This window comes from Bacillus cereus group sp. MG20, assembly GCF_040459885.1.
Lineage (GTDB): Bacteria > Bacillota > Bacilli > Bacillales > Bacillaceae_G > Bacillus_A > Bacillus_A cereus.
In genome coordinates this window covers 3548187-4009559 of the sequence record NZ_JARVHF010000001.1, presented here as the reverse complement: position 1 = coordinate 4009559, position 461373 = coordinate 3548187, and the positions used below count along the sequence as shown (strand labels likewise).

Sequence of the window (461373 nt, the reverse complement as noted above, 5' to 3'; positions counted from 1 at the left end):
ACAAGCTCATGCTGCAGCACCAAAAGAAGCACCAGCTGCTCCAAAGAGTCCAGCTCCTGCTCCAGTTGCAAAAACTGAATTCGAAAAACCAGTTGAGCGTGTGAAAATGTCCCGCCGCCGTCAAACAATTGCAAAACGTCTTGTAGAAGTTCAACAAACATCTGCAATGTTAACAACATTTAACGAAGTTGATATGAGTGCGATCATGGAATTACGTAAAGAACGCAAAGATGCTTTCGAGAAAAAACATGATGTACGTCTTGGCTTCATGTCATTCTTCACAAAAGCAGTTGTTGCAGCATTAAAACAATTCCCATTATTAAATGCTGAAATTCAAGGTGACGAGCTTATCATCAAAAAATTCTATGATATCGGTATTGCAGTAGCAGCTCCAGATGGATTAGTTGTTCCAGTTGTACGCGATGCTAACCAATTAAACTTCGCTGAAATCGAAAGTGAAATTCGTAATTTAGGTATGAAAGCACGCGATAACAAACTTTCATTAAAAGAACTACAAGGTGGTACATTTACAATTACAAACGGTGGTGTATTCGGTTCTCTAATGTCAACACCAATCCTAAATAGCCCACAAGTAGGTATTTTAGGAATGCATAAAATTCAAGTACGCCCAGTTGCAATTGATGCAGAACGTATGGAAAACCGTCCGATGATGTACCTTGCACTATCTTACGATCACCGTATTGTTGATGGTAAAGAAGCAGTTAGCTTCCTTGTTGCTGTTAAAGATATGCTTGAAGATCCAAAATCATTATTATTAGAAGGTTGATAGATTTTTAACCTATTAAAGGCTGTAGAATGAATCATTCTACAGCCTTTTTTTATTTTGTTCATACGGGACAAATTTCATGACATAAAGTAATAATGTATGCCTAAACGTAAGGAGGATTAAAATGAATAACCTTCCAATTCATGCAAAACTTAAAGTAAATAAGGATACTTTCTTCCTCCCCGACTCAAACGGGGGTGTCTATTTTCGAAATAACGCCAGTTCATTTCGCATGGACGGTGCTGGAATTTATGACTGGATTGAAAAACTAATGCCAATGTTTAACGGGAATTATTCTTTAGCAGAAATAACCGATGGTCTCCCTCTCCCCTATCAAAATCGCGTATTTGAAATTGGAGAGATTTTATATGAAAATGGTTTCGTTCGCGATACAAATCAAGATGAACCTCATGAATTAAACAGTACATTACTCGACAGATATGCTTCACAAATTGAATTTTTAGAAGCTGATTCTCATTCGGGTGCTTTAAAATTCGAAACGTACCGTGGGGCAAATGTCCTTGTACTTGGTTCTGGGGATATGCTTACTTCCTTAGTTTCTTCTTTATTAGAATCTGGTTTACCTACATTTCATTACCTCGTTACAGATCGGGATGAAACAAACTATGACAGAATACATGAGCTAATAGAACGTGCATATGAAGTTGATAACACTGTACTCCTTCAAGAAATCGATACTACAATTGACCGTCCTTTGCATGAAGTATTCGAACCTTTTGATTGGATTTTATATGTTTCTCAAAATGGAGACATTGACGGTTTAAAGACAGTTCACACTATTTGTAGAGAAGCGAAAAAGAATTTCATACCAGCTATTTGTTTATCAACACTCGGTATAGCTGGACCTGTCGTAACGGAAAATCGTGATGAATGCTGGGAATCTGCATGGCATCGTCTACATGAAACGACTTTGCAAAATGAAAATTCATCTGATTCCTTCTCACCCATTACATCTGCAATGTTAGCAAATGTAATCGTTTTTGAATTATTTAAGCATGTCGCGGATGATTCACATCGGGAAAAAGGATCACAATTCTTTTTATTAAACTATGAAACACTCGAAGGAACGTGGCATCCTTTTATAAAACACCCTCTTGCAACTGATGAAAGTTTTACAATTGATACGATAGAGAATCTTTCTGAAAAACTTGAGCATCGGTCTAACCAACATACTTCAACTGATGTATTCCAATTTTTCGATTCATTAACTTCTAAAGAAGCCGGTATATTCTATGTATGGGATGAACAAGATTCATATCAATTACCGTTATCACAATGCTATATTCAAGTAGCCAATCCACTATCAGATGGCCCAGCTCCCCTCCTGCCTCTTATGACTTGCAGTGGATTGACCCATAATGAGGCACGCCGAGAAGCTGGTTTAACAGGAATTGAAACATATGTAGCAGAAATCATTCACCGCCTTATTCCTGAACATAACGATATCGGTATCGGTGCTGGAGAAACGATGACAGAAGGTTTTTACCGCGCACTACAACAACATTTAAACAATAAACTGTATGAACGGCAGTCACATACGCTAGAAGAACTTACAACAATTGATTTAACTGACATTCACGATAAGCATTGTAGATTTTATTACGATGCTCTCTCTACAATCCATGAAACACCTACAATAGCAATGAGTGAAGAGATTCTTAGTTTTCCTGTCGTTTGGATTGGTATAAATGATAGATGGTACGGTGCATCTAATATAAATATGACGTTAGCGTTACGAAACGCACTACAACTGGCACTCTTTCACATTCAAAATGAAGAGATTCCTTACAGAGCTAATATTTTGTATGACTCATCTATTATTTTATATGACACTGATTCTTTTAGAGTGGAAATACAACCAGAAGAAGAAATTCCAAATGTGCAATCTTTACAGCTTGCCTTACAGCATTTAGAAGAACATAATTTTTATCCTTTCGTGTTTGATTTAGCAATCGAACCATTTTTGAAAGAAAACTTAGACGGTGTGTATGGGGTATTAATTGCAAAGGAGGATGGTCTATGACTCGAAATATATTGCTTATAGGAGATGGCCTACTTGCAGACTATGTACATGATCAATTATGCGAACAATATTCCATCATTCGCCAACATACCATTACAGAAGAACTCCCTGAAAATATTCACCTCGCTCTCGTATTACATGACGGATCTCCTTCTACTATTCATCATGATGCTGAACTTATTTTTCGCTCAAATCATATTCCGTGGCTTCGCGGTTTCACTTCATTTGGCGAAGGTATTATCGGTCCTTACATTCATCCTCTTTCATCTGGCTGTTCTCATTGTTCTGATGGACGCCGATTTATCGCTGGCTTCGATCAACAAGAAATGTGGGAACTACAGCGGAAATACGCCTTTAAAGCCGACAATGTAACGAGGCGTGATGTACGCGCCACCCAAAATGGAATGTTACAAATGTGCCATCTTATTCGCGTAGAAACAGAGAAAATATTAACTCATAACCATTCTTCTTTAGAAAATGAACTTATTTTACTCAACTTACAAACATTACAATGTACGCGGCATTCTTTTCTTCCAGATCCTCTCTGTCCTATATGTAGTAATTTACCTGATGATACTGCGGATGCGGCGGAACTTTCTTTACAACCGAGTTTAAAAGTAAGCACCGAAACGTATCGCTGCCGTTCCATTCATGAATTAAACACATTTTTAACGCGAGACTATTTAGATTATCGGGTCGGTATGTTGAACGGCAAAATGCAGCATTCTTTATTGCCATTCGCTGACGTCATTATAAACATGCCATTAATGTTTGGAAATGAAGGTGTTGCAGGCCGAACTCATTCATTTGCAGTGAGTGAAGCAACTGCTATTTTAGAAGGTTTAGAACGATATTGCGGTATGTCGCCTCGCGGGAAAAAGACAAATGTGCATGGTAGTTTTCATGATTTAGAGGAACATGCACTAAATCCCCTCACACTCGGTGTACATACAAATGAACATTACAATCGTGATAATTTTCCATTTAAGCCGTTTGATCCTGATTATGAGCAAAACTGGGTATGGGGATATTCTTTATCACAAAACAGACCGCTTTTAGTTCCTGAATCAATTGCTTATTATAGCCTCGGTCATCGAGATGCTTTCGTGTATGAAACATCAAATGGATGTGCAATTGGCGGTAGTTTAGAAGAAGCGATTTTTCACGGCATTTTAGAAATTGTAGAGCGTGATGCCTTCTTACTCACTTGGTATGCCGAATTACCTCTTCCCCGCCTTGATCTGAGTTCAGCAAATGATACAGAATTACAATTAATGATTCAGCGGTTACGTACGATTACCGGATATGAATTACACGCTTTTAATGCGACGATGGAACACGGCATCCCGAGCTTATGGGTAATTGCAAAAAATACACGTGAAAATGGAATGAACGTTGTTTGTGCGGGAGGCGCTCATTTAGATCCTATTCGAGCTTTAAAAAGTGCCATTCAAGAAATCGCAGGCATGTTACTTATAACAGACGATGAGCTCGAGCACAAAAGAGAATACTATGAAAAATGCTTACAAGATCCTTATTTCGTTAATAAAATGGAAGACCACAGTATGCTGTACGGATTGAAAGAAACGGAAGAACGTCTTCACTTCCTTTTACGAGAAGATGCACCGGTGCAAACGTTCCAAGAAATGAATGTATCACAGTCATTTGATATGGATTTAACATCCGATCTCCACCAACTTTTAAATCGTTTGCATCAATCTAATCTTGAAATAATCGTTGTAGATCAAACCGTTCCCCTTATAGAAAAGAACGGACTACACTGTGTAAAAGTCATTATTCCAGGCATGTTACCGATGACATTCGGCCATCACCTTACTCGTGTTACAGGATTAGATAGAGTCTATACCGTACCGATGACACTTGGATATAGCACTGAACCGTTAACAAATGAACAATTAAATCCACATCCGCACCCGTTTCCATAGTAAAGGAGGGATTTCATGCAGCTAGATACTTTTTTACATCATCTCCATTTCTCTATTGATGAAATTATGCCGAATCATGAGGTGGACTGGAAAGACGCACCGCTTCCTTATAAATTATATCGAAATGTACCTACCATCCCGCTCTCCTTAGAAATCCCGTTATCTTTATCGAACTCTTCTACTACACCTACTCTAAATGAGATTGGTCACTACCTTTGGTATTCATTTGGTGTAACACAATTATGTCAGCTAAATAGCGAGAGAAATGTATTACGCAGATCCATTCCTTCAGGCGGTGCTTTATATCCGAATGAATTGTATATCTATTTAAAGATTGACGATTATCCAGACGGCATTTACCATTATGACGCCGCGCATCACCGACTTATTTTACTTCGCGAAGGAAATTTCGATTCTTATTTAGCAGACGCACTCGGTAATCGCTGTAATATACATGATTGTTTCGGTGCCGCATTCGTATCCACTATGTTTTGGAAAAACTTCTTTAAATACAATAATTTTTCATATCGCCTTCAAGGATTAGATAGCGGGGTTCTCATTGGACAATTACTAGAATGTGCAAAACAGTTCGGTTATACGAACGGCGTATACTTTCAATTTCTAGACCGTGCACTGAACCATTTACTCGGATTGTCAGAAGGTGAAGAAAGTGTGTATGCCGTTATTCCTTTAAGTACAGAGCCAGAAACTAATTGGTTTCACAATGATTACCGTGAAAATAAAACAGTTACTTCTCATGAGTTGTTGCAACAAATTCCGCCGTTAGCACATGAACATTTCGTTCGCTCAAAACATGTAAATGAACATCCGATGATAACAAAAATAAATGAAGCTTCTATGATTGAATCGACAGAACACTTCCAAACACTACATCATGAAGAGCACTATCAACATAATACGCACGCTGTACAGCTACCTAAAGTAGAACGGTTATCGTATGATTTCCTACAACTTTGTAAAAAACGATATTCTCCTGATGCGGACTTTATTTTAACGAAATGGGATGCAGCTGAGCTCGCTACTTTATTACAAGAAGCGAGCCTCTCCTTCCCCTATTACAGCGACCTTGATGGTAAGTATGTAAATGAAAATGCACGCGTCTCATTATATGGATGTTTCTATAACGTAAAAGATATAGAAAACGGTGCTTACACTTATAACAGTAAAACACATTCCATACAACCACTTCGATATGGGGACCTTCGTTATCTCCTTCAATCTAGTATGACGATGGATAACGTAAACCTTTTTCAAGTACCACTTTGCTTACATGTAGTCGGAAAGAAAGATTACTATACACGTGCATTAGGCTATAGAGGATACCGTATTCACCAAATGGAAGCTGGTATCCTCGTTCATAAACTCGTTTTTGCTGCAACTGCTATGGGGATGGGCGGGCATCCTTTACTAAGTTTTGATACAAATTCATGTGATCAATTGTACGGAATTGATGCTGGAAATGAAACGTCTCTCATTCAAATTCCTGTTGGGGCGTATCGGGCGCGGGATTGGTTAAAAGGGGCTTTGCATAATTAGAAGCACGCCGGTAGACGGCGTGCTTTTTTTAAAGGACTTAATTTATAAAAAGCGAAATGAGTATATATTCTTACATAAAAGGAGAATGTAACTTGAACATTTTACAACGATTAATTCAGCAAGCAAAAAAACCTCGCGGGACAATTGGTTCTTCCATGCTTTGTATTATGAACGCTGCACATATGAGACTAACAAATTGGGGATTACAAAAAATACATATACGTAAAGATGCAATTACTTTAGATATTGGTTGTGGCGGTGGCAAAACAATACATACTCTTTCAAAACGAATTCCATTTGGGAAAATATATGGAATTGATTATTCAGATCAAGCTGTTGAAAACTCAAAGAAAGCCAATATACAGGACGTAAAAAAAGGAAAAGTAATCATTCATTAGGCAAGTGTCTCCTCTATTCCTTACAATACAAACTTCTTCGATCTCATAACCGCTTTTCAAACACACTACTTTTGGCCCGATGTGGAACAAGATATAAAAGAAATATTTCGCGTCTTACAACCGAATGGATCTTTTTTATTAGTAGCTGAAACTTTCAAAATTCAATATCATATGGAGAAATGGAAAACGAATGAAGAATTAATAAACCTATTTTATAAAACAGGATTTACAAGTGTGAAATGCTATGAAGAAAGAGGTTGCCTTTGTGTAATAGGAATTAAGTAAAAAGCAGACCCTTTGAGGTCTGCTTTTTACTAGATTAACTTAAAAATACTCTTAATTTGTCTAGCAAATAACCAATTTTTCGTACCGTAGTTATCATTTAAACTATCTAAATTAATAGATTGTCCGTTAGCAAACTTTAATTCTAACGTTGTATTTTTGTCATTTGTTTTTAAATTATTATTTGTAATGTCATCATACTTTAATTTTTCAATCTCAATATATTCGTCTTTTTCTTGTCCAATCACGACATGGTCTTGGAAGAAGAAAAATACTTCTACTTTTTTACCGAAACAAAATACATTTTTCGTATAAATTAATGTCGCGTTATCAAGTCCGACACATACTTCTTTCATTTCTTCCACAACGTTTCCAAAGTCTTCTTCATGTCTTGCATTTGATTCAACAATCCATTCTTCGATTGTTTTCATATTAATTGCCATACTGCGCCCCCTGGTTCGTTCATTGCTTCGTTTAAAAAATAAATACTATATGAAAATATAAGCGATTAGTAATATGTTTTCAAGGGGGAACGGTATATTCAAAATTAAGCGAAACTTTAATCAATAGGGGTCTTGATCCCCACTGATTATTAGTTGAACCAATCGGGCTTTTACGGGCAGTTGATCCCCCACCTAACTTCTTTGCTTTCGCTGAATTTTGAGGTGGGGGTCTTACTGTCCGCAAATAGCGGGATAAAGTTAAATTTCAAAGTAATATAAAAGGAACACCAATTTCATTAAATTTTAAACGTTTGAACGAGACATTCTTCATCATCAATTAACTGCTCTTTCTCATCAAATTCAATGTTCAGTTTTTTATATACGGTCTTCCAAAACGACACTGCTGGTACATTTTTTAGAAGTTCGATAACGAAATATTGTCCTCTTTTCTCTTCTAGTAAATTCTCAACAGCTTGTTTACCGATTCCTTTTCCTTTATATTGATTCAATATGAAAATATCATTAATACCAAAATCATTTTCCTTCTTCAAAAACGGACGTTCCAGTAGTAATAAGAATCCTACAATACTATGATCAACTTTTATAAAATACGGCGTGATTCCGTCATTTTTCCAAAACATATGCAAACCTTCGTATTCAAAAAATCCGTTCGCTCCGATAGTTATATTCATAGTGAACTTAGAAAGGTCATGAAGATATAAAGCGTACAAATTACGTAATATTTCTTTTTCTGATTCTTGAACTTTTTGAAGTGCTACAATCATAAAAAAACTCCCCTTCCACATATGTAACTATTTCCCGATCCTCTTCATTCGACAAAAATGATAATTCCCCTTTAACAAAAAAATAGCACTTTAAAAAGTGCTATTCTGCTCTCCTTGCCGCTTGCTGAATTGGATCCCAAACGCTGTTATATGGTGGTGCATAACTTAAATCGACATCTTCTAAATCATGAATGCTCATTTTATTGAAAAGTGCCATCGCGATCACATCAATACGTTTATCTACGCCTTCTTCTCCAATTACTTGCCCGCCCAATAATTGTTTCGTATCGGAGCGATATAGTAATTTCAAGTAAAGTGGTTTTGCATTTGGATAATAGCCCGCCATATTTGTAGAATCTACTTTGACCGTTTTATACGGAATGTGTAGCCCTTTTGCTTCTTTTTCATTTAACCCTGTTCTTGCGAGTGTCAAATCCATAAATTTAATAATGCCTGTGCCTAACGTACCTTTAAAAGCTCTTCGTTTATCAAGCATATTCAGTCCAGCAAGTCGCCCTTGCTTATTGGCAGTCGTTCCGAGCGGGATATGATCATGAATTTCCTTTATAACGTGGTAATGTGTTGCGCAATCACCGGCTGCATATACGTCTTGCACATTTGTTTGCATATATGCATTTACTTCGATTGCTCCTTTATGATTCTTACGTATATTTGTCCCTTCAAGAAAATCAGTATTTGGCTTCACTCCCACCGACACTAAAACAAGATCTGCTTTATACGTACCTTTATCCGTTTCGATTGCTTCTACTCGTTCATTTCCTTTAAATGCTTTTACATTTTCATTCGTTAAAATTTCAATATGATGCTTATCTGCTTCTTTATGTATGTACTCTGCCATATCTGCATCATAAATCGTACCGATATGATCATTTCGCTCAATCATTCTTACTTTCTTACCAAGTTCGACGAATGTTTCTGCCATCTCAAGTCCAATGGCACCACCGCCAATAATCGTTACATCTTCAACTTTATTCGTTTCTAGCGTTTTTAATATGCGCTCAGCATCAGGAATTGTTTTTAAAAGATGAACGCCTTGTAATTCCCGTCCTTCCCATTCTGGCATAACAGGACGCACTCCAGTCGCAATTAATAATCGATCATATGGAAATTCAAAGACATCCTTCGTCTTCGTATGCTCTGCGTACACCATTTTCTTTTCCGTATCTACTTTCGTTACTTCATGACGCACTTTCGCATCAATTCCATATTTCTCACGAAACGTCTTTACGTTGCGCGCGATTAACTTTTCAGTTGAAGCGATAGCACCACTAATGACATACGGTAATCCACACTGAGCGTATGAATAAATTTCACCTTTTTCTAAAGTTACAACATTTGCATTTTCATCGTTTCTAACAATTTGCATAGCTGCACTCATACCAGCTGCATCTCCGCCAATAATGACATAGTTCACTTTACCACTCCTTCTTTTTTACATACTCTTTACGTTTTCCATATTTTATAGAAATAACACCTACTTCCATTGTAAAGAAAGAGAATTTCATCTTCAAATTTAGTGCACAAACTTATGTATGAATAGGTAACTGTCGTGTCTTATAAACAAAATGTTTAATATGCTATAACAGTAACCAATTGAAAGTAGGTGAAATATACATGTGCGCTGGTCTTCTCGCTCAGTTTCCAGAGGAACCGAAAGAACCAAAACCCGCCTTGTCGCTTGATCAAGAATTTTCTATTAACGCAACCATTTATAGTGCTCGTGCTTGGTTATCTAATGATGAAACTTTTCCACAAACGATTTGGAAAGGCTCTCGCTTTGCTTCAGCATCACACGCTGGCAAGTCCATCTTACCAATCGGTACTGTAAAAATTTTGAACTTATCTGATGATACAATAACAGTTACTGCATCATCAGAATCAGATGATACTCTCAAAATAGTCGTACCCCCTCATTCTGAAGGTGTTTTAACATCTAACGCATTATCTGATGTGCAAGCAAGTACATCAGGAGGAGCAAGTAAAGTCACATTTCTCTTTCATATCTTTTTCTCAAGGGATCCTGGTTCAGATAAAAAACCATAAAAAAGGTACAGTTACGCACCGTACCTTTTTTCATGTGTTCTATTCTCTTGATTTAATCAGTTCAATATTATAAGTTTCGATATCTGTTAACGTTCCTGTAAAATAAGGGTTTTCTCTATACCAAGACTGTTTTGCAAAATACGCTTGCATATCTTTCGTTTGAAAAATATGTCCATGCCTTGCATATATTTCATTTCTAGCAATTTTCAACTGTTCTTTCGATAAATAGGTTAAATCTGTGCTCGTTAATTTTCGAATATCACTATCAGGAAAGATGAAACCATTATATACATACCCAGTCGTAGGTGGCGGGGTAACATTATAAACAACGGTTTTTTCTGCACTTTTCGTTTGGAATGGAAGATTATAAGACGAAAGTGCCGTTACCGTCTCTACTTTTGTCGTTTCCCGTCCATTTTCTCCATTTCGTTCTAAATAAATTTTCGCGCTTCCATCAGTCGCTACAGGCCCCCATGTAATTTCTTCTCCTGCGAGCGCTGTAACTGGTTTTTGATTTACGTACAATGTTGCACCAGGCGCGTTCGTTTGAACTGTAATATATTGACCTTGCAACGTTAAATCTATCGTTACGTTATTTTGGCTTTGTTTCATAAGTACAACCTTTTCCTCACGAGATAGTTTTACATAGTCATTTTTATATTCTGATTGAAACACTTGATTTCCCGGAAGAAATGGCCCATATTGCTTCTCAAACTTTTTGTCATCTGTCTTATCAATTTCTTTTCCGTTCATTTTTAACGATACGCCTTTTTCATTTATAAGCAAAGTTGTATAGTACGTCTTCGCTTTCAATTTATACCGATCAAATATAAAGAAATACTTTCCGTCTTTCGTTAATGAAAAATCAGCTCTTTCTATTCCGTCCCGTTGTTTTTCACCTTGTCTCAAATATCCTTTTAATTCATTTACGTAAGATGGATTTTCTTTTATATATGAAAATAGAGGCGTTAAACTCTCTCTCGTTATCATAACCGATGGATCATCTGCCGTAACGATTTCAGCTAAATTCTCTCCGTCCCGCTCTTGTAAAATCGTAATCATCCGGTCTACTTGTGCCACCTGCGTATAATACGATGATCCGTACAAATACAATCCAATAATCGCTATAACAAATAGTGCTAACAGTGTAATGCCAACTTTTGTACCACTGCTCATGTTCTTCTTTACTACAGGACTTCCCCTCTTCATCCCGCAGTTTTGACAAAATTGTACACCATCTTCAAACTGAACTCCGCACTTTGTACATACATTCATTCAGTCAACCACCTTTTCATTAGAAGCCAGTTATTCCCTGTGTTAAGGCTTGAATTATCGTGCTAATGTAAGACCAAAGTACAATGAACGTTGCAATTCCAATTAAAACATTTGCAATAATAAGTGTGTAAACGAGATCTAATCCGCCATTGTCTAGTTTTAATACGGCTACAGCTATACTAATCCCTATATAAGTTGCAACTACCGATAATAATATCGGTAAGAAAAAGATTAATAAAAAACTAAAAAGAAAAGAAAGAACTAATATGACAATAGCCGGCGTCGCTATCGTTCCCCATATACCAAATACTTCAAGAAACGAAAAAGATGATTTCATCATCTTACCACTTACAAAAATAATAAATCCGACAAATAAAGTTAAAATTAATAAAAAGAAAAAGACCGTTATAGATTCTCCAAAAAACGTGGGAGTAGATATATCTGGTGCAAATGTTCTCGTAACTGCTGATGCTGCACTCATCATTCTATAAAAAATACATGCTCCTAAAAAACAAATAAGAACAAGACTTACAATTCCATTTCGCACTTCAATAGCGCCGCTTTTCATAATCGCTGTCGGTGCTTGTAATGCATGTTTAAAAAATTGAAAATAGCCGCTCGCAAACCGCTTCGCTTGTTCTACCGTTTCATTTGGACGCGTTTCCTTTTCTTGTGCCGCGCGCGCTTGTTCCTGCCCTTCTTCTTTGCCACTACTTGCCACTACTTCTTCCGTTAACGAATGTCCACAATTCCCGCAAAACTTTGCCTCTACTGCATGTTCTGTATGACATGACGGACATTTCATTCTCTTATCCCTCCTTAAGCATATACCTTATAGGGTGTTACAAGTTCAATATATGAATTTGTACATAAAACATGACTACAAGAAAAAGATTCTGAAATCCTTCTTCCGAAAGAAAATATATGTGCTAGCAATCTTGAAAAAAAATGCTATTATGAAACAGAATAAATAATATTTTTAACAGATTGGATGAAAGAAAATGGAATTGGTAAACTCAATTTTTCAAATACTCCTTACAAGCGTAATACAATTATTATCTTTAATTGGCGTTATCATTGTAATTGGATTTCTATTAGGCTATTTAGAATCTCTCACACGCATGTATTGGTCGAGAGCTTTTGGAAGAAAAGGATTCCTATTAACGGCTTGGATCGGTGTTCCGATTCACGAACTTGGACATGCCATTATGTGCGTACTGTTCCGTCATAAAATTGTGGCGACTCAGTTCTTCCCAACAGATACAAGTCAAGGGGCTTTAGGTTATATACAACATCAATACAATCAAAAAAGTGTGTATCAACGAATTGGGAATTTCTTTATCGGTATTGGGCCTATTATTTCTGGTATTACTGCATTAATCCTTTTAATGCGCTATTTCGTACCAGAATCATATTTTTTATTTAATACAACTCTCGAAAAAACGATTGCTTCTACTTCTATTAATGTAGAAATGATTCAAAACATGCTCTTGTCGACGTTTGTATTATTGAAAAGCTTATTTACAATCGGCAATTTATTGAATCCTTCCTTTTGGTTATTTTTATTTATCGCCATTTGCATTTCCGCACATATCGCTTTAAGTAAACCAGACATTAAAGGATCAATAGACGGTGTTGTCGTCATGTTTATCGTGTTATTTTTATTCAACATAATAGCAGGACTGTTTCAATACGACAGTAATCAGCTAATTGGACAGGTTATGAAATATAATATGTATCTCATTGCGTTTTCTAGTGTGGCACTGCTGTTCTCTTGTCTTTCTACACTCGTTAGTTTTTCGTTTTATAAAATAAGAAGAGGGCGTTCCTTTTGAACGCCCTCTTCTTATTAATTATTCCCCTTATAATCACAATGCTCAACCGGAACACGAGCATGCCCCTCTTCATCGGTACACCATGACTGTGATTGGAAGGCAAGAAAGATACCAATCCATTCTTCTTCCTTTTCAAAGTGAATAAGTATTCCTCCATCTTGCCAGATGCCATCATCACCTTGCCATTTTTCTACATTCCCTTGATTCATGTGAATATCATGTATACCGTTTCCTGGTTTGAAATGAAAATAGGAATCTGGTGTGTTTTCTTCTGGTCCCCATCTTTCGCCAAACGCGTAAATAATTGCTTTTTCTTCCATCGCTCGCTTTATATAACGTTCTATTTTTTCGTTTAAATCATTATCTGCTCCTGCTTTTTCGGGAGGCAAAGGAATCATTTGTTTTGAGTCAAATAGATTTCCTCTTACATAATCTAAAGCCACTTTCGGTTCATTGTTTTTTACTTCCGTAAAACCAAATGGTAATGTCGGTAAAATGTGAATCGCCTCTGACCGAATATCGTTACTCGCAAAATATAAAACTTCTGACGGATAACTTTGCGACTTTACGTTAATAGCAATACGATAATCTACTCCAGTCTCGCCCTGTAAATGAACTTGATAATGAGGTGTTTTCCCTTTTCCAATCTTTGATTGTATAACTGTACCTTTTAACACACCGTAGTTTTTTAGGGGCATACATTTCATCTCCTATTCATTTAGTAGAAGCTATTCATATTTAAATCATTATCCACTCATAAAAAAAATCCTCCTATTTTAGGAGGATTTTTAATTTCTCAACATATACCAAACAATAACTTCTACCATTACAAGCAAAACCGCACCAAAGATCATTAACGTCGTCTTCTTTAACAGTTCATTTTCACGGTAAGGGATATTACATAAGTAAGCACCTAGTGTAATCCGTGACGGGCAAGCGATTGTCGCTACTGATGATGCGGTGTTTTGCAGTGTTGTGACGTATTGCCACGGGAGTGCTACGTTTTGTGCGGTTTGCATTTGTAGTTTTATAAACATTGCATTTGATCCTGCGTTACTACCTGTTAAAAATCCACCAATAGCGCCAATAAACGGAGCAACGAAAACGAAAAATGTTCCAAATGTATCACCAGCTGTCTTTGCGAGTAATGAATGCATGCCTGATGCACCCATTAGTTCTGAAATGGCGATAAACATTGTCGTCGTAATCGCAAAAGGAATCCATTGTTTGATCGTTTGCGAGAGTGATTGTTTAATAATATTAGACGGGATGCGGAAGAAAATAATAGTAAATAAGCAAGTCATACCGAGCCAAAATCCTGGTGAATATAGTAACTCTAGTTTGTAAGAGTATGATTTCAAATCAAGAACCGCATATGATCTGAACAAATCATGTAATGCTGGAACGAGGCGAGAAAGTAAAATACAAACTGTTAGAAATATATAAGGGCTAATAATTTTTATAATGGATACTTCTCTCTCCGTTGCAGCCGCATGTTCTGTTATAAGATTTTGCCCACTTTTTCCTTTTAATTTAATGATAAGAAAGCCAAATGTAATCGTAACGATAGAACTTAATATCCCGGCTAGTTCAACACTTACGTACGCATTAGAAAGATAGATTCCGAGAGAAAATAATAGAAAGAATCCTACTCCTTCTTTCCACTTTTCTATAACCGCTTGCCAGCCGCCAACAACGTGTAAAGAAAGAATAACAAAGTAAGCAAACATCGGAATACTTAATAGCGCTGTATTTGTACCAAGTGTTTTAAGAGGCATATTTATTAGCTGCGAACCGATAATCGTACCAGTTGCCATTGCGCCCCATGAACTAGCTAGTAAGCCGATAAATGAGAGCAGTACAGCTTGAAATGGTTTATATCCTAGTGAAAGAAAAATAGGTGCTGCAACCATGAAGCCGATACCGAATCCACTTACTGATTCAATAAGCGGGCAAATGCCAAAACACATAAGCAGCATTTGTAATAAGCGATCCTGAGTAACTTCTTCTAGAAAACGTGCTACTTGATCGATGTACCCCATTTTGTTCATGAGGTGAAATAAAAAAATACCGAAAAATAAAACGTACCCGACAATAAAACAAATTAACCACCCTTTAATCGTTGCGTGCACAGTTTCACTTATCCCTAATTGAAACGTTGGCGAGAGTAAAACGATTCCAACACATACAGCATAAGAAATTAACGAAGACCTTAATGACGTTTGTTTAAATAAAAATAAACAAATGAAAATCATCATAATTGGGATAAGTGCCAACAATATGGCCATGTTATCATCTCATTTCGTTTAAAATACAATTTTTAACTATTATATAACAGATGTTGTAATTTTCAATTGTTTTTAAAACAGATTTAAAAAAGGAGCCAAACGGCCCCTTTTCATTCACTCCCATTTTCTATTATCCTGAAAAACTGTCTGCTGTCCGATTATTTTTTTCAACACAACAAACACAATGTAAGTACATATTGCTTGCAATGCAATATTCCAAAATTTCATTAATGTAAATGAATGAATCCGTAGAAATAATTCGTTTAATAATACAATCGAAACGATACTAAATAATTCTATACTAATCGAAAATAGACATATTTCTAAAATAGACTGTTCTTGAATGCGATTTAAGTTGGAAAAGATAAATACATATCCTAAAAATAGAGCCATTAACTCTATTTTCGTCATGCTAATGAGCCAAGCGTATAGCGGTACAGTTAAAAATAGATATAGTAGTTTACGTCTTAGCATGCCTTCTCACCCTCTAAATTATATGTATTTTCTGTATATTTTAACATTTATTACGCAAAACAAAAAGAAGAGACTTACGCCTCTTCTTTTTGTTTTGTTGCATATATTAATTCACATATTTCTTCTCGCTTTTCATTTTCTAAAAGCTCAATGATTTTACTTCCAACGACAACTCCGTCGCATATTGTAACCATTTCTTCTACATGTTCTTTTGTTGAAATGCCGAATCCAGCGACTACTGGTAAGTTGACGTGTGATTTTACTTTTTCTAAGTAACTATGAATCTCCTCTTTAAAGTTTTGACGTACTCCCGTTACGCCCGCTACTGTAACAGCATAAACGAACCCTTCTGATTCACTCGTGATTTTTTCAATTCTTTCAATAGGGCTCGTTACGGTAACGAGTGGAATGAGCGCAATGTTTGCCTCTCGAAGTAACGGCGCAATAATATTTTGTTCTTCATACGGTAAGTCAGGAACGATAATACCATCCACACCGGCCTCTAAGCACTTCTCTACAAATCGTTCTTTTCCGAATGCGAGTACTGGATTTAAATATGTCATGAGTACAAACGGAATTTGCACTTCTTTCCTTACCTCTATTAATGCTTGAAAAATACCTTTTACTGTTACACCGCTATCTAGCGCTCGTTTCCCTGCTCTTTGAATCGTTGGGCCATCTGCGACTGGATCTGAAAATGGAATACCAATTTCAACGATGCTTGCTCCAGCCTCATCTAGAAAACGAATTCTTTCTTTTAATTTTTCAAGGCCACCATCTCCGCCCATTACGTACGGAATAAATGCTTTCTTGCCATTTTCAAACGCTGCTTTAATTTTTTCTACTCCCATTTTTTACACCTCTTCCATATAACGTTTTATACTCTCTACATCTTTATCACCACGGCCAGATAAACAAATAACAAGTCCTTCATCTTCCTTCATTTTCGGAGCTAATTTTAATGCGTATGCGACAGCATGCGAGCTTTCTAACGCCGGGATAATGCCTTCTTTTTTCGTTAATAATTGAAATGCTTCTAATGCTTCTTCGTCTGTTATCGAATGATAAGAAACGCGGCCAATATCTTTTAGCAAGCTATGTTCTGGACCAACACCTGGATAATCAAGTCCTGCTGAAATAGAGTGTGCTTCTTGAATTTGTCCTTCTTCGTTTTGCAGAAGATACATCATTGATCCGTGGAGAACGCCAACGCTTCCTTTCGTTAAAGTTGCTGCATGCTTTTCTGTATGAACGCCTTTTCCAGCTGCTTCTACGCCGTAAAGAGCAACTTCTTCATCGTGTACGAACGGATAAAACATCCCCATCGCATTACTACCACCGCCAATACAAGCAACGACTGCTTCTGGTAACTTTCCTTCTAACGCCTCATATTGTTTTTTCGTTTCATTTCCAATTACACTTTGGAAATCACGGACAATTTGCGGGAATGGATGTGGTCCGAGAACAGATCCCATAATGTAGTGCGTATCATGCACATGTGAAACCCAGTAACGAAGCGCCTCGTTTACCGCATCTTTTAATGTACCGCTACCTGCCGCTACACTTTCTACTTTCGCTCCGAGTAATTCCATTCGGAACACATTTAATTTTTGACGTCTTACATCTTCTTCTCCCATAAAAATGACGCATTCTAATCCGAGAAGAGCACATACAGTAGCTGTTGCAACTCCGTGTTGTCCAGCTCCTGTTTCAGCGACAACTTTTTTCTTGCCCATTCGCACTGCAAGTAGTGCCTGACCGATTGTATTGTTAATTTTATGAGCTCCTGTATGATTCAAATCTTCACGTTTTAAATAAATCTTTGCACCACCGCAATACTTCGTCATATTTTCAGCATAATATAGCGGTGTTTCTCTTCCGATGTACGTTTTTAAATAATGATTTAATTCCTTTTGAAATGCTTCATCTTGCATCGCTTCTTTATATGCTTCTTCTAGTTCTAGTACAGATTGCATTAACGTTTCTGGAACGTATCGTCCTCCGTATATACCGTAATGTCCTTTTTCATCTGGATATGCGTAGTTCATTTGTAACACTCCTTCGCTTTTATAATAAATTGTTTTATTTTCTCTACATCTTTCTTTCCTTCTGTCTCTACTCCGCTGCTCACATCGACCATATATGGCCGAACAGTTCGAATTGCTTCTTCTATATTAAGAGCGTTTAATCCACCAGCTAATATCATTTTCTTTCGCAATTCTTTTGGCATATCTCTAAGTAGTTCCCATGAAAATGTCTTTCCATTTCCTCCATGAAACTTTTCTTTCGGGCTATCAAATAATATATAATCCGCTTCATACCCTTGGGCGTTTTTCATATCACTCTCTGAAGTTACTCCTAGCGACTTTATAGACGGAATATTCAATCTTCTAATCTGATAATTGTCTTCATCCCCATGTAGTTGTACATGTGTTAACCCGCACTCATCTGCAATTTTCTGGATCACTTCTACTGATTCATTTACGAAAACACCGATTTTTAACACGTTGGCTGGAAGCTCCTGAATGATTTCTTCCGCTCTCTTTGGAGTGATTTCCCGCTTACTTTCTGCAAAAACAAATCCGAGTGCATCTGCGCCATATTCGCACGCACTTTTCGCTGTTTCCACATCAGTGATGCCGCAAATTTTCACTTTCATATATTCACCTTACAATCTTCAAAAAAACTACTAATAGAAGATGATGTCATAAGCGCCTCTCCAACTAATACACCTTTGGCTCCAGCTCTTTTAACACGAATAATATCTTCTTTTGAATGAATGCCACTTTCACTAATCCAAAGTAGTTTCTCCTCATTCAATCTTTTTCCAAGCTTTTCAGTTTGGCTTAAATCTACTTCGAACGTTTTTAAATTACGATTATTAATGCCAATAACGTGCGGATTTAATACAATCGCAGTTTCTAATTCCTGTTCATCATGAACTTCAACAATCGCTTCTAATCCTTTTTCTAACACGTAGCTATACAACTCTTTTAACTTCTCTTTCGTTAACGCTGCTACGATTAGTAAAATAATATCTGCTCCCGCTTCATACGCTCTATCGATTTGAATCTTATCGATTATGAAATCTTTACATAAAAGCGGAATGTTACTTTCTTCTCTTGCTGTTTGTAAATCGTGAAACGATCCTTTAAAAAATTGACCATCTGTTAAAACAGATACTGCTCCTGCACCACATTTCTCATATGTTCCCACTTGTTTTCGTACGTCAACGTGTAAATTGATATCTCCTTTTGATGGTGATGCTCGCTTTACTTCTGCAATGACAGTAAACTGCTGTAACGCTTCTACAAGTGACTGTGTCTTTCTTTTTGTTTTTACTGGTGTATATATTTCATATAACTCCGCAACTTCCTTTTTCTTCTGTTCTACAATTTTATCTAAAATCGTCCCCACTTTAGTTCACCCTTTCTAATTTTTCGTTGCTTGCTACAATTAATAAGTTTAATTTGGCTAATGCTTTTCCAGAGTCAATGCTATGTGCCGCGAGTTTAATTCCTTCTTCAATCGTTTCCGTTTTTCCATTTGCGAAAAGAGCTAGACCTGCATTTAATAAAACGGTATCGCGATAAACACTCTTTTCTCCGCTCAATACGCCGACCGTAATCTTTGCATTTTCTTTTGAATTCCCTCCTCTAATCTCTTCATTTTTCACTCTTGAAAAACCATACTTTTCTGGATCAATACTCATTTCTACTATTTCATTATCTTTTAAAATGACAACATGATTCTCTCCTTGTAATGATGCTTCATCTAAAAATCCACTTCCGTTTACGACAAGCGCTTGTTTTCTTCCCAGCTTCTGTAATACTTGCGCAACTGGTAGTAACATATCTCGTTTATAAATGCCGACAAATTGTGTTTCTAAATTTACCGGATTTGTTAAAGGACCAATTAAATTAAAGATCGTCGGCACGTTTAACTCTTTTCTTATTTTCATAATGCGCCTTAGTGCTGGATGCATCGCTGGTGCAAATAAAAATGCAATGCCGACATGCTCTAATAAATAATCAATTTCGTTTGGCGTACTGCTAATATTTACACCTAATTCTTCTAATAAGTCCGCACTTCCTGTTTTACTAGAAACAGCTCGATTACCATGTTTTGCAACCTTTACGCCAGCTCCTGCCAGTACAAATGCCGATGTTGTACTAATATTAAACGTTTGGGCACCGTCACCACCCGTTCCGCAATTGTCCATCGCTCCTTGTATATGGTTCGAAAATGGTAGTGCCTTTTCGCGAAGAGCTCGAACAAGGCCGTATATTTCTTCTGCAGTTTCACCTTTCGCTTTCAGTAAGACTAAGAAAGCTGCAATTTCACTTTCCAATATGTTTTCATTTAATAAAAGAAGCCCTGCTCTATACATTTCCTCTTCTGTTAAATGTTTCCCCTCCACTAATTTACGAAGATAGCTATTCATACTCTTTCCTCCTCCTTCACTTCTGTTAAAAAGGCACGTATTAACTTTCCGCCTTCTTCTGTCGCGATTGATTCCGGATGAAACTGTAATCCGAATAGCGGATAATAATTGTGACGAACTGCCATAATTTCTCCATCGTCCATCGCTGTCGCTAGTATGTCAAAACACTCTGGCAAGCTCGTTTGCGCTGCAACAAGGGAATGGTAGCGCATCGCTGTTAACGGCTGTGTAACGTATGAAAAAATTGACGTTCCATTATGTTTCACGCGTGATGTTTTCCCATGTTTAATACGTTCTGCTCTAACAATGTCTCCTCCAAATGCTGATATAATCGCCTGATGACCAAGGCAAATACCTAATATGGGAACGTTCTTATAAAAATGACGAATCACTTCGATACAAATACCAGCATCCTCTGGTTTTCCTGGTCCTGGTGAAAGCACAATTCCTGTTGGATTCATCTCTTCTAGCTGTTCTATCGTTATTTGATCATTTCTTACGACTACAATATCTTCTTCGTATTCACCTAACAGTTGATACAAGTTATAAGTAAATGAATCATAATTATCAATTAGTACAATCATTTCATTACCTCCAATAGTGCTCTCGCTTTATTTAACGTTTCTTCATATTCAGCTACTGGGTCTGAATCATAAACAATTCCCGCTCCTGCCTGAACGTATGCTTTTTCATCCTTTACGACCATCGTTCGAATAGCGAGCGCCATATCAAGATTTCCTGAAAAACTAACGTATCCAACTGCACCCGCGTATACATTTCTTTTTTCATTCTCTAGCTCATTTATAATTTCCATCGCTCTAATTTTCGGAGCCCCAGAAACCGTTCCTGCTGGTAGGCAATACGCTAATGCATTAAATCCGCTCATTTGTTTTCGCAATGTTCCGTAAACTTCAGATACAATGTGCATAACGTGAGAGTATTTTTCTACTTTCATATATTTATCTATCGTAACCGAGCCGATTTCGCTCACTCTACCAATATCGTTTCGCCCAAGATCTACAAGCATCATATGCTCTGCTCGCTCTTTCTCATTGTCTAACAGTTCTTTTGCGATTTCCTCATCTTCCCTCTTCGTTTTCCCTCTCGGTCTTGTACCAGCAATTGGATTCGTCATTACTTTATCCTCCCTTACTGATAGCAAACTTTCCGGCGAAGAACCGAGTACAACATAATCTTGAAAATCGATATAGAACATATATGGTGATGGATTTGCAATTCGAAGTTTTCGGTATAACGCGAATGGATCACCAATACATTCACTTTGTAAACGCTGTGACAGTACGACTTGGAATATGTCTCCGGCTCTTATATGTTCTTTCGCCATTTCTACCATCCCACAAAACTCTTTTTCCGTTATAGAAGAAGTGAATGATAATGTGGATTGTATTGCATTTACTTCAGTTTCTTCTCCTTGTAGCACTTCCTCTTTGTATACTCGTAGCCTTTCGTATACTTCCTCATAATCTGCTGAATCATCTTCCCTGCATACATATACAAACGACAACCTTTGGCGTAAATGATCGTAAACGATAAACTCACGATATAGTAAGAGGTGTACTTCCGGAATATTTAATGGGTCGTGTAAATCCGCTCCAATGTTTTCATACTGCCGAATGACATCATATCCAATATAACCAACTGCTCCTCCGCAAAATGGAAATGGGCTGTCTACTTGTGATGATGCGATTATTTCTTCTAATACTTGTAGTACGTTACCTTGTAACTTTTCTGCCCGGCCGAAAATCGTTCGTTCTACTTCCGTACCAACGCTTTTTACTTCTCCATAAGGATTACATCCTAAGTAAGAATAACGCCCTTTATCTTGATGAAGCTGTGAACTTTCTAATAAAAATTTCTTCTTTCCTTTCATACGTCTATATAAAGAAATTGGCGTAATGCTATCTCCTTCTTCTTCAGTAATTACTAAAAATGTCTTTCTCTCTCTTTTTTGTTTTATAAATTCTTCTTTCGTCATCATGTCCTTCACCTCACTCTGAAAAATAAAAAAGTCCCCTACATATCGAAAATATGTAGAGGACGATAAATATACCGCGGTACCACCTCGTGTTGGATGCAAAAGCATCCCGCTTTGTTCAGGTACAAAATTTATACCTTATCCTTGTAACGGCGGAACCCGGGTTGCCTACTGAAAACGATTGTTCAGCATACCTCTCGTAAGCCCATTCCGTATATGGCACCGTACCGGGCTCCCACCTATTCCCGGCTCTCTGTAACGTCTCCAATATACGTACTCTTCTTACTTAAACGATTTGATTTATTTAATTTTTTATACACAAAAAGGGAGTACTCATCCTATAGAAAGGACGGGTACTCCCGTGGTGCCACCTTAATTCGTTACAAATGTAACGCACTTTACCGTATCAAAAACAATACGTGTCTCTTGTATCGATGAGATCATGTCGCCAAAGCCTACTTCTTTCGTTTCGGTTTGGAAGCTCCGAAGCCCATTCCACATCAATTCCATACTGATTCGCACCAACCATCAGCTCTCTGACATGTTCATCATGTGTACTCTTCTTCATCAACGCTTGCATTTTTTTAAGTTGCACTCATTATAGACCTGACTTTTTTCACAAGTCAATACTTTTTTAAAAATTTTATTTTTCTTTCCTTTCAATATTATATTGACAAAACAACCTCTTTTTATGTAAATATAATAAATACTCTATTAAAAATAAGGTTTTTTGTATGAATATTATATATTAAAAAAGTAAAATGACATCAAAAAACGCTTACATTTCTGAAAATTCTTATTTATATATGGATTTTTCAGAATAATCATGATAGATTATAAAGTGAAACTTTAATCAGTAGAGGGTGTTCATCCCCACTGATTATTAGTTGAACCAATCGGGCATTAACGGACAGTTGATCTCCCACCTAACTTCCTTGCCCAGCCAATTTTAAGGTGGGAGTTTTGCTGCCCGTTAATGCGGGATAAAAATATGCATAACGCATCAAAAGACCTGACAAAAGAAAGGGGAACTACATGAGTACGCAGATGTTAACTTTAACTTCTATCTCTATTTACATGCTCGGGATGTTAGTAATCGGCTATTTCGCCTACAAACGAACGTCCAACTTAACAGATTATATGCTTGGCGGGCGTACACTAGGCCCCGCAGTAACAGCATTAAGTGCTGGAGCATCCGATATGAGTGGTTGGCTTTTAATGGGATTACCCGGTGCAATGTTTAGCGTTGGATTAAGTAGTAGTTGGATTGCGATCGGCCTAACACTAGGCGCATACGCAAACTGGCTTTATGTCGCTCCTCGCTTACGTACCTACTCAGAAATTGCAAACAACTCTATTACTATTCCAGAATTTTTGGAACACCGTTTCCACGACAAATCTCATATGCTACGCTTAGTATCCGGACTTGTTATTATGATTTTCTTTACTTTTTATGTAGCTTCAGGATTAGTTTCAGGCGCTGTATTATTTGAAAATTCATTTGGCATGAACTATCATGTTGGATTATTCATTGTTGCAGGCGTTGTTGTCGCTTACACATTATTTGGTGGTTTCTTAGCAGTAAGTTGGACAGACTTCGTACAAGGAATCATTATGGTAGTCGCTCTTATTCTTGTTCCTATCGTAACAATTATGAATTCGAACGGACTTGGACCTGCATTTGATACAATTCGATCTGTAGATCCAACACGTCTAGATATTTTTAAAGGTGCCTCTACTTTAGGAATGATTTCTCTATTCGCATGGGGCCTTGGTTATGTCGGACAACCTCATATTATCGTACGCTTTATGGCAATTTCTTCTGTAAAAGAACTTAAAAGTGCACGAAGAATTGGTATGAGCTGGATGATTTTCTCTGTTGTTGGAGCTATGTTTACTGGTCTTATTGGTATTGCTTACTATTCACAACAAGAGTTAACATTATCTAACCCAGAAACAATTTTCCTTGAACTTGGAAAAATTTTATTCCACCCACTTATTACTGGATTTTTATTAGCCGCTATTTTAGCAGCGATCATGAGTACAATCTCATCTCAGTTACTCGTTACTTCTAGTGCCGTAACGGAAGACTTATATCGTACATTCTTCAAACGTTCTGCATCTGATAAAGAACTTGTATTTGTCGGTCGTATGGCTGTACTTGTTATTGCCTTAGTTGGGTGCGCTTTAGCGTTTAAACAAAATGATACGATTTTAGCTCTTGTTGGGTACGCTTGGGCTGGTTTTGGTTCTTCATTTGGACCTGCTATTTTATTAAGCTTATATTGGAAACGTATGACGAAATGGGGCGCGCTTGCTGGTATGATTTCTGGTGCCGCTACTGTTATTATATGGACTCAATTCAAATTCTTAAAAGATTTCTTATATGAAATGATTCCAGGTTTCGCTATTAGTTTACTAGCCATCGTAATTGTTAGTTTACTAACACAACCTTCAAAAGAAGTTGAAGAGCAATTTAAGGATTTCGAAAAACAACATCGTCATAATTTATAAAAAAAATCTCTGCTGTTATCGTAACAGCAGAGATTTTTTACAGTTCGACAATCTTCTTATCAAATTTAACAAATTCTTTATGTTTCGTTAAATTTAACATAACACTACTCCTTTATAGTATGAGTATCAGCACTTATACAGAAAGGGGACTCCAACATGTTAGCAGCTTTCCAGCAACAACAAACACGAAAATTTTCACCTATCACAAATACTTCTGCGTCTTGTTTAAACATGCAACCTAACCCGCCTAAAATTTCAATTGCTCCTTCTGTTATTTCAGTCATCGGTGTTCATATGGAAAAACATAAATTAAAAATAAAAACGGGACAAAACATTGTGTTATCAGCTTCCATTTTGCCAATACAAGCAACGCATAAAGAGCTTATTTGGTCAAATATGAATTCTGATATCATCACCATATATCCAAAAGGCGACACCGTGACAATTACTGGAAAAAACGCAGGTAGAGCAGTCGTAATTGTCACAACTGCTGAAGGCAAATTCCGTGACCTATGTGTCATTCATGTACAACCTTATATGACAAATCCAAAGTAAAAGAGTGGCTTTGGAGCCACTTTTTTACTTGATTTCAATATTTGAGTTTTTACTTTTTACAAGATTAATAAATTGTTCTTTATTTCTTGGAGAAATACTTTCTGTTTTATGTGTATCGTAAACAATTCCAAGTCGGTCAAATGATAATGCATGGGCTGCTATTGGATTTTTCGTATTTGAAATTTGTTTTATATCTCGTATAAATATACGTTTTGTAACGAGACCCGATCTAATCGTAATTATTTCTTCCCGGGCAATATATTTTGCCAAAAACCAACTCCAGCTAAACAACATTGCTAATGGAATTGTAAAAAGCAAAAGAAAATATTCTCTCCCTACAAAAATTGGTGCAAAACAAGCACCCAAAACAATAAAAAAAATTGGATATAACCATGTATCTTTTTTGATGGAAACTCCATTTCCCTCCCCTTTCTACGCCCGTATTTCTATAAAACAAAAAGAGAAGTATCACAACTTCTCTTTTCTCCCCTAACACTATAATTCCTGTGTGTACACCGGCTCGTTTACGACATTTTTTGCTGTTCGCTTTTGTTGCTGCAGTAAGAAAACAGATACACCAAACAATACGAGCATGCTACCGATAATTTGCATTGCATTTAATTTTTCTTCAAGTAAGAAGAACGCAAGTATAGATGCTCCAACAGGTTCTCCTAAAATACTCATTGAAATTGTCGTTGCATTTACATAATTTAATAGCCAGTTATTAATTACATGTGACACTGTCGGCACAACCGCAAGTAAAAGAAAAACGGTCCAATCCCACTTCGTATAACCTGTAAAGGGTACTTGCAATATGACATTATAAATCCCCATAAAAAGACCTGCGAATGCAAAGACTGTAAAGCTATAAATCCAGTGTGATACTTTCTTTACTGTCGTTTGCCCAATAAATAAATAACCGACAACTGCTATTACACTTAGAAAGGATAATATGTCTCCATAAATTGCTTGCTTACTTAAACCTAAATCTCCCCAACCAATGCACATTACGCCTAGAATAGCGATTCCCATCGTTGCAATGGCTGAATATGTTGTTCTTTCTTTAAACAGAAAAAAACCTCCAACTAAAGATACGATCGGTTGAAGTGCCAAAATAATTGTTGAACTAGCAACTGTTGTATGCTTTAAAGATTCAAACCATAAAAGAAAATGAAGTGCTAAAAAGAAACCAGATCCAATTAAAAAGCCCCAATCTTTCATTTGAATCCTATTAAATTCCTCTCTTTTTTTCCATACGATAGGCAGCATAATAAGTACGATAATCCATAAGCGGTACATACTTAATATTGAAGATGGTGCTGAGGACATCTTTACAAAAACTGCTGCAAAAGAAATAGCAATTATAGAAATAGCCAATGGTAGTGCGATTGATTTTTCTTGTTTCAAATCCTGTCTCCCCTCTCACCTGTCAAAAATCCCACTTCATTATATCCGTTTTCTTTCGTAACTTAAATACTAATTTTTTAGATTCTTCGTACCATTATGGTAAAATAGAAATTAAGGCACCAATTAGTGAATATTTATTTCCTTTTTCACTACAAGCGTCGCTCTTACAATCGTTACAGTAAATTTTTATTTAGGGGGATCTACATGAGTCAAACAATAGGGAGAATTGAAGAAATTTCATTTTATAGCGCATCACTTCAAGAAGACGTTACGCTTCTCGTTTATTTGCCAGTAAATTACACACCACTGCACAAACATACAGTTGTAATTGCACAAGATGGTAGAGATTATTTTCAGCTTGGTAAAGCGCACCGTGTAATTGAGCGCCTTCGTGAAACTGAAGAAATTGACCGTACAATTATTGTCGGTATTCCATATAAAAATGTACAGGATCGTAAAGAAAAATATTTCCCAAATGAAGTAAAAAATGCTGCATATATTCGTTTCCTTGCTCATGAACTTGCACCATATATTGATGAAAATTATCCAACGTACCAAATGGGAAAAGGTCGTGTTTTAATTGGTGATTCTCTTGGCGGAACAGTTTCCTTTATGACTGCACTTATGTATCCGCATACATTCGGTAAAATCGTTATGCAATCACCATTTGTGGATGAGACAGTGATGAACTTAGCAAAAGACTTCAAAGATCCACAAGCATTAGAACTGTATCACGTCATTGGTACAGAAGAAACGGCTGTAAAGCGTACTGATGGACAAGTATCTGATTTCGTAGAACCAAACCGTGAGTTAAATACACTTCTCACAGATAGAAATTTCATTACGCATTACGAGGAGTTTGAAGGTAATCATACTTGGAAATATTGGCAAACTGATTTACCGAAAGCCTTCTCTCATATTCTATCAATGAAATAATAGAGAGCAGTATTCAGAATAATTTGATATAATAGATAAAGAGATTTATTTATCTCAAAATCTAACTAGACTTACAAAGGGAGGAATTGGAACATGAAATTAGGCATTGTAATTTTTCCATCTAAAATGATTCAAGATAAAGCGAACGGATTGCGTAAGCGTTATGACCCGCACTACGCATTAGTTCCGCCACATATTACATTGAAAACACCCTTTGAGACGCAAGATGAACAATTAGAATCGATTGTAAACGAGCTACATACAATCGCAGGTAAAACGAATCCTTTCACCCTTCATGTTGGGAAAGTTGGTTCATTCGCACCTGTTAATAACGTCCTTTATTTTAAAGTAGAAAAAACACCTGAACTTACTTTCTTAAATGAAGAAATGCATGGCGGGTTATTCACACAAGAACGCGAATATGCTTTCGTACCTCACTTAACAATCGGACAAGGCTTATCAGATGCAGAGCATGCTGATGTATTGGGTCGATTACGTATGAAAGATTTCTATTATGAACAACCAATTGATCGTTTCCATCTTCTATATCAATTAGAAAATGGAACATGGACTGTACACGAAACATTCCACCTTGGAAAGGGGAACAACTAATTTGCACGCACAGATTGTACAAACGGACGAACAACTAAGAGATGCATTCTCTGTACGTAAACAAGTGTTTGTAAATGAACAACGTGTCTCTGCTGAAGAAGAGTACGATGAGTTTGAAGAAACTTCAACACACGTTGTTATATATGACAATGATGTTCCAGTTGGTGCTGGACGTTTTCGCACCCTTGATGGTATAGGGAAAATGGAACGCATTTGCGTGCTAGGTTCCCATCGTAAAAAAGGTATCGGAAAAATTGTTATGGATGCGCTTGAAGCGTATGCAAAAGAAAATTCGCTACCGAAATTGAAACTTCATGCTCAAACACATGCTGAAGATTTCTATAAAAAACTTGGCTATGTAACGAGTTCTGATGTATTTATGGAAGCAAATATCCCGCACGTCGTAATGATAAAAGAATTGTAATTTGAAAGCAGGAGGTGACCCCTCCTGTTTTTTACATTGCTATTTTCTTTTTCTTCCGCTAAAGTTAAATGTTGATGCTATAGTTTTGAAGGTGAACATATGACACAAGAAAAATTTTCACAAAAATCGTTAACACACGCCGATATTCCGCGTGCGACATATCATATTCCGAAAACATCTACCCATTTAATTATGGAAGAAGATGTAGATGCGGCTTATTTCCGCGCTCTCGAACAACAAAATGTTTTTTTAAATGAAAAACAATTAGAAGCCGTGCGCACAACAGAAGGTCCTGTTCTCACACTAGCTGGTGCTGGAAGCGGGAAAACATCTGTTTTAACAACTCGCGTTGGTTATTTAGTAAATGTAAAACAAGTTCATCCACGAAATATTTTATTACTTACATTTACACAAAAAGCAGCTGAAGAAATCCGAAGTCGTGTTGCGAAGTTACCAGGTATGAATCATGCAGCAAGTAGCTATGTTGTTGCTGGTACATTCCACTCTGTTTTCTTAAAATTGCTTCGTAGTCAAGGGTATAATCAGCAAATTTTAGCAAATGAAAAACATAAACAAATTATGATAAAGAAAATCTTAAAAGAATTGCGTTTAAAAGACGATTATGATGCGGAAACGATACTCGCGATGATTTCACTTGAGAAAAACAAATTAAATCGTCCGAAAGATGTAAAAGCGAAAACACCAGTGGAACAAGAATTTAAAGAAGTATATGAACGTTTTGAAGAAGTAAAACAACGATACAATTATATTGATTTCGATGACATCTTATTGGAAACATATTATATGTTAGAAAATAATGCTCCTTTACTAACTCAATTACAACAACGTTTTCACTACATTGAAGTAGATGAGTTTCAAGATACATCGTATGCACAATATGAAATTGTAAAATTGTTAGCCACACCAAGAAATAATTTGTTCATCGCAGGTGATGATGATCAAGCTATCTATGGCTGGCGAGGGGCAAGTCACCAAATTATTTTATCTTTTCCAAAAGAATTTGATAACACAACAATTATTGCACTAAATACGAATTATCGATCCAATCCCTTTATCGTCGGGCTTGGAAATGAAGTTATAAAATTAAATCAAGAACGTTTTGATAAAGAGCTATACTCCGTTCGTGAGGAAGGTGTACAACCTTTTTATGCAAGACCTGCTACGACTCTTGATGAAGCAAATCAAATTTTACAGCTCATTCAAGAAAAAGTGGATAGCGGTGAACGAAACTATAAAGATTTTTGTTTACTGTATCGCACACATTCTGTAAGCCGTTCGTTACTTGATCAGCTTACCATTCATAAAATCCCGTTTATTAAACACGGGGCGAGCCAATCATTTTATGAACATTCTTTAATTAAGCCTGTATTAGATCATTTAAGACTCGTGATTGAGCCGTTTCGACTAGAATCACTTTCAAACATATTGCCGACGATGTATATCGGACGTGATGATTGTATTTCATTTATTGAGCGTGAACAATGGAAATATGGTGAAGGCCGTTTTCCTTCTCTTCTTCATTTCTTATTATTAAATCCGAGCTTAAAACCTTTTCAAGTGAAAAAGGTAAATGAGCGTATTGATTTTATTAAATTTATTAAAGAATTAGAACCGAAAAAAGCATTAAAAGAAATCATTCATGGTAAAGGAAAATATTTAGAGTACTTACAAAGTAACGATCGTTCTTCCTTTACGATGCATAAAGACATACAAGAAGAAATGTTGGAAGAATTAATGGAGTCTGCAACTCGTTTCACCGATATTCCAGCTTATTTACAATTTATTGACGAAGCGATTCAAGGTCAAAAAGAAATGGAAGCATTAAAAACAATGCCGCAAAAAGATGCCGTTTCACTTATGTCAATTCATAACGCAAAAGGCCTTGAATTTCCGTGTGTCTTTTTACTTGGAGCGAGTGATGGGATCCTGCCGCATACTTCTTCTTTAAAAGATGCAAATGATCGTGTTACGGAAACTTCTGAAGCGTTAGAAGAAGAACGCCGATTACTTTATGTCGCCATTACACGTGCGAAAGAAGAACTTTACATTTCTTCTCCGCAATTTTTCAGAGGAAAGAAATTAGATATATCTCGTTTTTTATATACTGTGCGAAAAGATTTACCTGAAAAGACATCCACTAAATAAGGATGTCTTTTTTTATAATGCGTTATGTACATCCCTTCTATATAAATTCCTTGTTTTTATCATAAGAATTAACGTAATATCAACCATATCCCACTCATATTGTAATAGTGTATGTCAGAACTCACGAGAAGGAGTGAACATAATGAGCTGCAATTGTAATGAAGATCATCAACATGAGTGTGATTTCAACTGTGTATCGAATGTTGTTCGTTTTATACATGAACTACAAGAATGTGCAACGACAACATGTGGATCTGGTTGCGAAGTTCCATTTTTAGGTGCACATAACAATGCATCAGTAGCGAATACACGTCCTTTTATTTTATACACAAAAACTGGAGAACCTTTTGAAGCATTCGCACCATCTTCAAGCCTTACTAGTTGCCGATCTCCTATTTTCCGCGTAGAAAGTATAGATGATGATGACTGTGCTGTATTGCGTGTATTAACTGTAGTTTTAGGTGATGGTACCGCTGTACCACCTGGTGACGACCCAATCTGTACGTTTTTAGCTGTACCAAATGCAAGACTAATATCAACCTCCACTTGCATTACTGTTGATTTAAGTTGCTTCTGCGCTATTCAATGCTTACGCGATGTTTCTATTTAAAACTAAATAATGAGTTAAGCATGGATTGGGTGGCAGAATTATCTGCCACCCAATCCATGCTTAAAGAGTATTCTTATGTAAATTTCTTAAAATTGGGAACTTGTCTAGAACATAGAACCTGTCCTTTTCATTAACTGAAAGTAGAAACAGATAAAGGAGTGAAAAACATGTTCTCTTCTGATTGCGAATTTACTAAAATCGATTGTGAGGCGAAGCCAGCTAGTACACTACCTGCCTTTGGTTTTGCTTTCAATGCTTCTGCACCTCAGTTTGCTTCACTATTTACACCACTATTATTACCTAGCGTAAGTCCAAATCCAAATATTACTGTTCCTGTAATCAACGATACAGTAAGTGTCGGAGATGGCATTCGAATTCTACGAGCTGGTATTTATCAAATCAGTTATACATTAACAATTAGTCTTGATAACTCACCTGTTGCACCAGAAGCTGGTCGTTTCTTCTTATCATTAAATACGCCAGCTAACATTATTCCTGGATCAGGTACAGCAGTTCGTTCTAACGTTATTGGTACTGGTGAAGTAGATGTATCCAGTGGTGTTATTCTTATTAACTTAAATCCTGGTGACTTAATTCAAATTGTGCCAGTTCAGTTAATTGGAACTGTAGACATCCGCGCAGCAGCATTAACAGTTGCACAAATTAGTTAGTAAAAAGCGGTATTTCTAATACAGAAATACCGCTTTTTATATATAATAAAAAACACTCACAGTAGCATGAGTGTTTCATTCTTCATATTGTTTTATTGCGTTTTTCTTTTTCCCACAATTGCATCCCTTTTTCTTCACAAATCCTTGTTGTTGTAATTGTTCTTGATATGCCTGTTGTTGTGCTTGGTGTTGTTGCTGTATATGATACCACTGCTGCAGGTCATATGAATTTTGCCTTGGATTATTGCTCACAGCAAACATCTCCTCTACTGTCAATTCTGTCTATTTACTATATGAACAACTCTTTATTTCCGTTCCCTCATTCTTTTAAACTCCGCTTTTTCTCGTATTATGAAAATATATTATTCTCCCATAAAATATCCTGTAATTGTTTCAATGATTGCTGCTGCTCCTGCAATGGCTAATAATGCAAGTAACGGCTCCGCAACGATAGGAATCCAATTATATAAAACTAATAAAAAAGCACTAACCCATACACCTGTACACCAATAACAGCTTAATAATTCGCCAATCCACTTTCTTAATCCATTACCTTTAACTTTTGTAAACGTTGATACACTTCCATCCGGCTCCGTAATCTCTAATTCATCAATAAATGGTCTTCGCAAAAAGGCTGTTATTTTATCATATACAATTAAACGAGTGAGCCTAAAAGCAGCTAACGCAAAAATAAAAAATAAAAGCCAGCTTGTAAACAGCATAATTCCACCTTCCCTTATCCTCTTTCGCCTATTTAAAAAAAAAGGTCTTGAGATTGTGACCAAATCTCCTCGACTCCAATATCTTATTAATGTAAATACAAACAAGAAGATAAGGAGTGACATTAATGAGTTGTAACGAAAATAAACACCATGGCTCTTCTCATTGTGTAGTTGACGTTGTAAAATTCATCAATGAATTACAAGATTGTTCTACAACAACATGTGGATCTGGTTGTGAAATCCCATTCTTAGGTGCACATAATACTGCATCAGTAGCAAATACACGCCCTTTTATTTTATACACAAAAACTGGAGAACCTTTTGAAGCATTTGCACCATCAGCAAGCCTTACTAGCTGCCGATCTCCAATTTTCCGTGTGGAAAGCGTAGATGATGATAGCTGTGCTGTGCTACGTGTATTAACTGTAGTATTAGGTGACGGTACTCCAGTACCACCTGGTGACGATCCAATTTGTACGTTTTTAGCTGTACCAAATGCAAGATTAATATCGACAACTACTTGCCTTACTGTTGACTTAAGCTGTTTCTGTGCGATTCAATGCTTACGCGACGTTTCTATCGTAAAGTAAACTAAAAAACTATTGGGGTGGTAGAAGCATTCTACCACCTTTACATATTTAAAAGCCGGCCATACTAATCGATTGGATATCATCTATAGACAACCTAATATCTCTCATACTATTTTGCGGCATAATAGATACAATGCCATTACGATACGATATGATCGATCCAACATAAGAAACTGTAGCTGTTTTTATTCTGCACCTTACTTTCGGAATGTAATGAGGGCGGTTTAATAAAAAATGAATTTTTTCATCATTATTCATATCCTTAAATGATTTATTATACGGGACAGTTCTTACTGGCTCTTGCTGTTCTGGCTGTTCTTGCTCTGTCTGTTCTTCTTTTTCCTCTTCTTCTATTTTTTCTTCCACTTGCTGCTCTTCTTGTTGTTCTTGCTCTATTACCTCTTCCACAGCACTGCTTACAATATTTTCTTGTCTATTACTTTGCTCTTTTTGATCTTCATTTTCAAAGTTTGTCAGGATAATCCTTTTTATTTTCGGTGCAGCAAGTTCTAAACTCACTTGCGCAATATATAACAACGGTTTTCCAACTGTTGAACTTTTATTTTTATTCTTCACACTCGTCCCTCCCACTTCCATACGTAGCTGAATAAATCGTGTACTATTATAGTTATATTCATCACGTGGTAAGAACTTTCGTTAAAAATCGTTCTTTCTCAGAACAAATAAAAAGGACAATCTCAGCATTTAGAGATTGTCCTTTAAAAATTAATATTATATTTATCCTAGGATATGATACCCTGAATCAACGTGAATGTTTTCTCCTGTTACACCGCGTGCTAAATCACTGAATAGGAATACTGCTGTATCGCCAACTTCTTCTGGAGTTGTTGTACGACGAAGTGGTGCGCGCTCCTCAATTTCTCTTAAGATTGAGTTGAAATCGCCTACACCTTTTGCAGATAACGTACGAATTGGTCCTGCAGAAATAGCGTTGACGCGAATACCATGTTGACCTAAATCGTTCGCTAAATATTTCACGCTCGCTTCTAATGAAGCTTTCGCAACACCCATAACGTTATAATTTTTCACAACGCGCTCGCCGCCAAGGTATGTTAACGTTAAAATATTTCCGCCTTCTGTCATTACTTTCTTCGCTTCTCTTGCTACAGCTGTTAAAGAGAATGCACTAATATTTTGTGCAAGTAAAAATCCATCGCGAGAAGTATCTACAAATTCACCTTTTAAGTCATCGCGATTTGCAAAAGCAATACAATGTGCTACACCGTGAATAGTACCTACTTCTTGTTTAATTGTTTCAAAGCAAGCTGTAAGTTCCTCATCATTCGTTACATCACAAGGTAATACAAGTGATTCTTGTCCTTCTAATGTGTCCGCTAATTCACGAACATTTCTTTCTAAACGTTCTCCTGCATATGTGAATATTAATTTTGCACCTGCATTATGCAAAGAGCGAGCAATTCCCCATGCAATACTTCTTTGGTTCGCAACGCCCATAACGACAAATGTTTTCCCTTGTAATAGTTCCATGATATATCCTCCCAGAAATACTTATACTTGTTATTAGTACCTGATACTATAATTATAGTACCATAAAACCGCTTAAAGGCAAACAAAAAAGTCATTAACAGAAATTTGTTAATGACTTTTGGTTTCTATAAAAAACCGCTCTAATCCTTCTTCCCAAGACGGCATTTGTAAAAAACCATTTAATCGTAGCATGTTATGTTGAAAAATAGAATATTTTGGCCTCGCAGCCGCAGCCCCGAATTCTTCCGTTGAAACAGGTAATACATTCACTTTCATATTGGCATACGAAAATATCTTTTGTGCAAATTCAAACCAAGAGCATGAACCTCTGTTTGATACGTGGTATGTACCGTATAAAGAAGTATGAATGAGCTTATTAATAACCATATTTAAATCCGCCACATACGTAGGAGAGCCAACTTGATCCGCTACAACAGATATTTCATCTCTTTCTTTCCCTAATCGCATCATCGTTTTCACGAAATTGTTTCCATATTTACCATATAGCCACGATGTGCGAACGATAAAATATTTATTATGTAACTCTTTGACGAACTGCTCCCCCGCATACTTAGAGGCTCCATATATATTTATCGGCGCTGGACTATGAAATTCGCCGTATCCATCTGGTCTGGCGCCTTGAAATACATAATCAGTACTAATATAAACTAGCTTCGCCCCTACTAATTGTGAAGCAACCGCTACATTTCGAGCTCCGATTGCATTTATTCTATATGCAAGATCCTGCTCTTTCTCCGCATGATCTACTTTCGTATAGGCAGCACAATGAATAATTATATGTGGTTTTATTTCTTGTACTACTTGTTGTATTCGAGATATATTTGTCACATCTAATAACTTTTTATCAAATGGATATATATCATATTCTTCAGAGTTTAACTCTTCAAATAGTTGCTTTCCTAATTGACCGTTTGCTCCTGTTATGATAACCCTCTCTTTCATGTAACATGCCCCTTACTGGTCTTTTAGTGGTTTCCACCATTCCTTATTCTTTTCATACCATTTCACCGTCTCTTGTAATCCTTGTTCAAACGTATATTTCGGTTCCCAATCAAATTCATTCTTCATTTTCTCTGCATCAATCGCATAACGACGATCGTGTCCTAAACGATCTGTAACATATTCAATGTCTTTTTTTGTTTTTCCTAAAAGAGTAATAATTTGTTCCACAACTTCTACATTTGTTTTTTCATTATTTCCACCTATATTATATACTTCTCCTACACGTCCCTTATGCAAAACAACGTCAATCGCACTGCAATGATCTGTTACATGTAACCAATCTCTTACATTTAAACCATCACCATATAACGGTAGTTTTTTTCCTTCCAGTGCATTCGTAACCATTAACGGAATTAATTTTTCGGGATACTGGTACGGTCCATAATTGTTAGAACAACGCGTTACTATAACCGGTAATTGATATGTTTTATAGTAAGATAAAGCTATCATGTCCGCGCTCGCCTTACTTGAAGAATATGGACTATTTGGAGCTAACGGCGTTGTCTCTGTAAACTTCCCTGTTTTCCCTAAAGAGCCATACACTTCATCCGTTGATACTTGCACAAGTTTTATATGCGAATATTTTTTAACTAGTTCTAATAAAGTGACCGTCCCAATTACATTTGTATCATAAAAAGGAATCGGATTTTCAATACTACGGTCCACATGTGATTCAGCTGCAAAATTTACAATCACTTGTACGTCTCGCTCTTTTATAACGTATTCTAACAGCTCTCCATTTTGAATTTCTCCTTTTACAAAAGAGTAATTCGGGTGATTCTGAAGAGATTTTACGTTATTTAAATTCCCGCTATATGTTAATGCATCGTAATTAATAATTTTATATGATTCATAACTTTGTAGCATGTAATGAACGAAATTACTTCCAATAAATCCAGCCCCACCTGTTACTAATATATTCATAAACAACTCTCCTACTTAAAAACTATCTTCATATTCCTCTAGTAATGGCAATATCTGATCCTTATCGGACAATATAGGATCTGTTACTGGCCAAGGAATTGCTAAATCTTTATCTTCCCAAAGTAATCCAGAGTCGTGCTTTGCGCTATAATATTCATCTACTTTATACATAACGATAGTATGCGGGACAAGCGTGCAAAATCCATGCGCAAATCCTTTTGGCACTAGTAACTGCCGATGGTTATCTGCACTTAAAATATATCCTTTCCATTGTTTAAATGTTGGTGATTTTTTTCGTAAATCAACGATAACATCATAAATTGCCCCTTGCATAACTTGAATGAGTTTCGTTTGTGCTTTCGGTTTTTTTTGAAAGTGTAGTCCCCGAATCGTTCCTGCCTTAGCCGAATAAGATACGTTATCCTGTACAAATGAATACGTTATCCCTAATGTTTCTAGCACCTGCTTATTATAGCTCTCTGAAAAAAAGCCACGCTCGTCTCCAAACAACCTCGGTTCTAACAATTTTGCATCGGTAAAATTTGTTTCTACAACTTTCATATTCTCACCTATTCTCCGTTAAACTGTTTCCCAAAATTAATACCCCGTGCTAACGTATTCGCCTTTTGAAGCGAAGCATGAGTTCCCGCATCAGTCCACCAGCCGCTCATTTCATTATAAGTAAGTACCCCTCGTTTTAAATACCAATTATTTATATCTGTAATTTCAAGTTCTCCCCGTGCAGAAGGTTTTAATTCTTTAATATAAGAAAAGACTTTCGAATCATACAAATAAATTCCCGTAACCGCATAAGAACTTTTCGGCTCTTTCGGCTTTTCTTCAATTTCAACTATTTTTCGGTTTTGAATATTTGCTACGCCAAATCTTTCGGGATCTTCTACAGATTGCAATAGCACTTTCGCACCTTCTTTTTGATTTGCAAACTCTTTAACATACGGAAGAATATCATCTGAAAAAATATTATCCCCTAATATAACTACCATACGATCATTCCCGACGAAATCTTCACAAAGCCCTAACGCCTGTGCAATACCGCCTGCTTTATCTTGCACACGATACGTAAAGGACACGCCAAATTCATGACCGCTTCCTAAAAAGCTAACAACATCCCCCATATGCTCTTTACCTGTAATAATCATAATATCTGTAATATCACATTGTTTTAGCTTATATACCGCATGATAAATCATCGGATACCGACCAACAGGAAGTAAATGTTTATTCGTTACTTTCGTTATTGGATATAATCTAGATCCAGTACCACCTGCTAAAATAATTCCTTTCACTTTGCATCTCTCCTTTATGATGGAGATAATATATCTTTGTAATGTTCTACAAACACTTTCCGGTACTTCTCATATGTATCCGCATCAAACTCATCCCCGTTGTAATGAATACACCATAAATTTGCTTGATTTGGGATACCGATTAAATAACCAGCCCTTTGAAACTCTAAAGACTGTGACACATCATAAAAGTGAAACCCTTGAAACAAATCTTCTCGCCACGGAATATCATACTGCGTTGCCATGAATAAACCATCAATTGCCTGAACTGACAAAAATGGTTGATTACCATAAAAAACCTGATCTAAATTTAATAATTGATAATTCTGTCTTCTGTACTCAATCACTTTCCCTACTAAATTTTTTCCTTCCCACCATATCCCGTTATTCGGTAAAAACTGAGCTCCAGCGACTCCTATTAAACCAAGCTTTTCATTTTCTTTAAAAAGAGATATAAGTGTAGAAAACATGTCTCGATTAATAAGATATGTATCTTGATGTATATACACTTTGTATTTCGCTGGATATGAAAGGGCTCGGTTGTATGCACTCGCCATACTTTGTGCATCTCGTATCGGAAAAATTTGTACGACATAACCAGGGGGAACAAAAATGTTTCTTATTTGGCTCTCACATTGTTTGAAAAGCTCCTCATTATTTACACAAACAACGACTAATATTGTATGATCTTTCATTTTTGTCCCCCCTTTTATTCTTCCTTATTTACATCTGACATATAGTGTTCCACAAATATTTTTCGATACTTTTCATAGTTCGTCATATTCACATCAAAATGATAATGGATACACCAAGCATCGCGCTGTACAGGTACACCAACTGTATATCCTGCTTTTTTAAATTCAAACGATTGAGATACATCATAAAAATCAAATCCGTCAAATAAGTCTTCTCGCCACGGAACATCATATTGTGTCGCCATTAATAAACCATCAATACATTCTACAGGAATAAATGTTTTTGATTCATGATACGGTTGTTCTAAACTTGCCATATAAAACAAATCATTCATATAACCAATGACCTTTCCTACAATTCCACGCCCTTCGTTCCATACACCAGTTGGAGGAACATATTGCGCTCCAACCATCCCAATCATACCAAGATGTTCATGTTCCTCAAATAATTGAAGTAATCCGTATAAAAAGGCTCTATTTATAATAAAAACATCTTGATGTATATACACTTTATACTTTGCTGGATGCGAAATGGCTTGATTGTATCCACTCGTCATACTTTTCGCATTTCGAATCGGCATAAATTGGACAATATATCCTGGCGGTACTAACAATTGCAATATATGTCGCACGCAGTTTGCATACAATTTCCGATCATTTATACATGTAACAAATAATATTGTTTTGTCTGCAGCACTCATAATTGTGATTTTTCAGCTTCAATAATATACTGAAATACAACTGTCTCAGCCATGAAGCCACTTCCAAGACGATATTTTTTACAAATTCCATATAACTCCTCAATAAGTGGCTCATACATTTTATGATCAACATATACACGATCTACTTTACTAATTGAATATCCTGCTTTTAAAAACATTCTTAGCATTTCATTGAATGTAAAGAAACGAATATGTGTTTTATCTAATAAACCATATTCTGTATACGTCCAATTTCCAGCAAGCAAGGGAGCTAATACTGAAATATGAGCAACGTTTGGTATACTTGCTAAAATCACACCATTTTGCTTTATATATGGCTTTACTTTTTCTATTACAGCCCATGGATTAAATAAATGCTCTAATACATCCCCAAATATGACGCAATCAAATTGCCCCTCCTCATAAGGAAGATCTATTTTTTCTATATCCCCTAACATAACATGATCTAGTCTTTCCTTCGCTTTTTCTGCCGCCTCTGGAAATGCCTCAATTCCTGATACACGTGTACCGTTTTCTTTAATAGCTGCTCCCAATGCACCGCTTGAGCAACCAATATCAAGAACTTCTTTCCATTCCTTTTTTATATGCTTTAATAAATTCGGATTCGCTGCATTATAATAATGCTCGGATTTTTCTTCATATAAAGAACTTTTTTCGCGACTCATTTCACACACTCCTTATGCAAATTGAATTAGAAATATAAATCTCATATGAATTCTATAAAGTGCAGATTTTGTTCATCCCCCACTGATTATTAGCCCAAAAATAGTAGTATAAAACCTTTTATTTATATTGGTTACGTTACTGATACTCTAATATATAACCAATCTATTAGAGTTAGAATAACGATAAATCATTTCTAAAAAACGAAACCTATTACACTTTATATGGTTTATCAAAAACTCCCCGAAAATATTTACGGTTATATTCAATTGCAGCATTATTCGGAACATAAGAAGCTGCTAATTCATTGTAATAATACGCTTTATCCTGCTCCCCTAACCTGCTATAACAAATACACATTTGTAAATAGGGTAGCCATGTGTAGCTAGCTGGACTATGGAAAGGACTCTCCGTTTCCATTGGTACTTCCGTTGCAAGTTTAAACCAAAATATCGCTTCATTATATTTTTCTTGTTCCATATATATATATCCTATTCTTGTACAATTCTCTCCTCTAGGGACGCCATACCGAAACGACTTCACACAAGATTCGATTGCCTTCTCCCACATTCCGAGCTTTGCATAGCAATCTCCTAACTTACCACATGCATAAATTTTTTCTTCATACCATCCTTCGTCTTGATTAAGAAATGTTTCATATAGAAGAACTGCATCATCATATTTTTGGTTATCCGTAGATTCATTTGCGTAATAAAATAAATCTCTTGGACTCAATTCTTCTCCTGCCGCTACAGTATTTTGAAAAATTTTCAAATTACGATTTGTTACTTTTTTTTCTTTTTTATGTGTAATAGCAACATTACTACTAAAAACCTCACCAGAAATAGCTAAATACTCATGAACCTTTCCAAACCATTGGAATTGTTTTTCACGCTTTACAAGTCGATTTCTTTTTGTACAATATAAAGGTTTCCCGTTAGAATCCATCGCAAGATGATAAGGCATCGAAACAGCATCAATTTTAGGATCTAATTCTCTTTTTAAAAGTTTCAATGCTTCTTGAGCATCTTCTAATAATACGTCATCTGCATCTAGCCACAATATATACTCTTGCGTCGCTTTTGAAAAAGAAAAATTTCTTGCTGCCGCAAAATCATCAATCCACTGGAAATCATATATGTTAGAAGTGTATTTCTCTACGATTTCTTTCGTTCGATCGACGGAACCTGTATCAACTACTATAATTTCATCCACAATTTTCTCAACTGTGTCTAAACAACGGGCTATTGTCTCCTCCTCATCTCGAACAATCATACATAAACTAATTGTAATTCCTTGCTTGTTCAACATAATCACCCTCTTCCAAATCAATCATATGTTATACATATACTAAACTTTCCATTTTTTTAAATTGTTCAAGCAGTTTAAGATTTCTTTTCAATAATTCAAATGTCCGTGTCATTTTCTTTCGGTTTTGCATCTACTATATAATGAACGCTTTATGGAGGTGAATTTATGTCAAATAATAATTATTCAAATGGATTAAATCCCGATGAATCTTTATCAGCTAGTGCATTTGACCCTAATCTTGTAGGACCTACTTTACCACCGATACCACCGTTTACCCTTCCGACTGGGCCTACTGGGCCTACTGGACCGACTGGACCTACCGGGCCTACTGGACCTACCGGGCCTACCGGGCCTACTGGACCTACCGGGCCGACCGGGCCTACTGGACCTACTGGACCGACTGGTGACACTGGGACTACTGGACCTACCGGGCCTACTGGTGACACTGGGGCTACTGGACCTACCGGGCCTACTGGTGACACTGGGGCTACTGGACCTACCGGGCCTACTGGTGACACTGGGGCTACTGGACCTACCGGGCCTACTGGTGACACTGGGGCTACTGGACCTACCGGGCCTACTGGTGACACTGGAGCTACTGGACCTACCGGGCCTACTGGGGCTACTGGACCGACTGGACCGACTGGACCATCCGGACTAGGACTTCCAGCAGGATTGTATGCATTTAACTCCGCTGGAATTTCTTTAGATCTTGGACTTAATGCTCCAGTACCATTTAATACTGTTGGATCTCAGTTTGGTACAGCAATTTCTCAATTAGATGCTGATACTTTCGTTATTGCTGAAACTGGATTCTATAAAATCACTGTTATCGTATATACTGCGGCAATAAGTGTATTAGGGGGGCTTACAATCCAAGTAAATGGGGTATCTGTACCAGGTACTGGGGCTACTTTAATCTCAGTTGGAGCACCTATCGTTGTTCAAGCAATTACGCAAATTACGACAACTCCATCATTAGTTGAAGTAATCGTTACAGGACTTGGGCTATCATTGGCTCTTGGTACAAATGCATCTATTATTATTGAAAAAGTTGCTTAATTTTTTACTTAGCAGTAAAACTGTTATCAGTTTTACTGCTTTTTCAATTTTAAATTCAATCATGAAACATTCGCTATCTACATAATCATATTGTTGTATGACATTTTGCAGGAGGCACAAATATGGAAAGTAAATCTGCTATTCAGCTTTATCTCGAATTGCTAAAGAAGACAATTTTATTTGAAATATGGTTGGAATATGAGGCATACTTACCCGCATCTCTACATATTTCGAAAGAACTAGAATTCGAACCAGTTACAGTCCCCCTCCCTTTATTCATTAAGCAATATGCTGAAAACCATAACTTAAAAATTGTAAAACCAAATGTTTCAAAAAGTGAACGTCATGATGGAATGGATTGGCCAAGAGCAGCACATAGCATGATTGGTCGAGAACGTATGAACCAATTACAAGAGGCAATGGAAACCGTTGTTCGTGAAAATATAGAAGGAGATTTTATTGAAACAGGTGTATGGCGCGGAGGATCATGCATTTTTATGAATGGTTTTTTACAAGCAAACAACATTACGAATCGTAACGTGTGGGTCGCAGATTCATTTGAAGGTTTGCCAGCACCGAATCTAGAACAATATCCAAAAGATTACGGTGATTATTTACACACATTCGATTACTTACGCGTCTCTTTAGAACAAGTACAAGAGAATTTCAAAAAATATGATTTACTAAATGATCAAGTGAAATTTTTAAAAGGTTGGTTTAAAGATACTTTACCAACAGCACCAATTGAAAAAATAGCAATTGCACGGCTTGATGGTGATATGTACGAATCCACAATGGATGGTCTCGTGAACTTATATGATAAAGTTTCTAAAGGTGGCTATATAATTATCGATGACTACGGGCTACCGCCATGCGCTGAGGCTGTGACAGACTTTAGAAATCAACGGAATTTAAAAGCCCCTATTACTAAAATTGATGTATTTGGCGTTTATTGGAGAAAAGAATAAAAAAAGATTTAATCTATAGGAGATTCTATTTTCACTCATCCTTCTCTCACTTCTAATCCAATTAAGTATTCTTTTTCGGAATCTCCTTACATATAACAATTGTTTTCCTGTGTTCTCTCACTACAAATTGAAAATTTTATTAATAGATTTACTGCATCTTCTCATACAAGAAAGGGGTATACTCATGAGCGAACTTAACAAAGAAATGACTTTACTCCCCCCTCCTGAACTCGTCCAATATGTAGGTGGCGACTTCAAAAAAGTTGGAAAAGAGTTCCTAAAGTATTTTATTCAAATTGGCGCTTTAAAATCAAATGAAAAAGTATTAGATGTAGGCTGCGGCGTCGGCCGAATGGCTGTACCATTATTGAATTACTTAAATGATGATGGAGCGTATTATGGATTTGATTTGTTTAAAGATGGAATTATTTGGTGTCAAAATAACATTTCAACTATGCGTAATAATTTTCACTTTGAACATGTTGACATATACAATCAATTCTATAATCCGGAAGGAAAAGAAGATGCCTCTCAATATCGTTTTCCCTATGAAGACGAAACATTCGATTTTATCTTTTTAACTTCTGTATTTACACATCTTCTCCCAAAAGAATTAGAACATTACGTATCTGAAATTGTACGTGTATTAAAAAAAGACGGGAGATGTTTCATTACATTCTTTCTTATAAACCCTGAATCGTCCTATTATTTAAATGCAGGACAAAGTACATTAGGTTTTTATCATCGAATCGAAAATTGCTACGTTGTAAATAAAGATATTCCGAATTTCGCAGTTGCTTATCCTGAGACAGATATTTGCAATCTATTGAATAAGTACGGCCTAGAAATAATTAATAAGCCGCATTACGGTTTATGGTGCGGCAGAAATGAATATACAAGTTACCAAGATATTGTTCTTACAAAAAAAAGCTTCTGAAAGGAAGTTATGTATGATGAATGAAAAAAATCCACCTCTCGTTTCCATCCTTATTCCCACTTATAATCGGCCTCATTATTTCAAAATTGCTCTAGAAAGTGCATTGGCACAAACTTATTCAAATATTGAAATCATCATCGGAGATGATAGTACAAATGATGAAACAGCAACTTTAATACGCGAACAATACTTACCAAATTATAAAAATATAACATACATTCGAAATATCCCTACTCTAGGACAATTTCACAATGACCTTATGCTCATAGAAAAATCAAATGGTGAGTATATAAATTTTTTAATGGACGATGACGTGTTTTATAAGCATAAAATACAAAAAATGATGGCCTATTTTGAGCAAGATCCCAATAAAAATCTTGCTCTTGTTACTTCTTATCGAGTACGTATTGATGATCATGGAAATCTAATCGGTGATTCCCATCCAACACAAAGGTTATATAGTGAAGACACTCCATTAAACGGGATATTTTTAGGTAATTGGATGTTAAAAGGTGGGCACAACATTATCGGTGAGCCTACAACTACTTTGTTCCGAAAAGAATTGCTCACTGATCCTTTTGGTACCCTTAAAGAGCGACAATATTCTTGTAGTGTTGATATGGCCTCATGGATTTCTTTACTTTCTAAAGGAAATGCAATATACATTTCTGAGCCTTTAAGTCAATTTCGCTACCATGCTGGACAACAAATACACAATAAGCTCCTTCAAGGTTGTGAAGATTTCACACACCTCGTTATAACAGCAAAAGAATATGGCTTTTTACAAAATACTACGGACTATAGAGCAGCTCTACTTAGTGCTTACCAATGGTGTAAAAGTTCCTTAAAATACTATCTTCATCAACTAGATATTTTTCCTGACGCACATGTACGTCTTTCCCATTGTTTGGATATAATTATTAAAGAGTTAAACAATTAAACTACTCTGCAAAATCAAAAGTGTATGGGCTATATGCGAATCATTCGTATAGTTCATACATTCTTTCTCATACTATAAAATCCATTACTATAAAGAGCAGTAGAAAGGAATACCTACATTGAAAGATCCAAATTCTCAATATCAAATAGACTACGTATTACTATTTATTTTATTTGCCATTGGGATTGTTAGTTGTTGTGCTATTGCAAGTGCGCAAGCCTCTTTACCACCATTTTTACAAAACGTCAATTTTGTACTAAAGCAAATCCAATGGTACTTCATTGGATTTATAGCCATTGGTGTTATTATGATTATCGATTTCGATCGTTATCAAAAAATTGCTTGGTATTTGTATAGCTTTGCAATGGTACTACTTATAGGACTAGAACTTCAAGTACCAGGTGCCGTTACAATTAAAGGCGCTACTGCTTGGTACAGGCTCTCAGGCATCGGAAATTTTCAGCCTTCTGAAATTATGAAATTATTTTTAATTATCGTCATTGGACGAATTATAGCAAATCATAATGAGAAATATTTTTCCAGAACAGTGCGTGACGATTTTTTATTACTTGGAAAAATATTTGCGACAAGTTTGCCACCACTACTACTTATTGCAAAAGAACCAGATTTAGGAAACACAATGGTCATTTCAGCGATGCTTGCAGCAATGATACTAGTTTCTGGCATACGATGGCGTTTTATTTTCGGATTAGTTTCAGGTACTTTCGTCGCTGGATCTACATTAATATATATTTTTTTTACTCACACAGATTTCTTTAAAGCACACATTTTAAAAGAATATCAACTAAATCGCTTCTACGGATGGTTAGCACCTTACAAATATGATGCACAAGGCTATCAATTAAGACAAGCATTCTTAGCGACTGGATCCGGAGAAATGCAAGGAAAAGGATGGGAAAATGGACAAGTATATTTTCCAGAACCACATACAGATTTTATTTTCACTAATGTCGCTGAACAATTTGGATTTCTAGGCGCAAGTGTCATTATTTCACTTTTTTTCTTACTCATTTTTCGAATGATTCATATCGCTTTAGAAAGTAATGACCCTTTCGGTAGTTACATTTGCGCTGGTACAATCGGAATGTTTACTTTCCAAGTATTCCAAAATATCGGGATGACAATCGGATTACTTCCCATTACAGGGATAACATTACCTCTTATGAGCTACGGAGGAAGTTCACTACTTACATACATGATTGCGATTGGATTCATTTTAAATGTTCGCTCAAGAACGAAAATCTTTATGTTTAAATGAACAACAAAAAAACGCTATATTTTTATCTCTATCCTTTTTTAGATATACTAATGAAAAATACGATGGAGGTTTAAATATGAAATATGACATTATAGGAGATATTCATGGATGCTTCCAAGAGTTTCAAAATTTAACAGAGAAGCTAGGATATAACTGGAGTAGCGGTCTACCGGTTCACCCTGACCAACGTAAACTTGCATTCGTTGGCGATATTACAGACCGTGGTCCTCATTCATTACGTATGATCGAAATTGTATGGGAACTTGTCATACATAAAAAAGAAGCTTATTACGCTCCTGGAAATCACTGTAATAAACTATATCGATTTTTCCTTGGACGTAATGTAACAGTCGCTCACGGACTTGAAACAACTGTTGCTGAATATGAAGCACTTCCTTCTCATAAGCAAAACATTATAAAAGAAAAGTTTACCACTCTTTATGAACAATCACCGCTCTACCACATACTAGATGAAAAAAGAGTAATCGTATGTCACGCTGGGATTCGGCAAGATTACATAGGAAGACGAGATAAAAAAGTACAAACCTTTGTATTATATGGCGATATTACAGGAGAAAAGCATGCCGATGGCTCACCTGTCCGTCGTGATTGGGCGCAAGAATACAAGGGGCAAGCTTGGATTGTATATGGACATACACCAGTAGCAGAACCTCGATTCGTCAATCAGACAGTCAATATTGATACTGGTGCTGTATTTGGTGGCAAATTAACCGGATTACGTTATCCTGAAATGGAGACTATCTCTGTCCCTTCTTCGTTACCTTTTGTCGCTGAGAAATTCCGTCCAATTTCATAACTACCTTACTTAGCATTATTTAGGCAGATCTCATATAAAACTAGGTAAAGTAATTAAAAAAAGATGCAATAAAGTGCATCTTTTTTTAATTACCCTACATATAATGTCGCAGGAGGTGACAGAATGAAGAAAAAATCTTCTAAACAAAAAAGAAAATTTCCCCCTTTATATCTGCCCATGTACGGAATTAACAACTGGTGTAGTATTCGAGCTGCAGCGATAGAAGAACTGGAAGAACAAGAGTCATCAAAAAAAAGCAAAGTAAAACCAACATATGTCTCTTTAGAAAATGCTGTGATGAGCCGCATAATCGATCGTAAAAAAATAAAGATGCAACAAAAAAATAAACAGCTCTCAAATCAAGATGAACAGGTACTACATTCTAACCAAACAGAAGAAAAGGCGGAAGAAAATATTTCTGTAGCAATAAATAAAAAAGTGGAACCAGAAATTCCAGCTGCTATTATAAACAAAGTAAAAAAAATAAAAGAAGCATTAGCTTCATCGAATGATATACAAACTGAAAAACCACTCATAATTGAGACACCTACACCTGAAAATACAAAAGTTAAAAGGGGCGGCCGATATGCATATGCGGAGGGGCTTCACTCTCATGCGGAAGGCATGGCAGCACATGCGGAAGGCTTATTAACGCACGCAAAAGGTTCTTTCTCTCATGCAGAAGGATCAAACTCAAAAGCAACTGGACATAGTTCGCATAGTGAGGGAAGTGAAACGACAGCAGGCGGTGCTTATTCTCATGCAGAGGGTAAACAGACGACTGCTTTAGGCGAAGCAGCACACGCAGAAGGAACCGCAACTATCGCTAACGGCTCCTCTTCTCATGCGGAAGGTCATCATACATCAACAGCTCATTTTGCAGGTAGCCATATTATGGGGCGCTTCGGCACTGCAGAAGAAGCTTATTCTTGGTTTATTGCAAATGGTGTAAACGACACCGACCATAATATCGGTGCTAAATGGCTTGCACATAATGGAGAAATGTACATTGAGGGCGCGTCTTACAATGCAAGCGGAACGGATTTTGCACAAATGTTTGAAACAGAAGGTCATAAACCTATTGATGTCGGTTATTTCGTTACATTTAGTAGCGAAGAAAAAATTCGGATAGCTACTTCACACGATTCGTTCATTTTAGGAATATCTAGTGCAACCCCTGCACTTATAGGAAATAGCGGGGCTTTAAGTTGGCAAAAACGCTATAAAACAGATAACTTTGGGAAACGCCAATATGTATGGACGGAAACAGAAGAAATACAACCTCTTTTAAATACAGAATGGGATCCAGCTTGTAAATATGTAGCAAGAAAAGATCGCGCCGAGTGGCTTCCTGTCGGATTAATTGGGCAAATGTTAGTACGTGATGACGGCACTTGCGAAACGCATGGATATTGTCGTCCAAATGACAATGGCATTGCTACAAAAGCCGAAAGTGGATTTTTCGTTATAAAGCGTACGGGTGAAAACCAAATTTTAATATTATTCCGCTAAGAAAAAAGGGAACAAAATTCTTTATAATATAAGAATTTTGTTCCCTTTTTAAGCATTCCTAAGTAGCTCTTGCATATCGCTTGGAATTTTTATAGTGAAAGACATTTGTTTCTCTAAAATAGGATGATAAAACGTCAAAGATTTACTATGAAGTGCTTGCCGTTTCATTTCATCCCTTCTTCCTCCATATAAGTTATCACCAAGTAATGGATGTCCTATATGAGCCATATGCACACGAATTTGATGCGTTCTTCCTGTCTCAAGCTCCAGCGCTACATGTGTCTTATCATATGTACTATCAATTACTTTAAAATGAGTAACTGCCCTTTGTCCATCCTCACAAACCGTTCGCTCAATAATGCTATCAGATTTCCGACCAATTGGTGCATCAATCATTCCTTCTCGTTCTACCATCTCACCGTGAACAATTGCTTCATACGTTCGTTTCACAGATTTTTGTTGATGCTGCTTAGATAAAAGATGATGCACAAAACGATTTTTTGCAATAAGCATAAGCCCTGAAGTATCACGATCTAACCGTGTTACAATGTGCACTGTACTTGCAAGATGCTGCTTATCATAATGAGATAAAATCGCATTGGCAACACTCCCTGTCGGATGTTCTCTAGACGGAATCGTTGACATGTTCGCCTCTTTATCAATGATAAGAACCGCATCATCTTCATATACAATGCATAAAGGGATATCTTCTGCCATCATCCCTTCACTTCTTTCCTCGACTGGAAAAAAGACACTTAATTCTTCACCAGCGCGCAACTGATGACGAACACTCGCATGTTGACTATTTACTTCAATTGCCCCGCCGTGAAACTTTATATCCGTTAAAGCGGCTTTAGAAATACCTTTCGTTTTCAAAAATTCCCTAACTAAAGTTCCCTCTTCAGCCAGCCCTATATCCCATTTCAATGTAAATCTGTTCAAATATATAACCCTTTCTATTTATCTGCAACAAACGAGTCACGAACTCGTTTCCAGAACGGGAACGGGCGGAAACGAACAAATCGTACTTTCTCGTTTGCGACGCGATACTGGATTGATTTCACATCTTGATGGACCATTGTTAAATGATCCACTGTAATTTGTAAGTTCATTCCTGCAGCCGGCTTTAACACACATGTATGATGCTTCGGCAATACGAGTGGCGATCCTACAGTACGAAACACACGATTGTTAATGGACGCCATTTCTGCAATTTGAATCGCTTCAATAGATGGGTGAATAATTGCTCCGCCAAGCGCTTTATTATACGCAGTACTTCCTGAAGGAGTAGAAATACAAAGGCCGTCCCCGCGGAATGTTTCAAAATATTCTCCGCGTATTTCTACTTCTGTTACTAATGTACCTTCTGCACTTTTTACAGTCGCCTCATTCATCGCTAAATACTGTGACTCTTTACTTCCATTCACATAGCGAATAATAACTTCTAAAAGCGGATATTCCACCACTTGGAATGGTGTTTTTGCAATCGCAATTACTAATTTCTCTACTTCTGTCGGTAACCAATCTGCATAGAAACCTAAATGTCCTGTATGTACACCAACAAATGCTGTTTCATCCAATCGATTATAATAACGATGAAACGCATACAAAAGCGTTCCATCTCCCCCAACAGAAATTACAATATCGGGTTCCTTTTCATCCATTATAAATCCAAAATCTAGCAAGTACTCTTTCATCGTGCTTGCCAGTGTATCTGATGATTGATCTCCCTTTGACATAATTGTAAATTTCATCGCCCAACACCCTTTAGTTTATGATTCGGAATCTTTCGTTTCTTGCTTTCTTGAAAAAGCCTTTTGCGCTTCTTGAATTTCAAGACGAATAGAAGACATTTCTTCATCTAATAAAAACGCCGCTTCAGCTGCACGTTGCAAGCGTATTTTAATATCTTCAGGAAAACGTCCACTATATTTATAATTTAAAGAATGCTCAATTGTTGCCCAAAAGTTCATTGCTAGCGTGCGTATTTGGATTTCTACCAATACTTTTTGTTCACCCTGAATCGTTTGAACAGGATAACTAATGACAACATGATAAGAACGATAACCGCTATCTTTCTTTTGCGTGACATAATCACGTTCTTCCACGATTTCAAAGTCATTTCGTTTTCGAAGATATTCTACAACAGGCTTAATCTCATCAACAAATTGACACATCATTCTAAGCCCAGCAATATCCTGCATATCTTCTCTCAATCGGTCTAGCGGTACATTTCTCTTCTCCGCTTTATCAATAATACTTGCAACCGACTTTACCCTTCCTGTTACAAACTCAATTGGAGAATGCTCTGTTAACATTGCAAATTGAGTACGCATTCCTTTTAGTTTCACTTTCAGCTCTGCCACCGCTTGGTGGTAAGGTGCTAAAAATTCTTCCCAATTTCGATTCATTTCAACCACCACCAAAATCAATCCATTTGCTTATAGAAATACTTTTTCTACAGCAGTTACTAATTCTTCTCCGTAATTTGCATTACCTTCAATATTTTCAACTAAATATTCTACTTCTTCTTTTAATCCTTCTAATTCCATTTCAATGTCATTCACGCTAACGAACATAACCACATCGTTATTCATCGCTTCATGCATTGCTTCCCAGCATGTGTGCGGAATACTTACATAAATGAAAGATGATTCATTTTCTAAGATATATAAAAATGATAAATTGTCTGAGTCTACAAGTACGTGATTACGTGCACTTAACTCCTTTACCTCTATTTCACTATTTTCCGCACAAAAAATAAGAGCATTCTCTCTCTTTTCTACGCTCTTAACTTGGATTTTATTTTGCATGCTCTAACTCCTCCATCTCAACTTCCTGTCTTACTTAACAGTATTATTGTATCATAACATGGACGCAAACAAATAAAACATTGAACCAAATTTATGAAAAAGCGATAATGTGTAAAGAATTATTTTTCAAAAGGAGATTATACAATGACACAAGAAATTGAAATTGAATTCAAAAATATCGTTACAAAAGAAGAATTCGATACATTATGTAAATCGTTTTCTATTGAAGCATTTACAAAACAAGTGAATCACTACTTTGAAACACCTGACTTCTCATTAAAAGAAGCTGGCTCTGCACTTCGTATTCGTCATAAAGGAGAAACTTATACGTTAACGTTGAAACAACCTGCAGAAATCGGTTTATTAGAAACGCATCAAGTCGTAACAGAAGACGAAGCAAAAATGATGATGGAATCAAACACAATCATTCAAGGAGCAATAGTAGATCAATTACACAAATTACAAATTCCTGTTTCTGCTTTAACATATATGGGTAGTTTAACAACAGAAAGAGCAGAAACATTATTTAAAGGCGGAACGCTTGTCTTTGATCATAGTTTCTATTACAATCACGATGATTATGAAATTGAATTTGAAGTACAAGATGAAGAAACAGGAAAAGCTGCATTTATTCATTTATTAACGCAACATAACATACCTGTTCGCCATACAAATAACAAAGTAAAACGCTTTTTCCTTGCCAAACAAAACAAAGCACGCTAAAGTGAAAATTCCACTAGTGAATATGTTTCACTAGTGGATACATCTCACTAAAAAAGTTTACACCCGTAGAATAAGCAAAGAATCTTTGAGAAGGCTGTTTATTTGCCCTCTCGAACATTCCATTGCTACAATAGATATACATTTCATGGAAAAAGGAGTTTATAAAGGATGAGCAAGCAACCGATGACACCATTTGAAGCAATTGGCGGTGAACAATGCATTGCAATATTAGTAGATACATTTTATTCCTATGTCAGTAAACACCCTGACTTATCTCCCATCTTCCCGGAAGATTTAACAGAAACCGCTAGGAAGCAGAAGCAATTTTTAACACAATATTTAGGTGGTCCTAATTTGTACACTGAAGAACATGGTCATCCTATGTTAAGAGCACGCCATCTTCCGTTTGAGATTACTCCAAAACGAGCAGAGGCTTGGCTATCATGCATGGAGCAAGCAATGGATGATACTGGAGTGCATGGTCATATAAGAGAGTTTGTCTTTGAACGTTTAGCATTAACCGCTCAGCATATGGTTAATACTCCAAACGAAACAGGTGAAGTGTAATGGATAAGCAGGAAGCAAAGCATATAAATATGCCATCTCCTTCCGCATGTGAGCATAAGTCTGTAGAAGCATATTTATTTATTGATCCACTTTGTAAAGATTGCTGGGAAATTGAGCCTTTTATTATTAAACTATGGCTTGAATACGGGAAATACTTCTCTATTCGTCATATCGTAACAGGAAAAGTGGATGGAACGAACGCTTCCTCACACAAATGGAATAAACCTGCTAATATTCGATTTGTGTGGGAAAAGACAACAAGTTTACAAGGTTTTTCATGCGATGGAAAGGTACATATGCAAGAAGCATCGTCAACACCATATTTAGTTTCGATGGCAATTAAGGCAGCGGAGTTGCAAGGCCGAAAAGCAGGTTCGAAGTTTTTGCGAAAACTCCAAGAATACATTTTCCTTGAAAATGTATCAAGCCCTGACTGCGAACTATTACTTGCATGTGCGAAAGATAGCAATATTGATGTAGAAGAATTTAAAAAAGATCTACATTCTGCTAGTGCAAAAAAAGCTTTCCAATGTGACTTGAAATTCACGAATGAAATGCATATTACAGAAATACCCTCCCTCGTCTTTTTTCATGCGAACTCAGATGAAGAAGGTATTAAAATCGCTGGAAATTATTCCTACGATGTATACGTACAATTATTGAAAGAACTTGTAAAATGTGAAATTGAGCCAGAACCATTACCACCTTTAGAAGTGCTACTAGAAGCAACACAATTTATATCTTCAAAAGAAGTAGCATTTATTTATGACTGTTCGCAACAAGAAATTGAGCGCGAACTTAAAAAATTACAACTGAAACGAAAAGTACAAATGATAGAAGTAAAATGCCAACGTTATTGGAAATGGATAGCAAAAGAAAAAGACCTGGTGTAAACACCAGGTCTTTTTCTTTACGGCTTATAAAAATATTAAAGGGGATGGGAGAAATTTTCACGTTCAAACAAAGGGGTATATGTTTGTATGTGAATTCGTTCACGCTTATTATATTACAAGATTCGACGTCAGATGACAACCCCTTTTGTCGAATTTCACACTTTTGTCACATTCTAAACGTTTTCATTTTTGAATAAGCTATAAAAAAGGTCATTTAGGGGGTTTATTTATGAAAAAATCTTATATTGCTCTTCTCTTTCTAGCTGTCATCGTTTCTTTTTTCTTGTACATCCTCTCTCTACTACAAGCTTTCCCTAAAATTATTGCCTTACCTCTTTTATTCGTAATCATTGTTATCACTCTCTCTTATTTCAATCATAAAAAACGATTCAAAGGGTTTTAATTTCAAAAATCAGCCGTAAAACTATCCTTTCAGTTAGAAAAAACAAAGAAATCCATCTTGTTTTTTCGACATATATCGACATTTAATCTATTCAAAAAAAGACGAGGATACAATCCCTCGTCTTTTTTCATTACTTTTCTTCAAATAATAATGCTTCTAATTCATTTAATTTCTCTTCAAATACTTGTAGTGCCTCTTTTACTGGTTCAGGAGATGCCATATCTACTCCCGCTTTTTTCAGCACTTCAATTGGATAATCAGAGCTTCCTGCTTTTAAGAACTCGTTAATATAACGTTCTACTGCTGGTTGTCCTTCTTCTAAAATCTGTTTAGATAGAGCAGTCGCTGCACTAAATCCTGTTGCGTATTGATATACGTAATAGTTGTAGTAGAAGTGTGGAATACGAGACCATTCTAAACCAATCTCTTCGTCGATTACTAAAGCGTCACCGAAATATTTCTTATTTAAATCATAGTAGATTTCCGTTAGCATATCTGGCGTAACAGCATGTCCTTCTTGTACTTTCTTATGAATAATATGTTCAAACTCTGCAAACATCGTTTGACGGAATACAGTACCACGGAACCCTTCTAAATAATGATTTAATAAATATAGACGCTCTTTCTTATCTTCTGTCGTTTTTAATAAATAATCATTTAGAAGCGCTTCATTACAAGTAGATGCCACTTCTGCTACGAAGATGGAATAATCACCATATACGTGCGGTTGTGTTTTTCTTGTATAGTAACTATGCACCGAATGACCAAACTCATGAGCAAGTGTAAATAAGTTATTTACATTATCATGCCAGTTCATTAAAATATACGGATTTGTTCCATATGCACCAGATGAGTATGCCCCGCTTCGTTTTCCTTTATTCTCATACACATCTACCCAGCGATTTTCATATGCCTCTTTCAAAATATCAACATATTCATCACCAAGTACGTTTAAAGATTTTAATAAAAGGTCTTGCGCTTCTTCGTATTTCACATTCATTTTCACTTCTGGTACAAGTGGTGTATATAAATCATACATATGAAGCTCATCAAGTCCTAGTGCACGCTTACGAATATCGATGTAACGGTGTAATAAATGTAAGTTATCATTTACCGTTTCAACGAGTTGATCGTATACTGCTTCCGGAATATTATTATTGCTCAGTGCAGCTTGGCGAGCAGAATCATATTTACGAACACGCGCATTGAAATTATTACGTTTTACTGCTCCACTTAACGTACTTGCGAATGTATTTTTAAATTTCCCATACGTTTCATATACAGCTTTAAATGCATCTTCGCGAACACGAGGATCATCACTTTCTAAAAACTGAATGTAACGACCATGTGTAATTTCTATTTCTTCTCCGTCTTCACCTTTAATAGATGGGAATTTTAAATCCGCGTTATTCAACATACCGAATGTATTGCTTGATGAACTCATTACTTCAGATGCTTCCGCTAATAAAGCCTCCTCAGCTTCTGATAATACGTGCGGGCGTTGACGTGTAATTTCTTCTAATGCATGTTCATATACACTTAAATCTCTATTTTCCTTCAAGAATGTTTGCAGTGTATCTTCTGAAATCGATAAAATTTCAGGCACAATATACGCTGTGCTACTAGATACTTGTGAATATAAATTTGTTGCGCGATCATTTAATGCTTGATATACAGAGTTTGTTGTATCTTGATCGTAACGCATATGAGCATATGTATATAGCTTACCTAATCGCATTGAAATTTCATCTTCATATTGCAATGCCTCAAGTAAATTGTCCGCAGAGTCACCAAGTTTCCCTTTAAATTCAGTTAACTTCGGTAATAGCTCTTTAATAGCCTGGAATTCTTTTTCCCATTCTGCATCCGTTTGGAAAATATCTTCTAATCGCCACGTACTTGCTTCTTCAATCTCGTTGCGATCTGGTAATGCTTTCGCTTTGTTTTGTTCAGACATTCTTTAAGCCCTCCTTTAAATATCTCTACTTAAGTACAATTCGTTTTTTCTTATGTAATTCCTTCACAATCATTCTTTATTATATCCCCTTTTCCTCCTCTCATGTTAAAATTTGCCTCAAATAAAGATAGCGCATGTATTAAGCAAATCTCATCATGTTTCATAATTTCCTCCTCTGTTTTTAACATCACGGCATCCCTTATTTTTCGGTACGTATAACTTCCCACTTTATGCAATACACCTATATAGCATAAAAATGTCATATATTCAGTAACCGCCACTTTCCATGTGTGCTGTGAAAAGTACGGAAGTATCCGCCTTTTCGTATACCTTTTTACATAACTACACACATATTGAAGAGAAATACACTCTCCTACTGCAAGCCCCCCTATACACTTCATATATAGAAAAGCTTGCCATATAAATGGGTTTGTTTGAAAAGCAAATCCAGAAGGGAGTGGAACACCAATTTCAGAAGGAAAGCTCGCTGGGGTACATTTAAATTGATATAAGAGGCGTAATAATGACTTATAGTTATAATTCCAAATAGGCAGAGCGTTTTGCCGAAAATAATCCTTTCGCTTCTTCCATTCTCGTTCTAATATTTCCTTTTTGAAAGGAACAGGAGAAAAAAGCATTTCAAAAGTAGTCGTTTCAATTGGTAAATATATAATATGTGAGAAAGAGACGCTTGTAGAAAATGAAGTGATAAATGTACATTTCATAAATGATTTTTCTTTCGAACAGAAGAAAATAAGAAATGGTTGAGGATAAGATTGTAAGGAGAAAGCCATAAGTGAGGAGAATTTCATCCAATATGCCGATTGCTTTTTCAATTGATTTCCACCAACGATCCAAATGACCTGTATACCAGCTCGCCAATATGAATAGGTTCTTTTGTACAGCTGCTCTATAGCAAGGTTTGCACATTGGTATTCAATTGCAATTTTTCTGCCCGCCCTCTCTACAAAAACATCTGGTCGTTGCTTAATTTCTGGAAGGTAGTACTCTATATCTACCTGAAAGTTTTGACGTTTGAACCATCTATATAACAATTCTTTACCGTGCATATGATACGTTGATTCCGCTTCATAAAAGGCAAGACATGAATCCACTTTTTTATGAGCAAAATGCCAACTTTTTTGTTTCCCTAATTTCATTTGCACTTCCTTTCCACAAGCTACACAAAAGAATTGTTCCTGTTGGCGCATACGGCGCAAAAGCTCTTCATTACAATTATAGAGTAAATGAATTTTTTCTCCGTTTTCTCTTTTAGCGATAAATATCGGAATCACACCCTTTCAGCTCCTTATATTCTACAATTTATTACAAATTCCTTTTAAAAAAGAGATGTCCCAATTTCGGACATCTCTTTTTATAATAATGGCGATAATAACCGGTACGTTGATTCAACAATTCGTCTATGCAGACGCCTTTTATGAAAACGATCGACGTGAATTTCACTGGATTCTTCTAAATCGTCTTTAAAGTCTTGAACAAGTCTTTTAATGCTATCTGTATCATATAAAAAGGCATTTACTTCAAAATTCAAATGAAAACTTCTCATATCCATATTAGCTGTCCCAATTGAAGCTAAATCAGAATCAACGATGACAATTTTACTATGAAGAAAACCTTTTTCGTATTCATATATCTTTACTCCTGCGTCTAAAAGCTCTGGGAAGTACGATCTCGATGCGTAAAAGACAGTACGCTTATCAGGTTTACTCGGCATTAATAAACGAACATCAATACCAGCAAGTGCAGCAACCTTTAATGCGGATAAAATATCATCATCCGGAATAAAATACGGCGTTGCAATCCAAATAGATTTCCGAGCAGAAGCGATCATTGCGAAATATAAATGCTTAATCGTTTCCCACTTATTATCGGGGCCACCTGCAACTAGCTGTACTCCTCCCCAATGATCACCCTCAACTGCTTTTGCTTGTAAATATTCCGGAGCTAGCACAGCCTCTCCAGTCATATAAAACCAATCTTGAAGGAAAATAAGCTGTAAACTTTGAACCGCTTCACCACGTAAATACAAATGCGTGTCTCGCCAAAAGCCAAAATATTTACTTTTTCCTAAATACTCATCACCGATATTTAATCCGCCTACAAACCCTTCGTTCCCATCAATCACAACAATTTTCCTATGATTTCGATAATTAATCTTATCGTTTAAAATCGGAAAGCGCACAGGAAAGAACGGAATCATTTCTACACCTGCATCGTTTAATTCTTCAATATACGATTTCGATAACTTAAAACTTCCAACCGCATCATATAAAAAGCGAACAACAACGCCCTCTTTTGATTTTTGTATTAAAATATCTTTAATTTCTGTTCCTAATTTATCATCACGCACAATGTAATATTCCATATGAATGTGATGTTTCGCTCGTTTTAACCCATTTAAAATGGCCTGAAACGTTTCATCTCCATTTGTTAATGTCCTCGTTTCAGTTTGAAATGAAATATTTAAAGCACCTAATCGATCCGCTAAACGAAATAACAGTTCTTGATGCTTATGATTGCGTAAAATTCGTTCTTCGTAATCTTCATGCCCTTTATATTGTAAAAACGCCTGTTCATCAAGTAACGCCTTCTTTTGAAACATTCTTTTTCTCCGAAAATTTTGTCCAAATAATAAATAAGCAAAGAAGCCAAATACCGGAAAAATCCCTAACACAATTAACCATGTAAGTGTTTTAGATGGATGGCGATTTTCTAAGAAAATAACGCAACCAATTAAAAACGCAGATACTGTAAATAAAATACTAATAATACCTAAAATCGAAACATCTTTTATCCCAATCACATCTGAATAAAATGCTACATCAATAAACATACGTAACGAAACAAATAATGCGAACAATAGCAGGATAAAGAAAATCAGCTTTAACGTATTTTTCATCTCTTACCTCCTAACTAAGAAAGCTTTCCTATTCTTCATATAAAAAGCCGATTTCATACTACAGAAATCGGCCTACGTTTTAGCAGGAAAATTATTGCGAATCGTTTCAAGCGCATGCTCTTTCACAATTTGTTTTCCATACTCACTTACACGATGAATTGTTAAAGTTGATTCTTCCCCATATTCTAAAACAATACTTAAAATACGATCGATTTCTTCTTCATCATGTAGCACTTCATCGAATTCCACATATACATAATAGCGGTCCTCAAATGAATATAGCTCATCTTTTATATCTTCAAAGATAAGACGATGACTTAATGAAATGACATCTTCAAAATCATTAAATTTAATTAAAAAGCCAAACGTACCATCTTCATTAAAGTTTGTTCCTGTTTGTTCTTCTACCTCTTCGACTAACTCTTGTTGGAATAATGATTCAATGCCTTCATCTAGAGGAATATCTATAATTTTGTCTACCCCTATCGGTAGTTCCAGCTTTTGCCCATCCTTTGAAAGCTCTGCTTTCGTGACAAGTACTTCAATCCCTTTATCGACTGCTTGCACTTGGATCCATAACGGTCCATCAATAAAGAAATCGTCATGATCACGAGCTTCGTCCATCATCTCCCAAAAGAGCTCTTCACTTCGTTCGCGATCATACCAAATTTCTTCACGATTAAATCCTCTATCCTCTATATCAATGTACGTAATAAAAAATTTCATCGTATGATCATTAATTCTTTCAATATCCAAAATACAACTCTCCCTTCCTGCTTAGAATTGTTATGAAGGGATTCCCCACTCATATGACAAATCAATAGATTCTTGTACTCTCATTTTATGATAAGATTCTCCAGAATGGAAATAAAATCGATTTATTTTACAAAAATAGTTATATGCCTATCTTTACTCGATCAACTACATAAATATATTATTATAGCGATTTCTTACTTACAAAAAATTTGGACATACATTTCCACATTCCCCCGTACACTGTAATAAGGTGAAACTTCTATTGAAAGAGATTATTTAACAACAACTTTCTGCATCACATACATACAGTTCGCTTATTAAAACATCATAAATGGAGGCAGACGAATGGACTTAGAGTTTTTAACATCCGTACTAATGATTGTCGGTATCGATGTCGTATTAGGTGGTGACAATGCAATCGTCATCGCACTAGCTAGCCGAAATTTACCTGAATCGAAACGAAATAAAGCTATTTTGATCGGTACTCTTTTAGCAATCGTACTAAGAATTGTCCTTACTATACTAGCTGTCTATTTACTCGACATTCCATTTCTACAATTGATTGGCGGGGTTTTACTTACATTAATTGCAGTCAATTTATTAACTGATGATAGCAACGATCTTTCTGCCATTCAAGGAAAAACAACTTTATTTCAAGCTGTGCGAACAATTGTTTTCGCGGATCTCGTTATGGGGTTTGATAATGTTATTGCCATTGCAGGTGCAGCTCACGGGAGATTTTTACTCGTCATAATCGGCTTACTCATTTCTATCCCTATTATTATTTGGGGCAGTAAACTTATTTTAATACTTATGGAACGATTTCCATTCCTCATTTATTGCGGTGCAGCAATTCTTGCCTATACTGCAGGGAAAATGGTTACACATGAAGACAGACTTGCAACCTTTTTTCATAACAACCCAAGTTTCACTGCAAGCATTCCTTATTTGTTCATTTTCACTATTTTATGCATCGGCTTTATCGTAAAACAAGTTCGATTACGCAATGTGAAACATTAAAAAAAACCTTCTACTATATAATAGGTAGAAGGTTTTCATATTATTATAATTAATTTACAAGACGTTGTGCTTCACGTAATTGGAACGTTCTTACTGTACGTGGTAAGAAACGGCGAATTTCGTCTTCGTTGTAACCAACTTGAAGGCGTTTCTCGTCAATCATAATTGGACGACGTAAAATCCCCGGATAGTCACGAATCATCTTATATAAATCTTGAAGTGGTAAGGATTCTAAGTTTACATTCAATTCTTGGAAAACTTTCGAACGAGTAGAAATAATCTCATCCGTTCCGCTTTCTGTCATACGTAAAATCTCTTTAATTTCCTCAATCGTTAATGGATCTGAGAAAATATTACGTTCTGTATAGGGAATATGATTTTCCTCTAGCCATAATTTCGCCTTTCTACAAGACGTACAGCTTGGAGAACTATATAATGTTACCATACAAAGCTCACTCTCCTTAAAGAGTACAAATTCTGTACTAAATACAGTTTTAATTTCTAACTTCAGCAATTTTTCGCGATAACTTGTCTTATTGAAAAGTACAAAAATCGCATTTCATGTAAGCAACAACTTATAATAAACAACAATTACTTTTAATAAGTAACTTCTATAATCATTATACAATAGATTTTGCAAGAAATATACAGTAAATTTCCTGCTAGTTGAGAAAACTCTTCCGTGTATTCCACTGCTATGTAACATGATTACGCTCAATTTAGCTGTACTTGAACAATAACTTTCAACCCTTTTAATACTCACTTCCTCTAGATTTTTCATATAATATATAGTTATTTATCTATAATCTTCTCTATGAAAAAGAGAACGTTTTCTTACTTTTTCCTGATAAATCAATTAAGAAATGTAAGACTATACAAATGAGAACAGAAAGGAACGTTTGTTCTTATTTTAACAAACATTCTCCCTCCTGTCTACACGATTTCTAAAGTAAATATTTTTCTGACATTTCTTTCTTTTTTATTTTTTATCTCATACAATAAACATACAGACAGGCAAAGGGGGAGTTTGCAAATGATTGCTTTTTTTATTGATTTTATTACGGTTGCCGCCCTCATCATCGGAATAACAGCATTGATTGGTGTCATTACAAATAGCATCGGTGAAAAGCTCTTTGGTGGAAAAGAAAAAATGAAGTTTGTTAACAAAAGTTTGGATGTACAATCCGGCTGGAACCAAGTTGGTGGAAAAGGCATTTATAAGAAACGAACGTATTAAAAAAAAGCAGGTGGTTAGCCTGCTTTTTTATTTTCCTACGGATGCCCACTTAAAGCTTAATTCACCGCCATATTTGTGGATATACACATCTTTAATCGTTTCTCTTTCTAATATAGATCTGCCGCGTTGGAATACTGGCGCAATTGCTGCATCCTCAAATAAAATTTTCTCTGCTTTTAACAGTTCATTCCAACGTCCTTTTACATCTGAGCCTTCTTGCTTTGCCTTTTTAATAATGTCATCATACTGAGCATTAGAATAAGCCATTTTATTTTGCGAACCATCTGTTATAAACATATCAAGGAATGTGATTGCATCAGGAAAATCAGGTCCCCATCCAGTAAATGAAATATCAAACTGTCCACTATCTTCAAGTTTTAATTTTTGCGCAAATGGTTGCATCTTAATTGTTACTGTTAGACCTGGTAAGTTCTTTTCTAATTCTCCCTTTACATACTCACCAATTTTCTTAGATTCTTCATTATCAAAGTTTAAAAATTCTAGTTCTATTTTATCCTTACCTAATTCTTTCTTGCCTGCTTCCCAGAATTTTTTAGCTTCCTTCACATCGACTTTCGAAAGCTTTCCATTTTCTTTTCTGAAATCTTGCTTATCTGGTCCCTTAACAAAATCAGATGGTACTAAACCATAAGCTCCCTTAGAACCGTTGTTTAAAATAACCTCTCCAATACCATCTCGATCGTATGCACTAGAAATAGCCTTACGAATATTTTTGTTAGCTAATGATGGATTTTTTTGGTTAAAACGCAAGAAGAATACAGTTGGATCATTAATTGTTTTAAAGTCTTTTTGTCCTTTATATTTATCAACTAACTCCGCTGATAAACCAACTCTGTCAATCGCATTCGTATTATACAAATTAACAGCTGCTCCTGTATCTTTTACAACATTAAAGTTAACTTCTTCTAACTTCACTTCTTTTTGATCCCAATAATTTGGATTTTTCTTTAATTTGAAACTTTGTTCATGTTTCCATTCATTTAATACAAATGGACCGTTATACAGAGTTGTATTTGCTTCCAAACCAAATTTTTCTCCCTGTTCTTTCATATATTTCTCATTTAATGGGAAAAATAGTGGATACACAGTTAAATCGAGAAAGTATGGAACTGGATTATCCAATTCAACTTCTAATGTATAATCATCTATTGCTTTAACACCTAATTGATCCGGTGATAGCTCTCTTTTATTAATTTTTTCTGCATTTTTTACATCTAACATAATATATCCTGATTTTGCTGCCGTATCAGGATTAACAGCTCTTTGCCATGCATAGACAAAATCTTTTGCTGTTACAGGGTCACCATTCGACCATTTAGCGTCTTCCCGCAATTTAAACGTATATTTTTTACCATCTTCTGATTTTGTATGAGATTTTGCCACACCTGGAACTAACTTATCGCCTTTTCCAAGTCGATACAGCCCTTCCATTGTATTATTCATAACTTTTGAAGAAGCAGCATCCGAGGCAAGTGTTGTATCCATTGTCGGAATTTCAGACACTTCTGTTAGATTAATAACTTGCTTCGCACCGCTTTTCCCGCTATCCCCTTTTGCGTTTGCTTGCGGTTCATCTTTTTGATAGCTACATGCCCCTAACATCATGCTCATCGCTACTGTTGATGCTACAAAAACTGGTATCTTTTTTTTCATACTTCCACCCTCCAAAAAAATGTTAACCCTTTCATTTTCAAACAGAAAGAAATATATATATGTTCTAATAATTCATATTATACACACAAATATATTTTTTGTATATTTATATTTCTATTTCATTAAAATTTTCTGTAAAAAATATATCTTTGTAAACGTTTTATATTGCTGATTATCTTTACTAAAGTACCAAAAATAATTATTTTTATATTTTTCTAAATTATCAGAGAAAAATAAATTTTATATTTTATAATACTTTATGTATAATTATCCCAACCTTTTTAACATAAAATAGCAGTCCCTTCATATTAAAAATATGTAGGCTAAAATGAGTGCAAAGGATAAGAAAGTATGTTACGATACATTTTGCTAAAAATAGATATCGGTAAAGAGGGGACGGACATGACAGCAATTCAGGAAAAAAATGGGCCGACAGAGAAATTAAGTTTATTCTTATTAACATGGCCTATTTTTCTAGAAGTTTTTCTTTTTATGTTGATGGGGATCGCTGATACTTTCATGTTAAGTGCATTATCAGACGATGCTGTATCTGGGGTTGGTGCCGCGAATCAATATCTCCATATTGCGATTTTGGTATTAGAAGTCATCGGGAACGGCGCTGCTATCGTTGTATCTCAATACCTCGGTTCCAGACGCTTTATGGAAGCATCTAAAATATCAGCATTAGCCGTCACATTAAATTTAATAGTTGGGCTCGTTATAAGCGCTGGTTTTCTTTTATTTTCGAAACATATGATGCTCGCAATGAACTTACAAGGCGATGTACTAACGTATGCGCAAAACTACTTATCTATCGTCGGAGGAGCTATCTTCCTGCAAGCTATCATTAACTCATTAGCCGCAATTATCCGTGTACACGGTTTTACAAAGCAAGCGATGTTTATTTCACTCGGAATGAATATTATTCATATCGCTGGAAACTACGTACTCATTTTCGGGAAATTTGGTTTCCCTGAGCTCGGTGTACAAGGGGCTGCAATTTCTTCCGCTATCAGTCGATTGATCGCACTTATTGTTTTCTTCTGGTTACTATACCGCGTTATGGAATATCGCGTGAAATTACAATATTACTTCACTTTATCCAAAGAATACATTGGGAAAATTTTAAAAATCGGTATTCCATCTGCATTTGAACAAGTGATGTATCAAGCTTGTCAAATCGTCTTCCTTTATTACGCAACGTACTTAGGAACGGAATCATTAGCTGCTAGACAATACGCTACTAACATTTCCATGTTCACTTATTTATTTGCAATTGCGATTGGTATGGGAACAGCCATTATTATCGGCCGCCTTGTTGGTGGTGGCGAAAAGGATGAAGCATACGAACGCTTATGGAAAAGTGTAAAATGGGCGATTGGTGTAACTCTATGTATGGTCGCTCTCGTTATTACATTCCGTACACAATTAATGGGACTGTTTACAGATAATCCGCACATTATCGGGTTAGGCGCAAGTGTTCTTTTACTAAGTGTACTACTTGAAACGGGACGTACGATGAATATCGTCATCATTAATTCGCTTCGTGCAGCTGGTGATGCAAAATATCCTGTTTTAATCGGTGCATTCTCTATGGTGTTAATGAGTTTACCACTAGGTTACTTTTTCGCCTTTCATTTAGATATGGGGCTCGTTGGTATTTGGCTAGCGATCGCCATCGACGAATGGACGCGTGCCATTATTATGTTCTTCCGCTGGAAAAGCAGGGCGTGGGAACGTTACGCACTTGTGAAACCAGAAGAGCAAGACGAGATTGGTTCTGTTCAGGCACAGTAGTACTTGTTTGATCATGATGTATTTATTAATAAATGCAATTTATATCGACTTACCGACAACTCATTTATATAGTATAGAAAAAAGCCATCCTTCCTTAATGGAAGAATGGCTTTTTTTATTATTGATAAATCTCTTTATATTTCTTATACTCTGCTTCAGAACATAGTACGAAATGTCCTGGGCGAATTTCACGCATTGTTGGCACTTCGCTACCGTAATCATGCTGCGATGGATCGTATACGATACGTTTACGATTGCGCTCATAATCTGGATCTGGTAGCGGAATTGCTGATAATAGTGATTTCGTATATGGATGAACTGGATTCGCATATAACTCTTCACTTGTTGTTAGCTCAACGATTTGACCACGGTACATTACACCGATGCGGTCACTAATGTATTTTACCATTGATAAATCATGGGCAATGAATAAGTATGTTAGACCTTTTTCTTTTTGTAGCTTTTTCAGTAAGTTTACAACTTGCGCCTGAATCGATACGTCAAGTGCTGAGATCGGCTCATCCGCAATGATAAATTCTGGTTCTACAGCAAGCGCTCGAGCGATACCGATACGCTGACGTTGTCCGCCTGAGAATTCGTGCGGGAAACGGTTCGCGTGCTCTTTATTTAAACCAACTGTGTTTAATAGTTCATGAACACGGTCCATGCGCTCTTTTTTACTTTTCGCTAATCCGTGAATATCAATACCTTCTGCGATAATATCCCCTACTGTCATACGAGGATTTAATGATGCGTATGGATCTTGGAAAATCATTTGCATTTTACGGTTGAATTTCTTCAATTCTGCGCGTGATTTCTTACCATGTACATTTTCACCATCGAACAATACTTCACCAGCAGTTGCATCATATAAACGAATAATCGTTCTTCCAGTAGTTGATTTACCACAACCTGATTCTCCTACAAGACCAAATGTTTCTCCGCGGTAAATATCAAATGAAATATCATTAACCGCTTTGACAACACCACCACTCACGTCGAAGTGCTGCTTTACATTTTTTACTTCAATTAATTTCTCACGTTGTTTAGTCATGTTGTTCACCTGCTTTCATTTGAAGAATACGTTTTTCAACGACTGCCGGCGGTTTTACTTCTGGAGCTTGCTCGTGAAGTAACCAAGTTGCCGCATAGTGTGTATCACTTACTTTAAATAAAGGTGGGTCCATTTCAAAATCAATTTTTAGTGCCTGTGGATTACGTGGTGCAAAAGCATCACCCTTTGGCGGCTTCAATAAATCCGGAGGCGTTCCAGGAATTGCGTATAACTCTTCCTCTGAGCCATCTAAACTTGGCATAGATGCGATTAAGCCCCAAGTATATGGATGTTTCGGATTATAGAAAATTTCATCTACAGTTCCAATTTCAACAACTTTACCAGCGTACATAACTGCCACTCGGTCAGCAACGTTTGCTACTACACCTAAGTCATGTGTAATGAAAATAATTGCCGCTTCTGTTTTTTGCTGAATGTCTTTCATAAGTTCTAAAATTTGTGCCTGAATCGTAACGTCTAGCGCTGTTGTCGGCTCATCGGCAATTAATAATTTCGGGTTACAAGCTAACGCCATTGCAATAACTACACGCTGTCTCATACCACCTGAGAATTGGTGAGGATATTGTTTTAAACGAGCTTCTGGATTTGGAATACCTACAAGGTCGATTAATTCTAAAGCAACTTTACGTGCGTCTGCTTTACTCATCCCTTGGTGTTTAATAAGGCCTTCCATAATTTGATTTCCAATTGTCATCGTTGGGTTTAATGATGTCATTGGATCCTGGAAAATCATCGCGATATCTTTACCACGTACTTGCTGCATTTCTTTTTCTGTTAATTTCGTTAAGTCACGACCTTCAAATACGATCTCACCATTTTTAATGCGTCCAGGAGGATTCGGAATTAATCCCATTAACGCTTTAGAAGTAACTGATTTCCCTGAACCAGATTCTCCTACAATCGCCAATGTCTCTCCTTTTTTCAAATCAAAAGTAACGCCGCGTACAGCTTGTACTTCACCTGCATGTGTATCAAAGGAGACTTGTAAATCTTTTACCTCTAACAATGTTTTCATCTTTGCCTCTCCCCTCTTTTACTTACGCATTTTTGGATCTAACGCATCGCGTAATCCGTCTGCCATTAAGTTAAACGCTAAAATTAATATACTGATGACAACCGCAGGGATGAACATCATATGCGGATACGTTTGAATAGATTTATAACCGTCATTTACAAGAGAACCAAGTGACGCGAATGGTGGCTGAATACCTAAACCGATGAAGCTTAAGAACGCCTCACCAAACACCGCCGTTGGAATTGTAAACATTGTCATTACGATAATTGGTCCCATTACGTTCGGGATTAAGTGTTTTACAATTAATTGTGTATTTGTTGCACCTAATGTACGAGATGCTAACACATATTCTTGGTTTTTTAATTTCAGGATTTGTCCACGAACGATACGCGACATCCCTATCCAACCTGTAATTGCCATTGCGAGTGTAATTGACCATATACCAGATCCCATAATGATTACCATTAAGATAACGATGATTAAGTATGGAATACCGTTAATAATCTCCATAATACGTTGCATAATATTATCTACTCTGCCGCCATAAAACGCTGAAATACCTCCGTATGCAACCCCAATTACTAAGTCAATTGCTGCTGCTAAAAGAGCGATATATAATGATACTCGTGTACCTTCCCATGTTCTTGTCCATAAATCACGACCAAGATCATCTGTACCAAACCAGAAATACTCTTTAATATCACGTTTTTCATATTGGTCAACACCATATTGATCTGTACCGTCAAATGGTAACCAATGAACATTTTCAATAACAGGAATTTTCGGTGGCATTTTCGCACGACCTAAATCTTGCTCTTTATACGAGTGTTTACTTACCATCGGTCCAAAAATTGCTAGTAATATAATAAGGCTTAATAATACGAAACCAAACATCGCGCCTTTATGTTGGAACAAACGTCTTCTTACATCTTGCCAAAACGTTAAGCTTGGACGGGCAATGACTTCATTATCCACATTATTTTGATTGGCTTGTTGAAATAAATCTGGAGATAATTTTTGTACATCTTTCATCACTTTTTCCCTCCCGCTAAACGAATTCGAGGATCAATAATTCCGTATAAAATATCGACAATGAAAATAACTAAAATGAAGATTGCACTATAGAAAATTGTAGTTCCCATAATAACTGTATAGTCATTCACTGTAATAGATTTAACGAACTGTTCCCCTAGTCCTGGTACAGCATAAATTTGCTCAATAACTAATGTACCTGTGATTAAACCTGCAACCATTGGTCCTAAAATTGTTACTACTGGAATTAACGCGTTACGAAGTGCGTGTTTGATAATGATAACGCCTTGGCTAATCCCTTTCGCTTTTGCTGTTAAAATGTAATCGGCTTGCATAACTTCAATTAACTCGGCACGAGCGAAACGTGCGATTGTTGCAATAACTGCCATCGATAAAGCAATTGTAGGCATTACTGTAAACTCTGGTCCTTTCCAGAACGCTACTGGGAACCAACCAAGTTTTACCCCTACGAAATATTGTAGTAAAGCGGCGAATACGAATGATGGTACCGACATCCCGAGTACGGAAATAATTGTCGCTCCATAATCGACCCATGTATTGTTACGAAGTGCCGCAACGATTCCTAAAATTAAACCGATAAATGTTCCTAATATAATCGCTTGTAAACCAAGCTGTGCTGATGGTCCAATGCGATCCACAATCATATCTGTTACTGGACGGTTATCATATTGGAATGATACCCCTAAATCACCTTTTGCTAAGTTACCTAAGTAACGTGCATATTGAACTGGTACTGGATCATTTAAACCATATTTTTCAAGAATGATTTCTTTTTGTGCCGGTGATAGCTTCTCCTGATTTTTAAGCGGAGAACCCGGAAGTAATTTCATCAAAAAGAAAGTCAGCGTAGTAATTAAAAATAATGTCAAAGCCATGTACACGAAACGTTTTAATACATAACGTCCCATAGTCAAGCACCTCCCCGTTTTTCTCAAAAGCAATAAGATAGTTTAAAATATTCTTACTTTTATTTTTTTAAAATAAGAGCATATGCCCATCATAGGCATATACCCTTATTCATGATGGAAACCATTTTTAATTTTTGAGTTCAACCCACTTATAGCTAAATTCTCCGCCATATTTATGTTCTAATAGGCCAGTAATTGAGCCACGTTGTAAATATGCTTTTCCAGGTTGATATACTGGAGCAATCGCAGCATCTTCAAGCAGTTGTTTTTCCGCTTTTAATAGTGCATCCCAGCGAGCTTGTACATCAACTTCTGTTTTTGCTTTTTTAATTAAATCATCATACGCTGAATTTGCGTAATTTACTTTGTTTTGCGCATTACCTGTTGTATACATTTCAAGGAATGACATTGGATCCATATAATCTGGACTCCATCCTGCATACGACATCGCATAATCTCCACTTGCTTCAAGTTTTAATTTTTGTGCAAATGGCTGCATTTTTGTCGGAACTGTTAGACCTGGTAAGTTCTTTTCAAATTGGCCTTTTAAATACTCTCCGATTTTTTTAGCATCATCAGTATCAAAGTTTAATAGCTCTAACTCTACTTTCTCTACACCAAGTTCTTTTTTACCAGCTTCCCAATATTTTTGAGCTTCTTTAATATCCTCTTTTATAAGCTTTCCGTTCTCTTCACGGAAGTCTTTTCCATTCGGACCTTTTGCTAAGCCTTTCGGAACAAAACCATATATCCCCTCTGAACCATCGTTTAAGATAACTTTTCCGATATTTTCACGTTCAAAGGACATTGCAATTGCTTTTCGGATATTTTTATTTGCTAAAAATTTATTCTTTTCATTTAAGCGAATAAATTGTGTAGATGGCCTCTTAATCGTTTTGAAATCAGCATCTGATTTGTATTTATCTACAAACTCTGATGTTAACACTACACGATCAATTGCTTTCGTTTCATATAAATTTATAGCAGTTGAACGATCCTTAACAATATTGAAGTTTATTTCTTCAAGTTTTACTTCTTTATTTTCCCAATACGTTGGATTTTTCTTAAGTTGGAAGCTTTGTTCATGCTTCCATTCATTTAATACGAATGGACCATTATAAAGTGTCGTATTGGATTCTAATCCAAATTTTGCTCCTTGTTCTGTTACAAACTTCTCATTCAAAGGATACAATGTTGGATAGACTGTTAAACTTACAAAATAAGGAACAGGGTTATCTAATTCCACTTCAAGTGTATGATCATCAATTGCCTTTACACCAAGTTCTTCAATTGGTAATTCTTTTTTGTTAACTTTCTCCGCATTTTTAACATCAAATAGTATGTAAGCAAACTTGGCACCCGTATTTGAATCTACAGCTCTTCTCCAAGAATAAACGAAGTCTTTCGCTGTTACAGGTTCACCATTAGACCATTTCGCATCTTCACGTAATTTAAATACATACTTTTTGCCATCCTCTGATTTCTCATAAGATTTTGCGACACCTGGAACAAGTTTATCATCTTTCCCCAGACGATATAATCCCTCCATTGTATTATTCATGATGTTAGAAGATGTTGCATCTGTTGATAACGTCGTATCCATAGTTGGAATTTCAGCTATTTCGGTTAAATTTAACACTTGTTTGTTTGAGGATTTTTCTTTTGCGCCTGCTTTATTGTCCTCTTTTTGGTAACTACAAGCCCCTAGCATACTGACTGTCAACGTCGATGCAACTAATAACGGTATCTTTTTCTTCATGTTGTGTTGCCTCCCCTACTTGCACTTCCTGTACCCTCACTTGTTAAAAAGTAGAATTGAAAGAATAATCTCCAAGTTTCTACAATTTTCATTATACATATAATATAACAATTGTGAATATAGTTTTTTGTTTTTTTGTTAAAATTTTTAATAAAATGTTTATATTTTTATTTTTTCGTAAAGGGATACGTTAACATTGCTACCATCATCTTGAAATCAGACCTTTAATTGCGTATAATTTTCAAAAAATTAATTCTAGTACATATTATAGCTTTTATAGTATAATAATTCTAGTAATATTTTGACGGAGGGGAACATTTTGAATAAAGTTTTTTTTCATACTTGTATACTAATTTTCATAGCGATAATCGCTTCTAGTATTGGCGCATTCCTCATTTCATCGCAATTTTTGTTGAATTTTGTCAACATCTCGTTTTATATTGCACTGTTTTTTATTCTTATCGGCGGTTTTTTATACATATTTCAAAATGGTTTTTTCAATGTAACCATTTACGCATTCCAAAGAGTATTTGGTACGAATAAAAAGATTGACTCTTTAATTGAAGAAGTCGAGGAACCTACAGATAAGAAAGAACGTATTTATAAAACATATTCATTCAAATGGACATATCCAATTTGTATTACAGGTATCGTTCTTGGGTTGTTCTCGACCCTTATTAGCTTTACTATTTTGATGTAGTTTGCAAACACTATCCCATATGATATAATAATCAGCAAAACATTTTGTTATAAAACTTTAGTTCTTTCATATTAAAAGAGCTCAAGTAACAATAAATAAATTTATATGTATGCGATGATAAAGAAGAGTACATATTGAGGCAATTTCAGAGAGCTTGTGGTCGGTGTGAACAAGTAATTGTACAGTATGGAATGGGCTTTTGAGCACCAAACCGAACCGAAAGTAGTAGGCTTTGGCGTTATATCCAAACGTTATTATGGATTAGAGAGATTTCACAGTAGTGAAATAATTAGGGTGGTACCGCGGTCCATTCGTCCCTATAGTTTTTGGGATGAATGGGCTTTTTTGTTTGCCTTCTCTTCCCCCATCACGCATTCAATTTTAGGAGGAATTACTTATGTCAGTTATCTTTTCTGGTATTCAGCCAAGTGGAACGATTACACTTGGAAACTATTTAGGAGCAATGAAGCAGTTTACAGAGCTTCAAAATGAACACGACTGTTATTTCTGTATTGTAAACCAACATGCGATTACAGTACCTCAAGATCCCGTACAACTTCGTAAAAACATCCGCAGTCTTGCTGCACTTTATGTGGCATGTGGCATTGACCCTGAAAAAGCTACTTTATTTGTACAATCAGAAGTACCAGCACACGCTCAACTAGGTTGGATCATGCAATCTGTTGCTTACGTTGGAGAATTAGAGCGTATGACGCAATATAAAGATAAAGCTTCTGGTAGAGATTCAGTGCCAGCTGGATTACTTACGTATCCACCATTAATGGCTGCTGATATTTTACTTTACAATACTGAAATCGTGCCGGTTGGTGATGATCAAAAGCAACATATCGAATTAACACGTGACCTAGCAGAGCGTTTCAACAAACGTTACCGTGAAATCTTCACAATGCCTGAAATTCGTATTCCAAAAGTAGGAGCTCGCGTTATGTCATTAACAGAACCTACGAAAAAAATGAGCAAATCTGATCCGAATCCAAAATCAATGATCAGTATGCTTGATGAGCCAAAAACAATTGAAAAGAAAATTAAGAGTGCTGTTACTGACTCTGAAGGTATTGTGAAATTTGATAAAGAAAACAAACCTGGTATCTCTAACTTATTAACAATCTACTCTTCATTCTCTGGAAAAACAGTTGAAGAAATTGAAGCAATGTACGAAGGAAAAGGATACGGCGACTTCAAAGGCGACCTAGCGCAAGTAGTCGTAGAAGCAATTCGTCCAATCCAAGACAAATATAACGAACTAATCAACTCACCAGAACTAGACGAAATTCTAGACAAAGGTGCAGAAAAAGCAAACCGCGTTGCATTCAAACAACTACGCAAAGTAGAAAATGCAATGGGGTTAAGTAGAAAACGTAGGTAACATATAAAGCGAAGGGCTAGGAGCCGGAGCTGGATTTCATATAAAGCAGAGGGCTTGCTGCCGGAGCTAGATTACTACAAAATTAAAAAAACCGCCAATTGGCGGTTTTTTAATTTACCTTTTGCTCGTTTTCCATTTCCCATAACTTTTCAAAAAATGGCTGTCCTTTTACGAGACGCTCGCATAATTGTTCGTGTTTCTCAGACCAACCAGCTTTCGCTTCATCATACAGTCTAGCCCAAATATCCTCGAACTCCATATGTTGAACCGTTCCATATGCTGATGGATCCCACTCTGTGTACCAATAGCGAATCTCCGCTGTATTTTTCGTTGTATGTAATTGATCTAACGCCATAAATAATAATTGTTTCAGCTGTCTTTCTTTACGAGTCAAGCCATTCATAATGAAAGGCGATGGTGATAAAATGTGGTGTTCTTTTTCTGTTTCTTCTACTTGGAACTCATACTTTTCTGCTTGTACGTTTTCTACCATCTCATATACCATCTGCTCTTGGCGTGGTATAAGTCTGCTTTTGCGAATTGGTACATTGTAACCAATTGTGTCAATCGCAATAATTCCTTTTCCATCTGTAACAACAAAGCAATACTCTTGCTGCAAACGTTCATGATTTTTACGAATATAAGCCTTATGATGTACGTCTTCCAGCATTTTTTGCGGAAGCTCTAACAATTCGTTCTCGATGTAATGATATAATGTGGCATCTACTTTTAATAATGGCACTTGATCTAATAGCTCAATCGTATCATCTTTCCGCCATTCGTAAAAATGACAAACGTTATACCCATTTTCTTCACCTTCAAACCAATTTACCCATACATCATGTAGATATAACATTCACTACCCCTCACTTCACTACTGTTTGTACCAATCATTATGTTCATTTTTGCTTAACTTTATTCCACTTGAGGAAATATATTCTAATTATTATTTTTTCTTCTATTAATACTAAAAAAACAGGAAATAGAATTCCTGTTTTTTTATATATGAAATGTATTTGCTTTATTCAATATTTCTTTTGCATCTATAGATAATAAAGAAAGTGTATCTTCTCCTTCCAAAGTTACACAATCTTTGACAATATGAAATCCAAGCGCATAGCCAAGCATCTTCGGATAAGAGTGAAAGCCATTTAATAAGATGTCATGTTCCCTTGTTCCTCGTTTTATACTTATTCTTTCATGTACAACATTTTTCCAATAATAAATAGCCTCTTCTTTTGAAAGATACGCCGTCCACGGTGCATTGTTTTTCTCTGTATACCTTTCTGTTACTGCTTGTTCCGCTAGCCCTTCCATAATCATCGTATCAAGTAATGTATATTCTGTTTCTTTCGTCTCAATTTGATGTAACCTGCATATGTGATGATATTCATGCGCCAATAACACTTTTAATTCTTCTACCGAATTCCGCCCACATACGAATAAGAAAATAACATGACGCATAGATAATCCAGCCCTACCGTTATACTCTTCTTGTACAGTTCGATTATAGGAATCTGATAATAAAATAAAGACAGGGACATCTGGACCTTTTAACCAATTTTTCAGTTTATCGTACTCCAGGCTCAATTCTTTCCAAATTTCCTTTTCCTCTAATTCTTTAATTTCCTTTTCCCCGCGCATGATCGGGCGATACATCCCTTTTGAAATTAAAAAGCGATACAACCTTTCTTTTGGCAACGGAATATACTTCGTAAATTTCTCACAAAGTTTTTCTGGCCGTCCATAATATAAATGTAACCATTCAGCTGTTTCAACAATCCCCATCTTTATCTCTCCTTTTTCTTATGTATATGCTACAGGAGAAAAAGACGTAAAAATAAATAAGGAGTTTTTTCGCAATATAATGCGAAAAAACTCCTTATTTTATCTATTATTTATACGATTTAAATACTAACACTGCGTTATGACCACCGAATCCTAATGAGTTACTTAATACTGCATTTACTTCTTGGTGTCTCGCTTGATTCGGTACGTAATCTAAGTCACATTCTGGATCTGGTGTCTCATAGTTAATTGTTGGAGGAATTACTCCGTCTGTAATTGATTTAATAGAGAAAATCGCTTCAACAGCACCAGCTGCTCCTAATAAGTGACCTGTCATTGATTTCGTTGAGCTAATTGCTACTTTATACGCGTGCTCACCGAAAGTTTCTTTAATTGCCATCGTTTCATATTTTTCATTCGCATCCGTACTTGTACCATGCGCATTAATGTAATCAATATCTTCTGGCTGTAGGCCTGCATCAGCTAAAGCTTGACGCATTGCACGCACTCCGCCTTCACCACCAGGAGCAGGCATTGTAATATGGAACGCATCTCCAGTTGCACCATAACCAGCAATTTCCGCGTAAATGTGAGCACCGCGCGCTAATGCGTGCTCTAATTCTTCAAGGATTAGAATACCTGAGCCTTCACCCATTACGAAACCGCTACGGTTTTTATCAAATGGACGGCAAGCCGTTGCTGGGTCTTCATTAAATGTTAATGCTTTCGCTGAGCTAAATCCTGCGAATGCCATACTTGTTAGCGGTGCTTCTGCTCCGCCTGTAATCATTGCATCAGCATCACCACGCTGAATTGCTTTAAATGCATCACCAATTGAGTTTGCACCAGATGCACAAGCCGTTACAGAACAAGTGTTAATTCCTTTTGCTCCTGTTGCGATTGATACTTGACCTGCTGCCATATCTGGAATCATCATCGGCACGAAGAATGGGCTCACGCGGCGTGGGCCTTTCTCAGTAAAAATCTTAAATTGTTCTTCGTATGTTTCCATACCGCCAATACCAGATCCAATCCATACACCAATTCGAGGTCCGTTTTCTTCTGTAATTTCAAGCTTTGCATCTGCAACTGCCATTTTCGCTGCTGCTACTGCATATTGTGTAAAGCGATCCATACGGCGCGATTCTTTTTTATCAATATATTTCTCGACTTCAAAGTCGTTAATTTCCGCTGCTACTTTTGCTGGAAATAGTTCTGGATCAATTCTTGTAAGTCGCCCGATTCCAGATACACCCTTTTTAATGTTTTCCCATGCTGTTTCAACATCTGTTCCGACCGGTGTAACAGCTCCTAGTCCTGTAATTACGACCCTCTTTTTTTCCATACAAAATACACTCCTTTTTTTCTCTCAGTCCTTATTTACCCCAACGAAGAGCAACTGCTCCCCATGTTAATCCGCCGCCAAAACCAACAAGTATAATTAAATCACCGTCTTGAATACGTCCGTTTTGCAATTCCTCTACCATTGCAATCGGAATTGAAGAAGCTGATGTATTACCGAACTTCTCAATTGTCATACTCATTTTTTCTTGTGGTAAATTTAACCTCTCTCTTGCAGATTCCATAATACGAATATTTGCTTGATGCGGTACTAAGAAATCCACATCTTCTTTCGTAAGACCAGCTTTATCTAAAACACGAAGACAAGATTCACCAAGTTGACGAACGGCAAATTTAAAGACTTCTCTGCCATTCATCATAACATACTCGTCTTGATATAGATGCTTGCCGCCGCTTCCGTCTGCTCCTAATTCGAAAGATAGAACGCCTCTTCCTTCTGAAACTGCTCCCATTACGATAGCACCGGCTCCGTCTCCAAATAATACCGCTGTATTTCGATCATTCCAGTCTACAATTTTAGATAGCTTATCACTACCAACTACTAATACGTTTTTATAAGTCCCCGTTTGAATAAATTGTTGCGCTGTAATCATTCCGTACATAAAACCAGCACATGCTGCACCTACATCCATTGCAGCTGCATGTTTCGCTCCAATCGCTTCTTGAATGACACAAGCTACTGCTGGAAACGCACGATCTGGTGTTACTGTCGCCACTAAAATAAGATCGATATCTTCTCCGCTAACCCCTGCATCTTCAAGTGCTTTTTTTGCAGCCTCTACGGCCATATATGAAGTATCTATTGTATCATCGGCAATGCGTCTTTCTGCAATTCCCGTTCTCGTACGAATCCATTCATCGGATGTATCCATTATTTTTTCTAAATCGTGATTTGTGACTACTTTTTCTGGCACATATCTTCCGATCCCTAAAATGCCCACGTTCACATCGCAGCCCTCCGTTTTATATCAATTATTATGACTTGGTACTAATTTTAAAACATAAATGTATTTTTGTCTAGAATATATTTCGCATAAAACAGAAAGCTAACGCATTATCCACTTTATTTTTCATTAAAAGAAACAGAATCATACCTTTTCGTGTTTCATTCCAAATAAAAAGGCCCGAACCGCTTCTACTCACGATTCGAGCCTCCCCTCCATCAAAAAAGAAGGATTTTATTCTTTATCTGCTTTCCCAAGCTCATAAGCTTCGTTCATAACTTTCATTAACAACTCTAACACCGGCTGTGCCTTCTCCATATCAAGTGCAATTCCGTTATCATCTAAAATTGCCTTCGCTTCCGGTAAATGCTTCATTGCGATTTGTAAAAACTGCATGCTTTTTTCGTTCATATTATACTCTTCCTCTCCATTAAAACTTTCACATACAATAGTGTAACACGCGTGCTACTCTTCGTATAACTCTTTATATTTTTTCATGTGTGCCAGTTGCTTATTTAAACCGTATTCTAACGGAGTATTTCTTTTTATCGAAATGACTTCAATAGCCTCATCTCTTATTTCATTATTATTTTTATTTACTTTATCATCCGCGCGTAAAAGATTCATACCTTTTTCCCATAATGACTGTTTACCACTAAGTAAATTGTATATACCAAGATGCGCCCCGTTCGTTCCATTTTCCCATAAGTATTCACATACATCTTCAATGTAAAGCAAATCACTTCCTTTTTCCTCACTCGTACAACGGCACTCTTTCTCGTCTAATTCTGATAAAATGAGCTGATGATACATCATAAAGGATGGTTGCCACGGTCCATATAATGTAGGAACTCGAAATACACTATATTTTAAATTCCCTTTTTTCAATCCTTCTTCTACTTTCAAAAATAGGCGCTTATTTTCGGATTCACCTGTACTACTTACTTCAATAGAAGAAATTAAATTTAACTTCACTTTTTGTTCTTCACACATTCTTATAATTCGCTTTAAATATTGTAATATGACTCTTTCATTCCGAAATCCACATTGCTGATTTGGCTCATATAAGCAAAAGTAGACAGTATCGAATCTCTCTTCCTCTACCGATCTCCATCCATCTTCATCTCTTATCGAATAATACGTAAATAACGCATTTCGCCCAATTAACAATAACTTCTCTTCATTAATTTTGGTCATACTATCGAATTCATCAAAATCAAGACCATACACTTCTACTTCTTCTACGATCATTTTATTCACAAGGTGATAACCTACAAACGTAAGTGCACCTATTATCAGCACGCGTTCCATACCACCAACCCTTTCCCTTTGAAACAAATAGCTCCTCATTTATGTATATGGGAGCTTCACAATTCTTCTTCATATTTTTTAAAGAAATCGGTCGTTTGCCTAACCATTTTATATTTCACATCTTGCAGATGGAATAAGACAGAAGTATCACATTGATTTAATTGCCTCATTTTCTCATATCTCCGCAACTGCTGTTTTCTTCCTCTTTTTTCTTGTGTTGATACGAAAATTTTAACAGGTACACAAGATGGAAGAAGCGTAAATGATTTCTTATTTATTTTTAAATCTAATTCTTCTTCTTTGGAATCATACGCCAAACTTAATTCCTTCACGAGTCTCTTGTAAAAAAACTTATGCTCTTTCTCAAAACCCACATATTCTGGTAAATCTAAACACGGATTTAACATAACAACAGAACGAATACATTCAGGATATTTGTTCATCATTTCAAGTGCCACAAGCGCTCCCATACCATCTGCCATAATGTGCATCTTCGCATTTAACGTCTCTTTTCTCAAAACAACATCATATAAACGCTTTGCCAGACGAACAGATTGATCGTTCCCCCAATGTCTTCCGTATAAATTAGAGGAAAAGACCGTGTAGCCTTGCTCAATAAGACCATGTAAGAAATAAGATTTACCCGCATGTTGTGTCCATAAACTTGTACCATTCTCAATAAAGTAGTTATAATCACCGAGGAGCATAACAGAAAATCCATTTGGCTTCTCCGGTAAATAAATGACACATGGTTCTTTTTCTAAGTAAAAAAAACGTTCCGTAATACTCATTTTTCCCCCGCCTTATTTTCTAAACATATAAAACCACTCTTTTATAATGTATGAACGGAATGCAAATTTGCGTTGAAAAATCTACAAATATTTTTCTATATTCTTTTTTCAATTGTGTTACAATAAGGACAGATTGAACGAATAGAGGTGTAAAATATGCGTTTCATTTGGGCATTAATTTGGTCGTTCTTACTTGTACATATGATGAGCTACGTAATTGGCTCTATGACTGGCGGTACATACGACTTTAACCAAGCGTCTATTTTCTCAGTTGTTCTTGCTGTATTAGTACTCGCAATTTCAGCTGCAATTCCAAACGAGCCAGTAGAACAACACTAAAAAAAGAGTCCGGATTTTATCCGAACTCTTTTTTATTTTCATTTCACATGAACGACTAATTCGTTATTTTCTACATCAACAACTACGTGACTATTGTCTGTAATTGTTCCTGCAATTAATTCTCTTGCTAATTTCGTTTCCACTTGACGTTGTACGTATCGTTTTAATGGACGAGCTCCGTACATTGGGTCGAAACCAGCTTCTACAACAAATTCTTTTGCTGCATCTGTTAATTCTACTGTAATGTGACGGTCAGCTAGACGGCCTTGTAGTTCTTTTACAATTTTATCAACAATGCCTTTAATTTCATTCGTTGTAAGAGGTTTGAATAAAATAATTTCATCAACACGGTTTAAAAATTCAGGGCGGAAATGTCCTCTTAATTGCCCCATTACAAGGTCTCTTGATTCCTCTTTAATCGAACCATCTTCTTCTAATCCCTCTAGTAAATGAGCAGATCCAATATTTGAAGTCATAATAATAACTGTGTTTTTAAAGTCTACTGTTCTTCCTTGTGAATCTGTAATGCGTCCATCATCTAACATTTGTAATAAAATGTTGAATACTTCTGGATGTGCTTTTTCGATTTCGTCTAACAAAATAACTGAATATGGTTTACGTCTTACCGCTTCTGTTAATTGACCGCCCTCTTCATATCCTACATATCCAGGAGGCGCACCAATTAAGCGTGACACAGCGTGTTTCTCCATATACTCAGACATGTCAATACGAATCATTTGCTCTTCACTATCGAATAAAGACTGCGCTAACGTTTTTGCAAGTTCTGTTTTACCAACACCCGTAGGGCCTAAGAAAATGAAGGAACCAATTGGACGATTCGGGTCTTTAATACCAGCGCGTGCACGAAGAACCGCGTCTGATACTAGGCTTACTGCTTCCTCTTGTCCGATGACACGCTCTGATAAGATTTGCTCTAAGCGTAGTAATTTCTCACGTTCGCCTTCAACAAGTTTAGCAACAGGAATACCAGTCCAGCGTGAAACAATATCTGCAATTTCTTCTTCACTTACTTCCTCACGTAATAAACGATTTTCTTCTTTATTATGCGCGCCCATTTCTTCCGCTTCTTTTAATTCTTTTTCGATTGCAGGAATTTTCCCGTGACGAAGTTCGGCTGCTTTATTTAAATCGTAATCACCTTCTGCTTCTTCTAATTCACGGCGCAGACGTTCTAAATGTTCACGTAAGTCACGAACTTTGTGAATGTCTTCTTTTTCTTTCTCCCATTTCGCTCTCATACCACTTGCAACTTCTTTTAAATCCGATAATTCACGTTGCAATGTTTTTAGACGCTCTTGGCTACCACGATCCGTTTCTTTTCCAAGAGCCGCTTCTTCAATTTCCAGCTGCATAATACGACGCGTTACTTCATCTAATTCTGTCGGCATAGAATCGATTTCTGTACGAATTGTTGCGCACGCTTCATCAACAAGGTCAATCGCTTTATCCGGTAAGAAGCGATCTGAAATATATCGATCTGATAAAACTGACGCTGCTACAATCGCACGGTCATGAATATTTACACCGTGATAAATTTCAAAGCGTTCTTTTAATCCACGTAATATGGAAATCGTATCTTCAACAGTTGGTTCTTCTGCTAATACTTGTTGGAAACGTCTTTCTAGTGCTGGATCTTTTTCAATATATTTACGATATTCATCTACTGTTGTCGCCCCGATACAATGCAGTTCACCACGAGCAAGCATCGGTTTTAACATATTTCCTGCATCCATCGCACCTTCTGTTTTACCAGCTCCAACGATTGTATGAAGTTCATCAATGAATAATAAAATGCGTCCTTCACTCTTTTTAATTTCATTTAATACAGCTTGCAGACGCTCTTCGAACTCACCACGGAATTTCGCACCTGCTACGAGCGCACTCATATCTAACGCAAAAATCGTTCTATCTTTCAATCCTTCAGGTACATCCTTTTTCACAATACGCTGTGCTAATCCTTCAACGATTGCTGTTTTACCAACACCTGGCTCACCAATTAAAACAGGATTGTTTTTCGTTTTACGTGAAAGAATGCGGATAACGCGTCGAATTTCACTATCTCGGCCGATAACAGGATCAATTTTCCCGGCTCTCACTTCTGCCACTAAATCACGGCCATATTTTTCTAACGCTTCATAAGTTGCTTCTGGATTTTGACTAGTCACTCTTTGATTCCCCCGAACTGTCATTAAAGACTGTAATAAGTTATCTTTCGTAATATGCAATCTTGCAAATAATTGATTTATATCGCCTTTTTCTTCGGAAAAAGCAAGCAATACATGTTCGACTGAAATGTAATCATCCTGCAGTTTTTCTGCTTCTTCCCCTGCTCTTACAAGCAGTTGTTGCAGAGCGCTCGTTACATACAATTTTCCAACCTCTGCACCGCTCCCTGTTACAGAAGGTTTCTTTTTAATTAAGCTTTCAGCGCTTTGCTTTAATGCTTCTATATCAACATTCATTTTTTGAAATATACGTACTGCTAATCCATCTTGCTCTTCTAATAATGCAAGTAATAGATGAACAGTATCCATCTCTTGGTGATGATGAGATACCGCTAAAGATTGGGCACTCATAATCGCCTCTTGTGTTTTTGTTGTCATTTGATTTAAGTCCATCTTTACAGCCCTCCAAAAGTTTGACTTTCTTTGACCTTTGATTTGATTATACGCCAACTGACTTTTTTATACAATAATTTTGCCTATGTATTTTCAAACTTATTATTGGAAAAAGAAAAAGGAAGCATTCATTATATTGTTTTAAAAATACGGTAAATGAAATTATAATGTGTAACGACAAAAAAGCCGCAATAACGATTGCGGCTTCTGTTACGGTTTTCTTTTATATGTCCACTGACGGTTATGATTCGTATTATCTGGAAATTTTTCACCGGCAGTTAATTGTACCATTTGCGGATTTTTCACCATACTTCCCGTTTCACCAATTTCTACATAAATACCATCATTCGGCGCTTTTTGTCCAGAACGAAACCTGCGATTTTGTCCCATTTTCATTCTCCTTCCATGACGTCTTTGCCTCATTAGTATATCCATTTTAAAAGAAAGGTTTTCTGTCATGTTTAGGAAACAGTACTACATCTCGTCCTTGTACATATATATGAATGATACAAGCGTAAGCAGGGATTTCTTTCCTACTTGTAGAAAAAAAAGAAACCAACCTACTCTAGGCTAGTTTCAAAGGAGAGTCAAACATATACGAGAAGATTACATGTTCATTATAAGTCTCATCACACGAGCAATGTAACCCTTTTCACAATTTGTACATAATGAAAGAAACATTGTTTGAACTTTCTAAAAAGATGTTGACTTTTCTTAATTTCCAACGATAAATAGTAGACACCGCAGCACTTTGAGACGTAAGATGGATATATAGTGAAATTTCCATCTATGGTGATTTCACCGAGTCTAACCTCTTATTTCTGCATATTAAAAACGGAAATACAGATAGATACAAAAAAATTATTATAAGAGGTGAAATTATGAACAAACAACATTTAATCGCATTAGACTTAGACGGTACTTTATTAACAGACAACAAAATAATTTCCACTCGAACGAAACATACAATTGCAAAAGCAAAGGAACAGGGACATATTGTTGTTATTTCAACAGGACGTCCATTCCGTGCTAGTTATGATTACTATAAAGACCTTGCTCTTAACACACCTATCGTAAACTTTAACGGTGCTTACGTACATCATCCTCTTGATTCAAGCTGGGGAACACATCACTCTCCTCTTGAGCTAGCAACAGCGCAAGAAATTGTACGAGCTTGCTTTGATTTCGGCGTAAAAAATATATACGCGGAAGTAATGGACGATGTGTATGTTCGTGAAATTGATGAAGATAAAAAACATATTTTCGAATTCGGCTCTCCTAAGATTTTTACGGGAGACTTATTAAATATTTTAAACGATCATCCAACTTGCTTATTAATTGATGCACATGACGAGCATTCCACTGCAATTCGTCAACATTTAACGGATATGCACGCGGAAGTAATCGATCATAGAAAATGGGGCGCACCTTGGCCGATTATTGAGATTGTGAAAAGCGGATTAAATAAAGCGGTTGGATTACAAAAAATTTCTAGTCATTACAACATTCCACAAGAGCGAATTATCGCTTTCGGTGACGAAGATAATGATTTTGAAATGATTGAATTTGCTGGTCACGGCATCGCAATGGGGAATGCCATCCCTGAATTAAAATCACTCGCAAACCATACGACGTTAACGAACGAAGAAGATGGTATCGCTTTATATTTAGAAGAGGTTCTTGGGTTGTAATCTAAAAATTCCCTACTTATAGTTTCCTGCCAAATGTCCATACTATAAGTAGACGCAAGAGACATCGCGTCGATTGTTTTCAGCTAAATAAAGGGGGTTTTTCGAATGGGTAAAAAGAACAAATCAAAGCGTTTTATCCAACAAGGAGCCGATGCTGTTATGAAGCATGATGCAAGATTCCCGTACAGAGGTACATTAGCTGAGGCAGAAAAGGCAAGAAGTAACTCTTCTTTTGGAGGGGTTTAAATGGGGAACTTACTATTCCAACAAGCTAGAGATGCTGTTGAAAATGCCGTATCTTGTTCAAGCGGTACTGAGCAACAAGATCTCGTATATAGAGCAAAAAATGCTTTGCAATCCGCTTACGCAAACTCTTCAACTGCTGAAAAAGTTCAGCTCCGTGAAATGCAAGAGCAATTGCAAAACATTACGAATGTACATTAAAAAAGAGGACCAACTTTGGTCCTCTTTAATCTTTCCGAAACAATCCGAACACCCCAACTGTTTGCAGTATATTTGTAAATGCACCTGGGTCCACTTGTTTAATAATCCTCTCCAATTCGTATAACTCGTAACGGGTAATAACCATCATTAACATTTCTTTATTTTCATTCGTATAAGCACCTGTTGCTGGTATCGTTGTAATTCCTCTTACTAATCGCGAGTGAATCGCCTTTCTTACGTCCGCCCCATTCTTCGTAACAATTAATGCTGTAATCTTTACATGACGAGTATGAATTGCATCAATAATTCTCGTCGATACATATAAAGTCACTAACGTATATAACGCTTTTTCCCATCCATATACATAGCCAGCAGCGATAATGATAATTGCATTAAAAAAGAAAAAGTATGTACCGACAGGCTTATCTTTTATTTTTGATAAAATCATAGCGATAATATCTAATCCACCTGTAGAAGCACCCCACTTTAAAGCAATCCCTACTCCAATTGCCGAAATAATCCCGCCAAAAATCGCATTTAATATGATATCATTCGAAACCGCTCTAACAGGGATGATTTCTAGAAACAAAGTCATAAATATAACACAAAGAAAACTAAAAAAGGTGAAGGCCTTTCCAACCTTTTTCCACGCTAAAATAACGACAGGAATATTAAATAAGCTAAACAATACTCCCGTAGATATGTGAATCGATAAAAAATCACCTAATATTTGTGATAATAATTGAGACAATCCAGCAAAGCCGCTCGCATACACTTTCGCTGGCGTTAAAAATAAATTCATCCCAATCGCGTTTAATAAACCTGCGATGATTACAACGATTAACTTCTTTATAAGTTCAGTATAATTCAACTTCAAATCCATTTCGAATCCACCTTTACCCTTCATAAATGCACCGCTATACATAGTCTTTACGAAAAAGGAAATGATAAACGTACAACGTTTAGAAATGGAGTTGATACATATGCCACATACGAGTGATAACGACAAAAAAGCACGCGATAATAATGCAAAACGCACACAAAAAAATGAGCAAGAGCAAAAAAATATTCAGCAAGGTAAACGTGCATACTCTAAAAAGACCGATCACCTTTGATTCCATCGTACATCAACAATTATGTTGATGTACTTTTTTACATTTTAAAGGAAAAAAACATTAAAAATTCACTTCATGTTCACTTCTATATTCTACAATAGCGATAACATATTCGGATGAGGTGTTGGCATGAGAGGGAAACATATTTTCATTATTACTGCACTAATAAGTATATTGATGCTATCTGCTTGCGGACAAAAAAACGGATCAGCTACAGTCGCCACAGCAACAGACTCGACTGTTACGAAGGACGACTTCGAAAAACAATTGAAAGATCGTTACGGAAAAGACATGCTATACGAAATGATGGCACAAGACGTCATCACAAAAAAATATAAAGTACCTGATGAAGAGGTAAATAAAGAAGTAGAAAAAGTAAAAAAACAATATGGAGATCAATTCAAAAAAGTATTAGAAAATAATCGTTTAAAAGATGAAGAGGATTTCAAAAATCAAATTAAGTTCAAACTTGCTATGAATGAAGCGATTAAGAAAAGCATTACAGAAAAAGACGTAAAAGATCACTATAAGCCAGAAATTAAAGCGAGTCACATTTTAGTAAGTGACGAAAATGAAGCGAAAGAAATAAAGAGTAAACTAGATGCTGGTGCTTCATTTGAAGAATTAGCAAAACAAGAATCACAAGATCTACTATCAAAAGATAAAGGTGGAGACCTTGGATACTTCAATTCAGGTACAATGGCCCCTGAATTCGAAACCGCTGCCTACAAACTAAATGTTGGACAAATTAGCAATCCCGTAAAATCATCAAACGGTTATCACGTTATTAAATTAACTGATAAAAAAGATCTAAAACCTTACGATGAGGTAAAAAACTCTATTCGCAAAAACTTAGAGGAAGAACGTACTGCTGATCCTGCATTCAGCCAAAAATTATTACAAGAGGAATTAAAAAAGGCGAATATTAAAATAAACGATAGTGATTTGAAAGATACATTTACTCTTGTTTCACCGCAAGGAAATTAAAAAAGCACAACCTTATCTTTTTACATAAGGTTGTGCTTTTTAATCTTCTATCTTATTTCTTAAAGTAAGTCCAACCTTCTTCTTGGTAAACTTTTTCTTCTTTCATCAATTTACCAAGTGCACGCTTAAATGCAGCTTTACTCATGTTAAAGCGTTCTTTAATATCTTCTGGATGGCTCTTATCCCAAAACGGCATTGCTCCGCCTCGTTCTTCCATATATGCATAAATTACTACAGCATCGTCTTCCATTCCTTCTTCTTTACGAGGAAGAAGTGAAATGTTAATTGTACCATCATCTTTCACGTCAATAATACGGCCCGTTACACGCTCACCGATGCGGACTTGTTCTTTTCTTTCTGTATGGTGTAAGAAAGCACGGAAATGCTCATCAGTTAGTATGAATGAACCAACTTGAAGCGAACGATATACACGTCCATTTACGTTTTTATTACGCATAGATGGCGTTGCATCTACGATAATTTCTTGCATATCACTGTCTCTTGCCGGAAGAGCAATTAAACGATCACGATTCGTTAATTTTAACGTACAATATAATTCGTCGCCTACTTCTGGCCATACCGGCATATAAATTGGGAACTCATCAGCTGGAATTAGTATATCTTTTGACACACCAATATCAACAAACACACCTAAACTAGGAATAACTTCTACAACCTTTACCCAGTTCCAATCATACGTTGTAATAATCGGTTCCTTCATTGTTGCTGAAATACGATTTTGGTGATCAAGGTATAAGAATACATCAATCGTATCACCTTCTTCAATTTCTCCAGCTACTTCGTTTTTATGTAGGAAAATTTCTTCTTCTTCATTCCCAACCATATATCCGATTTCCGTTTCGCGTAAAACAGTTACCTGTTCAATCGATCCTATTTGCAAATACATATTTTTTAATTCCCTTCTATATATATAAAATTATCTTTTTTATCATTCCAAACAAAAGTTAATTATAACATGATTTTTCCTGTATTTGTCCAACTGCCCAAAATTCACTATAATAAAATGAGGTTCCATGAATATAAGTACGAAAACACTTAAGTCTAGACTCGTTTTCAGCTATACTTTAGTATGTACAGTACATAACAAGATTAGAAATTTATTTGGAGGTGCTAACTATGGCAAAAGATAGTTCTTTTGACATCGTTTCGAAAGTAGAATTACCTGAAGTAACAAACGCAATTAATATCGCATTAAAAGAAATCCAAAACCGATATGACTTTAAAGGAAGTAAAAGTGATATTAAATTAGAAAAAGAAGTACTAGTTTTAACTTCTGACGACGAGTTCAAATTAGACCAAGTAAAAGACGTTTTAATTTCTAAACTTGTAAAACGTAACGTTCCAATTAAGAACTTAGATTACGGAAAAGTTGAAGCTGCAACTGGCAACACTGTTCGCCAACGTGCAACACTTCAACAAGGTATCGATAAAGATAACGCTAAAAAAATTAACAACATCATTAAAGAAATGAAATTAAAAGTAAAAACACAAGTACAAGACGATCAAGTACGTGTTACAGCGAAAAGCCGTGATGACTTACAAGCCGTAATCGCAGCTGTTCGTAGCGCCGATTTACCAATCGACGTACAGTTCATTAACTACCGCTAAAAAAAACTCCTCTTAATTAGAGGAGTTTTCTTTTTAGCCTAGCAGAGACAATATTACAAGAACAAACCATAGAAAAAGGGTATGTGCGGTAAAAATCGCTAAGTAAATTGAAAATAAGGAAAAGACACCTTAAGACGTTTTCCCTTCGATTTGAATTACTTTTCTTAGTAATTACATCCTAGGCCAAAGTCATCTTAAAAATTGCTATAACTCATAATTCCTCTCCTCGCCAAAACGTAACAATTTATGAGTATAAGAATATTTTCCAACCTTTAATGTAATGTAAAATTAATAAGTATTTTAAAAAATGTTAATTAAAAAAGAGTTAGAAGTGGTTATTTGAAGAAATTAATATTATGGTTTTTATTGGCCACATTCTCCCTAAATACTGTAGGATGTTCTAATAATACGAATACACTAACGGATAAGTCTAACTGTATCAACAAAGCTTGGTACAAAAAAAATATGTCATGTAATCATTTAAAAAAGATTAAATAGTTAATGATAAAGGTCATAAAAAAAGACACCTCAAAGTGCCTTCCTCCGACTTGAATCATCTCAATCTTAACAATATTTGGATGTGATTAAAAAGAAGCATAAATTGTTAATAAAGATGCAGACTTCAAAATAAAAAGTACACTAAGTAAACTCTTATTCAAAAATTTATATTAAACACTAATATTTTAGAAGCAAGTTTATAAGTGTAAAACCTACAGGGATTTCCCCTGTAGGTTTTATTATATTTCAAGTGATTTCCAAATGTATTATGAGTGGCTTTTTTCAGTTTGGTTTTCAAAATATTTTTCTTTAACCATTTTTATCAGATTTTCTTTTTCTGTTAGTTCAAATATAAATAATGCTTTTTTCATGTTATTTGCAATATCTTCTTCATTCTGTTGTTTAAATCTTAATAAATTCCATCCTTTTAAATAGTAAAGTTCACCTAATAAGTATAGAGTATTTAGATTAATAGCTAATTTGATGCCCTTATCAATGTATTTTACCGCTTCTTCATATTGATAGGTCATACCTAAACATTTCGCTAAATTAAAAATGATTTTTAATTTAATCGCTTTATCTCTCGGAAAATCTAACTTATTAAAATTAGTTAAACATCTTCCTAATATAGTAATACTTTTATCATATTCTTTATTTTCCGCATAAAATATAGACATTGTCTGCATAATATCTATTTCTCTTTCTGATAAAAAATCAACATTGGTTAAAGTTAGTTTTAATGCATTATTTAAAAGCTTTAAAGCAGTTTTTATGGATCTGTTCACCTCAAATACAGCAATTGCTTCATGCCATAGGAGAAATTGTTTATCTTCTTTTGCCTGAAAATTTTTTTCATCTTTCTCTTTTTTCACGATTTCATAAAGTTCTTTATATTGTTTTTGCTTTAAGCAATCTTTTATTACACATTTTACATTTTCTACATATTTTAACTTTTTGTTTTGAGTTAATGCAAATATATTATTTGGGTCAATACCAAGTCTTTCTGATAATTGATATAACAATATACTAGATGGATAAATCATACCTTTTTCTATTTTGCTAATTTGACTTTGCGAACATATTCCATGACATAATTCGGATTGTGATATATTTTTTTTAATTCTAAGCTCTTTAATGGTAATACCCAAATCGTAAAATTCCATTTTCCCACCTACTATTTAGTACTATATTAGTATAAGAGTATTCTCTAACTTTTAATGTAATGTAAAATTAATATAGTTGCAATTATTGTTTGTTTCAAAGGTCTTTCTCTATCCGTATTGACACAAAAACAGGCTAGGAAGAAGACTTTCTCCCTAACCTGGCCCCACCGAACAAACTTACAAATCCAATAAGAAGACATGAATATAGAGTGCGTAACTTCTCATCTCATCTACGTTTCCTTTTAACTGCAATTAAAAACGCAATAAATAATACATTCACACCAACGATTAAGGAGATAAATAACCAATTCACACCTGTTTCTCCGTTAACTTTATACACGTTTGATTCTTCACGCTTTAAAACGAAATAAAATTCCCCATTTTCCTCTCTTATAATTTCATCCTCTAACAATCCTCTTAACTCTTGTTTTTCACCAATCGTACTTGCAGGTAAGGAGACTTTTTGTGTTTCTTTCGTATTATTAATTGCTACTAAAGTTACTTCATTTTTATATTTTCGTTTTAGTATGCTCATCCCGCTCTTATCATACAGTAGCTCAAACGTACCGCGTCGTAAAGACGGTCTAGCCTGTCTAAGTTCACCTAGTTTTGTTATGTGCTGCATAAATTTTTCGTCTGACTTAAAATCCATTAATCGTCTATTATCAGGTACACTTCCTCCATCTAATGCAATTTCAGTTCCGTAATAAAAATTCGGAATTCCAGGTGATGTTAACAAATATGTAAGCGCCAGTTTTAAACGTGATGGCGGATAATACATATTTTCTTTTGCAATACGCGCATATCTTTTTGTTTCTTGATCATCTAAAAACGTAACAAATTCCCCTTCTTTTTTACTCACATCGTATAACGATTTCACCGATACATCCGCTTTGGAAAACGATTCTACTATTTTTTCGTTGTATTCACTATCCTCCTTTGTCATAATACGAAAATCTTTCTTTATCACTTGCATATCTTTTTGCGCGTTATCCCAAAAGGAACGCGGCTTTTTTTCACTATGTATAACATAACTTCCATCTAAATCAACTTCTTTTATCCACCATTTCATTGCATCAATTACCTGTTGTTCGTTTTCTCCAAGCGGAAATTGAAATACAACTTTCATTCCTTTTGCATGAGCTTCTCTTACAAGTTCTTTCACATCATTGTCTGCCCCGAAATGTTCATTTACCTTTTTAAAATTTCGCACGTCTACTCCATCGTACTTTCCACTTTCAAAAAGCGGCGAAAGCATAACGGTAGTAAAACCCATTTCTTTTATGTAATCCAACCTTTTTATAATTCCTCTTATATCCCCACCTTGATACCCTTCTAAATTACCAACTTCTAACTGTTTGTCATTTTTCGGTTCTCCATTATTGAAGCGATCAATCATAATGGAATAGATAACTTCGTCTCGCCACTCTCTTTTTTCGTCTGCAAAAGTATGTATTGGTACAAACAAAACAACAGCTAAGCAAAAACAAATGAATAGTTTCCTAGTCCGTATTTTTCCCACACGCATCCCCCAAGTTTTTTAATTATAAGAATATTATACCAATTTTCTGAATGAAACGCATATGTCGATTTCAACCCTCACAAAATAATACATGTTAGGTTTCCTAACATAATGTATATAATTTTCTGAATTTTTAGTTGATTTTTAGTTTAATTTCGAATATGATATGAAACATAACAAAATGATGTTATTTTTTCTAACATTACAGGAGGGAAAATCATGAATATGGGAGATACGGTTTTTATGTTTGTAACGACAGTAATGGTCATGTTAATGACACCAGGATTGGCACTTTTTTATGGAGGTATGGTTCGCAGCAAAAATGTACTCAGTACAACGATGCATAGTTATAGCGCAATGGCTATCGTTTCGATTCAATGGATTGTTATCGGCTATTCTTTATCATTCGGACCAGATTGGCACGGGATTATCGGTACACTTGATTGGTTCGGTCTAAACGGAGTTACCTACGTACCAAATCCAGACTACTCATCTACTATTCCTCACAATTTATTCATGATGTTTCAACTCATGTTCGCCATTTTAACTCCAGCTTTAATTTCAGGTGCATTCGCTGAAAGAATGCGATTTTCTGCCTTTCTTATTTTTATCCTTCTATGGACAACGATCGTTTACAATCCTGTCGCTCATTGGGTATGGGGCGTCGGCGGGTGGCTAAGGGAACTTGGGGCACTAGACTTCGCTGGCGGAAACGTCGTTCACATCACTTCCGGAGTTGCTGGTCTTGTATTAGCTATTTTCCTTGGAAAGCGAAAAAACATAAATGGTTCTTCTCCTCACCATTTGCCATTTACAATGTTAGGCGCAGGCTTATTATGGTTTGGCTGGTTCGGTTTTAACGTCGGCAGCGCATTATCCTTAAACGACGTAGCTTTAACTGCATTTATTAATACAAATATAGCCGCTGCTGCCTCCGCTCTAACTTGGATGCTTTCTGAATGGTTCTTCCAATCAAAACCGACTGCGATGGGAGCTGCTTGCGGAGTTGTTTCTGGTCTAGTCGCTATTACACCAGCTTGCGGGTTCGTTACACCTTTCTCCGCCCTTCTTATCGGGGCAATTGGTGGTATATTATGCTTTGGCGCCGTTTTCTTCTTAAAAACAAAATTCGGGTATGACGATACACTTGATGCCTTTGGATGCCACGGCATCGGAGGAACTTGGGGCGGTATTGCAACAGGACTATTTGCAACCACTACCATAAACGGAGATGGTGCAAACGGATTATTTTACGGAAATGCCGCTTTACTGTTTAAACAACTGGTAGCAATTGGAGCAACATATGCATTCACAATAATAATGACTTATGCCATTATTAAAGTTATTAACTTCTTCCTCCCTGTTCGGGTAGATGAGCACCAGGAACACATGGGACTTGATATTTCGATGCATGGCGAGAAGGCTTATGAACATGCAGAACGAGTAAACTAAAAAAGAGATGCAATCTATTAGTAATAGATTGCATCTCTTTTTTGCGCACCGGGCAACATACCCCACCTAGTATAACTGGAAATATATTAACGGTTTTTTGGATATATCGATTGTTTCGACACAAGATATCGATTTACCAACAAATTCCGACATAACGAAACTGAAGAATACCCGCGTGTAACTTTACACATAAAAAAAGACGACCGTTTCATAACAGTCGTCTTTTCCTATTTATTTCGGAGCATTTCCTACATATTGCGTAATATCAACATTTAATGCCTGCGCTAAACGCATACCGTATTCTTGATCTGCACGGAAGAAGTTACAAACAGCTAATAATTTTGTGCGTTCATTTACGTCTTTTAGATCATTTGTTAAGTTTGCAATTAAGTTATCTTGCTCTTCTTTAGAGAATGAACGGTAACGCTCACCTGCTTGTTTGAAGTCATTTGGTTTCTCGATTTTTTCACGAGATACATAGCCTTCTACTTTCATAGTTGAATCGCGGTAAGCTTTGTCTTCAACCGGATTCTCTGCATGACGGCTCGGTTCGTAGTTGATTGTAGATGGGTTTTGATTTACTTGCATCGCACCATCACGTTGTTGATTATGAACAGCTGCGTATGGGCAGTTTACAGGAATTTGTAAGTAATTTGCACCAAGACGATAACGCTGTGTATCTGGATAAGAGAATAAACGACCTTGTAATAATTTATCTTCCGATGGCTCAATACCCTTTACAGTTGCACTTGGAGAGAACGCTACTTGTTCTACTTCTGCAAAGAAATTTTTCGGATTACGATTTAACGTCATCGTCCCTACTTCCATTAATGGGAAGCGATCTTCTGGCCATACTTTCGTTGGATCTAATGGATCAAAGTCTAAAGAGTCCATTTCATCTAATTGCATAACTTGTACGTGTAAATCCCATTTCGGGTGATTTCCTTTTTCGATTGCGTCGAACAAATCACGAGTTGCATGATTGAAGTCTTTCCCTTGTACTTCTTGCACTTCTTTCGCATTTAAGTTACGTACACCTTGCTGTGGTTTCCAGTGGTATTTAATATAAACAATTTTACCTTCTTCATTAATCCATTTAAATGAATGGACGCCGAAACCTTCCATTTCACGATAACTTGCTGGTGTACCGTAATCAGAAAATACCCATGTCATCATGTGTGTAGATTCTGGAGTTAACGTCATGAAATCCCAGTAACGATCTGGCGTTTGAATATTCGTATCAGGTGCTGGTTTTAAAGAATGTACCATATCAGGGAATTTAATTGCATCACGAATGAAGAAAACCGGTAAATGATTACCTACGATATCGTAGTTTCCTTCTTCTGTATAAAATTTAACAGCGAACCCACGTGGGTCACGTGCTGTTTCAGGAGAACCTTGACCATGAATAACCGTTGAAAAACGAACAAATACAGGCGTTTCAGTTCCTTCATTTTGTAAAAATGCCGCTTTCGTATATTGCTTCATACTATTTTTCGTTACGAATACACCGTGAGCACCTGCACCACGTGCATGCACAACACGCTCCGGAATACGTTCACGATCAAAGTGCGCAAGTTTTTCTACTAAATGATAGTCTTCTAATAATACTGGTCCACGACGACCAGCTGTACGAGAATTTTGGTTATCTCCAACTGGAGCACCTTGGTTTGTTGTTAAGCGATTATTTGGATTCATCTAGGGGGATCCTCCTCTTTCTTTCATAGTAATTATTATTTATTTAAAATTATTATAAACTAATTATTATTAAAAACTAAACCTTTGTCAACTATTTCCTTCACTTTTTTTGAAACAATTTCAGCCAAACAGTCGATAAATGCAGATTGTGCATTCGGCATACTTGGTCTAAAATATTTGGCATTTAATTCATCAGTTACAACTTTACATTCATAATCGTTGTCATATAAAACTTCTAAATGCTCCGCTACAAAACCAACTGGGCAATATACGAAAGATTCGTACCCATGCTCTGCATATAAATCTTTCGTTAAATCTTGCACATCTGGACCAATCCATGGATCAGGAGTATTCCCAGCACTTTGCCAACCGATTGTATAGTTTTGAATATTTGCAGCTTCTGCAATTAAATCTGCCGTATGCTTTAGTTGTTCTACATATGGGTCTCCTGCTGCAATAATCTTTTCTGGCAAACTATGCGCTGAGAAAATTACGACTGCTTTCTCTTTATCATCAATTTCTGTAAACGTTTCTTTTATTTGGTCTGCCCAATACGAAATAAATTTCGGTTCATCATACCATTGTTCAATTGGTTCAATAACAGGACCACCGATTTCTTTTGAAAGACGAATAGCACGATCATTATACGCTTTAATGCTAAATGTAGAATAGTGCGGTGCTAATACGATACTAATCGCCTGCTCAATTCCATCTCGCTTCATTTCCTCTACAGCATCTTCTATAAATGGCGCAGTATGTTTTAAACCTAAGTAACAAGTAAATTCATACTCTGTAAATATGTTATTCATTGAATCTGTTAATTTATGCGCCTGCTCTTTCGTAATTTTTGCAAGCGGCGAAATTCCACCAATCGCTTTATAGCGCTCAATTAAATCTTCAAGCGCTTCTTCTGACGGCTTACGCCCGTGACGGATATGTGTATAATATGCCTCTACATCGTCTAATGATTCTGGTGTTCCATACGCCATTACGAGTAAACCTATTTTTTTCTTTGTCATCTATATAACACCTCAATTTTATAAATGAGAATCCTTTTCAGAACGTTTGTTTCCAATTATAACAAGCAATAATAAGTACGTCAAAATAATAATTCTAATTAAGTATTATTTATAAGGTGATTTTGAATTTTATATGACAATTTCTTTAATAAAAAGCGACTTACATAATTGTAAGCCGCTTTTCCCTTATTCCTTAATATTTACCCCATATTCTTTAAACCAAACGTGAATTTGTGCTAAATGAGCTAAAAGCTGTGGCCCAGTCATCAATTGACCAAACCATGGTGTTTGAAATGCACTGCCACCAGACTGAATTAATCCGTTCAACTGCTCTTTATCAAACAATTCGTGTAAAATTGAACCTTTATCCGTTAATAGATTTTGAAGCCATACTGTTACTGCTTTTGTATAGTGTGGATTGTGCGTTTTCGGATAAGGACTCTTCTTTCTATATAAGATGTCATGTGGAAGTACATCTTCTAACGCTTTACGTAATAGACCTTTTTCGCGGTTTTTATACATTTTCATTTCCCAAGGAATATTCCACGCATATTCGACAAGGCGATGATCTGCAAATGGAACACGTACTTCTAAACTTGCCCCCATACTCATGCGGTCTTTTCTGTCTAATAATGTTGTCATAAACCATACCATATTTAAATAAAATAATTGGCGTCTTTTTGCTTCTAGCGGACTTTCTCCCTCTAAAATAGGAACTTCTTGAATCGACTCTTCATAGCGCCTTTGTACATATTGTTGTAAATTTAATTTATTTCTCCATTCTTTCTTTAGCAGTTGTTCACGTGCTTCTGTAGAGCGCATCCACGGAAAGGCACTCGATTGTAAATCATCTTCTCTATAAAACCACGGATATCCACCAAATATTTCATCTGCACATTCCCCAGATAAACCGACGACAAAATCTTGTTTAATTTCACGACAAAACCATAATAATGACGAATCGATATCTGCCATACCAGGCAAATCACGAACGAGTACTGCTTCAGTTAAATACTCTGCTAATTTTTCATTCGAAATGACGCAGCGATGATGGGTTGTTTGAAATGTCTCAGTCATTAAATTAATAAACGGAGCATCTGAATTTGGCTGGAACGCATTCGCTTTAAAGTATTTGTCATTATCTTCGTAATCAATAGAATACGTGTGTAATTGCCCTTTTCCTGATCTCTCGTATTCTTTCGCTGCGATAGCTGTAATAGCGCTCGAATCTACACCACCTGATAAAAAAGTACATAGTGGTACATCAGAAACAAGCTGTCTTGTAATGGCATCTTGTAATAAAAAGCGCGTTTTCTCTACTGTTTCTTCAAAAGAGTCTTCATGTTTTTTACTTTCTACATTCCAATATCTCCATATACATAAACCGTTCTTTGAAAATGTCATCGCATGACCTGGACGTAATTCTTTTATACCAGCATAAATACCATGGCCAGGCGTTCTTGACGGTCCGAGGCCGAATATTTCGGATAACCCTTCTAACGTTACTTCCGCCTTCACATCTGGATGAGCCAGTATCGCTTTTAACTCTGAACCAAATAGTAATCGCCCACTATCATATTTATAAAATAGCGGTTTTACACCTAGTCGATCTCGCGCAATAAATACTTGTTCTTTCTGTTCATCCCATACAGCAAACGCATATATACCGTTTAAATGATCGACACATTCTTCTTTCCATTCAATATAAGAAGCTAATAATACTTCTGTATCAGAATGACCTTTGAACGTATATCCTCTTCTTAATAATTCCTTTCGAATGTCTTCTGTGTTATAAAGTTCACCGTTATAGCAAATGGCGTAATTCGTTTCATCTTTTAAACAAGTCATCGGTTGTTTCCCGCCCTCAGGGTCCACAACGATTAAACGTTTATGCCCAAATGCGACATTGCCTTTAATCCAAACTTTATTATCATCCGGCCCACGTTTGGCTAACGTCTCAGCCATCTTCGTAACGACATCTCTTTCTCCTTCTAATGAGCGTTTATAATCCACCCATCCTGTAATCCCGCACATATAAATCATCCTTCCATCTTATTTCTTTTCTTGAACGTGCAGTAATCCCCACCCTAAGAGTGCGGATCAAAAAATGGAAAACTTGACGATAACCTACTATCCACATATGGAATAGCATTCTCACTCAGTAAAACGTGTTTTATTGTATGCCCACCTATGTCTAGATGTGTCTAGTTATAAAGAATGCACGAACTGTCTATAACAGGAATAACTACTTTTTATAAAGGAGAAATCATGTATGATACAACGTAACCATATTTTATATAACCAGCCCCGCGCTCATACAGTCGGTAATGTAGAATATATAAACAATGAATGGGTATTCTTTGATGATGAAAATGATGAAGCATTTTTATTAGAAGATATTGCCGAAGATGGTTTTGAGATTTTATATAACAACAACTGGCTACCAGCTCGTTTCTATGAACAAGATATATTACAAATCGCCAACGAACAGCACCACCTGCAAAACGGGGAAATGATACGTATTCGAAAAAAATTACTTCTTAGCTATAATGAATGGCTCGAGGAATTACCTGACTCTGTGTTCACATTATTAACCGAATCATTGCAATCACTTCACTACTCTTTATATGATTGCATGTATTGTCATAATTATTTATCTTTCTTACCGAAAGAGGAGTCACGCGAAGGAGTAAATATTCTTTTGTTTGATAACGAAGAGATGATCTGTACACTACAGCATCATTTCGTCCGTCACACTACATCCAATAAAAACATGTTCCGTTTTACGAAAGTAAATGGAGAAGAGTTGCATATCGATGCGACATAAAAAATAAAAACCACCTTATCTCCCAAGTCTTTGAGATTATAAGGTGGTTTTATTTTTATTTGAATACGTACCAGCCAAGTGGCAATTTCAGTCCTAAGTATAGTACTGCTACTAGCGCAACAATAAATAAGCCCCAAACCGCCCCTGTTGGTTTGTTTTTGCTCATTTTCACAAGAACCATTTCCATTCCACCGATAACTAAAATACCAGCTAACATTTTTAAGCCATACCACATGTGCATGCTACCTGTTGCTGTCTTCACAATACTCATGTACAACATGAAGCCTGTCACAATAATGATGATATACATTAGGCGAAGCCCCATATGTACACCTTTACCTTTTCTTCCTGCTGAATAAAGTGAATACGCAACGAAGAATAAAATTAAACCTAACGCCCATGCTGTAATATGCATATGTACCATCGTATCCCTTACCTCCTCTTTTCACACTTTTTCACTCTATATGATAACATGTTCATTTATTTTCAGGAAATGTTTCGCTTTTTTACATTTAAATGCTATAATATTTAGAGTATTTACAAACTTCTTGTAATAACAAAAGGGGGAACAATCATGATTCAAACTAAGGATATTATCGAACTTACAGACACATATGGAGCAAATAACTATCACCCACTTCCAATCGTTATTTCTAAAGCAGAAGGTGTTTGGGTAGAAGATCCTGAAGGAAACCGCTATATGGACTTATTAAGTGCATATTCTGCAGTAAACCAAGGTCATCGTCACCCGAAAATTATTAACGCTTTAATTGACCAAGCTAATCGTGTTACGTTAACTTCTCGTGCTTTCCATAGCGATCAATTAGGTCCTTGGTACGAAAAAGTTGCGAAACTAACTAATAAAGAAATGGTACTTCCAATGAATACAGGTGCTGAAGCTGTTGAAACTGCAATTAAAACAGTTCGTCGCTGGGCTTATGATGTGAAGAAAGTAGAAACAAACCGTGCTGAAATCATCGTTTGTGAAGATAACTTCCACGGACGTACAATGGGTTCTGTTTCTATGTCTTCAAATGAAGAGTACAAGCGTGGATTTGGTCCAATGCTTCCTGGCATCGTTGTAATTCCTTACGGTGATTTAGAAGCATTAAAAGCCGCAATTACACCAAACACAGCAGCATTCATTTTAGAGCCAATTCAAGGTGAAGCAGGAATTAACATCCCACCAGCTGGTTACTTAAAAGAAGCTCTTGAAGTATGTAAAAAAGAAAACGTTTTATTCGTAGCAGATGAAATCCAAACAGGCTTAGGCCGTACTGGTAAAGTATTCGCTTGTGACTGGGACGATGTAACTCCTGACATGTACATACTTGGTAAAGCCCTTGGTGGCGGTGTGTTCCCGATCTCTTGTGTTGCAGCAAACCGAGACATTTTAGGTGTATTTGAGCCAGGTTCTCATGGTTCTACATTCGGCGGTAACCCACTTGCATGTGCTGTTTCTATCGCAGCTCTTGAAGTTTTAGAAGAAGAAAAATTAACAGAGCGTTCTCTTCAATTAGGAGAAAAATTAGTTGGGCAATTAAAAGAAATTGATAACCCAATGATCACTGAAGTTCGCGGTAAAGGTTTATTCATCGGTATCGAATTAAACGAGCCAGCTCGTCCTTACTGTGAACAACTAAAAGCAGCTGGTCTACTATGTAAAGAAACACACGAAAACGTAATTCGTATCGCACCACCTCTAGTAATCTCTGAAGAAGATTTAGAGTGGGCATTCCAAAAAATTAAAGCTGTATTATCGTAATAATAGAGAGGTTGTCCAACATGTTGGGACAACCTCTTTCTTTTTATATTCAATTATATTAAGATGAAATTGTAATTTTCTGTATTTTAAATTCATAAAGGAGGTGCGATATGCTACTAAGATATGGTAAATATATTAACTATTTAGCTACAGCGTTTATTTTAGTTACATTCTTTAGTTTCCTACTTTCCACAACATGGCTTCATTACTCAACTCCTACTACACTCACACTACTGAAAGTATCATTTTGGACTGCTGTTATTCTTACTATTATTGGATTTGGACGAGAAAAAAGCGCACTTGCGGTTATATTATTTGGCATTTGTACACTTGCATTAATTGGTCTTTACACTTTTGCCGTTATCGATTATCTCTATAATCCGAGACCATAGAAAAGAGCTATCTTTATACAAGATAGCTCTTTTCTCATTTCACTACATTTCGCAAAGTACCAATTCTTTCCACTGTAATGACCACTTCATCACCAGCATGTAAAAACCTCGGTGGTGTAAAACCTTTTCCGACACCAGCCGGCGTTCCTGTTGCGATAATATCGCCTGGTTCTAAAGTCATTCCTTTGCTTATCGTTGAAATAATTTCTTCTATTGAAAAAATCATTTTATTTGTGTTGGAAGTTTGCCTTACTTCTCCATTTACTACCGTTTCAATGTGTAATGAATTCGGCGTTTCAACCACCGATTTATGAATTAAATACGGTCCCATCGGACAAAATGTATCGAAGCTTTTCCCAAGGAAAAACTGTTTATGTTTTCTTTGAATGTCTCGAGCTGTTACATCATTTATAATCGTATAACCAAAAACATGCTCAAGCGCTTTTTCTTTTTTAATTTGCTTCCCTCGCTTACCAATAATGATAGCTAGTTCTCCTTCGTAATCTAGTTCGTCCGTTGCGTGAGGGTGACCATTAATTTGCTCATTTATGCCAATAACTGTTGTTGGTGCTTTCGTAAAGATCATTATATTTTCTGGAATAGACTCTACTCCGCCCATTTCTACCGCATGCTCACGATAGTTTTTTCCAACGCACAAAATATTCTTTCTTGGCCTTGGAATCGGCGCTAATATTTTCACCTCTGTTAACGGATAATACGCCGCTTCCCCGTTCTCTTTTGCCCAATTTACAATTTCACATACTTTCTCAAAACATTCAGTCCCTCTTTCAATACACTCTAACATTGTAATAGGGATTGTAACCTTTTCCCCTTTTTGTCTTTGCGCTTCTCTTAAGTGTAATACCTTTTCTTCTTCTTCATCCACAATACCTACAAATACCTTTTCTTCTTTCTTCGCCGTTACAAAACGCAATATTTCCACTCTCCATCCTAAAACTCATACCCTTTAATTGTATTCGCATCCGCAAGAAAAAAACCTTCTCATGCACGCTAATTTTTACAATATTCTTCTCGCATCTTATTCATTATTTAGCATAAAATGTAGAAATTTTACTTTTTTTAGCGAAGGCATTTCTTTTTTATGATTTTTTTGTATAATATGTACTACATATATACTAAAAATTTCATTTAGAGATGGAGCCGATTTCAATGTTTGAGCAAGCTATTGAAAAAAAACGTGAAAAAATGATCTATTTTGCTGAACGCTATGGAATGACTTCTCAAAGAACAGTGGATTGTAGCCAAGAACTGGACAGGCTCTTAAATGTAATTTGTCATGTACATACGGATTTACACCCTACTCAAACGTTCAACACACACACGCAATAACGCGTGTGTTTCTTTTATTTCAAAAAAACACACATTTTATTGGAAACGCCCATACAATAGTAGAAAAGAAAATTTTAAAAACGAAGGGTGTTTTGTATGCCAGCTATGGTCGGACATATTCGTATCGTCAATATTGGATCAAGTGGTATTTTTCATATTGGAGATGTATTTGCGATTAGGCCTATTAGTTACTCACGTGCTTTCGCCGGGGCCGGTTCTTTCAACGTTGGAGATAATGTTTCTGTCTACAATTATCAAAGTGCAACGACTGTCAACGATTCAGATGTAATCGATCAAGCGATAATTGGCTCAACTTAAAGGAGGCAATTGAATTGAATTTTTATGTAAACCAAAGTATCATCATCAACAGTATTAAAATTGATAGCATCACAACCTCTTCTGTATTCCAAATTGGTACTGCCGGAAGTATTAAAGCCCTATCTAAATTTTCAAATACAGGCGGATTTACGGAGCCACTTCGCCCATTACAGGCAAAAGGACAAATTATTTCTATCAAACCATCAACTAGTTCTTCTTAAGACATCCTTGTCATAAATATATAGCAGGAATATTTTTACCCTCCCTATTGAAAAGGAGGTTTCACAAATGAATCAAGATATATATACTTACTTACACCAACTCCAACAAGCTCTTCAAACACAACAAGCAGCCATCCTGAATTTAGAAGATCAAGTGCGACAACTCCAAGAAGAGCTTAACGAATTAAAAAATCGCCCCTCCTCTTCTGTAGGAAAAGTGGAATACAAATTCGATCAATTAAAAGTCGAAAACTTAAATGGTACTTTAAATATTGGTTTAAATCCATTTTCAGCAAAAGGACAACAAATTGAAGATTTTCAAGTGGATACAGAAACATTGAAGGTAAATCCTGAAACCGAAACAAACCCAGACTTTTATCAAGGTATCCTTCAAGAAATGCATCGATACTTAGATGAAGAAGCATATAATCGTATTCTACATTTTGAACAAGAAGAGAGAACACCGCTTGATGAAATGTATCGACAAATGATGGTGGATGACATAAAAAAACAGATGGAGCATCGACTCCCTTATTATTTATCACAAGTTCAATCATATGAAGGTATTTCAACAGATCCAGATTATTTACGAGATATCATTATTCAGGCAATGAAACAAGATATTGACAAAGCCTTTCTCTCCTTTATTCAGCACATACCGGGAAATTTCCGAAAGGAGTAAGTATGTATGAACCTTAACGTTGTAAACCGTGAGTTAAAAGTCGGACAGATTAAAATGAACGGTGTATCATCGTCCGCACTCTTTTTAATTGGAGATGCAAATCTCCTCATTCTATCTTCTATTCTCGATACACCATTTGAAACAGTTACAGAGGGTCCATTTGTACCATTAGTAACAGATGTCCCTCCTACTCCAGGTTAAGGAGACTGAGAAATTATGTTGCATCATGTGTCCATTGTCCAAAATGTTTCTATTATTTCTTTAGGGATTACTGCCGTATTGCAAGTTGGAGATGCAAACCAAATGGAATTAAAAAGTAGAGCTCTTGCCGTCCACCGTGAAATTCCTTGTTATATAAGGGGAGAAGGTCGTTTTGATGCTTTTGAAATCTTTACAGATGAACACATTACAATTCCAAAACGAACGACAGATGTAAAATTAAATATTGTAAATGAATGCCCTTTTATTGAAGTTAATAACGTTGAATTACGGACACTTTTAAATTCTGGTTGCTTTCAAATTGGAAATGTTGATTATGTTTTTAATAACTCTCGTATTATGCAAATCCGCCAATATATTACAGATGAACCTTCCGCACAATAATTCATATAGTAATTAAAAAGCTTAGTAAAGTAGGTGGATGGTATGCCTTCGGTTGTAGGAAATCTCGTCGTTCAAAACAGTAACGGCTCTTTCAACTTAGGAGATTTTTATAACGTGTCTCCGAAAGAAAACACGAAAGCCTATAACGGATCTGGAGCTTCCAATGTTGGGTTTGTTGTGAATACTTTTAGCGGTGTTAGTGCAACAAATACGTTTGATTCTGATGTGGCGGATCAAGATCAGATTGGAACAGCGTAAAAAAGTAGGAGATATTCTCCTACTTTTTTCTTTTATCTAATTCAAATTATTAGAATGAAATTTTAATCAGCAAGAGCTTTACTGTTCACAAATAGTAGTATAAACAAGTAAGTAGTGAAGAGGCACTATTTCATTTTATTTAAATGATAATCCGCTCTCCTCCAAAGCTTGTCTAAGCTTCGGCAAAGACGCAGGTCCCATACCATGCAGTTTTAATATTTCTTTTTCACTATATTTTGAGAGTTCTTCTACAGTTTGAATTCCGTGGTGCTCTAATGCTCTTCTTGCTGGTGCTGAAAGAAGAGAGAGAAAACCTTGTTTTGGTTTTCTCTCTTTCTCACAGGTTGGGCAAGTTGGACAATCGCTACTTTTATAATACTCGTGTCCCTGTTCACAAGTTCTTAACGTTGTCATTTTTTATAGCCCCTTTCTGTCGTCTATCCTTCAATATTTACAACGTGATTCCCATCAAAGAAGTATAAACATTTCTCTTTGACAGGATGTTGTAAGCTTTTCTCAAGTGCTTTTGCATATAACGAAAGTTGCACTTTATATCGATCTTCTAAAATTGGTTTTGCTTGTTCGAATCCGCCTGGGAATTTCCCTTCAATCGTATCTGTTTTGAAGTCGATTAACGTAATGCCATCTTCCTCTTCAATCATGCAGTCGATAACCCCTTGGACAAGAATCGTTTCTTCACTCTTCCCTTGCCAATCTTGATATGCTTCTTCTGCTGCAAGCATCATCGTAAATGGTACTTCACGCTCTACACTTTTTGCCGCTAATACCCTTTTACCTAAGTCACTGTCAAAGAATGAAATTACTTTTTCAATTGCTATTTCTTCCGCCTGCTCGAATGTTAATAATTCCTTATTTACCATTCCTGCGATTTGTTCTTGTAGCGTTTCGGCCGTAATCGGTTTCTTCAAATCTACATGCTGCATAACGGCATGGACTGCTGTTCCACGCTCTGCGTACGTTAACCCTTTTTTCTCCATAAAGCGCGGACGTGTTTTAATTGGTGCACGTAGTTTTTTAATAAAGGCGTTATCGCTACCTTCTTCAGATTGATAATTTCTCTTTATTTCTGTAACAGATTGCTTCGCACGATGAGATGTCGCATCCTCATATCCGTACTTCCACATTAATCTGTCGTACACTTCTTCTTTCCGTTCACTTTGCAGGGGAACAGCCTTTTTTTCACGAAGCGCTTCTAACAATTCTTGTTTCTCTTCTTGAACTGGCTCTGGTGCAAGTAGCGTGTTACCGTCCACAACTTCTACTTTCCAGCTAGTGTCATACCCGTAAATTTCATCCGGAATGCTTCCTTGTCCTAATTCAAAAAGCATTTCACTATCACGATGTCTATATAATGAAGGTGCAATCCAGTCTAAATAACAAGACGCTCCGGCACGTATGTGATCTGGTAATAACCATTCATTATGTTCCCTCGCATCAAGCCATTTTTCCATTTCCTTATTTGCATCCTTAACTGTTCCGATTAAAATTAACTTCTCTTTCGCACGCGTTAACGCTACATATAATACACGCATTTCTTCCGCGATTAATTCCATTTTCATTTTGCGTTTAATTGCAAGTTGCGATAATGTCGTATATTTAATTCGTTTACGCGGATCGATAAATTGTGAACCGAAACCGAAATCTTTATGCAGTAAGAAACGCTTCATTAAGTCTTGTGTATTAAAACGACGACCGAGTCCAGCTACAAATACGACCGGGAACTCTAGCCCTTTACTTTTATGAATCGTCATAATGCGAACAACGTCTTCTTGTTCACCTAGGGCTCTCGCCGTACCCATATCATCACCGCGTTCTAAAATACGTTCAATAAAACGTAAGAAGCGGAATAACCCTCTAAATGATGTTGCTTCATATTGTCTTGCACGGTCATATAGTACCCGTAAGTTTGCTTGTCTTTGCTTTCCTGCTGGTAAACCGCCAACGAAGTCGTAATAACCTGTCTCACCGTACACTTTCCAAATTAAATCAGAAAGGGATTGTTGACGGGCAAATTCACGCCATCCTTGCAGTAAATTATAAAACCACTCTAATTTATCATGAAGTTCTTGCTCTTCTTCAAGCGGTGCTCCTTTTAAGAACGAGCTCATTACTTCATAAAATGACCCTTTCTTCCCATGAGCACGAAGCGTCGCAAGGTCTTCATCATTTAGTCCCACAATCGGTGAACGAAGTACAGCTGCAAGCGGAATATCTTGCATCGGATTATCAATAACGCGGAATACGTTCATCATAATATTTACTTCTGTCGCTTCAAAATAACCAGTCGCAAGGTCAGCATATACTGGAATTCCTTGCAATTTTAACTCTTCCATAATTTGCGGCGCCCACGGCATCGAGCGGAGTAAAATAACGAAATCACGGTATTGTACAGGGCGCATACTATCCGTTTTACGATCATACACTTCATAACCTGAATCAACCATCGCTTTAATACGCTGCGCCATAAGACGAGCTTCTAGCTGTGCTTTTTCGACTTCTGCACCTTCTTCTCCATCCATTACTTCTTCTTCCGTTTGCTGAATACATAATAGCTCTGCCGCTACATCTTCACCTTCTGGATAGCTAGCACCTAGCTTTAATTCAGCGTCAGCATCGTAATCGATTTCCCCAACTTCTTCGCCCATAATTTGTTTGAAGATGAAGTTCGTTCCTGCTAGCACTTCATGACGACTACGGAAATTTTTCGCTAAGTCAATCTTCATTCCGCCGCCCGATCCTTCTTGCGTAAAGCGTTTATACTTTCCTAGGAATAAGCCTGGTTCGGCTAGTCGGAAACGATAAATTGACTGCTTTACGTCGCCAACCATGAACAAGTTTCCTTCACTCTCAGAATCTTTCGTTACAAATTTAATAATGGATTCCTGTACAAAGTTCGTATCTTGATATTCATCGACTAACACTTCAGCAAATTTATTACGATATTGAAGCGCTACTGCTGAAGGATTCATTTCACCATTTTCACTTTGTTCACTTAAAATTTGTAAACAGAAATGCTCTAAATCTGTGAAATCGACCATTCCTTTATCTCGCTTCATCGCTTGGAAACGCTCTGTAAATACTTTTACAAGTTGAACAAGCTTTTCTAATACTGGGTGCATATCTTGAAAATCTCGTAAGAAACTTTCAGGTTTGCGGCTAAATAACTCTTCTTGTAATTTCTTCACTTCATCTTTCGCTTTATTACGAAGAGAGTCTACTTGTTTTACAACATCTTCATTGTAATCACTTTTCTTAATACGCTTTAACGTTTGCCACGATACGTTTTGCATCGCTTCATACAAACTTGTCCACGACTCACGAGCAGCTGATGATAGCGTTCCAAGTAGAGCTACATCTGCTTGCAGAGTTTCAATGCGAGGCGCTGGACCGTCAGGAAGCATCGCGAGTTCAGTTGCCTTACGAATATGCTGTTCCGCTGTTTCAAGCTGGAATTTCACATCTTCTAATAAATAAGAAGCATATACTAAATCCTCAATTGTCTTTCCTTCTACGTCATATGCTTCTACTAATTTATCAAGCCATTTTTCCGGATTTGGATGCGCTCTTGATTCTGTATGAAGCGCTAAAATCATACGTTGTAAGTCATCATCACTACGGTCACTCGTATAACGATCAACGAGTTCAAAGAATATCGTATTATCTTCGATGCCATACTCTTCTTCTAATATGTCATCTAACACTTCTTCTTTTAACAATTCATTTTCTGTTTGATTCGCAATACGGAAACGAGGATCAACATCAAGCATGTAGTAATATCCTCTAATAACTTGTAAACAGAATGAGTGAATTGTTGAAATGGAAGCTTTATTTAATAGGCTCAGCTGCTTTCTTACGTGTTGAGAGCCTGGTTCATCAATTAATACTTTTTCTAACGCTTCCCCGATTCGGTTTTTCATCTCTTGCGCTGCTGCATTCGTAAATGTTACAACGAGCAGGCGGTCGACATCGACTGGATTCTCTTCATTAATAATCTTTTTAATAATACGTTCAACTAATACTGCTGTTTTACCTGATCCAGCTGCAGCCGCAACTAAAATATCACGTCCGTTAGCTACAACAGCTTTCCACTGGTCATCTGTCCATTGACTACCTTCTGGTTTTTTAGGCCAATTTTCTATCATTCTCCGCCAACCTCCTCTCTTATTTTCTCCATCGCTTCGCTATCTTTCATATCTTTTAACGATCGGAACTGATTATCTTCAAGTGACTCATCAAATTGACAAACAGATTTGAAGTTACAGAACGTACATGCTGCTTTATTTCCCATTTTATAAGGAGCAATATCGATAACACCTTCTGTAATATCTTTTCCGATATTTTCAAACGTATGGTGTACATATTTTTGCAGTACGTTAAACTCTTGCTCACTTGCAATACTTGAACGCGCACTAAAGCTACCGTCTTTTTTCAGGCCAGCAGAAATAATATCTGAACTTCCTGTTGAAAGTTTGTTATCCATTAAACGAACAACGTCAGCATCTCCTAATACGAGTCCTTTCATTTTAAATTTCTTTAAAATTTCTTTTTCAATTTCAGCTTCAGATGCGTCACCTTTCATCTCAACGATTGGGTTATGAATATGGAAATACAATACACCAGCTGGTGATGCTGCGTGGCCTTTTTTCATCCACGTCTGTGCATTCGAAGTAACAACATCTAAATACGTTAACATTTGAAGTGCTAATCCGTAATACACTTCCGTTAAATCTAACGCTTTTGAACTTGATTTATAATCAATAATACGTAAGAACGTCCCGTTTTCATCTTCTGCCTTATCAACACGGTCAATACGACCGACTACTTCCATCTTCACACCATTTGGTAATGAGAATTCCATTGGCGGAAGTGATCCTGTACCACCCATACCGAACGGCACTTCTAAATCAACTGGTACGAATCCGCTTGACTTCGCATGTTCACGAAGAATGATTGACGTACGGAAAATGATTTGTTGTAGTTTTTGTTTTAAATAGAAATGACGGTTTGAGCTTAATAAAATTTGTCGTTGTAATAACGGCGCAATTTCTTCTATTACTAAAACAGAAAGATGCTCACACTCTTTTATAGATAAATCCGCCCAAGTACGGTTTTCACGCAATAACTTGTCCGCAATTTTCTTTAATGCCGCATGGAATAATTCGCCGATGTCTGGCGCATCAAGCTTGAAAATATCACGCTCTCTAAGCGATAAACCGTGCTGCGCAAAATGAGCGTATGCACAACGATTAAATAGTTCCATACGAGAGACGCTTCCTTTAATTATATCTCCGTATAAATCTCTACTTACTGCTGTACTTAGTTTCTTCGCACGATTTCGATAGAATAAACTTGATAAGACGCGGCTACTTTTTTGTTTCCATTCATCTGAAGTTACGTAGAAATTATATACGTCCCACCAAAAGTCTAAATTCCCTTCAAATCCGTATCGCTTCCACGTTTGTAGTTGCTGCATAACGTAAGATAACGTTACTTCTGGCGTTGCTACATATGAAATTTGTTCTGAACGTGATAAATCATTTACATCATTCGTAATAAATGAATCTTTCACATTAGGGAACATTCTTTTTATTTTCTTAATAAAGCTAGACGCAAGTAACGTCTTTCCTTCTTCATCTGCAAGCGGGCATGAAATGTATAACTTCTCAGATGCTCTCGTTACCATTTGATACATAACGAACTGTTCTTCTAACAAAGTTTGTCTCGTCGTTGGCGCTAATTCAATCCCTGCCGCACCAAGAACTTCTCTTTCCTCATCAGAAAGCATACCTTCATCCATAGGTGTTGCTGGAATGACACCCTCATTTACACCTATAATAAACGTTGCTTTCACGTCAGATAACCTGGAGTGATCAATATTAGCAATTAACACTTGGTCTAATGACGGCGGAATGTTAGCAAATTGAAGTGCCTCAAGACCTGTCGACATAACGTCAGTAAACATAGAAAGAGACATTTTCTCTTCCCCAAGCATCTCTACAAATGTATCAAGAAGGCTCATTACTTCTTCCCATACTTGTTCATGATCTGTCGCAAATAAGAAATCTCCACTTTCTTCTGCACGTATACGTAATTCTTCTAGTTTCTTCGGAACATCCAGTTCTTCTAAAAACAAGTAAACTGCTTCACACATTTGCATAACTGTTCCTGCACGCTTTAACCTTTTTTGCATGCGAATAACAGGTGTTCTTACAACGTCACGTAGCCTATTTATTTTCTCTTCCATTTCACGTTCACTGTCTGTAATCATCCCGTTCGTATCATCAAGAGAACGATAACGGCGATACATCCATGGATCTTCAGCAGTCCATCTCTTTCCTTGTACACCGTACGCTAAACAGTAATTTTCAAATTCATCCATTTCTTCACGCATCACTTCTTTTCTTACGTCTAATGGATATAAAAGCTCTGTTTTCACGCAACGGAACACCGCATCATAACGCCAATTCCCACTAATAATCTCGAGTGCAGAACGAATACATTCTACCAATGGGTGGTGTGACATCGGGCGCTTTTCATCGATGAAGTGCGGGATATTGTAATCTGTAAATAACGTTCGCATCACATCGTAATAACTTTCCCCATTACGAAGAAGCACTGCAATATCTCGGTAACGATATTTTTCATCCGCAACAAGTTTACGAATTTCACGAGCAACACCTTCTACCTCCGCTCGTAAATTCGCAGCTGTACTAATCGTTACACTCGCTTCACCGTTAAATTTTTCATTCGGACGCGCTTCATAATGAGCTTCTAAATGCGCTAATGCTGGAGAATGAAAACGCGGCTGTTCCATAAGTGGAATTGTTTTTTCAATTTCTATTTTCTCTTCACGCGCTACTTGTTTTATTTTTTCATACGTTAACGTCGTTTCATAAAATAAATCGAGTTCATTTACTGGCTGTGCTAACGTTTTTTCATCTATCGTTAACGTGATCGTAACTTTCGCTCCGCAAATCATAAGCTGTCTTACAATCTCTAACTCTTGCGGGGAAAATGAATGAAACCCGTCTATATAAATTTCCGCACCATTTACATATTCAGACTGCGGAAGCTTTTCCACTAGCAATTGCAGGTAGTCTTCTGAATCTAAGTATTTTCCAATTAAAGCACGTTCAAAATCATCGTATAGTAACTGTAAATCATACACTTTATTCGCTAGTAACTTTTGTTCGGCACTGCTACTATGCGCATCTAATTGTTGCCACATTTCATATACGTTAGATGGCGTTACATTGTAACGTTTAAACTCTGCAATCATACTGCCAAGATGTTCAAAGAAACCGTTTTGCTCCGCTGCTTTTTGGAACACCGATAATCCATCTTTACGAGACTCTACAATTTTACGGAGTAACATATGTACACCAGTTTCATCAATATGAAGACGACTCGCTCCGCCAACTTCTTGTAGTACCTTCCACGCTAATCGTGAAAAACTAAAAACTTGTGCCCGAATAGAACCTCTTACATCCTCACTTCCAATTAACGCCTGCTGCGTCTGGAATGTCATCTGTTCTGGCACAAGATATAATATTGTTTTCCCTCTCGGGCGTTGTTTTAACTCTTCTTGCACTTCGCATAAACAAAGTGTACTTTTTCCACTTCCCGCTCTACCAATCACAAATCGAAGTGACATGTAACCCCACCTTTCACTTACATAACGAACGTTAGTTTGCTACTATAATTGTATTATAGTACACGAAAAAAGACAAACTGAGTTGTTTGTCTTTTCTATACTTCTACTTCATTATATCAACCTTTTGAAAAATTCGTTTGCACCTCTTGAATTGGCCAATATCGCAAATCAACTTTACCGACAACTGTATCAGCTTTTACAAAGCCAAAGTGTCTACTATCCCAGCTCCCGAGCCGGTTATCACCTACTACAAAAATAAACCCGGGTGGCACCAGCTTTTCTTTCGTTAACTCTTCTAATGTAAAGTCGCCTGTTAGTTGCCTTCCATTTATCTCTTTCTTATACTTCTCTAAATAAGGCTCATCAATAAATTGACCATTTATATATAACTTATCCTGCTTATATTCAATATGATCTCCAGGTAAACCGATAATCCGCTTTACATAGTCCTCTTTTTTATTCGCATGAAATACCACAACGTCAAATCTGTTCAAGTCCCCAACTTGATAACTCACCTTATTTACAACTAGCATATTGCCATCTTGCAATGTCGGCATCATTGACTTCCCCTCTACAACATACGTTGAAAAGAAAAACGTTCGAAAAAATACAGCTAATAATACACCAATTAAAATTGTTCGTATCCACTCTATGCCTTCTTTTTTCAAAGTTTTCTTCATCTGCTTCTCCCCTTATCCTTTAATACTGAAGCTTTCCTTTACAAAGAAGACTATTCTTAATGTAGTTCTAACTTTACTTCGATTTTCTTACCGACATACCATAAAATAAAAATACCAATCGCTACAATGACTGATTTCACCGGATTATGAATAAATGACATTAAATCATGACCGATATACGTTAAAATAAAAATCATCACAAGTTTTCCGAATGCTAACGCTAGACCAAACTGTTTTACACTAATTCGGGATAAACCAGCGACAACATTTATGAGCGCTGACGGTGTAAACGGAAAACAAAATATAACAAAAATCGGTGCGAATCCTTTCCTTTCAATCCACCCCATTGCTTTTCGTACTCTCTCATGCTTATTTACAAACGAAAAGAAACGACTGCGACCAAAATGGCGGATGATGAAAAAGACAAGTAATGCACCCATTACTGATCCAAGCCATGAATAAAGAAAACCGAGCCAAAAGCCAAATGCAACAGCATTCGCCAGTACAAATACGATAAGCGGTAATGCTGGAATCAACGCCTCTATCATCGGTAAACCAATACCAAGAAGTGGTCCGAACGCTTTATAACTCTCAACAATATGATCCATATTTTCTGGTGAAAAATACTCTTTGATTGTCTGAAAATCCATTCTACACTTTACCCCTTTACTCTAAATACTATCCCTACTGTATCATTGCTTATATGAAAGAGGAAATGGTAGATACGACATATGGAGATGTATTTATTAAAGTTTCCATATCTTTCATAAGAATTCCTTCATTATTTAGCTATGATAATCTATCAATATTCGACAGGACGTGTCGTTCGTTTTGTTATTTAGATTGTTTTTTGATTTTTTCGGTAAATGAAATTACACTGGTGATTTTCTAATATATCGCCTTACCTACAAAGACTGACTGACAAACAAAAAAAGAATGGGGATTCCCCCATTCTTTCACACTTCGCCTTCTTTCACAAAATACACACTCTCATAAGCGGGTCTTAATGTTGATTCCTCTTTTTTATCAACCTCTTTAAAACAAGGGCTCCCTTGTTTTTTCCTACGATCTTCATATTCAGTACGTAATTTCGCTGTACGATTTTGTTGATTTTCAAAACTAGTTTTTGATATTTCTAATTTCACAGCAAAGCCATTTATAAATCTAATAATAAGATTTCCATCTTTTAATTCTTTATTACTTTCAATATAAAAATGAGACAACCAAGCGCACTCTTTTCTAGAGTAAGAATAGGTAGGGAAAAAATAAAGTTGATCTGCTGGACTAATCGCAATCGGTGCTTTATGTGTAATATGAGTTAACTCTTTCGTTCCTTCTTTTCTGCCTAAGAAACTAGAGCCATGCTTGCGGCAACTTCTTTCTATAATATCTAGAGGTTTTTGAAATACGAAAAAAGAATCATTCATTTCAACGACTCGCGTAACAATTTTCTTTTCACTTAGAATAACAGGAAGTAAGGCCATCGTATTTTTCGTTACAACATAATTTTCGACATAGCGTTCCACTTTACTTTCCATACTCCATTATCTCCTTTTTTCCATTTATATTAGCAGCTGCATATATAATTTTAGCATCTATGAAAAGGAAATAGCTTACAAGTTCCGCTTTTTTACAATTTTTTATCATTTATCAAACATTTGTTAAATAATAAAATCACGATATAGTAATGATTTAATTTTAAAGTTATAAAAACAGCATTTATACTACCTATAAATATTTATTATCCCTTCCTATTTTCACATCATTAAAACAATTAACTTTGCTATAATTAAAATATAAATCCAATATATGGAGGGCCACTATGGAAGAAAAAGAAATCCAACCATCAATTCAAATGAAAAATAGTAGCGTCATTATCGTGAAAAACTCAGCTAGTATTATATTTGGTTTATTCTTCATTCTGCTATTCTTTGCTAAACCGTTTCGTAAATCAAAATGTCCAGAATGTAAAAAACGTGAGAAGAAAAAATCAGGGCAAGAACAATAAAAGGCCTTCCTTTATGGAATGCCTTTTTACATTTGTAGTATCATTTTATTTATTCTTCTTCACCCTAAAAAAAACTATATTTTCTTCCAAGGTTCTCTACATCTTTTTTGATTTGTAATATGATCCTTATCTAAAACATGAGAAAAAGTATTTGTACTTGTTACTCGCTTTTAATTTTTATTAATAACTTCAAATTTGTACACCTTTATCCATCACTAATAATTCGTTAATTAGTTAACTTTATAATATAAGTTTTGTATATAATTTCATTCAAAAACACAATATATAAGTGGCTATTTATAATTACATTGCTTTTTATCGAATTCCAAAAAGGAGCTGTATACTATGGATAAAAAAAATCTATTAAGCCAGCAGGTTAATAGCATCCCCTCAGATGCTCTGAATACCCCTAGTAAGGAACAAGAACAACTGTTAGAAACATCATCTCAAAACGTACAAAATTCCAACAACAACACTAACAAAAAAGATGTTACTCAAGGTCTATCTGGAAAATATTTCCCCATTTCAACAGAGAATACAAATTTATAGTTATTTACTATCATACGCAACAAATGCTCTTGCTGAACTAATTCTTCTACAGAAACTAATACGCATTCCCGGTGATTTTTCACCAGTTTTAACATAAAAAAAGAGATTTAGATATAAAAACAGGCTCTGGAAAAACTTTCTCCACAACAAAAAAAGGATGGCATTAGCCATCCTTTTTTCCATCATCAACTATAAAATTATAGTTTGATTACGTTTTTAGCTTGAGGTCCACGGTTACCTTCTTCGATTTCGAAGCTAACTTTTTGACCTTCTTCTAGAGATTTGAAACCGTCAGTTTCGATTGCAGAGAAGTGTACGAATACGTCGTTTTCGCCTGGAACTTCGATGAAACCGAAGCCTTTTTCGTTGTTAAACCATTTTACTTGTCCTGTTACTGCCATAATTATTTCCTCCTAAGAAAATACAAATTTTAAATTTTTTAGTCTTCCTGTCTAAAAAAAGAATCCACACATTATCAAATACGAAACATAAACTAGTTCTCACATACTTTTTCTCGTTCGTTTCCAGCACTTGATAACATATGGATTGCTTAATTTAACTATTCAACTGACATCATCATAGCACATTAAAATAAAATGTACAATCTTTTTCGAAAATAGAATTTCTAATTTTTAGTATTTCTTATAAAATATACTTATCTCTATTCTAAATAAGGGGGAGTTTATGACCAATAAAATTTCTAGAAAAACATTAAAAAGAATTGAAGAGGATATTGAAAATAATAATCTTGGAAAAGCAAGAGATAGATTGCATGGCCTCATCTTTACATACCCAAATGAATTACATCTTCGAAAACAACTCGGAGATATTTATTATAAATTACAATATCCAGAAATGGCTGGACGTTACTGGTATCTAGAGGAGCATAAAACAGACATTATGCATGAATCATGTTTATTATTTGAAAAATCAATGGGAAATAGTCCTCATCATATTGCACGTGCTTTAAAGTTTAAAGGCGATTCTAACCATATAAAAAGTTTGTATAAAGAGCAACCTTTATCTTCAGTGCAGAAGAAAGTAGCAGAAGAGTTAATTTATGAGTATAAAGAAACATGGCAAGATAAGCTAGTCCCTTTTGGCTGTCTAGCATTGCTTGCTTCCCTTCTCTTTTCTGCCATTGTTGGTCTATTCACTATTTGGAATTGGATTTTTTAATTATAGGGGGAATTTTTACATGTCAAACTACGATAACGAAGAAAAGCTAACAGGCGGAAACGTTTCGAACGTATATCGTTCTAAAAATACTGTTCGTCGAGAGTTAAAGCCAGATAGTGCAAAGATCCATAAGCTATTACACCACTTAGAAAACAAGGGATTTCATCATGCGCCAAAGTTTTTAGCTGTAGATGAAAAAGATAGAGAGATTTTATCCTTTATTGAAGGAGAAGCTGGCAATTATCCTTTAAAAGAATATATGCGATCTAATGATGTATTAAAAGAAATCGCAAAGATGCTCCGCCTTTACCATGATGCTGTAAGTGATTTTCCTTTATTAGATGATTGGAAACCGATGGATCACACGCCAAATAACATTGAGGTTTTATGCCATAATGATTTTGCCATATATAATATTATTTTTAATAATGAGAAGCCAGTAGGGATTATTGATTTCGATGTTGCTGCTCCTGGCCCAAGACTATGGGATATCGCTTATACACTTTATACTTGTGTGCCTTTAAGTAGAGTATATTATACAGAATCCGGTGAAGCCGTTCATTATGATTCACCGCAACATGCAGATCGTATTAAAGAGAGAGTCAAATTGTTCGTTCAGTCCTATGGTAAAAATATGGATGAAGATTACTTAGGAATGGTGTTGCTTCGATTAGAAGGGTTATGTACATATATGAAACGAAAAGCACAAGAAGGCGACTTGAATTTCCAAAGAATGATTGATGAAGGACATCTAGAGCATTACGAGAAAGATATGAAGTTTATTCGCGATCATAGAGCTGAGTGGAGTTGATTTAGTAATAAAGAAAAGTTAGTATCGTTTTTTTTCCGATAAATCGATATTTCTTTTCGAATCGTTTAGAAAATAACAAGGGGCACCTTTCAAAAAGGTGCCCCTTCCTTTTATTTCGTAAACTGTGCTTCTTCTGTAGATCCTTTTAACGCTGTCGTTGATGAAGTTCCGCCTGTAATCACTTGTGCCACTTCATCAAAGTAACCTGTTCCTACTTCGCGTTGATGACGTGTTGCAGAGTAGCCGTGTTTTTCAGCTGCGAATTCTGCTTGTTGTAGTTCAGAGTATGCTGCCATGCCGCGCTCTTTATAGCCACGTGCTAGTTCAAACATACCGTAATTTAATGAATGGAATCCAGCAAGCGTTACGAATTGGAACTTATAACCGTAAGATGCGATTTCCTTTTGGAAGCTCGCAATTGTTTTTTCATCTAGTTTTTGTTTCCAGTTGAATGAAGGTGAACAGTTATATGCAAGTAGCTTTCCTGGATGCTCCTTATGAATTGCGTCCGCAAATCGTTTTGCATCTTCTAAATTTGGTTCCGACGTTTCACACCAAACGAGGTCTGCATACGGTGCATACGCTAAACCACGCGCAATTGCTTGATCAAGACCTGCATTCGTACGGTAAAATCCTTCTGGTGTTCTTTCTCCTGTAATAAATGCTTTATCAACAGGATCGATATCGCTCGTAATTAAATCAGCTGCATCCGCATCTGTTCTTGCAACGATAATTGTCGGCACTCCCATTACATCTGCTGCAAGACGTGCAGAAATTAAATTGCGTACTGCTGTTTGCGTTGGTAGTAGTACTTTTCCGCCTAAATGGCCACATTTTTTTTCTGAAGATAATTGATCTTCAAAATGCACACCTGATGCACCTGCTTCAATCATACCTTTCATCAGTTCGAATACATTTAATTGCCCACCAAATCCAGCTTCTGCATCTGCTACAATCGGTACGAAATAGTCTGTATCATCGCTTCCTTCCATATGCTGAATTTGATCCGCACGTTGAAGCGTTTGATTAATTCGTTTTACTACAGCAGGTACGCTGTTCGCTGGATATAAACTTTGGTCTGGATACATATGTCCAGAAAGGTTTGCATCAGCTGCTACTTGCCAACCACTTAAGTAAATCGCTTTTAACCCAGCTTTTACTTGTTGCATCGCTTGGTTTCCTGTTAATGCGCCAAGTGCGTTAATATAGTCTTCTGTATGAAGCGATGTCCAAAGCTTCTCAGCACCACGACGCGCTAACGTATGTTCAATATCAATTGACCCGCGCAGGCGAATTACATCTTCTGCCGAATATGGACGTGTGATCCCTTTCCAACGCTCATCTAATTCCCAGCTTTCTTGTAACTTCTCGATTCTTTCGTTTTTCATTTGTTCCATCCCCTTTTCATTTTTTATAAAATTTCATAACCCGGTAATGTTAAAAATGGTACGAATTCATCATTTCGAACGAGATTTGTAAACAACGTTGTCGCCTCTTGGAATCTCCCTTTCTTAAAGGCTTCCTTACCAATCTCTCTTTCTATTTTTGCTAATTCTTCTTCTTTTAGCTCTTCCATTAATTCAAGCGTAATATTACGACCATCATTTAGTTTTCCACCTTCATGACGAATCCATTGCCATACTTGTGCTCTTGAAATTTCAGCAGTTGCCGCATCTTCCATTAAGTTATAAATGGGTGCTGCTCCCCGTCCGCTTAACCAAGATGCAATATATTGAATACCTACACTAATATTCATGCGAAGGCCCTCTTCTGTAATCGTTCCCACCGGTACCTCTAGTAAATCGTTTTCTGTTACACATATTTCTTCACGTTTTCTAAAAATTTGATTCGGTGTTTTCATAATGTGATTAAATACTTCCATTGCAACCGGTACAAGTCCAGGGTGGGCAACCCAAGTCCCGTCATGACCGTCTAAAGCTTCGCGCTCCTTATCAGCACGCACTTTTTCAAAAGCTGCTTCATTTGCTTCTGGATTATTTTTAATCGGAATTTGTGCCGCCATTCCTCCAATTGCTGGTGCATTACGGCGGTGACATGTTTGAATTACTTTCAAAGAATACGAACGCATAAATGGCGCCGTCATCGTGACTTGTGCTCTATCTGGTAGTAAGAATTTATTATGATTACGGAAACTCTTTAAAAAGCTAAAAATATAATCCCATCTTCCGCAGTTTAAGCCAGCAGAATGATCTTTTAGCTCATATAAAATTTCATCCATTTCAAACGAAGCGTGAATCGTTTCCAGTAACACAGTTGCTTTAATCGTTCCATTTGGAATGCCGATATATTTTTGAGCAAATACGAATACATCATTCCATAATCTCGCTTCTAAATAACTTTCCATTTTTGGTAAGTAAAAGTATGGGCCGCTTCCTTTTGCTAAAAGAGCTTTCGCATTATGGAAAAAGTACAAGCCGAAATCTACTAAGCTACCCGACATATTCTTCCCATCAACTTGCATATGCTTTTCCTCTAAATGCCATCCTCTTGGACGTACAATGAGTACAGCTGTTTTCTCATTTAATCTATATTCTTTCCCTTTATCATTTTTATGTGAAATCGTTCCCTTTACTGCATCTCGTAAATTGATTTGACCTTCAACTGCGTTTTCCCAAGTTGGTGCATTCGAATCTTCAAAATCCGCCATAAAAAGATGCGCTCCTGAATTTAAAGCGTTAATGACCATCTTTCTATCTACCGGTCCAGTAATCTCTACGCGGCGATCCTCTAAGTCTTTTGGCAGCTTGGCAATTGTCCAATCCGCTTCACGTATGTGTTTTGTTTCTTCTAGAAACTTCGGAAACTCCCCTGCATCAATTCTCTTTTGTTTTTCTACACGTTTTTGTAAAAGTTCTATGCGGCGCTCATTGAAATTCTCATGTAGTTCCTTCAAAAAACTAAGCACCTCAGGTGTCAATATTTCGTTGTACGCTGGTAACATTTCTCCAACGAGTGTAACCCGTGAAGTTTGCGTCGACATATTAGCATCCCCTTCTTAAACTGTTTTATAACAGATTTGATTTCATGTTTTATATTATATAACAAATCTTCGGAAAAGGAAGTTTTTTTCGAAAATTCATTTCATTTTTTTTCAAAACGCCATTCTTTCGTGCTTTATTTCATACAAAAAAGGCCGCTGTTATACAACAACGACCTTTTTGTATTATTTTTAAATTTCACTTTGACTAGTTAAACTTTATTACTGCCCTTGTTCCATATCATGCAATATTGCTCTATGTAAAAACTGTGCGTATTGTTCTCTCGTTACCTTCATAGACGGACCGAATTTACCTTCTCCGATTCCCATTGTAATACCATTTGTTTGTACTGCACTAATTGCATTCGTTGCCCATGAATTTGCTGAAACATCATTAAAGTTATGAGATCCCTTGGCCTGTAAGTCAAAAGCATTCGTAAGAACTTGTGCCATTTCCGCACGCGTTAACGTCGCCTTCGGTCTAAAGTTTCCATTCTCGTCTCCCTGGAAAATTCCCATTTCCGTTAAAGCCAATATCTCCTCGATAAAGCTTGTTGAATTTTCATCAATATCTCCATATGGGTTTTCATATTCATCTTGTTCTTCCATATCAAACACACGGTAAATTAAAGCTGCAACTTGCTCACGTGTTACATTATCCCCAAAACCGAATATTCCATCGCCATATCCCAAAATAATTTCTTGTTCCGCTAATTCATGAATTGCCTCATATGCCCAATGTCCTTTTGGTACATCTTTAAATACAATTGTATTTGTTTTTTGCAACGGTGCACTTTCCGCTTTTACACTGTTACTCTCTGCTGAGAATAACACCCCACCCATAATTGTTAATGCTGTAGCTGTTTTTAATAATTTTTTGCTCATCAAATTATCTCCCCAATATGTATATGTTTTTTTAAAAATATACAGAATAAATGGTATAGTGACAATATATTTTTCGACACATTTCGTGACGGTTTTGTGAATCATATTACACATCATGTCTTTTTTATGGGGTTGATTATAAAGCTTATGTATAACATTAAAAATACAAATAAACGAATAATAATTCTTTTTTAAACAAACAAAAAAGCACAAATATTTCTATTTATGCTTTCATATTTCACTCTATTTCCAATCCTCTTTCAAATGATAATTAATAATCGCATTATTAATAAACTGAGCATATTGTTCTCTAGGTACAGGGCGATTTAATTCATACATGCCATTCCCAGTTCCTCTTACAACATTATTAGATTGTAGCGCACTAATTGCATCTTCTGCCCAGTGGCCTTTTGGAATATCTTTAAATGTATGTTTTTGTTTCGTTTCAAAATTAAATGCTCGTTTTAAAATGACAGCCATTTCCGCTCTAGAGATTGGTGCTTTCGGCCTAAAATTCCCTTGGCCATCCCCTGTAAAAACACCACGTTTTGTTAACGCCAAAATTTCCTTTTTAAAAGTTGTCGTACTATCAGAAACATCTTTATATGGATTCGCTACTGATCCTTCTTCCTTTATCTCAAGTGTTCTGTAAATAGTCCCAGCTACTTGTTCACGTGTTATAAGATCACCAACACCATACTTCCCGTTTCCATACCCTAATATAATTTTATGATATGCTAAATCCATAATAGCATCATATGCCCAAAATCCGTATGGAACATCTTCAAACACAATCATTTGTGGATACTCTTCCGCTTTTACAGGCGTCACATTCGTCCCTGCAAATATACCTCCTGCCATTGTCGCAATCATCATTACACCCAATATTTTTTTCTTCATTATCCTCTCTCCCTATTTCATTCAAATAAAATGAACTTCATTGTTTCAGGAGTACTATTTTTTGGTGAATGTAAGATAAAATGCAAATCTTCTAGGAGAAATATTTCCACTACCTTTCTGCTTTCTGCTTTATGCCTCCTTCTTTCTTTTTCAAAAAGGAAGTTGTCACATCTAAGGTGTTATATACTAAAACATTCTACAATTTCTTTATAAACTCCTTTTCACTTTACAACTTCTCTTTATTGGGACCTAAAAGAGATACCTAATGGCGATTACTATATTCATGATTTATATTTCAGAGGTAGCATTCCCCTTCACTGATAACTCGCCTTCTCTTCCCTTGCGAAAAGTTAGTGCCATCCCTACAAATATAAGGATAATCCCTATTACTTGCATCTAAATCCGGTCTAATAGTTTGGCAACAGCAGGATCTAAAAACACTAATACAGAAATGAGTCTCGTCGATAAATCTCTTAAACTGTCAAAAAATAAGTAATATACAAATCTAGTATGTATAAATCATCGCCTTGAAAATGCCCGAAGTCTATGAATAGTAGCAATAAAAAAAGCATCCTTTTTTATTAAAGAGGATGCTTTTTTTATATTTATTAACACTCAAATATGCTACTACTTTTGAAGTGTAAATTGGGCAACTATTTGTTTTAGTTTTCCTGCTGCGTTATGCATATGTTCAATTGAAACAGAAATCTCTTGAACAGATTTTTCTTGCTGTTGAATAGACTCTTTTACCCTATCAGTTCGGTCAGATGATCTTTGGGAAATTTGAGCCATGTCTTCTGCAGAAGCCGAGATTTCCTCACTACTCGCTGCAATTTCATCTGTAGACATAGATACCGTTTGAATTTGCTCAGATACTTGTTGTACTTTTTCTGTAATTGTTCCAAATACTTTTTCTGTGTGCATTACTACTTGTGTACCTGCCTGTACCTCATTATCTACTTTCCCCATCATATGTACCGTATGGTTCGTTGTTCCCATAACTTGAGTAATAAGATTCTCAATTTGTTTTGCAGAATCACTAGATTGTTCTGCTAATTTCCGCACTTCATCTGCCACAATTGCAAATCCTCTACCACTTTCACCAGCACGTGCAGCCTCAATTGCGGCGTTTAATGCTAATAAGTTAATCTGAGAGGTAATACCTTGCATTACATCAATGATTTTAACAATTTCTTCTGATTGTTCTTTCATAGTCTCTACTTGTTTCACACCGCTATGTACCGAATTTTGGATTGTATCCATCTGTTGAATCATTTGTTTCATTAATTTGTTACCACTCTCTGCATCTAATGCTGAGTGAGCAGATAATTCATTTACAGAGGATGATGTATTGACTATACTCTGCATTCCTTGTGTCAACTCTTCCATCGCACCCGCAGTTTGTTCCATTGCTTGCATTTGACTCTCTGCACCATTTGCGACTTCTTCAATATCCATAGTGATTTTTTTTGCTGCACTACTAGATACTTCTGATGCAGATGCTACTCCGTCTGCATGTTGGAATAGAAGCTGAATATTATTCTCTACTTCTTGCATATTTGTTCTTAGCCCTGCAATCATCTCATTAAAATTACTTACTAATACACCTAATTCATCCTTAGCAGTATAATCACCATGTACAGTTAAATCTCCTTCTTTCGCTCTTTCCATCATACGACTAACCGTTTGTAAAGGAGCAACTATAAGCTTGCTAATAATATAACTTACTATACATATAACGATTGTAGTAACTACTACAAGAATGATAAAGGTAATAACGGAACGATCAATCATTTTTTGCGAATCTTTAAATACTTGGTCAGCTAAATTTGAAACATACGATTCTAGATCCACTGCATAACCAGCTAACTCTATTCCCTTCGGTTTTAATTCCTTCTGAAATTCATTTACCATTTGCGGCTCGTTTGTTGCCTTCGCCTTTTCAAATAATTTCTTATATGTATCTTTATAACTTGGTAAAGATTTCTTCATCTTCTGAAACAGTTCATCCTCTTGCTTACTTAAATTAAAACCATCATCATATTCTTTTAATAAAGAATCATATTTTTTAAGATCCTTTTCAATATTATCAATTATCCCCTCTTTATTTGCCACTTCATTTTGTGATGCCGTAATTAATTCTAGTAAGTTATATTCTAGTGAATTTTGTGTACGAAGCATTCCTTCTAATAAAATTGCAGAATATTGATAATCATCTACTACAACCTCTGTATCGTGCTTAATCTTATTAATAGAATTAATTGCTACACTGCTCATAATTACCATACCTAAAACTGCTAATGAAATAAGCGCTAATAATTTATATTTCACTTTTAAATTTTGTAAAAAATACATTTTTTCACCTTTATTCCTTCATATATAGATTTTTAGAATTTTATAGCTTATTATTTACAAAATCACAGTAAAAAGCAATGATAAATATTCCCAATATAAAACTTATTTTTCTATAAAAAAAAGTAGCATAATAGCTACTCCTTTTTTCTTTGTTTCTCATATTGTTCAAACGTATGAATTCTTTCAAAAATTGGTGGGTGCGTGTATAAGAAAAACTTCACTAACGCAGGCGGATTTACTTGGCTTAAACTTGTTTTTGATAAGTATTGAAAAGTTTTCACACCAGATTTCCCATCCTTCGTCATATTTAAAGCATATTGATCTGCCGCTCTTTCTTCTATACGTGAAACGTAGTTTGTTGCTGGTTGTGCTGCAAAAGAGAGTATAGAAGAAATTAAGAAAAATAAAGGTAAAATGGAGAAACATGCTACTTTTGAAATTTGCAATGTATCTCCCCATTTGCGAATACACATATTTATAATACGACTAATTAAAAACATACCTATAAACGATAGCAATACATAACTTGCAACGCCAAAATATATATGCTTCATAACATAATGCCCCATTTCATGGGCCATGATAAATAAAATCTCTTTATCTTTTAACTGCTTAAGCGTTGTATCCCACATTACAATACGGGCGTTAGGGCCAATTCCTGTTACGTAAGCATTTAATGCATTCGTTTTTTCTGACATATTTACTTCATATACGTGTTTAGCAGGAATATCCGCTTTGTCTGCTATCGCTAAAATTTTCGTTTCTAATTCTTTATTTTTCAGCGTCGAAAAGTCGTTATACAGTGGGTCAATAACGACAGGCTGTATGAATGTTAAAAAGATTGTAAATGGAACAGAGAGCGCCCACCCTGCTAGCCACCATCTCTTCGGAAATTTACGGATAAGCCATAATAGAACGGTCACTACAATTAACATAGTCGCATAACTTTCCCAAAAACCGATAACATGATCTTTAATCCAGCTTTGTGTGCTTTGCGTTGAAATGCCGTAATCAACGGACACTTTCCGGCCAATCCATTGCATCGGTAAGGCAAGTACTGTTGTCAGTAATGATAAATAAAAGAAATAAATCGCAACTTGCAAAACACTTATTTTAGTCGTTTCCTTCGACCATTTCTCAAACTTTCTTGAAATACCTAGCACAAGTACAAACAATAAAATAATCCATTCAAGAGGCGTCGCTAAAAAGTATAGTAAATTTTTCACGCGCGAATAATCTTGGCTTAGCGTAAGCTCTCTCGCACTCATAAACGTTTCTGGATCTGCACTTGTTCCTTTATACATGTCCGGAATAAGTTCATGATTCCCTCCAAATAAATACCAATATATAAGTAACGCAAATCCAACGTACAAAAAAAGCGACCAACCAATAACCTTCCTCACGCTATTCCCTCCTCTATGCTGCCTGTCTATTATTATTGTAAGTTCGTACACGCTAAATTAGAACAAGCTTATTATGTGAATTGCTCGAGATCCTTTTATTTACATAAAAAAACTCTTCTACACAAGAAGAGTTTTACCTATCTTTAAACACTTTCTTCGGTTCATAATCCGGAATAAGGATCGCACGTACAAACCAACACACGTACCCTACTTGCTTTTTAGATAACATAAAAAGCCTCTTTAAGGAAGTACATCTATTAATAAATTAAAATCTTGTAAAGAGAAAGAACTATATTTCATAATACCTTGTACAGCTAAAAGTAAAACAAGACCGATCACACACATATAATTAACGCTTTCTTCATTCTTTTTTTCAGTAACCACTCCACCACTTATACATAAAATCCCTAGCAAATGAAGCGCTAAATACATGAAAAAGTAAGCTTCCTCCCAGCGCAAAATAACATTCACTGTCGTTATTAACACTAGACTAAGTAAAATCAAATAAAAAAACTTATTTGATGATATCGTTTCATTCATATAATTTTATACATCCCTTTCAAATTTCGAATTAATGATGTTTCAAAGCTATAAAGTAAATGATTGTTTTTATACCATAAAACAAAAGGAAAGCCACCATTACTTTCTCGAATACTTTATGAATCCACATATACTTCTCTTCATTCTTTCTGAAGATGCGCTTCATCATTTCTTCTACAATTAGACCAAATATTAGTAAAACCCCGAACACAATAAGAAGAGAAATAATATTTTCTTTTAAATGAGTACTAGAAAATAAGTAATACTCTGGAAACACAATCGTATCTACTACAGGTTGAAGCCAATGACAAACGCTTTTATCACACATATCTGTAATAGACGTAGCATCTATAATCTCTTTTAATATTTTTTCAACCGTCTTCTTCATCTCATTTACTCCCCACTATATCTGAAAAGCTCTTTTCCTGCTCTGCATATATAACTGGCACTTCTTTACTCCAATATTTACGATTAACAAATAAAAAGATAAGCACTAAGTTTAATCCTGTTATAAAAATAATAAGTCCAGGAAAGAATGTCGTGTAATTTGAGAAATCGGCAAAACTTATAATTTTTTCTCTACTTATTAAAAAAGACGCACCCATTACAAATGCATTGTTTAACATATGTATTGCAATTGGCATGAGTAAACTTTTCGTACGAATATATACGATTGATAATACGATGCTGAATATGGCTGCACCGAGGAAATCAACATGTAACAACGCAAACAATATTGCTACAACGATGGTCGCTATGCTCGTTCCCCATTTTGTTGCAAAACGTTGAAGTAAAAATCCGCGAAAAACAAACTCCCCGATAATTGGTGCGATGAATACGACCCTAATGACTTGATATACATATCCCCCAGTACTATCTATAATCGGTTCATGCAGGGCATTCATAATAAAGTCCGGTGTAATCCATGCAAAACTATACATATACAAAATAAGATACCCGTAACTAAACATGCACAACATAACCGTAATGTATAAAACTTGCACCAAGTTAAATGTTTCATTTTTATTAACAAACAATGAAAATGAAATGCGATGCTTTCTATACTCATAAAAAATCCATACGATCGGAAGGATATAGAATATAAGGATATTTATAAAAGAAGAATTTTGTATATGAAATATACTTGTTAGCAAATCGCCACTACTTCTCGCTATTAAAATTAATAGTGCAAATACAATTAAAAAATATCTAGCTCGCATCACTTGAAACGGATTCACACTCATCTCCTCCCCTATGTTACTTTTATCATATCATTTGATTCTTAATTTTTTGCGAAAGAAAACCTTAAAATTTCCTTAAAAATTCCATAAGTTACAAAATGATGATATGATATTCGAGAAAATTAGGAGGGATTTTTATGTACCAAGCAAATATTTTACTTGTTGATGATGAAACAGCAATTTTACAATTACTAACTACCATTCTTGAAAAAGAAGGTTTTTCTCATATTACAACTGCAACATCAGCTGAAATAGCTTTATCTCTAACTAAGCAAAACAATTACGATTTAATTATTTTAGATGTAATGCTTCCTGGACAATCCGGTTTTGATATTTGTCCAATCATTCGCCAACAAACAGATTGTCCAATTTTCTTCCTATCAGCAAAAGCATCTGATTTAGATAAAATATCCGGATTTTCATACGGTGCGGATGATTATATTACGAAGCCCTTTAATCCATTAGAAGTAGTAGCACGTATGAAAGCACAGCTTCGGAGACATATGAAACAAACCGTTCCACACGAACAAAAATCACACTCGATTTCATTTGGCAGATTTGAAATTGATCAGCACTCTGCAGAACTGACAGTGGATGGTCACATTGTCGAATGTTCCGCTCAACTCTTTCAACTACTACTCTTCTTTTGCGAGAATCCGAACTACGTATTTTCGAAAGAGGAAATATACGAAAAAGTTTGGGGAGCACCTGCCTATAATGGCGATGACAACACTGTTATGGTCCACATTCGAAAACTACGTGAAAAAATTGAACATGATCCAAGTAAACCAGAATATATAAAAACCGTTCGCGGGCTTGGTTATAAGTTCGTTACAAAGTAGGGTGACGATATGAATTTTAATAAACGACTTATTATTCAATTTATCATGCAACACGTTTTTGTTTTAGTTACATTACTTATCGCTGTAGTTGCTGCTTTTACTTATTTAATTTTTCTTCTTACTAGTACTTTATACGAACCTAACATTCCAGATTCTGATAGTTTTACAATTTCAAGATACATCTCTTCAGAAGATGGGCATATTTCGTTACAATCTGAAGTGCAAGATTTAATAAAGGAGAAAAATGATTGGCTCCAAGTTGTAGATGAAAACGGAAAAATCCTCTACCACTTTAATACACCAAATGATGTTCCGAATGCTTATACGAAGACATCTTTAGTCGCATATATACAACATCATATCGAAAGTAATTATAAATTTACATATTGGGAAATTGATTTAGAAGAAAAGAAAGTACTTGTTATTTATGGTGGTATGTTAAAAAGCAATGCGTTACTGACAGCAATTCAAAAGGATCACTCCTCTTTAACGATGGATTCGTTCACATTAACAGATCAAGAAAAACAGTTACTGTCTAAAGAAAAAGCAGCACTTCAAATATTTAATCAAAATGGCGAAGAAGTTTTTGCCTATCCAGCTGGAAAGAAAAAAACATTTTCAGCAATACAAATCGCCCTGAATGAAAAAGAACCGTGGAATCATAAAGAAAACACGTCTAGCTTTTACGATGCAAATAGTGGCAACCTACTCGTTGTAACTGCGAAAAATGATCACTACTATCCAGATGACGAAATTGAAGATGTATTTACTAAGAAGTTTCTCATCGGATGCGGATTAATCCTTCTTATCGTATTTGTTTATTTAGTCATTCTTTCTATTTGGTACGGTAATAAATTTGGGAAACCGTTATTACATGCGATGCGCTGGCTTAAAAATATCGCTGGTGGAAAGTATGAAGAACCCATTAGTAAAAAAGGAAAACCTGTCAGGTTCCGGCGATCTGGTAAAGAAAAATGGTCATTCCGTTTGTTTAGAGATGTAACAAGTTCACTAGAACACCTTTCTATTACACTCAAAAAAAACGATGCGATGAGGCAAGTACTTCAGCAAACACGAGAAGAATGGATTACCGGTCTAACGCATGATTTAAAAACACCACTTAGCTCTATATATGGCTACGCATTATTACTCGAATCGAATCAATATAACTGGACTGATCGTGATATTCAGCAATTTGGTAGTGTTATGAAAGAGAAATCTCAATATATGACGACATTAATTGATGATTTAAGCTTAACGTATCAATTAAAAAATAACAGCCTTCCTGCCCAACACGTAAACGTTGAAATCAATCAGTTCGTTCAAAAAGTGTTATTGCAATTTATTAACAATCCAACACTCCAAAATCAAAATATTGAATTCGTACCGAGCTCAAATAAAATTCAATATTTCATTGAAGAAAAATGGTTCCAGCGTATCATCGAAAACTTACTAGTAAATGCTGTAAAACATAATAACGAAACAACTACTGTCATCGTAAAATTATCACAAAACGCTAATTCCTTTACACTCTCCATTTCAGATGACGGAAAAGGAATGGATGAAAAAACGAAAGAACTTCTATTTGAACGATATTACCGCGGAACAAACACAGAAGAAAGCAACATCGGAACTGGACTTGGCCTAGCCATTACAAAACAGCTCGTTCATGCTCATAACGGGACAATTTCCGTTGATAGTGCACTCGGAAAAGGAACGACGATTATTCTTGTATTTCCGTTTCGTTCGTAGGAAAGACGCTATGTGGCGTCTTTTTTTCTTTTCTGGGAGAATTTTGCGGTAATTGAAATTATGTGAATCGTTTTTTTTGAGGTATTTTAGCGGTATATGAAATTATATCGGCAATTTTTTGAATATATCGGCGCAACTCAAATTATATCAGCGATTTTTTGAATATATCAGCGCAACTCGAATTATATCAGCGATTTTCTAGATATATCGACTTTACCGACAAAACCGACAATACTAACCTACTTCCTCTACTACTATACAAATTAAAAATAACCCTTCATAACTCACTATGAAAGGTCACTCCATATTTCAGCTATTTCCCTACTAACACAAACACATTCTCATCAGGTGCTTCCATTACTGCAACATGTCCTGATTCTGTTGGAAATGGTTCGCGAATCCATTTTACATCTTTATTATCTTTTAAACTTTCATACGTTTGTTGTACATCTTCTACTAATACTTCGACTTCCGTAAAATTAATATCCGGATGATTGCTTATTACTAACTCCGAACTTTTCTCATCTGGAAACTTCAATCCTATTAACGTCCAAATAACCCCTTCTTCTAATTCTCTTTCTATCATCCAGTTTTGCTTCATTCCCATTTCTTTATAGAAAGAAACTGATCTTTCTATATCTTTCGTATGTATAGATACACATTCTAGTTTTTTGAACATTTTCCCATTTCCCCCTTTATGAAAAAGCGAACCATCTCCCAACGATTCGCTCTTACCCTATTATTTTTTCTTCACCGGTATCCAAAGCTCTACTTGTGCAAACTCACTCTTATCTTCGTGGCAACGCTCATCGTACAGTTCAAACTCCGTAACACCGCAATGTTCATATCCTGAATGCGGGAACCATTCTGAGAATACTGCATTCCAAGTTTGGTGAATAGACGATACCATTTCTTCATGAGGAACTTTCGGCGTTGTAAATACTGCATATGTTGCTGCCGGGAAAGTACGCTTCGCAATTTCATTTGGTACATTTTCAAAGTCTGTAACTTCCATTCCGATAATGTAAGTGAAGTCCCCTGTTTCTAAATTAAAATCAGTACATAATCCAAGCTCTACCCATTGGCTCGTATCTTTACGATTCGGAATTGTTGTCCCAAGATCTTTTTGTAAATATTCTTGCCAAAATGCTGGAATGTCTTGATGGTTTTTCCCTTCTTTACTTGTCGTCTTCAGTTCATAACCCGCCACTAAAAATTCTGGTTTATTTACAATACGATATTCCATTTGTATGCCCCCTAAATACGGATTTAATTTTCTTTGCTTTACATTCACTCTGTAATACATCGGTGTTTCGATTTCTTGTTTTCGATATTCACTCGGTGTCATTTGAAATAATTTTTTAAAGGCTCTCGTGAACGTTTCGTGAGATTGAAAGCCATGTTCAAACGCGATATCAATAACTTTTTCATCCGTATGAGAAAGTTGATAAGCTGCCCGGGCTAACCTCCTCTTTCGAACATACTCCATTACTGTATCACCTACTAATGCCTGAAATACACGATGAAAATGCGACTCAGAAAAACCTGCAATGCGCGCTAAATTACGCAGCGTTTGTTTTTCCATTACATCTTCCTCAATATAATCAATTGACCTTTGAATTTGTGTTTCATAGCTTTCCATCTCTGTTCACCCGCCTTATATGTATTATGATAAAAGAGAACGTAATCCAATTCTTGACGTTTTTTACTATAATTCCATAAAAAATTGTAACTTTTTTATATGTATTTCGTTGTTATGTATGAAGGGAGGGAAATGTAGTGAAACGCAAACAATCATTAGAAGAAATTTACTCAGAGCATATGCATGATTTATTTCGCTATCTTCTCTCCCTAACCGGAGATTCCCACTATGCGGAAGATCTCATGCAAGAAACATTTTACCGAATGCTCGTCCATATTGATTATTATAAAGGCGAAGAAATTAGGCCGTGGTTATTTACAATAGCCTACAACGCCTTTATCGATTGGTATCGAAAAGAAAAAAAGTATAACACAACTACAGTGGAAGAATTCCATTTACCAAACGTGCCAAGTACAGAACATGAATATTTCGTAAAACATGAGATTGCTAGTTGGTTAGACAGTTTATCTTCTCTTCCGCTCGAAAGACGAAATGTCCTACTACTACGAGATTACTACGGATTCTCGTATAAGGAAATAGCAGAAATGACCGGTCTCTCATTAGCGAAAGTAAAAATTGAATTACACCGCGGACGGAAAGAAGCGAGAAACATAGAGGAGTGATACAGATGGGTTGTGCAGCATTTAATAAACTATGGGAGAAGTACGAAAACGGAACGCTCACGCATGATGAACAAGAACTGTTAGAAAATCATATCGAGACATGTGAAGAGTGTGAAGCTTACTTAGATGAGTTGCTTTTGAAGAATGCACCAATAAAGAAAAGACTACCACCACAAAATCTTACAGTCCCGTTTTGGAAAATAAAATGGAAACAACGTTGGCAAACTGTTAGTTTTGTCCTTGCGGTTTGTATAGCAATCTATTTTGCCGATCATTTTTCATCTTCTCTTTACTTCAATAATATGAAAAAGTTAGCTGAAGTAAATGAGATTCCAGCACTCGCACTAGAAGCAACAATTCCAAATATTCGTTCCACTGGAGGCAGTACAAAAATCAAACCCTTTTTCCGTACAGAAAATGAAATGAATTTAGTTAAAACTGTCGGCAAAAAAGAAGTTCAATTCGGTACAGTAACAACGAAAAGCTTCTTATCGTCTGTAACTGTTACAAATAAATCTTGGGCAAACAAATTGAATTACTCTAAACTTTCCTTTGTTCATCCGAAAATAAAGCAAGGTGATCATTTGAAAGAACCATCTAAAAAAGTGTGGGATACACTTGCAAAAGTACATGAGGGAACCGTTGCAGAAGTAGCGATATCTTTTGACAAACTTTACACTTTACAAGAATTAGAATCTATTCTATATAGCACATTTGAAGCACAAGAAATGCCACCAACTCCTGTATGGTACGCTTTAGACACAGGACAAGAGAGAATAGATGAGGAAGATTTCATCCTACATGGCGGAGAGGTTATCGGATTTCCAGAACATATAAACCTCCCTGATAGTGAAGCAGAACGACCGAAGACAAAAGAAGATGAAGTAATCGAAATGATGCGCATTCTTTCTGAGCATAAAAAAACTGTAAGTAAAACTACTTGGACTCTTGAAAAAGAGCTGAACTTAGATAAACGTTATCAATATGTAAAGGATAACGGTGTAAAAGTATACGGAATTGTTATTACTGGCCCGTCGAAAGAGTTATTAAAATTACAAAACTCCCCGCACGTACGTTATGCGACTCTTGGAGATATTGAGATTTGGAATTGGTTTGACCAGTAATGTGAAACAAGTAGAGCATCTAGAAGTGATGCTCTACTTGTTTTATTCCCTCTCCACAAACTTCCAAACTAAAAATGCTGCACATAGATAGGAAAGCCCAATAACTAAAAAACTATAGCTTGCCCCTCTGTACCAATTCGATGATTCATTTAAAATGATTCCCATAATCGCTATACCGACTAATGCACCAATTTGACGATTTACATTTAAAGTTGCTCCAGCCATATTGCCATTTTCACGACCGGCAGATTTCATTACAATTGTAGTCATGGCAGGTACTGCTATACCGATTCCAAGATTAACAACACTGTAAATGAGTGCAATTCCTATATAACTCACATTTTTCACTAGAAACATTAATAATACAGATCCTATACTAGCTATAAATAACGCTATGAATAATAGCAAGTTTGAGCCAAACTTAGTCACCATTTTTGCAAATAATAAATTTCCAATAACAAATACACTCATCATCGGCAATAGTTGTAATCCTGCTACAAATGGACTTGCTCCGTATGCTTTTTGTAAAAAGAGTCCAAACATAAATATTCCTCCAAATAAAGCAAAGTTTATTAGAAACCCAACTATATTCGCTGAGGTAAACGTCTCGTTTTGGAACAACACTCTTGGCACAACCGAGTTTTTTGACTTTCGTTCTGCATAAACAAAGAGAATTGCGGTTAATACCGTCCCTACTATTCCTCCTAAAATTTGAGACGAGGACCATCCATAACTTGGACCTTCAATTAGAGTAAACGCCAATAATGTTATTGCAATTATACCGATTAAATGATTCGCTACATTTATTTTCTCCTTTTCCGGTAAAACGTTTGGAATAATTACAAAAGCCACTACAATACCAATCATCCCAATTGGAAGGTTTATAATAAAAATGCTTCGCCAACCAATAATAATGCCGCAAAAGATAAAATATATCCGTCGACAATCCATGTCGAACTATACAATGCCAGTCCTAATGTTTCTTGAATATTCACCACTGCAACATTTACTACTGTTACATCTAACGTTGCCATAATAAATCCCATTGCCAAAGCGATTAAAATGATAGCACCCGATTTCTCTTTTGTTTGAACATCTGAATTTCTACTAGCCACCCCACCCACTTGCTAACTCCCCTTTCAAAAATTAGTAATTTACCTATATATTCCTTTAGAACTATAATAAAGAAAGTACTTTAATTATAAAAGTACTGATTTTTTATATAGTACCTATACTTTTATATAGTAAGGAGTGTTTATATGGAAAATAAAAACGATGAAATTTTATTGAAATGTCCCATTGAAAAAACAATGTCTGTAATAGGTGGAAAGTGGACTTTCTTAATTTTAAGAGATTTGTTCTATAGTCCTAAACGTTTTGCTGAGCTTGAAAGACGTCTAAGTGGCATTAGCCCACGCACACTCTCTCTTCGCTTAAAAGAACTTGAACAAGAAAATATTATAAAGAGAAAAATCTATTCAACTATGCCACCTCACGTGGAATATTCACTAACAAAAAAAGGCGAAACACTCCGTCCTATTTTTGACGCGATGAAGGACTGGGGAAATGAGTGGAAAATATTGGATGAATAAAAAGAAGGTATCATCTTATGTGATGATACCTTCTTTTTGCTAATCCGCAATCACTTTCACATACATCCCTCTCACCGCTTTTTCATAAGCGATATCACTCATCTGTCTTATTTTTTCTGATACAACAGACGACTGAACAATTTTCCCTTCACGAAGTAACAGCGGATCAATAAGACGCACTTTATTTTTCTGATGTAAATCATAATCATTTCTATCTTCTTTTACTTTTACATTTGGATGAACTTTGCTTAATAAATCTTCTACTTCGGGGTCATTACATTGCTGCAATTTCGAAATAAGCTCATCATCTTCAAGAAGAAAATCATCTGCATGAATAATCCTTTTATGAAGAGCTACCTTTAACGTTTTCGCTAACATATCATTTCCGTAAATATTAATTGGCTTCATAAAAAAATCGATTACATCTTTGTAATACGTTTCTGTAAACCACTCTGCCATTTCAATACTTTGAAGAACCATTTTCCCCTCTACTGCAATGACATCCTCTAAAAAACTGTGAACTTCTTCTAAAGAAATATACCCATATGTATACATATCTCGTAATGTATAATCCACTCGGTCTGCGCATAATTCTGGTGCTGACCTTTCTAGTAATGTCCACTTCGAATCATCTAATAAAATATCTTCATAGTTATAACCATGCTTCGCAAGGATCGCTGGAATTTCTGATTTTTTCACAACAGAACTAAATATCTCTTCATGATAACTTTCATCTTCATTATCAAAAACATAATCAATCACGTGGGAAAAAGCAGTATGTGATATGTCATGCAGTAAACCAGCAATCTGTTCTTCTACTGAACCACCTAGTTTTTTCACCAATAACATAACACCCACTGAATGCTCAAAACGAGTTACATTCCATTTCTCGTTCATTAAGTAACTTGCGCCTGCTTGATGAATTCCCTTTAGTCTTTGCATAGGCTTACTTAAAATTAATTCTTCTAGCACTTGATCCACTTCAAATTCTCCGTATAGTACATCTGATATGATCACTTACAATCCCCCTTTTCAAGCAAAGTCTTTTTATATTATCTCTTTTTTGAAGAAGCGTAAATATACTATTCTGTAATTTGAATATAAACGTTTTGTTTTTATAAAAAACAGGTCCTCTTATTCTTATCAAATTTAATCAAAAAAAGAAAATATTTCCACGAATCCTCTTTTTTGTTTTAATAGATTTATACATATTTATTAAAGAAAAAAGCAGCGAATAGAGTCAATTAGAAACTGACTTACAATTATAATATGAAAGGTTGGATAACTATGGACAGTTATTTTCCAAAAGCGGGGAAGTTAATTAGCGGAATCATTATGCTTATTATTTTGCTTTCATCTCTTTGGCTTATATGGATTGGAGAAACGAACATTCGTTACAGTGGAGATCATAAGGGCACAATGCCTTTTTGGTACAAGTGGATCCCTGTTATTGTCAGTATACTCCTTGTCCGTTTCCTACCATTTCATTATAAAAACTATAATCCCCTTCAACATTTTGAACCAAGGCGCATCATAATTCAAACTGCTATCTTATTCTTGAGTGGCTCCCTCTTCACGATTTGTCTTCTCACCACGAACTTTGAAGGAATGGCATTACAATTGTGGTTTATGATATTTAAAATTATTTTATTATTATTCACTCCATTAATGCTGCTTTTGTTTTATAAAAATAACCCCGAAAAAGACCGACCAAAGTCAGTAAAATTAACAGGGGATAATAGATGGTATCGGTTTACACCACTTATTGTCATTATAATCTGGGGTTACTTCAACTTCTTTTCTATATTCTCTACACCATTTGTTTCAATGAAAATGGAACCCACAATTTTAATCTCCATTTTACTTGTAGGATTTCTTATAAATAGTGTACTTGAAGAGATTTTTTATAGAGTTTGGTTGCAAACACGTTTGGAATTATTACTAGGTACTTGGCCGGCTATTCTTCTTACATCATTGTTATGGGCAAGCTGGCATATCGCATTACATGGCTCTGGTCATTGGGATATTGATACAGCTACGGTCATTGTGAACCTTGGTATCGTAGGTCTATTCCTTGGATATTTGTGGGCGCGTTATCGTAAGGTATGGGTAATTATTATTGTTCATGGATTAATTAATGCACATCCACAACAACTAATTGAGATTATATTTAAGTAAAGAGCGCGATTGAGAAATAAAAAATAAAAGGGATTATACATGATTAATATGTATAATCCCTTTTATTTAACCTTATTCAAACGTAACTTCTACCTGCACAATCTCCGACCTACTACCAAGTCTAAGCGGGGGTCCCCAAAATCCAAATCCAGAAGAAACAATTGCGTGGAACGCGCCTTTTTGTGCGTATCCCCAGTCTAGCTCGTACATTCTTCTCGTTACAATATGATTGGGCGCCATTTGTCCGCGGTGCGTATGACCGGATAATAATAAATCTACACCTGCCGCTGCTGCTTGTTTCAACTCAAATGGCTGGTGATCCATTGCGATAACAGGCATCGATTTATCTACCGTACTCATTAATTGTTCAAAGCTTTGGCGATCTCGCTCTGTTTTATCTCTTCTTCCAACAAGATAAAAGTCATCTTTAATTGTAATCACTTCATCTAAAAGAATACGAATATCAATCTTATCCATCTCTTGTAAAAACTCTGGAACTGCTCTGCCGTAGTATTCATGGTTTCCTAATACGCCATATACGCCTAATGGTGCTTTCATTTGTTTCATGATTGGTCCCATATTCTTTTGAATGAACACACCTGGATGATCATCGATAATATCACCTGGCAGTAAAATAATATCAGGTTCCATCTCATTTACATGACGAACAAGTCTTTTTAAATGCGAAACGCCAGACAGTTTACCGAAATGCATATCAGAAGCCATCGCAATGCGTAAACTTTTACGCCCCTCTACCTTTTTCGGTATGTGCACCTCGTACTTTCTTACTACCGGACTATACGCATTAAATACTCCATACGCAAAGATAAAGATAAATGCAACTATCACAGCCGCCCCTATCCAAATAATTGCCGCTTCTTTCTCTACTGAAAACTGTAAAAGAAAGACCATAATATCAGCTAATGGCAACAACATAAGCGCATATTGTATAACCGCAAACCAAATCGAACCTATCGTTCGCAGAAATGGCAAAAACTTAAACACTTGCACGAGAATGTACGCATATGAAATAAATGCGACTATGAAAGCATAATATCCCCAAGATTCCCAGCCAAATACCGCATGAAGCCAAACCCATCCGTTCCAGCCGATGTAAAACATAAGTAGTGTGTATATAATTAATATGGTAAATATATTAAGATAACGAAGATTCTTCACAGCCAGCCTCCTTATTGATTTCTTTTATTATAACTTGTTATGCACTTATAACGTAAATATTAAGCGCTTCAATCTTCAGAATAAGAACATTGATAAACATATTGCCTTAAAATTTTTAAGAACGGCTGTAATGGACATTTTTGAGTCTTAAGTGTTGGATGAAATTCTATTATCTTTATCCTTCAAAACTCATCTATGCAATTATGCATAACCATCCATTCCGTTTTATTTTCATGTTACGATATAAATGTAATACGACATATATCGACAAAGGTAAAAGGAAGTGATTGTATGAAACGTTCTAAAACCTACTTAAAATGTTTAGCATTATCCGCTGTTTTTGCTAGTAGTGCTGTAACTCTTTCAACACCTGCTACTTACGCTCAAACGACGTCACAAGTTGTAACAGATATCGGGCAAAATGCAAAAACACATACGAGCTATAATACATTTAATAATGATCAAGCTGATAATATGACAATGTCTTTAAAGGTAACTTTTATCGATGATCCAAGCGCTGATAAACAGATTGCCGTTATTAATACAACTGGTAGTTTTCTAAAAGCAAATCCTACTATAAGTGATGCACCTATTGATAACTACCCAATCCCTGGCGCTAGTGCAACATTACGTTATCCTTCACAATATGATGTTGCATTTAACCTTCAAGATAACAGCGCTCGTTTCTTTAACGTAGCGCCTACAAATGCTGTAGAAGAAACGACTGTAACATCTAGCGTATCTTATCAACTTGGTGGCTCTGTTAAAGCTTCTGTAACGCCTAATGGCCCTAGCGGTGAAGCTGGTGCAACTGGTCAAGTCACTTGGTCTGACTCTGTAAGCTATAAACAAACTAGTTATAAAACAAATTTAATTGACCAAACAAACAAAAACGTAAAGTGGAACGTATTCTTTAACGGATATAACAATCAAAACTGGGGTATTTACACACGTGACTCCTATCATTCTTTATATGGAAACCAACTTTTCATGTACTCTCGCACATACCTATATGAATCTGATGCAAAAGGTAATTTAATACCGATGGATCAACTTCCAGCATTAACAAATAGCGGTTTCTCTCCTGGTATGATTGCTGTTGTTATCTCTGAAAAAAATACAGATCAATCTAACTTACAAGTCGCTTATACAAAACACGCCGACGACTACCAACTTCGTCCAGGCTTCACATTCGGAACTGCAAACTGGGTTGGAAACAACGTAAAAGACGTTGATCAAAAAACATTTAATAAATTGTTCACACTAGATTGGAAGAATAAAAAATTGGTAGAGAAAAAATAAAGAAAACCGAACCGCCACTTAGATGACGGTTCGGTTTTTATTTAAATTACAAAATCCTCCGGAATAAACACTTTCACTTCTTTCGGCTGTACGTATACGAAATCACCCGCTTGAATGTTCAGCTGCTTGAACTGTTCTTTCGTAATTTCTGCTTCTAAATATTCATCTGTTCCATCTCGTTTTAATTCTACATATACGACAGGTCCGACTGCGTGAAAATAAGATACTTTTGCCGGGATTGCATCTACGCTTTGTTTCGTACGAGAGATTGATAAGTCATGCGGCCTTACGTAGGCTATTCCGTCTACGTTGGAAACGTGCTTATGCTCTGGTGCTTCTAGTTCGATCGATCCTACATTTAGCTTTCCTTTATGAACGCGGCCGTGAAATAAATTTACATTTCCTAAAAAGTCATATACAAACGGACTTGCTGGGTTTTCATATACTTCTTCCGGTGTTCCCATTTGTTCAATGCAGCCTTCATTCATTACAACGATGCGGTCTGCAACGTCTAATGCTTCCTCCTGATCATGCGTTACGAATACGCTCGTAATTTGAAATTCGTCATGTAATTTCCGGAGCCATCTTCGTAATTCTTTTCTCACTTTTGCATCAAGTGCACCGAACGGTTCATCAAGTAATAAAATTTTCGGTTCGACTGCAAGTGCCCGGGCTAGTGCAATACGTTGACGTTGTCCACCAGATAATTGCGCTGGATAACGTTTAGCAAAGCCATCCATTTTTACGAGCTTTAATAATTCTGTTACCTTTTCTTCTATCGCTTCTGCTGACGGTCTTAAGCTTTTCTTTCTTACTTTTAAACCGAAAGCGACATTCTCAAATACATTCATATGTTTAAAGAGCGCATAGTGCTGAAAGACGAAACCGACTTGCCTGTTTTTCACGTGAATGTCTGTTAGATCTTCCCCATCAAATGAAACAGAGCCTCCATCCGCTTCTTCTAATCCTGCAATAATGCGTAATAACGTCGTTTTCCCAGAACCTGACGGGCCTAATAAGGCAACAAGTTCACCTTTTGGAATATCCAAATGAATGTCTGTTAGTGCTTGAAATGTACCATATTGCTTTGATACACCTTGAATTTGAATACTCACCGTAATCCCCCTCTTATTGTCGTTTTTCCATTCGCCATTCAATCCAGTTTTTTATAACGAGTGTAAACACTGCAATTAATGACATTAACGTCGCTACTGCAAATGCTGCTGAAAATTGATATTCATTGTACAAAATTTCAATATGAAGCGGCATCGTATTCGTAATACCGCGCACGTGACCTGATACGACAGAAACGGCTCCAAACTCACCGATAGCACGGGCATTACATAGAATCATGCCGTATAAAAGACCCCATTTTATATTTGGAAGCGTAACGCGCCAAAACATTTTCCAGCCACTTGCGCCAAGTGATAAAGCTGCCTCTTCTTCACTTTTCCCTTGCGCCTGCATAATCGGAATTAATTCACGTGCAACGAACGGGAGGGTTACAAAGATTGTTGCGATAATAATGCCTGGTACAGAGAAAATGAGTTTCACTCCATGTTCAAGTAGCCATTCGCCAAGAGCACCCCTCGGTGTGAAAAGTAAAACGAATACTAATCCTGCGATAACTGGTGACACAGCAAACGGCAGTTCAATAAGAGAGAGTAATACTTGTTTTCCTTTAAACTGAAACTTTGTAATAAGCCATGCGGCCGCTACCCCAAATATCGTATTAAGCGGCACAACGATTAACGCAACGAGAAGCGTTAATCTAATTGCTGAAAATGCTTCTTGATCTGTAATAGCGGCAATGTATACATCCATCCCTCTTTCAAAGGCTTTTAGAAAAATAGTTATGAGTGGCAGTAATAGAAAGAGAGATAAAAATAAAACTGTAATCGTAATTAATATGCCTGGTACAAGCTTAGATTCTTTTTTAGCTGATACGCTTTTTACTATTTTCTTTTCTAATAATGTTGGTTCCATTTTCTCTCCTCCTATTCATTTTTTAGTTCATGCCTTCTACTCCAGCTTTGAATCATATTAATAAGAAGAAGGAAAAGGAGAGAAATAATAAGCATCACGGTCGCTACAGCTGTTGCCCCCGCGTAATCATATTGTTCTAGTTTCGTCATAATCATCAGTGGTGCAATTTCTGTTTTCATCGGCATATTACCTGCGATGAAAACGACAGATCCGTATTCTCCTAATGCTCTTGCAAATGCAAGTGAAAAACCGGCAAGAAGAGCGGGAAAGATCTCTGGTAAAATGATTTTCACAAATATTTGCAAGCGGGATGCACCTAAACTCGAAGCCGCCTCTTCTACTTCTTTATCAATATTTTGCAGCACTGGTTGCACCATTCGAACGACAAATGGTAAACCGATAAAAGTAAGCGCAACGATAATTCCGAGTGGTGTAAAAGCTACTTTTATATGAAACAGACTAAATATTTTCCCAATCCATCCATTTTCCGCATAAAGCGTTGTAAGTGTAATACCAGCTACAGCTGTCGGAAGTGCAAACGGTAAATCAATAAGTCCATCTAATAGTCGTTTCCCTGGAAATTTGTAGCGTACGAGCACCCAAGCTATTAATAAACCGAAAATGGCATTTACAATAGCAGCTGCAAATGAAGTTGTAAAACTAACTTGATAGGAATGCAACACACGCTCGTTCGTTATAACCCCAGCGAACTTCTTCCAACCTAACTGTGAAGTTTGAATAAATACGATAGAAAGTGGTATAAGTACGAATAAACTCATGTACAACATTGTAAATCCAAGCGATAATCCAAACCCTGGTAAAACACGCTTCTTCCTCATCCTCTTTCACCTCATCCCCCTTTAGCAGTGCATTATTTTTGATAAATTTTATCGAATACGCCGCCGTCATTAAAGTGTTTTTCTTGTGCTTTTTTCCAACCACCAAATAGTTCATCTACTGTAAATAATTGAACTTTCGGAAATTGGGATGCATATTTTTCTGCTACTTTTTCATTACGCGGACGATAAAAGTTTTTCGCCGCAATTTCCTGTCCTTTTTCTGAGTACAAATATTCAAGATACCCTTCTGCTACTTTTTTCGTTCCTTTTTTATCAACGACTTTATCTACAACCGCTACTGGTGGTTCTGCAAGTACACTAATAGAAGGGGTTACAATTTCAAATTTATCTTTTCCAAGCTCTTTTTGAGATAATAACGCTTCATTTTCCCATGCGATTAATACGTCACCAATTCCTTTTTCAACAAATGTTGTCGTTGCTCCGCGCGCTCCTGAATCTAATACTTCTACGTTTTTATAAATTTGGCTAACAAACTCTTTCGCCTTATCTTCACTATTATTATATTTTTTCAATGCGTATCCCCACGCCGCTAAATAGTTCCAACGTGCTCCGCCTGATGTTTTTGGATTTGGTGTAATGACAGACACACCTTTTTTCGTTAAATCATCCCAGTCTTTAATTCCTTTCGGGTTTCCCTTTCGAACAAGAAATACAATTGTTGACGTGTATGGAGTGGAATTATTCGCAAGTCGCTTCTGCCAATCTTCTGCTAATTGTTTTTTCTTGCTAATGGCATCAATATCATAAGCAAGTGCTAGTGTAACAACGTCTGCTTCTAAGCCATCAATAACAGAGCGCGCTTGACTTCCAGATCCCCCATGTGATTGTTTTACATTTACTGTTTGCCCATGCTTCTCTTTCCAATACTTCGCAAAATCTTTATTAAAATCTTGATATAACTCCCTCGTTGGATCATAAGAAACATTTAAAAGCTCAACTGTTTTTTTATCTCCACTTCCTTCAGAATTACTAGTGGATGTTGCCGAACCACACCCTGATAAAAGTACAACTGCTGATAATAAAACACCTGTACTTTTCATAAACGCTGTCTTACCCCACTTTTTCATCGTTAAGCCCCCTTAGTTTATACAATAGAAAAAGGCACACAATATATTCACAAATGTGAACATTGTGCGCCTTCAGTTTATCTGATTAGCTTCTAATGTATTGTATTCGATTTCTTTTCATTTTAATTCTGTAATTCATATGTGTCAACTTGGAATTTGGATTTTCTTACTAAACTAAAATATTGGCATACTTCGAGCCCAATGATTTTTCAAATCAGCAAATTCTTTTGGTAACTTACTATTTCCATTCCATTCTAATTTATATGCATTTACTAACACCGTAGCCATTGATTCACGGTTCATTACTCCATTTTGATTAAAATTACCGTTCTTATCATTTTCAGAGTTCATCCATAATTTCACAAATAAGATATTGCACTCGCCGTAAGCGTTAATCCCTTCTGTTCTATGTATATCTCCTCCTTGTTGGTCATATGAAGCTTTAAATATATGGCACCACAGCTTAATCAATGCACAAAAAAATGAGGCAACCACCTTCAAAGATGGTTGCCTCATTTTTACACTTGCATCGCTTTCTCTCTCAATGCTCTTCTTAACAACTTACCAGTCGTATTCTTCGGTAATTCTATTAAAAACTCAATGCTTTTCGGCACTTTATATTTCGCTAAATGTAACGTACAGTAATGCATTAGTTCTTCTTCTGTTACGTTCGTTTGTTTCAGAACGACGTAAGCTCGCACTGCTTCTCCTAAGTTTTCATCAGGAACACCGATTACAACAACTTCCGCTACTGATTCGTGCGTATATAATACTTCTTCTACTTCACGAGGGTATACGTTATAACCGCCAACTAAAACGATATCTTTTTTACGATCAACGATATAGAAGTAACCTTCTTCATCCATTTTCGCTAAGTCACCTGTATATAGCCAGCCGTCTTTCAATGTCGCAGCTGTATCTTCTGGTGCATTATAGTATCCTTTCATAACGTTAGGTCCACGAACGATTAATTCGCCGACTGCGCCGACAGGTACTTCTTCCCCAAGTTCATTTACAATTTTATTTTCTACATGCCAAATATTTGTGCCAATTGATCCTGGTTTACGGGGACGATCTAGCGGGTTGAAACAAGTAACTGGTGATGCCTCTGATAAACCGTATCCTTCTGAAACAATAACGTTAAAACGTTTTTCAAAGTTTTGCAGAAGAGCAACAGGCATCGATGCACCACCGGAAATACAAAGACGAAGCGTCTTCACATCTTCTGCGCTTGCTTCTTCAAATAAATATAAATAATTGTACATCGTCGGTACGCCAGCAAAAATCGTTGGTTCGTACGTGCGACAAATACGGAATACTTCTTTCGGACTAAATTTCGGTAACATTAAAATTGTTGCCCCGTTCACAATCGGTGCATTTACCGCAACTGTTAAACAGAACACATGGAACATTGGCAGTGCCGCAACGACGCGATCGTCAGCAGTAAATTGTAAATAAGACGCAACATCATTCGCATTACTATATAAATTTTTATGTGTTAACATAGCGCCTTTCGGTTTTCCAGTTGTACCTGAAGTGTATAGGATAACCGCTACATCCTCTTCATCTAGTTCAGGGCCTTCGTATTGTAAATCTCCAGCCCCCACAAAACTAGTAAACGTTTTCATTTTTTCGGTTTCTGTATGGTTAAAATCTGATGAGGTTTCGCATATGATGATGTTTTCTAATGAAGGAAGTCTTGTTGTAAGAGATTGTATAACAGGTAGAAGGACGTCGAGTACGATGATTGTTTTTACATCTCCATTTTGTAAAATGTAATGCATTTCGTCTGCTGTATAAATTGGATTAACTGGAATAACAGTTGCTCCAGCTTTCATTGTTCCGTATAAACCGACCAAAAAATGTGGTGAGTTCCCAACAACTAATGCGACATTGTCCCCTTTTCCAATGCCCATTTCTGCTAAATTGCTAGAAAACCTTGTGACCATTTTGTTTAATTGGTCATATGAGACCGACTGATCCATAAATATATAAGCCGGTTTATCCCCCTTCTTTTTTGCCGTTTCAGCCAAAGATTGAACGAGATTCACAAAAACCCCACCTTTATAAAATTTAGAATATTTAAAAATTCTAAATTAATTATATTAAAAGAAAATTAAAGTAGCAAGTGATATTCTATTAACTGCATATAGACAGATCACCTTCTCTTAGTTTACTTTGGAAAAATAAGGGGATTTTATTTGCAAGTAATTTATAACACTAGACCAAAAACCATTTTAGGATAATATGCACTCATCTTTTCTTTAAGCTTTTCAAGTTCCTCTTTATTTAAGTTCGTATACTCTCCATACAAATTCAAAACGTCCGCTCCATTTTCATGAAAATACACGGTAACATATAACGTCGGTAACCCTTTATTGTTTTCATCTATTGATAAGACGACATCTGGCGTTTTATTAACAGTGCTGAATGTTTCATTTCTTTTCCACTTCTTATTTTGAAACATGTCTTGTATATTATGTATCTTTCGTTTGTTATCTGTATGCGTAAAATATATAACATTATCCTCCGCTGGTTTTCCGATAGATAAAAGGGTACGACTTGAGGAAGTTTCACTGTTACACGCTGCAATCCCAATAACGAATCCGAGCAATATTACAATGTGTATGACCCTTTTCATATCGATCCGCCTCCTTTTCATATATATATTCCTTTATAAGAGGCAGATGTCCTGTAAGTATACATTTTGTGGTAAATGGAATTATATCGACAAAACTATAAAAAGAAAGAGGCTGCCTTTATGGCAGCCTCCCTCATTTTTAGAAGAATAAATGTAAGAAATCTTCTGTTGTAATGTTACCGAAGTAGCGTGCGATATCTACGCCTTCTAAAGCTGCAGTGAATGCATCTTTATCGAACTGAATGCCTGTTAGACGCTCTTCAATATCATGAACATCTAGTGAACCAAAGAAGTCGCCGTAAATTTTACATTCTGTTACTGTTCCTTTTTTCACTTCAAGACGAACATCAACTTGTCCAACTGGGAAGCGGTGTGAATGTTGTAAGTTGAACTTCGGTGATTTTCCGTAGTTCCAATCCCAATTTTGGTAACGTTCTTCAGAAAGTTTGTGGATCTCTTTCCAATCATTTTCTGTTAATTCGTACGTTGGGATTTCTGTTTCTCCTTCGAAAATTGTTTCTAGAAGAAGTTGTCTGAACTCTTCTGTCGTCATTTCTTCGTTTAGAAACTCTGTAATGTTCGCAACGCGGCTACGGATTGATTTAATTCCTTTTGATTGAATCTTATCCATTTTTACTTTTAATGCTGATACGACGTGATCGATTTCAGAGTCAAATAGTAACGTACCGTGACTGAACATACGACCTTTCGTTGAGAACTGCGCGTTACCTGAAATTTTTCTACCTTCAGCTAAAATGTCGTTACGACCACTTAGTTCTGCATTTACGCCTAATTTACCAAGCGCTTTCGTTACAGGCTCAGTAAATTTTTTGAAGTTGCTGAAACTGTCTCCATCATCTTTCGTAATAAAACTGAAGTTTAAGTTTCCTAAGTCATGATATACTGCGCCTCCGCCTGATAGACGACGAACGACATGAATACCTTTTTCTTTTACGTAATCTGCATTAATTTCTTCTACTGTGTTTTGGTTTTTACCAATGATAATCGAAGGCTCATTAATGTAGAACAGTAAATATGTTTCGTTAATATCTAAATTTTTCACACAATATTCTTCAATCGCTAAGTTTATTCTAGGATCTGTAATTCCTTTATTATCAATAAATAACATCGTATCACCTCATGAGTTCCATACGTATCCACTATGCGCTAGCGTAATATGGCCACTGAAAATTTGTTTTGCTTCTGTTACTAAATCAGATGGGTTGCCTGTATGCGGTAAGTGCGTTAATAAAAGTTCTTTTACATTCGCATCTTTTGCAATACTTGCTACTTCTGTACTATTCATATGCCCTGCTTTTGCAGCCTCTTGATGTGCATACATATTACACTCACAAATGAAAAGATCAGCATCTTTTGTGAATGGAATGAATTCAGGAATATAACTTGAATCAGCGCTGTATACTACAGCATCATCTCCAGCTGTAATACGCATCGCAAAGCATGTAACAGGATGAACAGTTTTTAAGAACGAAATCGAGAACGGTCCAACTTGAAGTGTTTCTTCTGGATTGTACGCGATTCCTTTCGTATGTGGTTCATGTGTTAAAGAATGGAATCCATTCTCGTCAAACGTATGACCGTATATTGGTAATTCCGGTAGTTGCCTTGTTGTCGCACTCGTAATTAATCTCGCATATTGCAATACCCCAATGTCCGCAACATGATCGTGATGATAGTGTGACAGTACAACTGCATCTATATGAGATGGTGTTATATATTTTTGAAGCTGTGCTAGTACACCACTACCACAGTCTACAAGTAAACGAAAACCATCGTGTTCAAACAAATACCCCGACGTTGCTTCTCCCGCTTCTGGAAAGCCGCCCCAAAAGCCGACAACAGTCATTTTCATATGTATCCATCCTTTCTAAAACCGAGTAGGAATGCAGTTTTTCTCCGTACTTGAGAAAGTTTTTTACTTACATCCTACATTGTTAACTATAATCCATTTCCTAAACTTTTTCATTAATTTTCAATTTTGTTATAAAACAGTTGTTGACTTTTATTTTTTGTACTAATACAATGATAGTGAGAAATGGAAATGGAGGGATTGACATGATCGATCAACCAATGGAGTTTTTCAGAAATTTACCGACGAAAACTTGTGCGCACTGTGGGAAAGAAATTGATGAGCAACACGAAGCATACCATAACAAATGTGACGATTGCGTTCACGAAGAATAGTAGTTTGTGAACATAAAAAAACCTAGCAGACATAGTCTACTAGGCTAATAACATCTTATCCTTCATCGTTGAACCTTTCACCAAGAGCTCCAGTTCAAACTCATACAATTCTTTTTTTCGATAATTTTTCGTATGGATTTTATCCATCATCAGGTCGACAACTTTTCGGGCCATTTCATCAATTGGCTGTTCAATTGTCGTAATACCTGGTTCTGTAATCTGCGATAATATTTGATTATCAAAACCGATAACAGCGAGATCATCTGGAATGCTCCAGTTATGGCGTTTCGCCTCTGAGATAATTCCAGCTGCTACCTCATCGCCTCCTGCCAAAATCGCGGTAGGATTTTTTTTGTCCTTTAATACTTCATGGAATATTCGTTTTCCATCTTCCCAAGAGAAAGCGTTTTCAAGAAAGTCAATCGCTTCTACTTGACGGCTCTTCTCAGTTATTGCACGTAAAAAGCCCATTTTTCGCTGCTGGCTAACGACTTTGGTTTCGTTACCACGGCAAAAAATAAGATTACGATATCCTTGATCTAACACATGCTTCGCAGCTATGTATGCTCCTTGCGCATGATCAAACTTCACTGTTGGAATATTTGCTTCCTCAATATATTCATTACACAACACGATTGGACCGTGCTGTAAGTATGGCTCTACATCTTCCCACGGATTTTCTAGTGAACATAGAATAATCCCATCTACTTGTTTCGTAGATAATAATTGTAAATACTCCATCTCTTTTTCCGGTAAATATCTTGTTTGACAAATAATCAGTTTATATTTATGTTCAGAAGCAGCAATCTCGATTGCTTCAATAAATCTACTGAAGAAAGGATTTGTAATCCTTGGAACTAGCACCGCAATTGTTTCCGTTTTTTGTTTACGAAGCCTTCTCGCCGCAGAATTAGGAACGAAGCCTAAATGCTTCATTGCTAATTGAACCCTTTTTTTCTTCTCATCTGAAACATATGGATGATTATTAATCACCCTAGAAACCGTTGTCCTTGATAACCCCGCTAATTTCGCCACGTCCTCTATAGTCGACACGAAATTCTCCCCCTTTGCATGAAAACGTTTTCTTAAATTTATTATATAGTATATTATTGGAAACTGCAATATCGGTTGTTATGATTTTACTATATTAATATTATACATAGGAAAAAGTCTGTTAATGCAGGGGCAATATACTACTTTTAGAAATTTACGTTATGTACATTCCTTTTCTTAATACCATATATCCTTTATTCAATATAAAACCCCATCAATACGTCATCTCCATATGATCCATCTTCATACTTTATTTGCTTTCTTTGTCTCCCTTCTTCTACAAAACCCATACGTTTGTACACTTTAATTGCCCGATCATTAACAGAAACTACACCTAAGCAAATTTTCTCTAAACCTTTCTGCCCTTTCGCCCAACTAATAAGAAATTCAATTAATTTCGTGCCGATGCCTTGATTACAATACGCCTCTTTAATCCCCATTCCCATTGTGCCTGCGTGTTGTAACCGTTCTAGTTCATATCGGTTGAAAATTAAAAATCCAACTACCTTCCCATCTACTTCATACACGATATAAAGATTACCTTTCTCATTACTTTTCCGTATCTTTTCTCTTTCTGCATTACTATCATTCGGTAACTTCTTTGGGGATACTATGAAAAATTTTGTAGTAGTTTCCGATAATATAATTTCTTTTCTAATATTCATAATTGCTTCTGCATCAGTCTCTTTTACTAACCGTATCATTGAATCACCTCGTACTTTTTCTTTTTAAAAATAATATTAAAACTATAAAACGTCCAATATGCAATATTACATATTGAGAATCTTTTTACTCTTGATACAATATTCATACATCAAAATAAAAGGAATGTATGCAATGAATCCAATATTAACAGCTGCAAAACAACTATTACATAAAGAAGAAAAGATTTTATCTACTTTAAAATGTTCACTTACTGGCTATATGATTACGCATAAAGTTCCATATCGTGGCATGTTACTTGCTACTAATAGAAGACTTCTCTTTTTTAGCCAATATAAAAACACATTCATTGCCGAATTTGATTATGAAAAAATATTATCCGTAGAAACGAAGAGAAGAATCTTTGACAAAAAAATAATATTTTACTATGAAGATGAATATATAACGCTTGGATACATTACAAGTTCGAATGTTGAAGCGTTCATAGACTTACTACAAAGAAACAGCAAGACTAGCACAGGCTTATAATCAGCGGGGATCCCCTCGCTGATTCATTATTTTAACTCCTCCCACTTCGTCCAAACTTCTCTCCCGTTTATACGGTACATACTATCCTCTCTATCCATAAACCTATGTACAATAAATTCACGTCTAATTGTACAAAAATCATCATGATATTGTTTTATAAATGTATTAATTTCTTTTTCTGTATATTGATTTTCAGCATTTAACTTGCTAACTAAATGCTCTAACAATACTAGTTTTTTCTTCTTTTGACCTGGAATCGATTTTAAACGATCCTCTTTATCGAAAAAGTTACGAATGGTCGTATCACGGAATTTCATTTCACTCTCGGTCATTTTTTATCCTCCATCGGTTTTTATACAATAAAATTTATCGTTTATCTTTACTATCCTTCTTCATTCTTTCACTTACAACATCCATAAAGTAATATCCACTAATTAGCACATAGTAAAATAAAAGTATCCCTAGTATATCTTTCATACTCGTATATTCTTTTTTCTGAAACAAGATAGGTGAAAGAGAGAAAACGAGAAAGAAGATTAATGGATATAAGATAAAATAGTAAGTAGGATTGCCTCTCATCATATCAACTCCTCTACCCTATGTTTCTCTGTAAATTGTTGTAATTCCTTTTCTTTCGTTTCTATAGCTTTTAGAAAGATTTGTAGATGAACCAAGGAAAAGATGCCCTCTATTAAAATAAAAAAGCACCAAAAAGGTGCTTTTTTTACGCTTCAACCGATTGATTTTCAGCAACATTTTTAAATTGTCGTTTGTGCATCAAAGTTAAGGAGGCGATTGTTCCAAGTGATAATACAACGATAAAGATCATGAGCATTCCTATGTTTTGCCACATGAAGTCAAAGTCTCCACTTGATACGACTGCTTTTAATCCTGATACAGAGTATGTCATCGGTAACCAAGCATGAAATGGTTGTAAAAACTTCGGAATCAACTCTAGTGGGAATGTTCCGGCACTTGTTGTAAGCTGAATAATTAATGTGATAATGGCGATGAAACGCCCTGCATCACCGAATGCTGTTACTAAACATTGAATTAATGCGATAAATGCTAAACTTGTAATGATGCTAAAGAGTATGAAGTATGGAATGCTTTGTACTTCTACACCTAATCCGAATAGTAATATGACATCTGCTACTATCGCTTGAATAATACCGACTGATAGTAACACGCCGAACTTACTAATAAACCAACTAAATCCTGATTTTGGAACGCCAACTGTATCACGTAATGGATATACAATTGATAATAGTAATGCCCCAACGAATAAACCGAGTGATAAGAAATACGGCGTAAATCCAGTTCCGTAGTTAGGAACTTCCGCCATTTTCTCTGTCTTCACTTTTACAGGACTTGCAAACATATCATACGTTTTATCTGTCCCTTTTACTTCCCCAGTTTTCTCTGCCCCTTCACCAAGTTTCTCAGCAAGTTCACCTGAACCATCGTTTACTTTCACTAGTCCATCAGTTACTTTTCCTGATCCGTCTGCTAGTTTATTTACGCCGTCGATTAGCTGGGTTGAGCCAGTTGATAATGTGCCTAAGCCTGTTGTTACTTGACCGGAGCCATCTGCTAATTGATTTACTCCACCTGCCATTTGATTTGCTCCTACAGATAATGTACCTAAACCGCCTGTTACTTTGCTTGAGCCATCCGCTAATTGATTTACTCCTGCAGATAATGTTCCTAAACCATCTGTTACTTTGCTTGAGCCATCTGCTAATTGATTTACTCCTGCAGATAATTGACCTAATCCAGCTGTTACTTTTCCAGAGCCGCTTTGTAATTGCGTTACTCCATCAATTAATTGAACTGATCCATCTTTTAATTTATCAGCACCTATTTTTGCATTATCTAATCCCTCACCAAATCCATGAAACTTACTAACAAATTCATTTTGTGCGTTCGTTAGTTTCTCAACACCACCTGCCAGAGCTTTCATCCCTGCTGGATTTGGTAATTTATTTTGCAACCCATTTGTTGTTTGATGTATTTCGCCCTTTAATTGTTTTACTTCTTCATTTAGTTTATTTGTTCCACCTGCTACTCCGGCAGCCTTTTGCTGAACTGTCGCTGTACTTTTTACAGCACTTGTTATGAACGGTTGTAACTGCTCTTGATATTCTTTTGGTAAACTTTCAATTTGCTTTTGTAAATTCGCTACATCTTGTGCTGCAGTTTTAGCATCTCCTGCTGTTGATTGCGTAAGTTCATTTAACTGATTTATATTCGCCCCAGCTCCATCTATTTTTTCATTTACTGTATTCAATATAGAAGGAACTTTCGACTGCATTTCCTCTAAGCCTGCAGCAGACTTTTGTACGTTACTATTTAAATCTTGCAATCCCTTTTGAATTTCTTGAGACCCTTTTTCTAATTGACTTCGCCCTTCAACAAGTTTTCCCATACCATTTGATAGATCAGTTGTTCCTGTTTTTAAATCACCGGATTTACTTACTAATTTGTTCAAACCACCGGTCACTTTCTCAGATCCATCACGCAATTCACCCGTTTTGCTATTTAACGTATTTAAACCTGCTGTTACTTTTCCGGAGCCATCTACTAATTTTCCGATACCTGCATTGCTATTTAATACATGTAAACCATCTGTTACTTTTCCTGATCCATCTACTAATTTCCCGATACCTATTTGCATTTCACCGTTTTTGCTATTTAACGTATTTAAACCTGCTGTCACTTTCCCAGATCCATCAAATAGTTTCCCAACTCCATCCTTCATCTCCCCAGATTTCCCTTGAAGTGTATGAAGGCCATCCGTCACTTTACTTGAACCATCATGCAGCTCACTTGATCCGTCGTGTAGTTTATTTGCTCCTTCCGCCCCATCTGCTAATCCTTTTGAGACGTCTTGAATGGAATCAAACATTTTCTCTGCATATGTTTTCGTTAACGTACTTGCTACTTCACCTTTAATTTTTTCAATGGCTGTTCCGCCAATTTGTGAAGATAAGAAGTTTAAACTTTCGTTTGGAATGTACTCTAAGTTTAATGGCTTTGGATTGTCTTTTAGTAACGTTGTAGCGTTACTTGAGAAGTCATCAGGAATACGAACTAACATGTAATACTTTCTACCTTCCATTCCTTTCTTCGCTTCTTTTTCACTTACGAACTCCCATTTAAAACTTTTATTATCTTTTAAATTATCAACGAGCCCTTTTCCGACCTCAATTGGTTTCCCATCAAATACTGCGCCTTTATCTAAATTGACTACTGCAACTGGTAAGTCATCTAACTGTTTATACGGATCCCAAAAGGCCCACAAAAACATCCCCGCATATAAAATCGGTACGAATAAAACCGCGATAATTGGAATTAATATTTTTTTACTTTTTATAATTTCCGTGAACTCTTTACGAAGTAACTGATTCCCTTTCATAATTTCTCCCCCTTTTATAAAATGACCAAAACGTTCATATGGTCATTTTCACCCAAACAAAAAGGCTATACTTGTTCATACATATGCCTTATCCCCGAATTTATTACTATGCAACTTTTTCTCATTTTGATTATAGTTTTTCTATATCCCCCCTTAACTCAAATATATGACCGCATTGTTCATTTGGTCATTTTTTATAAAATTAAAAGGATTATCTTAGTTTGACAATCCTTTTAGTAAATAAAGTTCAAATAACTCTGCAATTTTTTCTTTTTCTAGCGGTTCATGATTTTTTTCCCAATCAAAGATAAGCGATACGTATAGGCGAAGCATAATAAATGCTGTAATTTCTGGATCACATTTGCTAATTTCACCTTTTTCAATCGCAATCTTTAAATACGATTGAATAACAGAAACGATTTCCACATCAACTTGTTGCATAACTTCTTGTACTTCTTTCGTTCCCATATCGCGCTCTTCTTGAATTAATTTAATCATGAGCTGATGTTCTTTTCTAAATTCCAAGATGCTATATAATGCTCTATGTACATTTTCAAAAAATGAAACATCTGAACGAATTGCACTTTCTGCAACTTGCTTCATTTCTGTAATTAAATTAGAAATAATTTCACCAAATAGCTCTTCTTTATTTTTGAAAAAAGTATAAATCGTTCCTTTTCCTACATTCGCTAACTTCGCTACTTGATCCATCGTTGTTGCTTTATAACCGAACGCTGAAAAAGACTTTGTTGCAGCTTCAATAATAGAACGTTTTCGATCTATCGCCACATTGTCACCTCCAAAAATGACCAATTGGATAATATAGTCAATCAGTACATCTTTGATATTACCACACGCTTACATTCTATACAAGTTCTCTTTTTATTATTTCCAGTATAAAAGATTTCAGTCAAGTTATATCATACTGTCCATAGTGTATCAAAAAGTATACTTGTATGGAAAGCTAGAATATATTCATAATAATTGCTGGCTAGATCCCACTAGAAATTTAATAAAATAGACAGTGTTCTTAAAACTAAAAGTTTAAGAACACTGCCTTTTATTTTGACATAGAAAGTAATATTTTCTCCATTTCTTTCTTAGTTAGCTCATCATCGATTATCTCTTCGTATATCTTTGTATCTCTTGTAAAAATATCATTCACTATGACAATTTGATACTCACTATTCTTACCTTGTGCTGGTACAAACATTTTAAGGCCTCTTAACTTCCCCTCTCCATGAGAAGATTTATTATATACCATTCCTTTCCCATCTAAACTATAACTTTCTAGATTCTCTACTCCAGGCATCATATAGTGTAGCGGATCCTTACCACCATTAACATTACCATCCATATACATCCTTGACTGGTAAATTGTAAAACCATATTTTCCTTTTGTATATTCTGATTTAATAACTAATTCTACATCTCTTCCAAAATATGAGTCTGCCCATTCTCTCTTTAATTCATAACCTTCAGGTATATAAGTCGGCTGCTTAATTTGATACGGTACATGTTCTTTCGCTTCTTCTATAGTATATGTTAAAGACTTCTCCAGCTTATCTCCAAGCGGTTTTAATGTCTTCTCAATAGTAGCTAGTCTTTCTTGATCAGCTTTCTTCAAGCGTTCAGGTTTATATTCCTTTGTATCTCCATCATAATTCTCAGGCACATTTTTCTTAACCATTGCTTTTTTATGAATTTCTTGCGCTTCCTTAAATAATCGAACATACTGCTCAAATTCTTCTTTTGTAAAATTCTTTTCTGCCAAATACAAAAAATCTGTATTCTTTTTATATGACGTTATTGACATCCCCCATTCTCTACTTGCATTCTCCGGTGTACCTAATACTGTTTCTATCGCTTTTTCAAATGCCGCTTTAGATTGCTTTTTTTCTACAACTTTTTCTTTCTGTCTTTCATCTCCCTCAGTTATCCTTGCATTTAATAAAAATCCGCCCGCTATAGCTGCTATAGCAATCACTCCGAGTAAAGAAAGACGATACGATTTCTTTTGAAACTTTTTAATCATAACGATTCTCCTTTTTAGTGTTCGTTTATTTCTACTTAAATTTGCTAGGCTTGGTACTTGATAGGAATAGTGTTCTAAGAGGGTAAGAATTGTATGACCGTATGCAATTTGCTCCTCTTTATCTATAAAAGTAAGTGCATATGCATCACAGGCTAATTCTTGATCTTCTCGCATACAAAAATAGGCGTACCAAAGAATCGGATTGAACCAATTTAATAGGATTAAACTGTACATAATCCAATTTACAGCTACATCATTTCTCTTAATATGAGCTAACTCATGGTAAAAAACATATTGTAATTGTTGCTCATTTAATATTTTCATATGTTTTTTTGATAGTAATACTTTTGGGCGGAAGAAACTAAACACAGTTGGACTTGCAATCTTTCCCGCTAGACGTAACGAAACTGCCTTCTTCATTTTCATAGATTGCTTACAGCGATTAAACACTGTAGCGACCTGTTCATCCGTAATATCCGGTTGTTTCTTTATGTAAGAATATAAACGTCTATTTGTAAGAAACGTGATGGCTGCTAATACGATTACCCCAGCTAGCCAAACATACAAAGCAACTTTGTATAAAGACAATGTAGTCTGTTGTTCCGAACTCGCGTTTACTTCAGGTTCACTATTTTTTGTCACAGTTTCAGAATTTGATTCCAATTCCACTTTTCGGTCGCTTTCTATGTTCACTATATTCTCAGTAGACGGCATATTTTTTGGAATAACTTCCGATACGCTAGAACTATAAGAAAGTAATGAGTAAATGCTATACGAGCTATCTGGCGACCACGGTAAAAGGAGTCTTATCATTAATACGATCCACAGCATATATTGCCATCGGGGGGGTAATTTATTTCTAAATAGAACTTTTATACATAAAATAAATCCAACTAATATGCTGGCCATAAGTGACGTTTCTATAAGCCAATCAAAAAAATGAGGAAGGTATACATTTATAAGCGTGTTTATCATTTTTATCGATCCTTCCTCTTATTCTCCTCTGTCTTCTCATCTAAAATGCGTTTCAGTTCATTAATATCTTCTGAAGACAATTTTTCCTCTTTTAAAAAATTAACAAGTAACGGTTTAAACGCTGCACCGCAAAAACGCTTTAGTAAAGATTTCGTTTCCACTTGCAAATAATTATCTTGTGATACTAACGGATAATAAGCGTACATACGCCCTTTATCTTGATGGTAAGAAACGGCTTCCTTTTGTACTAATCGATTAATTAATGTGCGGATTGTTTTCGGTTTCCAGTCCATTGCATCTTCCAGTTCTTCTATAATTTCATTCGCTGTTTGCGGAGAACTCGACCAAAGTACTTTCATAATTTCTAATTCCGCTTCAGATATTTTAGGTAATTGATTTGTCATCGTATGTTTCACTCCTAAGTATTACATTTGTAATCTATAATTAAGATTACAAATGTAATACTTAATTGTCAACCATATTTCAGAAAAATTAATTTCAGCTAACCTTACTTCACAACGACAAAATTCCTCTTTTTCAAATAATCAAATAAAAAAACAAGAAAATCTTTACAATTAATAGTAATATAGAAAATAGACAAGTTTATCAAAACAGTGGAGGCTTTTTCAGTCATGATGCGTGCACTTCGTTTAAATATAAAGCAAGCTTTTTGTAATCGTGTTTCTTTAATTATTATGTTTAGTGGACTAGCTCTTATTTTTATTTATCATTATTATTATGTAATTCGTTACATTGGGGATGGAACGGATGCCTTTGTAACAACAGCTGTTAAATGGATTGGATTTCGCGACAATGAAATGGATGTTTATTTATTATTAATGCCCGTTATTGCTAGTTTCCCCTTTAGTACAAGTTACAATTCGGATAAATCAGATGGTTTTAAACCGTTTGTAAGTAAAGGGATTTCTTTGTTCCCTTATTCAGTAACGAAATATATCGTTACATTCTTTTGTGGCGGATTTCTTTATACATTTCCATTCATCTTATCGTTATTATTTTGCAAATTAACCATTCCAGACGGAGAACCGACTGCTGGTTCAGGCATTATAAATGATAATGGGATGTTTGCAAACTTATATTACGAATCTCCCCTCACTTACATTGCTGTATATATCGGAATTAATTTTTTATTTGCAGGTTTAATGGCCCTTTTAGGACTTGCAGCATCTGCGTGGTCACAAAAGGACTATATGGCGATTCTTTTCCCATTTGCAGTTGCCTCCATTCCTTACGTCCTGCTAAATACGATATTCCCTACAATAGGCGGAGCGCCTTTTCATTTATATGACCCAAAACAACCGTTGCATGGCATGTCTCCGTATATTTTAACGATGCAATGCACTATCTTCCTTCTCGTTAGCTTAATCATGTATATACAAGGAGTAAAACGTGATAGAAAAAAATATAGAAGAAGGTTGCAAAGAAGAGAGCGGTGTAGAAAAGCGTTTCAAACAATTTCAGACTAAATAATCAAACGAATAAGAGCGTAATTCCCTAAGTTAACATAGAGAATTACGCTCTTATTATCATTACATATAATCATCCTCCCCTTTACGGTGTACCTGCCAATCCCCATAAGATAACGAACACCGCAAAATAAATTGCTTTAATACCTACCACTGAACATAATAAAATAATTGCATATTTACTTAATTCTCTTCTTGCACCTATTAAAGTAAAAATAACCGCCAAACTAAATGTTATATAAGAAGCTGCTGTATTAATTAAGTTATACGTAATATCTAGATTGCTTGTAAGTCCTGTTATATCAGCTACAAACTGAAGCATGACGATCGTACTAAAAAAAATTGCAAGCTGATTCATTAACTTTCCATTTATTTGTAACTGCATTGTTGTCCCCCTTAAAAAACTAAATATTCAATTAATTTTATCATTAGATTACAAAAAAAGGAATCATCTCTTTATACTATTCTATAACAATGAAAAAAAAGGAACGCTTAGTCACCTAAGCGTTCCTTTCTTTAAGAAGCTTTCTTCAAATCAATTTGAGCAAGTACTGGGTCATGGTCGCTTACACGTCCGTGCTCTTTCATTATGTTTGAGTTTAAGTGCACTGGATCTACAATTGTGTGCGATGCGATGTTGTTTGTTACTAAAATATGATCTAACACTTGTGCATTTCCTTCGTGAATGTAAGTGTAACGATTCTCTTTCGGCACTGTGTTTAACATATCTTTTAAGATTGTTCCCTCTAGTGCTTTTAGTGGTTTAGAGAACTCGAAATCGTTCATATCACCTAACACGACAACTGGTGCATTCGTATTCTTTTTCTGAATTCCTTGCACGAAATGATTTACTTCTTGTGCTAACTGAATTCGTTTGTCTTCACTTTTTAATACGAGCGGCTGCACTTTTCCAAATGGCGTTGCATCTCCTAGTTTTGAGTTTAAGTGATTTGCAACGACAACAATGTTTTGTCCTTGGAACGTAAATTCTGCCGCTAACGGTTTACGGGTACTTTCAAATAATGGATTTTCGTCTCCAATACGAACAACATTTTTATCAAGTAACTTTGGTACCGTCGCTAATTTCACGCGTGATGGATTATAGAAGAAGCCGACGCGAATATTCGCTCCTGGTGCTCCTCCGTCTTGATTATTGTTTGGAGCGATTTCTACATACTCGTACTTCGGTCCACGAATTTCTAGGACTGCATCAATGATACGTTTTGCGCTTAATGACGCATCTGTTGTACCGTCATTAATTGATCCGTTATTATCTTGCATTTCCTCTACACCGATAATATCTGGCATTTTTAAGTTGTATTTAATAGAATACGCTAACGCTTTTACCTTTTCATCTGTTGTTTCTTTTTTATTCGCTGAGAAGTTTTCAATGTTATATGTAGCAACCGTTAACTTATCAAGACGTGGCTGAATATTTGCGCCTACTTGCTTAAATCCACCATCCACTACAGCTGGCAGTTCTGTTATTGGCGAAATACGGAAAGAACCGTAATCATATCCTACTACCCCTGTTATATCTCCAGTGAAAGTATCTCCTACTTTTGCTACATAATCGCGAGGTACTTTTACAGAAAGACGCTCTGGGTTTAATTGATTTTCATCTAATAGAGGTGTCCCATATTGTGTTACTATTTTATCTCCACCATTTTTTACTGTTACATATAAATTCCCGTTTTTCTGAGGTGTAATAATTTTTGGTGTTGGCATCGTAACACGCATACCTTCTATACTTTCATAGAAGTCGATTGCATCTTCATTTGGATCAAATAAACCAAATGCATCATTATCAATAATCTGGTCCGGGATTTTCACACCGTTTTCTCCAAGTACAATCGGTGCTGGTAAAGTTTGATTTTTTGCGATTACAGCAACGCGACTCGCCTTAATTTCTGTCGTCGTTAAGTCTGTTTCAAATCGCTCTGCATATCCTGGTCCAACATATTCTTCTACTACTCCATCAACTTGAATAAGATCTCCTACTGCTACATTCGCATCTTTTTTATATACGTAAATACCTTCTGAAGTAGCTGGATCATTATCCGGCTGATTATCTTCTATATAAAAGCCGTTTTTATCAAGCGCTGTGACAACGCCTTCCACATTGTTTACTTTCTTCCCGTTGTAAGGAGAAATATGTGATTTTCCTTGAATGTCATGAATACGAACCTGTTCATTATTTACGATAATAAATGAAAATGTCGAAATTGCTGAAGAAGTAAGCCCTTCTTTTTCCGCGATTGCTTTCACTACACTATTTTCATTCATTACAATTTGTCCATTATAACGAACACTTTTATTAGTAGGATTAGAGCCATCTAACGTATAGTAGATTGTTGCCCCTTCTGTATTCGTCGTTAATGTTACCGCTGTTCCTTTAGCAACTTCTCCGCCGTTCGGTGAAGCTACTACGTCGCTAACACGGTTTTGTCCTTCACCTTGAAACTTATAAGCTGTTACTGATTTTAGACCTGGGTTACTAAAATATAATTCAAGAGTCCCAGTCAAACTAACTTTCTTCCCGATATTTTCAGGGTGATCTTTTACATTCACTGCCGTTCTCACATCACCTTTTGGCAACTGAACGGGCATGATTTTGTCTGGATTCGTTTCGTTTGGCGAATCTGCAATTGCTACGTTTGTATCATCAAACTTAGCTGGATCCTTCGTATATTTAGAAGAACTTTGCGTATATCCGACAATATAGCCTTCCACAATCCCCTTCGTTTTCCCTTGCTGCTTAAATACTTGAATTGCTTTTTCTACTGACATAGAAGCAGTTTCTTCTGCTTGCGCTAAAGTTCCAGTAAATGAAAGCAATAGCAAGAATGATAAAAAGACACTTAACAATTTCTTCACAGCCATTTTCCTCTCCCTATTTCATATTTTCTCAGCATTTCTATCATAACAAATGATTCGTTATATAGAACTATATTTCGACAAATTTTACAAAAAATTAATCTCAGCTATAAGTTTAAAACAAAAAATTACTTACGTTAAAAACAGGTGGAATATGGACAGTACAAACACCTATTTTCCAATAAAAAACTCCTACTTCATTAGTGAAGTAGGAGTTTTTTATACATTTAAAGCTTCTCGTTCACATTCTACTATTTTTTCAATATGTGCCAGCACACGTTTCGCTGCCAACTCACCTTGATTAATACAATCTGGAAGTCCAGCACCAGCATAGGAGCTACCTGCCAAGTATATACCAGGCAACTCTTTCTCCATAAATGTTGTGAGCTTTTTCATTCGCTCGTTATGGCCTACTGTATATTGAGGCATCGCTTCTTTCCAGCGGCTTACGATTGTAAACTCTGGATCCTCTGTAATATCCATCGTCTTTCTTAAATCTTCTAGTACAAGCTGAACGAGTTCTTCTTCAGTTTGTTCTACAACCGCTTCATCACCAGCACGTCCAACGTAACAGCGAAGGAGTGTTTTTCCTTCTGGCGTTGTATGTGGCCATTTTTTATGCGTCCACGTACATGCTGTAATCGTGTAATCGCTATTTCGTGATACGACAAATCCTGTACCATTAATATCGCGCTGGATTGCGGACTTTTGGAAAGCAAGTGCGACATTGGCAACGGATGTGGATGGAATATTACGGAAGAAACGAAACTGCTTGTACTGAGCAAACATGGACGGCAATACTTTATGCGAAGTTGCCACTACGATGGCGTCCGCTTCTATTTCTTTTCCGTTACTAAGAGTAATCGTATAACCATCACCCTGTTTTGCAATTTTTTCAATGCGAGTTCCCTTTATTATCGTACCTTCATGCATCTTTGCTTCGAGAGATTTTACGATAGATTCTAAACCTGTTTTCACTGTTTGGAACATTCCCTTTTTCGGTTCAGCTTTCTCTTCTTTCGGAGCGAGCGTACGCATACCGAGTGAAATACTGCGATGTTTCTGCTCAATTTGATACATTTGCGGGAATGTTGACATTAAGCTCATTTCATCAATATCCCCTGCATAAATACCCGATAGTAACGGTTCTATTAAGTTTTCAACCACTTCGTTTCCAAGACGATGTCTGAAAAATTGTCCGAGTGATTGGTCAGATACTGGCTTTGACCTCGGCATTAATAGATCAAAGCCAGCTCTTAGTTTACCAATTGGGGAGAACAGCCCGGAAAATAGAAACGGCGTAATTTGCGTTGGAATTCCCATCACTGATCCATTCGGCATTTTATGTAACCGATTGTTTACAAGGATAAATGATTGACCGGCTTGATTATTTACAAGTTCATCGCCGAGACCTAATTCTTTCACTAATCTAGCTGCACTTTCTTTTCGTGCTAAGAAAGAATCCGGTCCGCGCTCAATTGTAAATCCATCTTTTCGAACGGTTTGAATTTTTCCGCCAAGTTTACCCGATGCTTCTATAAGTAATGTATCAATCGGCAAGTTTTTTTCATGAATATTTTTTTGTAAGTTATACATTGCTGTTAATCCAGTGATGCCTCCGCCGACGATCACAACTTTTTTCCTCAAGCAGGCTCCCCCTTTCTTCTTACAGTACAGATTCTTTTTTCTTTAATACAACATCTGTTAAACAATCAATAAATGCGTCCGATGCATTTGGCATTTCTGGACGATAATATTTCGCACCAATTTCATCCGTTACAACTTTACACTCAAAGTCGTTGTCATATAAAACTTCTAAATGTTCCGCAACAAATCCAACTGGTGCATATACGAATGAAGTATAACCGTGCTTTTCATTTAGTTCTCTCGTTAAATCTTGTACATCTGGACCAATCCAAGGATCTGGTGTGTTTCCTGCACTTTGCCAGCCTACTGCATAGTTTGCTACTTCAGCTCCGCGCGCGATATAGTCCGCTGTTTCATTTAATTGATCTGGATATGGATCGCCCATTGCAATAATTTTCTCTGGTAAGCTATGTGCAGATACGATTAATACTGCTTTTTCACGCTCTGCATCTGACATACCGTTATATATACCCTTCACTGCATCGACCCAGTACTGGATGAATTTCGGCTCTTTATACCAGCTATCAATGCCATGAATTGTTAAGTTTCCAAGTTTCTCAGCTTCTTCTTGTGCTCGTCCAACGTATGATTTCACGCTAAACGTAGAATAGTGAGGTGCAAGAACAAGTGCGATTGCATCTTGTATTCCGTCGTTATGCATATCTTTCACCGCATCTTCAATAAACGGTTCAATATGTTTTAAGCCAAGATACATATGGTACTCTACTTCATCTTGTACTTCATTTAAACGCTTCTCTAACTTCTTAGCTTGCTCTAATGTAATAGTAGCTAAAGGAGAAATACCACCAATTGCACGGTAACGCTCTGTTAAATCTTCCAGCATTTCAGGACTTGGCTTTCTTCCTCTACGAATATGTGTATAGTAACGTTCAATATCTTCTTCTTTATATGGCGTTCCGTATGCCATTACAAGCAAACCAATTTTCTTTTTCATACAGCAATTCTCCTTTACTTCGCTAACTGCCCTTTAGAGTATTCATGAATAAATGTAGTTAAACGTTTTAATGTATCCGGATTTACTTCTGGGAATACACCGTGACCTAAGTTAAAGATATAACCCGGCTGTTTCATCCCTTGATCTAAAATACCTTTTACATGTTCTTCAATAACAGACCATGGTGCAAGTAAGAATGAAGGGTCCATATTACCTTGTACCGCCTTATGAACGCCACGTGCACGTGCTTCTTCAATCGGTAAGCGCCAGTCTAAGCCGACTACATCAAGCGGTAAGTCGTGCCACTCATTCACTAAGTGTGCAGCTCCTACGCCGTGCATAATCATCGGTACACCCATCTTACGAACTTCTGCAAAAATACGCTCCATTGCTGGTTTAATAAATACGCGATAATCTGCTACATTTACTGTTCCAACCCAAGAATCGAAAATTTGAACTGCTTTTGCTCCTGCTTTAATTTGCGCTTTTAAATATGTAATAACCATATCTGCTAGTTTATCCATTAAAGCGAACCAAGCTTTTGGCTCTGCATACATGAACGCTTTCGTATTATGGTAGTTACGAGATGGACCGCCTTCAATCATATAGCTCGCTAATGTAAATGGAGCTCCTGAAAAACCGATTAACGGTACGTCTAACATTTCTGTCGTTAATAAACGAATTGTATCTAGTATGTACGGTACGTCATCTTCTGGATTGATTTCCCCTAGTTTTTCTACGTCTTGTAAAGAACGGATTGGATTATCGATAACTGGGCCAATACCTGATTTAATTTCTACGTCCACACCAATTGCAGGTAGTGGTGACATAATATCTTTATAAAGAATTGCTGCATCTACGTTATATTGATCAACCGGCAATTTTGTAACGTAAGCACATAACTCTGGATTGTGTGTAATTTCAAATAAAGAATACTTTTCTTTAATCTTTCTATATTCCGGCTGTGAACGACCTGCTTGACGCATATACCATGCTGGTACATAATCGGTACGTTCCCCCCTACATGCTTTTAAAAATGTCTCATTTATAGTTCTTACCAAGACCCTTGCTCCCTTCCTTACCAATGCTTCGAATACGTTCGATATTTATCTTTTTTTACTATACAGCTTGTAAAAACAAAATGCATAATATTATGTACGTTGTTCATTAAATTGACACAAACACTCTTAAAAACGCTTACTATTTTCACAACATTCTTATTATAACACAGAGAAAAACTATGGTTTAGCTACTTTCGACTTTTCTCCTTCACGATTCGTTTGTGTATTATATGGTACAACGTAAAAGCTCGGTTTTGAAAATATGTTAACGAACTTTTCCTCATATTCTCCAGCACCGTTTACAGTGCTAACATGCGTATGAATTCCATTCTCCACTCTATAGATTCGGTACATAATTCTGTTATCTGGAAGTGGCGTCCAGCTTAATTTTGCTTTAAATAAACCGAAAGGGCTAAATGATAGTTTCATTTTTACATCTTCAATTCTTCGCAGCCGAATCGGAGCACCGATTGTTTCCACACCTTCAGGCTTCATAAACTTCTCTTTATGCTCTACATTAGCCTTCGTTAAAATTTTCTTAAATAATTTTGTCGCAGATGCACTTTCTCCTTGCAACTGATGCTCCTTATCCGTGCGGTCATAACCAATCCAAACAGCGCCTACTAAGTTCGGTGTATAGCCGACGAACCACATATCTCTTGCTCCCTTATCGTCATTTGGCAATGAAGTTGTACCTGTTTTCCCAGCTAACGCACCGTTATATACACCAACTCTCGCTGTTCCTTCCTTCACAACTCCTTCTAACATTTTCGTCATATACCATGCTGTCTGCTTCGAGAAGATTTTCGTCTCTACTTTTGGAGATTCCCCAATGACTGCACCGTGTCTATTTAATACTTTATCAATAACGTGTGGCTCGATAATATTTCCATTTGCTAAAAATGAACGATACATTTTTACAAGATCAAATGTTGAAACGCCATTTTTCAATCCGCCAAGCGCTGTACTTAAACCAGCATCTGCAATATGGACATTTCCTTTTTCTAAATACTGCTTTCCTTCTTCTACCCCTAACTCATTTAATAAAGAAACTGCTGGTACGTTTGCCGACTCTAAAATCGCATCATACATCGTCATTTCTTTTGAATACTCATGATTATAATTTCGAGGTTCATACCCTTCAAAAGAATTTCTTTCATTTGTTAATAAAGAATACGGATTATACTTTTTCGTTTCTAGTGCTGGTGCATAAACGATAAGTGGTTTTAAAATAGATCCAGGCTGCCTTTTGGCAAAAACACGATTAAATCCTCTCGGGACGTACTTTCTTCCCCCAATCGCCGCTTTAATCCCTCCCGTACGATTATCCATTAATAAAAATGCACCTTGCGCCCCCTCTTCTTTCCCAGGGAAATTCCTTACATCTTGAAACTGGTTATATGCTACCTTTTGAATCTTTTCATCCATAGGTACGACAAACGTATATCCTCCGCGAAGTACTTCTTGATGAGACAATCCATATAAACGAGCGGCTTCATCTATGACCATATCAATATACGGCATATATGCAAGCTCATTCTCATCTAAGTTTTTATAAAGAGCAATTGTCTTTCCTTGATAGCGAACGCTTTCTTCGGCAGTCAAATAGCCTTGTTTATGCATAAGTGACAACACGAGATCGCGGCGTTCCTTACTCTTCTCTGCAGAGTAGTACGGTGAATATCCGTTTGGTGACTTCGGAAGGCCTGCAAGCATTGCCCCTTCCTCTACCGTTAAATCCTCAACATTTTTATTAAAATACAATTTTGCTGCCGCTTGAATACCGTAAGCCCCATGACCAAAATAAATATGATTCATATACATTTCAAGAATTTGTTGCTTCGTATATTTTTGCTCTAATTGAAGAGAAATTGCGACTTCCTTCAATTTGCGCGTAAATGTTTTTTCACGAGTTAAAAAGACATTTTTAGCGAGTTGCTGCGTAATGGTACTACCGCCCTCTACCTTTTCTCCAGCTAATGTATCTTTATAAAGAGCCCGGAATATAGACGGATAATCAATTCCTTGATGCTCATAAAAACGAGAATCTTCCACCGCAACAAACGCCTGTTGCACATACTTCGGAATTTGCTCGATCGGTACGAGGTCTCTATTTTCTACGTATAATTTCGTAATTTCTTTCCCTTTCTGGTCAACGATACGTGATGAAGAGTGGAAAACGAGCTGCTTTTCATCCATCATATAGCCACCAGCTAACACGATAAGTTTATAGAGTACAATCGCTACTACGAACGTTGCGACGCCGCCTAATAAAGTCCACTTTACTTTCTTCATACATCGTCCTTCTTTCCAAATGATGGTACATTTATTATTTGAAAAAGAAGTATCTTTATGTATATAATCTTCGAAGTTTTTTAAGAGAGTTGATATAATAGAAACAAACTATTAAGGGGGCATTAAAATGAAGGCGATTATTTCATACGAAACACCTCTAGAACAAGCACATTTCACTGCAAAAAATGATGAAAAAAATATGTTTTATAAAGAAAATACAGAAGCATCTGTAGAAGGTTCACTTCAGTATGACGTACTAGATGCTGTCGGCGAATTTAAAGGACAACCTGGCTATATCGTTTGTAACAACATTTCTGTCACAGACGAAGGTCGCCCAGTATTTGAAAACCGCTTTAAAAACCGCGCAGGCCTTATTGAAAACGAACCAGGATTCCAAGCGATCCGTGTTTTACGCCCATTAAGTAACGATACATATGTCATCTTAACGATGTGGGAAACAGAGCAAAACTTTAAAGACTGGACAGAATCACGTTCATTCGAAAATGCTCATAAAAAACGTCCCACACAAGCAGAAGGACAAGCTCCAGCGCATCCACATGCGGAACAGCAAAAGAGTATTTTCTCCCGTCCTTCTTTTGTGACTACTTTTGATGTGTTAGTTTAATTAAAAAGTAATACAACACTAGCAGTACGTGAAATTATATTAACGATTTTTCGAATATATCTATCACATCTTGAAATATATCAACGATTCGACTAAAGATATCCATTTAATAACAAAAAGGAAACACCATTACACACCGGTGTTTCCTTTTTCTTTGTACCAATTATATATACTAAGTGAATCTTTTTTTCTCATATGCTTTACTTCATAACCGCGCCCGGCTACCGCTACAAGAGTTGTACATAATTCATCTTTTCTTTGAAAATACGATTGATCATAACCTACTACTTGAACATGTCTTCTTCGCATTATTCCTGTATATTTCGAAAAATTACGATATACAACCGTTAGTTGATTTTCTCTTAATTCATAACCGCCACTTTTATATCTAGCATACGCAAGTAACGAAAACACGATAAATAACGGTAAAATAACAAACAACGCAATATATTGTTTAAAATATATACTCACGCTGGCAATTAGAACTGTGAGTATGATACTTATTGACCAGCCCATAATGAAATAACGATGCAACGCTGTTTTTGGTAAGTGAACGATCTCCGCTTCGATTTCATAAGGTAACTCTAAATATGTGAGCAGGTGCTGTACATCTTTTTTCTTCATAAATGGATGCAACATTACTTCGTTACTTGCTGCTCCAATACTTTGAATTGCTTCCACTTCAACAGCACAATAACCAAACGGCTGGCGAAGCATACCTTCTTTTACAGTAATCGCTTGAATGCGGTGCAATTTTAAGACAAACTCTTTCTTTTCAAATAATCCTTGAACGATACGAATCTCTTCCCCTTTTCGCTCAATTTTAAAGTTTGCATATTTCAACACATATCCAGCCGTGGAAATAATCCATGAAATTACCATTAAAATTAATGCAATTACAATTAGTTTATAAACACCGTTTCCCATCACATACGCTTCTACTTTACTTGTGAATCCTTCAGGAAGAACAAAATCAAACTTTGTGTAAAGAAGTACTAGTCCAGAGAACACTAGTCCGAACCGACCAGATGTAATCGCTGCGGCTAAAACCTCTTTCGTTGTTAACTGATAAACCGTCTTGCTCTCTTCCTCTTCTATTTCTTCTTTTACAGTAGTTTCTTTCTTATGTAATAAAGAGATTAAATGTTTTGCCTCGTCTTCTTTAATACCAGCCAACATCACTTCTGGCTCACTACCGCCGCCTGCTACTTCTATATTTAGCTTCATAAGTCCGAGCATTTGATAAATGGCGTTAGAAGATGTACTAATATTTTGTACACGCTCTTTATTTAAATAGCTTTCCTTCTTTACAAAAACACCGTGCTTTATATGTAAAATATTATTCTCAATCCAGTACACTTTAAAATACCATTTAATTGCTGAAAAAATAGCCATGATGAATAAAACAACCAGAAGGAAAAGATAAAATAAATACCAAGGTTCCACTTGTTCATCAGGTTTAAATAAAACAAGAATAATAAGTGGCAACAAACTCGCAACCCTAATACCTAACAATATCGTGATCGGATGTTGCCTCCTATACATCCTCATCACTCACTTTCGCAAGTTCTCCAATTTGTCTTTTCAGCTGTTCTGCTTCTTCTTTCGTTAAACCTGGGATACTATGAGAAGTTGCGGCTGTTGAAATGTGTAATTCTGCTAAATTATACTTTCTCATAATCGGCCCTTGCTCAATCGTTACGTGCTGCACACGGATCATCGGAATAAGTACGCGTTCTACAACGAACATTCCCTTTTGAATCTCAATCTCTTCTTCATTTAATCTGTAACTATAATAGCGCTGACGTAAATTTGGAAACACAAAATAATCAAGTGGAATAAATGTAATGGCTCCTGTTACTAATAGTCCAAACAACCACCCCCACCAATTAAAGTTAATCATGAAAAAGAAATATGCAATTACGACTGTTAGTATAACTGCCGCCCCAATTAAAGCGTGCATCCTCCACACTTTCAGCATATTAGAATGAATCTCCCTTTCTAACGGCTGCATCTCATCACTCCAATTCTATGAATTTATTACTTATATATTATCAAAAAATAAGGTTTTATATACATTTTTGTAAATTTATAGTCAAATAAAAATAGTTGAATCAAAAGCATATTAAAGAAAAACATACCCAATTTTGAAAATTATATATTATAAATATGAATTATATTGAACTAAAATAAACCTTACATGATTCATGCAAGGTTTATCGTTTTATACACAATATATTTCATCATTGTTGAGATATACTAGCATCGCTTTCAATTCGCTTTTCTTTTTGGCTCAGTTTTTTATCTTTAGATTTTTTTAATGTTAAAGTCATGCCAATAAAAATAAAAAGAATTCCTGTTATTTGCATTAAAGTTGGACGGAATCCAGTAAGTACAGTATCTAATAATATTGCCACTGCCGGATCTAAAAAAACTAATATTGAGATTGTTTTTGTAGATAAATGGCGTAAACTATCAAAAAACAGATAATATACTATCCCTGTGTGAATAAAACCAGTAGCTATAATATATGTCCAATTACTTTGAGTGAGGCCACTAAAAGCATCTAAATCTATAAATGGTATTAAAAGAAATATCCCCAAGAATGTTTGTAAAAATGTCATTGCATACGCACTCATTTTGTTAATCCCTTTACCAAATAAAGTTGTAAATGCATAAAAGAGAGCTGCAAGAAATCCCCATATCATACCTGAAGACATTAATGAACCGAAAGAGAAGCTTCCATCGATACCAGCAATTAATAAAGCTCCCACAAAACACACAACTATTGAAATGATAGATATTAATGTTAATTTTTCTTTAAAGACGATACTTCCAATTAACAGTACAATTACTGGTGCAAGATGATAAACTGAGATAGCAATTGTAACTGACATATTTTCAAAGGCTTTAAATAAGAAAACCCAATTAAATACTAAGAAAAAGCCACATATTAAAACTTGAATAACTTCTTTTCGTTCCCATTTATCTTGTTTATATTGCCCTGTAAGCAACCAGCATACACTTAAAAATATTGTCGCAAAAATACACCTTACAAACACTAATTCAAACGAAGGTAAGTTTGTTTGAACAGAAAAAAATCCAACTGATCCAAAGATAACCATTGATGCTATCATCTTTAAGGCCGGTACCGTTTTCTCTTGCTTAAAACTTTTTTGAAGCAAATTAATCCCCCTCCAATAAAAACTCGGTTTATAGTGAGAAAAACACCAGCCTAAAAAAGGACAGGTGCTTTTCCTCAAAAACACTCAATTAGAAATTTTTCCCTGCAGTCCAACCACCATCAATTACAAAATTAGAACCAGTAATAAAGCGGGCCTGATCAGAAATCAAGTACTCAATACATGAAACAATATCCTGCGGCAATCCCCAAGTATCTAAAGATTGATTACTTTTTATCATAGACATCAAGGCTTTATTACTAAAGTATTCTTCTGTAAGTTCAGTTCTAATAACACCGGGAGAAATGCTATTTACTCTTATATTTTGCTTCCCAAATTCCATAGCCATCTGTTTAGTCAATCCGATTAAGGCATGCTTTGATGCCACATAAGCAGCTCGCTCTGGTTCAGCCATTAATCCAGAAACCGATGCTATATTCACAATACAACCTTTTATTTTCGATTCACACCATCGCTTAGCTACTTCCCTAGAAAGGATAAATGGGGCTACTAAATTTACATCAATTACTTTTTTAAACATATCATCGGATAAATGTAAAACAGGTGTTATCTCTCGAATACCAGCTGCATTTATTAATATATCAGGAGAAAGCTTTTCTAAATCTAATTGAGTAAAAAGATTATGAATCGCTTCGCTATTACTTAAATCAATTTGCACTACTTTCAAAGGCATATCTGTTTTCATATAATCTATTAAGTTATTATTATTAATATCAAGAGCTATTACATGAAATGATTTTTCTAAAAAGTATTTTATACAAGCATGACCTATACCGCTATTGGCTCCAGAAATCATAATTATTTTATTCTCTCTCATTTTGTCTCCTTATAAGAAAATGTTACTAATAAAATATCACGAAAAGCCTCCGTACTACATTCTGTTCCAAGTGGCGTTACGGCATGGAAGACCTTTTGTCCAAATACTAAAGTTTCTAACGGCTCCTTCAAACTTATAAACTGATTAATTTCCCGAGGAGAATTAGCTATTAAATTATCTCCGCCGATAGCTGTATTACTTAAATTCATAAGGTGTAAAAACACTACTGGTTCATCATCTTTATGTAACCAAATAGGTGAACTAAAAGATGGTCTTTCTTTAGTAGCTTTATATCTTACTTGATGTAAGCCTATAATTAAATCTTTACTTTTATCTATTATATTTGTTTTAAATGCAAACTCAGTATCGAAACGCACGATATTTTGAATTAAAGGATTACATAAAAAGCTATCATTTATGCTATTGAACTGTCTAACTTTCCCGCCATCATCATAGTTATATTCTTTAGATTGGAAGTAATCATTACTATTATCTAAAATATAATCTGGTGAATCAACATACTTTATATACCTTGAATAAGATCTAGCACGGCATTCACCGTACGCATCATCTTCCAAATTATAATAATCTAACTGTGCTTGTGTTAATAAACTATGATTCTCTTCCTCTTGTAAAAAGATTTCATTTGAGATTTCAAGAAACCCTTTAGATTCAAATTCATGTACCTTTTCTTCTATGCTAAAGCCACTCATTTTACTAAGAACAAACGTCATTATAAAAACCTCCACACTATTGTATTTTTCTTTCTCACCCTATGTTAGAAATGCAATAAGTAACCGAGATTCTTGCTTAATAAAATTTAAAATTATGATATTCAATTAATACACCAAATGAAATATATGTAATCCATTAAAACTATTTCTTAAGCAATATTATATATCCTTTTGGACATTATTTCTAATTATCTGAAGATTTATCAACATTAGTCTTAATATTCGGAACTAAAGAAATAACTTTTTCAGGAAGATAAAACTGCGAGTATTGCAATTATTTATGTATATAACTTTTTTTAAAATTATATTTTAAATATAGCTAGTTTTTTATAATTTTTTTGATATAATTACATACGGGAAACGGGAAGAATTTTGTCTTCCCATGTGTTTTTATTTGCATCTAGTTCTTTTGCTAGATGCTTTTTTTATGCTAAAAAAGGTATCCTCAAATACTTTGAGGATACCTTTTCACTTTTATTATCTCTGCTGTTTTCTACCTAATACGAATAATCCAAAACTCATCATTACAAGAAGTGCTCCCATATATGGTTCCACAGGCATTTTCTGCCCTGTCTTCGGTAATTCTTTTTCCGGTTTTTCTGGATCTGATGTTCCAGGTTTCTCTGGATTCGGTGTTCCAGGTTTTTCTGGATCTGGTGTTCCAGGTTTTTCTGGATTCGGTGTTCCAGGCTTTTCTGGATCTGGTGTTCCAGGTTTTTCTGGATCTGGTGTTCCAGGTTTTTCTGGATCTGGTGTTCCAGGTTTTTCTAGATCTGGTGTTCCAGGTTTTTCTGGATTCGGTGTTCCAGGTTTTTCTGGATCTGGTGTTCCAGGTTTTTCTGGATCTGGTGTTCCAGGTTTTTCTGGATCTGGTGTTTCTGGACCTGGTGGTGCTAAATGATTCAATTTGTTTAATACTTCTAATTGAACTGCATTTATCATTCCATTTGTAATTTCAAATGGAATTGGATTAGTTAATTTTTCATATCCTTTTGGTGCTTCTACTTCTACTAGTGTGTAGTTACCTACAGATAGATCTGCGATTTTTGCCTTCCCATCTTTATCTGTTGTTACTTTCACTACTACTTTTCCCTTTTCATCATGAACTTCAAACACAGCTCCTGATAAGACTTCCTTGCTTTCAGCAGCCATTTTTGTAATCTCCACTGAACCTTTGTCTAACTGTTCATTCTCTACTTTCAATGATAAGACTTTCGTCATACCTTTTTTAATTTCGAATGATACTGGTTCCGTTAACTTCTTATAACCTGGTAAGCTCTTCGTCTCTACTAATTTGTATTTTCCTACTGATAGATCTGAAACGTTTGCTTTTCCTTCTTTATCTGTCGTTACTTCTGTTACTACTTTGCCTTGCTCATCTTGTACTTCGAAGACTACGCCTTCTAATACTTTTTGGCTATCTTTATCTACTTTTGTTACTTCTACATTTCCCTTGTCTAACATTTCATTTTCTACTGTTAAAGCAAGAGATTTTGTCATGCCTTTTTCAATTTGGAAAGTAATCGGATCTACCAATTGCTTATATCCTTTTGGTGCTTTTACTTCTACTAACTTGTATGTGCCAACTGATAAATTAGTAACTTGTGCTTGTCCTTTTTTATCTGTCGTTATTTTAGCGACTACTTGTCCTGCTGCATCTTGAATTTCAAAGACTGCATCAGCTAAAGCATCTTTATTTTCTTTATCTACTTTTGTAATTTCTATATTTCCTGTATCCACTAATTCATTTTCTACAGTCAATTGTAATGCTGTAACTCTACCTTTTTCAATTTCGAATGAAACTGGCTTTTCTAGTGGCTTGTATCCTGCCGGTGTTTCTACTTCTACTAACTCATACTTTCCAATAGATAAATCTGAAACGTTTGCTTTTCCTTCTTTATCCGTTGTTACTTTTGCAACTACTTTTCCTTTTGAGTCACGTACTTCAAATACAACATTTTCTAATAGAGCTTTACTGTCTTTATCTATTTTTGTGATTTCTACATTCCCCGTATCTACCATTTCATTTTCTACAGTGAACGTTAAAGATTTTGTCATACCTTTTTTAATTTCAAATGGTACAGGCTTTTCTAATTTTTTGTAGCCTGGTAAACTATCTACTTCTACTAGCTTGTACTTTCCTACTGATAAATCTGAAACTGTTGCTTTTCCAGCTTTATCTGTCATTACTTTCGTTACTACCTTGCCTTTGTCGTCTTGAACTTCAAAGACTACACCTGCTAACGGTGCCTTATTATCTTTATCTATTTTTGTAATTTCTACATTTCCCGTATCTACCATTTCATTTTCTATTTTTAATGATAGAACTTCTGTCATTCCTTTTTTGATTTCAAACGATACTGGTTCTGTTAATTTTTTGTAACCTGGTAAGCTTTCTTTCTCTACTAATTTGTACTTTCCTACAGATAAGTCTGAGATTTTTGCTTTACCATTTTTATCTGTTTTTACTTCCGTTACTACTTTGCCTTGCTCATCTTGTACTTCGAAGACTACGCCTTCTAATACTTTTTGACTATCTTTATCTACTTTTGTGATTTCTACTGAACCTTTGTCTAACTGTTCATTCTCTACTTTTAATGATAAGACTTCTGTCATACCCTTTTTAATTTCGAATGATACTGGCTCTGTTAATTTTTTGTAGCCTGGTAAATTCTCTACTTCTACTAGTTTGTAACTTCCTACAGATAGATCTGAAATTTTTACTTTTCCTTCTTTATCTGTTGTTACTTTCGTTACTACTTTTCCTTTTTCATCTTGCACTTCGAATGTTACGCCTTCTAATGCCTTCTGGCTGTCTTTGTCCACTTTTGTAATTCCTACTGAACCTTTATCTAACTGTTCATTCTCTACTTTTAGTGATAAGACTTCTGTCATGCCTTTTTTAATTTCAAACGATACTGGTTTTGCTAATTTTTTATATCCTGGTAAGCTTTCTACCTCTACTAGCTTATATTTCCCTACTGATAAATCGGAAACGTTTGCTTTTCCTTCTTTATCTGTCGTTACTTTTGTTACTACTTTATCTTTTTCATCTTGCACTTCGAATGTTACGCCCGCTAATACTGCGCCACTTTCTTTGTCCACTTTTGTAATTTCTACTGAACCTTTATCTAACTGTTCATTCTCTACTTTCAATGATAAAACTTTCGTCATACCTTTTTTAATTTCGAATGATACTGGTTCTGTTAGCTTTTTGTAACCTGGTAAGCTTTCTTTCTCTACTAATTTGTACTTTCCTACTGATAATTCTGAGATTTTTGCTTTACCATTTTTATCTGTTTTTACTTCCGTTACTACTTTGCCTTGCTCATCTTGTACTTCGAAGACTACATCTTCTAATACTTTTTGACTATCTTTATCTACTTTTGTTACTTCCACATTTCCCTTGTCTAACATTTCGTTTTCTACTGTTAAAGCAAGAGATTTTGTCATACCTTTTTCAATTTGGAAAGTAATCGGATCTACTAATTGTTTATATCCTTTTGGTGCCTTTACTTCTACTAACTTGTATGTGCCGACTGATAAATTAGTAACTTGTGCTTGTCCTTTTTTATCTGTCGTTATTTTAGCGACTACTTGTCCTGCTGCATCTTGAACCTCAAAGACTGCATCAGCTAAAGCATCTTTATTTTCTTTATCTACTTTTGTAATCTCTACATTTCCTGTATCCACTAATTCATTTTCTACTGTTAGCTTTAGCGCTGTTACTCTACCCTTTTCAATTTCGAATGAAATTGGCTTTTCTAGTGGTTTGTATCCTGCCGGTGTTTCTACTTCCACCAACTCATACTTCCCAATAGGTAAATCTGAAACGTTTGCTTTTCCTTCTTTATCCGTCGTTACTTTCGCAACTACTTTTCCTTTTGAATCACGTACTTCAAATACAACATTTTCTAATGGAGCTTTACTATCTTTATCTATTTTTGTTATCTCTACATTCCCTGTATCCACCATTTCATTTTCTACTTTTAATGATAGAACCTCGGTCATGCCTTTTTTGATTTCAAATGATACTGGTTTTTCTAGCTTTTTATAACCAGGTAAACTTTCTACCTCTACTAATTCATACTTTCCTACAGGTAAATCTGAAACAGTTGCTTTTCCAGCTTTATCTGTCGTTACTTTTGTAACTTCATTACCCTTTTCATCTTGGACGATGAATGTTACTCCCGCTAACGTTGCTTTATTATCTTTATCTATCTTTGTTATCTCTACATTTCCCGTATCTACCATTTCATTTTCTATTTTTAATGATAGAACTTCAGTCATGCCTTTTTTGATTTCAAATAATACTGGATCTGTTAGTTTCTTATAGCCTGGTAAACTTTCTTTCTCTACTAATTTGTACTTTCCTACTGATAGATCTGAGATTTTTGCTTTACCATCTTTATCTGTCTTTACTTCCTTTACTACTGTTCCAGCTTCATCTTGCACTTCAAAGACTACGCCTTTTAATGCTTTTTTGTTGTCTTTATCTACTTTTATAATTTCTACTGAACCTTTATCTAACTGTTCATTTTCTACTTTCAATGATAGGACTGTTGTCATACCTTTTGTAATTTCGAATGATACTGAATCTGTTAGCTTTTTGTAGCCAGGTAAGCTTTTCGTCTCTACTAATTTGTACTTTCCTACTGATAAATCAGAGATTTTTGCTTTACCATCTTTATCTGTTTTTACTTCTGTTACTACTTTTCCTTGCTCATCTTGCACTTCGAAGACTACGCCTTCTAATACTTTTTGACTATCTTTATCTATTTTTGTAATTTCTACTGAACCTTTGTCTAACTGCTCATTTTCTACTTTTATTGCTAAAGCTTTTGTCATACCTTTTTTTATTTCAAATGATACGGGTTCTGTTAGCTTTTTATAACCCGGTAAGCTTTTCGTCTCTACTAATTTGTACTTTCCTACTGATAGATCTGAAACGTTTGCTTTTCCATCTTTATCTGTTACTACTTTTCTTACTACGCCATCTTTCTCATCTTGGACTTCAAATTCGACACCGGCTAATACTGCCCCGTTTTCTTTGTCCACTTTTGTAATTTCTACATTACCTTTGTCTACCATCGTATTTTCCACTTGTATTGGGAATATGCCGTCCCCTGTTACATTTACTTCGAACTCTGTTTCTTTTAATTGGTATCCTTCAGGTGCTTTCGTTTCTTTTAAAATATATTTTCCTGGTGCTAACGGTTTAGAGATTGCCTTACCATCTTTATCTGTAACAATATGTTCGACTACTACACTGTCTTTTACTATATCAAACTCTGCATTTGCTAATGGTTTTTCACCATTTTCCGAATCAATTTTCTTTACTTCAATTTGACCCTTTTGCATAGTGTTTTTAATTTCAATTGTTTTTGTTTCTCCAGCTTGAAGTGTAACCTCTACTGGGCTTGTTAATTTTTGATATCCTTCTGGCGCTACTGTTTCATAAACTTTATACGTCCCAGGAGCTAAAGTTTGAGGTACTGAAAAACCTTTTTCGTCCGTTTTCAGTTTTGCAACAACTTCATTTGCACTATTTCGAACTTCAAATTCGGCACCTTTTAACCCTTTGTTCGGATTCTCAGCATCTATTTTATGAATTGATACTGTACCGTCTTTTGGAGCTTCAGGCGGCGTAATGGTTACTTCTTTTGATGTTAATGTTTTATCATCAAAATGTAATTCTGCTTTATTAGGAATCTTCTTATCTACGTAAGAAGATAAGTCTGCATTATTTTTAATTTTCGCCTTAATACTAAGGTTAATTATCTGGTCTTCATATGACTTATAGTCAAAACTCTCACCAAATGTAAATGTTACTTCACTTCTTTGTTTATCTATATTTAACGTTCCTTTAGAAGTAATATCTTGGCCATTTTGATCATACACCTTTGCCTCTAATACTTCTAAAACATCTTCTAAATCATCACTAATTACCATAGATGTGTATTTAGGAGGATCGTTCGGTATATGTGTACCAACTTGGTATTGAATAACTTGATCCATTTGTGTTAACTGCTCATTCTCTACAAGCTTGCCATTCTCATCAACTATATTTTTTTCAATGCTAGGTGGATTATTGTCACCTGAACCGGATCCTCCCCCACCACTTACAAATACTTGTCCTACTTTTTCTTCAGTTACAATATTTTTACCTTCTAATTTCACAGTATTTTTATGAGGCTTTGCAGCAGGATTAGTAATCTTTGTTTTATATCTTAAAATATAACCTTTTGAACTGTCTGGAAACTCAATTGTAAATCCAGTCTTCGTTGCATTTATTTTAATGTTAGATAAATCTGCTGGCTTAATATTTGTTGGTGCATAACCACCTTCAAATACAGCCTCTTCTAATACTACGCTGTCTGTAATTAACTCATGCCCAGGTCCTAATGTATCTGTTAACTTAAGATCTTGCATTTCTGTCCCAGTTGCATTTACATATACAAGCCAATCAGCAATCGAAGGATCTTCTTGATTATAAGAACCCCATTTCAATAGATTATCTGTATTGGGCTGTGGCTTCGGTCTCTCTGTCGTATTATTTACACTTACTTCTTTATTGACGATTTGACCATCAACGTTAAATTCTAATGGAATTTCTTTAACACCATCATATGCTTCTAGACCAAAGTAGAATTCTACGAATAAAGAACCTTTAATGTTGTTCTTTCCTTCTACGTAATCACCCATAGTACATGTTAATAGACCCTTTTTCATCTCACATGTACCAACTGTTTTTCCTTCAGCATCTTTTAAAGGAAAACTCATATTCATAAGGTCTTTTCGAAACTCTTTTGGCATATCAATTGTGAATTGATCTCCACTTTTTATTTTTTCTTTAGCTGACCACTTCACTTCTACTTTCATACCATCTGAGGCTTGATACGGTTCAGATGTCGTGCCATCAGTACGGGAAATATTAATTTCGTCCACTGGACTTTTCATCACAGCAGCTTGAATAACTGGAGCCCACACATTCAGCACTGAAAATAATACTAGAAAAACTAATGAAACCATTGAAATATGCCTTTTAGTACTTTTCATTTGCATAGTTCCCTCCTATTTTTTTATATTTATATAACAAAAAAAGACCGTCCGGTTGCATCAAAAATGTGCAACCAGACGATCTTAGTAACCAATATGTATTACCGTAGACTCTAAGCTTTGCGGCCTATCCTTTCGAATAGTGTGCTAAAAATATCTTTTATTCTTTTTTTGTTTCATTTTCCTCTTAAACCAAATATTACTATACCGTCTGGACGGTTATAATTCAATACTCTATAAAATTGTTCTATTTTTCTAATAAAAAAAACAATTCACCACTACATTAAATAAGTAATGGTGAATTGTTTTCACATTATATAGTTCGTATATTCTATTTATATGAATTACTAATAAGAGCTTGAATCACTTTTTCTCTTAACTCGGGGCTTAGTCTGCCAACCCCTAAATATTCCGAATACCATAATCCATCTGCTGCTAATCTAATAATTGTTGCACAAACTGAATCTATCTCATCGTTTTCTATATTCTTTTGCAGTTGCTGAAATGATTGTTGTAATGGCTCAAGTAATTCAGGCTTTAACATGAATGCTGCCATCATACTACTAGACAACTCTTCTGTTCTTCTCTCATTACTTAATCTTTCCTCTACAAAAGAGCGAACCCATCTCCCTTTCCTCTCTGAGTCTTCCGCTACTTTATTGTAAATAGCGCCCTCATAATCCTCTATCCCTCTGACTATCATACCTTCTATTAAAGCTTCTTTATTTGCAAAGTGATACAATAATCCACCTTTACTTACACCCGCCTCTTTTGCCACTGCTTCTAAGGTTAATTTAGCAACCCCTTTACATTGCACAATTTGAGAAGCGGCCGCCAAAATCTTTTGCCGCGTTATGCTGATACTCATTCCTTTTTAAAACCCCATTTCTACTAAATTTATATAAATACGAATCTTATTTTTAATATTGTTGATTACTACTAAGTATTTTTTTTATACAACAAAAGCTTCATTACCTTTGAATTTTTAGTTACTTATTCTATTAAAAATTTCCATATCATTCAATATGATAACATTAAATATACAAAGTTGACTATACATCTATACTTTTATATTCATTGAAAATATATCCATAAAAATGAAATGTATAAAAATTGATTATCCTTATACATCTAATCTATAATTTAAAGAGGTTTATATTTTCATAAAAATAAAGTGAAATTTTATAAGGATGATTCCATTGAAAAAATTTTCTATTAGTTATTTAATATGCTTACTGTTTTTTCTATCATTGTGAATGTTTTACAGTATACAAGCGTTCCAAATTATGCGGATTCATGGGGGCCGATTTGGGTATCTATTATTATGCTTTCAATTCTTGGAAGTATTCCTGTTCTTATCGGTTGTTTAATAGGCGAATTTTGTTATAGAAAAATAAAAGGAAGTCACGAATTAAAAATCGGTATTCCTTTATTTATAGTGTTAGGTATTTCCTACAATCATTTCTTCTTTATGTTGTTTAACGACCGATATTTTCTATCCTTTAATTTAGAAGCCTTTTTGGAAACAGGCCTACCTATTACGTTATCATCTTTATTATTTTACCTTATAAGACGCCGTTAATTCTTTCATCATTACATAAAAAAATGTTATTACTCTTGTTACATCGAGTAATAACATTTTTATTTAAATCTATTTAACTAATTTGCTTCCAACTAGTATCCTTCACATCTTCGCTAGTCGGCTTTCTAACTGATTTCACAAAACATTCCTCGCAAGCACCAAATGCAATGAAGTTTTTCTGTGCTTGTCTTAACGAGACTTCATTTGCCCCGCCTTCAAAGTCAGGATCGTTAAACTGTACCTCATCATCTTCCCAGTAACACATATTACAAATTTCATATGTACCTGGTGGTTCTTCTTCTATTGTTCTATACCCGCAGCACGGACATGTATATTTCATTCTGTTACTCCATTATTCATTTCTTTTTTCTCCCATATATTCCGGCCCATAAAGAATGTAACAGCGCAAATCATAATTATTACCATGAAAGTAGTATTAGAATCCTCATATGTAGTTGGAATTCCAATCGTTACAGAAACAATACTAAAAGCTAAAAGTAAATATAATAATAAAGATAGAATATAGCTTAGTTTAAATCGTAAAATGATACCTCTAAACAATAGCTCACCAAGTAGACAGCCACCTAAAATGATAGGTACTCCGAAATATAATGTAAGGACTCCCATTTGCGCAGTAGATTGAATTATCTTACCGATTATGTTCGGCGAAACCAGCTCACTATTGTTTCCCATCCTATCATATAAATCAAGTGCCGTTACTGAAATAAAGAAACTTAATATAGAAAACGAATACGGTATTAAAAATTTGCTCACTCTCATTCACCTCACTTTTTTTGTTTCACATATATTATTCATTACTTTCACAAAAAAATAGCCCTCTATGCTAAAACATAGAGGGCATAATTTTTATATAAAAACCTATACCTTATCCTGAAATCCCCCCCTAAACAGAACATCTAAACTATCTGTGCCCTATATTCTTTAGGGGATAGGTGGTTATTAGAAAGTAGTGCCTTCTTTTTTATAATATTCTTTTGAAATCTCTTCATAAAATGCGGCTGATGTCGCGTAGAAATACGGTGCTAACCATAAGAAACCGATTCCTATAGTAAGAATACTTAATATGAACCAGCCTAAGAAACTTAAGCATAGTAAAAAGTAATCCATTTTATGTCCATTCATCATATGACGACTCTCAGTAATCGCTTGATTCGCTGTATATTCTGGATGATCATTCAAAATAAAATATGTCATAGAATAAGAAAATGATTTAATAATACCTGGAATAATAAGAAGTAATGTCCATAGAGTCAAGTATACATACATTAGTAAATATGTTAAAAACGACTTCATCAACTTACTTCCATCGCTAAACCATCTAAATATATGACCAATGCGAGCATCAGTCCCACGAATTGCATTTAAAACAAGATAATAGGCACCTATTGTTAATGGACCAATAACAAGCATTACTATAATACTTACTGTAAGTGAATCACTTGCCTCTTCCCAACCCCAAAATATCGAGAAAATACCTGTTGTTAGCATTTCAACAGCTCCAATAAGGATTCCAATTAATAAAGTTGCCCCTACCGCTAATCCCCATCTTCCTTTTAATGCATCAAGTGCTTCTCTTTTCAACTGACTTATCATATATAACCTCCTAATACTATTTGTATTTTAGTATACCATTTATATCAAAAATTCCACATATTTTCCTAAAACAGAAGCATACTCCTTTTTGCATACGTATTGATACATGTGTGCTGTAGTTGTACTAATATATGGATTAAACGACTCTTTTCCCTATAACAAAAAAGCTTGCCCTTCAGAATAGGCAAGCTTTCTCAAATTATTCCTCACTCATTCTCTTCTTATACCAATCCTGCATTCTCTCCGCATCTTCTACTCTCGTATGCTCTATTTTATAACTAGATGATGCACTAGAAAACTTATACGTACATAAATCCGCTCGGCGCTGGAAATATGATTGTGTCTTCTCCATTGATTGGACATGTCTTCTTCTAATAAGTCCTGTATATTTTCCGACGCTACGATAGACAAGTGTAATTTGTTCTCCGTTAACACTGTAACCATTTGTTTTAAATGTTGCGTATCCAAGTGTAAAGATGAGGATCGCGAGCGGAATTAATGCCCACATGATGAAGTGCTTTTCAGAGTATATACTTATTCCAATAAGCGGGATTGCTAGCATTGCGAAGAAAATGAAACTATCAATGAGATAGCGGCGTAATGCTGCTTTTGGTAATGCAATAATGTTTGCATTCAGTTCGTATGGTAATTGTAAATGGGCGAGTAACTGTTGTACTCGATCTTTTCGAATGATTGGGTGCAGTGTAACCTTTTCTTTTTCGTCACTCATTCCTTTACTTTGAATGACTTCTACTTGCACAGCACAATAACCGAATGGTTGGCGTAAAATACTTTCTTTTATCGTAATACCTTGAATACGATGCAATTTTAGTACGAGCTCTTTTTTCTCAAGTAATCCTTGCGAAATGCGGACTTCGTCATTTCTTCGATTCACTGTGAAATCTCCATGTTTTAGCGCATAACCAATTGTCGATATAATCCACGAAAGGACGAGCAAAATAGCTATCATAAAAATCCAGCCATATATATCATGTTCCATTACATACGACTTTACGCTATTCTCTATCCATTTCGGAATGTACTCATCTACTTGGTGATACACAAAAAAGATTAATGAGAATAATAATCCAAATTGACCAGATGTAACAGAGGCTATTAAAATCTCTTTCCACGTTAATTTGTATTCTCTCGCTTGTTTTTCCTCTGTAATGATTTCTTTTACTTCTTCTGATGTTTTTTCTACTTTCAATTCTGAAGCCGACTCATTTAACATTGCGATAAGCTCTGTCGCTTCTTCTACCGTAATTCCAGCTAAGCTAACTTCTGCTTCATCGCCCCCGCCAGCTGTTTCAATCTGAATTTTTTTCAAACCGAGCATTTGATATAGTACGTTAGAACTTGTATTAATCGTTTGAACACGTTCTTTATTTAAGTAGCTCTCCTTTTTCACGAAGAGACCTTTTTTCACATGTAATACGTTATTTTCAACCCAATATGTTGTGTAATACCATTTTTCAAATGCTGAAAAAACGGTGAGTAAACCAAATGCTGCGGGAATTAAATACCAAAACGGGAATTTTCCGTTTAAGCTAAACATGAAAATAATGAGTGGTATAAAATCTGTTATTTTTAATTCTAATAACATCGTGATTGGATGCTGCCTCTTATACATCCTCATCACTCACTTTCGCTAATTCTGCGATTTTCGTTTTCAACATTTCTGCTTCATACATCGTTAAGCCTGGGATGCTATGAGAAGTTGCTGCTGTTGAAATGTGTAATTCTGCTAAGCCATATTTTCTCATAATTGGTCCTTGTTCAATCGTTACGTGCTGCACACGAATCATCGGTACTAATACGCGCTTTACGACAAAAAGACCGTGCTGAATTTCAAGCTCTTCTTCATTTAGTTGGTAGCTGTAATAACGTTGACGTAGTTTCGGGAATAAGAAGTACGAAAATGGTGCGAACACAACTGTTAGCCCAATCATTACATACAAAATCCACGCCCACCAATCAAACTTTATCATGAGGAAAAGGTAAGCTAAAATGACGAGTATACCAATCCCTTCTTCAATTACAGCACGAACTTTCCACACCTTGACCATGTCAGGGTGAATTTCATTTTTCAATGGACCCATGTAACCACTCCAAATCTAGTAATCTAATATATGAATACTCCCAATCTATATTTTACATAACTTTACAGAAAATTGAAATTTAATCTTCTTTCTTCTCCGGAATAAAATATCCGAACCAAAGTAACCAAATGAAACCGATTAACTTTAGCCAACTTCCATCCGCTTGAAAAGCTTCAATCATACCTGGTATTTTATAAATCCCAATAAATCCAAGAAAACCGAGCCACCAGTTTTTTTGCATTTTCATCTTTACTCCTCCTTCATGACGTTTTTCACATTTCGAATCCAAATTTCTTTATACTTTAAATGGAATCCCATGAGCATATAGTTGCTCATATTATCGATCACAAGCGCTAGCGTATGAGCATTTTCTTCCGTTTCATGTTGTGACACAACGCCCAGTCTCGCGCCTTTCTTCAATAAATCGTGGAAACCATGTAAGAAATCCTCTTGTATTTCAAATAAACGTTTCTGGTACTTTTCATTTCGCGATGCAGTTACGATAAATTCATTGATAACGCGTAGTATTCCTTCTTGCCCTTCATACTCAGAGAGCATATGTAAACCATCTGCGATTAGCTTTTCTGCAAAGTTTTCTTTCGTATACTGCTCTTTATCGAAGTAATTTGCAAAATGATAATCAGAAAAAATCTCTTCAAATAAAAAATCAACTAACGCTTCTTTAGAAGAAAAATGATAGTAAATAGCCGGTTTTGAAATACCTACCTCTTTCGCAATCATGGAAAGACTCATCTTCTCAATGCCGTGTTCTGCCATAAGTTTAAATGATGCCTCTACAATGTTCTGCGATGTTTGTAAATTCTTCGTCATACTGTACCTCACTTATTTTTACTTACCGGTCGGTAAGTAAATTATAAAACAAAACGAAATGATTTTCAATTTAGTTAGCACTACATAAGGTATTTATTGGAAAATGCAGAAAATTATAAAGTAAAAGCAATATATAACAATAAGGAGGATATCATATGGGACTTGGTGGTAATGGCGGCGGTGAAGCGGGACAAGCTGGTAAGAGCGGATTTTCATTAATCATTGTACTTTTTATCGTATAGATCATAGTTGGAATTAGCTATATCGGATTTGGCTTCTAAGAAAAGACGTCCTACATTACACATGTAGGACGCCTTCTTTTTAATCCCTATTCAGCAACCGCATACGATAACAATTCATCGTTACTTCCCCAAGTCTGTGCAGTAATTGATAGTTCGCATACGCGCCGACCGGGGCACCGATTATGGGTACGAGCTGAAGCATTTTTGCTAAATCGATATAGTCTCGGTACTCTGTTTGGAACTTTTCCCAGTCCATATGGTTTTCTTCTTCTGTATCCCATGTTTCGATTGCTTTCCATATTTCTTTTCGGTGGTCGTCACTTGAAAAGGCAAGCTGGAAAACGTGAAGGATAAAAAGGCGCTCTTCTTTGTCGCTCGTATCAAATCCGTACAATGTTGCTGCATCGAATAAAAATTTAATTTTAATGCCGAGTAAAAGCGGAAAGTCAGCAAGGCCAAGGAGAATACCGCCTGCTCCCGTCCCTGCTCCTTCTGCCGCTGCTATTTTTTTGTACTCATCCATTTTTTTACGTACTTCATCGTCTCGTCTTTGCAATGACCAGTTCGTCTCTTTTAATTTCGGCTTTATAAAGTTTGATCCGGCGCTAATTGTTTGTACCATCATCCGAATCGTTTCTGTTAATACTTTTTGCACTTTCGCCGGAATAAGCTGTTGTACTTTCGTCTGCACTTTCTTTGAGAACCGTGTCATCATAGAAGAATCTTTCATGAATGTAGCTTTCCACTGCTCCAGTTCTTTTATAACCTTTTCTTCATATGTAATCATAGGTTCATTCCCTTCAATTTAAACGCTCAATACGTTTTGCCCCGTATTGATAAACGAAACCGATACTAAATACTATGCTTACGACTAGTAAAATTCCCGTCATCATGAAATCTTTCGTCGCAAGTGCAAATATAACTGTAAAGATTATACTCCCGATGATTAGAATCGCATTTAATAAAGTAAGAAAATCTTTCTTCTTTTCATCTACCTTTACTGGATACAAATCAAGCCAAATCTTCATGCGATGATGCTTCCATAAAGTTAATAGCTGATAACCGATTAAGTATAAGAAAATAAGGCTTACGATAAATCGTCCATATAAAAACGGAATGAAGTAAAGAATAACTCCTCCAAGAGCGAGCAGGCGCACATATAAGCCAAAATAATTACCAGATCTTAAGAAAGTTCTCGTATATAAGTATAAATATGTACGCTTTTCCCCTATCATCGACAGAATGAAATCAAGCCATTTTCTGCGTGCTACTCTCTCTTTTAATGCTGGTACATCAACGAACATATTCGCGATGCGGTACAGCAGCATCATCTTCTTACCTTCTTCGGAAATTAAATACTCCCAGTTTAGTGGCTTTCCTTTGACCATTTGATGCATGATAGCAAGATATAACACCATGAGCAGAACGATTCCGCCAATAACAAGAACTGAAGTACGTTCTACAAGGAAATATACAAATAAACCGTTTAAGATAAAACGAATAAACCAATCAGCCCTTTGTATATTTTGATCTGTTAAAAATGACTTTTCCCACGCGACGAATAAATTCCACGCTTTTACAATGACAAATGCGAGGACAATCCATATGTAGCCAGCACCTGTTTGCTTCATTTGTTGGAAGTATAACGGAGCAAGCGCAGCTGCTACGATTGCGATTATGTATAACTGAATCATAAATGTAAAGAGAAATGCCTTTGTGAAATAAGGTTTTAATTTTTCTTCTACTGGCAGTAAGTAAACAAGATCTGCTTCTTTTAATAACGTTTGTATCGATCCGGCCGTTAATACGAGTCCAAGCAACACTGCCATAACAAGCGCTGTCGGAAACGAAGGTGTTAACGTTTGTAACCATTGCTGGTAATAATACGCTCCTGCGCCGATGATAAATACAAAAATAAATTTCAAATGATCATTAAATACGTATTTACTATATGTACGAACTTCTTTTAGAAAGTGACGAAATCGTTCTTTCCATAATGCTGTGCTATTCATAATCTTCTTCCTTTGTTAGCGCGATGTAAATATCATCTAACGTTGCACCCGGCATATTAAACTGTGATTGTAGTTCAGCTAATGTTCCCTTCGCTCTTACTTCACCTTGATGCAGAATAATGAACGAATCACAATAACGCTCTGCCGTCGCTAAAATATGTGTGCTCATTAAAATACCGGCTCCACTCTTTTTCATTTGATCCATCATTTGAAGAAGAGATTGAATTGCTAACGGATCAAGCCCTACGAAAGGTTCGTCCACAATGTAAAGAGATGGTTCCACTAAAAATGCACTCATAATCATTACTTTTTGTTTCATCCCTTTTGAGAAATGAGACGGAAACCATTTCAAACGATTTTTCATGCGAAATTCTTGTAATAGTTGTCCTACACGTTCTTCATATTGTTTTTCATCGACACCGTACGCCATCGCTGTTAGCTTCAAATGTTCTTCTAGCGTTAGCTCATCATATAATACAGGTGTTTCTGGGATGAACGAAAAACTAGAACGGTACGCTGTCATATCATCACGAATTGTTTTCCCATTAATTGTGACAGTTCCTTTTTTCGGTTCCATTAAACCGATAATATGTTTAATCGTCGTACTTTTACCAGCTCCATTTAAACCGATTAAGCCGACAAGTTCGCCTTTATTAACAGAGAACGAAACATCTTTTAATACAGGTCGTTTCGTATATCCTCCTGTAACATTTTCTACACGCAATAACTCGCTCATACGACACCACTTTCTTCATTAGTATTCATTCTATATTCATCTTACCAAAAATTATGCTGTACTACATAGTATCCATGTACTCAAAAAAAAATTTTAAATTTATTAGCATATATTTTCCCGAAAGCGGACATCATAATTAGTGAAGAAGGAACACATTGAAAAAGCAACCACCAATTGATGAGTACAACAACATAGTGAAGTCATCATGAAATGGGGTGTCCATGTTGGACAAAGAAATTTACACATAACCAGATTATTTGTTTCATTTTAGAAACGGGGTGTCTCCGAAAGAGCATATACTGTTTTAAAAAATAAACAATTTCCTTTTATGAAAGATTGCAATTCATTTCACTTGAAAATGGGGTGTCTACGGCAGAAACTTTAGCCGATTTACCGTGCATTTCTTAAATAAATGAGGTGTCTGCGAAACGTAAATTACGATAATGCTTTTTCAATCCCTCTTCAGAAAACAGGAAGCTGAGTCAGCTTCCTGTTTTTCGTGTTTGTTCTCTTATGTAATTATGGTAAAATACGGCTAAGGATATTTGAAAGGATGAGATCAATGAATCATACAGCAGACAATTGTATTTTTTGTAAAATCATTGACGGGCAAATCCCTTGCTCAAAAGTATACGAAGATGAACATGTGCTTGCATTTTTAGATATTAGTCAAGTAACAAAAGGACATACTCTTGTTATTCCGAAAGTTCACAAACAAGACATTTTTGCGTTAACGCCAGAAATCGCATCACACATTTTTTCTGTCGTTCCAAAAATCGCAAATGCGATTAAAGCAGAGTTTAATCCAGTTGGCTTTAACCTACTTAACAATAACGGTGAAAAAGCTGGACAAACTGTGTTCCACTTCCACCTTCATTTAATTCCACGCTACGGTGAAAAAGATGGTTTCGGTGCTGTTTGGAAATCACACCAAAATGAATACACTATGGAAAATTTACAAAACATCGCAAGTACAATTGCAAATAGTGTGAAATAATGACACTATAAGAAGGCGTAATACATAACAAGCCACTTCCCTGAAGTCATCAAATTCCGCATGGCTTGTTTCTTCACTTAAAATGCTCAGGGATGATTTTTTTGTGCATAGCACATATAAGAAAGATATGCATATTGTTTTACATCATGAATACGAACAAAAAATAAGGAGGTCTCCTTTTATGTCAAAAGCTAAATCCTTTATTACAGGTGTTATTTGCGGGGGAGCAGTTGCTGGACTAGCCGTTCTTTTCTCAACTCCTTCTTCTGGTAAAGACATGCGCGGCAAGTTAAAAGAAAAAGGAAATGATATTAAAAAGACTTTAGCTGATATTACAGCTGATACGAAATTATTAAAGCGTCAAATTGTTGAAACTGCTTCAGAAGGTAAAGAAGTGTTCCAAGAATTAAAAGATGACATGCAAGACACGCTTTCTAACTGGAAACAAGATATTTCTCAAAACAAGCGCCATATTGAGAAAGAAATTTTGGACATCCAAAAGTCAATTGAGAAACTGCAAGAAGCTGTTCCAGAAAAAGCGTAAACAAATTCCTGCTTAGTTTTTTGCATATAACAAATATTTTTTATATAAATTGACCTTGACACGGCATATCGTATAGATATGCCGTGTTTTTATGCATTTACAATATATGTTATCAATTAACATGTAAGGACAACGCATGTATTCACGACTCATAAAACGCTTCCATAGTTATGCATGATTTGTATAGAATGTCATTTTGTTAAAAAATTTTCACAATTCTTACAAAAAGACTTTATTAATTTTTATTTTACTGGCATAATAGATAGTAATGAAAAAGAATGTTAAAGTGGGTGAGTAAATGAAAAGTGGAGAAAAAGATTACTCGGTAAAAGAAGCGATGATTTTCAGCCAACGCATTGCTCAATTATCGAAAGCGTTATGGAAATGTGTAGAGAAAGATTGGCAGCAGTGGATTAAACCTTACGATTTAAATATTAATGAACATCATATTTTAACAATCGCTTATCATTTAAAAGGGGCTTCTATTTCTGAGATTGCTAAGTTTGGAGTTATGCACGTATCAACGGCGTTTAACTTCTCGAAAAAGCTGGAAGAACGCGGCTATCTTGTATTCTCAAAAAAGGAAGATGATAAACGAAATACGTACATTGAAATTACAGACAAAGGGGAAGAATTACTACTTCGCTTAATGGAAGAGTATGATCCTGAAAATAATTCAGTGTTTAATGGGGCTCTTGCACTTCGTAATTTTTATGGGAAGTTCCCAGAAAATATCGAACTGATTGCAATCCTGCGTAATATTTACGGACAAGACTTTATCGATATTTTTGAGAAATCATTAGAAGATATTGAAGAGAACTTTACAGAATCCGATCAAAAGTTAGTTAAGAAATAATCTATTTATTTTTTCGCAATCATGCTTAAGAATTCATTCATAAGCGGCTTAAATAAACCTTGTTTTGCTAGCGCTTCCGCAGTTTCGTGTACTTCGAGCTGATGTGGAAGCGCTTTTTCAAATTGATCTAACAGCGCATCGAACAAAAGAAGCCCTTCTGCTTTCTCCACTACATATTGCTCGTTCAGTTTTTCACAAAGATTTAGTATACGTTCAATATCTTTTTTACGAGCTTTTTTCTTTATGATCAAAGAATAAAATGGACACTTCTCTTCATCAATCATTTTAAATAGTAGGTCTACGTAGTATTCAGCTTGTTCTAATCTTCTAACAACGTCCATTTTCTCCCTCACTTTCTAACACAAAGTCTTCTATTTCTGAATTTTGTAACACGAACAAAATATCGTGTGATACAATATATGTATATGTATTTTAGCCAAAAGGAGGTCTCGCCTCATGACACTTATAACAGTTGTTTTTGTCGCATTCGCACTTCTTGTTATATTTTACACGAATTTCATGACACATACACTGTGTGAACGAAAACAAATAGCTGCGAGCCGCCAGCCCGGTGTCTTTCGGGTTATTAATGTATGTATAACAATTTTATTAATTTCTAGTTATATAGAAATTATATTTCATGGAAAGTGAGGAAGGAAAGCCCCTTCCTCACTTTTTTCCTCTATAAGCAAATTATACCTACAATAACCAATAAAATAAACAGTACAAGTAATAAAATAAGTTGAGAATTCATCCCCATCCCCTCCTCTATTCTGTATATGCGGCATACGCCTAATATGGCACACTTTCAAAATCTGACACGTACTGGTTAATTTTTCTTTATCAATATGAAAACGCGTCGAAATATGATATATTAAATTTTGTACATATTGCTTATACTATAGAACAAAACATTCATCAAAACTTTATCCTCAGCCACGGTAAGCCCTGTTAAGCGCGCTTTACCAATACAAAAAAGCAAAAGTATCAGTGAGACTTAATCGGGCTCTTATGAATTTAAAATTCATCGGTGTAGGATAAATTAAAAATACATAATAGTAGGAGTGTTTATCGAATGAAGAAAGCTATGCTTGCCTTAGCCGCAACAAGTGTAATCGCATTATCAGCATGTGGAACATCATCATCAGACAAAATCGTTACATCTAAAGCTGGTGACATTACAAAAGAAGATTTCTACAATGAAATGAAACAAAAAGCTGGTAGCCAAGTCTTACAAACCATGGTTATGGAAAAAGTTCTTATTAAAAACTACAAAGTAGATGAAAAAGAAGTAGACAAAAAGTTTGATGAAACAAAAAAACAAGTTGGTGATCAATTCGATACACTATTAAAACAACAAGGCATGAAAGAAGAAACATTTAAAAATACTATCCGTGCCTCATTAGCTCAAGAAAAAGCTATTGAAGAAGCAATTACCGATAAAGATTTAAAAGCAAAATTCGAGGATTATAAAAAAGAAGTGAAAGCAAGTCATATCCTTGTAAAAGATGAAGAAACTGCTAAAAAAGTGAAAGATGAACTTGCTCAAGGTAAATCTTTCGAAGAATTAGCAAAACAATACTCTGAAGATACAGGTTCAAAAGAAAAAGGTGGCGACTTAGGATTCTTCGGACCAGGGAAAATGGTAAAAGAATTTGAAGAAGCAGCTCAAAAGTTGAAAAAAGGTGAAGTAAGCGAACCTGTAAAAACACAATTCGGTTACCATATTATCAAAGTAACTGATAATCACGCAGATGCAACTTTCGATAAAGCAAAAGCTGATATGAAAAAATCACTAGCTCAAGAAAAAACGCAAGATGCTCAATTCATGAACGATCTTATGATGAAAGAAATCAAAAAAGCTGACGTAAAAGTTGACGATAAAGATTTAAAAGATCTTTTCAAAGAGCCAAAAGCTGACGATAAAAAAGACGAAAAGAAATAATGAAAAGCTCGGGCTAAGCCCGAGCTTTTTTATGTCCCCTCTTCCAGGGGGAAATTATATACAGATTGGGTAAATGAAATTACATGATTGACTCTTCGATTCTATAGAAAGGATAACGTCTTTTTCATTTTATGGATAGTGTAAAATCTTAGTTAGTTTTACACTATCTTCGTTACCGAAAGTTTATTTTGTCATTCGTTTAACTAAAACCATCTTTTATGCATTTCACTTAAAAACATTTCTGTGATTCTAAATCCTGAACTTTCCCCTATAATAGAGTCAATCCCACAATGCGGACAAACTGCTGTGTTATCATCATCCCACCACTCTGTAATTTTTTCTGGATGGAAAATTTCTAAACAATAGAAACAACCACATATAACATCCTTTTCTAAGTGCTTTCTATTACGAGAACAAAAACGATGTGCTTCCTCAAAATATTTTCCCATCAGTATCCCCCTATTCCTGATTGTTTCTATACTTTACTTAGATTATCCTCGGCAAAATTGCAATTATTTCTTACAGAAAAACAAAAAACCCTTGATTCACAACGCGTGGAACCAAGGGTTTATCTCATCATTATTGATTAAATTAAGAAACTATGTTAAATTAGTACAGAAACACGCTTTCTAAAATACACAGAACGTATTTATCCGTATCTTAATTGTACAACAAAACCTTTCTTCAGTCAACCTCTATTTTTCACTTTTAAAGGAGTGCTTACGTATGAACAAAAAACTTGATCTAGAGCAAAAACGATTGGATACCGTAATCGAAACGATTACGCAGCAAATTGATAAGCTGGAAAACGAAACTGGCAGACGCCGGGCAGAAGTAATCAACATCCGTAAACACTTCTGGGATGACGTTAAAGTGAATACAGATACTTTTGATGATTACCTTGAAACAGTTATCAACTTAAGACAACAAGCTCAGTCACTAGCTGTTACACAAATCACCCATAAACACACCTTTAATCGACTTGCCGCGCTGCGACGCATGCAAAAAGCACCTTACTTCGGACGCATCGATTTTACTGAAGAAGGCGAACCTGCCGCAGAACAAATCTATATCGGTGTTTCTACCCTTACTGATGCAAGCGGAGAAAACTTTCTTATTTATGACTGGCGCGCCCCAATTTCAAGTGTTTATTACGACTATCCACCAGGACCGGCTGAATACAACACACCAGGCGGCGTAATTCGCGGTAATGTGGAGAAAAAATTACAATACATTATTCAAAATGGCGAGATTGATTCCATGTTCGATACGAGCCTCACAATCGGTGATGAAATTCTGCAACAAGCGCTCGGAAAAGGTACAAACAAACATATGCAGAGCATCGTCGCTACGATTCAGCGTGAGCAAAATGAAATTATCCGTCACGATGAAGGCCGACTCCTTATCGTTCAAGGAGCTGCTGGTAGTGGTAAAACATCAGCTGCCCTGCAGCGAATCGCCTACTTACTATATAAATATCGCGAATGGCTAAAAGCGGATCAAATTATTCTCTTTTCCCCTAACTCTATGTTCAATAGCTACGTTTCTAACGTACTACCTGAACTCGGTGAAGAAAATATGCAGCAAGTAACATTCCAAGAATATTTAAACCATAGACTAAGTAAGTCATTTGATGTGGAAGATCCTTACGAACAATTAGAATATATGCTAACTGAAACAAATAGCGCAAATTACAAAATTAGAAATGCGAGCATCCGATTTAAAGCATCCACTCAATTTTTCGAAATGATTAAAGCGTACAGACAATCTCTTGAAACTTCAGGCATGCTATTTAGAGGAATGAAATTTAGAGGGAAACTGATCGCCTCAGCTAAAGAAATTACAGAGCAATTTTACAATACTGACTCCTCCCTCCGCTTCCATAGTCGAATTGAGAAGTTAACGGATTGGCTAAATAAACAAATAGATGCACTTGAAAAAGCAGAACTGAAAAAGCCTTGGGTAGAAGAAGAAATTGAATTACTTAGTAAAGATGAATATCAAAAGGCTTATAAATACTTGCAGACAAAAGGCGAGTTTGACGACAACTCTTTTAATGACTATGAGAAAGAAACGAAAGTCCTGGGACGTATGATTGTCCGCAAAAAATTGAAGCCGCTTCGTAAAGGCGTTCAAACACTGCGCTTCATCAATTTCACAGGAATCTATAAACAACTCTTCACAGACGCATCATGGGTTACTGGAGAAAAACCGAAAGAATGGGATGACATTTGCTCTCTAACGGTGAACATGCTTGATGAAGGAAAGCTATATTACGAGGATGCGACTCCATTTTTACTTTTAAAAGAATTAATTGAAGGCTTCCAAACGAACAGATCGATTAAACACGTACTCGTAGATGAAGCGCAAGATTATTCTCCGTTTCAGTTCGAGTTCTTAAAACGTCTCTTCCCTGCTGCAAGAATGACGGTACTCGGAGACTTTAACCAAGCGATATTTGCCCATGCGAGTGAGGCAGTGAATTTCAATACACTTACTAGCTTATACGGACCAGATGAAACGAACGGTATTAACTTAACTCGTAGCTACCGCTCAACAAAACCGATTATTGAATTTACACGTGCTCTCGTACCGGAAGGGAAGAACATTCACGCCTTTGAACGCGACGGCGAGAAACCTACAGTAACGAAAGTAGCTGATTACAGCGAACTGCACGAGCATATTACTACAAAAGTTACCGAACTAAAAAAACAAAATCACAATACAATCGCAATTATATGTAAATCCGCAACTGAAAGCGCCGCTGCATACGAAGCACTCCGTCATATCGAGAATATTAAACTCGTGAAGAGTAACTCAGCCGAGTATGAGCAAGGTATCGTCGTAATCCCTGCTTATTTAGCAAAGGGTATTGAATTTGACGCTGTTATTATTTATGATGCTTCTGAAGATGTATACAGTGATGAGAGCATACGTAGATTGTTCTACACTGCTTGTACGCGCGCGATGCATGAGTTGCAACTTTATAGTGTTGGCAAGGTTAGTCCTTTTGTGCTTGGGGCTGATTCGGATAGTTTTGAACTTATAACGAAAACACCTTGATAATCATCAAGGTGTTTTTCTCATTCTAAAAGGAATATCTTTACGTCGATATACACTTAACACAATTCCCATTATAAATGCATGAAACAGAGTTGGTATCAATCCGTAGCTAATAAAAGGTAATGATATAGAAACACGTGGTAATATCCCGAGGGTCATGCCAACGTTACAAATAAAATGGATTACAAAAAGAGTCACTCCGCCAACGAGAAGCAATTTACCATAACCATCATTTATTTTATAAGCTATGTTCATTATTCTTACTGCAAAAAGAGAAAGAATCACGACAAGAACTAGCGCAAGTACATATCCATAATAGTAAGTCAAACTTGCAAATACAAAATCAGTATGGGCAGCACGGATAGACTTTATATTTCCATATGTACCAAACCAACCTGCTGAAGACATTGCCTCTTGTAAACGTAAATCCCATTGATCATGCGCTGGATTTATAAATCCTAAAATTCTAGCTATCCGGTATTCTTTTACCGCAGACCAGGAAAATAGATCCCTAACAATAAAGGGTAAAATCGGTAAAATTGTAATGAGCCATGCCGTGTTCTTTCCTAACTTACTCCACCAAAGCATAACGAATACCATCGTAATATAGATGAAAATTGGTAAAAGAATTGATGTAGTTGAAAATAGATATAAAGAAAATACGTATAATATGAGAAGATGCATAAACTTTAACCTACTATTATTGAAAAAAGAAGCCCAAGCTAGAAAGAAGAATGGCATCGTCATTAAACAGTCAATTTTGATGGGGCCAATTTTTATTATTGCTTCCCCAATCACGTAATCAGTCGGAAAACATTTTATCATTAACAAGATAAGTACGCCAATTGTATAAAACAGCCACCCAAGTTTCTCTAATCTCCGATAATCAAGTAGCATCATGCCCATAGCTGTTACAACACCGAGAATAACAAATATCACCTTATTCATGAATAAGTCAGCATGTCCAAAAGTTATAATCGGCAAAAACCCTAGCCCCATCGCAGCCACTAATAAACCAATCAAAAACCAATCAACCTTTGGCTTATACAGTTTGTTAAGTTCTTCGCCAAGTTTGACCGGACTTCCCATTTGTTCAACAGCCTTATCTTCAGCAACTTCCTCACTTAATCCTTTATCCATCCACATATTCTTCGCCTGTTTTAAGTGAAAGTCTAGTTCCATCGCCACCAAATCCTTCGCTTCTTTTGATTTAATATGGTTCGTAACTTCTTTTAAAAAACGCTCCCCTTTTTTGTTCAATTTTTTCTCACTCCTGTACTAATCCTTTTAATATAAATCGTGCCTTCGTAGCATTCTTCTCTGCCTTTCGCAGCATCTTGTTTCCTTTATCATTTAATTGATAATATTTAGCTCCCGCATGATCCCAGCTAGATTGGATAAAGCGATTCTGTTCTAGACGATGTAATAAAGTGTATAGAGATCCTTCATCACCTTCGAATTTTTGAATTCCTCTCCCCCGCAGTAACTGCATCAATTCATAACCTGTTTTTTCATTCATAAGAAGTTGCAACACTGCTAAAAGGATGTCTTCTTCCTTTTCGGACGATTGATTGATTTTTTCGCGCACCCGCTTTTGGTGCTGATCAGAAAAACTCAAATGTTTAAACGTTGTGTTCTCCATTGATTTTCGCAAACCTTTTAATCGATCTTCCATTTGATTATTCCTCCAATCCTTTCTTCAAAAGCTCCTTCGCTTTTTTCAGTCTCGTTTTTATCGTGTTTTCCTTCACTTCTATTACCGTAGCAACCTCTTTAATTGATAATTCCTCATAATAAAATAGATAAATCACTTCTCGATATTTTATCGGTAAACTCATTACTGCAGAAGCCAGTTCACGATCCTCCGCATTTTGAATGACAGTTTGTTCCACACTTTCTTTTTGACTCTCCATATACGTAAAGTCATCCTCTGTCACGATAACTTTTTTGTTATACCAACTTTTTAAATAGTCCTTACAATGATTGATTGCAATTCTCCATAACCATGTTTTCAAATTCGAATTCCCTTTATATGTATGAAGAGATTTATAGCATTTCACAAATATATCTTGCGTTAAATCCTCCGCAACCTCTTTATTATTCACATACGAATACACAAGCTGCAGGACTTCTTGTCCATACTTGTTCATTATTTCGTCGATAAGGTCCTCCTTATCTTCTATTTCAAACGCTTCTATCGTTAATTCATCCACATCATTTCCTCCTTCCCATATATTAGACGACGCACTGTATGGAAAAGTTTTATAAATGTATAAAAAAATACGATCGGCAATCACATTTTTTATAAAGCACTTCCTCAGTAAATTACATATAATAAACCGAATAGTCGTTACAATGCGTTCACCTAAAGAGCGTCTTTCTCCCAAGGCGCTCTTTAAGTTTACAATAAGGATTTTGTCTTAGTTTTATATCATCAAGATTCCCCTCATCGCTAAATTAAAAAGAGAACCGATTTAATCGAGTCCTCCTTCTTTCTAACGCTCACTTAAAGAATCTAATATATCATGGCCATACAAAGATGAATCGAAAATATCAAAACTAATATATTCTTCATACAAGTGTAGTATTTAAACTTCTATACATAACGCAATTGCATGAAAACCTTAACTTGTAGGAAACTCATAAACAGGTTATATATGATAAACCACAATTTACACAACCACCATTTAAAACTAGGGCTTTTCATCCATATGTCTTGTTCCCTATTTTAAAACATAATACAATTAATATGTAACTTAATAAGCTATAACTAGTAGGTGTGGTAATCATCTCTTCCATTTTGAAAAAAGGGGGAGGTGATAATATGATCGCGATGTTTGTAATTAAATTAGTGTATGGTATCCTAACCGGAGCTGGCGTTGTCATCGGTAGAAGATACGTCGGTCCATGGCTAATTTCTGTATACAAAAAAGCGAGAACCACCCTGCTTCGTGGAAAAGGTAAGGGCGGTTCTCGGCTAAAACGTTAATGTAATTGTCTTATAACCGCACCTACTACCACCACAATAGCAAGTTAGGTTACAAATGCAGAAGTTTCTCAGGCTTCTGTCTTTTTATTTTATGCAAAATTCACACTAAATACTCTATCATCATTGTAACACATTTTATTTATTTTTAGTCAAGAGAAAAAATCACCTAAAAGGCTCCCCTTCAGGTGGTTCTCTATTTTACGCTAACGCAGCTGCCTGTTCTTGTTGATCTAGACTTTTTCTAGTTCAGCTGTGCCGCTCTCATCATTTATAGCACCAATAAAGACGGATTATGGACCCGCTTCATAACAGTAGGATTAAACAAGGAACAACACCTATTACGAATATAAAAAATCCTCTCACTACATAGTACCTATGTTTTCAGCGATACTCTATTACCATCAAATTAAATTTGTATAATTTAAACTACAGAATAGCGAGCTAAATTTCAAATATCTTCTTTCGCATAACCCTAAATTTATTATCCAGTTGCATTATGCTTATAAATAAAAGATATCCTACCGACGCACCGAGCATATTTATAGCAATCCGCCACACATCAAAAACATCAGACAAAGTTAGTAAATGTAATATCTCCCAAACAAGAAAGGTCATAACATACCACTTACGAGCTTTCTTATAGTTAGTCACTTTATTAATGAGCACTGGAACGAAAAATCCGAATGGAACTACTAATATTATATGTTGTAAAACGCTTAACCAATAAGTTGAGTTTCCCCAAGGACCTGGATGTGCAATAAAATCTTTAACTTGCCAAAGTGTTATTCCAAAAAGTTGTAATAACGTTTCTAAATCAGATATATGTAAAAATTGCTGCCAAAATTCAATGGGATGATAGACAGTCCCACCACCTGTCAAACTGCGAACAGAGTCAAATGTAGAAGTCGAAATAAACGTTCCTAAAAAGACAATAAAACAAATGATTATATAAGGAATACATAAAATTTTTGATAATACCTTTAATGGCCTAGGAACTTCGTATACCGATTTATTAATCTCTACGCCAATAACTTTTGATTCTCCAAAACTTTGAATCGCTTTATAAATCGCTTCTTTTTCATTCATACCTTGCTCCATATATTCTTCTTTCAAGCTGTTCAAGTGATCATACATTTCTAGAAATAACTCATCCTGTTCAATATCACTAAGTTCTGAATAGGCTAAAATAGACTTAATATACTCATCAAATTCACTCATAAATAACTCCTTTCTGACAAGCTTGAATTAATGCTGTTACACTCTCCCAAGAGTTCACTTTCTTCTGCAATTCTTTTTTCCCTTTATCTGTAATAGTATAGAATTTCCTTTTCATCCCATTCTCAGATTCATTCCAATAAGATTCAAGAAACTCCTTTTTCTCTAATCGCTTTAAAGCAGGATACAAAGTTCCCTGTCCCATACTATACAAATCTTCACTTGCATCCTTTAAACTTTGAGCTATTTCGTAGCCGTATGTATCACGTTTTGCAATGATAGAAAGTAATAAAATATCTATACTTCCCTTCAAGATTTCTTTGTCCAACAATACCACCACCTTATATACATAGTATAACAACATATGTCGTTATACAACATAGTTAGAAAAATAACCCATAAAAAAACCACCTAAAGGCTCCCCTTCAGGTGGTTCTCTATTTTATGCTAACGCAGCTGCCTGTTCTTGTTGATCTACAGGAATTACAGCGTCTGTTAGTGCTTTTTCTAGTTCAGCTGTATATTTCATTTGTTCTTCTTTGCTCCAGCCTAGTTTCGCAGCCATGTAGTTGATTACTGCTTCTTTCCACTCGTATACCCAGTGGATGTTGAAGAATACAGCGCCTCTGCGGCGTACGAAGAAGTCAACTGGTTTTGCTGTCATTTCGTAATCCATTGCGTATACAAGTGGGATTAGAACTTCAAGCGGCATGTTGTATTCTTTCGCTTCTTCTTTATGTTTTTTCGCTAAGTCGAACAGTACATCAACGTTAGAGCCGTAGAATTTCGCGAACTCTTCTGCTTGTACTTTCGTTAAACCAGATTTTGTACCTTCGTCTGCTTTTTTCGCAACAAATGCTGGGAATCCGTGTGAACCATCTACATGTCCACCAGAGATTGGCATATGTTTCGTATCGCTCTTCGGATATGCGCTATGACCTTCTTTTTGTAATAAGTTCGTTACGTAATCTACTACCATTTCAGCCATTTTACGGTATCCTGTTAATTTACCACCTGCGATTGTAATTAAACCAGATTCAGAAGTCCAAATTTCATCTTTACGAGAAATTTCAGATGCATTCTTACCTTCTTCATAAATTAACGGACGTACACCAGCCCAGCTTGATTCAATGTCTTTCTCTGTAATTTTCACGCTTGGGAACATGTAGTTAATCGCATTAATGATGTATGTGCGATCTTCTGTTGTCATTTGTGGTACAGCTGCGTCTTTATCATAGAACGTATCTGTTGTACCTACGTATGTTTTTCCTCCGCGAGGAATCGCGAACACCATACGTTTATCTGGTGTATCGAAGTAAATTGCTTGCCCGAGTGGGAAACGTTTTTGATCAATTACTAAGTGAACACCTTTTGATAACTGAAGTACTTTTCCTTTTTTCGAGTTATCTTTTTCACGAAGTGTATCTACCCAAGGACCAGCTGCGTTTACAATTTTCTTACCGTAAACTTCATATACTTCCCCGTCTAGTAAATCGATTACACGTACACCGCATACTTTTCCATCTTTATATAAGAAACTGTCTACTTTTGCGTAGTTAACAGCTTTCGCACCATGCTCAATTGCTTCTTTCATTACTTCAATTGTAAGACGCGCATCGTCTGTACGATATTCTACGTAGTAACCGCCGCCTTTTAATCCTTCTTTTTTTACAAGAGGCTCTTTGTTTAGCGTTTCTTCACGGTTAAACATCTTTCTGCGCTCGCTTCGTTTTACACCTGCTAAGAAGTCGTATACACGAAGACCAATTGATGTACTAAATGATCCGAACGTACCGCCTGTATGGAACGGAAGTAACATCCACTCTGGTGTTGTTACATGGGGACCGTTCTCATATACGATCGCGCGCTCTTTACCCACCTCTGCTACCATTTTCACTTCAAGTTGTTTTAAATAACGTAGACCACCGTGTACAAGCTTCGTTGAACGACTTGATGTACCTGCTGCAAAGTCCTGCATTTCAAACACAATTGTTGATAACCCGCGTGTTGCTCCATCTAATGCAATACCAGAACCAGTAATACCTCCACCAATTACGATCACATCTAACTCTTGTTTATTTACTCCGTTTAATACGTCTTTACGTTGTTTACTTGAAAATTTCATGGTAATTCCTCCCTTTGATAACGAAAAAAGAGACCACAAACTCCGCTATAGATTTCGCCTCTATAGCGCGTTGTGGTCTCTCCAAATCTCCTACCGAATTATTAACTTGTCACCATTATAACACTGTTTATGATTATTTGAAAGCTTTTGTTGCTTCAATTGCTTTTTTCCATCCAGCATATAGCTCTTCGCTTGTTTCCGCTTCCATAGTTGGTTCAAAGCGTTTGTCCATATGCCACTGTGATTTAATTTCATCTTGGTTTTTCCAATATCCAACCGCAAGACCAGCTAAGTATGCTGCACCTAAAGCTGTCGTTTCGTTGATCACTGGACGCTCTACAGGAACATCTAAAATATCGCTTTGGAACTTCATTAAGAAGTTATTTTTAACTGCTCCGCCATCAACGCGTAATGTTTTCAGTTTAATACCTGAATCTGCTTCCATTGCGCATAATACATCTTTCGTTTGGTAAGCTAAAGATTCTAGCGTTGCACGAATGAAATGCTCTTTCGTCGTACCGCGTGTTACACCAAACATAGCGCCGCGTACTTCACTATCCCAATAAGGTGTTCCTAGTCCAACGAATGCTGGTACAACGTATACACCGTCAGTTGATTCAACGCGAGAGGCATATACTTCACTCTCACTTGCATCTTTAAACATGCGCATTCCGTCACGTAACCACTGAATCGCAGAACCTGCTACGAAAATACTTCCTTCTAATGCGTAGTTCACTTTACCATCTATTCCCCATGCAATTGTTGTTAATAGACCGTGCTCAGAAGCTACTGCTTTTTCACCTGTGTTCATTAACATAAAGCAACCAGTTCCGTAAGTGTTCTTCGCCATACCTTCACCGAAACAAGCTTGTCCAAATAAAGCTGCTTGTTGGTCACCAGCTACACCTGCAATCGGTACATTTTGACCGAAGAAGTGGTAATCAATTGTTTCTCCATATATTTCAGATGATGGACGTACTTCTGGAAGCATACTCTTTGGTACTGTTAACATGTCTAGAAGCTCATCATCCCACTGTAAGTCGTGAATGTTAAACATTAACGTACGTGATGCGTTTGAGTAATCTGTTACGTGTGCTTTACCACCAGATAGTTTCCATACAAGCCATGAATCAATTGTTCCGAATAATAGATCGCCGTTTTCTGCTTTCTCTCTTGCACCTTCAACGTTATCTAAAATCCATTTTACTTTCGTTCCAGAGAAGTATGCATCAATTAAAAGACCTGTTTTTTCGCGAACCATTTCGCTATAACCTTTTTCTTTTAACTCATCACAAATTTCAGCTGTTTGGCGAGATTGCCATACGATTGCGTTGTAAATTGGTTTACTAGTTGTTTTATCCCATACAACCGTTGTTTCACGTTGGTTCGTAATACCGATACCAGCGATTTGTTCTGGTTTTACATCTGCTTCGCTTAAGCAAGTTGCGATAACTGCTAAAATAGATCCCCAAATTTCTTGCGCATTATGCTCTACCCAGCCCGGCTTTGGAAAATGTTGTGTAAACTCTTTTTGAGCTGAATGAACAATTTCACCTTTTTTATTGAATAAAATTGCACGTGAGCTTGTTGTTCCTTGGTCTAATGAAAGAATATATTTTTTCATATCGGTTTCCCCCTTATGCTACTTTTCTACTATTTGTATTGCTTCCGCTTTTTTTACTTGTCATATAAGAGATTGCTAGTACAATCACAGTTGCGATAATCACATAAATAAGTGCTGAATTTTGTTTTCCTTCAAATACAACTTGATGGAATAAACCTGCAAGTGATCCACCTAAAATTGGACCTACTACTGGAATCCATGCATACTTCCAGTTTGAACCGCCTTTTCCTGCAATCGGAAGGAAGAAGTGTGCGATACGCGGACCTAAATCACGTGCTGGGTTAATTGCGTATCCTGTTGTCCCACCTAATGATAAACCAATACTTACAATTAAGAAACCTACGATAAATGGATTTAATCCATCTGCAAATTTATTTGCACCAATTGCTAATATACCAAATACTAAAACGAATGTTCCAATCATTTCACTTAAAAGGTTTGCAAATGTGTTCGGAATTGCTGGACCTGTTGCAAATACACCTAACTTTGTTCCTGGATCTTCTGTTTCTTTCCAGTGTGGTAAGTAATGTAAATATACGATAACTGCCCCGATAATTGCCCCAATCATTTGTGCTACGATATAACCTGGTACGTCACTCCATGGGAACGCTCCCTTAAATGCTAGTCCTATCGTTAAAGCTGGATTCAAATGTGCCCCACTAATTGATCCAACCGCATACGCTGCAACCGCTACTGCTAAGCCCCAGCCCATTGTAATAACAATCCAACCTGAATCTTTCGCAAACGATTTCTTTAAACTTACACCAGCACAAACGCCGCCACCAAGTACGATTAACAACGCAGTCCCTATTAACTCTCCTAAAAATGCTGACATAGTATCCCTCCACAATCAATTTAAACGCTTCCAAATGTGATAGAGGTAAAATGAATGGCCATTCGTTTTTGTCAAAAGAAAAAGACCCACAGCTTTGCACGCTTCTATATAAATTTATATAGAAACAATGAAATGTGGATCTCTTCTTTTCTCCGTCACGTTTATTAACTTGTCTATAATGTTAACCTCTTATGAAAGCGGTGTCAACAGAATTTTTTCACATTTTCGTCACTTTTTTTGGTAATGTTTCCATAGTTCGCGTTTTGACGTCGTAATCGCTGTCGCACCAGCGTTTAAAGCTCTTTCCACATCTTCTACAGTACGAATAAAACCACCTGCTAAAATCGGTACACCAGTACGCTCTTTCACTTCAGCGATAATATCCGTCATTGCTCCTGGAAGCACCTCAATATAATCCGGTTTCGTCTTATCTAAAAGATTGCAGCTCTTCTCCATCGCACTCGAATCGATTAAAAAGATGCGTTGTATTGCCACAACACCTTTTTGCTTCGCCTTCATAATAACGCTCGCCTTTGTCGAAAGTAACCCGTACGGTCTAAACTCCTGACATAAATATTCCGTCGCATGCCCATCACTCTGCAAGCCATGAATTAAATCCACATGTAAAAACACCTTTTTACAATATTGCTTCGCAAGTGATATAACACTCTTCAATTGGCCGACATGAATATCTAAAATAACGATATATTCATACGAACTATGTAATAGTTTTTCCAAATCTTTAATTTGCCTCACTGCCGGCAAAATCTTTTGTTCATGAAATTCCATTCTAAATGTCCCCTTCTTTATGTCATCCTATCCTTTATAGTACACAATTTAAGTGAAAAGAACAGCTAGTGTAGGGGATTTCTTTCAAATCTTTCCTCTATTTATATATTTTCTTCAACTTATCCGATCCCATACCACCTATAATCATGAATGCAAGGGGCAAAAGATTCATTACATATGGCGCATCTGCTACAATTGTAATACTTGCTCCTGCAAACTTATTTAGCATCCATACAACGATTTTGATAAGAAACAAAAATACTCCAAGCGTGAATAGACTATCGAAAAACACCTTCCATTTTGGATATGCTAATTGTTTACTATCTTCAATTACTTTTTGCGTCAACTCGTCGTCACTCCTTAACAATTCATCAATCGTAATACTGAATAAATCGCTTAAATGAATAATAATTTCAATGCTCGGATAGTTCTTTCCCGTCTCCCATTTCGAAACCGACTGCCTACTTACATGAATTTTTTCAGCCAAATCATTTTGCGACCAATTTCTTTTTTCCCTTTCTTCTTTTAAACGCTCACTAAAAATCATACTGTGTTTATCACCTCTCTATGCCCATTATGTTCAAATAAATGATGAAGAGTAAAGCTAGTTATCGTTGCATTTCCTGCGCAACTTATGCGTTACAGCTTATAATGGCGCTATTTTATATGGATCTTCCCTATACTATGCTCCAATAATAATTTCCCGAACAATAATACAAAGAACGGATACTAATAAAGACTAGATTAGGCATAAAAAATACGCCATCCCTTCTTATCAGTCTCCAGAAAGAATAACGCAAATTTTCATTTTTACTCATCATTTTTCGGACTATATGAAAACCCCGGGTATTTCACAACAGGCCACTTCTTCTTACGCAGAGAATCCATTACTTGCGGGCCAACATGTATATTACTCTCCACTATTTCTTTAGGAGTCAGTGCCATCCATTGATTTAACGATACATCTTCAAAACGATTGCTTCTGAACATCTCTAAAAACCATAATGTTTCGGTACCTGTATTTTGAATATAATGCCCCGTCGCAAACGGTACATATCCGACATCGCCAGCTCTATAATCAAATGTACGAGCGGTACCATTTCCAAGAAACACAGTCATTCTCGCTTCCCCTGTTAAATAATATTGCCATTCATCATTATTCGGGTGCCAATGAAGTTCTCTCATTCCACCAGGCTCAACCTCAACGAGCGCTGCTGCGATCGTTTTTGAAATAGAGAAATTTGTAGAATCTACAATTCGAACGCTACCACCAGGAGTCTTAATTGGCTTTTGTTTTAACAGTTCATGTTTAAATGTTAAAGGAACTTCCCCTTTCGGTGATTGAACTTCCTGACTTTCAAGCGAACCTGGCACCTCTCCTTGATAAATATAAACTTGACCTGAAGGGATAGAATGAAAAGCACTCTCAGGTACTCCAAAATTAGCCGACAATACTTCTTTTGGCGTATGCGCAAACCAATCAGAAATAGCTAAAGTAGATAAATCAGAAAAATGTCCATCATCGAAAACAAGTAGAAATTCACAATGTTCCAATCCTTGAATGGAATGCGGAATACCAGGCGGAAAATACCAAAGATCACCTGGTCCAACATCAGCAATAAAATTCCGTCCATTTTGATCAACAGCCGTTATGCGTGCCCGTCCTAAAAGCATATACGCCCATTCCGCTTCTTTATGCCAATGAAGTTCTCGTATTCCACCGGCCGTTAAGCTCATATTTACCCCAGCAATCGTCGTCGAAACTGGTAGTTCCCGAGCAGTAATCTCCCGAGACCACCCGCCGTGTTTCAAAATCATAGAAGTGTCCGAGAATGAAAATTTCAAGTTAGGAACTAATCCTGCATCCGTTATAGGCGGAACAAGCATATTCGGATTTTGAATATCTCGCATAACATTACGAGGGCCAGAATCAATTGCACCTGCTCCGTCGCTGCGGATTGGTTGTGGCACATTCCCTCCCGCTTCATTAACAGTACGTTTCTTCATGATTACACCCCTTTTTCATCCGGTTATTAGGTGAAAATCCTCCACCATAGTGTATGAATTGGGCTTTAGATGGTTACAGTTACTATGGAGTTACATCAACTGCCTATCATTATCGTTTTGTTCATTTCTCAACTTATACTAGTATGGACAGCGTCTGGAAAGATAATGAAGAAATTAAATTAAAACTAATAAAAAACCCTGTAAAATTTATTACAGAGTTTTTCACCAATTATTTATTGTTTTACATATCGAATACGAACATTATCGTCCATATGATAAATTTGTAATGTGTTCCCATCATAGTTTTGCAATTTATACATGATACTATCATTTGTTAACTTTACTTCTTGACCGTCTTTAACTGCTTTTGTTACTTTTAAAGATAACTGGAATGATGGGACATCCACCGTATATGTTCCTGTTAAATAGTTATCTTTATTCGGATAAGAACCATTCGCATAAGACTCAAATGTTTTATCACCTTTTAGTACTAGCGTAGTTTTTACGCCACTGCCGTAATCAATACCCCAATTACCAATAATCTCAGTACCATCTTTAATGTTCTTCTGCATGTTGCTATAACTAATTCCTAACTCTTCACTTGTACCAACTGTATCTACAAATACCCCAGTTTTTGCTTGACTTTTATCTGTTTGAGCCTGACTGCCAGTAGTTGGGTTTGCCTGTGTAGAACTACTTGTTGTACTAGTAGATTTTTCCGTGGTTGTATCACCTTTTACTTCAGCCCTTAACTTATCAAATGTAGGTTTCCAAATACGTTTTGCTTCCTCTAATTTTATATTTGCTTTATTTAAGATTTCCTTATCAGTCTCTAAGCTAAAACCTTTATCGTTGAATAACTTCTCTATTTCACCGAATGTTTCTCTTAGTTTACCTGCAGCTCTTTCAATCTCTTTTTGGTCTTCTTTATGTTTTGGCGGTGCAGAAATCTTCTCTATCTTATCAAATACTTTATAGATGTCTTTAACACTATCTAATACCTCAGCTTTTGATTTACTTCCGTTTCTCAAATCCTTTACAGATGCATCATAGTAATCAAATCGTCTTAACATATCCTGTTCAATGTCTAATAAATATTGTGCATAATCTTCATCTAAAACTCGAACCTTTTGAACATCTTTACTTTCTTCTTTCGAATTAGTTGATTTTTCTTTTGTTCCAGAAGACTTAGCTTTACTTGTTTCTTCTGTCTTTGCTTCTTTACTTGCCGAATCTTTTACTGTAACACAACCACTTAATAATAATGTAACTGGAACTACAGCAGCCATTAGTTTCTTCACTTTCATACCTCATACTCCTTAAAGTAATTTACTCTTAGTTTGTTTTGCTACCGATACTCTTCGCTGCTTCTTCAAACAGTTTTGAACCTTCTTGTGCTTTACTTAATGATTGATGCATTTTACTCTCGTCTTCTTGGTCTAATGCATCAAAGAGAAGTTGGAAACAATCCGCATACAGTTCCATCGATTGCTTTATCTTCACTTGTTCTCCCTGTAATTCAGGAGGTGCTTGTAGATTCTTCAGTTTCGTTGTGGTTGCCTTTGCTCCACCTAAACTCAGTTGTACTTCACTTTTCTTTTGTTTGTATGATTTTACGTCTGAATCTGCTATTCCTTCAATTAATTTCATTGTATTTTCAATTTGAGTAGCACTATTTATGATATCTGCCTTGTACCTTTCAACATCTGAACCAGTTACCTTACCAGTTGAAGAAGTTGAATTATTTGAAGAAGAACTTGGTTGACTACTTGATGAGCTACTATTTGTACCTTCACCTTTCGCTACAGATAAGCTATCCTCTTTCTTGCTATCAGTTGACTTACTCTCTTTTTCAGAAGTCTTATTCTCTTTCTCTACCTTTTGCGTCTCTTCTTTCTTTGTTTCAGCTTTCTTACCATCAGTTTCAATTGTAATACAACCACTCAATAACATAACTGGTAACGCTAAACTTACTAATTTCTTTGCTTTCATGATTACTAATACCCCTTTATTTGTAAAATGTAGTGCAAACAAGTTAATATACTTAACTAATAAATTTCCCCCGAATAATTCATTAAAATCTATCGCCCATATATTACCTGTATATTCATAATCTTTCCATATATATCATTTTGCAAAGAATTACATATTTGGTCAAAGGGATTTATGTAGTCCTTAAAAGAAAATTTTAATCACAAAGAAAAGAAGCTAACAATAAATTGTTAACTTCTCAGCTTAAGGAAAAAATAGTATCTTTCCTTATCTTCTAATATCTAGGTTGTGATTGAATATTTGTAAGATGAACATCATACATATCAATGATTTCAAGAAATCTATCAGCTTCACGGAAAACATGGTCTGCCAATAATGGATGAATGATGCTCTTTATTTTACATTGCTCAATTAAATCACGTGCTGTTTTCTTAAAATCCCGAAGAGATGCAACTGACACGCGATTTTGATCTAAAAATTGATCTAAAAGAGGAGCTGTTTGGGATTGTGGTTTCATAGATTCTAAGTCAATTGCTTGATACATCAATTCATCAAAATCATTGCTAAAATTCCGTGCTGTATCTACAAGCTTTCTTTCTGATGGATCAAGAAGATGGCCAATAAATTTAGCATGGTCTGCCATAATCCTTAAAAAGAAAACATTTTCTTTAATAATAGCATCAGGAAGAGCATCTAATTTACCTTCATTTAATTGTATTAAACGTTTTCTAAAATAATCAGCTTCCCTACTTGTATGGTCAACTAAAAGGGGAAAGTTATTTTGTCCTGGCAATTTACATGTGAGAATTAATCCTAAAATTTTTCGTTTAAATCCCCAAATATTAGTTGCGGCTTGTTGTACTTCTGCATTAAACCTTTTGATTTGCTCAGGATCTGTTTCATTTGTATAGGAATGCGCTATTTGTTCAATATGTTCAAACAACCGATAAAATTGATTCGCCTCTTCAATTAATTGAGTATCCTCACATCTAAATCCCAATCGAAGAAAAAAAGAATGCTCCTTCATGATTCTAGACCAAAAACGAATTTCATTTAATGAACGCTCAACAAACATTACAGACGTAACGCCTGTATCAGGATGTAATGAAGTTTCATCCCTATGCATTGTTAATCCCCCCCAGTAAAATCCCCGCTAGTTCCATTCTTATGAGGAAAAATATATATAAATGCCATCAATAAAAGTTTATGATGACTCTCTTATACATGTAAAATTAAACTAATATAACCTTAGCTTGATGAACATATACTGCTCCCCCAGAAGAAAAAAGCTACCACCTAGATGTAAAATCCTACTAGGTGGTAGCCTTTCAAAATTTCTATTAAAGCAATACCGAATCTTTATCACTATCCTGATTACGTTTCTCGCGCTCTTCTTCTAAGCGCTTCATATACACTTCGCCTTCTTTTTCGATAAACTCATTATCCATATCTTGCTCTTTTTTCGAAGTATATAAAACCATGTAGCCACTTAGTACAATCCCGACAATTACAAGATAAACCCACCATGGTAAAGTTTCCAAATCACTTCATTCCTTTCCTTAGACAAGCCTTATTAGTTTCACTTTATGAGGAAAGAAGTGGATTTATGCTTAAAATTTTTATTGTGGATGCTTCGCGAAAAATGCTTGTACATATTCCATAAACTCAATTGGTTCCTGACGAAACGGTGCGTGGTATCCTTTTTCAATAATATGAAACGTACTATTTGCAAATAGCCCATGATACAGTTCACCATTTTTCCAAGAAACACTTTTATCATGTCGTCCCCATATAATTAAAGTCGGTACCTTAATTTTATCAGCTTCCATCGCAATGCGGCGCTCTCTCATTTTCGTAAGCTGATTATAATGCTCTTTATCATCACGACTATTTTTTACTTCATTTTTATTATACTTCGTAATCTCAGTTACAGTTTGTAAGTCCGTCGATAGCGGTGGTACTTCATAACTTTCTTTTCGCTGGAAAGACTCTATCCCTGTAGCATCCGCCAAGATGAGATGCGTCACTGCATCCGGATATAAATACGCTAAATTAAGGGACATCTCTCCGCCCATCGAATGGCCGAGCACCGCAAACTGATCGTATCCGAGCTTCTTCATTAACTTATAATATAAATTCACTTGCGCAGGAAACGAATACTGAAAATCAACCGGCTTAGAAGAACGCCCAAACCCTAAAATATCAACCGCAATAATCGTATGATCTCGCACTAGTTCCGGATAAATATCACTAAACCCATCAGAAGAACCACCAAACCCATGCAACATAAGTAAAGGAGGTTTTCCCTCACCAATTTGTTTAAAATAAATCGTCTGTCCATCAATTTGCGCCATACTCTCTTTCGTATTCAGCTTCATCATAACAGTATCTTTCACTTCTCCAACCTTCGCAATCGGCTTCTCAACGAAGTTACAAACAATTAACAAAACGAGCACAATACCGCTAATCATATAAAACTTAAACCTTTTCAAAGTTCCCGTCTCCTTTCTCTTGTTGCTATTTAAAAGTTTTTACATTTTTTGGTTATTTTATGTTCTCTTTTTAATTGTAACTGAAATGGTTACAATTATACTAAAAAAATATAACTCATTTCTATTACTAATGGTTATTCTGTAACTATTATAGTTACATATTTAAAGTAAGTCAATTCTTTTCTCTACATGGCCTGAAAATAGAAAAAGGGACTTCATGTTGAAGTCCCTTTCTTTGTTATTATAGTTGGCTTACTCCGCCGTCGCCTTTATTATCTGCTGGTGCTCCGCCTGTGTCACCAATGTTAACGTAGTCTGGTCTTGCTGGTGCTCCTCCGTCGCCAATATTAACTGCTTGCTGTGTAGTAGAAGAAAAATTAAATCCCAATGAAAGAATCCCTACAAAAATTAATCCTTTTGCTATTACGCCTACTTTTTTCATTATTTCAACGCCCCTTTTTCTAAATGTTTTTTCTGTGCTTGATTATTTATATAAAAATATTTACTTGCCTTTACATGGTTTTCTTCTTTATAAAATTGCATAGCTAAAATCTCAGTATATTCTTGAATACAATCCAACAAACCTTCTTTCTCAAAATATAAAATCCCATTTAAAATAGTGGATTCTAATAATACACTAGAAGTCTTTTGATTCATTTCCTTTAAAATTACAAAACGGTGCTGAAATTCTTTATTTTGTATCTTATTACATATATCTAATCCTTTTTCAATTAATTCAGCGGCAGTATCGATTTTTCCAATTTTGTAATATTCACGTGCTAATACAAACATTGCTTTGAAATGTTTGGGATTACTTTTTATTACTTCTACTAAATGTCGAATTGCTAAACTCGAAAGGTTTTGACTTGCATATAACCATGCTAAATTATGACGAACCATTGTAATAAATCTTTCATTATCTATCTTTTGAAATACATTTAATGCCAAATTCAACTTCTCTTCGGCTTGTTCATATTGCTTTAAATCAATACAAGCCATTGCAAAAATATTCTCACACAAAGCAATACAAACTTCATAGCCAGGATGTTTTTCATATTCATCTTTTGCTAAACGTATTTGATCAATCGCCATCAATGGTTTATACGTTTGATAAGACAAATATGCAAATCTATAATTGAATTCAGCATGTTCCAACGAAGATGTTATATATTTCAGTAATTTCCCAGCCTCTTCAAAGTGATTTTGTGACTCAATGTAATTTGATATATACATTGCATGAATACCTTTAAATAAGTGATAATAATGTGTTAAAAGTGCGTCATCAGGAATTATAAAGGTATTAATTTCATCAAAACTATTCCTTGTAATACTCAAACTATCAATTAGCACATGATAACGGAATTTTAATAATGCTTGATAAAATGCTGCATACTGATCTTCTTTAATATAAATAATCTTGGACTCTATTTCTTCATTTAGCGCTTTTGCTTTAACCACATCTTGTTTTAACATTGAATGATACCAATCATCCAATAAGTGTTTCATTTGCTCCCTTGTTACTACATCTGCTCCCATACACTCGCATCCCCTTTTCTCCAAAATTACAAAATTAGGATTTTTATACAATTATCAAAATTGTATATTACCACTCCTTTTCTATGTATTGAAAAATAATTATCAGAAAATTTAATATTTTAATTATACCAAAGTTTTCCTTTTTGATGACTTGAGAAACAATTGTCAGAAAACTTAATAGAACAAATAAAAAAGCAAGCAGTTCCAGCACTTCGCTAAAACTACTTGCTCTCCTACTTACTATCTCTATTTTACGCTTTAATAAATTCCTTCGTACTTCTCACTGTATCAATTGGACGAACTAATTTTTCAATTTCTTCACGTTTTGGCTCTAGGAATGGAGGTAAAGATAATTTTTCGCCAAGCGTTTCGTATGGCTCATCTCCCATAAATCCTGGGCCATCTGTTGCGAATTCAAATAAGATTTGTGGTGCAACTCTTGCATATAATGATTCGAAGAAGTGACGGTTTACATATCCAGATGAAGGAAGTCCTACGCTACTGATTCTCTCAATCCATTCTTCTAATACAGCGCGATCTTCTACGCGGAATGCCGCATGGTGCACTGTACCAAAACCTTGTTGTGCTTCAGGAAGAACTGTATTATGTTCTACAATAACAGATGCACCGTTTCCGCCTTTGTTCACTTCAAATAAATAGAATTCCCCTTCTTGCGCAACCTCTTTAAATAATAGAACTTTTTCTAACACTTCTTTGAAGAAGCTAAAGTTTGCAATACGGATAAATACAGGCCCTAAACCAGTGATTGCATATTCTAATGGTACTGGCCCGTTTTGCCACGGTGTACCTGATTCGATTCCTTTATCAAGTTCATCTGAGATTAATTGATATTGTTGGTCATCAAAGTCAACGAAAGAAAGAGTTTTCTTACCAAATTGCTCTTTAATTCCTGTATGTTCTACTTCAAGACGGTCAAAGCGTTTCACCCAATACTCTAATGCTGCATCAGTCGGAACACGGAATGAAGTTTTTGAAATTTCATTTGTACCGTGTACTCCTTTCGGAACACCTGGGAAATCAAAGAATGTCATATCTGTTCCTGCACTACCTTTATCATCTGCAAAGAATAAATGATACGTTTGAATATCATCTTGGTTTACTGTTTTCTTAACTAAACGCATTCCTAAAACGTGAGTGAAAAACTCATAGTTCTTTTCTGCACTACTTGTAATCGCTGTAACGTGGTGAATTCCTTTTAATTGGTTCATTTTATATTCCTCCAATGGGTTTCATTTATATGTTAAATTTGTATATTTTCTTCTATTACTTCTCTTCAATCGGTGCTAAATTCGCTTCAATCTCTGCACGCTGATCTTCTAAGAACGGTGGTAAATCAAGTTTTTCTCCTAAATGTTCCACATCTCCATCAACTGTAAACCCTGGTCCATCTGTCGCAATTTCAAAAAGGATTCCGTTTGATTCACGGAAATATAAGCTTTTAAAGTAGAAACGGTCGATGATTCCTGAAGACTGGAAGCCTCTTTGTTTCACCTGTTCTTCCCAATAAGCAAGCTCTGCATCGTTTTTCACGCGAATTGCTAAATGGTGAATGCTACCGCGGCCCGGCTTTTCAGTAGGACCATCTAAATATTTCACAACGATTTCTCCAAAAGCCTCTCCTTTAATGGATTGAAAAATTGCTTCCTCTTCGCTGCGGCTAACCTCTGTATAACCAAACATCTCTGTAAGTGTACTCGCCATTTTATCAAGTCTACGAACTGTCATTTCCACAGAACCCATTCCTTGAATTTGATGCTCTGCAGGAACTTCTGATTTCTCCCAAGTTTCCCAGTGCTCTACTTTTTCTCCGTTTGAAACGAGTAATACTAAGCGAAGACCTTCAGCATCCTCAAATTGCAAAGCAGGACGATTTGCATATGTTGTCATTTCACTATGTTTCACATCAAATTTTTCAAAGCGTTCTTTCCAGTAATGCAAGCTATCCTCTGAAGGAACGAGTAATCCAATTCGAGTAATCGCATTCGTACCGCGATATGTTCTTCCTACTAATGGAATTTCAAAAAATGATAATTCCGTACCTGGACTTCCTGTTTTATCTCCATAAAATAAGTGGTACATTGACGGATCATCTTGGTTTACTGTCATTTTCACACGACGCAAGCCAAGCACGTTTTTATAAAAGTGATTATTTTCATTTGCATTTTTCGTAACCATTGAAATGTGATGATGCCCTTTAATTTCATACATTGGTTATTCCTCCGTTTCGTTTTACTAGTCAAGTGATAACTAAAAAAATAACATTTCCCACAACTAATATGGTTTTTAGCTTTTCAATTTATTCTTAATTATGTTTTTGTAAATTCATCTTAGTTTTTACTGTATAAGTTACTTTGTTTTTTAATCGAAAACAACTGAGTGTATGTTTTTCATATGACTCAATCGCTTTCGTTACTATCACTTTACACCTCAATTGATTGAAAAGCAAGTGAAAAATCTCGAATTCAAGATTTTTTTGTTAAATAACATTTAGGGTGTAAAATCATTAATTTCTGGATAGCGTCACATCACTATCAAGCTAAAGACTCAAAGCTCTCCATGCCCATCAAGCTACCAAGAATACACTACCCCAAAAAGATAAAAATGAACTTCGTTGCTATAAAAGACAACTTTTTTGCTCCGAGGGAATTATAGAATTTTATATCTTTACAATTATTTATGGGGAGTTAATTCGTTTTTTTCAAGAATAAGTAATTTCTTAAATAGAAGTTCACGTACCTCTTCCTTATGATAATTAATTTTTGTTGATTGATAAGAAATTTAATGAATGATTATTCGAATATGCTTTCGTAAATGTTAAATGTAGTTTTTGGATAATGTTTGGTCAAGTTGATACTAATACCCTCGATAAACGAAAGAAAATTAAGAGTGTTCCGAGAAAAAGTAATTAAAAAACGCTCATTTACAGAAGAACATTATTCAAGTGAAGCCCTCTATAATTCAATTACAACTCCTTGAAAGTTTATGATACTATCCTGATCACACTTTTTATATTTAATGTTTTAAGGAAAAAAGCTATACTATAAGCGAAACTAAAAATTAGAAAGGAAATACCAGAACATGGAAAATTATATGCTATTTATCCTTACAGCACTCCTTATTATAATGATGCCTGGTCCCGGTTTTGCTTTAGTTACAAAAAACACTATCTCTCATGGTAGAAATGGTGGGATAAAGACCGTCTTAGGAACGGTATCTGGAATGATGATTCATACAATAATGGCTACACTAGGACTCTCTGCTATCTTAATGAAATTTGCTATGCTATTTACATTAATAAAATATGCTGGGGCATTTTATTTAATTTATTTAGCTGTAAAGTCAATTAAAAGTGCCTTTTCTAAACAAGAAAAGGTGTCAGGTTCAGTGGAGATAAACTCTAAGGATATTGGAACGGTTAAAAGTTTTAGACAAGGATTTACCACGGCAATCTTAAACCCAAAAACGGCTGTATTTTTCCTTAGTTTTCTACCCCAATTTATTGTGAGTAATCAAAGTCATTTCTTCCAATTTCTTTTGTTGGGATTCACATTTACGACTTTGACAGCAATATGGTATTTACTTTATATCTCTCTAATACGTCAATTAAGAACTTTTTTAAGAAAAGAAAAGGTGAACCGTACAATAGAGGGTATTACTGGCACAGTATTATTAGTATTTGGAGTTAGGCTATTTTTCCAAAAATAAATATGTAATAGAGAGAGTTTAAAACTTTCGGTTTTTCCAATAAATGAATCAATATAAAAAGTATGGCTTTCAAACAGTAAAAAAGTGAACAAACGGGTGTGTTTGTGGAATAAGCTTCAATAAAATAACCAAACTTTTTATAAAGAAGTGAATCGATTATATTAAAATTGATATAAAGGCGTTATCCTTTCCTATGATTTCTCAGAAAGAATAACGCCTTGCTCTTTTTAGAGGGTATTTTGTCTAGTTAGCTTGATAGCGATGTGGTTCTATCCCTTATAAAGTGAAACTTTAATCAGTGGGGGTTTTGTTCATCCCCCACTGATTATTAGTTGAACCAATCGGGCTTTTACGGACAGTTGATCCCCCACCTAACTTCTTTGCTTCCGCTGAATTTTGAGGTCGGGGTCTTACTGCCCGTTAATGCGGGATAAATGTTACAAAAACATTTATAATAGCTCTAACTTGCACAATGCTTCCCGTTAATATAATACGCTGATTCTGTGAAAACCGTAAATACAACCTCTACTTCTGGAAGTCCAAAATCCATTACATATGTAGTAATGGCCTTGGCAAATCGATCACGAATTTCCTGTCCACGCTCGAACCATTTCACTTCAATAAGAGGAAACGCTTCTATTTCTTCTCCATTGAATATAAACGTAGAACTTGGTAGTTCCAACGTAAAATTATCCGTACCACACTCACAAATCTCTGCGAGCTCTTCTACTAATGGCTTGCTTATGTGTTTTAATTGTTCAGTAGTAATTCCACGAAACACAATATGCGGCATGTAAATCCCTCCTTTAGATAGTTTTATATTTGCCCACATCATAGCACAATTCTCCCACCTTTTAACAAAAATAGATGCTAAACAAGTTTCAACTCTTATTTTTAGGCCTGTTATACAGGCTGAAGCGATTCTAAGTATCTGCCATATTAAAGTTGATATGCTCCCATTCTAGTGGTGAGATATGTTTTAATCGTTCTTCGTTAATCCCATGCGTACTTCTTAACTATTTCATTTAATTTTTAATAAAGAAAACAGCCTCACTAAGCTTTTAAAACTTAATGAGGCCACTTTATTCACACTTTTAATTATGGAACGTCGGTTTATAGAACGAACGATTATCAAGTGCAAAGACACGCTCTGTGTATTCACCTGGTTTTGTGCGTCCTAATGCGCGGTCCATCATGTTCATTTTTGCATCTAAGTTATCGATGTAGTGCAGAATTTCTGCTTCTTTTACTAATGGTGGTTTTGGGCTACCCCATTCTGCTTTTCCGTGGTGCGAAAGGACGATGTGTTGAAGAATTAATACTTCTTCTGCATCGATTTGCAATTCGTCTGCTGCTTTACCAATTTCGTTCACCATGATAGAAATGTGGCCTAGTAAGTTTCCTTCTAACGTATACGTTGTAGAAATTGGGCCAGATAGTTCAATTACTTTACCAAGGTCATGTAAAATAACGCCTGCATATAGTAAGTCTTTATCTAATGATGGGTATAGATTTGAAATAGCTTTCGCTAAATCTAGCATCGATACGACGTGATAAGCTAGTCCAGATACGAACTCGTGATGGTTCTTTGTCGCTGCTGGATATTCTAAAAATTCGTTTTGATGCTTATTTAACAAATGTCTTGTTAGACGTTGAATGTTCGGGTTTCTCATTTCAAATATGTATTGTGTAATTTTCTCAACCATATCTTCTTTTTTCACTGGTGCTTTTTCTACGAAATCCGAGATGTCTGTTACTTCATTTTCATTCGCAACACGGATTTGTTTCACACGTAATTGAATACGTCCTTTGTAGTTTAAAATATCACCAGCTACTTTAACGATTGTTTCTGCTACATATTGTTTCTCAACTTCTGGTGATACGTCCCATAGCTTCGCTTCAATATCTCCACTTGGATCTTGTAAGATTACTGTTAAAAATGGCTTTCCATTACTTGCAAGACCTTTTGTCGCTGTTTTAATTAACAAGAAAACATCGACTTGTTCACCAACTTCATATTCTGCAATTTTCTTTTTCATTCGAATTCCTCCACCAAATCAGTTACTTTTAGTATAGCATATCACAACTCATTTTCTTTACGCTTATGTGTTAATTTTACAATCTGTTTTTCTGTAAAATACGCGAGTAAATGCGCATGACATGTAAAGAAGATGACTTGTCTATCTTTTGCGATTTCCTTTATTAGTTCCATCGTTCGATCCGTCCTTACCGCATCAAAGTGCACGAAACTATCATCAATAATAAATGGGTGATCATGTTCAAATGTTTTCGCAAGTGCAAATCTCAGCGATAAATATAACTGCTCCGCTGTCGCTTGGCTTAGTTCATGACTGTAAAAACGTATACCGTCGTTACGTTCAACAACGAACGGCTCCGCCTCTGACGGTGAAAAGATTTTACTATAGCGTCCGCCCGTTAAATAGACGAAATACTCTTCTGATTTTTGTAAAATACGAGGCAGATGCACTTCATGATAATATTGCTTCGTTTTCGTTAACACCGTTTTTGCGGCCGCATAAGCAGCCCACTTCTTTACTTGTTCACGCAATTGCGCTTTTTTCATTTCACATTCATGCATTAAATCGCCGTACGTACTACCTTCTTCTAAATTCACAATTTCCATACGATGTTTCGCAATGCGCTCTGTCAGTTCTTTCTCTTGCGCCAGACAGTTTTGCACGACTGTAATTTCTCTCTTTAATTTCTCTTCATAACCGTCAGCTTCGTAATGTTCAGCTAATGATAAACTCTTTAAACGCTGTTCTAACAGATCAATTTGCGGTAATAAACGCACTACTTGTTTCTCAGCATCTTCACGTTTTTCCGCTAGTTTACCTGCTTCTAAAAACATCTCTTCATCTGTAGCCTCTGCAATATGCCATAAACTGTCTCGTTCTACTAGCAATTGCTTTAATTGTTCTTGCATAAACTCATATTCTTCTTGCCATTCCGCCAGTTTTTCTTTTAACTGCTTACAAGTTTGGCGCTTCTCTTTCTCATTTTGCATACGACTTTGTGCCCCGTGTAGCTTACTATACTCCGCACTACCGATAACAGCTTCTAGTTTCTGTTCAAAATGCGAAATCATTTCATATAATGAAGATTTTCGCGTGCCTTGTTTTTCTAACTCCCGATATAATTGCTGCATTTTTTCAATACGCTCAAACGCTGGCAATATGTGTGCATACGTATAAAATTCTGGGAACATATAGCGCGTTTTATATGCATCTACTTGTTCTCCTGCCTGGAACGTTTCTCTCTCCCATTCCTCATACGATGAAACGACTTTATCATAAGCTCGCTCCATTTGCTGCAATTTATAAGACTCACGCTCAAATAGCTTACGAATTTCTTCATCTTTTTCTAACTGATAGCGAACAGACATCGCTTCTTCACTTTGTCTCCCGCCAGCACTTTGCCGAAGAGTAAGAAGCTCTTCTTGTAATCCGCTTGATGGATCTTTATATAAAACAAGAGCAAGGACAATCCCTACAAAAACAATAACACTAATAAATAAGAGCGGGCGGTTATCAATAAATAAACTCGTGAATAAAACAAGCGTGTTAATAAGAAGTAACAGAAGACAAATTCTTTGCCACTGCTTTTTCTTTTGCATAGCCGCTCCTGCTTTTTCTTCATACTTACGTTTCATTCTCTCTGCACCCATACCGATAAACGCCGCGTCTTGGAACGATTTCTCTTTCTCAACTAACGTATTTCGCTCTTCATCAACTAACATTTGTTTCTGAATCTGTCTTATATTTTCTTCTTGTTCTTCTAATTGCTCTTGCGCTACTTTAAAACGATCATCAAGCTGTGCTTTTTGCGTTTCTAATTCACGTGCCTTTTGCACGGTTTGCGTAATTAATTCTTTCGTTGCCAAACTCATGTCAAACGCAAGAACCGCTTCCTTTTCAAAAGTAGCACCAATTTGTTGTTCTAGTTCTGCAATTTCTTCTTTTATATTCGTAATACTTCCTGTCATATCACGCATTTCTTGGCACGCATTTTCATAAGACAAATGCTGCATACGAAGTTCTTCTACATAACTTTCTTTTTGTAAAAACTCTTCATTTATTTGAATCGAGGCAATTTCCGATTGCACTGTCTCGATTTTCTTATGGAGCGAATCAACTTGTAACTGAAGCGGCTCCATCTTCGCCTTAATCGCTTCATAGCGCGCCATTCCGTTTACAGGAAACTGTCTGCTCTCATTTTCTAACACTTTCTCATGCGCACGCTTTTCAATAACGAGTGGCTCTAGCGCTGCTAATATTTCATAATCTTGCTTTCGCCTTTCTGCACTCTCTTTCTCTCCGCGAACAGAAGCAAGTTTCTCTTCACTTTCTTTTAATTGCTCGACTTGTTTTTCATACGTGCCAATTTTCCCTTGCCACTCTTTCATCTTCTCTTCAAGTTTCTTCATTTCTTGCAGTGACACGTTAATTTCCGGTTTACGCCCACTCGGTTTAAAGCGTTGATCCATTTCTTTTTCTAGCTTTTTATCTAACTGTAATAGCGCATCGCTTCCGACTGCACTTGCCGAAAATAAATAATTGCCAATATCCGCTTCGCCGAGCTGATGAATATTTTGAAGACCATGCATATCAAATAAAAAGACCGATTCAAATAAACTTTCATTCATCCCGCTTAATATGTCGTTTAAAATCTCCTCGCCGCCCGTTTTCCCGTCTTCAAAATAAACGGTCACCTCGCCAGCTGCCGTCTTTGGCAATCGTTCAATTTTCAAACGACCGTATTGCTCTGTTTGCACAGTCAGCGCACCGCCATACTTCCCGCCTTCTTTCGGCTCATAACGGCGCTGTCCTCTCGTCGGAAAACCGAACAGAATACTTTTCATAAACGAGCGAATTGTCGATTTCCCCGCTTCATTTTCACCGTATAGCACCGTCAGCAAGGAAAGATCCATTTCCACATTTTCTAATTTTCCATACCCATAAATATGGAGTTTTTCAATTTTCATTTTTTATCCCTCTCTTGCTGGAATAATTGTTCTAAAATAATATTTTCTGCTTCCTTTTGAATCTCTTTCTTCTCGTCTTCTGTAAAAGATTCAATACTATTACGTGCTACAGGAGATGTCCAAATCGTGCGCAATACGCCGTCCATATTTGTGAAAGCTTCTAACTCTTTTAGCACACTACCGACGAAATGATTTTCTGCTTTCAAACGTTCGATTTCTGCAAAAGAAACCGTCTCATTTTTCCACTTCATTGCATATACGAAATCTTTTCTCTCTTCGCCAGATGCTAAAATGTGAAAAATCTCTTCCACACGCTTTTCGTCACGCAAATAAGGAGAAAGTGGGCCCTGCCCTGTGAATACGACAGTTAAAAGCGTCCCTTCCTCTTCTCTTCGGCAATCATTCATCGCAGTTGACATGCTCGTCATAAGTTCATCAACATTTTCAAGTCCATCAATACAAACTTCGATCTCATCCCATACAACATCTGCCGTATGGAAAAATGAACACTGCGTTCCTTGTTTCGTAAGTTCAATAAGGTACGCACCCTTCTCGCCTGTTTCCTTACGATGACGACCTTGTATGTTTCCTGGATAAATAATGTATGGCTCTTCTGATAAAATTTCACGTTTATGTATATGGCCAAGAGCCCAATAATCAAACTGTTTTTCTTTCAATTCACGAATTTGAAACGGTGCATAGCGATTATGCTCTGCATCTCCTTCCACACTTCCGTGAAGCATGCCAATATGAAAAGGCGCATCACTCATTTTCGTATACTGCGCTGTCATATTATCCGTTACCGCTTGCTGCAAATAACTAAACCCATAAATAGAAGCTAATAGCTCACCATTTTTATAAAATGATTTCTCTTCTACATAAGGATCGGTAAACACATGAACATTTTCCGGAAACTCAATTGCTGCCCAGCTTCCCCCTAAATGATCATGGTTACCGTGAATAATAAAAACAGGGATATCGTACTGCGAAAGTCTCTTCATTTGCTCACGCACAAACACTTGCGCCCTCAAACTTCTCGTCTCCGCATCATACAAATCCCCAGCTAGTAATACGAAATCAACGCGCTCTTGAATCGCTTTATCAACAATACGCTCAAATGATTCAAACGTACTTTGCTTCATTCTCTCCCAAACAGACTGCGCAACATTCATCTCCATTCCTTTAAACGGACTATCCAAATGCAAATCAGCCGCATGTATAAACTTTACTTGTTTCACAAATAACGATCCTTTCTATCTTTCAAAAGTTTCATTTTATTAAAATTAACATCGCTGAAAACTAATAATCATCGACAATGAAAATATTCTCGATGATTAAAGTTTCATTCTATTTTACCACGCAATGTCATATATTTCTTTGCATATTGTAGCGTTTTATGTCAAAATAATTATAAGATTCTGATTTTAATTATTGGAGGGAATTTTCATGGGAGTATACGTTCTAACAGTCTTTGAAAAAGATGGTTCAAAAGCATTAGACGAATCATTCGAGGCGGCAACTGAAAAAGAAGCGAAAGCAAAAGGTGAATCTATTTTACAAGAAAAAGGATTGTATGAAAAAACACATCGCTGTACATCTACTGCAGGTAAGCTCGTTTTATTCCAGCGCTAAAAAAAAGAAGCGTCATCCGCTTCTTTTTCACTCTACTATATCTTCGTCACACCACGTAAACACCACATCTAGAATGCGATTACCAATACGTACGCGTTTATTCCATTTACCTGTTTGGATCTGATGTTGCAATTCAGCTTTCATCTTTTCCGTCCAGTCGTGAATCGTTTCACTACCGTCGTACGGATATACGCTCGGAAACTCTTTCTGCAGTAGATGCAAGCTCTCTGCATCAAAATGAAAATGGAAGAAGTAGTTTGCTGTAAGCGATGGTTCTTGCAATCGTAAAAAATGATCATCAATTTGCTTTCTATTTCTATAGAAAGTAAAGATATTCACTTTACCGCTAGTAATTTGGTCAATTTGAATTTCGTGCTTCTCTATAATCACGTCTTGCCCACCTCGTTGTATACTACCTTTAGTATATATGTCTTTTGCAACAAAGTTAACCATTTTCGCGCGAAATTCATTTCCTTCATTATAATTCCTGTACCTCCAAGTATAATCAGGACAAATAAAAACAAAGTTGAAGGGGAGCGATCACATGTATTTCGGAAGCAAAGGTTGGTATGTAAAAGAACTTAAAAAATTAGGTATCCGTACTTATGAAGGTAAAAAACTAGAATCTTATCGTACGCATGTGTTATCTAGTTTACTTGAGAGGATGAAGAAGGCTTCGGCTTAATAGAAAAACACCTCCCGAATTCGCATACTAAGTATGCAAATTCAATGGAGGTGTTTTTATCAGTTTTCATAAAAGATTTTTTGCTTCCGCTGGAACGGATACGTTTTAATCTCAGCTGTATCTAAATCTTCATTGAATAAATGAATGGCTATAATTTGTCTACAATCGTAAGTATGGTAATAATATGTTCCAGACTCCATACACATTGCACTTGTATAGATCGTATTATCTAATATACCGTCTTCTGTTATTACTGCCCCCTTAGGAACCTCACAATTTGATAAGATATGAAAAATAGCCGATATCCCCTCTTCTTCGTTCTCTATACTTTGAATGTTTTGTTTGCCATATGCTGCCCGTACAAATCTTGATGGCGGGGTGAAATCTCCAGGAAGTCCCATCGTTCCTGAACCTTGGCCAAAAGCACTTAATGGTACATCTCCCCACTCAGTTGGCGCAAATGGCTGCGATTTAAGTCCAATATATTGTCTTAAATTTTGTAAATGCCAATTAAACTCCGGACTATTAGTCATTACTCCTATTGGATTGTCATACACTTTTATTCCATCAACTGTCGGCTCAAGTACAATACACGCTCCCGATTTATCTGCTAAAATCCAATGTAGCGGTGGCGTAATTCCTAAAACTGGTAATGGCACATCTATAAAGGCAATGTTATCAATATATTTTCTTAATTCTTCAACAGAATTGAACTGCGTGAGGCTCCAAGTCACAAAATCAAATGGCGCTACATTCGTTTTATTGCTATCTATATGATTACTATAAGTAGCAAATCCTGGGAAATAGAGAGTTGCACATGTCATACCAGTTTCATTTACTCCGTCCGCCATCATGACCCTTCCTCCAAAATTAATTCCCATTCCGACAACAGCCTTTTTCGCTCGGATCGTTTCACCAGTTATATTGTTCCACTGATAACGCCGAGGAATGATTATTACTTCTTGATTCATATCTAATGTGAAATCCATTGTTCTCGCAAAAAGATGTTGGAAATTTTTAGTTTGTAACGTCAAACTAGTACACATGAAGAAATCCCCCCATTTTATAGTTATATACACATTTTATAAAATTCTGATAAATACGTAAATTAAAAACCCTATTTATCACTAACAAAATAACCACCCTAACCCAAAATGCTATAATAAACCCAATGAAACTAAGGGGGGCAAATTACTTTGCTTGGAACATGCATTCAATTTCATAAGTTTGGCAATCCAAAAGACGTATTACAAGTTGAATATAAAAATATAGAACCACTGAAAGATAATGAAGTTTTCGTTCGTATGCTAGTTAGACCGATTAATCCATCTGACTTAATTCCCATCACTGGAGCATACGCACATAGAATCCCTTTGCCTAACATACCTGGTTATGAAGGTGTTGGTATTGTAGAAGATGTAGGTGCTTTTGTTTCTAGAGAGCTTATCGGTAAACGTGTGTTACCTTTACGCGGGGAAGGTACTTGGCAAGAATATGTGAAGACATTAGCTGATTTTGTAGTCCCTATTCCTGATTCCATTGATGATTTTACAGCGGCACAAATGTATATTAATCCACTTACTGCGTGGGTTACATGTACGGAAACGCTAAACTTAAAACGGAATGACGTTTTATTAGTAAATGCTTGCGGATCCGCTATTGGCCATCTATTTGCACAGTTATCTCAAATTTTAAACTTCCGATTCATTGCGGTGACAAGAAATAATAAACATACAGAGAAATTACTTCAGCTTGGCGCTCATCATGTAATAGATACTTCCACTGCCCCGCTTTATGAAACAGTTATGGAGTTAACAAACGGGATCGGTGCGGATGCTGCAATTGATTCTATCGGGGGACCGGATGGAAATGAATTAGCTTTTTCCTTAAGGCCAAACGGACACTTTTTAACGATAGGTCTTCTATCGGGCGTACAAGTAAACTGGGCAGAGATTGTCACGAAAGCAAAAGTGCACGCGAACATATTTCATTTACGACATTGGAATAAAGAAGTGTCACCATATAAATGGCAAGAGACGTTTCGTCATTTAATTCACTTAGTAGAAAATAAGCAATTACGTTTTATGAAAGTACATTCTACGTATGGATTAGCGGATGTGAAAGCGGCAGTTGATGTTGTACAGTCCGCTGAGAAAACGAAAGGGTAACTAACTGTTACGATTTATTTAACCAATTATAACGAAAGTTAATTAAATATATCAGTAAGCCCTGCTAGTCAAGTGATTGGCTAGTAGTGAGGGTTAACTGCGGGCAATCCCTAAAGCTGATTGAACTACAACGTGGCTAGAAATAGTGAGCGTGAATGTCGCGAAAGCAGAAAAAATCAATCAGATTGTGCAAGGTTAAATCCTAAACACTAGAACAATGGGTCTTCCGCCTCGAATCATCTAAGTCAAAAGTGATAAGATGAACGTTCAACGACTATCTCGTATAACTGACGAGAGTACATCACAAGCCTATGGTGGTGGAAAAATCCTCTATCTCTAAGTAGATAAACATATAGTCTGCGCTCATGTGAAAACATGAGAAGTTCATAAGAGAACTGGCTAAGGAATTGCGCCCTTAGTTGAACAAGATAAATTTTATTGAATCTATCAAACTTTATTGATTTTATCGAACGTACGTGCTATGTTTGGTTCGATGAGGTGAGAATAATAATGAAATTTTCACGAGTTAGTCAAGTATCGGAATTAACAGGTTTGCATCCGAGTGGTCTCAGGAGAATGCTGGTGGAACACGCTACGATTCAGAAGAACAAATCTTTATTAAAGGAGTTACATTCTGATGATATTGGCGAAGAAAGTCAGACTAATTCCAACGCCTGAACAAGAACAAGTGCTAAAAAAACATGCCGGTGCTGCAAGATTCGCTTATAACTATTGTAAAAGAATGAGTGATAGATACTATAAGCTATTTGGAAAATCTGTTTCACAGTTAGCTTTACAGAAACGATTTACAAAGATTAAGAAGCGAAAGAGATATGAGTGGTTAAAAGACATTAATGCACAAGTTCCCAAACAGGCTTCAAAAGATTTTGATACGGCGAGAAAACATTCGTTCAAAAAGTACAAAAATGGTTCTCACACTTCTTATAAATCCAAAAAAGATTTAATTCAAGGATTTTATGCCAATTATGAAAGACTGGTTATAGGAAAGAAAGTAGTTCATATTCAGTCTATTGGAGAAGTGAAAACAAGCCAACAACTACCAAGAAATAAAAAACCATCCAACCCAAGAGTTACCTTTGACGGTCGTCACTGGTGGATGAGTGTAGGGTTCCAAGAAGACTTTGAATCACAAGAACTAACCGATGAGTCGATTGGTGTGGATGTTGGTTTAAAAGAGCTTTTTGTAGCTTCTAATGGTATGAAAGAACGAAATATAAACAAAGATGCCAAGGTTAAAAAACTTTTGAAAAGGAAAAAGTCAGCACAAAGAGATATGTCTAGGAGATTTAAAAAAGGTGTAAAAATTCAATCTACCGGATATGAAAAAGCGAAAGCTCAGCACCTGCGATTATCTAGGAAAATTACGAATATCCGAAATAACCATATCCATCAAGCAACAGCTAAATTGGTGAAAACCAAACCAATGAGGATTGTTGTGGAAGACTTACCTATCTCAAACCTGTTAAAAAACAAAAAACTATCGAAAGCATTTTCATTTCAAAAATTAAACTTCTTCTTTCAATGTTTATCATACAAGTGTGAGAAGTACGGCATTGCGTATGTAAAAGCTGATAAATGGTTCGCTTCAAGCAAGATTTGTTCATGTTGCGGAGTTAAATACGACCATTCAGTTCAACCAGAAGGACAGTGGAGTTTAAAGATTCGTGAGTGGCGTTGTGCTTCATGTAATAGCCATCACGATAGGGATGTAAATGCTGCGATAAATTTATCAAGATGGGTAAAATAAATGCTTGATAATAGGAGGTAACGATACTGCCTCGTGTGGAGTGTTATACCCCTCGTCCCTTTGGGGCTGCGAGAACACTTTGAAGCACTAACTTGTGTAAATTTGATTGAATTGTATAGATTTAGTTAAGTTTATCGTATCGGAAAGTGTTTTTGACGAGTTATTAAATGCAAAAGAAGAAGTCTTTTGCATTTACCTTTTAAATAGACTAGATAGTACGTTTAGCAGTCTATAATTGTAATTTTTTGGTACAATTATATTGAAAGGTAAAAGGAGCTTCTAACATGTGGTTCATTTCGGCAATTTGGCCTATTATACTAGTCGGGGGAATTGTAGTATTTGTAATAAAAAGATTGGAACATAAATATAAGCACGGCAAATTGGGTAAGAAAAAATCAAAAGAGACTCAACTGTTATTAGACAGTTTCATACCTATAGGAATGCTTGTCGGCTGTATAATTGGTTTGATTTTCGGCATGTTTTCCCCAGATTTCTCACTACTTTCAATTAGTTTAGGATCCGGAATAGGCTATTTATTTGGTTTTTTTGCCTATAAATTTTATAGCAAGACAGGAAACAACCTCTCATAATCCAAAAAGAATAAGCGGAACAGTACATAGTAGTCATATACAATATGTACTGTCCTTTATTTTTGTATCAACACTATCACCTTACCTTTCGCCTACTATACACCTTTTTTATTGATTTTCCTCTCCTCCACCTTTTGCATATCCGCTTTTTTATTTTCATTGGATCTATATCCAAAGTAAAGTAGCGCACATGTAATAATAGAACCTACAATGTATCCTAAAAAACATCCTAACCAAAACATAAAAATTGCCCCCAATCCATTATAAATTTTATGTAGTAGACATCTGTAAAACGTTCTCAGTACCTCCGTTTTTTATTACAGATTGGAAAATTCCCTTAACCATTCCATCCATGAACATTCTGTCTTCTCTATTTTGATTATTATCTATAAAGTTATTTATACCACTAATTCTTCCATCATCTCAAATAACAACTTTATTATTTATTATAAAGTTTGCACTCACACTACATATATGTAGCATCACTGTCTCTTTTTCATTTTACCCTTGCAACTGGAGTTTACTTCTACAACTTAAAAACAAAAAACCCCCTCAAAGCATAAACTTCAAGGGGTGAGCCTGTTTTTTATTTACTTATATACGTACAGCTGTACCACTTACAGCAACCATTAACATTCCATCACGAACAACTTCGTAATCTACGTCAACACCAACGATAGCGTTCGCACCTTTTTGTTTTGCAAGTTCTTTCATTTCGTCCATTGCGATATCACGAGCTTCTTTTAGCTTACTTTCATAAGAACCAGCACGACCACCGACAACATCACGAACTGAAGCGAATAAATCGCGGACAATATTTGCACCCATAATAGCTTCACCATTTACAATATCGATATACTCAATAATTTCTTTACCTTGAATTCCAGACGTTGTTGTTACAATCATGACTGACACTCTCCTAATAAGTTGTAGTTTTGATAAGCTTTCTTATGTCTTTATTATGACATGGAAAAAGTATCTAATCCATTGAATTACCTTACAGGAATGTGACAGTTTTGTAATAATAAAGCGCGCATTATGTTTAATTTTAATAAAGTGCTTTAATATTGGGATACATAAACGATTCTCTATTTTCTTTCCAATCCTTTTCTACTTCTTTAAAAGTTGGTCGCCCTAATTCTTTGTTATTTTCATGTTTACTAAACCATTTTTTCACATACTGGTCTCCATTTTTGTTTTGAACTGTACAAAGGAAACTATTACTGCTATCCTTTAATATTTTTACAATCACGAAAAGGCACCTCTTCCCTTTTAAATAACATGATAGAACTTGATCTTTTACTATAAGCCCTTCCTCTCTTATAGTCATACGACTCCTCGGCCGCGCCAAAGTTGTAAGATCAAAAAACGATATTCACTTTGTTTATATTTTATTTAAAGAAATCAGAGTTATAGGCATTATGCTTATCAAATATTTTATAGATTTCTAACTTATCATCTAATTTTGCATCTACTAAAATTAATATATTTCCATCGTAAATATACTCTTCATATTTCTTAGCATGGTCTTCAGGGATTCCTAAGCCGATAAATGCCCCTATTAAACTTCCAGCTCCACCGCCAATACCGGCTCCTCCAATAGCTGCTGCGATCGGTCCTGCTGCTACGATTGGACCCATTCCAGAAACGGCAAGTACACCAAGACCTGTTAATAAACCACCAAGCCCGCCTGCTACCCCTCCAGCTACAAGCCCTGTCGCTGAAAAGATATCTGCTTTATGTGCAGTTTCGCTATTCACTTTTTCACCCGATTTTTCTTCTAGATGTTCAATTTCCTTTTGATCTTTCGCAATAGCTGAAATGTTATCTGCTGAATATCCTTTATCATTTAATTCATTAATAACGAGTGCCGCATCATCAATTGTTCTAAAAACACCTACTATTTTTCTATCTACATTCATAACTATTAACCTCCTAAAGTTTTATGTAATGTATCTTTATTTTTCTTCATTTCTGTATACACTAATCTTCTTATTAACATAACCATTTACGAAAAAAGCGAATAGTAAAAGCACTACAAGTGAACTACTTAACAAGTAAATTAAATCAAATGTAATATTAATCATCATTTCATTCATGTATACCAGGCTCCTTTTTATTTAAAGTAAAAGTATATTTTGATAGACTAATCTACTAAACATAGACATCTTACAATTCATCTTCAGTCAATCTCTTTGTAGTATATGTATACCCTTCCTAACCTTTTCTAAACGTAAAAAACTATAATTATATTTTTTCTTATTTATATGTTTAACATTTTTTAAAACGGGTATGTTTATATTGTTATGCTTACTATATGGAAAGGAATATTACGATGAACGCCATTCACTCTACTACTATTTCTTATAATGAAACACCTACAATAACGCAGATTCATCATTTTTATGCTTTAATGACAACATTTCAAACGAATGTATTTATAGGTAAACACGGAGCACTTACTTCTATTAAAAACTTAAGCACTCTAGTATCCTTTTTCCTTACTGTAAAAAAGAAAGATCTTATATTATTTATTTTTGAAGGAATAGATGCAAAAAGAGCTTTAAGAACACTCTTCCCTTCTTAGAATGTTTGTTATCCTCTATTCCCTCGTTTACTACCTTTCATATATGTTTTTATATTTCAAAATGATTTCCTCTATAAAAAAAGAACCCCCTAATACAATAGGGGGATTTCTAGTTTGGCCTTATGAAAACTGATATAATATATATTACGTTTTTCATTCTTTAAAATAGAAAAGTTTTAATAACCTTGAAGGTAGGAATTTTTAATGAACTCGAAAGCAAAATTTAGTATTCGCTACAAAATTATGGCTGGTTACTTAGTTATCATTTTGTTCTTACTTGTTTCTTTCATTATGTTAAACAATGAGATTTCCAACTTACAAAAATCTCGTAATTTTATTATTGATCATGATTTTAAAGTTCTCAATTTAACGAATCAAGTGGAGAAAGAGTTACTAACAATTGAAAATAAAGCGAAAGGGTTTATCATTTCTAATAACCCTAATTACGTGCAGTCCCTTAACTCTGCGGAAAAGGATTACGAAAAACATTATCAAGATCTTTTTTCTTTATTAGAGGATAACCCCTCTCAGCAAGAAAAATTAAAACAGATTAACGAAAACATTACTAGTTGGATTAATAAAGAGATTCACCCACTCATTACAAATAATAATAGTAATAATGTACAAACAATTGACACGACTCAAATTCAGTCATTACAGTCGCAGCTAACTAACTTCCGGAGCACTGAGGAGCAACTAACGAAAAAAAGAGCTGCACAATTAGATATTGAAAATAATAAATTAGAGATTTGGTTATACAGTTTATTGTTCTTACTTTCTTTTATTTCCATTATCGTTTCACTCTATATTTCGAATTCCATTACAAAAACGATTAAAAATGTAATTCAAGCTATTAAATCAATTTCTTCTAAAGAAAAAATTACGGAAAGAATTCATGTAAATACACATGATGAAATAAAAGATCTTGCTCATACAACGAACCACTTACTAGACGAAATATCGAAAAGAGAGTGGTTACAAACTGAGCTTGCAGAATTAATTTTAATGTATCAAGGTGTATCTTCTATTGAGATGTTAGGTAAAAAAATTCTTAGTGGAATTATACAAAAAACGCAAACTTCTTGCGGTGCATTTTATGTACGTGAAGAATATGAAGAAACTGTCTACTATGTGAAAAAAGCTTCTTTCGCCGATCAAGGTGCTGATATTGGAAAACAATCCATTAAAATGGGTGAAGGTTTCATTGGACAGTCTGCCTTAGAAAAGAAAAGTTTTATTCTCAGGGATATACCCGAAGAGTTTCGTTATGTCACTAGCGGAGTATTAGAAATACGTCCTAAAAATCTACTAGTCATCCCTATCTTATTTGAGGATGAGGTGATTGCAGTAATGGAGTTAGTAAGTGTAACTGAGATTTCAGACTTACATCAAGATTTAATTCAACAAACTATTGATAATCTAGGTTTAACAATCCATAGCATTATAGGACGTATGCGAATTCAAACTCTTTTACATGAATCACAAGCAATGACAGAAGAGTTACAAGTTCAATCAGAAGAATTACAAACGCAAGCGGAAGAACTACAAATGCAAGCGGAAGAATTACGAACAACGAATGAACAATTAGAGTCTAGAACTGAAGAAGCTGAACAAAAGACAGCTGACTTACAAATTACCAAATCAGAATTAGAAGAAAAAGCAAGCGAGTTGTTACGCAGCTCAAAATACAAATCTGAGTTCCTAGCAAATATGTCACATGAATTACGCACACCGTTAAATAGTATTTTACTATTATCTGAAATGTTAAGAGAAAATCATGATAATCATTTATCGGATGATGAAATTGAACTAGCAACTGTCATTCATTCATCAGGGAAAGACTTACTTACTTTAATTAATGACATACTAGATTTATCTAAAGTAGAAGCAGGCAAACTAGACATCATTTTTGAAGCAACGAACATAAGTGACATGGCAGCCAATATGCATCAAAACTTTTTACATATAGCTGCACAAAAAAATGTCGAATTTACTATTGAAGACAGTGATACGATTCCTGATTTGTTTTATACAGATGCAAAACGGATTGAGCAAATTATTAAAAACTTATTATCCAATGCATTTAAATTTACAGCAAAAGGATCCGTTTCTTTACATTTCGATTCGATAGAAACAAGTAATTTAAGTCATGATATGCAGTCTATAAGTAAAGATTGGATTACAATTTCAGTAAAAGATACTGGTATTGGTATCGCTAAAGAACAGCATCAACTTATTTTCGAAGCCTTTCAACAGGCAGATGGAGCAACGATTCGAAAGTATGGTGGTACAGGATTAGGTTTATCTATTTGTAAAGAGTTTGCTAGATTGTTAGGTGGTTGGATTACGTTAGAGAGTAATGTAGGAGAAGGTAGTACTTTCACGGTATATATTCCTAACCTTCCAAATGGATTACATGATATACAGTTACCCAATTTAGAAGTCGCAGCAACGATAGAAGATGTTATTCCTGCTGAAGTTGTTGAAGAAACTATCGTTACTACCGAAACAAATAACGTCTTCCAAGAGAAAACCATTTTAATTGTCGATGATGATCATCGAAATATATTTGCGTTACAAAATGCATTAAAAAAACAAAACGCCAACATTATTACTGCCCAAAACGGCATAGAGTGTTTAGAAATACTAAAAAGCAATACAAATATTGACCTTATTTTAATGGATATTATGATGCCTAATATGGACGGTTATGAAACGATGGAAAATATCCGAATGAACTTAGGGTTACATGAAATACCTATTATCGCATTAACTGCTAAAGCAATGCCAAATGATAAGGAAAAATGTTTATCTGCTGGCGCTTCAGATTATATAAGTAAACCATTAAACCTACATCAACTCTATTCGGTAATGAGTGTATGGTTAATAAAATAAGTGAGGTTTAGTTGGAGTGGAAAATAAGTATTATAATTTTGATCCATCAGTAGATACGGATGAGCGCACAAACTTAGAAATTGAATTACTATTGGAAGCGGTATTTAAACTATCAGGATTTGATTTTCGCCAATATGCTCGCACATCTATTTATAGAAGGATTTGTAATCGAATGCAGCTCTCTAATATCCCAACCATTTCAAAATTAATTGAAAAAGTAATTCACGAGGAAGGGGTTTTAGAACAGTTATTAAATGATTTCTCGATTAATGTAACTGAGATGTTCCGTAACCCTGCCTTTTTTAAAGCGCTAAGAGAGCATGTTATTCCTGAATTGAAAAAGCAACCTGAAATTAGAATTTGGCATGCTGGATGCGCAACTGGTGAAGAAGTATTATCGATGTCCATCTTACTTCACGAAGAAGGATTAAGTGAAAAGTCGGTTATTTACGCAACAGATATGAATACAAATGTGTTAGAAAAAGCAAAACAAGCTATCCTCCCGTTAAATAAAATGCAAACTTATACGAAAAACTATTTACAAGCTGGCGGTACACAAGCATTTTCTAACTATTATTCAACAGATAATCGTTTTGCTTATTTTAATCCTTCACTGTTACAAAACATTATTTTTGCACAGCATAATTTAGTAACCGATCAATCTTTTAACGAGTTTCATATTATACTTTGTCGTAACGTTTTAATTTACTTTACAAGTAAACTTCAAAATCAAGTGCAGCAACTATTTTATGAAAGCTTAGGTCATAATGGATTTCTATGTTTAGGAAATAAAGAAACTCTTCGTTCTTCAAATATAATGCCGCATTATACACAATTTAATCCTAGTGAACAAATCTATCAAAAAATACAATAAAAAGCGTATGAAATCCTCTGTTTGGATTTCATACGCTTTTTATTTCGCATTCGTTTGTATCATAATTAGACACATATCATCTGATTGCACTTTCTTTTGTTCTTCCTTGTAAAACCCTTCTATCTCGCCTTCTAAATCTCCCCATTTTCTTTCTGTAAAAGTACGTAATTTCTCTTCAGACTCAAATTCATCATTTGCAATTGCTTCAAGAACACCATCTGTAAACAATAATATTTGAGCGTTCTTCTCAAAAGGTATAACTGTCTTTTTAACTTTTATTTCATCAAAAAATCCTACGGCACAACTCCCGCGATTTAGTTCAACCATATTTGTTTCATCAACTAAAACGTATCCAGAAGGATGCCCTGCGTTTACATATTCAATCGTTCTCTTTTCTGTATCTACTACTAAATATATCGCTGTAAAATAATATGGAATATCGTCATTCTCATTATGTAAAAGAGTCATATATTTATTTAAGTCTTTAATGACAAGTTCTGGATCGATTAAAGATTTAATCGTTTCACGTAATACAGACGAAATAAACATACAAACTAATGAAGCAGATATACCATGTCCCATCACGTCTAATAATATAATACCGTAGCGGTTTTCATCGATTTTATACCAATAATACATATCTCCAGCTAATTTAAATGAAGGTAAGTAACTTGCTTCAATTTTTATATAATCTTCTCTTAATGGGCTACTTAATAAGTTTCTTTGTACTTGCGTAGCTAAATCTAGTTCATTCCGAAGATTTTCTTCTTGTTCTTTATGCCAATTTAATTCTGATTTCAAGCGTAACGCTACACGCATACGTGCTAATAGTTCAACTTTATTTATAGGTTTCGTAATATAATCCATTGCCCCCATATCAAGAGCTTCGGCCAATTTATTTGCATCCTCTAAAGCTGTAACAAAAATAATAGGAATATCTTTAAACTTCTCCTCTTTTTGTAATCGCCTACAAACTTCAAGTCCATCAATTTCAGGCATCATAATATCTAATAGTATTAAATCAATTTCATTATGCCTGGAAGAATCTTTTCCAAACTGTATGTATTCGAAGAGCTCTTGTGCAGAATTGAGCGATACAAGATCATGATATCCGGCTTGTTTTAAAATCTTCTCAATTACAAAGATGTTAACCGGATTATCATCGACAATTAAAATGGACACAAGTTATTTCCCCTTTTCTTATTTAAAATGTAAATCTATTATCATTTTCTATTTTTCTAGTATTACATACTCAGTTACAAAATAAAAATTTCTTACTCAAACATATTTATACAACAAAAGAACAAACCCCTAGAAATAGGAATTTGTTCTTTCACTCTATAAATTTCTACTTTTAATTTAAAACCATTGCTTTATCATTTAAAAGACGATCTAATTCTTCCATATGATTAGTTTCATCTGCAATCATATCTTCTAGTTTTACAACTAACTCTGTCATATTTAATTTCGCTGCCTGTTCTTTTCTCGTTTCATAACGCTTAATTGTTTCATATTCTGATTGTCTAGCGGATTCTAACATTTCTCTAACATCTTCTACTTGTTTCACTGGTAAAGGGATCGTAGTAGGTGTACCACCTAGCGTCTTAATTTTCTCCGCTAAATATAGGGCATGTCCTTGTTCATCACTAATTTCAGATTCAAAGAAAGGTTTTAACACTTGTCTATATATACCAGAAACTGTAGCTGCATTATGGTTATACATAATAATTGCTGAGTATTCTCCTGCTAAATCTTCATTCAATCCTTCGATTAGTTCTTTCACATCGTGTGACATTTTCATATCTCCTCCTATACTTAATAAGTACCCCTTTTCTCATGTTTTAAACATAATTATTTTAAATTTTTATGTATCTAAAAACGCGGCTTGCTTCAATTTACTTATCGCTTGTCTTTTAATACGAGAAACGTGCATTTGTGAAATACCTAACCGTTCCCCTGTATCTTTTTGATTTAAATTTTCTCCAAATATATAATGAATAACACTCTTTTCCGTATCATTTAATACGTTAAAAATATCCTTTAAAACGAGACGCCTTTCTGTCTCTTCATATCCTCGCTCTACTTCACCTACAGATTCAATTCTCGCTACCGAACTTCCATCAGATGAATTTTCAACTACATCATCTAAGGAAGATACTCGATAATTATTTTTCGCATCCATAATCTCTAGAACTTCCTCTTCCGATAGTCCTAAATGATTTGCAATTTCTATTATCTTCGGTGAACGTTGCAGGTGATCTGTTAACTCCTCTATCGCAAGTTTAATTTTCCCGCCCAAATCTTTAATTCGTCTTGAAACGTGAATGCCCCAAGTTTTATCACGTAAATACTTCTTTATTTCCCCTACTATCGTAGGTATTGCAAAAGGCTCAAAAGCATTCCCTATCGAATAATCATACCTTCTTATTGCACCTAAGAGCCCTAACATCCCTACTTGTATAATATCCTCATGCATCGGCCCGCCTTTTGAATAGCGATATGCAATGGAATATACGAGATTTTTATAATGATCAACTAACCTTTCCTGCGCTTCATTACATTGGTTTTGTTGGAATTCTGCAATTAGCTTAATAACGTCTTCTTTAGTAAGAGTTGTAGGTTGAGATTGGATTTCCATCATTCTCCACCTGCTCTCTTTGTATATATTTTGTCATTAAAACTGTCATGCCCTCATCATGCATAATTTGTATATCATCCATTAATGTATTGATTAAATATAAACCTAAACCATTTTCCGGCAAATGTTCTACTGGTTTACTAATATCATACGGACCAACTTTTCTTTTTAAGTTATTAAAATCAAAGCTAACCCCATTATCCGCAACCATAATTTCTAATCGATCTTCATATAGCCCAAAGACAATTGTAATTTCTCCAACGTCTTCTTTGTATGCATGTTGTACAATGTTTGTACACGCCTCACTAATAGCAATTTTCATATCTTCTATATCGTCATAAGCAAAGCCCATTCGATTCGCAACACCAGCCATTGTTAAACGAATAATAGCCACATATTCTGCCTTTGCAGGAATTTTCATTTCTATCTTTTCAAATCTCTCCATCATCCCTAGTCACCTTCTTTCTACTTTTTCAAAATCGGAATTCAAATTTAATATTTCTGTTAACCCTGTAATATCGAATAATCTTTTTAATCTTTTAGATACACCGATAAACTCTAGTTTTCCATCATTTTTCTTAACTGCTTTTAATAGCGCTATAAAAACACCTAAACCAGTACTATCCATATAATCTACGTTATGAAAATCTACTACGATATGAACCTCTTTTTCGCTTGTAATAGGTATTACCTTATTTTTTAAATCTGATGCCGTATACGCATCAATCTCACCATTAAGTTGTACCGTATAACCTACATCATTTTGCAAAATATTTATTTCCAAATTCATCATTTCCGCCCCCTTATCTCAAACTTTTACTATTTAATTACCCATAAAAATTAGGTTTAAACATATTTTTTTATTTTCATTATAAATAAATTTTCTACACCTTTCTCGGCTTAACACTTAAAAAATACTACCGAATGTTTAAACCTTATAAATTTGTGTATGTATAATGTATAAACATTATTTTTAGGGGGATCTATCTATGGAAGAGCACAACTTTAAAAAGGGAGATTTTGTTCAATTTTCTTATCGACACGATCATGCTACAAAATTAGTTGGTTCCATTATTAATTTACTAACGAATACAATTGTAGTTGATATAGGTAATAACGTGGACTTATCTCATTTAGAGCCAAGGCAAGTCGTAAAAATAAATAATTGTGAAAAAGTAACGATGGTTTAATACATAATAAAAAGTGTAATTTCAATGAGTGGGGGCCTTCATCCCCCGCTTATTCCTATGCAGATTACATTAAAAAAGCATCCAAATTAGTTTAATTGGATGCTTTTTTATGTATATTTATCAGTTCATTCACTTTATAGTTATATATAATAAACTTAAGATTACTATTCATTATCATACTTACGCTTTCCGTAGCATTCTAGAGAAGAATGTAACGATTAAAATAAAGACGATTGCACCTAATAACGCTGGAAGAACAAAAATGCCTCCCCATTCAGGACCCCAATGACCAAATAACGCACTACCTACCCAAGATCCAATCAAACCAGCAATCACATTACCAACTATACCTAAAGGAAAGTCTTTTCCCGTAATCATTCCAGCTAACGCACCAATAAGTCCACCTACAATACACGTAATAATAAGTCCCACAATTAGACCCCCTATATATTTTTATAATGGATTTATCAAGCTTTGGTGTTTAACCAAAGCTTGATAAACATGTATTATTCTTTATTATCCAATCCATCACTTATCTTTTGTTTCACTTTTCCGACTTTTTCTTTTATAGTTCCCTTCGTCTTCTCCCACTTCCCTTCATTTTTCAACTCTCTATCTTCTGTAACTTCACCAATTCCTTCTTTTAATTGCCCTTTTTTCTTTTCAACTTTACCAGTAATTTGTTCTTTCAGCCCGCTCTCACTCATATTTCCCATCTCCTTTTCGTAATAGATTTATAGATGTAAAGGGTACAAAATTAAATAGAATACATGCATCTTCTTTCGTGTAACCATTCACCGACTCTTTCTAAATCCTTAACGAATAACAAGATTTTCCCTTCATCTAGCTTTTCTTCGTAGAAGTTTGCTTCTTCCTCATTAAGCCCTAACTCCTGCATCTTATTTCTTAACTGATCTCCCGATTTTTGAAAGACGTTAATAATGCTTGTCCCAAGTCCTTCCTCTTTTATTCCAATCGTGTTCACGTCTGCATTATCTGCGATTCTATCTGTCCTCTCTTTCTCATGTGTTAACACGTAAATATCTTTTTGTTCTATTCCTTTCTTCACTAGATCATTCGCCGCATTCATGACCTCTTTCTCCGTAATAAATTCATATACAAAAGGTTTACTATACTTCGTTTCCATCTTTAACTTCCTCCTTTAAAATGAATTATTTGTTATATTATATGTAGTACACCTATTTTCGAAATGTTAAACATAAAATATGAAAAAAATTATGTGAATTTTAATTTTAATAGAAAATGAACAACATCATTTACCACTTTAAAACATCTTCCCCTTACAATAACTACCTGAATTAACAGAAAATTGTTATAATTAAACTCAAGGAGGAATACTATGAAAAAAATCATATCTATATGCGCTCTAACCGCTCTATCTTTCACTTTAATAGGTTGTACAAGCACCTCGGCTACAGATAAAGCTTCACAAGTTAAGCAAGAACACACACAACATACCTTTCAATTAAACTCCGCAAATATTTCAGACATTGAAATACTAAAAACAACAAATCATACTACTTCCAAATCTCAAACAGATAACGAAGAAATGATAAAATCTATCGTTTCAGCAGTTCAAAATGGAACACCTAAAACAATCACTTTAGATCAAAAAAAGAGAGAATCTGCACATTCTACTATTACCGTTACATATAAAGATGACTCAAAAGAAGAATTTCTTGTATGGGTTGATAATAAGGAACAAATTACAATCGCTAAAAATGAGAAGAAAGATAAGGTAGAAGGTGTGATAGTGAATATTAAAGATGCTAAAATGATGAAGGATTTCTTTTAAAATTCTAGTTAACGTTAAAAAAAGAGTAGGATTACATCCTACTCTTTTTTTAATCATGCTCAATAAATAGACTTTTATAAAAGCTATTTAAGATCTAATTTTGCTAAATCATGTTGTAAAACATTATTTCCTTCTTGTGGGTTAAATACGATTGCACTAAGACCAAAAACATTCGTAACAACATCTCTATCTTTCGGACGAATGATTCTTACTTCATAAGCAAAAAGTGCTGGAGGAAGAGCTGCTGAACGAAAAGTAACATATCGATTAGGTGGCAATGTTTGCGTTGAAGGGTCTATTAATGGTAACAATACCGGAGAACCAGATGACCAATCAAACATTTCAACAGTTACTCTACGAGTATCGTCAGGATCAACATTCATAGCATCCACAGTAAGAAATAACGTAGCGGAATGTCTACGTAATATACCCGTTGATAAAGTTTCATTATGATGTTCACAGCATTTTTTTGGAGGGTGACCATAGCCATAACTCATACCAATTCCCCCCTTTCATTTACAATTAAGGACAAGTATTCCTTATAATATATAATGCTAGTATTCTTTTATTGAAAGGTATAAAAGCGGATTTCTATCTATATTTTTGGATATTTTATTTTTCATTTATTCGCTTTTAAAGAATGATATAGACTCTCCTATTTTGCCTTTGAATTCCTTCTAAGAATATATTCTGCCCTCATCAATCGAGGTCTTACTCCCCGACAAATAGCGGGATAAATCTATTTTGAAAAGGACCTGCTCCATTCATTCGTAAAAGCATACAGTAAATGGAATCCGTTAAAACACATGAGTGACCCCTTGGTTTTCCCTTCCTATTAAAAGGAGGAACTGTTATGGGCTTTGGTGGTAGTTGTGGTGGCTGTGGCTTCGCTGGAGGATTTGCTTTATTAGTTGTATTGTTCATTTTATTAATCATCGTTGGAGCTGCTTGCTTCTGCTAAAAAACTATCGGAAAAGACACTTTTATATGAGTGTCTTTTCTTCATAAAAAATACGCAATGTGCAGTTTAAGTGTAAGATATAGTATTACATCCCCCTCCAAAATGAACTTCGATACTATAAATTTCGTTTAGGTGCAATCTTAAAATTTTAGTTTAATAGCAATATGGTGAAACTCTATTCCATATAATATTACTATTGCAGAAAAGTAAAACAAACTGGACAACCTAGATTTCAAACTGTAAGATTAGATGTTGGTGAAATCGGGCAGCAAAGCATATATAGAAAATAGGTGTTAATTTTGAAAATCAATAAAAAATTTGAACCATTAATTTTTAATATCTTAATGATTTTAGGTATATCTAGTATTATCTCTTTCGTCATGGTTTCAATGAATGTTGGATATACAGCTTTATTTCTCAAATCATGGATGAAAACATGGGGAATTGCTTTCGTACTTGCATTTTTAGCTTCTAAATTATTACCCTTTGTAGTTAAAAAGATAATGAAAATCTTCACTTTTGTTGAGAATGATGCTTAAGAATAAAGTGATGTACTGCGTAGGTTCATTCCAATTAAAAGAGTTCATTATCACAAAAACTTAACCTAGTAAAATGTTTCAAATCGAAGAAAGACACCTTAAAGGTTGTCTTTTCTTTATAAGTAAAAAAAGCCCGCCTATTTCCGTAGGCGGGCTTTATCTTTATTACACAATATGAAAGTATACTCTCTTTTTCACTGAAATTTTATGTAATTATACATATTCATGAAAATAGAAGAAGTAAAATATGCCAAAATAAAAAATGAGCCAAATCCCCCTAAATAGCTATATAGAGATGAAGTTGTTATGACAACATATTTTCCACCTTCAACTTAGTTATCATTAGAATGTTTTTCTACAAAATCAAGGATTCTAGCATTAACTTCGTTAGAGAACTCCCCATTGATTGCGTGAGATGCATTTTTCCAACTAACTATATCAATATCTTTAACGTATTTTTTTCCAGTTTCAACTGCTTTTACCGAATTGTGCATTGTACTTTTTTCAGCCATTAAGGCAAGCACTGGAACATTAATATTTTTCAAGTCTTCTTTACTAAATAGATTAGGTGCTGGCGTTTTCAATTTATAATTACGCATACCCGACTCAATTAACTTAGCGATCGGCTCATCGTCATTTATTTCTGCTCCCCCAGAAACGTAGCTTAACATCTTTTCTCGTATAAACTTAGGTACAATAGGAACGGAAGCTGGAATAGATGCCAGAATCATTTTTATGGATATTTGCGCAAATACAAAGACTGGATCTAATAAACTAGCCGTAGCAATATGCTCAGGATTATATCTGGCCAAGTTCATTGTTGTCCAACCTCCAATGGAGACACCTACGATATGCACTCTTTCTAAACCTAATCCTCCAATTACTTCATTTAACCATTCTGCTTGTTGTTTTTGGTTTTCAATCACCTTCGTTTGCACACTCATTCCAGGTTCACCTAGTAAATCTATCGTGTAAACAGGCCTTTTTTCTCTTAGACCTTCTAAATTAGGTACCCACATTGGAGTAGATGCACCACGTCCAGGGAGTAAGAGTATTGGTTCCTTATGTTTGTTTTCCTCTTTAGTAAAATAATAAGCACGAATTGTGCCATATTTCGTTTTTATATCTTTCGTATCGTTAGGTTTTGGAAGGAGTGCCATTGATTCATCGTAAGCAATTTGAAAATCTTCCTTCCCTTTTTCCGATATAAAGTGACCAATCTTATTATCATCTCTCTTCATTTGAATTCCTCCTTTCTACAAATATATGGATGAACTTTATCTATATATTCATGGTAATCATCCATTGAAAATTTATCTTCTTTAAGGCAAAACTCTCATTTAGAAAAAAGAAAATCGTACGTTTAGATACAATTTGGCAACAAACTAACTATTTTCTTGTACATTAATAGACAACTACTGCAAGAGTTATAGTTTTTATGTTTTCATTTATCTTTTTAATCAGATGAATGCTTTTTTTAGTACATAATAAAAAATATCCAGAAAAACTGTCACAAAATCTGTTTTTCTGGTTTCTCTATAATACAGGTATCAAATTGAAAGTGAGGTTTAAACGAACATGTTAACCATAGAAAATGAAGAAAGTCATGCTTCTGATATGACCTTTGAAGATTTATTTAAGCAGTACTATGCTTACGCTGTGAAACAGATCATCTGGATTGTTAAAGATCAATCTATCGCTGAAGAGTTAGCACAAGAAGTATTTTTACAATTATATCGTAGCGATTGGAAAGGAATTGAAAACATACCTGGATGGTTGATTAAATCTTCTACTTATGTAGCCTATAACCATTTTCGATCTGAAAAAAGGCAGCAAGCGAAGATTGATAAAGAAATACAATACCATGAAGTACAAAATGTTTCATCATTAGACGATGATTGGATAAGAAAAGAAGAAATTACAAAGGTCCAAACGATACTAAATAAAATGAATGATCGAGAAAGAACCCTTTTACTAATGAAATTCTCTGGTTTTCAATATAAAGAAATTGCAGAAGTACTTCAAATTGAAATATCTTCTATTGGAACATTATTAGTCCGAGCCAAAATGAAATTTCGCAAGATTTATAAACAAATGGAGGAGGCATAACAAATGAAATGTTATGATATCGGGTTTATTCAAACATATATTGATGGAGAACTTTCTCATGATATAAGAAAGGAATTCACAAAGCACCTAGATACATGTGAAGCATGCCAAGATTTATTAGTAGAAATTAGTAAATTAAATCAATGGGAAAACGTAATGCTAGATGAAGAATCTGCAAATTCACCACAAGAAATCAAAATTGATATAGAACAAGCATGGAAAACATTTGAAAGCCGTTCCAAGTTAGACAATGTTTCTAATATAAATCACAAAAAGCACCAAAAGAAGGGAATGTTTACAAACATGAGTAAAAAATCAAAACGTTTCATTTATACAGCAGTAGCTGCAGCAGCACTTTTCACAACAGCAATGATTCCACAAGTACAAGTAGCGGCTACAAATGTTGCTTCATATTTTTCTGATGCAATTACAAATGATAAAGTTGTAAATGAAGGAATAACAGATAAAAATGGCGTCACACAAGATATGATGAAGAATGGTAAATATATTACTATTGATGAAAAAATTACAGATCAAGGTATTACTGTACATCTCAAAGAATTATTTATCGCAGATTCACGTATATCAGTTCATTATAGAATAGAAAAAGCTGACGGAAGTTTAGTACCCTTTGAATTTGATACATCAGGATTAGATCTTGAAAGTGATGGTAAAATTAATGGGCAACAAGAGGAAAACCCTGAGATTAAACATGATGGGAGACTATCATTTATCCATGATTCAGATGATCGTCTTCCTTTTGAACTTATGGCAGCAGGTAAAAAATTAAATGATGTCGGCATTCGTGATAATGATAAACCTGAAGGTGTTTCTACATTTGTTATAACTACTGAAGAAAAAGAGGTTTTTAAACAGTCTCTTACTTTAGACGTAAATATAACTAGAATTGGAAAAGTAATTGGATCTTGGAAAGCTCAAATTCCAATTGATACTTCACATTTGAAAAATAATACGAATTAACATGAAAAAAAGAATAGAACAATATGTATCTAATTCTCAGTTTATATGTTTTCTTGTTTTCGTTACATTTATTTCTTATATAGTTTTTACTCTATCTTTTATTTATGATTTAAGTGTATAACCTTAAATCAATCATTTAAAACCATTACAAGAAAAAGCCCTCTAAAAAGTAGGGAAATAAATAACCGGTTTCTTAACGTATAAGGAATCGGTTATTTTGTATTTAAAATGCGTTTAAAAGTACAATTTTCTTTTTTATAAAAAAGAATAGACACCTTAAGGTGCCTTCCTCCGACTTGAACCATCTTAATTTTAATAATATGTATTAGACTCCAGTCCAACTATTATTTTACCACATTAAGTTGTTTTGTTTATTGAGAAATACAATGTTTTATTTGTGCTAATCTTCTGTATTAGTTCATTTTGTAGTCCGTGCAGCGGTTAACAAGAAAATAATAGCATTGATGACACCTAAAAGTCCCTGCTTAATCCACATAGATAATGCAGCATTTGTGCCAATGGCTAGAAAGATAAGCATTACTGTGTATCTATTGAATCTCAGTATAGACAACCTCCCAATGGGACTATATTTAAGGGAATTTCATCATTTTTTTGTTCCGTAAAACATTGTACTTCCTAATGAAGAGAAATTCAGTTTTACTTCTATAACTCACCCTGTTTCCACTCTTTATTATGGATATCCAATCCTTCTTGACCAAAGAAATGGAGAATAAATTCTTTTTCATCACTATCAGTTTTTTTAGCTAGTTTAGATCCCTCCATACTTTGCTTTTTTCCTGAACGTAAATAATGAATTTCTTCAAAGTCTTTAACTACAGATTCGAAATCTCCACCATACCATTTGTTCAGTATAGATTCATATTTTGGTCTTTCATTATTATTAATAACATTTAAGTTGTTTTTTAAGTATTGAATGTTTTCTTTCGTCATTTGAAATCGCCCTACATCACGGGTACCGGAAACATGAAGATTATTCCCATTGAATGTGAGTTTTTGTAAAGACATATGTATCATCATATCATTTATAGTTTGCTCGTTTTGGATTTCACCAATCGACTGTGCCGCTTTAGAGAGTTCATCTTCACTTACTACATCACTATCTTTTTGCTGCTTTTGAATGGTTTGAACTTTCGGTTTTTCCTGAACCTTTTCTTCTTGTTTAGGTTTTGATTCAGTTGTAGTCTTCTCATTTGAGCTACAAGCAGCCATTCTCATAAGCAATGTACCGCATGTTAATGCCATTAGTAACTTTCGGTTCATTTTTTTCCGCCTATCTGCATTAGTTATTTTAAACAGTTTTTTTAATGTAAGATTTCTCATCTCATAGTAGCAAAGAATTTATCTATATATTGTCATGTTTTGTCGAAGAATAATAAAAAAACAACCTAGATCCTATAGGATCTAGGTTGCTTTTAATACGTAAACGTAATCGTCACTAAAGAATACCCTTCTTTCGCATTGTAAGGCTCCGCTTTATAAGAAACTCGATTTGCCCCTTGCGGATAATCGATTTCGCCAATTGCCTTTTTCACATCTTGCAGTGCACCATTCATTGATTGCTTGTACAGCACTTCAATTTTCTCTGGTTTCGCACTATAGCGCTGCTGCATTTTATTTTTTAATTCGGTATAGTTGTTTGCGATATATTCAGTTCCTAAATAGTTTAACTTTGTATCTTTTAATATTTGCTGATATGCAGGCGTTTTCGTACTACCTGCCGCAATTTTGTTTGTCAGTGTACTATAATAATTTGTTGTAGCTTGCGGATAGTCTCCGCGGTTCCACTCATGATTTCTTGCGATTTGTTCATCTGATAAATTGAAATACGAATACGTTACGCGGCCCTGTTCATCTGGAACCGGATCATCGAATGTTGTATCAAGGTGATACCATTTATTTTCGATTTTCACTAAATTCCAAGCATGAGGTTGTCCGTCCCCAGTTCCTGTCACGAAATGATTTTCAATTCCTGCTTCTTTTAATAATTGATACGTTAATAGTGCGTAACCTTGGCAAACCGCAGAACGATTTACTAGTGCTTCATATGCTGTGTAAGCTTTATAAGACGTATCATAAGAAACATGTTTTACTACGTAATCATGAATCGCCTTCACTTTTTCGTGATCATCCATTCCAACTTGAGTAATAGAAGAAACGATTGCTTTCGCTTGTTTCATGACATATTCCGTCTGTTCTTTCGTTTCACGATATGTAATCTTAAGCGTAAATGTATAATTTCCAGGTGATCCAGAAAGTCCATATGAAACATTCGATCTATTATTATTTGTATACTCATTTTTACTTGCAACTTCTTTATATGCGTTAAAAAGTGTATTCATCACTTCGTTTGTATTATTGTTTTTCGTTTTATATGGAAGTGTAATAGTCGTTTCATACGTATTAATACGCTTTTGTACTTCCTCTTTAAACGCTGTTAATAATGCCGCATCTCCTGTATCTTTCACATCGGCATTTTTATATTTTAAAGTTTTATATAAAAACTGCGCATACTGTTCACGTGTTACTGTGCCATACGGTTCAAAATTCCCGTTCCCTGTGCCATCTGCGATTCCATTTGACTGCACTGCACTAATTGCGTTTTCTGCCCAAAATGGATTTGGAACATCCTTAAAGGTATGTTTTTGTTTTGCCGCAAGATGGAAAGCATTTGTAAGAATTTGTGCCATTTCCGCACGACTCACAGAAGCTTTCGGTCTAAATTGGCCATTTTCATCACCTTTAAAAACTCCTAAATTCGTTAAAGTTAATACCTCTTCTGGAAACATTGTAGAACTTTGATTAATATCACCGTAAGGATTTTTAAACGTAGACCCATCCTTTAATACGTAACGAGTTCCATCATTACTAAACGAACCGCCTTGTTTATTCGGTACTAACACTCGATAAATTAAAGCCGCAACTTGCTCCCTTGTCGCAACATCTCCAAAACCAAATATCCCATTCCCATAACCGGAAATAATATTTTTACTCGCTAAATCTTTAATCGCAGGATATGACCAATGTGATGTCGGCACATCAGAAAAAACACCCACTTCAGCAGCCTTCACACCACTGCCATTTGTATATAACAACGCACCACCAATAAGTGATAATGATGTAATTGATTTTAATAGTTTTGTATACATAATGTCTTCTCCCAATACGTTCTCTATTTTTGTTGGTTTATGTCGAAAAATCTAAAAATATGACAAAATATATTATACAATTAAAAGTTTTTGAGGGATATATTGAATTTTAAAATATGCAAAAATTCATATTGTTATAAGGATTCATAGTGATATTATATTATTTTACTTGCGAATATATAAATAAAAAAACGCTCATTTGAGCGTTTCATCTATATACCTAATAATTACTTTTTCTTCACTTAGAACTCTTCTTCGGTAATAATCCTTTGATATAACAACTCTTTATACTTCAATATTTCATCAGCCCCACGGCTCTCCATGCGTATATTGTATAACACTTGTTGTATTGACCTTTGATTGGTCCGTTGAAACATTTACTCCATTTAATAGTATGACCGTAATTATTAATCCAATTGAACTGCTGATGATCCTTTTCATTTTAAAGCCCCTTTCTGAAAACCTTTTTCTTTTTCTTTATATCCTAAATAGAAGTATTCACTAGATTTTATTGAATTTCCTTCTTCATGATATTTAACCGCTAATTTTTCAGCATATTCCTGGACATATTGCCATAAACCTACTTCATTAAAGAAAGAAATTCCTTTAGAAATGGCTAACTCTAATTCTTCAGCAGAAACATTCTCATTCATTTCTTTTAGAATTGTAAAATGATGTTCATATTCTTTTTGTTCCAGTTCATTACAAATTATTAATCCTTTTTCAATTAAGGACGCTGCAAGCTTTGTCTTTCCTAACTTTAAATTCTCTCTAGCTTCCAAAAAAATCGCTCTAAAGTGATTCGGAATTTTTTGTGATACTTCTGATAAGTAACGAAGTGCTAAATCAGATAGGTTTTGCTCTGCATACATAACCCCTAAACTATGTCGAACTCGTAACATTAGCTCCTCTTCATTCTGCTTTTTCAAAATATCCAGAGACGACATGAAATAAACTTCTGCTTGTTCAAATTCATTTAGCTTTACACATGCTAAACCCAGAACATTGTCACATGCTGCCACCTTCCTGCTATACCCGTACAGCCCTTCAAATGTATTCCTTGCTCTAGTTGCATATTGAATTACTAAAATAGGCTGACAAACGTGATAATAATAGCTTGATAGCTTAAAGTTAAATTCTGCTTTTTCGATTGGATCTTGAATATTTCCCAACAAAGATTCTGCTATTCCATAATGCTTTTCAGCCACTTTAAAATCACCGTTTACTGTAGCATGAGAAGCCTTAAAGAAATGGTAATAATATAATAAAGATTCATCTGATGGAGCTTCATCTAACTTCATTTTTCTTAGATCATTCTTAGATATGTCAGATTGATGGGGATAAAACTCTGCACTTAACATTTTAAATCTAAAATCTACAAGTGAATAAAACTCTGTATTCTTTCGATCTTCTTCCATACTATTAACTTTTGTATCAATACTTTGTTTTAATTCCTTTGCCTTAGAGAAATTCTGTGAACGAATTTCTCTATACCACTCATGTAAAAGTAAATTGATTTCTTCCTTTTTTATTACATGTACACTCATATAGCCCCTTCTCCTTTGTCTATAGATTACTAACATAATAACAAAAATCTTCCAGTAAAACTTTTAATTTTCTGAATATTGTTGTTTCAAAAAAATTTCTCAATACAATCCCACCATTTTATCCCTTTAAACTATAACTTGTTCTGTTCCTTATTCGTTTCTATATAAAAATAACACATCATTATTAATAGTGATGACACATGAAAGTCTATCCTTTCATAAGAAAGCCTCTTTTCTTTTGTACATTATATCCATTAGGACTCATTTATTTTTTACGAAACCCACCCTTTTGCTTCCGCCGGCGACGAGGAGTGGGGTTTTTGTTATCTTTTTCTAAAATTTGTTTCCTAAAAACATACGCAGAAATTTTACGTACAATGGTTTTCACAAATACTTTTAGAAGTTCAAACAAAACTCCATTAGAGATAGTTTTATTAAATTTTTCACCACTAGCCGCAAAAATATCTTATAATCTCTATATAACAAATTAATGTATTAGGAGTAGATAAAATGCCAGTTACACTCGAACTTATTCTTTTCATTCTTATAGCAATTAGTGCTGTTGGCTATTTAATAAAAGAATTTCAAAAAACTAGGAAACGAACACTTGGAATTTCACTAGAATTTTTAGTTCTTTTCTGGTCAATATGGAGAATATCAACTATTATAATCTAATTTATAAAACATAAATTCCTTCGAATGAAGTGAAACTCTAATCAGCGGGCGTTTTATGGGATAAATTTACCAGTATTTTTACCACAACATTCATGTTAAAATCCCTTGTGAGTACGACATAACTCGACCTTATGAAGCTCCGTAGCTTTTATCGCGGAGCTTTTTTTATTAAAATTAACGCTTTTGTTCACTTTTTTGATACATTTACGAAACATTCATATGTTACGTTATATAAGTCCTTTTTTAAATCTTATTCATTCTAGCAAAAAGTCCTAGTCCCCCTAGGGCTTTTTCGCATTCAAACAATGAGTTGTATTTTTTCTCAATAACCGAAACTACTTAACGTGGTAAAATAATAATCAGACTGGAATTTAACACCATATTACAATGGATCAAATCGCAAAAAGCACCTTAGGGTGTCTTTTTTATAGAGAATCAGTTTAAAAACTAAAAATAAAAGAACCTCAATAAATGAGGTTCAAAAAATCTACTATTTTAAATTACCTTCGTAAAAAGCAACTCCATTTTGAACATGTTTTAAGTACCACGTAATCGTCCCGCCACAAACATTTTCATTAAAACTATTAGCATATACTCCATTTGAGTAATAAAGAGTTCTTTTGAATTTACCATTAGAATACTCATAAGGAATTGAGCATGTTGCTTGCTTCGGAGAGCTCACAGCTTTTTGCGTATCAGCTGAAGCTGCACCAATTCCCCCTGTTAATGCAATACCTGTTGCTACTGCTCCTACTACTAATTTCCTGAACATAATAAATCCCCCTTTAATAGTTTTTATAGCTTACAACTTAAATGTATCACTTTTGTAATTTATGTAAATATCTTGAATATGTAGAAATATTTATTTAATTATTGGTAATATTAGGATTTTATTTTATCAAATGTAAAATAGAGGGATTAGAGAAGCATGTGAAAATACAGATAGGTTTATATTAAATGAACGTGGTCCAAGTCGGCGAAAGGCACCTTTTGGTGTCTTTTTTGTACATAAAAAAATCTCACCATCTTATAGAAACGATAAGCCCTTTAAAACAATAATTGCAACTATATTAATTTTACATTAAGGTTAGAGAATGTTCTTATATTAATAAAGTGCTAAATAGTAGGTGGAAAAATGGAATTTAACGATTTGGGTATTACCATTAAAGAACTTAGAATTAAAAAAAATATATCACAATCCGAATTATGTCATGGAATATGTTCACAAAGTCAAATTAGTAAGATCGAAAAAGGTATGATTTATCCATCTAGTATATTGTTATATCAATTATCAGAAAGACTTGGTATTGATCCGAATAACATATTTGCACTAACTCAAAATAAAAGATTAAAATATGTAGAAAATGTAAAATACGTAATAAAAGATTGCTTAAAGCAAAAACAATATAAAGAACTTTATGAAATAGTGAAAAAAGAGAAAAACTTAAATAATTTTCAAACAAAAGAAGAGAAACAATTTCTAATATGGCATGAAGCAATTGCTATATTTATGGTGGATAAATCATTAAAAACTGCTTTAGATTTTCTAAATAATGCATTAAAACTGACTTTAACTAATTCTGATTTTTTATCAGAAAGAGAAATAGATATTATGCAAACAATGGCTATATTTTATGCGGAAAATAAAGAATATGAAAAAAGTATTAATATATTAAAAAGATGTTTAAGTAATTTTAATAAGTTAGATTTTCCTAGAGATAAAGAAATTAAGTTGAAAATCATGTTAAATTTAGCAAAATCTTTGGACTTCACATATCAACATGAAGAGGCAATAAAATACATTGATAAGGGCATCAAATTAGCAATTAATCTAAATACGTTATACCTATTAGGTGAACTATTCTATTTAAAAGGTCAGTTATTATTAAAAATTAAACAACATAATGTAGAAGATGTTATTTATAACTGGAAAAAAGCATTATTTATATTTGAACTAACAGAAAAAGAATATTATACAAAAATGCTACCAGATGAACTTATTGAATTACAAAATAAAAAACACTCATAATTTCGTAAAAACTACTTACAAATCCCACAGAAAAAATCCCTATAGCTTTTAAACTTAAAACGCTAATATTAAAATAATTTAAGTCGGCAGAAGGCACCTTTTGGTGTCTTTTCTTTATTTTTACAAGGACCTGCTCAATTAATTCTTAAAAACATAATAGGAAACATTGTTTTATTTATCCCATTTTCATTCATGCTATATATAAAATTCGTTAATAAATCCACCTCAAACATACTTATATGCATAGGAGTATGTTTGAGGTGGAACTTCTTCAAATACTAGTTCCTTTTATAAACCGTTTTTTGATGTAGATGACATTATTCTCAATACAATAGAATGAATTATGGGAACATATTTAGCAATATATATCAAAAAACAATATTAAGAAACCCCCTCCACCTTAAGGTAGAAGGGATCTTTTAATTTCTATTTCAAACTACCTAAAATTTCTGTAACGATAACCCCAAGCGTATGTGCACCTGCATCTGGATATCCTAAACTTCTTTCACCAACTACCGCTCCTCTGCCGAATGATCTTTCAACGATAGATTATATGCCTTGAAGTGCTGTTTGCAACATTTCAATTCAGATATACGACAGTAAAGAATACATCATCACTGTGTCAGCAAGCAAAAGTGTATTCTGCATTTCTGAAAACAGTAGATGGCAGATTATGACCTACTGAATCTGCTAAGAAAGAATATACAAGAACATCCTTAACATCCTCTTTATTTCCACTAATGATGACATCAAGAAAATCTTCTATTTGGAATTCTGGAGTAAATAACACAATCTTAGTTGTTCTGTTTGGTTCTAAAGAAACAAAAGTACGAGAGATTTCAACTAATTCATTTTGAGTTGGGAAAAAAGTGTTTCGACTTCTCTTAACAGTTACCGTTACATTACTAGTATGGCAACGTGAATCATTGTTTAACATAATGTTGAGAGCAGTTGGAATAATCCCATTTTCAGAGACTGGAACTCGAAACACTCCAGTAGATTTATGGGCCATATAATCACATCCTTTCAAAATAAAATATATTTACAATATATTAGATGCAAAAAACGTTCATTTTGATATGGACAAATTACATGATTAATATATCTATAATAACCCTCGGTATTACTAAGCCAATGTTTTAAAAGATTAACAAATATCGCGAGAACCAATCGAATGTATATTAAAAGTAAAAAGAATAAGTTGTCTAAAAGACCCCCTATTTTGAGCCAATAATGAGACATTATGTTAATCTTATATGTATAGCTGCACAAAATTGAGAAACTTAAGGAGACAGATAAATTTTATGAGAAAATTATCTATATTACTTACTTTCATTCTAGTATTAGTCAGTGTTACGGCTGCTTGCACACAAGATAAAACAGATAGTGCCGTTGAAAATGGTCCAATAGAAGAACCAACCGCAAAAAATGAAAATGAAGAATTAATAAATTTTGAAGAAAAAGAAGAGATGAGCCGCTTGGAACAAGGTATTTTATTAGTTGGTGAGAGTGTTAAGGGAGGGTATTACATGGCCGCTGTTCAAAGTGCATATTTAAATGCTAGCAACGATTCCGTCATTGTTAATGTCTCTGTAAAAAATGTACGAGGTCAAACGATTGGACTATCAGAATTAAAATATAACTTAAAAGATGAAAAAGACGGAAAGATCTATAAAGGAAAGGTGCTTGATCAAAACCCTTCTGATATACAAGTTAAACCAAATGAAACGGTAGAATTGAAAATAGCTTTTGAAGTACCAGGTACCGTAGATGAATATATGTTTTATATTGAAAGCTCTTTAGACCCTCTACAAACATACTGGAAAATTGATAAGCTGCAATCACAAACAAACTAAGTCTAAAATAAGCAAAAAGCAATGAAAAATTTGATATAGATACAAATGAATACTATATAAACGTAAGACCATCGATTTAATGAATCGTTGGTCTTTTTCAAAAAATGCCCCATTAAAAACTAAGAGATAAAAAAGAACTAATCTCTAGAAGAGATTAGCTCAATATATCCAAAGCTATTATGGTACATAGTTTTATGAGCAAACGTTATATAATGTTGTATGGGATACATAACCTGTCATCCCTTTATATGTAACTTTTAACCACTGTTTAGAATTACTGTAATGACCTTGAACATATTCACCAGTTACCCATGTTCCAGTAATTTTCGTACCATCATTAAATGTATGTAAGACAGGTGAATCGACAGTATAACCACTGCGCATCTTTGCACCATATACACCTACCGTACCTCCCTTTGCACAAGCTGCTACTACATTTTCATTTTCAGTAGCATTCGTAGCCGCGAAAGCAGAGCCGTTAAATGTAAATAAAGTAAATATAAAAGCTGTTAGTACTGTACAAATAGATAAACGACGTAACAAAATAAATTCCCCCTTTTTTTATAATTTACTTCTTCACAAATGATTATCTTAAATATTCTAACTATTTTAAATATATTAATGTTGAGAAATATTAGTTGTATTTTTGAAATAAGATTTTATCAAAAACAGTAACAAACTCATATTTTACTGAGAAAGAACCGAAAGAAGTCTTCTACATATCAACTATATAAAAATCCCTCCACCTTAAGGCAGAGGGACTTTCTAATTCCTATTTCAAACTACCCGCAATCTCCGTAAAGATAACTCCAAGCGCATGTGCACCTGCATCAGGGTATCCTAAACTTCTTTCGCCAACTGTACCGGCGCGGCCCATGCGAGCTACGATTTCTTTCGTATACTCTGCTCCTTTAACCGCTGCTTCTGCTCCTTTTTCAAAGGCAGTTTTTACGTCTACTTCGTTTGAGGCGCTATCTAACCAAGAATCTACACATGGAGCAAGTGCGTCAACTAATGTTTTGTCACCAACTACCGCTCCTCTACCGAATGATCTTTCACCGATAGATTGTATGCCTTGCAGTGCTGCTTGTAACATTTCAGCGAATTCTTTCACTGTTAGCTCACGTTTTTCGCCTGCTGCTTTACTAGCTGCGCGGAATGCTCCGCCCCAAATTGGACCAGATGCGCCGCCGCAATGTTCCATAATAATCATGGAGCAACCGTCAAGGAATGATCCGATCGTTACGTTTTCTTGTTCTACAATAGAATGCCACTCACGTTTTAATTGCTTAAATCCTTTTGCAACACTCATTCCGAAGTCGCCGTCACCTGCATGTGTATCTAACTCACAAAACGGTACTTCATTTTTAATAATAATATCGCTCATTTTATCAACGAGATAAATCATGTTGTTTAATGTAATGACATTATTTTTAATAACAGCGTGCTCTTCCGCTGTTTCTATTTCAAATGAAACTTCCTTCTCTTCTGCCTCTTCAAGTACATTCACGTACTCTACACTTTCAACTGGTCCATCTACTTTAAACGCAGGTGTATTACATTCTTTTGATAGTAATGTTTTTAGCTCTTCATCTAACTTCATTACCGTTAAAGACATACCAGCCATATCAATACTTGTCATATAGTTACCGACGAATACTCTATTAATTTTAATGTTTCTAGCTGCTAGTTCTCTCGTAACGGCGTTGTTAAATAAGTAAAGTTCTTGCAGTGGTGTTCCGCCAAAACCGTTAACTAGAAGTGCGATTTCCTCGCCATCTTTTACTCCTAAATCTTTCATTAAATCATTTGTCATACGGTTAGCTAATTCATCAGCCGACAGCATTTTTTCACGCTTAATTCCTGGTTCGCCGTGAATACCTACGCCGTATTCCATTTCATCTTCCGCAAGTGTGAAAGTAGGTGATCCGCTCGCTGGAACTGTACAAGACGTTAACGCTAAACCGATTGTGCGCACGTTAGCCGCTGCTTTTTCTGCTACAGCTTTCACCGCTCCTAAATCCATACCTGCTTCCGCTGCTGCGCCGGCAATTTTATGAACTAAAATAACTCCCGCAACGCCGCGGCGTCCTACTGTATATAGGCTATCTTCTACCGCAATATCATCGTCCACTTTTACGTAGTCGACTTCAATTCCATCTTCCGTCGCTAAATGCGCACCGTTTTTGAAATTCATAATATCGCCGCTATAATTTTTAATAATTAATAACGTACCTTTTTTACTAGCTGTCTCTTTAATCGCTTGGTAAACTTGAATTTGCGAAGGAGAAGCAAACACATCTCCGCACACTGACGCATCTAACATTCCTTTTCCGACTAATCCTGCATGTGCCGGCTCGTGACCACTACCGCCTCCACTAATTAACGTTACTTTATTTTCGTTCATTTCTTTCTTCTTAATTACTTTATATTTTTTCAAAAGCTCAAGCTCTGGGTGAGCCATAACCATTCCGTTACACATTTCCATTACTAATGTTTCTGGTTTGTTTATAATCTTTTTCATTGTAGTTCTCCCTCAATTCCTTTAATATATTGTGATATATTTGAAATCTTCTTCTTACTACTCATGTTAAAATGAAAGCGTTTTATAGTAAACGGACAAAATGGACAATCTGTCTAAAGACACCGCTCTCATTTATAGATAGGATTTTTATATTAATAACATTCTAGGGATGATTCAGATGACCTCTTCTATAATTTCTAAAAAGATAATCGCGAACTCATTGAAGTATTTAATGGAAACAGAGTCGTTTCATAAAATATCAGTGAGCGATATTATGTTACACTGTCAAATGCGTAGGCAAACTTTTTATTATCATTTTAAAGATAAATTTGAACTATTAAGCTGGATTTATAGAGAAGAAACGAAAGAAAATATTATAGACTTTCTCGATTATGAAAAATGGGAAAACATTTTCGATTTATTATTTGATTACTTTTATGAAAATCAAAAATTTTACCGAAATGCTTTTAAAGTTATTGAGCAAAATTCGTTTAATCACTATTTATTTGAGCATACGAAAAACTTATATATGAAGATTATTGATGAATTATCTGTGAGCTGTGGATTCAGCCTTTCTGATGAGACCAAAAATACGATTGCCTCCTTTTATAGTCACGGCTTCGTTGGAACGATAAAAGATTGGATTGAAAGCAAGTGCGAAGTAGATCCATCCGTTATGTCTTCTCTTATGAAAAATATGATAAACAATCAATTACTACTATTACTTGAGCAATCAGCAAAGTAATTAAAGGGTGGCAAAAGCAATGAAAAAGATTATGAATGATGTACAAAATATCGTTCAAGATATGCTGCATGGCTTTTATTTTGAACATAACGACAAAGTAAATTACGATGAAACAAATAACATCATTTATGTAAAAGATATCGAAAAAATGAAGCAAGACGTCGCTATTATAAGCGGCGGTGGTAGCGGACATGAACCTGCTGATATTGGTTATGTAGGAAAAGGTATGCTTACAGCGGCAGTAAACGGCAATATTTTCACTCCGCCTACAGTGGAACAAATTGCGGCGGCAACTCGCCTCATACCAAAAGATAAAAGTATACTATTCATCATCAAAAACTTTAAAGATGACGTAGAAAACTTTCTAGCAGCAAAGCAAATTGCTCAAGAAGAAGGAAGAAAAGTTGACCATATCATCGTAAATGACGATGTTTCAATTGAAGATGATGCTTCGTTTAATAAAAGAAGACGCGGCGTAGCTGGCACTGTTTTCGTCCAAAAAATATTAGGTGCGGCCGCTGAGAGTGGACATTCTTTAGAAGAACTAACAACAATCGGGCAAGCTGTCATCAAAAACTTACACACATTAGGAGTTGCCCTTTCCCCTGCCAACGATCCAGTAAAAGGAAAAGCTTCATTCACATTAAACGATGATGAAGTGTTTTATGGCGTCGGCATTCACGGAGAAAAAGGTTACCGTAAAGAAGCACTATCCTCTTCTGAAATATTAGCGATTGAACTGATGAACAAACTAAAAAGTATTTACCGCTGGAGAAAAGGAAACAACTTTGCGATCCTCATTAATGGATTAGGTGCAACGCCATTAATGGAACAATACATTTTCGCAAATGACATTCGCCGTTTGTGTGAATTGGAAGGCTTACAAGTTACATTCGTAAAGGTTGGTACGTTGTTAACTTCTTTAGATATGAAGGGTGTTTCGCTCAGTTTGCTTAAGCTAGAGGATTTGGATTGGGTGAAGTGGTTGAAGGCGGATGTTAGAGTGGGTAATTGGTAAGTAAAAATCATGATGATAAAAGCCTTTAACTATAACAAGTTAAAGGCTTTTTACAAATTGAAATATCGCACGAGCGTTCAAAAGAAATTCGTAATCACCTCACTGAATGATGACAGGTCTTCCAAATAAAGCTGGATGATAAATTAACATCGCCCCTACAAATGAACACACTAAACAAAAAACAGCCTCGTATTTTATAACTAGAGAAGAGTTGGTATCAAGCTTTTTCCCCTCTCTTCTTAATATCATTTTAAAAGCTCTATATAATACATACCCAATAACTGCCCCGAGGGTATTCGTAAATAAATCATCAATATCTGTAATTCTATTATTTAGTAATTGATTTAACTCAATTGCCAGTGAAAAAAAGAATCCTGCACATACGGTGTTTTTTATTTTTTTAAACTGCGGCCAAATCATCGGTAATAAAAAACCTAACGGCATAAACAGTACAATATTCAAAAGATACGTAGTACTACCTGCCGTATCAAATAGAGTCAAATTGATTTGACTTACACGAATCCACGTTTCATATCTACTTATATCCCATACAGTCGCGATCTGCGTCACCCTATACACTAACGAAAGGTAGAATAGAAAAACATACACCCATAAAAAATGCCGAATAGATATAATTCTTTTCGCTTTAAAATAAACTCCAATTTGAAACACAATACAAAACATAATAGTAAAGAAATAAGTATACAAATAACTAATCAAAACTCCTGTATCCATGTAGAATCCCCTAACTTTACATTTTCATCTATGACTTTGTCTTTTTTAGTCTCCTTCATGATGCAACTCATTTATAGGATAGGAAAAACTTTTAAAATAAAGAGTGGGGTAAACATAAAATTTTTCTTAAATCTTCAGTTTGGTTTTATTATTACTCTTCTTAAGAATCCGCCATTGATAGCTAGGCAACAACATGCTTAAACCTAACAATACTATCATTTTTGCACGTAATCCTCGTAGTACTTTAACCGATAAAGCATATATAAAATCATGTGACTCGTTTGTTCAGTTAAAACATGAAATTAAGAAATATATGACGTACTATAATCACTCTTGCTATCAATAGAATTTAAAAAAGATGACTTCTGTTTGCATACAGAAATCATCTTTTTTAGGTTGCCTAACTTTTTTAAAATGTCCTTTACAAAGGGTACAGATCAAGAGCACCTTATTCCTATTCGAGGGGATCAACTATACCTTCTTCCCTTAAAATCACACAAACCCATTTACAAATCTATAAAAGTAGATATAATATCCTTATGGAACCTTCATTAATTTATAAAGCATTGTCAAATGAAACAAGATGTCAAATTTTATCATGGTTAAAAAATCCAGAAAACCATTTCGACGAAAAACCTTATTTAGAACAAGGGATTAATTTTCAGATTGGAGTGTGTGTAGGAGATATTCAGCTTAAAACTGGCTTAGCCCAATCGGTTATTTCTAGTTATTTATTAACTATGAAAAAGGCAGGACTACTAGACTCTGACCGAATTGGAAAATGGACATATTATCGTCGAAATGAAAAAACAATACAAGCGTTTTCTGAATACGTTCAAAATGAATTATAAAGTAAAAGCAAATAATCAACCTACCAATTGATTATTTGCTTTCACACATTCTGCTTTTATATAGCTGCCCAATACATTCTTTTTAAAACTTCGCTACCTATAAAAGAAAGAAACATAGAAAGGAGCATTTTTTTAACATATCATATCTAGTTATTTAGATATCTGTTTTTGTGTTTAACATTACATAATTCTAATACTATTGACATCCAATCATGCTCATTTCTTTGTTAATAAATCGATTTCACTTTCAAAATAATAATAAGAATGGAGAGTTTTACAAATGAAAAAAGTAAGTCCTTTGCTTATTCTTACACTAGCAATAGGGGTGTTTGGGATTATTACTACCGAGATGGGTATTGTCGGTGTATTACCACAAATCACTCAGAAATTTGGCATTTCAACTGCACAAGCAGGATTTTTAGTAAGTATATTCGCACTAGTCGTTGCTATTTCTGGTCCGTTTTTAATTCTGCTCGTCTCTAGTATTAATCGTAAAATAATTTTATTAATAGCAATCTTTGTTTTTGTTATTTCAAATATAATCTACGCTTATACAACACAATTTGAAATCATGCTTATTTTTCGTATTTTACCTGCAGCACTTCACCCACTCTTCTTTTCAATCGCTCTTGTAACTGCTGCTAAACTTGTCCCTCCTGAAAAGAGTGGTCAAGCGGTTACAAAAGTTTTCATGGGAATTACGGTTGGCTTTGCACTAGGTGTACCATTAACCTCTTACCTTGCAGATCAATTTTCATTAGAAGTTGCTTTCTTATTCGGAGCGTTTATTAACGCCCTTGCATTCATTGGAATACTAATCTCACTTCCTTCTATGCCCGTTAAAGAAAAAATGTCTTTCGGCAAACAAATTCGTATACTCGGCAAACCAGGATTATGGTTAAATATTTTAACTGTCACATTCCTTTTTGCAGCCATGTTTTCCGTATACAGCTACTTCGCCGAATACCTTGCAAAAGTAACTTCCATGAATGGATCGCTCATCAGTATCATGCTATTCATATTTGGTATAGTTATGATTTTAGGCAATCATTTATTTGGTAGTCTCTTGCAAAGAAGCATAGTAAATACAGTAATATCGTTCCCTATTTTATATTCTATTGTTTACATATTGGTTTATTATTTAGGTTCTTATCTTGTTCCAATGATTTTCATGGTATTCATTTGGGGAATCGTGCATGCTGGTGGATTAATTGTTGGTCAAACATGGTTAATAAGTGAAGCAAGAGAAGCACCCGAATTTGGTAATAGCCTATTCGTTTCATTCTCAAATCTCGGAATTACTCTAGGAACAACTATTGGAGGCTGGTTCATTTCAAACTTAGGTATTCACCAACTTATTTGGAGTGGATTTATATTTACACTACTTTCATTTCTATTAATTATAATAAAACTAAAATTTTTCACTTCTAATAACCTAGCTTCATTATCAAGCTAGTACATTTCAGTTCCAAATTGGATAAAAAACATTATAAAGTGAAACTTTAATCAGCTCTCAACAATCGGGCGTTTATGGGCAGCCCGGCAAATAGCGGGATAGATTCTATATAAAATACTGGTTATTCTTCTTATAAGATTTTATAAACTATAAAGTATGACACTCAGAGCCTTTAGCTATAAATACAAGTTAAAGGCTTTTTATATAAAAACAAATTTAAAAGGTGCTAATCTTATAGAACATCATCAAAATAGAATACTAAAAAAAGGCTCCATTGCTGGAGCACTCAAAAAATAATATAACTAAACGAATTAAAACAAGGAACAGACAATTAAAATATACAAATAAAACATAAATAAATCTATATATATGTAATATTACATATAAAAATCCTATTTATCGCTGCTATAATAAACTTACTCGATGATTGTTATATTATTCATAGGTTATACCTTCTTAACACCAATTTTACAAAGAAAAAAGACATCTTAATTGATGTCTTTTTTTCTTATATGATATTGACGCAATACAATTAAGATGATTCCAATCGGAAGAAGGTACCTTAGGGTGTCTTTTTTATTTTCCAAAGGACCTGCTCAATTATTGCGTAAAAAACATAAAGTAATTTGAATCCGTTAAAATACATGAGTGTACCCTTGTTTTCCCCTCTTATTAAAAGGAGGAACTATTATGGGTTTTGGTGGTAGTTGCGGCGAAGGCTGCGGTTTTGCTGGAGGATTTGCTTTATTAGTTGTACTGTTTATTTTATTAATCATCGTTGGAGCTTCTTGCTTCTGCTAAAAAACTATCAGAAAAGACACTCTTATATGGGTGTCTTTTCTTTATAATAAAGTGAAACTTTATTCCTCCGCATCCCTCATACTGTAATACCCCAAATTAATAATAACCAAGAAATACCCGCCCATAATTCCGGCAGCGAATGTCCACATGAATTCATCGTGTTCAATTTCATACATAATAATCGCACCTAGTATTGCGGCTGCAAACCGATTTATCATTCCGAGCATCGGTGCTTTTTCTTTTTTTACAATGCTATCTCCGAACTTTTCAATACGCCTTCCTAAAATCCAGGCGCAGTACATACTCACTAAAAGGCCAATGCTTATCCCTACAAACTGGGCTGAAAAAGGTGTCATTAACCATCCCAATAACATTACACCTAGCAAACAATACATTTGTATGTTGAATGATCTTAGTGCCATACGAATCATGTTATTCTCCTTTATCTTTCTCATTGTAATTCTGTATCATCAATCCAATCTTCCAGGCTTCAAGCTTTCAGCTATATCTTTTTTAAAATGAGGGAATTTGATTTTGCTCACCATTAAATAAGCGAGTACGCATGTACCAAACGCCACGGAAACTGGATTCTTTAAAAAACATAAAATGAGGAGACACATTGCCGCGAATGGGATTGGCATGCCGATAAAGGTCGGGAGTTTGCTTTGCTGTGTGTTAAATCTTGCAAGCCGAAGCATTCCGCAAATACTGTAAGCAAGTGCACATATCATCCCGATAAACTGCAAATCTTTTAACGAGGCACTATATGCAAGAATAGACGGTGCCACACCAAAAGTAACTAAATCCGCAAATGAGTCCAACTCTCCACCAATTTCTGAAACAGAATCAAGTTTCCGAGCAACCATGCCATCAAAAAAGTCAAACAGCATACCTGTAATAATAAAAACTGCTCCCAAATAAATATCGTGAACGAAAACAGCGTAAATAGCTAAAAGCCCACATACAAAATTTGCTATCGTAATCATATTTGGTATGAAACTCATAATGCACTTCTCCTCCTTTCTACTAATTGCTTCATCTACGTTCTTACTCATTACAATCAAGATCCTTCTGCTTTTCTTCCAATATCACTTTATTTATTTTCGTTAACGTATCTGTCATTTGCTCTAGGGCGTTTATATCGATTTTAGAAAAATATTTCTCAATTAATACATCATCTAACTCAGACAACCGCTCTATATACTTACTACCGTTTGGACCAAGTGTAAGAAAATACTCCCGTTTATTATTAGGGTTTACTTGTTTTGAAATCATCTTCTGTTTCTCCAATTTCGATAAAACTTGGCTAACGGCACTTTTTGATACATTAAAAGTAGTCGCAATGTGATTTGCCGTCGTGTTTTCATTTAAATTAATATGAAATAGCATGCTCTCTTGCTGTCCTGTAAGACCGAACTCATCTTTTAACTCCTGGAATAGTAAAATGTAGAATTCATTATAAGCTCGGTTCATTTCATTAATTACTTCTTTATACGTTCTAGTCATAGCGTTATTCCTCCATGCTTTTATTTCATTTAATAGTTAAGTTCACTTAACTTAACTATATTATACCGTTATGTTCGTGTAAAGGGAAATATAACTCTACACTTTATCAGTTGTGCTTTTAATGTATGTAAAACTTTCTCTCTCTTCATAATCTTCTATATCAGCTTCTTTCCAAAGCTCAAGATTAGCCCCTCTCCTTTCTCCAGTTATATTGCTGCAAGACCAATGTATAAGAACATAGCATCTAAATCTTCATCTATATCAAGCTCATCTAAACACTCTTCTAAAACAAGTTAAGTCACTGCTTCCTTCATCCAAATACCCAATTAATCGTTCTGAATAATCAAAAAGAAAAACAATTAAATTCCATATAGACCCATTACTGGTTAAAATGTTATAATAAAATCACCCTACATAGTTACTCATAGCCAGACTGAGGAACTAGCGTCTTATTAAGTAATGCGCATAACTAAAATAAAAAAGACACTTTACGGTGTCTTTTTTATTTATATTCCTAGAAATTATCTCTTTTATAAACACACTCTATCAAACAGTAAAGGAGACAAACAGATGGAACATCCTGTTGCAAGAGAATTACGTTTTATACGGGTATGTCTTATCATTTTGATTATTGTCATTGCATTCTGGGACCGGGAGAAAACTGTGGAAATTACTGATCACGGTAGCGATCCTATTTTAAACACCAGCAATATGACCCAAGTTGGTGAGAATACATTTGCATACAAAGATGAATCGAATCAAATTAAAATATTTAAGTTTAATCCAGATACAAATGAAATAAAATTAATAAAAGAGTTTTATGCTAACGAATATTAATTACATGAATTAAATAATTCAAATCTGTAGAAGGCACTTTAAAGTGTCTTTTCTTTATGAACTACAAAGTATGAGGACCCAAGTCATTAGCTGCAATTACGACTAAGGCTTTTACTATATAAAAAATAAAACATAGTAAGAATAGAATACTCACTTAAATTATTTTTCACTTCACAAACTACATCCAAAAAGTTGGATAGCTTCTTTTACTACTCATATTATTAATGAATAAAGCAATAACTACAATAACAACGGAGCCAATTAAAACTGGTGTTACTAAATAACTCCAACTGTTTGCCCCTAAAATAACGATAATCGGATCGGCGCCTGCCGGAGGATGCGTCGTTCTCGTTAACATCATAACGGCTATTGCCATCCCCACCGCTAAAGCAATTGTCCAATATTCATTCCCAAACAAATGATATATTGATAGACCAATGAAAGTTGAAATCAAATGTCCTCCAATAATATTACGCGGCTGAGATAATGGCGCATTCCAAACTCCAAACGCTAATACACAACTCGCACCAAATGGAGCCATTAATAATTCTGTAGAGGTTATGCTCGTTAAATATGTTAAGGTAAGAATTGTTAAAAACCCCCCTAGTAGTCCCGTTAAAGAGTCCTTTACATTTACTTGTAATGGGCTTCTTCCTTTCCCTTTCATTTTTGTAAAATATCGTACACTTATTGGTTGAGGATCTTTCTGCTTAGTTGCTGTTATATTATCCATCGTTCTCCTCCTTTATTTACCAACAATTATAACTCGACATAACTAACCTGTAAATATTAATTTAAGGGGTTAGTTTTAAAATACAAAAAAAGAATCAACTATTATAAGTTGATTCTCTAAACTTCCTCAAATTTTCGATCCTGAAATTTTGCTACCTTTTTCCGGTTCCCACATATTTTCATAGAACACCATTTTCGTTTTCCACTCTTATCTATAAATAATAAAACACAGTCAGGATTTGAACACCTTTTAAGGGAAATAAGCTTATTTTCTGCTATTAACGTTAAAGCGTCAAATGCAATTAACGATGCGAGTACATCCTCGATTTCTCCAACTGGGATAGATACTAGCTGCTGTTCAATGATTTTATATGTAAATGGTGCCTTCTCAATTTGTTTTTCTAAATACGTAATAAAATCATTAGAAATTTCTTGCTGATCAGCAATTGCCTCAAACTGTTTTCTCAGTACTTCTCTTACCTCTAATATGCTAGATGTAACTTGATCCATTCGCTTCTGAATTCCTATAAGTGTTTTTTCATTCCAAAAAGGAAGATTAACCTTTATTACATGTAGCCATTCTAATACATCTTCATTTGTTATTAATAAATCATAACGTTGTCCACGCCTAACTAGCTCTGTATTTACTAAATCTAATGAGGGATTTCCAGATATAAGCGGGAATTGTTTTGTTTCCTGCATGTACTCATCACCTTCTCTTTAAATAATCATATTCCAAATTAATACAGAAGTACAACTTTTTTATAAACTACAAAGTATGAAGATTAAGGCCTTTAGCCATAATTACGACTAAAGGCTTTTTGTATGTAAGTAAATGAAAAAGGAGCTTATTTTATGGAACATAATAAAAATGGAATTCTTGCTTTAATTGTTTTATTTTTAGGATTAGTGTTTTTTGTTAGTGGAATGGTTTATCATTTATGGGGCTCATTTTAATTTCAACTTTTAGACAGATAAATAATTCGAATCAGAGAAATGTACAACACTTTCCCTTTTCCTTCCAAAATTAATATAATAAGATATAAAATGTAATACATATAAAGGCAAATATATATAGCACTCATTAAAAGTGCTTCTATTTTGGAAGGAAGAAACAAACGATGAACAAAAAGTTATTAGCATCATTATTATGTAGCACATTCTTGTTTGGAGTATCAGCTTGCAGTTCACATGATGCGCCTGCGAAAAATGAGCAGGCGACTTCTAAAAAAACAGAGAATGACAAACTTAGCAGCAAGGATCCGCAAAAAGAACTTCCTACCAATGTAGATTCCTCTGATGTATACATGTCAATGGGATCTGCCGAGTCATTAGATGTTCTAGGGACTGGAGAAGTTAAAGCACAAGGTGTCTTTAAAGTATTAGACATCGCCGTTTATAATCGTAAAGAAGAACCCATTACACTAGATATTAACAACTTTAAATTAATTGATGGATTTGGAAGAGAATATCACATTTCCAATGAATATCAGTCAGTACTTAAAGCTGCAAATATCTCCACATTCAAATTTAATATTGTTAATCCTAATGAAAGTTCGGAAGGAAACATTGTATTTGATGTACCGAAAAACACGCAAGGATTAACTTTAAAAATTAATAATGATAAGTTAGATAAAGAACTCCAATTAAAAGTGGAATAGGCCAATAAATGCGTCTCCCTTAACATTCTCTACCGACATAAAAAAGTACAGTCTTTTCTACAGCAGACTGTACTTTTTTATTTATCATTTCACATAACATTCCCTAATTTTTTTGACTAGATGCTCTCCAATCACGAAAAGATGTTGGGCGTCCAGAAAAAGCTCTTTGCTTTGTAACAGATGGTTTTTCTTCAGGAGTCATTGTTTTTTCTTTAAGAGTCGCTGGTTTTTCTTTAAGCGTCACTGATTTTTCTTCAAGAATAGTCACAGCTGTTTGCATTTTCTCTAACTGTTCTTTCAACAATTGTTGTTCAATCTTTAAATCCGTAAGTAAACGTAAAATCATCTCAGAATTAGCCATAAGATCCTCCTTCCCCCAATACACAGAATAAAATACAATATGTAGCAGACGAAATACCGGTGACAAAAATAAGGTCGTCAACTCTTTTTAACTTCCAAAATCCTTTTATTTTTTTAAGGACCTGCTCCATTCACCCTTAAAAACATAAATTAAATTAAATCCATTAATAAATGGTCTTTATGGAAGGAGGAGTTAATATGGGCTATGGAGGTAGTTGTGGTGGAGGCTGTGGTTTCGGCGGCGGATTTGCCTTACTTGTTGTGCTCTTCATCTTATTAATCATCGTTGGCGCTAGCTGTTGGGGCGGCGGATTCGGCTGCTAAGGAGAGGCACTCTTGAGAGTGTCTTTTTTTTGATATGTGGCTCGTATACATATTGTTCAAATCTATATATTTTTTAAAAATATAGATTTAAAGCATATTTCTCAATGAATACAACAACTTAACATGGTAAAATAATATTTGGATGGGAGTCCAATATATTATTAAAATTAAGATGGTTCAAGTCGAAGGAAGGCACCTTAGGGTGTCTTTTCTTTATGAAAAATATCTAACTATCAACCTTTTCTTTCTGACTTCTAACATCAATAAAGGGTGGTACAAACTATTACATATGTTTGTACCACCCTTTATTGATGCGTTTAGACTTCACAGGTGTTGAAGCTTTAGACTTCTCCCTTAGTGTACCCATATTATTAGAACATCCTGTAATCTGTAGACAAAATGTAGCTAATAAAAACAATATTAATAATTTCTTCAATAAATCCTCCTACATACATAAAACACCATATGTTACAAAATAAACATAACATCAACTCTTTATAAAAACAATACAATCCTCGGTCCTTAAGCTATCTCTTAATATAAGAGTACCGCCACATATTCATCAAGCTAAGATTTTAAAATATCCTCTACTTAAGGAATTTGTAAGTATCAAGTAAGAAAAACGAGAGCTTTGTTTCGTATAATCAAAATATAAAGTGAAGGAAGAAAGATTATTTCTGGGATTAATATGCATGTGACAAGAGAAGAAATCTACGCTTTTTTAGAATAATAATATGAGTATGTCCAAGTTTTGGAGATTGTTTGCAAATATTTTGAAGTTTTCGCACCAGAATTCTAATTACCATACCTGTTTTTTACCATCACATATTGGAGGTTAAAACATGAATAAAAAAAAGAAAATACAAAGATCAGTACTTACCTTTACCCTACTCTTTTCTTTAGGCATTTCATCTTTCCCGCTTACAACAACTATTCACGCAGATACACGCGAGGAACAATCTGCTGAAAAGAAACTAATCTCTTTAACGGAGCGTACATCATTATTTTTTGAATATCTCCAGCAAGGTAAGTATGCAGAGGCACTCCAGTTGACGTCTGCTGCTTTTCAATCCAAATTTACAGCAACCACATTACAAAACTGGTGGACAAAAAGTGGCTGGAGCGGGATAAAAAGCATGGGAACCCCCGTGATAAAAGAACGAAACTTGGTCCATCAGACGGTAGAAATTCCAGCAGCTACCGAAGGAACTACCATACCACTACTCCTTAAATTCACACCTGGCGGGAAAGTAGATGAAATTGGAGAAAGGCCACCCGAGGAATCTTTTACCATCCCCCATCCTAGCTATGATCAACCTAACTCCTATCAAGAACGTGAAATCGTCATTGGAAATTCTACCTATCCGTTACCAGCGACATTAACAGTTCCGAAACATAAGCGTGGTGAAAAGCTGCCCGTAGTTGTTCTTGTTCATGGTTCTGGCATCCATGATCGCGACAGCACATACATGGGAACAAAAATCTTACGAGACATTGCGGTGGGCCTTTCATCCAACGGAATTGCAGTGTTGCGCTATGAAAAACGTACCTTAGAACATGCATTAAAGATGAGTGCAGAACCTGTTACGTTAGATCGTGATACTACAGATGATGCTATATATGCAGCAAAATCAGCAGCGCAGCAAGAAGGCATTGATCCAAGTAATATTTTCATTCTTGGACATAGTCTAGGAGCCGGTACAATGCCACATATACTGAGCAAAGCGCCTTCCTCACTTGTCCGAGGAAGTATCTTACTCGCACCACCTGCACGGCCTTTGACTGACATTGCCATTGATCAGTATGAATACCTTGGGGCGTCAAAGGAAGAAATCGATGAATTAAAAAGACAGGCTGCTTTTATTCAGGATCCTACTTTCAATCCTGACCATCCTCCAGCTGGCTACAATTTTGGGTCACCTCATTTTATGTATGATGTTTCTAGGTGGCGTCCAGTTGAAGAGGCAAAATCACGAAAAGAGCCTTTACTCATTTTGCAAGGAGCACGCGATTATCAAGTAACAGTAAAAAATGAATATACAAAATGGCAAGAAGGGCTTGCAAACCGCGGGAATGTTCAGTTCAAAAAATACCCGAAATTGAATCATTTCTTCACGGAGGGTGACGGAGAATTAAGTCTTCCTAGTGAATACGAAATCCCTGCTAACGTTCCCGAATACGTCATCCAGGACATTATTACATGGGTTAACGAGACAAAAAAATAAGAAAACATCAAAAGCCTTCATGCAATTATCATTGCGTGAAGGCTTTTTGAAACTGGTGATTCAGAGATAGCTATTATAATGGATTAAAACGAAAATTATATTTTTCTACGTACTAAATAAAACGCTAAGGAACCCATAATAACAGGTGCAACGAAGTCAAAGAAATGTGAAAAAGTAAAAGTAAAAAGAAAAAGAAATGGTATAAGTGTATAGATAACTGCTAGTCCTATAAATAAAGGAATTCCAAATTGAAACTCTCGACATCGTTTAATTTTCCTATATAAGACTTCCCCAATTAGACAAGCTATAAGAGCTGGTATACTACCATAAGTGACGATAGTTTTTATGAACCCCTGTAAAACGTCTGGGTGAATAAAGCTAGGATTAAAAATATATGAAATTAAGAACCATCCAAAAATAAAAGCAAATAGACTTGCAGCATAACTAACTACAAATTTTATCAAAGTAAGCAACGTAATCATCCTCACAATTCCCTAATATTATCTTCATTTTATCATTTTCTCTTAAAAAGATTCCAAAAGGGTATACTTGCCCTTCAGCTTTCTTTTTTAACGCTTGTTCAAGACGTATTCTTTGATGTTATTCTGTATAAAAAACTTTTGGGAGCAACCTGTTCTGTTAGGTTGATAGCGATGGGGTGCCGCCAGCATTTCGAAAAAAATCACGCTAAACAAAAAACTATAACAAACTTTCCATATTGGCAACTAAATTACATAAAAAAAGACACTCTAAGGTGCCTTTCTCCGACTCGATAACCACTTTAATTTTACTAATGTGTATTGGACTTTCCATCCTCATCAATGAATGGAAAGTAGAGATGCTTCAATTATGTACCGATCTGGAGCGTCTCCTATATAGTCAAAAGGATAACAAGTTGTTAATGTTAATGTCGGCTCACTTTTTTCTACAATAACTGTTCGATCTTCTGAATCTGTTATCCAATGCTTGTTAATTTCATATGTATATGTTTTATTTTCATATTCCACGATAAGTTGGTCATTTTCCTTTAATTGACCAAGCTCGGTAAAAACAGTATCTCTATGTCCACTTAAAACTGTATGACCATTTCCAGATGGTGTAGTAGTTAAGTCACTAACAAACATACCTACACCCTTTTTTAGTACTTTATCATCAGCTCCCCAATATATAGAGTATTTCTTTTGTATTTTAGGGATAATTAAATATGCTACTTTATCTCCTAACTGATGGTTTACCTTTGAAGCAGGAATTTGTACAGGTTCTTCTTGTAATGAAGTGTCAGTCTTTATCTCTGTCTCTGTTTGATTGATGTTTTGCGTTTCATTTTCTTTAGAAGGTGTGGAGATCTCATATTGTTTAGCCTCGCTAGTTGTTAACGACTCTGCTGATTGTCTAGCACTATACCATTCCAGAAAATAATAGGAAAAGATAGTAAGTCCAATAACAGTTAAACATAAGCCTATCCATTGTTTTTTATTCACTTTTATCACTCCATTTGAAAACGACAGGATTTCTCCTGCCGTTTTAAGGAACTATTTTATGCGTTTGTCTTTTTACGACGGAACATTAATACAGATCCAGCTAATGCTAATCCTAAGCTTGCTAGCATCATTGTAACACCGTTTGAGGCTGTATTAGGTAATTTTTCACCTTGTTTTTTTGTTTCTTTTTTCACAACTGTATTAGTATTTTTCTTTGTTTCTTTTGCAGTTGTTTGAGGCTTAGTTTGTTCTTGTTTATTATTTGTTGTTTGGTTGTTTTGTTTTGAATTCTCTTGCTTAGTGTTTTCTTGTTTAGGTTGTTCTTGAGGTTTAGTAGTTTCTTTATTTTCTGTTGTAGTATTTGTGCTCTTTGGATATTTATAATCTTCACATGGAATGCCGTCTTTATCATTATCTAAACGGTGCGGATCATTTCCAACACCATATCCATTTTGATCCCAGAATGCTTGAGCATCTTGTTGACTTTTAAAATGGCCACAGTTTTTTGTATCATTAGGACTCTTAGCTGCAAATGCAGAAGAACTGTACCCCACTGTTAATAGTGTTACCGCTGTTGCTGAAGCTAATAATTTTTTCATAAATTTCTTCATCCCCCTAAATGGTATGTATTTACATTGAAATATTTTACATTTAAAAAATTAAAAATACAATAATAATTTGTAGATAAATGTAAGATTTCTAGATAATAATACCAAACTGTTAATTCATATATTGTCATATTATGTCGAAAGAAAATAAAAAAAGAGCCAAGGCCCTCTTTAATAACTACTAATAACCATAATCACTATTCTCACAGTAATATGAATTTGGTTTATCACAAAAAATATATGTTGTTTGTTGGATAAATAATGGCCTTGATGAGGCGTTAACTGAAGTGGCATTTAACATCCTCAAATAAGAAAGTCCTTGTATCTCCCTGGTGTTAATCTAATTGTTTGTGGAGTTGTGGATTTAAATGTTCTACTAGTCAATGTGACGAACGCAGCAAATACAAAGCTAAAACTAAAACAAATAAGAGTCTTAGTGTGGTTAGTTGTAAAATTTTCAAATAGAGTAATTGTAGAGTTAGGTGGAATTTCAAGACTTGTAAGGTTAGTTTCTGATCCGAAAATTGTAAAGGTCCCTATAAAACTGTTGGTAGAGTTTGAAGAGTTACATGCTTATCTTTATTGGAATCAAAATAAGCTTACACATCCAAGCTGTTGATGATAGCTAATATTTGATGATCTGTCCATTTGCCATTAATCCTTATATTTTCTTTCGCTATACCTTCTTTTTTAAATCCCACTTTTTCTAATACACGAATAGATGCTAAATTATCAAGCATCGCTCCTGCTTCAATTCTATGTAGCTTTAATTCCCTAAAAGCAAAGTCTACAACAAGTTGAAGAGCCTCTGTTGTATAGCCCTTTGCATTATGCTTCTTATCTAAAGTAAATCCCGTATAACAGCTTTGGAGATCTCCCCTAACAATTTGAGTTAATGAAATGTCTCCGATAAGTTTATCATTTTCTCTTAAAAAGATTCCAAAAGGGTATACTTGCCCTTCAGCTGTCTTTTTTAGAGCTTGTTCAAGACGTATTTTTTGATGTTCTTCTGTATAAAAAACTTCTGGGAGCAATGGACAAACTCGTTGAAAAAATTCGCGATTTCTAATATGTAAGTTAGCTAACTCGTTGGCATCATCAGTTTTATAAAGCCGAATATAAATGTGCTTCCCTACTAGTTTCATAACATCCCTCCAACATTTTTATATGTCTAATGAGGAAAAAATATACCGTATACTATATACAGTTGGATATTATCAGGAATCATTTTGCACAAAAGAAAAGACACTCCATATGAGTGTCTTTTCCAATAGTTTTTAGCAGAAGCAAGAAGCTCCAACGATGATTAATAAAATGAATAACACAACTAATAAAGCAAAGCCTCCCGAGAAGCCACAACCGCCACAACTACCACCATAACCCATAATAGTTCCTCCTTTAGATAAGAGGGGAAAACTAAGGTTCACTCATGTATTTTAATGGATTCGTTTCATCTTATGTTTTTTCGTATTGATTGAGCAGGTCCTTTCGAAAACTATTCACATATTAACTATATTTTTAAAAATGAATAATTCAACTATAACAATAAATAGATAAATTAATATAATGTATTAATTCTAAAAGAAGGGAGGAATAGCCATGCAATTAGTTTGTTTTAAAATAGTAAGTGGTCAGTATTTCTTGTTTGTAGAAGGTATTCAAATTCCTGTACCAATTCCAGCAGTTGCTGCAGCTTTATTAATTGGTTTAGGAGTAATTCCACTTTGTTCTTAATGTAAGGAATTCGGATCATTCCTATCTTTCCATTGGAAAAGCCTCAAGTATATGAATACTTGAGGCTTTCTTTATATCAAAGAAAAAACACCTTACAGCGCTTGAAGATCTCCTGATTTAAATAATGCGGCCGTTACATCATCACCGAAAGTATTGAAACAGAATACTTGCTCGTCTACCTTATCCATTACTGTAGCTTCACCTATCTTGCCACCTTGAAGTTTAATAAAATAGTTATGTTCTTCTAAAATTTCACTAAAATCTCTATTTGCCCATCTTTCAGTAATTGCTAATAGCTCTTCTTTATTCTTGAAATTGTTTCCGTTTAGAATGTTTCTTACTTTCTCTGCATTCTTTTTGGACATAGGGGTTGCTCCCTTTCCTTCACACGCTTTTACTTTTTGATGAGTCATGCTATGCATAGCTGAAATAACTTCTTCTTCAGTAGAAGTTACTGTAATGTGAAGTTGTGCATTTGAGCCTTTCACTTCTGCTTCATTCGATAGTGTGTCTTCTTTATTAACCTCTGCAAAAACATGGTCCTCACTCTCAAGCGGGACTTCAGCAAACTGTAACATTCCATAAGTCATACCAGTTGCAAGTACTACTCCCCCTATAATAGATGCTAGCCAATACGTTAGCTTCTTGTCCATCTTCATTTCCCCTGTCTTCGTTTAAATATATTAACTAAAGAATACCATATTTAATTCCTTTTTATTGAAGAGGCTCTAATTTTTACTATAAAAAACGTATAAATCATTTAATACCAATATAACAACTTCACAATCATGACTATGCCTATTCTCATAACAGGATCTATATACGATGTCACTAAATCATCTGGTGAACTATTAGTTATTAGTACGGCTTTGCATCGTTATTCTCAAAAAGGATAATTATTGTACATACCAATCCTTATGTATGAAGACCCCAAAACAAGTGTTACGAAAAAAATATAAAAAAGACATCTTTTCTAGGGAAAGATGTCTTTTTTATATAAACCTTAATGTTCGTTCTGTAAAACCCTCGCTGCCTTTACTCCTTCTTTCTCTTCTTTTAAGAATAACGATACGATAAATGCAACAATAATAAAGATTAACCCAAGTGCAAATGCACCTTGGAACCCTGACGTTAAACCGTTTAACTTCTCTACTGGATCCAGTGGATTTACGGAGCTCTCCATATAGCTAGTTGTTCCTGAAGACATTTTCGATATGAATATAGCTGTACCAATTGCGCCAGCTACTTGTTGCAACGTACTAAATAGTGCTGTTCCGTGCGGATATAAATCTGGTGTTAATTGATTTAAACCGTATGTTTGTGCTGTCATGACAAACATGAGTCCAACCATTAATACGCTATGCATGACAATAATTTGTATCATTGATGTATCAGGAGTAATGCCTTTAAATAAGAACATTGCAATTCCTACTAAGACAATGCCGGGAACGATAATAACTTTCGGACTAAATTTATCAAATAGTTTACCTGCGATTGGTCCCATTATGGCGCTAATAACACTTCCCGGAAGCATGATAATTCCTGATTTAAAAGCTGTAACGAGTAAAACGGTTTGCAGGAACATCGGTAATAAAGTCATCGTTGAAAATAACGACATCATCACAATGACAATTAATCCAACTGATAATGTAAACATCGGAACTTTAAATGCTCGTAATTCTAAAATTGGATTCTCAATTTTCAATTGTCGAACGGCAAAAATACATAATGAGATAAGCCCAACAATTAAAGTGCCATACACTTTTGCATCGGACCATCCTAAATCACCCGATGCACTAAAGCTATACACAAGCCCGCCAAATCCTAATGTCGATAAAAGGATAGATGGGTAATCTACTTTTGGCCTTGTTAACTCTGAAACATTTTGAATGTACTTCATCCCAATCATAATGGAAATGATCACGATAGGAATAACAATATAGAATAACCAGCGCCAATTTAATGAATCCACAATTACTCCAGATAATGTAGGGCCAATTGCCGGAGCTGCCATCATCACGAGTGCGATTAATCCCATTGTCGCACCACGTTTTTCAGGTGGACAAATGATTAAAATCGTATTCATTAATAACGGTGTAATTAACCCCGTCGCTACAGCTTGGACGATACGGCCAATTAATAAAACGGAAAATGTCGGTGCGAATCCCGCAATTAATGTACCGACTAAAAACGTTACCATAGCGATCAAAAACATTTGTCTCGTTGTGAGCCATTGCTGAAGTAACGCTGTAATTGGAACTAAAACCCCAACTACTAACATGTAAGCTGTAGAAAGCCATTGAATCGTTGAAGCGGTTACGTCAAATTCTTTCATTAATACCGTTAACGCATTACCAAGTAATGTTTCATTTAATAATGCAACCATTGCCCCTAAAAGTAATGCAATTAAAATGGGGGTATGTTTCAAATTAGAAGTATCAACTTTGCCACTTGCTGGGCTCTTAGTTGTCATATTCATTTACAGATTCTCCTCCTGTTTCTTACTTAAAAAACTTTAAATATACCGGAACACATGTAATATAATATACATATGTAGATTAAAAAGGGAGAATCAATTTTCAGCCACTGTATATTTAATCTACAAAAAAGGAGAATTGTAGATGAACGATAGTGAAAAACAACTTGATTTACGTATTAGACGTACACATAAATTACTGTGGGATTCCTTATTTGAATTAATGACGCAATCAAAACAGAAATATAGTACGATCACGATTAATCAAATATGTGACCGCGCAATGGTACACCGAACAACCTTTTATAAACACTTCGAAGATAAAGATGCTTTATTAGCATTTGGATTTAAACGATATAGCAAGATGATTGCTGAAATACCGGTTTCAGATCGATTAAGTAAACCATTTCAAGTAATGGAACAATTTCTACATCATGAAGAAATCGGTAAAATATTAGAAACGCAAATGTCTGATGAACAATTTATTAACCGAACACAATATTTAAGTCACGAAACGAGAAAACAAGAAATAGAAGCGTTAAATCAACTGCACAAAAATCATACGATGCCCAATGATTTAATCATTGAATTTTATTCAGGGGCAATCACCTCATTAAGCGCATGGTGGTTTAAAAGTGAAAGAAAAGTTTCTGCTGCTGAAATGGATAGGTATCTCCATCAACTTATTAATCGGGATATTTTTCAGTTTGAAAAGGAATAAGACTACACCTTTTCAATCATGCAATAAAGTGAAACTTTAATCAGCCCTCACCAATCGGACTTTAACGGACAGCCCGACCCCCACCTAACTTCTTTGCTTCCACTGAATTTTGAGGTGGGGGTCTTACTGCCCGTTAAAGCGGGATCAAATTGACCACAAAATAGGAATATGATATATTTTCCGTAGAATACTATATAAGTGTAACAGCGAATAAATTGGCATATAATAAAAAGAAGAGATGCGCTAACATCTCTTCCTTAACTGCTACCGTATAGGGTGGTGGTTATTATACGTTATTATTTTTTACGAAACCCACCCTTTTGCTTCCTACGGCGCGGAGTGGTTTTTTTGTTGTCCTTACCCAGAAGTTGCTTCCGCAAAAAATACGCTGAAACTTCGTCCACATCTTACGTCCTGATTCTGTACTATCTGTTCCGCTACCAGATACGTAAATGAACGTCATGTTTGGATTTAACTCCTCTAATGTTTTCGCGGCGGATAACATTAAATCAATGAAATAAAACGTCGATAAATTTAAGTTACAAATATTCAGAATTAATATTAAAATAAAAAATGAGGATAGGGGTATGGGATTATAAATTTTATACATAACGAGGGAATAAAAATGAAACTGCAATTAAAAGCGGATTTAGGGCTACTACTAGTTACATTCTTTTGGGGTGCATCCATCCTACTTACAAAGCTTGGACTTGATGGCATAGAAGAATATAATTTAATCGCATTACGATTTATTATCGCTTTTCTTTTATCAGGTTTAATATTTTACAAACATTTATTTAAGATCGATTTTAAAACTGTAAAATATGCATTTATACTCGCTTCTGTCTTATTTATCGTTTACATTTTCGCGACTTTCGGTACAAAGTATACAAGTGTTTCTAATGCTGGTTTCTTACTATGTCTCACAGTCATTTTCATTCCGATATTATCAGCTATATTTTTAAAACACATTCCAGAAAAGAAAGTTATAGTAGGAATCATTTTAACGATAATAGGAATCGGCTTATTAACATTAACTAGCGAATTCAAAATCGGTAACGGCGATATATTTTGCATACTGTCTGCCCTGTTTTATGCGATCCACGTCATCATTACTGGAAGCGTAACGAAACATGTGAATTCCATTGCACTTGGAGTAGTGCAACTCGGTTTCGTCGGCCTATTTAGTCTTATTTTCTCATTCATTATAGAAACACCAAAACTTCCTAGCACGATCGACTCATGGCTAATCATATTAGCTTTAAGCATATTTTGCACCGCAGTCGCATTCATCGTGCAAGTAATTGCCCAGCAATACACTACACCTACCCATACAGGTCTTATTTTTTCATTAGAACCTGTCTTTTCCGCAGGCTTTGCTTTCGTTTTCACAGGTGAAACGCTGACAGGAAAAGGGTACTTAGGGGCTACGCTTATATTATTGAGTGTGTTAATTGCTGAGTTGGATTTTAAGAGTTTGTTGAGGCCTAATTATAAGAAGAATATAGAGTAAACATTTCAATATAATCAATAAACATACCCCAGAAAAATATGAGTTTATATTATTTTCATTCTCTTCACTTAGATTTTCTTTTTAGATGCTATCTTCAAACAAGGTAGCATCTAAAAAATGTTAAAAGGAATCTCTCCTTAGTATCTTCTTATACTTGATGTAGTTTGCATACTTGACCTTTTCTACGTTCTTTAATTACTTACTGAATATAGTCATACAGATTTTTCGCTAACAATAAACAAGTTACTGTAATGAAAAGGGCACGAACATACCCGCTTCCTTTTTTTATAGCAAATTTGGAGCCAACAATCCCTCCAGCAATTTGAGCAATCCCCATTATAAAACCATATGCATAGTTTACTTGCCCTACATACATAAACATCAACAATGCACCAACATTACTTCCTAAATTAAGAAGCTTCGCATTACCTGCTGCTTTTAAAAAATCATACCCAATAAATAAAAGAGAAAACATTAAAAACGAACCTGTTCCAGGACCTAGAAATCCATCATAAAAACCAATAGCAAAAATAAAAAAGGTAAAAATAATGACGTGTCGACCAGACAATTTCTTATGAGTGGAAATACTACCCCAATCCTTTTTGAATATCGTATAAATAGCGACCGCACCAAGCATAATTAACATCAATGGCTTCAGTACTTCTGGATTCATTAAATGAACGGTCCATGCCCCTATTATGGAACCTATGAAAGTAAGCGGAACTAATTTAAACGCCGATTTCAAATCAAGATTACCAGAACGATAAAACACAATATTACTAGTTGCACTTCCCATTGTCGACGCTAGTTTATTCGTAGCTACTGCACTTGCTGGATTCAGTCCTGTAAATAATAAAGCTGGTAAAGCAATGAGCCCACCACCACCTACAACTGAATCAATGAATGCAGCTAAAAATCCAAAAGCAATCAAAATCATTAATACAGATGGGTCTAAATAAAAATCCATACTATTAACCTCCCCTTTAGTCACTATTCGAATAGTAACTAATAATTTGCTAAATGTAAACAGTTATTGTAACGTTGAAATATAAAGTGAAACTTTAATCAGTGGAGGGTTTGTTCACCCCCACTGATTATTAGTTGAACCAATCGGGCTTTTACGGGCAGCCCGACCCTCACCTAACTTCTTTGCTTCCGCTGAATTTTGAGGTGGGGGTCTTACTGCCCGTTAAAGCGGGATAAAAGCAAACATCGGAGGACGAAAAAAGTGGACTACATAGTGCAACAGCTTAAAAAAATTGGTTTCAATGAATATGAAGCTAAATCTTATGTATCTCTTGTTAAACAAGGGCCTGTCACAGCCTACCAAGTGAGTAAGGATTCGGGTGTCCCAAGAGCGCGAATTTATGAGATTTTAGGTAACCTTGTAGAAAAAGGAATTGTCATGAAGGAAGAAATAAATGACACCACTCGCTATTCACCTCTACCTGTTGAAATCTTTTTACAGAAGGCGCAATCAGAATGGCAGTCTACTTATGAAGGAATAAGTGATTCATTAAAGAAACTAGAAACTTCCGAGGAAAAAACGGATAATCGAGTGATTACTTTAAAAGACAATAAAACAATCATTAGCTATTGTCAGGCATTAATAAAAAAAGCAGAACGACGTATTGTCATTTCAATGTGGGATGAGATGTATGAAGCGTTAAAAGAAGATCTATCTGAAGTAGCTGATAAAGTTACAATACAAGGTATTACCCTGCATGTTGAAAATCCCATTAAAAATCTAGAAGCCCATCGCATAACACCTTATACAGAAACTTTGTCTACAGAACATTGGTTTATTTTATCGATAGATTCTAAAGAGATGATTTATGGACCATCACTTGAAGAGCGTAATATTGCTTTTTATACAGATGACCCCGTTCATATATACTTATTAGAGGATTATGTATGGCATGATGTTTTAGTAAATCGACTTGTCCGACGTAGCCAAGATGATTTGCAGCAATGGATTACTGCAGAGAGAAAGTCTTTCTTTATGGGGAAATGAGGAATATATTCAAGAGCAAACCAAAAGATTTTCGTATTAAACCTAACAACTTCTCCGTACAAAAATAGCCGACTATTATATAGTAAATATTCGGCTATTTTTGTATAAATTTATACAGACGCTGCCATTACCCCAGCGATTAATGAGATAAACGCTTCTCCCACTCTTTCACCTTTTCAATTGTTACATCTAATTTTTTAGCTATTTCTTCTACACTCATTCCTTTAAAAAGCATTCCAGCTGCCGAAAGTGCTTTATCAATTTCTTCTTGCTTCTCTTGCTCATATAAACGACCTACTTTTGTCATCCGTAACCACTCCTTTACCTTTTTATATGCTTTCTTCTATTTTATCATCCAATCTCCACAAACCGCCCAAACTCCTTCAAAAACCTCAGCTTAAAACTCACCACAGGCCCATTCCGATGCTTCGCCACATGAATCTCCGTCATCTCTTTCTGCTTCGTTTCCTTATCGTAATAATCTTCGCGATACATAAGCATAATGACATCCGCATCTTGCTCAATTTGTCCTGTTTCTCTTAAATCAGATAAAAGAGGGCGTTTATCTTGACGTGACTCTACAGAACGAGACAATTGCGATAACGCTACTACACAAACATTTAACTCACGTGCTAATAACTTAAGCTTACGAGAAATCTCACTAATCTCTTGAAATCGATTTCCCTTATGCTTCGGATCACCCGTAATCAGCTGCAAGTAATCTACAATAATTAAAATCTTTTTATCACCGTGCTTCCTCTTTAACTTACGCGTTTGCATCCAAATATCTTGCACCGTAACGCCTGCATTGTCGTAAATCTCAAATGGCAACTCACCAATCTCCGCAAACGCCTTACTTACCTTCTCCCAATCTTCCATCGCAAAACGATGCTTCGGATTTTTCAGCCTACCTCCTGACACTTCACCTACACAAGATGCCATTCTTTTTAACAATTGCTTACTACTCATCTCTAACGAAAACAATCCAACCGCTACTCCAGACTTCGCCGCATGCAATCCAACATTAAGCGCAAACGCAGTCTTCCCCATAGAAGGACGCGCACCAAGAACGACAAAATCACCTTCCTGCAATCCGCACGTCATTTTATTTAACGATGTATAACCAGTCTCAATACCAGTAATCTCTTTCACATCTTGATGAAGCTCCTCATACAAATCAACTAACGCATCCTTCAAATCAAACTCACATACAGAGTCTTTCTCCTCTAATTCACAAAGTGCCGTAATCGTCTCACCGATAACTTTCTCACTCTTCTCCGCAATAAGACGCTCTCCCATCTTGTGCCCGAGAACACCAGCCTGATACATTTTCCACGCACCTCGAACAAGCCCCTCATAATAAGAGAAGTTGGCAATTGTAGGCACACCATCCATTAACCCTATAAAATACTCCATTCCCCCGATCCCCTCTAAAAACTTCGGATCTACCCTAGAAATGAACGTCACAAGATCAATCGGTTGCCCCTCTTCTTCCATTTTTCGCATTAACTGAAATATAGACTTGTGCACCGACAGAGAAAAATACTGCTCCGTCAAACGGCACTCCTTAATAAGCTCTCCATCAATTAATAGAGAACCTAATACCGTCTTTTCCGCCTCCACATTTTGAATACTCATGGACGCCACCCGCGCTCCGCTAAAAAGCGCTGCAACTCTTCCTCAGACGGCGCATTCTTCTCCCACTCCTCACACCTCGCCAAAAACTCCTCCGTCTCCCCGGTACTAACAGACGACTCCTTCTTCCTAAAGCTCGCCGTATCAGCCTCAACCTCACACACTTTCGTAAATCCTTTCCCGTGCCATCCTCTCAAAATCCCCTTCACATAAGCAACCGTCCGCTTATTATTCTCAAACGCAATTTGAAGAGCCTTCAGCACAAGCTCCTCTGACAAATCTTCCATCCACGCACTCAGTTCCTCCACAGTATGCGGAGACAAGCTACCGAAATGTTGCTCATAAAAAGAAAACACGCGACTCCCCGTTTCTTCCTCTATAACCTCTTCTTCCTCTGTCTCCTCGCAAACTGGATCAACATCATCCACAGCCAAATCACTCGGCATACCGAAATGCGCTAAAAGCATCGGAACATTCAGCTCCTCCTCTACACACTTCTGAAGAAACATATGTACAAACTCCTTATTCTTCACACCCTTAAGCTCACGAAGCACACACTTCTCCACATTCGTATTCGTCACAGGATTATAACGAAGCCAATTTAAAACGAATAACTCCCGCGTCTCCGCATCATACAGAATCTTCCCATAATCAATGAAGCGCTGCACAAGCTTATCAACAGTCTCCCGATTATAACCCGTCTCCATCTCAGCTAACCGCTTCGGAAAAGGAAAAATCCCACACTGCGTCGTCTTCGAACAAGTTAATAAGTAAACATAAAAATACCGCTCCTCCGGCGTCAAATCCAAAACAAAATCATCCTGCCAAAAATTCACCTGCACATTACGATACACCGCCATCCTAATTCCTCCCGTCTCCGTTCAAAATAAAAACCTCTTCATAATATATATGGGAGGTTAGTCGGGTTTTTGGCGTGTTATTTTAAATTTTTTTTGACTACTACTACGGTGTTTGTTGTTGTTTTTGTTTTGTTATGTTTTTTCTTAGTGATTTATTACTTGGTAGGGGCTTGTAAGGGGCTTAGGAAGGGCTAGTTATCAGTTACTTCGATTAGGAAGACTCGATCCGAAAAGCCGCCTCGTTCTTCTGCTTTCTTTTTACGGATGTTGTTGATTTCTTCTAGTGTTGTCCCTTCGTGTTCGGCTAGAGCGTTTATTAGTTCTAGTAGGTCGGATAGTTCTTCGAGTTTATCAGGTTTTGTTTTTGCTTCGATGTATTCTGTTAGTTCTTCTTGTGTTTTCTTGCAGAGTTCTTCTATATATTCATCTTCGTTTAGGAGTCTTGTTGTGGGTGTTTTGCCGTTGGATTTTATTATTTGTGGGATTTTGTTTCGGATTAGTTTGTTGTAGGTTGGCATTTGAATCCCTCCAGGATTAGGGTTTTAATGCTCTAATTATACCATATAAGATTTAGTCCTTTTCTTTCTGTTTACATGGGATAGCTACTTAAACCATACATTTTAATCCAATAAATAAGGCTGTATCAAAAACATACTACGATGTCATTTTGATACAGCCTTATCTTATCTACTAATACTACTATCACACTAATCATTTTTGAGCTATACAAGCATTAAAAATTCAATCTACCTACAAAACATTACTATCCTTTAAATAATCATAAAGCTTATTATCAACCGATTTCTCCATAATCATATTCATCGTAACAACCGGTAGTTCTTTTCCATTTTTATCTTGCATTTCAGTTTGTTCTACACTTGCTTTATCAGGTCTTGCTTTTCCTAAATAGTAAAAGTCGCTTCCCTCGTCATCATCTTTTTTCACAAAAATATGAACATCAATATTATTTTCTTTAGCGTCAATAATTGCTTGAACTTCCTTCGATTTTAATGTTCTATTACTTCTTGTATACCATTTAAGAACATCTTGATTAAGGAATTCATCACCGTAGTCCACACTGGATTCTACCTCATCATTTTTATGGTATGTAATAAATATTGGACAAGTATAATATTTTGTCTTATAACCATACATAGTTGAGCTCTCATCATTATGCCAATTTAAAAGTTTACACACATCTTTTCTTGAGTATTTTTTATATACAGTAAGGTTACTATCACACTCATAGTTTTTGCTCTTTTCCTTCGCACTTCTAACGATGTCCATAACCATATACTTAAAGTATTCATTTTGTTCTAAGCTTTTTCGAATAGAATCATTAAACATATATGTCTTATTGTTCTGTAAAGAGATAATTGGCTTTTCTCCATATTTCTTTTGACTGTTTTGTGAGAAAAACTCTAATTCAAAAATTCGTTGTACTGAAGTAATCGTTTCATCATCTGTTAAGCAATTAGTTTCTTCAAGTTGTTTTATATACTCATCCTTATCAACTTTTTCTTGCTTTAATAATAAGTCTAACAAAACGATTTCGTTTTTACGTTTTCCATTTAATACTTCCAATGAAAGCATTGTTAAAACTTTGTTTTCATACTCTGTTAATGTAGGCACAGCTTCTTTCATTTTCAATAGGAACTGATAATAGTTCGAATATCCATCTACAAGTACAACTGGATCAATAGAATGGTTTACTATAAAGTCATATAAATATGGAATTCTTCCTATTCTATTTTTCAACTCACCAAACGCTTCCTTTAATACTTTCATTGCTGTTAAATTACTATTATTAATAGCTTTAAAGATTTGTTTTTTCGCTATCTCCTCAAAGTTAACTGTTGAAATACCTTTAATATAACTCGTGTCATTTGTATATCTGCGTATATTATCTTTATTTTGTGATCTATCTCCTGAAAGGGCAATTGGAATTAAATAGTTGTTTTTATAGTTTCCAATGAAATCAATAATCGTAACAAAATCTTTTGAATCATGTTTTCGAAGTCCACGCCCCAATTGCTGTATAAAGATAATACTTGATTGAGTTTGTCTTAACATAACAACCTGATTCACACTCGGAATATCAATTCCTTCATTAAATATATCTACCGTTAAAATATAATCAAGTACGCCATTTTCTAATTGATTCACGCGCAATTCTCTTTCCTCTTGAGAATGATCTCCTGTTAATGCAAATGTGCGAAAACCTCTATTATTTAAGGCGTGTGATAATTGTTCTGCTTCATCTTTTCGGCTGCAAAACATTAATCCTGTTACCTTTTTACCAGAAAAACCGTAATATTTTACTTTTTCCACTATATGATCCACTCGCTCTTCCGTAACAAGTTTAGATAAAACAGTAGTGTCATCTATCTTTTCACCATTATATTCAAAATCAGTTACTCCAAAATAATGGAAAGGACAAAGCATATCTTCTTCAAGTGCTTCTTGCAATCGAATTTCATAAGCAATGTTGTAATCAAATAGCTCATAAATATTAAAATTATCTGTACGTTCAGGTGTAGCGGTCATTCCCATTAAAAATTTCGGTTTAAAATAATTAATAACTCTATGATAAGAACTAGCACCTGCTTTATGAACTTCATCTATTAAAATATAATCAAATAACCCAGGATCAAATTGCTGTAAATTTTCTTCTTTTGAAATGGTTTGGATCGTCGCAAATAAATATTTAGCATTTATTTGTTTATTTGACCCTGATAAAATTCCAAAGTCCTCATCTATCCCACCAAGAACTTTTTGAAAATCGGATTTCGCTTTATTTAATATTTGCTCTCGATGAACAATAAATAACATCCGTTTAGGTGAAAAATTTCTGACATCAAATGCTGAAAGATATGTCTTCCCCGTTCCTGTTGCAGAAATAACTAAGCCTTTTTCTTTTCCAGCGTCTCGAATAGCTTGTATTTCTTGTAACGCAGCTTGTTGCATTTTATTTGGGGTAATTTTCAAAGCTTCTTCAATTGAATTATGATATTGACCAGGTAATTCTATAACTCGATCTAGTAACTTATTTTCTACAGCTTGCTCATATATTGTTTCGTAATTTGCAATCAACTCTTCAGTTAATAGTTGAGAATGCTCCCAGACTTCTTCAAATTGATTTTTAAAATGCTGTACTATCTCTCCATCTTCATGCGATGTTAACTTAACGTTCCATTCATAGTTTACCTTCAAAGCATGTGCAGTCAGATTTGAACTACCGACAATTAATGAACAATGTGTTTTGTTATCAAATATGTATCCCTTTGAATGAAAACCAGATAAATTTGTTAATCTTACTTCTACATTTTCAAGTTTCATTAACTCTCTAAACACTTTTGGTGTATTAAAGTTTAAGAATGTAGATGTTAATATACGTCCTTTAACCCTTTTTTGTTTAAGATCAAGGAAATGTGATTTTAAAGTCGCTAGCCCACTTTCCGTAATAAAAGCCACCGAGAAAATAAACGCTGTACTATTTTCAAGCTCTTCCAGCAATGAGCTTAAAACATTTTCATTTTTTTTCGTATTGTTTACTAATAATTTCGGCTTATATATTCCAGGATGATTATGTTTTTGATCAATAAACCCTTTATATAAAGACCCCTCTAATTTTTGAATAAAATTCTCCATATGATCACCATTATGACAATTTTTTATATTAATTGTATTACTCACTGATTTAAAGTGCAAATTTATTACAAATATAAAAAACTATCCGTATAAAACGAATAGTTTTTTCAAATTACTTTACAATCGATTCTTTTGATAATTTCTCAATAGTCGGGATATCCGCAGGTGCCCACTCTAAAGCTGCTAATTCATTCGGATATAACCATTTAATTGCTACATGCTCAGTTAAAACCGGACTTCCTTCAACAAGTTTACAATAGAAAGTTTTTAAATGAACGATACCAAAATCATATTCATAGGCTGTATAATCAATTTGTTCACCAATTTGCACACTACAATGCATTTCTTCATCAATTTCACGCTTTAACGCCTCTTGAGGTGTTTCTCCCTCTTCTATTTTTCCACCTGGAAATTCCCACATAAGAGGTAGCGATTTAGCTGGTCCTCTTTGTGCACATAAAATTTTCTCATCTTGAACAATTACCGCTCCAACAACATAAATATTTTTCTTCATTATGTCCTCCTTAAATCTCACAGAAACTCTATAATTTACGTTTCCACATCTTATAGACTGAAAAATGCCTTTTATATCTTTTAACGACTAATAAATTTTTAATCAGTGAGACAGACTTTATCTATTCCTATCTGGTACCTTAAATGTAATTAGCCTAACACTCTCATCTCTTTTATATTATATAGAAGTAACTACAAAAATAAAGCATGATTGAATACTTTCCTCTTAAGCCTCTTTTCTCACCATCTCTTCATACCTAAAACTACTCTCCTCCAAAAACCCCCTACTCTCCCCACTATCCTTATAATAAGAATTCCAACCCCGCTCCCTCAAAATCCCCTTCCAACTATCACTCTCAACCATCTTCTTAATCACACCATCCCAATAAGCAACCTCTTCCTCCGTCATATCTTTTGGGCCCATAATTCCTTTCCAGTGCTGGAAGATGACGTTGATTCCTTGTTCTTTCCATGTTGGGATTTCTGGTAGGCGGTCTAGTCGTTTTGGTGCTGATACGGCTAGTATTTTTATTTTGCCGGCTTTGTATTGTTTTTCGGCTTCGGATAGGGTCATGGTTGCGGCGCCTATTTGTTTGTTCGTTAGGGCGCTTATGATTTTTTCTTTGTTTTCGTAGACGAAGAATTGTAGTTCGGCAGGGTTTATGCCGAAGGCTTTGCTTACTTGTACGAAGGATAGGTGATCGTCGTTTCCTAGGCCTGGGGCAACGCCGATTTTGAAGTTTTTCTTGTCTTGTTTTAGTTGTTCCATTAGTTCATTTGCGTTATCTATGTTTGATTCTCTTGATACAACAACAACTTCCCAATCTGATGCAAGTGTTGCGAGCGGCGTGAAGTCTTTATATGTTAGTTTACTGTGGCCTAGTAGGTTGTTCGTTATGAGTAAGCTTGAGTTAATCGCCAGTACGTGACCGCCTTTTTGTTTCGTATATTTCCATCCGACGTCACCGCTGCCACCTACTTTGTTTGTGACTGTGATTGGTTTTGTGAAAATTTTTTCTTCTGTTAGCGTTTTTTGCATTGCCCGTGCTGTTAAGTCCCATCCTGCTCCTTGAACGTTTGGTGCAACGAGTTCTACTTTATCTATGTTTACTGTATTCGTATGGGATTTTTCCGAAGAACAATCAGCTATTGCTCCTGTCACGATCCATATACATAGTAATAATCGTTTTTTCATAGTCCTCTTCCTATTCGGTATTTTCGTTCTGGTCGTCCGATAATGCCGTATGTGTACTCTACTGTGCATTCGCCGGTCGCTACTAAGTATTCTAAATATCTTCTTGCGGTTGTTCTGGAGGCCCCCATTTGTTCGCCCATTTCTTCTATTGTAATGCCCTCTTCAAATCCTTTTATAATCCCTTTCACTTTTTGCAGTGTTAACGGATCCACACCTGTCGGTAAGTTTTTTATGTCTTGTGTTTGCGAAGTCCCGAAGAAATTATCGATGAGTGCTTGATTTACTTCATTGTTACTATGTAATAGTTGCTTCTTTCTTTTATAGTCTTCAATTGTGCGAACAAATTTTTCTAACGTGACTGGTTTTATAAGGTAATTGCTTACTCCGTTTCGAATTGCTTTTTCTAGCATATAGTTTTCATTCGCCGCCGTTACCATAATGACATCAACGCTTGGAAAGTCAGCATGAATTTGTGGTAATAAGTCAGTTCCAATTCCATCTGGTAAGTAATTATCTAATAGAAGCAAATCGATTTCTTCCTTTTGTAGTAGTTCCATCGTTTCTTTCGCGTTCAATGCTTTTCCAATCACTTTTACGTCCTTTATTTTTAATAAGAACTCTTCCTGAATTTGCGCGACGCGGAAATCATCTTCTGCAATTGCAACCTTCAACATATGCCCATCCCCCTGTTTGTCATGTACTTTCTTTCAATGTTTTCGGAAGGTAAATTGTAAAAATAGCTCCCCCATTTTTCTCGTTTTGAATTTCAATTGTTCCATCTAGTAGATCTACCATTTCTTTCACGTTTGCTAGTCCGTAGCCACGATTGTTTCCTTTCGTTGAAAATCCTTTTTGAAAAATAGTCGTGATTTTTTCAACTGGTATTCCTGCTCCACTATCTATCACTTCAAACACAATGTCGTGCCCAATATCCGTAACAAAGAAGGAAACACTCTTCTCCTCTTGCCCACTCACCGCATCAAACGCATTATCGATTATGTTTCCAAGTATCGTAATAAGATGCGAAACTTTTATATGATCTGGTAACGGATGAAGCGCACTATCTCCTTCAATATGAAAATCAATTTTCTTCTCAGATGCTGTTGCGAGTTTTCCTAATAAAATAGCTTGTACTTTCGCATCATGAATTTGATGAAATAAAATATGATTTTGGCTTTGATGAATGTTAGATTCTTGCTGAATAAATTCAATCGCTTCTTTGTAATGTCCTAACTGAAGTAATCCCGATAAGACGAACAGCTTATTTGTAAATTCATGTGTTTGAGCACGTAAGTCCTCGGAATACTTTCTTACCTCAGATATCGTATTAACAAGGTGTTGCAGTTCTGTTTTATCTCTAAAACTACATACAACACCTACCGTACTGTTATTTTCGAGTATCGGCGTCATGTTTAAAATAAACACTTTATCTTGAAACGCGATTTCTTGATCGGTTTCTAGCACTCTTTCCATATTAAAATTCGGTAAAACTTTTGAAATGTGTTGCTGCATATAATCATCATTTACATGAAGCATTTCTTCTGCCGAGGTGTTCATCATCGTAATAAAACCGTTTTGATCAATGGCAATGATTCCTTCTTTTATAGATAGTAGTATCGCGCTTCGTTCTCGGTATAGTGCTGCGATTTCATTCGGCTCTAAACCGAGTGTATCTTTACGAATGCTACGCGCTAAAAGAATTCCACCAACAATACCGACTACTAATACAGCCAAGGAAAAGAGTATAATTTCTTTCGTTCTGCTCAGTATGTTAGATTCAATACCTTTTATTAAAAACTCTACTGTCACAACGCCTACTACTTGATTGTAGTCTCCGTTATGAACAATAATGGGCGCCTTCGCCATTAAAGCAGGACCACTTTCACCATTTCCTTCGAGCGTATAGTATCCTCCAAAGGTAAGTGCTTCATAGTTATATGGATTATTACTCTTTGTTCCAATCAACTCAGAATTAGAATGTGAATGCATAACCCCATAACGATCTTCTATAATTACATAATCCGCACCAGCTTGCTCACGAACTTGTTCCGCAATGGATTGGATCGTACTTTTATGCTCATTATTTTGAAAAGCCTCTTTTATAGCTGGCATAAAAGAAAGAGATTTAGCTGTTTGCAGTGCTAACTGTTCCACTTGTCGCTTCGTATCAACGGACTGAATGTAAACAAAGATCCCCGCTAATAGGAGAACGATAAATAAAATTAACGCAATAATTAAGCTTACTATTTTCGTTTGTAATGACACTTTGCGTGATTTTTTCATGCTTCATATCCTTTGATAAAATATTCTAAACTATCAATCTCCTTTTTTTATTATTATGACAAAACTGAAAATGAAGCAACTATTAAAAATATCCATGTTCATAAAGTACAAAAAGAATAAAATTGTCATAATATTGAGATTTTATTTAAAGAACAGTACAATTCAACTATAATGAACACGCTTTCATAATTATTATTTTATTACTAAGCAAGAGGAGGAATTAGTATGGCTCAAGTAAAATCAAACCGAGTCGCCGGCAATATTTTCAAAGGTTCTGTCGGCAATTTAATTGAATGGTACGACTGGTACGTTTACTCTGCTTTCGCTGTTTATTTTTCAGCAGAGTTCTTTCCTAAAGGAGATCCAACGAGTCAGTTACTGAACACAGCGGCTATTTTCGCAGTTGGATTTTTAATGCGCCCTATCGGAAGTTTATTAATGGGACGCTATGCAGATCGGCACGGACGCCGGGCAGCATTAACGCTTTCCATTACGGTTATGGCCGGTGGTTCTTTAATTATTGCCTGTACACCGAGTTACGAAAGTATCGGTATTATGGCCCCTATTATTTTAGTTCTTGCTCGTTTACTTCAAGGGTTGTCACTCGGCGGAGAGTATGGAACTTCCGCAACGTATTTATCTGAAATGGCTAGTAGTGGACGCCGTGGTTTTTATTCAAGTTTCCAATATGTAACGCTCGTTGCTGGACAGATGGTTGCGTTAGGTGTTCAAATTGTTCTTCAGCAATTACTAAGCGAACCTGATATGAAAGCTTGGGGATGGCGTATTCCATTCATTATTGGAGCGATGGGTGCAGTAGCTGTATTATGGCTTCGCCGCACGATGGATGAGTCGGAGCAGTTCTCAAACATAAAATCACAAAAACGTGAAAGCGCAGGAACCATTAGCGCTCTTATGAAACACCCGAAAGCAGTATTAACAGTAGTCGGCCTAACATTAGGAGGTACTGTTGCATTCTATACGTACACAACATATTTACAAAAGTTCATGGTAAACACAGTCGGCCTTCCGAAAGAAATTGTAAGCTGGATTAACTTTGTCGCACTACTTATATTCGTCGTACTTCAACCGATTGCGGGGCTATTATCCGATAAAATTGGACGCCGCCCACTATTAATGGCATTCGGTATTCTCGGAACATTACTAACAGCGCCGATCTTCTTCTTCATGGAAAAAACGACAGAACCAATCGTAGCATTTTTACTCATGATGGTCGGTCTCATTATCGTTACTGGTTACACTTCCATTAACGCAATTGTAAAAGCAGAACTCTTCCCAACTGAAATTCGCGCACTTGGCGTAGGTTTACCATATGCACTAACAGTTGCGATATTCGGCGGAACAGCTGAGTTCATCGCATTATGGCTAAAAAGTATCGGAATGGAATCACTATTCTACTTCTACGTAGCTGGATGTATCGCGATCAGCTTTATTACGTATTGGCGTATGGATGAGTCATCGAAGACTTCGCAGATTGAGGCGGAGCTTGGTGGTGGGGATAGTTTAGTTAATAATAAGTCTAGTTAAAATTTATGTATTCTATGTTCTTCGTTTATCTGAACTCGATTTACTTTATCTAAGAAGGCATAATTTATTCATATATAATTTAAAAACCTTTGGATATTGGTTCTATGAACAAAAGATGTGGCGATGTTGCAAGAAATACTCAATTAGAGCACCCTACAAATTACACTGAAATATATTGGTATCAATAAGGTAGAAAAAGACAATATACTAGATACACTTTGTATTTAATTCAATGCATATTTCTAATAATATTCCCAGTAAGTACTCATGAACCTAAAATATATTGAAATTAATAAAAAACTGAAATAACATCAAGAACTTGCAGATTTACAATATTAAATATCTATCAATATGATTTATTCTATTGATAGATATTTAATTAATTTTACACTTCAGCTAAAGCTTACAAGTATCTCGTATGACTTATCTCAAAATCCTTATTGATGTTAAATTTATTCATTTTTAAGACTAGAAACAAATTAATATAGTAAATTCACATTTTAGGGGTACTCTCCCATCACCATCAAGCTAATATTTTAAAGTACTCCCAAAATAAAATTGTTAGCTCTCTACAGTTATTTATGTGAATTCAGCTCGTTTTTTTGTTTTGGATGAAAATTATGTTTGAACTTGATAGCAATGTGGTGCTGCCCCTATTAGGCAAATTCGACAAAGAAAAGACACCCAAAGGTACCTTCCTCCGACTTGAACCATCTTAATTTTATTGTGTTGTTATTATATAAGAAAAGAAGACATCGCTTAAGATGTCTTCTTTTACTTGTACACTTGGTGTTAAGAAGGTATTTATTGCTTAAAAACCATAAAAAAATATAACAATCATCGAGTAAACCTATTATAGCATCAATAAATAGAGTTTTTATATGCATTTTTACATATATATAGATTTATTTATGTTTTATCTATATAGTTAAATTGTCTGTTTCTTGTTTTAATTCGTTTGTTTATTTTGAGTGCTCCAGCAATGGAGCCTTTTTTTATGCAATAAAATATTTTCTTAGCATTACTTAGTTGATCTATATTAACTTTACCCTCTTAAATTATATCTATATTTTACCAAATTATTATATAGATAACCAGTTTTTTCTAATAATCTAGTGGATTGATAATTTTAATGTTAGTTGTTAATACTTATAGAAAAATTCATCATGCAATGAAAATTGAGAAATCAAGAATTATAAAAAACTTATAGTATCTTTGGGAAAAGTATATTTATAATTTGCATATTAATATGTTATAATTTAATTTCTAAAACTACCAAAAAAGGACTGCCAGTAATGGTGGTCTTTTTTATACTGGTGAGATTGTACTAGGTTGAGCAAAAAAATGGAACTGAAAAAGTTATTTCTAATGAGGATAGCCCTCTTATGATGAAGTTTAATTCAGTGAATCTGCAAGCAAACATAAAAGAAGGAAAAAATTACGATTTTACTTTACGTGGATATAGAATACCTATACTTTCATGGTTTCCAAATTTAGATGGTGCCGAACCATAAAATTAGCACTATTCTTTAATAAAAAATCCGACTCATTTTTTAATGAGTCGGATTTTTTATTAAAGAGCTATTTCGTATTAATTTGTGCCATCATTTAATATGCTATTTTTAAATGATTTCCAAATTTGATAACTAATTATCTAAATTTCTAAATTCTATACCGCACTATCAATTAGACAATTATTAAATATATCTTCTATCTAAAACATCGTATTATCATTAGCTGCTTCACTTGGAATCTCTTGAATTACATCCCAGTGTTCGACAATCTTTCCATCCTTGATACGAAATATATCCACTATAGCAACTCCCTTATCTTGAGAATTAGTACGAGAATGTACATGAAGAGCAACTGTATCCCCTTCAGCTACTACACGTTTAATCTCTGCAGAGGAATTAGGATTTTTAACAAAATCCTCCTTAAAGAAATCCATGAAGGCTTTTCGTCCATCAGCAACAAAAGGGTTATGTTGCTTATAATCTTCGCTAACATATTTAGGGATAATATCGATATTATGTTTGTTAAAAACTTCATTATAGAAATCAACTACCATCTTTTTATTCTTTTCATTTTCTTTCACTTCTTTTGATACAGAAGCAACATTCTCGCTCTTTATTGAGTTCCCTTTGTTATTACCGGTGGAAGCTTGATATACCAAAGTCGAAACTACTCCTAAAATAAATACAGAAATAATTGTTATGATTAAACTTTTCTCTAATTTCATATATACCTACCTCTTCTACTTAAATAAGTTTTCTTCTATAAAAAGTTTGAAGAAGGAGAAACCTTCCCCAAAATGTAATGTCAGGGGTAATGTTAGGAATTTCATTTATCCTAGCCCCCCTATACAAGACATATTAGAAACGATTAGCTCTAACTTAATACCTCATTAACAGTTGCACTGTCCACAATTTGAATAAACATCTTAACCTTATCGTTCTCATCAAACTTATAAAGATGACAAAAATCTGCTACAAATGACTTCCCTGTAGCTTTATATGTTCCACTATATTTTCCATACACAATAACAGTATTGTTATTAAAAGTATAAATTTCATCTTTAGCGCTATAGTCATCCCATTCCGTGCCAAGACGTTCATGTACGTTTTTCACTACTTCATCTGGACCTATATAAGTACCTGCATATGGAAACCCAGCAGCTTCTGTCCAAGATACATTTTCACTTAAATACGTTTTGAACGCATCCAATTTCCCTTCGCCAGTTAACACATACGTTTCATGTAATAGTTTTTGATATTTATTCATATCATTAACCCCAAGGCATTTCTTTTGTTACAACTTTTGCACTTAATTCTAATACACCTTTATTTGCATAGTCTGGATATGCTGCTTCAAGTTTTGCCACAAAATCTTTTGAAGTTCCACTTTCCTCAGAAGCTTGAACCGCAGTTCTTAGATAATCCATTGTCGCAGTAAGTGCTTGATTATTTAGGGATTTTTCGATTGATCCATGGCTAGGTACAATTATGTCAGCATGTAATGCTTGTAACACTTTCAAGTTCTCAATCCACGCCTCCATCGCGGCTTTTGAGCTAGTATCCGCTAAGAATACATGTATTTCGTTAAATACATCAATACCACCAATTAATACTTTCAGCTCTTTATTAAATAAGCTAGTTCTGTAATGATCTAAGCCTACTAGTTCAAATGTTAACCCCTGAAAATCAATCGCTTTTTCTTTAAACACTTGAGGTAATACCACGTTACTTGGCGCATTTTCTCCAAGGGCGTCTTTCCAAACTTTTAATTTCCCTAAGACAGAATGAACGATATGTTCAAAAGTAGACTCTGTAGCATACGCTATAGCTTCTGGGTAAACGGCTTTAATGCTCTCTAATCCAAAGTAGTAGTCTGGATCCCCATGAATAATAAAGATTTTATCTAGAGATAAGTTGTTTTTTTTCAGATACTCAACAATTTCTTTCGAATCAGATTGAGTAAATTTTGAGTTTATTAAAAATGCATGTCCTGCTTTCTCAACTAATGTTGCTGTGACCATAAAGCTTTTTTCATCCGAACTAAACACCGTTAATTTCACATCTTGTTGATTTGTATCGATTGTTTTAAACATAGTATGTTATTCTCCTTTTGTTAAAGTTATTAACTAATTATCATATTTTTATCTTGTTCCGATAAAATCTCCCACTCCCATTTATCTGAAAGTGTAATAGTACTGGCGAATATTCCGGAGATGAATGTCAGGTGGCCTAAGATAACATGTTTGCTACTATATCCTAAATTTTCTTAATATAAATTTTTAAAACGCGCTTCAATTTTATCCGGCGTCATTACGCCACCACCAATAGGAATAATTTGATTATCCTTTTGTAAAAGTAAGGAAGGATAGCTATTAACACCAAGCTGTCGAACTTTATTGAAATCATTTTGGACATCTATTATTGTTTCTTGAGCGTTTAAACGTTCTAATACTTGTTCAGGGTCCAAACCATGCTCGATTGCAATCTTGCGATATGTTTCAGGATCACTCAGACTTTGGCCCTCATAATAAAACGCTTTTTGCATAGCCGAAGTGAATTCTAATAAACGGTCTGGCGCTAATGAGCGTAAAGCTGAAAAGCCAATTGCAGCATCTTTCGAATTCATTTTAAAAGTCCCTTCCTCCACCAATTTTTGATATGAAGGACCAAATTCAGCACCTGTAAGTTGATTAATTCTTTTATTTCCTTCTTCTATATATGAGAAGTTTTTCATTGGTAAATTATCTAAAAATAACCCTCCACATAAAACCGTTAATGGCACTTCAGTGTGGTTTTTGTAAAATCCTTTAATACTTTCTGAAAAACCATAGCACCATCCACAATATGCATCCCATACGTAAATAAGGTTATCTTGTTTCGTCTCCATTTAAATCTCCTACCTTTTTTTTATTATCCAGCTCAACTAAATTTTGGGTTTATATAAGTACATCTTTTTATACCTTGTTCTTTTTTAGATACCTTACTATATTTCCCCAAAACTAATATTTCCAAAGAAAGATCCACCAAGGTTTTTAACAAAAGATAACGTTGCACCTTATTGCCCCGTAACAGAAAATACTAAAGCTTAGAATATGCATTGATTTGAATGTGTTAGTAACTTTCTACACCGGGTGGCAACGTATGGACCACCATCCTTAATTAAATATATAAATCATATTTTTAGCAGATATTAGTTGTAACTAAATTGATTACATCTTTATGTAACTATTTTAGTTACAACTAATATAGAAGTCAATTCTTTTTTTCGAAAACATTAAATTTCTACATTAATCTACAACCAATCCCACTCTTTAAAAAAATATATCAACGATTATATCGATCGTAACTCCGAATATATCAACGTTTCGACACAACATATCGATTTATCGACAAATTTCGAGCGCGTTATCTCCTAAACTAACAACCAATCCCACATCACATTCACCTACAAAGAAAAAAAGCACCAGGTCCCCCCGATGCTTTCCCCACTCTAAAACAAATGACAAGCCACCTCATGCCCCTTCGCAATCTCCACCATTTTTGGTACTTCCTGCGCGCATTTTTCAGTAGCGAATTTGCAGCGCGTTCTGAATTTGCAGCCGGATGGTGAGTTTAGTGGGCTTGGTACTTCTCCCTCTAGGATGATCCGTTCTTTGCCAGTGTTTGTTGGATCTGGTTCTGGCATAGATGAGAGTAGTGCTTGTGTGTATGGATGTGCCGGTTTTGTGTATAGGTCTTCACTATCGGCAATTTCTACTATGTTTCCTAGGTACATGACTCCGATTCGGTCTGATATGTGTCTTACCATGGATAGGTCATGCGCGATGAATAAATATGTGACGCCTGTTTCTTCTTGGATATCTTGCAGCATGTTTACGACTTGTGCTTGGACTGAGACATCGAGTGCTGAGATTGGTTCGTCACATAGGATAAAGTCTGGTTTTACAGATAGTGCGCGCGCGATGCTAATGCGCTGGCGCTGGCCTCCACTAAATTCGTGCGGGTAGCGATATAAGTGTTCTTCTTTTAATCCTACCTTTTTCAGAAGGTCTAAAATGATTTCTTTTTGTTCTTCTTTTTCGTAAGATCCGTGAATGTTCATTGGCTCGCTAATAATTTGGAATACATTCATTGCCGGGTTTAATGATGCGTATGGATCTTGGAAAATAATTTGCATTCTTTTTCGATATTCTTTTAGTTCACTTTCCTTTAAACTTGCGATATCTTTTCCGTCAAATAAAACGTTACCTGAAGTGACATCGTGTAAGCGAATGATACTTCTTCCTGTCGTTGATTTTCCGCAGCCAGATTCTCCTACTAACCCGAATGTTTCACCCTTTTTAATAGTGAAGCTTAAGTCATCGACTGCTTTTAATTGCTCTGTTTTCCTGCCAAATAGTCCTTTTTTAATAGGAAAATACTTTTTTAAGTTCCGAACTTCAATTAAGTTTTCTTCATGCATGTGAATCACCTACTGTCTTATCGTTTAACCAACACATGGAACGTCTTTCGTTTCCGATTTCAAAATATGGCGGACGTTCTTTTTCACAAATGTCCATCGCATGCGGGCAACGCTCTGCGAATGGGCAACCTTGTGGCGGATTTAATAAGTTTGGTGTTACACCTTGAATAGGAGCGAGTCTTTCTTTTACACCGTTCGATATTTTTGGCAGAGAGTTTAATAGCCCTTTCGTATATGGATGATTCGGCGATTGGAAAATATCAAGTACAGGTCCTTCTTCCATAATAAGCCCGCCATACATAACGATGACGCGCGTACAGTTTTGCGCGACAATTCCTAAGTCATGCGTAATAAGAAGTAACGCCATATTCGTTTCGTTCTTTAAGTTTTTCATTAAATCTAGTATTTGTGCTTGTATCGTTACATCGAGTGCAGTCGTCGGCTCGTCCGCAATAAGAAGGTCAGGGTTGCAAGACATCGCCATTGCGATCATAACTCGCTGCTTCATACCACCGCTTAGTTCATGCGGATATTGTTTTACCCTTTCTTCTGGCGACGAAAGGCCGACTTGTTTTAACAAGTTAATCGCGATTTGCTCTGCTTCTTTCTTTTTCACTTTTTGATGACGTATAATTACTTCCATCATTTGTTTCCCAATTTTCACGACCGGATTCAGCGCTGACATTGGGTCTTGAGAGATAAGTGAAATTTGATTTCCTCTAATAGAACGTAATTCTTTTTCGGATTTAGAAAGTATGTTTTCATTATGAAAAAGGATTTCCCCTTCTTTCACTTTTCCTGGTGACGTAACGAGAGACATAACAGACTTCGCCATTACACTCTTTCCGCTTCCAGATTCCCCAACGATACCGACTACTTCTCCTTTATTTAAGCGAAATGTAACGCCGCGAACCGCTTCAACTTCGCCACTTTCTATGAAAAAAGAAGTCTTTAAATTTTTCACTTCTAGTAGTTTTTCAGACACGCTTCTCACTCCTTTCACTTAACACTTTAGTTTTCATGTCCGGCTCCTTTTGGTGCGAAAGCTTTCTTCAATGCTTCACCAATTACGTTAAAACTAAGTACCGTTAAAAGGATAAGGAATCCTGGGAAGAGTGTTAAATACCAAGCTTCACCAATATATCCTTGCGCATTGTTTAGCATGCTGCCCCAAGAAGAATCTGGTTCCCTAATACCTAAACCTAAGAAGCTAAGTGATGATTCCATTAAAATCGATGTCGCAATCGTTAATGTCGCGGCGATAATAATGGTTGATAAAATGTTAGGAATGATATGTCTTACAATAATCATAAGTGATTTTTGTCCTGATACTTTTGCGTATAAAACGTACTCACGCTCTTTTACAGATAACGTTTCTGCCCTTACAATGCGCGCGGTGTCCATCCATGTTAGTAATCCGATAATAAGAACCAACGTCGTAATTCCTGGTTTTAAATACGCATTTAATAGTAGCATTAAAAAGAATGATGGAATTGACATAAGTACCTCAACAACCCTCATTAAAAAGTTGTCTAACTTTCCGCCAAAATATCCGCTAATTGTTCCAACTGCGGTACCGATTGTAATAGAAACAACCATCGCAAGAAAACCGACCGCAAGTGAAACTCGTCCGCCATATAACGCTCTCGTTAAGTAATCCCTTCCGTAATCATCCGTTCCGAAAGGATGACTCATACTTGGTTCTTGTAAGCGATCTGGAATTGACATTTTGCTAGGATCGTACGGCGATACGAATGCGAAAATTGATGCGACCGTTAAAACCGCAAGTATAATAACTCCCATTGCAACAAACTTATTTTTCGTAAAGCTATGTTTTATCGTTTGAAATCTCCTATTATTCATTCCAAATCACCCCCTCATTCGAATGCGCGGATCTACTACGCCATATAAAATATCAGCAATTAAGTTACCGAGAATTAACATGAATGATGATAGTAATGTAATTGCCATGATAATCGGATAATCAAATCTAAAAATAGCATTTACCCCAAGTGAACCAAGTCCTGGCCATGAGAATACTGTTTCCGTAATAAACGCTCCGCCTACTAAACTTGGAATCGATAATCCAAAAATTGTAATTATTGGTATTAATACATTTCGAAGTACGTGATTAAATAAAACCGTTTTCTTCGAAGCACCGTACGCATATTGAATTTGTACATATTCTTCTTCTAATTGCTGAATCGTACTTGAACGAATATATCTCATATAAACAGATACGTTTTGGAACGCTAGCACCATGCAAGGTAAAATGCCGTGTTGCACAATATCCCAGACAGAATCTTTACCTACGGTGCGCATACCCATACTCGGAAGTAGGTTCAATTTTAAAGAGAATAAGTAGACTAATAGTAGTGCAAACCAGAAAACCGGCATAGAAATACCAACGTATGAAATAAAGTTTACAATGCGGTCAAAGAATGAATTCTTTTTCACACCTGTAAATAGTCCAAGTGGTATTGCAATTACGAATGAGACGAGTAAAGATGATCCCATTAATCCAATTGTTGCAGGTAATCTTTCTGTGATAAGTTCCAAAACAGGACGATGATTTTGAAGTGAGTAACCAAAGTTTCCTGTTAAAATGTTTTTTAACCATAAAAAATACTGCACGTAAATTGGTTGATCTAGTCCTAAACTTTTGCGAATACGCTCCACATCAATTGGACTCATGTTTGGCGTGACAAAGTTTCGAACCGGATCCCCCGGTGCTAGTTTTATTAATAGAAAAGAAATAATAGAAATAACAAATAAAAGCGGAATTGCATTTAAAAGCCTCTTCGCAATTACTTTATACACAAACTTCCCCCCTCAAGCTAAAGAAGCTGATTTCCACCAGCTTCTTTATTGTTTCTTATTTCACTTCATAAATCTTAGATAGATCTTCAAACATTGTGACAGGAATTGCTTTTGCTTCTTTTAATCCATCAAACTTTTTATCTACTGCAATAACTGCTTTCGGATACGCGATTGGTAGATAAGGTACGTCTTCTCTAGCTGTCTCTTGAATTTTATGGTATAGCTCTGCGCGTTTTGTTTTATCTGTTTCAACTGCAGCTTCTTCCCATAACTTATCGAAATCAGCGTTTTTATATCGTGCATAATTGTATTCAGCATTGCTTAAGAATAAGCTCTTATATGAATCTGGCTCAGGTCCCATTATGTAACCACCAAATGTAATATCATATTCTTTATTCTCTTTATCTAAGCCTTTTTCGCTTGCCGCACTAGCATCTAATGCATTTAGTTCAACTTCTAAGCCAACTTCTTTTAATTTTTGTTGTGTATATAACGCTAAGCTTTCCATAATTTTATTATTCGTTACATACATCACACGTACTTTTTCTTTATCTTTCACGCCAGCTTTTGCTAATAAATCTTTCGCTTCTTTTTTATCATACTTATAGTCTTTAATATCTTTCGCATAATACATAGCGTCTGGCGTTAAGATTGAATTTGCTGGTTCTGCAAATTCACCTGAAACGAATGCTGAGTTAATCATTTCTTTTTTATCTAACGCATGCGCAATTGCTTGACGCACTTCTTTTTTCTTCATAAGATCAGTATTCATGTTATAAGATAAGTAGAATAATCTACCTTCAGGGAATGTCACCATTGAGAAGTTCCCAGTGCTATCTAATTTCTTAAAGTCTTGCGGCTCAATCATCTTCATGTTGATTTGACCATTTTGCAGTGAAACATTTGCTGTATTACGGTCTTTTACAACTCGGTATACGATAGAGTCTAATTTAGCTTTCCCACCTACATAATCATCGAATCGATCTAATGCAACGTACTCATCTGATTTATATTCTTTAAACTTAAACGGACCTGACCCTACAGGTTGTAAGTTTTTCTTACTCTTCGCTAAATCTGCTTCCCCTTCAAATACATGTTTCGGAATTGGGAAGAAATCATTCATCACACCTTCGAAAGATGCGCTTACTTGTGGTAAAACGAATTGAGTTGTTAACTCATCTACCTTTTTCACCTCAAGCGGCTTTCCTTTAAAAATAAAGTTTTCACGACTTGAGCTATTTTGCTTCTCATCTAAAATAGATTGGAATGTAAATGCTATATCGTCTGATGTAATTTTCTTACCATCATGCCATTTCAAATTATCTTTTAACTTCAGTGTCCAAGTTAATTGATCTTCTGAAGGCGTAAAGCTCTCAGCAAGAACAAACTTTTTCTTACCGTCTTCCATATGATATAGCGGCGCATATAAAGCTTGCTGCACAGTTAATGACACACGATCATTCGCATAAAGCGGATTCATCGTATCTGGATTATCGCTAACACCAATCGTTAACGCCCCTCCGCCTTTCGGAGTCCCTGATTTACTAGTGCTCGCTTGCTTCGAATCTTTTTCCCCTGAACAAGCAGCTAATGCAATAAATAATAGTAGGACAAATGGTAATACAAACAACTTCTTCTTCATATTTCGACCCCTCTCGACTATTTACACCTATAAGAAAACTCGGAATTAATACCGAGTTTTCTTATAGGTTTTAAATTACCACTACCGGTATGTATTGTCAAACTTTTTCGCAAAGGTAGAAAGTTTGTAATCTATTAATGCATTCTTGCGATAAACTATATTTATGCGGAGGAGAAAATAAAAAGACCACGAATAAGTAGCCTCATAAAATGAGTTAAAAAACTATCAACTTACAGAAAATCCCTCTAAAATGATTGCTTTATATGATCGAAAATGTAGAATGAAATTAAAGACAAAATACACATTTAGGAGGTTATCATGACATTTGATGAATTGAAAAAAAACAAACCAACAACCTCATGGGTTGAGTATGATGAAGATGGGGAATTTTTTACTGAAGAAAATATAAGTGCAACAAATACAGTTCTTGACACTTACATTAACAATTTACAGCGATTAGGAGAGAATCCAACCGAAGTCGAAGTAATGCAAGTTGTTAAAGAGGTAGTTATTAAATTAAATGAATTAAATATCGAACATGACCATTTTATCGAAACAATGGAAAGAGAAGATCTCTATGAATTTATCGATACAGCAGCACGAATAGCTGGCTTAGAATCCGAGGAAGATATAACAGAAGAATGGCGTGAATGGTAAATAAAGCGGAGAAAAATTTGAACTGCACCTATAATTACATATAGAATAATTCAAAGGGGGAGGGGTCTGCCCCCTTTAAAAATATGCCTTTATCTAATTTGGTACCCTTGGAAAATCATCATCCGAAGTATTACCCCACTGGGATAATTGCCTTTCAATTTTCGACTGAAACTGATTTATTAATAACTCCTTATAATTCATCATTTCTAGCATATGCTCCCACTGTAGCTCTATATCGTAAAGTTCATCAAATCTAGTGGCATTTAACAACCATTTTATTTTCTCTAACTTATCATGAGTTAACCTTTCTGAGCCCCTTTTATTTAACACCGCTTTTTCATAAAGACGATACTTTAAGCTATACGTAACACCTAAACGCCTTACTTTATCCACAAGTGGTATACATTGTAAATCATAAGCTTTATTTGCTATTTCAGGTGGAATTTCTGAATGAATCAAATATCTCTCTAAATCTTGTTTTTTCACCCCTACTCGTCTTGCAATCTTATCTATATCTAATCCCTTTTCTAATAATTGAAAAATCAAAATAGATTTATCCATCCAATTCACTCCGGCTACTTGAAACATGCTTTGTAATAATAAAACTGTTTACTCAGTTTCATTAGAAAGTGTGCTGACAAGACAATCAATATAACTTTTCCCCGCACTCTTATAAGCCTCATACACTATATATCCTGATATTAAATAATACTTATTTCCATCGGGAGATTGCTCTACTTTAGGAAGAATAGACACCCCTTCTCCATTTTTTATACAATTTATCATCCTACTCTTTACTGTTTCAGAAACACTTTCTACATAAATTGGTACGATTCCCTTAATATTAATGCTTCTAATTACCCCCTTCATATTCCTCCCCCTCTCAATGTTTTTCCTTTAGTTTATGAGAAGAAGATTTTGTCTCATTACCTAACAGATACGAGAAAGCAACCTTCATTTAACAAGAACATTTCACTATAATGAAGATTATTCTTAAATTAGGAAAATATATTAGCATTAACTTTTTCTCATAGACTTGGAGTCTTACCAGGAAGATTATTACATTAAAACGAAGCATATATAACATCGAACATTCAGTTAATTAGCCCTTCATTAATTTTTTTAATCGCTAATTTGAAACACTATTCCTTAGTTGAATCATTCCACATCAACAAAAAAGACCACCAAAAGGCAGTCTCAAAACTCAATCTTATTCCCTACTCCTTGCTCCACCGCTTTCTCATACAAATACTTCGCAACGATAATATCTACTACCGCCAAACCAACTGATTTGAAAATAGTAATCTCTTCATCATTTTCGCGGCCAGCTTTTTCTCCACTTATAATTTGACCAAGTTCAGCGTGAATGGCGTTTGCTTTGAATAGACCTTCTTTTATCGGAACTTGAAGGTCTCCTGTTTCGTCTAGTGCTGCTTCTTTTGATTCGACTACTACTTTGTTTGCGCTTGTGATGGCGTGTGAGGGTAGTTCTTGCATGCTCGGTCTGAATGAGCCGACGGCGTTTACGTGGACGCCTTTTTGTAGTGTTTCTGAGAAGACTGGTGTGGATGCATTCGTAGTTGTGACGATAATGTCTGCTTCACGTATTGCTTCATTTGGATCCCTGTAAACGTAAGCTGGTTTTCCAAATTTCTCTTGTATATATTGCGCAAATGCATACGCTTTTTCTTCTGTTCGATTGTATAAGATGACTTTTTCGATATCTCTAACCGCAAATATTGCTTCGGCCATTCCCTTCGCTTGTTCACCCGTTCCGATAATGCATAAAGTTTTTGCGTTATGACGAGCTAAATATTTTGTCGCTACTCCTGATAAGGCGCCTGTTCGGATCATCGTTAAGTACGATCCTTCTAAAAGTGCGAGCGGTTCTCCCGTTTGAAAGTCTGATAGCATCACAATCCCGTTGATCGTTTTCTTTCCTATCTGTTTATTTTGCGGGACTACCGTTACTATTTTTACTCCAAGCGCCTCAAGCCCTTCCGCTACTGAAGGCATAATTAATGCCGTATTTTGCTCGTTCGCAAATGGTAATGAGCCCCTTATTGGTGTAATCGTTCTTTCTGCGGAAAATTCTTTTAAAGCAAGCGCCGCGTATTCAATAACTTCATTCATATTTACTAAGTTTCTTTGTTCGTTCGCGCTTATGACTAGCATATCTTTCCACCCCCTCCCCTTATCCTAACAAAAATCCTCGATTCAAATCATCTCTCGGATCTACAACGAACTGATGAAATCCTGTAATAAAGGCATTCCCCGTTACTTTTGGAACGACAGCTTCATATGTATCTACTGCGGTTACGGATAATACTTCTCCCTGGAATTTCCCATCAGTAATGCATTCATGGATGAATACTTCTCCTTTTTGCAAGGTAGCTTTTTCAAAAAGAGTTGCGATTCTCGCGGAAGTTCCTGTACCGCAAGGAGAACGGTCTACTTGCCCATCAGCAAAAATCGTTACATTTCGTAGCGTAGCACCTTTGTCTTTCGGTTCATCTGAAAAGATAACGCCGTATATTCCTTTCAATCCTTCTTCAAGTGGATGTTTCACTTCCATTTTGCTCTCTATATAATGTTTAATTTTACCGCCCCACATTTGAATAGCAGATAAATCTTTGAAATCAACTTTCAAACCAAATTCTTTACAGTCTACAACAGCGTAAAATGCTCCTCCAAACGCGATATCTACTTGAAATTCATAGTTATCTATTTTAATAGGAACGTCCTTTTTGTATACAAAGGAAGGGACATTTTCAAATGATACAGATTCTACTTCACTCCCGTTATATTTTGCATACGCAATGACTTCCCCAGCCGGGCTATCAATAATGAACTTTTGTTTTTCCCCCTTCACTTCAAACATGCCTGTTTCAATTCCAACTGTAATAACAGCGATAATACCGTGACCACACATCGTACTCCATCCTTCATTGTGCATAAATAAAACACCAAAATCAGCGTGGGCACTTGCTGGCGGTGTAATGATACAACCGTACATTCCGTGATGCCCTCTCGGTTCATACATAAGAAATTCACGAAGGTAATCCAAATGTTCCATACAGTAGGCGCGTCTTTCCAGCTGCGTTTCTCCTTTTATTTCTGGCACTCCGCCCGTAATAATTCGAAGCGGCTCCCCAGCTACGTGTGCATCAATCGTTGTATATATTTTACTAACCTTCATTTCGATCTCTCCCCTATACGTTGATACTCTTTTCATTGCAAATATCATGCCAACGCATAGGGTATAAATTTGTATGCATTTTTTAGAAAAACATACACTACTGTCTATTTTTTTATACACTGTCCAGAGGCTATGTTATGGGGGCCCCCTTGATACAACCAGTCTTATTATTTTCAATGTAAAGTTACTTCGCCCCCCAACATATACTGTTCAAAAGCAAAAAGGAAGTGATCCCATGTATTACGGAACAAAGGGCTGGTACGTAGCTGAACTTAAAAAATTAGGCGTGCGCTATCATGAAGGTCGAAAACTAGAAAGTTACCGCGGACACATATTACGCAATTTACTCATCGCACAACAAGAAAAATTAAAAGAACAGTAATAGACTCCTATCACAATATCAACTTATCGCCACCTGCAAACTGCCAATCAATCACACATCAAACTACACTAAAAAGGTCACCCAAACGGGTGACCTTTCTCTTTCTATTCACAAACAAGAATTTGTCTAGTAAATGATCCTTTTCTTGTAATACAGCGATCTGTAATTTCAAATCCTGCTTCATGGATCATGTCGTCCATTGTCTCCATCGTTACAACGACTACCTTTTTAGCGATGCGGCGTGCACTTGAAAGAATGGAGAGCTGGTCTTCTGGTGTGGCATGCGTAAATAGGTCGTACGGCATATCGATAATGGCAACGTCGTAGTTCTCAGTAATTTCCTCGATTGGTCCTTTTGTGACTGTTCCTTCAAATCCGAAATGTGCGATATTTTTTCTTGTTCCAAGAACTACAAGTGGATTTATATCTCTACCAACGATGTTAATCCCCATAGAAAGTGCTTCTACTACTACTGTTCCAATACCGCAGCACGGGTCAATTGCTCGTACTCCCTCTGGATTTGGTACAGCGATATTTGCAACCGATCTCGCAACACGTGTGCTAAGTGATGTCGAATAACTATGCGGTTTTTTTATGTGATGATACCAAACTGGTTCGCTTTCTACATAGTGCCCGAAGTACCAGCGTCCTCCAAGAGGAACAATCCCGAATACACGCTCTGGATTACGAACATCCGCTTCTCCTTCAATATGCATGCCAAGGTCTCGTTCAATAAGACGTCTTTCTCCATATTCAATTTTATTTTCTCCAACGAGGTCATTGATTTTAACGAAGATAACTTTAAACGACGCCCCCGCTAAATCAATTTGTTCCACTTGTTTTAAAATGCTTTTTAAGTCGTCCCCTTCATACATAACCTCAACGCGCTCTTTCATAAACGCACTTCTACTCGGGTCAATTTTTACATCACTTTTTAAAATATTAACGTGCGACTCCATTCCAAAGAACGAGCGCATTTCCAAGTAACATAAAGCACGCTCCTCCTCACGAAATGCATACGTATATATACAGGCAGGTGTTTTACTATGATTATTCAATCTATTATCATCCTCTATCGTTTAAAATTGTTATGATTACAATTACTCAAATACTTTTTTGTATATAAAATTAAATGATATCATATGCCGGAAATAAAGAGAAACGTTAATAAATAAAAGAGACTGCCAATGGCAATCTCTTATTATTTATTAACGGAAAGAAGACACGTTGTTACCCATTTCTTCATAGTAATCTAAAATACCTTGATAAATAGCTTCCGCTGCATTTTGTCTTTGCGCTGGTGTAGCTATTTTATCTGCATCACTTTTATTATCTACAAATGCTAATTCTGCTAATACAGCTGGCATTGTATTTTCTCTAATTACGTATAAATCGCCTTTTTTCACACCACGATCTTTTGTTCCCAGTGCATCTACAAGACGCTCTTGAATTTTTTCTGCTAGTAAACGACTTTCTGATACGTTAGGATTTGTTCCTCTTGCTGTCGCTGATTCATAGTAGAATGTTTCTGTACCTTGTCCATTTTTCTCTTCCGTGCCATTACCATGAATACTTACAAAAATATCCCCATTATTTTTTTGAGCAAATTCTACACGTTTCTTTAAAGAATCAGAAGCACTTGTTCCTGGACGTGTATCATCTGTACGAGTGAATAACACAGTAAATGGTGTCTTTTTCTCAAATATTTTCTGTAATCGTAATGATACATCTAATACAGTTTCACTTTCTTTCTCATAATAACCTGGATTACCTGAATCTGCTCCACCATGACCTGGATCAATAATAATCGCTTTTCCTTCTAAGAAATTCCCTTGCTTCACTGGATTTAATTGATTTTTATTAACCCATTGGAAACCAGCGCCCATGCGGATACGAATCCAGCTGCCGTTCTCTTCAATAACAGTTACTTGCTGTGCGTTATGTGTTCCCATTACTTTTGATGAAGAAGAAGCTTCTGCATAAGTAGTGAATCCTTCATTAATAACTTCTGTTTTCTCTACTAAAGGTGTCCATTTATCACCGTTACTTGTTGCAATTTTGATCCATCCATCTCGTTCTTCTTTAATTTCAACCGTTTGTGGGTTATGCTGATTCGCACTAATCCCAGAACTTAATGATGGTGCGTGATATGTAATGAATTTTCTATCTATGTACATTTTCTTTGTTTCTACTGGACGATCACTATTCTTGCTAAATTTATCTGTTTGCGCAGTAAGCTGAGCTGCTTGTTCACGCGTAATAGAATCATTCGGTTTCCAGCCATTCTCTGTACCTAAAGAAAGTTTTAATTCTACTAAAATATTAACTTCTTCTTTACCCCAATGATTCTCTAAATCAGCGAATTTTGTAGGAACTGGTCCTGTTGCTTTGCTTTTCAGATTATATGCTCTTACAAGCATAGCTGCCATTTCAGCACGGGTTACTTTTCCTTCAGGATCAAATACTCCTGGTTCTCGCCCTTTAATAATATTCTCTTTTTCCATGGCTGCAATAAATGAAGCTGCCCAATTATTTTTTGCATCATTATAAGACGGCTTTGCATTCGGATCTACTTTAGCACCAATTGCTGTTGCGATAATCTTTGCTGCCTGGGCACGTGTTAAATTTCCGTATGGCATAAAGTTACCATCTGGCATACCGTTAATTACATTTCTCTCTACTAAATAATAAATTGCGTCTTTCGACCACGCACTATCTGAAACATCAGGAAATTTCTTCGTTTCTGCTAAACTACTAATTGGATGTGCTAGTAAATTTGCTGCTAATAAACCTGCGGCTATTGCTTTGTACTTCATGAAAAATAAATCTCCTCTCAAAACTTCATATTCATACAATTTTTTTATTCAAGCTAACTAAAAAATATTAACTATTAATTAATTCCTTTCATAGTGTATAACATTATATATCTATAGTAAATACGTTTCCGGCCTTATAACAAAAATCGCATATATATAACTTATAATGAATGTATATAAAATAAAACTTTAATCAACCCACAAATAGCAGGATAAAAAAAACGATTAGGACATGTCTCCTAATCGCTTCGCCAAATAAAAAGCTGATTAAAAATATTATTTTTTATCAGCTCTCTATTATCTATGAAATTATTCTTCAATTAAATTAGACATTACATATGCATACACTAATGCTTCTGTATGCGCAATAGAACTTTCATGTGTACGTTCAAATGCGTGAGAAGAATCAATACCCGCTCCAATTAAAGCATGTTTCACATCAAATCCCGCGCGAATCGCAGCTGATGCATCAGATCCGTAGTATGGATAGATATCTACTTTATATTCAATATGATTCGTTTTCGCAAGCTCTACTAAATGTTTACGCAGTGCGTAATGATACGGGCCGCTAGAGTCTTTTGCACAAATAGATACTGTATATTCATCAGATGTTTGTCCATCACCTAACGCTCCCATATCAACTGCTAAGTATTCAACAGTTTCTTCTGGAATGTTAGAATTACCACCGTATCCAATCTCTTCATTATTAGAAATTAAGAAATGCGTCGTATATGGTAATGTTACGTTTTCATCTTGTAATCTTTTAATTAATTTTAATAAAATCGCAACACTTACTTTGTCATCTAAATGACGTGATTTTATGTATCCACTCTCTGTAATTTGAACGCGCGGATCAAATGAAACGAAGTCTCCTACTTCAATTCCTAATTCGCGTACTTCATCAGCTGAAAATACGCGCTCATCAATACGAACTTCAATATTTTTCTCATCGCGTTTTGCTTCACCTGCATCTTTATATACATGTACAGATGTTTGATGCATTAAAATCGTTCCTGTATACGTCTTGCCACTTGATGTTTCAATTTCGCAATATTCCCCTTCTACAGAGTTCCAGCGAAATCCACCAATCATAGAAAGACTCAGGCGACCATCAGGCTTAATTTCTTTCACCATCGCACCTAACGTATCAACGTGTGCCGTTAATAAGCGGTGCTGCGCATCATTCTTCCCTTTTACCGTTAAAATAAGAGCGCCTTTATTGTTACGCTTCGTTTCTACGTTCCACTCACTGACATAGTTTTCAATGAAATTAATAATTTTTGCTGTATTTCCAGATGGACTCGGAATAGAGACAAGCTCCTTAATCAGTTCCATCGTTTCTTTCGTATGATGTGCCATTGTCGTTTCCTCCTCATTTTCTCTACTATTCAGTATACAAAATTCGCCAGAAAACCTCTACTTATATAGCTTAATTTTCTAAATTGTAGTAAAATTCTTTTTAGTATACAAAAGGAGTCCTGAAATATGAATATATCAAAAAAATATATACACATTGCACTCATTTGGTTTTTAGCATCATTATTTTGTTTACAAATCTCTTATGCCATTCATACTACTACTTCTATTACAATCGGCTGGATATTAACAGCTATCTTCTTCATTATTAGCTTCATTGCAACAAAAAAGCATAGCGTTACTCATTAACGCTATGCTTTTCCTATAAAACTATTCTTCTGAAACGTCTAATAAATAAATACCTCTTTCAAATCCACCGCGCTCTACTTCTTTTTTCTTACGAAGGCGTTCCACATCTTCAATCGATGCACCTTCTGCACGTGCTAATGAAATGATAACTTCTAGCGCATCCGCAAGAGAATCTAGCGCATGTTCGCGTTCTTTCATAGAAGCAAATTCACGAATTTCTTCTGTTCCAATTTTCGCTAAAGCTTGTATGTATGCTTGACCTGTTAATTTTTGTGCTGTATACGTTTTTCCAGACATTAAAATCTTCTCTGGAACACGATCTCTTACTAACTTGTTATATGCTGACATCATTCATCCTCCTATATTTAATAACATCCGAGCTCTGCTTTATAGAAAAACCATTTTTTCTTCACGCACGCACTTAACATATCAATTCCTGATCCATGTGCTCTTACATGTGGAAAGAAATAGTGCTCTAAGTCTTCGTCCTTACCATATAGAGTTTGATACTCATCTGGAATCGCTTCTTTTTTCACATCTTTTTCTTTCGTCACCCCGTCAGAAAATGCAACACTTGGATGTCCCTCAAAAAACAACGCAGTCCGAACTGCCAAAGATGGTGTACTATGCAAAGCAGAATATGTAAGCAAAATAATAGTGATAACACCGATCATTTTCTTCATGTATTACTCCTTAAAAAAAGTGCTAACACAATTATACTAAAATGTGTTAGCACTTTCTCCCCTTTATCCCGAATTAACGAGCTAATAATCAGTGAGGAATGGACAAAATCCTCACTTCACTTTATTCCCCTTTAAATGCTGGTAAACGTTTCTCTAAAAACGCAGCAATTCCTTCTTTATGATCCGCTGTTTGTCTCATTGCATATTGACCACGCTTCTCTAATTGCAATGTTTGCTCTAAATTAGAGCGATTTACTTCACATAAAATTTGCTTCGTTTGAATCATTGCTTTAATCGGTTTTTGTGACCATTCATTAATTTTTTGCTTCACAGCCGTTTGGAAATCTTCGCCGATTACTTCATCAATTAAGCCGATATCAAGCGCTTCGCTCGCCGATAATTTCTTGCCTTCCCAAATAATTTGCTTCGTCATATTTTCACCGACGCGCTTTTGAAGGAAGAAATGACCGCCTCCATCTGGAATTAAAGCGATTCCAATAAAGTTCATCGCAATAACAGATGATATATCCGCCATTACATAATCAGCTGTTAACGCAATACTTAACCCAAGACCTGCAGTTGGTCCATGAATTGCACTAATAACAAGCTTTGGCATCGTATATAACGTCACGACAACTTCAGAAATAGTATTCATAATGCCATCAAACTTACTTTCATCATTACTTGAAAGCATCGATTTAATATCCCCACCCGCAGAAAAACCACGGCCGTTCCCGCATAACACAACGATATGCGCAGAACTTTCCGCTACTTCTTTCAACTTTTGTAATAACTCTTTTAATGTCGGCTCATCTAACGCATTTAACACCTCTGGGCGATTGACCATAACCGTTGCAACGTGGCCTTCATATTTCACAACGACAGATTCTGTTTTACTTGTTATTTCCATTATATATACCCCTCTTTTCTCCATAAAGATTATACTTATATAATTATAGAGAACCATTGAAAAATCCTTCTTTTTTCTCAATTTTCTGTCTAATAATCTCGCAATTTGTACATATACCGTATAAAACATACAATTCCGTTGAAAAATATAGAAATTAAAGTCGGTTTATCCATGCTTTTCATCTATTTACCATTACAATGAAATGGTGTATTCTTAAGTTTGATAAAAAAACAAATATTGAAATTCATTCGCCTTACTATGTAAAAAAGGCTTTATACCCATCTTTTGGGTGTTGTAATAAAGGAATGAAGAACTGGAGGAACATATGGTTAATAAGTTGAAACAAACGGATAACTACTTCCCACATTTCCTATTGCTATTCATTGTGTTTCAACCAATTTTAGATTTATTAACATCTTTTTCAATCTATATACTACACATGAGCGCAACAGTTGGAGTTGTAGTCCGTTTCGCCTTTATGCTTCTTGCATTAGGATACCTACTTCTTCATCACAAACAACAAGATGCGAAAAAGTACATCCTCTATTTATGTTTACTCGGAATCGCACTCGCAATCGGTCTTGTAAATAATATGATGGTTAAATCTCCATTTTCATTTGGAGAAGAAGTTAAATTCATTTTAAAGAGCATATATCCAATTGTGCTACTGTTTGGATATATTATCGCCTTTAAAGAGCTAAAAAATAAAGAGTATGTATTTCATAAAATCATTACATATTTCTTATATGCAACTTTAATTTTAAGCATCACAATGATTGTCGCAATGCAAACTGGAACGGATTTCCCAAGCTATCCTCATTCAAAAATCGGTTCAAGAGGTTGGTTCTTCGCTGGAAATGATTTAAGTTCTCTTTTCGCCATTATGTTCCCAATCATTGTCTTATATTCGATTCATAAAACAACTTCTTTCTCGAAAATATATTACTGGATTCCAACAATACTTGCGATGTATGCAAGTATTATGGTCGGAACGAAAGTCGGATATGGCGCAATTGTTATTACATTAGGCGTAGCACTTTTCTTCTCATTCATTGAATATATGATAAATCGTAAAAAAGAAGGAAAAGGATTCACACATATTGTAAATACCGTTGTTGCCGCAGTTATACTAGGAGGTTTAATTGCTCTTACACCGCATACTCCTATCGCAAAAAATATGGGCATTCACATGCAAATATACGAATACAAAAAATCAGTACAAGAAGAAAAAGATCGAAAAGAAGGAAAAGTAATTAAAGAAGATCCAGAAGATGCAAAAAAACATGCAAAAGGTGAACTTACAGATTCTGAAATGAAAAGTTTGATTTACAGTGATCGCGACAAATTCTTAAAAACATACAAACAGTACTATAAAGACGCACCGCTTTCACAAAAACTATTCGGAATGGGTTACGCTGGTAACTACACAGATAAAATTAAATTAATTGAAATGGACTTCCATGACCTATTTTTCGCCTTTGGAATTGTCGGTTTCCTTATTTACTTAATACCACTTCTATACTTTGGTATTAAATTATTCATCCGCATGATCACAAACTTTAAGAAAATTATGACCGTAAAGTATATGCTATTAGCGAGCACACTCATTCTATCACTTGGCATTGGCTTTATGTCTGGCCACGTATTAACAGCGCCAGCCGTTAGTATTTTCTTCATTGTTATTCTCGCTTATATCATTGTTGATTTTGAAATTGAATAAAGTGAAACTTTAATCAGTGGGGGTTTTGTTCATCCCCCACTGATTATTAGTTGAACCAATCGGGCTTTTACGGGCAGTTCATCCCCCACCTAACTTCCTTGCTTCCACTGAATTTTGAGGTGGGGGATTACTGCCCGTTAATGCGGGATAAAAAGAAGGTGCTACGAAATATTAGTAGCACCTTCTTTTTTATTTAATTAATGTTTTACGTACTCTAAGCTTTCTTTTGCGATATACGCTTCTGTTACAGTAGGGTTATCTGAAATAACTTTAACCCACGCTTTTCCATTTATTATTTCTTCACCAGTAACTGTGACAACTGCATTTGTATTTAAACGATACAGTCGCTCATTTGATATACTAGGATTCTTTTTCACTTCCACGTTATTCATCACACGTGCAAGTTTATACTTGTTGTATTCTTTTTTACCCAAATAAGAATCAAAACGGTTCATGTGCCCCGCTACTTTTTTACCCCAGTTCGCATCAGATGCATATTTTGCATTTAAACCAGCAGCTTTATCACCTGTATATGTTGCTGTATAACGCCAATGTCCTGGATTTAAATATCCTTCATTCATGTATAATTTTGCTGCATGTTCAATACAATCTTCTTTTGAATTAAATGCTTCCCCGTTACCATATGGACTATCGTCTGTTGCTTTTAAACCAAATAAATTATTTTTGTCTTTTGCAAGAGCGCTTGTTCCATAATAACTTTCATGAATTGCTAATGAATATAAGAATAATGCATTTACATTATACTTGCTTTCTACTTCTTTAAATTTCTTTCCTAAACCAATTAATGGAGAGTCTGGCTTAATCGATTTCACATAACTATCTAGTTGTTCAGCTGTATAATCTGTTTTCGAACGTAATGATAAATAATTGAAATATTGATAGAAAGTTTCGTCTCCAAATGTCTTTCCATCTACACTATACATTTGCTGTCCTTGCTTCATGAAAGAAGGTGCCACACCATATCTAAATTCTGTATATCCAGGTGAACTTGTATTATATGTATAATATTTATGGTATAAATATCCATCTGATTTCACATAATAAGACGACTGTTTCATTTCATTTGTAGGAATTAAAGTGATTTCATTCTTCTTCACATAACCTGTCAAACCAGAAAGTTGAACTTTCACACGATCTTCGCCAACTTCTAACACTTTCAATTCTGTTCCATACTGAATATACGTATATACTGTTGACAAATTCTCATCATAAATATTAATGATGTTTTGCCCAGTTATTCTTTTCGCACTTGCAAAACCATCTTTAATCCATAAAAATTCGTTCTCGTATTTTACCGCATTCATACCTTTATTTTGAGCAGCCGTAACCGCTTCTTTATACGTATTATAGCGCTCTACTTCTTGCTCTGTTCCGTTTTCTCTTACATTTGTCACAACATATTTCTTAGTTTCTACAGGATTGCTATTTCCGTTTTTTTCAATCGTCTGAAGCATACGATCCAACATAGCTGAAGCCATCCCTCTTGTAGCTGATAAATGTGGTCTAAATGTATTATCTTCTGGATACCCTTTAATAATTTGAGTAGCCACCATAACTTGCACATGCTCTTTATAGTTAATACTATCTTTATCAGTAAAGGTAAGCGGACTTACAGCTACTTTAATATTTTTATAGTCTAACGCTCGCTTTACCATTATCGACATTTCTTCACGTGTAATCACATCATTTGGTGAGAATGTCTCGTTCGTACGACCATTAATAATTTTCGCTCCATATGCTCTACTTACACCATCATATAAACCGTAAGTCTTCGGCACATCCTCAAAATTCGAATCAGCTTTCGGTAAATTTAAAGCCCTTGCTATGAATGTAGCAAACTCTGCTCTTGTTACTAATTTATCAGGCGCATATACATTGTCTCCATACCCCATTAAAACTCCTTTAGTAATAAGTGAGCGCATATGCGTCTCAAACATATGTCCTGTAATATCATCATTTGCCGCATAACTTGAAATAGGAGTTAAAAGTAATGATCCCGTTAATGCCACTGCTGTTATACCTTTTGAAAAAGTCTTCAAGGTTATCCTCCTCGTAATCTACGAATTTATTATCACAAATTTGATTATATAATACTCACAATCATTTTAGCATAATAAATAGGAATTAAAATAAAACGTTTTTTAATTAGAATTTTCATTACATTCAAAACAAAATAAAAGACACTTTACTTTCTTAATAAAGTGCCTTTTTCCATATGATCAATGAGTTTCTTTGTTGCCTGTTTGCCTTGCAACCGAAGCTCATCTATTGTCAATTGTAACTCTTGCTGCACAGTTCCTTGTTGCATTAATTGCTTTTTCGCAATTTCATATAAATATTCAGCACTCCATTCGCCATCCACACTTCCTATAACTGGCTGATTCACTTGACTTAAAAACGAATCAATTTTCGGATCGTATGAAATCCCGACCATTGGAGTTTTGGCTACAGCAGAAAAAACTAGTGCATGAAGACGCATGCCAATTAGTAATGAACATTGTGATAAAATGAATATTTTCTCGTCGATATCCATTTTATATGGAAGCATATACGTCTCTTCTCCCATTAAGTCTACTACTTCACGCGAAGCTTTTTGATCAAATGGCTCATGCATTGGAACAAATAGAATTTGGTATCCTTCTTGCTTTAATTTTTTTAATGCCGCAGCTAATTTTTTTATATAATCTTCTTTTGCATTCCAATAACGCACACTAACCGCGATTACTTTTCCATGTATCGAATGTTTTTGCAACCAATCCGATTGTTTTGTCCGTTTCCATGTTAAAACAGGGTCTGGAACAATTTCAATATCGTTTTTTATGCCAAGTCCTTTTAAATATAAAAACGAATCCTCATCTCGAACTGATACATAGGAAGCTTTTGACAAGTTCCATTTTACTAATAGACGATTATATCCTTTTGTAATTGGACCTATTCCTTGTGAATAAATATAATACGGCTTTTTTAATAATCGAGCGAGTCCCATAATACCCGTATAATATAGAATACTCTTCGTACTTGTCTGATCTTGAAGAAGGCTCCCGCCACCACTAATAACTCCATCACTGTTTTTGATCGCATGATAAACAGCTTTTATATCCCAGCGATCTACCGATTCTACACCATACATATCCTTTGTATATTTAGAATCATTTGATAGTACTACTAGTTCTATATCCGGGTTCTCTTTACTTAACGATTCAATAATTGATTGTAGAATCGCCTCGTCTCCAACATTATAAAAACCATAATATCCTGATAAGACTAAACGCACCCTAAATCTCCTCCAAAACTAGGTAACCGTTTATTTCATCTAACATAAACTGGTACCCATTCCTTACCTAAACACTTAATACCCTACATAGTTTCCTCTTTATCAGCTCATATGAATTTTAATAAAAAATTAAATTTTTATATTTATCTTTTCAAAAATGGTATTTTTTTTATTGATATCCATTTTAATTTCAAAGCACATACACCATACAAAATGGTTGTAATGCTTAATGCTATACCACTGAATAATAACGTCATAATTCTTGAAGATGTAACATCTATCACATTAAATAGTTCATACAATCCTAGTCCTAAAATAGATGCTATTGCTAGCACACCAAAAAAACTTTTTAAATGAATAGAATAGGCAATATAGCTTCGAATATACAAATGATTTACAATACAAATCAATACGTAAGTAATGAATGTACTATACGCCGCTCCATCTATGCCAAACTTCTGCACAAACATTATGTTTAACACGACTTTCACACAACTCGCACCAATAACTATCCATGCAGCTTGTGCAGAACGGTTAATGCCCTGTAAAACACCTATTGATAATACCATAACCGCAGTAAAATACGAACTGCCAATCATAACTGTTAACATACTACTGCCTTTTACGTCTGTGAACAATCCGACATTTAACGGTACTGTTAATGCCATCAACCATATTGTTAACGGCGCTGTCAAAACATGCGCTAGTCGATTTGTATTTTGAATTGTTATTTTCGCCAAATTTATATCTCTTTTGGCCAATGCGGAAGTTAAGAGTGGTATTAACGGAAATACAATTGCACTTGCAAAAATAACAATTATTTGCGTGAATGCAAAACCGCGACTGTATATTCCAAATTGTTCTTGAATTTCTGTTGATGATCCTTGTAATACATGCGGTATTGTAAGCGAGTCTACTAAATTTAAAAGTGGCATTGATAAAGCTCCGATAGCGATTGGGATCGATACCCTCAATATCTTTTTGCCGTTTTCTCTTAAATCTCGGAGTGAATAGGAATTGCTTTTATTGTAGTATGGACTTCTATTATATTTTATACGCAAATATATAAGCGAACTAATGACTCCAAGAAAAGAGCCAACCATCGCACCACTAGTAATAACAGTATTACTCTTATCCCATGATACTAGTATGTAAGCAATTATTAACATAAAAAACACACGTACAAATTGCTCAATGACCTGTGATACCCCTGTTGGTTTCATATCACCGAAACCTTGAAAATACCCTCTATAAACTGCCATGTATGGAGCAATGAGTAATGCTAATGAAGTAATAAGCAACGGCATTCTAGTTTCTTGTCCACCAAGCATATTTGCAATTTCAATAGAAAATAATACAATGACTAAACAGCCGAAAACGCCAAATGCTATTCCTATAATTGACGCTGATGTAAATAATTTCGCAATTTCCTTTTGCTTATTTTTTTCGTTCAACTCTGCAATTAGTTTCGAAATTGCAAGTGGAACTCCGGCTACCGATAATGTAAGAGCAATCATATATACAGGAAAAACAAGACGGAAAATACCGAGCACTTCATCTCCTGCAATATTTTGTAATGGAATTTGAAAAAAACTACCAAGCAATTTTGACAAAAAAGTTGTAATTGTTAAAATCGCTGCTCCTTTTACAAATGTTTTATTCATATTTTTTCTCTTTTCTTTTATACATATACTCTCAAACATATTGTTTTAAACGATAGGGATTCACTTTATCCCATTGGTTATCATAACAAATTTATTATAGGTTGAATACTTGGTTTTTTTTACAAAATAGAAAAGAGAACCAATTCACGCCTATCTCTTCACACTCTAACTTCTAATTCCTTCCATTATATGTACACATTATAACTGTTTTCTTTACTCAAAAAGAGCTCTTCTCTATCACTGCAGTACATATTACTAAAAACATTATAAGAATATCCCACAACTCTACATTATAATGTATGTAAAATTGTGAGATATTCTAATTACCATCTAAACACTTAAGATTTTCAATTGTTCTTTCTGTTCATCGCTTGCCATTACTATGATTGTTTTTTCAATACTCGGATGTACTTGCTCAAGCTTTACACTTGCTCCTACTTTATTTGATTGCTCAACAAAATTTAATAATGCCATAGCTCCTGATACATCCATATAACGCACATCTTTCATACGTAAAACAACCGGTGACTTCACATCTTGTAAAGTAGAGAAAATACGATCTACTGATAGGAAAGAGAGCGGTCCTTGAATTGTGTACGTTTCTTCTTTTTCTTTTACGATAGAAGCTTTGCGTTCTTTACATTTCACTATATATATGATGAACGAAAGAATAATACCGAATGCAACAGCAATCATTAAATCGAACTTCACCGTTACAATCATCGTTACGAGCATAACAACGACATCACCTTTAGGAGCGACATGCATCTTTTTCATGCTTCCCCAATCGAACATTCCAATACCAGTTAAAATTAAAATACCTGATAATACAGCAAGTGGAATATATTGTACGACCGAACCAAAACCCATAATAAAAATGAATAAGATAACACTATGCATACATGCCGAAAGTGCCGTTTTACCGCCACTTCTTATATTCACGATAGACCTTACAGTCGCACCTGCACCTGCTAATCCGCCAAACAATCCGCTCATCATATTACCGATACCTTGTCCAACGAGCTCTTTATTACTTTTATGACGTGTACCTGTCACATTATCCATTACGACCGATGTTAACAACGAGTCAATCGATCCTAATAAAGCAATACTAAGCGCTGGTAAAATAAGTGCTGCTATTCCTGTTCCACTTAAAGATGGAATATGAAGCGTAGGCATCGCTTCTGGAATGGTTCCAATCTTTTCAATTACTTTGTTTAATGAAAGATTTCCGATAATCGGTAAATTTACTGTAAGTCCTTCGAGTAGGGAAGAAAATAAAGGTAGCAAAGCTGTCACACCGACTAGTGCTACTAAACTAGACGGAATCGCCTTAATCCATTTACCAGAAACAATCATTACAATAATCGTTAACACAACAAGTAGAAAACTATTTTGTACGTGCTTTATTTCGCCTAAAATAATGATTAATGCAATACCATTCATAAATCCTGAAACGACAGGATACGGAATATATCGAACGTAAGAACCGAGCTTACATACACCGAATAAAATTTGAAATAACCCTGCCATCATAAAGGCAATAAAACTTGCCTCTAACCCGTGCGTCGCAATAACTCCTGTTGCGATAACGGTAATTGGTCCAGTTGGCCCCGTTACTTGCCCAGGTGTCCCGCCAAATAACGCTGCGAATAAACCTGCAAAAATCGCACCATACAATCCAACAAGCGCTCCCTCAGACGTTCCTGTCGCAGCAATACCAAATGCAATCGCAAGTGGTAACGCAACAATCGCAACAGTAAATCCTGCTAAACATTCCTTTGCTATTTTTTGAAACATAAAAAAACCACCTTTGTATAAAGTCCATGTTCCATTGTACACCTAAAAAGATACATTCGTTAGCTCACTTTTTACATTCTCGTGACGTAAACGTATTCAATGAAAAGTTTCCCCCTTATCTTTGGAAACAATTGCAACTATGCTATAATGAACAAATTAAATCTTTTACTATATACTTGGAGGCACTATGCTAACTTTTGAAGAAAAATTATCGATTATTGAATCTTTCCCAGAACTAGAAAGAAAGAACGTATCATTAAAACGTGTAAACTTCCACTTTGAAGAAAGTCGTTTAGATAAAAAGAACGTTGTATTTCATTTACACCCAAATGGAAATGGATTTGTGTATGCAAGCGGTATTAAAGGTTACAAAACGGATGATAAAGGTATGGTTAACATCCGTGAGTTTTCAGCAGAAGAGTTACGTTCAGTAATTGAGAAATCAATTGACCTTCTATCACAAGAAGAAGTAGTAGCACCTGTAGAACCTGCGAAAGAAGAAGAATGGCAGAACGAAGATGGTCATATTCTTACTCTTATTTCAGAGGATGACATGTGGAACGTGTACGCTGGTGTAAACTTAGACGGTACATTCAACTCTTATCCAGAAGCTGCGGAATACCTTGATGAAGAAGGGTTTTCACGTAAATAAAAATAGAAACCTATTTCATTGAACGACTTTTATAGTAATCAAAAAAGACACTTAAGGTGTCTTTTTTTGTTATATAAACTCCTTTCTCACACTAACTCTATTAATTTTCATAAAATGATTCAGAGGAGGTTTATATGAATACAACTGCTAAATTAATAAATTGGAAAGAACATGGCGATATGATTATTCTAGAATGTGAATTAAATGGAAAACGCTTCGAGATATCAACATATAAACAACGAATATATAATGCACACCTTTTATCAGCTGACGTTTATATTCGTTTAGATTCATCTGATAATATAATTGGAATAAATATCTATAAAAAGTAAGAAAAGCCCACTATTCCGTAAGCGGGCTTTATCTTTATTACAAAATGTTAGAGTATACTCTCTTTTTTTCATACAGTTTATGTAATTATACATATTCATTAAAAAATACACTAAATGAATATTACATGTAGTAAAATATAACTTGTGGGCACGTTCTATAAAGCAGATTCTTTTAAAAGGCGTAACATATCAATTATTATAGGGGATGTGGCGTCACTTCGATATTGATCTCAAATCTCTTGTCTTTTGTGAACTAACAATCTAGTGTATATAGACGATTCTGCTTTATAGTGTGTGTTTACACTCATAACAAAGGGGTAATGGTAATACGGATAGATTCCGATTCGTATGAAATGAAATGGTTCAAGTCGGAGAGAGGCACCTTAAGGTGTCTTTTCTTTTTGGACATTACATCCATTTTGTTTTTCCACCTTATTTCAAATGCGCTAATTAACCTTCACCAAGAAGAAATGAGAATTAAGTAAATATAAAGTGACTGATATTCACTTAATTCCCAACCTCTACAAAAGAACAGGACATTTAAGAATTAACAAAGATATTGTTTCTTCTGTTTAATCTCTTACAGAAAAAGAGACGAAAACCCCATAGATATGGGGCATCCTTCATTTTCTATTTTTTCGCACCTTTCAGTGACTCCCTCAGCACAAACTTCTGCAACTTCCCGCTCGCATTACGCGGAAGTTCATCTACAAATAAATAATGACGCGGACGCTTATAATCTGCTAATTCGTCACTTTCTTTGCAATACGTTTCTAAATCAGCTTCTGTTATTGTTTCATCTTTCTTCACAATAACTGCCACAACACGCTCTCCCCATAATTCATCTGGCTCACCAAGTACCGCCACATCTAATATACCGGGATGACTATGAAGGAAATCTTCAATTTCACGAGGGTAAATATTTACGCCACCGCTAATTACCATATCATCAACACGATCTGCAACGAATAAATAACCATCCTTATCAAAGTATCCTAAATCACCAGAATGATACCATCCTTTATACATCGATTTTTTATTTGCCTCTTCGCGATTATGATAGCCAGCCATCATAGTTGGGCCGCGTAAAATAATTTCTCCTACTTCATAAGGAGGTAATACATCATCTGGTTCTGCCGGTGCATCCTCGTTCGGTTTCACAATACGAACTTCATGACTAAAGCATGGCGTGCCTGCTGAACCAGCTTTCGTAATTTGATCCTCCTCTACGAGAAACGCCACAACTGGTCCCATTTCTGTCATTCCGTATATTTGAACAAGGTCAATATAAAGACGTTCTTTACATTCCTTCACTAACGCCGGTGCCATTGCCGCTCCGCCATATATACCGATTTTCATTGAAGTTAAATCATACTGAGTTAAATCTTTTTGCAACAACATATTCCACATCGTCGGTGCTGCAAAGAACGTCGTAATCTTTTCTTCTTGAATCGTATGTAATACTGTGTCTGTATCAAAATGATGTAAAATAATATTCTTCCCACCAACTTGAATGCGTGGTATGATTCCGGCATTTAATTCACCACAGTGATATAAAGGCGCAACAACAAGCCCAACGCTATCTCTATTATATTTTAGGAAATACGTACAAATCATACTATGCTCAGCCATTTCACGATGACGATGTAACACGCCTTTCGGATGACCTGTCGTACCGCTCGTATAAAGCATTGAACAATAATCCATTTCATCAATTTCGATATTTACTTTCTCAGAAGATGCTGCATTCACTTTTTCATGGTAGGAACTTGCATAGGAAGGTTTATCGTTTTCTATAGACCAAAAAGATGTATTTGGAAAATCTCTTTCAATTATAGCAACAGTTGACTCAACTGCTTTTTCAAAGACAACGACTTTCGAGGATGCGTCCTGAAGAATATAAGATACTTCTTTCGCCTTTAAGCGGAAGTTAATCGGGTTAAAAATCGCACCAATTTTCGCACAAGCTAAGTAAACGTTTACAAATTCATGGCAGTTATATAAGTAAACAGATACTGTATCTCCCTTTCTTACTCCGTCTTCTAATAAAGCGTGTGCCGTTTTATTTATTTGTTCATCCCACTGTTTATATGTCCAGCGAATATTTTTTTCAGGTTCCACTAACGCCTCTTTATTCGTATACTTACCAACAGATAAATCAAAAATTCTCCCTATCGTCATGTACATGCCAACAATTTCCCCCTTTTCTCTTTCATAAATCTATCATTTCGTCTATAAGTAGACATTGTCCTTCAATGTTTTGACTAATTTTTCTGATTATTATCGACATAGTTTTACATACGGTACCACTAGACGATAAATGAAATTATATCAGCGATTTTTCGAATATATCGACTTACCGACAAAAACTGACAAGATATAATCGGACCGCCCATTACTGCAGGATAAAAAGAGGTTGTTCCGACTCGGAACAACCTCTTTCTTCTTATGCGAATAGCTCTTCTAAAATTTTCAGTTTATCTTCTGTATATTTTACAAAGCCATCGTTATATGATTTTGGATCTTTCGGATTCGCGAAGTGCGTAATTGCCCCCGTCTTCGGATGAACAAATTTACTTGATGCACCGCAACCAAGTCCGATAATTGATTGTACTTCTTCCATAATGACAATGTTGTAAATACTTTCTTGCGTCGGCATTGCATAACCAACGTTCTCTAAGTTACCTAAAATATTCTTTTGACGATATAGGTAATATGGTACGTAATTATGCTTTTGCGTCCATTCTTCTGCTTCGTGCATCATCGCTGTAATTTCTTCGCGACCTGCTACTTTATATTTACGTTTGTTTTGCGTCATTTCAGAAGCACGTTTAAATGATAACGTATGAACTGTTAATGATTCTGGCATTAACTTTTCTGTTTCATCTAACGTATGCTTGAAGATATCTAACCCTTCACCAGGAAGACCAATAATTAAGTCCATATTAATATTGTTCATTCCCATTTCACGAGCTAAATGGTATTTCTCAATTGTTTCTTCTACAGTATGATGACGTCCAATTGCTTTTAGTGTCTCTTGATGATATGACTGCGGATTAATACTAATACGGTCAATGTTCCATTTATTTAACACTTCTAGCTTTGCTGGCGTGATCGTATCTGGACGACCTGCCTCAACTGTTACTTCACGTACATTTTTCACGTCTGGGAACGCTTCGTACATTTCTTCATACAGCATATCCATCTCTTCTGCTGTAATACTTGTAGGTGTACCGCCGCCATAATAAATCGTAGTAACTTTCACACCTTTTTCTTTTAAAAACTTACCAATTTCACGAACTTCATAATGTAAACCACCTAAGAACGAATCAACAGATCCTTGGCGTCCATTAATCGCATAAGCCGGGAATGTACAGTATGCACATTTCGTTGGGCAAAACGGAATACCGATATAAATACTTACTTCTTCTTTCAAACGGTATAAATCCGGAACAACTGCTAATTGGCAATCAACAATACGCTGAAGAAGTTCAATTTTCTCTTCATGAATTAAATAACTTTCACGAAGTTCTTGATGCGCTTCTTCTTTTGACATACCATTTTGAAGCATTTTATGAAGAAGTTTCGTCGGACGTACTCCCGTTAAAATACCCCAGCTTTGTTCAAGTCCAGTTAACTGCTGAAGAACAGAAAGATATACATAAGAAACAACGTGCTTCACTTGCTTCATACGCTCTTTTTCATCTGTGAAAGCAGATAAATCTTTCGAGAATGTTTCTTCATACACATTTCCTGTGCTAACATCCGTTAATCGAGCGGATGCTTTCACATTATCCTCAATGTGTATATCAACGATCAGATTCGCTTCCTCTTGTTCAAATCCAATCGTACTATCTTCAAAAAATAAGCCGCCAATATTTTGTAGCGGACGTAAAAAACGATCATCTTGTAACGTTTTAATTGAAATTAACACATTATCACCTTTTCATTTGCAAACTCTCTTTAGTTTACTTGAAGGGCGTTTACAGGTCAATACAGAAGGTTTTACCTGTTTCTCTTACATTTTTTCAAATAATTCTTTTTATGAATATCGCTCATGTATATAGACATCATGATTTTCTCTTGTTAAAATTTATTAGTACAAAAAATCGTTACATAGCGAAAATACAATATAAAAAGGAGGAATGTTAACACTAGATTCCATAATCTAATGTGTTAAAAAAAATATGAAAAAGAAATTTTATAGTGTTTTAACTCTCTCTCTTGCATTACAAACTGTTCTTGCACCTACTTATTCATTTGCAGAGAGTGCTGAAAAATCCGCCGAAGTATATACGGAAGATCAAGTTTTTAAAAGTATTAAAGAGCATGTTAATGAGCATAGTACTCATGAAGAAGATATCGAGGTTACTGGCCAATTCCTACTATACACTTCAAAAAAACATTCATTATATACCACGAATGATTTAAAAAACAAATCGAATATCGAGATTACAGAACAAGTCGTAACGGCGACAAAGAAAAAAGGAAATGCTTACTACATAACGACGCCAACTGGCGCTGGATGGATAGATAACAATGATAATAGCTTAGAAGTTCAAGAGATTCATAAACTATCTAACCAAAAATTAATCGTAAAAGAAGAAGCTTCCATACATGCCCTTCCGTTCCAATCGTTTAAAGAAGAAGGGAAACTACAACCACAAGTCATTACTCCTACTGAACAAGCTGGAAATTGGTTTAAAGTCCAAATAAACGAAACAGCAAAATGGATTTATGCACCTTCTGCTACATTTGAAGGTACAAAAGCTTCATTACTAAAAAACAGTCGTACTGCTAAAAATAGTTTATTGAGAGCTCCGGAAGCTCTACAAACAAACAATATTTATGGCGTTACATTTAAAGAAATGATTGTCCCAAAAGGAAATGACGATATTCGCCCTGGCTACCCGATGGTACCTAAATATATTACGATTCACGAAACGGCTAATACAGCGAAAGGTGCTAATGCTCTAAATCATGCAAAATTCTTAGATAACCAAGCACGCGGAACAGCTGATCGCGCCGCATCTTGGCATTTCACAGTAGATGATAAAGAAATTTATCAACATCTTCCGGTAAATGAAGTTGGATGGCATGCTGGAAATAAAACTGGAAACTATGAATCTATCGGAATTGAAATTGCCGTTAATCAAGATGGAAACTATGAAAAAGCGGTAGAAAATGCCCGTAAATTGGCAGCTTATTTAATGAACGACTTAAATATTTCTCTAGATAAGGTCCAAAAACATCAATTTTGGTCAGGAAAAAACTGCCCTGCGTTTATGATTCAACGCGGACAATGGAATGCTTTCTTAAAAGGAACTGAAACATACTATAAGGAAAACCAAAAAAATCCCGTAACTGATGACATTACAGGTGGATGGTATGAACAAGACATTCGTCAATTAGCAGCTAGAGGCATTATGCAAGGAGAAGGGAACGGCAAGTACTTCCCAGAACGTCTTGTAACGCGTGCTGAATTTGCTACACTAATTACTCGTGCTTTACAATTACCAAGTGGAAATGCTAAGTTCACAGACTTAGAACAAGTACACCCATCTTTAAGAGACGGTATTAATCGTGCAGCAAGCGCAGGCATAATCCGCGGACGTGGTGATAATACATTTGATCCAAATACTATAATTACACGCGAAGAAGCTGTTATTATGATTGATCGTTCTCTAAAACACGCTGGTATTTTTGCAAAACAAGTTGAACTACCATTCGTAGACCAAAACTTAATTTACGCTAAAGAAGAAGTACAAAGAGTGTATGGATATGGAATTGTAAAAGGTAATGAATTTAATCAATTCGTACCAAAAGGACCATCACAACGTGCACACGCAGCTGCATTTATAAACAGAATGCTTAGCGTAATTGAAGCTTAAAATATTTATCTGTATTAATTTAAAAGGCATCAGAGATTGTATATCTCTGATGCCTTTTATACATCCGTTAACTATTTTTAGCCATGAATCTTAAACGTATTCCTAGTAACAGAAGCATAAAACCGATGAATGGAACGTAATTCGTATTGTGTCCTGTAGCTGGAAGTTGTTGATTATTAGAAGAACCTTGTCCTTTTTCTGGTAAATTAGGTTTTTCTACTCCCTCACCTGGCTTTTCTGTTCCTTCACCTGGCTTCTCTGTTCCTTCACCCGGCTTTTCTGTTCCTTCACCTGGCTTTTCTGTTCCTTCACCCGGCTTTCCTGTTCCTTCACCTGGTTTTCCTGTTCCTTCATCTGGTTTTCCTGTTCCTTCATCTGGTTTTCCTGTTCCTTCATCAGGCTTCCCTGTTCCTTCACCTGGTTTTTCCGGATCTTTATCTGTATCTTTTTTATTTGTAATTTGAAGCTTTACAACTTCAATTTTTTCATTAGAAATCGTAAATTTCATTTCCTTATCGGATAAAGTATATCCTTCTGGCGCTTGGATTTCTTTTAAAGTGTAATCTCCTGGTTCTAACTTCTTAGAAGTCGCTTTACCGCTCTTATTTGTTGTTAATGTGTCGATTTTTATTCCGTCTTTCCAAATTTCAAACACTGCGCCTGCTAATGTTTTATTTGTATTATTGGCATCTACCTTTGTAATTTCTAATTGACCTGTAATTTTTTCTTTCACTTTTTCATTCATAACTTCTTGTTTTACTACTTCATTTGCTACAACATTTACTTCTACTGTTACTTCTAACGCCTTATAACCTTCCGGCGCTTTCGTTTCTTCTAACGTATACTTTCCTAGCACTAAGCTGTCGAATTTCACAACGCCGTCTTTATTCGTTGTTTTCGCTTCTCCAACTACTTGACCAGCTTCGTTCTTTAATTTAAATTCCGCACCTGCTAGAACTTTTCCACTCTCTGCATCCTTTTTGATTACTTGTAAGCTTCCTAGTTCTTTTGCGTTTTCTATTTGTACTTCTACTACTTTGTCTGCTTCCACAACGACTTCAATTTCTTCTTTTAACAACTTATATCCTTGTGGTGCTTTCGTTTCTTTTAATTTGTATGTTCCTGGCTCTAATTTCTGAGAAATTACTTTACCAGTTTTATCTGTTCGTAACGTATCTACTTTTTTACCATCCTTATACACTTCGAATTCTGCGTCTGATAATACTTTCGCTTTATCTTCTGCATCTACTTTCACAATTTCAAATTGACCTGTTACTTTTTCATTCGTAACCTCTTGTTTTACTACTTCATTTGCTACAACATTTACTTCTACTGTTACTTCTAACGCCTTATAACCTTCCGGTGCTTTTGTTTCTTCTAACGTGTACTTTCCTGGCACTAAGCTTTCGAATTTCACAACGCCGTCTTTATTCGTTGTTTTCGCTTCTCCAACTACTTGACCAGCTTCGTTCTTTAATTTAAATTCTGCACCTGCTAGAACTTTTCCACTCTCTGCATCCTTTTTGATTACTTGTAAGCTTCCTAATTCTTTTGCGTTTTCTACTTGTACTTCTACTACTTTGTCTGCTTCCACAACGACTTCAATTTCTTCTTTTAGCAATTTATATCCTTGTGGTGCTTTCGTTTCTTTTAATGTGTACTTTCCTGGTTCTAATTTCTGAGAAATTACTTTACCAGTTTTATCTGTTCGTAACGTATCTACTTTCTTGCTGTCTTTATACACTTCGAATTCTGCGTCTGATAATACTTTCGTTTTATCTTCCGCATCTACTTTCACGATTTCGAATTGACCCGTTACTTTTTCATTCGTAACTTCTTGTTTTACTACTTCGTTCGCTACAACGTTCACTTCTACTGTCACTTCTAGCGCTTTATAGCCTTCTGGCGCTTTTGTTTCCTCTAACGTGTACTTTCCTGGCACTACGTTTTCGAATTTCACAACACCGTCTTTATTCGTTGTTTTCGCTTCTCCAACTACTTGACCAGCTTCATTTTTCAGTTTAAATTCTGCACCTGCTAGAACTCTTCCACTCTCTGCATCCTTTTTGATTACTTGTAAGCTTCCTAGTTCTTTTGCATTTTCTACTTGTACTTCTACTACTTTGTCCGCTTCCACAACGACTTCAATTTCTTCTTTTAACAACTTATATCCTTGTGGTGCTTTCGTTTCTTTTAATGTGTACTTTCCTGGTTCTAATTTCTGAGAAACTACTTTACCAGTTTTATCTGTTCGTAACGTATCTACTTTTTTACCATCTTTATATACTTCGAATTCTGCGTCTGATAATACTTTCGTTTTATCTTCCGTATCTACTTTCACGATTTCAAATTGACCTGTTACTTTTTCGGGGATCTTTTTATTCACCACATCTACAGTCAATACTTTATTAGCCTCTACATCAACAGAAACTGAACTAGATGATAATTCATATCCTTTCGGTGCTTCTACTTCTTTTAATGTATAGCTTCCAACTGGAAGTCGTTTCGATAAGGCTTCACCTTTATCATCTGTAACAATTGTTTCCACAACTTTCCCATCTTTATCGATAACATCAAATTTTGCACCTGGCAGAAGTTGACCAGATTCACTATCTTTTTTCAATAATTTAAATTGGCCATTCTCTACTTTTTTCGTATTCTTCATAACAAGTTCAATTACGTTTGTATTCTCAATTGTTACTTTGACTGGTGTATCAACTTTTATATATCCTTCTGGTGCACTTATTTCTTTTACAAAATAGTCACCAAGTGGTAAATCTTTAACTTCCGCAATACCCTTTTCGTTTGTTGTAACAGTAGCCACAACGTTATTATCTTTGTCTATAACATCAAATTTTGCATCTTTTAAAACAATGTTTTTATCATTTTCATCAACTTTTTTAATTTGTAAATGTCCTTTTTCGGCTGCTGGTTTATTCCATTTTGGCCAGTTAAATTTAAAGTTATGAACCTCAAAACCATCTCTTTGGTGTAATCCTCCAACATAGGCTTGTCCATTAATAGAACCACCTTTTGTTTCTACAACTGCATTAGGTGCAAACACACTACCTACTACACCATAACCTTTAGTTGTTATCTTTGTAGCATTAGGAAATACCCAAATTACCTTACTAGCTAACTCAGTAAAAGATGAATTAGGGTCGTATGCTTGAGATGTATTAATTAAATCCGTCGCCATCCCAGTATTTCTTGTATCATACAAAATTGCACCGCCACCAAAACTCACTTCTTCTGCATCTGAATAAATAACAATAAAGTCTTTATTCTCTACATTCGGAAGAAAAACGTCTTTTACATCAAATGCTTTCTTTCCCGTCTGACCTGAAGAGACATAAATATTAGGGTTGTTTACATCTTCACCGATTCCAAAGCTCATATTAGGTTTTGGCTTATCAGTGTGTAGTTTACTTGCATCCCCAATTACACCATCAACGTCTTTTCTAAATTCTTTAAACTTAGCATCAATCTCCGCTTGCTCTTTATAAGAGATACGGTCATATGACGTTTTCATTGCGCCATCTGGGTCACCGTCTTTTGTCATCGCCACTGTTCCATCTTGAATAATTACTTGTCCTGCTCCCGCTTTCGTAAATTGACCGCCTAGTAATAATGATGGATATCCTTCATCTACCCAAGTTGCTCCAGCTAAGTTATTTGCTCCAGTTGCAGCCGCTACGACTGTATAACTTGATGCGTTCATATTTTTCTGAACAGCCATCGCACCTTCAATATCCGCACTCGTTGCACTATGATCTCCAAAAATGATGGCGTTGTAATAAGATACATCACCTAAACCTTTTAACTCTGTTGTAGCTGCCTCTGCTTTAAATGGTAAATGGATTAAAAAATTCATACATATTAGTAATACAACTATTAAACTACTACTTAACTTTTTAATTTTTTGATTAAATGATTTCCTCAAGAAATTCATTCCCCCTTTTAAACTTCCTAAAATCACAAAAAGAAGCACATTTCATATGTACCAGGTCTTACTCACATTAACTTAAAATAATCCATTTAAATACAACAAAGGAACGCTACAACTACTTAATAAAATTACTACAATTCATTTTTGAAATAATACGTGAACTAAACTGTCATGCGGAAATGCTTTTACGTATGGGAGCCCAATAAAATTAATCTGAAGAATATTTCATGTGGTGTAACTATTTTGACAACATCATTCACTTTACATTAGTTTTCTAAAGGATTCAAGTGAATTGTATGAATCCCATACACAATTCACAATTTAAAACGTTTTCATTCATTTTAATAAGCTCAACAAAAAAAACGTAGCCAAAAAGCTACGTTTTTCTTTCATCGTTTCGGTGTATTTTTATGATTCTTCAAAAACGGAAGCGGGAATTGCTTACGGAAATGCTCTTTAATCATGTACTCTACACCGTTCTCACTATTTGAACGTGTAATCCAATCTGCTGCTTGCTTTAACTCTACAGGTGCATTCCCCATCGCTACACCAAGTCCCACGTTTTCAATAACCTCTAAATCTTCCATACTATCTCCAATCGCAACCATTTCATTTAGCGAAATATTTAAATGCTCTCCAAGCAATTGTAATCCGCGTAACTTTGATACATTTTGCGGCAAGATTTCTATTCGTTTTGAATCACATTCAACATACTCTACATCTTGGAATGCTTTTCTTAATGTGTTCAGCCCTCTTTCTTTTTCACCCTTAGTTTGGAAAAGAACATCAATTTTTGGCGCCGCTACCGGATGGTCACGAAGCGCGTCACCTAACGAATCTACAAATTGAACTGGATAAAATAACGGATCTGCGCTTGATAATACAGTGCGCGCAATTAAGTTTGGTGTATTTCTCTCACGATTTCCTATCGAAAACCGTTCATGAGAAATACGTACGTTACAATCAAAGTGCTCTAACACTTGCACAATGTTAAAAGTCTTCTCTTCAGATAATCTTCTTTGAACGTACGGCTTATCTAACGTTGCTGAAACGAAAGCACCACCATGTGTCACTAATATAGAATCTAATTTTAACGCCTTTGCTACTTTATGAGCGGATTGAAAATTACGGCTCGTAAATAACGTAACGTATACATCTTTTCTTTTCACAAATTCAATTGTTTCTCTTAATCCTTTTGCAATTTTTCCATTGTTGTATAGTAGTGTCCCATCTATATTAAGAGCTAGTAAGCGATAAATCATGTCGCACTCCCCCTCTTCGCTGTTGTACTCTATCCATAATTTATGAAATACACCCGATAAATAGAACGAGTTAGAATTACTACTGAAAATTTGGTTTACTATATACATATACACTTAGTAAAGGAGATAGTACAATGCAGGCACCTCCTTCCTTTTATGAAGGCGATACGTTAGAAGTAGCAAAAAAATTACTCGGGCAAAAACTCGTTCATATTGTAGACGGAATAAAGCGAAGCGGAATCATTGTAGAAGTAGAAGCATATAAAGGCCCAGATGATAAGGCCGCACATAGTTACGGCGGCAGACGGACAGACCGCACAGAAGTCATGTTTGGCGCACCAGGGCATGCTTACGTATATTTAATTTACGGTATGTATCATTGTTTTAACGTTATTACAGCACCAGTTGGCACCCCGCAAGGTGTTCTCATTCGAGCCCTTGAGCCGGTAAATGGAATAGAAGAAATAAAACTAGCACGCTACAACAAAACAGACATTACAAAAGCGCAGTACAAAAATTTAACAAACGGTCCTGGCAAACTATGCCGTGCCCTCGGAATTACTTTAGAAGAACGAGGCTTATCATTACAAAGTGACACATTACATATTGAACTCGTCCCAAAAGATGAACACATATCATCACAATATAAAATAGCAGCAGGACCTCGTATTAATATCGACTATGCAGAAGAAGCTGTACATTATCCGTGGCGTTTTTATTATGAGGGACATCCGTTTGTTTCAAAGAAATAAGCAATATCAACGATTTTTCAAATATATCTATCATAACTTACAATATATCAACGGTTCGACAAGAAATATCGATTTATCGACAAATAATAACATTACGAATAAAAGAAGACTGTTCCAAAATGGAACAGTCTTTCCCTTTTACTCTGCACCTTCCGCAGTTGCAATATTATCCTCTAAGTTTTCTCTTGATAATTCAGCCGCCATAAAATCAGCTGTTTCTGGAAGTGCTAAATGCATATGAGCTTTTTGACAAATTTGGATCGTACAGTTTTCTATAACATAGTCGAAAACATGTCCACCCCCGCTTCTTTCATCATCAATATAATGTAAGTGGAATCCTGCTACACCAATACCTTGCGCATAATCTGGTGTCCAAAATCCAGCAAGCGTACCTTCTGTATTTTCAAATGAAAAGATCGGTTGTGATTTCGTCACTTCAACGAGCGGTGTATACGGTTTTTCTTGTCTTGGAACAGTTCTCGTTCTTACTTCACGGAACGTACCGTCCATTCGAATACCGTAAAATAAGTTTTTACTTGGCATTAATTCATGTAATAATGCTTCAACTTCTTCACGATTCATCGGACGCTCTACCGTATAACTCATTTCTTTTTCAAAAAACGTTACAGTCGCAAATGGTGTTGTTTCTTCTGGTTCTACTTTTTCTGCTGAACCGTCTGAACGTAAATGATAAAATTCATTATCAAATGCAATCATTTCACCATCTAATTGATCAAATGTGCCGATGCCAAAATCACCATGTTTTTTCAAATCTTCAAAGCTAATCACACCATCATATATACCATCTAATAGCGCAAGCATTGTAGATGTTTGATATACTTCATTACTCGTTTTCGTTTTTTTTGCATCAATATCAATTAATTGCGCAACAGTCATCTCAAATCTGCCTCCATTAGTTTAATTGGTTTGGTAATAATTTTTCGCTTAATTTAATATTGTCACGATAGTCAATTGGAATATCAATAATGACAGGACCATCTGCTGCTAATGCTTCTTTTAATACCCCTTCTAATTCATCAGGCGTGTTAACACGAAGACCTAACGCCCCGAAACTTTCCGCATATTTCACAAGATCAACATCGCCAAACTCTGTAGCTGATGTTCTGCCGTATTTCATCATTTGTTGGAATGCAACCATATCATATGTGCCGTCTCTCCAAACAAGATGGACGATTGGAGAATTTAAACGTACCGCCGTTTCTAACTCCATCGCTGAGAATAAGAAACCACCGTCACCTGATACGGAAACTACTTTTTTACCTGGTTCTACTAAAGTAGCTGCGATTGCCCAAGGAAGTGCAACACCTAACGTTTGCATGCCGTTACTAAATAATAATCTACGTGGTTCATAAGAACGGAAACATCTCGCCATCCAAATAGAATGGGAACCGATGTCACATGTAACAGTTGTATCGTCATTAATTAAAGAACGAAGTGTACGAATCACTTGAAGTGGGTGCGTAACACCCTCCGAAGCACGGTTCGGAACTTCTGCTTGTTCTGATAATTTTGCGCGTAATCGTTCTAACACCGCTTCTGATTTCGTACTTAATACAAGTTTCGGTAATTTCTCCGCGATGCTATTTACCGTTAAGGCAATATCACCAATTAATTCACGCTCTGGTTGGTAATCATGGTCGATATCTGCTTGATGGTCGTCAAGATGAATAATCGTTCTGTCGCCAAGTTTATTCCAAAACTTTGGATCATACTCGATTGGATCATAACCGATAGAAATCACAAGGTCTGCTTCTTCTAGTAAAATATCACCTGGTTGGTTACGGAATAATCCAACGCGGCCGAAGAAATGATCTTCTAACTCACGTGAAATCGCACCAGCTGCTTGATATGTTTCAACGACAGGAAGTTCTGTATCCGCAATTAATTTACGAACAGCTTTCGTCACTTCATTTGTGCTCGCTCTCATACCGAGTAAAATAACTGGTAATTTCGCTGATTTTATTTTTTCTACTACATATGTAATATCATTTGTGGGAGCGATTCCAAGCTGTGGCTTAGAAAGCGCACCGATAGACTCTACAGTTGTTTCCGCAGTCATAACGTCTTGCGGAAGACTTACTAAAGTAGCTCCCGGATTTGTGGAAGTCGCACTTCGAAATGCATTACTAAGTGCTTCTGGCACATTATCAGGATGCTCTACTTCTACGCTATATTTTGTGATTGGTTCGAATAGTGCAGCATTATCCATAGATTGATGCGTACGTTTTAATCGATCCGTACGCGGTACTGCACCAGCTAAAGCAACAACGGGATCACTCTCCGCATTCGCAGTAACAAGACCTGTCGCTAAATTTGATGTCCCTGGTCCTGAAGTTACAAGACATACGCCCGGTTTCCCTGTTAATCTACCAATAGCAGCTGCCATAAATGCTGCATTTTGTTCATGACGACAAACGATTAACTCTGGTCCTCTTTCTTGCAATACATCAAATACAGAGTCAATCTTTGCTCCTGGAATACCGAAAACATGTGTAACACCTTGTTTAATTAAACAATCAACAACAAGATCTGCTCCTTTTGTTTTTGTCTTCACGTCGTTTGCTTTTACACCTGTACTCAAAACTAATCATCCCTTTATTTCATAATGTGTGTAATAAAGATTTTAATTTCACCTAGTTAATTAAGCTGGTGAAGTATCATTTATCATTATATTACAAATGCATTATTTTTCCAACAATATGAATTCGACATTATTTTGACAAGATTTAAAGAATACGCTTACAACCTTTTGTTTATCTTAAAATAACATTTTTATATCTCTTCTAAAAATGTACAAAAATACTTCCATCCATTCACATTATTAACAATTTTACAGTACCTTGCAAAGAATAATAGTAAGTGATATATTTGTAAATAATGGAACACCCATTATTTGTAATTTTATTCACAATTAGTATATCTCCTTTCAAAAAGTAGATATAGATTGTGTGTGCTGTTTAGAAAAAAGATAGGATTTTCAGCCATAATTCATCATTTTATAAAGGAAAGTGATCGTTATGAACAAGAGTGAATTTTTAGAACAACTTAGTTCTTCCCTACGGAATATGCCTAATTCAGAAAAGGAGGATATTATCTCGGAGTACGAAACTCATTTTATTAGTGGTAAACAAGATGGAATATCTGAAGAGGAAATTTCTAAAAAGCTAGGAAACCCTAAAACCATTGCTAAAGAACTTACTGTTTCCTATGCAATAAGCAATGCTGACAGTAAACGAAGCTTCAAAAATATGATAATTGCACTTTTTTCTGTTATGAGCTTAAGTGTTTTAAACTTTGCCTTTATCTTTATCGCCTTTTTCGTACTACTCTTTTTATTACCGATTCTTCTAGCACTTATCATTGCCACGCCAGTATTAATTATTTCGCCTATTTTATTAATAGGATTAGGATTCTTTAAAGGGTTTCATCAAATTAGTTATTCCGATGTTTATAATGTGTTCATCGCTTTTTGCGTCGGTTTACTCATATCCGTCATATCTTATCAAATGGTAAAACATCTATATGCACTTTTAGTAAAGTATTTGAAATGGAATATTGCTATTTTACAAAGACACTAATGAATGTAAAAGGAGATTACTATGAAAAAATATATTTTATATCTACTCATGTTACTTACAATGTTATTTCTATCAGCTTGTTCAAACAGTGCACAACCTAAGGAAGAAAACGATGTACAATCTATTAAAGATGTTGCTATTAAAGTTCCAGAAAATATATTTAGTTCCTCAAAGAAAAACGAAACTATTAATGAAGACGAAATGAAACAAAATATAAAAACTTATTTAGATTATAGCGGAGAGTTATACGAAAACATCGTTCCACTTTCGTCAGCCATGTCTGACGAGAAGGTTACTGAGTCCGACCGGGATAAATTACAAAAACTAATAGATTTAGCTCAACAAAACGATGCGAACTTCTATCATTTTATTAGTAACAATACGATTCCTGCTGATTACAAACAGCCTTCGAAGGAAATTCATAATTATATTTCAGCATCTACAGCACTTTCAGTAGAATTAGATCAGGAAATAGAAAAATTCGCTCAAGATGGTAACTTATTCAAAACTGATTTCTCTTTTACAAAGCGCTTTGAGAAAGTTAATGGTAGGAAGCAAAAAGAAATTGAAGAGTTTTTGAAGGAAAAGAACATTAAAACTGAGTATTTCAGTAAGTGATAATACATGTTAGATTATACATCCCTCTTTAAAACAGCCCAACATATGGGAATTTTAAAGACGCTTTATTATGTGTAAGGATGCACTTCATCCGTTTCCCATAAAAAAAGGCCTCCTTAAAGGAGGCCCAAGCAAAAACAACAAACGCAAAATAACAACAAATAATGGACGATAAAATCACTATATTGACAAAGTATAGGATTTTTATCAGTTGGAGTAACTCAACCCTAAATTACTCTTTTAACAATACAATACTACTAACTTATTACAGCAATTTTTTACCGTGTCTTAAAATAATTGACTGTCTTTCAAATAATTCTATTTATATTGATTGTTATTAATTAGTATATACTTGAATACGACTATACATCCTAATAAAAGGCAATATATTAAGCTGTTAGTCCTCGCGAGTTTATTTTGCCTTTAATGTAACTATACTATATTCTTCCATTTATATCACCGAACATTCCTCTCGTATTCACGCATTTTTCTTGCGTGAATACCGCAACTTAATAAAGAGCTATATTAAAAATTTATAGTTGGAATAAACCATAGTTCTTTCGCCTTTTGTACTGCTTCCATTCTTGATGAAACTTGTAACTTATGAAATATGTCGGTCAATTTATATTCTACCGATCTTTGACTTAAGTTTAATATTTCGGCAAGCTCTCTATTTGTTTTTCCTTTACCAACTTCAACTAGAATCATCTTCTCTTCATCATTTAAAGAAATTATATTTTTCATTTCGCCTTCTACATTTATATTAGATGCATTTTCTACTATCCTTAACTGTCTTACAAGTTGATGAGAAAGAACTACTTCTTTTTTCACTGCATGGCGGATTGCGTTTACCACTTCTTTCTCAGAAGAAGTTTTACTTAATACACCAAGTACTCCGTTATCTATTAATAAATTATAATGTGCAAGCACATCAAATCCTGTAAAAATAAGAATAGCTGCTTCTGGTTGCACACTAAGTATATATTTAGAAAGCTCTAAACCATTTATTTTTGGCATTTGTAAATCTATTAAATATACATCATACTGTTTATTATGCATAACTTCTCTTATTTCTTCACTATCATGGAAAACATCAGCCTCTATATCATCATATCTTTCAATTAATGCTTTAGTCCCTAGGCCAACTGCAACGTGATCATCTACAACAAGAACAGAAATCATTTTTTCATCCCTTCCACATCTAAAGATTGAATCAATTAATCAATTTTCATACTAACTTTAATCTTTAATCCATTATTCACCTTTGAATCTATTGACATTTCTCCACCTAAACTATGAATTCTAGCTACAATCCCGGATAAACCTAAACTACTATAAGAATGATTTAACTCGTCTAAATCTATCCCCATTCCTATCCCATCATCATCATAAGTTAAATTCAAATATCCATTTTGCTCATATAATCGAATTGTAACTTTAGAAGCTTTTGAATGCTTTAGTGCATTATTTAATAACTCCTGAATAATTCTATAAATTGCTTGTTCATATTCTACATTAGGTAGAATAATATTATCTTGAATTTCATAATAGAAGAAAAATGTAGCTTTAAGATTTACTTGTTTAAATAAATCTAATAATGCTTTTTTCAAACCTAATTCATATAGAAATGGAGGACGTAAGTTATTACATGTTTCACGAATGACATAAATATGATCTAAGACATCTTCATATACTTCGTTAATTATTTTTTTCATATCGACATCTGGAATATCTTTATGATATTCCTCTAATTTCCTAGACAAGCGTATTTGGTCTTGTAATACACCATCATGAATATCACTCGCCAAATTTGTCCGCTCTTTTTCAGACAAATTAAATAGTAACTTTGAAAGCCAAATTGGAGGCTGTTTCGGTTCATTTATCGTTTGCAACTGATTCACTAATTCTTCCACTTGATATGAGCATTCTAATAATAAATCAGCATAACTACACAATGTCTCTAACCATCCAATTTCTTGAATGTTCAAACCTCTCCTATTATTAGATTTACATAACAATATAATCATTGTTTTTGCTGAAATGGACAAAACAAACACAAAATGATCTTCTAATTGTATAATGGAACCAACAGTATATGTCTCTAACTGATATCCATTCAATTGCTTTAGCACATCTTCAGAAACATATCCATCCCCAATAATTTGGAGCGAATTATCCCCTTTACTCACTTCAATACAGCATATTTCTTCTATTCTTAATACATCATTGATTTCTCTCTTTATGCTAACAATTAAGTTTGAAAACTTATATTCATTTTTTGCCTGATGTAAAAATCTATGTAAACTAAACTGATAATTTTTCTGAGAATGATATAATTTTTTCCTTAATTTAAAATCCAAATAATCCTTTATAAAGCAAGAAAGCATTAACGAAACAAACAAGATACCAGCAAATCGAATAACATCTAATATGTTATCGCTAGTATTGTGGAAAATTAAAATCCCTAGTATAACGATGAAACCCGTTAGACATATCGACAGTAAAGCATAATATTGAACTCTATGAATAACAAAATTATAATCAAATATTTTCCCTTCAATAATCATATAAAAAATACAAATTGGAACCAATAAAAAAAAGATCGCTGTCGTCTCGACACTTATTATTTCTTTGTAATTTATCAAATTAGGAATTAAAAATAAGAATATAAATGGCATGGCTGATATGATTGTGCTCATAATAATAACTCTTATAAACTTAAAATAATAACTTTTTCTACTTTTAAAATAAAATCTAAACAATACATATACTGTTAATAAAAACAAAACAGAACTTAACAATATAATATAACTCGTCGATAAATCATTATATTTTAAATAAATAAAAATGGTTAAACAAACTAAAATAAACGCTATTATATTTATGTAGATTAATTTTGTTTTTGTTATTAACCTTATCTTCAAGTTTTTCGTAAACATGTCCATAAATTTTATAAAAAAGACAACTGAGTACGTTAAAGAAATAGCAACTACAATATACGCTATTGAATCTTTTCGTAACCCCGCCATAATACTAATGTAACTCATTCCTAAACAATGCAGAAAATAGATTAAATCTTTCGTTCCTGCATTCAAGTATGGAGCACGTATTAAAATATATGTAGCCACAAAAAAACACGTTAGATAAAACACAGTTGGTAAAAAAAGATGATAAACCAATTGCTTATCGTACGGATTATACTCTACTTTATATTCTTCTATTGTTCCCCCTTTCTTCATTGTAATTTTCTTTACCCTTTCAGTAGCACCATATAATGAAATATTAGAGTTATCATTAGGGAGAATCCCATCTATTTTTTCAATAATATCCCCGACTGCTAGATCTTGTTCTGCTGCCCAGCTATTTTTCACAATATTATTAATCACCAAATGATTTTCTTGATGCTCTATCTCAATCCCTACCCTAGGATATAACATAATTTCGATTGCAAAATAACTAAATAAACTAAGCGATAGTAACGTTACAATCAATTGATATTCATACTTAAATACTCGAATCACTTTTGTACAAAACTCCTTTTTAACTACAGCAATAACTCCATTTTCTACATTTTGTCATCATAAATTAAAGCATACACATTTCATTTAACGGTTATAAGCACAAAAAATATAGTTATCCTCTAATATAGAATAACTTTCACATTATCATTCACATTTGTTAGATAGAATTTATCATTCATTCAATAAATCTCTACTTTGTTAGTTGTAATACTAATATTATTTATCCTAATTTCAGACTCATTTATAAGTAAAATTCCTACTAGCTGAGAATTTTAATAAAAAATCACTTTCCATCATCACATGTACCAACTTTTTTAATGATATTTCATATTTAAAGTGATATAACTCGATACAACGCCTCACAGTTCACCTTCCTCCTTGTCCTAATATGTAATTTTAAAGAAAAACCTTAGTTAATACTAATGAAAGTTTATTCATATTTCATCAAAAATTGATTACGCTTTACCGAACATGAATTATTCGGATATATAATATAAAACGTACAGTTCCCCTTATTCCAAATATAAGCCTTTTTCTACAACAAAAAAGACACTCCTAAACTAGGAGCGTCTTCCACTATTACGCTTGTTGTTGCGCGCTATATAATTCTTCAAGTGGCTTCATGATAATTTTGTTAACGTCACCGATTACAACATTTAGGCGTTGCTCAGTTTCCATTAATTTTGTAATTTTAGCATCTTGTTGAATGCGAGCTACAACTTCTTGTGCTTGTTGGTTGTCTTCTTCAGTGATTTCTTGGCCTTGCATCATTTTTTGTTGTAGGCTAAGTTGCATTGTACGGAACTCATCGAATAAGTTCTTTGAAGCTGTGTCAGCTTGAACTGCTGCGTAGCTCTCTTTTAAAGTTTTGAAGTCTTCGTTTTCAGCGATTGCTTTTTGTAATTCATATGCAACATCATGAATGTTCTTTGTCATTTTATTTTTCCTCCTTTAGAAGGCTAGCGCTTTTCATACGCACTGCCTTTTCAGTGCATTTACATACGCACCTCTTCTTACCATATCAAACTATGCAAGAGATGTGAAGAAATTTCACTTTTATTTCTATGTACTCACCTTATTATCTAAGAAACAATAGTAACAATCCTTGTACGAGTCCGATCATTCCACCTAATAATGCTCCTAAATACGTAATCATTTTCAATTCGTTTTTCGTAATAGACAGAACTAAGTCTTCTAATCTTTCTGTTGAGAATGTAGACACTTCTTGCTGGACAATTTCCGCAAGGTGTAGATTATTTAGTATACTCTCTACGTTTTCTGTTCCCCACTTCAAGCCTTTCTTTACTGCACTTGGAACCACTTTTTCAATAATTGTTTCTCGAACCGGCTCACATACTTGCTGAACAGATTGATTTAAAAACTTACTCACTGTTTCCTCTACTTTAACTGCTGACAGCACGGAGCTTACAATCATTTCTTTCTCTACAAATGCTTCTAATTCTTTTACATCTCTTCCTTTTAACTTTTCCCACTCTTTTTGCAGTACGTCAGTTAAAAGCTGCTTTGTACCATCTTGACCTAAAAACTTAATAACTTCTGGCTGCACACGATCCACTACACTTACATTTCCTAAAAATATTCCGACTAAGTTAAGTAGCGTTCCGCGAGAAGCAAAGAAATCATCAATCATTTTTGAAAGACGTGCTTTCCCTTCTTCACTTTCAAAAAAGCTAATTCCTCGCTCTAAAATAAACGCCGAGACATTCGGAATCGCATTCTCTACTTTTTCATTTACAGAATGAGGTAAAGCCTGTTCCCATGTATATGTATAATACTCTGCTAAAAATGCATGAATTTTTTCTGTAATCACATGTTCGATTTTTCGAGTCGCTTCTTCTTCTACATGCGCTACATTCCATTTTTCTAACATATGTCGCAGTGATTGTTCATTCGTAATTACTTTATCCACTTCCACTTGCGCCCAGTGAATTAAACCTTTTTGAAACTCTTCATTTGTTAGCTTTTTTCCAATTCCTTCTGGTGTTAACAAATGTTCTACAACCATATTTCCTAATTGAACAGCAAGTTCATCACGACGCTTCGGAATTAACCCTGGTGTAAATGGAACTTGAAACTTTCCGATATAAATAGGACGATGAGGACGAAATAACATTTTTATCGCTAAATGATTCGTATATCCCCCAATAATTGCTCCGAGTCCTGTCGTCGTTAACATATTTAACCATATATTCATTACAATCAACCTTTCACTTCTCCAAAACTATAGCATATCATCATACGGACAAAAGTATAATGGTATAAAAACGTATTTGCAATATATAGCTTCGCCTATTATGCAAATAGTAGTAAAGGAGTGATTTCGTTGGTTCTCGGTCTTTTAGCTTCTAAATTTCATTACGAACAAACGTATTACACCGAAATCGCTAAACGCGCTCGGCTTTATCATAATGTCGTTGCCCAGTTTACGCCATTTTGTATTGATCCTAAAACAGACCTTATTTCTGGTCTTATTTACGATACAGATACAGGAAAATGGAAAGAGCAAACATTCCCTATTCCTTCTTATATATATGATCGTTATTCTTTTCACGAGGAAACAGACTTTGAAAAAGCAAAATCAATTATTCACTCTTTGCACAATCGTCCTTCCACTACCTTTTTAAATAACACACTTATCAATTTAAGTGAACTACATGATTTATTTCTCACTAATAAAAAACTGTCTCCTTATATACCAAAATTTGAAATTGCAACGATACAAAACATTTTCAAACTGTTGTTAAAAACTAAAGATATTATTATACGCCCCACTAATATACATTCTAAGGATAACTTATATCGAATTGCTTACAAAAATAAAACGTTTCATATCGATACAGTAAATGAAAAATACCATACTTCTATTACAATCAAACGGACAGACGAATTTATATCTTGGTGTAAATCTAACATACGTTCATCCCGTTACATAGCGCACACTATGCTACAACCACCAAATCAATTAACATATCCACTCCACATTCGAACCATTTTGCAAAAAAACAAAGAACAAACTTGGACTGTTATCGGTCAATTTATACAAAAAAGCTCATTTCCTAATCAACTTTTACCCTCAGCAACGGACGATGATTCATTGCATTCATTTTCAAAAATTAAATACGTACTATCTAGTACGGGTGTGCAACTATTGCACGACGCTTTACATGACATTATAAATGAAGTATTCCAAACACTAGATCAGTCTTATTCTTCGTTATTTGAACTAGAACTTTCCACAATTATGGATCAAAAAGGTGCAATCTGGCTTATGTATGTCAACACGATCCCTTCTTACGAACAATACATTCGTCATAGTGATTCATTAGCTGAAAAGATATTTCACGGACCACTTAAATTCAGTCGCTTTACACCATAATGAAAGGAGGTAAACCTATTTTGAAAGAACATATATATACATTAAACATTTCAGATGAACATCCAAATAGCATTACTTTACCTTACGTTTTTTCTATTACACCACCTATTACATCCCTCTCCTTCGGTATACGTCACCTTGCAAGTGAAGAGGTGAAAATTCATTATTCCTTTACTCGCGAAATTATTATCGGAAAACATATTGCCGAAAAACTTTTACTACCTCAATCCACTACTATTCATGCATTCACACAAAACCAAACAATTATTTTCGGACCATTAATCGGCATTTTTACAACTGGCTTTAACGATGATTCTTCTAACCCTTTAGGAAATCGTTCAATTGCTCTCAGTGAGTTGTTAACACCACCATTCTCATTACGACCGTTCGTATTCGTCTTTGGCGTTCAACATATAAACTGGGAAGAAGAAACGATTGAAGGATATTTCTTTCAAGAGAAACAATGGATAAAGAAAAAGGTCCCTTTACCAAATGTCATTTACGATCGATTACCGAATCGACAAGCGGAAAATTATAAACCAATCGTCAGAGCAAAAAGAAAGTTAGAACAAGACTACTCCATTCCATGGTTTAACCCAGGTTTTTTCAACAAATGGGAAGTTCATCAACTTCTTATGAAAGACGAATCAATTAGACCCTTATTACCAAACACAGAAGCATTTCAGCATTTTGAACAAGTAGAACGGTTTCTTGGCACGTATAAATCTGTGTACATGAAACCAATACACGGGAGCTTTGGTAGAAATATTCATCAAATATTTTATTCTCAAACAGAGAATTGCTACTACTGTCGTTATCGCGAAAATGAAGAAAATAAACTAAGAAAGTATCAATCATTAGAAACTCTTCTAAACCACGTATTAAAAGGACATGATTTAAAAAAGTTTATCGTACAGCAAGGTATTTCGTTACTTCGCTTCGATGGGCAACCTGTTGATTTCCGCATTCATACAAATAAAAATCATTTCGGTAATTGGATAGTTAGTGCAATCGTCGCCAAAATTGCCGGCAAAGGCAGTTTAACAACGCACGTAAATAGCGGCGGTGATACAAAATTGCTACAAGAGCTTTTTCCAGATTCAACGAAACAAGTTCAAATTGAAAATAAATTAAAACATACTGCCTTACAAATAAGTTACGCGCTCGATGAACAAGTAACCGGAAATATTGGAGAAATCGGTTTTGATATCGGTTTAGACACAAAGGAAAATCCGTGGCTCTTTGAAGCCAACTCTAAACCTGGGCGAACTGTATTCCAAGATAAAAAATTAAAAGAGCAAAGTGAACTGACGCGCCAGTTATTTTACGAATATGCCGTCTACTTAACTGAACATTCTTTACGTGATACAAAAGAAAAAATGTCTCAAATAAAATCAGGGGCTTCATCAAACACCGAACATATCCCTTCTCCTATGATTCACTCACAAATACAAAAACAAAAACTTCCACCTAGATAATAAGGTGGAAGTTTTCTATTTACACAAGTTTCACTACAACCTCAGTTTCCACGTTACATACTCCGCAATAAAAAACATGATTGCAATATTCATTTGAATTATTATGCGTTAAACCATCTACTGCACTTAATAATTCTTGATCCATATAGGCACTATAATCGTCTATGTAATCTACAGACTTCCCATAATCTTGGAGTATACTTTGGCAATTTTGACAAGAATATGTTTGTGATTCTAATGCGTTGCAAAGCGGGCAAATCCCCATCATGATTCCTCCATACGTTATCGTTTAAAGCCTCTCTTTTTTAGATTGAAGAGAGCACCTACCCATGCATAGGAGCGGTCACTCACTCCACCCCTACTTAAAAATAGAACTATGAAGTTGCTACCGATTTCATTTCAATAAATCATAAATAAGAAGCTAATGATTAGCCTACAAGTAGCAGGCTACAATGAGAAAATTATATTTAATATCCTCCTTAGTTTGGCCTGTTTTCTTAAAAATACAACGATTACTCTTATTTCATAATTTACGAAATCAATACGTTTTTTTTGACAAAATTTACAAATTATTATTTTGTATATCTTTCTAGGTAACATCCATACTATGAGTACAAACTTAATTACCGATGGATTAGCGCCAACCGGGGCGATAATCTGGTTCAACTCCAGCTAGTCCAACCAAAAAAAATTTTTATAACTCTAAGGAGGATATATTCCTATGGCAAACCAAAATTCTTCAAATCAATTAGTAGTACCAGGTGCAACAGCTGCAATCGATCAAATGAAGTACGAAATCGCTCAAGAATTTGGTGTACAATTAGGAGCAGATTCTACGGCTCGCGCTAACGGTTCAGTTGGTGGAGAAATTACAAAACGTCTAGTTGCAATGGCTGAACAAAGCCTTGGCGGATTCCAAAAATAAATATATATGGCAAAAAGGTCTCAGGGCATATACCCTGAGACCTTTCTTAATTTACTGCAACATTTGTAAAAACTTTTTCGTGCGTTCTTCTTTTGGATTTGTAAATACATCTTCTGGTGTACCTTGTTCGACAACGACACCACCATCCATGAAAATAACACGGTTGGCAATTTGATGTGCAAAACGCATTTCGTGCGTTACAATAACCATCGTCATGCCTTCTTTAGCAAGTTCTTTCATGACTTTTAAAACCTCTTGAACAAGTTCAGGATCAAGCGCTGAAGTCGGCTCATCAAATAGTAACACTTCTGGCTCCATCGCAAGCGCACGCGCAATTCCAACGCGCTGTTGTTGTCCACCTGATAATTGGAATGGATATAAATCCACTTTATCTGCTAAACCAACTTTTTCAAGGAAATAGTTTGCTTTTTTCTTTGCTTCTTCTTTCCCTACTTTTTTCACTGTAATGAGCCCTTCCATTACATTCTGAAGTGCTGTTAAATGAGGGAATAAGTTATGGTGCTGGAAGACCATACCTGTTTGTGTACGAAGATTTACAATATCTTTCTTCGATACTTTTTGAGCGAAATTAAGCTCTTTATTACCGATGCTAATATTACCAGCATCCGGTGTTTCTAGTACGTTGAGACAACGCAAGAATGTCGTTTTACCAGATCCAGACGGCCCAATAATAACAACAACCTCGCCCTTCTCAACTGTTAAATCTATATGCTTTAGTACGGTATTATCTCCGAAACTTTTTTGTAAATGTTGAATTGAAATCATAAAAACAAAAACTCCTTTTGTAAAAGGATTATTTTAACGTATAGCGTTCTGAACGCTTTTCTAACATCTGTTGTACGATTGATAATAAGAAACAAATAACCCAATAAATAAGACCTGCTTCAAAATAAACAATTAAAAATTCGTAGTTCATCGCCGCAATTTCCTGCGCTTTTCGGAACATTTCTGTTACTAAAATTAACGATGCTAATGAAGTATCCTTCACTAAGCTAATAAATGTATTTGAAAGCGGCGGGATTGATACACGCGTCGCTTGTGGTAAAATAACACGTTTTAACGCTTGCGGGTATGTCATCCCAATTGTGTAAGCTGCTTCCCACTGCCCTTTCGGAATGGAAAGGATAGAAGCACGAATAATTTCCGATGCATATGCACCGACATTTAATGAAAATCCAACAACTGCTGCTGTATATGGCTCAACTTCAATATTAAGAGTTGGAAGTCCATAGAAAATAATAAATAATTGTACAAGAAGTGGCGTTCCGCGAATGATAGATACATAGATACGAGCAATCCATTGTAAAATACGACTACCAGAAATACGTGCGAGCGCTGTTAACGTTGCCAGTATAATCCCGATAATAAATGTAATAAGCGTTAATGGAATTGTTGTAAAAACAGCTTCCTTCAGCATAGGCATGAAGGAAGACTGCATAATATCTGTCCAAGTAGACAATCGATCTGAAACCAATGCACTACTTAGATACATTTTCACCGAACCATTTTTTCGTTATTTTGTCATACGTACCGTCTTTTTTCATATCTTCTAACGCTTTATCTACTTCTTGTACAAGCTTATCGCTACCTTTACGGAATAAGAATCCACTTTGTGAAGCTTCTTTTTCTGTATCTACAATTTTAATTTTTGCATCTTTTTTCGTTTCTAAATAATTTAATACTGATAACTTATCATTAATTGTAAAATCAACGCGGCCTGAAGCTAATAATTCTGCCGCTTGGCTAAATCCTTCTACACCAATAATTTCCGCACCATTTTTCTTAGCGATATCTGCATAGTTACTCGTTAAAGATTGTGCTCCTTTTAACCCTTTTACATCAGCAAATGTAGCAGGCTTATCTTTATCTTTTGCAATAACTAATGCCGCTGAAGAGGAAACGTATGGCTTAGAGAAATCATATTTCTTTTGACGATCTTCACGAATACCAACTTCGTTCGCAACCATATCGAAACGTTTTGCATCTAGGCCAGCAAGTAAGCTATCCCATTGTGTTTCTTTAAATACAGGCTTTACACCTAAACGTTTTGCAACTTCTTCCGATAGTTCAACGTCAAATCCAGTTAATTTATTGCTTGAATCGTGGAACGTAAATGGTGGATATGTACCTTCTGTACCAATTACAAGTTCACCGCTTTGTTTAATCTTTTGTAACGCATCTTGACTAGCTGTATCTTTTTTCTCTTCTTTACCGCAGCCGGCTACAATCCCGATCGCTAATGTAGTTACTGCAAGCACTGAAAATAATTTCTTCATGATTGTAATCCTCCAAGTATTCTGATAGGAATTTAAAAACTATATTGATTGTATGCAATCTTGAACAATTTTTCAATGAAAATGTTCTTATTTAGTTTATCCTTTTTCTTCATAATCAAACAAAAGGGAAAAATAACGCTACATACAAAAAATAAGTAACATTTTTTAATATAGCATTTATAAAGAAAAAGGTAAAACAATACTTCTTATTTAACTGTCGTAATTCGCTAAAGAGTCGACATGTTCATCAATAAAAAAGAACTTGTGAAAATCACAAGTTCTCCTCCATACCTATTAAGCACTCTGATTGCCTTCCATTTGCGTTTTATACATATCATAATAACGCCCACGCTTTTTCATTAGTTCATCATGAGACCCTTTTTCCAAAATCGTTCCTCTATCGAGCACAATAATTTGATCTGCGCTTTTAATCGTTGAAAGACGGTGAGCAATAATAAATGTCGTTCTTCCTTTTTTCACAACTTCTAGTGCTTGTTGAATCATCGCCTCTGTTTCTGTATCAATACTAGACGTTGCTTCATCTAAAATTAAGATAGCTGGATCAAAAGCAAGCGCCCTAGCAAATGAAATAAGCTGACGTTCTCCAGTGGAAAGCGTACTTCCCTTTTCTGTAATTTCTTCATTTATATTGTTTGCAAATCTTTCAGCACCAACATCATGCAATGCTTTTATGATACGCTCTTTTGAAATTTTTTCGTTCTCTAAGCTTACATTGGAAGCGACCGTCCCGCTAAATAAAAACGGGTCTTGCAATACGATTCCCATATGCTCACGAGTTGCTTGTTTCGGCATTTCTCTTACATCGTGACCATCAATCGTAAGCCTTCCTTTTTCAAACTCATAAAATTGAAAGAGTACATTCATGATAGAACTTTTTCCTGATCCAGTATGACCGACAAGTGCCACTGTCTCGCCTTGTTTCGCTTCAAAAGAAATATTTTTTAACACCTCATCTTTTCCATTATAAGAAAATGATACATTATCAAATTTTACATTTCCTTTTAAACGAGGCATACGTTCTTCTTCTACCGCTTCCCCTTTTTCCTCTAACAATTCAAAGACACGTTCTGATGCAACGCGCGCTTGCTCTAAGTTGGCAAGCTGGTTCACCATATTCGTAATTGGCGAGAATAATCGTGTTAAATAATCGACGAACGCATACAGTACCCCAAGTGAAATAATACCTGTAGCACTTAATGACGCACCTCCGAAATACCAAATCACTCCTGTGAAAGCGATATTTCTTAATACGGCTACTAAGTTATGCGAAGTTGCTGCATTTAAATTTAAAATTTTATTTTGATACTTAAAATAATCGCCATTTAATTCTTCAAATTCTTTTTTCGTTTCACGCTCTTGACGGAACGCTTGAATAATTGGCATCCCTTGAATGGATTCATTCACTGTTCCGTTAATATCAGATAAACGAGAGCGCATTTTATGATTGTATACAGACGCGTATTTTCTATAAAGAATCGCCCAAACAATTAAAATTGGGATAATTAATAAACATAGTGAAGCGAGCTTCACATCTAGTAAAAATAGTGCAGCAAATATCCCAATAATATAGATGATACTAGAAACGAATGTTGCAAGTACCGTTACATATAAATCACGAATGGCCTCTGTATCATTCGTCACGCGCGAAACAATTTTCCCCGCCGGTAAATGATCAAAGTACCGAATCGGCAACGTTTGAATATGAGAAAAAACATCTTCCCTCATAATTTGAATAATTTTGTTCGCTGCCTTCTGCAAAAAGAACTGCTTTCCGTATGCAAATAATGATACAACTACTAATAAAGCGAAATAGCCACCACCAAGTAATAATAGACGGTTTATTTCTGGTTTATAAAACGCAAACACTTCTTCTTTCGTTAATGCCTTCGCTTTATACACTTGCACCGCCTTACCATTTTGAACGGTAATCATATCCCCTTTTACAGTACGTGATCCTTCAATATTCACTTTATTCGGTACAAAGTAATATTGAAAACCGACTTGCATTACGCGTACTTCTTTACCTTTTGTCTCGCCTTGTTCAAAGCGATCACTTCGCTTATAAAACGCGCCATTATATGAAACAGCTTCTTCACTCTTTTCTGTTTCATACCAAGATTTCTCTATCCCGACGATATGATCATCAATCATCGTTTTAGCGACGAAAGGACCAGCAAGCTCTGCAATGACGAAAATAAATAACATCGCCATCGCTGCAAAAATCGTCCCTTTCACTTTCATCGCGTATTGAAACAATCGTTTTGAAACGCTCATATTTTCACCCCACTATCCGCACTTTCACTTTCACCTTGTTGTCTTTCAAACTGTTCAGCATACCAGCCTCCGCTCTGGATAAGCTGAGCATGCGTACCTTCTTCCATAACTGCGCCTTCATCCATAACGAGAATCCAATCCGCATGTTGCACTGCAGATAAACGATGCGTCGTAATAATCGTCGTCTTTCCGCTTCTTTCCGTTCTTATATTTTCAATGATCGCTGCTTCCGTACGAGCATCTACAGCTGATAAAGAATCATCCAAAATTAAAATTTCTGGATTTTGAATAACAGCTCGCGCAATTGAAATCCTTTGCTTTTGTCCACCTGATAAAGAAACACCTTTCTCTCCAACGAGCGTTTCTAACCCTTCTGGTAAAAACTCTAAATCCTTTGTAAACGCCGCGATTTCAATCGCTTTCTCGAGTTCTTCTTCAGTCGCTTCTCGGTTTCCGAATAAAATATTTTCCCTCGCTGTTTTTGAGAACAAAATATGTTCCTGAGGTACATACCCAATCCATCCGAGTACATTTTCATTCGCTATGTTATCTAACGTCACATCAGAGACTGCAATATCTCCATCTCCAAGCGGATATTGACGAAGAAGTTGACGTACAAGCGTCGTTTTCCCACTTCCTGTTTTTCCGACAACCCCAAGCGTTTCTCCTTGCTTTAATGTGAAAGAAACCTTTTTTAAATTTTCTTCAGTTGATGAAGGATATGAGAAAGACACATCATCAAACTGAATATAATCCGGCTCTTGCACAAGCTTTGGATGTTTCGGATTCTTTACATCTGGCTCATACGCTAACGTTTCATTCACACGGTCAAGCGAAGCATTTCCTCTTTGCATAACATTAATTAATTCACCAATTGCAAACATCGGCCAAATCATCATCCCTAAATACACGTTAAAAGAAACGAGTTCACCAAGCGTCACCTTTGACTGAAACACAAGGTATGCACCGTACACTAAACCGATTAAATAACTAAGACCGACAAGCATTTTCACAGTTGGTTGGAATAATGCATCAATTCTCGCTACCTTCATATTTTTTTCGTAGACGTCATCTCCTAAATGATGAAATCTTTCCTCGTCTGCATTCTCTTGTACGTATGCACGAATAACGCGCACACCAGCGATTGATTCAAGCACTTTATCATTCATATCACCGAACGCATCTTGCGCAACTGTAAATCTTTCATGCAATTTCTTTCCATATATATTCATCGCATACGCCATAATTGGAAGTGGTATAAGCGCTGCAAATGTAAGCTCCCAACTAATTGTAAAACCCATCATACAAACGATCGTAAGCATATATAAACTAGAATCCACGAGCGTTAATATACCAAAACCAGCTGTCATAGCGATTGCTTTTAAATCATTCGTTGCTCTCGCCATTAAATCGCCAGTACGATTTTTTTGATAAAAAGTCGGCGTCATCTTAAGTAAATGCCCCATAAATTTAGAGCGCATCGTTTTCTCCAGTACAAATGCACCGCCAAACAATTGATGTTGCCATACGAAAGTGAGGCCATATCCAACGATCGTAACCCCTATTAAAATGAGAATAGATTGCATAATTGCTTCGTTCGATAACGTTCCTGTTTTTATGTTATCTATCGTAACCCCTAACACTTTCGGGGGAATAACTTCAACTATATTCACAATTAAAAGAGCTCCAATGGCAATACTATATCTCTTCCAGTGCTCTTTAAAAAACCATTTTAACTTTAGTAATACTGATAACAATGTAACCTCTCCCTTCTCGTTCTCGTTTACTTCTCATTTCTTTATCCGCTATCCAAATCCATCACATTTACATTTCGTAACCCATACAATCTCATCACATTTTTCCACCTTCCAAAATTTTATATAGTAACATGGAAAATAAACAAAAAAAAGCATACCGCCGCTTGACGATATGCACAGGAATGCATAAAAAGCGTACGTTACGATATACGCAACGTACGCTTTTTATAAGACAAAGATGCCCTATATATCCGCACGGGTTGCGTAATGATATAAATGTTTTCTGCCATTTAACAGAGCTAAGCTCATTACATTTACGATTACAATCATTACGCACACCCCCTTCATTTATTTTCCATTTATAATCTTACAACTTTATTGAGTATTCTGTCAATTGTTTTTTTACACATAAAGTAAAATGCACGAAAATGCAAATGGTTCATGACATAATAAACCAGTTTGAAATAAAAGAATGTTCTGTAAGAAAGGGCATACAAAATAAAAAAAGAATAAGAAATCGTTTTCACAAACATTTCATTTGAAAAATGTTATCAAACCCCCTACAATCACCTTATACTCACTCTTACAAGTTGCTATTTTAGGAGGACTAATCATGACAACTAGCAATACGTACAAATTTTATTTAGACGGAGAATGGAGAGAAAGCTCTTCAGGAGAAACAATCGAAATTCCATCTCCATACTTACACGAAGTAATTGGACAAGTACAAGCAATTACTCGCGGAGAAGTAGATGAAGCAATTGCATCTGCAAAAGAAGCTCAAAAATCATGGGCTGAAGCTTCCCTACAAGATCGCGCAAAATACTTATATAAATGGGCTGATGAGCTCGTAAATATGCAGGATGAAATTGCCGATATCATTATGAAAGAAGTCGGTAAAGGCTATAAAGATGCGAAGAAAGAAGTTGTTCGTACAGCTGACTTCATTCGTTACACGATCGAAGAAGCTTTACATATGCACGGAGAAAGCATGATGGGCGATAGCTTCCCTGGCGGAACGAAATCGAAACTTGCGATCATCCAACGCGCACCACTTGGTGTTGTATTAGCAATCGCACCATTTAACTACCCAGTAAACTTATCTGCTGCAAAACTTGCACCAGCATTAATTATGGGTAACGCTGTTATTTTCAAACCAGCAACTCAAGGTGCAATTAGTGGTATTAAAATGGTTGAAGCACTTCACAAAGCCGGCCTTCCAAAAGGTCTTGTAAACGTAGCTACAGGACGCGGTTCTGTAATTGGTGACTACTTAGTAGAACACGAAGGCGTCAATATGGTATCGTTCACAGGTGGTACAAACACAGGTAAACATTTAGCGAAAAAAGCTTCAATGATTCCACTTGTATTAGAACTTGGTGGTAAAGATCCTGGTATCGTTCGTGAAGATGCTGACTTACAAGATGCTGCAAACCATATCGTAAGCGGTGCATTCTCTTACTCTGGTCAACGTTGTACAGCTATTAAACGTGTACTTGTACACGAAAACGTAGCGGACGAGCTTGTTAGCTTATTAAAAGCGCAAGTAGCTGAACTATCAGTTGGATCTCCAGAACAAGACAGCACAATCGTTCCATTAATCGACGACAAGTCTGCTGACTTCGTTCAAGGCTTAGTTGACGATGCTGTTGAAAAAGGTGCTACAATCGTTATCGGTAACAAACGTGAGCGTAACTTAATTTACCCAACATTAATCGACCACGTAACAGAAGAAATGAAAGTTGCTTGGGAAGAGCCATTTGGCCCAATCCTTCCAATCATCCGTGTTTCTTCAGACGAGCAAGCAATTGAAATTGCTAACAAATCAGAGTTCGGCTTACAAGCAAGTGTCTTTACAAAAGACATTAACAAAGCATTTGCAATTGCTAACAAAATCGAAACTGGTTCTGTTCAAATTAACGGACGTACAGAGCGCGGCCCTGATCACTTCCCATTCATCGGTGTAAAAGGTTCAGGTATGGGCGCACAAGGTATTCGTAAGAGCCTTGAGTCTATGACACGTGAAAAAGTAACTGTATTAAACTTAGTTTAATCTTATAAAAAGAAGCTGATTTATTTTTAAATCAGCTTCTTTTCTATATAAATACTTCCGAAAAACGGAGTATTTCATTCTACTTCCGATTTGGTTTTCCAAATCGAACTAAAACATGCCATAATAATTTCAATTCCTGAAGCACTTCTTCATAAGTGCCACGATCACTCCAAGATAATGGATTGCGTTTCAAATCCACTACAGCAGAGCCAATTATATTTGCATCGATACAATGATTCCTTGCAATGCGTCTTGCTAAAGATGGCATTTTTGAACCTCTAAAATCCATCGGAACTTCGTCTACCATAAGTACAAAACCGATGTGCCAATACAAATCAATAGCATACTTCAGGCAAATTTCTTCTAAAACTCTTCCTACATCCGTACCCTTAAATGAAGGATCTGCAACAAGCACCTCTACGTCTTCTTTAAGAGAAATCTCTCCATGAATCTGCGCTTCAATATAATGATTAAGATTACGGGCTGGCTCTTTGCTTACTAAATCTATAAACGGCCTTTTCAGATTAGCCAGTAAATGATTAATTAATATTGTTGGAGTCAAATTTCCTTCACCAATTGCAAAATCTCTTACAAATGTCTCTTCCAAAAGAGCAGCTAAAATCATATCAAACTCCTCATAAGTCCCCTTTTCTTTCGGATCTTGATGCGAATCTAAATACGTATATGTAGAGCGCGAAGAAACTTTTGGAGATAAAAGAAAATAACATGAACCAAAACGCGGAGCCGGCCCATCTGGATGTAACATTAAATTTAGCGCTCCGTATTTTGGCCGTTGCTCATTCGTTACGCCTTCTAATTGATATGCCCCTCCAAATATTCTCTTTTCCCAAAGGTCACGTTCACCACCAGGGTAAGCAGATACGCTTCCATTAGATAGTAATGTTTCAAATTGACTTTTATATACTCCTTGCTCAAACAATGCTTCAGCAACACTTTTCATACTCGAATCAAGTCTGTCTGGATGAAAGTGTAAAGCAATCCTTGCATGAGATTTTAAATTAGCGACAGCCTCTTCAAATATTTCATCTGTAATATTAGACATTTTAAGTATATGATTAATCGTTGCTTTAGCCTCACGTTTTTCGTTCTCTGCATATTTTGAAATATACTCTAAAGCAAATAATTGAGATCTTGATAATTCCATAATCCAATCTCCCCTTTAATTGAAATGACCTTAATCTTTTCAATTAAAAGTGCATTTTTTCCTTCTTATGCAACTAACCTAATTTATTGAACAAAAAGTACTTTAATACAGTCTAATTACAGATACGAGCATTCTTTACGGGTAAATCCACACATTCTACAGAAATTTGATACCCTAGCCATCGCTCAGCAATATGTTCAAATGATAAAACAGATCCCGTTGTAAAAAAGCGATGCTTCGGATTCAGATTGTCAGACAAAATTCCTTTGTGCTGTAAAATGGTACTTAACTCTATTGCTGTTTCTTCTGCAGAACTAATAATCGTTACATCTTCTCCTAGTTCCTTTTTTATATAGGACTCTAGAAGTGGATAATGCGTACACCCAAGAATTAACGTATCTATATCTTCTTTCGTTAATGGAAGTAACGCTTGTTTCACTTGCTGCGTGACATATGCTATATCTTCTAATCGATTTTCTACAACTGTAGCTAAAGTCGGACACGCATGACTATGCACTTCCAAATATGTATCAAGCTCGTGTAATGCTTTTTCGTACATATTAGATTTTATCGTACCTACAGTTCCAATTACTCCGATTTTCTCTTTCTTTGTTACTTTAATTGCCGCTCTTGCTCCTGGATGTATAACGCCAATAACTGGAATGGAAAGTGCTTCTTGCAGCGCAGTCAATGCAGCAGCTGCAGCAGTATTACATGCTACGACTAGCGCTTTTAATGGAAACTGTTTGAGGAACTCAACCATTTCAAATACGAAAGATTGCACCTCCTCTACACTTCTTGGCCCATACGGGCAACGCTTATTATCACCAATATAATAAATGCTCTCTTTAGGCAATTGTCTTATAATTTCGCTCGCAACTGTTAATCCCCCAACTCCCGAATCTAACACACCTATTACTGAATGTTTATGACAAACAGACATTTATTTCATCCCCTTTTCAATCATCTAGCGCCAATAACATGTATTATATTACGGAAATTCAAATATCACATAACAATCCCTCTTACTTTTAATCACAAACTCTTCTCTATAATCTGATTATTACTATATCCATTGACGTATAAAAATACATTTGTTACTCTTAAAGACGTTAATTTAATATTTAAATCCTCATTCGTATCTCGGTGAGGTAGAGGTTGCAATCATTAAGAGTATCATTTCAGGAGATGTAGTGGCATTGATGAAGGAATGAGAAAGGAATGGTTGCCGAAGTAAGTCGTGTCCACCATGCACGCTTGCTGGGTCTGCATTTAATAAGTGCAGAACTGTCACAAACGTTTCGTTTGTGGAGAGCTATCGAGAGGTATGTCGTGGGTTTCTTATAAGATAGAAAGCATGTAGCGGCAGATTACGTGCTTTTTTTGTTTTGTTTGGGACTTCTCTTCTCTACTAAGAAGACATACATATCTCCTCGCTTGACTTGGTTATACTAACTTTGGAGGTATTTTCTATGCAACAAAAAAAATGGGGCTTTTGGGTACTAACAGCTTTCGTTGTCGGTAACATGGTTGGCGCTGGTATTTTCATGGTGCCAAGTACGTTGGCACAAACAGCAAGCCCACTCGGTGTCACTTTAGCTTGGTTAACAACAGGGTTTGGTGTTTTAATGCTAGCTCTTGTTTTCGGTAATTTAGCAATTCGTCGTCCTGATTTAACGACAGGACCACAAAGTCATGCATATGCTTTATTCTCAACACCAAAAAAGAAAAAAATGGCTGGATTCAGTATGGTATGGGGATATTGGGTTGCAAACTGGGCAAGTAACGTTGCCATCATTACATCATTTGCGGGATATTTATCACTCTTCTTCCCAATTATGAAAGATACGCGACTACTATTTTCAATCGGTTCTTTTAACATAGAAGTCGGAAAACTAATTACATTTACGATTTGTTCCATCTTACTTTGGGGAACTCATATTATATTAACAAATGGTGTAAGCGGAGCTGGAAAACTAAACTTCTTAGCAACAACAACGAAAGTAACTGGATTCCTTTTATTCATCGTCGTTACGTTATTTGCATTCGAAGCTTCTAAGTTTGGACAATGGTACACGCCGATGATTGATAAATCAGGTGTATCACATGGTCTTCTTTCACAAGTAAATTTAGCTGCTCTTACAACGCTTTGGGCGTTTATCGGAATTGAATCAGCCGTTCTTTTATCAAACCGTGCTGTTTCTCCAAAAACGGTAAAACGTGCAACAGTTGCGGGATTACTTATTACAGTTGCGATTTACTTAGGAATTACAATTTTAACAATGGGTGTACTTCACGTTGATAAATTACAAACTTCTGAACGTCCATTAGCAGATGCACTAAACGCTGCAATGGGTCATGGCGGCGGGAAACTGATGGCATTACTTGCTCTTACTTCCCTGTTCGGTTCTATCTTAGGCTGGATTTTATTAAGCTCAGAAGTACCTTATCAAGCAGCAAAAGAAGGTTTCTTCCCTTCCTTCTTCACGAAAACAAATAAAAAAGGAAGTCCAATTTACTCATTACGATTAACAAACATTATGTCGCAAGTATTCCTATTCTCAACATTATCAGGAACCATTGCGGAAGCTTATACATTCGTTATTACCGTATCGACACTGGCCTACCTCATTCCATATCTCGTTTCACCAATCTTCCAGTTAAAACTAGTCGCAACTGGTGAAACATATAAAAATGAAATGCGGGCAAGAATTACAGATGGCATAGTCGCAGTTATCGCACTTTGCTACGCACTATGGGTTATTAAAACCGGCGCATCCGATATAAAAACGTTCCTTCTCGGAATTGGTTTATTCGTAATCGGATTTGCTTTCTATCCATTAATGAATCGTGATCAGAAAAAAAATAACGAAAAGAAAAACGGGCAAGTTGCATAACGCAATTTGCTCGTTTTTTCTTTTGTAAAACATATATAATAGAACAAAGAGGTGAAAAACATGTCAATCGAATCGCTATGGAGCAGTCGCTTCCAACAACATATTCAAAATATCATTACATACTTTGCACGTATGATTAACGGTTTACTATATAGCTTTATCTTTATTTCATGCGTTGGTGCATATTATTATGCTCAGTTTCTAAAAGCATCTCCTTCTAAAGGAATATCTTTAATAATTATAACGATTGTACTTACATTCATTATAACGAGATGCCCTATCCGTACATTTATTCAAAAACCTGATGCTGTCTATTTACTAGCACTAGAAGAGAAATTAACATCTTATTTCAAAAAATCTCTTCTATACAATTACATCATTCAGCTTTTCCCATTGTTATTTACGTTCCTTATTCTCGTTCCACTTGCTATGCAATCATTGCAATTAACGGTTCCTTTTTTATGTACAATCTTTATCATGTTAATGATTACGAAAGCCTGGAACATGTACATACATTGGATGTGGCGTGATAGTCACGAAAAAAACATATGGCTAATCATTCGTATTACTTGTAACGCCCTAATCATTTTCATGCTGTTTTATTCCGCAAATGTTCTCATATTGGGCGGACTACTCTTACTACTTGCTTTCCTACTTCTATATACGAAAAAACAGCCTACAAAACGAATACCGTGGGATTACATAATCGAGCAAGAAGAAAAAATGAACGTTCGTTTTTATCAATTTGCTAGCATTTTTACAGATGTTCCGCAACTGAATAAACAAGTAAATAAAAGAAAATGGCTTACAAATTGGATTGAACCTTTATTACATAAAAAACGAGCAACTTTCTTCTACTTACATACACTAGCATTTTTACGTGGAAATGATTATTTCGGTATATATATTCGCTTAGGATTGATCGGTGCTTTCGCCTTATATTTCATACCAAATATATACGTAAAAGGCGCTATCACTTACATCGTTCTATATATGATCTCTATGCAGCTTCGTTCACTATGGAAATATTTTTCGGGAAATATTATTGTAGCATTATATCCAATCCATACTGAAGAAAGGATGAAGCAGTTTCTTAGCTTAATCTTTATATTGCTAAGTATTCAACTCATTGTATTTTCAATTGTTATACTCATTGCTACAGGTCAATTTTTACATAGCCTTATCATTATGATTGTCGGGTTACTCTGGATCAAATTTATTATTGTACCAAAAACGAAGCAAAGAATTTCCGCATTTTAACGAAAAGAATTATCTTAAAAGCCAAGGAGAAAATAAATTATCTCCTTGGCTTTTTTATTTTTTAATGTTAAACCTATCGTTCATACTTAATTACAAACTTTAGGTATGTTACTCCTGTTTTTCTTAAGCATAGAGTGCTATACAAACTCCCTTTCTTCCCCTTGATGTTTTAGGGTTTAATTATGATTTTTACATACAAAAATCATAATACATGTTTACGTCCTAATAAAAAGGGTATCTATTAAATTAACAGCGTAAAGGAGGGGCCTATATTGTGAATAAAAAAATGGAGCAATTGAAGCACCATGTTACCGACAATCAACGCAAACATGCTTTAACAACAAACCAAGGAGTAAAAATAGCTGAAGATGAATTTTCTTTAAAGATGGGCTTAAGAGGCCCAACCTTAATAGAAGATTTCCACTTTCGCGAGAAAATGACCCACTTTGATCATGAACGAATTCCTGAAAGGATTGTTCATGCACGCGGAGTTGGCGCTCATGGTTATTTTCAGCTTTATGAATCGTTAGAAGCATATACGAAAGCAGATTTTCTTACTAATCCTTCAAAGAAAACACCTGTATTTGTACGGTTCTCAACCGTTCAAGGTTCTAAAGGATCCAATGACACAGTAAGAGATGTACGCGGATTCGCCACAAAATTTTATACAGATGAAGGAAACTATGATTTAGTGGGTAATAATATGCCAGTATTCTTTATCCAAGATGCCATTAAATTTCCTGATTTTGTCCATGCAGTTAAACCAGAACCACATAATAATATTCCTCAAGGAGCTAGCGCTCATGATACCTTTTGGGACTTTGTTGCGCATAATCCTGAGTCCACTCATATGGTCATGTGGCAAATGAGCGACCGAACTATTCCACGTAGTTTACGAATGATGGAAGGTTTTGGAGTTCACACATTTCGACTCATTAACGCAGAAGGAAAAGCCCATTTCGTAAAATTTCACTGGAAACCTACCCTCGGGGTTCATTCATTAGTATGGGATGAAGCTCAAAAGATTGCTGGGAAAAATCCTGATTTTCATCGTCAAGATTTATACGAAGCAATTGAAAAAGGGGATTATCCTGAATGGGAGCTTGGATTACAGTTAATTCCAGAAGAAGATGAACATAAATTTGATTTTGATATTTTAGATCCAACGAAATTATGGCCAGAAGAAGAAGTTCCCGTAAAATTAGTTGGTAAAATGACATTGAACAAAAATGTTGATAACTTCTTTGCTGAAACAGAGCAGGTAGCTTTTCACCCTGGTCATGTCGTACCAGGTATTGATTTTTCAAATGACCCTCTTCTGCAAGGAAGATTATTCTCCTATACAGATACACAATTATCTCGTTTAGGGGGCCCTAATTTCCATCAAATCCCTATCAATCAGCCCGTATGTCCTTTTCATAATAATCAACGTGATGGTATGCATCAAATGCAGATTCATCGCGGTCAAACAAGCTATCATCCTAATGGATTAAATAACAATCAACCTGCAACCGTCCAAGCCGAACAAGGAGGATATGAACATTATCAAGAAAAGATTGATGGGCATAAAATTAGAGGTCGCAGTAAAAGCTTTCTTAACTTTTATTCTCAGGCTAAACTTTTCTACAATAGTATGAGCCCTATTGAAAAGCAGCACATAAAAGAAGCTTTTTGCTTTGAAGTTGGGAAGTGTAAATCAGACATGGTGAAGGCAAATGTAATTGCTCTCCTAAACCACGTCGATCGTCAATTAGCACAAGAAGTCGCTAACATTATTGGATCTCCTTTACCTAAGGAAAATCACGAAGTAAATTCAGATGCAAAATCACCTGCACTAAGTATGTCTAACACTATTTTTAAAGCTGACTCCAAAAATGTTGCAATTCTATTAAATGGTGACCCAAGTGTCTCCCTTCTGTCCGAATGGATTCAAGCTTTTGCACAGCATCGTATTAACTATAGCATCATAGATAATAAAATTTATCAGTTCAATGATTCCATTAAAGTAACTGATACTTATACAACAACAGACTCCTCCCTTTTTGATGCAGTATTAGTGTTTAGTAGTGAGTCTGTCATTCAACCCCCTGTTTTAGAATTTGCAGAAACTACTTTTAAACATTTTAAACCGATAGCTCATGTCCTTAGTAATCCTCATGCTTTGGACCATAGTAAGATTAAACTGGATGAAGCAGGAGTTTACAACTTAACAAATACTTCAATTGAATCATTTATAGAAGGCATTGCCCAAGGAAGATTCTGGAGCCGATAATATAATATAATATAATATAATATAAGGAGCGGATTAGAATGAGTAAAAAAATTGCTATTTTAATAACGGATTATTTCGAGGATACAGAATACACAGAGCCAGTAGAAGCTTTTAAACAAAAGGGATATGAATTCACAACTATTGAAATGGAAAAAGGGAAAACGGTACACGGTAAGCAAGGAAAAAGTGAAGTCGTGATTGATAAAAGTATTGATGATGTTTCTCCAGAGAACTTTGATGCCCTCTTCATACCGGGTGGATTTTCTCCAGATATACTTCGTGCCGATGAACGTTTTGTTCGCTTTAGTAAAGCATTTATGGATGCGGAAAAACCTGTTTTCGCTATTTGTCACGGACCTCAGCTACTCATCACTGCACAAACACTTGAAGGACGCGATGTAACTGGATATAAATCTATTGAAGTCGATTTGAAAAATGCCGGCGGGAACTTTCATGACAAAGAGGTTGTCGTATGTCAAAATCAGCTAGTAACAAGTAGACAGCCAGAGGACATCCCAGCGTTTATTGAAGAATCGTTGCGTATATTAGGATAACTACTTTGGTTAACTAACCTTGTATTTACATGAAAATAATGAATCAACTGGTCGTTTACAGGAAATCCGACCACCACAAATAGCAGGATAAATAAAAAAGGGGGGAATCCAAAAGTTCAGTTTTAATAATCTTTTGGATTCCCCCCTTTTCTCGCCCCAAAATTCCTTATCACTTTTCATAGGCATTTCTCATATAGTGAAAATGACTATATAATTCCTATCCATAAGTTAAATAATGATTTCGCACATATATAAATACAAAAGATGGGAGCCTTATTTATGAATAACAATCCACCTTCAACGCCCCAAGACAACTCCGAAAACAATAGCCGTGATATTACACTGCAAACATTAAGGGTCATCGGACTCGTCGTCCTTATTAGTGGTTATATCCTCGTTGCGCTCTCTGAAGTAGGTGAGCTGAAAACCTTATTAACAAATCCGAATGCTAACCCTGATTTGGCTGAAGTTGATCCGTTTTAAAAAGAATAACATATCACCCTTCCTAAAAAAACGTAACAACTGATTCATTCAGCTGGGCAAATTTTGCGAAGTTATGGATAGAGTCATCCCCGCATTAAATACGGGGATGACTCTAATTATTGAATAACTTCTTCTAAATGATTCTTCAAGTTCCCTAAATACTTCTCTATATCCGGATTCTTCACCACATCATAACAAGCAAAACTCTTTAACGGACTCATACCGAGAAACTTTTGTACGCGGTGTAAATGACTAAGCGTTGATTCTAAACTTTCTCCTTCAAAGAACTTCGTCTTATCTCCAAATGCTTTTTCAGGTGCATTCCAAGTTGTAGAGAACATATACTCTTTCTCCTTTAATAAACCACCTGTTCCATATTCATCTGCACCTTTAAAGAACAAACCGTATTCATATACTTCATCCATATACGTTTTAAATAAGCCTGGAACACTAAACCAGTAAATCGGTGTTTGATAAATAACAACATCAGCCCATAAAAATTTATCTTGTTCTTCTTTAATATTGTAACCATCTTGAATCGTTGTTGTTTTCACATGATGATTCTCGCCTAATACAGTAACCATATAATCTACTAACGTTTTATTTAATCGTCCTTCCTTTGTACCGTATTTTTCATGTCCATTTATAATAAATACATTTTTCATTACTTTTCTCTCCCCTATATGATCTACTCTTCAGCTATTAAGCCGAGTTGCTGCTGTAGTGTAAGATTATCTTCTAAATGCCAATCTTCCGTTATCTTTCCGTCTTTCACATGTAAAATATCAATTGCAAAAAAATTAATTTTCTTACCATTATGCGTTCCTGTAAAAGAAAGACGGGCTGTTACTTTATCACCAACAACTAATAAATCTTCAATCTCGCAATGTATATCAGGCACAACTTTACGAAAATTTTGTGCTGCAAACTTTAATCCTTCAATGCCTTGTGGTCGCCCTTTCGGCAATGTATTATCGAAAAATTTTTCAGTAACAGTCTGCGGAATAAGTTCCTCCTTACCTGTATCCCAAAATGCATAAAAACGCTGCGCCGCATGAACCATTTCTGTCGCTTCTTTTTTACTTAGTGAGGGATCAATTGTCATTGCTTTTGGCCTTGGCATTTCTTTTAATAACTGAACTTCACCTTTTTGTTCCGCGCCGCATGCTACAAGCACAATCCAAATAACAAACAAACTAAGGAATCCAAATAACTTTTTTATCCCCATGGAAATCACCACCTCCTCATATAAATCCTTTATGTTTCGTATTGCTATTGTATATGCACTAACTTCATTTATGGAAGTAGTGATATTTTTTTCATATAGTTACCAAAAGTATAGTTTTGTGATACTATAAAGCAAATTCATCCAAAAAAATTTTATGGAGGCTAGTTCCATGAACAATATAGATCCAGTTGAATTAACGAAAGGTTTACCTGGCATACCTTGTCCTATTGCTAAAACGCTTGATGTAATCAGTACAAAATGGACGTTTTTAATCATCCGTGACCTTCTTATCGAAGGAACATTACGCTTTAGTGATTTACAAAAATCAATGGACGGCATTAGTCCGAAAACATTATCGCTTCGACTAAAAGAATTAGAATCGCAAGGCATTATAACGAGAAAAATATATCCAGAAGTTCCGCCTCGTGTAGAGTACACATTAACGGATAAAGGAAAGCAATTAGAGGGAATATTTATTGAATTAAAACGGTTTGGATTAAGCTTATAAAACAAAAACCCCTTACTGTCGTAAGGGGTTTTATTACTTCGCAAAACTTTCAGCCAACTGTTTCTCTCTCCACATAAATGTAATAGCGAGACCAACTATTAAAACAACGCCTGAAAATGCATATGGATAATGAATGTTCATATCAAATAATATTCCGCCCATCGCTGGTCCTGCTATATTTCCTAAACTCGTATAAGTCGAGTTCATCCCAGCAACGAATCCTTGCTCTTTTCCAGCTGCTTTTGATAAAAACGTCGTTAAAGCTGGACGAAGTAAATCAAATGCTAAGAAAATGAAGCAAGTAACGAGAAGTACAATCCAATAATTAAAGACTACAGTTGAGACGAATGCTAATACTGCCCCTACAATTAAACATATTTGGATTAATACTTTCTCACCGAACATGTCTACCAATTTGCCAAACATAAATACTTGCACAACTACCCCAAAGATTGAACTAATTGTAATAATCGCTGCAATATCTTTCGGCGAGAAACCAAATTTATGATCTGAGAATAAGCTAAACACAGTTTCATACGCCGATAATCCGAATGCGAGTACAAATACGATAATAAATGCAATTGCATACATTGGATTTAATGATTTCTTTAAATCACCAATAAAACTTGATTCTTTCGTATTAGAAGAAATCTCTGCAAGTTCTTCTTTCGTTAACGGTTCTTTTAAAATAAAGATTGAAATCACACATGCTATAAAAGCAATTGCTGCTGCAACGAAAAACGGCACACGTATACCGTATTCTGCAATAAATCCGCCGATTCCAGGCCCTATAATGAATCCAGTACTAATAGCCGCAGATAAGTATCCCATCGCCTTTGGACGTTCCTGAATAGATGTAATATCCGCAACATATGCCGTAACACCAGGCATAATAAAAGCAGCACTAATTCCGCCTAATACCCTTGCTACATAAAGCATCCATACATCTTTTCCCAATCCAAAAAGAAGCTCTGAAACACCAAAAATAAATAATCCAATGATTATCATTTTCTTCCTACCGTAAAGATCAACCCATCGGCCTGTAATAGGTGAAGTAATGAGCTGTGCCATTGCAAATACTGCAACGAGATATCCCATCGTCTTCCCTGTTAAATGCATATCATTCATAAAGGACGGCATAACCGGAATGATTAATCCAATCCCTAGAAAAGCGATAAATATATTACTCAAAAGAATGACCAATACCATCTTTTGTTCTTTTATCGGTTTCTTCACTTTTTAACACCTCTTCCCGTAAGTTCCTCTCAAAAAATAATGCCCAAGAAGCTTTTTCTTTATCCTGCTCTTTGCGGGCTAGTAATGAGTGAAGATGCCTCCACTCATTAGAATTTCACTCTATCCTTCCACACATACATAAGCATTAGGTGAATGACTATCATTCAGTTTTCCTCAAAAATGAACCTACCTTTTCAGACAGGTTCATCTTACTACTTCTTTATATGTAGTGCATGTGTTAAAAAATCTAGTACTTCTGCCTTTTGTAGCTCGACTTGCTCATCATCTTTATGATCATATAAATAAACTTGTTCCGCTGCTGATTCAACAAGAGCGATAAATAACTTCGCTGTTCGTTCTGCGTGAACCGAATCACGAATTTCACCAGCTTCTTTCGCCTCACTTAAAAATTCGCTTAACCACATATAAAGAGGCTCATACACAGCTTCCCACTCTTTTATATGTTCTGTAGATGCAAGACCCGCATACATTAAAGCTTGTATTTCACGGTATTCCTCTATAAAGTGAAACACCGCATCGATTACTTGTGCCACTTTATTTGAAAAAGGTACATCTTTTTGTACTTTTTCTTTCACTGCAAGTATCATCTTTTCAACCATCACTTCTGCTATTGCAGGCATAACAGATAGCTTAGAAGGAAAATATAAATAGAAAGTTCCTTGCGCAATGCCAGCTAATTTCACGATATCAGAAATCTTCGTTTTTTCGACGCCCTTTTCCTGAAACACTTCAATAGCTGCATAGACAATTTTCTCTTTTTTATTCATCATCTAAACCCTTTCACACGCATATTGAATGACTGTCACTCATTTTATAAGATAATCGATTGTACTGTCAATGATAGTGAACTCTAAGAGGAAATCATTTTTTTATAATAAAATCTCCTAATAAACAATTAGGAGATAAAAATACAATATATCTTTAAGAAAGTGCCTTTAATCCTGTCACTCCACATACAATAAGAAACACACTAATGATACGCGCTTTACTTTTCGACTCACCAAACAAGAACATGTTTAACAAAACTGCACCTGCTGTTCCGATACCAATCCAAACCGCATACGCGACACTTACTTGTAAAAATAAGAAGGAAGTATACAAAAATGCGAAGGATATAGCAAACCCGCCTATATAAATCGCACCATTGGCCAATGTCTTATCTTTACTATACATTTTAAGTCCTATCACACCGACTATTTCACTAATTGCAGCACAAAATACGAAAAACCAACCCATTTTTAAGCAGCTCCTTCCACAGTTTCTTCTTTATTATCAGCTAGCTTTAAACCGATAACACCGGCTACTACCATAAGAATGAAGAATAGTTTGCCTGCGCTGAAACTTCCACCGAAAAGAAATACATCCATTAAGAAAGTACCTACCGTACCAGCTCCGGCGAAAACAGCATATACAGTCCCTGTTGCAAGATGTTCACACGCTTTAGAAAGGAAGTGAAAATCAACAGCGATAACTCCTAAAATAATAATCCAATGCCACCAAGTATTAGCCGTATTAAAACCAAACACCCAAAAAATTTCAAAGATACATGTTAATATGACATATAACCAAGCTCTATTTTTCATACCTCTCACCTCTTATGACTGACTATCAGTCATTTTGTTTTAAAAAAATATACTCTTTCATCAATACTATATAAAAACAACTATCATCCTCATTTACCATTGTATTTGTTCCACTTCTAAGCTAACTGCATCCTGTCACATAAAAATGACTGAATGTCATTCATATATATTGTACATGAACATTTTAAAAACTGTCAATGCCGAAAGTTTATTTAAAATTTCTTTCATCTAATTTGTATATTTCTCAATAATCTGTCAATACTGCTAGTAACATAATATTTTCTCCACTCCCCCTTGGAGAGATCCCTTGAATGGAGCAGTTAGCTTTTGCTAGCTGCTCTTTTTTATTTGTCCGCACACTTATGATGAAATACTCATAGATCAAATCCATTTTTCATCACATAACAACATCTATTTATTTTCCAATGAGCTTTTGTATGCACTAATTTTATTCTCGAGCATCTTCTCTGTAACTTCTAAGTTTTCTCTTTGAATCTGAATAGATTTCCTATGATCTTCTAGGAGCCGTAAACGAGCTTCTGTTGTATGCTCCCCTTCTGTATATAATCTAGCGTATTCTCTTATTTTCGCTATTGGCATTTGCGTTTGTTTTAATTTCATTACAAACTGCAACCACTTTATATGTGACTCTTCGTAAAGTCGATTACCATTTGTATCACGATTTGCAATTAATATATTTTCCTTTTCATAATAACGTAGTGTATGTGTGCTCACGCCTAATAATTTTGCTACCTCGCTAATTGTGTACATACTAAAACTCCCTTCACATGCTTACCCTCATATATTTTATAACCGTATCAAATTTATAAAAACGTTTGACTTAGAGTATACTCTAACAAATACAATCTAACCATAAATGAATTTGAATTTAGGGGGATTTTATATGAAATACACTGTTATTACTGGCGCAAGTTCCGGAATTGGTTATGAAGCAGCTTTAGCATTTGCATCTCGCGGAAAAAATTTAGTACTTGTAGCTCGAAGACAAGAAGAATTAAACGAATTAAAATTGAAAATTAACGAAATGCATCCAGAATTGGATGTTGTCATTCGAAAAACTGATTTATCTGTTACTGAAGATGTTTATAAACTTTATGAAAGCCTACAATCTTTTCAAATTGAAACGTGGATTAACAACGCAGGTTTTGGTAATTTCGCCTCAATTGCTGAACAAAATTTAAATAAAATCGAGACGATGTTGCATGTCAATATAGAAGCACTAACAATACTCTCTTCTCTTTTCGTTCGAGATTATTCAATGGTTGACGGAACACAGCTTATTAACGTTTCATCGGGCGGCGGATACACAATTGTTGCTGATGCTGTTACGTATTGCGCTACGAAATTCTATGTAAGTGCATTTACAGAAGGGCTGTCTCACGAACTGAAAGAACAAGGCGCAAAACTGCGAGCAAAAGTTTTAGCTCCTGCTGCAACTGAAACAGAATTTGCGAAGCGTTCATTTGATATTGATGAATTCCAATACGATAATGTTGTACCAAAATTCCACACCGCAAAACAAATGGCACAATTTATGCTCAATCTTTATGATAATGATAAAGTTGTAGGAATTGTCGACGGTTTAACGTATAACTATGAACTTAAAGATCCACTTTATAATTTTGCCGTGAGACAAAAGAATTCAAATTCTTAATAACCTGTCCATTTCTTATGGAAATATATGTTCCCACTATATATGTAAATAATAGTGGGAACTTTTTCTCTATAAATTTTTCATCCAACATACCGCACCATCGCCACTTCATCACAATAATCCACCTTTGGACAATGTCTACAATCAATCCATACTTTCTCTGGCAACGCTTCTTTATTTATAAAATCAAATCCACACTTTTGAAAAAATACTGTTTCATATGTTAAGGAAATTACTCTTCTTACATTTATTTTCGTAGCTTCCTCCATTACATGATTTACAAGCATACGCCCTATCCCTTTCCCTGCATATGTATGCGAAACTACTAACGATCGTATTTCTGCAAGATCTTCTCCTAATACATGCAAGCCAGCAACTCCAACAATTCTCTCGTCTTCTTTCATAACATATAAACATTGCAAATATTGATAAAGAGACAAAAGAGAACGTGGTAAAACAACTCCCTCTTTTGCATAAACCTCAATAAGACTATAAATTTCTTTCACATCACTCGTCACCGCATTACAGATTTTCATATTACATCCCCTTGCCCCTCAATATTAATATTTATAACTTAAAATGAATTTTAATTCATAATTTTATATAATAATACATCCCTCTTTTCTCCTCGTCAATCAATTTATACAAACAAAAAACCAAGCAATCTAATCGATGCTCGGTTCCTCATTTCGTATCGGCAATACCGTCGAATATTTAATTTCACGAAGTGCTAAACTTGTCTGTATCCTTGTAATACCAAGCTTATTCAGCTTTCTAATAAACTGCTCCAGTTCTTTACGATCACGATTTGCAACCTTTAATAAATAATCGTACTCTCCTGTTAAACAGTGACATTCTAACACTTCCGGCATCGATTCTAATTCTTTCTCCAACACTTCCAGCTTGTCAAATTGATGAATATTTGTACTCATAAAAATAAAACATAATAAATCAAACCCAAGCTTTTCTTGATTTAAAATCGCAACTTGCTTATCGATGAAACCTTCCCCATCCAATCTTTTTATTCTTGCATGCATCGCAGCCGGTGATAAATTAACGCGACGTGCCAGCTCTGCATTACTTACTTGTGACTCCTTCTGCAATATATCTAAAATTTGTACATCCAAATCATCCAACACTTTAATAACAGACGACTCCATTACAATTCCCCCCTTTTTTCTTACCGATGATTATTCGAAAAAACACCTTATACCTTACAAAAAACTGAATATCATTCCGTAAATATCATTCATAACTAAAGATTTTATCGAGTTTTCACCATTATACAAAAGAATATATTACACAATAAAGAAAAATGCTAAAATTATTTACAATTCGTATTGATTACAAAAAAGGGGATTTTAGCATGCCTTATTTTTACGTCTTTTTACTATTACTAACGAGCTTATTATGGGGAGGAAATTTTGTCGTTGGAAAATCACTCGTCGATCATGCATCGCCGATGACACTGACAAATTTAAGATGGATGATTGCGATTGTTTGTTTATTACCGATGGTATGGTTTAAAGAAAAGAAAATCCTTCCACCACGTACCGCAATACTTCCTTTAATATTGATGGGAATTTCAGGGGTCGCTCTTTTTAACATCTTTCAATTTTTAGCATTAGAAAAAACATCCGCTACGAATGTAGGTCTTATCTCTACATTGAATGCAATTTCAATCGCATTATTTTCAGTATTATTTCTAAAAGAAAAAGTAAATACACTCCAAATCCTATCCATGATTCTTTCATTCTTCGGGGTTATCCTCGTCCTATTAAAAGGTGATTTCTCGCTTTTATTTTCACTACATTTTAATAGTGGCGATTTATGGATGATTGCAGCAGTTTGTATTTGGGGAATCTATTCTGTTTGTAGTAAATGGGCAACAAAAACAACTACACCACTTATGGCAACGTTGTACTCTGGTATTTTCGGCGTTATTTTATTACTACCGTTTAACATAGGTAGCTTCACTGTTTCAAATATAAATACTTCTTTCATCACATCACTTTTATATACTGGGCTTATTTCGACAGTTCTTTGTATGGTATTTTGGAATATTGGTGTACAAAAATTAGGCGCAACTACATCAGGTATTTTTCTAAACTTCAATCCAATTTTCACAGCCATTTTAGCATTCATATTCCTCGGAGAAGAATTAACGTGGATACAAATTTTAGGGACAATTGTCGTTGTAACAGGGTGTTATTTATTTTCTCATTTCAAAACTGTTGCCGTTCAGCCTGTTAGACCTTTAATGCGAAAACATTCTTAATGAAAAAACATCGTCATCTGGGTTGGCGATGTTTTTATTTACTCTTCATTTCTTTTATATACTGTTTTTCCTCTTCTGGCGATAAACGTTCCGTCGCCTTACCAGTATCTCCACCTTGAAGGCTCCATAAAAAGTTATGCTCCTCAACAGTTTGAGAAAAATCTCCTTTTTCCCATCTATTTATAATAGAAAATAACTTCATTTTATATTGAAAACCTGTACTATTTTCAATATCCCTTTTCACATTAGAAATTTCCTTTTTTGTCATCTCTACAAATCCCCATTTTTCAGAGGATTTTACCTTTTGGTGCACCATTTTATGCATAGTAGAAATAATTTCACCTTCACTAATTTGCGGAGCTTCTTCTGCAGCTTTTTTCTCTTTTTCGTTTGCCGCTCGCTCGTTTTGAATATTTGTATTTTCTTTTTCCACATATGCAAGCAATTTCTTTCCGCCAACTATAGACGAGAAAATTACTATAATTGTAATGCATATACCTAAGATCCATTTAAAAAGCATTATCTCTTCATCGCTTCCCTAACAATATGACTATCTACATATTGCTTAAACTTCACGATTTTTCCGTTCTCAAGTTGCCATACATGAACAAATTCTGCTTCAAATGATTTTCCTGTTTCTTTATAAACTCCAGAATACATACCTTCAGCAATAATTACATCTTTTCCGTTTACTTCATGATATGTATTTACCCTTGCTTTATAATCATCCCATTCTGATCCTAAACGGCTAAATACATTTTCCATTATAGCTTCTACGCCTGTATATGTTCCGCCATACGGGAAACCTTCTGCCTCTGTCCATTCCACTTTTTCAGAGAGGGCTTCTGCTAACTGCTTTGCATTCGAAGAAGCTGATCCTTCATACGTGCTTTGAATAATTTCTAAATTTGATTTAGGCATATTACTTCCTCCCGTTTATTTATGTTTACACAAGACGTAACCAATATAGTTACATCTTGTGTAAAAAAATATTTAAATTGTTTCATTCGTAATTCATTAGTTGTAATCATTATAGTTACAATAATTCTTCAAGTCAACAATTTATAAATAAAATTTACTTCGTTTTCATTACTTTCTCTTTTAAGAAACGATCTACATATCCTTCTGCTTTTACTACGAATAAATACGCACCCATTGATAATAATGCAAGATCTAATTCATATCCTGGATTCTTTCCATCTCCTAATAAACCTGCTGCTCCATTTACCTTTACGATAGCTCCAGCTAAAATAAGAGCGAATAACAATCCTACATATCGTACACCTAAACCGATAATTAATAATATACCACCAACTAATTCTACAGTTGCTACGCCGTATGCAAGGCCACCTGGTAAACCGATGCTTGTAAACCATCCTGCTACATTATCGATACCTGATTGAAACTTTGCTAAACCGTGTGCAAAGAACGTAACTCCTAACACGATACGAATAATTAAATTCCCAATATATTGATTCATTTTGAACTCTCCTTTTTGTTTTGTTATGGTGAACTTTTATTTACAAGTCAAAACAATACGGTATTTTATTTCATTCGTCAAATACTTTTTTAAAGAAAATAAAAAACATTATCCCTTTTACGGATAATGTTTTCTTACAAAATAGCGCTAATTCAAGCTTTTATTCTATCGCATAGAAAAAGTTGAAACATTTTTCCAGCACCAATATAAGGAAGTAAAGAAACGTCCTCTTCCACAACCATTCCAACAACATTCACTTTCTCATCTACAGGTAAATCATGTGTAGCAACTTGCATCTCCCCTGCATATCTACCGTACAATTCATTATCAATTGTAATGCTGCCTTTCTTTCTTACAATTGTATGCATCGGCTGTAAAACCACTCTGTTTCTTTCCCTTGATTCTACAGATCGAATAACATCACGAGCCGGATCTAGTCTATTTGTATGCACTTGCTCCACCACTTTTAATACTTCTTTATCAGTTATAAATGATTTGTAACGCAATGGAATAATCCCTCTACTCGCACTAGCTACTTCTTGCATACTTTCCAAACTTGCGCTTATATCTCCAATCAATACTTTATCAACACCACAATCTTGAACAAGTTCTAAGTACGCTTCAAGCGGGCGCATATTGCGATGTTTTTCTAACGTTGGTAACCCTTCATATAACGGACCTCGTTTTTCCGCATCTCCTGGAATAAATGCCATCGTCTTTATTCCGCACTTCTGTAAATATTGATTTTGCTTTTGTAAGAAGGACTTTGCTAGTCCTGTCTCTGGACGTGGGTAAAAATTATGCCATGCTTCTACATTCTCTACTCTTATATGTTCTGCAAGTAATTCTTTCCAAAATGGCTTTGTAATCGTACTCGCATTTAAAGCTACTTTCATCTTATGAGATACGCTTGCAATTTCTTTTGGCGCAATGCCGTAATCCATTCTTAAACCGGTAATGCCCCAGTCCAATAGTTCTTCCACATTTTCATATGTTAGCCCTAAATGGTGTAACGATTTTGGAGAAACATCAACCATTAACTCCATTTCATGTGCAAGAGCTTGTTTCCCTAATATTTGAATTAACTCTTTATACGTGTTTGGATCATCTTCTGGAATGTGCAGTGATGTAAAAATAGATGTAAACCCATTTTCCTTCGCTACTTTTAGCCACTCTTCTTGTTTCTCTACTCGTTCTTTTGAAAGATAAATGGAAACTCCGATCATATAAATCTCCCTTTCTATTAATAGAAAAAGAGAAAGGAATCCCTTTCTCTATATGTTTTCTGCCATTTCTTCTTTAAATCCGAAGAAGTACGTAAAGATAAATCCGAAAGCATATGCAATTACTAAACCTAAGAAATAGAGTAAATATTTATTGTCAGCAATTAAAGGAATTAAAGATAGCCCTGATACGCCAATTCCAAGAGAAGCTGTTTGCATAACTGCTTGGAATGCACCACCGACAGCCGCTCCTAAACAAGCAGTAATAAACGGTTTCCCAAGTGGTAATGTCACCCCGTATAATAACGGCTCACCAATTCCTAAAAAGCCAACTGGCAATCCACCTTTAATTACGTTACGAAGTCGTTTGTTTTTTGTTTTCACATAAATCGCAATTGCTGCGCCCACTTGGCCAGCACCAGCCATTGCGAGCACTGGTAATAAAGGTGTTACGTGTGTTTGATTAATAAATTCCATATGAATTGGTGTTAAACCGTGATGCAATCCGACCATAACGAGAGGTAAAAATGTTCCCGCAAGTACTGCGCCAGCAAATGCTCCGCCAATATTTAAAATAGCATTAATTCCGCTCGTAATACCATCTGATAAGAAACCTGCTAATGGCTGAATGGCTAACATCGTTACGATACTTACAACTAATACAGTAATGAGTGGTGTCACGATAATATCAACTGCATTTGGTACAGCTTTTCGAACTTGTCTTTCCACTACAACCATAAGCCACGCTGCAAAAATAACTGCAAACAATCCGCCCCGTCCGGGCACTAATGCTTCACCAAACAATTTTACGTTTGCCATCGCCGGGTTGAAAATTAAAATACCAGCAATTGCCCCAAGAACCGGTGTCCCGCCAAATTCTTTCGCTGTATTCCAGCCGACTAAAATTCCTAAGAATGTAAAGATACCGCCGCCAATGAGTAGTAACATTTGTAACCACGTTGCATTTGGATCAGCACCAGCATTTTTCGCAAAGTTAGCAACCCCGTTTATAATTCCTGACGCAACAAGCCCCGGAATTAATGGGATGAAAATACTTCCTATTTTTCGTAAAAAGTTTTTCACCGGTGTATTATTTTTCTTCTTAATCTCTGATTTCATCTCTTGCCCAATATCTTCAAGGTGATGATCTGCTACCTCACCAATTCGTAGTCCTGTCAAACCTTCCATTTCAGCTGCTACTTTATTTACTGTTCCTGGACCAACGACAACTTGAAGAGTCTCATCTTCTATAACGCCCATAACGCCTTCAACTTTTTTCAAAAGGTCCATATTTACTTTACTTTCATCATGAAGCGTTAAACGTAGTCTCGTCATACAATGAGCAATACTACGAATATTTTTTATTCCCCCAAGTTGCTCCGAAATTTCCTTGGCCATTCTCTCTTCTTTCTTCATAATAGAATCCCCCTCCCTATTACTTTATAGTGCTTTCTTCACAAACCCTTTTGCGTATTTTAGTTTCTCCAGTGCTTCCCCATACTCACACTGCAACAACACCATAACAATGGCAGCTTTTACGTTACGTTCTGCCTTTTCATAATACTCTGCCGCTACTTCATAACTAGCACCTGTTGCTTCCACAATAATTCGTTTTGACCGTTCTACTAACTTTTCATTTGTGGATTGAACATCTACCATTAAGTTTTTATATACTTTTCCTACACCAATCATCGAAGCTGTTGAAATCATATTCAGCACTAATTTTTGTGCTGTACCAGCTTTTAAACGCGTTGATCCTGTTAATATTTCTGCACCTGTCTCTACTTCCACATTTAACTTTGCATATTTACTTATTTCAGCATTTTTATTACAAGAAATACTCGCTGTACTCGCTCCTACGCTCTGTGCGTATTTCAAGCCGCCAATTACGTAAGGAGTTCTGCCACTTGCAGCAATTCCAATCACTGTATCTTTCTCATTTAATCCAATACTTTTTAAATCTTCTTCTGCTAACTCTTCGCGATCTTCGGCACCTTCCACCGCTTTAGTAAACGCTTTCAATCCACCTGCTATAAATCCTTGCACCATTTTATCATCCGTACCAAATGTCGGCGGACATTCCACTGCATCTAGAATACCTAAACGACCACTCGTACCAGCACCAATGTAAATTAAGCGTCCCTCTTCTTCAAAAGATTTAATAACAGTCTGTACAACCTTTTCAATTTGTTCTATCTCTTTTTCAACTGCTAACGCAACAGTTCGATCTTCTCCATTCATACTTTGCAACACTTCTCTTATACTCATTTCATCCAGATTCATTGTTTTCTCATTACGATGTTCTGTCGATAAATTTTCTAACATATTGCCACCCTCTTTGAAATTATATTTCACACTTTTATTATAACTTTAAGAAATTTAAAATCAATAACTCTTTCTTATTTTATGAAATAAAATTTCACAACATGACATATTTGTGTCAAAGATAATAAAAAAGATGAGTCTCCTCACCTTTTCTTCTACTTTAACTTCCGTAACCGCAACGCTTCTTCTCGCGTCTCCATAAATTGATCCAATACTTTATTGCCAATTCGGTTGAAAGTAATCACATATAAAGCATCAATCATATTCAGTTGCGTCATTCTCGACGCAATACTTGCAATACGATGATCTTGTTCTACATCTGGCATACAAAGACGAATGTCCGCTTCTTTATATAGGGGGGATGATTGATCTAGCTTCGTAATTCCAATAACAGTTGCACCTTGTCTCTTTGCATACTGCGCCATTTCAAGCACATCTCTCGTTCGACCAGATGTTGAAATCGCAACAAATATATCGCCTTCTTTTAAATTTGTCACAAGCGGCAACATCATATGAAAATCAGATAGCATCATCGCTGTAAATCCAAGCCGCGTAAATTTATAAGCCCCGTCCATTGCTGGCGTAGCTGATCCGCCTACTCCGTAAAATATAATTTTATCTGCTTTGACAATACGATCTGCAGCTTTCTCAAGTTCCTTCTTATCTATCGCAGTAACACTCGCCTCAATCGCAGCTTTATTCACATAAGTGACTTTATTAAACAAATCGTACGGTCCATCTTCCGTATTCATCACTGAAAAATCATTTATATTATAATCAGCAATCGTTAATTCACGAACGAGTGCTATCTTAAATGCTTTAAAACTTCCGATTCCAATCGATTTACAAAAGCGAACGACACTCGCTTCACTTGCGCCTGCATTCGTTGACACTTCTTTCGTCGTTAAATTCGGTACAATTTCTGCATTCTCCATTATGTACATGGCAACCTTCTTCTCAGCTGGTGAAAATTGATCCATATTACTTTCAATTTTAAATAGTAACGTTGAAGCTTTCACTATTTAACCTCCACTTCTTACGGTTGCGTTCACTTATTTTCTCTTGCTTCAAGAAGGTAATAACCATCATCGCCAGGAGGATGAAACACATTTACAATGCGATTCCCTTTTTGATAAACAGTTCTTTCCCCTTCTGTCCACTTCTTTTCCCAACCGTTCATCCAAATCGCAACATCAGGTAAAAAAGCAGTATATTTCAGCTTCTGATTGTACTCACCATCTGCTTCTTCCGAAAAAATAGAAACCGGAAAATCGTTCACTTTTGATTCTTTCCATGCAGTAAATGGTATACATACTGCAATAAGTACGATTACACCGATAACCTTCCCCTTCGTAATCTTCACACTTCCCTCTCCTTGTCATATCACATACATAGATTTTACCATAATTACAAACCCTTCATACTATATGATCATTGCTTTTGGGAATAAAAAAAGAGCTTACCTACATCCGATAAGCCCTTCCTCTCTATACAAAATATTTCTTCAAAAGTGGCGGTGTAATAATCGTCGTCAATATAACAACAATAACAATCGCTGTGAAATTTTCTTTCGCTAATAAATTCGCCGTAAGTCCATTTGCAGCGATGATAAGCGCTACTTCACCACGTGATACCATCCCCGCGCCAATACTAATAGAAGATTGGAGGTTAAATCCTGTCAGCCTTGCTCCTAAACCTGATCCGATTAACTTTGTGAAAATCGCAATGAGAGTCATAATAATAATGAACCAAAGCTGGCTTCCAATGCCTTGAAATGTAATTTCCATTCCGATACTTACGAAGAATACTGGAACAAATATTGCATAAGCAATCGGTTCAATTTTATGTTCCACTTCATGCTTATACTCTGTTTGAGAAATAGCAATTCCCGCTGCAAACGCTCCAATAATACCTGCAATTCCCATCATTTCACTGTAATAAGAAAAAGAAAAGCAAATAATAAGAGCCGCGCTAATTAACGCTTCTGTTACACGAAGCGGGACAAGCATTTTCATAATCCAAGGAACGACTTTCCAAGCAATAAAAACAATACTTACAAAGAAAATAATTTTCTTTGCAATGACAAGTGTTATATTCACATCTTGTGTTCCTAAAAAACTCATTACAAATGCCAATAAAATTACGACAATGACATCATCAAATACGGCAGCACCTAAAATTGTTGTACTTTCTCTCGTATTCATTTTTCCTAGATCACGTAGCGTCTGGACCGTAATACTAACCGATGTTGCGCAAAGTAATAACCCTAAAAAAATAGCATGGGACTGTATTAATCCAAACAGCAATCCTGTTACATAACCACCGATGAAAGGAAAAATAATTCCACCAGCCGCTACTGCAAATGACGATTTCAAATTCCGATTTAACTCTTCTAAATCTGTTTCAAGTCCCGCCATAAACATAAGTAACAAAACACCAATCTCACTCAGTTCATCAATTAGTTCAGAACTATTAATAATACCGAGTACAGCCGGACCGATAATAATACCGACAATTAACTTACCAAGTACAGAAGGCTGACCAAGTCTCACGCTAATGTCACCAGCTAATTTCGTACAAAGTAAAATGACGACAAGTTCAAAATAAAATAACATAGCATCTGCTCCTACTTTAACTTTAATCAGTGGGTCGTTAACCCCCGTCCATTTCTGCAAGTAGTTTCCCCTATTGATCCGAATTTTATTTGTCATATTTTTATTTGACAAAATATTCTGAATTATATTAAGATTAATCCAGCAATTTTAAAAAACTACATACCATAACTGCACCTCCACTTACTTACTCTTTTTTAATGGGCTCATACTATAGTCGCAGTTATGGAAATGAAAAAACGGGGGGAGAGTCCAAAGTGAAGTCATTATTACGAAAAAAAGCGCTTAGTACTGAATCACCAAAGCAGCTAGATAGAACATTAACTGCACTCGATTTAACGTTTTTAGGGATTGGCGCCGTAATTGGGACAGGGATCTTTGTATTAACAGGTATTGTTGCAGCAAAACATTCTGGTCCTGGTATTATGCTATCATTCCTTATCGCTGCATTTACTTGTGCTTGTGTAGCCTTTTGTTATGCTGAATTTGCTTCTTCTATTCCTGTCTCAGGAAGTGTGTATACTTACGCATATATGACAGTCGGAGAAGTCGTCGCCTTCATCGTCGGATGGTGTTTAATGCTCGAATATTTACTTGCAGTCGCGGCAGTAGCTGTCGGTTGGTCTGGTTATTTGCAATCATTACTACAAGGATTCAATATACACCTGCCCGCCATAATCGCCTCGGCCCCCGGCGTAGGAAAAGGTGGTCTCATCGATTTACCAGCTGTCTGCATTTTACTTCTTATTACTGGCCTTTTAAGTTTTGGTATACGTGAAAGTGCACGCATTAATAATATTATGGTTCTTATTAAACTAGCTGTTATCATTGCCTTTATCGTAGCAGGTGCAAAATATGTAAAACCTGAAAATTGGACACCGTTCATCCCATTCGGATACGACGGTATTATTACTGGGGCTGCCACTGTGTTCTTCGCCTTTTTAGGTTTTGATGCAATCGCAACCGCTGCAGAAGAAACGAAAAAACCGCAGCGTGACTTACCAATTGGTATTATCGGTTCTCTTCTTATTTGTACTGTTTTATATATGATTGTATCTTTCGTTTTAACAGGTATGGTTCCTTATACGCAATTAGACGTCTCTGATCCAGTTGCATTTGCATTGCATTTCGTTGGTGAGGATACAATTGCAGGACTACTCGCTGTCGGAGCGATGACTGGAATGACAACCGTTCTCTTAGTCGTTATGTATGGACAAGTTCGCGTTTCGTATGCAATGAGCCGTGACGGTCTACTTCCAAAAGCGCTAGCACGTGTAAATAAAAGAGTAAAAATCCCTTTATTAAATACGTGGATTACTGGCGTTGTTGCCGCTTTATTAGCAGGACTTTTAGATTTACATTTGCTAGCGAATTTAGTAAACATCGGCACGTTAACAGCCTTTACATTCGTTTGCTGCGCAGTACTTATTTTACGAAAAACACATCCTGATTTAAAACGTGGATTCCGTACACCTTTCGTACCTGTATTACCAGTTGTCGCGATTCTTTGCTGCTTATATTTAATGATCAATTTGTCTAAAACAACATGGATTAGCTTTGCAATTTGGCTTATAGTCGGCTTATGCTTCTATTTCTTCTACTCTAGGAAACATAGTCATTTAGCTACCGAAAAAACGAATGATGAAAAGAAAAAAGCATAACAAAATAGCTCGCCGTTTTAGCGGCGAGCTATTTTTCTGTACTATTATATTTTTTCGTTAACGACTGTAAAATGAAAAATATGCCGATGCAAGCTGTAAACCATACCCAATTTCCTATTGGCGTTGCGTATTTAACAATTCCAATACCTACAAGTAATAGGAAAATAATCACCTGATATATGAGCTTCCACTTTTGCATATACTCCCTCCTTTACTTCGTTCCCTTCTTTTTATTCTTCCAGGCATTCAAACTATCAAAGAAAAAGTTAATAAATAACGTTCCTAGTCCTGCTAATAAGAAAGTCATTAAAAATAAAACCCAAATACTTTTCTCTTTTAAGAAATAATATCCTACAAGGAGCACAACCGCAATCCATACATATTCAAGAATTCTTTTTAGCTTTTTCTGTTCCAAATTATTCGCTCCTTCATTCTATACTACTTTTAGTATAACAAAAAAGAAGCCTATCATGATAAGCTTCTTTTCTTCTCTCTTATTTGTTTATGCTTTTTTCAACAAGTGAAATCGTATACTCTAAAGTACGATTCATCGTTTCTACCTGTGCATCTTTTACTTTTACATCTTTCACTACAGCTTCGGCCACTGTAATTTTTTGACTCAATGCTTTCACTGAACCGTCCGTTACATTTGCATCTTGCGCTTTTTTCACTACTACTTTTGCAGATTCAATATTGATTTGTAATTTTTCTTTCGGTGTTTTCGGTTGTTCTACTACTTTAGATTGTACAAATGTTGCATTAGCTGTTTTTAATTCGTTATATGTTTGAACGATTTGCTCTCCCGTACTCCCTACATTTTCAAACACTTGTTTTGCATTATTATAGCTTTTCTCTAGTTCTTGAAATGCTTCCTTTGAATATTGACCTGGTTTATCACCAAATTCATACGTACCAGCTAGCACTTCCTTTACTTTTCCAAGCTCTTCAAATAACGCAGTTACTTGCTCTAACTTCGTACGGTTAGAGAACTCATTGTACGCTGCTAATACTTCTGAAGAACTTAACGCTTTACTATATAATTTCGCAAGCGCAATTTGTCCATTTAACGGAATACCACCATTTCCGTTACTATCAGGATCCGCTCCAAATGCAAATGGTACGTTTGGATGATACACTTTCCCAGTAGCTGGCTGGCTATTTACTTTTTTACCATCTACGTAAATTGCCACTTCACTTCCGTTATACGTTCCTGTTAAGTGATACGTTTTGTTCGCTTCTAATTGAACTCCAACACGTTTATAGCTGCCGCCAATTTGAGCCCATAATTCAACATATCCACTTCCTGTAGACTCAAATCCAATTCCGCCGCTCTCTGTATTTTGCAAAATACCTTGACCACGGATTTGATTCATTGAAAATACCGTTTCTAGCGTAAATGTATTTGCTACTTTCTCTTTTTGTGCTGCTGAAAATGGAAGGTATCCAAATGTATTAGATTGTCCGTTTAACTTCATAACATTCTTTTTCAATGCTTTATCATATTCAATAGTCACATTGCCCTTCACATCACCTTTTGTACCAAATGGTGAATTGTCTTTAAATGTACCATCTGCAAAGTTTACATCGAAAACATCAGCTTTTGGTACTTTCACATTCGGGTCAATATTATCTTTTTTCGTAGTAATTTCCACAGTTAACGGCTGCGCGGTTTCATTGCCAAATGAATCAATCGCAACGACTTCAAGTGTATATGTTTTCCCGCCATCTAACCCTGCAAGCGTAAACGTAAGATCTTTTGGCACTGGATCACGATAAAACTCTGAGAATGCTAACAATTTATTTTTTATTTCACCCGTTTGCTTATCTCTAGCTTGTACACGGTAAGAGTGAACAAGGAGGTTGTCCAATGCTTGCGGGAATGTTACTGTTGCCGCATTTTCTGTTACATTTGATACAGCAAGCTTTGCATCCTTAGCAAAGTAAGGCTTTTCTTTATCACGATCTTCTACATGTGTAAATGTTTCTTTCTTTGCTGGTAATTTAATTTTCCAAGGCTCGCCTGTCCAAGAATTCGTATGGAAATCACGACGATTAATCGTTACTTCTTTATCATCTACTTCTACTAATAAACCTTGGCTTAACGTACTAGCTCCTGGCGGGATATTCCCTTGTACTTTACCACCTTCAACTTCCATATAACTTACTGAAGATGTACCAACTGATGTAAAGTCTTTTTGATGTATCGATCTCGGATCATCTAATGGATAATGTGAATGACCTGAAAACGTAATAACTTGTGGGTATTCTTTTAATACCGCATTAATTTTTGCGCTATCTTGTGTTCCCCATTCATGACTACCGTATACTGTCTCTTTAATGTGTTGATGTAAAAATACAAAAATCGGTTTTTCTGGATCATCTTTTTGCGCTTTCGCCATTTCTTCTTTTAACCAATTAATTTGCTTGTCTGAATAATATCCATGAGTTGTTCCATTCTCTGGAGACATAACAAGGAAGTGATAACCTTTTACCACTTTATGATAATAAATTGATTCCATACCTGTTTTTTCTAAGAAACGCTTCTGCGCACCTTCTACAGATAAACCGTTCCAATAATCATGGTTACCAAGAGAATTCATTCGCACAGCATCTTTATTTGCATTTTCATTGTACACTTGCATGAAACGATCATATTGCTGCACCGATCCTGTATCCGTGAAATCACCTACAATAACAAATGCATCTTGCTTCGGTGCTAGTGTATTAAACTGTTCGATCGCTCTTTTCCAGCGAAACGTATCATCTGTTCCACTATTTTTAATATGCACATCACTTACAACTGGAAAAACTATCTTCTTCTCACTTGATGCCTTTTCTTGCTTTTTCTCTTCCGCCTTGACTGATGTACTCCACGGAAATGATACGAACGCTAATACAAAAACCATTAATAATCCAATAAGGCCTTTTACTTTTCTTAAAGCATTTCTGTCCACGTGAATCCTCCTCATAATAATTGATTCATTACAAGGGCTATTTTATCTAATACATGTTAATGTCGTTTAAATAACAAATGAACTTTATTAGATTTTTGTAAATATACAGTTAATTAGAAATTAAGTCCAACATTACTCGTACTATTGTATACAACCACCTTTTGTCTAAAAGAGTCTGATCATTCTTTTCCTATGACTATTCACATATAATCTTTTCTATAACGCTAATGATAAGTTAAGGTTTAAGCCTATTAGACAATCTTAATTTTTAATATTTCCTTCTTTTTTTAACACATCGGCCATGCTTTTACATTTAATAGTAATAAAAGACAACTTAAAAGGAGGGGTTGTATTGAAGAATAAAAAAAATATCGGCTGTTTCGCTCCTTTATCTATTATTTGTCCAGACCCTTGTCCACCGCCCCCTCCTCCAAATCCAAATTGCGAGCGAGTAACAAATGAATTTGCAGGGAATTTCCTCATAACTAATAACACCATCCCCTCTGCCAAAGATGCATCACAATCAATGATACTATGGCAAAGTGATGGGATACTACTTATATCAGGTACTGTCTCGGTTTACAATAGTACTAGCAGCACCGAAGCAATCACAATTCAAATCATTGGAACAGTAACCAATATTTTCACTGTGTTTCCTGGTAATACAATATCGTACACAGGAAAAGACTTACAGTCGGTCAGTATTATTAATATAACAAGTAATCCTTCACTATATTTAGAAGGCAAGTACTGTTGCGAATTTACATGTTGCTTATAGAATACCAATTTCATTATTTCCTTAATATAAAAAGCATACCGTTCACGGTATGCTTTTTATGAGATTGGATAACGTACTGTAATACAAAACTCGCCTTGATTAACAGTCGTTCCTGTCGTAGTAATTCGGACAGTAGTAAAATATCGGACAGTGAAAGTACCACTGCTTTGTGGTTGTACAGTAATTGTATCAACTACTGTTGCACCTACTAAAAAATCAACTGTAATCGAGTTTGCTCCTACATCATATTTCACGTAACCTGAACCATATACTTCTTGCGTGATATTATTTGTATATACAATTTGAGTACCAGCACCTGTAATAGACCAGTCTGTACATACTTGGTCTTGCACAAGTGTTTTATTAGAACAACAAGACAAACTGGAACTTCTCATTCCCATTTCGATCCTCTCCTATTCTGCTATGAAAGTGGATAACGTGTTGTAATACAAAATTCTCCCTGATACGTTCCAGCAGGTGTTGCAGGTAACACAACTTGTATACTATCAAAGCGGCGATACGTAAAAGCAATACTCGTTCCTGGGTTTAATGTTTGTGTATCAATTGTACCCCCAGCAGAATCAAGTACCTCTACAGTAATTGGGCCTGGTCCAACATCATATTTAACAAAACCAGTACCAATTACGTTTTGGTTAATATTATTTGTATAGAGAACATTATCAATTGCTGTTGCAACTACAGTAGCAGACCACGGACTACACACTTTATCTTGCACATAATTTTTATCTGGACAACAAGTTAATGCTGACCCTGAGCACTCACAAGACATAGTTGTTTCCCCTCTCTCTTTTATATTCCCTATATGTGTATGTCCCTCAGAGTCTTTTGCCTGTACTATTCATCTATTTTCAAAAAATATTCAAATGACTAAATAGATTCCGTTTTATTTCTTTTCTTCATATATTTATAGACAAAGATACTAGCAACGATAAGAATAACGCCTCCTAATATTGGTAGCATATATTGCCCAACAACATCTGCTGCTTTTTCCCAATGCGGACCTAATTTCATTCCAAAATAAACATACAAAGTCGTTAACGGGAACATTGCTACAAATGTATATATACTAAATTTCCATATGTTCATTTTCGCCATGCCACACGGAACAGAAATAAGCGTTCGAACTCCTGGTACAAAGCGTCCAACAAATGCTACAACCGGTCCATATTTCTCAAAGAAATCATCTGCTTTTTGAATTTGTTCTTCTTTAATGAAGAAGTATTTCCCGTATTTTATTAATAGAGGACGACCGCCGTAATAACCGAGTGCGTATAACGTTAACGGTCCTGTCGTTCCGCCAAGCGTTCCGGCTAGTACAGCAAGCCAAAAATTCATATCACCCTCGTATACCCAATACCCAACCATGGGCAAAACTACTTCTGCCGGAATAAATTCAAACGTTAATGCTAACACAACTCCAAAATAAGAAAACTGCTTTAAAAACTCGATTATATCTAAAATAATTTGCTCCATATTTTTAACTCCTATCCTACGTTTACGTTATGCTTTTCTTGTAATTGAACTGGCGCCATTTTTACAATTCGGTTCAAAATAAATAACACAATTCCAATATCATCTAAAATACCAATAAACGGTAAGAAGTCTGGAATTAAATCGAGCGGCATCGCAACATAACCAACTAAAAACGCAATAGATAAAATTTTCTTCTTTATTGAAACCTCTTTTGAAGTGAAAAAGTCAAATAGGAATGGAACAAATCGGCGAACATGAAATACAACTCTTAATCTACTAATAAGTTTTTTCATTTTTATATCTCCTCTCTTTGTATACAAAAAGGCCCCTACCAAACATGGTAAGGGTCCAAAAAAGACAATAAGGGGCCTTTACCATTGCTGGTAAAGGTCTCACTAACAACGAAACGTTGCCAATAAAGCCGAGGGTTTCTCCCTGTAATGACGACTTTACTGTAATAAGTTACTCCCCTTTATATACACAATTTTATACAATCACATTAAAATATTTTGGAGGGCTTGTCAATATATTTTATATCCCACATCCTCCTGCTTAACATTCCGTAAAAACAAAAAACGTATAGGAAATTTCTTACTATCTCATAATATACATAATCATTTTTGAATGAAAGGAGAGGCTTCATTTGCATACCGTATGGAAAGGTGCCCTTTCACTTGGACTATTAAATATAGGAATCAAACTATACAGTGCCGTAGAAGAAAACGATATAAAATTTTTAAGTCTTCATAAAGAATGCTTAACACCTATTAAATATAAAAAATTTGCTCCTGATTGTACGGATGAAGAAATTGATGATAAAGATATTGTAAAAGCCTATGAATACGCACCTCATAAGTACATTATTATGGATGAAAAAGAATTAGCTGAGTTGCAAAAAGCTCACGAACCAAGATCTATTCGTATTATATCTTTTGTCCAAAATAACGAAATTGATTCTGTTCTCTACGATCGTTCTTATTTTATAGGCCCTACCTCAGGACATGAAAAATCGTATTTATTATTAAAAGAAGCTCTTGAACGTACGAATAAACTTGGTCTTATCCATATTTCCATTAGAAAAAAACAACATTTAGCTATTATCCGTAACTTTGAAGATGGGCTTATATTACAAACTATTCACTACCCTAATGAAATTCGCGATATAACAAATACACCTAACTTACCAAGTATTGAAAATTATCCGATTCAAAAACAAGAACTCACAGCAGCTATCAATTTAATCCACCATCTTACAAATCCTTTCGAACAAGAGTTATATACAGATGAATATAAAGAAGCTCTTACCGAATTAATCGAAAATAAAATTGAACAACAGGAAAAAACCGAAACCATCTCTCCTGCTCCAAACATCATCAATATTATGGAGACATTACAGGCAAGTATTGAACAAGCAAAAATAAAAAGAGACAATAAAACAGAAAAAGAGGCCAAATAAAATTGACCTCTTTTTTCTTTAAAGCGGATTACATTTTGGCATCTCAAGTCCAGAAGATTGTGCTAATTTTAATAAGTAATAACATTCTTCTCTTGCCATATGATCCGCCATTCTAGCAGATAATGCACTTAATATTTCATTCGATAACTCCATCTCTTCAACCTCATGGAGAAAATGCGAAAATAATTTTAACTCAAGTGAAACATCTTTTGTAAACTTCTTTAATGCAGGAAAATGATGAAGCTCTGTCCGTAAATAACCTGTCATCTCAACTGCCTTTAAGTAAAATTGTTCAAAGTGCTTCGTAAATTCTTCACTTTTCTCTTTCAATCTTTTTTCAACAAGATCTAATCCACCAGAAATAGAGCCTGCATGACCAGCCGCATCCGTTAACCAAACGAGATGATAATGTAATTCATGAAAAACAGGCGGAACTTCTCCTTTCTTTAAAAATTCTAACACCGTTATATATTCTTCTACTTCGTTTACCATATGATTGATGAAAGTTGGCGTAAAATGAATAGTGATTTTTCCCTCAAGTTGTTTCTGTATAATACTTAATTTAAACGTTCGTATTTCCTTTGCGGCTCGTTCTGCCTCTTTTGAAAATGCAATGAGATTCACATTATGAACTTTATTTAAAAGATTCGTAAATGTTTCAAGAAAATATGTGGCCTTCTTTATATCTTCTTTTTCCTTCGGAGCTAATGCATCAAGTAAAAATTGCGAATGATCAGTAAGCACCCTTAGCCAAAATTGATGCTCAAACAACGCACTTTCTTCATAATTCCTCTCCACTAAATCGCCTCCGTTTATTCTTCCTTCTCTATCACTTGAAGTTTATATCCATCTGGGTCTTGTACTACAATACTCTTCTCACTTTTGTTTTCTGTATATGCAATTTTATAAAACACTAACCTCTTCTTTAAATTCTCTATGTTAGAAATTGAAAATGTTAAACCAGCGCATGAATTCGTAAAACTCTTCTCTCGTCCCCCTAACATGCGATTCATAACAAAACTAATTCTCTTTGAATCAGAATCATACCAAACCCCTGTTACATCCAATTGAGGTCTTTCTAAACTAGGTCTTATTCCTAAAATCCCTTCGTAAAAATACAAAGTTTCCTTTAAATTTTTCACTTCTAATATAATACATTGCTCCACATTCATTCCCCCTGTACCTATTACCTTTTTATATGTGTCATAAATGCCTATTATGTCTGAATACAATACGTAGTGATGAAGATATAAGGAGGTTTATTAATGGATAAATACATGAAATCATATGTGCCATATCATAGCCCTCAAGATCCTTGTCCTCCTATTGGAAAAAAATATTACTCTACCCCTCCTAATTTATATTTAGGTTTTCAACCGCCAAATTTACCACAGTTCTCACCGAAAGAAGCACTACAAAAAGGAACTTTATGGCCTGTTTTTTATGATTATTACGAAAATCCTTATAAAAAAGGGCGGTGACTACTGACGTGAATCAACCACTACCAGAAGAATATTATCGACTTTTAGAGAATCTCCAAGAATTAGACTTTGTATTAGTGGAACTAACACTTTACTTAGACACCCACCCAGACGATACAGCAGCTATTAATCAATTTAATGACTTTTCCTATAAACGAAGAGTATTAAAACAACAAATGGAAGAAAAATATGGACCGCTTCAACAGTATGGAAATAGCTATTCTAATGCCCCTTGGGAATGGAGTAAAGGTCCTTGGCCATGGCAAATATAAAGGAGAGAAACTATGTGGATTTATGAAAAAAAATTACAATACCCTGTTAAAGTAGGAACTTGTAATCCAGCACTTGCAAAATTATTAATTGAGCAATACGGTGGTGCAGATGGAGAATTAGCCGCTGCACTACGTTACTTAAATCAGCGCTATACAATTCCCGATAAAGTCATTGGCCTCCTTACCGATATTGGTACAGAAGAATTTGCACATCTTGAAATGATTGCTACGATGGTTTATAAGCTGACAAAAGATGCGACTCCTGAACAGATGAAGGCAGCTGGTCTAGACCCTCATTACGTCGATCATGACAGCGCACTTCATTACCATAACGCAGCTGGTGTTCCATTTACTGCAACCTATATACAAGCTAAAGGTGATCCAATTGCCGACCTATACGAAGATATTGCGGCTGAAGAAAAAGCGCGTGCCACATATCAATGGCTTATCAACCAATCTGACGATCCCGACATAAATGACAGCTTACGCTTTTTACGCGAACGAGAAATTGTCCATTCACAACGTTTCCGAGAAGCGGTTGAAATTTTAAAAGAAGAACGCGATAGAAAAATATATTTTTAATACACGTATCCTAGCGATATGTGTTTTTTTTACGTTAAAAGTTAAATCCTTCCTATTAAACATACAAATAGTATATTTATTCGATTTAATGCATTATTTTTTAATTTTTTCAAAATTCCCTATTGCTTTCTAGTCATCAGACCTTTAAAATAATAACAGTTACTCGACAAATTATTTGAATTTTCGACAAAAATACTCATTAGGAGGATTTTCTTTATATGCGTACAACTTTGAAACCAGCGCAAATACTTTCGATTAGTTTATTACTATTCGCAGTTTTCTTCGGTGCTGGTAATATGATTTTCCCACCCCTTCTTGGTCTTTCTTCCGGAGAAAATATGTGGGTTTCCATTACAGGGTTTATTATTACAGACGTCGGTTTATCTTTACTTGCTATCGTTGCTGTTGCCCTTGCTGGTGGTAGTTTTAACACTTTAGCGAGCCGTGTTCATCCAAAATTCGCAGCAGTATTCGCTATCATTATTTATCTTTCAATCGGCCCACTATTTGTCATTCCACGAACTGGATCTGTATCTTATGAAATCGGGATTGCACCACTTTTCCCAGATCAATGGTATTCTATGTTAGTTTTTAGTGCGATTTTCTTTACAGTCGTTTACTTCTTATCATTAAATCCATCCAAGCTAGTAGATCATATCGGTAAAATATTAACACCAATTTTACTTGTAATTATTGCAATTATGGCAACAAAAGCGATTCTTTCACCAGGAACGTTTGCAGAGCCTATCGGTGACTATAAAGACATCCCGTTTTTCAAAGGATTTCTTGAAGGATTTTTAACGTTAGATGCAATTGGCGCTCTCGTACTATCAACAATTGTTGTAAATGCAATTCGTCAAAACGGTATACAAGAGAAGAAATCTATCGCAAAATATACAATCATTTGCGGAAGCATTGCTGCTCTATTCTTAACAATTGTTTACTTCTTACTCGGTTATATCGGAGCTTCAAACGGAAACTTGGGACAATTCGAGAACGGTGGTCAACTATTAGCAACTGTTATGTACCAATTCTTTGGGACAAGCGGTAATGTTTTATTAAGTATCGCCATTATCTTCGCTTGTTTAACAACAGCAATTGGTGTTGTAAGTGCATTCGCCAACTATTTCGCAACAGTATTAACAAATGTTTCTTACAAAAAGCTCGTACTATACGTTTGTATCTTTAGTTTCGTTATTTCAAACTTAGGATTAAGCTTATTAATTAAAATCACACTACCTGTATTAATTATTTTGTACCCAATTACAATCATTTTAATTTTCGTATCATTTATCGATAAATATACGAAACGTAAACCTTCTGTCTACATCGGAGCAATGATCGCAGCATTCATTATTAGCTGTATTCACGCACTTGATAATGTGGGAATGATACCAAGTTTTATCGCTAATATCGTACACACGATCCCTTTTTATAACTTAGGAATCGGCTGGATCGTTCCAGCAATAATTGGTGGTATAATCGGATACTTTATTCCGCAAACAGAAGCTGAAGGCGAAGTTTCTACAAAATAAAGAAAAGAAGCAAGCATGAAATACATGCTTGCTTCTTTTTATTTTCACATCGTATGCTTAAAAGTAAATAACTCTTCTTTCGACTGCACAACAGATTGTTCCTCTTCTACAACGTCCTTCTTTATCTCTCCTCCTAATCTTACTTTCAACATCGCCTCTTCTATACTTTTCACAATCATATTTCCTGAAAAAATAGTAAGCCCGAAAAATGTAATTGGGACGAGAGGAATCCATGGATGCACTGTTAATGATCTAAAATAGACTCCAATTAAACCTGACCATTCATGTGTATAAGATTCTATTTCTTCTATCGGCCCTAAAAAATTAACCGTTCCACCAAAGAATATTTCTAGTAATCCTAAGTGCAGTAAAATAGTAAGAGTCTGCGTAAACTGTTGAAGAAATACGAGTATAAAAGTCATATAGAGATGCGGAAAAAGATGTTTTATAACAATACGTCTCCTCGATCCGCCTAATATGCGCGCAGCATCAACAAATTCTTCCGTTTGTAATTTACGAACTTCCTTCGCGACATACAGTGCAATAACTGGCATCACAAGCATTACAAGTAATACAACTTGAAACGAAGCCCTTTCAAAAAAGCTTGTTGTTTCCTCCCCGCTTCCAAATAGATTTGCAAATTGAAGAAAAAAATACGCAATCATAACTGTTGGAATAACTGTGAAACTATCAAAAAAAGCCTCAATCTTTGAAAAACCTCTTCTTACATATGTTCCAAGTACAACACCAAAGAACACACCTATTACCATTCTAAGTGCCGCAATTAAAATAGATATACCAATCGTCCACTTCGCGCCTTCAATAACTAAATGTAAAAGGTCGTATCCTTTCCGATCTGTCCCGAGTAAAAATTGGAATGAAGGTGAAAACGGTGGCACTTGTGGATTTTCATCCGCATCATATTGCAATGTAACTTGCCTAATGTGTCCATCATTCCATAACGTATTTCCGATGCTCAAAAGAACTAATATGAGAAGAAACCCAATGCTTATCCAAAATCTTTTATCACGTTTTATATACGTCCACATATTATAATCTCTCCTTCATCGCAGCCGGAATGAGATAATGAAACAATTTAAATAAAATAAAAATCGGAATATAAATAAGCAGTACACTAACGATGAAAACCTCCACCCTAATACCTTCGTACGATTTTAAAAACATGAAAATACCACCCGTATTAAAAATCCATTCTATAATATATAAATTAGATAACATAAAAAAGATATTCGTTTTCGCAAAGAAAAGTGTACTAAGCAACACATTTCGTAAAATATGACGATTTAAAATATGAAAACGCCCCAAACCTTTCGCCTTAGCAAATAGTACATAATCTTTTTCTAATTCATTTTCAAAACGAAGCACTACCATTTTTACAAACATAATCGTAGTTGGGATGCTCAAACAAAGTATCGGCAATCCTCTAATCGACTCGCCTCCAATTGAAGCAATTTGAAAAGGTAAAAAACCTGTTTGTTTAAAAAACCATACAACTAAAATTTGTGATACTAAAATAAGAAGAATATCTGGAATGGATTCTAGGAAGATAAGAAATGATTTAATTCGATGTTGTATACGCGGTGAACTACTCATAATTACATAAACGATACAAAATGCTACAAATAATGAAATGAAAAAAGCAGCCAAAAAAATAATAATCGTTTCTTTATAATGGACGAACAACTGTGGAAATAAAAATTTACCTCTCACATATTGCAAATTGGAAATATCCATTAAGTTCACAAACACTTCTTTTAAACTCTGTATGTACTTTGATACATCCACCTTAAATCCATAAAATAATTTCGGCAAAGCCCCTAAAATAATAATCCCCAAAATCGAAATAAGAAATTGAATCGTCACTTCCATTCCATTCAAAAATACCTTTTTGACCATTTTCGCCCTTCTCTCTCTATAATTTACCCCTTAATTTTATTCTTAATTTTCTGAATTGTAAATATTTTAAGAACAAAAAATCACTAGGCTATGATCCTAGTGATTCCTTATGCGCATGCCTTTCTCTTTTCGCAAACGGCATATACAAAACCAAACATCCAATAAGCGCAGCTATTTCTAATGAAATAATATAGTAAGGATGCGGCCCTAACATATCAAGTAATGAAGCTGTTTCTGGCTTATGAGCTAAAAACATATAATTACCACCTGTTTTGTAATTTACAAACGAAACAATTGGAATCAATATGTTTAAAAATATCATTGTGCGTTTAATAGATTGTACTGTCGGACGATATCCTTCCACCCAAGTCATAAAGAGTGGTGCCCAAATGAGCAATATATGCGCGATAAAATATTCAATGAAACGAAAATGCGGAAAAGCATACTGCAAGTTTGGCGTTAAAATAGCTTGTGATGCACCAATAATTCCCGTGAAAAATACAATCTCATATATGCGGTAACTTTTCGTTACGATCATAATCGACGCTAATAATAAACTAATCGTACATAATTCAAACGGTAATGAAGTAGCTAGCTCAAAAATCCCCGCTTTCCACTCCCACATATGAAGCCCAATTTCACTACCTATAAATAAAAATGCAATTGCATATCGAACCGTTATATTCCACTCACTTTGACGTAATACATCTTGGTATTGATACAGAAAAAATATCCCCACCAACATAATAAATAATATAAGGGCATGTTGCCTTGAGTATGGAATAAATGGTTTAAATGGGTGTGCGCTAAAATAAGCTTCCATCTTCCTTCCTCCTTTCCTCCATACAATATTATTGTAAGAAAGAAACGACGAGTCAATTCATTTGCTTACACTAGGACAACCTCTACCTTACATTTACATATTCATACCTTACAAAACTGTAAGGTTATTGTAAGCTAAAACGATTTGTCAGATTCTTCACCTCTTCTATACTTAATGTAGATACTAAAACGAACGAAAAGGTGATAAATAGATGAAAAAGAAAAATAAAGTGTTAATTACTAGTGTAGTAGCAATCGGAATTGCAGCTGGATCATACTTTGCATTTGCTGGGGGCGGTTCAGATGTAGCAATGGCATATAGCGGATATAAAGTAACCGAAAAACAAATCCAAAACGCGCAAAAATTTGGTGGCGAAGTTATTCCAAATGGAATTGAAACTATTTCATTCGATCCAACAAAAGGAACATATGAATTAGCTGTAAAAAAAGGCGATGAAGTGAAAAAAGGTCAGCTTCTATTTAAATACAATGACCCGACTGCTAAACAAGGGGTAACAGAAGCAGAAATGCAAAAGAAAATCGCACAAAAAGAAGTAACGTTGTTCCAAAAACAAATTGATGCGGCGAAACAAAAATTACAAAAAGATAAAAATTCAGGCCTTCCTGCTGAAGCATTAAAAGCATCAGAAGCTGAAGTTGGGCAATTAGAATCACAACTTGAAATGAAAAAGTTTGAAGTTGAAAAAGCTGATGAAATGATTAAAACAGCAAAAGAGAAAGTAAACACTCTTTCTGTAACAAGTCCTGCTGATGGCGTAATTGATGATATCGTGAAAACTGCTGACGAAAAAACAGGTATGAGCGGAGTTACTCTTCGTCACGCTGGTCAATTTAAAGTAAAAGGTCAACTTTCTGAATATGAGCTTGCTAGTATGAAAGTTGGGCAAGAAGTAACTGTTTCATCAAAAACTGTCGCTGGTAAGACTTGGGCAGGAAAAGTAACAGAAATCGGTTCTACACCATTAAAGAGCATGGATGAAAATAAAACTGTTTCTAATTACCAATTCACTGTCACATTAGATAATAGTGACGAACTACAAAACGGCTTCCACGTTTACGTAACAAGTAAATCTGGCGAAGCAACTGGTACAATTATTCCGAAAAGCAGTATCGTGAAAAAAGGTGACAAAAATGTTGTCTTCGTTGTAAAAGACGGTAAAGCGAAAGAACAAGCAGTTACTGTTGAATTCGAGACTGATAGCGAAGCAAAAGTTTCTGGAGTGAAAAAAGGAGAGGAAATTATCTCTAAGCCTGAAAAAGACTTAAAAGATGGTATGGAGGTTGTCGCCCAGTGATTAACTTAAAAGGCATCACGAAATCCTTCCAAAATGGTGCAGAGTCCGTTCAAATATTACACGGAATTGATGTAACACTGAACCAAGGAGAATTCACTTCGATTATGGGACCTTCTGGTTCTGGTAAATCAACATTAATGAACATTATCGGTTGCTTAGATAAACCGACGACAGGTACGTACGAACTAGCTGGTCAAAACATTTCAAACATGTCTGAAACAGAACTTGCACACGTACGTAATAAAGAAATCGGATTCGTATTCCAAAACTTCATGTTATTACCTAGACTTACAGCACTTCAAAATGTAGAGCTACCTCTTATTTACGCTGGAGTCGATAAAAAAGAAAGACGTGAGCGCTCGTTAGCTGCTTTAACAAAAGTAGGCTTAGCTGATCGCGCTACTCACTTACCGAACGAATTGTCCGGTGGGCAAAAGCAGCGTGTCGCTGTTGCACGTGCAATCGTAAATAACCCAAAATTCATTTTAGCCGATGAACCGACGGGAGCACTTGATACGAAAACAAGCACACAAATTATGGACCTCTTTTACGAATTAAATAAACAAGGCTCAACAATTATTATGATTACCCATGATCGTGAAATCGGGGAAGCTGCAGCACGTCAAATTGTAATTCGTGACGGAAATATCGTCCAAGATTGGAGAGGTTAATTTTGAATACGAGTGAAAATATACGCATGGCCCTTTCCTCTATCTTTGCTCATAAGATGCGTTCTATCTTAACAATGTTAGGTATTATTATCGGTATTAGTGCCATTATTACTATCATCTCAATGGGTGATGGTACAAACGCAAAGTTTAAAAAAGAATTAGGCCAAGGAAAAGATAATGAAGTAACGATTTACTACAACAACCCTGATTACGGAACAGATAGTGCCAAAATCACACCTGATATGCTAAACCGTCTGCAAACTGTACCAGGCGTTAAAGATGTATATCCAGACGTAAGTATGAAAGTAAAAGCATCTGCTGGTTCAAAAGATGTAAATCTTGATTTAAAAGGTGGAACAGGCGCCTTTATGAAAGATTCGAAAATAAAATTAGTTCACGGTCGTGAATTAAATGACAGTGAACTAAACCAAGCAATCCCTGCTGTTATATTAAATGAAGAAGCTTTCAACAAATTATTTAGTGGTTGGGAATCAAACCAATATACAGATATAAAAGGAAAGCCTTATAAAATAGTCGGTGTATACGAAACGAAAAACGACTTCGGAATGCCTATGCCTGAAGGTTATACATCACTTGAAAACGCGCCTGTCATTTCAGGAGTAAATGAGTATGACTCTGTAAGATTAACAATGACCTCTCCGACAGAACGTAAAAGTTTAGAAAAACAAGCTGTTTCTGTCTTAAACGAAATGAAAGCTCCTAAATTTGAGCACAAATTCGAAGCACAAGATTTAGGTGAATTTACGAAACAACTAGACGAATCAATCGGTATGATGAAAATGGTATTCGGTGGTATTGCTGCTATCTCCTTACTTGTTGGTGGTATCGGTGTAATGAACATCATGCTCGTATCTGTAACAGAACGTACACGCGAGATTGGTATTCGTAAAGCACTTGGTGCAACACGTGGTAAAGTATTAACACAATTCTTAATCGAATCTTGTATTTTAACAGGACTTGGTGGTTTCATCGGATTCATGCTTGGTATTTTCTTCGCTTGGATCGTCTCAATCTTTGCTGGATGGCCACTCGTTGTCTCAAAAGAACTTGGACTTCTTGCCGTAGGTATTTCAATGCTAATCGGTATTGCATTCGGACTACTACCAGCCAACAAAGCTGCAAAACTTGATCCAATTGAATGTTTACGATATGAATAAACAAAAACGTAGGAGTTTACACTCCTGCGTTTTTTATTTACCTATTAAATCGAGTTTCTTCTATTATATATATTTCACGTTACAACTATCACTCTAATACTCTTCATTATTTATAGGTACTAAGGCTATTATCTAATCCTATTATTGCAAAAATACTATGTAACAGACGAAAATCAAGGCGTAATTTTTTCCATGCTTCGACTGATTTTGTAACAATTATATCGATATTTCATTAAATTTCACCTCATTTATATCTTTTTACATCTAAAAAGGTTATCATTCCATAACTATCTTTTCATTCAGACAGTAAAATACGCTGTTTTTGTAACACTATAGATATCCACAAGAAATATTACCGTAACATTATTAATGTTACGGTAATTGAAATGCTACTCATTTTGTGTTTTACATGCCCTAATACGCCAAAAAACAACAAGGAAGCGCTATCAGGATATTTATGGAATTGTTACAGAATATTAATGCCCCGTTACGAAAGCTTTGTAATTTTATGTTTTTCGCAAATAAGAAAATAATGGTTGCTATAATGAGGTCAACGAAAACAAATGCAATGGAGGCTATTATGAAAAAATTTATGGGTATAGCAACAGCAGCGGTTTTTGGTCTTGGGATTTTCACAACATCTGCTAAAGCAGAAACGATCGTAACGACTGACGTACTAAACGTACGAGAAAACCCAACTACTGAATCAAAAGTTGTAGGAAAATTATTAGATGGATATAAAGTAAATGTTTTACATACAGAAAATGGTTGGTCAAAAGTTCAATTGAATAGCGGTAAAGAAGCTTTCATAAGCGCTGACTATACAAAAGACACTTACTACGTAACAGCAAACGTATTAAATGTACGTGCTAGTGCAAACACAGATTCAGAGATTCTTGGTAAGTTGAAAAAAGATGATGTAATCGAAACAACACACCAAGTACAAAATGATTGGATTCAATTTGAATATAACGGAAAAACAGCTTATGTTCATGTTCCTTACTTAACAGGTAAAGCACCAGTTAAAGTTCAACCAGTAGTTAAAGCTGAAAAAACAACTACAGTTCAAGATACAGCTAAAGTTCGTGAAGCTGTTAAAGCTCAGGAAGTAGCTGAAACTCAAGCAAAAGCTAAAGCAGTGGAAGCAACTAAAGCTCGCGAAGCAGCTGAAGCTCAAGCAGAAGTTAAAGCTCAAGAAGCGGCTAAAGCTCGTGAAGCAGCTAAGGCTCAAGAAGCAGCTAAAGCTCAGGCAGAAGCTGAAGCTCAAGCAGAAGCTAAAGCTCAAGAGGCGGCTAAAGCTCGTGAAGCAGCTAAAGCTCAAGCAGATGCTGAAGCTCAAGCAGCGGCTAAGGCTCAAGAAGCAGCTAAAGCTCGTGAAGCGGCTAAAGCTCAAGCAGATGCTGAAGCTCAAGCGGCTAAGGCTCAAGAAGCAGCTGAAGCTCGTGAAGCGGCTAAAGCTAAAGAAGCAGCTAAAGCTCAAAAACCAGCTACACAACAACCTGTTGCAAAAGAAACTGAAACAAGTGCACCATCATCTTCTCGTGAGTTACGTGTTGTAGCAACAGCTTATACAGCAGATCCACTTGAAAATGGTTATAAAGCAGGCGACCAAGTAAAATCAGCTTTAGGCCACAACTTAACAGCTAATCCAAACATGAAACTAATTGCAGTTGATCCAAGTGTCATTCCATTAGGTTCAAAAGTATGGGTTGAAGGTTACGGAGTAGCAATCGCTGGTGATACTGGTGGAGCTATTAAAGGTAATAAAATCGACGTTTTAATGCCAGATAAAGGCACATCAAGTAGCTGGGGACGTAAAACAGTTACAGTTAAAGTATTAAACTAGTTAAAAAAAAGAGTCAGTCTCATCGTTGAGGCTGGCTCCTTTTTTTACTCTATTAAACTACTGAAAAATGACATAGTAAATGAAATTATATCAACGATTTTTCAAATATATCTATCGTAACCTACAATATATCAACGATTTTTCGAATATATCTATCATAACTTACAATATATCAACGATTCGACAAGAGATATCGATTTACCGACAAATTTTGACATTAAAAGTACTTTAATATTAAAAAGGCGTTCCAAAATTTGGACCGCCCCCTATCTTCCCTATTCCACACAAGTAAACTGTGTCCAAGCCCCTACGTAATCTAGTAAGAATAACTCCTCTTCCGCAATTATACCGACAATATTTTTCCGTTCATCTATCGGCATTTCTTTTAGAATGATTTGCAGTTCACCTTTATACTTACCAAATGAATTGTTACCAATTACAACTTGCCCTCTTTCCTGTAGTACGCTTTCGCGCACCGGGAAATCATAGTCTTTATATTTTTTACGTACTTCTGTAGAACGTACCATATACTCTGTTATGTCGCCGCGTCTTACGTGTAATTCTTGCAGTGTCGCTCTCTTCTCTACTTCAGTCGCTTCGTCTACAAATTGTACTTTTAACTGTAACATGTATCGATTTAAGTTTCCTAGTTTCTCTAACTCTTCCTCACTCGCATAAGCATTTCCGATAATGACATCATCAATTAGCCCTGTCGCCCATAAATGCTTCGCTTGCACTTCAATTGGTAAATTACGATGCTCTTCTAACGTACATAATCCGTCGTTAATATCCCATGGACCAATGTTTGCGGCATGTGATGTAATAAATGCTGCACTGCGAATACCATGCTTTTTAAAGCGTTCACTACAGCGAATGAAATAATCGTACGGAAGACCAGTGAATTTTTGCGGATAAAAATTATGACAACCAATTAAAGCTGATTTATTCGCTTGATGCGAAAGAATATTTTCTAAGTACGCAATATCGTTACTTACATTTAACTCAATTTTTAAACCGTACGGATTATTCGTCATTTTCGCTTCCGTTAATCCATCAAATCCTACATCTAATCGAATACCATCTGCACCTAACTCTGCGAAAAATGATAGATCACTATAGCTAATACCAAGCTGATCAAACACAGCTGGAGCTACATCTAGAATAACTTCCATATTGTTATCTTTTGCGTGATTAATAATCTCTTTAAATTCAGCTACAATTTCTTCTTTCGGACGATTCACAGATAACAAACAAGTAAATATTCTTGAAAAACCGTGTCGTGCCGCTGCGGAAATATAAGCCATATCTTTTTCTTTCGTTGAATGTTCTGGATAAAGTGAAATTCCTAATTTACGCTCCATGCTTTTGCATCTCCTTCACACGTTGTATTAATGCCATGCTCGTAAATCTATATTTTGCAGATAAACATGTTGCACATAAAATTGTCGGTACAATAATTACGTACGGTGAGTGTAGACCTAACATTACATATGCACCCATTGAACAACCGATAAATAAAACTGATACTAGTAGTAACACTAATAAAGATTTACTTTGTACCCATTTCGAATAATGGGCAATACACTGTCCGACCACGAATGTAATTAAGATGATAATTGCTCCGAGCATTCTGTTTTCTCCTCTCCTGCTAATTGTTGTTTCTCATACATTTTGAAGAATGGATAGTAAATAACGAATGAGATCGCAAAGTTAACAAGTACAAGTACACCAGCCATAATTGTCCAGTCCGTGCTAATAATCGCTGCAATTGGTGCTAACATCGTAAATGGCAGTTTCGCCATCATGAGTGGAATCATACCTGAAACAACTGCGAAATATGATACTGTCGTTGTCACTAGCGGCGTAATAACGAACGGAATAATTAAGATTGGGTTCATTACAATCGGAGCTCCGAAAATAATTGGCTCGTTAATATTGAATAAACCTGGTACGAATGATAATCTACCTAACTCTTTTAGGAACTTAGATTTAGAGAACATAAACATAATTACTAAAGCTAACGTTGAGCCTGATCCGCCAATCCATACGAACCATTGAATGAATTGCTCTGTAAATAAGTTTGGTAACTGATGTGCATTTCCTGTAGCCGTGAACACTTCCATATTTTCAAGAATTGCTGAATCCCACATCGGACGAATAATTGGTCCTAAAATCGCCGGTCCATGTATACCAAATGACCAGAAGAACACGATTAAGAATACTGTTAATAAACCACCGAATAAGTTATTTCCTACTAGTACTGATTTTAATGGTGCGATTAAGTATGTAATTGTTGTATTTACATCGAATTTCAAACCGTAGCGAATGCCCCAGAATAAAAGAATAACTACTAATGTTGGAATTAATGCTGCAAACGAATTTGAAACTGCTGGTGGTACACTGTCTGGTAATTTTATTGAGATATTATGCTTAATCATAAAATGATAAATTTCTACTGCAATTAATGCTGTAACAATTGCGCCGAATAAAGACGTTGCACTTAATGTTCCTACTGAAATATATCGACCTGCATCAATAACACCTGGTACAGCTTTCGTAATTTGAATTGGTTCAACTGATGCTAGTAAAAAGGCGAGTACAGATAGTAGCCCTGCACTTAATTGATTGAGCTGATAAAAGTTCGCGAGCGAAGCTCCTACACCAAACGCTGCGTATAATGCCATTAGTCCTACTGTAAATCGGAATGGAATATCTAAAATATGGCGAAACGGTGCAATCCATTCCATATATGCATCAATTGGTAAATTTAAAAAGATAACGAAAAATGACCCGACGATCGTTAACGGTAATGTAGAAATAACCCCATTTCGTATTGCCAATAAATGTCGTTGTCCTGCAATCTTTTGCGTTGTTGGCATAATCTTTTGTTCCATAAAATTCATAAACCCATTCATCAATAGCCCTCCTCTTTCTCTCTACTATAAAAGAATGAAATAAACTTTATAACATTATAATGTTTATATTTAAAAAAATATAATTATGCTAAAACTAATTGTTCTGCTTGCCTAAGCACTTTCAAACCATCACACATGCCATAATCTCGTTGGTCTATAATTGCAACTGGTATGTTGTATGAGTTTGCAAGAAACTCTACAGCTGGAAATAAATATTTCACTTGTGGACCAATTAAAACGACATCAGCTTCCTTAATTTCAAGTTTCACAAGTTCTGAATCAACCGCCTTAATTTTATAATTCTTCCCCTGTTTCTTTGCCTCTTCTTGCATTTTTCTTACGACCATACTCGTTGACATACCTGCTGCACAACATAATAAAATATACATCTTATACTGTCACTTTCTCTTCCACGCGTTTATGAAGAGTAATAAATTCTTTAGCTAGTTCTTTCACTGTAATTGCATTCATTAAATGGTCTTGTGCGTGCACTAACAGTAAACTGATTTCTGCATGATTTCCTCTTGCCTCTTCTTGAATTAAATCCGTTTGAATACGATGCGCTGCTGAAATTTCCTCACTAGCAAGTTTCATCTTTTCACCCGCATTCTCAAAATCTCCTTGTCTTGCAAAAGCGATTGCTTCAAGCGCCGCACTTCTCGCATTGCCACCATGTAAAATTAATGCAAATGGAGTTTGCATATCAGCCATTTTAAATTCCCCCAAGCTATATGTTTTCTATATTTTTATCTTATTATGAAAACGCATACAATTAAACATAAAAAACTTCCGTTATGTAACGGAAGTTTTTATATACTTTTTCAAAATGATAATAAAATCTCTTGAAAATCTTCAATTACCTCGGTCTGAGTAAGTTTCTCTATCGTAGTTTGACTAGACATAATATCATATAAAAAATCATAAAGCCTTTGCAAATCTTCATTATTATTGCGCTTTACACTAAATAAAATAATTACTTGTACTTTTTTATCTCCCCAATCAACAGCCTTTTCAAGTGTGCAAAACATCAAGAAAGTTTCCTCACTTAATAATTGCATCGGATGCGGGATTGCAACTGAATTCCCAACCGCTGTCGGAGACGTATTTTCTCTTTCCATAACAGAAGCATAAAAGTGTTCTGGTACATAGCGTTTCTCAGCAGCTTTCTCACATAAAAACTGAATAACATCCTCTTTCGTAGAAGCACTATGATTTAAAAAGATTAAATCTTCCTTAATATATTGCTGCACACTATTATTCACATGCGTAAACAACCGCTGACCAATCGATTTAATCTCTTTATCATCAAATATTGAATTCACTTTTATAACTGGAACAGGCAAGCCACTCGGTATATGAATCGTACTAATAATACAATCTATTTTTTCTTTATAAAGATCTTCTACTTTCAATTGATAATAGCCTGTAATACCTACAATCTCTAATTTATCTCGGAACTGTGATAAAATTTTATATTTTAATAGTTGTGCACTTCCTTGACCAGTCGCACAAACTAATAAGCATCTTTTCTTTTGATTCTGCTCCTGCAAACGGCTCATCGCTCCGCCGAAGTGAATTGCTATATAACCAATTTCACTTTCAGGGATCGATTCACCCGTATATTCACCAATGATATCTCCAACAAGAACCGCAATTTCAAAAGCATACGGATAATTCTTTTTCACTTCTGCCAAAAGAGGATTTCTCGTATTTAACTTATACTTCAAACGATTTAATAACGTTTTTAAATGAATACCAAATCCAAATAATAATTCTTCATCATAATAAAAAATAAGATTCCGTTCTTCCGCTACTTTAAAAAGAATATGTTGCATAAATGCATATATATCTTTTCCTAATAGCTCTTCTACATTTTCATAGCGATCTCTCGTTGTAACAGCAGTACTTAATAAATGCATCGTCACATATAATACTTCTTCTTCTGGAAATAAAAATTTTAACTCTTTCTCTAAATCTCCTAAAATCTGCTTCGCAATTGTATATTCTTTCTTTATTATAAGTTCTGATTGCTCCGCATGCAGTTCTTTCATATAATGTTGACTTTGACAACGCTTTAATGCGATTGCAATATGAATGACTAAATTATCAATTTCTATATCAGATAAATATATTGTTCCGCCTTCAATATACTTTAATATAATTGAACGAATGAGTGATATATGAGGTAGCGATAAATATGTCTCCGTCTGCTCAAATTGCTCATGAAACGGAGTATGGTCATAACGCGGTAAACCATATTGTGATAAACAAGAACGAATATTAAATTCCCCTCCAACAATACGTATACCATAATACGGTCTCTTCTCAATTTGTAATTTATAGCGGCCACATATATCTGTAACATCTTTCATAATTAAATTGACCGTTGATTTGCTCACATAAATCTCTTCTGCTAATTCTGAAAGCTTCACATATCCCTCTGTCGTTAAAACACGCTGCAGAATATACGCTATTCTTTCTTCATAAGAAGTTGGGATCTTTTCCGTCTGTTTTTGAAATAGACTCACACAAAATTCTTCAAATTTCTTCGTTTGTATAATTTCTAATTCGTACCCAGTCCCTCTTTGCGATTCGATTTTCGCTCCGTTTTCTTCCAATATATCATTTAATAATTTTATATCCTTTTGAATCGTCTTCGTTGATACATGTAAACGGCCCGCTAAAAAAGCTCGATTTAACATCGATTTCTCTTCTAAAAACTCCTCTAAAATAGAAATTAATCGCTGATGCACCTTTGTCATAGCTCTTCCTCTCGCTCTTTATATATAAAGGGGGAAAAGCTGCTGAAATCAGTAGTTTTTCCCCTTTATATTCTCTCTATTTCTTTAATGTGAACCCGAATTTATCCCATGCTTGTAAATAATCTAATAAGAAAATTTCTTCTTCTATAATTCGACCAACTACATTTGTTTTTCCTGTATTCACCATATCTTTTAATGCAATTTGTAATTCGCCTTTATACTGGCCATATTGTTCATTATCAATTAATAAATCTCCACGCTTAATTTCACGCGTATTATGAGGTTTAAACTCTTCTTTTTTATATTTCACACGACTTTGTGTAGAACGAATCATATATTCAGATACATCTCCGCGATAAAAATGTGGTTCGTCTAATACGATAATTCTTTCTAATTCTGTCGTTGTATCATATAGTTCTATATCAAATGTTTGTTTCTCTTTATTTAATGCACCTAGTGCTTGTAATTCTTCTTCTGACGCATATGCGTTTGCAATAATAACATCATCAATTAATTCCGTCGCAAATAAATGCTTCGCCTGTGTTGTCATCGGTAATTCACGATGCTGCTCTAATGTACATAACCCTTCTGTTACTGGCCAAGGTCCGTATGTTGCATCAAATGATGAAATAAAAGCAGCCGTTCTCATACCGTAATCTTTAAATTGTTTCGAGCATTTAATGAAATGATCGTATGATAACCCTGAATAACGATGCGGATAAAAATTATGACAACCAATTAAATTTTCACGATTTGGTCTATGACTCATAATGTTATCTACATACTTCGTACCATTACTCATATTAATCTCAATTTTCAAACCATACGGATTATAAGTCATAATTGATTCTTCTAATCCTGAGAAACCAACATCTAAACGAATACCGTACGCACCCAATTCATGGAAGAATGATAAATCATTATACGAAATACCTAATTGTTCAAAAACAGATGGACTAATATCAACTAATACTTGGAACCCTAATGCATTCGCATGAGAGATCGTTTCTTTAAATTCTTCTATAATTTTCTCTTTTTCTCCATCCACAGATAATAAACATGTGAACACACGTGTAAATCCATATTTACTTGCTAATGTTAAATACTCCTTATCTTTCTCTACTGTTGAATGTTCTGGATAAATAGAAATACCTAATCGTCTCATATGTACACGCCTCTTTCTTCATCATATTGTAAACCTTTTCAAATATATGTAGTGAAAAAGTATATATCCCCTTCTTGTTCACTACTCCTTTGAATCCGCTTTCTTTAAAGAAAAAACAATTTCTATCATTCTTAACACCTACAAGTCTATACATCTATACTTTACATCTTTTTTTCATAGTTGTGTAGCCTTTACACAAATTTGTCAGTTTTTCACCTTAAAAATTGTTATCCGTTTTCAAGACACCTTCCTTGACTGTTGCATTGGCCAATACATATACTCGAAAGAAAAGAGAAAATTTTATATAGGGGATGAATATATGGGAGAAGCAATACTCGTAAAACGAGAACCGTTATGGACAAAAGAGTTTGTTGCTTTAATTTTTGCAAACTTATGTATGTTTTTAGGGTTTCAAATGTTAATTCCAACCTTACCTGTTTATGTGAAAGAAATTGGCGGCACAAGTTCCAATATCGGATTGGTTGTCGGCATGTTTACCGTTGCGGCACTTTTTGTTAGACCGCTAACTGGGAATGCCTTGCAAAAATTTAATAAAAAAATCATCTTAATGATCGGTACTGCTATTTGTTTACTCGCTATGGGCAGTTACCTTTTCGCCTCAACAATCTTTCTCTTGCTTGCTGTTCGTATTTTACACGGAGCTGGTTTCGGTATTACAACGACTACATATGGGACTGTCGTTTCTGATTTAATTCCCTCAGCTCGCCGCGGAGAAGGCATGGGATATTTTGGTCTTTCTGGAACAATTGCAATGGCCCTCGGTCCACTTATCGGACTATGGCTTATGCAAACATATAACTTCACAATTCTTTTTTTATGTGCATTATCGTGCACAATTGTTTCATTAATATTAACGAAACTACTTCAAATCCAAAAAACGAAACAGCCTCCACAACAATCATCTAGTACTTTTCTCGATGGATTTATTGAGCGTAAAGCTTTACTTCCTTCATTATTAATATTATGTATTACATTAATGTACGGAGGAATCGGAAGTTTTATCACACTATTTGCTACAGAAGTCGGCATAGCTGATATTAGCCTCTTCTTTTTATGTAACGCACTAGCAATCGCTGTAACTCGTCCATTCTCTGGAAAGCTATATGATGCAAAAGGCCATACATTCGTCATCATTCCGGGAGTTATTATAACGTTTACAGGTATTATTTTATTGTCGTATACGACGACAATTCCGAGCTTAATTATTGCTGCAGCATGTTACGGAAGTGGTTTTGGAGCGATCCAACCTGCACTACAAGCATGGATGATTGACCGCGTAGCACCGCATCGACGTGGCGTAGCAACGGCTACATTCTTCTCCGCATTTGACCTTGGAATTGGTGCTGGAGCAATTATTTTTGGATTCATTGCACATTTTACAAACTATGCGACTGTATATCGTTATTCTTCGCTATTACTTATTGCTTTTCTCTTCATTTACATTACAAGTATAAGAAAACAAAAGCACGGAGATAAAAATACAGAAAAAGCTGCTGGATAATTTAGCGGCTTTTTTTCTTGCAAAAAAGACTACTTAATAAATATTAAACCTTATGTTGACGTTATAAAACTACATGCATTTCCCTACATATTTTTTTAACTTTCCTCAAAAAATATACAATGAACTTGTAGACAATTCCCTTGATATACAATTGAATAATACTATTCTAAAAAGTGTGATTTATTTACAAAAACACTATTTACGAAATACAAAAACCAATAAAATACAGCTGTTTCTTTAAAGAATTGTAAACTTTTCATCTCTTTGTAAATTTAGTGTAAATTTTACTAGCAAACCGTTTACAGTGACTCAAGGTTCAGTTAATAATTACAGCGTACATGAAATTTAAGGAGTGGAATGCGTGGAATATAATGTTCAAGAAATGATCTTCCAATTCATTGGTGGATTAGGTATTTTCTTATTCGGGATTAAATACATGGGCGATGGACTGCAACAAGCAGCTGGAGATCGTCTTCGCGATATTCTAGATCGTTTTACAACAAACCCACTAATGGGTGTACTAGCTGGTATGTTAGTTACTGTATTAATCCAATCTAGTTCAGGAACAACCGCTTTAACAGTCGGACTTGTAAGTGCCGGATTTATGACATTAAGACAAGCAATCGGTGTTATTATGGGTGCAAACATCGGTACGACAGTTACTGCATTTATTATCGGAATTAAAATCGGAGAATATGCTCTCCCAGTTATGGCAGTTGGAGCAATCTTACTATTCTTCTTTAAAAATAAAAAAGTACATTCTGTAGGTCAAGTTGTATTCGGTTTTGGTATGCTATTCTTCGGTTTAGAATTAATGAGCGCAGGTATGAAACCTCTTCGTTCTTTAGAGTCATTCCAAGATTTAATGATTAGCATGAGTGATAATCCAATTTTAGGAATTGTTGTCGGTACAGTCTTCACTTTAATTGTACAGAGCTCAAGTGCAACAATCGGTATTTTACAAGAACTATTCGGTCAAGGTGCAATCGATTTACAAGCATCTCTTCCTGTATTATTCGGTGATAACATCGGTACGACAATTACAGCAGTATTAGCAGCAATCGGTACTTCAATTGCAGCAAGACGTGCAGCATTAGTTCACGTTATCTTTAATATTATCGGTACCATTATCTTTACAATTTTATTAGTACCATTTACAAGTTTAATTCAATATTTCCAAACATCATTAAACTTGAATCCAGAAATGACCATTGCATTTGCACACGGAACATTTAACGTAACAAATACAATCATTCAGTTCCCATTCATTGCAGTATTAGCATGGATTGTAACAAAAATTATTCGCGGCGAAGATTCTGCTATTAATTTCAAACCGCAACATTTAAATCCAATCTTTATTGAACAATCTCCAGCCATCGCTTTAACTGAAGCTCAAAAAGAGATTATCCGTATGGCGGAGTTCTCATTACATGGATTAAAAGAAGCAAATCAATTTTTAAATACACAAGACAAAAAACACGCAAACATGGCTACTCAATTAGAAGGAGCTATTAACAATTTAGATAAAAAAATTACCGAGTATTTAGTTTTACTATCAGAAAAGCCACTTTCACCTACGGATTCTGAAAAACATTCTGTTTTAGCAGGTGTTGTTGGAGATATTGAACGTGTCGGTGATCATGTAGAAAACCTTGTAGAACTTGTAGATTTCCAAATTTCAAACCGTGTTTCACTATCAGATGAAGCATTAGCTGAATTAAACGAAATGCTAGAATTAACGATTTCAACACTGCAAGACGCAGTTGAAGCTTTAACAAACTTCGATACTGAACTAGCTCAAACTGTTATTGCAAAAGAACGCAAAATCGATCAAATGGAACGTGTTCTTCGTAAACGTCACGTATTACGTCTAAACGAACGCAGCTGTTCAGGTGATGCAAGTATCATCTTCGTCGATATGGTAAGTAACTTAGAGCGCATTGGCGATCACGCTGTAAATATCGCTGACGGTGTTTTAGGCGAACAAGGAAAAATCAATTTAAAACAATCATTATAATAAGAAAGAGACGCTAACTTAAGCGTCTCTTTTTTCATTATATTTTAACAACTGTTCTTCCTTTTAACTTTCCTTGCAATATAAGTGCAAACTTCTTCTCTAATTCTTCTAATGTACATTCTTCTGTATAAGATAGTAATTCTTTATTTCCCCATTCTTTCGCTAAAAGCGTCCAGACATCTCTTCTCACATCTACTGGGCATTGCACGGAATCTATCCCTAAAAGGCTTATACCTCGTAAAATAAACGGATATACCGTGGTTTGTAGTTCCTGGCCTGCCACATTACCGCATGTCGTTACACAACCACCATACTTTACTGTTTTTAAAGCTGTTTCTAACATATGTCCACCTACAGTATCGATAACTCCCGCGTATATCCCTTTTAACATCGGTCTTCCTGATTCATCATTCAATTCCGCGCGATGAATCACTTTTTTCGCTCCTAGACGTAGTAGCATTTCTTCCTCTTCCATTTTCCCTGTCGCTCCTACTACGTTAAACCCTAACTTACTTAATATACTAACAGCTACACTCCCTACGCCGCCTGTAGCACCCGTTACTAAAATATCTCCCATACTAGGCTTGATTCCTGCTCCAATAAGCTTATATACCGACAAAGCCGCAGTAAAACCTGCTGTCCCATACATCATACTTTCCTTTAATGACATTCCTTCTGGTAAAGGCACGACCCAAGATGATGGCACGCGAATATATTCTCCGAAACCACCAGAGGTATTCATACCTAAGTCATATCCCGTTACAATAACTTGATCTCCTACCTTAAAGCAGTTATCTTCACTACTCACAACTTCTCCTGCGGCATCAATTCCTGGCGTATGAGGATACGTTCTCGTAACACCTTTATTACCAGTAGCTGAAAGGGCATCTTTATAATTTAATGAAGAATAATGAACTTGTATGAGTACGTCTCCCTCAGGTAAACTACTTACTTCTTTCTCAACAACTTTTCTTACAAACTGATGATTTTCCGTTTCGTTCACAACGATTGCTCGGAATGATGTATGATTCATTATGCTCTCTCCTTTATCCGTCAAATTCTTCTTTATTATATAGAAGAAATAAGTAAGCTTACTCATTTCTTCTTGGCTATATTTCAACAAATCTTACTTCCCTATCGCTTTCTCATAATATATATTTTCATTTCTACTAATAGCCCTTATACTTATTCTACATCTACAAAATAATATATAGAAAATCTGACTTTTTATAAATAAATTGAATTTTTACGAAATGTAAATGATTTGTAATGTTTTTTTTCGCTAAATTTCATTATAATAAGTGGATATGAGTGTCGTATTTCAATCCAAATGAAGGAGTACAAGAAATGGAGCAAAACCCATCTTTGCAAGAAAATACACGCAGTAAACCGAAAAAAAATAAGAAAAAAATAAAAATTATTATAAGCGCTATACTATTCGTTTTATTAATAGGCGGCGGTTATACTTGGTTTTTAGTAAATAAAGCATCTTCTGCTGTTCGAAATGCCGCACACGATTTAGCACGCGGTGATAAATCTGATTTACGTGATAAGGCTGTAAAACCTATTACAAACAATGTCTCTGTTTTAATAATGGGTGTTGATGAAAGCGATGTCCGTGGAAAAGAATATGGTGAAGCTATAAGAACAGACGCGCTTTTACTTGCAACATTTAATAAAGATAGCAAAACTGTTAAACTATTAAGTATCCCACGTGACACATATACTTATATTCCAATAGAAAAGAAAAAAGATAAAATTACACACGCTCATGCATTCGGTTCTGCTAAAAACGGAAAAAATGGTGGACCACAAGCAAGCATTGATGCAGTTGAAAAATTAATGAATGTTCCTGTCGATTATTTTGTAAAATTCAACTTTAAATCATTTATAAAAATCGTCGATGACTTGGGCGGTGTTGAAGTTGATGTACCAGTTGAATTTACTGAGCAAGATAGCAATGATAATGCTGAGGCAATTCACCTAGAAAAAGGTGTTCAAAAGTTAAATGGCGAAGAAGCTCTTGCTCTTGCTAGAACAAGACACATCGATAGTGATGCAATGCGTGGACAACGTCAACAACTCGTTATCGAGGCTATTTTAAAGAAACTAACAAGTGTTGGTTCTGTAACAAAAGTTGGCAACATCATTGATGATATTAACGGACAATTCGTTACAAACTTAACATTTGATGATATGCTTTCATTCTATAAATATGGATCGGATTCGGAAATTGAGAAATTACAAATCCAAGGTGATGATTGCTATATGGCAAAAGGTGACGATACATGTAGCAAATCTGCTGGTGGTGGTCGAACTTACTACTACAATCCAGATAAAAAAGAATTAGCTAATGTTACAAATGAACTTCGTACTCATCTTGGGCTACCTGCATATACAAAGTCTGACTCAGACTCTGATTCGAAAAAGACAAAAGAATCTAAGTCTGAAAATTCAAGTGAACGCGAATCAAGTAACAATGAAGTGAAAAATAAGAACAAAAATAGCAATGAAGATACAGAAACATCGTCTAACGACAATGAATAGTAAAGAAGCAGTACTCTATGGAGGTAGAGTACTGCTTCTTTTTATTTCTTCAGAATCAAAAATCAGAACTTTCTAACTATCTTTTTTAATATTTTTAAATTATAATAAATAGTAGCAATCTATTCCAATTATCAGGGGGCTCATACATATGAAAGCTGCAGTAAAACATAACATCTCAGATTTTAAAGACTACTTAAAATCCAACGATATATACATGGAAGAAAATATAGATGAAAATGATGGCTCTGTTCATTTTTCAGTAGGATTAGAGACAGAAGCTGGCGCAAAAATTCAACTTATCGCTGCTTTCCAAAACGAACATCCTACGGTGGATATATACTGCTTCAATGTTGCTCACGTGCCTGATGCAACATCAACAAATGATATTTTACATGTTATTAATGAATTAAACACATCTTATCGCTTTGCAAAATTCACATTAAACAAGCAAAATGCAATTGATATTTCAGCATCTCTTGCATTCTCAGAACCAAACTTTAATCCAGCACTTGTCTTTGAACATACGAGAATGCTATATAAATTAGCAAATGACGAATATAAAAACTTAATGAAAGTTATTTGGGCATAAAGTAAAACTATAATCCGTTAGGTTTACGGACAATAAATAAAAGGATGGGCTGTAAGCAGCACCATCCTTTTATTTTGATATCATATCGATCCACATTTTAACAGCAGTGCCTACAATTAAAGTGGACAATACATATTGCAGTACTTTTTGATTTAACCTCTTCCCGACTCGTGCTCCAAGTGGCGCAGCAAATATACTGGCAACCGCAATAATTAGAGCTGGAATGATAACTACTTGCCCAGTAATCACTTTTCCTGTAGTAATCCCTATTGAGGAAATAAACGTAATAGCGATAGATGTCGCGATCGTCATGCGCAGTGGTAATTTTAAAATAACTAGCATAATGGGAACTAAAAGGAACGAACCTCCAGCTCCTATAATGCCTGAAGCTCCCCCTACAACGAACGCTAACAAGCTTGCTAACCATTTATTATACTTCACATCTCCACTATTATTTTGTTTCGGTACAAACATCATAATAGCTGCAATTGTAGCTAATGCTGCATAAACAACATTGACTGTATGTTCCTCTAATATGTTAGCACCGAAACTCCCTATGAAGCTTCCTATTAATATACTAGCTCCCATATACATAACTAACGTTTTATTCATGTCATTACTTTTCCGGTATGCCCACGCGCCTGCAAAAGTTGCAAAGAATACTTGTACCGCTGTAATACCGCTCACTTCATGTGACGTATAGCCAGTAAATCCTAGCAATACTGGAATGTATAAGATCATCGGATAATTAATAATCGCGCCACCAATCCCAACCATTCCTGATATAAACGATCCTATAAACCCAATTATAAAAAGTAATACGACTAAGCTCATCTTACATCCCCCGCCTTCTAAAAAGAAGGTGATTTAAATGAATAAGTTTACATTCCCATCCGAAGCATCTGCTAAATATGCCCCTACACCTGCAAACTCTACCCCTTCCATAATCTCTTCCTCTTTTAACCCTAATAAATCTACTGTCATTTGACAAGCTACAAGTTTAATTCCTTGTTCTTTCGCCAAATCAATTAAATCTGGCAAAGGCATTGCGTTATGTTTTTTCATAATGCCTTTAATCATCTTCGGCCCCATGCCAGCAAAATTCATTTTGGATAATCCCATCTTATCAGCACCGCGTGGCATCATTTTTCCAAATACTTTTTCTATAAATGTTTTCTTTACATTCACATGTTCATCTTTCCTTAAAGCATTTAATCCCCAGAAAGTATGAAAAATAGTTACCTCTTGATCATACGCCGCTGCGCCATTTGCAATAATATAAGCAGCCATTGCTTTATCGTAATCCCCGCTAAATAAAACGATTGTTGTTTTCTTCTGTTGTTCCATATTGTTCTCCCTCCAATTACCTATAGGGGTATTTATTTATTTATAAAAAGGCCCAAATCACTTACTTCACTATATGACTTTACCTTCCCACGCTAACATACCACCTACCATATTGATTGCTTGAAAACCGTAGCTCTCTAGAAACTGAACTGCTCTTCCACTTCTTCCGCCAGAGCGACAAACGATAATATACTCTTTCTTTTTATCCAACTCATGCATTCGAAACTCTAATAGCCTTAGCGGAATATTACATGCTTCTGGAATTCTCCCTTCTGCTACTTCTTCTACTTCACGGACATCTACGATATTTACTGCTTCTTTACGTAACAATTTTTCTTCTAATTCTTTTGCTGTCATTTCTTTCATTTTAAAGTCCCTCCTCACAAAGCATTCATACCACCCGAAACGTTTATTACTTGCTGAAACCCTAGTTTTTTCAACATCTTTGCAGCTTGCTTACTTCTCATTCCACTTTGGCAAATAACGATTACTTCCTTATTTTTATCTAACTGACTTGCTCTACTAGCTAACTCATTTAACGGGATATTCTGAAATCCTTTCATATGATTTCCTCTATATTCACCTACTGTACGAACATCGATACGTTGTTTCCCCTTTTTTTCCACTATATTCTTTAATTCTTTTCCACTGATATTTTGCACACCTTTCACTGGTAAAAATCGTGAAATAACAAACCATGCAGCAAGTACAATGAAAAGCGTACTTAATATTGTGTTCATATAACCAACCTCTCTGCATTTATAACAATATTTTTTTCCTACGCCTTCTTAATCCAAAACTTCAGCACATCAGCTTCTTCTACATGCTTTACGATGTCATGACCACTTTTATTTGCCCACGCTGGAATATCCTTAACTGACCCTTTATCCGTTACGTGTATTTCTAACACTTCTCCAGTTTGTAGAGTATCCATTGCTCTCTTTGTTCTTACAATCGGCATTGGACATGCTAAACCTTTCGCATCTAATACTTGTTTTATATTCATCATCAATTCCTCCAATTTGTTATTTTTATAATGACTCATGCACTGCACAACGATTTGGGCCAATCTCCATTTCACGCTCTTCTTCCACACTCGGATGAATTTTCCCCATATTCGTTTGACGAATTTCTTCATATGCATTTGGTTGTGGCGGTAAGTTCTCTGTCACAGTTTTACGAAACTCTATTTCATCAACAATATTTAACCCTACATTCTCTTTAAATAGCTCTTGTAAGCTCGCACTCACAATGCCTCTTTCATCCATTTCACTTATTTTTGAATAATGAGCTGGTAAAACAATTAAATCTTGAGACAGTTCCTTATACAGCGTATATAACGTATTTCGTAAATCACTCACCCAATCTTCAGCCTTACCAGCAAGGTCAGGACGCCCAATTGAATCTACAAATAAAATATCACCTGATAATAAATAAGAATCATCTACAATGAATGACGTACTTCCAATCGTATGCCCTGGTGAGTATAACGCGTCAATTTCAATTTTTGTACCCCCCACCGTAATAACAGATCCTTCTACAAGTGGTTCATATGAGAAAACGACTTCCTCGGCATCTTTTGGCGGTAACCAATACGTACCACCTACCTTTTCAGCTAACTTACGTCCTCCGGAAATATGGTCTGCATGTAAATGTGTATCCATTACATTCGTAATCGTAACGCCATGCTCTTTCGCAAACTCCTCATATGCTTCAACCGTTCTTACTGCATCAATAACTGCTGCTTCACCGTTAGAAACAACCATATAAGATAAACAGCCTTTTCCAAGACGATTAAATTGATATATACTTCCTCCGCCCTGTACATCCCCTACTTTTAACGGCTTCACATATTCACTCCAAGCTTTCATACCACCAGCTAAATAATAAATATTTTGTAATCCCGCCTCTGTTAATTGCTCTGCTACAAATATAGAAGACCCTTCTTTTGCACATACTACTAAAACATCTTTATCTTTAGGTAATTCACTTACAATATGATCTACACCATCTAACAAATCAAAGTAAGGTCTATTAATAGAAGAAACTTGTTTCCCTTCAATTTTCCAATCTTCATAATCCGTCTCATTGCGAACATCTAAAATAAATAACTCTCCGAATAAAACTTTCTCTGCCACATCTTTTGCTTGTAACGGTTTAACATTCATTTAATTACCCCCATAGGTATATTTTCGTTCAAAAAAATTTACTTCTCTATATTCCCTTGCCACTCTACCATACCTGGAATGACATTTTTCACATTTAAATAACCTTTCTCATTCAACATTTGGCAAGCTATATCACTGCGATTACCAGTTCGGCAAATAACATAAATTTGCTTCGTCTCATCTAACACTGCGCTGTCTAATTCACCTAATGGTACCGAAATGGCGGATGGAATATGGCCAAAAGCAAATTCCGCTGCTTCGCGAACATCTAATACAATGCTCTCTTCTCCATGAGACAATATAGACTGTAATTCTGCATTCGTAATTGTATGAGGATATTTCACAACTTCATTCACTTCATGCTCGTTTGCTTTCCTAACATAATGCACCAATACATCCCCCTCTTGTTTCGTCCCGATATATTGATGTCCTACTTTACTCGCCCAACTTTTTATATCTACCGTAGATCCTTTATCTGTTGCCTTAACTTCAATCACTTGCCCTGGTGCCAATCCTTCTATCGCCTTCTTCGTTTTCACAATAGGCATCGGACAAGCCAAACCTTTACAATCTAAACTCATATCCACTTTTATACTCATAATCGATTCCTCCACAATCCATATACATATACCTGCAGGGGTATATTAAAACGTTTTTGAAAATCTGTCAACAATTATGTTTGACAGATTATCGGCTTTTTACAAGTAATTGAACAGCTTCTTTAATTAACTCTTCATTTGAACCATTACCACTTTCAAACTGTTCACGCAAACATTGCTCTAAATTCGTTCCAACAACGAGTCCAATTGTACGATCAAGTGCAGAACGAGATGCTGTTAACTGTGTAATAACTTCTCGGCAATCTTTTCCTTCTTCCATCATACGAAGCACACCACGAACTTGACCTTCAATACGTTTCAATCTATTTTTCATATCTTGATTATATTCCATTCTATAATCACCTCATTACCATTATGTCACCATTTATAACCTATGACAACATATTATACCCTGTAGGGTATTTTGTAAACCCCTATTTTTAATTTTTGTCTTATATGTTCGCAAACCAAAAAATAAAACCTTAATCTATAGATTTTCATCTTCCACTAAATCTTGAAGTAGAAGATGAAAAATATCAATATACAACACGTTCTGGCAATACTGTCCCATACAACTTAAAACCACCATCTACATTCTTTACCTTATATCCCTTTTCCATTAACATACGCGCTGCAACATACCCTCTCATACCAAGTTGGCAAGTGATATATATTTCTTTGTCCATTGGTACTTCATCCAATCGATCACGTAATTCATCTAACGGAATATTAATAGAGCCTTTAATCATTCCCTGTTTTAGTTCATTAGGTTCTCGAACATCAATAAGGTACCCACCATTTTCAACAATGTGATCTATTTCATGCCATTGCACTGTGTCCACAAAACCATCTACTATATTACTTGCAGCATACCCCACCATGTTTACTGGATCTTTTGCAGAAGAATACGGCGGGGCATATGATAATTCTAAATCTGGTAAATCGATTACAGTTAAATTTGCCTTCATTGCCGTTGCAATAACATCGATACGCTTCTCTACTCCATCACGCCCTAAAGCCTGTGCTCCGTAAATTTTTCCGCTTTCTTTATTAAAGATTAATTTTATTAGCACTGGCGTAGCATTCGGATAGTATCCCGCATGAGAATTTGCCTGTACATGTACTACCTCATAGGGTATATTTAATCGTTTTAATATTTTCTCATTTACTCCAGTCGAAGCAACTGTTAAATCAAAAACTTTAGCCACAGAAGTTCCCATCGTACCTTTATATAAAGACTCCGTATGACCATGAATAATATCTGCTAACATGCGACCTTGACGATTAGCTGGCCACGCTAAAGGAATCATCGTTTCGGTTTCTGTAACAAAATCTTTCACTTCAATCGCATCACCAATTGCATATACATATGGGTCAGATGTTTGAAATTTCTCATTTACCTTTATCGTTCCTCTAACTCCTAATGCTAGTCCTGCATCTTTCGCTAAACTACTCTCTGGTTGTACACCAATTGCTAAAATAATCATATCTGTTTTTATAAGTGAGCCACTTTTTAAACGTACAACAGTCCCATTCTCTTCTAACGCATCTACACCATCTTCAAAAACAAGCTCAACATTGTGCACCTTCATATGCTCATGTACATATACTGCCATTTCATAATCGATTGGTGGCATCACTTGATTCGCCATCTCTACAAGAGTAACTTCAATCCCACGTTCTCTTAAATTCTCAACCATTTCCACTCCAATAAATCCACCACCAATAACCGTCGCATGACGTGGTTTCTTCTCATCAATATACGCTTTTATACGATCTGTATCAGGTACATTTCGTACCGTAAACAACGCCTTTGCTTCTTCAATGCCCGGAATAGGTGGAACAATTGGTTTCGCCCCTGGTGAAAGAATCAAAACATCATATTCCTCGTTATATGTTTTACCTGTAGTTACATTCTTTATAGTAATTGTTTTCTCTTCTTTATTAATCTTTACCACTTCACTCAATACACGTATATCTAAATTAAAACGCTTTGACATCCTTTCAATAGTTTGTACTAATAATTTTTGTCTTTCTGTAATGACACCGCCAATATAATATGGCAATCCACAGTTTGCAAATGAAATGTATTCACCGCGTTCAACCATAATAATTTCATCTTCCTCACTTAAACGACGAAGCCTTGCAGCTACTGATGCCCCGCCGGCAACTCCGCCTACTACAACTATTTTTCTGGACATATTTTAAACCTCCATATTATTTAATTTTCTCATGTACCACAAAAACCTATACCTGTATGGGTATATGATAGAGTATAAAAAATTTAATTTCAATCAATATGTCTTTCTTTCACAAATTTGAAACAAATAAAAAAGAACTTAGATATCTCCAAGTTCTTTACGAATGAAGCAATCCATCGTTCCATTTTCATACTTCCTATAATCTCTTTGTAAAACTATACTCCATGTTCCCGCCTAGTGCTGCAGCTGTATCACCAGTTTCTCTAAAATCATGTGTATATATTTTTTCAAATGAATCGAAATCTACTTGCTTATAAAATTCAAAACAAGGGAATCCATCATGCTCTCCTTGAATATCAATACTACCATCCTTTTTCACACATACATGTAATAAATAATCTACAGGAGGTGCATATATATTTAATGGATTACTTGCACTCGCACTCATTTTAAATTGCACACCACCAGGATTCCATACGATATTCTTGCACACAATATTTTCAGTACTCGCTTTTCCTGTTCTTTTATTCACAGAACCATCTGGATTCGTAACCTTCTCTGTCGTAATACCCGTGTTCGCATATGAAAACACTTCTTCTTTATAAAAATCCACTACTACCTCTTGCTCAACTCTAGAGCGCATCGCATTTACCGCATACGGTGTGAATTCACGTGAATCACCTTCGAATTGAATTACTTTTCCTGTTTCCATATCCTTCTTAGCCTCAGTCCAAGACATTGGAATAAATACACTGGCTCTAATTTTCACGATATTAGTCATAAGAAACACCTCTATAATTTTATTTTAGATACGGCATAATCTTGAGTAAAACAGCCCACAATCTCGCTATCATAATAAATAGCTTTCTCTTTTACGCTTGCTACTTCCTTCTGAAAAATAGCGCTATATTTACAGCTAGATTATCGTTTTAAAGCTATATTCCATCTCTCCAGCTAGTGCTGCTGGGGTATCATCCGTTTTTCTGAAATCATGTTTGTATATCAATTCAAACGAACCAAAATCTACTTGTTTATAAAATTCATAGCAAGGGAAACCATCATGTACACCTTCAATATTCACAGTACCACTTTCATTAGCTCGTATAGTCAAAAAATAATCAGCTGCAGGTGCTGCTGCGTTTAAAGGATTACTTGCACTTGCTCTCATTTCAAATGAAACTTCATCTTCACTCCATACAATATTTGTACATACAATGTTTTCTGTACTTGTTTCTCCCTTTTGATACTCAATTGAGCCATCTGGATTTGTAATCTTCACGGTGACGATACAAGCATCTGCATATGTGAAAATTTCTCTTTTATAAAAATCAATATTTACTTCTTGTTCTAACCTTGAACGCTTTGTGTTCACAGCTTGTGGTGTAAACTCACGTGCATCTCCAGCATATTCAAACACTCTTCCTGTTGCAGGGTCCTTAATAGGTTCCAGCGATGCATACGGTGCAAATACACTCCCTCTAATTTTCACGATATTAACCATGTGAAACCTCCATTGATTCTATATTATATAAATCATTATTTGTTCTACCAACATAATATAGTCAATTTGATTGACTACAAGTGCGGAGGTTATATACATGGATCAAACATTTAACGAGTTAGATCTTACATCGCTTTTATCATTATCATTTAGCACATTAATCACTGAGCTACATGACAAATTAAGTGAATTAGGATTTGAAGATATTAGGCCAGCACATGGTTTTATGTTCAAACGCATCCTCCCTAATGGGGCAACTGGTATAGAGCTAGCTGAGTATTTAGGGATTTCCAAACAAGCTGTAAGTAAAATGGTGGATTCTCTTGAGAGTAATGGCTACGTTACACGCAAAACACATCCTACTGATAAAAGAGGTAAAATCATCGTTTTAACCGAACGTGGTTTGTCAGTAATGAAAGCTAAAGAAGAAATAGTAGCTGAAATAGAACAGCGATGGATTGAAAACATAGGTGCAGAACGAATGCAAATGCTGAAAGAGGATTTAACAACATTCGTTACTAAAGAAAATACAGAGAAATTATCATCAAATATACGACCTGTCTGGTAAACAAAAAACGAATCCACTTTGATTCATATTTTTCAAAATGGATTCGTTTTTCTATAGGTGTATTAAAAATCATGAATTTCTTTAAATTTTATTCTACTGACTATATTTTTTACACGTTATATAATTCCATAACTCTCTTCACAACCAACTCCGCAGTATTCTCCTCCGGTGGCATCAATAAATTCGTAACCGGTCCATACACAACAGGGCTTAATTCCACTTCATACCCACCATATGAGAATTCTTCCTTCGTTGGTAAATAACCAATATATCCATTCGTATATCCACCAAAGAAAGCTAATTCATTTTGAAGATTCTCTTTCACTTCTAATGCCGTTTCCGAAAAAGGTTCCATCGGTAAACCTGAAAACATACCATCATTAACTTGAAACAATTGCACTTCTAAATCAATACTTAACCGCCGAATACCTTGCCTATATTTCTCTAATACGATAGTAAGCCATTCGTCCGTATTCACGCCCCACTGCTTCTCGGCTAATCGAGCCATGCTTCGTATCTCATCAAATTCAGAAATATCCTTCAACTTCATTTGCATCATACTCGAAACTGTCCTTAGTTTTACAATTGGACTATATGTAACTGTTGGTAACATCGTTAATACATGTCCACTAAGTATGTAAGCCATTTGTTTTAACGCTTCCCTTGAACCGCGATATTTCGCATACACATTTCCAGCGGCACCTTGAACGATAATAACAGGGCCGTTCACTATCTGCTCTAGAATCTCTCTCGTCATTCCAGGATAATCCGCTGATAATTCATCACTATCACCTTTTAAAACATTCGGATGCGCAGTACAAAATACTAAAACCCCAGATAACTCCTTCGTTTCAGCATCTCTTATTGCTAACATACCAATTCGTTTATCTACAACACCATCTATATTTGTTCCCATCTTCGCTTTTCCATCAGATGTTCTCTCTCTTCGATTAACCCCAATATCACCTGTCGTAACACTCCAGCCAACTTCACATCGCTTCAAGTTTTTATTAGCAGTAACAGCACCATGCACTACATTATTTACTAAAATCGTTTTATACGACTTTACTAAAGGATGATCACCGACTGTTTCCGGCCCAGAGTGTGTATGTGTATAAACAACAGTTATTCGCTCAAATGGCACATGAAGCCTACTTGCTACTCGCTCACGAATCATATTCGTATCTTCTACTAACATCCCAATATTATCAATACTTATAAACACAGTTTTCAGTTCATCTTTTTCAAATACAAAAACTGTCCCATAAATACGCTCTTCAATATTATTTATTCCTGTCTCTCTATGATATCCGACAAAATCAATACCTACAGGCGGCGTAATATCAACCTTACATACCCCTACTTTGCTCATTTTAATCGCTCCATTTCTCTATGTAACTCCCTTTTTTCAAGAATAGCATATTTAACTTGGTTCCAAATAAAAAGAACGGACACAGTATCCTATGTCCGTTCTTCCCCTCACACATACTTCCGATGCACCATCTTCCCATCATAAGAAAACACAACGCCCTTACTCTCCACGATGGACTCCATATGCACCGTTCTTCCCCATAGCTGATGAAGATATGGCAATACTTTTTCTAAGTATTTTAAATCGAGCTCGATTCCTTCGTAACTATGTTTAATGTATAATTCTCCGTTCTTTAAGTAGTCTCCATCTTCTACTACTAAATACGGGAACCCACCATTTGTCCGCATATTTACGAGTTGATCACGCACATTTTCCCATTCTTTATCTATTACTTTATATTCTTTTCCTTGGCGCTGGAATAAGTACATATCTTCTCGCATAACAAGATCTTTATTTAAGTAGTTTCTTAGGAACGATACGTCCCATTCAATTTCGCGTACTTCAAACATTTTGTCACGGCCAGATCCTGGTTTTACGCCTCGTCGTTTCATTTCTTCTGTTGGATTGTTGTAACGTTCTTCAATATCTTCAAACATTTTAATACCGAGGTAGTATGGATTAATGCTTGTTTTTGATGGCTGTACAACACCTGCATTTAATTTCGCAAATTCAATTGCTTCATCAGAGGTTAAGTCCATTTCGCGAAGTATGCGTTGATGCCAGTAGGATGCCCAGCCTTCGTTCATGATTTTCGTTTCAAGCTGCGGCCAGAAATATAACATTTCTTCACGCATCATCGTTAATATATCACGCTGCCAATCTTCTAGTTCACGGCTATATTCTTCAATAAAGAGGAGCAAGTCTTTCTCTGGTTGCGGTGGGATCTTCTTCTTTTTGCGTATATTGGATCGTTCTCTCTTTTTGTTTCGATCATCTAAATTCCATAGATCATCGTATTGTGATACCTTTTTCTTTTCTACTTCTTCTAAATCATCAATACTCCACGCAAGTTTGGGACGCATGAGCGACGGGTCAATGTGCTCTTGAATGGCAAGTACGGCATCTAAAAATGTTTCTACTTCTTCTTTTCCGTACTTATGCTCATATGCTTTCACCCGTTCAGCTGTCGCTGACATACTTTCTACCATATCTCGCTTCGTATTTGAAAAACGAATATTATTTTTAAAGAAATCACAGTGCGCTAAAACGTGCGCTACAATTAATTTGTTTTGAATTAAAGAGTTCGTATCTAATAAAAAGGCGTAACATGGATCAGAGTTAATAACGAGTTCGTATATTTTACTAAGTCCTAAATCGTATTGTAATTTCATTCTGAAAAATTGTTTTCCAAAACTCCAATGTGAAAACCTTGTCGGCATCCCATATGCACCAAATGTATAAATAATTTCCGCTGGACATATTTCATAACGCATCGGATAAAAATCAAGCCCAAATCCAGTCGCAATTTCCGTAATTTCCGCAATCGCATATTGCAGTGCTTTATCGTCACTTGCTCTCATTATTTTCCCTCCTTACACTTTCCCTTAAGAAAGTGTATGATGAAGAACAAGCTTTCATGAGGATTGATTGCATAATAAAAAGACACCCTCGTAAAAACGAGAATGTCTCATCTATTAACCTTCAATAATCTCCATCTTCTCCATAATTGGAGTACGAGCTTTTCCTTCTGGTGCTTTATCGAAATAGCCGATATGAAGAATTCCAACGATACGTTGGCCTCTTGTTAAACCGATTCCTTCTATAAATAATGGATTGTAGTTTAATCCGCCTGATTTCCAAACGCAACCTAATCCGCGTTCCCAAGCAAGAAGTTGGAAGTTTTGCATGAATGCACATGTTGCAGCATAATCTTCATCACGTTGAATTTGACGCGGATCTTCATTTATATATACAACGATTTGTGCAGGCGTGCTTAAAAAACGATCTGATAAAATTTTACCGCGTTTCGCTCTTTCTTCTTCTGTGAAAGAGTTTAATACTGCATCTACTAATTTCTTGCGGCCTTCTCCGATGTATAGTTTACAATTCCATGGTTCACGGTGCTTATGATTTGGTGCCCATGTTGCATCATTTAATAGTTCAATTAATAAATCTTTTTCTACTGCTTTGTCTGTAAATGTACGAACAGAGCGCCTTTCTTTAATCACATTAGCGATGGAAGTATATGTAGTCATATTTATCTCTCCCTTATTTTTATCTATATGTATAAGTTTATCGTCAGTATTGATATTGATTTTCAATTTCGATTATACCTTAGTTTTTTACTATTAATCAATGTTTTATGTTGGAAAACTTCTAAAAACGTCATTCCATGCTGTGAATAAAAAAACTTAACTTGTTCACAAGTATTTCACATTTTATGGAAATGATATGTGTACAGTTTTCCACACTATCCATCTAGGAGGAGTTTACATGTACAAAAAAATCGCGGTAAGTATGACTATGGCAGCATTATTATGTGGGATATCCACCTTCCCTACGTCCGCTGCCACACCAAAAGAAGTAACAATGCATCACCATAAACCAATTTCAGAAGAAGAAATGCAGTCGCTAGAAAAACTCGGCTATAACAAACATGAAATTTGGAAAGCTGCTCATATTGCAAGAATCAGTAGACAAGAAATAAAAGGTGTTTTATCTTACTATAAGCAAAATAAATCTTGGGAGAAAACAGCCGAGCATTTCGGTGTAGATCCAAGTAAGCTGAAAAAGCATCATATGAGTAAAGAAACAAAGCAAGCACTGCTACAACAGTTAGCAACTATGCAAAAATCCACACCGGATCAGCTAAAACAAAAAATGAAAGAATATAACATCAAATTGCGTCATCTTACTGTGTTAACAATCATCTCTCAAAAAAGCAATACCCCTCTTGATGATGTATTAAAAATGAAAAAAGATGGAATGGACATTAAACAAATTGCCGAAAAATTAAATGTAAAAAGAGAAGATATACGAGCGGAAATGTTGAAATTAGTGAAGTCTATTAAAGAAAAGAAAACAAATTAACACGCTAAAAAGGAAGAGGTATTCACTACTCTTCCTTTTCTTTATAAACTTTCAACTTTGAAGTATAAATTTCCGTCTTTCCCAAAAACTAACACAAGTAAATGACGTATGTTAGGGGTGAGAAAATGTTCGGTTTATCATCTAAGAAATCAAAAAAGACTAATACAAAAACACTTTGTTCTATTCCAGAATTTATACAAACCATGAAAGAATCAAGCGATTTTGTCTCTTATAACATACTTAAAGATGAAACGTTGTGCTTGTTTTATTATAAATCTGTCGTGGAAGCACTTATTATTAAACAATTCATTTTAACTCCTATAAAAAAGGAATCGGAACAAATTCAAAACATCTCTGATTTATGTAATATCATCTCTATTGAAGACATTATTACCTCCCCTTCTATTGATGATATTCGTGAAAAATTATTAGGTGGATATATTTTAATACGATTAAAAAACAATGCGAATCCTGATCAATATGCTTTAATTCGTGCCGAAAGTACTGTTTTAGGAAAACGATTATATAACGATACAGAAAATGAGTATAGTGTAATCGGGCCTAAAATCGGTTTCGTTGAAAATCTTGATACAAATATCCACTTATTGCGCCGAAATATCGTAACAGAGCAACTCATTTTTAAAGAAGTTACCGTCGGATTTATATCAAAAACGAAAGTAGCAGTTGCTTATATAGAAGGAATTACAAATGAACAATTTGTCAACACCGCAATTCAACGGCTAGAAGACATTGACTTTGATGTCCCATTTGATTCAACTATGATTGAGCAATTTATTAGTGATAATAGCAATTCACCTTTTCCTGTTCTATTACCTACAGAACGATTAGATCGAGCTGTATTTGCATTAATTAATGGGGAAGTTTTAATCTTAACAGATGGCTCTCCATATGCTTTATCAGGACCAACAACGTTACTGGATTTTTTCATTTCACCAGAAGATTATTATTTACCGTGGATGATTGGATCGTTCTTTCGTATTATTCGTTTTTTCGGAGCTATATTTTCTCTTTTTTCCTCCGCTATTTATACAGCGGCTTTAACATATCATTATCAAATGATCCCTGCCGATTTACTAGGTCCTATTATTTTCTCGAGAGCTAACGTACCTTTCCCTCCTATTCTAGAAGCACTCTTTTTAGAAATTACAATTGAATTGCTCCGTGAAGCTGGAGCGCGTTTACCGACAAAAGTCGGACAAACAATCGGGATTGTTGGGGGGATTGTAATTGGCCAAGCATCTGTTGAAGCGGCTTTGACAAGTACAATTTTATTAATTGCAGTTGCTTTATCCGCTCTTGCATCTTTCACAACACCAACAGTAAAGATGTCTTCTACTATCCGGTTGTTACGCTTTCCGCTTATTCTTTTAGCCGGTGCATTCGGAGGATTAGGCCTCGCTGTCGGATTTGTATTTATTTTAGCTCATTTAATTAAATTAAAATCGCTTGGATCACCTTATTTGTTACCTTTATATCCATTTCGTGGTTTAGGTACAGCAGAAGGTTTTCTTCGATTACCATTTAGTCAAACGGCACAAAGACCTTCTTTTCTTAGACCAAAATCAAAATGGCGATATAATCCAAACAAATCGAAGCAAAAACGTGATGGTGAGAATGAATGAAGAAAATTTTATTGCACCTTATTATCATTATCTTCTTCATTTTACAAACTGGCTGTACACAAACGTATATAGTGGATACGCAGCGTATTATTCATGTCGCTGGATTTGACATCACAAAAAACAAAAGATTCCAAGGAACTATTCTCTTCCCAGAGTACACACATGGTGTAAAGTCTAAACCAGAAACTCAATCAACATCTGCCCGTTCACTTGAGACAATCGCTTCACGATTAAATGCAAAATCACCTCACAATGTCGTTGTAGGTCAAATGCGTGTCGTCCTATTTGGAAAGGCTCTAGGAGAACGTGGAATGGGAGAGATTATTACTAACTTACAACGTGACCCAAATATCGGGCGCGATGTACAACTAGCAATTGTAGATGGATCAGCTGAGGAACTTTTAAATTACGGAAAAAAAAATGGATCTTTATACATTGCTGATTTACTTGAACAAAATATCCGAAATGAGAATATTCCACAAACCGCATTAGACATTTTTTTATATAATTACTACTCTTCTGTATGTGATGCCTATGTCCCTTATCTTAAAATGGACGATAATCATTCCGTCGCTGTCAAAGGACTTGCTTTTTTAAAAGGCGATAAAGTCGTTATGTATACGGATAAAAGACATTCTGTTTTAGCAAAATTACTTATTAACCCTACGAAAAATGGACGTTACGAAGCAGCGATAACAAAGGATAAACATAAAGGTATGGTTGTTATACAAAACTTAGCTGGGGAAAATAAGTATGATATAGATCAAACTGGCGACATACCAAAAGTAAAAATCCATTTAAAATTAAATGGATTAATTAAAAACTCTCCAAATTGGATTGATCTAAGAAAAAAAACAAATATCAACTATATAAAAAAACAAATTGAACGAAATGTTGAAAAAGACTGTGAAGATTTAATAAAACAATTTCAAGAAAAGAAAATTGATCCTTTAGGAATACGAGATGAAATTAGAAGCCATACGAGAAAATGGAATATAAAACAAATTCGAAATATGTATCAAAACGTAGCGGTGGATATAAATTTAGATCTTAATATTGTACAATCTGGAATCGGGGAATAGTGAGGTGAAATGAGCAATGAATACAATGAATAAAACAAAAACTGTCTCTCCATATTTTGCATTTATTTTATTGCATTCTCTCCAAATCGGAATAGGAATTCTCGGATATCAACGTGTAATTTTGAAAAATGCAGGTTATGATGCTTGGATTTCTCTTATTATTGCAGGTATTGCAACTCATATTGTACTGTTTTGTATGTTAAAAATGCTTGAAAAAGACGGAGATTTAATTAGCATTCATACAACAACCTTTGGAAAATGGATTGGCTCTATATTTTCTGTAATTTTCACTCTTTATTGCTTATTATTTTGCCTTACTGTTCTTCGTACATATATGGAAGTAATACAAGTTTGGATCTTTCCTACCATTAAGTTATGGAAACTTACGCTTATGTTTTTGTTAGTCACTTACTACATTATAAAAGGTGGCTTCCGTTCTGTGACAGGGATATGTTTTTGGGGTATTGTTCTTCCTATGTTCGTTGTATTCTTTTTAGTCTATCCGATGAAGTATGCACATTTTCGTAATATTTTACCTATTTTTACACATTCCCCTTTCGACATACTTGTGTCAGCAAAACAATCTGCATTAGAATTTCTCGGATTTGAAACAATTCTTATCTTCTATCCCTTTATTGAAAAAGGAAAATCTTTAAAAAGATGGGCTCACGCAGGGATTGTTTTTAGCACTCTAATTTATGTAGTTTTAGCTATTGTATCATTTATGTATTATAGTGAAGGACAATTGAATCACACTATTTGGCCTACTTTAACGATGTTAAAAATAATTAAAGTTCCTTTTATTCAGCGGTTCGAATATATTATTATTTTTGTTTGGTTTTTAATAATTTTGCCGAATCTTTGTTTAACTATTTGGTCATCATGTCAAACGATGAAGCGTTCCTTTCATATTTCATTTAAATTTACACTACCATTTTTTATTTTCATCGTTTTTACAGCTTCTTTATTTTTTAAAAATCGGGAAAGTATCAACGCATTAAATACTGTACTATCTCAAGCGGGATTGTATATTGTATACGCTTATATCCCACTTTTATTTCTATTCCATTCGCTAAGATGGCGCTTCAAAAATCAGTCAAAAAAATCTTCAACCGATACACCGTAATCTCTGATACAATTTGATTAATACATTTGTAAAGGGGACAAGCGAATGAAAAAGTATGTATTTTCTTTACTTGCAGTACTGAGCTTAATTCTTGCTGGATGCGGAAGTACTGGTACAAATGACCAAAAATCTTCTGAATCAAAAAAAGAAGAACATGACCACGCATCGCACACTCAGCAAGCTGACATTCAAGAGAAAACAAAAGGAGTCGACACACTTCCGACCTTCCTAGATAAGCTTGATCCACAAATGAAAGATATCTACACCGTCGCTGGACAAAATGCAGAGCTATTAGATTGGATTCCATGCTATTGTGGTTGCGGTGAAAGTGTAGGACATAAAAATAATAAAAACTGCTTTATCCGTGAAATTAAAAAGAATGGTGAAGTTGTTTGGGATTCCCACGCAACGACTTGCGTCAATTGCCTAGAAATCGCAGTTGAATCTGCTTCCATGAAACAAAAAGGAAAATCAACGCTAGAAATTCGTAACTATATCGATAATAAATATAAAGAAGGCTATGGCAAACCAACACCTACGCCAATGCCAAAAGCTTAAAAAACGAGGAAACTCCTCGTTTTTTCTTTTCATTCACTTTTTTTCTTAACAAATTCTTTCAAGTGTATTTCCCCTTACTTATCACACACTATATATAACTCTCGGTAAGGAGGGTACACAGTGCAAACATATAACGACTATGATAAAGCTCTCTATTACACGTATTGCTGTAATTGGGATAAATTACTCGTTCTCATGGTTCAAACGAACGATCAATTATTTTCTAAGCGTATTGAGCATTTTTTACACGCTTATCAATACAGCAAGGAACTACCAGAAGTTGATAAACAATTGCAGCTCCTATTTCAATATATTGACCATGCATCCCAAAAGTCGCATGTAGAAGAAGTAGAACAAATTCAAATGTAAAATATAGCGCTATTCTCTTCCGGAGAATGGCGCTTTTTTTAAATGTTTATATCAATAAAAGTTTCTCCTTATAAAACTTTTATTGATAAACATATTTTTTCTTTCTTTTCCATACCACTTCATACTATAATTTAGTATGTAACTATTATAAGAGAGGTATAAAATATGGGACGAGAAAAAAAGCAAGAATATGCTTTACTTACCGCATGGGGAGCTTCTTTTATCGCTACACTAGGAAGTCTGTACTTTTCCGAAATCATGAAATTTGAGCCTTGTGTTCTTTGTTGGTATCAACGTATTTTTATGTATCCATTCGTTTTATGGCTCGGTATCGCTGTGGCAAAGAAAGACTATCGCATCGCAAATTATTCTTTACCAATCGCAACTATTGGTGCTTGTATTTCTTTATATCACTATGCAATTCAAAAAGTCGCAGCATTTTCAGCTGCTGGGGCAGCTTGTGGACGTGTACCATGTACGGGAGAATACATAAACTGGTTCGGCTTTGTGACAATCCCGTTTTTAGCACTTATCGGCTTTATTACAATCGCTGTTTGTAGCTTTATTGTCATCAAAAACAAATAAGGAGATGAAAGAATGAAAAAAATGCTTATATTTGGTGGTATTATTATCGCCTTGTTTGCGGCAATTTTCGCTGTAACACAAATGGAAGAAAAAAAAGCTTCAACTAGCCAAAAAATTGATAATGCTACTGGTAGTCAAACAGATGGTCCTGACTACTACACAAATAAAATCTCTCTTTCAGATCTTCAAAAGAATTTAAAAGAGAAAAAAGAAGAAACAGTATACTTTTATCAAACATCTTGCGTTCATTGCCAAAAATTATCTCCTGTCGTAGTGCCAATGGCTAAAGACTTGAACGTTGATATGAAAGTTATGGATATTGAAAAATTAGATGCTCCTTGGGATGAATATAAAATTCAAGGTACACCAACAATCATTCATTTTAAAGATGGCAAAGAAGTGAGCCGTATTAGTGGTGAACAGCCGAAAGACAAATTAAAAGAATGGCTTGAGCAAACGAAAAAGTAACGAGAAAAGGAAACTCCTTCTACACATGAAATGGGCGTAAAATCCCACACTAATGTATAAGGAGGGGGTTTTATGCCAGAAGTAAGATGTTCTGTTTCCAACTGTTCTTTTTGGGGGCAAGGTAACTTTTGTCAAGCAAGTGCGATCATCGTTCAGCCTGATGCAGATGAAACTGGTCAAACTGAAAATGATTCATATACAGCTGCTGTTTTAACAAACGAGACGCTAGAAAGTTCTGTAGCAACAAGTGTAGAGACTTGTTGTCATACATTTAAGCCTAGATATTAACAATTATTCCACCTCATATACGTGAGGTGGTTTTTTCTTTCTCTCTTCTTGTTTACGTCATCTCTAATTCTCCCTATAATAAAGTTAACATTTTTATGAATACGAAGGTGAAATACTATGGCTAAAACAATTGCAGATATCGCCAAATTGGCTGGAGTTGCAAAAAGCACAGTCTCTCGTTACTTAAACGGCGGATATGTAAGTGATAAAACAAAACTTAAAATCGAAGGTATTATTCAGGAAACAAATTTCTCTCCCAATACATTTGCTCAAAGTTTAAAAGCAAAAACAACAAATTTAATTGGTGTCATCATCCCCCGATTAGACTCCTTTGCTACAATGAAAACACTTATCGGGATCGATAAAACATTACAGGAAAATAACTATCAAATGCTTGTAGCAAATGCAAATCAAACAACCGAAACTGAAATACAAGCAATTGAAAACTTTATAAAACAAAAGGTAGCTGGCATTATTTTATTAACAAAAACATTAACGAATGAACATCAAAAAATTATGGCTAATTCAAACATCCCTATTTTATTCGTCGGGCAAGAATATAAAGATCAATATTGCCTCGTTCACGATGATTATGATGCAGCTTATGAGTTAGGGGCATACGTTTTATCGCAAGGCCATCGACATATTGCCTATTTAGGGATAGAAAAATCTGATATTTCTGTTGGAATAAATCGAAAAAATGGTTTTCAAAAAGCAATTGAAAATTTAGAACCGACTTGCAACGTTTCATATTACGAAACAACTTTCCGCATAGAAGATGCCATGAAACAAGTACAACATATTTTAGATAATAATCGCCCAACTCTTATCGTATGTGCTACAGATAACATCGCTCTTGGCGCAATGAAAGTCATTCACTCCCACTCCCTTTCTGTACCAGGTGATATTTCTGTAACAGGATTCGGTGGATATGATATTTCAGAAATGGTACACCCTAGTTTAACGACAATTGCGTTTGACTATGAGTATGCTGGAAAGCTTGCTGCCACTTCTCTTTCACAGCTTGTTGAAAACAAAACTATACCAAAAATATTACACTCTCGTTATACATTAAAAATCCAAGAAAGCGTTGACAAAATATAAAGGCGCTCTATAATAAAATTAAAACCGGTTCCACATTTTAAAAACAGGATTTTCAACATCATTTCCCTGTTTTTTATTTTAACTTATTACGGAACCGGTTCCATAAAAAGAAAATTTATAGTAAGGGGGAATTTTTATGGATATGAAGCAAATTGCAACTCAAGTAATACAGAACATTGGTGGAAAGGAAAACATTGTTCGTGCCACACATTGTGCGACTCGCCTTCGTCTTATATTAAAGGATGATACGAAAATAAACTCTGCAGAAATCGAAAACATCAATGGAGTAAAAGGTGCTTTTGCAACGACCGAGCAATATCAAATTATTTTTGGAACTGGCATAGTAAACAAAGTATATGATGAATTCTCAAAACTAATTGGAATAGCCGAACTAGATTCTACAACATCAAACGATATACCTAAGAAAAAAATGAATCCTATCGCCCGCCTAGCAAAGACACTATCTAATATTTTTGTTCCAATTATTCCAGCTATCGTCGCAAGCGGTTTACTTATGGGTCTACTCGGAATGTTGAAAGCGTTTAAATTAGTTCCTGGAGATCACTCACTTATCCAATTACTTGATATGTTCTCAAGTGCAGCTTTCATCATTTTACCTATTTTAATTGGAGTTAGTGCCGCTAAAGAATTTGGTGGAAACATTTTCTTAGGTGCAGTTGTTGGTGGTATATTAACTCACCCAAACTTAACAAATCCTTGGACTCTTTCAAATGCAAAACCCACTGTTTTACATTTCCTTGGTATGGATATTGATATGATTGGCTATCAAGGTACTGTTTTACCTATTTTATTATGTGTGTATGTTATGAGTACAATTGAAAAAGAACTTCGAAAACGTGTTCCGAACTCTTTAGATTTATTAGTTACACCATTCTTAACAATTATTATAACTGGCTTTTTATCACTTATTATTATCGGACCAATTGGATATAAAATCGGTGACGGCATTACGTACCTTTTAAATACAATTTATCAATTTGCAGGACCAGTAGCTGGACTTATATTCGGTGGATTGTATTCAACAATCGTTCTTACTGGCTTACATCATAGCTTCCACGCTATTGAAGCGGGCTTACTCGCAAATAAAGATATCGGTGTCAATTTCTTACTCCCTATTTGGTCAATGGCGAACGTTGCACAGGGCGGTGCTACTTTAGCTGTCTATTTCAAAACAAAAAACAAAAAAACGAAAGAAATTGCAATTCCAGCAGCAGCTTCAGCATTTTTAGGAATTACAGAACCAGCTATTTTTGGTGTCAATTTAAAACTTGGTAAACCATTTATTGCAGCAGCTATTGGCGGCGCAATTGGAGGCGCTTACGTTGTTTGGATGCAAGTGGCGGCTAATGCATACGGTTTAACAGGTATTCCGATGCTTACAATTGTTGCACCTCTTGGCATGATGAACATGATTCACTATATAATTGGTTTCGCCATTGCAGTTATCACTGCTTTTGTTGCCACATTCATTTTATATAAAGAAAGTAAATAATAACGGGGTGAAAACCTATGTCAAAATATAAAACAATACTGCAATCTAATAAAGACGAATTACATTCTTTATATGAAATTGCAAACCAAGATTCATGGAAACCAATTTATCATATTCACCCAACATTTGGATTAATGAATGATCCTAACGGTGTATCATACTACAATGATGAATATCACGTTTTTTATCAGTGGTATCCATTTGGTCCCATTCATGGAATGAAGCATTGGGGGCATGTGAAGTCAAAAGACCTTATTAACTGGGAGCGTATGCCTGTAGCCATCATCCCTACTGAAAGCTATGAATCACACGGTGCATATTCTGGTAGTGCTATCGTAAAAGATGGCCTTCTTCATTTAATTTATACAGGGAATATAAAAAATCCTGATGATTCCCGTGATGCAAAACAATGTATGGCAACAATGGATTCACAATATACGATGACGAAATATAGTAATAATCCTGTTATTGATATAATTCCTGACGGATATACAAAACATGTACGTGATCCAAAAGTCTGGAAACATAATGATATGTACTATATGTTACTCGGTGCCCAACGTGAAAATAAAACAGGAACTCTATTACTATACAAATCACAAGACCTATACAATTGGCATTTCCAAGGCGAAATTACAACAAATTTAAAAGAATTCGGATTTATGTGGGAATGCCCCGATTACTTCCAATTATCAAGGAAAGATGTACTTCTCTTTTCACCGCAAGGAATTGAAAAAGACGGAGAAAACTTTCACAATGTATACAATGTCGTTTATGCTATAGGCCATTTCGATATTAAAAATTTATATTTCCATGTTGATTCCTATTACGAAGCTGATAAAGGATTCGATTTTTATGCCCCTCAAACTTTAGAAGACTCTACTAGTCGTCGCCTATTGTTTGCTTGGGCAGGATCAAGTGAAATCACATATCCTTCTGATGATTATATGTGGGCTCATTGCCTAACACTTCCACGTGAATTAACATTAGAAGATAACATTTTAAAACAAAAACCAGTTTCAGAATTAACAAAACTACGAACAACAAAAAAACACATTTCAGGAGATATAACAGCTGGATTAAATGTATTATCAACGCTTGATGATGAAGACTCCTATGAATTAATTGTTACACTTAAAACAGAAGATGCAAAGCGTTTTGGTCTTTCTCTCTTCCACAATGAGGAGGAATGTTTCCCCATTACATTTAATCGGGAACAAGGTACTATTTCTATAGACAGGGGCAACTTCTACCATCAATTTGGCGGAGAATATGGATTTGAACGCTGTAAAAAAATCGATATTCAAGATACGATAGAACTACAAATATTTGTAGATAAAAGCATCGTGGAAATTTTCTTATACGATGGTTCAACAGTCTTTACGTCCCGAGTTTTTCCTCGAAAAGACATGAAACATCATATCGCAATCTTTTCAGATGCAAAACTAAACTTTACCATCACACAATATAAGCTGAAAAGAGGGATTGTATGCGAAATGTCTTTTGTATAGGTGAACTATTAATTGATTTTGTGTGCCGAAATACTAACGTTTCTTTAGTAAACGGTTCAGATTTCGAAAAAAAAGCTGGTGGAGCACCCGCTAACGTTGCTGCTGCGATTACAAAATTAGGTGGACACGCTACATTTATGGGGCAAGTAGGAAACGACCCATTTGGTGAGTTTCTTGAACAAACTTTACAGCGTGCGCAAGTCGATACATCCATGCTCATAAAAGATAAACAAACAACACTTGCATTCGTATCCATCGATCAAGATGGCGAACGTGATTTTACTTTTATGCGTGGTGCAGATGGTGAATATCAATTCAATAGCATTGATTTATCAAAAATACAAACGAATGATTTAATACATTTCGGTTCAGCGACAGCTTTACTATCAAGCCCATTAAAAGAAACGTATTTTCAGTTGTTACAATATGCGAAAGATAACGGCCATTTTATTTCTTTTGATCCAAATTATCGAAGTGCACTCATTACAAATACAGAACAATTCTCTCAAGATTGTCTAACCTTTATAAAACATGCACACTTCGTAAAAGTAAGTCAAGAGGAAGCTACTATGCTCTCTAAAGAGAGTGATTTACAACAAGCGGCACTCAAATTATTAAATTATGGCGCAAAAGTAGTAGCTATTACACTTGGAAAAGACGGTACCCTTCTTGCGACAAATGAAGGTCAAACCATTGTCTCTTCTATTTCCATTCAACAAGTCGATACAACTGGTGCTGGTGATGCTTTCGTTGGAGCAATGTTATATCAGATTGCCCAAAGTGAACATACACTTTCGTATCATTTCAAAGACTTAACAGCGTTTATCTCCTTTGCAAATAAAGTAGGCGCTATCACATGTACAAATTACGGTGCAATTGCCTCTCTTCCATCATTAACAGATATAAAAGCATACGATTAATCGTATGCTTTTTTACATTCCTCTCCAAAAATCATGCATAATAAAAAAGTACAAAATAACGAGAACGGCCGTCCCGCATAAGGTAATGCGCCGATATATACTCTTCTCTCCTTCCCTCGCTTTCACAAACGCCCAAATAAATCCGAAGAACAATATTAAATCAACATATGGAACATAAAAAGAAAAGACGAGAAACGCATATAAATACACGATAAATAAACAGGTCGTTACTAAGAAAACTTTAAACGCAAATTCACTTTTCATAATATAACCGCCCCCTATCTGTACTGTATTATATTCAGCAAAATACAATAGTTGCAGTTAAACTCCAAGTATAAATAAGCTACCGTCTATAATACGGTAGCCATTACGGAACATTGTATTTCCGTTTATATATATTACTTAAAATCGAAGAAGGAATTTGCTCGTAACGAATTTTCTCTCCTGTTTCATCTATAATATACGAATTGTTTCCTATATAATATATTCCATCTTTTCGTTTTGAGTACACTGGATATCTTTCATTTGGCAATACAGTTTTTACCTTTGTTAACTGTCCATTTGGTTCTTGCCAATATATATCCGCGCGGTCTACTAACGTAAGTATTCCAATTTGTTCTTTTTCTATTTTTCGACCATTCCAGCTCACAACGCGATAACCAAGCTTATTCGCTTCATATTCGGGGCTCGTATGAAAACGAGAAATGATTACTTTTGTTTGTAATTGTACTCGGTCATATAACCACTGTATATCCCTGTCATGCATACGAATACAGCCATTTGATTCCCTACTTCCAATCGTCCATTCCCGGTTCGTCCCGTGAATCGCATATTCATTCTTATCTAGTCCAAGCCACCTCGTACCGAGAGGGTTATTCGGTGCACCCCCAGCTATTTTTTTTCGATGGTATTCTTTATTTTTAAATTTCGTTATAATACAAAAATTACCTTCAGGCGTAGGTGTACGATCTCTTCCAGTCGTTACTGGAAATGTTTTTGTGTAATTTCCATTCTCAAAAAAGGACAACTGGTTTGTCGTAAGATTCACTAATATTAAATGATCTGTATCAGCAAAAGCACTAACCGGTAGGAAGAAAAATAATAGTAAAACGAAACATACCCTTTTCACCTATATCCCCCCTAGCGCTCACCATAATAATTGTAATTAGCTTTACTTTGCTCTTATAAATGAAAACTATCCATTTACAATAACGCCCCCATTTACATGTATCATTTGTCCAGTAACATAAGAAGAATCACCAGACGCTAAATATACGTATGCCGGCGCTAACTCATATGGTTGACCAGGCCGTTGCATCGGGACATTGCTCCCAAACTGAGAGACTTTCTTCTCATCAAAGCTCGATGGAATAAGCGGTGTCCAAATCGGTCCTGGTGCAACACCATTTACCCGAATCCCTTTTTGGACTAACGATTGAGAAAGTGATCTTGTAAAAGCTACGATTGCTCCTTTCGTTGCGGAATAATCAATTAACGTTTCATTTCCTTCATATGCAACGATAGATGCCGTATTTATAATGACATCCCCTTTCTTCAAATGAGAAAGGGCTGCTTTCGTAACGTGAAAATAAGAAAAAATATTAATACGAAATGTTTTTTCTAGCTGTTCTGCTGTAATATACTCTAGCCCTTGCTGCGGATATTGCTGCGCGACATTATTTACTAAAACCTGTAAACTACCTAGCTGCTGGACGGTCTCTTGAACAACCTCTTTACAATGCTGTTCATCACTTAAATCACCCGGCAACAATACACACTTTACACCTTCTTTCTCAACATATTGCTTCGTCTCATTAGCATCTTCTTCCTCATCTAAATAAGCAATCGCAATATTTGCTCCCTCTTTCGCAAAAGCGATGGAAACAGCTCGTCCAATCCCACTATCTCCCCCTGTAATTAATACATTCTTTCCTTTTAACTTTTCGCTACCTTTATAATTTGAATCTTCAAACTGCGGAAGTGGATTCATTAATGATTCAATACCAGGCTGTTTATTTTGATGTTGCGCTGGCATTGTTACAAAGTTTTTTTGCTGTGGCATAGCTTCTTTCAACTCCTTTTCCTTATAATGTGCATAATAAAAACTGAAATTCACACATCAAGTTACGATTAATATTCGAATTTAAGACACAAAATATGAATTGTTGTAAACTTTTTATACAAAACTATTGCAAAATAGTTAAAAAACGAATATTATATATAACTGTTGTGAAAATTATTCGTAAACAGAAAGGATGTTTATATGTTTAACCTTTCAAAACATAAAACTTCTATTAAAACTGAAATTATGGCAGGTATTATTACCTTCTTAACAATGGCATATATCATTGTCGTAAACCCAGTCATCCTTGGGGATGCAGGTGTTCCATTTGAACAAGCATTTACAGCAACAATTATCGCTGCTGTTGTCGGAACATTATTTATGGCAATCTTTACAAACTTACCAATCGCAATCGCGCCAGGTATGGGATTAAATGCTTACTTCTCTTACTCTGTTGTAAAAGCTCATGAAGGCATGACTTTCGCAATTGCATTCTCTGCTGTATTCGTAGCAGGTATGATTTTAATTTTGTTATCATTCACATCTTTCCGTACAAAATTAATGGAAGCAATTCCTGAAAACTTAAAACATGCAATTACTGCTGGTATCGGTCTTTTCATCGCCTTTATCGGTTTACGTTTAACAGGTATCGTTACAAAAAATGATGCAAACTTAGTTGGACTTGGTGATCTTCACTCTGCTCCAGTTCTACTAGCATTGGCTGGGCTTGGAATTACTATTGTTCTTATGTCTTTAAATGTAAATGGCGCACTATTTATTGGTATGCTATTAACTGGTATTATCGCTTTCTTCACAGGACAGTTAACATTCTCAAACGGTGTTACATCAATGCCTGGATTACCAGAAGGAATTATCGTTTCAAATCCAATTACTGCTGTATCTGATGTAATTAACTACGGATTGTACGGCGTTGTATTTTCATTCTTCCTTGTTACATTATTTGATACAACAGGTACATTACTTGGGGTAGCTCAACAAGGTGGATTTATGAAAGACGGAAAACTCCCGAAAGCTGGACGAGCTCTTCTATCTGACTCATTTTCAGCAACAATCGGTTCTATGTTCGGAACAACACCATCAACAGCTTACATTGAATCATCTGCTGGTGTTGCAGCTGGTGGTCGTACTGGTTTAACAACTGTTACAGTAGCTGTTCTGTTCGCACTAGCAGCATTCTTCGGACCATTAGTAAGTGCTGTTTCTGGTGTATCAGCTATTACTGCACCATCATTAATTATTGTTGGTAGTCTTATGATGGGTTCAGTTCGCCACATCGATTGGGACTCATTTGATGAAGCATTCCCAGCATTCTTAGTAATCTTAAGCATGCCGCTTACATCAAGTATCGCAACAGGTATCGCACTTGGATTTATTTCATACCCACTTATGAAAGTGGCAAAAGGTAAATTCCGTGCTGTTCACCCACTTGTATATGTATTTGGAATTTTGTTTGCTTATCAATTGATATTCTTACCACATTAAAAAAGTAGAGCATCGAAATCCGATGCTCTACTTTTCTTTTATAACAATCATTCAAACTATAAAGGCACCTCCAAAATATGAAGGAGCTTATAACCTTTTAATACTTCTCTTCTACCTGTAATTCTTTACTATACTTTTGAATGAACACTGATGAAATAACCATTACTATGCCCACACTAAAACCAATAAGTTGATCTAATAACATTTCATCATGAATAAACCAGCGAAGTAAAAATACACCCCCAAAAATAAGCATCATGATAAATCCAGTATGTCTAAGCCCTTTATATACATTTTCCATATGTATCACCTCTCCACATACTTTTATCCATATTATACCATAATCTAAAAACGTGTATAACCAACATTCGGTATTGAAACCAATAATAAAAAGACTGCAGAGAACTCCATCTCCACAGCCTAATATTTATTTTTGCAAAAACGCCTGCAAATCTGCAAATTGTCTCTTTGCATCTTCATAGCCTTGCTCGTATAAATTTTGTAGTTTTGCTGTATCTTTTTCCATACGATCTACTTGAAGCGGCACTTCTGGGCGAATAACAAATAAATTACCAGCTTGCTCTTCTTTTTCAATATAGTGAAGTGTTTCATTATACACTTCATAACGATTCAACATCGTGTTAACAAGATTCGGATATTTTTTATAAGCTTTTCCTGCAATCCATCCGAATTTTGATTTTTTCTTCGCGTAACCATGATTTCTCGTTAAAATAACGACTGATTTTTTAAATCCATCTTCCTGTGCCTTACGAACTGGAATTGGATCAGAAATCCCGCCATCTAATAACTGCTTACCACGATAATTTACTACTGGTGCAATGAAAGGCAATGAACTAGACGCTTGTAATAAATTTAGTGCATCATCATTCGTTCCTTCTTTCTCAAAATAAACAGATTGTCCTGTTTCACAATCCGTCGTTCCTACAAGGAAACGTTCTGGGCTATTAAAGTATGTTTCAAAATCAAACGGAACATGCTTTTCTGGAATTTCATGAAAAATGAAATCCATATCAAATAGCTGACGTTTTCTCCATAAGTTTTTATACGACAAATATTTCGGATGTGATGCATAATCAATATTGACCGTTTTATTTCTATTTCTTTGTCTGGAAAGATACGACGCTGCATGACAAGCACCAGCTGATACACCGATTACATATGGAAAATATAAATCTTGTTCCATAAAGTATTCTAATATCCCCCCCGTATATACACCACGCATACCGCCGCCTTCTAATACTAACCCCGTATTTTCAAGCATGTTACTCTCTCCTCTATATATATTGACTCTTTAACTATTCACCATGTTAAGTATCTTTTTCTATTATATATGAGTTCTTTCAGAAATTATATTTAAAAGACTTGAGAAAAAGGAGTTTTTTCTTCCAATTATATTTCCAAATGATCGGAGACATCCTTTATAAACCTTTGAATAAAGTCTTGCTCTTCTTTCGTATATCCATCTAAAAGTAACAACCACTTTTCTTCAGCTTGCTTATGCAATTTTTCATGAGCTTTATATATTTCATTGCCGCTTTCCGTTAAGCTGAAGAAGATTTCTTTTTGATTATCTAACATTTGCATCTTCTCAACGAATTGCTTTTGAAACAACTTCTTACAAATTTTAGAGATTGCTCCCTTCGTCATGCCCATTTCTGTCGTAATTGCCGTTACATTCATCAAACCATTTTTTCCGATACATTCGATTACATGTAACTCAGATAAAGACATACTACTTACACCTGTCTCATAAAGAAACTTCTCGTTTTGTCGTTTTAAATGTTCTTCTTTTTTATGCAAAAGTGTACGAATGTCCGACAGTATTTCCATTTGCTTCGTTGCATGCTTCAATCCGTTCGCCTCCTAAGTTTCCGAAGAAACAATTTAACTATATACCATTTTAAAATTATTTTTTCATCTTTACAAGTGAGAAAATCATGTTAAAATAAATTTAGTTTCCAAGGAAACCAAAAAATACAAGGAGGTTAACAAGATGAAAAAATCTAAACTAACTTTCATTTTATATGTTGTCTGTATTAGTGCCTTACTCGGTTCCTTCGCTCAAAATATTTACACACCTATCTTACCGATGATTCAAAATTCTTTTCACACTTCTCTTTATCTTGTAAATGTAACAGTTTCACTTTTCACATTCATTCTTGCAATTATGCAGCTCGTATATGGACCTTTAATTGATACAAAAGGGAGAAAATCTGTCCTTATCCCTAGTTTAGTCATTAGTACAATTGGTTCAATCGGATGTGCTTTTTCGGCAAACATTTATTTATTTCTCTTTTTTAGAGCTGTTCAAGCTATAGGAATAGCGGCTATACCTGTAGTTTCAGCAACGATTATCGGCGATTTATTTGAAGGAAAAGAACGCGGAGAAGCGATGAGCCTATACCAAATGTTACTTGCCCTCGCACCTGCAATGGCTCCTCTCATAGGTGGATTTCTTGGCAGTATAAATGGTCACTTATCTGTATTTCTCTTTTTATCTACACTTGGCATTATCTTATTAATTATAAACATTTCACTACTTCCAGAAACAAAGCCAAATGTAATTAAGCAGTCTAAAGCACAAAAGAATTACTCTCTTATCTTAAAAAATAAAACTGGATTTTCTATTACTCTTATTGGCTTCATTCAATTTTGTATTTACTTTTGCTTTCTCGTTTTTTTACCGAGCATTTTAGCAAATTCATTTCATCTAGCTGCAAGTGAAATTGGTCTTATGTTTGTACCAATGTCTCTTTCTATCATGCTAGGAAGTTTTTGCTACAAGTTTTTGCAAAAACGCCTCACAACAAAGCAAACTTTATTTATTACGAGTTACTTCAATATTATATGTGTCTTTTTATTCTCTTTCATATATAACATCAATATCCCATTCATCATTATCGTTACATCTTTGTACGGTTTTAGTATGGGACTTTCTATGCCAACTCACACTACTTTATTAACAGAAGAATTCGTGCAAGAACGTGCAACAGCTATCGGTATGTACAACTTCATCCGCTATCTTGGTATGGGCACAGGGCCACTTATAGGTGGATTTCTTTTATTTAACCAAAATTACTTTTGGATTTTCTTCCTAGGCGCAATTATGTTTTTACTTGTAATCTTATATGCAATGAAAATGCTAAGTTTTCATTCTGTACAAAAAGCAAAATAGAGCCCCCAAAAAGGTCGGCTCTATTTATCCTCTTTGATCCGCAACAATATGAATATCAATATACTTTGTTTGTCTCATAATTTCATTTACAATAGAGCCTTTTCGTATTTCTTCCCACCTTGTTCTAGCCGATTGTCCAAGTAAAATTTGCGTCACCTGTAATCTTTTTGCCACTTCAATAATAACATCTGCTGGCTTTCTTCCCTTTGCTTCTTCTAATACAAAACTTGCATCAAATTGATTCGTTAGCAACTTCCACTCTTCAATCGTCTGCTTTTTTCCAGCTGAAATAGAATCTATATTTTCCCTCTCAACGTTTAATACGTACAATTCAGCGTTTAACCGATCAGCCATGCGCCATCCCCGTCTTATTAATTTCTCCGCTGTTGAACTGTATTGTACACAAACAAGAATTTTTTCTTTTACGCCAATTGGTTCTATTACTGTTTGGCTAATTTTCTCGTCCATATCATCGGCAACCTCGCGAAGTGATAATTCCCTAAGTGCTCCTAAATTATTAAGCGTAAAGAAATTTTGTAAACTTTGCTGAATTTTTTCTTCTTTATATATCTTTCCGTCTATTAGTCTCTTCCTTAATACCTCGGGCGTTGCATCAACGAGCTGAATTTCATTTGCTTTTTGTAAAATAAAATCTGGAATTCGTTCTCTTACTTTTACATTCGTAATTTGAGCTACAATATCATGAACACTTTCTAAATGTTGAATATTAAAAGCTGATAATACCGATATACCAGCCTCTAACAATTCCTGCACATCCATATAACGTTTTTTATGCTTAGAACCAGGAACATTACTATGCGCAAGTTCATCCACTACGACTACTTGCGGCGCGCGTTTTTTTATTCCTTCCACATCAAGCTCATAAAATACCTTTCCTTTATACTGTATTTCTTTCAAAGGAACTTTTTCTAAATCAGCAATTGCTTCTTCCGTCTCTTTTCTTCCATGCGTTTCAATTAAACCAATTACAATATCAATTCCATCTTTTTTCATTTCCCTTGCATCAAAGAGCATTTTATAACTTTTTCCTACGCCTGGAGCTGCTCCTACATATAGCTTTAACTTTCCGCGATTTTGCTGACGAATATATTCTAAATATTCCTCTGGCGTTCGCCTTTGAAACTTCGGTTCATAATCATCTGCATACAAAATAAACACTACCTTTCATTCGAAACAACGCTACCTCAATCCGTTAGATTGAGGTAGCGTTGTTACTATTTCATTAATTCCTGTAATGCCAAATTTAGCTTTAAGACGTTCACTCGATCTTCTCCAAATAAACCAAGCGCAGCACCTTCTGTTTGATCTTTAATCAATTGATTAAGTTTTTCTTTCGGAATATTCGTTAATTTCGATATGCGATCCACCTGCACAGAAGCTGCCTTCGGACTAATGTCAGGATCAAGCCCTGAACCTGAATTTGTCACTAAATCAATCGGTACTTCTGTAACTGGAACGCTCGGATTTTGTTTCTTCCACTCTTCAATACTTTTCTCTACTCGTTTCTCTAAATCTGGATTAGATGGTGCATAGTTATTTGAACCAGATGCTTCTGCCTTATATTCAATACTAGAAACACGCCCTTGAAAATAACGTGGATCCGTGAAGTTTTGCCCGATTAATTTAGAACCAATTACTTCATTTTTATCATTATATATTAGACTTCCATCCGCATTATCCTTCATCACTGCTTGTGCAATACCAGTAACAATAAGTGGGTATACAAGTCCACACAACACTAGAAATGTAAAAGTAATACGGATAATTGGTGATAGTATACTTTGTTTCTTTTCCATCTTTTTCCCCTCTTCCTTATATGAACAAGCCGACAATTATATCAATTACTTTAATTCCAATGAACGGAACGATAACTCCGCCAAGCCCATAAATAAGTAAGTTTCGGCTAAGCAATGCATTAGAACTCATCGGTTTATATGCAATACCTTTCATCGCTAACGGAATGAGTAATGGAATAATAACAGCGTTAAATATTAATGCTGATAAAATCGCTGACAGTGGTGATGTTAATTTCATAATGTTCAATGCTTCCATTTGCGGAATCGCAAGTGTAAACATCGCTGGAATAATCGCAAAATATTTCGCTATATCATTCGCAATACTAAACGTCGTTAACGCACCTCGGGTCATTAACAATTGCTTACCAATTCCTACAACCTCAATAATTTTCGTTGGATTCGAGTCTAAATCAATCATATTCGCTGCTTCTTTCGCAGCTGTCGTACCACTATTCATCGCTAATCCAACGTCAGCCTGTGCTAATGCCGGAGCATCATTTGTACCATCACCTGTCATCGCTACAAGTTTCCCTTTATCTTGCTCTGCTTTAATAACCGCAATTTTATCTTCTGGTTTACACTCGGCAACGAATTCATCTACTCCAGCTTCTTTTGCAATCGTTGCTGCTGTTAACGGATTATCACCTGTACACATAACCGTTTTAATCCCCATTTGGCGCAACTGTTCAAAACGCTCACGCATACCCGGTTTTACTGTATCCTTTAAATAAATTAAACCGTAAATACGATTATCTACTGCAACTACAAGTGGTGTTCCCCCCTCTTTTGAAATTAAGTCTGCTTTTTGATTTACATCTTTCGGAATTGTTCCACCTTGTGACCCAACCCATTCAATAACAGCACCGACAGCACCTTTTCTCACTTTCGTTCCGTCTTGTAAATCAACACCGCTCATTCTCGTTTCTGCTTTAAACGGAACAAACTCCCCTTGTTCTGCAAGTTCTCTATTATATGATATAGATTTTCCCTGCACATACTCAATAACAGATCGACCTTCTGGTGTTTCATCTAAAACAGAACTAATAGCAGCCCACTTTCCAACTTGCTCAATCGTTTCATTTCCTACAGGCAATAATGTATGAGCCATCCGGTTTCCAAAAGTAATTGTACCTGTTTTATCTAAAATAATTGTATTAATATCGCCCGCAGCTTCTACTGCTTTCCCTGACATCGCTAACACGTTAAATTTTGTCACCCGGTCCATCCCAGCAATACCAATCGCTGATAGCAAACCACCAATTGTCGTTGGAATTAAACATACTAACAATGCTACGAGTACAGCTGTATCAATTTGAAAACCTAAATAATTTGTAAAAATCGGCAACGTCACAACGACGATCAAGAAGATAAGAGTTAAGCTCGTTAATACTGTATTTAAAGCAATCTCATTCGGCGTTTTTTGACGAGCAGCTCCTTCTACTAAAGAAATCATTTTGTCGATAAATGATTCACCAGGATTACTCGTAATAACAATTGTAATTTCATCACTTACCACCATCGTTCCACCTGTTACGGAACAAAAATCACCACCCGCTTCTTTTATTACAGGAGCTGATTCTCCTGTAATTGCAGATTCATCTACAGACGCTAATCCTTTGATTACTTCACCATCATTCGGAATCATTTCTCCTTGTTTTACGATAACAACATCACCTTTTCTAAGATCAGTTGCTGAAACTTGGACAATGTCTCCATTTTCTTTTACAACATTTGCAAACACATCTTTCTTCGACTGTTTTAAAGAATCGGCTTGCGCTTTACCGCGACCTTCTGCTAATGCTTCTGCAAAATTCGCAAATAAAACTGTAAATAATAGAATAAGAGAAACTGTTATATTAAACCATCCTGGTATACTACTAGAACTGCTTGGAAGAAAAGATAAAATGAACGTAATGATAAACCCAATTTCCACAACGAACATAATCGGATTCTTTATCATGACTTTCGGATTCAATTTCGCAACGGATTGTTTCATCGCATGTGTTACGATATCACGATCCATCGTTTTCGCTTGTCTAACTTCATCTTCTACAGCATGTATTTGTGTCTCATTTACTTGTTTTTCTTTTACTACTACCGGTCTCATCATTTACCCTCCATTACTTCAATGTAAGAAATTCTGCAATTGGTCCGAGTACTAACATCGGGAAGAATGTTAATGCACCGACAATTACAATTGTTCCGATGAAGATACCACCAAATAAACTATTATCTGTGCGGAACGTTCCGACTGTTTCTGGCACTACCGTTTTTTCTTTCAACGAAGCTGCCACAGCTAGCATCGTAATTAAACTGAAGTAACGTCCTAAAAACATAACTAAACCAGTCGTAATATTCCAAAACGGTGTATTATCTCCTAATCCTTCAAATCCAGATCCATTATTCGCAGCTGACGATGTATATTCATATACAACTTGTGTTAAACCGTGGAAACCGGAATGAGAAATAGCATCCGTTCCTAAATTTGTTGAAAGAGCTAATGCCGAAAATCCTAAAATGAGCAATGGATGAAATAAAATCGTGACTGCGATTAATTTCATTTCCTTACCTTCAATCTTTTTACCTAAAAACTCTGGTGTCCGTCCAACCATTAACCCAGATATAAACACCGCGATAATTGCATACATAATGATGTTTACAAAGCCTGCTCCAACTCCGCCATACACTGTATTTAACATCATATTTACGAGAGGAACTAGACCACCAATTGGTGTTAACGTATCATGCATCGTATTAACAGCGCCTGTTTCAGCAGCTGTCGTTACCGTTGCGTATAGTGAAGAAAATACTGTTCCAAATCGTACTTCTTTCCCTTCTGTACTTCCTTGTACATGTTCGATACCCATTCCATTTAATGCCGGATTCCCGTTTAGTTCAGATGTCGTAATCGTTATAAATCCTAGTAAAAATACCATAAAAAGTGACACGAAAAGGATGCGGCCTTGTTTTTTATTTCCGACCATTCTTCCGTACGTAAATGGAAGTGCTGTTGGTAATAACATCATAAGCATCATTTGCAAAATATTACTCATTTGTCCTGGATTTTCGAAAGGGTGCGTAGAGTTTGCTCCGAAAAATCCACCGCCGTTATTTCCAAGTTCCTTAATGGAAACGAATGATGCAACAGGTCCACGTAAAATACTTTGCTTTGCCCCATCAATCGTTTGTGCTGTAACCGCCCCATCTAACGTTTGTGGTACGCCAAGCGCGACAAAAACTAGTGCCGCAATAAATGCGATAGGAAGAAACACTCTCGTTAACGCTCTCGTAAAATCAACGAAAAAGTTACCAAGTTCTTTTCCAGCAAGTCCTCTTATAAAAGCCATAACGAGCGCTAATGTCGTTGCTGGTGCCGCAAACATTAAAAATGTAATTCCGATTAATTGTGATAAATAAGATAAACCATTTTCACCGCTATAATGCTGTAAGTTTGTATCAGCCATAAAACTAATTGCTGTATTAAAAGCGAGCGTAGACTCCATCCCTTCAATATGCGCTGGATTTAGTGGCAGCACACCTTGTAATCTGAAAATGAAGTATACGACAACGATCATAAATCCATTTAATAAAACTAATGATAATGCGTACTGTTTCCACGTTTGATTGTATGCTTTTACACCCGTAATTTTAAAAATAAGTTTTTCAAAAGGCCCGAATACTTTATCTAACGTTTTGCTACCTTGAAAAGCTTTTTCTAAATAAATCCCCGTTGGCTTTGCTACTAAAATAAACAAGAGCATTGTAATAATGACTGCAACCCAAATCATAATGAATGATTCCCCCTAATTAAAACTTCTCTGGATTTAATAATGCATACACTAAATACACTGTAATTGCTGCGACAATAACCGATAAGACAATCATCATGATTGCTTTCCTTCTTTCACAACTTTATCTGACCAACTTGCAAGACTTGCCATCGATGCAACTAATAAAATAAAAATCCCGACCATTACAACATCTAACATAACTATCCCTCTCTTCTTTTTTGTAAAAATTTACCATTAAAATATTAAAAAAGAACACTGAGCTCTACTCAGTGTTCAAAAAATGAACAACAAAAAGTAAACCTCCTCTCTAAACGCTTACGAGGTTAGCTGTCGGATTCGGGCCTAAAGAGTAGCCCTACTTTCAAAACTGAAAGATTCACCCCAAGTGACGATGCACAAAATTGGTTCCCCCGCTCCATTTCTGGAACTCAGCGATTTTAGGTTTTTTTGGAAATTTTATGAATGATTTATGAGAGTAAATATACTCCTCTATTTTTCACTTGTAAAGGGGTAAATTTCTGAAAATAATAATATTTACATTCGTTTAAACGCTTACATTGAAGTTTATTACTATCATTTCATCTATTTTCTTTATTTCTCTTCTCTTTTCTTAAAAATGACCTTTTAAATATGAAATAAAAAGAGCGAATGACATGAAGTGCATAGCTTGTTGCACTCAGCATTCGCTCTTTTTTATTCAACCTTTATTCTCCTCGTAAAAATGCACGTAAATTTCTCCCACGAATATAAACTTGTGTCAATTCTGCATGTAGCTGCTCATACTCGGTAATATCCATCTCTAAATACAAAGCATCTTTTGATGGTAATATAATATATGGCCCTGGAAAAAGGGGATCAATCTGGACCAATTCTTGAACTCGCTCTACCGATACTGCCCAACGATTTGCTATATCTCCAAGTAATAGTACCTTCATCATTTCTTCCCCCGCCCTATTCAAAAAATAAAAAAGAAATATTATCACAATTTGTAAACACGACAAACTTAGCTCCAATTGTTTCATAGAGCCTCGCTGGATATCGTTTATTCCTTGTAACAACAGTAATAGGTGCTTGAAAAGAAAAACGAATGTGTTCTGTGAAGAAACTAACGATTGGAAGCTCATCCCCTAGTAAAATGACCTTCTTAATACACTCACAAATACTAGTAAAATCCTGCTCCTTACTACAACTATAAGTCCAATCAAACCCACAATTCCTAACTTCAGCCGCTACCTCTTCATTTGCTGTAAAAATAACTAACTCATGTTGAAATGCAACTAGATCTCTTAAACTATTTACCTTACTTTCTTCTCCAACACAAATAAGTGTTAGTTCCATGTACCTCATCCTCCTTAGTATAAAAGAAATCAAACATAGATTGATATTCCCCTATACTAATCAGATCGATGAAGTGATGTATCCATCATGGCACCGTCCTCTCTCAAGACGCTTACGAAGTTAGCTGTCGGATTCGGGCTTTGAGAGTAGCCCTACTTTCAAATTTGAAAGATTCACCCCTAGTGACACTGCACAAATTGGTTCCTCCGCTCCATATAATTGGACTCAGCGTTTACAAAAAAATATATTCTGGCTGATATATTACTCCTGTATTTTGAAAAAGTAAACAGAAAAAAAGCCAGTTATAAAACTGGCTTTTCACTTATCTATACACGCGTTCTATTCACTTTATACGCAAAATGATTCGTTGGTCCATGACCACTACCAATATTCAATGGCTCTTCAATTGCTATACTAATAAATCGTTTTGCTTCTTGAACAGCATCTTCAATTGAGTATCCTTTCGCAAGTCCTGCTGTAACCGCTGAAGCAAATGTGCACCCACTTCCGTGCGTTTGCTTTGAAGGAATTCGCTCGCTTCTAAACTCAATAAATTCTTCTCCATCAAAGAGGAAATCAATTACTTCATTACCTTGATATTCTGCATGTCCGCCCTTCATAAGCACATATTTAGCACCTAATTCGTGCAATACTTTTGCAGCTTCCTTACTATCTTCAACATTATGAATCTCCATCCCAGTTAACACTTCTGCTTCTGGAACATTCGGTGTTATAACGGTTGCTACTGGTAATAAATATTCTTTTAATGCATGAACTGCTTCTTGCTGTAATAATGATGCACCGCCTTTTGCGATCATAACGGGATCTAGCACAATATTATTCCAGCCAAATTTTTTAATTTGTTCTGCAACAATTTGAATTATTTCACTACTAAATAACATTCCTAGTTTCACTGCATCTGGTGTTAAATCCGTACCAATTGAATTCAGCTGTTCTGTAATACCTTCTAACGGAACAGGATATACCCCTTGAACGCCAAGCGTGTTTTGAGCAGTAATTGCCGTAATAGCCGTCATTCCGTATACACCAAGCTCTTGGAATGTTTTTAAATCTGCCTGAATTCCAGCACCGCCGCCGCTATCAGATCCTGCAATTGTTAAAGCTTTATTCACTTTCATCCCACTCATCCTTTTCTATCCAAAATAACGATGATAAATCGTTTTTGCTTCGCTTATATCTTTCGTTCCATGTACGAGCACACGGCCATCTTTAAAGGCGACTAACCTCTTGTCTTCAACAGAAAATGATAGTAAATATGGATTTACATTTAAATCATTCACGCGACCTTCCAGCAACTCTTTATATTGTTCAAAATTCATTTCCTCTTTATGAGGTGGTCTAATTTGAACTGTATTTCGCCCGCATAAAACTGCTGTTTTTGATGTGTTCTCTTTATTTAAATACGGATATAATGCATTCTCTCCGCATGAAGAACAATTATGCTGGCGAAGCTTTTGCACATTCATACATGAATACTCATTCTTCCACATATCAAACGATACAAGCCCATCTCGAAGTGATTCGTAATCTTCTACTAACAGTTTAAGAGCTTCTGTTACTTGATGAGAAACGACAAGAGATACAGCAGGTGATATAATACCCGCTGTATCACATGTTGCCCCGCCAAGCGGAATCGACTGCAATAAACATGATAAACATGGTGTTTTACTAGGAATGATTGTGTAAGAAAGACCGTAACTACCTACACATGCACCGTAAATCCATGGAATAGAATATTTTTGTGCTATATCATTCACAATAAAGCGTGTTTCGAAATTATCAGTCGCATCAATAATTACATCAACGTTTGTAACAAGTTCTTCTAGCTCTTCAGCTGTTACATCTTGAACGAGAGCTTTTATTGTTACATCGCTATTAATCTCTTCTAAACGTTTTTTAGCCGCTATAGCTTTTGGGAGATTATTCTTTACGTCGCTCTCTGCATACAATTGTTGTCTTTGTAAATTACTCCAATCTACATAATCACGGTCAACAATTGTTATCTTGCCAACACCCGCTCTTACAAACATCTCTGCATTTGCACTACCTAATGCACCTGCACCGATAATAAGTACATGCTTTTCTCTTATCTTTTGCTGCCCTTCTGCTCCAATTGGAGAAAATAGTTCTTGGCGAGAATATCGATTATTCAACTACGCTCATTCCTTCTAAAGGACTACTTGCAGTTGCACAGCGCTTACGTGCAATACGACCTGCTTCAAATCCTAAACGTCCTGCTTCAATACTTAGTTTCATTGCCTGTGCCATTTTAATAGGATCTTTTGCTCCTGATACAGCTGTATTTAATAACACGCCATCTGCTCCTAATTCCATTGCAAATGCCGCATCAGCTGGGCTACCAATACCAGCATCAACGATAACTGGTACTGTCGCTTGTTCAATAATGAAGCCCAAATTTAATGGATTTACAATACCAAGTCCTGATCCGATTGGAGATGCTCCTGGCATAATCGCATGCACGCCAAGCTCTTGTAATTTACGTGCTAATACAACATCATCAGATGTGTACGGAAGTACGATAAATCCTTCTTCCAGTAACATTTCAGATGCCTTTAACGTTTCTACCGGATCCGGTAATAACGTTCTATCATCACCAATAACTTCTACCTTTATCATGTCACAAAGCCCAGAAGCTTTTGCTAATTTTGCAATACGAACAGCCTCTTCAGCGTTTTTTGCCCCTGCTGTATTTGGTAATAACGTATATTTTTTCACATCAAGTTTCTCTAATAAATTAGGTTGCTTTGCATCAAAGATATCCATACGACGTACTGCAAACGTTAAAATTTCAGCTTCAGAAACGTCAATTGCCTTTTGCTGTACGTCAAAATCAGGGAATTTACCTGTTCCTAATAACAGTCTAGAATGAAATGAAAATGGTCCAATGTTTAACATAATCAACCGCCTCCTACGAAAGTTACAATCTCAATTTGATCTCCATCAAAAACAGATGTATCTGTATGATCATCTTTTTGTAAAATATCTTTATTACGCTCTACTACAACAATTCTGTTATCTAGTTCTAAATGTGTAAGTAGCTCAGCTACTGTTTTTACACTCGCTGGCACTTCAATTTGGTTACCATTAATTTTTAAATTCAAACTTCCATCCCCTTTCTAAACTCTTCTAGAAAGCAATGAATCTAGCAAATAATTCTCTTGCTTTCCTTCTATTAAATCCGCCATATATTGGCCAGAAATAGGACTTAATAAAATACCGTTTCGATAATGGCCCGTGCAAGCATATAAACCTTTTATTTCTTCATGCTCTCCCATATAAGGAGCTTCATGGTTCGATTGTGGTCTTAATCCTGCCCACGTGCTTTCCCATTCTGCTTCTTTTAAAGCTGGCAATATTGTATAAGCACGCTCTAATATAGAAGTTATACTTTCTGGCTGCACAGTTTTATTGAACGTATGGTGCTTCATTGTTGCCCCAATTACGTAACGTCCACCGCGCTTTGGAGTAATGTAAAATCTTTCTTGAAAAATAGGTGCTTTTAAAAGTTGTTTTCTACTTCTTACCGCAACCACTTCTCCTTTAACTGGATATGTCCCCCAATCGTAGTGAAAATAACTGAGTAACTTCGTGCTCCATGAACCTCCTGCAATAACGACTTTTTCACATGTGATAATACCTTCGCATGTCAAAATTCCGGTCACTTTATTATTTTCAATACGAATATCAAATACTTCTGTCTGTTCATATATATCAGCACCTGACATTGCCGCAGAATGTGCGAATGCTTTCGTAAGCTCTGGTGCAATAACATGACCGTCTTTCGGATAATATACTGCTCCTATAATGGATTCGGATAGATACGGCTCTTTTTCCCGCACATGGTCTCCCGTTAGAAAATAGGAATCTTCACCTGTTTTCTGCTGCCAATCCATAATGTGAAGAATTCTTTCCTTCTCATCTCCATTTTGAGCAATACGATAAATTCCTTTTTCTTCATATCCAATATCAATACCCGTTTTTTCACGTAAAACTGCTGCAAGTTGTGGAAATATAGCTCGGCTTTCTCTAGCAAGTTCAAATAGCGGATCATACGCATCCCATTCTGCCTGAACACCAAGTAGACCAGCAGCTGCTTTTGAAGCTTCCGATGCAATTCTTTGCTTCTCCACAATCGCTACTTTATGTCCTCTTTCTGCTAGAAAATGTGCAACTGAACTACCAATTACACCACCACCAATAATCGCTACATCATACTTCTCACACATGTTTTTCCGCCCACTTTCTTATTGATTCCTTATAAGATTTCGCTTTGCTATACGGGTCACTACTACTTACAATTCCGGACATAACTGCTATACCGCTTACACCGTTAGTAAGGACATCCACTGCGTTTTCTGGAGTAATTCCTCCAATTGCTGTAATCGGTATAGATAAACACCTTGCAATGTCAGAAATTTCTTCAAGCCCTCTCGCTGGCACACCTTTTTTACAATCTGTCGGAAATACATGACCATAAACGAGTGAATCCGCTCCATTTTTAAATGCTACTATCGCTTCATCTAGCGAATGCACAGAATAACCAACATGCAAATACGAAAACTTTTCTTTCACTGACTTTACATCTGTGCTTCGATACCCTAGTTGAACACGAGGAATATTTAATAAAATTGCAATATCAATTCGATCATTTATGACAATTTTAGAAGCCGGAAAGCCTTCCATTAAAAGACTTTCCACACCTTCATATAACTCCTTCGTACTCTTCTCACGCTCACGAATATGCAAATAATCAATCTCACTCTCAATTTGCATCGCTACATTCACTAACTCTTCGAATGGCATATGACCATTTGAGATTACGTGGAGCTCATTTTTCATATTCATTCGCCTACTTTAAAATATTTTCGAATAGTTCATCGGCTGGAACGGTTTCTTTCGTCATTCCTTTGTCCTTCAGCCATTTATTTTGTTTCTCCCAAGATTCTTTTGAATCTGATAAAAATGGCTCATCTTTCGTTTCCATCTTCTCTAATAAAATTTTCATACTTTCCTTTTCAACTTCTGGCACAAGTGGGAAGTTTTCTTTTTCTTGATGATTTAATAAAATATTCAATGCTTCATCTGGGTTTTTCTTCATGAAATCATAGCCTTTTTTCGTACCACGTAAGAAAGCTTGCAACGCTTCTTTATCTTTTTTCAACGTTTTATCACCTGTTACAAACACAAGTTCATGATAGTTCGGTACTCCGTAATCAGCTGGATTAAAGTAAGCTGGTTCATGGCCTTCATGACGCATAACCGGTACTTCATGATTAATGTATGCCCCTGTTACCGCATCCACTTTTTTCGTAATTAAGGCTGGTACTAAATCAAATCCAACATCAACTACTTTCACTGTATCAGGATTACCACCAGCTTCTTTTACCATCGTTTTTAAATACATCTCACTTAAAGGTGTTCCAGAATATCCTACTGTTTTTCCTTCTAAATCTTTCGGTGATTGAATACCCGCTGATTTCAGCGATACGACATGATTTAATGGTGAACGTACGACAGCCCCAATTGATTTCACTGGAATTTGCTCATTTGCTCTTGCCATAACAACATCTGGCTGATAATACAAGCCAACTGTCACCTTCCCTGCTGCTGCCAATGTTAATGGATCAGTCGGATTAGAAGGGAATTTAATATTTACCTTTACACCTTCTTCTTTAAAGTATCCTTTTTCAATTGCTGCATAAATAAAGCTATGTACCGCATTTGGATACCAATCTAACATGACTGTTATTTCTTTCTCTTTTTTACTTTTTTCTGATGCTGAATTACTTGAACATCCTGTAATCATTGCAATTAATAATGTAAACACAAAGATGCGCTTTAAAAATTTCATGAATGCTTCCTCCAACTAATGAATTTCTTTTCTAATATGGAAATAAGTACGACGAAGAAAATAGCTAATAATGATAACAATACAATGGGTGCAAATACGCCAGCTCCATCTAACTGCGTCATCATTCTCTTACTGAAATATCCAAGTCCAGCTTGTGCACCGAGCCATTCTCCAATTGCTGCTCCGATAACACTAAGCGGAACTGCAATTTTTAAAGCTGAGAAAAAATAAGGAAGAGCAGACGGCAACTTTAATTTAAGAAAAATATCTCTTTTCGTTGCTCCATATGTAACTAAGAGCTCCTCCCATTCTTTTTTTGTACTACGCAGTCCATCATACGTATTGACCGCAATCGGGAAAAACGTAATTAAAACTGTGACAACAACCTTACTCCAAATTGTGTATCCAAACCATAAAACAAATAGCGGAGCAAGCGCAGTAATCGGAATCGTTTGTGAAGCAACTAATAATGGATAAAATGCTCTTTCCATCCATGTACTCGCATTCATTAACATCGCTAGCCCTACACCTAATACGATAGAAATAACAACACCTATTAAAACGACGTATAACGTTGCAGGTAAATGAACCGTAAATAATATGTCTTTTAGTTTCCATATCTTCATTACAATCGCAGACGGTGACGGTAAAATGTACATCTCATCTACAATTCTTGCTCCTATTTCCCACACAGCTAGTAAAATACTAGAAAGTGTAATAGCAGGAACTAATTCTTTCAATCGGTTCATCACACAAGTACCTGCCTTTGTAACATACTAAGAAGCTCATCTTTCAGCGCTAATACTTCCGGTTTATATAAATCTTTTCGTGTTCTGTTATGATCAAGTGGTACAATCCGCTCAGTCAAAGTCGTTATCGGCTGCTGTTCCACTACTAAAACTCGGTTCGAAAGAAATAACGCTTCTTCAACATCATGAGTAATGAATAAAATTGTTTTTTCCCACTCTTGCCATTGTTCAAACAGCCATTCTTGCAAAGAGGCCTTCGTTAAAGCATCTAACGCGCTAAACGGTTCATCTAATAACAATATCTCCCCGCCCGTTAACAAAGTTCGGATAAAAGATACGCGTTGCCTCATACCACCAGATAAATCTTTCGGATGTTTTGTCTCATATCCTTGTAAACCAAATTTATATAACAGTTCCTTTGCCTTTACTTGTGCTTCTTTCTTCTGTACACCTTGGCACTCTAGCGGCAGAGCAGCATTCTCAATAATTGTTCTCCACGGCAAAAGCATATCTTTTTGCGGCATATATCCTACAGGATGGTGCTTTGTTTCTGTCAGTTCTATCTTTCCAGTACTTACCTTCTCTAGGCCTGTAATAAGGCGA

General features: G+C 35.5%; 472 protein-coding genes, 11 pseudogenes, 4 riboswitches and 3 other annotated features (2 of these 490 running past the window's edge). Of the genes and pseudogenes, 161 read left to right on the top strand and 322 right to left on the bottom strand.

Going from position 1 to position 461373, the window contains the following annotated elements; genetic code table 11:
- The 5 genes and pseudogenes from odhB to QCI81_RS20535 form a co-directional block, all read left to right on the top strand.
- Nucleotides 1-787 carry the 3' portion of a 2-oxoglutarate dehydrogenase complex dihydrolipoyllysine-residue succinyltransferase gene (gene odhB / locus QCI81_RS20555; protein ID WP_000569892.1) on the top strand. It extends 473 nt beyond the left edge of the window, so 787 of the gene's 1260 nt are visible here — the last part of the coding sequence; the start codon falls outside the window, past its left edge; the stop codon is at nt 785-787.
- A gap of 124 nt (nt 788-911) precedes the next feature.
- Nucleotides 912-2831 (top strand): putative thiazole-containing bacteriocin maturation protein, encoded by a 1920-nt coding sequence (locus QCI81_RS20550; RefSeq protein ID WP_353810884.1) that lies wholly within the window; start codon nt 912-914, stop codon nt 2829-2831.
- The gene (locus QCI81_RS20545) at nt 2828-4777 is read left to right on the top strand and encodes a TOMM precursor leader peptide-binding protein (protein ID WP_071730668.1); all 1950 of its coding nucleotides are present in this window, start codon (nt 2828-2830) and stop codon (nt 4775-4777) included. The genes QCI81_RS20550 and QCI81_RS20545 overlap by 4 nt, the downstream gene beginning before the upstream one ends.
- A 15-nt stretch (nt 4778-4792) precedes the next feature.
- Nucleotides 4793-6334: a SagB family peptide dehydrogenase gene (locus QCI81_RS20540; protein WP_071730666.1), complete on the top strand. Its 1542-nt coding sequence runs from the start codon at nt 4793-4795 to the stop codon at nt 6332-6334.
- Between the two features lie 92 nt (nt 6335-6426).
- Nucleotides 6427-7017: pseudogene (locus QCI81_RS20535) on the top strand (class I SAM-dependent methyltransferase).
- A gap of 29 nt (nt 7018-7046) precedes the next feature.
- On the opposite strand, the gene QCI81_RS20530 reads toward QCI81_RS20535, so the two are convergent.
- From QCI81_RS20530 to QCI81_RS20520, 3 genes are all read right to left on the bottom strand, one after another.
- The gene (locus tag QCI81_RS20530) at nt 7047-7457 is read right to left on the bottom strand and encodes a DUF3908 family protein (protein ID WP_071730664.1); all 411 of its coding nucleotides are present in this window, start codon (nt 7455-7457) and stop codon (nt 7047-7049) included.
- Between the two features lie 296 nt (nt 7458-7753).
- Nucleotides 7754-8242, bottom strand: a complete 489-nt coding sequence (locus QCI81_RS20525) for a GNAT family N-acetyltransferase (protein ID WP_071730663.1) — start codon at nt 8240-8242, stop codon at nt 7754-7756.
- A gap of 100 nt (nt 8243-8342) precedes the next feature.
- Complete coding sequence (locus tag QCI81_RS20520) at nt 8343-9677, bottom strand: CoA-disulfide reductase (protein ID WP_001110229.1); 1335 nt, start codon at nt 9675-9677, stop codon at nt 8343-8345.
- A 200-nt stretch (nt 9678-9877) separates the two neighbouring features.
- On the opposite strand from QCI81_RS20520, the gene QCI81_RS20515 reads away from it, so the two are divergent.
- A complete protein-coding gene (locus QCI81_RS20515) occupies nt 9878-10306 on the top strand; it encodes a hypothetical protein (protein WP_065482744.1) in 429 nt (142 codons plus the stop codon).
- Nucleotides 10307-10345: 39 nt separating this feature from the next.
- Here QCI81_RS20515 and QCI81_RS20510 read toward each other — a convergent pair whose 3' ends face one another.
- Both QCI81_RS20510 and QCI81_RS20505 read right to left on the bottom strand, forming a co-directional pair.
- The gene (locus tag QCI81_RS20510) at nt 10346-11581 is read right to left on the bottom strand and encodes a TcaA 3rd/4th domain-containing protein (RefSeq protein ID WP_353810883.1); all 1236 of its coding nucleotides are present in this window, start codon (nt 11579-11581) and stop codon (nt 10346-10348) included.
- A 19-nt stretch (nt 11582-11600) separates the two neighbouring features.
- Complete coding sequence (locus tag QCI81_RS20505; protein WP_071730661.1) at nt 11601-12386, bottom strand: zinc ribbon domain-containing protein; 786 nt, start codon at nt 12384-12386, stop codon at nt 11601-11603.
- 196 nt (nt 12387-12582) lie between these two features.
- Here QCI81_RS20505 and QCI81_RS20500 point away from each other — a divergent pair, with 196 nt between their 5' ends.
- Nucleotides 12583-13416, top strand: a complete 834-nt coding sequence (locus tag QCI81_RS20500; RefSeq protein ID WP_000424522.1) for a hypothetical protein — start codon at nt 12583-12585, stop codon at nt 13414-13416.
- A gap of 14 nt (nt 13417-13430) precedes the next feature.
- On the opposite strand, the gene QCI81_RS20495 is transcribed toward QCI81_RS20500, so the two are convergent.
- The 10 genes from QCI81_RS20495 to trpE all read right to left on the bottom strand — a co-directional run bounded on the left by QCI81_RS20495 (nt 13431) and on the right by trpE (nt 22621).
- Nucleotides 13431-14114, bottom strand: coding sequence for a DUF2278 family protein (locus QCI81_RS20495; RefSeq protein WP_064532942.1), 684 nt, complete (start codon nt 14112-14114; stop codon nt 13431-13433).
- Nucleotides 14115-14204: 90 nt separating this feature from the next.
- The gene (locus tag QCI81_RS20490; RefSeq protein WP_071730659.1) at nt 14205-15704 is read right to left on the bottom strand and encodes an L-lactate permease; all 1500 of its coding nucleotides are present in this window, start codon (nt 15702-15704) and stop codon (nt 14205-14207) included.
- A gap of 114 nt (nt 15705-15818) precedes the next feature.
- A complete protein-coding gene (locus tag QCI81_RS20485) occupies nt 15819-16178 on the bottom strand; it encodes a DUF4029 domain-containing protein (RefSeq protein WP_053564990.1) in 360 nt (119 codons plus the stop codon).
- A gap of 74 nt (nt 16179-16252) precedes the next feature.
- Nucleotides 16253-17029, bottom strand: a complete 777-nt coding sequence (gene trpA, locus QCI81_RS20480) for a tryptophan synthase subunit alpha (RefSeq protein ID WP_071730658.1) — start codon at nt 17027-17029, stop codon at nt 16253-16255.
- 3 nt (nt 17030-17032) lie between these two features.
- On the bottom strand, nt 17033-18226 hold the full coding sequence (gene trpB / locus QCI81_RS20475; protein ID WP_063220255.1) for a tryptophan synthase subunit beta: 1194 nt from the start codon (nt 18224-18226) through the stop codon (nt 17033-17035).
- Entirely contained in the window at nt 18223-18837 is a 615-nt protein-coding gene (locus QCI81_RS20470; RefSeq protein ID WP_071730656.1) for a phosphoribosylanthranilate isomerase, read from the bottom strand. Before QCI81_RS20470 ends, trpB begins: the two co-directional genes overlap by 4 nt.
- Entirely contained in the window at nt 18834-19595 is a 762-nt protein-coding gene (trpC, locus tag QCI81_RS20465; protein ID WP_000536703.1) for an indole-3-glycerol phosphate synthase TrpC, read from the bottom strand. The genes QCI81_RS20470 and trpC overlap by 4 nt, the downstream gene beginning before the upstream one ends.
- A gap of 1 nt (nt 19596) precedes the next feature.
- A complete protein-coding gene (trpD, locus tag QCI81_RS20460; protein WP_053564994.1) occupies nt 19597-20622 on the bottom strand; it encodes an anthranilate phosphoribosyltransferase in 1026 nt (341 codons plus the stop codon).
- Nucleotides 20619-21206 (bottom strand): aminodeoxychorismate/anthranilate synthase component II, encoded by a 588-nt coding sequence (locus QCI81_RS20455; protein ID WP_000636337.1) that lies wholly within the window; start codon nt 21204-21206, stop codon nt 20619-20621. The genes trpD and QCI81_RS20455 overlap by 4 nt, the downstream gene beginning before the upstream one ends.
- A complete protein-coding gene (gene trpE, locus QCI81_RS20450; protein WP_353810882.1) occupies nt 21203-22621 on the bottom strand; it encodes an anthranilate synthase component I in 1419 nt (472 codons plus the stop codon). Before trpE ends, QCI81_RS20455 begins: the two co-directional genes overlap by 4 nt.
- 52 nt (nt 22622-22673) lie before the next feature.
- Nucleotides 22674-22918 (bottom strand) — a binding site (T-box leader).
- 42 nt (nt 22919-22960) lie between these two features.
- Nucleotides 22961-23198 (bottom strand) — a binding site (T-box leader).
- 455 nt (nt 23199-23653) lie between these two features.
- Between trpE and putP the strand changes: the two genes are divergently transcribed.
- Together putP and QCI81_RS20440 are read left to right on the top strand one after the other, a co-directional pair.
- Complete coding sequence (gene putP / locus QCI81_RS20445) at nt 23654-25132, top strand: sodium/proline symporter PutP (RefSeq protein WP_071730652.1); 1479 nt, start codon at nt 23654-23656, stop codon at nt 25130-25132.
- 156 nt (nt 25133-25288) lie between these two features.
- On the top strand, nt 25289-25687 hold the full coding sequence (locus QCI81_RS20440; protein ID WP_071730650.1) for an Ig-like domain-containing protein: 399 nt from the start codon (nt 25289-25291) through the stop codon (nt 25685-25687).
- A 24-nt stretch (nt 25688-25711) separates the two neighbouring features.
- On the opposite strand, the pseudogene QCI81_RS20435 reads toward QCI81_RS20440, so the two are convergent.
- Nucleotides 25712-26106, bottom strand: a pseudogene (locus tag QCI81_RS20435) (PH domain-containing protein).
- A 76-nt stretch (nt 26107-26182) separates the two neighbouring features.
- Nucleotides 26183-27094 (bottom strand): DMT family transporter, encoded by a 912-nt coding sequence (locus tag QCI81_RS20430; protein WP_071730646.1) that lies wholly within the window; start codon nt 27092-27094, stop codon nt 26183-26185.
- A 204-nt stretch (nt 27095-27298) separates the two neighbouring features.
- On the opposite strand from QCI81_RS20430, the gene QCI81_RS20425 reads away from it, so the two are divergent.
- The 6 genes from QCI81_RS20425 (at nt 27299) to exsF (ending at nt 32513) form a co-directional block, all read left to right on the top strand.
- Entirely contained in the window at nt 27299-28030 is a 732-nt protein-coding gene (locus QCI81_RS20425) for an alpha/beta hydrolase (protein WP_064532925.1), read from the top strand.
- Between the two features lie 93 nt (nt 28031-28123).
- Nucleotides 28124-28642 carry a YjcG family protein gene (locus QCI81_RS20420; RefSeq protein WP_000765871.1) on the top strand — a complete coding sequence of 173 codons (519 nt, stop codon included), beginning with the start codon at nt 28124-28126 and terminating at the stop codon, nt 28640-28642.
- Between the two features lies 1 nt (nt 28643).
- Nucleotides 28644-29066, top strand: a complete 423-nt coding sequence (locus tag QCI81_RS20415) for a GNAT family N-acetyltransferase (protein ID WP_000543305.1) — start codon at nt 28644-28646, stop codon at nt 29064-29066.
- A 99-nt stretch (nt 29067-29165) separates the two neighbouring features.
- Complete coding sequence (locus tag QCI81_RS20410; RefSeq protein ID WP_000191194.1) at nt 29166-31232, top strand: ATP-dependent helicase; 2067 nt, start codon at nt 29166-29168, stop codon at nt 31230-31232.
- Nucleotides 31233-31374: 142 nt separating this feature from the next.
- A complete protein-coding gene (gene cotY / locus QCI81_RS20405) occupies nt 31375-31842 on the top strand; it encodes a spore coat protein CotY (RefSeq protein WP_001277719.1) in 468 nt (155 codons plus the stop codon).
- 167 nt (nt 31843-32009) lie between these two features.
- Entirely contained in the window at nt 32010-32513 is a 504-nt protein-coding gene (gene exsF / locus QCI81_RS20400) for an exosporium protein ExsF (protein ID WP_000492939.1), read from the top strand.
- A gap of 75 nt (nt 32514-32588) precedes the next feature.
- Here the strand turns inward: exsF and QCI81_RS20395 are convergent, their stop codons facing one another.
- Together QCI81_RS20395 and QCI81_RS20390 are read right to left on the bottom strand one after the other, a co-directional pair.
- On the bottom strand, nt 32589-32774 hold the full coding sequence (locus tag QCI81_RS20395) for a hypothetical protein (protein WP_023521433.1): 186 nt from the start codon (nt 32772-32774) through the stop codon (nt 32589-32591).
- Between the two features lie 101 nt (nt 32775-32875).
- Entirely contained in the window at nt 32876-33235 is a 360-nt protein-coding gene (locus QCI81_RS20390) for a DUF1360 domain-containing protein (RefSeq protein WP_000899664.1), read from the bottom strand.
- A 125-nt stretch (nt 33236-33360) separates the two neighbouring features.
- On the opposite strand from QCI81_RS20390, the gene exsY reads away from it, so the two are divergent.
- Entirely contained in the window at nt 33361-33825 is a 465-nt protein-coding gene (exsY, locus tag QCI81_RS20385; RefSeq protein WP_001277739.1) for an exosporium assembly protein ExsY, read from the top strand.
- A 48-nt stretch (nt 33826-33873) separates the two neighbouring features.
- On the opposite strand, the gene QCI81_RS20380 is transcribed toward exsY, so the two are convergent.
- The 10 genes from QCI81_RS20380 to QCI81_RS20335 all read right to left on the bottom strand — a co-directional run bounded on the left by QCI81_RS20380 (nt 33874) and on the right by QCI81_RS20335 (nt 41979).
- Nucleotides 33874-34422 carry a spore coat CotO family protein gene (locus QCI81_RS20380; protein WP_081366311.1) on the bottom strand — a complete coding sequence of 183 codons (549 nt, stop codon included), beginning with the start codon at nt 34420-34422 and terminating at the stop codon, nt 33874-33876.
- Between the two features lie 141 nt (nt 34423-34563).
- Entirely contained in the window at nt 34564-35334 is a 771-nt protein-coding gene (gene fabI, locus QCI81_RS20375) for an enoyl-ACP reductase FabI (RefSeq protein WP_000421885.1), read from the bottom strand.
- 108 nt (nt 35335-35442) lie between these two features.
- On the bottom strand, nt 35443-36297 hold the full coding sequence (rfbD, locus tag QCI81_RS20370) for a dTDP-4-dehydrorhamnose reductase (RefSeq protein WP_000664660.1): 855 nt from the start codon (nt 36295-36297) through the stop codon (nt 35443-35445).
- 12 nt (nt 36298-36309) lie between these two features.
- Nucleotides 36310-37281 (bottom strand): dTDP-glucose 4,6-dehydratase, encoded by a 972-nt coding sequence (rfbB, locus tag QCI81_RS20365; RefSeq protein WP_064532919.1) that lies wholly within the window; start codon nt 37279-37281, stop codon nt 36310-36312.
- Nucleotides 37282-37296: 15 nt separating this feature from the next.
- On the bottom strand, nt 37297-37842 hold the full coding sequence (gene rfbC / locus QCI81_RS20360) for a dTDP-4-dehydrorhamnose 3,5-epimerase (RefSeq protein WP_000869417.1): 546 nt from the start codon (nt 37840-37842) through the stop codon (nt 37297-37299).
- A gap of 8 nt (nt 37843-37850) precedes the next feature.
- On the bottom strand, nt 37851-38588 hold the full coding sequence (locus QCI81_RS20355) for a sugar phosphate nucleotidyltransferase (RefSeq protein WP_071730641.1): 738 nt from the start codon (nt 38586-38588) through the stop codon (nt 37851-37853).
- Nucleotides 38589-38602: 14 nt separating this feature from the next.
- Nucleotides 38603-39283, bottom strand: a complete 681-nt coding sequence (locus tag QCI81_RS20350; RefSeq protein WP_000651524.1) for a glycosyltransferase family protein — start codon at nt 39281-39283, stop codon at nt 38603-38605.
- A 14-nt stretch (nt 39284-39297) separates the two neighbouring features.
- Nucleotides 39298-39984 carry a glycosyltransferase family protein gene (locus tag QCI81_RS20345; RefSeq protein WP_064532916.1) on the bottom strand — a complete coding sequence of 229 codons (687 nt, stop codon included), beginning with the start codon at nt 39982-39984 and terminating at the stop codon, nt 39298-39300.
- Nucleotides 39981-40670 (bottom strand): class I SAM-dependent methyltransferase, encoded by a 690-nt coding sequence (locus QCI81_RS20340; RefSeq protein WP_064532914.1) that lies wholly within the window; start codon nt 40668-40670, stop codon nt 39981-39983. The genes QCI81_RS20345 and QCI81_RS20340 overlap by 4 nt, the downstream gene beginning before the upstream one ends.
- Before the next feature lie 211 nt (nt 40671-40881).
- Nucleotides 40882-41979: a glycosyltransferase gene (locus tag QCI81_RS20335; protein ID WP_064532912.1), complete on the bottom strand. Its 1098-nt coding sequence runs from the start codon at nt 41977-41979 to the stop codon at nt 40882-40884.
- A gap of 165 nt (nt 41980-42144) precedes the next feature.
- On the opposite strand from QCI81_RS20335, the gene QCI81_RS20330 reads away from it, so the two are divergent.
- From QCI81_RS20330 to QCI81_RS20300, 7 genes are all read left to right on the top strand, one after another.
- Nucleotides 42145-43041: a BclA C-terminal domain-containing protein gene (locus QCI81_RS20330; protein ID WP_353810880.1), complete on the top strand. Its 897-nt coding sequence runs from the start codon at nt 42145-42147 to the stop codon at nt 43039-43041.
- Between the two features lie 122 nt (nt 43042-43163).
- Nucleotides 43164-44009, top strand: a complete 846-nt coding sequence (locus QCI81_RS20325) for a TylF/MycF family methyltransferase (protein ID WP_064532909.1) — start codon at nt 43164-43166, stop codon at nt 44007-44009.
- A 184-nt stretch (nt 44010-44193) separates the two neighbouring features.
- Complete coding sequence (locus QCI81_RS20320) at nt 44194-44946, top strand: class I SAM-dependent methyltransferase (RefSeq protein WP_064532907.1); 753 nt, start codon at nt 44194-44196, stop codon at nt 44944-44946.
- A gap of 13 nt (nt 44947-44959) precedes the next feature.
- Nucleotides 44960-45886, top strand: a complete 927-nt coding sequence (locus QCI81_RS20315; protein ID WP_071731617.1) for a glycosyltransferase family 2 protein — start codon at nt 44960-44962, stop codon at nt 45884-45886.
- 118 nt (nt 45887-46004) lie between these two features.
- On the top strand, nt 46005-47165 hold the full coding sequence (locus tag QCI81_RS20310) for an FtsW/RodA/SpoVE family cell cycle protein (protein ID WP_053565012.1): 1161 nt from the start codon (nt 46005-46007) through the stop codon (nt 47163-47165).
- 76 nt (nt 47166-47241) lie between these two features.
- Entirely contained in the window at nt 47242-47982 is a 741-nt protein-coding gene (gene prpE / locus QCI81_RS20305; protein ID WP_063546802.1) for a bis(5'-nucleosyl)-tetraphosphatase PrpE, read from the top strand.
- A gap of 123 nt (nt 47983-48105) precedes the next feature.
- A complete protein-coding gene (locus tag QCI81_RS20300; protein ID WP_071731615.1) occupies nt 48106-49494 on the top strand; it encodes a peptidase G2 autoproteolytic cleavage domain-containing protein in 1389 nt (462 codons plus the stop codon).
- Nucleotides 49495-49542: 48 nt separating this feature from the next.
- Here QCI81_RS20300 and QCI81_RS20295 read toward each other — a convergent pair whose 3' ends face one another.
- Genes QCI81_RS20295 through QCI81_RS20280 form a run of 4 tightly spaced genes read right to left on the bottom strand, consistent with a single transcriptional unit; the run spans nt 49543 to nt 52307 of the window.
- The gene (locus tag QCI81_RS20295) at nt 49543-50436 is read right to left on the bottom strand and encodes an RluA family pseudouridine synthase (protein ID WP_071731614.1); all 894 of its coding nucleotides are present in this window, start codon (nt 50434-50436) and stop codon (nt 49543-49545) included.
- Nucleotides 50437-50450: 14 nt separating this feature from the next.
- The gene (locus QCI81_RS20290; RefSeq protein ID WP_000673190.1) at nt 50451-51248 is read right to left on the bottom strand and encodes an NAD kinase; all 798 of its coding nucleotides are present in this window, start codon (nt 51246-51248) and stop codon (nt 50451-50453) included.
- An 18-nt stretch (nt 51249-51266) separates the two neighbouring features.
- Complete coding sequence (gene yjbM, locus QCI81_RS20285) at nt 51267-51905, bottom strand: GTP diphosphokinase (RefSeq protein WP_001081482.1); 639 nt, start codon at nt 51903-51905, stop codon at nt 51267-51269.
- Between the two features lie 30 nt (nt 51906-51935).
- Nucleotides 51936-52307 carry a UPF0738 family protein gene (locus QCI81_RS20280; RefSeq protein WP_001180005.1) on the bottom strand — a complete coding sequence of 124 codons (372 nt, stop codon included), beginning with the start codon at nt 52305-52307 and terminating at the stop codon, nt 51936-51938.
- 144 nt (nt 52308-52451) lie between these two features.
- On the opposite strand from QCI81_RS20280, the gene QCI81_RS20275 reads away from it, so the two are divergent.
- The 4 genes from QCI81_RS20275 to QCI81_RS20260 all read left to right on the top strand — a co-directional run bounded on the left by QCI81_RS20275 (nt 52452) and on the right by QCI81_RS20260 (nt 54893).
- Nucleotides 52452-53030, top strand: a complete 579-nt coding sequence (locus QCI81_RS20275) for a CYTH domain-containing protein (RefSeq protein ID WP_353810879.1) — start codon at nt 52452-52454, stop codon at nt 53028-53030.
- Between the two features lie 168 nt (nt 53031-53198).
- Complete coding sequence (locus QCI81_RS20270; protein WP_000043386.1) at nt 53199-53597, top strand: globin domain-containing protein; 399 nt, start codon at nt 53199-53201, stop codon at nt 53595-53597.
- A complete protein-coding gene (locus QCI81_RS20265; RefSeq protein WP_000360658.1) occupies nt 53597-54490 on the top strand; it encodes a ClpXP adapter SpxH family protein in 894 nt (297 codons plus the stop codon). Before QCI81_RS20270 ends, QCI81_RS20265 begins: the two co-directional genes overlap by 1 nt.
- 229 nt (nt 54491-54719) lie before the next feature.
- Complete coding sequence (locus QCI81_RS20260) at nt 54720-54893, top strand: hypothetical protein (RefSeq protein WP_081366397.1); 174 nt, start codon at nt 54720-54722, stop codon at nt 54891-54893.
- A gap of 130 nt (nt 54894-55023) precedes the next feature.
- On the opposite strand, the gene pepF is transcribed toward QCI81_RS20260, so the two are convergent.
- The 4 genes from pepF to mecA all read right to left on the bottom strand — a co-directional run bounded on the left by pepF (nt 55024) and on the right by mecA (nt 60526).
- The gene (gene pepF / locus QCI81_RS20255; protein ID WP_063546798.1) at nt 55024-56850 is read right to left on the bottom strand and encodes an oligoendopeptidase F; all 1827 of its coding nucleotides are present in this window, start codon (nt 56848-56850) and stop codon (nt 55024-55026) included.
- A 50-nt stretch (nt 56851-56900) separates the two neighbouring features.
- Nucleotides 56901-58145: a competence protein CoiA gene (locus tag QCI81_RS20250; RefSeq protein ID WP_063546796.1), complete on the bottom strand. Its 1245-nt coding sequence runs from the start codon at nt 58143-58145 to the stop codon at nt 56901-56903.
- 80 nt (nt 58146-58225) lie between these two features.
- A complete protein-coding gene (locus QCI81_RS20245; protein WP_000799191.1) occupies nt 58226-59770 on the bottom strand; it encodes a cardiolipin synthase in 1545 nt (514 codons plus the stop codon).
- Nucleotides 59771-59842: 72 nt separating this feature from the next.
- Nucleotides 59843-60526 carry an adaptor protein MecA gene (mecA, locus tag QCI81_RS20240; RefSeq protein WP_000350715.1) on the bottom strand — a complete coding sequence of 228 codons (684 nt, stop codon included), beginning with the start codon at nt 60524-60526 and terminating at the stop codon, nt 59843-59845.
- Nucleotides 60527-60871: 345 nt separating this feature from the next.
- On the opposite strand from mecA, the gene QCI81_RS20235 reads away from it, so the two are divergent.
- Entirely contained in the window at nt 60872-61546 is a 675-nt protein-coding gene (locus QCI81_RS20235) for a TerC family protein (RefSeq protein ID WP_000362612.1), read from the top strand.
- Nucleotides 61547-61595: 49 nt separating this feature from the next.
- On the opposite strand, the gene spx is transcribed toward QCI81_RS20235, so the two are convergent.
- A complete protein-coding gene (gene spx, locus QCI81_RS20230) occupies nt 61596-61991 on the bottom strand; it encodes a transcriptional regulator Spx (RefSeq protein ID WP_000258267.1) in 396 nt (131 codons plus the stop codon).
- Nucleotides 61992-62579: 588 nt separating this feature from the next.
- Here spx and QCI81_RS20225 point away from each other — a divergent pair.
- The gene (locus tag QCI81_RS20225) at nt 62580-62783 is read left to right on the top strand and encodes a hypothetical protein (RefSeq protein WP_000559971.1); all 204 of its coding nucleotides are present in this window, start codon (nt 62580-62582) and stop codon (nt 62781-62783) included.
- 27 nt (nt 62784-62810) lie between these two features.
- Here QCI81_RS20225 and QCI81_RS20220 read toward each other — a convergent pair whose 3' ends face one another.
- Nucleotides 62811-64457 carry a peptide ABC transporter substrate-binding protein gene (locus QCI81_RS20220; RefSeq protein WP_071731611.1) on the bottom strand — a complete coding sequence of 549 codons (1647 nt, stop codon included), beginning with the start codon at nt 64455-64457 and terminating at the stop codon, nt 62811-62813.
- A gap of 351 nt (nt 64458-64808) precedes the next feature.
- Here QCI81_RS20220 and QCI81_RS20215 point away from each other — a divergent pair, with 351 nt between their 5' ends.
- Nucleotides 64809-66254 carry an MATE family efflux transporter gene (locus QCI81_RS20215; protein ID WP_003291568.1) on the top strand — a complete coding sequence of 482 codons (1446 nt, stop codon included), beginning with the start codon at nt 64809-64811 and terminating at the stop codon, nt 66252-66254.
- A 118-nt stretch (nt 66255-66372) separates the two neighbouring features.
- Here QCI81_RS20215 and QCI81_RS20210 read toward each other — a convergent pair whose 3' ends face one another.
- From QCI81_RS20210 to QCI81_RS20190, 5 genes are all read right to left on the bottom strand, one after another.
- Nucleotides 66373-67308: an ABC transporter ATP-binding protein gene (locus QCI81_RS20210; RefSeq protein ID WP_016082471.1), complete on the bottom strand. Its 936-nt coding sequence runs from the start codon at nt 67306-67308 to the stop codon at nt 66373-66375.
- The gene (locus tag QCI81_RS20205) at nt 67301-68344 is read right to left on the bottom strand and encodes an ABC transporter ATP-binding protein (protein WP_000854346.1); all 1044 of its coding nucleotides are present in this window, start codon (nt 68342-68344) and stop codon (nt 67301-67303) included. Before QCI81_RS20205 ends, QCI81_RS20210 begins: the two co-directional genes overlap by 8 nt.
- A gap of 18 nt (nt 68345-68362) precedes the next feature.
- Nucleotides 68363-69379 carry an oligopeptide ABC transporter permease gene (gene opp3C, locus QCI81_RS20200; protein ID WP_000974098.1) on the bottom strand — a complete coding sequence of 339 codons (1017 nt, stop codon included), beginning with the start codon at nt 69377-69379 and terminating at the stop codon, nt 68363-68365.
- The gene (opp3b, locus tag QCI81_RS20195; RefSeq protein ID WP_000534165.1) at nt 69376-70305 is read right to left on the bottom strand and encodes an oligopeptide ABC transporter permease; all 930 of its coding nucleotides are present in this window, start codon (nt 70303-70305) and stop codon (nt 69376-69378) included. Before opp3b ends, opp3C begins: the two co-directional genes overlap by 4 nt.
- Nucleotides 70306-70432: 127 nt before the next feature.
- Nucleotides 70433-72064: a peptide ABC transporter substrate-binding protein gene (locus QCI81_RS20190; RefSeq protein ID WP_071731609.1), complete on the bottom strand. Its 1632-nt coding sequence runs from the start codon at nt 72062-72064 to the stop codon at nt 70433-70435.
- A 319-nt stretch (nt 72065-72383) separates the two neighbouring features.
- Here QCI81_RS20190 and QCI81_RS20185 point away from each other — a divergent pair, with 319 nt between their 5' ends.
- The gene (locus tag QCI81_RS20185) at nt 72384-72764 is read left to right on the top strand and encodes a DUF3899 domain-containing protein (RefSeq protein WP_071731608.1); all 381 of its coding nucleotides are present in this window, start codon (nt 72384-72386) and stop codon (nt 72762-72764) included.
- A 105-nt stretch (nt 72765-72869) separates the two neighbouring features.
- Nucleotides 72870-73086: a binding site (T-box leader), on the top strand.
- Nucleotides 73087-73161: 75 nt separating this feature from the next.
- The gene (gene trpS, locus QCI81_RS20180; protein ID WP_063546790.1) at nt 73162-74151 is read left to right on the top strand and encodes a tryptophan--tRNA ligase; all 990 of its coding nucleotides are present in this window, start codon (nt 73162-73164) and stop codon (nt 74149-74151) included.
- Between the two features lie 109 nt (nt 74152-74260).
- On the opposite strand, the gene QCI81_RS20175 is transcribed toward trpS, so the two are convergent.
- From QCI81_RS20175 to QCI81_RS20145, 7 genes are all read right to left on the bottom strand, one after another.
- Nucleotides 74261-75007: a YjbA family protein gene (locus QCI81_RS20175; protein ID WP_000966129.1), complete on the bottom strand. Its 747-nt coding sequence runs from the start codon at nt 75005-75007 to the stop codon at nt 74261-74263.
- Nucleotides 75008-75150: 143 nt separating this feature from the next.
- Nucleotides 75151-75939, bottom strand: a complete 789-nt coding sequence (locus QCI81_RS20170) for a DUF2268 domain-containing putative Zn-dependent protease (RefSeq protein WP_071731607.1) — start codon at nt 75937-75939, stop codon at nt 75151-75153.
- A 106-nt stretch (nt 75940-76045) separates the two neighbouring features.
- Nucleotides 76046-77284, bottom strand: a complete 1239-nt coding sequence (fabF, locus tag QCI81_RS20165; RefSeq protein ID WP_353810878.1) for a beta-ketoacyl-ACP synthase II — start codon at nt 77282-77284, stop codon at nt 76046-76048.
- Between the two features lie 31 nt (nt 77285-77315).
- Entirely contained in the window at nt 77316-78248 is a 933-nt protein-coding gene (gene fabH / locus QCI81_RS20160; RefSeq protein WP_001100533.1) for a beta-ketoacyl-ACP synthase III, read from the bottom strand.
- 231 nt (nt 78249-78479) lie between these two features.
- Nucleotides 78480-78656, bottom strand: a complete 177-nt coding sequence (locus QCI81_RS20155) for a ComZ family protein (RefSeq protein WP_001986215.1) — start codon at nt 78654-78656, stop codon at nt 78480-78482.
- Nucleotides 78657-78710: 54 nt separating this feature from the next.
- A complete protein-coding gene (locus QCI81_RS20150; protein WP_071731606.1) occupies nt 78711-79583 on the bottom strand; it encodes an NAD-dependent epimerase/dehydratase family protein in 873 nt (290 codons plus the stop codon).
- A 29-nt stretch (nt 79584-79612) separates the two neighbouring features.
- The gene (locus QCI81_RS20145; protein WP_000028690.1) at nt 79613-80347 is read right to left on the bottom strand and encodes a lipase family protein; all 735 of its coding nucleotides are present in this window, start codon (nt 80345-80347) and stop codon (nt 79613-79615) included.
- A 156-nt stretch (nt 80348-80503) separates the two neighbouring features.
- Between QCI81_RS20145 and QCI81_RS20140 the strand changes: the two genes are divergently transcribed.
- On the top strand, nt 80504-80686 hold the full coding sequence (locus QCI81_RS20140) for a YjzD family protein (RefSeq protein WP_001211116.1): 183 nt from the start codon (nt 80504-80506) through the stop codon (nt 80684-80686).
- Between the two features lie 38 nt (nt 80687-80724).
- Here the strand turns inward: QCI81_RS20140 and clpB are convergent, their stop codons facing one another.
- Nucleotides 80725-83325: an ATP-dependent chaperone ClpB gene (gene clpB / locus QCI81_RS20135; RefSeq protein WP_353810877.1), complete on the bottom strand. Its 2601-nt coding sequence runs from the start codon at nt 83323-83325 to the stop codon at nt 80725-80727.
- Between the two features lie 210 nt (nt 83326-83535).
- Entirely contained in the window at nt 83536-83715 is a 180-nt protein-coding gene (locus tag QCI81_RS20130) for a YjzC family protein (protein ID WP_000531422.1), read from the bottom strand.
- A gap of 491 nt (nt 83716-84206) precedes the next feature.
- On the opposite strand from QCI81_RS20130, the gene QCI81_RS20125 reads away from it, so the two are divergent.
- The 3 genes from QCI81_RS20125 to QCI81_RS20115 all read left to right on the top strand — a co-directional run bounded on the left by QCI81_RS20125 (nt 84207) and on the right by QCI81_RS20115 (nt 85460).
- Nucleotides 84207-85016, top strand: a complete 810-nt coding sequence (locus QCI81_RS20125) for a Cof-type HAD-IIB family hydrolase (RefSeq protein WP_071731604.1) — start codon at nt 84207-84209, stop codon at nt 85014-85016.
- 105 nt (nt 85017-85121) lie between these two features.
- Entirely contained in the window at nt 85122-85262 is a 141-nt protein-coding gene (locus tag QCI81_RS20120; protein WP_000516816.1) for a hypothetical protein, read from the top strand.
- Nucleotides 85263-85460 carry a DUF3813 domain-containing protein gene (locus tag QCI81_RS20115; protein WP_000527408.1) on the top strand — a complete coding sequence of 66 codons (198 nt, stop codon included), beginning with the start codon at nt 85263-85265 and terminating at the stop codon, nt 85458-85460.
- 25 nt (nt 85461-85485) lie between these two features.
- Here QCI81_RS20115 and QCI81_RS20110 read toward each other — a convergent pair whose 3' ends face one another.
- The gene (locus QCI81_RS20110) at nt 85486-86343 is read right to left on the bottom strand and encodes a YitT family protein (RefSeq protein WP_000364431.1); all 858 of its coding nucleotides are present in this window, start codon (nt 86341-86343) and stop codon (nt 85486-85488) included.
- Nucleotides 86344-86443: 100 nt separating this feature from the next.
- Here QCI81_RS20110 and QCI81_RS20105 point away from each other — a divergent pair, with 100 nt between their 5' ends.
- Together QCI81_RS20105 and prsA (QCI81_RS20100) are read left to right on the top strand one after the other, a co-directional pair.
- Nucleotides 86444-86575 (top strand): DUF3941 domain-containing protein, encoded by a 132-nt coding sequence (locus QCI81_RS20105; RefSeq protein ID WP_001120851.1) that lies wholly within the window; start codon nt 86444-86446, stop codon nt 86573-86575.
- Between the two features lie 129 nt (nt 86576-86704).
- A complete protein-coding gene (gene prsA, locus QCI81_RS20100; RefSeq protein WP_063546784.1) occupies nt 86705-87562 on the top strand; it encodes a peptidylprolyl isomerase PrsA in 858 nt (285 codons plus the stop codon).
- Nucleotides 87563-87614: 52 nt separating this feature from the next.
- Here the strand turns inward: prsA (QCI81_RS20100) and QCI81_RS20095 are convergent, their stop codons facing one another.
- On the bottom strand, nt 87615-88469 hold the full coding sequence (locus QCI81_RS20095; protein ID WP_071731603.1) for a CvfB family protein: 855 nt from the start codon (nt 88467-88469) through the stop codon (nt 87615-87617).
- A gap of 230 nt (nt 88470-88699) precedes the next feature.
- Here QCI81_RS20095 and QCI81_RS20090 point away from each other — a divergent pair, with 230 nt between their 5' ends.
- Nucleotides 88700-89191: a YajQ family cyclic di-GMP-binding protein gene (locus QCI81_RS20090; protein ID WP_001040146.1), complete on the top strand. Its 492-nt coding sequence runs from the start codon at nt 88700-88702 to the stop codon at nt 89189-89191.
- 764 nt (nt 89192-89955) lie between these two features.
- Here the strand turns inward: QCI81_RS20090 and QCI81_RS20085 are convergent.
- Together QCI81_RS20085 and QCI81_RS20080 are read right to left on the bottom strand one after the other, a co-directional pair.
- Nucleotides 89956-90852, bottom strand: a complete 897-nt coding sequence (locus QCI81_RS20085; RefSeq protein ID WP_000397875.1) for a helix-turn-helix domain-containing protein — start codon at nt 90850-90852, stop codon at nt 89956-89958.
- Nucleotides 90853-91078: 226 nt separating this feature from the next.
- Nucleotides 91079-92380 (bottom strand): alpha-amylase family glycosyl hydrolase, encoded by a 1302-nt coding sequence (locus QCI81_RS20080; RefSeq protein ID WP_071731602.1) that lies wholly within the window; start codon nt 92378-92380, stop codon nt 91079-91081.
- Between the two features lie 213 nt (nt 92381-92593).
- Here QCI81_RS20080 and QCI81_RS20075 point away from each other — a divergent pair, with 213 nt between their 5' ends.
- Complete coding sequence (locus QCI81_RS20075) at nt 92594-93826, top strand: ammonium transporter (RefSeq protein ID WP_071731601.1); 1233 nt, start codon at nt 92594-92596, stop codon at nt 93824-93826.
- A 231-nt stretch (nt 93827-94057) separates the two neighbouring features.
- On the opposite strand, the gene katB is transcribed toward QCI81_RS20075, so the two are convergent.
- From katB to asnB, 3 genes are all read right to left on the bottom strand, one after another.
- Nucleotides 94058-95524, bottom strand: coding sequence for a catalase KatB (gene katB, locus QCI81_RS20070; protein WP_071731600.1), 1467 nt, complete (start codon nt 95522-95524; stop codon nt 94058-94060).
- A gap of 59 nt (nt 95525-95583) precedes the next feature.
- Nucleotides 95584-96543, bottom strand: coding sequence for a ferrochelatase (hemH, locus tag QCI81_RS20065; protein ID WP_071731599.1), 960 nt, complete (start codon nt 96541-96543; stop codon nt 95584-95586).
- A 186-nt stretch (nt 96544-96729) separates the two neighbouring features.
- Nucleotides 96730-98577 (bottom strand): asparagine synthase (glutamine-hydrolyzing), encoded by a 1848-nt coding sequence (gene asnB, locus QCI81_RS20060; protein WP_000333991.1) that lies wholly within the window; start codon nt 98575-98577, stop codon nt 96730-96732.
- 238 nt (nt 98578-98815) lie between these two features.
- Between asnB and QCI81_RS20055 the strand changes: the two genes are divergently transcribed.
- Entirely contained in the window at nt 98816-99370 is a 555-nt protein-coding gene (locus QCI81_RS20055; protein WP_000616066.1) for a DUF2777 domain-containing protein, read from the top strand.
- A 55-nt stretch (nt 99371-99425) separates the two neighbouring features.
- Here the strand turns inward: QCI81_RS20055 and QCI81_RS20050 are convergent, their stop codons facing one another.
- Entirely contained in the window at nt 99426-99794 is a 369-nt protein-coding gene (locus QCI81_RS20050; RefSeq protein ID WP_000233495.1) for a YisL family protein, read from the bottom strand.
- Nucleotides 99795-99944: 150 nt separating this feature from the next.
- On the opposite strand from QCI81_RS20050, the gene rocD reads away from it, so the two are divergent.
- Together rocD and QCI81_RS20040 are read left to right on the top strand one after the other, a co-directional pair.
- Nucleotides 99945-101135, top strand: coding sequence for an ornithine aminotransferase (rocD, locus tag QCI81_RS20045; protein ID WP_071731598.1), 1191 nt, complete (start codon nt 99945-99947; stop codon nt 101133-101135).
- Between the two features lie 110 nt (nt 101136-101245).
- Nucleotides 101246-101527 carry a hypothetical protein gene (locus tag QCI81_RS20040; protein WP_071731597.1) on the top strand — a complete coding sequence of 94 codons (282 nt, stop codon included), beginning with the start codon at nt 101246-101248 and terminating at the stop codon, nt 101525-101527.
- A gap of 34 nt (nt 101528-101561) precedes the next feature.
- Here the strand turns inward: QCI81_RS20040 and QCI81_RS20035 are convergent, their stop codons facing one another.
- On the bottom strand, nt 101562-102461 hold the full coding sequence (locus QCI81_RS20035) for a fumarylacetoacetate hydrolase family protein (RefSeq protein WP_071731596.1): 900 nt from the start codon (nt 102459-102461) through the stop codon (nt 101562-101564).
- A 236-nt stretch (nt 102462-102697) separates the two neighbouring features.
- On the opposite strand from QCI81_RS20035, the gene QCI81_RS20030 reads away from it, so the two are divergent.
- From QCI81_RS20030 to gerPF, 7 genes are all read left to right on the top strand, one after another.
- A complete protein-coding gene (locus tag QCI81_RS20030) occupies nt 102698-102877 on the top strand; it encodes an aspartyl-phosphate phosphatase Spo0E family protein (protein ID WP_000462857.1) in 180 nt (59 codons plus the stop codon).
- A gap of 96 nt (nt 102878-102973) precedes the next feature.
- Nucleotides 102974-103195 carry a spore germination protein GerPA gene (gene gerPA / locus QCI81_RS20025; RefSeq protein WP_001111187.1) on the top strand — a complete coding sequence of 74 codons (222 nt, stop codon included), beginning with the start codon at nt 102974-102976 and terminating at the stop codon, nt 103193-103195.
- Nucleotides 103196-103209: 14 nt separating this feature from the next.
- The gene (gene gerPB, locus QCI81_RS20020) at nt 103210-103416 is read left to right on the top strand and encodes a spore germination protein GerPB (RefSeq protein ID WP_001012508.1); all 207 of its coding nucleotides are present in this window, start codon (nt 103210-103212) and stop codon (nt 103414-103416) included.
- 67 nt (nt 103417-103483) lie between these two features.
- Nucleotides 103484-104098 (top strand): spore germination protein GerPC, encoded by a 615-nt coding sequence (gene gerPC, locus QCI81_RS20015; RefSeq protein WP_001070761.1) that lies wholly within the window; start codon nt 103484-103486, stop codon nt 104096-104098.
- Between the two features lie 6 nt (nt 104099-104104).
- The gene (gene gerPD / locus QCI81_RS20010) at nt 104105-104299 is read left to right on the top strand and encodes a spore germination protein GerPD (protein WP_001052807.1); all 195 of its coding nucleotides are present in this window, start codon (nt 104105-104107) and stop codon (nt 104297-104299) included.
- A gap of 15 nt (nt 104300-104314) precedes the next feature.
- Nucleotides 104315-104701, top strand: coding sequence for a spore germination protein GerPE (locus QCI81_RS20005; RefSeq protein WP_000902329.1), 387 nt, complete (start codon nt 104315-104317; stop codon nt 104699-104701).
- Between the two features lie 42 nt (nt 104702-104743).
- Entirely contained in the window at nt 104744-104959 is a 216-nt protein-coding gene (gerPF, locus tag QCI81_RS20000) for a spore germination protein GerPF (protein WP_001141570.1), read from the top strand.
- Nucleotides 104960-105094: 135 nt separating this feature from the next.
- On the opposite strand, the gene QCI81_RS19995 is transcribed toward gerPF, so the two are convergent.
- From QCI81_RS19995 to QCI81_RS19970, 6 genes are all read right to left on the bottom strand, one after another.
- Nucleotides 105095-105373 (bottom strand): RNA polymerase alpha subunit C-terminal domain-containing protein, encoded by a 279-nt coding sequence (locus tag QCI81_RS19995; protein WP_071731594.1) that lies wholly within the window; start codon nt 105371-105373, stop codon nt 105095-105097.
- 23 nt (nt 105374-105396) lie between these two features.
- Nucleotides 105397-109122, bottom strand: coding sequence for a helicase-exonuclease AddAB subunit AddA (gene addA / locus QCI81_RS19990; protein WP_071731593.1), 3726 nt, complete (start codon nt 109120-109122; stop codon nt 105397-105399).
- A complete protein-coding gene (gene addB, locus QCI81_RS19985; RefSeq protein ID WP_071731592.1) occupies nt 109119-112634 on the bottom strand; it encodes a helicase-exonuclease AddAB subunit AddB in 3516 nt (1171 codons plus the stop codon). The genes addA and addB overlap by 4 nt, the downstream gene beginning before the upstream one ends.
- A gap of 116 nt (nt 112635-112750) precedes the next feature.
- On the bottom strand, nt 112751-113314 hold the full coding sequence (lepB, locus tag QCI81_RS19980; protein ID WP_023521412.1) for a signal peptidase I: 564 nt from the start codon (nt 113312-113314) through the stop codon (nt 112751-112753).
- 56 nt (nt 113315-113370) lie between these two features.
- On the bottom strand, nt 113371-113964 hold the full coding sequence (locus tag QCI81_RS19975) for a TVP38/TMEM64 family protein (RefSeq protein ID WP_000347517.1): 594 nt from the start codon (nt 113962-113964) through the stop codon (nt 113371-113373).
- Between the two features lie 306 nt (nt 113965-114270).
- The gene (locus tag QCI81_RS19970) at nt 114271-114852 is read right to left on the bottom strand and encodes a competence protein ComK (protein WP_000444444.1); all 582 of its coding nucleotides are present in this window, start codon (nt 114850-114852) and stop codon (nt 114271-114273) included.
- Nucleotides 114853-115136: 284 nt separating this feature from the next.
- On the opposite strand from QCI81_RS19970, the gene QCI81_RS19965 reads away from it, so the two are divergent.
- Nucleotides 115137-115322, top strand: coding sequence for a hypothetical protein (locus tag QCI81_RS19965; protein WP_000391373.1), 186 nt, complete (start codon nt 115137-115139; stop codon nt 115320-115322).
- Nucleotides 115323-115667: 345 nt separating this feature from the next.
- Nucleotides 115668-115871: a hypothetical protein gene (locus tag QCI81_RS19960; RefSeq protein ID WP_071731591.1), complete on the top strand. Its 204-nt coding sequence runs from the start codon at nt 115668-115670 to the stop codon at nt 115869-115871.
- A 197-nt stretch (nt 115872-116068) separates the two neighbouring features.
- Here the strand turns inward: QCI81_RS19960 and cspA are convergent, their stop codons facing one another.
- Nucleotides 116069-116272: an RNA chaperone/antiterminator CspA gene (cspA, locus tag QCI81_RS19955; RefSeq protein ID WP_000301519.1), complete on the bottom strand. Its 204-nt coding sequence runs from the start codon at nt 116270-116272 to the stop codon at nt 116069-116071.
- 283 nt (nt 116273-116555) lie between these two features.
- On the opposite strand from cspA, the gene QCI81_RS19950 reads away from it, so the two are divergent.
- Both QCI81_RS19950 and QCI81_RS19945 read left to right on the top strand, forming a co-directional pair.
- Nucleotides 116556-117050 carry a DUF6584 family protein gene (locus QCI81_RS19950; protein ID WP_006924944.1) on the top strand — a complete coding sequence of 165 codons (495 nt, stop codon included), beginning with the start codon at nt 116556-116558 and terminating at the stop codon, nt 117048-117050.
- Nucleotides 117051-117069: 19 nt separating this feature from the next.
- Entirely contained in the window at nt 117070-117861 is a 792-nt protein-coding gene (locus tag QCI81_RS19945; RefSeq protein ID WP_071731590.1) for a phosphotransferase, read from the top strand.
- Between the two features lie 110 nt (nt 117862-117971).
- Here QCI81_RS19945 and aceA read toward each other — a convergent pair whose 3' ends face one another.
- The 11 genes and pseudogenes from aceA to QCI81_RS19895 all read right to left on the bottom strand — a co-directional run bounded on the left by aceA (nt 117972) and on the right by QCI81_RS19895 (nt 128180).
- The gene (gene aceA, locus QCI81_RS19940) at nt 117972-119249 is read right to left on the bottom strand and encodes an isocitrate lyase (protein WP_000787346.1); all 1278 of its coding nucleotides are present in this window, start codon (nt 119247-119249) and stop codon (nt 117972-117974) included.
- A 23-nt stretch (nt 119250-119272) separates the two neighbouring features.
- On the bottom strand, nt 119273-120862 hold the full coding sequence (gene aceB / locus QCI81_RS19935; RefSeq protein ID WP_048537986.1) for a malate synthase A: 1590 nt from the start codon (nt 120860-120862) through the stop codon (nt 119273-119275).
- Between the two features lie 219 nt (nt 120863-121081).
- Complete coding sequence (locus tag QCI81_RS19930) at nt 121082-121849, bottom strand: S-layer homology domain-containing protein (RefSeq protein ID WP_113304420.1); 768 nt, start codon at nt 121847-121849, stop codon at nt 121082-121084.
- A gap of 138 nt (nt 121850-121987) precedes the next feature.
- Entirely contained in the window at nt 121988-122644 is a 657-nt protein-coding gene (locus QCI81_RS19925; protein ID WP_000727104.1) for an S-layer homology domain-containing protein, read from the bottom strand.
- 288 nt (nt 122645-122932) lie between these two features.
- Nucleotides 122933-123213 (bottom strand): annotated as a pseudogene (locus tag QCI81_RS19920) (EamA family transporter); the annotation flags it as partial.
- Between the two features lie 58 nt (nt 123214-123271).
- Nucleotides 123272-124063, bottom strand: a complete 792-nt coding sequence (locus QCI81_RS27235) for a methyl-accepting chemotaxis protein (RefSeq protein ID WP_422666874.1) — start codon at nt 124061-124063, stop codon at nt 123272-123274.
- 156 nt (nt 124064-124219) lie between these two features.
- Nucleotides 124220-124999, bottom strand: a pseudogene (locus QCI81_RS27230) (MCP four helix bundle domain-containing protein); the annotation flags it as partial.
- A gap of 134 nt (nt 125000-125133) precedes the next feature.
- Nucleotides 125134-126402 (bottom strand): M48 family metallopeptidase, encoded by a 1269-nt coding sequence (locus tag QCI81_RS19910; RefSeq protein WP_071731588.1) that lies wholly within the window; start codon nt 126400-126402, stop codon nt 125134-125136.
- 240 nt (nt 126403-126642) lie between these two features.
- Complete coding sequence (locus QCI81_RS19905) at nt 126643-126942, bottom strand: DUF2101 family protein (RefSeq protein ID WP_016082517.1); 300 nt, start codon at nt 126940-126942, stop codon at nt 126643-126645.
- Between the two features lie 31 nt (nt 126943-126973).
- Entirely contained in the window at nt 126974-127330 is a 357-nt protein-coding gene (locus QCI81_RS19900; protein ID WP_029442111.1) for a hypothetical protein, read from the bottom strand.
- Between the two features lies 1 nt (nt 127331).
- The gene (locus QCI81_RS19895) at nt 127332-128180 is read right to left on the bottom strand and encodes a CPBP family intramembrane glutamic endopeptidase (RefSeq protein ID WP_071731587.1); all 849 of its coding nucleotides are present in this window, start codon (nt 128178-128180) and stop codon (nt 127332-127334) included.
- Nucleotides 128181-128320: 140 nt separating this feature from the next.
- Between QCI81_RS19895 and QCI81_RS19890 the strand changes: the two genes are divergently transcribed.
- Together QCI81_RS19890 and QCI81_RS19885 are read left to right on the top strand one after the other, a co-directional pair.
- A complete protein-coding gene (locus QCI81_RS19890; protein WP_029442109.1) occupies nt 128321-129025 on the top strand; it encodes a response regulator transcription factor in 705 nt (234 codons plus the stop codon).
- Between the two features lie 9 nt (nt 129026-129034).
- Nucleotides 129035-130777, top strand: coding sequence for a sensor histidine kinase (locus QCI81_RS19885; RefSeq protein WP_071731586.1), 1743 nt, complete (start codon nt 129035-129037; stop codon nt 130775-130777).
- 313 nt (nt 130778-131090) lie between these two features.
- On the opposite strand, the gene QCI81_RS19880 is transcribed toward QCI81_RS19885, so the two are convergent.
- A complete protein-coding gene (locus QCI81_RS19880) occupies nt 131091-131456 on the bottom strand; it encodes a VOC family protein (protein ID WP_000473644.1) in 366 nt (121 codons plus the stop codon).
- 60 nt (nt 131457-131516) lie between these two features.
- Nucleotides 131517-132419, bottom strand: coding sequence for an AraC family transcriptional regulator (locus QCI81_RS19875; RefSeq protein WP_000446841.1), 903 nt, complete (start codon nt 132417-132419; stop codon nt 131517-131519).
- 137 nt (nt 132420-132556) lie between these two features.
- Between QCI81_RS19875 and QCI81_RS19870 the strand changes: the two genes are divergently transcribed.
- Nucleotides 132557-133042: an RNA polymerase sigma factor gene (locus QCI81_RS19870; protein ID WP_071731585.1), complete on the top strand. Its 486-nt coding sequence runs from the start codon at nt 132557-132559 to the stop codon at nt 133040-133042.
- Nucleotides 133043-133047: 5 nt separating this feature from the next.
- A complete protein-coding gene (locus QCI81_RS19865; RefSeq protein WP_071731584.1) occupies nt 133048-134166 on the top strand; it encodes an anti-sigma factor in 1119 nt (372 codons plus the stop codon).
- Nucleotides 134167-134208: 42 nt separating this feature from the next.
- Here QCI81_RS19865 and QCI81_RS19860 read toward each other — a convergent pair.
- Nucleotides 134209-135290: pseudogene (locus QCI81_RS19860) on the bottom strand (MFS transporter).
- Nucleotides 135291-135425: 135 nt separating this feature from the next.
- Between QCI81_RS19860 and QCI81_RS19855 the strand changes: the two are divergent.
- Entirely contained in the window at nt 135426-135758 is a 333-nt protein-coding gene (locus tag QCI81_RS19855) for a winged helix-turn-helix transcriptional regulator (RefSeq protein ID WP_064532861.1), read from the top strand.
- A 39-nt stretch (nt 135759-135797) separates the two neighbouring features.
- Here the strand turns inward: QCI81_RS19855 and QCI81_RS19850 are convergent, their stop codons facing one another.
- Nucleotides 135798-136775 (bottom strand): HD domain-containing protein, encoded by a 978-nt coding sequence (locus QCI81_RS19850; protein ID WP_071731583.1) that lies wholly within the window; start codon nt 136773-136775, stop codon nt 135798-135800.
- Nucleotides 136776-137045: 270 nt separating this feature from the next.
- On the opposite strand from QCI81_RS19850, the gene QCI81_RS19845 reads away from it, so the two are divergent.
- Nucleotides 137046-137936, top strand: coding sequence for a CPBP family intramembrane glutamic endopeptidase (locus tag QCI81_RS19845; RefSeq protein ID WP_071731582.1), 891 nt, complete (start codon nt 137046-137048; stop codon nt 137934-137936).
- 72 nt (nt 137937-138008) lie between these two features.
- On the opposite strand, the gene QCI81_RS19840 is transcribed toward QCI81_RS19845, so the two are convergent.
- Nucleotides 138009-139115, bottom strand: coding sequence for a metallophosphoesterase (locus QCI81_RS19840; RefSeq protein WP_071731581.1), 1107 nt, complete (start codon nt 139113-139115; stop codon nt 138009-138011).
- Nucleotides 139116-139406: 291 nt separating this feature from the next.
- On the opposite strand from QCI81_RS19840, the gene cytK2 reads away from it, so the two are divergent.
- Entirely contained in the window at nt 139407-140417 is a 1011-nt protein-coding gene (gene cytK2, locus QCI81_RS19830; RefSeq protein ID WP_000830632.1) for a beta-channel forming cytolysin CytK2, read from the top strand.
- A gap of 41 nt (nt 140418-140458) precedes the next feature.
- Here the strand turns inward: cytK2 and QCI81_RS19825 are convergent, their stop codons facing one another.
- From QCI81_RS19825 to QCI81_RS19785, 9 genes are all read right to left on the bottom strand, one after another.
- The gene (locus QCI81_RS19825; RefSeq protein WP_071731580.1) at nt 140459-141532 is read right to left on the bottom strand and encodes a sulfate/molybdate ABC transporter ATP-binding protein; all 1074 of its coding nucleotides are present in this window, start codon (nt 141530-141532) and stop codon (nt 140459-140461) included.
- 13 nt (nt 141533-141545) lie between these two features.
- Nucleotides 141546-142403 carry a sulfate ABC transporter permease subunit CysW gene (gene cysW, locus QCI81_RS19820; protein ID WP_071731579.1) on the bottom strand — a complete coding sequence of 286 codons (858 nt, stop codon included), beginning with the start codon at nt 142401-142403 and terminating at the stop codon, nt 141546-141548.
- Between the two features lie 11 nt (nt 142404-142414).
- Entirely contained in the window at nt 142415-143242 is an 828-nt protein-coding gene (cysT, locus tag QCI81_RS19815) for a sulfate ABC transporter permease subunit CysT (RefSeq protein ID WP_063546754.1), read from the bottom strand.
- A 32-nt stretch (nt 143243-143274) separates the two neighbouring features.
- Nucleotides 143275-144330, bottom strand: a complete 1056-nt coding sequence (locus QCI81_RS19810) for a sulfate ABC transporter substrate-binding protein (RefSeq protein WP_000758702.1) — start codon at nt 144328-144330, stop codon at nt 143275-143277.
- Between the two features lie 174 nt (nt 144331-144504).
- Entirely contained in the window at nt 144505-144681 is a 177-nt protein-coding gene (locus QCI81_RS19805) for a hypothetical protein (protein ID WP_002195255.1), read from the bottom strand.
- 167 nt (nt 144682-144848) lie between these two features.
- Nucleotides 144849-146381, bottom strand: coding sequence for a fatty acid--CoA ligase family protein (locus QCI81_RS19800; RefSeq protein WP_053565058.1), 1533 nt, complete (start codon nt 146379-146381; stop codon nt 144849-144851).
- 161 nt (nt 146382-146542) lie between these two features.
- Entirely contained in the window at nt 146543-146971 is a 429-nt protein-coding gene (locus QCI81_RS19795) for a hypothetical protein (RefSeq protein ID WP_071731578.1), read from the bottom strand.
- Between the two features lie 139 nt (nt 146972-147110).
- The gene (gene lplA, locus QCI81_RS19790; protein WP_029442085.1) at nt 147111-148100 is read right to left on the bottom strand and encodes a lipoate--protein ligase; all 990 of its coding nucleotides are present in this window, start codon (nt 148098-148100) and stop codon (nt 147111-147113) included.
- 9 nt (nt 148101-148109) lie between these two features.
- On the bottom strand, nt 148110-148844 hold the full coding sequence (locus tag QCI81_RS19785) for an MBL fold metallo-hydrolase (protein WP_000784690.1): 735 nt from the start codon (nt 148842-148844) through the stop codon (nt 148110-148112).
- A 203-nt stretch (nt 148845-149047) separates the two neighbouring features.
- Between QCI81_RS19785 and yhfH the strand changes: the two genes are divergently transcribed.
- Nucleotides 149048-149176, top strand: coding sequence for a protein YhfH (gene yhfH / locus QCI81_RS19780; RefSeq protein ID WP_000567010.1), 129 nt, complete (start codon nt 149048-149050; stop codon nt 149174-149176).
- 39 nt (nt 149177-149215) lie between these two features.
- On the opposite strand, the gene QCI81_RS19775 is transcribed toward yhfH, so the two are convergent.
- Together QCI81_RS19775 and QCI81_RS19770 are read right to left on the bottom strand one after the other, a co-directional pair.
- Nucleotides 149216-150229: a LacI family DNA-binding transcriptional regulator gene (locus QCI81_RS19775; protein WP_000103715.1), complete on the bottom strand. Its 1014-nt coding sequence runs from the start codon at nt 150227-150229 to the stop codon at nt 149216-149218.
- A 194-nt stretch (nt 150230-150423) separates the two neighbouring features.
- Nucleotides 150424-150933, bottom strand: coding sequence for a GNAT family N-acetyltransferase (locus tag QCI81_RS19770; RefSeq protein WP_071731577.1), 510 nt, complete (start codon nt 150931-150933; stop codon nt 150424-150426).
- A gap of 133 nt (nt 150934-151066) precedes the next feature.
- On the opposite strand from QCI81_RS19770, the gene QCI81_RS19765 reads away from it, so the two are divergent.
- On the top strand, nt 151067-151420 hold the full coding sequence (locus QCI81_RS19765; protein WP_001068222.1) for a PH domain-containing protein: 354 nt from the start codon (nt 151067-151069) through the stop codon (nt 151418-151420).
- 26 nt (nt 151421-151446) lie between these two features.
- On the opposite strand, the gene QCI81_RS19760 is transcribed toward QCI81_RS19765, so the two are convergent.
- From QCI81_RS19760 to QCI81_RS19735, 6 genes are all read right to left on the bottom strand, one after another.
- Entirely contained in the window at nt 151447-151752 is a 306-nt protein-coding gene (locus QCI81_RS19760) for a DUF2087 domain-containing protein (RefSeq protein ID WP_065482510.1), read from the bottom strand.
- Nucleotides 151753-151786: 34 nt separating this feature from the next.
- Nucleotides 151787-152002: a hypothetical protein gene (locus QCI81_RS19755; protein ID WP_071731576.1), complete on the bottom strand. Its 216-nt coding sequence runs from the start codon at nt 152000-152002 to the stop codon at nt 151787-151789.
- A gap of 142 nt (nt 152003-152144) precedes the next feature.
- Complete coding sequence (locus QCI81_RS19750) at nt 152145-154838, bottom strand: YhgE/Pip domain-containing protein (protein WP_078993497.1); 2694 nt, start codon at nt 154836-154838, stop codon at nt 152145-152147.
- A 216-nt stretch (nt 154839-155054) separates the two neighbouring features.
- Nucleotides 155055-155627, bottom strand: coding sequence for a TetR/AcrR family transcriptional regulator (locus QCI81_RS19745; RefSeq protein ID WP_000963381.1), 573 nt, complete (start codon nt 155625-155627; stop codon nt 155055-155057).
- 271 nt (nt 155628-155898) lie between these two features.
- Nucleotides 155899-157848, bottom strand: coding sequence for a M56 family metallopeptidase (locus tag QCI81_RS19740; protein WP_071731574.1), 1950 nt, complete (start codon nt 157846-157848; stop codon nt 155899-155901).
- A gap of 2 nt (nt 157849-157850) precedes the next feature.
- Nucleotides 157851-158252: a BlaI/MecI/CopY family transcriptional regulator gene (locus QCI81_RS19735; RefSeq protein WP_000184509.1), complete on the bottom strand. Its 402-nt coding sequence runs from the start codon at nt 158250-158252 to the stop codon at nt 157851-157853.
- A 228-nt stretch (nt 158253-158480) separates the two neighbouring features.
- On the opposite strand from QCI81_RS19735, the gene QCI81_RS19730 reads away from it, so the two are divergent.
- Nucleotides 158481-159335 carry a hypothetical protein gene (locus QCI81_RS19730; protein ID WP_071731573.1) on the top strand — a complete coding sequence of 285 codons (855 nt, stop codon included), beginning with the start codon at nt 158481-158483 and terminating at the stop codon, nt 159333-159335.
- Between the two features lie 85 nt (nt 159336-159420).
- Here the strand turns inward: QCI81_RS19730 and QCI81_RS19725 are convergent, their stop codons facing one another.
- The 6 genes from QCI81_RS19725 to QCI81_RS19700 form a co-directional block, all read right to left on the bottom strand.
- Entirely contained in the window at nt 159421-159720 is a 300-nt protein-coding gene (locus tag QCI81_RS19725) for a hypothetical protein (protein ID WP_001176841.1), read from the bottom strand.
- Nucleotides 159721-159851: 131 nt separating this feature from the next.
- Nucleotides 159852-162218, bottom strand: coding sequence for a DUF6359 domain-containing protein (locus QCI81_RS19720; RefSeq protein ID WP_023521386.1), 2367 nt, complete (start codon nt 162216-162218; stop codon nt 159852-159854).
- A gap of 213 nt (nt 162219-162431) precedes the next feature.
- A complete protein-coding gene (gene hemY, locus QCI81_RS19715; RefSeq protein WP_071731572.1) occupies nt 162432-163859 on the bottom strand; it encodes a protoporphyrinogen oxidase in 1428 nt (475 codons plus the stop codon).
- A gap of 19 nt (nt 163860-163878) precedes the next feature.
- On the bottom strand, nt 163879-164814 hold the full coding sequence (gene hemH / locus QCI81_RS19710; protein ID WP_000726775.1) for a ferrochelatase: 936 nt from the start codon (nt 164812-164814) through the stop codon (nt 163879-163881).
- Nucleotides 164815-164828: 14 nt separating this feature from the next.
- Nucleotides 164829-165875, bottom strand: coding sequence for a uroporphyrinogen decarboxylase (gene hemE, locus QCI81_RS19705; RefSeq protein WP_065482486.1), 1047 nt, complete (start codon nt 165873-165875; stop codon nt 164829-164831).
- A gap of 177 nt (nt 165876-166052) precedes the next feature.
- Nucleotides 166053-168170 (bottom strand): transglycosylase domain-containing protein, encoded by a 2118-nt coding sequence (locus tag QCI81_RS19700; protein ID WP_071731571.1) that lies wholly within the window; start codon nt 168168-168170, stop codon nt 166053-166055.
- Between the two features lie 127 nt (nt 168171-168297).
- Here QCI81_RS19700 and hmoB point away from each other — a divergent pair, with 127 nt between their 5' ends.
- Complete coding sequence (gene hmoB, locus QCI81_RS19695; RefSeq protein WP_071731570.1) at nt 168298-168795, top strand: heme-degrading monooxygenase HmoB; 498 nt, start codon at nt 168298-168300, stop codon at nt 168793-168795.
- A 129-nt stretch (nt 168796-168924) separates the two neighbouring features.
- Here the strand turns inward: hmoB and QCI81_RS19690 are convergent, their stop codons facing one another.
- From QCI81_RS19690 to QCI81_RS19660, 7 genes are all read right to left on the bottom strand, one after another.
- Nucleotides 168925-170340 (bottom strand): PH domain-containing protein, encoded by a 1416-nt coding sequence (locus QCI81_RS19690; RefSeq protein ID WP_071731569.1) that lies wholly within the window; start codon nt 170338-170340, stop codon nt 168925-168927.
- The gene (locus QCI81_RS19685) at nt 170333-170809 is read right to left on the bottom strand and encodes a PH domain-containing protein (RefSeq protein WP_001182726.1); all 477 of its coding nucleotides are present in this window, start codon (nt 170807-170809) and stop codon (nt 170333-170335) included. The genes QCI81_RS19690 and QCI81_RS19685 overlap by 8 nt, the downstream gene beginning before the upstream one ends.
- Before the next feature lie 229 nt (nt 170810-171038).
- Nucleotides 171039-171980, bottom strand: a complete 942-nt coding sequence (locus QCI81_RS19680; protein ID WP_000939632.1) for a DMT family transporter — start codon at nt 171978-171980, stop codon at nt 171039-171041.
- An 88-nt stretch (nt 171981-172068) separates the two neighbouring features.
- The gene (locus tag QCI81_RS19675; RefSeq protein WP_071731568.1) at nt 172069-172815 is read right to left on the bottom strand and encodes an SDR family NAD(P)-dependent oxidoreductase; all 747 of its coding nucleotides are present in this window, start codon (nt 172813-172815) and stop codon (nt 172069-172071) included.
- A complete protein-coding gene (locus tag QCI81_RS19670) occupies nt 172812-173549 on the bottom strand; it encodes a 2OG-Fe dioxygenase family protein (RefSeq protein WP_016082583.1) in 738 nt (245 codons plus the stop codon). Before QCI81_RS19670 ends, QCI81_RS19675 begins: the two co-directional genes overlap by 4 nt.
- A gap of 477 nt (nt 173550-174026) precedes the next feature.
- Nucleotides 174027-180614 (bottom strand): SpaA isopeptide-forming pilin-related protein, encoded by a 6588-nt coding sequence (locus tag QCI81_RS19665; protein ID WP_353810875.1) that lies wholly within the window; start codon nt 180612-180614, stop codon nt 174027-174029.
- 60 nt (nt 180615-180674) lie between these two features.
- Nucleotides 180675-180767, bottom strand: a riboswitch (cyclic di-GMP riboswitch).
- Between the two features lie 172 nt (nt 180768-180939).
- A complete protein-coding gene (locus QCI81_RS19660; protein WP_071731888.1) occupies nt 180940-181476 on the bottom strand; it encodes a TetR/AcrR family transcriptional regulator in 537 nt (178 codons plus the stop codon).
- A 331-nt stretch (nt 181477-181807) separates the two neighbouring features.
- On the opposite strand from QCI81_RS19660, the pseudogene QCI81_RS19655 reads away from it, so the two are divergent.
- A pseudogene (locus QCI81_RS19655) lies at nt 181808-182190 on the top strand (hypothetical protein).
- Nucleotides 182191-182263: 73 nt separating this feature from the next.
- On the opposite strand, the gene QCI81_RS19650 reads toward QCI81_RS19655, so the two are convergent.
- The 7 genes from QCI81_RS19650 to QCI81_RS19620 all read right to left on the bottom strand — a co-directional run bounded on the left by QCI81_RS19650 (nt 182264) and on the right by QCI81_RS19620 (nt 186737).
- Entirely contained in the window at nt 182264-182530 is a 267-nt protein-coding gene (locus QCI81_RS19650; RefSeq protein WP_071731887.1) for a CPCC family cysteine-rich protein, read from the bottom strand.
- The gene (locus QCI81_RS19645) at nt 182527-182970 is read right to left on the bottom strand and encodes a hypothetical protein (RefSeq protein WP_353810874.1); all 444 of its coding nucleotides are present in this window, start codon (nt 182968-182970) and stop codon (nt 182527-182529) included. Before QCI81_RS19645 ends, QCI81_RS19650 begins: the two co-directional genes overlap by 4 nt.
- 180 nt (nt 182971-183150) lie before the next feature.
- Nucleotides 183151-183804 (bottom strand): DUF975 family protein, encoded by a 654-nt coding sequence (locus QCI81_RS19640; RefSeq protein ID WP_000625399.1) that lies wholly within the window; start codon nt 183802-183804, stop codon nt 183151-183153.
- A gap of 199 nt (nt 183805-184003) precedes the next feature.
- Complete coding sequence (locus QCI81_RS19635) at nt 184004-185437, bottom strand: PH domain-containing protein (protein ID WP_071731885.1); 1434 nt, start codon at nt 185435-185437, stop codon at nt 184004-184006.
- The gene (locus QCI81_RS19630; protein WP_071731884.1) at nt 185430-185906 is read right to left on the bottom strand and encodes a PH domain-containing protein; all 477 of its coding nucleotides are present in this window, start codon (nt 185904-185906) and stop codon (nt 185430-185432) included. The genes QCI81_RS19635 and QCI81_RS19630 overlap by 8 nt, the downstream gene beginning before the upstream one ends.
- Before the next feature lie 79 nt (nt 185907-185985).
- On the bottom strand, nt 185986-186153 hold the full coding sequence (locus QCI81_RS19625) for a hypothetical protein (RefSeq protein ID WP_000783806.1): 168 nt from the start codon (nt 186151-186153) through the stop codon (nt 185986-185988).
- A gap of 2 nt (nt 186154-186155) precedes the next feature.
- Complete coding sequence (locus tag QCI81_RS19620; protein WP_016082590.1) at nt 186156-186737, bottom strand: TetR/AcrR family transcriptional regulator; 582 nt, start codon at nt 186735-186737, stop codon at nt 186156-186158.
- Between the two features lie 155 nt (nt 186738-186892).
- Between QCI81_RS19620 and yjcZ the strand changes: the two are divergent.
- Nucleotides 186893-186976, top strand: a pseudogene (gene yjcZ, locus QCI81_RS19615) (sporulation protein YjcZ); the annotation flags it as partial.
- A gap of 82 nt (nt 186977-187058) precedes the next feature.
- Here yjcZ and ecsC read toward each other — a convergent pair.
- The 3 genes from ecsC to ecsA are packed head-to-tail and all read right to left on the bottom strand — an operon-like array spanning nt 187059 to nt 189727.
- The gene (gene ecsC / locus QCI81_RS19610) at nt 187059-187766 is read right to left on the bottom strand and encodes an ecs operon protein EcsC (protein ID WP_065482464.1); all 708 of its coding nucleotides are present in this window, start codon (nt 187764-187766) and stop codon (nt 187059-187061) included.
- Between the two features lie 13 nt (nt 187767-187779).
- A complete protein-coding gene (gene ecsB / locus QCI81_RS19605; RefSeq protein WP_065482461.1) occupies nt 187780-188991 on the bottom strand; it encodes an ABC transporter permease EcsB in 1212 nt (403 codons plus the stop codon).
- On the bottom strand, nt 188984-189727 hold the full coding sequence (gene ecsA / locus QCI81_RS19600; RefSeq protein ID WP_053565078.1) for an ABC transporter ATP-binding protein EcsA: 744 nt from the start codon (nt 189725-189727) through the stop codon (nt 188984-188986). The genes ecsB and ecsA overlap by 8 nt, the downstream gene beginning before the upstream one ends.
- 562 nt (nt 189728-190289) lie before the next feature.
- Between ecsA and QCI81_RS19595 the strand changes: the two genes are divergently transcribed.
- From QCI81_RS19595 to QCI81_RS19585, 3 genes are all read left to right on the top strand, one after another.
- Nucleotides 190290-190724, top strand: a complete 435-nt coding sequence (locus QCI81_RS19595) for an HIT family protein (protein WP_001016835.1) — start codon at nt 190290-190292, stop codon at nt 190722-190724.
- A gap of 181 nt (nt 190725-190905) precedes the next feature.
- A complete protein-coding gene (locus tag QCI81_RS19590; RefSeq protein ID WP_000030302.1) occupies nt 190906-191268 on the top strand; it encodes a YtxH domain-containing protein in 363 nt (120 codons plus the stop codon).
- Between the two features lie 298 nt (nt 191269-191566).
- Nucleotides 191567-192124 carry an HTH-type transcriptional regulator Hpr gene (locus QCI81_RS19585; protein ID WP_000834924.1) on the top strand — a complete coding sequence of 186 codons (558 nt, stop codon included), beginning with the start codon at nt 191567-191569 and terminating at the stop codon, nt 192122-192124.
- A gap of 5 nt (nt 192125-192129) precedes the next feature.
- Here QCI81_RS19585 and QCI81_RS19580 read toward each other — a convergent pair whose 3' ends face one another.
- Nucleotides 192130-192465, bottom strand: a complete 336-nt coding sequence (locus QCI81_RS19580) for a DUF1878 family protein (protein ID WP_000383655.1) — start codon at nt 192463-192465, stop codon at nt 192130-192132.
- Between the two features lie 115 nt (nt 192466-192580).
- On the opposite strand from QCI81_RS19580, the gene QCI81_RS19575 reads away from it, so the two are divergent.
- The gene (locus QCI81_RS19575) at nt 192581-192775 is read left to right on the top strand and encodes a hypothetical protein (protein ID WP_000172690.1); all 195 of its coding nucleotides are present in this window, start codon (nt 192581-192583) and stop codon (nt 192773-192775) included.
- A 424-nt stretch (nt 192776-193199) separates the two neighbouring features.
- On the top strand, nt 193200-194069 hold the full coding sequence (gene prsA / locus QCI81_RS19570) for a peptidylprolyl isomerase PrsA (protein WP_071731881.1): 870 nt from the start codon (nt 193200-193202) through the stop codon (nt 194067-194069).
- Between the two features lie 203 nt (nt 194070-194272).
- Here the strand turns inward: prsA (QCI81_RS19570) and QCI81_RS19565 are convergent, their stop codons facing one another.
- Complete coding sequence (locus QCI81_RS19565; protein ID WP_064532783.1) at nt 194273-194518, bottom strand: hypothetical protein; 246 nt, start codon at nt 194516-194518, stop codon at nt 194273-194275.
- A gap of 277 nt (nt 194519-194795) precedes the next feature.
- Here QCI81_RS19565 and helD point away from each other — a divergent pair, with 277 nt between their 5' ends.
- A complete protein-coding gene (helD, locus tag QCI81_RS19560; RefSeq protein ID WP_071731880.1) occupies nt 194796-197132 on the top strand; it encodes an RNA polymerase recycling motor HelD in 2337 nt (778 codons plus the stop codon).
- A 6-nt stretch (nt 197133-197138) separates the two neighbouring features.
- On the opposite strand, the gene QCI81_RS19555 is transcribed toward helD, so the two are convergent.
- Genes QCI81_RS19555 through QCI81_RS19545 form a run of 3 tightly spaced genes read right to left on the bottom strand, consistent with a single transcriptional unit; the run spans nt 197139 to nt 199345 of the window.
- Nucleotides 197139-198392, bottom strand: a complete 1254-nt coding sequence (locus tag QCI81_RS19555; protein WP_065228420.1) for an FtsW/RodA/SpoVE family cell cycle protein — start codon at nt 198390-198392, stop codon at nt 197139-197141.
- Nucleotides 198393-198399: 7 nt separating this feature from the next.
- Entirely contained in the window at nt 198400-198807 is a 408-nt protein-coding gene (locus QCI81_RS19550) for a PadR family transcriptional regulator (RefSeq protein ID WP_000390160.1), read from the bottom strand.
- Nucleotides 198808-198811: 4 nt separating this feature from the next.
- The gene (locus tag QCI81_RS19545; protein WP_071731879.1) at nt 198812-199345 is read right to left on the bottom strand and encodes a sigma-70 family RNA polymerase sigma factor; all 534 of its coding nucleotides are present in this window, start codon (nt 199343-199345) and stop codon (nt 198812-198814) included.
- A 611-nt stretch (nt 199346-199956) separates the two neighbouring features.
- Between QCI81_RS19545 and QCI81_RS19540 the strand changes: the two genes are divergently transcribed.
- A complete protein-coding gene (locus QCI81_RS19540; RefSeq protein ID WP_000561154.1) occupies nt 199957-200121 on the top strand; it encodes a hypothetical protein in 165 nt (54 codons plus the stop codon).
- A 441-nt stretch (nt 200122-200562) separates the two neighbouring features.
- Here QCI81_RS19540 and QCI81_RS19535 read toward each other — a convergent pair whose 3' ends face one another.
- The 17 genes from QCI81_RS19535 to QCI81_RS19455 form a co-directional block, all read right to left on the bottom strand.
- Nucleotides 200563-201339 (bottom strand): VanZ family protein, encoded by a 777-nt coding sequence (locus QCI81_RS19535; protein WP_071731878.1) that lies wholly within the window; start codon nt 201337-201339, stop codon nt 200563-200565.
- A complete protein-coding gene (locus tag QCI81_RS19530) occupies nt 201332-201664 on the bottom strand; it encodes a PadR family transcriptional regulator (RefSeq protein ID WP_000356630.1) in 333 nt (110 codons plus the stop codon). Before QCI81_RS19530 ends, QCI81_RS19535 begins: the two co-directional genes overlap by 8 nt.
- A gap of 114 nt (nt 201665-201778) precedes the next feature.
- On the bottom strand, nt 201779-203461 hold the full coding sequence (gene glpD / locus QCI81_RS19525) for an aerobic glycerol-3-phosphate dehydrogenase (RefSeq protein ID WP_000672829.1): 1683 nt from the start codon (nt 203459-203461) through the stop codon (nt 201779-201781).
- 133 nt (nt 203462-203594) lie between these two features.
- Nucleotides 203595-205085, bottom strand: coding sequence for a glycerol kinase GlpK (gene glpK / locus QCI81_RS19520; RefSeq protein WP_063546700.1), 1491 nt, complete (start codon nt 205083-205085; stop codon nt 203595-203597).
- A gap of 13 nt (nt 205086-205098) precedes the next feature.
- A complete protein-coding gene (gene glpF / locus QCI81_RS19515; RefSeq protein ID WP_001272200.1) occupies nt 205099-205920 on the bottom strand; it encodes a glycerol uptake facilitator protein GlpF in 822 nt (273 codons plus the stop codon).
- Nucleotides 205921-206148: 228 nt separating this feature from the next.
- Nucleotides 206149-206709, bottom strand: coding sequence for a glycerol uptake operon antiterminator GlpP (gene glpP, locus QCI81_RS19510; protein WP_000394286.1), 561 nt, complete (start codon nt 206707-206709; stop codon nt 206149-206151).
- A 97-nt stretch (nt 206710-206806) separates the two neighbouring features.
- On the bottom strand, nt 206807-207256 hold the full coding sequence (locus QCI81_RS19505) for a helix-turn-helix domain-containing protein (RefSeq protein WP_065482447.1): 450 nt from the start codon (nt 207254-207256) through the stop codon (nt 206807-206809).
- 263 nt (nt 207257-207519) lie between these two features.
- Nucleotides 207520-208716: an oxalate decarboxylase family bicupin gene (locus QCI81_RS19500; protein ID WP_071731877.1), complete on the bottom strand. Its 1197-nt coding sequence runs from the start codon at nt 208714-208716 to the stop codon at nt 207520-207522.
- Between the two features lie 233 nt (nt 208717-208949).
- The gene (locus QCI81_RS19495; protein WP_000865195.1) at nt 208950-210023 is read right to left on the bottom strand and encodes a DUF3994 domain-containing protein; all 1074 of its coding nucleotides are present in this window, start codon (nt 210021-210023) and stop codon (nt 208950-208952) included.
- Between the two features lie 28 nt (nt 210024-210051).
- On the bottom strand, nt 210052-210708 hold the full coding sequence (locus QCI81_RS19490) for a DUF7018 domain-containing (lipo)protein (RefSeq protein WP_000644844.1): 657 nt from the start codon (nt 210706-210708) through the stop codon (nt 210052-210054).
- Nucleotides 210709-210982: 274 nt separating this feature from the next.
- On the bottom strand, nt 210983-211834 hold the full coding sequence (locus QCI81_RS19485) for a DUF2935 domain-containing protein (RefSeq protein ID WP_000554479.1): 852 nt from the start codon (nt 211832-211834) through the stop codon (nt 210983-210985).
- 214 nt (nt 211835-212048) lie between these two features.
- Nucleotides 212049-212249, bottom strand: a complete 201-nt coding sequence (locus tag QCI81_RS19480) for a sporulation YhaL family protein (protein ID WP_000449223.1) — start codon at nt 212247-212249, stop codon at nt 212049-212051.
- A gap of 78 nt (nt 212250-212327) precedes the next feature.
- The gene (locus tag QCI81_RS19475) at nt 212328-213200 is read right to left on the bottom strand and encodes an alpha/beta fold hydrolase (RefSeq protein ID WP_071731876.1); all 873 of its coding nucleotides are present in this window, start codon (nt 213198-213200) and stop codon (nt 212328-212330) included.
- A gap of 241 nt (nt 213201-213441) precedes the next feature.
- Complete coding sequence (locus tag QCI81_RS19470; RefSeq protein ID WP_071731875.1) at nt 213442-213642, bottom strand: Phr family secreted Rap phosphatase inhibitor; 201 nt, start codon at nt 213640-213642, stop codon at nt 213442-213444.
- A complete protein-coding gene (locus tag QCI81_RS19465; protein ID WP_071731874.1) occupies nt 213642-214736 on the bottom strand; it encodes a response regulator aspartate phosphatase in 1095 nt (364 codons plus the stop codon). Before QCI81_RS19465 ends, QCI81_RS19470 begins: the two co-directional genes overlap by 1 nt.
- 251 nt (nt 214737-214987) lie before the next feature.
- Complete coding sequence (locus QCI81_RS19460) at nt 214988-215965, bottom strand: ring-cleaving dioxygenase (protein WP_071731873.1); 978 nt, start codon at nt 215963-215965, stop codon at nt 214988-214990.
- A gap of 55 nt (nt 215966-216020) precedes the next feature.
- The gene (locus QCI81_RS19455; RefSeq protein ID WP_023521346.1) at nt 216021-216965 is read right to left on the bottom strand and encodes a ring-cleaving dioxygenase; all 945 of its coding nucleotides are present in this window, start codon (nt 216963-216965) and stop codon (nt 216021-216023) included.
- Between the two features lie 870 nt (nt 216966-217835).
- Here QCI81_RS19455 and QCI81_RS19450 point away from each other — a divergent pair.
- The gene (locus QCI81_RS19450) at nt 217836-218462 is read left to right on the top strand and encodes a LysE family translocator (RefSeq protein ID WP_000433011.1); all 627 of its coding nucleotides are present in this window, start codon (nt 217836-217838) and stop codon (nt 218460-218462) included.
- A 460-nt stretch (nt 218463-218922) separates the two neighbouring features.
- Here the strand turns inward: QCI81_RS19450 and QCI81_RS19445 are convergent, their stop codons facing one another.
- The 4 genes from QCI81_RS19445 to QCI81_RS19430 form a co-directional block, all read right to left on the bottom strand.
- On the bottom strand, nt 218923-219255 hold the full coding sequence (locus QCI81_RS19445; protein ID WP_023521344.1) for a DUF1904 family protein: 333 nt from the start codon (nt 219253-219255) through the stop codon (nt 218923-218925).
- Between the two features lie 301 nt (nt 219256-219556).
- Nucleotides 219557-220501, bottom strand: a complete 945-nt coding sequence (gene yhaM / locus QCI81_RS19440; RefSeq protein ID WP_000726652.1) for a 3'-5' exoribonuclease YhaM — start codon at nt 220499-220501, stop codon at nt 219557-219559.
- 41 nt (nt 220502-220542) lie between these two features.
- On the bottom strand, nt 220543-223467 hold the full coding sequence (locus QCI81_RS19435; protein ID WP_071731872.1) for an ATP-binding protein: 2925 nt from the start codon (nt 223465-223467) through the stop codon (nt 220543-220545).
- Complete coding sequence (locus tag QCI81_RS19430) at nt 223464-224705, bottom strand: metallophosphoesterase family protein (protein WP_023521342.1); 1242 nt, start codon at nt 224703-224705, stop codon at nt 223464-223466. The genes QCI81_RS19435 and QCI81_RS19430 overlap by 4 nt, the downstream gene beginning before the upstream one ends.
- A 208-nt stretch (nt 224706-224913) precedes the next feature.
- Here QCI81_RS19430 and QCI81_RS19425 point away from each other — a divergent pair, with 208 nt between their 5' ends.
- Nucleotides 224914-225099, top strand: coding sequence for a YhzD family protein (locus tag QCI81_RS19425; RefSeq protein WP_000539552.1), 186 nt, complete (start codon nt 224914-224916; stop codon nt 225097-225099).
- A gap of 27 nt (nt 225100-225126) precedes the next feature.
- Here the strand turns inward: QCI81_RS19425 and QCI81_RS19420 are convergent, their stop codons facing one another.
- Entirely contained in the window at nt 225127-225489 is a 363-nt protein-coding gene (locus QCI81_RS19420) for a hypothetical protein (protein ID WP_000582785.1), read from the bottom strand.
- A gap of 154 nt (nt 225490-225643) precedes the next feature.
- On the opposite strand from QCI81_RS19420, the gene QCI81_RS19415 reads away from it, so the two are divergent.
- Nucleotides 225644-225784, top strand: a complete 141-nt coding sequence (locus tag QCI81_RS19415) for a YflJ family protein (RefSeq protein WP_000273536.1) — start codon at nt 225644-225646, stop codon at nt 225782-225784.
- Between the two features lie 59 nt (nt 225785-225843).
- On the opposite strand, the gene bsh is transcribed toward QCI81_RS19415, so the two are convergent.
- A complete protein-coding gene (bsh, locus tag QCI81_RS19410) occupies nt 225844-226830 on the bottom strand; it encodes a choloylglycine hydrolase (RefSeq protein WP_071731871.1) in 987 nt (328 codons plus the stop codon).
- A gap of 150 nt (nt 226831-226980) precedes the next feature.
- Here bsh and QCI81_RS19405 point away from each other — a divergent pair, with 150 nt between their 5' ends.
- The 3 genes from QCI81_RS19405 to QCI81_RS19395 all read left to right on the top strand — a co-directional run bounded on the left by QCI81_RS19405 (nt 226981) and on the right by QCI81_RS19395 (nt 230310).
- Nucleotides 226981-227952 carry a zinc-dependent alcohol dehydrogenase family protein gene (locus tag QCI81_RS19405; protein ID WP_071731870.1) on the top strand — a complete coding sequence of 324 codons (972 nt, stop codon included), beginning with the start codon at nt 226981-226983 and terminating at the stop codon, nt 227950-227952.
- Between the two features lie 637 nt (nt 227953-228589).
- Nucleotides 228590-229720 carry an RNA-guided endonuclease InsQ/TnpB family protein gene (locus QCI81_RS19400; RefSeq protein WP_071731869.1) on the top strand — a complete coding sequence of 377 codons (1131 nt, stop codon included), beginning with the start codon at nt 228590-228592 and terminating at the stop codon, nt 229718-229720.
- A 284-nt stretch (nt 229721-230004) separates the two neighbouring features.
- Nucleotides 230005-230310 (top strand): hypothetical protein, encoded by a 306-nt coding sequence (locus tag QCI81_RS19395; RefSeq protein ID WP_071731868.1) that lies wholly within the window; start codon nt 230005-230007, stop codon nt 230308-230310.
- 95 nt (nt 230311-230405) lie between these two features.
- On the opposite strand, the gene QCI81_RS19390 is transcribed toward QCI81_RS19395, so the two are convergent.
- From QCI81_RS19390 to QCI81_RS19370, 5 genes are all read right to left on the bottom strand, one after another.
- Nucleotides 230406-230552 carry a hypothetical protein gene (locus QCI81_RS19390; protein WP_166504393.1) on the bottom strand — a complete coding sequence of 49 codons (147 nt, stop codon included), beginning with the start codon at nt 230550-230552 and terminating at the stop codon, nt 230406-230408.
- 352 nt (nt 230553-230904) lie between these two features.
- The gene (locus tag QCI81_RS19385) at nt 230905-231216 is read right to left on the bottom strand and encodes a YbjQ family protein (RefSeq protein ID WP_000637511.1); all 312 of its coding nucleotides are present in this window, start codon (nt 231214-231216) and stop codon (nt 230905-230907) included.
- A 142-nt stretch (nt 231217-231358) separates the two neighbouring features.
- Nucleotides 231359-231562 (bottom strand): DUF4028 family protein, encoded by a 204-nt coding sequence (locus tag QCI81_RS19380; protein ID WP_000635853.1) that lies wholly within the window; start codon nt 231560-231562, stop codon nt 231359-231361.
- A 139-nt stretch (nt 231563-231701) separates the two neighbouring features.
- Entirely contained in the window at nt 231702-232232 is a 531-nt protein-coding gene (locus tag QCI81_RS19375) for a general stress protein (protein ID WP_065228404.1), read from the bottom strand.
- A 36-nt stretch (nt 232233-232268) separates the two neighbouring features.
- On the bottom strand, nt 232269-232409 hold the full coding sequence (locus tag QCI81_RS19370) for a hypothetical protein (RefSeq protein WP_001004571.1): 141 nt from the start codon (nt 232407-232409) through the stop codon (nt 232269-232271).
- A gap of 236 nt (nt 232410-232645) precedes the next feature.
- Between QCI81_RS19370 and QCI81_RS19365 the strand changes: the two genes are divergently transcribed.
- The 3 genes from QCI81_RS19365 (at nt 232646) to QCI81_RS19355 (ending at nt 236666) form a co-directional block, all read left to right on the top strand.
- Entirely contained in the window at nt 232646-232897 is a 252-nt protein-coding gene (locus tag QCI81_RS19365) for a hypothetical protein (RefSeq protein WP_053565099.1), read from the top strand.
- Between the two features lie 204 nt (nt 232898-233101).
- Nucleotides 233102-235792 (top strand): ATP-binding protein, encoded by a 2691-nt coding sequence (locus tag QCI81_RS19360; protein ID WP_071731867.1) that lies wholly within the window; start codon nt 233102-233104, stop codon nt 235790-235792.
- 16 nt (nt 235793-235808) lie between these two features.
- Nucleotides 235809-236666: a CheR family methyltransferase gene (locus QCI81_RS19355; RefSeq protein WP_353810873.1), complete on the top strand. Its 858-nt coding sequence runs from the start codon at nt 235809-235811 to the stop codon at nt 236664-236666.
- Nucleotides 236667-236705: 39 nt separating this feature from the next.
- Here QCI81_RS19355 and QCI81_RS19350 read toward each other — a convergent pair whose 3' ends face one another.
- The 5 genes from QCI81_RS19350 to QCI81_RS19330 all read right to left on the bottom strand — a co-directional run bounded on the left by QCI81_RS19350 (nt 236706) and on the right by QCI81_RS19330 (nt 240097).
- Nucleotides 236706-237848, bottom strand: coding sequence for a fused response regulator/phosphatase (locus QCI81_RS19350; RefSeq protein WP_071731866.1), 1143 nt, complete (start codon nt 237846-237848; stop codon nt 236706-236708).
- A gap of 172 nt (nt 237849-238020) precedes the next feature.
- Nucleotides 238021-238461, bottom strand: coding sequence for a ferritin-like domain-containing protein (locus tag QCI81_RS19345; protein ID WP_000017755.1), 441 nt, complete (start codon nt 238459-238461; stop codon nt 238021-238023).
- Nucleotides 238462-238530: 69 nt separating this feature from the next.
- Nucleotides 238531-239307: an RNA polymerase sigma factor SigB gene (gene sigB, locus QCI81_RS19340; protein WP_353810872.1), complete on the bottom strand. Its 777-nt coding sequence runs from the start codon at nt 239305-239307 to the stop codon at nt 238531-238533.
- Nucleotides 239270-239752, bottom strand: a complete 483-nt coding sequence (gene rsbW, locus QCI81_RS19335) for an anti-sigma B factor RsbW (RefSeq protein WP_003269702.1) — start codon at nt 239750-239752, stop codon at nt 239270-239272. The genes sigB and rsbW overlap by 38 nt, the downstream gene beginning before the upstream one ends.
- Before the next feature lie 6 nt (nt 239753-239758).
- The gene (locus QCI81_RS19330) at nt 239759-240097 is read right to left on the bottom strand and encodes an STAS domain-containing protein (RefSeq protein WP_071731864.1); all 339 of its coding nucleotides are present in this window, start codon (nt 240095-240097) and stop codon (nt 239759-239761) included.
- A 196-nt stretch (nt 240098-240293) separates the two neighbouring features.
- Here QCI81_RS19330 and QCI81_RS19325 point away from each other — a divergent pair, with 196 nt between their 5' ends.
- Complete coding sequence (locus QCI81_RS19325) at nt 240294-240494, top strand: methyltransferase (protein WP_353810871.1); 201 nt, start codon at nt 240294-240296, stop codon at nt 240492-240494.
- A 180-nt stretch (nt 240495-240674) separates the two neighbouring features.
- Here QCI81_RS19325 and QCI81_RS19320 read toward each other — a convergent pair whose 3' ends face one another.
- The 3 genes from QCI81_RS19320 to QCI81_RS19310 form a co-directional block, all read right to left on the bottom strand.
- On the bottom strand, nt 240675-240926 hold the full coding sequence (locus tag QCI81_RS19320) for a GlsB/YeaQ/YmgE family stress response membrane protein (protein WP_000522903.1): 252 nt from the start codon (nt 240924-240926) through the stop codon (nt 240675-240677).
- Nucleotides 240927-241000: 74 nt separating this feature from the next.
- Nucleotides 241001-241201: a CsbD family protein gene (locus QCI81_RS19315; RefSeq protein ID WP_053565102.1), complete on the bottom strand. Its 201-nt coding sequence runs from the start codon at nt 241199-241201 to the stop codon at nt 241001-241003.
- 50 nt (nt 241202-241251) lie between these two features.
- Nucleotides 241252-241641, bottom strand: coding sequence for a YflT domain-containing protein (locus QCI81_RS19310; protein ID WP_071731862.1), 390 nt, complete (start codon nt 241639-241641; stop codon nt 241252-241254).
- A gap of 213 nt (nt 241642-241854) precedes the next feature.
- Here QCI81_RS19310 and QCI81_RS19305 point away from each other — a divergent pair, with 213 nt between their 5' ends.
- The gene (locus tag QCI81_RS19305; RefSeq protein ID WP_053565104.1) at nt 241855-242310 is read left to right on the top strand and encodes a hypothetical protein; all 456 of its coding nucleotides are present in this window, start codon (nt 241855-241857) and stop codon (nt 242308-242310) included.
- Between the two features lie 83 nt (nt 242311-242393).
- On the opposite strand, the gene QCI81_RS19300 is transcribed toward QCI81_RS19305, so the two are convergent.
- A complete protein-coding gene (locus QCI81_RS19300) occupies nt 242394-242807 on the bottom strand; it encodes a hypothetical protein (protein WP_000120208.1) in 414 nt (137 codons plus the stop codon).
- A gap of 356 nt (nt 242808-243163) precedes the next feature.
- Here QCI81_RS19300 and QCI81_RS19295 point away from each other — a divergent pair, with 356 nt between their 5' ends.
- Entirely contained in the window at nt 243164-243271 is a 108-nt protein-coding gene (locus QCI81_RS19295) for a YjcZ family sporulation protein (RefSeq protein ID WP_000505670.1), read from the top strand.
- A gap of 299 nt (nt 243272-243570) precedes the next feature.
- Nucleotides 243571-243810 carry a DUF2798 domain-containing protein gene (locus tag QCI81_RS19290; protein ID WP_000700226.1) on the top strand — a complete coding sequence of 80 codons (240 nt, stop codon included), beginning with the start codon at nt 243571-243573 and terminating at the stop codon, nt 243808-243810.
- Between the two features lie 332 nt (nt 243811-244142).
- On the opposite strand, the gene QCI81_RS19285 is transcribed toward QCI81_RS19290, so the two are convergent.
- On the bottom strand, nt 244143-245051 hold the full coding sequence (locus QCI81_RS19285; protein ID WP_071731861.1) for an alpha/beta fold hydrolase: 909 nt from the start codon (nt 245049-245051) through the stop codon (nt 244143-244145).
- Nucleotides 245052-245388: 337 nt separating this feature from the next.
- On the opposite strand from QCI81_RS19285, the gene QCI81_RS19280 reads away from it, so the two are divergent.
- Both QCI81_RS19280 and QCI81_RS19275 read left to right on the top strand, forming a co-directional pair.
- Nucleotides 245389-245919: an RNA polymerase sigma factor SigX gene (locus QCI81_RS19280; protein ID WP_000955505.1), complete on the top strand. Its 531-nt coding sequence runs from the start codon at nt 245389-245391 to the stop codon at nt 245917-245919.
- 3 nt (nt 245920-245922) lie between these two features.
- Entirely contained in the window at nt 245923-246900 is a 978-nt protein-coding gene (locus tag QCI81_RS19275; protein WP_071731860.1) for a DUF4179 domain-containing protein, read from the top strand.
- Nucleotides 246901-247563: 663 nt separating this feature from the next.
- Here QCI81_RS19275 and QCI81_RS19270 read toward each other — a convergent pair.
- From QCI81_RS19270 to QCI81_RS19250, 5 genes are all read right to left on the bottom strand, one after another.
- Nucleotides 247564-248181 (bottom strand): DUF6241 domain-containing protein, encoded by a 618-nt coding sequence (locus tag QCI81_RS19270; RefSeq protein WP_071731859.1) that lies wholly within the window; start codon nt 248179-248181, stop codon nt 247564-247566.
- Nucleotides 248182-248333: 152 nt separating this feature from the next.
- On the bottom strand, nt 248334-250067 hold the full coding sequence (locus QCI81_RS19265; RefSeq protein WP_071731858.1) for an S-layer homology domain-containing protein: 1734 nt from the start codon (nt 250065-250067) through the stop codon (nt 248334-248336).
- A gap of 303 nt (nt 250068-250370) precedes the next feature.
- On the bottom strand, nt 250371-250508 hold the full coding sequence (locus QCI81_RS19260) for a Phr family secreted Rap phosphatase inhibitor (protein ID WP_071731857.1): 138 nt from the start codon (nt 250506-250508) through the stop codon (nt 250371-250373).
- Nucleotides 250505-251614 carry a response regulator aspartate phosphatase gene (locus tag QCI81_RS19255; RefSeq protein WP_016082632.1) on the bottom strand — a complete coding sequence of 370 codons (1110 nt, stop codon included), beginning with the start codon at nt 251612-251614 and terminating at the stop codon, nt 250505-250507. The genes QCI81_RS19260 and QCI81_RS19255 overlap by 4 nt, the downstream gene beginning before the upstream one ends.
- A 1165-nt stretch (nt 251615-252779) precedes the next feature.
- Complete coding sequence (locus QCI81_RS19250) at nt 252780-253061, bottom strand: LCI fold-containing protein (protein WP_000488870.1); 282 nt, start codon at nt 253059-253061, stop codon at nt 252780-252782.
- A gap of 363 nt (nt 253062-253424) precedes the next feature.
- On the opposite strand from QCI81_RS19250, the gene QCI81_RS19245 reads away from it, so the two are divergent.
- Nucleotides 253425-254318 carry a helix-turn-helix domain-containing protein gene (locus tag QCI81_RS19245; protein WP_016082633.1) on the top strand — a complete coding sequence of 298 codons (894 nt, stop codon included), beginning with the start codon at nt 253425-253427 and terminating at the stop codon, nt 254316-254318.
- A 426-nt stretch (nt 254319-254744) separates the two neighbouring features.
- Here QCI81_RS19245 and QCI81_RS19240 read toward each other — a convergent pair whose 3' ends face one another.
- Together QCI81_RS19240 and QCI81_RS19235 are read right to left on the bottom strand one after the other, a co-directional pair.
- Nucleotides 254745-254864 carry a DAK2 domain-containing protein gene (locus QCI81_RS19240; protein ID WP_071731883.1) on the bottom strand — a complete coding sequence of 40 codons (120 nt, stop codon included), beginning with the start codon at nt 254862-254864 and terminating at the stop codon, nt 254745-254747.
- A 76-nt stretch (nt 254865-254940) separates the two neighbouring features.
- Nucleotides 254941-255330, bottom strand: a complete 390-nt coding sequence (locus QCI81_RS19235; RefSeq protein WP_000940659.1) for a hypothetical protein — start codon at nt 255328-255330, stop codon at nt 254941-254943.
- A 292-nt stretch (nt 255331-255622) separates the two neighbouring features.
- On the opposite strand from QCI81_RS19235, the gene QCI81_RS19230 reads away from it, so the two are divergent.
- On the top strand, nt 255623-256174 hold the full coding sequence (locus QCI81_RS19230) for a DUF4352 domain-containing protein (RefSeq protein ID WP_071731856.1): 552 nt from the start codon (nt 255623-255625) through the stop codon (nt 256172-256174).
- A 192-nt stretch (nt 256175-256366) separates the two neighbouring features.
- Here the strand turns inward: QCI81_RS19230 and QCI81_RS19225 are convergent, their stop codons facing one another.
- Nucleotides 256367-256717 (bottom strand): SH3 domain-containing protein, encoded by a 351-nt coding sequence (locus QCI81_RS19225; protein ID WP_000946191.1) that lies wholly within the window; start codon nt 256715-256717, stop codon nt 256367-256369.
- 229 nt (nt 256718-256946) lie between these two features.
- A complete protein-coding gene (dhaK, locus tag QCI81_RS19220; RefSeq protein WP_353810870.1) occupies nt 256947-258698 on the bottom strand; it encodes a dihydroxyacetone kinase subunit DhaK in 1752 nt (583 codons plus the stop codon).
- 178 nt (nt 258699-258876) lie between these two features.
- Between dhaK and dhaS the strand changes: the two genes are divergently transcribed.
- Together dhaS and dhaQ are read left to right on the top strand one after the other, a co-directional pair.
- Nucleotides 258877-259443 carry a dihydroxyacetone kinase transcriptional activator DhaS gene (gene dhaS / locus QCI81_RS19215; protein ID WP_000204213.1) on the top strand — a complete coding sequence of 189 codons (567 nt, stop codon included), beginning with the start codon at nt 258877-258879 and terminating at the stop codon, nt 259441-259443.
- 19 nt (nt 259444-259462) lie between these two features.
- Entirely contained in the window at nt 259463-260461 is a 999-nt protein-coding gene (gene dhaQ / locus QCI81_RS19210; RefSeq protein ID WP_071731855.1) for a DhaKLM operon coactivator DhaQ, read from the top strand.
- A 99-nt stretch (nt 260462-260560) separates the two neighbouring features.
- Here dhaQ and QCI81_RS19205 read toward each other — a convergent pair whose 3' ends face one another.
- Nucleotides 260561-261196 (bottom strand): VanZ family protein, encoded by a 636-nt coding sequence (locus QCI81_RS19205; RefSeq protein ID WP_071731854.1) that lies wholly within the window; start codon nt 261194-261196, stop codon nt 260561-260563.
- A gap of 244 nt (nt 261197-261440) precedes the next feature.
- Here QCI81_RS19205 and QCI81_RS19200 point away from each other — a divergent pair.
- The 4 genes and pseudogenes from QCI81_RS19200 to QCI81_RS19185 form a co-directional block, all read left to right on the top strand.
- Nucleotides 261441-261542, top strand: a pseudogene (locus tag QCI81_RS19200) (TetR family transcriptional regulator); the annotation flags it as partial.
- A gap of 193 nt (nt 261543-261735) precedes the next feature.
- Nucleotides 261736-262047 (top strand): ArsR/SmtB family transcription factor, encoded by a 312-nt coding sequence (locus QCI81_RS19195; RefSeq protein ID WP_000433732.1) that lies wholly within the window; start codon nt 261736-261738, stop codon nt 262045-262047.
- A gap of 280 nt (nt 262048-262327) precedes the next feature.
- Complete coding sequence (locus tag QCI81_RS19190; RefSeq protein ID WP_064532722.1) at nt 262328-263503, top strand: MFS transporter; 1176 nt, start codon at nt 262328-262330, stop codon at nt 263501-263503.
- A gap of 690 nt (nt 263504-264193) precedes the next feature.
- Nucleotides 264194-264304, top strand: a complete 111-nt coding sequence (locus tag QCI81_RS19185; protein ID WP_000505669.1) for a YjcZ family sporulation protein — start codon at nt 264194-264196, stop codon at nt 264302-264304.
- A gap of 59 nt (nt 264305-264363) precedes the next feature.
- On the opposite strand, the gene QCI81_RS19180 is transcribed toward QCI81_RS19185, so the two are convergent.
- From QCI81_RS19180 to QCI81_RS19165, 4 genes and pseudogenes are all read right to left on the bottom strand, one after another.
- A complete protein-coding gene (locus QCI81_RS19180) occupies nt 264364-264735 on the bottom strand; it encodes an ATP synthase subunit I (protein ID WP_071731852.1) in 372 nt (123 codons plus the stop codon).
- 39 nt (nt 264736-264774) lie between these two features.
- On the bottom strand, nt 264775-265359 hold the full coding sequence (pssA, locus tag QCI81_RS19175; protein WP_146632314.1) for a CDP-diacylglycerol--serine O-phosphatidyltransferase: 585 nt from the start codon (nt 265357-265359) through the stop codon (nt 264775-264777).
- Nucleotides 265352-265810: a MarR family winged helix-turn-helix transcriptional regulator gene (locus QCI81_RS19170; RefSeq protein ID WP_000198941.1), complete on the bottom strand. Its 459-nt coding sequence runs from the start codon at nt 265808-265810 to the stop codon at nt 265352-265354. Before QCI81_RS19170 ends, pssA begins: the two co-directional genes overlap by 8 nt.
- Nucleotides 265811-265878: 68 nt before the next feature.
- A pseudogene (locus tag QCI81_RS19165) lies at nt 265879-266182 on the bottom strand (MarR family transcriptional regulator).
- Nucleotides 266183-266380: 198 nt separating this feature from the next.
- Here QCI81_RS19165 and QCI81_RS19160 point away from each other — a divergent pair.
- A complete protein-coding gene (locus QCI81_RS19160; protein ID WP_000400965.1) occupies nt 266381-266647 on the top strand; it encodes a YmzC family protein in 267 nt (88 codons plus the stop codon).
- 178 nt (nt 266648-266825) lie between these two features.
- Here the strand turns inward: QCI81_RS19160 and QCI81_RS19155 are convergent, their stop codons facing one another.
- Both QCI81_RS19155 and QCI81_RS19150 read right to left on the bottom strand, forming a co-directional pair.
- On the bottom strand, nt 266826-267380 hold the full coding sequence (locus tag QCI81_RS19155; protein ID WP_000368844.1) for an HPP family protein: 555 nt from the start codon (nt 267378-267380) through the stop codon (nt 266826-266828).
- Nucleotides 267381-267496: 116 nt separating this feature from the next.
- Complete coding sequence (locus QCI81_RS19150; protein ID WP_016082644.1) at nt 267497-268081, bottom strand: CGNR zinc finger domain-containing protein; 585 nt, start codon at nt 268079-268081, stop codon at nt 267497-267499.
- A 419-nt stretch (nt 268082-268500) separates the two neighbouring features.
- On the opposite strand from QCI81_RS19150, the gene QCI81_RS19145 reads away from it, so the two are divergent.
- Nucleotides 268501-269040, top strand: coding sequence for a DUF4352 domain-containing protein (locus QCI81_RS19145; protein ID WP_001035579.1), 540 nt, complete (start codon nt 268501-268503; stop codon nt 269038-269040).
- 103 nt (nt 269041-269143) lie between these two features.
- On the opposite strand, the gene QCI81_RS19140 is transcribed toward QCI81_RS19145, so the two are convergent.
- Nucleotides 269144-269401 (bottom strand): hypothetical protein, encoded by a 258-nt coding sequence (locus QCI81_RS19140; RefSeq protein ID WP_000013694.1) that lies wholly within the window; start codon nt 269399-269401, stop codon nt 269144-269146.
- A 197-nt stretch (nt 269402-269598) separates the two neighbouring features.
- Between QCI81_RS19140 and QCI81_RS19135 the strand changes: the two genes are divergently transcribed.
- Both QCI81_RS19135 and QCI81_RS19130 read left to right on the top strand, forming a co-directional pair.
- Complete coding sequence (locus QCI81_RS19135) at nt 269599-269724, top strand: YjcZ family sporulation protein (RefSeq protein ID WP_000540377.1); 126 nt, start codon at nt 269599-269601, stop codon at nt 269722-269724.
- An 842-nt stretch (nt 269725-270566) separates the two neighbouring features.
- Nucleotides 270567-271949 carry an alpha/beta hydrolase gene (locus tag QCI81_RS19130; RefSeq protein ID WP_071731851.1) on the top strand — a complete coding sequence of 461 codons (1383 nt, stop codon included), beginning with the start codon at nt 270567-270569 and terminating at the stop codon, nt 271947-271949.
- Between the two features lie 95 nt (nt 271950-272044).
- Here the strand turns inward: QCI81_RS19130 and QCI81_RS19125 are convergent, their stop codons facing one another.
- The 4 genes and pseudogenes from QCI81_RS19125 to QCI81_RS19110 all read right to left on the bottom strand — a co-directional run bounded on the left by QCI81_RS19125 (nt 272045) and on the right by QCI81_RS19110 (nt 274029).
- A complete protein-coding gene (locus tag QCI81_RS19125; RefSeq protein ID WP_043938281.1) occupies nt 272045-272431 on the bottom strand; it encodes a hypothetical protein in 387 nt (128 codons plus the stop codon).
- A gap of 28 nt (nt 272432-272459) precedes the next feature.
- Nucleotides 272460-272579 (bottom strand): annotated as a pseudogene (locus QCI81_RS19120) (GNAT family N-acetyltransferase); the annotation flags it as partial.
- A gap of 188 nt (nt 272580-272767) precedes the next feature.
- Nucleotides 272768-273430, bottom strand: coding sequence for a class D sortase (locus QCI81_RS19115; protein ID WP_001036110.1), 663 nt, complete (start codon nt 273428-273430; stop codon nt 272768-272770).
- Nucleotides 273431-273486: 56 nt separating this feature from the next.
- Nucleotides 273487-274029: an excalibur calcium-binding domain-containing protein gene (locus QCI81_RS19110; RefSeq protein WP_071731850.1), complete on the bottom strand. Its 543-nt coding sequence runs from the start codon at nt 274027-274029 to the stop codon at nt 273487-273489.
- 394 nt (nt 274030-274423) lie between these two features.
- On the opposite strand from QCI81_RS19110, the gene QCI81_RS19105 reads away from it, so the two are divergent.
- Nucleotides 274424-274657, top strand: coding sequence for a hypothetical protein (locus QCI81_RS19105; protein ID WP_254919349.1), 234 nt, complete (start codon nt 274424-274426; stop codon nt 274655-274657).
- On the opposite strand, the gene QCI81_RS19100 is transcribed toward QCI81_RS19105, so the two are convergent.
- Together QCI81_RS19100 and QCI81_RS19095 are read right to left on the bottom strand one after the other, a co-directional pair.
- Entirely contained in the window at nt 274638-275183 is a 546-nt protein-coding gene (locus tag QCI81_RS19100; protein WP_071731849.1) for a GNAT family N-acetyltransferase, read from the bottom strand. The two genes, QCI81_RS19105 and QCI81_RS19100, sit on opposite strands and share 20 nt — an antisense overlap.
- 132 nt (nt 275184-275315) lie before the next feature.
- Entirely contained in the window at nt 275316-275423 is a 108-nt protein-coding gene (locus QCI81_RS19095) for a YjcZ family sporulation protein (RefSeq protein WP_000540375.1), read from the bottom strand.
- Between the two features lie 214 nt (nt 275424-275637).
- Here QCI81_RS19095 and QCI81_RS19090 point away from each other — a divergent pair, with 214 nt between their 5' ends.
- Nucleotides 275638-275772, top strand: a complete 135-nt coding sequence (locus QCI81_RS19090; protein WP_001177693.1) for a hypothetical protein — start codon at nt 275638-275640, stop codon at nt 275770-275772.
- A gap of 92 nt (nt 275773-275864) precedes the next feature.
- Here the strand turns inward: QCI81_RS19090 and QCI81_RS19085 are convergent, their stop codons facing one another.
- Complete coding sequence (locus QCI81_RS19085) at nt 275865-276425, bottom strand: PRK06770 family protein (RefSeq protein ID WP_071731848.1); 561 nt, start codon at nt 276423-276425, stop codon at nt 275865-275867.
- 350 nt (nt 276426-276775) lie between these two features.
- A complete protein-coding gene (locus QCI81_RS19080; RefSeq protein WP_071731847.1) occupies nt 276776-278251 on the bottom strand; it encodes an MDR family MFS transporter in 1476 nt (491 codons plus the stop codon).
- Between the two features lie 142 nt (nt 278252-278393).
- On the opposite strand from QCI81_RS19080, the gene QCI81_RS19075 reads away from it, so the two are divergent.
- On the top strand, nt 278394-278969 hold the full coding sequence (locus QCI81_RS19075; RefSeq protein WP_071731846.1) for a TetR/AcrR family transcriptional regulator: 576 nt from the start codon (nt 278394-278396) through the stop codon (nt 278967-278969).
- 286 nt (nt 278970-279255) lie between these two features.
- Here QCI81_RS19075 and QCI81_RS19070 read toward each other — a convergent pair whose 3' ends face one another.
- A complete protein-coding gene (locus QCI81_RS19070) occupies nt 279256-279432 on the bottom strand; it encodes a hypothetical protein (protein ID WP_261721655.1) in 177 nt (58 codons plus the stop codon).
- 162 nt (nt 279433-279594) lie between these two features.
- Between QCI81_RS19070 and QCI81_RS19065 the strand changes: the two genes are divergently transcribed.
- Entirely contained in the window at nt 279595-280482 is an 888-nt protein-coding gene (locus tag QCI81_RS19065) for a DMT family transporter (RefSeq protein ID WP_059304083.1), read from the top strand.
- Nucleotides 280483-280681: 199 nt separating this feature from the next.
- Here QCI81_RS19065 and QCI81_RS19060 read toward each other — a convergent pair whose 3' ends face one another.
- Complete coding sequence (locus QCI81_RS19060) at nt 280682-281449, bottom strand: TSUP family transporter (protein ID WP_069355096.1); 768 nt, start codon at nt 281447-281449, stop codon at nt 280682-280684.
- A gap of 261 nt (nt 281450-281710) precedes the next feature.
- Between QCI81_RS19060 and QCI81_RS19055 the strand changes: the two genes are divergently transcribed.
- On the top strand, nt 281711-282496 hold the full coding sequence (locus QCI81_RS19055; protein ID WP_071731845.1) for a TrmB family transcriptional regulator: 786 nt from the start codon (nt 281711-281713) through the stop codon (nt 282494-282496).
- Between the two features lie 139 nt (nt 282497-282635).
- Here QCI81_RS19055 and QCI81_RS19050 read toward each other — a convergent pair whose 3' ends face one another.
- The 9 genes from QCI81_RS19050 to QCI81_RS19010 all read right to left on the bottom strand — a co-directional run bounded on the left by QCI81_RS19050 (nt 282636) and on the right by QCI81_RS19010 (nt 292633).
- Nucleotides 282636-282803: a hypothetical protein gene (locus QCI81_RS19050; RefSeq protein ID WP_000169783.1), complete on the bottom strand. Its 168-nt coding sequence runs from the start codon at nt 282801-282803 to the stop codon at nt 282636-282638.
- Nucleotides 282804-282847: 44 nt separating this feature from the next.
- Entirely contained in the window at nt 282848-284134 is a 1287-nt protein-coding gene (gene dnaB / locus QCI81_RS19045; RefSeq protein WP_353810869.1) for a replicative DNA helicase, read from the bottom strand.
- Nucleotides 284131-284991 carry a DnaD domain-containing protein gene (locus tag QCI81_RS19040; protein WP_071731843.1) on the bottom strand — a complete coding sequence of 287 codons (861 nt, stop codon included), beginning with the start codon at nt 284989-284991 and terminating at the stop codon, nt 284131-284133. Before QCI81_RS19040 ends, dnaB begins: the two co-directional genes overlap by 4 nt.
- A 191-nt stretch (nt 284992-285182) precedes the next feature.
- Nucleotides 285183-285509, bottom strand: a complete 327-nt coding sequence (locus tag QCI81_RS19035; protein ID WP_071731842.1) for a nucleoside triphosphate pyrophosphohydrolase — start codon at nt 285507-285509, stop codon at nt 285183-285185.
- Between the two features lie 232 nt (nt 285510-285741).
- Entirely contained in the window at nt 285742-288642 is a 2901-nt protein-coding gene (locus tag QCI81_RS19030; RefSeq protein ID WP_071731841.1) for a DEAD/DEAH box helicase, read from the bottom strand.
- A gap of 112 nt (nt 288643-288754) precedes the next feature.
- The gene (locus tag QCI81_RS19025; protein WP_043938303.1) at nt 288755-289156 is read right to left on the bottom strand and encodes a (deoxy)nucleoside triphosphate pyrophosphohydrolase; all 402 of its coding nucleotides are present in this window, start codon (nt 289154-289156) and stop codon (nt 288755-288757) included.
- 225 nt (nt 289157-289381) lie between these two features.
- Nucleotides 289382-290350 carry a tripartite tricarboxylate transporter substrate binding protein gene (locus QCI81_RS19020; RefSeq protein WP_071731840.1) on the bottom strand — a complete coding sequence of 323 codons (969 nt, stop codon included), beginning with the start codon at nt 290348-290350 and terminating at the stop codon, nt 289382-289384.
- A complete protein-coding gene (locus QCI81_RS19015) occupies nt 290347-291024 on the bottom strand; it encodes a response regulator (RefSeq protein WP_000921517.1) in 678 nt (225 codons plus the stop codon). Before QCI81_RS19015 ends, QCI81_RS19020 begins: the two co-directional genes overlap by 4 nt.
- Before the next feature lie 19 nt (nt 291025-291043).
- The gene (locus tag QCI81_RS19010; RefSeq protein WP_071731839.1) at nt 291044-292633 is read right to left on the bottom strand and encodes an ATP-binding protein; all 1590 of its coding nucleotides are present in this window, start codon (nt 292631-292633) and stop codon (nt 291044-291046) included.
- Between the two features lie 225 nt (nt 292634-292858).
- On the opposite strand from QCI81_RS19010, the gene QCI81_RS19005 reads away from it, so the two are divergent.
- Both QCI81_RS19005 and QCI81_RS27225 read left to right on the top strand, forming a co-directional pair.
- Nucleotides 292859-294181, top strand: coding sequence for an MFS transporter (locus QCI81_RS19005; RefSeq protein WP_071731838.1), 1323 nt, complete (start codon nt 292859-292861; stop codon nt 294179-294181).
- Nucleotides 294182-294266: 85 nt separating this feature from the next.
- Nucleotides 294267-294409: pseudogene (locus tag QCI81_RS27225) on the top strand (tyrosine-type recombinase/integrase); the annotation flags it as partial.
- Nucleotides 294410-295895: 1486 nt separating this feature from the next.
- Here QCI81_RS27225 and QCI81_RS19000 read toward each other — a convergent pair.
- The 9 genes from QCI81_RS19000 to QCI81_RS18960 form a co-directional block, all read right to left on the bottom strand.
- Nucleotides 295896-296420 (bottom strand): nuclear transport factor 2 family protein, encoded by a 525-nt coding sequence (locus QCI81_RS19000; protein ID WP_000764214.1) that lies wholly within the window; start codon nt 296418-296420, stop codon nt 295896-295898.
- 149 nt (nt 296421-296569) lie between these two features.
- Nucleotides 296570-296962, bottom strand: a complete 393-nt coding sequence (locus tag QCI81_RS18995) for a nuclear transport factor 2 family protein (protein ID WP_071731837.1) — start codon at nt 296960-296962, stop codon at nt 296570-296572.
- Nucleotides 296963-296966: 4 nt separating this feature from the next.
- Complete coding sequence (locus QCI81_RS18990) at nt 296967-297788, bottom strand: MBL fold metallo-hydrolase (protein WP_071731836.1); 822 nt, start codon at nt 297786-297788, stop codon at nt 296967-296969.
- A gap of 173 nt (nt 297789-297961) precedes the next feature.
- Complete coding sequence (locus QCI81_RS18985; RefSeq protein WP_000448622.1) at nt 297962-298582, bottom strand: DsbA family protein; 621 nt, start codon at nt 298580-298582, stop codon at nt 297962-297964.
- Nucleotides 298583-299185: 603 nt separating this feature from the next.
- The gene (locus QCI81_RS18980; protein ID WP_000544135.1) at nt 299186-300157 is read right to left on the bottom strand and encodes an ABC transporter ATP-binding protein; all 972 of its coding nucleotides are present in this window, start codon (nt 300155-300157) and stop codon (nt 299186-299188) included.
- Nucleotides 300150-301142, bottom strand: coding sequence for an ABC transporter ATP-binding protein (locus tag QCI81_RS18975; RefSeq protein ID WP_071731835.1), 993 nt, complete (start codon nt 301140-301142; stop codon nt 300150-300152). The genes QCI81_RS18980 and QCI81_RS18975 overlap by 8 nt, the downstream gene beginning before the upstream one ends.
- A gap of 26 nt (nt 301143-301168) precedes the next feature.
- Nucleotides 301169-302020 (bottom strand): ABC transporter permease, encoded by an 852-nt coding sequence (locus QCI81_RS18970; protein WP_001065285.1) that lies wholly within the window; start codon nt 302018-302020, stop codon nt 301169-301171.
- Nucleotides 302021-302026: 6 nt separating this feature from the next.
- The gene (locus QCI81_RS18965; protein WP_000278778.1) at nt 302027-302977 is read right to left on the bottom strand and encodes an ABC transporter permease; all 951 of its coding nucleotides are present in this window, start codon (nt 302975-302977) and stop codon (nt 302027-302029) included.
- 55 nt (nt 302978-303032) lie between these two features.
- Nucleotides 303033-304619, bottom strand: coding sequence for an ABC transporter substrate-binding protein (locus tag QCI81_RS18960; RefSeq protein ID WP_071731834.1), 1587 nt, complete (start codon nt 304617-304619; stop codon nt 303033-303035).
- A 318-nt stretch (nt 304620-304937) separates the two neighbouring features.
- On the opposite strand from QCI81_RS18960, the gene QCI81_RS18955 reads away from it, so the two are divergent.
- Nucleotides 304938-305276, top strand: a complete 339-nt coding sequence (locus tag QCI81_RS18955) for a hypothetical protein (RefSeq protein ID WP_000141782.1) — start codon at nt 304938-304940, stop codon at nt 305274-305276.
- Between the two features lie 93 nt (nt 305277-305369).
- On the opposite strand, the gene QCI81_RS18950 is transcribed toward QCI81_RS18955, so the two are convergent.
- The 4 genes from QCI81_RS18950 to QCI81_RS18935 form a co-directional block, all read right to left on the bottom strand.
- Nucleotides 305370-305864, bottom strand: a complete 495-nt coding sequence (locus QCI81_RS18950; protein ID WP_353810868.1) for a hypothetical protein — start codon at nt 305862-305864, stop codon at nt 305370-305372.
- A gap of 21 nt (nt 305865-305885) precedes the next feature.
- Nucleotides 305886-306146, bottom strand: coding sequence for a hypothetical protein (locus QCI81_RS18945; protein ID WP_257206264.1), 261 nt, complete (start codon nt 306144-306146; stop codon nt 305886-305888).
- A gap of 327 nt (nt 306147-306473) precedes the next feature.
- Nucleotides 306474-307451, bottom strand: a complete 978-nt coding sequence (locus QCI81_RS18940; protein ID WP_071731833.1) for an ornithine cyclodeaminase family protein — start codon at nt 307449-307451, stop codon at nt 306474-306476.
- Between the two features lie 19 nt (nt 307452-307470).
- Entirely contained in the window at nt 307471-308475 is a 1005-nt protein-coding gene (locus QCI81_RS18935) for a proline racemase family protein (RefSeq protein ID WP_000868674.1), read from the bottom strand.
- Between the two features lie 106 nt (nt 308476-308581).
- Here QCI81_RS18935 and QCI81_RS18930 point away from each other — a divergent pair, with 106 nt between their 5' ends.
- The gene (locus QCI81_RS18930; protein WP_115609907.1) at nt 308582-308857 is read left to right on the top strand and encodes a YflJ family protein; all 276 of its coding nucleotides are present in this window, start codon (nt 308582-308584) and stop codon (nt 308855-308857) included.
- 104 nt (nt 308858-308961) lie between these two features.
- Here QCI81_RS18930 and QCI81_RS18925 read toward each other — a convergent pair whose 3' ends face one another.
- From QCI81_RS18925 to QCI81_RS18915, 3 genes are all read right to left on the bottom strand, one after another.
- Complete coding sequence (locus QCI81_RS18925; protein WP_001059324.1) at nt 308962-309915, bottom strand: TRM11 family SAM-dependent methyltransferase; 954 nt, start codon at nt 309913-309915, stop codon at nt 308962-308964.
- Between the two features lie 150 nt (nt 309916-310065).
- A complete protein-coding gene (locus QCI81_RS18920; protein ID WP_353810867.1) occupies nt 310066-311673 on the bottom strand; it encodes an N-acetylmuramoyl-L-alanine amidase in 1608 nt (535 codons plus the stop codon).
- Nucleotides 311674-311982: 309 nt separating this feature from the next.
- A complete protein-coding gene (locus tag QCI81_RS18915) occupies nt 311983-313032 on the bottom strand; it encodes a M42 family metallopeptidase (RefSeq protein ID WP_000930086.1) in 1050 nt (349 codons plus the stop codon).
- Between the two features lie 126 nt (nt 313033-313158).
- On the opposite strand from QCI81_RS18915, the gene QCI81_RS18910 reads away from it, so the two are divergent.
- A complete protein-coding gene (locus QCI81_RS18910; protein WP_001027083.1) occupies nt 313159-313338 on the top strand; it encodes a hypothetical protein in 180 nt (59 codons plus the stop codon).
- A 21-nt stretch (nt 313339-313359) separates the two neighbouring features.
- On the opposite strand, the gene QCI81_RS18905 is transcribed toward QCI81_RS18910, so the two are convergent.
- From QCI81_RS18905 to QCI81_RS18895, 3 genes are all read right to left on the bottom strand, one after another.
- Nucleotides 313360-313686, bottom strand: coding sequence for a nucleoside triphosphate pyrophosphohydrolase (locus QCI81_RS18905; protein WP_001277348.1), 327 nt, complete (start codon nt 313684-313686; stop codon nt 313360-313362).
- A gap of 17 nt (nt 313687-313703) precedes the next feature.
- Nucleotides 313704-314021, bottom strand: a complete 318-nt coding sequence (locus QCI81_RS18900; protein ID WP_000738198.1) for a hypothetical protein — start codon at nt 314019-314021, stop codon at nt 313704-313706.
- Nucleotides 314022-314142: 121 nt separating this feature from the next.
- A complete protein-coding gene (locus QCI81_RS18895; protein WP_003269647.1) occupies nt 314143-314955 on the bottom strand; it encodes an enoyl-CoA hydratase in 813 nt (270 codons plus the stop codon).
- Nucleotides 314956-315256: 301 nt separating this feature from the next.
- On the opposite strand from QCI81_RS18895, the gene QCI81_RS18890 reads away from it, so the two are divergent.
- Nucleotides 315257-316651 carry an O-antigen ligase family protein gene (locus QCI81_RS18890; RefSeq protein WP_000247522.1) on the top strand — a complete coding sequence of 465 codons (1395 nt, stop codon included), beginning with the start codon at nt 315257-315259 and terminating at the stop codon, nt 316649-316651.
- A 197-nt stretch (nt 316652-316848) separates the two neighbouring features.
- Here QCI81_RS18890 and QCI81_RS18885 read toward each other — a convergent pair whose 3' ends face one another.
- From QCI81_RS18885 to QCI81_RS18870, 4 genes are all read right to left on the bottom strand, one after another.
- Complete coding sequence (locus QCI81_RS18885) at nt 316849-318711, bottom strand: S-layer homology domain-containing protein (protein ID WP_000847495.1); 1863 nt, start codon at nt 318709-318711, stop codon at nt 316849-316851.
- 146 nt (nt 318712-318857) lie between these two features.
- A complete protein-coding gene (gene csaB / locus QCI81_RS18880; protein ID WP_071731832.1) occupies nt 318858-319946 on the bottom strand; it encodes a polysaccharide pyruvyl transferase CsaB in 1089 nt (362 codons plus the stop codon).
- A gap of 143 nt (nt 319947-320089) precedes the next feature.
- Nucleotides 320090-321610: a putative polysaccharide biosynthesis protein gene (locus QCI81_RS18875; protein ID WP_001044014.1), complete on the bottom strand. Its 1521-nt coding sequence runs from the start codon at nt 321608-321610 to the stop codon at nt 320090-320092.
- Nucleotides 321611-321940: 330 nt separating this feature from the next.
- On the bottom strand, nt 321941-323410 hold the full coding sequence (locus tag QCI81_RS18870; protein ID WP_071731831.1) for a SulP family inorganic anion transporter: 1470 nt from the start codon (nt 323408-323410) through the stop codon (nt 321941-321943).
- Nucleotides 323411-323597: 187 nt separating this feature from the next.
- Between QCI81_RS18870 and QCI81_RS18865 the strand changes: the two genes are divergently transcribed.
- Together QCI81_RS18865 and QCI81_RS18860 are read left to right on the top strand one after the other, a co-directional pair.
- Nucleotides 323598-324062, top strand: coding sequence for a hypothetical protein (locus QCI81_RS18865; protein ID WP_000954998.1), 465 nt, complete (start codon nt 323598-323600; stop codon nt 324060-324062).
- 134 nt (nt 324063-324196) lie between these two features.
- Nucleotides 324197-324394 (top strand): hypothetical protein, encoded by a 198-nt coding sequence (locus QCI81_RS18860; protein WP_001098258.1) that lies wholly within the window; start codon nt 324197-324199, stop codon nt 324392-324394.
- 630 nt (nt 324395-325024) lie between these two features.
- On the opposite strand, the gene QCI81_RS18855 is transcribed toward QCI81_RS18860, so the two are convergent.
- Together QCI81_RS18855 and QCI81_RS18850 are read right to left on the bottom strand one after the other, a co-directional pair.
- Entirely contained in the window at nt 325025-326581 is a 1557-nt protein-coding gene (locus QCI81_RS18855; RefSeq protein WP_071731830.1) for a fatty acid--CoA ligase, read from the bottom strand.
- 259 nt (nt 326582-326840) lie between these two features.
- Nucleotides 326841-328328, bottom strand: coding sequence for a coproporphyrinogen III oxidase (locus QCI81_RS18850; RefSeq protein WP_000908776.1), 1488 nt, complete (start codon nt 328326-328328; stop codon nt 326841-326843).
- 253 nt (nt 328329-328581) lie between these two features.
- On the opposite strand from QCI81_RS18850, the gene QCI81_RS18845 reads away from it, so the two are divergent.
- Complete coding sequence (locus tag QCI81_RS18845; protein ID WP_071731829.1) at nt 328582-330285, top strand: S-layer homology domain-containing protein; 1704 nt, start codon at nt 328582-328584, stop codon at nt 330283-330285.
- 67 nt (nt 330286-330352) lie between these two features.
- Here QCI81_RS18845 and QCI81_RS18840 read toward each other — a convergent pair whose 3' ends face one another.
- Both QCI81_RS18840 and QCI81_RS18835 read right to left on the bottom strand, forming a co-directional pair.
- Nucleotides 330353-334237 (bottom strand): MSCRAMM family protein, encoded by a 3885-nt coding sequence (locus QCI81_RS18840; protein WP_353810866.1) that lies wholly within the window; start codon nt 334235-334237, stop codon nt 330353-330355.
- A gap of 386 nt (nt 334238-334623) precedes the next feature.
- Entirely contained in the window at nt 334624-335496 is an 873-nt protein-coding gene (locus QCI81_RS18835; RefSeq protein WP_000640430.1) for a Cof-type HAD-IIB family hydrolase, read from the bottom strand.
- Nucleotides 335497-335630: 134 nt separating this feature from the next.
- Here QCI81_RS18835 and QCI81_RS18830 point away from each other — a divergent pair, with 134 nt between their 5' ends.
- On the top strand, nt 335631-336248 hold the full coding sequence (locus tag QCI81_RS18830) for a DNA-3-methyladenine glycosylase (RefSeq protein ID WP_001148798.1): 618 nt from the start codon (nt 335631-335633) through the stop codon (nt 336246-336248).
- 138 nt (nt 336249-336386) lie between these two features.
- On the opposite strand, the gene alsD is transcribed toward QCI81_RS18830, so the two are convergent.
- Together alsD and alsS are read right to left on the bottom strand one after the other, a co-directional pair.
- Nucleotides 336387-337145 carry an alpha-acetolactate decarboxylase gene (alsD, locus tag QCI81_RS18825; RefSeq protein ID WP_000215024.1) on the bottom strand — a complete coding sequence of 253 codons (759 nt, stop codon included), beginning with the start codon at nt 337143-337145 and terminating at the stop codon, nt 336387-336389.
- A 16-nt stretch (nt 337146-337161) separates the two neighbouring features.
- The gene (alsS, locus tag QCI81_RS18820; RefSeq protein WP_071731186.1) at nt 337162-338850 is read right to left on the bottom strand and encodes an acetolactate synthase AlsS; all 1689 of its coding nucleotides are present in this window, start codon (nt 338848-338850) and stop codon (nt 337162-337164) included.
- Between the two features lie 436 nt (nt 338851-339286).
- Between alsS and QCI81_RS18815 the strand changes: the two genes are divergently transcribed.
- Nucleotides 339287-339847, top strand: a complete 561-nt coding sequence (locus QCI81_RS18815; protein WP_023521266.1) for an HAAS signaling domain-containing protein — start codon at nt 339287-339289, stop codon at nt 339845-339847.
- Nucleotides 339848-339868: 21 nt separating this feature from the next.
- Entirely contained in the window at nt 339869-340465 is a 597-nt protein-coding gene (locus QCI81_RS18810) for an NDxxF motif lipoprotein (RefSeq protein ID WP_353810865.1), read from the top strand.
- Nucleotides 340466-340990: 525 nt separating this feature from the next.
- Here QCI81_RS18810 and QCI81_RS18805 read toward each other — a convergent pair.
- The 4 genes from QCI81_RS18805 to QCI81_RS18790 form a co-directional block, all read right to left on the bottom strand.
- Nucleotides 340991-341647 (bottom strand): response regulator transcription factor, encoded by a 657-nt coding sequence (locus QCI81_RS18805; protein WP_000626498.1) that lies wholly within the window; start codon nt 341645-341647, stop codon nt 340991-340993.
- Between the two features lie 35 nt (nt 341648-341682).
- Entirely contained in the window at nt 341683-343986 is a 2304-nt protein-coding gene (locus QCI81_RS18800; RefSeq protein ID WP_071731184.1) for an ATP-binding protein, read from the bottom strand.
- Between the two features lie 579 nt (nt 343987-344565).
- Nucleotides 344566-344922, bottom strand: a complete 357-nt coding sequence (locus QCI81_RS18795) for a YlbF/YmcA family competence regulator (protein WP_000164614.1) — start codon at nt 344920-344922, stop codon at nt 344566-344568.
- 142 nt (nt 344923-345064) lie between these two features.
- A complete protein-coding gene (locus QCI81_RS18790) occupies nt 345065-346201 on the bottom strand; it encodes a DUF445 domain-containing protein (protein WP_071731187.1) in 1137 nt (378 codons plus the stop codon).
- A 129-nt stretch (nt 346202-346330) separates the two neighbouring features.
- Here QCI81_RS18790 and QCI81_RS18785 point away from each other — a divergent pair, with 129 nt between their 5' ends.
- Together QCI81_RS18785 and QCI81_RS18780 are read left to right on the top strand one after the other, a co-directional pair.
- Complete coding sequence (locus QCI81_RS18785; protein WP_063546557.1) at nt 346331-347383, top strand: YheC/YheD family endospore coat-associated protein; 1053 nt, start codon at nt 346331-346333, stop codon at nt 347381-347383.
- Between the two features lie 20 nt (nt 347384-347403).
- The gene (locus QCI81_RS18780; protein ID WP_000658108.1) at nt 347404-348861 is read left to right on the top strand and encodes a YheC/YheD family endospore coat-associated protein; all 1458 of its coding nucleotides are present in this window, start codon (nt 347404-347406) and stop codon (nt 348859-348861) included.
- Nucleotides 348862-348880: 19 nt separating this feature from the next.
- Here the strand turns inward: QCI81_RS18780 and QCI81_RS18775 are convergent, their stop codons facing one another.
- Entirely contained in the window at nt 348881-349126 is a 246-nt protein-coding gene (locus QCI81_RS18775) for a hypothetical protein (RefSeq protein WP_000510477.1), read from the bottom strand.
- A gap of 456 nt (nt 349127-349582) precedes the next feature.
- On the opposite strand from QCI81_RS18775, the gene sasP reads away from it, so the two are divergent.
- Nucleotides 349583-349786 carry a small acid-soluble spore protein, SasP family gene (gene sasP, locus QCI81_RS18770; protein WP_000013339.1) on the top strand — a complete coding sequence of 68 codons (204 nt, stop codon included), beginning with the start codon at nt 349583-349585 and terminating at the stop codon, nt 349784-349786.
- Between the two features lie 51 nt (nt 349787-349837).
- Here the strand turns inward: sasP and QCI81_RS18765 are convergent, their stop codons facing one another.
- The 5 genes from QCI81_RS18765 to QCI81_RS18745 all read right to left on the bottom strand — a co-directional run bounded on the left by QCI81_RS18765 (nt 349838) and on the right by QCI81_RS18745 (nt 356135).
- On the bottom strand, nt 349838-350572 hold the full coding sequence (locus tag QCI81_RS18765; RefSeq protein ID WP_000623598.1) for an amino acid ABC transporter ATP-binding protein: 735 nt from the start codon (nt 350570-350572) through the stop codon (nt 349838-349840).
- A gap of 28 nt (nt 350573-350600) precedes the next feature.
- Nucleotides 350601-351299: an amino acid ABC transporter permease gene (locus tag QCI81_RS18760; RefSeq protein WP_000281502.1), complete on the bottom strand. Its 699-nt coding sequence runs from the start codon at nt 351297-351299 to the stop codon at nt 350601-350603.
- Nucleotides 351286-352083, bottom strand: coding sequence for an amino acid ABC transporter substrate-binding protein (locus tag QCI81_RS18755; RefSeq protein ID WP_000732858.1), 798 nt, complete (start codon nt 352081-352083; stop codon nt 351286-351288). Before QCI81_RS18755 ends, QCI81_RS18760 begins: the two co-directional genes overlap by 14 nt.
- A 294-nt stretch (nt 352084-352377) precedes the next feature.
- Complete coding sequence (locus QCI81_RS18750) at nt 352378-354378, bottom strand: ABC transporter ATP-binding protein (RefSeq protein ID WP_023521255.1); 2001 nt, start codon at nt 354376-354378, stop codon at nt 352378-352380.
- The gene (locus QCI81_RS18745) at nt 354375-356135 is read right to left on the bottom strand and encodes an ABC transporter ATP-binding protein (RefSeq protein ID WP_000953768.1); all 1761 of its coding nucleotides are present in this window, start codon (nt 356133-356135) and stop codon (nt 354375-354377) included. The genes QCI81_RS18750 and QCI81_RS18745 overlap by 4 nt, the downstream gene beginning before the upstream one ends.
- Before the next feature lie 613 nt (nt 356136-356748).
- Here QCI81_RS18745 and gapN point away from each other — a divergent pair.
- Nucleotides 356749-358188, top strand: a complete 1440-nt coding sequence (gapN, locus tag QCI81_RS18740; RefSeq protein ID WP_000213616.1) for an NADP-dependent glyceraldehyde-3-phosphate dehydrogenase — start codon at nt 356749-356751, stop codon at nt 358186-358188.
- 79 nt (nt 358189-358267) lie between these two features.
- Here gapN and QCI81_RS18735 read toward each other — a convergent pair whose 3' ends face one another.
- On the bottom strand, nt 358268-359353 hold the full coding sequence (locus QCI81_RS18735; RefSeq protein WP_000423688.1) for a DUF3626 domain-containing protein: 1086 nt from the start codon (nt 359351-359353) through the stop codon (nt 358268-358270).
- 112 nt (nt 359354-359465) lie between these two features.
- Nucleotides 359466-360296, bottom strand: coding sequence for a glutamate racemase (gene racE / locus QCI81_RS18730; protein WP_000109671.1), 831 nt, complete (start codon nt 360294-360296; stop codon nt 359466-359468).
- A gap of 201 nt (nt 360297-360497) precedes the next feature.
- Nucleotides 360498-360679, top strand: a riboswitch (Lysine riboswitch).
- 146 nt (nt 360680-360825) lie between these two features.
- On the opposite strand from racE, the gene QCI81_RS18725 reads away from it, so the two are divergent.
- The 5 genes from QCI81_RS18725 (at nt 360826) to QCI81_RS18705 (ending at nt 366819) form a co-directional block, all read left to right on the top strand.
- Nucleotides 360826-362250, top strand: a complete 1425-nt coding sequence (locus QCI81_RS18725) for an amino acid permease (RefSeq protein WP_001186293.1) — start codon at nt 360826-360828, stop codon at nt 362248-362250.
- 60 nt (nt 362251-362310) lie between these two features.
- Nucleotides 362311-363510 (top strand): ABC transporter permease, encoded by a 1200-nt coding sequence (locus QCI81_RS18720; protein ID WP_071731183.1) that lies wholly within the window; start codon nt 362311-362313, stop codon nt 363508-363510.
- Nucleotides 363511-363784: 274 nt separating this feature from the next.
- Nucleotides 363785-365782: a catalase gene (locus QCI81_RS18715; RefSeq protein ID WP_063546547.1), complete on the top strand. Its 1998-nt coding sequence runs from the start codon at nt 363785-363787 to the stop codon at nt 365780-365782.
- Nucleotides 365783-365820: 38 nt separating this feature from the next.
- Nucleotides 365821-366336 carry a type 1 glutamine amidotransferase domain-containing protein gene (locus tag QCI81_RS18710; RefSeq protein WP_000037532.1) on the top strand — a complete coding sequence of 172 codons (516 nt, stop codon included), beginning with the start codon at nt 365821-365823 and terminating at the stop codon, nt 366334-366336.
- A 279-nt stretch (nt 366337-366615) separates the two neighbouring features.
- Nucleotides 366616-366819, top strand: coding sequence for a hypothetical protein (locus tag QCI81_RS18705; protein ID WP_016078064.1), 204 nt, complete (start codon nt 366616-366618; stop codon nt 366817-366819).
- Between the two features lie 116 nt (nt 366820-366935).
- Here QCI81_RS18705 and QCI81_RS18700 read toward each other — a convergent pair whose 3' ends face one another.
- Entirely contained in the window at nt 366936-367484 is a 549-nt protein-coding gene (locus QCI81_RS18700; RefSeq protein ID WP_071731182.1) for an NAD(P)H-dependent oxidoreductase, read from the bottom strand.
- A gap of 23 nt (nt 367485-367507) precedes the next feature.
- The gene (locus QCI81_RS18695; RefSeq protein ID WP_071731181.1) at nt 367508-368047 is read right to left on the bottom strand and encodes an ester cyclase; all 540 of its coding nucleotides are present in this window, start codon (nt 368045-368047) and stop codon (nt 367508-367510) included.
- 169 nt (nt 368048-368216) lie between these two features.
- Between QCI81_RS18695 and QCI81_RS18690 the strand changes: the two genes are divergently transcribed.
- Entirely contained in the window at nt 368217-368555 is a 339-nt protein-coding gene (locus tag QCI81_RS18690; RefSeq protein WP_353810864.1) for a winged helix-turn-helix transcriptional regulator, read from the top strand.
- A 33-nt stretch (nt 368556-368588) separates the two neighbouring features.
- On the opposite strand, the gene QCI81_RS18685 is transcribed toward QCI81_RS18690, so the two are convergent.
- The 5 genes from QCI81_RS18685 to QCI81_RS18665 all read right to left on the bottom strand — a co-directional run bounded on the left by QCI81_RS18685 (nt 368589) and on the right by QCI81_RS18665 (nt 372166).
- Complete coding sequence (locus QCI81_RS18685) at nt 368589-369791, bottom strand: MFS transporter (RefSeq protein ID WP_071731180.1); 1203 nt, start codon at nt 369789-369791, stop codon at nt 368589-368591.
- 212 nt (nt 369792-370003) lie between these two features.
- On the bottom strand, nt 370004-370582 hold the full coding sequence (locus QCI81_RS18680) for a TetR/AcrR family transcriptional regulator (protein ID WP_003269603.1): 579 nt from the start codon (nt 370580-370582) through the stop codon (nt 370004-370006).
- Between the two features lie 151 nt (nt 370583-370733).
- Nucleotides 370734-371048, bottom strand: coding sequence for a DMT family transporter (locus tag QCI81_RS18675; protein WP_071731179.1), 315 nt, complete (start codon nt 371046-371048; stop codon nt 370734-370736).
- A 2-nt stretch (nt 371049-371050) separates the two neighbouring features.
- Entirely contained in the window at nt 371051-371395 is a 345-nt protein-coding gene (locus tag QCI81_RS18670) for a DMT family transporter (protein WP_000796020.1), read from the bottom strand.
- 411 nt (nt 371396-371806) lie between these two features.
- The gene (locus QCI81_RS18665) at nt 371807-372166 is read right to left on the bottom strand and encodes a MerR family transcriptional regulator (RefSeq protein ID WP_071731178.1); all 360 of its coding nucleotides are present in this window, start codon (nt 372164-372166) and stop codon (nt 371807-371809) included.
- A gap of 133 nt (nt 372167-372299) precedes the next feature.
- On the opposite strand from QCI81_RS18665, the gene QCI81_RS18660 reads away from it, so the two are divergent.
- Complete coding sequence (locus tag QCI81_RS18660; RefSeq protein WP_071731177.1) at nt 372300-373070, top strand: SDR family NAD(P)-dependent oxidoreductase; 771 nt, start codon at nt 372300-372302, stop codon at nt 373068-373070.
- Between the two features lie 80 nt (nt 373071-373150).
- Here the strand turns inward: QCI81_RS18660 and QCI81_RS18655 are convergent, their stop codons facing one another.
- Complete coding sequence (locus tag QCI81_RS18655) at nt 373151-373606, bottom strand: N-acetyltransferase (protein WP_000686663.1); 456 nt, start codon at nt 373604-373606, stop codon at nt 373151-373153.
- A gap of 129 nt (nt 373607-373735) precedes the next feature.
- A complete protein-coding gene (locus tag QCI81_RS18650; RefSeq protein WP_000446097.1) occupies nt 373736-374230 on the bottom strand; it encodes an Lrp/AsnC family transcriptional regulator in 495 nt (164 codons plus the stop codon).
- Nucleotides 374231-374436: 206 nt separating this feature from the next.
- On the opposite strand from QCI81_RS18650, the gene QCI81_RS18645 reads away from it, so the two are divergent.
- The gene (locus QCI81_RS18645) at nt 374437-375348 is read left to right on the top strand and encodes a DMT family transporter (protein ID WP_001146242.1); all 912 of its coding nucleotides are present in this window, start codon (nt 374437-374439) and stop codon (nt 375346-375348) included.
- A gap of 34 nt (nt 375349-375382) precedes the next feature.
- Here the strand turns inward: QCI81_RS18645 and QCI81_RS18640 are convergent, their stop codons facing one another.
- The 9 genes from QCI81_RS18640 to QCI81_RS18600 all read right to left on the bottom strand — a co-directional run bounded on the left by QCI81_RS18640 (nt 375383) and on the right by QCI81_RS18600 (nt 383087).
- Complete coding sequence (locus tag QCI81_RS18640) at nt 375383-375868, bottom strand: PRK06770 family protein (protein ID WP_071731176.1); 486 nt, start codon at nt 375866-375868, stop codon at nt 375383-375385.
- Complete coding sequence (locus QCI81_RS18635) at nt 375868-376269, bottom strand: nuclear transport factor 2 family protein (RefSeq protein ID WP_071731175.1); 402 nt, start codon at nt 376267-376269, stop codon at nt 375868-375870. Before QCI81_RS18635 ends, QCI81_RS18640 begins: the two co-directional genes overlap by 1 nt.
- A gap of 154 nt (nt 376270-376423) precedes the next feature.
- On the bottom strand, nt 376424-376828 hold the full coding sequence (locus QCI81_RS18630) for a DoxX family protein (protein WP_001077751.1): 405 nt from the start codon (nt 376826-376828) through the stop codon (nt 376424-376426).
- Between the two features lie 152 nt (nt 376829-376980).
- A complete protein-coding gene (locus tag QCI81_RS18625) occupies nt 376981-378054 on the bottom strand; it encodes a DUF871 domain-containing protein (RefSeq protein WP_071731174.1) in 1074 nt (357 codons plus the stop codon).
- Nucleotides 378055-378102: 48 nt separating this feature from the next.
- Nucleotides 378103-379467, bottom strand: a complete 1365-nt coding sequence (locus tag QCI81_RS18620) for a PTS transporter subunit EIIC (protein WP_000711293.1) — start codon at nt 379465-379467, stop codon at nt 378103-378105.
- 24 nt (nt 379468-379491) lie between these two features.
- Nucleotides 379492-380376, bottom strand: a complete 885-nt coding sequence (gene murQ / locus QCI81_RS18615) for an N-acetylmuramic acid 6-phosphate etherase (protein WP_071731173.1) — start codon at nt 380374-380376, stop codon at nt 379492-379494.
- 155 nt (nt 380377-380531) lie between these two features.
- The gene (locus tag QCI81_RS18610; protein ID WP_000648159.1) at nt 380532-381395 is read right to left on the bottom strand and encodes a MurR/RpiR family transcriptional regulator; all 864 of its coding nucleotides are present in this window, start codon (nt 381393-381395) and stop codon (nt 380532-380534) included.
- A 29-nt stretch (nt 381396-381424) separates the two neighbouring features.
- On the bottom strand, nt 381425-381739 hold the full coding sequence (locus tag QCI81_RS18605; RefSeq protein WP_071731172.1) for an outer surface protein: 315 nt from the start codon (nt 381737-381739) through the stop codon (nt 381425-381427).
- Nucleotides 381740-381863: 124 nt separating this feature from the next.
- The gene (locus tag QCI81_RS18600) at nt 381864-383087 is read right to left on the bottom strand and encodes a cation:proton antiporter (protein ID WP_071731171.1); all 1224 of its coding nucleotides are present in this window, start codon (nt 383085-383087) and stop codon (nt 381864-381866) included.
- A gap of 101 nt (nt 383088-383188) precedes the next feature.
- On the opposite strand from QCI81_RS18600, the gene bcaP reads away from it, so the two are divergent.
- A complete protein-coding gene (gene bcaP, locus QCI81_RS18595) occupies nt 383189-384649 on the top strand; it encodes a branched-chain amino acid transporter BcaP (protein ID WP_223617991.1) in 1461 nt (486 codons plus the stop codon).
- 28 nt (nt 384650-384677) lie between these two features.
- Here bcaP and QCI81_RS18590 read toward each other — a convergent pair whose 3' ends face one another.
- The 4 genes from QCI81_RS18590 to QCI81_RS18575 form a co-directional block, all read right to left on the bottom strand.
- Nucleotides 384678-384848, bottom strand: coding sequence for a hypothetical protein (locus QCI81_RS18590; protein WP_081366347.1), 171 nt, complete (start codon nt 384846-384848; stop codon nt 384678-384680).
- A gap of 12 nt (nt 384849-384860) precedes the next feature.
- A complete protein-coding gene (locus tag QCI81_RS18585) occupies nt 384861-385064 on the bottom strand; it encodes a hypothetical protein (RefSeq protein WP_000435797.1) in 204 nt (67 codons plus the stop codon).
- Nucleotides 385065-385143: 79 nt separating this feature from the next.
- Nucleotides 385144-387603, bottom strand: a complete 2460-nt coding sequence (locus QCI81_RS18580; protein ID WP_071731169.1) for a LamG-like jellyroll fold domain-containing protein — start codon at nt 387601-387603, stop codon at nt 385144-385146.
- Between the two features lie 261 nt (nt 387604-387864).
- The gene (locus QCI81_RS18575; RefSeq protein ID WP_249275568.1) at nt 387865-388113 is read right to left on the bottom strand and encodes a hypothetical protein; all 249 of its coding nucleotides are present in this window, start codon (nt 388111-388113) and stop codon (nt 387865-387867) included.
- On the opposite strand from QCI81_RS18575, the gene QCI81_RS18570 reads away from it, so the two are divergent.
- Nucleotides 387998-388381, top strand: coding sequence for an S-Ena type endospore appendage (locus QCI81_RS18570; RefSeq protein WP_245912959.1), 384 nt, complete (start codon nt 387998-388000; stop codon nt 388379-388381). The genes QCI81_RS18575 and QCI81_RS18570 overlap by 116 nt on opposite strands.
- Before the next feature lie 56 nt (nt 388382-388437).
- On the opposite strand, the gene QCI81_RS18565 is transcribed toward QCI81_RS18570, so the two are convergent.
- The 4 genes from QCI81_RS18565 to QCI81_RS18550 all read right to left on the bottom strand — a co-directional run bounded on the left by QCI81_RS18565 (nt 388438) and on the right by QCI81_RS18550 (nt 390168).
- The gene (locus tag QCI81_RS18565) at nt 388438-388782 is read right to left on the bottom strand and encodes a DUF3992 domain-containing protein (RefSeq protein WP_071731167.1); all 345 of its coding nucleotides are present in this window, start codon (nt 388780-388782) and stop codon (nt 388438-388440) included.
- A 20-nt stretch (nt 388783-388802) separates the two neighbouring features.
- On the bottom strand, nt 388803-389171 hold the full coding sequence (locus QCI81_RS18560) for a DUF3992 domain-containing protein (RefSeq protein ID WP_001277537.1): 369 nt from the start codon (nt 389169-389171) through the stop codon (nt 388803-388805).
- Nucleotides 389172-389269: 98 nt separating this feature from the next.
- Entirely contained in the window at nt 389270-389875 is a 606-nt protein-coding gene (locus QCI81_RS18555) for a DedA family protein (protein ID WP_000435017.1), read from the bottom strand.
- An 11-nt stretch (nt 389876-389886) separates the two neighbouring features.
- Entirely contained in the window at nt 389887-390168 is a 282-nt protein-coding gene (locus QCI81_RS18550) for a YkvA family protein (protein ID WP_000733844.1), read from the bottom strand.
- A 350-nt stretch (nt 390169-390518) separates the two neighbouring features.
- Here QCI81_RS18550 and ku point away from each other — a divergent pair, with 350 nt between their 5' ends.
- Complete coding sequence (gene ku, locus QCI81_RS18545; protein ID WP_071731166.1) at nt 390519-391331, top strand: non-homologous end joining protein Ku; 813 nt, start codon at nt 390519-390521, stop codon at nt 391329-391331.
- An 18-nt stretch (nt 391332-391349) separates the two neighbouring features.
- Here ku and QCI81_RS18540 read toward each other — a convergent pair whose 3' ends face one another.
- Both QCI81_RS18540 and QCI81_RS18535 read right to left on the bottom strand, forming a co-directional pair.
- Nucleotides 391350-392129, bottom strand: a complete 780-nt coding sequence (locus QCI81_RS18540) for a DUF2935 domain-containing protein (protein ID WP_000440991.1) — start codon at nt 392127-392129, stop codon at nt 391350-391352.
- Nucleotides 392130-392143: 14 nt separating this feature from the next.
- The gene (locus QCI81_RS18535) at nt 392144-392563 is read right to left on the bottom strand and encodes a VOC family protein (RefSeq protein ID WP_146632294.1); all 420 of its coding nucleotides are present in this window, start codon (nt 392561-392563) and stop codon (nt 392144-392146) included.
- 33 nt (nt 392564-392596) lie between these two features.
- On the opposite strand from QCI81_RS18535, the gene QCI81_RS18530 reads away from it, so the two are divergent.
- The 4 genes from QCI81_RS18530 (at nt 392597) to brnQ2 (ending at nt 395201) form a co-directional block, all read left to right on the top strand.
- A complete protein-coding gene (locus QCI81_RS18530) occupies nt 392597-392812 on the top strand; it encodes a spore coat associated protein CotJA (protein WP_000362188.1) in 216 nt (71 codons plus the stop codon).
- A gap of 8 nt (nt 392813-392820) precedes the next feature.
- Entirely contained in the window at nt 392821-393084 is a 264-nt protein-coding gene (gene cotJB / locus QCI81_RS18525) for a spore coat protein CotJB (RefSeq protein WP_001075543.1), read from the top strand.
- Between the two features lie 12 nt (nt 393085-393096).
- Nucleotides 393097-393666, top strand: a complete 570-nt coding sequence (gene cotJC / locus QCI81_RS18520; protein ID WP_000265278.1) for a spore coat protein CotJC — start codon at nt 393097-393099, stop codon at nt 393664-393666.
- A gap of 218 nt (nt 393667-393884) precedes the next feature.
- The gene (gene brnQ2 / locus QCI81_RS18515; RefSeq protein WP_059304120.1) at nt 393885-395201 is read left to right on the top strand and encodes a branched-chain amino acid transport system II carrier protein BrnQ2; all 1317 of its coding nucleotides are present in this window, start codon (nt 393885-393887) and stop codon (nt 395199-395201) included.
- A 44-nt stretch (nt 395202-395245) separates the two neighbouring features.
- Here brnQ2 and QCI81_RS18510 read toward each other — a convergent pair whose 3' ends face one another.
- The 3 genes from QCI81_RS18510 to QCI81_RS18500 form a co-directional block, all read right to left on the bottom strand.
- Nucleotides 395246-396250: an ABC transporter permease gene (locus QCI81_RS18510; protein ID WP_071731164.1), complete on the bottom strand. Its 1005-nt coding sequence runs from the start codon at nt 396248-396250 to the stop codon at nt 395246-395248.
- A 1-nt stretch (nt 396251) separates the two neighbouring features.
- A complete protein-coding gene (locus QCI81_RS18505) occupies nt 396252-397118 on the bottom strand; it encodes an ABC transporter permease subunit (RefSeq protein WP_000239687.1) in 867 nt (288 codons plus the stop codon).
- Between the two features lie 88 nt (nt 397119-397206).
- Nucleotides 397207-397941, bottom strand: a complete 735-nt coding sequence (locus QCI81_RS18500; protein WP_071731163.1) for a YwaF family protein — start codon at nt 397939-397941, stop codon at nt 397207-397209.
- A gap of 211 nt (nt 397942-398152) precedes the next feature.
- On the opposite strand from QCI81_RS18500, the gene QCI81_RS18495 reads away from it, so the two are divergent.
- The 4 genes from QCI81_RS18495 (at nt 398153) to entC (ending at nt 402951) form a co-directional block, all read left to right on the top strand.
- Complete coding sequence (locus QCI81_RS18495) at nt 398153-399256, top strand: efflux RND transporter periplasmic adaptor subunit (protein ID WP_071731162.1); 1104 nt, start codon at nt 398153-398155, stop codon at nt 399254-399256.
- Nucleotides 399253-399927, top strand: coding sequence for an ABC transporter ATP-binding protein (locus QCI81_RS18490; protein WP_000609100.1), 675 nt, complete (start codon nt 399253-399255; stop codon nt 399925-399927). Before QCI81_RS18495 ends, QCI81_RS18490 begins: the two co-directional genes overlap by 4 nt.
- 26 nt (nt 399928-399953) lie before the next feature.
- Nucleotides 399954-401105: an ABC transporter permease gene (locus tag QCI81_RS18485; RefSeq protein ID WP_483298867.1), complete on the top strand. Its 1152-nt coding sequence runs from the start codon at nt 399954-399956 to the stop codon at nt 401103-401105.
- 457 nt (nt 401106-401562) lie between these two features.
- On the top strand, nt 401563-402951 hold the full coding sequence (entC, locus tag QCI81_RS18480) for a cell wall-binding protein EntC (RefSeq protein ID WP_071731161.1): 1389 nt from the start codon (nt 401563-401565) through the stop codon (nt 402949-402951).
- A gap of 275 nt (nt 402952-403226) precedes the next feature.
- Here the strand turns inward: entC and QCI81_RS18475 are convergent, their stop codons facing one another.
- The 7 genes from QCI81_RS18475 to QCI81_RS18445 form a co-directional block, all read right to left on the bottom strand.
- Nucleotides 403227-404312 carry a DUF871 domain-containing protein gene (locus QCI81_RS18475; protein ID WP_071731160.1) on the bottom strand — a complete coding sequence of 362 codons (1086 nt, stop codon included), beginning with the start codon at nt 404310-404312 and terminating at the stop codon, nt 403227-403229.
- Nucleotides 404302-404580, bottom strand: coding sequence for a hypothetical protein (locus tag QCI81_RS18470; RefSeq protein ID WP_000900046.1), 279 nt, complete (start codon nt 404578-404580; stop codon nt 404302-404304). Before QCI81_RS18470 ends, QCI81_RS18475 begins: the two co-directional genes overlap by 11 nt.
- A complete protein-coding gene (locus tag QCI81_RS18465; RefSeq protein ID WP_001013042.1) occupies nt 404556-405866 on the bottom strand; it encodes a PTS sugar transporter subunit IIC in 1311 nt (436 codons plus the stop codon). The genes QCI81_RS18470 and QCI81_RS18465 overlap by 25 nt, the downstream gene beginning before the upstream one ends.
- An 83-nt stretch (nt 405867-405949) precedes the next feature.
- Complete coding sequence (locus QCI81_RS18460; protein WP_000275645.1) at nt 405950-406255, bottom strand: PTS sugar transporter subunit IIB; 306 nt, start codon at nt 406253-406255, stop codon at nt 405950-405952.
- Nucleotide 406256: 1 nt separating this feature from the next.
- Entirely contained in the window at nt 406257-406577 is a 321-nt protein-coding gene (locus QCI81_RS18455; protein WP_000774624.1) for a PTS lactose/cellobiose transporter subunit IIA, read from the bottom strand.
- Between the two features lie 110 nt (nt 406578-406687).
- Nucleotides 406688-408628 carry a BglG family transcription antiterminator gene (locus tag QCI81_RS18450; RefSeq protein ID WP_000169804.1) on the bottom strand — a complete coding sequence of 647 codons (1941 nt, stop codon included), beginning with the start codon at nt 408626-408628 and terminating at the stop codon, nt 406688-406690.
- Nucleotides 408629-408704: 76 nt separating this feature from the next.
- Nucleotides 408705-409793, bottom strand: a complete 1089-nt coding sequence (locus tag QCI81_RS18445) for a DUF871 domain-containing protein (RefSeq protein ID WP_001253350.1) — start codon at nt 409791-409793, stop codon at nt 408705-408707.
- 319 nt (nt 409794-410112) lie between these two features.
- Here QCI81_RS18445 and QCI81_RS18440 point away from each other — a divergent pair, with 319 nt between their 5' ends.
- Nucleotides 410113-411315 carry an MFS transporter gene (locus QCI81_RS18440; protein WP_000503254.1) on the top strand — a complete coding sequence of 401 codons (1203 nt, stop codon included), beginning with the start codon at nt 410113-410115 and terminating at the stop codon, nt 411313-411315.
- 361 nt (nt 411316-411676) lie between these two features.
- Nucleotides 411677-413332, top strand: coding sequence for a Na/Pi cotransporter family protein (locus QCI81_RS18435; RefSeq protein ID WP_023521221.1), 1656 nt, complete (start codon nt 411677-411679; stop codon nt 413330-413332).
- 37 nt (nt 413333-413369) lie between these two features.
- Here QCI81_RS18435 and QCI81_RS18430 read toward each other — a convergent pair whose 3' ends face one another.
- Entirely contained in the window at nt 413370-414365 is a 996-nt protein-coding gene (locus tag QCI81_RS18430; protein ID WP_071731159.1) for a YhdH/YhfP family quinone oxidoreductase, read from the bottom strand.
- Nucleotides 414366-414679: 314 nt separating this feature from the next.
- Here QCI81_RS18430 and QCI81_RS18425 point away from each other — a divergent pair, with 314 nt between their 5' ends.
- Both QCI81_RS18425 and QCI81_RS18420 read left to right on the top strand, forming a co-directional pair.
- A complete protein-coding gene (locus QCI81_RS18425) occupies nt 414680-415879 on the top strand; it encodes an LCP family protein (RefSeq protein WP_071731158.1) in 1200 nt (399 codons plus the stop codon).
- Nucleotides 415880-416027: 148 nt separating this feature from the next.
- Nucleotides 416028-416468: a hypothetical protein gene (locus QCI81_RS18420; protein WP_000642361.1), complete on the top strand. Its 441-nt coding sequence runs from the start codon at nt 416028-416030 to the stop codon at nt 416466-416468.
- Nucleotides 416469-416537: 69 nt separating this feature from the next.
- Here QCI81_RS18420 and QCI81_RS18415 read toward each other — a convergent pair whose 3' ends face one another.
- The 11 genes from QCI81_RS18415 to QCI81_RS18365 all read right to left on the bottom strand — a co-directional run bounded on the left by QCI81_RS18415 (nt 416538) and on the right by QCI81_RS18365 (nt 424284).
- Nucleotides 416538-417302: a sulfite exporter TauE/SafE family protein gene (locus QCI81_RS18415; protein WP_000060742.1), complete on the bottom strand. Its 765-nt coding sequence runs from the start codon at nt 417300-417302 to the stop codon at nt 416538-416540.
- Between the two features lie 33 nt (nt 417303-417335).
- On the bottom strand, nt 417336-417815 hold the full coding sequence (locus QCI81_RS18410) for a DsrE/DsrF/DrsH-like family protein (protein WP_000437741.1): 480 nt from the start codon (nt 417813-417815) through the stop codon (nt 417336-417338).
- A gap of 69 nt (nt 417816-417884) precedes the next feature.
- Nucleotides 417885-418181 carry a rhodanese-like domain-containing protein gene (locus tag QCI81_RS18405; protein ID WP_000661802.1) on the bottom strand — a complete coding sequence of 99 codons (297 nt, stop codon included), beginning with the start codon at nt 418179-418181 and terminating at the stop codon, nt 417885-417887.
- A gap of 14 nt (nt 418182-418195) precedes the next feature.
- Complete coding sequence (locus QCI81_RS18400) at nt 418196-418555, bottom strand: rhodanese-like domain-containing protein (RefSeq protein ID WP_063546510.1); 360 nt, start codon at nt 418553-418555, stop codon at nt 418196-418198.
- Between the two features lie 38 nt (nt 418556-418593).
- Nucleotides 418594-418824: a sulfurtransferase TusA family protein gene (locus tag QCI81_RS18395; protein WP_014481958.1), complete on the bottom strand. Its 231-nt coding sequence runs from the start codon at nt 418822-418824 to the stop codon at nt 418594-418596.
- Between the two features lie 22 nt (nt 418825-418846).
- On the bottom strand, nt 418847-419983 hold the full coding sequence (locus tag QCI81_RS18390) for an MBL fold metallo-hydrolase (RefSeq protein WP_001101341.1): 1137 nt from the start codon (nt 419981-419983) through the stop codon (nt 418847-418849).
- 38 nt (nt 419984-420021) lie between these two features.
- Nucleotides 420022-420582 (bottom strand): sulfurtransferase TusA family protein, encoded by a 561-nt coding sequence (locus tag QCI81_RS18385; RefSeq protein WP_000023953.1) that lies wholly within the window; start codon nt 420580-420582, stop codon nt 420022-420024.
- Between the two features lie 88 nt (nt 420583-420670).
- Nucleotides 420671-420934 (bottom strand): metal-sensitive transcriptional regulator, encoded by a 264-nt coding sequence (locus QCI81_RS18380; RefSeq protein ID WP_000456206.1) that lies wholly within the window; start codon nt 420932-420934, stop codon nt 420671-420673.
- A gap of 184 nt (nt 420935-421118) precedes the next feature.
- The gene (gene cdr / locus QCI81_RS18375) at nt 421119-422783 is read right to left on the bottom strand and encodes a CoA-disulfide reductase (protein ID WP_071731156.1); all 1665 of its coding nucleotides are present in this window, start codon (nt 422781-422783) and stop codon (nt 421119-421121) included.
- Nucleotides 422784-422979: 196 nt separating this feature from the next.
- Nucleotides 422980-423564, bottom strand: a complete 585-nt coding sequence (locus tag QCI81_RS18370; protein WP_071731155.1) for a DUF3238 domain-containing protein — start codon at nt 423562-423564, stop codon at nt 422980-422982.
- Nucleotides 423565-423699: 135 nt separating this feature from the next.
- A complete protein-coding gene (locus tag QCI81_RS18365; RefSeq protein ID WP_000247262.1) occupies nt 423700-424284 on the bottom strand; it encodes a DUF3238 domain-containing protein in 585 nt (194 codons plus the stop codon).
- Between the two features lie 97 nt (nt 424285-424381).
- Between QCI81_RS18365 and QCI81_RS18360 the strand changes: the two genes are divergently transcribed.
- Entirely contained in the window at nt 424382-424852 is a 471-nt protein-coding gene (locus QCI81_RS18360; protein WP_063535698.1) for a MarR family winged helix-turn-helix transcriptional regulator, read from the top strand.
- A gap of 109 nt (nt 424853-424961) precedes the next feature.
- Here the strand turns inward: QCI81_RS18360 and QCI81_RS18355 are convergent, their stop codons facing one another.
- From QCI81_RS18355 to QCI81_RS18345, 3 genes are all read right to left on the bottom strand, one after another.
- Nucleotides 424962-426224 (bottom strand): neutral/alkaline non-lysosomal ceramidase N-terminal domain-containing protein, encoded by a 1263-nt coding sequence (locus QCI81_RS18355; RefSeq protein ID WP_071731154.1) that lies wholly within the window; start codon nt 426222-426224, stop codon nt 424962-424964.
- Nucleotides 426225-426331: 107 nt separating this feature from the next.
- Nucleotides 426332-427744, bottom strand: coding sequence for a stage V sporulation protein SpoVR (spoVR, locus tag QCI81_RS18350; protein WP_001202719.1), 1413 nt, complete (start codon nt 427742-427744; stop codon nt 426332-426334).
- 114 nt (nt 427745-427858) lie between these two features.
- Nucleotides 427859-428419: a nitroreductase family protein gene (locus QCI81_RS18345; RefSeq protein WP_000214818.1), complete on the bottom strand. Its 561-nt coding sequence runs from the start codon at nt 428417-428419 to the stop codon at nt 427859-427861.
- A gap of 238 nt (nt 428420-428657) precedes the next feature.
- Here QCI81_RS18345 and QCI81_RS18340 point away from each other — a divergent pair, with 238 nt between their 5' ends.
- From QCI81_RS18340 to QCI81_RS18280, 13 genes are all read left to right on the top strand, one after another.
- Nucleotides 428658-429254 carry a hypothetical protein gene (locus QCI81_RS18340; RefSeq protein ID WP_071731153.1) on the top strand — a complete coding sequence of 199 codons (597 nt, stop codon included), beginning with the start codon at nt 428658-428660 and terminating at the stop codon, nt 429252-429254.
- A 125-nt stretch (nt 429255-429379) separates the two neighbouring features.
- On the top strand, nt 429380-430897 hold the full coding sequence (locus tag QCI81_RS18335) for a spore germination protein (RefSeq protein WP_071731152.1): 1518 nt from the start codon (nt 429380-429382) through the stop codon (nt 430895-430897).
- The gene (locus QCI81_RS18330) at nt 430894-431979 is read left to right on the top strand and encodes a Ger(x)C family spore germination protein (RefSeq protein ID WP_000722252.1); all 1086 of its coding nucleotides are present in this window, start codon (nt 430894-430896) and stop codon (nt 431977-431979) included. Before QCI81_RS18335 ends, QCI81_RS18330 begins: the two co-directional genes overlap by 4 nt.
- 16 nt (nt 431980-431995) lie before the next feature.
- On the top strand, nt 431996-433105 hold the full coding sequence (locus QCI81_RS18325) for a GerAB/ArcD/ProY family transporter (protein WP_001095035.1): 1110 nt from the start codon (nt 431996-431998) through the stop codon (nt 433103-433105).
- Between the two features lie 45 nt (nt 433106-433150).
- Complete coding sequence (locus tag QCI81_RS18320; RefSeq protein WP_000761026.1) at nt 433151-433663, top strand: PCYCGC domain-containing protein; 513 nt, start codon at nt 433151-433153, stop codon at nt 433661-433663.
- Nucleotides 433664-433783: 120 nt separating this feature from the next.
- Nucleotides 433784-434032 (top strand): YhdB family protein, encoded by a 249-nt coding sequence (locus tag QCI81_RS18315; RefSeq protein WP_001195459.1) that lies wholly within the window; start codon nt 433784-433786, stop codon nt 434030-434032.
- A 165-nt stretch (nt 434033-434197) separates the two neighbouring features.
- Nucleotides 434198-434617, top strand: coding sequence for a disulfide formation protein C (locus QCI81_RS18310; protein ID WP_000532261.1), 420 nt, complete (start codon nt 434198-434200; stop codon nt 434615-434617).
- 12 nt (nt 434618-434629) lie between these two features.
- A complete protein-coding gene (locus QCI81_RS18305; protein ID WP_016082775.1) occupies nt 434630-435085 on the top strand; it encodes a thioredoxin family protein in 456 nt (151 codons plus the stop codon).
- A 72-nt stretch (nt 435086-435157) separates the two neighbouring features.
- Nucleotides 435158-435373 (top strand): DUF1540 domain-containing protein, encoded by a 216-nt coding sequence (locus QCI81_RS18300; protein WP_001115482.1) that lies wholly within the window; start codon nt 435158-435160, stop codon nt 435371-435373.
- A gap of 117 nt (nt 435374-435490) precedes the next feature.
- Nucleotides 435491-436477: a LacI family DNA-binding transcriptional regulator gene (locus QCI81_RS18295; protein WP_001140397.1), complete on the top strand. Its 987-nt coding sequence runs from the start codon at nt 435491-435493 to the stop codon at nt 436475-436477.
- A gap of 136 nt (nt 436478-436613) precedes the next feature.
- Complete coding sequence (locus QCI81_RS18290; protein ID WP_000367322.1) at nt 436614-437990, top strand: sucrose-specific PTS transporter subunit IIBC; 1377 nt, start codon at nt 436614-436616, stop codon at nt 437988-437990.
- A 17-nt stretch (nt 437991-438007) separates the two neighbouring features.
- Nucleotides 438008-439501: a beta-fructofuranosidase gene (gene scrB / locus QCI81_RS18285; protein ID WP_071731151.1), complete on the top strand. Its 1494-nt coding sequence runs from the start codon at nt 438008-438010 to the stop codon at nt 439499-439501.
- Entirely contained in the window at nt 439480-440421 is a 942-nt protein-coding gene (locus QCI81_RS18280) for a carbohydrate kinase family protein (RefSeq protein ID WP_001246642.1), read from the top strand. The genes scrB and QCI81_RS18280 overlap by 22 nt, the downstream gene beginning before the upstream one ends.
- A gap of 12 nt (nt 440422-440433) precedes the next feature.
- Here the strand turns inward: QCI81_RS18280 and QCI81_RS18275 are convergent, their stop codons facing one another.
- The 3 genes from QCI81_RS18275 to QCI81_RS18265 form a co-directional block, all read right to left on the bottom strand.
- A complete protein-coding gene (locus tag QCI81_RS18275) occupies nt 440434-440685 on the bottom strand; it encodes a hypothetical protein (RefSeq protein WP_000834195.1) in 252 nt (83 codons plus the stop codon).
- A 103-nt stretch (nt 440686-440788) separates the two neighbouring features.
- Complete coding sequence (locus tag QCI81_RS18270; RefSeq protein WP_000831960.1) at nt 440789-441550, bottom strand: L,D-transpeptidase; 762 nt, start codon at nt 441548-441550, stop codon at nt 440789-440791.
- 66 nt (nt 441551-441616) lie between these two features.
- Nucleotides 441617-442483 (bottom strand): SDR family oxidoreductase, encoded by an 867-nt coding sequence (locus QCI81_RS18265; RefSeq protein ID WP_001136292.1) that lies wholly within the window; start codon nt 442481-442483, stop codon nt 441617-441619.
- Nucleotides 442484-442684: 201 nt separating this feature from the next.
- Between QCI81_RS18265 and QCI81_RS18260 the strand changes: the two genes are divergently transcribed.
- Complete coding sequence (locus QCI81_RS18260; RefSeq protein WP_000482716.1) at nt 442685-443986, top strand: NCS2 family permease; 1302 nt, start codon at nt 442685-442687, stop codon at nt 443984-443986.
- A 97-nt stretch (nt 443987-444083) separates the two neighbouring features.
- Here QCI81_RS18260 and QCI81_RS18255 read toward each other — a convergent pair whose 3' ends face one another.
- The 3 genes from QCI81_RS18255 to QCI81_RS18245 all read right to left on the bottom strand — a co-directional run bounded on the left by QCI81_RS18255 (nt 444084) and on the right by QCI81_RS18245 (nt 445858).
- Nucleotides 444084-444287, bottom strand: coding sequence for a hypothetical protein (locus QCI81_RS18255; RefSeq protein ID WP_000432810.1), 204 nt, complete (start codon nt 444285-444287; stop codon nt 444084-444086).
- Between the two features lie 126 nt (nt 444288-444413).
- Nucleotides 444414-445268, bottom strand: coding sequence for a patatin-like phospholipase family protein (locus tag QCI81_RS18250; RefSeq protein WP_000892676.1), 855 nt, complete (start codon nt 445266-445268; stop codon nt 444414-444416).
- Between the two features lie 128 nt (nt 445269-445396).
- A complete protein-coding gene (locus QCI81_RS18245) occupies nt 445397-445858 on the bottom strand; it encodes a MarR family transcriptional regulator (protein ID WP_071731150.1) in 462 nt (153 codons plus the stop codon).
- 142 nt (nt 445859-446000) lie between these two features.
- Between QCI81_RS18245 and QCI81_RS18240 the strand changes: the two genes are divergently transcribed.
- Entirely contained in the window at nt 446001-447182 is a 1182-nt protein-coding gene (locus QCI81_RS18240; RefSeq protein ID WP_065482263.1) for an MFS transporter, read from the top strand.
- Nucleotides 447183-447206: 24 nt separating this feature from the next.
- Here QCI81_RS18240 and kdpDN read toward each other — a convergent pair whose 3' ends face one another.
- The 18 genes from kdpDN to QCI81_RS18150 all read right to left on the bottom strand — a co-directional run.
- The gene (kdpDN, locus tag QCI81_RS18235) at nt 447207-448361 is read right to left on the bottom strand and encodes a KdpD-like non-kinase potassium sensor (RefSeq protein ID WP_003269552.1); all 1155 of its coding nucleotides are present in this window, start codon (nt 448359-448361) and stop codon (nt 447207-447209) included.
- A 56-nt stretch (nt 448362-448417) separates the two neighbouring features.
- Nucleotides 448418-448999, bottom strand: a complete 582-nt coding sequence (gene kdpC, locus QCI81_RS18230; RefSeq protein WP_000412606.1) for a K(+)-transporting ATPase subunit C — start codon at nt 448997-448999, stop codon at nt 448418-448420.
- Between the two features lie 16 nt (nt 449000-449015).
- Entirely contained in the window at nt 449016-451106 is a 2091-nt protein-coding gene (kdpB, locus tag QCI81_RS18225) for a potassium-transporting ATPase subunit KdpB (RefSeq protein WP_043924621.1), read from the bottom strand.
- Nucleotides 451107-451119: 13 nt separating this feature from the next.
- A complete protein-coding gene (gene kdpA, locus QCI81_RS18220) occupies nt 451120-452787 on the bottom strand; it encodes a potassium-transporting ATPase subunit KdpA (RefSeq protein ID WP_071731149.1) in 1668 nt (555 codons plus the stop codon).
- A 19-nt stretch (nt 452788-452806) separates the two neighbouring features.
- Nucleotides 452807-452884, bottom strand: a complete 78-nt coding sequence (gene kdpF / locus QCI81_RS18215; protein WP_223153441.1) for a K(+)-transporting ATPase subunit F — start codon at nt 452882-452884, stop codon at nt 452807-452809.
- A complete protein-coding gene (locus tag QCI81_RS18210) occupies nt 452884-452988 on the bottom strand; it encodes a SipW-dependent-type signal peptide-containing protein (RefSeq protein ID WP_000887894.1) in 105 nt (34 codons plus the stop codon). The genes kdpF and QCI81_RS18210 overlap by 1 nt, the downstream gene beginning before the upstream one ends.
- Before the next feature lie 100 nt (nt 452989-453088).
- A riboswitch (cyclic di-AMP (ydaO/yuaA leader) is annotated at nt 453089-453234 on the bottom strand.
- 134 nt (nt 453235-453368) lie between these two features.
- Nucleotides 453369-453491 (bottom strand): hypothetical protein, encoded by a 123-nt coding sequence (locus QCI81_RS18205; protein WP_001034421.1) that lies wholly within the window; start codon nt 453489-453491, stop codon nt 453369-453371.
- A 3-nt stretch (nt 453492-453494) separates the two neighbouring features.
- Entirely contained in the window at nt 453495-453728 is a 234-nt protein-coding gene (locus QCI81_RS18200; RefSeq protein ID WP_002025339.1) for a hypothetical protein, read from the bottom strand.
- A gap of 13 nt (nt 453729-453741) precedes the next feature.
- Nucleotides 453742-454128, bottom strand: coding sequence for a hypothetical protein (locus QCI81_RS18195; RefSeq protein WP_000424087.1), 387 nt, complete (start codon nt 454126-454128; stop codon nt 453742-453744).
- Between the two features lie 93 nt (nt 454129-454221).
- Nucleotides 454222-454369: riboswitch (cyclic di-AMP (ydaO/yuaA leader) on the bottom strand.
- A gap of 85 nt (nt 454370-454454) precedes the next feature.
- Entirely contained in the window at nt 454455-455267 is an 813-nt protein-coding gene (thiD, locus tag QCI81_RS18190) for a bifunctional hydroxymethylpyrimidine kinase/phosphomethylpyrimidine kinase (protein ID WP_029441655.1), read from the bottom strand.
- Nucleotides 455268-455282: 15 nt separating this feature from the next.
- Nucleotides 455283-456302, bottom strand: a complete 1020-nt coding sequence (gene thiF / locus QCI81_RS18185; RefSeq protein WP_001065409.1) for a thiazole biosynthesis adenylyltransferase ThiF — start codon at nt 456300-456302, stop codon at nt 455283-455285.
- On the bottom strand, nt 456295-457065 hold the full coding sequence (gene thiG / locus QCI81_RS18180; RefSeq protein ID WP_000931980.1) for a thiazole synthase: 771 nt from the start codon (nt 457063-457065) through the stop codon (nt 456295-456297). Before thiG ends, thiF begins: the two co-directional genes overlap by 8 nt.
- A gap of 2 nt (nt 457066-457067) precedes the next feature.
- Nucleotides 457068-457271 (bottom strand): sulfur carrier protein ThiS, encoded by a 204-nt coding sequence (gene thiS, locus QCI81_RS18175; RefSeq protein WP_001049502.1) that lies wholly within the window; start codon nt 457269-457271, stop codon nt 457068-457070.
- 15 nt (nt 457272-457286) lie between these two features.
- Nucleotides 457287-458396: a glycine oxidase ThiO gene (thiO, locus tag QCI81_RS18170; protein ID WP_071731148.1), complete on the bottom strand. Its 1110-nt coding sequence runs from the start codon at nt 458394-458396 to the stop codon at nt 457287-457289.
- Nucleotides 458389-459009: a thiazole tautomerase TenI gene (gene tenI, locus QCI81_RS18165; protein WP_000787167.1), complete on the bottom strand. Its 621-nt coding sequence runs from the start codon at nt 459007-459009 to the stop codon at nt 458389-458391. The genes thiO and tenI overlap by 8 nt, the downstream gene beginning before the upstream one ends.
- Nucleotides 459010-459019: 10 nt before the next feature.
- Nucleotides 459020-460021, bottom strand: a complete 1002-nt coding sequence (locus tag QCI81_RS18160) for an ABC transporter substrate-binding protein (RefSeq protein WP_000670422.1) — start codon at nt 460019-460021, stop codon at nt 459020-459022.
- On the bottom strand, nt 460018-460770 hold the full coding sequence (locus QCI81_RS18155) for an ABC transporter permease (protein WP_001080857.1): 753 nt from the start codon (nt 460768-460770) through the stop codon (nt 460018-460020). Before QCI81_RS18155 ends, QCI81_RS18160 begins: the two co-directional genes overlap by 4 nt.
- Nucleotides 460770-461373, bottom strand: the 3' portion of a protein-coding gene (locus tag QCI81_RS18150) for an ABC transporter ATP-binding protein (RefSeq protein WP_001256790.1). Its footprint extends 146 nt past the window's final position; the window shows 604 of its 750 coding nt (coding positions 147-750); its start codon lies beyond the right edge, outside the window; the stop codon is at nt 460770-460772. The genes QCI81_RS18155 and QCI81_RS18150 overlap by 1 nt, the downstream gene beginning before the upstream one ends.

What these genes read in the sequence shown, in the direction of transcription:
- QCI81_RS20550 (WP_353810884.1), top strand. Translation starts at nt 912, where the DNA reads ATGAATAACCTTCCAATTCATGCAAAACTTAAAGTAAATAAGGATACT.
- QCI81_RS20545 (WP_071730668.1), top strand. Translation starts at nt 2,828, where the DNA reads ATGACTCGAAATATATTGCTTATAGGAGATGGCCTACTTGCAGACTAT.
- QCI81_RS20540 (WP_071730666.1), top strand. Translation starts at nt 4,793, where the DNA reads ATGCAGCTAGATACTTTTTTACATCATCTCCATTTCTCTATTGATGAA.
- QCI81_RS20530 (WP_071730664.1), bottom strand. Translation starts at nt 7,457, where the DNA reads ATGGCAATTAATATGAAAACAATCGAAGAATGGATTGTTGAATCAAAT.
- QCI81_RS20525 (WP_071730663.1), bottom strand. Translation starts at nt 8,242, where the DNA reads ATGATTGTAGCACTTCAAAAAGTTCAAGAATCAGAAAAAGAAATATTA.
- QCI81_RS20515 (WP_065482744.1), top strand. Translation starts at nt 9,878, where the DNA reads ATGTGCGCTGGTCTTCTCGCTCAGTTTCCAGAGGAACCGAAAGAACCA.
- QCI81_RS20510 (WP_353810883.1), bottom strand. Translation starts at nt 11,581, where the DNA reads ATGAATGTATGTACAAAGTGCGGAGTTCAGTTTGAAGATGGTGTACAA.
- QCI81_RS20505 (WP_071730661.1), bottom strand. Translation starts at nt 12,386, where the DNA reads ATGAAATGTCCGTCATGTCATACAGAACATGCAGTAGAGGCAAAGTTT.
- QCI81_RS20500 (WP_000424522.1), top strand. Translation starts at nt 12,583, where the DNA reads ATGGAATTGGTAAACTCAATTTTTCAAATACTCCTTACAAGCGTAATA.
- QCI81_RS20495 (WP_064532942.1), bottom strand. Translation starts at nt 14,114, where the DNA reads ATGCCCCTAAAAAACTACGGTGTGTTAAAAGGTACAGTTATACAATCA.
- QCI81_RS20490 (WP_071730659.1), bottom strand. Translation starts at nt 15,704, where the DNA reads ATGGCCATATTGTTGGCACTTATCCCAATTATGATGATTTTCATTTGT.
- QCI81_RS20485 (WP_053564990.1), bottom strand. Translation starts at nt 16,178, where the DNA reads ATGCTAAGACGTAAACTACTATATCTATTTTTAACTGTACCGCTATAC.
- trpA (WP_071730658.1), bottom strand. Translation starts at nt 17,029, where the DNA reads ATGGGAGTAGAAAAAATTAAAGCAGCGTTTGAAAATGGCAAGAAAGCA.
- trpB (WP_063220255.1), bottom strand. Translation starts at nt 18,226, where the DNA reads ATGAACTACGCATATCCAGATGAAAAAGGACATTACGGTATATACGGA.
- QCI81_RS20470 (WP_071730656.1), bottom strand. Translation starts at nt 18,837, where the DNA reads ATGAAAGTGAAAATTTGCGGCATCACTGATGTGGAAACAGCGAAAAGT.
- trpD (WP_053564994.1), bottom strand. Translation starts at nt 20,622, where the DNA reads ATGAATAGCTATCTTCGTAAATTAGTGGAGGGGAAACATTTAACAGAA.
- QCI81_RS20455 (WP_000636337.1), bottom strand. Translation starts at nt 21,206, where the DNA reads ATGATTGTACTAATTGATAATTATGATTCATTTACTTATAACTTGTAT.
- trpE (WP_353810882.1), bottom strand. Translation starts at nt 22,621, where the DNA reads ATGATGACGAAAGAAGAATTTATAAAACAAAAAAGAGAGAGAAAGACA.
- putP (WP_071730652.1), top strand. Translation starts at nt 23,654, where the DNA reads ATGAGTACGCAGATGTTAACTTTAACTTCTATCTCTATTTACATGCTC.
- QCI81_RS20440 (WP_071730650.1), top strand. Translation starts at nt 25,289, where the DNA reads ATGTTAGCAGCTTTCCAGCAACAACAAACACGAAAATTTTCACCTATC.
- QCI81_RS20425 (WP_064532925.1), top strand. Translation starts at nt 27,299, where the DNA reads ATGAGTCAAACAATAGGGAGAATTGAAGAAATTTCATTTTATAGCGCA.
- QCI81_RS20420 (WP_000765871.1), top strand. Translation starts at nt 28,124, where the DNA reads ATGAAATTAGGCATTGTAATTTTTCCATCTAAAATGATTCAAGATAAA.
- QCI81_RS20410 (WP_000191194.1), top strand. Translation starts at nt 29,166, where the DNA reads ATGACACAAGAAAAATTTTCACAAAAATCGTTAACACACGCCGATATT.
- cotY (WP_001277719.1), top strand. Translation starts at nt 31,375, where the DNA reads ATGAGCTGCAATTGTAATGAAGATCATCAACATGAGTGTGATTTCAAC.
- exsF (WP_000492939.1), top strand. Translation starts at nt 32,010, where the DNA reads ATGTTCTCTTCTGATTGCGAATTTACTAAAATCGATTGTGAGGCGAAG.
- QCI81_RS20395 (WP_023521433.1), bottom strand. Translation starts at nt 32,774, where the DNA reads ATGTTTGCTGTGAGCAATAATCCAAGGCAAAATTCATATGACCTGCAG.
- QCI81_RS20390 (WP_000899664.1), bottom strand. Translation starts at nt 33,235, where the DNA reads ATGCTGTTTACAAGCTGGCTTTTATTTTTTATTTTTGCGTTAGCTGCT.
- exsY (WP_001277739.1), top strand. Translation starts at nt 33,361, where the DNA reads ATGAGTTGTAACGAAAATAAACACCATGGCTCTTCTCATTGTGTAGTT.
- QCI81_RS20380 (WP_081366311.1), bottom strand. Translation starts at nt 34,422, where the DNA reads ATGGAAGTGGGAGGGACGAGTGTGAAGAATAAAAATAAAAGTTCAACA.
- fabI (WP_000421885.1), bottom strand. Translation starts at nt 35,334, where the DNA reads ATGGAACTATTACAAGGGAAAACATTTGTCGTTATGGGCGTTGCGAAC.
- rfbD (WP_000664660.1), bottom strand. Translation starts at nt 36,297, where the DNA reads ATGAAAGAGAGGGTTATCATAACAGGAGCAAACGGTCAATTAGGAAAG.
- rfbB (WP_064532919.1), bottom strand. Translation starts at nt 37,281, where the DNA reads ATGAATATATTAGTAACAGGTGGGGCTGGATTTATTGGAAGTAATTTC.
- rfbC (WP_000869417.1), bottom strand. Translation starts at nt 37,842, where the DNA reads ATGAAAGTTGTAGAAACAAATTTTACCGATGCAAAATTGTTAGAACCG.
- QCI81_RS20350 (WP_000651524.1), bottom strand. Translation starts at nt 39,283, where the DNA reads ATGAAAGATCATACAATATTAGTCGTTGTTTGTGTAAATAATGAGGAG.
- QCI81_RS20345 (WP_064532916.1), bottom strand. Translation starts at nt 39,984, where the DNA reads ATGAGTGCTGCAGACAAAACAATATTATTTGTTACATGTATAAATGAT.
- QCI81_RS20340 (WP_064532914.1), bottom strand. Translation starts at nt 40,670, where the DNA reads ATGAGTCGCGAAAAAAGTTCTTTATATGAAGAAAAATCCGAGCATTAT.
- QCI81_RS20335 (WP_064532912.1), bottom strand. Translation starts at nt 41,979, where the DNA reads ATGTTGAACAAGCAAGGAATTACAATTAGTTTATGTATGATTGTTCGA.
- QCI81_RS20330 (WP_353810880.1), top strand. Translation starts at nt 42,145, where the DNA reads ATGTCAAATAATAATTATTCAAATGGATTAAATCCCGATGAATCTTTA.
- QCI81_RS20325 (WP_064532909.1), top strand. Translation starts at nt 43,164, where the DNA reads ATGGAAAGTAAATCTGCTATTCAGCTTTATCTCGAATTGCTAAAGAAG.
- QCI81_RS20320 (WP_064532907.1), top strand. Translation starts at nt 44,194, where the DNA reads ATGAGCGAACTTAACAAAGAAATGACTTTACTCCCCCCTCCTGAACTC.
- QCI81_RS20315 (WP_071731617.1), top strand. Translation starts at nt 44,960, where the DNA reads ATGATGAATGAAAAAAATCCACCTCTCGTTTCCATCCTTATTCCCACT.
- prpE (WP_063546802.1), top strand. Translation starts at nt 47,242, where the DNA reads ATGAAATATGACATTATAGGAGATATTCATGGATGCTTCCAAGAGTTT.
- QCI81_RS20300 (WP_071731615.1), top strand. Translation starts at nt 48,106, where the DNA reads ATGAAGAAAAAATCTTCTAAACAAAAAAGAAAATTTCCCCCTTTATAT.
- QCI81_RS20290 (WP_000673190.1), bottom strand. Translation starts at nt 51,248, where the DNA reads ATGAAATTTACAATTATGTCAAAGGGAGATCAATCATCAGATACACTG.
- yjbM (WP_001081482.1), bottom strand. Translation starts at nt 51,905, where the DNA reads ATGAATCGAAATTGGGAAGAATTTTTAGCACCTTACCACCAAGCGGTG.
- QCI81_RS20280 (WP_001180005.1), bottom strand. Translation starts at nt 52,307, where the DNA reads ATGCAAAATAAAATCCAAGTTAAGAGCGTAGAAAAGAGAGAGAATGCT.
- QCI81_RS20275 (WP_353810879.1), top strand. Translation starts at nt 52,452, where the DNA reads ATGACACAAGAAATTGAAATTGAATTCAAAAATATCGTTACAAAAGAA.
- QCI81_RS20270 (WP_000043386.1), top strand. Translation starts at nt 53,199, where the DNA reads ATGAGCAAGCAACCGATGACACCATTTGAAGCAATTGGCGGTGAACAA.
- QCI81_RS20265 (WP_000360658.1), top strand. Translation starts at nt 53,597, where the DNA reads ATGGATAAGCAGGAAGCAAAGCATATAAATATGCCATCTCCTTCCGCA.
- QCI81_RS20260 (WP_081366397.1), top strand. Translation starts at nt 54,720, where the DNA reads ATGAAAAAATCTTATATTGCTCTTCTCTTTCTAGCTGTCATCGTTTCT.
- pepF (WP_063546798.1), bottom strand. Translation starts at nt 56,850, where the DNA reads ATGTCTGAACAAAACAAAGCGAAAGCATTACCAGATCGCAACGAGATT.
- QCI81_RS20245 (WP_000799191.1), bottom strand. Translation starts at nt 59,770, where the DNA reads ATGAAAAATACGTTAAAGCTGATTTTCTTTATCCTGCTATTGTTCGCA.
- QCI81_RS20235 (WP_000362612.1), top strand. Translation starts at nt 60,872, where the DNA reads ATGGACTTAGAGTTTTTAACATCCGTACTAATGATTGTCGGTATCGAT.
- spx (WP_000258267.1), bottom strand. Translation starts at nt 61,991, where the DNA reads ATGGTAACATTATATAGTTCTCCAAGCTGTACGTCTTGTAGAAAGGCG.
- QCI81_RS20225 (WP_000559971.1), top strand. Translation starts at nt 62,580, where the DNA reads ATGATTGCTTTTTTTATTGATTTTATTACGGTTGCCGCCCTCATCATC.
- QCI81_RS20220 (WP_071731611.1), bottom strand. Translation starts at nt 64,457, where the DNA reads ATGAAAAAAAAGATACCAGTTTTTGTAGCATCAACAGTAGCGATGAGC.
- QCI81_RS20215 (WP_003291568.1), top strand. Translation starts at nt 64,809, where the DNA reads ATGTTACGATACATTTTGCTAAAAATAGATATCGGTAAAGAGGGGACG.
- QCI81_RS20210 (WP_016082471.1), bottom strand. Translation starts at nt 67,308, where the DNA reads ATGACTAAACAACGTGAGAAATTAATTGAAGTAAAAAATGTAAAGCAG.
- QCI81_RS20205 (WP_000854346.1), bottom strand. Translation starts at nt 68,344, where the DNA reads ATGAAAACATTGTTAGAGGTAAAAGATTTACAAGTCTCCTTTGATACA.
- opp3b (WP_000534165.1), bottom strand. Translation starts at nt 70,305, where the DNA reads ATGGGACGTTATGTATTAAAACGTTTCGTGTACATGGCTTTGACATTA.
- QCI81_RS20190 (WP_071731609.1), bottom strand. Translation starts at nt 72,064, where the DNA reads ATGAAGAAAAAGATACCGTTATTAGTTGCATCGACGTTGACAGTCAGT.
- trpS (WP_063546790.1), top strand. Translation starts at nt 73,162, where the DNA reads ATGTCAGTTATCTTTTCTGGTATTCAGCCAAGTGGAACGATTACACTT.
- QCI81_RS20175 (WP_000966129.1), bottom strand. Translation starts at nt 75,007, where the DNA reads ATGTTATATCTACATGATGTATGGGTAAATTGGTTTGAAGGTGAAGAA.
- QCI81_RS20170 (WP_071731607.1), bottom strand. Translation starts at nt 75,939, where the DNA reads ATGGGGATTGTTGAAACAGCTGAATGGTTACATTTATATTATGGACGG.
- fabF (WP_353810878.1), bottom strand. Translation starts at nt 77,284, where the DNA reads ATGGAAAAAAAGAGGGTCGTAATTACAGGACTAGGAGCTGTTACACCG.
- QCI81_RS20155 (WP_001986215.1), bottom strand. Translation starts at nt 78,656, where the DNA reads ATGAACGAAAAAAGCATGCAGTTTTTACAAATCGCAATGAAGCATTTA.
- QCI81_RS20145 (WP_000028690.1), bottom strand. Translation starts at nt 80,347, where the DNA reads ATGAGTATTACGGAACGTTTTTTTTACTTAGAAAAAGAACCATGTGTC.
- QCI81_RS20140 (WP_001211116.1), top strand. Translation starts at nt 80,504, where the DNA reads ATGCGTTTCATTTGGGCATTAATTTGGTCGTTCTTACTTGTACATATG.
- clpB (WP_353810877.1), bottom strand. Translation starts at nt 83,325, where the DNA reads ATGGACTTAAATCAAATGACAACAAAAACACAAGAGGCGATTATGAGT.
- QCI81_RS20130 (WP_000531422.1), bottom strand. Translation starts at nt 83,715, where the DNA reads ATGGGACAAAATCGCAGGTTTCGTTCTGGACAAAAAGCGCCGAATGAT.
- QCI81_RS20125 (WP_071731604.1), top strand. Translation starts at nt 84,207, where the DNA reads ATGAACAAACAACATTTAATCGCATTAGACTTAGACGGTACTTTATTA.
- QCI81_RS20120 (WP_000516816.1), top strand. Translation starts at nt 85,122, where the DNA reads ATGGGTAAAAAGAACAAATCAAAGCGTTTTATCCAACAAGGAGCCGAT.
- QCI81_RS20115 (WP_000527408.1), top strand. Translation starts at nt 85,263, where the DNA reads ATGGGGAACTTACTATTCCAACAAGCTAGAGATGCTGTTGAAAATGCC.
- QCI81_RS20110 (WP_000364431.1), bottom strand. Translation starts at nt 86,343, where the DNA reads ATGGATTTGAAGTTGAATTATACTGAACTTATAAAGAAGTTAATCGTT.
- QCI81_RS20105 (WP_001120851.1), top strand. Translation starts at nt 86,444, where the DNA reads ATGCCACATACGAGTGATAACGACAAAAAAGCACGCGATAATAATGCA.
- prsA (WP_063546784.1), top strand. Translation starts at nt 86,705, where the DNA reads ATGAGAGGGAAACATATTTTCATTATTACTGCACTAATAAGTATATTG.
- QCI81_RS20095 (WP_071731603.1), bottom strand. Translation starts at nt 88,469, where the DNA reads ATGTATTTGCAAATAGGATCGATTGAACAGGTAACTGTTTTACGCGAA.
- QCI81_RS20090 (WP_001040146.1), top strand. Translation starts at nt 88,700, where the DNA reads ATGGCAAAAGATAGTTCTTTTGACATCGTTTCGAAAGTAGAATTACCT.
- QCI81_RS20085 (WP_000397875.1), bottom strand. Translation starts at nt 90,852, where the DNA reads ATGGAATTTTACGATTTGGGTATTACCATTAAAGAGCTTAGAATTAAA.
- QCI81_RS20080 (WP_071731602.1), bottom strand. Translation starts at nt 92,380, where the DNA reads ATGCGTGTGGGAAAAATACGGACTAGGAAACTATTCATTTGTTTTTGC.
- QCI81_RS20075 (WP_071731601.1), top strand. Translation starts at nt 92,594, where the DNA reads ATGAATATGGGAGATACGGTTTTTATGTTTGTAACGACAGTAATGGTC.
- katB (WP_071731600.1), bottom strand. Translation starts at nt 95,524, where the DNA reads ATGAATCCAAATAATCGCTTAACAACAAACCAAGGTGCTCCAGTTGGA.
- hemH (WP_071731599.1), bottom strand. Translation starts at nt 96,543, where the DNA reads ATGACAAAGAAAAAAATAGGTTTACTCGTAATGGCGTATGGAACACCA.
- asnB (WP_000333991.1), bottom strand. Translation starts at nt 98,577, where the DNA reads ATGTGCGGGATTACAGGATGGGTGGATTATAAACGCTCATTAGAAGGA.
- QCI81_RS20055 (WP_000616066.1), top strand. Translation starts at nt 98,816, where the DNA reads ATGATACAACGTAACCATATTTTATATAACCAGCCCCGCGCTCATACA.
- QCI81_RS20050 (WP_000233495.1), bottom strand. Translation starts at nt 99,794, where the DNA reads ATGGTACATATGCATATTACAGCATGGGCGTTAGGTTTAATTTTATTC.
- rocD (WP_071731598.1), top strand. Translation starts at nt 99,945, where the DNA reads ATGATTCAAACTAAGGATATTATCGAACTTACAGACACATATGGAGCA.
- QCI81_RS20040 (WP_071731597.1), top strand. Translation starts at nt 101,246, where the DNA reads ATGCTACTAAGATATGGTAAATATATTAACTATTTAGCTACAGCGTTT.
- QCI81_RS20030 (WP_000462857.1), top strand. Translation starts at nt 102,698, where the DNA reads ATGTTTGAGCAAGCTATTGAAAAAAAACGTGAAAAAATGATCTATTTT.
- gerPA (WP_001111187.1), top strand. Translation starts at nt 102,974, where the DNA reads ATGCCAGCTATGGTCGGACATATTCGTATCGTCAATATTGGATCAAGT.
- gerPC (WP_001070761.1), top strand. Translation starts at nt 103,484, where the DNA reads ATGAATCAAGATATATATACTTACTTACACCAACTCCAACAAGCTCTT.
- gerPD (WP_001052807.1), top strand. Translation starts at nt 104,105, where the DNA reads ATGAACCTTAACGTTGTAAACCGTGAGTTAAAAGTCGGACAGATTAAA.
- QCI81_RS20005 (WP_000902329.1), top strand. Translation starts at nt 104,315, where the DNA reads ATGTTGCATCATGTGTCCATTGTCCAAAATGTTTCTATTATTTCTTTA.
- gerPF (WP_001141570.1), top strand. Translation starts at nt 104,744, where the DNA reads ATGCCTTCGGTTGTAGGAAATCTCGTCGTTCAAAACAGTAACGGCTCT.
- QCI81_RS19995 (WP_071731594.1), bottom strand. Translation starts at nt 105,373, where the DNA reads ATGACAACGTTAAGAACTTGTGAACAGGGACACGAGTATTATAAAAGT.
- addA (WP_071731593.1), bottom strand. Translation starts at nt 109,122, where the DNA reads ATGATAGAAAATTGGCCTAAAAAACCAGAAGGTAGTCAATGGACAGAT.
- addB (WP_071731592.1), bottom strand. Translation starts at nt 112,634, where the DNA reads ATGTCACTTCGATTTGTGATTGGTAGAGCGGGAAGTGGAAAAAGTACA.
- lepB (WP_023521412.1), bottom strand. Translation starts at nt 113,314, where the DNA reads ATGAAGAAAACTTTGAAAAAAGAAGGCATAGAGTGGATACGAACAATT.
- QCI81_RS19975 (WP_000347517.1), bottom strand. Translation starts at nt 113,964, where the DNA reads ATGGATTTTCAGACAATCAAAGAGTATTTTTCACCAGAAAATATGGAT.
- QCI81_RS19970 (WP_000444444.1), bottom strand. Translation starts at nt 114,852, where the DNA reads ATGGAAAGTAAAGTGGAACGCTATGTCGAAAATTATGTTGTAACGAAA.
- QCI81_RS19965 (WP_000391373.1), top strand. Translation starts at nt 115,137, where the DNA reads ATGGAAGAAAAAGAAATCCAACCATCAATTCAAATGAAAAATAGTAGC.
- QCI81_RS19960 (WP_071731591.1), top strand. Translation starts at nt 115,668, where the DNA reads ATGGATAAAAAAAATCTATTAAGCCAGCAGGTTAATAGCATCCCCTCA.
- cspA (WP_000301519.1), bottom strand. Translation starts at nt 116,272, where the DNA reads ATGGCAGTAACAGGACAAGTAAAATGGTTTAACAACGAAAAAGGCTTC.
- QCI81_RS19950 (WP_006924944.1), top strand. Translation starts at nt 116,556, where the DNA reads ATGACCAATAAAATTTCTAGAAAAACATTAAAAAGAATTGAAGAGGAT.
- QCI81_RS19945 (WP_071731590.1), top strand. Translation starts at nt 117,070, where the DNA reads ATGTCAAACTACGATAACGAAGAAAAGCTAACAGGCGGAAACGTTTCG.
- aceA (WP_000787346.1), bottom strand. Translation starts at nt 119,249, where the DNA reads ATGAAAAACGAAAGAATCGAGAAGTTACAAGAAAGCTGGGAATTAGAT.
- aceB (WP_048537986.1), bottom strand. Translation starts at nt 120,862, where the DNA reads ATGTCGACGCAAACTTCACGGGTTACACTCGTTGGAGAAATGTTACCA.
- QCI81_RS19930 (WP_113304420.1), bottom strand. Translation starts at nt 121,849, where the DNA reads ATGATTCACAAAACCGTCACGAAATGTGTCGAAAAATATATTGTCACT.
- QCI81_RS19925 (WP_000727104.1), bottom strand. Translation starts at nt 122,644, where the DNA reads ATGAAGAAAAAAATATTGGGTGTAATGATGATTGCGACAATGGCAGGA.
- QCI81_RS27235 (WP_422666874.1), bottom strand. Translation starts at nt 124,063, where the DNA reads ATGCAAGCAATGGAACAAACTGCGGGTGCGATGGAAGAGTTGACACAA.
- QCI81_RS19905 (WP_016082517.1), bottom strand. Translation starts at nt 126,942, where the DNA reads ATGAATGAAACGATATCATCAAATAAGTTTTTTTATTTGATTTTACTT.
- QCI81_RS19900 (WP_029442111.1), bottom strand. Translation starts at nt 127,330, where the DNA reads ATGAAGAAGACGGTTGAAAAAATATTAAAAGAGATTATAGATGCTACG.
- QCI81_RS19890 (WP_029442109.1), top strand. Translation starts at nt 128,321, where the DNA reads ATGTACCAAGCAAATATTTTACTTGTTGATGATGAAACAGCAATTTTA.
- QCI81_RS19885 (WP_071731586.1), top strand. Translation starts at nt 129,035, where the DNA reads ATGAATTTTAATAAACGACTTATTATTCAATTTATCATGCAACACGTT.
- QCI81_RS19880 (WP_000473644.1), bottom strand. Translation starts at nt 131,456, where the DNA reads ATGTTCAAAAAACTAGAATGTGTATCTATACATACGAAAGATATAGAA.
- QCI81_RS19875 (WP_000446841.1), bottom strand. Translation starts at nt 132,419, where the DNA reads ATGGAAAGCTATGAAACACAAATTCAAAGGTCAATTGATTATATTGAG.
- QCI81_RS19865 (WP_071731584.1), top strand. Translation starts at nt 133,048, where the DNA reads ATGGGTTGTGCAGCATTTAATAAACTATGGGAGAAGTACGAAAACGGA.
- QCI81_RS19855 (WP_064532861.1), top strand. Translation starts at nt 135,426, where the DNA reads ATGGAAAATAAAAACGATGAAATTTTATTGAAATGTCCCATTGAAAAA.
- QCI81_RS19845 (WP_071731582.1), top strand. Translation starts at nt 137,046, where the DNA reads ATGGACAGTTATTTTCCAAAAGCGGGGAAGTTAATTAGCGGAATCATT.
- cytK2 (WP_000830632.1), top strand. Translation starts at nt 139,407, where the DNA reads ATGAAACGTTCTAAAACCTACTTAAAATGTTTAGCATTATCCGCTGTT.
- cysW (WP_071731579.1), bottom strand. Translation starts at nt 142,403, where the DNA reads ATGGAACCAACATTATTAGAAAAGAAAATAGTAAAAAGCGTATCAGCT.
- cysT (WP_063546754.1), bottom strand. Translation starts at nt 143,242, where the DNA reads ATGAGGAAGAAGCGTGTTTTACCAGGGTTTGGATTATCGCTTGGATTT.
- QCI81_RS19810 (WP_000758702.1), bottom strand. Translation starts at nt 144,330, where the DNA reads ATGAAAAAGTGGGGTAAGACAGCGTTTATGAAAAGTACAGGTGTTTTA.
- QCI81_RS19805 (WP_002195255.1), bottom strand. Translation starts at nt 144,681, where the DNA reads ATGAACTCTGAAAATGATAAGAACGGTAATTTTAATCAAAATGGAGTA.
- QCI81_RS19795 (WP_071731578.1), bottom strand. Translation starts at nt 146,971, where the DNA reads ATGAAAAGGGTCATACACATTGTAATATTGCTCGGATTCGTTATTGGG.
- lplA (WP_029442085.1), bottom strand. Translation starts at nt 148,100, where the DNA reads ATGTTATTTATTGATAATAAAGGAATTACAGATCCTAGAATAAACTTA.
- QCI81_RS19785 (WP_000784690.1), bottom strand. Translation starts at nt 148,844, where the DNA reads ATGAAAATGACTGTTGTCGGCTTTTGGGGCGGCTTTCCAGAAGCGGGA.
- yhfH (WP_000567010.1), top strand. Translation starts at nt 149,048, where the DNA reads ATGATCGATCAACCAATGGAGTTTTTCAGAAATTTACCGACGAAAACT.
- QCI81_RS19770 (WP_071731577.1), bottom strand. Translation starts at nt 150,933, where the DNA reads ATGATACGGTTAGTAAAAGAGACTGATGCAGAAGCAATTATGAATATT.
- QCI81_RS19765 (WP_001068222.1), top strand. Translation starts at nt 151,067, where the DNA reads ATGAATCCAATATTAACAGCTGCAAAACAACTATTACATAAAGAAGAA.
- QCI81_RS19760 (WP_065482510.1), bottom strand. Translation starts at nt 151,752, where the DNA reads ATGACCGAGAGTGAAATGAAATTCCGTGATACGACCATTCGTAACTTT.
- QCI81_RS19755 (WP_071731576.1), bottom strand. Translation starts at nt 152,002, where the DNA reads ATGATGAGAGGCAATCCTACTTACTATTTTATCTTATATCCATTAATC.
- QCI81_RS19750 (WP_078993497.1), bottom strand. Translation starts at nt 154,838, where the DNA reads ATGAAAGGGAATCAGTTACTTCGTAAAGAGTTCACGGAAATTATAAAA.
- QCI81_RS19740 (WP_071731574.1), bottom strand. Translation starts at nt 157,848, where the DNA reads ATGATAAACACGCTTATAAATGTATACCTTCCTCATTTTTTTGATTGG.
- QCI81_RS19735 (WP_000184509.1), bottom strand. Translation starts at nt 158,252, where the DNA reads ATGACAAATCAATTACCTAAAATATCTGAAGCGGAATTAGAAATTATG.
- QCI81_RS19730 (WP_071731573.1), top strand. Translation starts at nt 158,481, where the DNA reads ATGATGCGTGCACTTCGTTTAAATATAAAGCAAGCTTTTTGTAATCGT.
- QCI81_RS19725 (WP_001176841.1), bottom strand. Translation starts at nt 159,720, where the DNA reads ATGCAGTTACAAATAAATGGAAAGTTAATGAATCAGCTTGCAATTTTT.
- QCI81_RS19720 (WP_023521386.1), bottom strand. Translation starts at nt 162,218, where the DNA reads ATGGCTGTGAAGAAATTGTTAAGTGTCTTTTTATCATTCTTGCTATTG.
- hemH (WP_000726775.1), bottom strand. Translation starts at nt 164,814, where the DNA reads ATGAAAAAGAAAATTGGTTTGCTTGTAATGGCATACGGAACGCCATAT.
- QCI81_RS19700 (WP_071731571.1), bottom strand. Translation starts at nt 168,170, where the DNA reads ATGAAGAAAGTAAAGTGGACTTTATTAGGCGGCGTCGCAACGTTCGTA.
- hmoB (WP_071731570.1), top strand. Translation starts at nt 168,298, where the DNA reads ATGAAGGCGATTATTTCATACGAAACACCTCTAGAACAAGCACATTTC.
- QCI81_RS19690 (WP_071731569.1), bottom strand. Translation starts at nt 170,340, where the DNA reads ATGTATAGGAGGCAACATCCGATCACGATATTGTTAGGTATTAGGGTT.
- QCI81_RS19685 (WP_001182726.1), bottom strand. Translation starts at nt 170,809, where the DNA reads ATGCAGCCGTTAGAAAGGGAGATTCATTCTAATATGCTGAAAGTGTGG.
- QCI81_RS19675 (WP_071731568.1), bottom strand. Translation starts at nt 172,815, where the DNA reads ATGAGAGAGAATAAAATAATTATGATTTCTGGAGCCAATAGCGGTATA.
- QCI81_RS19670 (WP_016082583.1), bottom strand. Translation starts at nt 173,549, where the DNA reads ATGACGTTTGTTCTTAGTAAAATGAGTGGCTTTAGCATAGAAGAAAAG.
- QCI81_RS19665 (WP_353810875.1), bottom strand. Translation starts at nt 180,614, where the DNA reads ATGCAAATGAAAAGTACTAAAAGGCATATTTCAATGGTTTCATTAGTT.
- QCI81_RS19660 (WP_071731888.1), bottom strand. Translation starts at nt 181,476, where the DNA reads ATGAGTATCAGCATAACGCGGCAAAAGATTTTGGCGGCCGCTTCTCAA.
- QCI81_RS19650 (WP_071731887.1), bottom strand. Translation starts at nt 182,530, where the DNA reads ATGAAATATACATGTCCGTGCTGCGGGTATAGAACAATAGAAGAAGAA.
- QCI81_RS19645 (WP_353810874.1), bottom strand. Translation starts at nt 182,970, where the DNA reads ATGAGAGTGAGCAAATTTTTAATACCGTATTCGTTTTCTATATTAAGT.
- QCI81_RS19640 (WP_000625399.1), bottom strand. Translation starts at nt 183,804, where the DNA reads ATGATAAGTCAGTTGAAAAGAGAAGCACTTGATGCATTAAAAGGAAGA.
- QCI81_RS19635 (WP_071731885.1), bottom strand. Translation starts at nt 185,437, where the DNA reads ATGTATAAGAGGCAGCATCCAATCACGATGTTATTAGAATTAAAAATA.
- QCI81_RS19630 (WP_071731884.1), bottom strand. Translation starts at nt 185,906, where the DNA reads ATGGGTCCATTGAAAAATGAAATTCACCCTGACATGGTCAAGGTGTGG.
- QCI81_RS19625 (WP_000783806.1), bottom strand. Translation starts at nt 186,153, where the DNA reads ATGAAAATGCAAAAAAACTGGTGGCTCGGTTTTCTTGGATTTATTGGG.
- QCI81_RS19620 (WP_016082590.1), bottom strand. Translation starts at nt 186,737, where the DNA reads ATGACGAAGAATTTACAAACATCGCAGAACATTGTAGAGGCATCATTT.
- ecsC (WP_065482464.1), bottom strand. Translation starts at nt 187,766, where the DNA reads ATGATTACATATGAAGAAAAGGTTATAAAAGAACTGGAGCAGTGGAAA.
- ecsB (WP_065482461.1), bottom strand. Translation starts at nt 188,991, where the DNA reads ATGAATAGCACAGCATTATGGAAAGAACGATTTCGTCACTTTCTAAAA.
- ecsA (WP_053565078.1), bottom strand. Translation starts at nt 189,727, where the DNA reads ATGAGCGAGTTATTGCGTGTAGAAAATGTTACAGGAGGATATACGAAA.
- QCI81_RS19595 (WP_001016835.1), top strand. Translation starts at nt 190,290, where the DNA reads ATGAATCATACAGCAGACAATTGTATTTTTTGTAAAATCATTGACGGG.
- QCI81_RS19590 (WP_000030302.1), top strand. Translation starts at nt 190,906, where the DNA reads ATGTCAAAAGCTAAATCCTTTATTACAGGTGTTATTTGCGGGGGAGCA.
- QCI81_RS19585 (WP_000834924.1), top strand. Translation starts at nt 191,567, where the DNA reads ATGAAAAGTGGAGAAAAAGATTACTCGGTAAAAGAAGCGATGATTTTC.
- QCI81_RS19580 (WP_000383655.1), bottom strand. Translation starts at nt 192,465, where the DNA reads ATGGACGTTGTTAGAAGATTAGAACAAGCTGAATACTACGTAGACCTA.
- QCI81_RS19575 (WP_000172690.1), top strand. Translation starts at nt 192,581, where the DNA reads ATGACACTTATAACAGTTGTTTTTGTCGCATTCGCACTTCTTGTTATA.
- prsA (WP_071731881.1), top strand. Translation starts at nt 193,200, where the DNA reads ATGAAGAAAGCTATGCTTGCCTTAGCCGCAACAAGTGTAATCGCATTA.
- QCI81_RS19565 (WP_064532783.1), bottom strand. Translation starts at nt 194,518, where the DNA reads ATGGGAAAATATTTTGAGGAAGCACATCGTTTTTGTTCTCGTAATAGA.
- helD (WP_071731880.1), top strand. Translation starts at nt 194,796, where the DNA reads ATGAACAAAAAACTTGATCTAGAGCAAAAACGATTGGATACCGTAATC.
- QCI81_RS19550 (WP_000390160.1), bottom strand. Translation starts at nt 198,807, where the DNA reads ATGGAAGATCGATTAAAAGGTTTGCGAAAATCAATGGAGAACACAACG.
- QCI81_RS19540 (WP_000561154.1), top strand. Translation starts at nt 199,957, where the DNA reads ATGATCGCGATGTTTGTAATTAAATTAGTGTATGGTATCCTAACCGGA.
- QCI81_RS19535 (WP_071731878.1), bottom strand. Translation starts at nt 201,339, where the DNA reads ATGAGTGAATTTGATGAGTATATTAAGTCTATTTTAGCCTATTCAGAA.
- glpD (WP_000672829.1), bottom strand. Translation starts at nt 203,461, where the DNA reads ATGAAATTTTCAAGTAAACAACGTAAAGACGTATTAAACGGAGTAAAT.
- glpK (WP_063546700.1), bottom strand. Translation starts at nt 205,085, where the DNA reads ATGAAAAAATATATTCTTTCATTAGACCAAGGAACAACAAGCTCACGT.
- glpF (WP_001272200.1), bottom strand. Translation starts at nt 205,920, where the DNA reads ATGTCAGCATTTTTAGGAGAGTTAATAGGGACTGCGTTGTTAATCGTA.
- glpP (WP_000394286.1), bottom strand. Translation starts at nt 206,709, where the DNA reads ATGGAATTTCATGAACAAAAGATTTTGCCGGCAGTGAGGCAAATTAAA.
- QCI81_RS19505 (WP_065482447.1), bottom strand. Translation starts at nt 207,256, where the DNA reads ATGATTTTTAGTGAGCGTTTAAAAGAAGAAAGGGAAAAAAGAAATTGG.
- QCI81_RS19500 (WP_071731877.1), bottom strand. Translation starts at nt 208,716, where the DNA reads ATGAAGAAACGTACTGTTAATGAAGCGGGAGGGAATGTGCCACAACCA.
- QCI81_RS19495 (WP_000865195.1), bottom strand. Translation starts at nt 210,023, where the DNA reads ATGAAAGTGAAGAAACTAATGGCTGCTGTAGTTCCAGTTACATTATTA.
- QCI81_RS19490 (WP_000644844.1), bottom strand. Translation starts at nt 210,708, where the DNA reads ATGAAAGCAAAGAAATTAGTAAGTTTAGCGTTACCAGTTATGTTATTG.
- QCI81_RS19485 (WP_000554479.1), bottom strand. Translation starts at nt 211,834, where the DNA reads ATGCATAGGGATGAAACTTCATTACATCCTGATACAGGCGTTACGTCT.
- QCI81_RS19470 (WP_071731875.1), bottom strand. Translation starts at nt 213,642, where the DNA reads ATGAAAAAAGTAGGCGTAATAGCAAAAGGATTAATTTTTGTAGGGATT.
- QCI81_RS19465 (WP_071731874.1), bottom strand. Translation starts at nt 214,736, where the DNA reads ATGGGAGCAGATGTAGTAACAAGGGAGCAAATGAAACACTTATTGGAT.
- QCI81_RS19460 (WP_071731873.1), bottom strand. Translation starts at nt 215,965, where the DNA reads ATGAACCAATTAAAAGGAATTCACCACGTTACAGCGATTACAAGTAGT.
- QCI81_RS19455 (WP_023521346.1), bottom strand. Translation starts at nt 216,965, where the DNA reads ATGTATGAAATTAAAGGGCATCATCACATTTCAATGGTTACGAAAAAT.
- QCI81_RS19450 (WP_000433011.1), top strand. Translation starts at nt 217,836, where the DNA reads ATGGAAAATTATATGCTATTTATCCTTACAGCACTCCTTATTATAATG.
- QCI81_RS19445 (WP_023521344.1), bottom strand. Translation starts at nt 219,255, where the DNA reads ATGCCGCATATTGTGTTTCGTGGAATTACTACTGAACAATTAAAACAC.
- yhaM (WP_000726652.1), bottom strand. Translation starts at nt 220,501, where the DNA reads ATGAAAAAGAAAATTGCAGAATATGAAGTTGGTGAACAAGTCGATGTT.
- QCI81_RS19435 (WP_071731872.1), bottom strand. Translation starts at nt 223,467, where the DNA reads ATGAAAATTGAAAAACTCCATATTTATGGGTATGGAAAATTAGAAAAT.
- QCI81_RS19425 (WP_000539552.1), top strand. Translation starts at nt 224,914, where the DNA reads ATGGGAGTATACGTTCTAACAGTCTTTGAAAAAGATGGTTCAAAAGCA.
- QCI81_RS19415 (WP_000273536.1), top strand. Translation starts at nt 225,644, where the DNA reads ATGTATTTCGGAAGCAAAGGTTGGTATGTAAAAGAACTTAAAAAATTA.
- bsh (WP_071731871.1), bottom strand. Translation starts at nt 226,830, where the DNA reads ATGTGTACTAGTTTGACGTTACAAACTAAAAATTTCCAACATCTTTTT.
- QCI81_RS19400 (WP_071731869.1), top strand. Translation starts at nt 228,590, where the DNA reads ATGATATTGGCGAAGAAAGTCAGACTAATTCCAACGCCTGAACAAGAA.
- QCI81_RS19395 (WP_071731868.1), top strand. Translation starts at nt 230,005, where the DNA reads ATGTGGTTCATTTCGGCAATTTGGCCTATTATACTAGTCGGGGGAATT.
- QCI81_RS19390 (WP_166504393.1), bottom strand. Translation starts at nt 230,552, where the DNA reads ATGTTTTGGTTAGGATGTTTTTTAGGATACATTGTAGGTTCTATTATT.
- QCI81_RS19385 (WP_000637511.1), bottom strand. Translation starts at nt 231,216, where the DNA reads ATGATTGTAACAACAACGTCTGGAATTCAAGGTAAAGAAATTATTGAG.
- QCI81_RS19375 (WP_065228404.1), bottom strand. Translation starts at nt 232,232, where the DNA reads ATGAATGTAGATAGAAAAATAGTAGGTGTTTTTAGAACAATTGATGAT.
- QCI81_RS19370 (WP_001004571.1), bottom strand. Translation starts at nt 232,409, where the DNA reads ATGAATGAAATGATGATTAATATTACATTTGATTTAATTTACTTGTTA.
- QCI81_RS19365 (WP_053565099.1), top strand. Translation starts at nt 232,646, where the DNA reads ATGAACGCCATTCACTCTACTACTATTTCTTATAATGAAACACCTACA.
- QCI81_RS19360 (WP_071731867.1), top strand. Translation starts at nt 233,102, where the DNA reads ATGAACTCGAAAGCAAAATTTAGTATTCGCTACAAAATTATGGCTGGT.
- QCI81_RS19345 (WP_000017755.1), bottom strand. Translation starts at nt 238,461, where the DNA reads ATGTCACACGATGTGAAAGAACTAATCGAAGGATTGAATGAAGATTTA.
- sigB (WP_353810872.1), bottom strand. Translation starts at nt 239,307, where the DNA reads ATGATGGAAATCCAATCTCAACCTACAACTCTTACTAAAGAAGACGTT.
- rsbW (WP_003269702.1), bottom strand. Translation starts at nt 239,752, where the DNA reads ATGATGGAGAGATTTGAAAAGATAGAAATGAAAATTCCTGCAAAGGCA.
- QCI81_RS19330 (WP_071731864.1), bottom strand. Translation starts at nt 240,097, where the DNA reads ATGATGAATTTGGAAATAAATATTTTGCAAAATGATGTAGGTTATACG.
- QCI81_RS19325 (WP_353810871.1), top strand. Translation starts at nt 240,294, where the DNA reads ATGGAAGAGCACAACTTTAAAAAGGGAGATTTTGTTCAATTTTCTTAT.
- QCI81_RS19315 (WP_053565102.1), bottom strand. Translation starts at nt 241,201, where the DNA reads ATGAGTGAGAGCGGGCTGAAAGAACAAATTACTGGTAAAGTTGAAAAG.
- QCI81_RS19310 (WP_071731862.1), bottom strand. Translation starts at nt 241,641, where the DNA reads ATGGAAACGAAGTATAGTAAACCTTTTGTATATGAATTTATTACGGAG.
- QCI81_RS19305 (WP_053565104.1), top strand. Translation starts at nt 241,855, where the DNA reads ATGAAAAAAATCATATCTATATGCGCTCTAACCGCTCTATCTTTCACT.
- QCI81_RS19300 (WP_000120208.1), bottom strand. Translation starts at nt 242,807, where the DNA reads ATGAGTTATGGCTATGGTCACCCTCCAAAAAAATGCTGTGAACATCAT.
- QCI81_RS19295 (WP_000505670.1), top strand. Translation starts at nt 243,164, where the DNA reads ATGGGCTTTGGTGGTAGTTGTGGTGGCTGTGGCTTCGCTGGAGGATTT.
- QCI81_RS19285 (WP_071731861.1), bottom strand. Translation starts at nt 245,051, where the DNA reads ATGAAGAGAGATGATAATAAGATTGGTCACTTTATATCGGAAAAAGGG.
- QCI81_RS19280 (WP_000955505.1), top strand. Translation starts at nt 245,389, where the DNA reads ATGTTAACCATAGAAAATGAAGAAAGTCATGCTTCTGATATGACCTTT.
- QCI81_RS19275 (WP_071731860.1), top strand. Translation starts at nt 245,923, where the DNA reads ATGAAATGTTATGATATCGGGTTTATTCAAACATATATTGATGGAGAA.
- QCI81_RS19270 (WP_071731859.1), bottom strand. Translation starts at nt 248,181, where the DNA reads ATGAACCGAAAGTTACTAATGGCATTAACATGCGGTACATTGCTTATG.
- QCI81_RS19265 (WP_071731858.1), bottom strand. Translation starts at nt 250,067, where the DNA reads ATGTATACAAAACTATTAAAATCAATTACATCATTATCACTTATTGGT.
- QCI81_RS19260 (WP_071731857.1), bottom strand. Translation starts at nt 250,508, where the DNA reads ATGAAAAGGATCATCAGCAGTTCAATTGGATTAATAATTACGGTCATA.
- QCI81_RS19255 (WP_016082632.1), bottom strand. Translation starts at nt 251,614, where the DNA reads ATGAGTGTACATGTAATAAAAAAGGAAGAAATCAATTTACTTTTACAT.
- QCI81_RS19250 (WP_000488870.1), bottom strand. Translation starts at nt 253,061, where the DNA reads ATGTTCAGGAAATTAGTAGTAGGAGCAGTAGCAACAGGTATTGCATTA.
- QCI81_RS19245 (WP_016082633.1), top strand. Translation starts at nt 253,425, where the DNA reads ATGGAATTTAACGATTTGGGTATTACCATTAAAGAACTTAGAATTAAA.
- QCI81_RS19235 (WP_000940659.1), bottom strand. Translation starts at nt 255,330, where the DNA reads ATGGCCCATAAATCTACTGGAGTGTTTCGAGTTCCAGTCTCTGAAAAT.
- QCI81_RS19230 (WP_071731856.1), top strand. Translation starts at nt 255,623, where the DNA reads ATGAGAAAATTATCTATATTACTTACTTTCATTCTAGTATTAGTCAGT.
- dhaK (WP_353810870.1), bottom strand. Translation starts at nt 258,698, where the DNA reads ATGAAAAAGATTATAAACAAACCAGAAACATTAGTAATGGAAATGTGT.
- dhaS (WP_000204213.1), top strand. Translation starts at nt 258,877, where the DNA reads ATGACCTCTTCTATAATTTCTAAAAAGATAATCGCGAACTCATTGAAG.
- dhaQ (WP_071731855.1), top strand. Translation starts at nt 259,463, where the DNA reads ATGAAAAAGATTATGAATGATGTACAAAATATCGTTCAAGATATGCTG.
- QCI81_RS19205 (WP_071731854.1), bottom strand. Translation starts at nt 261,196, where the DNA reads ATGGATACAGGAGTTTTGATTAGTTATTTGTATACTTATTTCTTTACT.
- QCI81_RS19195 (WP_000433732.1), top strand. Translation starts at nt 261,736, where the DNA reads ATGGAACCTTCATTAATTTATAAAGCATTGTCAAATGAAACAAGATGT.
- QCI81_RS19190 (WP_064532722.1), top strand. Translation starts at nt 262,328, where the DNA reads ATGAAAAAAGTAAGTCCTTTGCTTATTCTTACACTAGCAATAGGGGTG.
- QCI81_RS19185 (WP_000505669.1), top strand. Translation starts at nt 264,194, where the DNA reads ATGGGTTTTGGTGGTAGTTGCGGCGAAGGCTGCGGTTTTGCTGGAGGA.
- QCI81_RS19180 (WP_071731852.1), bottom strand. Translation starts at nt 264,735, where the DNA reads ATGATTCGTATGGCACTAAGATCATTCAACATACAAATGTATTGTTTG.
- pssA (WP_146632314.1), bottom strand. Translation starts at nt 265,359, where the DNA reads ATGAGTAAGAACGTAGATGAAGCAATTAGTAGAAAGGAGGAGAAGTGC.
- QCI81_RS19170 (WP_000198941.1), bottom strand. Translation starts at nt 265,810, where the DNA reads ATGACTAGAACGTATAAAGAAGTAATTAATGAAATGAACCGAGCTTAT.
- QCI81_RS19160 (WP_000400965.1), top strand. Translation starts at nt 266,381, where the DNA reads ATGGAACATCCTGTTGCAAGAGAATTACGTTTTATACGGGTATGTCTT.
- QCI81_RS19155 (WP_000368844.1), bottom strand. Translation starts at nt 267,380, where the DNA reads ATGGATAATATAACAGCAACTAAGCAGAAAGATCCTCAACCAATAAGT.
- QCI81_RS19150 (WP_016082644.1), bottom strand. Translation starts at nt 268,081, where the DNA reads ATGCAGGAAACAAAACAATTCCCGCTTATATCTGGAAATCCCTCATTA.
- QCI81_RS19145 (WP_001035579.1), top strand. Translation starts at nt 268,501, where the DNA reads ATGAACAAAAAGTTATTAGCATCATTATTATGTAGCACATTCTTGTTT.
- QCI81_RS19140 (WP_000013694.1), bottom strand. Translation starts at nt 269,401, where the DNA reads ATGGCTAATTCTGAGATGATTTTACGTTTACTTACGGATTTAAAGATT.
- QCI81_RS19135 (WP_000540377.1), top strand. Translation starts at nt 269,599, where the DNA reads ATGGGCTATGGAGGTAGTTGTGGTGGAGGCTGTGGTTTCGGCGGCGGA.
- QCI81_RS19130 (WP_071731851.1), top strand. Translation starts at nt 270,567, where the DNA reads ATGAATAAAAAAAAGAAAATACAAAGATCAGTACTTACCTTTACCCTA.
- QCI81_RS19125 (WP_043938281.1), bottom strand. Translation starts at nt 272,431, where the DNA reads ATGATTACGTTGCTTACTTTGATAAAATTTGTAGTTAGTTATGCTGCA.
- QCI81_RS19110 (WP_071731850.1), bottom strand. Translation starts at nt 274,029, where the DNA reads ATGAAAAAATTATTAGCTTCAGCAACAGCGGTAACACTATTAACAGTG.
- QCI81_RS19100 (WP_071731849.1), bottom strand. Translation starts at nt 275,183, where the DNA reads ATGAAACTAGTAGGGAAGCACATTTATATTCGGCTTTATAAAACTGAT.
- QCI81_RS19095 (WP_000540375.1), bottom strand. Translation starts at nt 275,423, where the DNA reads ATGGGTTATGGTGGTAGTTGTGGCGGTTGTGGCTTCTCGGGAGGCTTT.
- QCI81_RS19090 (WP_001177693.1), top strand. Translation starts at nt 275,638, where the DNA reads ATGCAATTAGTTTGTTTTAAAATAGTAAGTGGTCAGTATTTCTTGTTT.
- QCI81_RS19085 (WP_071731848.1), bottom strand. Translation starts at nt 276,425, where the DNA reads ATGGACAAGAAGCTAACGTATTGGCTAGCATCTATTATAGGGGGAGTA.
- QCI81_RS19080 (WP_071731847.1), bottom strand. Translation starts at nt 278,251, where the DNA reads ATGAATATGACAACTAAGAGCCCAGCAAGTGGCAAAGTTGATACTTCT.
- QCI81_RS19075 (WP_071731846.1), top strand. Translation starts at nt 278,394, where the DNA reads ATGAACGATAGTGAAAAACAACTTGATTTACGTATTAGACGTACACAT.
- QCI81_RS19070 (WP_261721655.1), bottom strand. Translation starts at nt 279,432, where the DNA reads ATGACGTTCATTTACGTATCTGGTAGCGGAACAGATAGTACAGAATCA.
- QCI81_RS19065 (WP_059304083.1), top strand. Translation starts at nt 279,595, where the DNA reads ATGAAACTGCAATTAAAAGCGGATTTAGGGCTACTACTAGTTACATTC.
- QCI81_RS19060 (WP_069355096.1), bottom strand. Translation starts at nt 281,449, where the DNA reads ATGGATTTTTATTTAGACCCATCTGTATTAATGATTTTGATTGCTTTT.
- QCI81_RS19050 (WP_000169783.1), bottom strand. Translation starts at nt 282,803, where the DNA reads ATGACAAAAGTAGGTCGTTTATATGAGCAAGAGAAGCAAGAAGAAATT.
- dnaB (WP_353810869.1), bottom strand. Translation starts at nt 284,134, where the DNA reads ATGAGTATTCAAAATGTGGAGGCGGAAAAGACGGTATTAGGTTCTCTA.
- QCI81_RS19040 (WP_071731843.1), bottom strand. Translation starts at nt 284,991, where the DNA reads ATGGCGGTGTATCGTAATGTGCAGGTGAATTTTTGGCAGGATGATTTT.
- QCI81_RS19035 (WP_071731842.1), bottom strand. Translation starts at nt 285,509, where the DNA reads ATGCCAACCTACAACAAACTAATCCGAAACAAAATCCCACAAATAATA.
- QCI81_RS19030 (WP_071731841.1), bottom strand. Translation starts at nt 288,642, where the DNA reads ATGGAGAATTTTATTCAAAAATTAGAGGGGTCTTTATATAAAGGGTTT.
- QCI81_RS19025 (WP_043938303.1), bottom strand. Translation starts at nt 289,156, where the DNA reads ATGAAGAAAAATATTTATGTTGTTGGAGCGGTAATTGTTCAAGATGAG.
- QCI81_RS19020 (WP_071731840.1), bottom strand. Translation starts at nt 290,350, where the DNA reads ATGAAAAAACGATTATTACTATGTATATGGATCGTGACAGGAGCAATA.
- QCI81_RS19015 (WP_000921517.1), bottom strand. Translation starts at nt 291,024, where the DNA reads ATGTTGAAGGTTGCAATTGCAGAAGATGATTTCCGCGTCGCGCAAATT.
- QCI81_RS19010 (WP_071731839.1), bottom strand. Translation starts at nt 292,633, where the DNA reads ATGAAAAAATCACGCAAAGTGTCATTACAAACGAAAATAGTAAGCTTA.
- QCI81_RS19005 (WP_071731838.1), top strand. Translation starts at nt 292,859, where the DNA reads ATGGCTCAAGTAAAATCAAACCGAGTCGCCGGCAATATTTTCAAAGGT.
- QCI81_RS19000 (WP_000764214.1), bottom strand. Translation starts at nt 296,420, where the DNA reads ATGAAATTAGAGAAAAGTTTAATCATAACAATTATTTCTGTATTTATT.
- QCI81_RS18995 (WP_071731837.1), bottom strand. Translation starts at nt 296,962, where the DNA reads ATGAATAAATATCAAAAACTATTACATGAAACGTATGTGTTAACTGGC.
- QCI81_RS18990 (WP_071731836.1), bottom strand. Translation starts at nt 297,788, where the DNA reads ATGTTTAAAACAATCGATACAAATCAACAAGATGTGAAATTAACGGTG.
- QCI81_RS18985 (WP_000448622.1), bottom strand. Translation starts at nt 298,582, where the DNA reads ATGGAGACGAAACAAGATAACCTTATTTACGTATGGGATGCATATTGT.
- QCI81_RS18980 (WP_000544135.1), bottom strand. Translation starts at nt 300,157, where the DNA reads ATGCATGAAGAAAACTTAATTGAAGTTCGGAACTTAAAAAAGTATTTT.
- QCI81_RS18970 (WP_001065285.1), bottom strand. Translation starts at nt 302,020, where the DNA reads ATGAATAATAGGAGATTTCAAACGATAAAACATAGCTTTACGAAAAAT.
- QCI81_RS18960 (WP_071731834.1), bottom strand. Translation starts at nt 304,619, where the DNA reads ATGAAGAAGAAGTTGTTTGTATTACCATTTGTCCTACTATTATTTATT.
- QCI81_RS18955 (WP_000141782.1), top strand. Translation starts at nt 304,938, where the DNA reads ATGACATTTGATGAATTGAAAAAAAACAAACCAACAACCTCATGGGTT.
- QCI81_RS18950 (WP_353810868.1), bottom strand. Translation starts at nt 305,864, where the DNA reads ATGTTTCAAGTAGCCGGAGTGAATTGGATGGATAAATCTATTTTGATT.
- QCI81_RS18945 (WP_257206264.1), bottom strand. Translation starts at nt 306,146, where the DNA reads ATGAAGGGGGTAATTAGAAGCATTAATATTAAGGGAATCGTACCAATT.
- QCI81_RS18940 (WP_071731833.1), bottom strand. Translation starts at nt 307,451, where the DNA reads ATGCTAGTCATAAGCGCGAACGAACAAAGAAACTTAGTAAATATGAAT.
- QCI81_RS18935 (WP_000868674.1), bottom strand. Translation starts at nt 308,475, where the DNA reads ATGAAGGTTAGTAAAATATATACAACGATTGATGCACACGTAGCTGGG.
- QCI81_RS18920 (WP_353810867.1), bottom strand. Translation starts at nt 311,673, where the DNA reads ATGAAGTACAAAGCAATAGCCGCAGGTTTATTAGCAGCAAATTTACTA.
- QCI81_RS18915 (WP_000930086.1), bottom strand. Translation starts at nt 313,032, where the DNA reads ATGGCACATCATACGAAAGAAACGATGGAACTGATTAAGGAGCTTGTC.
- QCI81_RS18910 (WP_001027083.1), top strand. Translation starts at nt 313,159, where the DNA reads ATGAATATATCAAAAAAATATATACACATTGCACTCATTTGGTTTTTA.
- QCI81_RS18905 (WP_001277348.1), bottom strand. Translation starts at nt 313,686, where the DNA reads ATGTCAGCATATAACAAGTTAGTAAGAGATCGTGTTCCAGAGAAGATT.
- QCI81_RS18900 (WP_000738198.1), bottom strand. Translation starts at nt 314,021, where the DNA reads ATGAAGAAAATGATCGGTGTTATCACTATTATTTTGCTTACATATTCT.
- QCI81_RS18895 (WP_003269647.1), bottom strand. Translation starts at nt 314,955, where the DNA reads ATGGAGAAAAGAGGGGTATATATAATGGAAATAACAAGTAAAACAGAA.
- QCI81_RS18890 (WP_000247522.1), top strand. Translation starts at nt 315,257, where the DNA reads ATGGTTAATAAGTTGAAACAAACGGATAACTACTTCCCACATTTCCTA.
- QCI81_RS18875 (WP_001044014.1), bottom strand. Translation starts at nt 321,610, where the DNA reads ATGAATAAAACATTTGTAAAAGGAGCAGCGATTTTAACAATTACAACT.
- QCI81_RS18870 (WP_071731831.1), bottom strand. Translation starts at nt 323,410, where the DNA reads ATGTTTCAAAAAATAGCAAAGGAATGTTTAGCAGGATTTACTGTTGCG.
- QCI81_RS18865 (WP_000954998.1), top strand. Translation starts at nt 323,598, where the DNA reads ATGCTAACTTTTGAAGAAAAATTATCGATTATTGAATCTTTCCCAGAA.
- QCI81_RS18860 (WP_001098258.1), top strand. Translation starts at nt 324,197, where the DNA reads ATGAATACAACTGCTAAATTAATAAATTGGAAAGAACATGGCGATATG.
- QCI81_RS18855 (WP_071731830.1), bottom strand. Translation starts at nt 326,581, where the DNA reads ATGTACATGACGATAGGGAGAATTTTTGATTTATCTGTTGGTAAGTAT.
- QCI81_RS18845 (WP_071731829.1), top strand. Translation starts at nt 328,582, where the DNA reads ATGAAAAAGAAATTTTATAGTGTTTTAACTCTCTCTCTTGCATTACAA.
- QCI81_RS18840 (WP_353810866.1), bottom strand. Translation starts at nt 334,237, where the DNA reads ATGAATTTCTTGAGGAAATCATTTAATCAAAAAATTAAAAAGTTAAGT.
- QCI81_RS18835 (WP_000640430.1), bottom strand. Translation starts at nt 335,496, where the DNA reads ATGATTTATCGCTTACTAGCTCTTAATATAGATGGGACACTACTATAC.
- QCI81_RS18830 (WP_001148798.1), top strand. Translation starts at nt 335,631, where the DNA reads ATGCAGGCACCTCCTTCCTTTTATGAAGGCGATACGTTAGAAGTAGCA.
- alsD (WP_000215024.1), bottom strand. Translation starts at nt 337,145, where the DNA reads ATGACTGTTGCGCAATTAATTGATATTGATGCAAAAAAAACGAAAACG.
- QCI81_RS18815 (WP_023521266.1), top strand. Translation starts at nt 339,287, where the DNA reads ATGAACAAGAGTGAATTTTTAGAACAACTTAGTTCTTCCCTACGGAAT.
- QCI81_RS18810 (WP_353810865.1), top strand. Translation starts at nt 339,869, where the DNA reads ATGAAAAAATATATTTTATATCTACTCATGTTACTTACAATGTTATTT.
- QCI81_RS18805 (WP_000626498.1), bottom strand. Translation starts at nt 341,647, where the DNA reads ATGATTTCTGTTCTTGTTGTAGATGATCACGTTGCAGTTGGCCTAGGG.
- QCI81_RS18795 (WP_000164614.1), bottom strand. Translation starts at nt 344,922, where the DNA reads ATGACAAAGAACATTCATGATGTTGCATATGAATTACAAAAAGCAATC.
- QCI81_RS18790 (WP_071731187.1), bottom strand. Translation starts at nt 346,201, where the DNA reads ATGAATATATGGTTAAATATGTTAACGACGACAGGACTCGGAGCAATT.
- QCI81_RS18775 (WP_000510477.1), bottom strand. Translation starts at nt 349,126, where the DNA reads ATGGGGATTTGCCCGCTTTGCAACGCATTAGAATCACAAACATATTCT.
- sasP (WP_000013339.1), top strand. Translation starts at nt 349,583, where the DNA reads ATGGCAAACCAAAATTCTTCAAATCAATTAGTAGTACCAGGTGCAACA.
- QCI81_RS18765 (WP_000623598.1), bottom strand. Translation starts at nt 350,572, where the DNA reads ATGATTTCAATTCAACATTTACAAAAAAGTTTCGGAGATAATACCGTA.
- QCI81_RS18760 (WP_000281502.1), bottom strand. Translation starts at nt 351,299, where the DNA reads ATGTATCTAAGTAGTGCATTGGTTTCAGATCGATTGTCTACTTGGACA.
- QCI81_RS18755 (WP_000732858.1), bottom strand. Translation starts at nt 352,083, where the DNA reads ATGAAGAAATTATTTTCAGTGCTTGCAGTAACTACATTAGCGATCGGG.
- QCI81_RS18750 (WP_023521255.1), bottom strand. Translation starts at nt 354,378, where the DNA reads ATGAGCGTTTCAAAACGATTGTTTCAATACGCGATGAAAGTGAAAGGG.
- gapN (WP_000213616.1), top strand. Translation starts at nt 356,749, where the DNA reads ATGACAACTAGCAATACGTACAAATTTTATTTAGACGGAGAATGGAGA.
- QCI81_RS18735 (WP_000423688.1), bottom strand. Translation starts at nt 359,353, where the DNA reads ATGGAATTATCAAGATCTCAATTATTTGCTTTAGAGTATATTTCAAAA.
- racE (WP_000109671.1), bottom strand. Translation starts at nt 360,296, where the DNA reads ATGTCTGTTTGTCATAAACATTCAGTAATAGGTGTGTTAGATTCGGGA.
- QCI81_RS18725 (WP_001186293.1), top strand. Translation starts at nt 360,826, where the DNA reads ATGCAACAAAAAAAATGGGGCTTTTGGGTACTAACAGCTTTCGTTGTC.
- QCI81_RS18720 (WP_071731183.1), top strand. Translation starts at nt 362,311, where the DNA reads ATGTCAATCGAATCGCTATGGAGCAGTCGCTTCCAACAACATATTCAA.
- QCI81_RS18710 (WP_000037532.1), top strand. Translation starts at nt 365,821, where the DNA reads ATGAGTAAAAAAATTGCTATTTTAATAACGGATTATTTCGAGGATACA.
- QCI81_RS18705 (WP_016078064.1), top strand. Translation starts at nt 366,616, where the DNA reads ATGAATAACAATCCACCTTCAACGCCCCAAGACAACTCCGAAAACAAT.
- QCI81_RS18700 (WP_071731182.1), bottom strand. Translation starts at nt 367,484, where the DNA reads ATGAAAAATGTATTTATTATAAATGGACATGAAAAATACGGTACAAAG.
- QCI81_RS18695 (WP_071731181.1), bottom strand. Translation starts at nt 368,047, where the DNA reads ATGGGGATAAAAAAGTTATTTGGATTCCTTAGTTTGTTTGTTATTTGG.
- QCI81_RS18690 (WP_353810864.1), top strand. Translation starts at nt 368,217, where the DNA reads ATGAACAATATAGATCCAGTTGAATTAACGAAAGGTTTACCTGGCATA.
- QCI81_RS18680 (WP_003269603.1), bottom strand. Translation starts at nt 370,582, where the DNA reads ATGATGAATAAAAAAGAGAAAATTGTCTATGCAGCTATTGAAGTGTTT.
- QCI81_RS18675 (WP_071731179.1), bottom strand. Translation starts at nt 371,048, where the DNA reads ATGGGTTGGTTTTTCGTATTTTGTGCTGCAATTAGTGAAATAGTCGGT.
- QCI81_RS18670 (WP_000796020.1), bottom strand. Translation starts at nt 371,395, where the DNA reads ATGAAAAATAGAGCTTGGTTATATGTCATATTAACATGTATCTTTGAA.
- QCI81_RS18665 (WP_071731178.1), bottom strand. Translation starts at nt 372,166, where the DNA reads ATGTACACAATTAGCGAGGTAGCAAAATTATTAGGCGTGAGCACACAT.
- QCI81_RS18660 (WP_071731177.1), top strand. Translation starts at nt 372,300, where the DNA reads ATGAAATACACTGTTATTACTGGCGCAAGTTCCGGAATTGGTTATGAA.
- QCI81_RS18655 (WP_000686663.1), bottom strand. Translation starts at nt 373,606, where the DNA reads ATGAAAATCTGTAATGCGGTGACGAGTGATGTGAAAGAAATTTATAGT.
- QCI81_RS18650 (WP_000446097.1), bottom strand. Translation starts at nt 374,230, where the DNA reads ATGGAGTCGTCTGTTATTAAAGTGTTGGATGATTTGGATGTACAAATT.
- QCI81_RS18645 (WP_001146242.1), top strand. Translation starts at nt 374,437, where the DNA reads ATGCCTTATTTTTACGTCTTTTTACTATTACTAACGAGCTTATTATGG.
- QCI81_RS18640 (WP_071731176.1), bottom strand. Translation starts at nt 375,868, where the DNA reads ATGCTTTTTAAATGGATCTTAGGTATATGCATTACAATTATAGTAATT.
- QCI81_RS18635 (WP_071731175.1), bottom strand. Translation starts at nt 376,269, where the DNA reads ATGCCTAAATCAAATTTAGAAATTATTCAAAGCACGTATGAAGGATCA.
- QCI81_RS18630 (WP_001077751.1), bottom strand. Translation starts at nt 376,828, where the DNA reads ATGAATCAATATATTGGGAATTTAATTATTCGTATCGTGTTAGGAGTT.
- QCI81_RS18625 (WP_071731174.1), bottom strand. Translation starts at nt 378,054, where the DNA reads ATGATCGGAGTTTCCATTTATCTTTCAAAAGAACGAGTAGAGAAACAA.
- QCI81_RS18620 (WP_000711293.1), bottom strand. Translation starts at nt 379,467, where the DNA reads ATGAAGAAAGAAGAGAGAATGGCCAAGGAAATTTCGGAGCAACTTGGG.
- murQ (WP_071731173.1), bottom strand. Translation starts at nt 380,376, where the DNA reads ATGTTAGAAAATTTATCGACAGAACATCGTAATGAGAAAACAATGAAT.
- QCI81_RS18600 (WP_071731171.1), bottom strand. Translation starts at nt 383,087, where the DNA reads ATGACAAATAAAATTCGGATCAATAGGGGAAACTACTTGCAGAAATGG.
- bcaP (WP_223617991.1), top strand. Translation starts at nt 383,189, where the DNA reads ATGGGCTCATACTATAGTCGCAGTTATGGAAATGAAAAAACGGGGGGA.
- QCI81_RS18590 (WP_081366347.1), bottom strand. Translation starts at nt 384,848, where the DNA reads ATGCAAAAGTGGAAGCTCATATATCAGGTGATTATTTTCCTATTACTT.
- QCI81_RS18565 (WP_071731167.1), bottom strand. Translation starts at nt 388,782, where the DNA reads ATGGGAATGAGAAGTTCCAGTTTGTCTTGTTGTTCTAATAAAACACTT.
- QCI81_RS18560 (WP_001277537.1), bottom strand. Translation starts at nt 389,171, where the DNA reads ATGTCTTGTGAGTGCTCAGGGTCAGCATTAACTTGTTGTCCAGATAAA.
- QCI81_RS18555 (WP_000435017.1), bottom strand. Translation starts at nt 389,875, where the DNA reads ATGGAGCAAATTATTTTAGATATAATCGAGTTTTTAAAGCAGTTTTCT.
- QCI81_RS18550 (WP_000733844.1), bottom strand. Translation starts at nt 390,168, where the DNA reads ATGAAAAAACTTATTAGTAGATTAAGAGTTGTATTTCATGTTCGCCGA.
- QCI81_RS18530 (WP_000362188.1), top strand. Translation starts at nt 392,597, where the DNA reads ATGGATAAATACATGAAATCATATGTGCCATATCATAGCCCTCAAGAT.
- cotJC (WP_000265278.1), top strand. Translation starts at nt 393,097, where the DNA reads ATGTGGATTTATGAAAAAAAATTACAATACCCTGTTAAAGTAGGAACT.
- brnQ2 (WP_059304120.1), top strand. Translation starts at nt 393,885, where the DNA reads ATGCGTACAACTTTGAAACCAGCGCAAATACTTTCGATTAGTTTATTA.
- QCI81_RS18510 (WP_071731164.1), bottom strand. Translation starts at nt 396,250, where the DNA reads ATGTGGACGTATATAAAACGTGATAAAAGATTTTGGATAAGCATTGGG.
- QCI81_RS18505 (WP_000239687.1), bottom strand. Translation starts at nt 397,118, where the DNA reads ATGGTCAAAAAGGTATTTTTGAATGGAATGGAAGTGACGATTCAATTT.
- QCI81_RS18500 (WP_071731163.1), bottom strand. Translation starts at nt 397,941, where the DNA reads ATGGAAGCTTATTTTAGCGCACACCCATTTAAACCATTTATTCCATAC.
- QCI81_RS18495 (WP_071731162.1), top strand. Translation starts at nt 398,153, where the DNA reads ATGAAAAAGAAAAATAAAGTGTTAATTACTAGTGTAGTAGCAATCGGA.
- QCI81_RS18485 (WP_483298867.1), top strand. Translation starts at nt 399,954, where the DNA reads ATGGCCCTTTCCTCTATCTTTGCTCATAAGATGCGTTCTATCTTAACA.
- entC (WP_071731161.1), top strand. Translation starts at nt 401,563, where the DNA reads ATGGAATTGTTACAGAATATTAATGCCCCGTTACGAAAGCTTTGTAAT.
- QCI81_RS18475 (WP_071731160.1), bottom strand. Translation starts at nt 404,312, where the DNA reads ATGGAGCGTAAATTAGGAATTTCACTTTATCCAGAACATTCAACGAAA.
- QCI81_RS18470 (WP_000900046.1), bottom strand. Translation starts at nt 404,580, where the DNA reads ATGCTCGGAGCAATTATCATCTTAATTACATTCGTGGTCGGACAGTGT.
- QCI81_RS18465 (WP_001013042.1), bottom strand. Translation starts at nt 405,866, where the DNA reads ATGAATGGGTTTATGAATTTTATGGAACAAAAGATTATGCCAACAACG.
- QCI81_RS18460 (WP_000275645.1), bottom strand. Translation starts at nt 406,255, where the DNA reads ATGTATATTTTATTATGTTGTGCAGCAGGTATGTCAACGAGTATGGTC.
- QCI81_RS18455 (WP_000774624.1), bottom strand. Translation starts at nt 406,577, where the DNA reads ATGGCTGATATGCAAACTCCATTTGCATTAATTTTACATGGTGGCAAT.
- QCI81_RS18450 (WP_000169804.1), bottom strand. Translation starts at nt 408,628, where the DNA reads ATGACAAAGGTGCATCAGCGATTAATTTCTATTTTAGAGGAGTTTTTA.
- QCI81_RS18445 (WP_001253350.1), bottom strand. Translation starts at nt 409,793, where the DNA reads ATGAGACGATTAGGTATTTCTATTTATCCAGAACATTCAACAGTAGAG.
- QCI81_RS18440 (WP_000503254.1), top strand. Translation starts at nt 410,113, where the DNA reads ATGGGAGAAGCAATACTCGTAAAACGAGAACCGTTATGGACAAAAGAG.
- QCI81_RS18430 (WP_071731159.1), bottom strand. Translation starts at nt 414,365, where the DNA reads ATGAATCATACATCATTCCGAGCAATCGTTGTGAACGAAACGGAAAAT.
- QCI81_RS18425 (WP_071731158.1), top strand. Translation starts at nt 414,680, where the DNA reads ATGGAGCAAAACCCATCTTTGCAAGAAAATACACGCAGTAAACCGAAA.
- QCI81_RS18420 (WP_000642361.1), top strand. Translation starts at nt 416,028, where the DNA reads ATGAAAGCTGCAGTAAAACATAACATCTCAGATTTTAAAGACTACTTA.
- QCI81_RS18415 (WP_000060742.1), bottom strand. Translation starts at nt 417,302, where the DNA reads ATGAGCTTAGTCGTATTACTTTTTATAATTGGGTTTATAGGATCGTTT.
- QCI81_RS18410 (WP_000437741.1), bottom strand. Translation starts at nt 417,815, where the DNA reads ATGGAACAACAGAAGAAAACAACAATCGTTTTATTTAGCGGGGATTAC.
- QCI81_RS18405 (WP_000661802.1), bottom strand. Translation starts at nt 418,181, where the DNA reads ATGAAAGAAATGACAGCAAAAGAATTAGAAGAAAAATTGTTACGTAAA.
- QCI81_RS18400 (WP_063546510.1), bottom strand. Translation starts at nt 418,555, where the DNA reads ATGAACACAATATTAAGTACGCTTTTCATTGTACTTGCTGCATGGTTT.
- QCI81_RS18395 (WP_014481958.1), bottom strand. Translation starts at nt 418,824, where the DNA reads ATGATGAATATAAAACAAGTATTAGATGCGAAAGGTTTAGCATGTCCA.
- QCI81_RS18390 (WP_001101341.1), bottom strand. Translation starts at nt 419,983, where the DNA reads ATGAATGTTAAACCGTTACAAGCAAAAGATGTGGCAGAGAAAGTTTTA.
- QCI81_RS18385 (WP_000023953.1), bottom strand. Translation starts at nt 420,582, where the DNA reads ATGAGTATAAAAGTGGATATGAGTTTAGATTGTAAAGGTTTGGCTTGT.
- QCI81_RS18380 (WP_000456206.1), bottom strand. Translation starts at nt 420,934, where the DNA reads ATGGAATATAATCAAGATATGAAAAATAGATTGAAACGTATTGAAGGT.
- cdr (WP_071731156.1), bottom strand. Translation starts at nt 422,783, where the DNA reads ATGTCCAGAAAAATAGTTGTAGTAGGCGGAGTTGCCGGCGGGGCATCA.
- QCI81_RS18370 (WP_071731155.1), bottom strand. Translation starts at nt 423,564, where the DNA reads ATGACTAATATCGTGAAAATTAGAGCCAGTGTATTTATTCCAATGTCT.
- QCI81_RS18365 (WP_000247262.1), bottom strand. Translation starts at nt 424,284, where the DNA reads ATGGTTAATATCGTGAAAATTAGAGGGAGTGTATTTGCACCGTATGCA.
- QCI81_RS18360 (WP_063535698.1), top strand. Translation starts at nt 424,382, where the DNA reads ATGGATCAAACATTTAACGAGTTAGATCTTACATCGCTTTTATCATTA.
- QCI81_RS18355 (WP_071731154.1), bottom strand. Translation starts at nt 426,224, where the DNA reads ATGAGCAAAGTAGGGGTATGTAAGGTTGATATTACGCCGCCTGTAGGT.
- spoVR (WP_001202719.1), bottom strand. Translation starts at nt 427,744, where the DNA reads ATGAGAGCAAGTGACGATAAAGCACTGCAATATGCGATTGCGGAAATT.
- QCI81_RS18345 (WP_000214818.1), bottom strand. Translation starts at nt 428,419, where the DNA reads ATGACTACATATACTTCCATCGCTAATGTGATTAAAGAAAGGCGCTCT.
- QCI81_RS18340 (WP_071731153.1), top strand. Translation starts at nt 428,658, where the DNA reads ATGTACAAAAAAATCGCGGTAAGTATGACTATGGCAGCATTATTATGT.
- QCI81_RS18335 (WP_071731152.1), top strand. Translation starts at nt 429,380, where the DNA reads ATGTTCGGTTTATCATCTAAGAAATCAAAAAAGACTAATACAAAAACA.
- QCI81_RS18330 (WP_000722252.1), top strand. Translation starts at nt 430,894, where the DNA reads ATGAAGAAAATTTTATTGCACCTTATTATCATTATCTTCTTCATTTTA.
- QCI81_RS18325 (WP_001095035.1), top strand. Translation starts at nt 431,996, where the DNA reads ATGAATACAATGAATAAAACAAAAACTGTCTCTCCATATTTTGCATTT.
- QCI81_RS18320 (WP_000761026.1), top strand. Translation starts at nt 433,151, where the DNA reads ATGAAAAAGTATGTATTTTCTTTACTTGCAGTACTGAGCTTAATTCTT.
- QCI81_RS18310 (WP_000532261.1), top strand. Translation starts at nt 434,198, where the DNA reads ATGGGACGAGAAAAAAAGCAAGAATATGCTTTACTTACCGCATGGGGA.
- QCI81_RS18305 (WP_016082775.1), top strand. Translation starts at nt 434,630, where the DNA reads ATGAAAAAAATGCTTATATTTGGTGGTATTATTATCGCCTTGTTTGCG.
- QCI81_RS18300 (WP_001115482.1), top strand. Translation starts at nt 435,158, where the DNA reads ATGCCAGAAGTAAGATGTTCTGTTTCCAACTGTTCTTTTTGGGGGCAA.
- QCI81_RS18295 (WP_001140397.1), top strand. Translation starts at nt 435,491, where the DNA reads ATGGCTAAAACAATTGCAGATATCGCCAAATTGGCTGGAGTTGCAAAA.
- QCI81_RS18290 (WP_000367322.1), top strand. Translation starts at nt 436,614, where the DNA reads ATGGATATGAAGCAAATTGCAACTCAAGTAATACAGAACATTGGTGGA.
- scrB (WP_071731151.1), top strand. Translation starts at nt 438,008, where the DNA reads ATGTCAAAATATAAAACAATACTGCAATCTAATAAAGACGAATTACAT.
- QCI81_RS18280 (WP_001246642.1), top strand. Translation starts at nt 439,480, where the DNA reads ATGCGAAATGTCTTTTGTATAGGTGAACTATTAATTGATTTTGTGTGC.
- QCI81_RS18275 (WP_000834195.1), bottom strand. Translation starts at nt 440,685, where the DNA reads ATGAAAAGTGAATTTGCGTTTAAAGTTTTCTTAGTAACGACCTGTTTA.
- QCI81_RS18265 (WP_001136292.1), bottom strand. Translation starts at nt 442,483, where the DNA reads ATGCCACAGCAAAAAAACTTTGTAACAATGCCAGCGCAACATCAAAAT.
- QCI81_RS18260 (WP_000482716.1), top strand. Translation starts at nt 442,685, where the DNA reads ATGTTTAACCTTTCAAAACATAAAACTTCTATTAAAACTGAAATTATG.
- QCI81_RS18255 (WP_000432810.1), bottom strand. Translation starts at nt 444,287, where the DNA reads ATGGAAAATGTATATAAAGGGCTTAGACATACTGGATTTATCATGATG.
- QCI81_RS18250 (WP_000892676.1), bottom strand. Translation starts at nt 445,268, where the DNA reads ATGCTTGAAAATACGGGGTTAGTATTAGAAGGCGGCGGTATGCGTGGT.
- QCI81_RS18240 (WP_065482263.1), top strand. Translation starts at nt 446,001, where the DNA reads ATGAAAAAATCTAAACTAACTTTCATTTTATATGTTGTCTGTATTAGT.
- kdpC (WP_000412606.1), bottom strand. Translation starts at nt 448,999, where the DNA reads ATGGAAAAGAAACAAAGTATACTATCACCAATTATCCGTATTACTTTT.
- kdpB (WP_043924621.1), bottom strand. Translation starts at nt 451,106, where the DNA reads ATGAGACCGGTAGTAGTAAAAGAAAAACAAGTAAATGAGACACAAATA.
- kdpA (WP_071731149.1), bottom strand. Translation starts at nt 452,787, where the DNA reads ATGATTTGGGTTGCAGTCATTATTACAATGCTCTTGTTTATTTTAGTA.
- kdpF (WP_223153441.1), bottom strand. Translation starts at nt 452,884, where the DNA reads ATGATTGTCTTATCGGTTATTGTCGCAGCAATTACAGTGTATTTAGTG.
- QCI81_RS18210 (WP_000887894.1), bottom strand. Translation starts at nt 452,988, where the DNA reads ATGTTAGATGTTGTAATGGTCGGGATTTTTATTTTATTAGTTGCATCG.
- QCI81_RS18200 (WP_002025339.1), bottom strand. Translation starts at nt 453,728, where the DNA reads ATGATGAAGGTACTATTACTTGGAGATATAGCAAATCGTTGGGCAGTA.
- QCI81_RS18195 (WP_000424087.1), bottom strand. Translation starts at nt 454,128, where the DNA reads ATGGAACTAACACTTATTTGTGTTGGAGAAGAAAGTAAGGTAAATAGT.
- thiD (WP_029441655.1), bottom strand. Translation starts at nt 455,267, where the DNA reads ATGAAAGTGAATAAAGCTTTAACAATTGCAGGATCTGATAGCGGCGGC.
- thiG (WP_000931980.1), bottom strand. Translation starts at nt 457,065, where the DNA reads ATGTTAAACATTGGACCATTTTCATTTCATTCTAGACTGTTATTAGGA.
- thiO (WP_071731148.1), bottom strand. Translation starts at nt 458,396, where the DNA reads ATGTGTGAGAAGTATGATGTAGCGATTATTGGTGGTGGTGTAATTGGT.
- tenI (WP_000787167.1), bottom strand. Translation starts at nt 459,009, where the DNA reads ATGAAAAATGAGCTCCACGTAATCTCAAATGGTCATATGCCATTCGAA.
- QCI81_RS18160 (WP_000670422.1), bottom strand. Translation starts at nt 460,021, where the DNA reads ATGAAATTTTTAAAGCGCATCTTTGTGTTTACATTATTAATTGCAATG.
- QCI81_RS18155 (WP_001080857.1), bottom strand. Translation starts at nt 460,770, where the DNA reads ATGAACCGATTGAAAGAATTAGTTCCTGCTATTACACTTTCTAGTATT.